Annotated in this window: 394 protein-coding genes, 7 tRNA genes, 3 rRNA genes, 1 other RNA gene, 7 pseudogenes and 1 other annotated feature (1 of these 413 running past the window's edge); of the genes and pseudogenes, 215 read left to right on the forward strand and 197 right to left on the reverse strand. The window is 39.7% G+C overall.

Annotated features, from left to right (window positions below):
• Both mak and FVA72_RS03570 read left to right on the forward strand, forming a co-directional pair.
• On the forward strand, positions 1 to 248 hold the 3' portion of the coding sequence (gene mak, locus FVA72_RS03565; RefSeq protein WP_110592410.1) for a fructokinase. Its footprint begins 658 nt before the window's first position; the window shows 248 of its 906 coding nt (coding positions 659-906); the start codon falls outside the window, past its left edge; its stop codon occupies positions 246 to 248.
• Positions 249 to 887: 639 nt separating this feature from the next.
• A complete protein-coding gene (locus FVA72_RS03570; RefSeq protein WP_004905590.1) occupies positions 888 to 2,837 on the forward strand; it encodes a bifunctional 2',3'-cyclic-nucleotide 2'-phosphodiesterase/3'-nucleotidase in 1,950 nt (649 codons plus the stop codon).
• A gap of 166 nt (positions 2,838 to 3,003) precedes the next feature.
• On the opposite strand, the gene FVA72_RS03575 is transcribed toward FVA72_RS03570, so the two are convergent.
• From FVA72_RS03575 to FVA72_RS03585, 3 genes are all read right to left on the reverse strand, one after another.
• Positions 3,004 to 3,303 (reverse strand): type 1 fimbrial protein, encoded by a 300-nt coding sequence (locus FVA72_RS03575; protein ID WP_094961944.1) that lies wholly within the window; start codon positions 3,301 to 3,303, stop codon positions 3,004 to 3,006.
• Positions 3,304 to 3,733: 430 nt separating this feature from the next.
• The gene (locus tag FVA72_RS03580) at positions 3,734 to 4,333 is read right to left on the reverse strand and encodes a nitroreductase family protein (protein WP_004905586.1); all 600 of its coding nucleotides are present in this window, start codon (positions 4,331 to 4,333) and stop codon (positions 3,734 to 3,736) included.
• Between the two features lie 353 nt (positions 4,334 to 4,686).
• On the reverse strand, positions 4,687 to 5,547 hold the full coding sequence (locus tag FVA72_RS03585) for a MetQ/NlpA family ABC transporter substrate-binding protein (RefSeq protein WP_004905584.1): 861 nt from the start codon (positions 5,545 to 5,547) through the stop codon (positions 4,687 to 4,689).
• A gap of 240 nt (positions 5,548 to 5,787) precedes the next feature.
• Here FVA72_RS03585 and FVA72_RS03590 point away from each other — a divergent pair, with 240 nt between their 5' ends.
• Both FVA72_RS03590 and FVA72_RS03595 read left to right on the forward strand, forming a co-directional pair.
• Entirely contained in the window at positions 5,788 to 6,822 is a 1,035-nt protein-coding gene (locus tag FVA72_RS03590; protein WP_110592409.1) for an isopenicillin N synthase family dioxygenase, read from the forward strand.
• Between the two features lie 48 nt (positions 6,823 to 6,870).
• Positions 6,871 to 8,154: a cystathionine gamma-synthase family protein gene (locus FVA72_RS03595; protein ID WP_110592408.1), complete on the forward strand. Its 1,284-nt coding sequence runs from the start codon at positions 6,871 to 6,873 to the stop codon at positions 8,152 to 8,154.
• A gap of 45 nt (positions 8,155 to 8,199) precedes the next feature.
• Here the strand turns inward: FVA72_RS03595 and FVA72_RS03600 are convergent, their stop codons facing one another.
• Both FVA72_RS03600 and sbcD read right to left on the reverse strand, forming a co-directional pair.
• Positions 8,200 to 11,883 (reverse strand): AAA family ATPase, encoded by a 3,684-nt coding sequence (locus tag FVA72_RS03600; protein ID WP_110592407.1) that lies wholly within the window; start codon positions 11,881 to 11,883, stop codon positions 8,200 to 8,202.
• Position 11,884: 1 nt separating this feature from the next.
• Positions 11,885 to 13,099, reverse strand: coding sequence for an exonuclease subunit SbcD (gene sbcD, locus FVA72_RS03605; RefSeq protein ID WP_110592406.1), 1,215 nt, complete (start codon positions 13,097 to 13,099; stop codon positions 11,885 to 11,887).
• 250 nt (positions 13,100 to 13,349) lie between these two features.
• Between sbcD and phoB the strand changes: the two genes are divergently transcribed.
• The 5 genes from phoB to nadS all read left to right on the forward strand — a co-directional run bounded on the left by phoB (position 13,350) and on the right by nadS (position 18,146).
• Positions 13,350 to 14,039: a phosphate regulon transcriptional regulator PhoB gene (phoB, locus tag FVA72_RS03610; RefSeq protein ID WP_036958559.1), complete on the forward strand. Its 690-nt coding sequence runs from the start codon at positions 13,350 to 13,352 to the stop codon at positions 14,037 to 14,039.
• A 23-nt stretch (positions 14,040 to 14,062) separates the two neighbouring features.
• The gene (gene phoR / locus FVA72_RS03615; protein WP_004905567.1) at positions 14,063 to 15,373 is read left to right on the forward strand and encodes a phosphate regulon sensor histidine kinase PhoR; all 1,311 of its coding nucleotides are present in this window, start codon (positions 14,063 to 14,065) and stop codon (positions 15,371 to 15,373) included.
• A 490-nt stretch (positions 15,374 to 15,863) separates the two neighbouring features.
• Positions 15,864 to 17,189: a branched-chain amino acid transport system II carrier protein gene (gene brnQ / locus FVA72_RS03620; protein WP_004905565.1), complete on the forward strand. Its 1,326-nt coding sequence runs from the start codon at positions 15,864 to 15,866 to the stop codon at positions 17,187 to 17,189.
• A 219-nt stretch (positions 17,190 to 17,408) separates the two neighbouring features.
• Positions 17,409 to 17,675 carry a type II toxin-antitoxin system RelE/ParE family toxin gene (locus FVA72_RS03625; protein ID WP_243154737.1) on the forward strand — a complete coding sequence of 89 codons (267 nt, stop codon included), beginning with the start codon at positions 17,409 to 17,411 and terminating at the stop codon, positions 17,673 to 17,675.
• Positions 17,676 to 17,843: 168 nt separating this feature from the next.
• On the forward strand, positions 17,844 to 18,146 hold the full coding sequence (gene nadS, locus FVA72_RS03630) for a NadS family protein (RefSeq protein ID WP_096864520.1): 303 nt from the start codon (positions 17,844 to 17,846) through the stop codon (positions 18,144 to 18,146).
• Between the two features lie 41 nt (positions 18,147 to 18,187).
• Here the strand turns inward: nadS and ggt are convergent, their stop codons facing one another.
• From ggt to FVA72_RS03645, 3 genes are all read right to left on the reverse strand, one after another.
• On the reverse strand, positions 18,188 to 19,954 hold the full coding sequence (ggt, locus tag FVA72_RS03635; protein ID WP_004905560.1) for a gamma-glutamyltransferase: 1,767 nt from the start codon (positions 19,952 to 19,954) through the stop codon (positions 18,188 to 18,190).
• Between the two features lie 239 nt (positions 19,955 to 20,193).
• Entirely contained in the window at positions 20,194 to 20,796 is a 603-nt protein-coding gene (locus tag FVA72_RS03640) for a peroxiredoxin C (RefSeq protein WP_004905550.1), read from the reverse strand.
• Between the two features lie 217 nt (positions 20,797 to 21,013).
• Positions 21,014 to 21,625 carry an ACP phosphodiesterase gene (locus FVA72_RS03645; RefSeq protein WP_096864519.1) on the reverse strand — a complete coding sequence of 204 codons (612 nt, stop codon included), beginning with the start codon at positions 21,623 to 21,625 and terminating at the stop codon, positions 21,014 to 21,016.
• A gap of 484 nt (positions 21,626 to 22,109) precedes the next feature.
• On the opposite strand from FVA72_RS03645, the gene queA reads away from it, so the two are divergent.
• From queA to pgpA, 11 genes are all read left to right on the forward strand, one after another.
• A complete protein-coding gene (gene queA / locus FVA72_RS03650) occupies positions 22,110 to 23,180 on the forward strand; it encodes a tRNA preQ1(34) S-adenosylmethionine ribosyltransferase-isomerase QueA (RefSeq protein WP_004905546.1) in 1,071 nt (356 codons plus the stop codon).
• A gap of 91 nt (positions 23,181 to 23,271) precedes the next feature.
• Positions 23,272 to 24,399, forward strand: a complete 1,128-nt coding sequence (gene tgt / locus FVA72_RS03655; RefSeq protein WP_004905543.1) for a tRNA guanosine(34) transglycosylase Tgt — start codon at positions 23,272 to 23,274, stop codon at positions 24,397 to 24,399.
• A gap of 94 nt (positions 24,400 to 24,493) precedes the next feature.
• Positions 24,494 to 24,826, forward strand: a complete 333-nt coding sequence (yajC, locus tag FVA72_RS03660) for a preprotein translocase subunit YajC (RefSeq protein ID WP_004905542.1) — start codon at positions 24,494 to 24,496, stop codon at positions 24,824 to 24,826.
• Between the two features lie 26 nt (positions 24,827 to 24,852).
• Entirely contained in the window at positions 24,853 to 26,700 is a 1,848-nt protein-coding gene (secD, locus tag FVA72_RS03665) for a protein translocase subunit SecD (RefSeq protein WP_071585895.1), read from the forward strand.
• A 10-nt stretch (positions 26,701 to 26,710) separates the two neighbouring features.
• Complete coding sequence (secF, locus tag FVA72_RS03670) at positions 26,711 to 27,679, forward strand: protein translocase subunit SecF (protein ID WP_004905538.1); 969 nt, start codon at positions 26,711 to 26,713, stop codon at positions 27,677 to 27,679.
• A 384-nt stretch (positions 27,680 to 28,063) separates the two neighbouring features.
• Entirely contained in the window at positions 28,064 to 28,513 is a 450-nt protein-coding gene (gene nrdR, locus FVA72_RS03675) for a transcriptional regulator NrdR (protein ID WP_004914623.1), read from the forward strand.
• Positions 28,514 to 28,518: 5 nt separating this feature from the next.
• Positions 28,519 to 29,634 carry a bifunctional diaminohydroxyphosphoribosylaminopyrimidine deaminase/5-amino-6-(5-phosphoribosylamino)uracil reductase RibD gene (gene ribD, locus FVA72_RS03680; RefSeq protein ID WP_110592405.1) on the forward strand — a complete coding sequence of 372 codons (1,116 nt, stop codon included), beginning with the start codon at positions 28,519 to 28,521 and terminating at the stop codon, positions 29,632 to 29,634.
• A gap of 90 nt (positions 29,635 to 29,724) precedes the next feature.
• Positions 29,725 to 30,198, forward strand: a complete 474-nt coding sequence (gene ribH, locus FVA72_RS03685) for a 6,7-dimethyl-8-ribityllumazine synthase (RefSeq protein ID WP_004905531.1) — start codon at positions 29,725 to 29,727, stop codon at positions 30,196 to 30,198.
• 103 nt (positions 30,199 to 30,301) lie between these two features.
• On the forward strand, positions 30,302 to 30,718 hold the full coding sequence (gene nusB / locus FVA72_RS03690) for a transcription antitermination factor NusB (RefSeq protein WP_110592404.1): 417 nt from the start codon (positions 30,302 to 30,304) through the stop codon (positions 30,716 to 30,718).
• A gap of 243 nt (positions 30,719 to 30,961) precedes the next feature.
• Entirely contained in the window at positions 30,962 to 31,945 is a 984-nt protein-coding gene (gene thiL / locus FVA72_RS03695) for a thiamine-phosphate kinase (RefSeq protein ID WP_004905525.1), read from the forward strand.
• A gap of 1 nt (position 31,946) precedes the next feature.
• Positions 31,947 to 32,465: a phosphatidylglycerophosphatase A gene (pgpA, locus tag FVA72_RS03700; RefSeq protein WP_004905523.1), complete on the forward strand. Its 519-nt coding sequence runs from the start codon at positions 31,947 to 31,949 to the stop codon at positions 32,463 to 32,465.
• Positions 32,466 to 32,908: 443 nt separating this feature from the next.
• Here pgpA and FVA72_RS03705 read toward each other — a convergent pair whose 3' ends face one another.
• The 5 genes from FVA72_RS03705 to fixA form a co-directional block, all read right to left on the reverse strand.
• Entirely contained in the window at positions 32,909 to 34,234 is a 1,326-nt protein-coding gene (locus FVA72_RS03705) for an MFS transporter (protein ID WP_004905520.1), read from the reverse strand.
• A 77-nt stretch (positions 34,235 to 34,311) separates the two neighbouring features.
• On the reverse strand, positions 34,312 to 34,599 hold the full coding sequence (gene fixX / locus FVA72_RS03710; RefSeq protein ID WP_096864512.1) for a ferredoxin-like protein FixX: 288 nt from the start codon (positions 34,597 to 34,599) through the stop codon (positions 34,312 to 34,314).
• Complete coding sequence (gene fixC, locus FVA72_RS03715) at positions 34,596 to 35,882, reverse strand: FAD-dependent oxidoreductase FixC (protein ID WP_110592403.1); 1,287 nt, start codon at positions 35,880 to 35,882, stop codon at positions 34,596 to 34,598. Before fixC ends, fixX begins: the two co-directional genes overlap by 4 nt.
• Before the next feature lie 54 nt (positions 35,883 to 35,936).
• Positions 35,937 to 36,878, reverse strand: coding sequence for an FAD-binding protein (locus FVA72_RS03720; RefSeq protein WP_110592402.1), 942 nt, complete (start codon positions 36,876 to 36,878; stop codon positions 35,937 to 35,939).
• A gap of 11 nt (positions 36,879 to 36,889) precedes the next feature.
• Positions 36,890 to 37,660, reverse strand: coding sequence for a putative electron transfer flavoprotein FixA (gene fixA, locus FVA72_RS03725; protein WP_004905507.1), 771 nt, complete (start codon positions 37,658 to 37,660; stop codon positions 36,890 to 36,892).
• 533 nt (positions 37,661 to 38,193) lie between these two features.
• Here fixA and caiT point away from each other — a divergent pair.
• The 6 genes from caiT (at position 38,194) to caiE (ending at position 45,293) form a co-directional block, all read left to right on the forward strand.
• Positions 38,194 to 39,711 carry an L-carnitine/gamma-butyrobetaine antiporter gene (caiT, locus tag FVA72_RS03730; RefSeq protein WP_004905502.1) on the forward strand — a complete coding sequence of 506 codons (1,518 nt, stop codon included), beginning with the start codon at positions 38,194 to 38,196 and terminating at the stop codon, positions 39,709 to 39,711.
• A 34-nt stretch (positions 39,712 to 39,745) separates the two neighbouring features.
• Positions 39,746 to 40,888 (forward strand): crotonobetainyl-CoA dehydrogenase, encoded by a 1,143-nt coding sequence (gene caiA, locus FVA72_RS03735; RefSeq protein ID WP_004905499.1) that lies wholly within the window; start codon positions 39,746 to 39,748, stop codon positions 40,886 to 40,888.
• Between the two features lie 63 nt (positions 40,889 to 40,951).
• Positions 40,952 to 42,172, forward strand: a complete 1,221-nt coding sequence (gene caiB / locus FVA72_RS03740; RefSeq protein ID WP_110592400.1) for an L-carnitine CoA-transferase — start codon at positions 40,952 to 40,954, stop codon at positions 42,170 to 42,172.
• 71 nt (positions 42,173 to 42,243) lie between these two features.
• Positions 42,244 to 43,803: a crotonobetaine/carnitine-CoA ligase gene (caiC, locus tag FVA72_RS03745; protein ID WP_110592399.1), complete on the forward strand. Its 1,560-nt coding sequence runs from the start codon at positions 42,244 to 42,246 to the stop codon at positions 43,801 to 43,803.
• A gap of 88 nt (positions 43,804 to 43,891) precedes the next feature.
• The gene (caiD, locus tag FVA72_RS03750; RefSeq protein WP_004905487.1) at positions 43,892 to 44,677 is read left to right on the forward strand and encodes a crotonobetainyl-CoA hydratase; all 786 of its coding nucleotides are present in this window, start codon (positions 43,892 to 43,894) and stop codon (positions 44,675 to 44,677) included.
• A 22-nt stretch (positions 44,678 to 44,699) separates the two neighbouring features.
• Positions 44,700 to 45,293 (forward strand): carnitine operon protein CaiE, encoded by a 594-nt coding sequence (caiE, locus tag FVA72_RS03755; RefSeq protein WP_110592398.1) that lies wholly within the window; start codon positions 44,700 to 44,702, stop codon positions 45,291 to 45,293.
• 78 nt (positions 45,294 to 45,371) lie between these two features.
• On the opposite strand, the gene caiF is transcribed toward caiE, so the two are convergent.
• From caiF to xseB, 4 genes are all read right to left on the reverse strand, one after another.
• The gene (caiF, locus tag FVA72_RS03760; protein WP_094961959.1) at positions 45,372 to 45,764 is read right to left on the reverse strand and encodes a carnitine metabolism transcriptional regulator CaiF; all 393 of its coding nucleotides are present in this window, start codon (positions 45,762 to 45,764) and stop codon (positions 45,372 to 45,374) included.
• Positions 45,765 to 46,357: 593 nt separating this feature from the next.
• Positions 46,358 to 48,223, reverse strand: coding sequence for a 1-deoxy-D-xylulose-5-phosphate synthase (gene dxs / locus FVA72_RS03765; protein ID WP_110592397.1), 1,866 nt, complete (start codon positions 48,221 to 48,223; stop codon positions 46,358 to 46,360).
• 248 nt (positions 48,224 to 48,471) lie between these two features.
• Positions 48,472 to 49,389, reverse strand: coding sequence for a (2E,6E)-farnesyl diphosphate synthase (ispA, locus tag FVA72_RS03770; RefSeq protein ID WP_110592396.1), 918 nt, complete (start codon positions 49,387 to 49,389; stop codon positions 48,472 to 48,474).
• Between the two features lie 3 nt (positions 49,390 to 49,392).
• Positions 49,393 to 49,644 carry an exodeoxyribonuclease VII small subunit gene (gene xseB / locus FVA72_RS03775; RefSeq protein ID WP_004914571.1) on the reverse strand — a complete coding sequence of 84 codons (252 nt, stop codon included), beginning with the start codon at positions 49,642 to 49,644 and terminating at the stop codon, positions 49,393 to 49,395.
• A gap of 220 nt (positions 49,645 to 49,864) precedes the next feature.
• Between xseB and thiI the strand changes: the two genes are divergently transcribed.
• Positions 49,865 to 51,316, forward strand: coding sequence for a tRNA uracil 4-sulfurtransferase ThiI (gene thiI, locus FVA72_RS03780; RefSeq protein ID WP_110592395.1), 1,452 nt, complete (start codon positions 49,865 to 49,867; stop codon positions 51,314 to 51,316).
• Positions 51,317 to 51,783: 467 nt separating this feature from the next.
• Here thiI and yajL read toward each other — a convergent pair whose 3' ends face one another.
• Positions 51,784 to 52,377, reverse strand: coding sequence for a protein deglycase YajL (yajL, locus tag FVA72_RS03790; RefSeq protein WP_110592394.1), 594 nt, complete (start codon positions 52,375 to 52,377; stop codon positions 51,784 to 51,786).
• Complete coding sequence (gene panE, locus FVA72_RS03795; protein WP_004905466.1) at positions 52,337 to 53,251, reverse strand: 2-dehydropantoate 2-reductase; 915 nt, start codon at positions 53,249 to 53,251, stop codon at positions 52,337 to 52,339. The genes yajL and panE overlap by 41 nt, the downstream gene beginning before the upstream one ends.
• Before the next feature lie 187 nt (positions 53,252 to 53,438).
• Here panE and FVA72_RS03800 point away from each other — a divergent pair, with 187 nt between their 5' ends.
• Complete coding sequence (locus FVA72_RS03800) at positions 53,439 to 53,930, forward strand: YajQ family cyclic di-GMP-binding protein (RefSeq protein ID WP_004905465.1); 492 nt, start codon at positions 53,439 to 53,441, stop codon at positions 53,928 to 53,930.
• Between the two features lie 205 nt (positions 53,931 to 54,135).
• Here FVA72_RS03800 and FVA72_RS03805 read toward each other — a convergent pair whose 3' ends face one another.
• The 9 genes from FVA72_RS03805 to FVA72_RS03845 form a co-directional block, all read right to left on the reverse strand.
• The gene (locus FVA72_RS03805; RefSeq protein ID WP_110592393.1) at positions 54,136 to 55,497 is read right to left on the reverse strand and encodes an MFS transporter; all 1,362 of its coding nucleotides are present in this window, start codon (positions 55,495 to 55,497) and stop codon (positions 54,136 to 54,138) included.
• Positions 55,498 to 55,809: 312 nt separating this feature from the next.
• Positions 55,810 to 56,697 carry a heme o synthase gene (cyoE, locus tag FVA72_RS03810; protein WP_004905461.1) on the reverse strand — a complete coding sequence of 296 codons (888 nt, stop codon included), beginning with the start codon at positions 56,695 to 56,697 and terminating at the stop codon, positions 55,810 to 55,812.
• Between the two features lie 12 nt (positions 56,698 to 56,709).
• A complete protein-coding gene (locus FVA72_RS03815; RefSeq protein ID WP_004905459.1) occupies positions 56,710 to 57,042 on the reverse strand; it encodes a cytochrome o ubiquinol oxidase subunit IV in 333 nt (110 codons plus the stop codon).
• Positions 57,043 to 57,657: a cytochrome o ubiquinol oxidase subunit III gene (locus FVA72_RS03820; RefSeq protein ID WP_042846920.1), complete on the reverse strand. Its 615-nt coding sequence runs from the start codon at positions 57,655 to 57,657 to the stop codon at positions 57,043 to 57,045.
• Entirely contained in the window at positions 57,647 to 59,638 is a 1,992-nt protein-coding gene (cyoB, locus tag FVA72_RS03825; RefSeq protein WP_036958554.1) for a cytochrome o ubiquinol oxidase subunit I, read from the reverse strand. The genes FVA72_RS03820 and cyoB overlap by 11 nt, the downstream gene beginning before the upstream one ends.
• A 4-nt stretch (positions 59,639 to 59,642) precedes the next feature.
• Positions 59,643 to 60,614 carry a cytochrome o ubiquinol oxidase subunit II gene (gene cyoA / locus FVA72_RS03830; protein ID WP_004905454.1) on the reverse strand — a complete coding sequence of 324 codons (972 nt, stop codon included), beginning with the start codon at positions 60,612 to 60,614 and terminating at the stop codon, positions 59,643 to 59,645.
• A 428-nt stretch (positions 60,615 to 61,042) separates the two neighbouring features.
• On the reverse strand, positions 61,043 to 61,813 hold the full coding sequence (locus FVA72_RS03835; RefSeq protein WP_094962140.1) for an outer membrane protein OmpK: 771 nt from the start codon (positions 61,811 to 61,813) through the stop codon (positions 61,043 to 61,045).
• Between the two features lie 272 nt (positions 61,814 to 62,085).
• Complete coding sequence (gene ampG / locus FVA72_RS03840; protein ID WP_004905450.1) at positions 62,086 to 63,588, reverse strand: muropeptide MFS transporter AmpG; 1,503 nt, start codon at positions 63,586 to 63,588, stop codon at positions 62,086 to 62,088.
• 130 nt (positions 63,589 to 63,718) lie between these two features.
• Complete coding sequence (locus FVA72_RS03845) at positions 63,719 to 64,300, reverse strand: YajG family lipoprotein (protein ID WP_036958553.1); 582 nt, start codon at positions 64,298 to 64,300, stop codon at positions 63,719 to 63,721.
• Positions 64,301 to 64,557: 257 nt separating this feature from the next.
• Between FVA72_RS03845 and bolA the strand changes: the two genes are divergently transcribed.
• The 9 genes from bolA to FVA72_RS03890 all read left to right on the forward strand — a co-directional run bounded on the left by bolA (position 64,558) and on the right by FVA72_RS03890 (position 75,420).
• Positions 64,558 to 64,896, forward strand: coding sequence for a transcriptional regulator BolA (bolA, locus tag FVA72_RS03850; protein ID WP_110592392.1), 339 nt, complete (start codon positions 64,558 to 64,560; stop codon positions 64,894 to 64,896).
• A 352-nt stretch (positions 64,897 to 65,248) separates the two neighbouring features.
• Positions 65,249 to 66,553 carry a trigger factor gene (gene tig, locus FVA72_RS03855; RefSeq protein ID WP_004905445.1) on the forward strand — a complete coding sequence of 435 codons (1,305 nt, stop codon included), beginning with the start codon at positions 65,249 to 65,251 and terminating at the stop codon, positions 66,551 to 66,553.
• 539 nt (positions 66,554 to 67,092) lie between these two features.
• Entirely contained in the window at positions 67,093 to 67,713 is a 621-nt protein-coding gene (clpP, locus tag FVA72_RS03860; RefSeq protein ID WP_004905443.1) for an ATP-dependent Clp endopeptidase proteolytic subunit ClpP, read from the forward strand.
• 114 nt (positions 67,714 to 67,827) lie between these two features.
• On the forward strand, positions 67,828 to 69,105 hold the full coding sequence (gene clpX / locus FVA72_RS03865) for an ATP-dependent protease ATP-binding subunit ClpX (protein ID WP_004905441.1): 1,278 nt from the start codon (positions 67,828 to 67,830) through the stop codon (positions 69,103 to 69,105).
• Positions 69,106 to 69,311: 206 nt separating this feature from the next.
• Entirely contained in the window at positions 69,312 to 71,750 is a 2,439-nt protein-coding gene (gene lon, locus FVA72_RS03870) for an endopeptidase La (RefSeq protein ID WP_110592391.1), read from the forward strand.
• A 226-nt stretch (positions 71,751 to 71,976) separates the two neighbouring features.
• On the forward strand, positions 71,977 to 72,252 hold the full coding sequence (hupB, locus tag FVA72_RS03875; RefSeq protein ID WP_004914513.1) for a nucleoid-associated protein HU-beta: 276 nt from the start codon (positions 71,977 to 71,979) through the stop codon (positions 72,250 to 72,252).
• Between the two features lie 175 nt (positions 72,253 to 72,427).
• Positions 72,428 to 74,299, forward strand: a complete 1,872-nt coding sequence (gene ppiD / locus FVA72_RS03880) for a peptidylprolyl isomerase (protein ID WP_110592390.1) — start codon at positions 72,428 to 72,430, stop codon at positions 74,297 to 74,299.
• A gap of 144 nt (positions 74,300 to 74,443) precedes the next feature.
• On the forward strand, positions 74,444 to 74,815 hold the full coding sequence (locus tag FVA72_RS03885) for a ComEA family DNA-binding protein (RefSeq protein ID WP_096864789.1): 372 nt from the start codon (positions 74,444 to 74,446) through the stop codon (positions 74,813 to 74,815).
• A 176-nt stretch (positions 74,816 to 74,991) separates the two neighbouring features.
• Positions 74,992 to 75,420, forward strand: a complete 429-nt coding sequence (locus FVA72_RS03890) for an acyl-CoA thioesterase (protein WP_036958551.1) — start codon at positions 74,992 to 74,994, stop codon at positions 75,418 to 75,420.
• 60 nt (positions 75,421 to 75,480) lie between these two features.
• On the opposite strand, the gene queC is transcribed toward FVA72_RS03890, so the two are convergent.
• Positions 75,481 to 76,170, reverse strand: coding sequence for a 7-cyano-7-deazaguanine synthase QueC (queC, locus tag FVA72_RS03895; protein WP_036958550.1), 690 nt, complete (start codon positions 76,168 to 76,170; stop codon positions 75,481 to 75,483).
• Between the two features lie 277 nt (positions 76,171 to 76,447).
• Between queC and FVA72_RS03900 the strand changes: the two genes are divergently transcribed.
• The 5 genes from FVA72_RS03900 (at position 76,448) to amtB (ending at position 82,319) form a co-directional block, all read left to right on the forward strand.
• A complete protein-coding gene (locus FVA72_RS03900) occupies positions 76,448 to 76,909 on the forward strand; it encodes an Lrp/AsnC family transcriptional regulator (protein WP_004905429.1) in 462 nt (153 codons plus the stop codon).
• Between the two features lie 75 nt (positions 76,910 to 76,984).
• Positions 76,985 to 78,730, forward strand: a complete 1,746-nt coding sequence (locus tag FVA72_RS03905) for a SmdA family multidrug ABC transporter permease/ATP-binding protein (RefSeq protein ID WP_004905428.1) — start codon at positions 76,985 to 76,987, stop codon at positions 78,728 to 78,730.
• Positions 78,727 to 80,511, forward strand: a complete 1,785-nt coding sequence (locus tag FVA72_RS03910) for a SmdB family multidrug efflux ABC transporter permease/ATP-binding protein (RefSeq protein ID WP_004905423.1) — start codon at positions 78,727 to 78,729, stop codon at positions 80,509 to 80,511. Before FVA72_RS03905 ends, FVA72_RS03910 begins: the two co-directional genes overlap by 4 nt.
• A gap of 172 nt (positions 80,512 to 80,683) precedes the next feature.
• Entirely contained in the window at positions 80,684 to 81,022 is a 339-nt protein-coding gene (glnK, locus tag FVA72_RS03915; RefSeq protein WP_004905421.1) for a P-II family nitrogen regulator, read from the forward strand.
• A gap of 10 nt (positions 81,023 to 81,032) precedes the next feature.
• A complete protein-coding gene (amtB, locus tag FVA72_RS03920; RefSeq protein WP_004905420.1) occupies positions 81,033 to 82,319 on the forward strand; it encodes an ammonium transporter AmtB in 1,287 nt (428 codons plus the stop codon).
• A 138-nt stretch (positions 82,320 to 82,457) separates the two neighbouring features.
• Here amtB and tesB read toward each other — a convergent pair whose 3' ends face one another.
• A complete protein-coding gene (tesB, locus tag FVA72_RS03925) occupies positions 82,458 to 83,327 on the reverse strand; it encodes an acyl-CoA thioesterase II (RefSeq protein ID WP_036958583.1) in 870 nt (289 codons plus the stop codon).
• 238 nt (positions 83,328 to 83,565) lie between these two features.
• Between tesB and FVA72_RS03930 the strand changes: the two genes are divergently transcribed.
• Complete coding sequence (locus FVA72_RS03930; RefSeq protein WP_004905418.1) at positions 83,566 to 84,024, forward strand: YbaY family lipoprotein; 459 nt, start codon at positions 83,566 to 83,568, stop codon at positions 84,022 to 84,024.
• A gap of 141 nt (positions 84,025 to 84,165) precedes the next feature.
• Positions 84,166 to 84,262, forward strand: an RNA gene (ffs, locus tag FVA72_RS03935) — signal recognition particle sRNA small type.
• 345 nt (positions 84,263 to 84,607) lie between these two features.
• Here ffs and FVA72_RS03940 read toward each other — a convergent pair.
• The 4 genes from FVA72_RS03940 to gloB all read right to left on the reverse strand — a co-directional run bounded on the left by FVA72_RS03940 (position 84,608) and on the right by gloB (position 87,985).
• On the reverse strand, positions 84,608 to 84,811 hold the full coding sequence (locus tag FVA72_RS03940; RefSeq protein ID WP_004905417.1) for an HHA domain-containing protein: 204 nt from the start codon (positions 84,809 to 84,811) through the stop codon (positions 84,608 to 84,610).
• A 74-nt stretch (positions 84,812 to 84,885) separates the two neighbouring features.
• Positions 84,886 to 85,254 (reverse strand): Hha toxicity modulator TomB, encoded by a 369-nt coding sequence (tomB, locus tag FVA72_RS03945; protein WP_004905413.1) that lies wholly within the window; start codon positions 85,252 to 85,254, stop codon positions 84,886 to 84,888.
• A 523-nt stretch (positions 85,255 to 85,777) separates the two neighbouring features.
• Entirely contained in the window at positions 85,778 to 87,148 is a 1,371-nt protein-coding gene (mltD, locus tag FVA72_RS03950; RefSeq protein ID WP_110592389.1) for a murein transglycosylase D, read from the reverse strand.
• 81 nt (positions 87,149 to 87,229) lie between these two features.
• Entirely contained in the window at positions 87,230 to 87,985 is a 756-nt protein-coding gene (gloB, locus tag FVA72_RS03955) for a hydroxyacylglutathione hydrolase (protein ID WP_110592388.1), read from the reverse strand.
• 40 nt (positions 87,986 to 88,025) lie between these two features.
• On the opposite strand from gloB, the gene FVA72_RS03960 reads away from it, so the two are divergent.
• Positions 88,026 to 88,760 (forward strand): class I SAM-dependent methyltransferase, encoded by a 735-nt coding sequence (locus tag FVA72_RS03960; protein WP_110592387.1) that lies wholly within the window; start codon positions 88,026 to 88,028, stop codon positions 88,758 to 88,760.
• Here FVA72_RS03960 and rnhA read toward each other — a convergent pair.
• Positions 88,757 to 89,227, reverse strand: a complete 471-nt coding sequence (rnhA, locus tag FVA72_RS03965; RefSeq protein WP_004905405.1) for a ribonuclease HI — start codon at positions 89,225 to 89,227, stop codon at positions 88,757 to 88,759. The two genes, FVA72_RS03960 and rnhA, sit on opposite strands and share 4 nt — an antisense overlap.
• 54 nt (positions 89,228 to 89,281) lie before the next feature.
• Between rnhA and dnaQ the strand changes: the two genes are divergently transcribed.
• Together dnaQ and FVA72_RS03975 are read left to right on the forward strand one after the other, a co-directional pair.
• On the forward strand, positions 89,282 to 90,043 hold the full coding sequence (gene dnaQ / locus FVA72_RS03970; RefSeq protein WP_094962150.1) for a DNA polymerase III subunit epsilon: 762 nt from the start codon (positions 89,282 to 89,284) through the stop codon (positions 90,041 to 90,043).
• 153 nt (positions 90,044 to 90,196) lie between these two features.
• Positions 90,197 to 90,273 (forward strand) — tRNA-Asp (locus tag FVA72_RS03975).
• A gap of 273 nt (positions 90,274 to 90,546) precedes the next feature.
• Here the strand turns inward: FVA72_RS03975 and FVA72_RS03980 are convergent.
• From FVA72_RS03980 to FVA72_RS04020, 9 genes are all read right to left on the reverse strand, one after another.
• Positions 90,547 to 90,828, reverse strand: a complete 282-nt coding sequence (locus tag FVA72_RS03980) for a helix-turn-helix domain-containing protein (protein ID WP_004905402.1) — start codon at positions 90,826 to 90,828, stop codon at positions 90,547 to 90,549.
• A 560-nt stretch (positions 90,829 to 91,388) separates the two neighbouring features.
• Positions 91,389 to 91,883 carry a FidL-like protein gene (locus FVA72_RS03985; protein ID WP_004905400.1) on the reverse strand — a complete coding sequence of 165 codons (495 nt, stop codon included), beginning with the start codon at positions 91,881 to 91,883 and terminating at the stop codon, positions 91,389 to 91,391.
• Positions 91,876 to 92,601, reverse strand: coding sequence for a winged helix-turn-helix domain-containing protein (locus FVA72_RS03990; protein WP_165119649.1), 726 nt, complete (start codon positions 92,599 to 92,601; stop codon positions 91,876 to 91,878). Before FVA72_RS03990 ends, FVA72_RS03985 begins: the two co-directional genes overlap by 8 nt.
• Before the next feature lie 525 nt (positions 92,602 to 93,126).
• Positions 93,127 to 93,804, reverse strand: a complete 678-nt coding sequence (locus FVA72_RS03995; protein ID WP_110592385.1) for a fimbrial protein — start codon at positions 93,802 to 93,804, stop codon at positions 93,127 to 93,129.
• 94 nt (positions 93,805 to 93,898) lie between these two features.
• Entirely contained in the window at positions 93,899 to 95,515 is a 1,617-nt protein-coding gene (locus tag FVA72_RS04000; protein WP_094962153.1) for a fimbrial protein, read from the reverse strand.
• A gap of 25 nt (positions 95,516 to 95,540) precedes the next feature.
• Positions 95,541 to 98,036, reverse strand: coding sequence for a CS1-pili formation C-terminal domain-containing protein (locus FVA72_RS04005; protein ID WP_110592384.1), 2,496 nt, complete (start codon positions 98,034 to 98,036; stop codon positions 95,541 to 95,543).
• A 19-nt stretch (positions 98,037 to 98,055) separates the two neighbouring features.
• Positions 98,056 to 98,739, reverse strand: coding sequence for a hypothetical protein (locus FVA72_RS04010; RefSeq protein WP_096864798.1), 684 nt, complete (start codon positions 98,737 to 98,739; stop codon positions 98,056 to 98,058).
• A 94-nt stretch (positions 98,740 to 98,833) separates the two neighbouring features.
• Positions 98,834 to 99,442 (reverse strand): common pilus major fimbrillin subunit EcpA, encoded by a 609-nt coding sequence (gene ecpA, locus FVA72_RS04015; protein WP_004905392.1) that lies wholly within the window; start codon positions 99,440 to 99,442, stop codon positions 98,834 to 98,836.
• 97 nt (positions 99,443 to 99,539) lie between these two features.
• The gene (locus FVA72_RS04020; RefSeq protein WP_004905391.1) at positions 99,540 to 99,845 is read right to left on the reverse strand and encodes a helix-turn-helix domain-containing protein; all 306 of its coding nucleotides are present in this window, start codon (positions 99,843 to 99,845) and stop codon (positions 99,540 to 99,542) included.
• A gap of 1,721 nt (positions 99,846 to 101,566) precedes the next feature.
• Here FVA72_RS04020 and tkt point away from each other — a divergent pair.
• The 4 genes from tkt to fbaA all read left to right on the forward strand — a co-directional run bounded on the left by tkt (position 101,567) and on the right by fbaA (position 107,285).
• A complete protein-coding gene (gene tkt, locus FVA72_RS04025) occupies positions 101,567 to 103,561 on the forward strand; it encodes a transketolase (RefSeq protein ID WP_004905389.1) in 1,995 nt (664 codons plus the stop codon).
• Between the two features lie 312 nt (positions 103,562 to 103,873).
• Positions 103,874 to 104,893: an erythrose-4-phosphate dehydrogenase gene (gene epd, locus FVA72_RS04030; RefSeq protein WP_004905387.1), complete on the forward strand. Its 1,020-nt coding sequence runs from the start codon at positions 103,874 to 103,876 to the stop codon at positions 104,891 to 104,893.
• 92 nt (positions 104,894 to 104,985) lie between these two features.
• Positions 104,986 to 106,149, forward strand: a complete 1,164-nt coding sequence (gene pgk / locus FVA72_RS04035) for a phosphoglycerate kinase (protein ID WP_004905385.1) — start codon at positions 104,986 to 104,988, stop codon at positions 106,147 to 106,149.
• A 59-nt stretch (positions 106,150 to 106,208) separates the two neighbouring features.
• Positions 106,209 to 107,285 (forward strand): class II fructose-bisphosphate aldolase, encoded by a 1,077-nt coding sequence (gene fbaA / locus FVA72_RS04040; protein WP_094962157.1) that lies wholly within the window; start codon positions 106,209 to 106,211, stop codon positions 107,283 to 107,285.
• Positions 107,286 to 107,350: 65 nt separating this feature from the next.
• Here fbaA and FVA72_RS04045 read toward each other — a convergent pair whose 3' ends face one another.
• Complete coding sequence (locus FVA72_RS04045; protein WP_110592383.1) at positions 107,351 to 108,232, reverse strand: LysR family transcriptional regulator; 882 nt, start codon at positions 108,230 to 108,232, stop codon at positions 107,351 to 107,353.
• 317 nt (positions 108,233 to 108,549) lie between these two features.
• On the opposite strand from FVA72_RS04045, the gene FVA72_RS04050 reads away from it, so the two are divergent.
• Both FVA72_RS04050 and FVA72_RS04055 read left to right on the forward strand, forming a co-directional pair.
• Positions 108,550 to 109,734, forward strand: a complete 1,185-nt coding sequence (locus FVA72_RS04050; RefSeq protein WP_232062791.1) for a sodium/glutamate symporter — start codon at positions 108,550 to 108,552, stop codon at positions 109,732 to 109,734.
• Between the two features lie 54 nt (positions 109,735 to 109,788).
• Positions 109,789 to 110,754 carry an agmatinase gene (locus tag FVA72_RS04055; RefSeq protein WP_004905379.1) on the forward strand — a complete coding sequence of 322 codons (966 nt, stop codon included), beginning with the start codon at positions 109,789 to 109,791 and terminating at the stop codon, positions 110,752 to 110,754.
• A 57-nt stretch (positions 110,755 to 110,811) separates the two neighbouring features.
• Here FVA72_RS04055 and FVA72_RS04060 read toward each other — a convergent pair whose 3' ends face one another.
• A complete protein-coding gene (locus FVA72_RS04060; protein WP_110592381.1) occupies positions 110,812 to 111,165 on the reverse strand; it encodes a DUF4440 domain-containing protein in 354 nt (117 codons plus the stop codon).
• Entirely contained in the window at positions 111,162 to 112,019 is an 858-nt protein-coding gene (locus FVA72_RS04065; protein ID WP_165119651.1) for a LysR substrate-binding domain-containing protein, read from the reverse strand. The genes FVA72_RS04060 and FVA72_RS04065 overlap by 4 nt, the downstream gene beginning before the upstream one ends.
• Positions 112,020 to 112,103: 84 nt before the next feature.
• Here FVA72_RS04065 and FVA72_RS04070 point away from each other — a divergent pair, with 84 nt between their 5' ends.
• The 3 genes from FVA72_RS04070 to FVA72_RS04080 are packed head-to-tail and all read left to right on the forward strand — an operon-like array spanning position 112,104 to position 114,435.
• Positions 112,104 to 112,790 (forward strand): ankyrin repeat domain-containing protein, encoded by a 687-nt coding sequence (locus tag FVA72_RS04070; protein WP_004905375.1) that lies wholly within the window; start codon positions 112,104 to 112,106, stop codon positions 112,788 to 112,790.
• The gene (locus FVA72_RS04075; protein ID WP_110592379.1) at positions 112,790 to 113,257 is read left to right on the forward strand and encodes a nucleoside deaminase; all 468 of its coding nucleotides are present in this window, start codon (positions 112,790 to 112,792) and stop codon (positions 113,255 to 113,257) included. The genes FVA72_RS04070 and FVA72_RS04075 overlap by 1 nt, the downstream gene beginning before the upstream one ends.
• Positions 113,254 to 114,435 carry a cyanate transporter gene (locus FVA72_RS04080; protein WP_096864804.1) on the forward strand — a complete coding sequence of 394 codons (1,182 nt, stop codon included), beginning with the start codon at positions 113,254 to 113,256 and terminating at the stop codon, positions 114,433 to 114,435. The genes FVA72_RS04075 and FVA72_RS04080 overlap by 4 nt, the downstream gene beginning before the upstream one ends.
• 290 nt (positions 114,436 to 114,725) lie before the next feature.
• Here FVA72_RS04080 and FVA72_RS04085 read toward each other — a convergent pair whose 3' ends face one another.
• From FVA72_RS04085 to FVA72_RS04225, 29 genes are all read right to left on the reverse strand, one after another.
• Positions 114,726 to 115,118: a hypothetical protein gene (locus FVA72_RS04085; RefSeq protein WP_004905366.1), complete on the reverse strand. Its 393-nt coding sequence runs from the start codon at positions 115,116 to 115,118 to the stop codon at positions 114,726 to 114,728.
• Positions 115,115 to 115,657: a LemA family protein gene (locus tag FVA72_RS04090; RefSeq protein WP_153673735.1), complete on the reverse strand. Its 543-nt coding sequence runs from the start codon at positions 115,655 to 115,657 to the stop codon at positions 115,115 to 115,117. Before FVA72_RS04090 ends, FVA72_RS04085 begins: the two co-directional genes overlap by 4 nt.
• Position 115,658: 1 nt before the next feature.
• Complete coding sequence (locus tag FVA72_RS04095; RefSeq protein ID WP_153673766.1) at positions 115,659 to 116,699, reverse strand: hypothetical protein; 1,041 nt, start codon at positions 116,697 to 116,699, stop codon at positions 115,659 to 115,661.
• 29 nt (positions 116,700 to 116,728) lie between these two features.
• On the reverse strand, positions 116,729 to 117,286 hold the full coding sequence (locus tag FVA72_RS04100; protein WP_094962168.1) for a LemA family protein: 558 nt from the start codon (positions 117,284 to 117,286) through the stop codon (positions 116,729 to 116,731).
• 151 nt (positions 117,287 to 117,437) lie between these two features.
• Positions 117,438 to 117,701: a helix-turn-helix domain-containing protein gene (locus FVA72_RS04105; protein ID WP_004905357.1), complete on the reverse strand. Its 264-nt coding sequence runs from the start codon at positions 117,699 to 117,701 to the stop codon at positions 117,438 to 117,440.
• Positions 117,702 to 117,750: 49 nt separating this feature from the next.
• The gene (locus FVA72_RS04110) at positions 117,751 to 119,211 is read right to left on the reverse strand and encodes an O-antigen ligase family protein (protein ID WP_175427111.1); all 1,461 of its coding nucleotides are present in this window, start codon (positions 119,209 to 119,211) and stop codon (positions 117,751 to 117,753) included.
• An 18-nt stretch (positions 119,212 to 119,229) separates the two neighbouring features.
• Positions 119,230 to 120,282, reverse strand: coding sequence for an adhesin (locus FVA72_RS04115; RefSeq protein ID WP_110592376.1), 1,053 nt, complete (start codon positions 120,280 to 120,282; stop codon positions 119,230 to 119,232).
• A 15-nt stretch (positions 120,283 to 120,297) separates the two neighbouring features.
• Complete coding sequence (locus FVA72_RS04120) at positions 120,298 to 120,807, reverse strand: fimbrial protein (protein ID WP_110592375.1); 510 nt, start codon at positions 120,805 to 120,807, stop codon at positions 120,298 to 120,300.
• Positions 120,808 to 120,818: 11 nt separating this feature from the next.
• Entirely contained in the window at positions 120,819 to 121,346 is a 528-nt protein-coding gene (locus tag FVA72_RS04125; protein WP_096864809.1) for a fimbrial protein, read from the reverse strand.
• Entirely contained in the window at positions 121,339 to 121,689 is a 351-nt protein-coding gene (locus tag FVA72_RS04130; RefSeq protein WP_004905343.1) for a hypothetical protein, read from the reverse strand. The genes FVA72_RS04125 and FVA72_RS04130 overlap by 8 nt, the downstream gene beginning before the upstream one ends.
• Before the next feature lie 28 nt (positions 121,690 to 121,717).
• Entirely contained in the window at positions 121,718 to 122,446 is a 729-nt protein-coding gene (locus tag FVA72_RS04135; protein ID WP_096864810.1) for a fimbria/pilus periplasmic chaperone, read from the reverse strand.
• Positions 122,447 to 122,459: 13 nt separating this feature from the next.
• Positions 122,460 to 124,949, reverse strand: coding sequence for a fimbria/pilus outer membrane usher protein (locus tag FVA72_RS04140; RefSeq protein ID WP_004905341.1), 2,490 nt, complete (start codon positions 124,947 to 124,949; stop codon positions 122,460 to 122,462).
• Between the two features lie 34 nt (positions 124,950 to 124,983).
• Positions 124,984 to 125,553: a fimbrial protein gene (locus FVA72_RS04145; RefSeq protein ID WP_004905333.1), complete on the reverse strand. Its 570-nt coding sequence runs from the start codon at positions 125,551 to 125,553 to the stop codon at positions 124,984 to 124,986.
• A gap of 42 nt (positions 125,554 to 125,595) precedes the next feature.
• Positions 125,596 to 126,147 carry a fimbrial protein gene (locus tag FVA72_RS04150; RefSeq protein WP_004905332.1) on the reverse strand — a complete coding sequence of 184 codons (552 nt, stop codon included), beginning with the start codon at positions 126,145 to 126,147 and terminating at the stop codon, positions 125,596 to 125,598.
• A gap of 401 nt (positions 126,148 to 126,548) precedes the next feature.
• Positions 126,549 to 127,031 (reverse strand): FidL-like protein, encoded by a 483-nt coding sequence (locus FVA72_RS04155; protein ID WP_110592374.1) that lies wholly within the window; start codon positions 127,029 to 127,031, stop codon positions 126,549 to 126,551.
• Positions 127,021 to 127,839: a winged helix-turn-helix domain-containing protein gene (locus tag FVA72_RS04160; protein ID WP_110592373.1), complete on the reverse strand. Its 819-nt coding sequence runs from the start codon at positions 127,837 to 127,839 to the stop codon at positions 127,021 to 127,023. Before FVA72_RS04160 ends, FVA72_RS04155 begins: the two co-directional genes overlap by 11 nt.
• A gap of 363 nt (positions 127,840 to 128,202) precedes the next feature.
• On the reverse strand, positions 128,203 to 128,721 hold the full coding sequence (gene hpaC, locus FVA72_RS04165) for a 4-hydroxyphenylacetate 3-monooxygenase, reductase component (RefSeq protein ID WP_004905327.1): 519 nt from the start codon (positions 128,719 to 128,721) through the stop codon (positions 128,203 to 128,205).
• Positions 128,722 to 128,740: 19 nt separating this feature from the next.
• Entirely contained in the window at positions 128,741 to 130,303 is a 1,563-nt protein-coding gene (gene hpaB / locus FVA72_RS04170; RefSeq protein ID WP_004905326.1) for a 4-hydroxyphenylacetate 3-monooxygenase, oxygenase component, read from the reverse strand.
• A gap of 518 nt (positions 130,304 to 130,821) precedes the next feature.
• Positions 130,822 to 131,712: a 4-hydroxyphenylacetate catabolism regulatory protein HpaA gene (gene hpaA, locus FVA72_RS04175; protein WP_004905325.1), complete on the reverse strand. Its 891-nt coding sequence runs from the start codon at positions 131,710 to 131,712 to the stop codon at positions 130,822 to 130,824.
• 308 nt (positions 131,713 to 132,020) lie between these two features.
• Positions 132,021 to 133,388 (reverse strand): 4-hydroxyphenylacetate permease, encoded by a 1,368-nt coding sequence (gene hpaX / locus FVA72_RS04180; RefSeq protein WP_004905323.1) that lies wholly within the window; start codon positions 133,386 to 133,388, stop codon positions 132,021 to 132,023.
• Between the two features lie 164 nt (positions 133,389 to 133,552).
• On the reverse strand, positions 133,553 to 134,359 hold the full coding sequence (gene hpaI / locus FVA72_RS04185) for a 4-hydroxy-2-oxoheptanedioate aldolase (protein WP_110592372.1): 807 nt from the start codon (positions 134,357 to 134,359) through the stop codon (positions 133,553 to 133,555).
• A gap of 10 nt (positions 134,360 to 134,369) precedes the next feature.
• A complete protein-coding gene (gene hpaH, locus FVA72_RS04190) occupies positions 134,370 to 135,173 on the reverse strand; it encodes a 2-oxo-hept-4-ene-1,7-dioate hydratase (protein ID WP_004914311.1) in 804 nt (267 codons plus the stop codon).
• 120 nt (positions 135,174 to 135,293) lie between these two features.
• Positions 135,294 to 136,757, reverse strand: a complete 1,464-nt coding sequence (locus FVA72_RS04195) for an NAD-dependent succinate-semialdehyde dehydrogenase (protein ID WP_110592371.1) — start codon at positions 136,755 to 136,757, stop codon at positions 135,294 to 135,296.
• Positions 136,754 to 137,980: a Bcr/CflA family multidrug efflux MFS transporter gene (locus FVA72_RS04200; RefSeq protein ID WP_004905316.1), complete on the reverse strand. Its 1,227-nt coding sequence runs from the start codon at positions 137,978 to 137,980 to the stop codon at positions 136,754 to 136,756. The genes FVA72_RS04195 and FVA72_RS04200 overlap by 4 nt, the downstream gene beginning before the upstream one ends.
• Positions 137,981 to 138,020: 40 nt before the next feature.
• Positions 138,021 to 138,404 (reverse strand): 5-carboxymethyl-2-hydroxymuconate Delta-isomerase, encoded by a 384-nt coding sequence (locus FVA72_RS04205; protein ID WP_004905302.1) that lies wholly within the window; start codon positions 138,402 to 138,404, stop codon positions 138,021 to 138,023.
• 9 nt (positions 138,405 to 138,413) lie between these two features.
• Positions 138,414 to 139,295, reverse strand: a complete 882-nt coding sequence (gene hpaD, locus FVA72_RS04210) for a 3,4-dihydroxyphenylacetate 2,3-dioxygenase (protein ID WP_004905296.1) — start codon at positions 139,293 to 139,295, stop codon at positions 138,414 to 138,416.
• A 239-nt stretch (positions 139,296 to 139,534) separates the two neighbouring features.
• A complete protein-coding gene (gene hpaE / locus FVA72_RS04215) occupies positions 139,535 to 141,001 on the reverse strand; it encodes a 5-carboxymethyl-2-hydroxymuconate semialdehyde dehydrogenase (RefSeq protein WP_094962174.1) in 1,467 nt (488 codons plus the stop codon).
• Positions 141,001 to 141,780 (reverse strand): fumarylacetoacetate hydrolase family protein, encoded by a 780-nt coding sequence (locus FVA72_RS04220; protein WP_094962175.1) that lies wholly within the window; start codon positions 141,778 to 141,780, stop codon positions 141,001 to 141,003. The genes hpaE and FVA72_RS04220 overlap by 1 nt, the downstream gene beginning before the upstream one ends.
• On the reverse strand, positions 141,780 to 142,409 hold the full coding sequence (locus tag FVA72_RS04225; protein WP_096864818.1) for a fumarylacetoacetate hydrolase family protein: 630 nt from the start codon (positions 142,407 to 142,409) through the stop codon (positions 141,780 to 141,782). Before FVA72_RS04225 ends, FVA72_RS04220 begins: the two co-directional genes overlap by 1 nt.
• Positions 142,410 to 142,839: 430 nt before the next feature.
• Here FVA72_RS04225 and hpaR point away from each other — a divergent pair, with 430 nt between their 5' ends.
• The 4 genes from hpaR to FVA72_RS04245 all read left to right on the forward strand — a co-directional run bounded on the left by hpaR (position 142,840) and on the right by FVA72_RS04245 (position 151,236).
• Positions 142,840 to 143,289 carry a homoprotocatechuate degradation operon regulator HpaR gene (gene hpaR, locus FVA72_RS04230; RefSeq protein ID WP_110592370.1) on the forward strand — a complete coding sequence of 150 codons (450 nt, stop codon included), beginning with the start codon at positions 142,840 to 142,842 and terminating at the stop codon, positions 143,287 to 143,289.
• A gap of 756 nt (positions 143,290 to 144,045) precedes the next feature.
• Positions 144,046 to 145,719 (forward strand): ShlB/FhaC/HecB family hemolysin secretion/activation protein, encoded by a 1,674-nt coding sequence (locus tag FVA72_RS04235; RefSeq protein ID WP_165119653.1) that lies wholly within the window; start codon positions 144,046 to 144,048, stop codon positions 145,717 to 145,719.
• Positions 145,720 to 145,743: 24 nt separating this feature from the next.
• Positions 145,744 to 150,864 (forward strand): DUF637 domain-containing protein, encoded by a 5,121-nt coding sequence (locus FVA72_RS04240; protein ID WP_110592368.1) that lies wholly within the window; start codon positions 145,744 to 145,746, stop codon positions 150,862 to 150,864.
• 12 nt (positions 150,865 to 150,876) lie between these two features.
• Complete coding sequence (locus tag FVA72_RS04245) at positions 150,877 to 151,236, forward strand: hypothetical protein (protein WP_004905285.1); 360 nt, start codon at positions 150,877 to 150,879, stop codon at positions 151,234 to 151,236.
• A 537-nt stretch (positions 151,237 to 151,773) separates the two neighbouring features.
• Here the strand turns inward: FVA72_RS04245 and FVA72_RS04250 are convergent.
• The 3 genes and pseudogenes from FVA72_RS04250 to FVA72_RS04260 all read right to left on the reverse strand — a co-directional run.
• Positions 151,774 to 152,031 (reverse strand): annotated as a pseudogene (locus FVA72_RS04250) (choline transporter); the annotation flags it as partial.
• A gap of 555 nt (positions 152,032 to 152,586) precedes the next feature.
• Positions 152,587 to 153,510 carry an SEL1-like repeat protein gene (locus FVA72_RS04255; RefSeq protein ID WP_110592366.1) on the reverse strand — a complete coding sequence of 308 codons (924 nt, stop codon included), beginning with the start codon at positions 153,508 to 153,510 and terminating at the stop codon, positions 152,587 to 152,589.
• A gap of 13 nt (positions 153,511 to 153,523) precedes the next feature.
• A complete protein-coding gene (locus FVA72_RS04260; RefSeq protein ID WP_004905280.1) occupies positions 153,524 to 153,829 on the reverse strand; it encodes a hypothetical protein in 306 nt (101 codons plus the stop codon).
• Positions 153,830 to 154,549: 720 nt separating this feature from the next.
• Here FVA72_RS04260 and FVA72_RS04265 point away from each other — a divergent pair.
• Together FVA72_RS04265 and FVA72_RS04270 are read left to right on the forward strand one after the other, a co-directional pair.
• The gene (locus FVA72_RS04265) at positions 154,550 to 154,765 is read left to right on the forward strand and encodes a hypothetical protein (RefSeq protein WP_004905277.1); all 216 of its coding nucleotides are present in this window, start codon (positions 154,550 to 154,552) and stop codon (positions 154,763 to 154,765) included.
• A 9-nt stretch (positions 154,766 to 154,774) separates the two neighbouring features.
• Positions 154,775 to 155,041, forward strand: a complete 267-nt coding sequence (locus tag FVA72_RS04270; RefSeq protein WP_110592365.1) for a hypothetical protein — start codon at positions 154,775 to 154,777, stop codon at positions 155,039 to 155,041.
• 505 nt (positions 155,042 to 155,546) lie between these two features.
• Here the strand turns inward: FVA72_RS04270 and FVA72_RS04275 are convergent.
• Entirely contained in the window at positions 155,547 to 156,506 is a 960-nt protein-coding gene (locus FVA72_RS04275) for a hypothetical protein (RefSeq protein ID WP_036958546.1), read from the reverse strand.
• Complete coding sequence (locus FVA72_RS04280; protein WP_110592621.1) at positions 156,506 to 156,985, reverse strand: Hcp family type VI secretion system effector; 480 nt, start codon at positions 156,983 to 156,985, stop codon at positions 156,506 to 156,508. The genes FVA72_RS04275 and FVA72_RS04280 overlap by 1 nt, the downstream gene beginning before the upstream one ends.
• Positions 156,986 to 157,499: 514 nt before the next feature.
• Between FVA72_RS04280 and FVA72_RS21935 the strand changes: the two are divergent.
• Positions 157,500 to 157,592: pseudogene (locus FVA72_RS21935) on the forward strand (ribonuclease toxin immunity protein CdiI); the annotation flags it as partial.
• A gap of 108 nt (positions 157,593 to 157,700) precedes the next feature.
• Here the strand turns inward: FVA72_RS21935 and FVA72_RS04285 are convergent.
• The 4 genes from FVA72_RS04285 to FVA72_RS04300 all read right to left on the reverse strand — a co-directional run bounded on the left by FVA72_RS04285 (position 157,701) and on the right by FVA72_RS04300 (position 161,377).
• Positions 157,701 to 159,707, reverse strand: coding sequence for a BCCT family transporter (locus FVA72_RS04285; protein ID WP_094963056.1), 2,007 nt, complete (start codon positions 159,705 to 159,707; stop codon positions 157,701 to 157,703).
• 423 nt (positions 159,708 to 160,130) lie between these two features.
• Positions 160,131 to 160,397: a DksA/TraR family C4-type zinc finger protein gene (locus FVA72_RS04290; RefSeq protein WP_096864748.1), complete on the reverse strand. Its 267-nt coding sequence runs from the start codon at positions 160,395 to 160,397 to the stop codon at positions 160,131 to 160,133.
• Between the two features lie 75 nt (positions 160,398 to 160,472).
• Positions 160,473 to 160,910: a GNAT family N-acetyltransferase gene (locus FVA72_RS04295; RefSeq protein ID WP_004905264.1), complete on the reverse strand. Its 438-nt coding sequence runs from the start codon at positions 160,908 to 160,910 to the stop codon at positions 160,473 to 160,475.
• A 143-nt stretch (positions 160,911 to 161,053) separates the two neighbouring features.
• Positions 161,054 to 161,377, reverse strand: coding sequence for a hypothetical protein (locus FVA72_RS04300; protein WP_036958543.1), 324 nt, complete (start codon positions 161,375 to 161,377; stop codon positions 161,054 to 161,056).
• 299 nt (positions 161,378 to 161,676) lie between these two features.
• On the opposite strand from FVA72_RS04300, the gene FVA72_RS04305 reads away from it, so the two are divergent.
• Positions 161,677 to 162,363, forward strand: coding sequence for a DUF421 domain-containing protein (locus FVA72_RS04305; protein ID WP_004905262.1), 687 nt, complete (start codon positions 161,677 to 161,679; stop codon positions 162,361 to 162,363).
• A gap of 49 nt (positions 162,364 to 162,412) precedes the next feature.
• Here FVA72_RS04305 and cptA read toward each other — a convergent pair whose 3' ends face one another.
• Complete coding sequence (gene cptA / locus FVA72_RS04310; RefSeq protein ID WP_036958542.1) at positions 162,413 to 164,122, reverse strand: phosphoethanolamine transferase CptA; 1,710 nt, start codon at positions 164,120 to 164,122, stop codon at positions 162,413 to 162,415.
• Between the two features lie 360 nt (positions 164,123 to 164,482).
• On the opposite strand from cptA, the gene FVA72_RS04315 reads away from it, so the two are divergent.
• From FVA72_RS04315 to FVA72_RS04345, 7 genes are all read left to right on the forward strand, one after another.
• Positions 164,483 to 165,661 carry an ion channel gene (locus tag FVA72_RS04315; RefSeq protein WP_110592363.1) on the forward strand — a complete coding sequence of 393 codons (1,179 nt, stop codon included), beginning with the start codon at positions 164,483 to 164,485 and terminating at the stop codon, positions 165,659 to 165,661.
• Between the two features lie 32 nt (positions 165,662 to 165,693).
• Complete coding sequence (gene ccmA, locus FVA72_RS04320; RefSeq protein WP_004914240.1) at positions 165,694 to 166,326, forward strand: cytochrome c biogenesis heme-transporting ATPase CcmA; 633 nt, start codon at positions 165,694 to 165,696, stop codon at positions 166,324 to 166,326.
• On the forward strand, positions 166,311 to 166,976 hold the full coding sequence (ccmB, locus tag FVA72_RS04325; protein WP_004905254.1) for a heme exporter protein CcmB: 666 nt from the start codon (positions 166,311 to 166,313) through the stop codon (positions 166,974 to 166,976). Before ccmA ends, ccmB begins: the two co-directional genes overlap by 16 nt.
• A 447-nt stretch (positions 166,977 to 167,423) precedes the next feature.
• The gene (locus FVA72_RS04330; RefSeq protein WP_004905253.1) at positions 167,424 to 167,708 is read left to right on the forward strand and encodes a hypothetical protein; all 285 of its coding nucleotides are present in this window, start codon (positions 167,424 to 167,426) and stop codon (positions 167,706 to 167,708) included.
• A gap of 380 nt (positions 167,709 to 168,088) precedes the next feature.
• On the forward strand, positions 168,089 to 168,436 hold the full coding sequence (locus tag FVA72_RS04335) for a thioredoxin family protein (RefSeq protein WP_004905250.1): 348 nt from the start codon (positions 168,089 to 168,091) through the stop codon (positions 168,434 to 168,436).
• Between the two features lie 42 nt (positions 168,437 to 168,478).
• Positions 168,479 to 169,273, forward strand: a complete 795-nt coding sequence (locus tag FVA72_RS04340; RefSeq protein WP_004905249.1) for a sulfite exporter TauE/SafE family protein — start codon at positions 168,479 to 168,481, stop codon at positions 169,271 to 169,273.
• A gap of 222 nt (positions 169,274 to 169,495) precedes the next feature.
• The gene (locus tag FVA72_RS04345; protein WP_004905247.1) at positions 169,496 to 170,503 is read left to right on the forward strand and encodes a LacI family DNA-binding transcriptional regulator; all 1,008 of its coding nucleotides are present in this window, start codon (positions 169,496 to 169,498) and stop codon (positions 170,501 to 170,503) included.
• Positions 170,504 to 170,659: 156 nt separating this feature from the next.
• Here the strand turns inward: FVA72_RS04345 and FVA72_RS04350 are convergent, their stop codons facing one another.
• From FVA72_RS04350 to FVA72_RS04375, 6 genes are all read right to left on the reverse strand, one after another.
• Complete coding sequence (locus tag FVA72_RS04350; protein WP_004905244.1) at positions 170,660 to 171,631, reverse strand: ABC transporter permease; 972 nt, start codon at positions 171,629 to 171,631, stop codon at positions 170,660 to 170,662.
• 10 nt (positions 171,632 to 171,641) lie between these two features.
• Positions 171,642 to 173,126, reverse strand: coding sequence for a sugar ABC transporter ATP-binding protein (locus tag FVA72_RS04355; RefSeq protein ID WP_094963062.1), 1,485 nt, complete (start codon positions 173,124 to 173,126; stop codon positions 171,642 to 171,644).
• 156 nt (positions 173,127 to 173,282) lie between these two features.
• Positions 173,283 to 174,143, reverse strand: coding sequence for an ABC transporter substrate-binding protein (locus FVA72_RS04360; protein WP_370661211.1), 861 nt, complete (start codon positions 174,141 to 174,143; stop codon positions 173,283 to 173,285).
• 151 nt (positions 174,144 to 174,294) lie between these two features.
• Entirely contained in the window at positions 174,295 to 175,368 is a 1,074-nt protein-coding gene (locus FVA72_RS04365; RefSeq protein ID WP_004905239.1) for an erythritol/L-threitol dehydrogenase, read from the reverse strand.
• A 733-nt stretch (positions 175,369 to 176,101) separates the two neighbouring features.
• Complete coding sequence (locus FVA72_RS04370; RefSeq protein WP_110592362.1) at positions 176,102 to 177,403, reverse strand: anaerobic C4-dicarboxylate transporter; 1,302 nt, start codon at positions 177,401 to 177,403, stop codon at positions 176,102 to 176,104.
• 70 nt (positions 177,404 to 177,473) lie between these two features.
• Positions 177,474 to 178,202 carry an aspartate/glutamate racemase family protein gene (locus tag FVA72_RS04375; RefSeq protein ID WP_110592361.1) on the reverse strand — a complete coding sequence of 243 codons (729 nt, stop codon included), beginning with the start codon at positions 178,200 to 178,202 and terminating at the stop codon, positions 177,474 to 177,476.
• Positions 178,203 to 178,662: 460 nt separating this feature from the next.
• Here FVA72_RS04375 and hypT point away from each other — a divergent pair, with 460 nt between their 5' ends.
• Positions 178,663 to 179,571 (forward strand): hypochlorite stress DNA-binding transcriptional regulator HypT, encoded by a 909-nt coding sequence (gene hypT / locus FVA72_RS04380; RefSeq protein WP_004905229.1) that lies wholly within the window; start codon positions 178,663 to 178,665, stop codon positions 179,569 to 179,571.
• Positions 179,572 to 179,675: 104 nt separating this feature from the next.
• Here the strand turns inward: hypT and FVA72_RS21940 are convergent, their stop codons facing one another.
• Together FVA72_RS21940 and FVA72_RS04390 are read right to left on the reverse strand one after the other, a co-directional pair.
• Positions 179,676 to 179,924 (reverse strand): hypothetical protein, encoded by a 249-nt coding sequence (locus tag FVA72_RS21940; RefSeq protein WP_240704980.1) that lies wholly within the window; start codon positions 179,922 to 179,924, stop codon positions 179,676 to 179,678.
• Positions 179,925 to 179,980: 56 nt separating this feature from the next.
• A complete protein-coding gene (locus tag FVA72_RS04390; protein ID WP_110592360.1) occupies positions 179,981 to 180,499 on the reverse strand; it encodes a ClbS/DfsB family four-helix bundle protein in 519 nt (172 codons plus the stop codon).
• Positions 180,500 to 181,120: 621 nt separating this feature from the next.
• Here FVA72_RS04390 and melR point away from each other — a divergent pair.
• From melR to FVA72_RS04405, 3 genes are read left to right on the forward strand one after another with little or no spacing between them, the layout of a single operon-like run.
• Positions 181,121 to 182,083 carry a transcriptional regulator MelR gene (melR, locus tag FVA72_RS04395; RefSeq protein WP_110592359.1) on the forward strand — a complete coding sequence of 321 codons (963 nt, stop codon included), beginning with the start codon at positions 181,121 to 181,123 and terminating at the stop codon, positions 182,081 to 182,083.
• Between the two features lie 59 nt (positions 182,084 to 182,142).
• Complete coding sequence (gene nhaC / locus FVA72_RS04400; RefSeq protein ID WP_110592358.1) at positions 182,143 to 183,591, forward strand: Na+/H+ antiporter NhaC; 1,449 nt, start codon at positions 182,143 to 182,145, stop codon at positions 183,589 to 183,591.
• 45 nt (positions 183,592 to 183,636) lie between these two features.
• Positions 183,637 to 184,818: a MalY/PatB family protein gene (locus tag FVA72_RS04405; RefSeq protein ID WP_110592357.1), complete on the forward strand. Its 1,182-nt coding sequence runs from the start codon at positions 183,637 to 183,639 to the stop codon at positions 184,816 to 184,818.
• 553 nt (positions 184,819 to 185,371) lie between these two features.
• On the opposite strand, the gene FVA72_RS04410 is transcribed toward FVA72_RS04405, so the two are convergent.
• From FVA72_RS04410 to FVA72_RS04440, 7 genes and pseudogenes are all read right to left on the reverse strand, one after another.
• Positions 185,372 to 185,593, reverse strand: a complete 222-nt coding sequence (locus FVA72_RS04410; RefSeq protein WP_004917300.1) for a DUF987 family protein — start codon at positions 185,591 to 185,593, stop codon at positions 185,372 to 185,374.
• Positions 185,594 to 185,601: 8 nt separating this feature from the next.
• On the reverse strand, positions 185,602 to 186,084 hold the full coding sequence (locus FVA72_RS04415) for a JAB domain-containing protein (protein WP_014656726.1): 483 nt from the start codon (positions 186,082 to 186,084) through the stop codon (positions 185,602 to 185,604).
• A 17-nt stretch (positions 186,085 to 186,101) separates the two neighbouring features.
• On the reverse strand, positions 186,102 to 186,923 hold the full coding sequence (locus FVA72_RS04420) for a DUF932 domain-containing protein (protein WP_014656725.1): 822 nt from the start codon (positions 186,921 to 186,923) through the stop codon (positions 186,102 to 186,104).
• A 95-nt stretch (positions 186,924 to 187,018) separates the two neighbouring features.
• Positions 187,019 to 187,453 carry an antirestriction protein gene (locus FVA72_RS04425; protein ID WP_014656724.1) on the reverse strand — a complete coding sequence of 145 codons (435 nt, stop codon included), beginning with the start codon at positions 187,451 to 187,453 and terminating at the stop codon, positions 187,019 to 187,021.
• Between the two features lie 240 nt (positions 187,454 to 187,693).
• Positions 187,694 to 188,119, reverse strand: a pseudogene (locus FVA72_RS04430) (antirestriction protein).
• A gap of 91 nt (positions 188,120 to 188,210) precedes the next feature.
• Complete coding sequence (locus tag FVA72_RS04435) at positions 188,211 to 189,083, reverse strand: GTPase family protein (protein WP_014656722.1); 873 nt, start codon at positions 189,081 to 189,083, stop codon at positions 188,211 to 188,213.
• Positions 189,084 to 189,139: 56 nt separating this feature from the next.
• Complete coding sequence (locus FVA72_RS04440; protein WP_060561596.1) at positions 189,140 to 190,078, reverse strand: hypothetical protein; 939 nt, start codon at positions 190,076 to 190,078, stop codon at positions 189,140 to 189,142.
• A gap of 434 nt (positions 190,079 to 190,512) precedes the next feature.
• On the opposite strand from FVA72_RS04440, the gene FVA72_RS04445 reads away from it, so the two are divergent.
• From FVA72_RS04445 to FVA72_RS21945, 3 genes are all read left to right on the forward strand, one after another.
• Positions 190,513 to 191,100 (forward strand): inovirus Gp2 family protein, encoded by a 588-nt coding sequence (locus tag FVA72_RS04445; protein ID WP_014657429.1) that lies wholly within the window; start codon positions 190,513 to 190,515, stop codon positions 191,098 to 191,100.
• Positions 191,101 to 191,207: 107 nt separating this feature from the next.
• Entirely contained in the window at positions 191,208 to 191,444 is a 237-nt protein-coding gene (locus tag FVA72_RS04450) for a helix-turn-helix transcriptional regulator (protein WP_014656719.1), read from the forward strand.
• A 354-nt stretch (positions 191,445 to 191,798) separates the two neighbouring features.
• Positions 191,799 to 192,029: a hypothetical protein gene (locus FVA72_RS21945; protein ID WP_324187617.1), complete on the forward strand. Its 231-nt coding sequence runs from the start codon at positions 191,799 to 191,801 to the stop codon at positions 192,027 to 192,029.
• Positions 192,030 to 192,175: 146 nt separating this feature from the next.
• Here the strand turns inward: FVA72_RS21945 and FVA72_RS04460 are convergent, their stop codons facing one another.
• Positions 192,176 to 192,391: a hypothetical protein gene (locus FVA72_RS04460; RefSeq protein WP_014656717.1), complete on the reverse strand. Its 216-nt coding sequence runs from the start codon at positions 192,389 to 192,391 to the stop codon at positions 192,176 to 192,178.
• 21 nt (positions 192,392 to 192,412) lie between these two features.
• On the opposite strand from FVA72_RS04460, the gene FVA72_RS04465 reads away from it, so the two are divergent.
• The 3 genes from FVA72_RS04465 (at position 192,413) to FVA72_RS22185 (ending at position 193,960) form a co-directional block, all read left to right on the forward strand.
• Positions 192,413 to 192,946: a putative zinc ribbon protein gene (locus tag FVA72_RS04465; RefSeq protein WP_041705068.1), complete on the forward strand. Its 534-nt coding sequence runs from the start codon at positions 192,413 to 192,415 to the stop codon at positions 192,944 to 192,946.
• A gap of 96 nt (positions 192,947 to 193,042) precedes the next feature.
• On the forward strand, positions 193,043 to 193,282 hold the full coding sequence (locus FVA72_RS04470) for a helix-turn-helix transcriptional regulator (RefSeq protein WP_137018892.1): 240 nt from the start codon (positions 193,043 to 193,045) through the stop codon (positions 193,280 to 193,282).
• A gap of 276 nt (positions 193,283 to 193,558) precedes the next feature.
• A complete protein-coding gene (locus FVA72_RS22185; RefSeq protein ID WP_227528997.1) occupies positions 193,559 to 193,960 on the forward strand; it encodes a zinc-ribbon domain-containing protein in 402 nt (133 codons plus the stop codon).
• Positions 193,961 to 194,159: 199 nt separating this feature from the next.
• Here the strand turns inward: FVA72_RS22185 and FVA72_RS22190 are convergent, their stop codons facing one another.
• The 6 genes and pseudogenes from FVA72_RS22190 to FVA72_RS04500 all read right to left on the reverse strand — a co-directional run.
• Positions 194,160 to 194,453, reverse strand: a complete 294-nt coding sequence (locus FVA72_RS22190) for a hypothetical protein (protein WP_405029952.1) — start codon at positions 194,451 to 194,453, stop codon at positions 194,160 to 194,162.
• Positions 194,453 to 194,839, reverse strand: coding sequence for an IS110 family transposase (locus FVA72_RS22195; RefSeq protein WP_405029953.1), 387 nt, complete (start codon positions 194,837 to 194,839; stop codon positions 194,453 to 194,455). Before FVA72_RS22195 ends, FVA72_RS22190 begins: the two co-directional genes overlap by 1 nt.
• Before the next feature lie 345 nt (positions 194,840 to 195,184).
• Positions 195,185 to 195,547: pseudogene (locus FVA72_RS04485) on the reverse strand (IS1 family transposase); the annotation flags it as partial.
• Between the two features lie 165 nt (positions 195,548 to 195,712).
• Positions 195,713 to 196,912: pseudogene (locus tag FVA72_RS22200) on the reverse strand (IS91 family transposase).
• An 84-nt stretch (positions 196,913 to 196,996) separates the two neighbouring features.
• Positions 196,997 to 197,328: pseudogene (locus FVA72_RS04495) on the reverse strand (IS1-like element transposase); the annotation flags it as partial.
• Positions 197,325 to 197,807: pseudogene (locus tag FVA72_RS04500) on the reverse strand (IS4 family transposase); the annotation flags it as partial. The pseudogenes FVA72_RS04495 and FVA72_RS04500, both read right to left, overlap by 4 nt.
• Before the next feature lie 930 nt (positions 197,808 to 198,737).
• On the opposite strand from FVA72_RS04500, the gene FVA72_RS04505 reads away from it, so the two are divergent.
• The 9 genes from FVA72_RS04505 to tnpC all read left to right on the forward strand — a co-directional run bounded on the left by FVA72_RS04505 (position 198,738) and on the right by tnpC (position 207,790).
• Positions 198,738 to 200,069: a lipopolysaccharide biosynthesis protein gene (locus FVA72_RS04505; RefSeq protein ID WP_200129173.1), complete on the forward strand. Its 1,332-nt coding sequence runs from the start codon at positions 198,738 to 198,740 to the stop codon at positions 200,067 to 200,069.
• Between the two features lie 77 nt (positions 200,070 to 200,146).
• Entirely contained in the window at positions 200,147 to 201,046 is a 900-nt protein-coding gene (locus FVA72_RS04510) for an ATP-grasp fold amidoligase family protein (RefSeq protein ID WP_137018897.1), read from the forward strand.
• A 69-nt stretch (positions 201,047 to 201,115) separates the two neighbouring features.
• A complete protein-coding gene (locus FVA72_RS04515) occupies positions 201,116 to 202,282 on the forward strand; it encodes a nucleotide sugar dehydrogenase (RefSeq protein ID WP_137018899.1) in 1,167 nt (388 codons plus the stop codon).
• Between the two features lie 29 nt (positions 202,283 to 202,311).
• A complete protein-coding gene (locus FVA72_RS04520) occupies positions 202,312 to 203,229 on the forward strand; it encodes a glycosyltransferase family 2 protein (RefSeq protein ID WP_137018901.1) in 918 nt (305 codons plus the stop codon).
• Between the two features lie 223 nt (positions 203,230 to 203,452).
• Positions 203,453 to 204,210 (forward strand): IS5 family transposase gene (locus FVA72_RS04525; protein WP_243154738.1). Its coding sequence is split into 2 segments (ribosomal slippage): positions 203,453 to 203,755 and positions 203,758 to 204,210, totalling 756 coding nucleotides; the frame shifts between segments, so codons are not numbered across the junction.
• A 101-nt stretch (positions 204,211 to 204,311) separates the two neighbouring features.
• Positions 204,312 to 204,992: a beta-1,6-N-acetylglucosaminyltransferase gene (locus FVA72_RS04530; protein WP_137018905.1), complete on the forward strand. Its 681-nt coding sequence runs from the start codon at positions 204,312 to 204,314 to the stop codon at positions 204,990 to 204,992.
• A 552-nt stretch (positions 204,993 to 205,544) separates the two neighbouring features.
• Positions 205,545 to 205,841, forward strand: coding sequence for an IS66 family insertion sequence element accessory protein TnpA (gene tnpA, locus FVA72_RS21955; protein ID WP_008914069.1), 297 nt, complete (start codon positions 205,545 to 205,547; stop codon positions 205,839 to 205,841).
• A complete protein-coding gene (gene tnpB, locus FVA72_RS04540) occupies positions 205,838 to 206,182 on the forward strand; it encodes an IS66 family insertion sequence element accessory protein TnpB (RefSeq protein ID WP_034167512.1) in 345 nt (114 codons plus the stop codon). The genes tnpA and tnpB overlap by 4 nt, the downstream gene beginning before the upstream one ends.
• Positions 206,183 to 206,266: 84 nt before the next feature.
• Positions 206,267 to 207,790 (forward strand): IS66 family transposase, encoded by a 1,524-nt coding sequence (gene tnpC, locus FVA72_RS04545; RefSeq protein WP_137018908.1) that lies wholly within the window; start codon positions 206,267 to 206,269, stop codon positions 207,788 to 207,790.
• 386 nt (positions 207,791 to 208,176) lie between these two features.
• Here tnpC and FVA72_RS04550 read toward each other — a convergent pair whose 3' ends face one another.
• From FVA72_RS04550 to mutY, 7 genes are all read right to left on the reverse strand, one after another.
• The gene (locus FVA72_RS04550) at positions 208,177 to 208,761 is read right to left on the reverse strand and encodes an antirestriction protein ArdA (protein WP_137018910.1); all 585 of its coding nucleotides are present in this window, start codon (positions 208,759 to 208,761) and stop codon (positions 208,177 to 208,179) included.
• 324 nt (positions 208,762 to 209,085) lie between these two features.
• Complete coding sequence (locus tag FVA72_RS04555) at positions 209,086 to 209,370, reverse strand: hypothetical protein (RefSeq protein WP_008913927.1); 285 nt, start codon at positions 209,368 to 209,370, stop codon at positions 209,086 to 209,088.
• Between the two features lie 255 nt (positions 209,371 to 209,625).
• Positions 209,626 to 210,891 carry a tyrosine-type recombinase/integrase gene (locus FVA72_RS04560; RefSeq protein ID WP_004917093.1) on the reverse strand — a complete coding sequence of 422 codons (1,266 nt, stop codon included), beginning with the start codon at positions 210,889 to 210,891 and terminating at the stop codon, positions 209,626 to 209,628.
• 195 nt (positions 210,892 to 211,086) lie between these two features.
• Positions 211,087 to 211,162: transfer RNA gene (locus tag FVA72_RS04565), tRNA-Phe, on the reverse strand.
• 183 nt (positions 211,163 to 211,345) lie between these two features.
• On the reverse strand, positions 211,346 to 212,419 hold the full coding sequence (gene mltC, locus FVA72_RS04570; RefSeq protein ID WP_004264664.1) for a membrane-bound lytic murein transglycosylase MltC: 1,074 nt from the start codon (positions 212,417 to 212,419) through the stop codon (positions 211,346 to 211,348).
• Between the two features lie 54 nt (positions 212,420 to 212,473).
• Positions 212,474 to 212,743 carry an oxidative damage protection protein gene (locus tag FVA72_RS04575; RefSeq protein ID WP_042848738.1) on the reverse strand — a complete coding sequence of 90 codons (270 nt, stop codon included), beginning with the start codon at positions 212,741 to 212,743 and terminating at the stop codon, positions 212,474 to 212,476.
• Between the two features lie 10 nt (positions 212,744 to 212,753).
• Positions 212,754 to 213,806: an A/G-specific adenine glycosylase gene (mutY, locus tag FVA72_RS04580; protein WP_110592329.1), complete on the reverse strand. Its 1,053-nt coding sequence runs from the start codon at positions 213,804 to 213,806 to the stop codon at positions 212,754 to 212,756.
• A 289-nt stretch (positions 213,807 to 214,095) separates the two neighbouring features.
• Here mutY and trmB point away from each other — a divergent pair, with 289 nt between their 5' ends.
• The 5 genes from trmB to FVA72_RS04605 all read left to right on the forward strand — a co-directional run bounded on the left by trmB (position 214,096) and on the right by FVA72_RS04605 (position 218,093).
• Entirely contained in the window at positions 214,096 to 214,815 is a 720-nt protein-coding gene (gene trmB, locus FVA72_RS04585) for a tRNA (guanosine(46)-N7)-methyltransferase TrmB (protein ID WP_004264669.1), read from the forward strand.
• Positions 214,815 to 215,147: a YggL family protein gene (locus tag FVA72_RS04590; protein ID WP_004264672.1), complete on the forward strand. Its 333-nt coding sequence runs from the start codon at positions 214,815 to 214,817 to the stop codon at positions 215,145 to 215,147. Before trmB ends, FVA72_RS04590 begins: the two co-directional genes overlap by 1 nt.
• Positions 215,148 to 215,266: 119 nt before the next feature.
• A complete protein-coding gene (gene glsB, locus FVA72_RS04595) occupies positions 215,267 to 216,184 on the forward strand; it encodes a glutaminase B (RefSeq protein ID WP_004264677.1) in 918 nt (305 codons plus the stop codon).
• Between the two features lie 23 nt (positions 216,185 to 216,207).
• A complete protein-coding gene (locus tag FVA72_RS04600) occupies positions 216,208 to 216,939 on the forward strand; it encodes a DUF2884 domain-containing protein (RefSeq protein ID WP_110592328.1) in 732 nt (243 codons plus the stop codon).
• Between the two features lie 203 nt (positions 216,940 to 217,142).
• Positions 217,143 to 218,093: a siderophore ABC transporter substrate-binding protein gene (locus FVA72_RS04605; RefSeq protein WP_110592327.1), complete on the forward strand. Its 951-nt coding sequence runs from the start codon at positions 217,143 to 217,145 to the stop codon at positions 218,091 to 218,093.
• 161 nt (positions 218,094 to 218,254) lie between these two features.
• Here the strand turns inward: FVA72_RS04605 and hemW are convergent, their stop codons facing one another.
• The 9 genes from hemW to rsmE all read right to left on the reverse strand — a co-directional run bounded on the left by hemW (position 218,255) and on the right by rsmE (position 225,120).
• Positions 218,255 to 219,394 carry a radical SAM family heme chaperone HemW gene (gene hemW, locus FVA72_RS04610; protein ID WP_110592326.1) on the reverse strand — a complete coding sequence of 380 codons (1,140 nt, stop codon included), beginning with the start codon at positions 219,392 to 219,394 and terminating at the stop codon, positions 218,255 to 218,257.
• Complete coding sequence (gene rdgB / locus FVA72_RS04615) at positions 219,387 to 219,980, reverse strand: RdgB/HAM1 family non-canonical purine NTP pyrophosphatase (RefSeq protein ID WP_110592325.1); 594 nt, start codon at positions 219,978 to 219,980, stop codon at positions 219,387 to 219,389. Before rdgB ends, hemW begins: the two co-directional genes overlap by 8 nt.
• A gap of 16 nt (positions 219,981 to 219,996) precedes the next feature.
• Complete coding sequence (locus FVA72_RS04620) at positions 219,997 to 220,581, reverse strand: YggT family protein (RefSeq protein ID WP_094962050.1); 585 nt, start codon at positions 220,579 to 220,581, stop codon at positions 219,997 to 219,999.
• 19 nt (positions 220,582 to 220,600) lie between these two features.
• Positions 220,601 to 221,422: a pyrroline-5-carboxylate reductase gene (gene proC, locus FVA72_RS04625; protein ID WP_004264693.1), complete on the reverse strand. Its 822-nt coding sequence runs from the start codon at positions 221,420 to 221,422 to the stop codon at positions 220,601 to 220,603.
• A gap of 13 nt (positions 221,423 to 221,435) precedes the next feature.
• Complete coding sequence (locus tag FVA72_RS04630; RefSeq protein WP_110592324.1) at positions 221,436 to 222,128, reverse strand: YggS family pyridoxal phosphate-dependent enzyme; 693 nt, start codon at positions 222,126 to 222,128, stop codon at positions 221,436 to 221,438.
• A gap of 147 nt (positions 222,129 to 222,275) precedes the next feature.
• Positions 222,276 to 222,695, reverse strand: a complete 420-nt coding sequence (ruvX, locus tag FVA72_RS04635) for a Holliday junction resolvase RuvX (protein WP_004264697.1) — start codon at positions 222,693 to 222,695, stop codon at positions 222,276 to 222,278.
• Positions 222,695 to 223,258 (reverse strand): YqgE/AlgH family protein, encoded by a 564-nt coding sequence (locus FVA72_RS04640; protein ID WP_094962048.1) that lies wholly within the window; start codon positions 223,256 to 223,258, stop codon positions 222,695 to 222,697. Before FVA72_RS04640 ends, ruvX begins: the two co-directional genes overlap by 1 nt.
• 173 nt (positions 223,259 to 223,431) lie before the next feature.
• Complete coding sequence (gene gshB, locus FVA72_RS04645) at positions 223,432 to 224,379, reverse strand: glutathione synthase (protein ID WP_004264707.1); 948 nt, start codon at positions 224,377 to 224,379, stop codon at positions 223,432 to 223,434.
• 9 nt (positions 224,380 to 224,388) lie between these two features.
• On the reverse strand, positions 224,389 to 225,120 hold the full coding sequence (gene rsmE / locus FVA72_RS04650) for a 16S rRNA (uracil(1498)-N(3))-methyltransferase (protein WP_110592323.1): 732 nt from the start codon (positions 225,118 to 225,120) through the stop codon (positions 224,389 to 224,391).
• Between the two features lie 278 nt (positions 225,121 to 225,398).
• On the opposite strand from rsmE, the gene FVA72_RS21960 reads away from it, so the two are divergent.
• Complete coding sequence (locus FVA72_RS21960) at positions 225,399 to 226,208, forward strand: prepilin peptidase (RefSeq protein WP_110592322.1); 810 nt, start codon at positions 225,399 to 225,401, stop codon at positions 226,206 to 226,208.
• A 61-nt stretch (positions 226,209 to 226,269) separates the two neighbouring features.
• On the opposite strand, the gene FVA72_RS04660 is transcribed toward FVA72_RS21960, so the two are convergent.
• Both FVA72_RS04660 and FVA72_RS04665 read right to left on the reverse strand, forming a co-directional pair.
• Entirely contained in the window at positions 226,270 to 226,914 is a 645-nt protein-coding gene (locus FVA72_RS04660; RefSeq protein WP_110592321.1) for a DsbA family protein, read from the reverse strand.
• 175 nt (positions 226,915 to 227,089) lie between these two features.
• Positions 227,090 to 227,962 carry an MBL fold metallo-hydrolase gene (locus FVA72_RS04665; protein ID WP_094962046.1) on the reverse strand — a complete coding sequence of 291 codons (873 nt, stop codon included), beginning with the start codon at positions 227,960 to 227,962 and terminating at the stop codon, positions 227,090 to 227,092.
• 130 nt (positions 227,963 to 228,092) lie between these two features.
• Between FVA72_RS04665 and FVA72_RS04670 the strand changes: the two genes are divergently transcribed.
• On the forward strand, positions 228,093 to 229,013 hold the full coding sequence (locus FVA72_RS04670; protein ID WP_110592320.1) for a LysR family transcriptional regulator: 921 nt from the start codon (positions 228,093 to 228,095) through the stop codon (positions 229,011 to 229,013).
• On the opposite strand, the gene FVA72_RS04675 is transcribed toward FVA72_RS04670, so the two are convergent.
• Positions 228,987 to 229,922, reverse strand: a complete 936-nt coding sequence (locus tag FVA72_RS04675; RefSeq protein WP_094962044.1) for a LysR family transcriptional regulator — start codon at positions 229,920 to 229,922, stop codon at positions 228,987 to 228,989. The two genes, FVA72_RS04670 and FVA72_RS04675, sit on opposite strands and share 27 nt — an antisense overlap.
• A gap of 126 nt (positions 229,923 to 230,048) precedes the next feature.
• Between FVA72_RS04675 and lysA the strand changes: the two genes are divergently transcribed.
• From lysA to FVA72_RS04695, 4 genes are all read left to right on the forward strand, one after another.
• The gene (lysA, locus tag FVA72_RS04680; RefSeq protein ID WP_110592319.1) at positions 230,049 to 231,308 is read left to right on the forward strand and encodes a diaminopimelate decarboxylase; all 1,260 of its coding nucleotides are present in this window, start codon (positions 230,049 to 230,051) and stop codon (positions 231,306 to 231,308) included.
• Between the two features lie 171 nt (positions 231,309 to 231,479).
• Complete coding sequence (locus FVA72_RS04685) at positions 231,480 to 232,115, forward strand: hypothetical protein (RefSeq protein WP_096864767.1); 636 nt, start codon at positions 231,480 to 231,482, stop codon at positions 232,113 to 232,115.
• A gap of 21 nt (positions 232,116 to 232,136) precedes the next feature.
• Complete coding sequence (locus FVA72_RS04690; RefSeq protein ID WP_110592318.1) at positions 232,137 to 233,372, forward strand: hypothetical protein; 1,236 nt, start codon at positions 232,137 to 232,139, stop codon at positions 233,370 to 233,372.
• Complete coding sequence (locus tag FVA72_RS04695; RefSeq protein WP_004264740.1) at positions 233,369 to 234,064, forward strand: hypothetical protein; 696 nt, start codon at positions 233,369 to 233,371, stop codon at positions 234,062 to 234,064. Before FVA72_RS04690 ends, FVA72_RS04695 begins: the two co-directional genes overlap by 4 nt.
• Positions 234,065 to 234,153: 89 nt before the next feature.
• Here the strand turns inward: FVA72_RS04695 and fadE are convergent, their stop codons facing one another.
• On the reverse strand, positions 234,154 to 236,619 hold the full coding sequence (gene fadE / locus FVA72_RS04700; protein ID WP_110592317.1) for an acyl-CoA dehydrogenase FadE: 2,466 nt from the start codon (positions 236,617 to 236,619) through the stop codon (positions 234,154 to 234,156).
• 390 nt (positions 236,620 to 237,009) lie between these two features.
• Here fadE and lpcA point away from each other — a divergent pair, with 390 nt between their 5' ends.
• Together lpcA and FVA72_RS04710 are read left to right on the forward strand one after the other, a co-directional pair.
• A complete protein-coding gene (gene lpcA, locus FVA72_RS04705; RefSeq protein WP_004264745.1) occupies positions 237,010 to 237,588 on the forward strand; it encodes a D-sedoheptulose 7-phosphate isomerase in 579 nt (192 codons plus the stop codon).
• A gap of 27 nt (positions 237,589 to 237,615) precedes the next feature.
• Positions 237,616 to 238,383: a class II glutamine amidotransferase gene (locus FVA72_RS04710; protein WP_004264748.1), complete on the forward strand. Its 768-nt coding sequence runs from the start codon at positions 237,616 to 237,618 to the stop codon at positions 238,381 to 238,383.
• Here FVA72_RS04710 and FVA72_RS04715 read toward each other — a convergent pair.
• Positions 238,354 to 239,091, reverse strand: a complete 738-nt coding sequence (locus tag FVA72_RS04715; RefSeq protein ID WP_004264751.1) for a L,D-transpeptidase family protein — start codon at positions 239,089 to 239,091, stop codon at positions 238,354 to 238,356. The genes FVA72_RS04710 and FVA72_RS04715 overlap by 30 nt on opposite strands.
• A 416-nt stretch (positions 239,092 to 239,507) precedes the next feature.
• Here FVA72_RS04715 and FVA72_RS04720 point away from each other — a divergent pair, with 416 nt between their 5' ends.
• From FVA72_RS04720 to nqrM, 8 genes are all read left to right on the forward strand, one after another.
• Positions 239,508 to 240,851, forward strand: a complete 1,344-nt coding sequence (locus tag FVA72_RS04720; RefSeq protein WP_110592316.1) for a Na(+)-translocating NADH-quinone reductase subunit A — start codon at positions 239,508 to 239,510, stop codon at positions 240,849 to 240,851.
• 4 nt (positions 240,852 to 240,855) lie between these two features.
• Entirely contained in the window at positions 240,856 to 242,094 is a 1,239-nt protein-coding gene (locus FVA72_RS04725; protein ID WP_004264756.1) for an NADH:ubiquinone reductase (Na(+)-transporting) subunit B, read from the forward strand.
• Positions 242,087 to 242,881, forward strand: a complete 795-nt coding sequence (locus FVA72_RS04730; RefSeq protein WP_110592315.1) for a Na(+)-translocating NADH-quinone reductase subunit C — start codon at positions 242,087 to 242,089, stop codon at positions 242,879 to 242,881. Before FVA72_RS04725 ends, FVA72_RS04730 begins: the two co-directional genes overlap by 8 nt.
• Positions 242,874 to 243,503: an NADH:ubiquinone reductase (Na(+)-transporting) subunit D gene (locus FVA72_RS04735; protein ID WP_004264762.1), complete on the forward strand. Its 630-nt coding sequence runs from the start codon at positions 242,874 to 242,876 to the stop codon at positions 243,501 to 243,503. Before FVA72_RS04730 ends, FVA72_RS04735 begins: the two co-directional genes overlap by 8 nt.
• A 4-nt stretch (positions 243,504 to 243,507) precedes the next feature.
• Complete coding sequence (gene nqrE, locus FVA72_RS04740) at positions 243,508 to 244,104, forward strand: NADH:ubiquinone reductase (Na(+)-transporting) subunit E (protein ID WP_004264764.1); 597 nt, start codon at positions 243,508 to 243,510, stop codon at positions 244,102 to 244,104.
• Between the two features lie 15 nt (positions 244,105 to 244,119).
• Positions 244,120 to 245,346: an NADH:ubiquinone reductase (Na(+)-transporting) subunit F gene (nqrF, locus tag FVA72_RS04745; protein ID WP_004264766.1), complete on the forward strand. Its 1,227-nt coding sequence runs from the start codon at positions 244,120 to 244,122 to the stop codon at positions 245,344 to 245,346.
• A gap of 240 nt (positions 245,347 to 245,586) precedes the next feature.
• On the forward strand, positions 245,587 to 246,618 hold the full coding sequence (locus tag FVA72_RS04750; RefSeq protein ID WP_036958908.1) for an FAD:protein FMN transferase: 1,032 nt from the start codon (positions 245,587 to 245,589) through the stop codon (positions 246,616 to 246,618).
• 17 nt (positions 246,619 to 246,635) lie between these two features.
• Positions 246,636 to 246,863, forward strand: a complete 228-nt coding sequence (gene nqrM, locus FVA72_RS04755; RefSeq protein ID WP_004264769.1) for a (Na+)-NQR maturation NqrM — start codon at positions 246,636 to 246,638, stop codon at positions 246,861 to 246,863.
• A gap of 96 nt (positions 246,864 to 246,959) precedes the next feature.
• Here the strand turns inward: nqrM and FVA72_RS04760 are convergent, their stop codons facing one another.
• Together FVA72_RS04760 and FVA72_RS04765 are read right to left on the reverse strand one after the other, a co-directional pair.
• On the reverse strand, positions 246,960 to 247,322 hold the full coding sequence (locus tag FVA72_RS04760) for a hypothetical protein (RefSeq protein WP_094962037.1): 363 nt from the start codon (positions 247,320 to 247,322) through the stop codon (positions 246,960 to 246,962).
• A gap of 178 nt (positions 247,323 to 247,500) precedes the next feature.
• Positions 247,501 to 248,397, reverse strand: coding sequence for a glycerophosphodiester phosphodiesterase family protein (locus tag FVA72_RS04765; RefSeq protein WP_110592314.1), 897 nt, complete (start codon positions 248,395 to 248,397; stop codon positions 247,501 to 247,503).
• Between the two features lie 281 nt (positions 248,398 to 248,678).
• Between FVA72_RS04765 and dinB the strand changes: the two genes are divergently transcribed.
• Positions 248,679 to 249,734, forward strand: coding sequence for a DNA polymerase IV (gene dinB, locus FVA72_RS04770; protein WP_036958912.1), 1,056 nt, complete (start codon positions 248,679 to 248,681; stop codon positions 249,732 to 249,734).
• Between the two features lie 49 nt (positions 249,735 to 249,783).
• Here the strand turns inward: dinB and pepD are convergent, their stop codons facing one another.
• The gene (pepD, locus tag FVA72_RS04775) at positions 249,784 to 251,244 is read right to left on the reverse strand and encodes a beta-Ala-His dipeptidase (protein ID WP_110592313.1); all 1,461 of its coding nucleotides are present in this window, start codon (positions 251,242 to 251,244) and stop codon (positions 249,784 to 249,786) included.
• A gap of 437 nt (positions 251,245 to 251,681) precedes the next feature.
• Here pepD and gpt point away from each other — a divergent pair, with 437 nt between their 5' ends.
• The 18 genes from gpt (at position 251,682) to luxS (ending at position 269,129) form a co-directional block, all read left to right on the forward strand.
• On the forward strand, positions 251,682 to 252,146 hold the full coding sequence (gpt, locus tag FVA72_RS04780) for a xanthine phosphoribosyltransferase (RefSeq protein ID WP_110592620.1): 465 nt from the start codon (positions 251,682 to 251,684) through the stop codon (positions 252,144 to 252,146).
• 184 nt (positions 252,147 to 252,330) lie between these two features.
• Entirely contained in the window at positions 252,331 to 253,581 is a 1,251-nt protein-coding gene (gene frsA, locus FVA72_RS04785; protein WP_110592312.1) for an esterase FrsA, read from the forward strand.
• A 71-nt stretch (positions 253,582 to 253,652) separates the two neighbouring features.
• The gene (gene crl / locus FVA72_RS04795) at positions 253,653 to 254,054 is read left to right on the forward strand and encodes a sigma factor-binding protein Crl (RefSeq protein WP_036958914.1); all 402 of its coding nucleotides are present in this window, start codon (positions 253,653 to 253,655) and stop codon (positions 254,052 to 254,054) included.
• A 116-nt stretch (positions 254,055 to 254,170) separates the two neighbouring features.
• On the forward strand, positions 254,171 to 255,274 hold the full coding sequence (proB, locus tag FVA72_RS04800) for a glutamate 5-kinase (RefSeq protein WP_036958967.1): 1,104 nt from the start codon (positions 254,171 to 254,173) through the stop codon (positions 255,272 to 255,274).
• A gap of 2 nt (positions 255,275 to 255,276) precedes the next feature.
• Positions 255,277 to 256,530, forward strand: a complete 1,254-nt coding sequence (gene proA, locus FVA72_RS04805) for a glutamate-5-semialdehyde dehydrogenase (protein ID WP_110592310.1) — start codon at positions 255,277 to 255,279, stop codon at positions 256,528 to 256,530.
• A gap of 127 nt (positions 256,531 to 256,657) precedes the next feature.
• Complete coding sequence (aroL, locus tag FVA72_RS04810; RefSeq protein WP_096864774.1) at positions 256,658 to 257,155, forward strand: shikimate kinase AroL; 498 nt, start codon at positions 256,658 to 256,660, stop codon at positions 257,153 to 257,155.
• 140 nt (positions 257,156 to 257,295) lie between these two features.
• Entirely contained in the window at positions 257,296 to 259,443 is a 2,148-nt protein-coding gene (gene aas / locus FVA72_RS04815) for a bifunctional acyl-ACP--phospholipid O-acyltransferase/long-chain-fatty-acid--ACP ligase (protein ID WP_110592309.1), read from the forward strand.
• Between the two features lies 1 nt (position 259,444).
• Positions 259,445 to 260,647, forward strand: coding sequence for a lysophospholipid transporter LplT (gene lplT / locus FVA72_RS04820; RefSeq protein ID WP_036958917.1), 1,203 nt, complete (start codon positions 259,445 to 259,447; stop codon positions 260,645 to 260,647).
• A gap of 14 nt (positions 260,648 to 260,661) precedes the next feature.
• Complete coding sequence (gene pncC, locus FVA72_RS04825) at positions 260,662 to 261,165, forward strand: nicotinamide-nucleotide amidase (protein ID WP_004264808.1); 504 nt, start codon at positions 260,662 to 260,664, stop codon at positions 261,163 to 261,165.
• A 104-nt stretch (positions 261,166 to 261,269) separates the two neighbouring features.
• Positions 261,270 to 262,337, forward strand: a complete 1,068-nt coding sequence (recA, locus tag FVA72_RS04830) for a recombinase RecA (protein WP_094962029.1) — start codon at positions 261,270 to 261,272, stop codon at positions 262,335 to 262,337.
• A 326-nt stretch (positions 262,338 to 262,663) separates the two neighbouring features.
• Complete coding sequence (gene alaS / locus FVA72_RS04835) at positions 262,664 to 265,291, forward strand: alanine--tRNA ligase (protein ID WP_096864775.1); 2,628 nt, start codon at positions 262,664 to 262,666, stop codon at positions 265,289 to 265,291.
• Positions 265,292 to 265,518: 227 nt separating this feature from the next.
• The gene (csrA, locus tag FVA72_RS04840) at positions 265,519 to 265,704 is read left to right on the forward strand and encodes a carbon storage regulator CsrA (protein WP_004264815.1); all 186 of its coding nucleotides are present in this window, start codon (positions 265,519 to 265,521) and stop codon (positions 265,702 to 265,704) included.
• A 435-nt stretch (positions 265,705 to 266,139) separates the two neighbouring features.
• Positions 266,140 to 266,232 (forward strand) — tRNA-Ser (locus FVA72_RS04845).
• 11 nt (positions 266,233 to 266,243) lie between these two features.
• Positions 266,244 to 266,320 (forward strand) — tRNA-Arg (locus tag FVA72_RS04850).
• Between the two features lie 138 nt (positions 266,321 to 266,458).
• Positions 266,459 to 266,535: transfer RNA gene (locus tag FVA72_RS04855), tRNA-Arg, on the forward strand.
• 94 nt (positions 266,536 to 266,629) lie between these two features.
• A tRNA-Arg gene (locus tag FVA72_RS04860) sits at positions 266,630 to 266,706 on the forward strand.
• A gap of 196 nt (positions 266,707 to 266,902) precedes the next feature.
• Positions 266,903 to 268,462 carry a glutamate--cysteine ligase gene (gene gshA, locus FVA72_RS04865; protein WP_096864776.1) on the forward strand — a complete coding sequence of 520 codons (1,560 nt, stop codon included), beginning with the start codon at positions 266,903 to 266,905 and terminating at the stop codon, positions 268,460 to 268,462.
• Between the two features lie 151 nt (positions 268,463 to 268,613).
• Complete coding sequence (gene luxS / locus FVA72_RS04870) at positions 268,614 to 269,129, forward strand: S-ribosylhomocysteine lyase (RefSeq protein ID WP_004914042.1); 516 nt, start codon at positions 268,614 to 268,616, stop codon at positions 269,127 to 269,129.
• 85 nt (positions 269,130 to 269,214) lie between these two features.
• On the opposite strand, the gene FVA72_RS04875 is transcribed toward luxS, so the two are convergent.
• Together FVA72_RS04875 and FVA72_RS04880 are read right to left on the reverse strand one after the other, a co-directional pair.
• Positions 269,215 to 270,501, reverse strand: a complete 1,287-nt coding sequence (locus tag FVA72_RS04875) for a CNNM domain-containing protein (protein ID WP_110592308.1) — start codon at positions 270,499 to 270,501, stop codon at positions 269,215 to 269,217.
• 42 nt (positions 270,502 to 270,543) lie between these two features.
• On the reverse strand, positions 270,544 to 271,335 hold the full coding sequence (locus FVA72_RS04880; RefSeq protein ID WP_004264820.1) for a cytochrome C assembly family protein: 792 nt from the start codon (positions 271,333 to 271,335) through the stop codon (positions 270,544 to 270,546).
• A 384-nt stretch (positions 271,336 to 271,719) separates the two neighbouring features.
• Between FVA72_RS04880 and ffh the strand changes: the two genes are divergently transcribed.
• The 8 genes from ffh (at position 271,720) to FVA72_RS04920 (ending at position 279,871) form a co-directional block, all read left to right on the forward strand.
• Positions 271,720 to 273,081, forward strand: a complete 1,362-nt coding sequence (gene ffh, locus FVA72_RS04885) for a signal recognition particle protein (protein ID WP_004914034.1) — start codon at positions 271,720 to 271,722, stop codon at positions 273,079 to 273,081.
• A 136-nt stretch (positions 273,082 to 273,217) separates the two neighbouring features.
• Positions 273,218 to 273,466 carry a 30S ribosomal protein S16 gene (gene rpsP, locus FVA72_RS04890; RefSeq protein WP_004264823.1) on the forward strand — a complete coding sequence of 83 codons (249 nt, stop codon included), beginning with the start codon at positions 273,218 to 273,220 and terminating at the stop codon, positions 273,464 to 273,466.
• A gap of 18 nt (positions 273,467 to 273,484) precedes the next feature.
• Complete coding sequence (gene rimM / locus FVA72_RS04895) at positions 273,485 to 274,030, forward strand: ribosome maturation factor RimM (RefSeq protein WP_004264824.1); 546 nt, start codon at positions 273,485 to 273,487, stop codon at positions 274,028 to 274,030.
• Between the two features lie 38 nt (positions 274,031 to 274,068).
• Positions 274,069 to 274,833, forward strand: a complete 765-nt coding sequence (gene trmD, locus FVA72_RS04900) for a tRNA (guanosine(37)-N1)-methyltransferase TrmD (RefSeq protein ID WP_036958921.1) — start codon at positions 274,069 to 274,071, stop codon at positions 274,831 to 274,833.
• A gap of 41 nt (positions 274,834 to 274,874) precedes the next feature.
• Positions 274,875 to 275,228 carry a 50S ribosomal protein L19 gene (gene rplS, locus FVA72_RS04905; protein ID WP_004264827.1) on the forward strand — a complete coding sequence of 118 codons (354 nt, stop codon included), beginning with the start codon at positions 274,875 to 274,877 and terminating at the stop codon, positions 275,226 to 275,228.
• 530 nt (positions 275,229 to 275,758) lie between these two features.
• Positions 275,759 to 276,853 (forward strand): 3-deoxy-7-phosphoheptulonate synthase, encoded by a 1,095-nt coding sequence (locus tag FVA72_RS04910; RefSeq protein WP_110592307.1) that lies wholly within the window; start codon positions 275,759 to 275,761, stop codon positions 276,851 to 276,853.
• 13 nt (positions 276,854 to 276,866) lie between these two features.
• Positions 276,867 to 277,988 carry a bifunctional chorismate mutase/prephenate dehydrogenase gene (gene tyrA / locus FVA72_RS04915; protein ID WP_110592306.1) on the forward strand — a complete coding sequence of 374 codons (1,122 nt, stop codon included), beginning with the start codon at positions 276,867 to 276,869 and terminating at the stop codon, positions 277,986 to 277,988.
• A gap of 314 nt (positions 277,989 to 278,302) precedes the next feature.
• On the forward strand, positions 278,303 to 279,871 hold the full coding sequence (locus FVA72_RS04920) for a methyl-accepting chemotaxis protein (RefSeq protein WP_004264831.1): 1,569 nt from the start codon (positions 278,303 to 278,305) through the stop codon (positions 279,869 to 279,871).
• Positions 279,872 to 279,921: 50 nt separating this feature from the next.
• On the opposite strand, the gene pheA is transcribed toward FVA72_RS04920, so the two are convergent.
• The 3 genes from pheA to bamD form a co-directional block, all read right to left on the reverse strand.
• Positions 279,922 to 281,094 (reverse strand): bifunctional chorismate mutase/prephenate dehydratase, encoded by a 1,173-nt coding sequence (gene pheA, locus FVA72_RS04925; protein ID WP_004264832.1) that lies wholly within the window; start codon positions 281,092 to 281,094, stop codon positions 279,922 to 279,924.
• Positions 281,095 to 281,120: 26 nt separating this feature from the next.
• Positions 281,121 to 281,238: a sequence feature (Phe leader region), on the reverse strand.
• Between the two features lie 140 nt (positions 281,239 to 281,378).
• A complete protein-coding gene (raiA, locus tag FVA72_RS04930) occupies positions 281,379 to 281,711 on the reverse strand; it encodes a ribosome-associated translation inhibitor RaiA (RefSeq protein ID WP_036958924.1) in 333 nt (110 codons plus the stop codon).
• A gap of 315 nt (positions 281,712 to 282,026) precedes the next feature.
• Positions 282,027 to 282,758, reverse strand: a complete 732-nt coding sequence (gene bamD / locus FVA72_RS04935) for an outer membrane protein assembly factor BamD (protein ID WP_004264835.1) — start codon at positions 282,756 to 282,758, stop codon at positions 282,027 to 282,029.
• 137 nt (positions 282,759 to 282,895) lie between these two features.
• Here bamD and rluD point away from each other — a divergent pair, with 137 nt between their 5' ends.
• The 12 genes from rluD (at position 282,896) to FVA72_RS04995 (ending at position 298,399) form a co-directional block, all read left to right on the forward strand.
• Entirely contained in the window at positions 282,896 to 283,873 is a 978-nt protein-coding gene (gene rluD / locus FVA72_RS04940; protein ID WP_004264836.1) for a 23S rRNA pseudouridine(1911/1915/1917) synthase RluD, read from the forward strand.
• Complete coding sequence (gene yfiH / locus FVA72_RS04945) at positions 283,873 to 284,607, forward strand: purine nucleoside phosphorylase YfiH (protein WP_110592305.1); 735 nt, start codon at positions 283,873 to 283,875, stop codon at positions 284,605 to 284,607. The genes rluD and yfiH overlap by 1 nt, the downstream gene beginning before the upstream one ends.
• Before the next feature lie 123 nt (positions 284,608 to 284,730).
• Entirely contained in the window at positions 284,731 to 287,304 is a 2,574-nt protein-coding gene (clpB, locus tag FVA72_RS04950; protein WP_110592304.1) for an ATP-dependent chaperone ClpB, read from the forward strand.
• 619 nt (positions 287,305 to 287,923) lie between these two features.
• Positions 287,924 to 289,463, forward strand: a 16S ribosomal RNA gene (locus FVA72_RS04955).
• Positions 289,464 to 289,596: 133 nt separating this feature from the next.
• Positions 289,597 to 289,672, forward strand: a tRNA-Glu gene (locus FVA72_RS04960).
• Between the two features lie 349 nt (positions 289,673 to 290,021).
• Positions 290,022 to 293,105, forward strand: a 23S ribosomal RNA gene (locus FVA72_RS04965).
• Between the two features lie 139 nt (positions 293,106 to 293,244).
• Positions 293,245 to 293,360 (forward strand): 5S ribosomal RNA (gene rrf, locus FVA72_RS04970).
• The 16S, 23S and 5S rRNA genes sit together here with 1 tRNA gene alongside, the layout of an rRNA operon.
• Before the next feature lie 578 nt (positions 293,361 to 293,938).
• Positions 293,939 to 294,730 carry an endonuclease/exonuclease/phosphatase family protein gene (locus FVA72_RS04975; RefSeq protein ID WP_036958303.1) on the forward strand — a complete coding sequence of 264 codons (792 nt, stop codon included), beginning with the start codon at positions 293,939 to 293,941 and terminating at the stop codon, positions 294,728 to 294,730.
• A gap of 59 nt (positions 294,731 to 294,789) precedes the next feature.
• Positions 294,790 to 295,371 (forward strand): DUF1287 domain-containing protein, encoded by a 582-nt coding sequence (locus FVA72_RS04980; protein ID WP_110592303.1) that lies wholly within the window; start codon positions 294,790 to 294,792, stop codon positions 295,369 to 295,371.
• A 216-nt stretch (positions 295,372 to 295,587) separates the two neighbouring features.
• Positions 295,588 to 296,775, forward strand: a complete 1,188-nt coding sequence (locus FVA72_RS04985) for an NAD(P)/FAD-dependent oxidoreductase (protein ID WP_110592619.1) — start codon at positions 295,588 to 295,590, stop codon at positions 296,773 to 296,775.
• A gap of 13 nt (positions 296,776 to 296,788) precedes the next feature.
• On the forward strand, positions 296,789 to 297,181 hold the full coding sequence (locus FVA72_RS04990) for a hypothetical protein (RefSeq protein ID WP_110592302.1): 393 nt from the start codon (positions 296,789 to 296,791) through the stop codon (positions 297,179 to 297,181).
• 15 nt (positions 297,182 to 297,196) lie between these two features.
• A complete protein-coding gene (locus tag FVA72_RS04995) occupies positions 297,197 to 298,399 on the forward strand; it encodes an aminotransferase class I/II-fold pyridoxal phosphate-dependent enzyme (protein WP_110592301.1) in 1,203 nt (400 codons plus the stop codon).
• Between the two features lie 76 nt (positions 298,400 to 298,475).
• Here the strand turns inward: FVA72_RS04995 and FVA72_RS05000 are convergent, their stop codons facing one another.
• Positions 298,476 to 299,843: an amino acid permease gene (locus tag FVA72_RS05000; protein WP_094960907.1), complete on the reverse strand. Its 1,368-nt coding sequence runs from the start codon at positions 299,841 to 299,843 to the stop codon at positions 298,476 to 298,478.
• 178 nt (positions 299,844 to 300,021) lie between these two features.
• Here FVA72_RS05000 and queE point away from each other — a divergent pair, with 178 nt between their 5' ends.
• Positions 300,022 to 300,693: a 7-carboxy-7-deazaguanine synthase QueE gene (queE, locus tag FVA72_RS05005; protein ID WP_110592300.1), complete on the forward strand. Its 672-nt coding sequence runs from the start codon at positions 300,022 to 300,024 to the stop codon at positions 300,691 to 300,693.
• A gap of 65 nt (positions 300,694 to 300,758) precedes the next feature.
• Here queE and FVA72_RS05010 read toward each other — a convergent pair whose 3' ends face one another.
• Both FVA72_RS05010 and queD read right to left on the reverse strand, forming a co-directional pair.
• Positions 300,759 to 301,376, reverse strand: a complete 618-nt coding sequence (locus tag FVA72_RS05010) for a YagU family protein (protein ID WP_004260761.1) — start codon at positions 301,374 to 301,376, stop codon at positions 300,759 to 300,761.
• 279 nt (positions 301,377 to 301,655) lie between these two features.
• Positions 301,656 to 302,021: a 6-carboxytetrahydropterin synthase QueD gene (gene queD, locus FVA72_RS05015; protein WP_004913900.1), complete on the reverse strand. Its 366-nt coding sequence runs from the start codon at positions 302,019 to 302,021 to the stop codon at positions 301,656 to 301,658.
• A 344-nt stretch (positions 302,022 to 302,365) separates the two neighbouring features.
• Between queD and cysJ the strand changes: the two genes are divergently transcribed.
• The 15 genes from cysJ (at position 302,366) to rpoS (ending at position 318,421) form a co-directional block, all read left to right on the forward strand.
• The gene (gene cysJ, locus FVA72_RS05020) at positions 302,366 to 304,171 is read left to right on the forward strand and encodes an NADPH-dependent assimilatory sulfite reductase flavoprotein subunit (protein ID WP_004260754.1); all 1,806 of its coding nucleotides are present in this window, start codon (positions 302,366 to 302,368) and stop codon (positions 304,169 to 304,171) included.
• Complete coding sequence (cysI, locus tag FVA72_RS05025; protein ID WP_004260751.1) at positions 304,171 to 305,904, forward strand: assimilatory sulfite reductase (NADPH) hemoprotein subunit; 1,734 nt, start codon at positions 304,171 to 304,173, stop codon at positions 305,902 to 305,904. Before cysJ ends, cysI begins: the two co-directional genes overlap by 1 nt.
• Positions 305,901 to 306,635, forward strand: a complete 735-nt coding sequence (gene cysH, locus FVA72_RS05030; RefSeq protein ID WP_004260748.1) for a phosphoadenosine phosphosulfate reductase — start codon at positions 305,901 to 305,903, stop codon at positions 306,633 to 306,635. The genes cysI and cysH overlap by 4 nt, the downstream gene beginning before the upstream one ends.
• Positions 306,636 to 307,413: 778 nt before the next feature.
• Positions 307,414 to 308,826 carry a siroheme synthase CysG gene (gene cysG / locus FVA72_RS05035; protein WP_110592299.1) on the forward strand — a complete coding sequence of 471 codons (1,413 nt, stop codon included), beginning with the start codon at positions 307,414 to 307,416 and terminating at the stop codon, positions 308,824 to 308,826.
• 13 nt (positions 308,827 to 308,839) lie between these two features.
• Entirely contained in the window at positions 308,840 to 309,748 is a 909-nt protein-coding gene (gene cysD / locus FVA72_RS05040) for a sulfate adenylyltransferase subunit CysD (RefSeq protein ID WP_110592298.1), read from the forward strand.
• A gap of 36 nt (positions 309,749 to 309,784) precedes the next feature.
• On the forward strand, positions 309,785 to 311,227 hold the full coding sequence (cysN, locus tag FVA72_RS05045; protein ID WP_110592297.1) for a sulfate adenylyltransferase subunit CysN: 1,443 nt from the start codon (positions 309,785 to 309,787) through the stop codon (positions 311,225 to 311,227).
• Positions 311,228 to 311,232: 5 nt separating this feature from the next.
• On the forward strand, positions 311,233 to 311,841 hold the full coding sequence (gene cysC, locus FVA72_RS05050; protein ID WP_004260739.1) for an adenylyl-sulfate kinase: 609 nt from the start codon (positions 311,233 to 311,235) through the stop codon (positions 311,839 to 311,841).
• A gap of 160 nt (positions 311,842 to 312,001) precedes the next feature.
• Positions 312,002 to 312,289, forward strand: coding sequence for a cell division protein FtsB (ftsB, locus tag FVA72_RS05055; protein WP_004260736.1), 288 nt, complete (start codon positions 312,002 to 312,004; stop codon positions 312,287 to 312,289).
• A gap of 67 nt (positions 312,290 to 312,356) precedes the next feature.
• A complete protein-coding gene (gene ispD / locus FVA72_RS05060; protein WP_004260733.1) occupies positions 312,357 to 313,094 on the forward strand; it encodes a 2-C-methyl-D-erythritol 4-phosphate cytidylyltransferase in 738 nt (245 codons plus the stop codon).
• A 9-nt stretch (positions 313,095 to 313,103) separates the two neighbouring features.
• The gene (ispF, locus tag FVA72_RS05065; RefSeq protein WP_004260732.1) at positions 313,104 to 313,616 is read left to right on the forward strand and encodes a 2-C-methyl-D-erythritol 2,4-cyclodiphosphate synthase; all 513 of its coding nucleotides are present in this window, start codon (positions 313,104 to 313,106) and stop codon (positions 313,614 to 313,616) included.
• Positions 313,582 to 314,640: a tRNA pseudouridine(13) synthase TruD gene (gene truD, locus FVA72_RS05070; protein WP_110592296.1), complete on the forward strand. Its 1,059-nt coding sequence runs from the start codon at positions 313,582 to 313,584 to the stop codon at positions 314,638 to 314,640. Before ispF ends, truD begins: the two co-directional genes overlap by 35 nt.
• Positions 314,618 to 315,379, forward strand: coding sequence for a 5'/3'-nucleotidase SurE (gene surE / locus FVA72_RS05075; RefSeq protein WP_004260729.1), 762 nt, complete (start codon positions 314,618 to 314,620; stop codon positions 315,377 to 315,379). The genes truD and surE overlap by 23 nt, the downstream gene beginning before the upstream one ends.
• Positions 315,376 to 316,002 carry a protein-L-isoaspartate(D-aspartate) O-methyltransferase gene (locus tag FVA72_RS05080; protein ID WP_004260727.1) on the forward strand — a complete coding sequence of 209 codons (627 nt, stop codon included), beginning with the start codon at positions 315,376 to 315,378 and terminating at the stop codon, positions 316,000 to 316,002. Before surE ends, FVA72_RS05080 begins: the two co-directional genes overlap by 4 nt.
• Before the next feature lie 307 nt (positions 316,003 to 316,309).
• Positions 316,310 to 317,380, forward strand: coding sequence for a murein hydrolase activator NlpD (gene nlpD / locus FVA72_RS05085; RefSeq protein WP_110592295.1), 1,071 nt, complete (start codon positions 316,310 to 316,312; stop codon positions 317,378 to 317,380).
• Between the two features lie 54 nt (positions 317,381 to 317,434).
• Positions 317,435 to 318,421, forward strand: coding sequence for an RNA polymerase sigma factor RpoS (rpoS, locus tag FVA72_RS05090; protein WP_004260723.1), 987 nt, complete (start codon positions 317,435 to 317,437; stop codon positions 318,419 to 318,421).
• Between the two features lie 78 nt (positions 318,422 to 318,499).
• Here the strand turns inward: rpoS and miaE are convergent, their stop codons facing one another.
• The 11 genes from miaE to FVA72_RS05145 all read right to left on the reverse strand — a co-directional run bounded on the left by miaE (position 318,500) and on the right by FVA72_RS05145 (position 336,344).
• The gene (gene miaE, locus FVA72_RS05095) at positions 318,500 to 319,264 is read right to left on the reverse strand and encodes a tRNA isopentenyl-2-thiomethyl-A-37 hydroxylase MiaE (RefSeq protein ID WP_110592294.1); all 765 of its coding nucleotides are present in this window, start codon (positions 319,262 to 319,264) and stop codon (positions 318,500 to 318,502) included.
• A 1-nt stretch (position 319,265) separates the two neighbouring features.
• Complete coding sequence (gene mutS / locus FVA72_RS05100) at positions 319,266 to 321,833, reverse strand: DNA mismatch repair protein MutS (RefSeq protein ID WP_094960919.1); 2,568 nt, start codon at positions 321,831 to 321,833, stop codon at positions 319,266 to 319,268.
• Positions 321,834 to 322,095: 262 nt separating this feature from the next.
• Positions 322,096 to 323,394: a c-type cytochrome gene (locus tag FVA72_RS05105; protein ID WP_110592293.1), complete on the reverse strand. Its 1,299-nt coding sequence runs from the start codon at positions 323,392 to 323,394 to the stop codon at positions 322,096 to 322,098.
• Positions 323,387 to 325,663: a xanthine dehydrogenase family protein molybdopterin-binding subunit gene (locus tag FVA72_RS05110; RefSeq protein WP_110592292.1), complete on the reverse strand. Its 2,277-nt coding sequence runs from the start codon at positions 325,661 to 325,663 to the stop codon at positions 323,387 to 323,389. The genes FVA72_RS05105 and FVA72_RS05110 overlap by 8 nt, the downstream gene beginning before the upstream one ends.
• Entirely contained in the window at positions 325,660 to 326,133 is a 474-nt protein-coding gene (locus FVA72_RS05115) for a (2Fe-2S)-binding protein (RefSeq protein ID WP_036958302.1), read from the reverse strand. The genes FVA72_RS05110 and FVA72_RS05115 overlap by 4 nt, the downstream gene beginning before the upstream one ends.
• A 396-nt stretch (positions 326,134 to 326,529) precedes the next feature.
• On the reverse strand, positions 326,530 to 327,849 hold the full coding sequence (locus FVA72_RS05120; protein WP_110592291.1) for a cytochrome c: 1,320 nt from the start codon (positions 327,847 to 327,849) through the stop codon (positions 326,530 to 326,532).
• A gap of 11 nt (positions 327,850 to 327,860) precedes the next feature.
• Positions 327,861 to 328,427 carry a (2Fe-2S)-binding protein gene (locus FVA72_RS05125; protein ID WP_004260707.1) on the reverse strand — a complete coding sequence of 189 codons (567 nt, stop codon included), beginning with the start codon at positions 328,425 to 328,427 and terminating at the stop codon, positions 327,861 to 327,863.
• Positions 328,424 to 331,342, reverse strand: coding sequence for a xanthine dehydrogenase family protein molybdopterin-binding subunit (locus FVA72_RS05130; RefSeq protein ID WP_110592290.1), 2,919 nt, complete (start codon positions 331,340 to 331,342; stop codon positions 328,424 to 328,426). The genes FVA72_RS05125 and FVA72_RS05130 overlap by 4 nt, the downstream gene beginning before the upstream one ends.
• A 426-nt stretch (positions 331,343 to 331,768) precedes the next feature.
• Positions 331,769 to 333,004, reverse strand: a complete 1,236-nt coding sequence (locus tag FVA72_RS05135; RefSeq protein ID WP_110592289.1) for a c-type cytochrome — start codon at positions 333,002 to 333,004, stop codon at positions 331,769 to 331,771.
• A complete protein-coding gene (locus FVA72_RS05140; RefSeq protein ID WP_004260697.1) occupies positions 333,001 to 333,552 on the reverse strand; it encodes a (2Fe-2S)-binding protein in 552 nt (183 codons plus the stop codon). Before FVA72_RS05140 ends, FVA72_RS05135 begins: the two co-directional genes overlap by 4 nt.
• Positions 333,549 to 336,344 (reverse strand): xanthine dehydrogenase family protein molybdopterin-binding subunit, encoded by a 2,796-nt coding sequence (locus FVA72_RS05145; protein ID WP_094960925.1) that lies wholly within the window; start codon positions 336,342 to 336,344, stop codon positions 333,549 to 333,551. The genes FVA72_RS05140 and FVA72_RS05145 overlap by 4 nt, the downstream gene beginning before the upstream one ends.
• A gap of 192 nt (positions 336,345 to 336,536) precedes the next feature.
• On the opposite strand from FVA72_RS05145, the gene FVA72_RS05150 reads away from it, so the two are divergent.
• Both FVA72_RS05150 and FVA72_RS05155 read left to right on the forward strand, forming a co-directional pair.
• Positions 336,537 to 337,100, forward strand: coding sequence for a nucleotidyltransferase family protein (locus FVA72_RS05150; RefSeq protein ID WP_096863304.1), 564 nt, complete (start codon positions 336,537 to 336,539; stop codon positions 337,098 to 337,100).
• Between the two features lie 9 nt (positions 337,101 to 337,109).
• Positions 337,110 to 338,138: an XdhC family protein gene (locus FVA72_RS05155; protein ID WP_110592288.1), complete on the forward strand. Its 1,029-nt coding sequence runs from the start codon at positions 337,110 to 337,112 to the stop codon at positions 338,136 to 338,138.
• A 64-nt stretch (positions 338,139 to 338,202) separates the two neighbouring features.
• Here FVA72_RS05155 and FVA72_RS05160 read toward each other — a convergent pair whose 3' ends face one another.
• From FVA72_RS05160 to gltS, 5 genes are all read right to left on the reverse strand, one after another.
• Complete coding sequence (locus FVA72_RS05160; RefSeq protein WP_110592287.1) at positions 338,203 to 339,870, reverse strand: alpha-keto acid decarboxylase family protein; 1,668 nt, start codon at positions 339,868 to 339,870, stop codon at positions 338,203 to 338,205.
• Positions 339,871 to 340,120: 250 nt separating this feature from the next.
• Positions 340,121 to 340,474, reverse strand: a complete 354-nt coding sequence (locus FVA72_RS05165) for a RidA family protein (protein ID WP_004260681.1) — start codon at positions 340,472 to 340,474, stop codon at positions 340,121 to 340,123.
• 2 nt (positions 340,475 to 340,476) lie between these two features.
• Positions 340,477 to 341,718 (reverse strand): D-amino acid dehydrogenase, encoded by a 1,242-nt coding sequence (locus FVA72_RS05170; protein WP_110592286.1) that lies wholly within the window; start codon positions 341,716 to 341,718, stop codon positions 340,477 to 340,479.
• A gap of 56 nt (positions 341,719 to 341,774) precedes the next feature.
• Entirely contained in the window at positions 341,775 to 342,683 is a 909-nt protein-coding gene (locus FVA72_RS05175) for a LysR family transcriptional regulator (protein WP_110592285.1), read from the reverse strand.
• A gap of 212 nt (positions 342,684 to 342,895) precedes the next feature.
• A complete protein-coding gene (gene gltS / locus FVA72_RS05180; protein WP_094960930.1) occupies positions 342,896 to 344,101 on the reverse strand; it encodes a sodium/glutamate symporter in 1,206 nt (401 codons plus the stop codon).
• A 702-nt stretch (positions 344,102 to 344,803) separates the two neighbouring features.
• On the opposite strand from gltS, the gene FVA72_RS05185 reads away from it, so the two are divergent.
• Positions 344,804 to 345,208 carry a RidA family protein gene (locus FVA72_RS05185; protein ID WP_110592284.1) on the forward strand — a complete coding sequence of 135 codons (405 nt, stop codon included), beginning with the start codon at positions 344,804 to 344,806 and terminating at the stop codon, positions 345,206 to 345,208.
• A 58-nt stretch (positions 345,209 to 345,266) separates the two neighbouring features.
• Here the strand turns inward: FVA72_RS05185 and FVA72_RS05190 are convergent, their stop codons facing one another.
• Both FVA72_RS05190 and FVA72_RS05195 read right to left on the reverse strand, forming a co-directional pair.
• A complete protein-coding gene (locus tag FVA72_RS05190; RefSeq protein WP_004260651.1) occupies positions 345,267 to 346,610 on the reverse strand; it encodes an NCS2 family permease in 1,344 nt (447 codons plus the stop codon).
• 41 nt (positions 346,611 to 346,651) lie between these two features.
• A complete protein-coding gene (locus FVA72_RS05195) occupies positions 346,652 to 348,427 on the reverse strand; it encodes an adenine deaminase (RefSeq protein WP_094960932.1) in 1,776 nt (591 codons plus the stop codon).
• A 145-nt stretch (positions 348,428 to 348,572) separates the two neighbouring features.
• Here FVA72_RS05195 and FVA72_RS05200 point away from each other — a divergent pair, with 145 nt between their 5' ends.
• The 3 genes from FVA72_RS05200 to FVA72_RS05210 all read left to right on the forward strand — a co-directional run bounded on the left by FVA72_RS05200 (position 348,573) and on the right by FVA72_RS05210 (position 351,475).
• Positions 348,573 to 349,499: a LysR family transcriptional regulator gene (locus tag FVA72_RS05200; RefSeq protein ID WP_110592283.1), complete on the forward strand. Its 927-nt coding sequence runs from the start codon at positions 348,573 to 348,575 to the stop codon at positions 349,497 to 349,499.
• A 164-nt stretch (positions 349,500 to 349,663) separates the two neighbouring features.
• Complete coding sequence (locus FVA72_RS05205) at positions 349,664 to 350,557, forward strand: hypothetical protein (RefSeq protein ID WP_110592282.1); 894 nt, start codon at positions 349,664 to 349,666, stop codon at positions 350,555 to 350,557.
• A 183-nt stretch (positions 350,558 to 350,740) separates the two neighbouring features.
• Positions 350,741 to 351,475 carry a vWA domain-containing protein gene (locus tag FVA72_RS05210; protein ID WP_050763767.1) on the forward strand — a complete coding sequence of 245 codons (735 nt, stop codon included), beginning with the start codon at positions 350,741 to 350,743 and terminating at the stop codon, positions 351,473 to 351,475.
• 87 nt (positions 351,476 to 351,562) lie between these two features.
• Here the strand turns inward: FVA72_RS05210 and efeB are convergent, their stop codons facing one another.
• The 5 genes from efeB to FVA72_RS05235 form a co-directional block, all read right to left on the reverse strand.
• Positions 351,563 to 352,837, reverse strand: a complete 1,275-nt coding sequence (gene efeB / locus FVA72_RS05215) for an iron uptake transporter deferrochelatase/peroxidase subunit (protein ID WP_004260629.1) — start codon at positions 352,835 to 352,837, stop codon at positions 351,563 to 351,565.
• A gap of 11 nt (positions 352,838 to 352,848) precedes the next feature.
• Positions 352,849 to 353,751 carry an EfeM/EfeO family lipoprotein gene (locus tag FVA72_RS05220; protein WP_094960935.1) on the reverse strand — a complete coding sequence of 301 codons (903 nt, stop codon included), beginning with the start codon at positions 353,749 to 353,751 and terminating at the stop codon, positions 352,849 to 352,851.
• Entirely contained in the window at positions 353,744 to 354,577 is an 834-nt protein-coding gene (locus tag FVA72_RS05225; RefSeq protein WP_094960936.1) for an FTR1 family iron permease, read from the reverse strand. Before FVA72_RS05225 ends, FVA72_RS05220 begins: the two co-directional genes overlap by 8 nt.
• Positions 354,578 to 354,588: 11 nt before the next feature.
• Entirely contained in the window at positions 354,589 to 354,924 is a 336-nt protein-coding gene (locus tag FVA72_RS05230) for a cupredoxin domain-containing protein (protein WP_004260622.1), read from the reverse strand.
• A gap of 95 nt (positions 354,925 to 355,019) precedes the next feature.
• Positions 355,020 to 355,577 (reverse strand): iron transporter, encoded by a 558-nt coding sequence (locus FVA72_RS05235; protein ID WP_094960937.1) that lies wholly within the window; start codon positions 355,575 to 355,577, stop codon positions 355,020 to 355,022.
• Positions 355,578 to 355,858: 281 nt separating this feature from the next.
• Here FVA72_RS05235 and FVA72_RS05240 point away from each other — a divergent pair, with 281 nt between their 5' ends.
• Complete coding sequence (locus tag FVA72_RS05240; RefSeq protein ID WP_110592618.1) at positions 355,859 to 356,788, forward strand: haloacid dehalogenase-like hydrolase; 930 nt, start codon at positions 355,859 to 355,861, stop codon at positions 356,786 to 356,788.
• Positions 356,789 to 357,354: 566 nt separating this feature from the next.
• On the forward strand, positions 357,355 to 358,059 hold the full coding sequence (locus FVA72_RS05245; protein ID WP_110592281.1) for a hypothetical protein: 705 nt from the start codon (positions 357,355 to 357,357) through the stop codon (positions 358,057 to 358,059).
• A 204-nt stretch (positions 358,060 to 358,263) separates the two neighbouring features.
• Here FVA72_RS05245 and FVA72_RS05250 read toward each other — a convergent pair whose 3' ends face one another.
• Positions 358,264 to 358,743 carry an Hcp family type VI secretion system effector gene (locus FVA72_RS05250; protein WP_110592280.1) on the reverse strand — a complete coding sequence of 160 codons (480 nt, stop codon included), beginning with the start codon at positions 358,741 to 358,743 and terminating at the stop codon, positions 358,264 to 358,266.
• A gap of 218 nt (positions 358,744 to 358,961) precedes the next feature.
• Positions 358,962 to 359,309 carry a hypothetical protein gene (locus tag FVA72_RS05255; protein ID WP_137018913.1) on the reverse strand — a complete coding sequence of 116 codons (348 nt, stop codon included), beginning with the start codon at positions 359,307 to 359,309 and terminating at the stop codon, positions 358,962 to 358,964.
• Between the two features lie 174 nt (positions 359,310 to 359,483).
• Between FVA72_RS05255 and rimO the strand changes: the two genes are divergently transcribed.
• Together rimO and FVA72_RS05265 are read left to right on the forward strand one after the other, a co-directional pair.
• The gene (gene rimO, locus FVA72_RS05260; protein ID WP_110592278.1) at positions 359,484 to 360,818 is read left to right on the forward strand and encodes a 30S ribosomal protein S12 methylthiotransferase RimO; all 1,335 of its coding nucleotides are present in this window, start codon (positions 359,484 to 359,486) and stop codon (positions 360,816 to 360,818) included.
• A 215-nt stretch (positions 360,819 to 361,033) separates the two neighbouring features.
• Entirely contained in the window at positions 361,034 to 361,675 is a 642-nt protein-coding gene (locus tag FVA72_RS05265) for a helix-turn-helix domain-containing protein (protein ID WP_110592277.1), read from the forward strand.
• Between the two features lie 603 nt (positions 361,676 to 362,278).
• Here FVA72_RS05265 and FVA72_RS05270 read toward each other — a convergent pair.
• Positions 362,279 to 362,908, reverse strand: coding sequence for a response regulator transcription factor (locus FVA72_RS05270; protein WP_110592276.1), 630 nt, complete (start codon positions 362,906 to 362,908; stop codon positions 362,279 to 362,281).
• A 470-nt stretch (positions 362,909 to 363,378) separates the two neighbouring features.
• Between FVA72_RS05270 and FVA72_RS05275 the strand changes: the two genes are divergently transcribed.
• Positions 363,379 to 364,374: a LacI family DNA-binding transcriptional regulator gene (locus FVA72_RS05275; protein ID WP_004260608.1), complete on the forward strand. Its 996-nt coding sequence runs from the start codon at positions 363,379 to 363,381 to the stop codon at positions 364,372 to 364,374.
• Between the two features lie 31 nt (positions 364,375 to 364,405).
• Here the strand turns inward: FVA72_RS05275 and FVA72_RS05280 are convergent, their stop codons facing one another.
• Positions 364,406 to 365,860: a glycoside hydrolase family 32 protein gene (locus FVA72_RS05280; protein WP_110592275.1), complete on the reverse strand. Its 1,455-nt coding sequence runs from the start codon at positions 365,858 to 365,860 to the stop codon at positions 364,406 to 364,408.
• A gap of 203 nt (positions 365,861 to 366,063) precedes the next feature.
• Here FVA72_RS05280 and FVA72_RS05285 point away from each other — a divergent pair, with 203 nt between their 5' ends.
• From FVA72_RS05285 to yjiA, 7 genes are all read left to right on the forward strand, one after another.
• Positions 366,064 to 367,011 (forward strand): aminoimidazole riboside kinase, encoded by a 948-nt coding sequence (locus tag FVA72_RS05285; RefSeq protein ID WP_110592274.1) that lies wholly within the window; start codon positions 366,064 to 366,066, stop codon positions 367,009 to 367,011.
• A gap of 172 nt (positions 367,012 to 367,183) precedes the next feature.
• Positions 367,184 to 368,110 carry an EamA family transporter RarD gene (gene rarD / locus FVA72_RS05290; protein ID WP_110592273.1) on the forward strand — a complete coding sequence of 309 codons (927 nt, stop codon included), beginning with the start codon at positions 367,184 to 367,186 and terminating at the stop codon, positions 368,108 to 368,110.
• 122 nt (positions 368,111 to 368,232) lie between these two features.
• Positions 368,233 to 369,411, forward strand: a complete 1,179-nt coding sequence (purT, locus tag FVA72_RS05295; protein ID WP_110592272.1) for a formate-dependent phosphoribosylglycinamide formyltransferase — start codon at positions 368,233 to 368,235, stop codon at positions 369,409 to 369,411.
• 221 nt (positions 369,412 to 369,632) lie between these two features.
• Complete coding sequence (locus FVA72_RS05300; protein WP_004260591.1) at positions 369,633 to 370,088, forward strand: hypothetical protein; 456 nt, start codon at positions 369,633 to 369,635, stop codon at positions 370,086 to 370,088.
• Between the two features lie 429 nt (positions 370,089 to 370,517).
• A complete protein-coding gene (locus tag FVA72_RS05305; RefSeq protein ID WP_004260588.1) occupies positions 370,518 to 372,671 on the forward strand; it encodes a carbon starvation CstA family protein in 2,154 nt (717 codons plus the stop codon).
• A 101-nt stretch (positions 372,672 to 372,772) separates the two neighbouring features.
• Entirely contained in the window at positions 372,773 to 372,976 is a 204-nt protein-coding gene (locus FVA72_RS05310) for a YbdD/YjiX family protein (protein WP_004260586.1), read from the forward strand.
• Between the two features lie 22 nt (positions 372,977 to 372,998).
• Positions 372,999 to 373,967: a GTPase gene (gene yjiA / locus FVA72_RS05315; protein ID WP_110592271.1), complete on the forward strand. Its 969-nt coding sequence runs from the start codon at positions 372,999 to 373,001 to the stop codon at positions 373,965 to 373,967.
• A gap of 263 nt (positions 373,968 to 374,230) precedes the next feature.
• Here yjiA and FVA72_RS05320 read toward each other — a convergent pair whose 3' ends face one another.
• Together FVA72_RS05320 and FVA72_RS05325 are read right to left on the reverse strand one after the other, a co-directional pair.
• The gene (locus FVA72_RS05320) at positions 374,231 to 375,553 is read right to left on the reverse strand and encodes a serine dehydratase subunit alpha family protein (protein WP_110592270.1); all 1,323 of its coding nucleotides are present in this window, start codon (positions 375,551 to 375,553) and stop codon (positions 374,231 to 374,233) included.
• Between the two features lie 208 nt (positions 375,554 to 375,761).
• Positions 375,762 to 377,108, reverse strand: a complete 1,347-nt coding sequence (locus FVA72_RS05325) for an MATE family efflux transporter (RefSeq protein ID WP_004260574.1) — start codon at positions 377,106 to 377,108, stop codon at positions 375,762 to 375,764.
• A 199-nt stretch (positions 377,109 to 377,307) separates the two neighbouring features.
• Between FVA72_RS05325 and FVA72_RS05330 the strand changes: the two genes are divergently transcribed.
• Both FVA72_RS05330 and FVA72_RS05335 read left to right on the forward strand, forming a co-directional pair.
• The gene (locus FVA72_RS05330; RefSeq protein WP_096863289.1) at positions 377,308 to 378,204 is read left to right on the forward strand and encodes a diaminopimelate dehydrogenase; all 897 of its coding nucleotides are present in this window, start codon (positions 377,308 to 377,310) and stop codon (positions 378,202 to 378,204) included.
• Positions 378,205 to 378,374: 170 nt separating this feature from the next.
• On the forward strand, positions 378,375 to 379,109 hold the full coding sequence (locus FVA72_RS05335) for a hypothetical protein (protein ID WP_004260570.1): 735 nt from the start codon (positions 378,375 to 378,377) through the stop codon (positions 379,107 to 379,109).
• Between the two features lie 62 nt (positions 379,110 to 379,171).
• On the opposite strand, the gene FVA72_RS05340 is transcribed toward FVA72_RS05335, so the two are convergent.
• Together FVA72_RS05340 and FVA72_RS05345 are read right to left on the reverse strand one after the other, a co-directional pair.
• Positions 379,172 to 379,999, reverse strand: coding sequence for a phosphoenolpyruvate hydrolase family protein (locus tag FVA72_RS05340; protein WP_110592269.1), 828 nt, complete (start codon positions 379,997 to 379,999; stop codon positions 379,172 to 379,174).
• Between the two features lie 12 nt (positions 380,000 to 380,011).
• The gene (locus FVA72_RS05345; protein ID WP_110592268.1) at positions 380,012 to 381,229 is read right to left on the reverse strand and encodes a Tm-1-like ATP-binding domain-containing protein; all 1,218 of its coding nucleotides are present in this window, start codon (positions 381,227 to 381,229) and stop codon (positions 380,012 to 380,014) included.
• A gap of 372 nt (positions 381,230 to 381,601) precedes the next feature.
• Here FVA72_RS05345 and FVA72_RS05350 point away from each other — a divergent pair, with 372 nt between their 5' ends.
• Positions 381,602 to 382,234: a TetR/AcrR family transcriptional regulator gene (locus tag FVA72_RS05350; protein ID WP_110592267.1), complete on the forward strand. Its 633-nt coding sequence runs from the start codon at positions 381,602 to 381,604 to the stop codon at positions 382,232 to 382,234.
• 196 nt (positions 382,235 to 382,430) lie between these two features.
• The gene (locus FVA72_RS05355) at positions 382,431 to 383,480 is read left to right on the forward strand and encodes an AbrB family transcriptional regulator (protein WP_110592266.1); all 1,050 of its coding nucleotides are present in this window, start codon (positions 382,431 to 382,433) and stop codon (positions 383,478 to 383,480) included.
• 59 nt (positions 383,481 to 383,539) lie between these two features.
• Here the strand turns inward: FVA72_RS05355 and FVA72_RS05360 are convergent, their stop codons facing one another.
• Positions 383,540 to 383,887 carry a YacC family pilotin-like protein gene (locus FVA72_RS05360; RefSeq protein WP_096863287.1) on the reverse strand — a complete coding sequence of 116 codons (348 nt, stop codon included), beginning with the start codon at positions 383,885 to 383,887 and terminating at the stop codon, positions 383,540 to 383,542.
• Between the two features lie 240 nt (positions 383,888 to 384,127).
• On the opposite strand from FVA72_RS05360, the gene cueO reads away from it, so the two are divergent.
• Positions 384,128 to 385,759, forward strand: a complete 1,632-nt coding sequence (gene cueO / locus FVA72_RS05365; RefSeq protein ID WP_110592265.1) for a multicopper oxidase CueO — start codon at positions 384,128 to 384,130, stop codon at positions 385,757 to 385,759.
• Between the two features lie 126 nt (positions 385,760 to 385,885).
• On the forward strand, positions 385,886 to 386,422 hold the full coding sequence (gene hpt, locus FVA72_RS05370) for a hypoxanthine phosphoribosyltransferase (protein WP_004260548.1): 537 nt from the start codon (positions 385,886 to 385,888) through the stop codon (positions 386,420 to 386,422).
• A 107-nt stretch (positions 386,423 to 386,529) separates the two neighbouring features.
• Here the strand turns inward: hpt and FVA72_RS05375 are convergent, their stop codons facing one another.
• The 8 genes from FVA72_RS05375 to FVA72_RS05410 all read right to left on the reverse strand — a co-directional run bounded on the left by FVA72_RS05375 (position 386,530) and on the right by FVA72_RS05410 (position 395,021).
• A complete protein-coding gene (locus FVA72_RS05375) occupies positions 386,530 to 387,075 on the reverse strand; it encodes a fimbrial protein (RefSeq protein WP_096863285.1) in 546 nt (181 codons plus the stop codon).
• A gap of 9 nt (positions 387,076 to 387,084) precedes the next feature.
• Positions 387,085 to 387,633, reverse strand: a complete 549-nt coding sequence (locus FVA72_RS05380) for a fimbrial protein (protein WP_165119655.1) — start codon at positions 387,631 to 387,633, stop codon at positions 387,085 to 387,087.
• A gap of 16 nt (positions 387,634 to 387,649) precedes the next feature.
• Entirely contained in the window at positions 387,650 to 388,672 is a 1,023-nt protein-coding gene (locus FVA72_RS05385) for a fimbrial protein (RefSeq protein ID WP_110592263.1), read from the reverse strand.
• 14 nt (positions 388,673 to 388,686) lie between these two features.
• Positions 388,687 to 391,269, reverse strand: a complete 2,583-nt coding sequence (locus FVA72_RS05390) for a fimbria/pilus outer membrane usher protein (RefSeq protein ID WP_110592262.1) — start codon at positions 391,267 to 391,269, stop codon at positions 388,687 to 388,689.
• 21 nt (positions 391,270 to 391,290) lie between these two features.
• A complete protein-coding gene (locus FVA72_RS05395) occupies positions 391,291 to 391,968 on the reverse strand; it encodes a fimbrial biogenesis chaperone (RefSeq protein ID WP_165119657.1) in 678 nt (225 codons plus the stop codon).
• Between the two features lie 49 nt (positions 391,969 to 392,017).
• Positions 392,018 to 392,563, reverse strand: coding sequence for a fimbrial protein (locus FVA72_RS05400; RefSeq protein WP_004260526.1), 546 nt, complete (start codon positions 392,561 to 392,563; stop codon positions 392,018 to 392,020).
• 749 nt (positions 392,564 to 393,312) lie between these two features.
• Positions 393,313 to 394,083, reverse strand: a complete 771-nt coding sequence (locus tag FVA72_RS05405; RefSeq protein WP_004260522.1) for an ABC transporter permease — start codon at positions 394,081 to 394,083, stop codon at positions 393,313 to 393,315.
• Positions 394,080 to 395,021, reverse strand: coding sequence for an ABC transporter ATP-binding protein (locus tag FVA72_RS05410; protein WP_004260518.1), 942 nt, complete (start codon positions 395,019 to 395,021; stop codon positions 394,080 to 394,082). The genes FVA72_RS05405 and FVA72_RS05410 overlap by 4 nt, the downstream gene beginning before the upstream one ends.
• A gap of 257 nt (positions 395,022 to 395,278) precedes the next feature.
• Between FVA72_RS05410 and can the strand changes: the two genes are divergently transcribed.
• Entirely contained in the window at positions 395,279 to 395,953 is a 675-nt protein-coding gene (gene can / locus FVA72_RS05415) for a carbonate dehydratase (protein ID WP_004260515.1), read from the forward strand.
• Between the two features lie 176 nt (positions 395,954 to 396,129).
• On the opposite strand, the gene panD is transcribed toward can, so the two are convergent.
• The 7 genes from panD to sfsA all read right to left on the reverse strand — a co-directional run bounded on the left by panD (position 396,130) and on the right by sfsA (position 402,437).
• Complete coding sequence (gene panD / locus FVA72_RS05420) at positions 396,130 to 396,510, reverse strand: aspartate 1-decarboxylase (protein WP_036958294.1); 381 nt, start codon at positions 396,508 to 396,510, stop codon at positions 396,130 to 396,132.
• Positions 396,511 to 396,746: 236 nt separating this feature from the next.
• Positions 396,747 to 397,610 (reverse strand): pantoate--beta-alanine ligase, encoded by an 864-nt coding sequence (panC, locus tag FVA72_RS05425; RefSeq protein WP_110592261.1) that lies wholly within the window; start codon positions 397,608 to 397,610, stop codon positions 396,747 to 396,749.
• 30 nt (positions 397,611 to 397,640) lie between these two features.
• Entirely contained in the window at positions 397,641 to 398,432 is a 792-nt protein-coding gene (gene panB / locus FVA72_RS05430) for a 3-methyl-2-oxobutanoate hydroxymethyltransferase (protein WP_036958292.1), read from the reverse strand.
• 58 nt (positions 398,433 to 398,490) lie between these two features.
• Positions 398,491 to 398,982, reverse strand: coding sequence for a 2-amino-4-hydroxy-6-hydroxymethyldihydropteridine diphosphokinase (gene folK / locus FVA72_RS05435; RefSeq protein WP_094960949.1), 492 nt, complete (start codon positions 398,980 to 398,982; stop codon positions 398,491 to 398,493).
• Positions 398,983 to 398,999: 17 nt separating this feature from the next.
• Positions 399,000 to 400,346 carry a polynucleotide adenylyltransferase PcnB gene (pcnB, locus tag FVA72_RS05440; RefSeq protein WP_206077539.1) on the reverse strand — a complete coding sequence of 449 codons (1,347 nt, stop codon included), beginning with the start codon at positions 400,344 to 400,346 and terminating at the stop codon, positions 399,000 to 399,002.
• A 729-nt stretch (positions 400,347 to 401,075) separates the two neighbouring features.
• On the reverse strand, positions 401,076 to 401,531 hold the full coding sequence (gene dksA, locus FVA72_RS05445; protein ID WP_004260494.1) for an RNA polymerase-binding protein DksA: 456 nt from the start codon (positions 401,529 to 401,531) through the stop codon (positions 401,076 to 401,078).
• A gap of 195 nt (positions 401,532 to 401,726) precedes the next feature.
• The gene (sfsA, locus tag FVA72_RS05450; protein WP_004260493.1) at positions 401,727 to 402,437 is read right to left on the reverse strand and encodes a DNA/RNA nuclease SfsA; all 711 of its coding nucleotides are present in this window, start codon (positions 402,435 to 402,437) and stop codon (positions 401,727 to 401,729) included.
• Between the two features lie 100 nt (positions 402,438 to 402,537).
• Between sfsA and hrpB the strand changes: the two genes are divergently transcribed.
• Together hrpB and mrcB are read left to right on the forward strand one after the other, a co-directional pair.
• Complete coding sequence (gene hrpB / locus FVA72_RS05455; RefSeq protein WP_110592260.1) at positions 402,538 to 404,997, forward strand: ATP-dependent helicase HrpB; 2,460 nt, start codon at positions 402,538 to 402,540, stop codon at positions 404,995 to 404,997.
• A 182-nt stretch (positions 404,998 to 405,179) separates the two neighbouring features.
• Positions 405,180 to 407,696, forward strand: coding sequence for a bifunctional glycosyl transferase/transpeptidase (mrcB, locus tag FVA72_RS05460; protein WP_110592259.1), 2,517 nt, complete (start codon positions 405,180 to 405,182; stop codon positions 407,694 to 407,696).
• A gap of 667 nt (positions 407,697 to 408,363) precedes the next feature.
• On the opposite strand, the gene hemL is transcribed toward mrcB, so the two are convergent.
• Complete coding sequence (gene hemL, locus FVA72_RS05465; RefSeq protein WP_110592616.1) at positions 408,364 to 409,653, reverse strand: glutamate-1-semialdehyde 2,1-aminomutase; 1,290 nt, start codon at positions 409,651 to 409,653, stop codon at positions 408,364 to 408,366.
• A 213-nt stretch (positions 409,654 to 409,866) separates the two neighbouring features.
• Between hemL and erpA the strand changes: the two genes are divergently transcribed.
• Positions 409,867 to 410,211 carry an iron-sulfur cluster insertion protein ErpA gene (gene erpA, locus FVA72_RS05470; RefSeq protein WP_004260480.1) on the forward strand — a complete coding sequence of 115 codons (345 nt, stop codon included), beginning with the start codon at positions 409,867 to 409,869 and terminating at the stop codon, positions 410,209 to 410,211.
• A 177-nt stretch (positions 410,212 to 410,388) separates the two neighbouring features.
• On the opposite strand, the gene btuF is transcribed toward erpA, so the two are convergent.
• Together btuF and mtnN are read right to left on the reverse strand one after the other, a co-directional pair.
• Positions 410,389 to 411,219, reverse strand: a complete 831-nt coding sequence (btuF, locus tag FVA72_RS05475; RefSeq protein ID WP_165119659.1) for a vitamin B12 ABC transporter substrate-binding protein BtuF — start codon at positions 411,217 to 411,219, stop codon at positions 410,389 to 410,391.
• A 68-nt stretch (positions 411,220 to 411,287) separates the two neighbouring features.
• Positions 411,288 to 411,980, reverse strand: coding sequence for a 5'-methylthioadenosine/S-adenosylhomocysteine nucleosidase (gene mtnN, locus FVA72_RS05480; protein ID WP_036958290.1), 693 nt, complete (start codon positions 411,978 to 411,980; stop codon positions 411,288 to 411,290).
• A 257-nt stretch (positions 411,981 to 412,237) separates the two neighbouring features.
• Between mtnN and dgt the strand changes: the two genes are divergently transcribed.
• The 8 genes from dgt to FVA72_RS05520 all read left to right on the forward strand — a co-directional run bounded on the left by dgt (position 412,238) and on the right by FVA72_RS05520 (position 430,617).
• Positions 412,238 to 413,764 carry a dGTPase gene (gene dgt / locus FVA72_RS05485; protein WP_110592257.1) on the forward strand — a complete coding sequence of 509 codons (1,527 nt, stop codon included), beginning with the start codon at positions 412,238 to 412,240 and terminating at the stop codon, positions 413,762 to 413,764.
• A 175-nt stretch (positions 413,765 to 413,939) separates the two neighbouring features.
• Positions 413,940 to 415,271, forward strand: coding sequence for a 23S rRNA (uracil(1939)-C(5))-methyltransferase RlmD (rlmD, locus tag FVA72_RS05490; RefSeq protein WP_110592256.1), 1,332 nt, complete (start codon positions 413,940 to 413,942; stop codon positions 415,269 to 415,271).
• A gap of 16 nt (positions 415,272 to 415,287) precedes the next feature.
• The gene (gene relA / locus FVA72_RS05495) at positions 415,288 to 417,519 is read left to right on the forward strand and encodes a GTP diphosphokinase (RefSeq protein WP_094960957.1); all 2,232 of its coding nucleotides are present in this window, start codon (positions 415,288 to 415,290) and stop codon (positions 417,517 to 417,519) included.
• Positions 417,520 to 418,157: 638 nt separating this feature from the next.
• On the forward strand, positions 418,158 to 418,952 hold the full coding sequence (mazG, locus tag FVA72_RS05500; RefSeq protein WP_110592255.1) for a nucleoside triphosphate pyrophosphohydrolase: 795 nt from the start codon (positions 418,158 to 418,160) through the stop codon (positions 418,950 to 418,952).
• A gap of 778 nt (positions 418,953 to 419,730) precedes the next feature.
• Positions 419,731 to 421,368, forward strand: a complete 1,638-nt coding sequence (pyrG, locus tag FVA72_RS05505; RefSeq protein ID WP_004260455.1) for a glutamine hydrolyzing CTP synthase — start codon at positions 419,731 to 419,733, stop codon at positions 421,366 to 421,368.
• Between the two features lie 65 nt (positions 421,369 to 421,433).
• Positions 421,434 to 422,735 carry a phosphopyruvate hydratase gene (gene eno / locus FVA72_RS05510; RefSeq protein ID WP_004260453.1) on the forward strand — a complete coding sequence of 434 codons (1,302 nt, stop codon included), beginning with the start codon at positions 421,434 to 421,436 and terminating at the stop codon, positions 422,733 to 422,735.
• Between the two features lie 214 nt (positions 422,736 to 422,949).
• Positions 422,950 to 428,838: a TcdA/TcdB pore-forming domain-containing protein gene (locus FVA72_RS05515; protein WP_165119661.1), complete on the forward strand. Its 5,889-nt coding sequence runs from the start codon at positions 422,950 to 422,952 to the stop codon at positions 428,836 to 428,838.
• 393 nt (positions 428,839 to 429,231) lie between these two features.
• On the forward strand, positions 429,232 to 430,617 hold the full coding sequence (locus FVA72_RS05520) for an SLC13 family permease (RefSeq protein ID WP_004260445.1): 1,386 nt from the start codon (positions 429,232 to 429,234) through the stop codon (positions 430,615 to 430,617).
• A gap of 73 nt (positions 430,618 to 430,690) precedes the next feature.
• On the opposite strand, the gene FVA72_RS05525 is transcribed toward FVA72_RS05520, so the two are convergent.
• Positions 430,691 to 431,626: a filamentous hemagglutinin N-terminal domain-containing protein gene (locus FVA72_RS05525; RefSeq protein WP_110592253.1), complete on the reverse strand. Its 936-nt coding sequence runs from the start codon at positions 431,624 to 431,626 to the stop codon at positions 430,691 to 430,693.
• Positions 431,627 to 431,906: 280 nt separating this feature from the next.
• Between FVA72_RS05525 and FVA72_RS05530 the strand changes: the two genes are divergently transcribed.
• Positions 431,907 to 437,789, forward strand: a complete 5,883-nt coding sequence (locus FVA72_RS05530) for a TcdA/TcdB pore-forming domain-containing protein (protein ID WP_110592252.1) — start codon at positions 431,907 to 431,909, stop codon at positions 437,787 to 437,789.
• Between the two features lie 60 nt (positions 437,790 to 437,849).
• On the opposite strand, the gene FVA72_RS05535 is transcribed toward FVA72_RS05530, so the two are convergent.
• On the reverse strand, positions 437,850 to 441,008 hold the full coding sequence (locus tag FVA72_RS05535; protein ID WP_094960962.1) for an efflux RND transporter permease subunit: 3,159 nt from the start codon (positions 441,006 to 441,008) through the stop codon (positions 437,850 to 437,852).
• A gap of 15 nt (positions 441,009 to 441,023) precedes the next feature.
• Positions 441,024 to 442,211, reverse strand: coding sequence for an efflux RND transporter periplasmic adaptor subunit (locus FVA72_RS05540; RefSeq protein ID WP_110592251.1), 1,188 nt, complete (start codon positions 442,209 to 442,211; stop codon positions 441,024 to 441,026).
• Between the two features lie 134 nt (positions 442,212 to 442,345).
• Between FVA72_RS05540 and acrR the strand changes: the two genes are divergently transcribed.
• The 3 genes from acrR to mscK all read left to right on the forward strand — a co-directional run bounded on the left by acrR (position 442,346) and on the right by mscK (position 446,848).
• Positions 442,346 to 442,996 carry a multidrug efflux transporter transcriptional repressor AcrR gene (gene acrR, locus FVA72_RS05545; protein WP_094960963.1) on the forward strand — a complete coding sequence of 217 codons (651 nt, stop codon included), beginning with the start codon at positions 442,346 to 442,348 and terminating at the stop codon, positions 442,994 to 442,996.
• A gap of 12 nt (positions 442,997 to 443,008) precedes the next feature.
• Positions 443,009 to 443,362, forward strand: coding sequence for a DsrE/DsrF/TusD sulfur relay family protein (locus FVA72_RS05550; protein WP_110592250.1), 354 nt, complete (start codon positions 443,009 to 443,011; stop codon positions 443,360 to 443,362).
• A 108-nt stretch (positions 443,363 to 443,470) separates the two neighbouring features.
• Entirely contained in the window at positions 443,471 to 446,848 is a 3,378-nt protein-coding gene (mscK, locus tag FVA72_RS05555) for a mechanosensitive channel MscK (protein WP_110592249.1), read from the forward strand.
• 5 nt (positions 446,849 to 446,853) lie between these two features.
• On the opposite strand, the gene FVA72_RS05560 is transcribed toward mscK, so the two are convergent.
• The gene (locus FVA72_RS05560) at positions 446,854 to 447,030 is read right to left on the reverse strand and encodes a DUF2496 domain-containing protein (RefSeq protein WP_004260415.1); all 177 of its coding nucleotides are present in this window, start codon (positions 447,028 to 447,030) and stop codon (positions 446,854 to 446,856) included.
• An 18-nt stretch (positions 447,031 to 447,048) separates the two neighbouring features.
• On the reverse strand, positions 447,049 to 447,597 hold the full coding sequence (gene priC / locus FVA72_RS05565; protein WP_110592248.1) for a primosomal replication protein PriC: 549 nt from the start codon (positions 447,595 to 447,597) through the stop codon (positions 447,049 to 447,051).
• A 142-nt stretch (positions 447,598 to 447,739) separates the two neighbouring features.
• On the opposite strand from priC, the gene apt reads away from it, so the two are divergent.
• The 9 genes from apt to FVA72_RS05610 all read left to right on the forward strand — a co-directional run bounded on the left by apt (position 447,740) and on the right by FVA72_RS05610 (position 458,204).
• Complete coding sequence (gene apt, locus FVA72_RS05570; protein ID WP_036958374.1) at positions 447,740 to 448,291, forward strand: adenine phosphoribosyltransferase; 552 nt, start codon at positions 447,740 to 447,742, stop codon at positions 448,289 to 448,291.
• 112 nt (positions 448,292 to 448,403) lie between these two features.
• Positions 448,404 to 450,347, forward strand: coding sequence for a DNA polymerase III subunit gamma/tau (gene dnaX, locus FVA72_RS05575; RefSeq protein WP_096863266.1), 1,944 nt, complete (start codon positions 448,404 to 448,406; stop codon positions 450,345 to 450,347).
• A 48-nt stretch (positions 450,348 to 450,395) separates the two neighbouring features.
• Complete coding sequence (locus FVA72_RS05580; protein WP_004260403.1) at positions 450,396 to 450,725, forward strand: YbaB/EbfC family nucleoid-associated protein; 330 nt, start codon at positions 450,396 to 450,398, stop codon at positions 450,723 to 450,725.
• Positions 450,725 to 451,324: a recombination mediator RecR gene (gene recR, locus FVA72_RS05585; RefSeq protein WP_004260396.1), complete on the forward strand. Its 600-nt coding sequence runs from the start codon at positions 450,725 to 450,727 to the stop codon at positions 451,322 to 451,324. Before FVA72_RS05580 ends, recR begins: the two co-directional genes overlap by 1 nt.
• Before the next feature lie 362 nt (positions 451,325 to 451,686).
• Entirely contained in the window at positions 451,687 to 453,555 is a 1,869-nt protein-coding gene (gene htpG / locus FVA72_RS05590) for a molecular chaperone HtpG (RefSeq protein WP_165119777.1), read from the forward strand.
• 192 nt (positions 453,556 to 453,747) lie between these two features.
• The gene (gene adk / locus FVA72_RS05595; protein WP_004260386.1) at positions 453,748 to 454,392 is read left to right on the forward strand and encodes an adenylate kinase; all 645 of its coding nucleotides are present in this window, start codon (positions 453,748 to 453,750) and stop codon (positions 454,390 to 454,392) included.
• A gap of 181 nt (positions 454,393 to 454,573) precedes the next feature.
• Positions 454,574 to 455,539, forward strand: coding sequence for a ferrochelatase (gene hemH, locus FVA72_RS05600; RefSeq protein WP_094960967.1), 966 nt, complete (start codon positions 454,574 to 454,576; stop codon positions 455,537 to 455,539).
• Positions 455,540 to 455,662: 123 nt separating this feature from the next.
• The gene (gene wzz(fepE), locus FVA72_RS05605) at positions 455,663 to 456,784 is read left to right on the forward strand and encodes an LPS O-antigen length regulator Wzz(fepE) (protein WP_036958286.1); all 1,122 of its coding nucleotides are present in this window, start codon (positions 455,663 to 455,665) and stop codon (positions 456,782 to 456,784) included.
• Positions 456,785 to 456,890: 106 nt separating this feature from the next.
• The gene (locus FVA72_RS05610; RefSeq protein ID WP_110592246.1) at positions 456,891 to 458,204 is read left to right on the forward strand and encodes an inosine/guanosine kinase; all 1,314 of its coding nucleotides are present in this window, start codon (positions 456,891 to 456,893) and stop codon (positions 458,202 to 458,204) included.
• A gap of 340 nt (positions 458,205 to 458,544) precedes the next feature.
• Here FVA72_RS05610 and eutH read toward each other — a convergent pair whose 3' ends face one another.
• Both eutH and FVA72_RS05620 read right to left on the reverse strand, forming a co-directional pair.
• Positions 458,545 to 459,795 carry an ethanolamine utilization protein EutH gene (eutH, locus tag FVA72_RS05615; protein ID WP_004260372.1) on the reverse strand — a complete coding sequence of 417 codons (1,251 nt, stop codon included), beginning with the start codon at positions 459,793 to 459,795 and terminating at the stop codon, positions 458,545 to 458,547.
• Positions 459,796 to 459,817: 22 nt separating this feature from the next.
• The gene (locus FVA72_RS05620) at positions 459,818 to 461,257 is read right to left on the reverse strand and encodes an FGGY family carbohydrate kinase (protein ID WP_004260369.1); all 1,440 of its coding nucleotides are present in this window, start codon (positions 461,255 to 461,257) and stop codon (positions 459,818 to 459,820) included.
• Positions 461,258 to 461,373 lie beyond the last annotated feature (116 nt).

Consider the following 461,373-nt stretch of genomic DNA (forward strand, 5'->3'; position numbering starts at 1 on the left):
ATGCTGTCATCGCACTCGAAAACTACCTTAATCGCCTCGCAAAAGCTCTCGGGCAAGCCATTAATATGTTAGACCCAGATGTGATAGTGCTAGGGGGCGGAATGAGTAATGTTGATTGCCTCTATGAAGAGCTACCAAAGCGTATTCGTCAGTGGGTGTTTGGTAGGGAGTGTGATACACCGATTCGTAAAGCGGTGCATGGCGATTCGAGTGGGGTTCGCGGAGCTGCTTGGTTGTTTTCGTCCTAATTTACGCTGTCGCGGTGTTGGCTTCATTCGGTTACTCGGGTCATATACTTGTGTATGCTCCCCGAGATACCCTCTTTTGCCGCCTTGCCACAACTCGAATTATTTAGGAAAAATACTTAATTTCTAATCAAATGAAAAATATGTATAAAACTAATGATTAAATAATCATCTTTTATTTCTTAAATTAAATTTAGATTAATTTAAAATAATTTGATGGATATATTTATAGAATAAAAAGGATAAGTAAAAATAAAGGTGCTTTCTTGGCTAAATAAAGCACAGAAATTTAAGTTAAATAAGTTTCTTTAATACTCAGTGATATAAATCACAGTTCTTTTTTTCCTACGAAAAATATTCACAACTCCTCAATGGAATAAGTTGAGTTAATTAAGGTGAATTTGTCATCATTAATTCATTTTTGTGAGCTATATAAAAATCAAGCCCAATAAAAAGATGAAAACCGTGATTTAGTCACAAAAAATGGTTACTGTTTGCAGTGTATTATCATTAAAAATTGACGTCATGCACATAGTGTAAAATTTTAACGCTAACTTTGTTGTTTATTTGTTCAATTTTACAGGGTAGGTACTCAGATTTGAGAGGCAATTTTCTCTCAATAATGGCAACTAAGGGGATTACATGAATAAAGTATTAAAACTTTCAACGCTTGCTATGTTAGTCGCATTTAATGCGAACGCAGCAACAGTTGATTTACGCGTAATGGAAACATCGGATGTTCACAGCAACCTCATTGATTTTGACTATTATAGAGACAAGCCGACAGAGCAATTTGGTTACGTTCGTACCGCGACATTAATTAAAGCCGCTAAACAAGAAGCGACAAACTCAGTATTAGTGGACAACGGAGATTTAATCCAAGGTAGCCCATTAGCAGACTATATAGTAGGTGAAGGTTTAAAAGACGGTGAATCTCACCCTGCACATAAACTTTTAAATACTATGGGTTACACCGTAGGTAACTTCGGTAACCATGAGTTTAACTTTGGATTAGAATTCTTACATAAAGCTATTGATGGCGCAAAATTCCCATACATTAACGCTAATATTATTGATGCGAAAACGGGTAAAAACTACTTTAATCCATACATTATTGTAGATACACCGGTTAAAGATAGAGACGGTAAAACGCACACTATCAAGATTGGTTACATTGGCTTTGTTCCCCCACAAATTCTTATTTGGGATAAACCAAATTTAGAAGGCAAAGTTTTAGTTAATGACATTACTGAAACTGCGAAAAAATTTGTACCACAAATGAAAAAAGAAGGTGCGGATTTAGTTGTTGCTATTCCTCACTCTGGTTTTTCTCAAGAGCCATATAAAGCAATGGCTGAAAACTCAGTTTATTACCTCAGTGAAGTCCCAGGTATCGACGCTATCATGTTTGGCCACTCACACGGCGTGTTCCCTAGCAAAGATTTCAGCGATATCAAAGGTGTTGATATTGCAAAGGGAACAGTTAATGGTGTACCTGCGGTTATGCCAGGACAGTGGGGTGATCATTTAGGTGTGGTTGATTTAGTGGTCAATAATGATGATGGCGCGTGGAAAGTGGTTGATGCAACCGCTCATGCACGTCCTGTCTATGACAAACCAAATAAGAAAGCCTTGGTTGAGCGCGATGGCGACCTAGCAAAAATTATTGAACAAGAACACCAAGATACTCGTAAGTTTGTCGGAAAACATATCGGTAAAGCATCCGAAAATATGTACAGCTACTTAGCATTGGTTCAAAGCGACCCAACTGTACAAATCGTGAATGATGCTCAAATCGATTACACCAAAAACTTTATTCAAGGTGACCCTGACCTCGCAGATTTACCAGTTCTTGCAGCCGCAGCGCCATTTAAAGCGGGTGGACGTAAAAATTCACCGACTGAATTTATTGAAGTCGAAAAAGGTGATTTAACTTTCCGTAATGCTGCTGACTTATATTTATATCCAAATACATTAGTTGTCGTTAAAGCCACAGGTGCGGATGTCGTCGAGTGGTTAGAATGTTCAGCGGGAATGTTCAATCAAATCAACCCACAATCAACAGCACCACAAAGCTTATTGAATTGGAATGGTTTCAGAACTTATAATTTCGATACAATTAGTGGTGTAAATTACCAAATCGACCTGACTCAGCCAGCGAAATACGATGTTGATTGCCAAACAGTCAACAAAGATGCTAACCGAATCAAAAACGTAACCTACCAAGGTAAACCGATTGATCCAAAAGCAACCTTCTTAGTGGCAACGAATAACTACCGTGGCTACGGCGGTAAATTTGCTGGAACAGGTGATAATAATGTTGCATTTGCATCACCGGATGAAAACCGTTCTATTTTAGCGGCTTATATTGCTAAAGAGTCTAAAGATAAAGGACAAATTGCGACTAAAGCGGCTAATAATTGGTCATTCACTCCAATTAAAACAGACAAAAAACTGGATATTCGCTTTGAAACTGCACCAAGTGAAAAAGCAGCAAAATTCATCAAAGAGAATGCACAGTATCCGATGAAACAAGTCGGTACTGATGATATTGGTTTCGCTATTTATCAAATAGATTTAACCGAGAAGTAGTCTGAACACATTGATATCATTCAAGCCTACCTACGGGTGGGCTTTTTAGTGGCTAAATAATGTGTTTAAGAGGTACTTTTTAGAGGGGAAAATAGTGCTCGGAATATTAAGACAATTTTTACATTAAATATTCCGAGCAGTTATGATTAAGGTAACCATTATGGAGCTACTCATAAAAGACATTTAACATAGGTAACTTAGTGTGTTTATCATACTCAACTTTCACATATTCAGATTCTACCTTTTGGCCATTTTTTAAAGAACCAGTTATTGAAACATCTTTACCTTTTCGGTAACACGTAATATTCACTCGCTCTTTATGTTCAACCTTAACTGAACATTGTGGCTCATAGATATAACCTGTAAATGTAATTGTACCTCCTGATGAATTATTACTTGCATAGGTGAAAGAACAACTTGAAATGATTATAGCAACAACAGATGTTAATAAAGATAAACCTTTCATAGTCCACCCCCCTTAATAACACTTACACGATGGAACGTGTTTTTGTGCTCTCACTTTTAGTGTAGTTCAAATATCTATAATGCAAAACTAAAAATGAAAATATACTTAGAGTTTAGTAGGGTGATTGGCTAATGAATTGATAAATATCAACTTATGTAGTTGTCAAATTTCGCATGTTCAATTAATAGTCAGACGGTAACATGAGTGTAATAATAATAGTATAATTGTAAATATTTCTTTTTATTTCGATAAGCTATTTTGAATAAATATGTTTTATTGAGGGTGCTGATTAATTTAGAATAAGTTATAAGTTAAAACTATGATAATCATTGGTGATGACATTGAATTATTCACCTTGATTATATCAAATAAATAAAATCCTCTCGTATATATATTACGAGAGGATTATTTAAATTCTTAGTATTCTAGTTTATTTGAAAACTTTGAAACGAACATCGTCGTCCATAAAGTCTTTATCACCAGCGGGTGCATTAATCGAACCAAATACCATTTGAGCGCGTAATATCCAGTTAGCTGGTACATTCCATGTTGTTTGAACGTCATTATCAATCAGTGGATTGTAATGTTGCAAAGATGCACCGATATTTTCTTGTGATAATGCTGTCCAGACTGCAAATTGTGCGATACCACTGGCTTGTTCAGACCAAATTGGGAAATTATCCGCATATAAAGGGAATTGTTCTTGTAAACCTTTTACGATGTTTTCGTCTTCAAAAAACAGAATAGAACCAGCCCCTGCAGCAAAGCTATCAATTTTTTGTTCTGTTGAAGCGAAGGCTTGCTCAGGAACAATTTTACGCAGTGCTTCTTTAGTCATATTCCACAATTTTTTGTGTTCAGCACCAAATAAAATTACCACACGAGACGTTTGCGAGTTAAATGATGATGGTGAATGTTTAACTGCTTCTTTAATTAGTTTCGTGACGTGTTCTTCTGATACTGGTAAAGCATCGCCGAGGTTATAAATAGTACGACGATTTTTAATCATTTCGATAAATGCGTTAGACATTTTAGTCTCCTAGCTTTTCATTAGCGCACGGCATTTTATTGAATAAATCTTAGAAGCCGTAGTGTGTTTCAATGGTTATTACTATAACTTGGCGAATGAAAAATCATAGAAAAAAAATTTAACGATAAGGTTCAAATTTTTGCACTAAGTTAAGTTTTGCTTTTAATTTGTTTAAAATCAATGCATTAAATATATTTCTGGTGAGGTTTTATGATGGGAGATGACATTAATAGGCACAAATGAATAATATACATATAAAATAATTGAGCATAGAAAAAGAGAGAATAGATGGGTCATTAAAGAGCCTAGCAAGAGGCGGAATCCTGCTAGGCAAGAATGATAACTAGTTTTACTTAATTGAGTTCACTAACATTTTTGGTTATTTCGATTTTAGTTCCACCAAAATTATCAATGATGTACTTTCTTACCGCTTCAGTGTGGTACAGTTCTGCTAATTTGGCAAATTTAGGGTTATCCTTGTTATCTGTTTTAACAACTAATAAATTGATATTATTAATAATAGTCTCATCATTCTCTTCCCTAAATAACGAGTCAGTTAAAACGTTTAACCCGCCTTCTTGTGCAGCGGTATTACCTATGACTGCAATATCAACATCAGGCAATGCTCTTGGGCCATGAGCATATTTTATTTGCCTAAAAACTAAGTCCTTAGGGTTCGAGACAATATCATTAGTAGACCCTGTGGCTTGGTTAAAATTAGGTTTTAATGCAATTAACCCCGACTTTTCAAGTAATTTAAGTGCACGTATATGGTTGGCGGCATCATTGGGAATGGCAACGATAGATTGCTTAGGTAAATCAGCTAATTTTTTATGTTTTACCGAATATATGCCCATTGGCTCAAAGTAGGTGGTTGAGATCGCCGTTAATTGGTTATTATGATTTTTATTAAAATCTTTTAAAAACCCCCAAGATTGAAATGCATTAACATCAACATCTCCGTCAATGGTAGCGACGTTGAGTGTTATTCCATCGTCAATAATTTTGACATCAATATCGAGGTTGGCTTGTTTAGCTTCCGGTGATTGGGCAATAAATTTCCATATATCCGCATCACTACCGTGGCTGCCAATAATAATTTTTTGTGAAGTTACTTTTTGTGGTGCTGTAATTTCATTGGTGTCTTCTTCTTGGGAGCAAGCCACTATGGCTGATAACGACAAGGACAATAACACTGCAGGTAGTTTTTTCATTTGATGATCTCTAATTGGTTTTGTTCTCGGTATCTAACCAAATAAAAATAACGCTTTATAAATAATATTTTTTTCATATTTCTTATTTTCAGTTATATAAGATGTGAACTGTTACAAAAAGTTATATCGATATAGTTTTAAATTATTTTTAGTAATATCAGATGTGGTATTTAATCGAGTGATAAATATATCTTGAATTTTATTCATTATTTAAATAAATATTTTAGAAGGTCGATTAATATGTCTATAACACAATTACCCATTATTGATTTACAAGAACTCGAAAACCCTGAAACACGAGAGAATTTCTACAAAAAATTACGGGTTATTGCTAGAGAAATTGGTTTTTTTTATCTCGTTGGGCACAATATTCCTGTTGGTACACGTGAGCAACTATTCGCCACAACTAAACAATTTTTTGCCTTACCTCAAAGCGAAAAAGAAAGCATTTCGATGGAGCACTCAAAGCATTTTCGTGGGTATACAGCATCCACGGAAGAGAGCACTCGTAGCCAGCCAGATTACCGTGAACAGATTGATATTGGTGAAGAGTTACCTGCATTGCAAGTTAATCAAGATGACCCTATCTGGTTTAATTTACACGGGCCAAACCAATGGCCGCAATCTTTACCTGAACTTAAATCTCAGGCACTTGCGTGGCAAAGTGAAATGCGAACCATTGCAGTAAAATTAATTAAAGCGTTTTTAGTTGCACTAGAATTACCTGAAAATAGTTTTGATAAAATTATTGCCGAGCCGGCACAACATTTATTAAAACTTATTCATTACCCGGCAAGAGAAAATAATAATGAAGGAGAGCAAGGCGTTGGCGCACATAAAGATGCGGGGATCTTAACCTTATTATGGCAGGACAATAGTGGAGGCCTACAAGTTGAAACAGATGTAGGCTGGATAGATGTTGAACCTTTGGAAAATGCATTTGTGGTAAATATTGGAGAAGTATTTGAATTAGCCACTAATGGCTATTTACGTGCGAATGTTCATCAAGTTGTTAGGCGTAAAAATAGTCATTCTCGTTATTCTATTGCTTATTTTATTACGCCAAATATTTTTGCAGAAGAAGTCCCATTATTAAATTTACCCCATTATTTAGCGCAACAAGCGTTAGGGCCTGATAGCGATCCATTGAATCCATTATTTACCAACCTCGGAAAAAATGTCATTAAAGGGCGCTTGCGCTCCCATTTAACGGTCACACGTCGCTTTTATCCTAAGGAATATGAGCAAATAATAAGTAATAATAATATTATCTGAGCAGTCGAGTCGTTAGAGATATGATGATAAACCATATTGGAGCTAAAAATGTCAGAACAGAGCTATAAAAAGGACTTACAAGGTAAAGAATTATCTCCAGAAACCTTAATGATGAGTTATGGCTATGACCCTAAGCTTTCAGAAGGGTCAATTAAGCCACCTGTTTTTCTGACATCCACATTTGTATTTAAAACCGCTCAGGAAGGGAAAGATTTTTTTAACTTAGTTAGTGGGCGCACACAAACGAGCGAAAACCATAAACAAGGATTGGTGTATTCACGTTTTAACCACCCAAATAGTGAGATTGTCGAAGACAGACTCGCCCTGTATGAGGGGGCAGAAAGCGCAGCGCTATTTTCTTCTGGTATGTCGGCAATTACAACGTGCTTAATGGCAGTATTGCAACCGGGTGATGTGTTACTCCATTCTCAGCCACTTTATGGTGGAACTGAAACCTTATTTTTAAACACGTTAGCCCGTTTTGGAATAACTTCGGTTCCTTTTCAAAATGGTTATGAGCAAGAATCTATTTTAGACGTTGCTAAACGTATCGAAAAAGGTAAAAAAGTCGCGGCTATCTATATTGAAACGCCGTCTAATCCATTGAATACACTTGTTGATATTGAATTAATTAGCCAAGTGGCAAAGCAGATATCGACGAACCAAAATGGGCAAATTCCATTAGTCATTTGCGATAATACGTTGCTAGGGCCTGTATTTCAAAAGCCGTTGTCATTAGGCGCAGATTTAAGTGTGTACTCACTAACTAAATATGTGGGAGGGCATTCAGACCTAGTTGCGGGGGCTGTGGTTGGACGTCAGGAGTTAGTCAAGAAAGTGAAGGCGCAACGTAATGCCATTGGTACACAGCTTGACCCCCATTCTAGCTGGATGCTAGGGCGGTCATTAGAAACATTACAGTTACGTATGGAAAGGGCAAATGAGAGTGCAAAAATATTGGCTGAATATCTCCATCAGCACCCTAAAGTCAGCAAAGTGCATTTTCCTGCTTTTTTTCCGGAAGGGAGTGTGGAACATCAAGTTTATCAAAAACAATGCACTGGTGCAGGCTCAACCTTCTCTATCAATGTGGGGAGTAATGAAGCGGATGCATTTCGTTTTCTAGACAACTTAGCTATCTTTAAATTAGCAGTTAGCCTAGGAGGGACTGAGTCGCTCGCTAGCCATCCGGCGTCCACAACCCATTCAGGTGTTGCTCAAAAAGTCCGGGAGCATATTGGTATTAGTGATAATTTAGTGCGCTTATCAATTGGTATTGAAAATGTGAATGACCTTAAATATGCATTGGAACTAGCATTAGAGGCAATTTAATCATCAGGGTGGGGTTTTCCCACCCTGAATAATCACAAAATTGCGTTAACTGATGCGGTATTGTGCGGGAAGTTCGCTAAAACCAAGTCCATTGCCTTTTTTCACTGCAATTTGTACGGGGATGCGCTCTTTCATTGCTTCCACATGGCTAATTACGCCAATAGTTTTGCCGGATGCATTCAAACTTTCTAATGCATCTAGGGCAATATCTAACGTTTCTGCATCTAAAGTCCCAAAACCTTCGTCTAAAAAGAGCGATTCCAATTGTGTACGGTGACTCACCATATCGGATAGCGCTAGGGCCAATGCTAAACTCACTAAAAAGCTTTCCCCGCCAGAAAGCGTTTTAATGTCTCTAATGCTATCTGCTTGCCAGCCATCAATAACTTGTAACTCAAGGTTTGCTTGGTGGCTACGCTGTAATAAATAACGGCCATGAAGTTTTTCAAGTTGTTGATTGGCTAAAGAAACTAAGCAATCCAAAGTTAGGCCTTGTGCATAACGTCGGAATTTATCCCCTTCAGCGGAGCCGATAAGTAAGCTGAGATAGCTCCAATCGTCATAACTTAATTGGCTTTTCTCTATTTCTTGCAGTAAATCCTGTTGCTGATGGCGCAGTTGCTTATCTGCACTGAGTTGGTTAATTATCTGACCTTGCTTTTGGTTTATTTGCTTAATTTCTTCATCAAGTTGAGTGACTACTGTTTGTAATTGCGTTTCAGTAAGCGCCGAAAAATCAGCAATGCGTTGTTGATTCAGTACTTCAATCGCCTGTAGCCCCTCTTTATAACGTGTTTCACACTGAATACGAGCTTGGTTTATGCGCTGTTTTAGCTCTTCTAATTGTTGCTTTTCTTCGTGGCTTATTAACGCATCAAGAAAGGCTTGTTGATGGCTAAATGGGCTATCTGTAAGTGATTGAGTGAACAGGGTATTGGCTTGTTTTTGTGCCAGTTTTGTTTTTTCACTGGCGTCAATGAGCTCTTGATAGCTTCCATTCATTGAGGCGATGGCTTTATCAATCTCATTGAGTTGTTTACTTAATTGTTCCTGAGTTTGGAAAAGTATGGTTTGTTTATCATTCAATTGCTGAATGAATTGGCTGATAGCTAAACCAGAAAGCAGTGTTTTCCGTTGCGCTATTTTTTGCTCTAAATCTAACTCAATTTGTTTAAGACGATTTCTTTCTTGTTCAATTTGTTGAGTGAGAATACGGAGTTGTGCTGACTCAACTTTTAATGTGGCAGTATTGACTTCAATTTGTTGGCTAAGTGTTTGCGCTGCCATTTTTTGGTTATTAAAGCGCTCACTTCGCTGAGTAACTTCGCGAAACCATTCATCAAACTTATCTTTATCTGGCGCGCTTAAGTTAAATGGATTTAGGGTGGATTGCCATTGCTCTATTTGTATCTGTTTACGCTGTTGGAGCTGATTATGTTCTTTTTGGAGCTCATCAAGTTGTTGCGTTTGGTTTTTTAAACGCTCTTCGACTAATAACAGCTCTGATTGCAGCTGTGTAAAGCTAGCTTGTTGTTCATGTAAATGATGTTTGGCTTGCTGATATTCACGTTCTAGAGCCGCCATATCCGCCACTATTCTCTGTTGCGTAGCTAATTGATCCGTTAATTGATTAACTAAGAGGGTGACGGCTTGCTCATTTTGGGCTAGCTCAGGAGTGAGTGCTTGCTCACATGTCTTTTGCCACTGTTGGTTAAAAGCATCGAATTGTTCATTAGTTTGCTGTTGTTGCTGTAAGTTTTCGTTCTGACGTTGTTTTTGTGTGTGAAGTTGTGATTCTAACTGAGCTTGTTGCTGTTTTAATTGGTCGAGTTTATCTGTTAGTTCAATGAGTTGTTGCTGCGTTTCACTGAGATGGATTGATTGATAATCGTTAACTGCAGGGTGCTCTGTTGCACCACATAATGGGCAGGGGTTACCTGCTATGAGTTGCTGGCGCTCATGCTCTAGGCTGACAATTTTTTGTTCTAATTGTAATTTATCATTGGTTAGTTTGACGCGTGGGGCTAACTCATTAATACGTGTCAGGGCAATGCTCAACTCTTTTTGCGTTGCAGTGATACTTTGTGCTAATTCAACATCTTTTTGAATTTCTTTCTGTTTTTGTGTTTGAGTATTAAGGCATTGAGATAATATTAGGGGTAATAACTTGGCATGCTGTAATCGAGCTTGTAGCTGTTCAATGTGTTGGTTGATGGTCTTAACATCATGTTTTTCTTGATTTTGTTTGTAGGTTTCTTCTTGTTTTTTGAATGCGTCGGTGCTGCGCTCTAACTCGAGACGTTTTTGGGATAATTTTTCAGTTTGCAGCTGTTGTTGCCGCTGTAACTGTGCGACGCCATTTGAAAGTATTTGTTGTTTATTGTGTAAACTTGCCAGTTTGTCGGCTAATTCGAAAATAAAATGACCTTGTTGTTGCCAACTACCTATTTGGGAACTCAGTTCAGCGTCTTTTGGGTGCGCTTCTAGGGATAGGTTGTGTTTCTTTAACTCAATGTGAGCATTTTGGATCTGACTCTGTGTCTCATTAACTAAGTGTTGTTTTTGCTGAAGAGTTGTGTGTTGTTGTTCAATTTGCTGCGTAATTTCAGACTGTTGCTGTTTCAATTGTGCAATTTGGTTATCCAGAGGCCTGACAGTTTCATCAATCAATTGATGTTGTTGTTTAGCAAAATCAAGGTGTTGTTGATACTCGGATTGTGATTTCAACAACTTCTCTTGCAGTGGGGCACGTTCAGCTTGCTGAGTTTGCAAGCTAAGTTGCAAACGTTGTTGTTTATTCGTGTATTCAGTGAGTTGTAGTTGCTGGCGTTCAACTTCCTGCCACAACGGACGAAGGGATTCTGCCGGAGCGCTGTCCGCCAACCGTTTCAACTGAGGCTGAGCAGCTTGGAACTCAAGCTCGTTTTTTTTAAGCTCATCATCAAGTGATTGCATGCGCTGGGTGAGTTGGTGATATTGTTGCCACCAATTAACCCCTTGTTGGTGGCGAGCCCGCTGTTGCTTGGTTTGAGTCTCTTGTTCAAGTAAATGGTTTTGTTGTGCCAATAACTCTTGATGTTCTGCTTTAGTGAGTAAATTAATACTTTGCGCTTTCGCTTTTAGCAAATCTAAGTCAATTTTAGCTTGCTTGTGTTGATTAAAAACATAAATTGAAATTTGGCTATAAATTTCTGTGCCTGTAATTTCTTCAAGTAAATCAGCTCGTTCTTTCTCTGAAGCATTTAAAAACGCAGCAAAATCACCTTGAGAGAGTAAAATTGATTTAGTAAAACGCTCATAATCAAGCCCAGTTATTTGTGCTACTAATTCCTTTATCTCTGTGATTTTTACGGTCAATATTTTACCATCAGTAACCGTTGCAAGTTCCGCCTTAGGCTGTTGTAAATTGCCGTCAGGTTTTCCTCCTGCTCGTCTTTGGCTCCAAAAGGCACGATAAGCTTTGCCTTTGACCTCAAACTCCACCTCCGCAAGGCATTCCCCAGTGTGGCGAGTCATCAGTTCATTTTGTGCGTTAGAAATGGTTTTTAAACGCGGTGTTCGGTGATAAAGCGCGAGGCAAATTGCATCCAATAAAGTGGTTTTCCCTGCACCTGTGGCACCTGTAATGGCAAATAGCCCATTGCTAGCAAATGGCTCTTCAGTGAAATCAATTTTCCATTCACCTCTAAGGGAGTTAATATTTTTTAAACGTAAACTTAAAATCTTCATATTAACTTTCCTTGCTCATTTGTAATGCATCATAAGATTGTTGAAATAGCTGCACTAGGCGCTGTTCACGCTCAGGATCTTCTAATGACTCTTGGGCAAGGCGACGTAAAAAAACGTCTTCTACGGTGAGTTCACTTAATGTTTCATTGGTCAAGGTTTGGTTTTGTCCCTGTATTTGCTTGCGTGCACGGCGTAGTATCACGACGTCGACAGGGAGCTCTTGTGTCAATGCTTCAATACGTTGTTGGATATCGGCTAGGTAATCTTGTGAAGCGACTTCAATGTCAAGCCAAACTGGTTTATCACCTTGGTAATCTTTCCATATCTCTAATTGCTGTTCTATTTGGCTTAAGGAACCTTTAATGCTTTGTAATGGCTGAATAATGGGGATTTCCAAGGGGGTAATTTGAGTTAATTTACTGCCAGTGAATTCAATAAGGCAGACACTTTTTTGTTGCGCTGTTTCGTCAAAACTTAATGCAATAGGTGAACCGCAGTAGCGAATATTTTCTTGTCCTCCAATCACTTGGGGGCGGTGAATATGGCCAAGGGCAATATAGTCAGCAGGGGGAAAGGCCCCAGAAGGAAACGCATCTAACGTACCAATATAAATGTCTCTCACAGAGTCAGTTAAGGCTGCGCCGACAACGGTTAAATGGCCAGTTGCAATAATTGGAATATCCAACCCTAAAGCGGCTCGTTGTTCTAGTGCGAGTTGGTAGCTGGCTTGGTAATGATCATGAATAGCGCTTTGTAGTGAGCGTTGTTTCTCTTCAATATCTTGCCCTGCGATACTCAGTTGAATATCCCGAGGACGTAAAAAAGGAATGGCACAAACTAAGCCGATAGGTTGCGCTTGTTTATTCACTAATGTAATAACATGCGGCTCACTTCCAGATGTAATGACTTGTGTATTCAAGTAACGAAGTAGAGCGCTTGACTCATTGAGTACAGAAACAGAGTCGTGATTACCGCTTAAAATAACCAGTTGGCAACCTGTTTTTTGTAAGTCGACAATAAATTTGTTGTACAGCTCACGTGCATAGCTCGGTGGTGAACCTGTATCAAATATATCACCTGCAACGATGACGGCATCAACATGGTGTAGTTCTACTTGCTCAACTAGCCAATTTAAGAAATGTTGGTGCTCAGGCGCACGGCTTTTGGTAAAAAAATACTGACCAAGGTGCCAGTCTGAGGTATGAATAATGCGCATGAGTTATCAATTCCTATCATCAATAATGAGCATGAACGTTCGATAATGAGAGTATACCTGATCCATATAATGGGTGAGGGGTGTTTGTGACTTTATTACCATGTTGCGGAAATATTTCACTTAAATGACATTTAACCGTTAAAATAAAGATTAATATGCGTTTTACCCATTGATATTCATAATTCTGTCATAAAAGTGACGCATAATGCTTTCACATTTTAAATGTCTTCTTAATTTTACAGGAACAATCATGGCAAGACGCATTCTAGTTGTTGAAGATGAAGCGCCCATCCGAGAAATGGTTTGTTTTGTATTAGAACAGAATGGTTTTCAGCCTATTGAAGCTGATGATTATGACAGTGCGATTGCACAACTCGTTGACCCGCTACCCGACCTCGTCCTACTGGATTGGATGATCCCAGGGGGCTCCGGTATCCAAGTAATTAAACATATGAAGCGTGATAGCGCAACACGTGACGTTCCTGTCATGATGTTAACTGCACGAGGAGAAGAAGAAGACCGCGTAAAAGGTTTGGAAGTTGGCGCGGATGACTATCTTATCAAGCCATTTTCACCTAAGGAATTAATTGCTCGGGTAAAGGCAATTTTACGTCGTATTTCACCAATGGCGACGGAAGATATTATTGAAATGAATGGGTTAACATTAGACCCTACCTCTCATCGTGTGACCAGCAATGACATCCCTATTGATATGGGGCCAACTGAATATAAATTACTACATTTTTTCATGACTCACCCTGAACGCGTATATAGTAGAGAACAGTTACTAAATTATGTCTGGGGAGCCAATGTGTATGTTGAGGATAGAACCGTTGACGTGCATATTCGGCGGTTAAGAAAGGCACTAGAGACGGAAGGTCATGATAAAATGGTACAAACTGTACGTGGTACAGGTTATCGTTTTTCTATCCGTTATTAAAACCCACAAAGGGAGAGGCATGCGTGCTTGAACGTTTATCGATTAAGCAGCTGATTTGGGGGCTGTTTTTATTTATCTTACCCGCCCTTATTTTATCGGTTTTTATTGGCCACCTAGCGTGGCTATTAGTGATATCGCTACTTGCTGCACTGATATGGCATGGGTATAACCTGCTCAAGCTTTCTTACTGGTTATGGCTAGATAAAAGTATGTTGCCCCCTGAAGGGCGAGGTGGGTGGGAACCCATTTTTTATGGTATCTACCAGATGCAGCAACGTAATCGAAAACGCCGCCGTGAATTAGGCCAGTTAATTAAACGGTTTCGTAGTGGTGCAGAATCACTACCTGATGCAGTGGTAATGATGACAACCGAAGGGAATATCTTCTGGTGTAATCGCCATGCGCAGGCTTTACTCGGCTTTCGTTGGCCTGAAGATAATGGTCAACATATTTTTAATTTATTACGTTATCCTGATTTTAGCCGTTACTTCACCATCAAACGTTATGACCAAGCGCTGACTATCGAGCTCAATAGTGGTGAAATCGTTGAGTTTCGTATCTTGCCATATACCGAAGGGCAGTTATTGATGGTTGCGCGAGATGTGACAGAAAAACGTCGTTTGGAAAAGGCGCGTAGGGACTTTTTTGCGAATGTGAGCCATGAATTACGGACTCCCCTCACTGTCATTCAAGGTTACCTAGAGGTTATGGATGACCAAGAAAACGTGACTGCGGTCAATAAAAAAGCACTGCATGTTATGCAAGAGCAAACGCACCGCATGGATAACTTAGTTAAGCAGCTTTTGCAGCTATCACGCATCGAAATTGCCCCTCAAATTAACCTTGATGAGCAAGTGAATATCCCTGTCATTCTCAAAATGATTGAGCAAGAAGCGCTTAGTTTAAGCCAAGGGCGTCATCAATTTGAATTTCATGTTGATGAAAAATTGCGTGTTCATGGTAATGAAGAGCAATTACGTAGTGCAGTGGCGAACTTAGTCTATAACGCGATCAGCCATACGCCTGAAGGCACCAAAATTTGGGTTGATTGGCAGAGAAGCGGGCAAGGGGCGCGTTTTAGTGTGAGAGATAACGGGCAAGGGATACCCGCAGAGCATATCCCTCGTTTAACCGAACGTTTTTATCGAGTAGATAAAGCACGTTCCCGCCAAGGCGGTGGAGGTACTGGCCTTGGGTTAGCTATTGTTAAACATGCATTACAACATCATAGTAGCCAGTTGGTGGTGACGAGCCAGTTAGGTAAAGGGAGTGAGTTTTCATTTACGTTACCAACAGTACTAATTGTTGATGATAAAAAACTTAAAAATGGGTAAATAATTCCACTTTATTAATATGATCAAAATATTAATAAAGTGGATTATTTCTATTCACCAGTCCATATAGGTATTCAATTCAATATTCATATATTTAATGCTGATAATTGTCGTCACGTTAATTATATATTCTGTTAAATAATCAATTATAATCACTAGAAAAATATGAGCTGTTCATTTTTCGAACAAAGCATATAACGAGTATTGGGATTTTACTGAAAGTAATCACTAGTTCTGAAAATTAGTTTAGTTATTTATTCTTGTTTTTAGGTTTGCTATTGCCTTTTTGCCCTATAAAAGTTCTACTTGTTGTCAGTTATTGGCGAATTTTTCTGTTTTTTGACTTTTCATTTCGTGTGATACAAGCAAATATACTTTTTTATATTGTTAACAGTATGTTTATCAGAATTCTATCTCGCTATATATATTTCAAAGGGTTGCTAAGTGTAAACCCATAATTTTCTATTTTGTCACTTAAAAATAACATAATATGGCTCATCGTTTATCATCAAGAGATATCATCGCATTAGGCTTTATGACTTTTGCGCTATTCGTCGGGGCAGGAAACATTATCTTTCCCCCTATGGTTGGTTTGCAGGCAGGGGAACAAGTTTGGACTGCGGCACTAGGGTTTTTGGTTACTGGTGTGGGTTTACCTGTTTTGACGGTTATTGCGCTGGCTAAAGTGGGTGGGGGTATTGAAGCGCTCAGTACGCCTGTCGGCAAAACTGCAGGGCTACTATTGGCGGTTGTTGCTTATTTGTCGGTAGGGCCTCTATTCGCAACGCCAAGAACGGCAACTGTATCTTATAAAGTCGGTATCGCACCATTATTCGGTGGTGAGTCCGATATGCTATTACTGATCTACAGCGTGGTTTACTTCGTTCTAGTTATTGGTATTTCATTATACCCAGGAAAACTGCTCGATAGCGTTGGGCACATTTTAGCGCCTGTAAAAATGCTAGCTTTGGCTATTTTGGGTATTGCGGCTGTCATGTGGCCTGCGGGTGATCCGATTCCGTCAACAATAGAATATCGTGAGATGGCTTTCTCGAACGGCTTTATCAATGGTTATCTGACAATGGATACCCTCGGTGCGATGGTATTTGGTATCGTTATTGTTAATGCGGCGCGTTCAAGGGGTATCGAAAACTCTTCATTATTAACTCGTTATACTATGTGGGCAGGGTTAATTGCAGGGGTATTATTGACGCTGGTCTATTTGTCATTGTTTAAGCTTGGTGAGAATAGTGGTTCGTTAATTCCAAACCCTGCTGATGGCGCTGACATTTTACATACCTACGTCCAATATACTTTTGGTAATTACGGTAGCTTCTTCCTCGCGGTATTAATATTTGTTGCTTGTATGGTAACTGCCGTCGGCTTAACTTGTGCTTGTGCAGAGTTCTTCAGCCGGTATGTACCGATTTCTTACCGTAAACTGGTATTGATCCTAGGTGTGTTCTCCATGGTGATCTCAAACTTAGGTTTGAGTAAGTTAATCGCCTTCTCATTACCCGTGCTAGTTTCAATTTATCCACCTTGTATTGTATTAATTTTATTAAGCTTTACTTTGAAGTGGTGGAAAAACCCAACGATAGTGATTGCGCCGACAATGTTAGTCAGCTTTGTGGTCGGTTTAATTGGCGCCGTAAAAGCGTCAGATCATCTGAAAGGTTATATTCCTGAATGGATGACTGCAATGCCACTGTATAAGCAAGATTTAGTCTGGGTATTACCAACTGTTGTTGTGATGGTCGTGGCAATTTTATGCGATAAGTTTGTGGCACCCGCTGCGCAGCATAAACAAGTATAGTAATTTCAATTATTGAATCGAAGGGCCGCTAATGTTAGCGGCCTTTTTTTGTGTAACCAGAGCGGTTACATAACTCGTTTTGAATGGGGCTAATGATATTTTTTTGTTGAAGTTAGTACGGAGTACTAGTAGATTGGATAGGAAATGCGCAAGGAGGTGCAAATGAATTATTTAGAGTTTGTTGAAACTAGAATTTTTAGTTAGCAACGTAAACTAATTATGGAAGATAATGAATTTCAATTATTTCAGGCCTTCTTATTAGAAAACTATGAGTATGGTGACGTAATAAGCCGCTCTGGAGGATGTAGAAAAATACGTTGGAGAGCCTTAAATAAAGGAAAACGTGGTGGTGTTAGGGTTATCTATTATAACAGAACCATGAGCGGTAGGTTGTATTTGCTTACGATTTATACTAAGAACGCAAAGGAAGATTTGAATGAACAAGAAAAAGCGATTTTACGAGCAATCATTCAAAAGCTTGCTTAATGGTTAAATATACTCGTAATCTTTCAAGTTGCAGCGGTGTTGATTACGCTCAGATAGCCGAGTCACATAGTTTATCTATGCTTTCCGTCTATCTTCCTTTATCACCTAACTGCCGCTCGAATTATTTAAAATATAGAATTGAATGAGTTATGTAATAAGGATAATGGTATGGGAAAAAAGCTTTTTGACGATTTAGTGAGTAGCTTAGAAGAGATGGTTGCTATCGAGAAAGGTGAATTAGTTCCTGCTAGTGAAAATATTCATCGCTTCGAACTACCAGATGTTAAAGCTATTCGTAAACACTCTGGTATGAAACAACAAGAGTTTGCAGAAGCGATAGGTTCTAGTGTTGATTTGGTCCGTAGCTGGGAACAACAACGTCGGTTTCCATCAGGAATGGCCCTCAAATTGTTGTATCTTTTAGAAAAGAAACCAAGCCTGATTAATGAGTTGAGGGCCATTCATATTTAATCCAACCCCATCAGAGAAGGGGTTGGATCCTTCGACAGCGATTAATCAACCCCAACTGCACTACCTGCTGGACGGCGTACATCGTTAGAGCCATAAATAAAGCCTTCGCGTACTTTTCCTGAAACAGCGGAATCATTACCCGAAGATTTGGCACTAACACCAGCGCCTTCAGGGATCGCGACCATAATCAACTCGGCAGCTCCCCATGGCGTTTGCTCAACCATCTGGTAACCCATTTTATCGAGGAGCGCTAAGGTGTCTTTAGAAACGCCTCTTTGCTCATAATAAACCTCATCAGGGAGCCACTGGTGGTGAATACGCGGTGCATTAACGGCTTCTTGTGGCGGCATACCATGGTCGATAATATTTAAAGCGGTTTGCAGCGTAATTGAAATAATCCGTGAGCCTCCCGGTGAACCGAGAACTAAAAATACCTTGCCATTTTTCGTCACGATAGTCGGGCTCATGGATGATAATGGGCGTTTACCCGGTGCAATAGCGTTGCGTTCCCCTTGTACTAAGCCATATAAATTCTTCTCGCCGACTTTTGTGGTGAAATCATCCATTTCATCGTTTAAGAAGAACCCTGTCCCCGGAGGGATAACAACAGAACCGAATCGGCCATTAATCGTATAAGTCGTTGAAACCGCATTTCCTTTTTCATCTACTACAGAGTAATGTGTTGTCTCTGGTTTTTCGTGTGGCCCTATTCCCGGTTGAACTTGGGTTGATGGCGTTGCTTGGTTGGGTTTGATTTCTTTGCGTAACTCTTCTGCATAAGCTTTACTGAGTAATTTTTCGGTTGGATTATCGACAAATTCAGGGTCACCAAGGAAGGTGTTTCTATCCATGTAGGCATGGCGCATTGCTTCTGTAAGAGTATGAATATAGTCCGCAGAGTTAAAGCCCATTTCCTTGAGGTCATACCCTTCTAAGATATTAAGCGTTTGGCAGATAGTTACCCCGCCTGAACTAGGTGGTGGAGCAGAGATAAATTGATACCCTCTATAGGTACAACTGACAGGCGCTGTATCTGTAATTGTAAAATCCGCAAAATCTTTTGCTGTTAAGATACCACCATTTTTTTTCGATGCTTCTTCAACAATTTTGGGGATTTCACCTTCATAAAAAGCGGATGGGCCATTCTGGGCAATTTTTTCTAAGGTATTGGCTAAATCTGTTTGGACTAGTAAGTCTCCCGGTTGGAAGGCACTACCATCAGGCTTTAAGAAGATACGAGCCACTTCAGGGTCTTGTTTAAAACGTTCTGTCGTGGTGTCGAGAACATCGGTATCTGCACGGGTTAGAGTAAAGCCTTCTCTGGCTAATTTTATGGCAGGAGCCATCACCTGTTGGCGGCTCATTGTCCCGTATTTTTCTAAGGCATAGTCTAGGCCTTTAACGGTACCGGGTACACCTGACGCAAGATAGCCATAGAGGCTGGCATCTTTAATCAATTTACCGTCTTTATCTAAATACATATCTGCGCTAGCGGCAGCAGGGGCAGTTTCTCGAAAGTTAATGAATAAGTCTTTCCCATCGGCTAGGTGAATAGTCATAAAGCCGCCACCGCCAATATTACCGCAGCAAGGGTTAACCACGGCTTGTGCATACCCTACCGCAACAGCTGCATCAATGGCATTACCGCCTGATTTTAGAATATCAGCCCCAATTTGTGATGCTAAATGTTGGGAAGAAACGACCATGCCTTTTTTCGCTTCAACCGCAGGTTCGGAGGCGGCATATAGTTGACTGGAAACAAGTAAGGAAAGAAGTAGAACCGCAGGGCGTAATGATGTTTTTATCATTCGTATCTCCCAGTTAAGGTTAGGTGAGGTGTTTTATCGCACAAATATTCAATATGAATAATTTGTTAATTATTTGTGCTTTTAATGTATAGCACACAATAATACAAAACATTGAGTATTTGAGTTAAGAATTGTTAACTGAGTGGAATAATTGCTAGTAGGAAGAGAAAAGATAGACTAGGTTCACAAAAAGTAAAAAGCGGGCTTGATGCCCGCTTTTCTAAAACTCGCGTAACGAATTACAGTTTTGCAGAGTTTTTAGTCAGGTAGTCAGCAACGCCTTTTGGAGAAGCATTCATACCTTCTTGGCCTTTTTCCCACTGAGCTGGGCAAACATCACCGTGCTCTTCGTGGAATTGCAGCGCGTCAACCATACGCAGCATTTCGTCAATGTTACGGCCTAATGGCAGGTCATTAACGACTTGGTGACGGACAACGCCGTTTTTGTCAACGAGGAAAGAACCACGCAGTGCAACGCCTGCATCTGGGTGTTCAATACCGTAAGCTTTGATGATTTCGCGTTTGATATCAGCAACCATTGGGTATTTAACTTCACCAATACCGCCGTTATCTACTGGTGTTTTACGCCATGCGTTATGAACAAACTCAGAGTCAAAAGAAACACCTACAACTTCTACGCCACGTTTTTTGAATTCTTCGTAGCGGTGGTCGAATGCGATCAGCTCTGAAGGACAAACGAAAGTAAAGTCCATTGGCCAGAAAAAGATCACAGCTGGACGGCCGTTCAGGTGGGTTTTCAGGTTGAAGTTATCAACGATTTCACCATTACCTAAAACAGCTGCAGCAGTAAAGTCAGGGGCTTGACGTGTTACCAGAACCATAATTTACTCCTATGAGTTTGAATTAAAGTTTTTTGTCCTGTCTATTTAATCACTGATAAATAGTGTGGACATAGACTGCCAAAAGAATAGAAAAATATCTTTTGATAATAAAGACATTTAAACCGATTATTGTGATAGGTTTTGACTATCAATCATACTAGTTTATTAAATTAATATCAATAAGATAGTTTTATTCCATTAAAGTGCAAGCTTTAATTTATTCCTTTGTGTTAATTGTGACATTTTGTACAAAAAAATGTTGCAGCGCATTAGCCATCATTTCTGGATAAAATTGAAAGAAAATATTTTCTAACGCATCATACTGTAATAAAAAGTCGTTAAATGAACCACTTAGCGCTCCAAGCTTGGGGCGCCTTCTCGCCATACCATTCAGTGATTTACCAATATAATTTTTATCCGCATAGCGTATCAGCCACTGCTGAGGCCAAAGGAATTCATTTAACTCCTGAAATTTTTCAGGAGTATGACAAAGTTGTGGCTCAATTATTGTTCGGCAGTCACGTACAAAGCCCGCTAGCGATATTGATGGCTCAATAGTCGACCAGTGCAGCGACAAAAAATGATCCCAGACTAAATCCAAGGTTATGGGCGCAACACGGCGATATTCATCACGAAACAACAACTTAGCTTCTTTGACTAAAGGGTGGGTATCCGTAATGCGGTCGACGGCTCGATGCATAAAGATACCAGAGACAACTTCAGATGAATAAAGGCCCGTAGGGTTTCCGCGGACGTAGTCAGCCATGATGTTGCCGAGTAAGGAGCTGTCAGCGAGGTGGGCGAGGTGGAGGTGCGCTAAATAATTCACTTTAAAATGTCCGTCGTCTTTCAAACCACAGGGGTGTTAGCTCCGTAAAGCCACCCGAATCACATACTCATGTATGCTCATCGGGATATCTTCACTTGCTGCCTACCTGTGATTCGAAATCCATAGGACATGCAGCGCAGCTTAGCTAGCTTTTTGATTGCTCAAACTATAGCAGTAATTATGTTGAATTCGAAACTCACAGGACATTACTTGGCAGAGGAATAAAGCATTCCTCTAATTCGAAATTCATGGGGTATCAGTACTGAGAGAAAAAAATAAAAAAGTCGAAATAAATTTGTCATGAAAGTTTATTGAAATTGAAATAATTCATTCTTTGAATGGACAAATAGCGTACAGAATTTTTTGCTAACAAAATATTTGTTAAATAATGGTGTTTTTCTGTACTATTTTACGCTTATTTCTTGCGCCAAAGTCAGCGCGGCACTAGACTAGTCGCCTGTTTTTTTAGATTGATGTCAATACAATGCGTGTTTCTGATTTTACTTTTGAATTACCTGAAGAACTGATTGCCCACTATCCGCAGGCTGAACGTAGTGCTTGCCGTTTATTAAGCCTCGATGGCGGTTCAGGGCAGCTCACGCATGGTGTTTTTACCGATATTCTAGAAAAATTGGAGCACGGTGACTTGCTAGTGTTCAATAACACTCGCGTGATCCCTGCACGGTTATTTGGGCGCAAAGTTAGCGGTGGTAAAATTGAAGTTCTGATTGAGCGTATGCTGGATGAACACCGCGTATTAGCCCATGTTAGGGCATCAAAAGCGCCAAAAGAAGGGGCTGAATTACTGTTAGGTGAAGATGAAAGCGTGAAGGCGACCATGGTCGCGCGTCATGGTGCATTGTTTGAACTGCGCTTTGATGATGAACGTGATGTATTAAGCATTCTAAACCAAATTGGTCATATGCCTCTGCCGCCTTATATTGATCGCCCTGATGAAGAGTCAGATAAAGAACTTTATCAAACCGTGTATAGTGAAAAACCAGGGGCTGTCGCAGCACCAACGGCAGGTTTACACTTTGATGAGCCGTTACTTGAAGCATTGCGCCAAAAAGGCGTAGAAATGGCGTTTGTGACATTACATGTGGGAGCCGGTACCTTTCAACCAGTACGTGTTGATACTATCGAAGATCACATTATGCATTCTGAATATGCAGAAGTGCCACAAGAGGTCGTGGATGCCGTTTTAGCCTGTAAAGCTCGAGGTAATCGCGTTATCGCTGTTGGAACAACGTCGGTTCGGTCACTAGAAAGTGCCGCAAAAGCAAGCCAAGACGCTTTAATTGCTCCATTTTTTGATGATACCCAAATCTTTATTTACCCTGGGTATGAATATCAGGTGATAGATGCACTAATCACCAACTTCCACTTACCTGAATCTACATTAATTATGTTGGTTTCTGCGTTTGCTGGATATAAAAACACCATGAATGCATACGAAGAAGCCGTTAAACAAAAATACCGTTTCTTTAGTTATGGTGATGCTATGTTTATTACCCCCAATACAAACGCTCGATTTGAGAAAATTGGAGAGTAATCAGTTTTATAAGCGGTGGCATCGGCTGCTTGCTTAGCAAATTAATATTATCGATAGCAACAGACTGTTTTTCTGCTGCTAGGAGGCAAATGTGAAATATGAATTACAAACGACTGACGGCAATGCACGCCGTGGTCGCTTAGTCTTTGAGCGCGGCGTGGTGGAAACCCCTGCATTTATGCCAGTAGGAACCTACGGTACAGTCAAGGGGATGACCCCTGAAGAAGTGAAAGAAACTGGCGCTCAAATCTTATTAGGGAATACTTTCCACCTGTGGTTACGTCCGGGTCAAGAAATCATGAAGTTACATGGTGACCTCCATGACTTTATGCAATGGCAAGGGCCAATTTTAACCGATTCAGGTGGCTTTCAGGTCTTTAGTCTTGGTGCGATGCGCAAAATTAAAGAAGAAGGTGTGCATTTTCGCAACCCTATCAACGGTGAAAAAGTTTTCCTAAGCCCTGAAAAATCGATGGAAATTCAGTATGACCTCGGCTCAGATATTGTCATGATTTTTGACGAGTGCACGCCGTATCCAGCAGATTGGGACTATGCAAAGACATCAATGGAAATGTCGTTGCGTTGGGCTGCACGTAGCCGCCAACGCTTTGACGAACTAAACAATAAAAATGCTTTGTTCGGTATTATTCAAGGTAGTGTTTACGAAGATTTACGTGATATTTCAGTTAAGGGACTGGTGGAAATCGGCTTTGATGGGTACGCTGTAGGCGGCTTAGCCGTAGGCGAACCGAAAGAAGATATGCACCGAATTTTAGAACATGTCTGCCCGCAAATTCCAGCTGACAAACCTCGTTATTTAATGGGAGTTGGCAAACCTGAAGATTTAGTTGAAGGGGTTCGCCGTGGTATCGATATGTTCGATTGTGTGATGCCAACACGAAATGCACGAAATGGGCATTTATTTGTGACAAATGGCGTGGTAAAAATTCGTAATGCTAAGTATAAATCAGACACATCAACACTGGATGCTGATTGTGACTGCTATACTTGTCGTCATTATAGCCGTGCTTATCTGCATCACCTTGATAGATGTAATGAAATCCTTGGTGCAAGGCTCAATACCATCCATAATTTACGTTATTACCAGCGTTTGATGGCAGGTATTCGCCAAGCCATTGAAAATGGGAATTTTGAAGAGTTTGCTAAAGATTTTTACCAAAAGATTGGTAAACCCGAACCTTCATTAAATATCGAGTGAATTTAAGTGCGAAATGCCACTAATCTGTGTAGCATATCAAACTTAGCTTTTTTGTATGTAAAATTGCTTTCAATAAAACAATGAGGAAAGTTGAATGAGTTTTTTTATTTCTGAAGCAGCGGCGTCAGCAGGTGCACCAGCGCAAGGTAGTCCATACACCATGGTTATCATGCTTGTTGTTTTCGCGCTGATCTTCTATTTCATGATTTTGCGTCCACAGCAAAAACGTGCGAAAGAACACCGTAAATTGATGGAATCTATCACTAAAGGTGATGAAGTTTTAACAACTGGCGGTTTAATCGGGCGTGTAACTAAAGTGTCTGAAACCGGTTATGTGGTTCTTGAGTTGAGTGAGAACACAGAAGTAACCATCAAACGTGATTTCGTTGCTGCTGTTTTACCTAAAGGCACAATGAAAGCAATTTAATTCTGATTCTCCCGAAGGGAACTGCCGTGCTAAACCGTTATCCTTTGTGGAAGTATCTGATGTTGATCTTTGCGATCCTCATCGGTTTGCTTTATGCACTTCCAAACCTATATGGTGAGGATCCGGCTGTTCAGATCACTGGCGTGCGGGGAACCGCCGCCAATGAACAAACGCTGATCCAAGTCCAAAAATCGTTAAAAGACGATAAAATTGAGAGTAAATCTATCTCTCTAGAAAATGGGGCAATTTTAGCCCGATTCAACAACTCTGATGTTCAGTTACGTGCGCGTGAAGTGATCATGAATGCACTGGGTGACCAGTATGTTGTTGCATTAAACCTTGCACCTGCAACGCCTAAGTGGCTCGAAGCGATCGGTGGTGAACCGATGAAGCTTGGTCTTGATCTGCGTGGTGGGGTTCACTTCCTGATGGAAGTTGATATGGACACTGCATTAGGTAAATTGCAGGAACAAAACATGGATGGTTTGCGTAATGACCTGCGTCAAGAAGGCATTGCGTACTCTTCTATTCGTAAAGGCAATGATTACAGCGTGGAAGTTCGCTTCCGTAACGCGGACGATCGTAGCCAAGCTGAAAAAGCATTGTCTCGTAAATACCCAGACTTAGTCTTTAGTGATGGCAGCGATAACACCATGATTGCTGTTATGACCGACGAGCGTTTACGTGAAGCACGTAACTATGCAGTTTCTCAGAACATTACTATTATTCGCAACCGTGTAAACCAATTAGGTGTTGCGGAGCCACTCGTTCAACGCCAAGGTGCTGACCGAATTGTGGTTGAATTACCCGGTATCCAAGATACTGCTCGCGCAAAAGAAATTTTAGGTGCGACTGCGACATTAGAATTCCGTTTGGTGAATACTTCAGTCGATTCTTCCGCAGCAGAAAGTGGCCGTGTACCAGGTGATTCAGAAGTTAAATATGACCGTGAAGGCATGCCTTACGTTTTATATAAGCGTGTGATCTTAACGGGTGACCATATTACGGATTCAACCTCTGAAGCGGATGAAAATGGCCAACCACAAGTGAGTATCAGTCTTGATAGTGCTGGTGGTTCTATCATGTCTGACTTTACACGTGATAACCAAGACAAGCTGATGGCAACGCTGTTTGTTGAATACAAAGACAGTGGTAAAAAAGATGCAACTGGCCGTTCAATTTTGGTGAAAGATGAAAAGGTCATCAATGCGGCACGTATTTCTGCGCGTTTTGGTAGCAAATTCCGTATTACGGGTATTACTAACGGTACTGAAGCTCGCCAGCTTTCATTACTGTTACGTGCTGGTGCGTTGATTGCGCCAATCCAAATTGTTGAAGAACGTACCATTGGTCCAACACTGGGTATGCAAAATATCGAGCAAGGGCTAAAAGCGTGTATCGCAGGTCTGTTAGCTTCTATCCTGTTTATGATTATTTATTATCGTAAATTTGGTCTGATTGCGAGTAGTGCGCTGTTAGCAAACTTGGTGTTAATTGTTGGTGTTATGTCCTTATTACCGGGGGCAACGCTGACCATGCCAGGTATTGCGGGTATTGTATTAACCCTTGCAGTTGCAGTCGATGCTAACGTTCTTATTAACGAACGGATTAAAGAAGAGCTCAAGAACGGTCGATCTGTTCAGCAAGCGATTCATGAAGGGTATAAAGGCGCCTTCTCAAGTATTACAGACGCAAACTTAACGACACTTATCACTGCGATTATTCTATATGCAGTGGGTACTGGGTCTATTAAAGGCTTTGCGATTACGACAGCGATTGGTGTCGCAACCTCTATGTTTACAGCTATCGTCGGTACACGTGCTATCGTGAACCTGCTTTACGGCGGTAAACGTATTAACAAGCTGTCAATTTAAGGAGCACGTTGTGGCACAGGATTATACTGTTGAACAATTGAACTATGGTCGTAAAGTTTATGACTTTATGCGCTGGGACAACGTTGCCTTTAGCATTTCTATCGTATTACTGATTGCTTCTTTTGTGATTATCGGCGTCAAGGGTTTTAACTGGGGCTTAGATTTCACAGGTGGTACGGTAATTGAAATCAACTTAAGTCAGCCAGCTGATTTGGATAAAATTCGTGATAGCTTGTCTAACTCGAACCATAAAGATCCACTAATCCAAAACTTTGGTAGCAGCCGCGACATCATGATCCGTATCCCGCCTATTGAAGGCACCGCGGGTCAAGAAGTCGGCAAAGAAATTATCACGATTATCAACCAAAGTGTGGATGATAAAGCAACCGTAAAACGCATTGAATTCGTGGGGCCAAGTGTTGGGGCTGAATTGGCGCAAACAGGGGCTTTGGCTCTGTTAACTGCGTTGATTTGTATCCTAATCTATGTTGGGTTCCGTTTTGAATGGCGCTTGGCTGCGGGTGCCGTGCTATCTCTTGCGCATGACGTGGTGATTACTTTAGGTATTCTGTCTTTGTTCCATATTGAGATAGATATGACTATCGTGGCGTCATTGATGTCGGTTATCGGTTACTCGCTGAACGACAGTATCGTTGTATCAGACCGTATCCGTGAAAACTTCCGTAAAATTCGTCGTGGGACACCGTACGAAATCATGAACGTCTCTTTGACGCAAACATTGAGCCGTACCATTATGACATCAGCAACCACATTATTAGTGGTTCTGATGCTATACCTGTTCGGTGGCGCAATGTTGGAAGGCTTCTCATTGGTTATGTTAATCGGTGTAACTATCGGTACTATCTCATCTATTTACGTGGCTTCTGCACTAGCACTGAAGATGGGTATGAAGCGTGAACACTTGATGCAAGCGAAAGTCGAAAAAGAAGGTGCAGACCAAGAGTCGTTACTGCCTTAGTTTTAAAAACGATGAGTAACTAAGCCAATTAGTGCTCAAAATAGTTCGTGTTGTAGGTAGGCGGCAAGTGTAATTAATCCCTAGGATCATACATAAAGTATGTGACTAGGGTTAATAAACGATGCCAATACCCCTACGACGGGAATTATGAAGAGTTAAGCCAATTATTAGTGCTCAAAATAGTTCGTGTTGTAGGTAGGCGGCAAGTGTAATTAATCCCTAGGAGCATACAAAAGTATGTGACTAGGGTTAATAAACGATGCCAACACCCCTACAACGCGAAATATGAAGAGCAACGAGAACACCCTAGGAGGCATCTTCTAGGGTGTTTTTTCTCGCATAGTAGGGTAAACTATCTCCCCCTAAATAGATTCAGGAAACGCTATGCACTGCCCATTCTGCTCAGCTGTAGATACGAAAGTTATTGACTCGCGTCTGGTCGGTGAAGGGTCCCAAGTCCGTAGACGCCGCCAATGCTTACTGTGCCATGAACGCTTCACAACCTTTGAAGTGGCTGAACTTGTCATGCCTAGAGTCATTAAAAGCGACGATATTCGTGAGCCTTTTGATGAAGAAAAGCTTAATCGTGGTATGCAAAAGGCATTAGAAAAACGGCCTGTAAGTTCTGATGATATTGAACAAGCTATTATTTCTATTAAATCCCAGCTTAGGGCTACCGGGGAACGTGAAGTCCCGTCGAAATTAATTGGCAGTTTGGTTATGGATGAGCTGAAAAAGCTCGATAAAGTTGCCTATATCCGTTTTGCTTCTGTTTACCGCAGCTTTGAAGATGTGCGTGAATTTGGCGAAGAAATCGCTAAATTACAGGATTAACGCCAATGATTGAACAAGACAACATGTATATGGCTCGTGCTTTTGAGTTGGCACGAAAAGGGCGTTTTACCACATCACCTAATCCAAATGTCGGGTGTGTGATTGTGCGTGATGGTACTATTGTCGGTGAAGGGTATCATCAAAAAGCGGGGGAACCCCACGCAGAAGTCCATGCACTAAGGATGGCAGGAGATAAAGCGCAAGGGGCAACGGCTTATGTCACCCTTGAGCCTTGCAGTCATCACGGTCGTACCCCACCTTGTGCAGAGGCGCTGATCAAAGCGGGTGTAAGCCGCGTTGTTGCTGCCATGCAAGACCCAAACCCTCAAGTTGCGGGCCGTGGCCTGTATATGTTGTCGCAAGCAGGGATTGAAACGCACAGTAATGTTTTACTAGATGATGCTGAAGCGGCAAACCGCGGCTTTTTAAAACGTATGCGTACCGGGTTTCCTTATATCCAGTTGAAACTTGCCGCTTCACTCGATGGCAAAACCGCCCTTGAATCAGGGGAAAGTAAATGGATTACCAGCTCGGCAGCTCGCAAAGATGTACAAGCTCTTCGAGCCGAGGCTAGCGCTATCTTAAGTACGAGCAGCACGGTTGTTGCTGATGACCCTTCTTTAACGGTACGTTGGAACGAGCTCCCATCAGACATCCAACAAGTTTATCCAGAAAACCAAGTGCGCCAGCCCATTCGTATTGTGTTGGATAACCACAATCGTGTAACTTCTGGTCATAAAGTCACTCAATTAGATGGTGAATGCTGGTTAGTGCGTTCAAACCCAGATGAAAATGCAGTATGGCAAGGGCAAGTTGAGCAACTCGCTGTTCCTGCTGATGAAAACGGCACCGATCTCGTTATTTTGATGATGCAATTGGCTAAACGTAATGTGAATAGCATTTGGGTTGAAGCAGGGGCAAAACTTGCAGGCTCATTGCTTAAGTTAGGTTTAGTGGATGAGCTGATTGTCTATATTGCGCCTAAATTATTAGGAAATAGCGCTCGAGGTCTGGTGGACTTCCCACCGCTTAATGCCCTTATTGATGCGCCAAAATTTGAATTTACAGAAGTGAAGCAAGTCGGGCCAGACCTACGCGTCAGGCTTCGTCCCGTATGGTAAGTGGTTTTTTTGAAAATCATACGTACGATACACGAAAGAATGTGATAAAATCCGCGCCCCGCGGGTTATAATTAATATTAGAGGAAGGCTATGAACGTAATTAAAGGTGTTGTTGCTGCTCCACAAGCGCGTGTTGCTATCGCTATCGCTCGTTTTAACAACTTTATTAATGATAGTCTGCTGGAAGGTGCTGTTGATGCGTTAGAGCGCATTGGTCAGGTTTCAAATGACAACATCACAATTGTGTGGGTTCCAGGCGCTTATGAGCTACCGTTGACCACAAAAGCATTAGTTGAAACTAATAAATATGATGCAGTAATTGCATTAGGTACCGTTATTCGTGGTGGTACAGCTCACTTTGAATATGTTGCAGGTGAATGTAGTTCCGGCCTATCTCATGTCGCGATGAACAGTGAAGTGCCAGTGACTTTTGGTGTGTTAACCACTGAAAATATCGAACAAGCCATTGAACGTGCGGGTACTAAAGCAGGTAATAAAGGTGCTGAAGCTGCACTGACAGCACTTGAAATGATTAATGTAATTAAGGCCATCAAAGGCAAATAATACACAATTAGCTCTTTGTTGCCGTTTTTTCGCCACAATGGTGTAGATAACGCAATGCAACAAGTGTTTTTTGTGTACAGTTTTTAAATTTAAGGGGAATCTTGTGAAACCTGCTGCTCGTCGCCGCGCTCGTGAGTGTGCTGTACAGGCCATTTATTCATGGCAATTATCTGGCAATCCAATTGCTGAAGTGGAATATGAGTTTATTGCTGAACAGGACATGTCAGACGTTGACGTAAACTATTTTCGTGAACTGTTATCAGGTGTTGCGACCAACGCGACAAGACTTGATCAACTGATGGCGCCTTATTTATCTCGTCAGCTAGAAGAGTTAGGGCAGGTAGAAAAAGCGATTTTACGTGTCTCTATGTTTGAATTAAGTTTCCGTGAAGACGTACCTTATAAAGTTGCAATCAACGAAGGTATTGAATTAGCGAAAGTTTTTGGCGCAGAAGATAGCCATAAATTTGTTAACGGTGTATTAGACAAAGCGGCACCTGCAGTTCGTCGTAAAAAATAATAATATCAGGGTTCCCTCCTGTAGCACTACGGTAATAAATAGGTAGGCTGGGTTCCAGTCTACCTTTGTGTTTATATGCTCGCGATATTTCAATGACAGGTGAGCGAAGAATAATTGTAGCCAATTAGATACGCTGTTTAGGTTAGCAATTGTGTGCTATTTACCTATTATTGAATTATTAGGGTGTAAATTATTTGCTTCGTCTCAAACGAAAATAGATATAGCGAAAACGGAAAATCTACCATGTCATATGGCGAATTTGACCTCATCGCGCGTTATTTTAACCGTCAAACCACTAACCGACGTGATGTTAATATCGGTATTGGCGATGATTGTGCGTTGATGACCATTCCAGAAAAACAGCAACTTGCAGTAAGTACTGACACTCTCGTTTCTGGTATCCATTTCCTACCTACCATTTCACCGGCTGATCTTGCTTATAAATCATTAGCATCTAATTTAAGTGACCTTGCAGCGATGGGCGCAGACCCTGCATGGGTTTCCTTAGCCATTACATTGCCTTGTGTTGATTGCGATTGGTTGCAATCTTTCAGTGATAGCTTGTTTGAACAGCTTAATTATTATGGAATGCAATTGATTGGTGGTGACACAACTCGTGGGCCAATGAGTTTAACGTATACGGTTCATGGTTTAGTACCAAATGGTAAGGCGATGTCTCGCGCAGGAGCGCGTAATGGCGATTGGATTTATGTCACTGGTACTCTCGGTGATAGCGCGGCAGGCTTAGCTATTTTGCAAGACAAACTGAATGTTGAAAATGTAGAGCATCAAGAATGGCTAATTGCGCGCCATTTACGTCCGCAGCCACGGATTTTACAAGGCCAAGCGTTGAGAAACCTGGCTTCTTCTGCAATTGATATTTCGGATGGTTTAGTTTCCGATCTTAACCATATCTTGAAAGCGAGTGGTTGTGGTGCACGGATTAATTTAGATGCATTGCCTCAATCAGAAGCGTTGAAACAAAGTTGTAGTATTGAGCAAGGGCGTTTATGGTCTTTGAGTGGTGGTGAAGATTACGAACTCTGTTTTACTGTTCCTGAAATTAATCGTGGAGCGTTAGAGATGGCATTAGCGCATACGGGGTCAGGCTTTACGTGTATCGGGCAAATTAAGCCGCAGTCTGAAGGAATTAGCTACTTTTGCAATAACCAAGAAGTTGATGTAAACCTAAAAGGTTTCGATCATTTTGTTTCGGAAGGTGCATAGAATGGCAAGTCGCCAAGAAAAAGCAGAAGCAAAAAAACGGCTGAATATGCGTAACCCTTGGCACTTATTGGCCACAGGATTTGGGAGTGGCCTTTCGCCTATTGTGCCTGGCACAATGGGCTCTCTTGCTGCGATACCTTTCTGGTTATTAATGGCAAACATGCCAATTTGGAGTGTGTGGGTACTCATTATCGTGGGTTTTTGGATTGGTTGCCTAATTTGCCAACGCACTTCCGACGACATGAAAATTCATGACCATGGCAGTATTGTTTGGGATGAATTTATTGGGATGTGGATTACGCTAATGGCGATCCCAGTTGTTGATTATGAGTGGGTCATTACCGCCTTCTTTATTTTCCGTATTTACGACATGTGGAAGCCATGGCCAATACGGTTTTTTGACCGAAAAGTCAGCGGCGGTTTTGGTATTATGATTGACGATATCATTGCGGCGATTTTTTCTTATGTCACTATTTGGTTGTTGGTTTGGTATGACATTATGCCATTCTCAACCAACTAAATACGCGTCATATTTTGCGCTGTGGCGTTGTTGGCTGCGTTCGGTTACCCGAATCACATACTTGTGTATGCTCATCGGGATAACCTCGATTGCCGCCTAGCCACAACCCAAACTATTTAGCGTATTGGTATTTATCGTATTTCAAACTAAATACGCGTCATATTTCAAATTGTAGGGGTGTTGGCTTCGCTTATTCGCCCTAGTCACATACTTGTGTATGCTCCTAGGGTCTTATTCGCTTGCCGCCTACCTACAATCTGAACTATTTAGCGTATAAATACGTGTCATATTTCAAATTATAGGGGGGCTTCGCTTATTCGCTCTAGTCACATACTTGTTTATGCTCCTAGGGTCTTATTCGCTTGCCGCCTACCTACAATCTGAACCATTTAGCGTATAAATACGTGTATATTTGATGTGATTGCATATCGTGGTGACTTCTTTTACTTCTTTTTGCGCCGAATACCCATCACTGAGGTTTGTGCTAAGGTTAAACCTTTGGTTTCTGGTGCAAATAGAATCGAAACAATTAGCCCGAGCAAAGAAACACCTGCCCCCATTAACACCACCGAACTGACCCCATATTTAGTGATAAACAGCGGTAATGCCCACGTTGAAAAAATGGTTCCAATACGGCTGATTGACATAATCACCCCAACGGCGGATGCGCGAATATCTGTTGGAAACAGTTCGTTAGGGTAAAGCCATTGTAAAATACCCGGGCCGCCTGAAAAGAATGCGTAAATACCAAACATAATAATTACAAGGCAAATACCGAGGTTTGAGAATAAACCAAGTATGGCAAGAGCAAGGGTCATAATCGCAAAGCTACCAATCAATAGTGGTCGCCGGCCCATTTTATTTAACCAATACATCGCGGGTAAGCAGCCTAACATAAAGAATAAGCTGATAACCACGTTACCCAGTGCAGCATTTTTTCCTTGATCCCACCCGAGCTGACCAACAATTTGTGGGCCAAAGGTGTAAATTGCAAACATCGGGATCACTTGGCAGGTCCAAATAATGGCAGTGAATAGAACAAAAGAAAAATGGCGCTTAGTGAATAATTGGATGAAATGTGTTTTTTGTTGTTCTTCGGCTTCGAATACCACAGGCTGACCAAACAGCTTTTCCATCATTTTTTCGCATTCTTTAACGCGCCCTTTGCGGATCAGCCAAAGAGGTGATTCAGGTAAATCAAAACGACCAATCAAAATGATAATACAAGGGATCACTGAGCTACCAAGCATCCAGCGCCAGCCATCTTCCACGTCATACAACATATAACCGACGAGATTGGCACAGGTTGCACCCACATACCACATTGCCGCAATAAACCCGACAGCAAATGCGCGCTGTTTGGTATTGGAAAACTCAGTGATCATTGACGTTGCAATTGGGTAGTCCGCACCTATTACTATCCCGATTAAGAACCGCATGATAAGCAGCTCCATCGGTGTTGAGACAAACATGGTCGCCACTGAAATAGCACCAATGGCAACAATATCAATTAAAAACATTTTACGACGACCGACTTGGTCGCAAATATAGCCGAATAGAGAAGTACCGATGAATAGGCCCGCTAATGTTGCAGCGCCTAATAAGCCAATCCATTCACTACTTAAGCTTAATACGGGTGTGAGTTGTTCTAAGGCAACGCCGATCAGGACTAATACATAACCATCCAGAAAAGGCCCTCCACTGCCCCAAAGCATAATCCGCCGATGAACGGAGGAAAATTGGATATCATCAAAACTTTTTGGTTTCATTATGCATCCCAGTGTCAGCGTAAATAACCGCTTGAAAACTCTCGAAGTTATTAGCTCCGAGAGTTATGCTAAATAAATCAGCCGTAACGAAATTCAATACCGAAAGTGCCGCGTGGGTATTCCCATTTTTCTAATGCACTATCTAAGCCAAGAATGCGGCAGGTTCCACATTCAAGACAACCGGCATAATCGAAACGTACTGAGCCGTCCTCTTGTTTTTTATATAATCCCGCTGGGCAAGCTTTAGTTAATGTTTCGAGCACATTCATATCTGGATGCTCTTTTATCACAATATGCGGGTTTTCTTCATCGACATTAAATTTATTAATGCCGAGTTTGACATCAACGTTGACTGGATTACTCATATTGCTCTGACTCCTTTAATTCCATCTTTGAGCAAATTCATAAAGCCCACTTTCTTCGCGTGTTGTAACATGGTCTTACGTAAAGGCACAGGCGCTTCATCTGAGATAGTGAAGAGTTTTTTGGCAATACCAACTGCCATTTCTGGGTAAGCAGAAAACATGCGAGGGTTATCCAAAAACTCAGGCATTTTTTGGTACATTTTCATGTCCCGCAGTGGGCCTTCGTTGAGCAGTGTGAGGTATTGATTTAAATTTTGTTTGCTGAAATCGTCGGTTTTCATTGCGCTAAGTACGGCTTTTGCTGCCGCTTCACCGGAGGCAACAGCTAAGTCCATACCACGAATAGTAAAACCTAAATTCATACACATACCAGCCGCATCACCAGCAATTAATACCCCATCACGTACTAATTCTGACTGCATTTTTAAACCTGCTTCAGGAACAACGTGAGCGGCATATTCGACCATTTTTCCGCCTTCAATCAACGGTGCAACGGCGGGGTGCTGTTTAAAGTCTTCAAGCATTTGCGGAACAGATTTCTTAGCGTCTTTGATGTGGTGTAAGCCACAGACTAAACCTAAAGAAATAGTATCTTCATTGGTATAAAGGAAGCCTCCGCCCATCAAGCCATCGGTCGGTGAGCCTGCAAATAGCCAAGCAACGCCCTCGTTCTCATTTAAATTAAAGCGGTTGCACAACACATCTTTTGGTAGTTCAATTAATTCTTTAACCCCAACGGCAACATGTTCTGCATTGACGCGTTTTGTCATACCAAGTTGTTCTGCCAATAGTGAATTGACACCATCTGCTAAAATGACCACTTTAGCTTCAAGTACATCACCATCAGCCTCCACACCGACGACCTTGCCATCGCGTTCAACTAACTTATCAACTCGAATCCCTGTAATACACTGCGCGCCTGCATTTTCGGCTTGTTCAACCAACCACGGGTCCAGTTTTCCCCTAAGTACAGACCAAGAGGTTTCATCTGGGCTTTGTGCTGCACCATTTTGGAAGTCAACAGTGACAGCACCGGTTTCGGTCATAAATGACAATTTTTCGCGTGTGATCATGCGCTCAATAGGCGCTTCTTGGGTAAAGCCAGGAATAATTCGCTCTAAGCTATGGGCATACATTCGCCCACCTGTTACGTTTTTACCGCCCGCGTAGTTTCCTCTTTCGATTAGGAGAACTTGCGCACCTTCACGGGCAAGCACCAATGCAGCCACAGAGCCGGCTAGGCCTGCACCTACAATGATTGCATCAAAAATATCATCGGACATAGTTTCTCCAAAGGTCACTAAAACAGTGAGGAAAATGCCTCACTGTTATTGAGTTTATTTCGCCAGTTGTTGCGTTAAAGCAGGTAAGATTTTGAACAGATCGCCTACTATCCCGTAGTCAGCAAATTGGAAAATAGGGGCATTTTTATCTTTGTTGATAGCGACGATAGTTTGTGCGCCATTCGCACCGACCATATGTTGAATTTGCCCTGAAATGCCGACAGCGAGGTAAAGCTCTGGTTTGAGCATTAAGTTGGAAATACCCACATAGCGCTCATGTTCCATCCATTTTTCATTTTCTGCGACTGGGCGGGAACAAGCGATTTCAGCACCTATTGTGTCGGCAAGCGTTTTAGCAATAGTGATGTTTTCTTGACTACCAATACCCCGTCCTACACTGACAACTAAGCGTGCTTTATCTAATTCAACTGAGCTACCTGCTTTTTTCTGAATCGAGGTACGTACAATAGATTGTTTTGGTTCGACCCATTGTGTAGCTTGAGCCGTGCCGTTACGTGATGCATCACTTGGGGCTGCTTCAAATGTACCAGAGGTAAGTGTTGCAATTGAAAATGCGCTATCTAGAGTCTCTTGACCGAAGGCGAGACCACCGTAAACCATATGTTTAATTGCAGGTTTTCCAGATTCGATTGTAACTGCTGTTGCATCGTTAGAGACGACTGCTTGTAGTCTAGCCCCTAAGCGTGCTGCTAGTAATTTACCTCTACGGGTATTCGGTAACAGTAATAAACCTTTATCACCATGCTGTTTGATGGTTGAAACGATAGTGTCTGCATAATCTTCAATAATACGGTCGTCGGGTTTACCTGCTAATTGAAAAACTTGGGTCGCACCAAGTTGAAAAGCTTGTGAGCTTTGCGCTTCATCTAGGGCGAAAACATTGACTTGCTCACCAAGGGTGAGAGCACCGCCGATAAGTTCAGGCAAACGGGAAGTCATGTCACTAAATACCCAAACGGTTGATAATTTGCTCATAACTCCTCCGATTAAATGATTTTTCTTAAATGTTCTGCAAATTGCGCAATTTGATCATCTCCATCACCTTCAATAATGATTCGCTGGCGAACTTTCTGTTTTGGTGCGGCGATAGATTGAGACGATAATGCGGCAACGTTATCTAAGCCAATATCTGCCATCGTCCAAGCTTGGACGGGTTTTTTAGCAGCACCTAAGATGGCTTTCATGGATGGAATAACGGGAACGTTAATATCGGAGGTAACAGCGATAATGGCTGGTAATGGAAGGGATAACGTTTCAATTTCGTCTTCCAGTTCACGCTCTACAATCACCGTATCGGCTGTGATAGAAACAATGTTTTTCACACCATTAATGGCAGGAACTTGCAGGGTTTCACCTAATAAAATACTCACTTGTTGTGCATTGAGATCTGCGGAACCATCACCGCAAATAATTAAATCAAAGCCCACTTTCTGTGCCGCGGCACCAAGGGTAATCGCAGTTTGATGGGGCAGTGCATGCTCAAGTTGGTCATCAATAACAACAACCAGCTCATCTGGGCCACGTGATAGCACATCTTTACGCGCTTTCATATTAGTTAGTGCTTTACCACCAATACTTAACGCAATTACTTTGCTGTCTGCTTGCTGCGCTTTTATTTGGTTGGCAGTTTCAATTGCATTTAAATCATATTGACTGATTTTGGTATCGGCACGTGAAAAATCTAAAGAACCATCTGAGCTATTTACAATAATATCTTGTTCATCAGGAACAGATTTATAGCATGTAATAATATTCATTACATCTCCTAAAATAATATTAATAAATATGATCCGTTTCGGTTTCGGATTATATAATTATCATGATCTGGATATTTAAAAATAAAACCTAAGTCACCAATATTGAAAACCTTAAATTAAAGGGAGTTTAATTACTCATACTGATACCCTACTCACCAATATTATAAAAATCACCTAGTTATCAATGAAATGTTCAATATTGCTACCTGAATCACCAATACTGAAGGTATTTAATAACATTAACGTTACACAATATTTTATCTCTATGTATTTATTGGTATTTAGAGTCATTTCAAATAGAAAAAACAATAACAATTATTTATCACGAATAATATTGTGACCTTAATAACAGAATTGTTAATGGGGACTAGACATGATTTAGATAGAATTTGAATTAATACTTAATTAGGTTTGTCGGGATTTAATAATAAATATAAGTTTTAAATAAATGTAAGTATGAGGTTATGTATTAGGTATTGAGAATAATATCTATTTTAAAACTTATGTATTAAATAATAAATTGGGATCGAACTATGAGCAAAGAAAATAAAAAAGGTGGAATAGAACCTAAGGTTTTTTTTCCGCCGTTGATCATTGTTGGACTATTGTGTTGGTTAACTGTCCGTGACCTTGATGCTTCAAATGAAGTTATCAACCAAGTTTTCAGCTATGTCACCAATGTGTGGGGCTGGGCATTTGAGTGGTATATGGTCGTGATGTTTGGTGGCTGGTTTTGGTTGATTTTAGGACCATACGCTAAAAAACGTCTAGGGGAAGAGAAGCCTGAATTTAGCCGAGCAAGCTGGATTTTTATGATGTTCGCATCTTGTACTTCAGCCGCTGTGCTGTTTTGGGGGTCGATTGAAATCTATTATTACGTTTCTGCACCGCCTTTTGGCTTTGAACCTTATTCAAATGAGGCTAAAAATATTGGGCTTGCATACAGCCTGTTTCACTGGGGACCACTCCCATGGGCGACCTATAGCTTCTTATCTGTCGCATTCGGTTATTTCTTCTTTGTTCGCAAAATGGATGTTATTCGTCCAAGTAGTACGCTAGTTCCTCTGGTAGGGGAAAAACGGGTAAACGGGTGGTTTGGTACGCTTGTTGATAACTTCTATCTCGTTGCGTTGATATTAGCAATGGGAACTAGTCTAGGATTAGCAACACCGTTAGTTACTGAATGTATTCAATATTTATTTGGTATTCCTCATACCTTACAACTTGATGCCATCATCATTTTCTGTTGGATCATCCTAAATGCAATTTGTGTGGCTTTCGGCCTGCAAAAAGGGGTGAAAATTGCGAGTGACGTCCGTAGCTACCTGAGTTTCTTGATGTTGGGATGGGTATTTATTGTTGGTGGCGCTAGCTTCATTGTGAACTATTTCACTGATTCTATCGGTGTCCTAATGATGTATATGCCTCGCATGCTGTTTTATACCGATGCGGTAGGTAAAAGTGGCTTCCCACAAGGCTGGACAGTGTTTTACTGGGCATGGTGGGTTATCTATGCCATTCAAATGTGTATCTTCCTCGCACGTATTTCTAAAGGCCGTACCGTCCGTGAGTTGTGTATCGGGATGGTGGCAGGCTTAACGGCGGGAACAACGTTAATTTGGACTATTTTAGGGAGTAACACACTCCAACTTGTTGACCAAAATATTATTAATGTTCCCAAACTAATTGAAGAATTCGGCGTTGCGCGCGCCATCATTGAAACATGGGCTGCCTTACCTTTGAGCACTGTAACAATTTGGGGCTTCTTCATCCTCTGCTTTATCGCCACTGTGACACTCATTAATGCCTGTTCCTACACCCTCGCTATGTCGACTTGTCGCGCAGTGAAAGATGGTGATGAGCCGCCATTGTTAGTGCGCATCGGTTGGTCTGTCTTAGTCGGTGTTATCGGCATTGTTTTGCTGGCGTTAGGCGGATTAAAACCCATTCAAACAGCGATAATTGCCGGAGGATGCCCACTTTTTTTCGTCAACATCATGGTAACGCTCTCCTTTATTAAAGATGCCAAAGTGCATTGGAAAAATGACTAATTTACTCAGAAACAACATTTAAGAGGTTATTGATATGGATTTTAGATTGAATGATGAGCAGGAGCTGTTTGTCGCAGGGATCCGTGAACTGATGGCCAGTGAAAACTGGGAAAGCTATTTCGCTGAATGTGACCGCGACAGTAAGTATCCTGAACGCTTTGTAAAAGCGTTAGCGGATATGGAAATCGATAACCTGCTGATCCCAGAAGAACATGGCGGCTTAGATGCAGGGTTTATCACCGTTGCTGCGGTATGGATGGAGCTGGGTCGCCTGGGAGCACCAACCTATGTGCTGTACCAACTACCGGGCGGTTTTAATACAGTGCTAAGAGAAGGAACTCAAGAGCAGATTGATAAAATCATGGCGTTCCGCGGTACGGGTAAACAAATGTGGAACTCGGCGATCACTGAACCGGGGGCTGGCTCTGACGTAGGTAGCCTACAAACCACTTACCAACGCCGTAATGGCAAAGTGTATTTGAACGGTAGTAAATGTTTTATCACCAGTAGTGCTTACACCCCATACATTGTGGTGATGAGCCGTGATGCGGATTCACCAGACAAACCTGTTTTCACCGAATGGTTCTTAGATATGAGCAAACCAGGTATCAAGGTGAACAAACTTGAAAAACTGGGTTTACGCATGGATAGCTGTTGTGAAATCACTTTTGATAATGTCGAACTTGATGAAAAGGACATGTTTGGCCGCGAAGGTAATGGTTTTAACCGTGTAAAAGAAGAGTTCGACCATGAACGTTTCTTAGTGGCCTTAACTAACTATGGTACTGCGATGTGCGCGTTCGAAGATGCGGCTCGTTATGCTAACCAGCGTGTTCAATTTGGTGAAGCCATTGGCCGTTTTCAGTTAATTCAAGAAAAATTTGCACATATGGCGATCAAGCTCAATTCAATGCGCAACATGTTATATGAAACTGCATGGAAGAGTGACAACGGATTGATCACCTCTGGAGATGCAGCAATGTGTAAATACTTCTGTGCAAATGCGGCATTTGAAGTCGTGGACTCTGCGATGCAAGTACTCGGTGGTGTAGGAATTGCAGGTGAGCACCGGATCGCCCGTTTCTGGCGTGATCTGCGTGTGGATCGCGTATCAGGCGGTTCAGATGAAATGCAAATACTGACATTAGGCCGTAGCGTACTAAAACAATACCGCTAATAACTGAACGTAATGGGATGGCTTTCACGAGAGGGCCAACCCTGCTTCACAGGAGATAACAACATGGCAGAGCATCTACCTATGCCAGAATTTGGCCCTCTAGCTGGGGTTAGAGTGGTATTTTCAGGAATTGAAATTGCTGGCCCATTCGCGGGGCAAATGTTTGCAGAATGGGGTGCTGAAGTGATCTGGATAGAAAATGTCGCTTGGGCAGACACTATTCGCGTTCAACCCAACTACCCTCAGCTGTCACGACGTAATTTACGTGCATTATCATTGAATATTTTCAAGGATGAAGGGCGTGACGCATTTTTAAAACTGATGGAAACCACGGATATATTCATTGAAGCGAGTAAAGGCCCCGCATTTGCTCGCCGTGGTATCACGGATGAAGTACTTTGGGAACATAACCCTAAACTGGTCATTGCACACTTATCCGGTTTCGGGCAGTACGGTGACCCGCAATATACCAACCTCGCAGCTTATAACACTATTGCTCAAGCTTTCAGTGGCTATCTGATTCAAAACGGTGATAAAGACCAGCCAATGCCTGCTTTCCCGTATACCGCAGATTATTTTTCTGGCATGACTGCCACAACGGCGGCACTGGCGGCACTGTATAAAGCACGTGAAACCGGAAAAGGTGAAAGCATTGACGTTGCCATGTATGAAGTGATGTTGCGTATGGGGCAATACTTCATGATGGACTACTTTAATGGCGGCGAAATCTGTCCACGTATGACAAAAGGGAAAGACCCCTATTACGCAGGTTGTGGTCTCTATAGCTGTAAAGATGGTTATATCGTGATGGAAATTGTCGGCATCACGCAAATTCAGGAAATTTTCAAAGATATTGGGTTAGCGCATCTGTTAGGTACACCAGAAATACCGGAAGGCACACAGCTAATTCACCGTGTGGAATGCCCTTATGGGCCTTTAGTGGAAGAAAAACTCGATGAATGGCTAGGTTCACGTTTGATTGATGAAGTGCTAGCAAGACTCGCGGAATTGAATATTGCTAGCGCCAAAGTCCTTACGATTCCTGAGCTAGAAACCAATCCTCAATACATTGCACGCGAATCTATTACCAGTTGGCAAACAATGGAAGGAAAAACCTGCCGTGGTCCTAATGTCATGCCTAAATTCAAAAATAACCCCGGACAAATCTGGCGAGGCATGCCATCACACGGTATGGACACGACAGATATCTTAAAAAATATTGGATACAGCGAAACTGATATTCGGGGGTTAGTCAATAAAGGGCTAGCCAAAATAGTTGATTAATTGAATGGGTACTCAGGGCAATGATGACTATTGAGCTGAGTATTCATCAGGGAAATGATGGGTAACAATTAATGGATGTAATCGGTAAACAAAATTTGCGTCAAATGTGGGATGACTTAGCAGTCACCCACGGTAACAGTCAGGCGCTTATCTTTGAATCCTGCGATGGAAAGGTTAGCGAGTTCAGTTACTTAGAAATGAACCAGCAAATTAATCGCACCGCCAATCTCTTTTTAGCTTATGGCATTCAAAAAGGCGATAAAGTGGCTTTACATTTAGATAATTGCCCTGAATTTTTCTTTTGCTGGTTTGGCTTGGCTAAAATTGGGGCGATTATGGTCCCAATTAATGCGCGTTATAAATACAGTGAAAGTGCCTGGATCATGCAGAACTGCCAACCCAAAATGGTGGTAACTTGCTCCTCTTTCTTAGATATTTATCAACAAGTATTCGCTGATGAAGCGACCAGCTTAGAACATATTTTTTTGATTACAGAAACGCAAATTGAACCCGTAGAGCATATTTCTGACTTTTGGCTTGAGCAGTCACAACAACATACTCAGTTGACTCAGGTGGTTGAATTGCATGTCGAGGATACGGCCGAAATTTTATTTACTTCTGGGACCACCTCGAAACCTAAAGGGGTGATTATTACTCACTATAACCTCCGCTTTGCGGGTTATTACTCTTCTTGGCAAAACAGCTTGCGCTCCGATGATATTTATTTAACGGTCATGCCTGCTTTTCATATTGATTGCCAATGTACGGCTTCTATGGCTGCATTTTCTGCTGGTGCTACGTTTGTTTTATTAGAGAAATACAGCGCACGCCGTTTTTGGCAACAAGTGGTGAAATACAAAGCGACTGTCGTCGAACTTATCCCAATGATGATCCGCACATTATTAAGCCAGCCGCTGGCGGATAACGAAAAAGATCATTGTTTACGAGAAGCCATGTTTTACCTCAATTTAAGTGAAGAAGAACGCGACCAGTTTATGGCCCGTTTTGGGGTGAAGCGGTTTTTAACTTCGTATGGTATGACGGAGACGATAGTTGGTTTGATTGGTGATAGGCCTGGCGATATGCGTCGTTGGCCATCCATTGGCCGCCCTGGTTTTTGTTATCAAGCTCAAATTCGGGATAGAAATAACCAACCTGTCGGAACAGGGGTTATTGGTGAGCTTTGTGTAAAAGGTGAACGTGGTAAAACCCTCTTTAAAGAGTATTACAACAGCCCTGAAGCGACAGCAAAAACCTTTGACGAAGCGGGATGGATGCATACGGGTGACTTTGCTTACCAAGACAAAGACGGCTTTTTCTATTTTGTCGATAGAAGCAGCAATATGATCAAACGCGGTGGAGAAAATGTCTCTTGCAGTGAAATCGAAAATATTATCGCCTCACATCCTGCCATAGTCGATGTTGCGGTGATTGGTATTGTGGATGATATCCGAGATGAAGCGATTAAAGCCTTTATTGTGCTTGAAGAAGGGGAAACCTTAACTCAGGAAGAATTTTTTGCTTTTTGTGAAAAACAAATGGCGAAATTTAAGGTACCAACGTGTGTTGAGGTACGTAAAGATTTACCGCGTAACTGTTCTGGAAAAGTATTGAAAAAATATCTGCAATAATCGACAAACTTGATTAATTTTGCATACATTTTCGGGCTGCACATGCGCAACCTGAAGCGTCACTGCACGACGAAGAAAGGATTATATTATGAGCGAATCATTAAAAATCACTCGAAATGGCGCTATTTTAGAAATCATACTCGATAGACCTAAAGCAAATGCAATAGATGCAAAAACTAGTTTCAAAATGGGAGAAGTTTTCCTTAATTTTCGCGATGACCCTTCGCTGCGTGTCGCCATTATTACCGGGGCAGGAGAGCGATTTTTCTCTGCGGGTTGGGATTTAAAATCTGCGGCGGAAGGTGAAGCACCTGATGCTGATTTTGGTCCAGGAGGCTTTGCCGGTTTGACTGAAATTTTTAATTTAAACAAACCTGTTATTGCTGCGGTGAATGGATATGCGTTTGGCGGTGGTTTTGAACTGGCTTTAGCGGCAGATATGATTATTTGTTCTGAAAATGCCAGTTTCGCATTACCTGAAGCCCAACTCGGGATTGTTCCGGATAGCGGTGGTGTTTTACGTTTACCTAAAATTTTACCTGCGCCAATCGTGAATGAAATGGTGATGACCGGCAGACGAATGGATGCGCAGGAAGCATTACGTTGGGGAATTGCTAACGATGTGGTTCCTATTGAGATCCTGATGGATAAAGCCCGTGAACTTGCAGAACAAATCACCCAAAGTGCGCCACTTGCTGTCGCTGCACTGAAAGAAATTTTCCGCGCTACAGGTGAACTTACAGTTGAAGAGGGGTATAAACTTATGCGTAGCGGCGTGCTGAAAAACTACCCTGCGGTTTTACACTCAGAAGATGCAACAGAAGGCCCGCTGGCGTTTTCCGAAAAACGTTCACCGAGTTGGAAAGGGCGCTAGTACGCTAGCAGTGAGGTGAATCTTGAGTTTTTACGCTTTTGAAGGGGTGATCCCAGTTGTTCATCCCACCGCATATGTACATCCATCAGCGGTAGTGATTGGTGATGTGATTATCGGTGAAGGAGTGTTTGTCGGGCCTAACGCCTCTTTGCGAGGGGACTATGGTCGTTTGATCATAGAAAAAGGTGCGAATATTCAGGACTGTTGCATTATGCATGGCTATAGTGATGTTGAAACGATTGTCCATGAGTGCGGACACATAGGTCACGGTGCTATTTTGCACGGATGTATTATTGGTCGTGATGCTTTAGTCGGTATGAATAGTGTGATCATGGACGGTGCTGTCATCGGCGAACAAAGCATTGTTGCTGCGATGAGTTTTGTTAAAGCTGGGTTTCAAGGAGAATACCGTCAGATGTTAGTCGGAAGTCCAGCCCGTTTTTTACGCTTAGTGACTGATGAAGAACTGCGTTGGAAGCAGTTAAATACTAAGGAATATCAAGACTTAGCGTGCCGGTATCAGCAACACTTACAGGAAACCCAGCCACTAATAGAGCTTGAAGCTAATCGACCCCAATTATTTGGTACAACGGATGTAAAACCTAAGGGGCAATGATTCACAAAAAGGCCGTAAAATAAAAAACGCAGATAGTGAAGTCTGCGTTTTTTATTGATGTGAAGCTAAGAAATAGGTTTAACGACGTTGTGCTTTTGATAGCATCCATTGCCATTTTTGCTCTCGATTTAATTCACTTGGTGGCATAGAGGCTGCTTTTATAGGAGAATCGATAGTGACTTTTTCAGCTTGATGATTTCTTAAACGTGCATAAAGCTGGTTATCAATTTTCTTAACTTTAATAAGCCGCTGGCATTGGCAGCCTCGTCCCGATAATTTATTTGGGATCATTTTTACTTCACACTGAATTTCAGCAACATCAGATAAAATATAAGAAACAATATTGACTGCATTAGGATGCGGGATATCAAAGTTGTTAGATATCTCTCTAGCTGTAGTCCAGCGGCCTTGTTTCATTACCCAGTTTGCAATAGATAAATACAAGGGTTCATTAATATATTGTCCACACATAAGCGCTCCCAAATCTATTTATTAAAATCGACTAAATAAAAATAAACCATATGAAAATTGTAGTTGGAATAGCGTTTATTTGTTTCCTGGTTTGTTAATTAAGAAAACAAAATAATTACTTATTAATTTCTGGTTAAAATTGTTAAAATAATATATTCGTTATAAAAATAAATTATCATTTCTTACATATAAAAAATAATATTTTATAATGATATGTGACGAATATAATTCAGAGACTAAATTACGCTGTCATACAGTGACAAAGTTCATATTAATAGATTTTAAAATAATTTGCATGCCTTTATTGTGAAAATTTACATTCAAGATAAAAGCTTTGTTTGTATTCTTATTTCAGGTAAATAGCTGAATATCGTTGTAGATAAACTGATTATATTTGGTTTTATATTTTATTTTAATGATCTTGAAATATAATAAAAATGTGACATAGGTGATTTTTTTAAATGAACATTAGTGAGTCAGTAATAATAGGGAACTAAACACTTTTTTAGCGTATTAAGAAAAGGAATAAGAGTGATTGGCTTTGTGATTGAATAGGGCATTGTATTGTTAATGCAATGCCCTGAAGATAAAAACTATTTGGCTAAGTAGTTATTAATAGAATTAACAATACCTGTGGAATCTAAGCCCAGTTCAGCAATAAGTTCCTCTTGGGTACCCTGAGAAATAAAATAGTCAGGTAAACCAAGGTTTAAGGTTGGAATGATTTTTTTCTCATGCATTAGGAACTCATTCACACCGCTACCAGCACCACCCATGATGGCATTTTCTTCGAGAGTGACAAGTACATTATGGGTATTGGCCATTTCAAGGACCAGAGCTTCGTCTAAAGGCTTCACAAAACGCATATCTACAACAGTTGCATTGAGTTGTTCAGCAGCAACTAATGCGTGGCTTAATAATGTGCCAAAACATAAGATAGCGACTTTTTCGCCTTGGCGACGAACAATACCTTTACCAATAGGCAGTGGCGATAACGGCTGTAATTCAGCGCCTGTTCCTGTACCTCGAGGGTAACGAACCGCACATGGGCCATCTTGGTAATGGTAGCCAGTATGCAGCATTTGGCGGCACTCATTTTCATCACTTGGAGCCATAATAACCATGGTTGGTATACAGCGCAGGAATGAAATATCAAATGAACCTTGGTGAGTTTGTCCATCAGCACCAACAATGCCTGCCCGGTCAATTGCAAACATGACAGGTACCTTTTGGATAGCCACATCATGAATGACTTGGTCATAACCGCGTTGCAAGAAAGTGGAATAGATAGCAACGATAGGCTTATAGCCACCAATGGCGAGGCCTGCCGCAAAGGTGACAGCATGTTGCTCCGCGATCGCGACATCGAAGTATTGCTCTGGGAATTCTTTAGAAAACCGAACCATACCAGACCCTTCACGCATCGCAGGGGTGATAGCCATCAGCTTGCTATCGTCTTTGGCCTCTTCACACAGCCAATCCCCAAAGATTTTAGAGAATGTTGGCCCCGTCTCTTTGCTTTTAGGTAAAGTGAAGGTACTTGGGTCAAATTTAGGAACAGCATGCCAGCTAATAGGGTCTTTTTCTGCTGGCTCATAACCCCGGCCTTTTTTGGTCATGATATGTAAAAATTGCGGGCCTTTTAAATCACGCATATTTTTTAACGTTTGAACTAAGGCAACAACATCATGGCCGTCAACAGGGCCAATATAATTAAAACCTAATTCTTCAAACATGGTCCCCGGTACGACCATGCCTTTAATGTGTTCTTCTGTCTTTTTCAGTAACTCTTTAATAGGTGGCATGTTAGAAAAAACTTTTTTTCCACCTTCACGCAATGTTGTGTAGAGTTTTCCAGAAAGCAAGTGAGCTAAGTGGTTGTTTAGTGCGCCAACATTTTCTGAAATAGACATTTCGTTATCATTTAAGATAACCAACATGTCAGGTGCAGCATCGCCAGCATGATTCATCGCCTCAAATGCCATTCCTGCGGTAATGGCGCCATCACCAATCACACAAACCGTTTTACGGTTTTGTTTTTCTTTTTCTGCGGCAATGGCCATGCCTAAACCGGCACTAATGGATGTTGAGGAATGGCCAACGCTTAAAATGTCATATTCACTTTCTTCACGCCATGGAAAGGGATGTAAACCATTTTTTTGACGAATGGTATCAATACGGTCACGGCGCCCCGTTAATATTTTATGTGGGTAGGCTTGGTGACCGACATCCCACACAAGGTTATCAAACGGTGTTTTATAGACATAATGTAGTGCGACGGTGAGCTCAACAGCGCCAAGACCAGAAGCAAAGTGACCGCTAGAGCGACCCACGCTACTCAGTAAAAATTGTCTGAGTTCATCACAAAGCTTGGGCAAACTCTCTTTAGGCAACAGACGAAGCTCATCTGGTGTCTCTGCCAAGGCTAGCGTTGGATATTTAGCGATATCAATACTCATTAGTTGCTCACTTATAATTAATAAAAAACCCAACTTACTTAGCCATAACAAAATGACTATTTTCAGTATTTAGCGGCATAAAGCCTCTATGTGCTGTTGGGTTGCCTTCGTTTATCGTGCCTATAACTCGAGTGATTAAGAAGTCATCCATCTATTTTGTTGTGTTATAGGAATGATTCGAAGATACATTAGGGTAATAAATTGCCGTAATTATCGATCTTCTTGTAGCCAAAAGGCAAAGCATATTGTCAGCTTTTACGTTCAATAATGAAATTAGCTAAAGCGCTTAACATTTCTATATTATATCCATGGGACTGGAGTGTCTCTAAAGCATCTATTGCATCATGATATAGCTCACGTGCTTTTTTCTGCGCCGCTTCAAGCCCTAATAGCGATGGATAGGTACTTTTTTCATGTTCGGCATCAGTTCCTTGGCGTTTACCCGTGACTTCACTATCACCGATAACATCTAGAATATCGTCCTGTACTTGAAAGGCAAGACCGATGGATTGTGCATATTTATCTAAAACAGGTAACAATTGTTGACCTTTTTCACCTGCCGCAAAAGCACCAAGACGGATTGCAGCACGAATCAATGCCCCTGTTTTATGTTGATGAATGCGCTCGAGAGATTCAAGGTCAACTTGCTTCCCTTCTGCATCTAAATCAAGTGCTTGTCCGCCACACATACCTGCTAAGCCACTTGCGTATGATAACTCTGCAATCATCGCTATGCGGTCTTTGTCTGTTACATCTGGCATTGGTGCAGATGACAGCAATTGGAAAGCCAATGTTTGCAATGCATCTCCAGCAAGCACCGCATTGCCTTCACCGTATTTAATATGGCAAGTCGGTTGGCCACGACGTAAATCATCATCATCCATTGCAGGTAAATCATCATGGATTAATGAATAAGCATGAATACATTCGACTGCAGCAGCAGGGGCATCAAGGTTTTCTTGGCTAACACCAAACATCGAGCCGATGGTATAAGTTAAAAATGGACGTAAGCGTTTTCCACCTAATAATGTGCCATAGCGCATAGCTTGCGCTAGAGGGAGGTTTGCAAACGGCAGCGCATTTAAGGCATCTAATAGGTATTGATTGACTCTGTCGTAAGCTTGCTTTTGTTGCTGCGTAAAGCTATCTAAATGTTGTTCAGACATAATTTATTCTGTATCAGGTGAAAAATCGGCTAGAGGTTTATTTTCGTCATCGCTTAGCAAAATTTGTACACGTTGCTCTGCTTGCTGTAATACTTTTTGACCTTGTTTAGCAATTTGAACACCACGTTCAAACTCATTAAGGGCATCTTCTAAGGGAAGTTCACCGGATTCTAGGCGAGCGACGATCTGTTCTAGCTCTTGAAGTGAGTTTTCAAAACTAACAGTCGGAACTTGCTGAGTTTTTTCTTTAGCCATAGTCTTTAGCCACTAATGTGAAATCAGTTAATTCGAGGGATTTTAAATATTCAGCAGACTAACGCAGTCTTGCTACGGTTACAATTTATTATTGGGGTTTTTAGATTCAACCCGCAAGATAGTGTTATAATACGCCTCTTTATTGACAATTGGTAACGTGTCATGTGTCTCTGTTAAGGCACATTCGTTTGCCCCCAACCACCATGAACATGCAGCTATTATGAAGTTTATCATTAAGTTATTCCCAGAAATTACCATTAAAAGCCAAACTGTTAGGCTACGTTTCATTAAAATTTTGACCAGTAATATCCGTAACGTGCTTAAACCACTTGGCGAAGAGATTTCGGTTGTCCGTAATTGGGATAACATTGAAGTGCGTGTGAAGGGGGAAACAAAACACGATGAAATTTGTGACATGCTAGGGCGTATCCCAGGTATTCACCATATTCTCGAAGTGGAAGAAAAACCGTTTACTAGTCTGCATCATATTTACGAAATGACACACGAAGCCTATGGCGAGTCATTAGAAAATAAAACATTCTGTGTGCGGGTGAAACGTCGTGGTAAACATGAGTTTTCATCCATCGATGCTGAACGCTATATCGGTGGTGGGTTAAACCAGCACATTGCATCTGCAAAAGTTAAGCTTAAAGACCCTGACACCACGATTCACTTAGAAATCGAAGATGATAAACTTATCTTAGTTAAAGCACGTATTGAAGGCATTGGTGGTTTCCCTATAGGGACCCAAGAGGATGTGTTGTCACTCATTTCCGGTGGTTTTGATTCAGGTGTCTCGAGCTATATGTTGATGCGCCGTGGCTGTCGTGTTCACTATTGCTTCTTTAATTTAGGCGGAGCTGCACATGAAATTGGTGTGAAGCAAATCGCACATTATTTGTGGAACCGTTTTGGTAGTTCCCATAAAGTCCGTTTTATTACTGTAAATTTTGAGCCAGTTGTGGCTGAAATTTTAGAAAAAGTGGATGATGGCCAAATGGGCGTTGTGCTCAAACGTATGATGGTAAGAGCGGCATCTAAAGTTGCTGAGCGTTATGGCGTGCAGGCGATTGTCACAGGTGAAGCGTTAGGGCAGGTATCAAGCCAGACTTTAACAAACTTGCGTTTAATTGATAATGCTTCTGATACTCTCGTATTAAGGCCGCTAATTTCCCATGATAAAGAACATATTATTAAGTTAGCTCGCCAAATTGGTACTGAAGATTTCGCAAAAACCATGCCTGAATATTGTGGTGTAATCTCAAAAAGCCCAACAGTTAAAGCGGTGAAAGCGCGGATTGAAGCGGAAGAGGCCAATTTTGATTTTAGTATTTTAGAGTCTGTTGTTGAGCAAGCTCAAAATATAGATATTCGACAAATTGCACAAGAAAGTCTTGAAAAAGTTCCTGAAATTGAAATGGTGAGTGAGCTTTCAATTGAAAATGAAGTGATTTTAGATATTCGTTCAATTGATGAATTCGAAGACAAACCACTGAATGTAGATGGAATGGAAATTAAGCACATTCCATTCTATAAGTTGAGCACGCAATTTGGTGACTTACCAAAAGATAAAACCTATTTATTATATTGTGACCGTGGGGTAATGAGCCGCTTGCAAGCGCTATACCTAAAAGAACAAGGTTATGAAAATATAAAGGTTTATCGCCCATAACTTAAAACAGGGTGCTTGTATCACCAACTCACGATCAGAGAGAAATGTGGGGGAAATTTCCCCCACAAGACTAGTTATCGCAGGATAACGTAGCTTGAACCAGCGTGTTTCCGCTGCTGATACTGAAAGAGCACAGTCTTTCTTGCATCAATAACGAAAAACACAATACCGTCAGACACACGGTAACTAGCCCCGGAAGGGCAATTTTGGCCATTCCTCTTGACTCCTTTTCTAAAAGGAGACAGAATCCAATTGTGTGAGTTGGAGACTGCCTCGGATTAAGATTAACATCTAAATTCGGGGCTTTCGTCTTTTTGGCTCTCACTAATGCTTGAACCAAATGATCCAAGCACCCGCGGCAATCATAGCAAAAAAGTACTCTAAACACAGATTTTTTACTATTTAATTTTTATTATTCAATAAGTTAAGTTTTATTTCTAATTCGTTTTTTATAATGAGTTTTATATTTAATCTTCTAAATAATCGTTAATACCATTAGGTAAAACGAGTTGAGCGGCAACTTGGGCCGCAGTCTTTCGGCCTACCAATAATTCAATTAACTTTAATGCAAAGTCAAAAGAAGTGGCGGGCCCTTGGCTAGTTAATAGATTGACACGTTCATCAAAGTAAACTCGGCGATCGACCCATTTATGAGCTGCGATTTTATCTTTCATTGATGGAAAACAGGTCATATTACCTAGTGGAAACAATTGGTGATATTCAAGTACAAGCGCTGGTGCTGCACAAATAGCTGCTACGATTTTACCATCAAGATGCATACGGCGAACTTTTTCAACCACCAGTGGGCTATCGCGGAACGTTTCTGCTCCCGCCATACCACCAGGCAGCACAATGGCATCAAAAGGTTCATCAGCGACTTTAATCAACGGAGTATCGGCAATAATTTTTAGGCCTCGTGAGGCTGTAATGGTTAAAGAGCCATCTTCAGTCACACTCGCTAAGGTCACATCGATACCTGCTCTAACTAATAAATCAGCAGTAATAGTAAATTCAATTTCTTCACTCCCATGAGCGATGCAAACTAGAGCGGAAGTCGTCATATTGTTGTTCTCTATTTTTGACTAAATGATAAAGGCGATCGTTTTCAGGTGTACTGATCCCATGAGCTCGTGCTTGTTTGATTAAAAAGCCAGTGATGTAATCAATCTCTGTACGGCGATTATTTCGCATATCTTGTAACATAGAGGAATAGTTATCAGCGGTATTATTGATAATGCCGTAAATATACTCAGTCAGTTCTGCTTTATCCGTATGCAGCCCTTCTGCCGCCATAACATGACATATTTCATCAATGATCTGAGATATCTGTATGGAATGTTGGATTAATTCACCATTTTTACAGGTATGTTCGACGGTAAGGGGGTTAATGACACAGTTCACAATCAATTTACGCCAGCAAGTGGTTAAAATATTATTATGCCAAGCCACATCAGGTAAGGCTTCATGCAAGATATCTGCTATTGGGTAGTAAGCTTGTGCTTGGGAATTGATAGCGCCGATATGTGTGATGCCATTTGCGACATGAAATACTTGGTTATTTTCTTGCCAAGCTGCATGGGTTGTGACGCCCGCTAAGATAGGATGACGTAAAGGCGCCAGCTCTTCAATCGTCCCCATACCATTATGCAGTAATAGAATAGGCGTATTTTCTGGGATAGTATTAATTAAAGGTAATAAAGCGTCAGAAACTTGCCATGCTTTTAAACAAACAATGATCAACTCACTGGTTTGCAAGTGGTTAATATTATTACAGGGAATCAGCTCTCGGAAACTACGCCCATCAGGTTCATTAACATCGACGAATAAATCAGACTGTGCAACACGTAGCCAACCTTGTATGTCATGCCCTTGTATTGCAAGTGAAGCAAGCCACAGTTTACCTATCGCACCACAACCAATTAGAGTTATTTTCATTGTTTCCCCTTTGAAAATGGGACTTTAACGTCTTATAAGGTAAGGCGGAAGTGATCTCTTATCATTATAACCTTTTACGATACGAAGTTGTAGTTAACGAAGTATCACAGACCCTGATAACTTGAAGTGATGTGAATAAAAACGTTATCATGCGCACAGTCTAAAAATTATCAGTGAGGTTCTAGCTATGCCATCATTTGACATTGTATCTGAAGTGGAAATGAATGAAGTACGTAATGCGGTGGAAAATGCGCAGCGTGAGTTAACCAGCCGTTGGGATTTTAAAAATGTTGAAGCTAGTTTTGAGCTAAATGACAAAAATGAATCAGTTAAAATCACTAGCGAGTCTGATTTCCAAGTGCTCCAGTTAGTTGATATCTTAAGAGAAAAAATGGCAAAACGCGGTATTGATGGTGCTGTATTGAATGTGCCAGAAGATATTGTTCATAGTGGAAAAACCTATAGCGTTGAAGTTACGTTCAAGCAAGGTATTGATGCTGCAACTGCTAAAAAAATCGTTAAATTAATTAAAGACAGTAAACTGAAAGTCCAAGCACAAGTTCAAGGTGACCAAGTACGTGTGACGGGCAAAGCCCGTGATGATTTACAATCGGTTATGGCATTAGTACGTGGCGGGAACTTAGGCCAACCTTTTCAATTTAATAACTTCCGCGATTAGTTATTTTTCAAGCATTCATTTAAAGCCCTCGATAGCGGGCTCAGACTGCTGACAAACATATTATGTTTGGCGGCAAGTCTAATAGGTTTTGAAAATAAACTAGGAAAATCAATTTATTGATTTTCGGCTGATAACACAAAGCGGGAAAAACCACGCTTTTATCCTGCTTTGTCAACAACCTCAGCCCGCGATAGCGGGCTAATTTTTACTGATTTATTAATGCTTCAAGTTGCTCTCGATTGATGATTTTTCTATCAACTTTAACATAAGCACTAAATTCCTCGTCAACGACAAGCGCTTCCATCACCCCTTCTTGAGCTTGTAATTTTTTCTCAAGAGCTCTTGTATCTCCAATATGGTTGGGTAATTCAATACGAATACTGCTGACATAAGGAGGCTGCTGCATTGTCAGGCTAATGATAAACCAGATAATGGTCAAAATTAAACCACCAATAAAAACGGTACTAGCTCCTTCAAAACTGTATAACCACCCACCAACAATACCCCCGATGGCAACGCCTAAAAACTGGCTAGTGGAGTAAACGCCCATGGCAGTTCCTTTATAGCCCGCAGGTGCCTCTTTGCTTATGAGTGACGGTAAAATGGCTTCCATGATATTGAAAGCGATAAAAAACAGTTGAATACCTAAGAAAATCACCCATAAGTGACTACCAGAAAACCATAAGGTAATTTCGGCCAATGCTAAAACGGCAATACAGAATAAGAAGACTTGTTTCATTTTGCGGTATTTTTCCGCATAAATAATGAACGGAAGTACGGTGACAAAAGCAATTAACATCGTGACTAAATAGGCTTTCCAATGGTCTTTCGCTAAAAAGCCAGAGTCAGTCATGATAAGAGGCAGAGCAACAAAACTGGACATCAGTAGGGTGTGTAAGCTGAGGATCCCTATATTTAATTTGAGTAATTGGGGGTGCATTAAAACCGCTTTTAAATTACCTTGCACAAATGCAGACTCACGATTTAAGACATGAGTATTAGTATTAGGAACAACAAAAACAGTCACTGCAATAGCACCAACTGCAAGTAGCGCTATCCCCCAAAATAAGCCACTTAAACCAACCCAATTAGCGATAATTGGGCCAAGTACGAGGGCGATAGCAAAAGTTAAACCGAAACTAATACCTAAAAATGCCATGGCTTTAGTGCGATTTTGCTCTCGAGTTAGGTCAGAAAGTAATGCCATGACGGCAGCAGAAATTGCTCCGGCGCCTTGTAAAGCCCGACCAATAATAATTCCCCAAATAGAATCGCTTAATGCTGCAACGATACTTCCGATAATAAAAATAACTAACCCAATAATAATTAAAGGTTTCCTACCAATCTTATCTGACATTAAACCAAAAGGGATTTGAAAAACGGCTTGGCTAAGGCCATAGATACCAATAGCAACACCCACTAAGAACTCGCTAGCACCTTGTAAATGCATCCCATAGCTGGTCAAAATAGGTAATACCATAAACATTCCAAGCATTCGCAAGGAGAAAACGGAGCCTAATCCCCAAGTGGATCTAAGCTCTGCAGATGTCATTTTGTTATCATTCATTTTTATTCTTCATATTTCGTGCTGTAGCGGTGTTGACTTCTCTCAGCTAGTTAGGTCACACATTAATAAATACAACAAGTTGAATAAATACGTATATGTTGTGGCAATATGTTTTTAATCTCAACCTATTAGCATTTTTAATAGTGCATTTGATATCTAGCTTATCAATAGCAAGCGGCTATTTAACCATAAAATAGATTCATAAGGATAGGCAGAATAAGTAAAAGTGAGTTGTAAAAGCAGTTAGAGACAAATAAAAACGGCGGGGAAGGCCCGCCGTTTAGACATCGTTATCATCAGTAAACAGATAAGTTATCTGACGAGAGCTATAACAGTATCGCTTGAAACGATAGGGTCAACTGACATCATTACGCTCAATGAAGTAATCGCTACGATTGAGAAAATGAACAGTTTTCTTGCCCAGACCCGGTCGTCATTTTCGGTTTTGAAGCCCGAAATTGCCATACCTAGCCACCATAAGCTGACTGCTGCACCTACGATGAGGTACTTATAGCCCGCGTATCCACTGATAGCTAACATTAATGTTGCGACCATAAACGCTAGGATATACAGGAAGATGTGCGTTTTCGCGACGGAAATTCCTTTAATAACCGGTAACACAGGAATGTTTGCGGCTTTGTAATCCTTAAAGCGGAAGATAGCAATGGCATAAGAATGAGGCATTTGCCACAAACTGAATATCAATAATAGGATAAGTGCACCCATATCGAATTCATTTGTAACAGCGCAGTAACCGATAACTGGTGGTGCCGCGCCTGAAAGACTGCCAATCAGTGTGCCATAAACGGATTTACGTTTCATATATAGGCTATAAATACCTACATAAACAATGAAACCGATAACTGCAAGCAGCATTGCCAGAGCATTGGCTGCTACAAGTAGCAGCACCATACCAGCAATACCTAATGCAGCAGCGTAAATCAGGCTAACTTTCGGATCAATTAACCCTTTAACTAAAGGGCGATTCTTCGTTCTTTCCATGATACGGTCGATATCACGGTCGATGTAGTTGTTAAAAACACAACCAGAAGCCACGACCAGTGATACACCCAGCAAAGTCGCAACGAACAGTGGGTAATCAATTGACCCTTTTGAAGCCAATAAAAAACCACCGATCACAGAAATCAAGTTTCCGAATATAATTCCTGGTTTGGTCACTTGCAGGTATTGCTTAAACATATCGGCAACTCTTTAGTCGAGCATCATATTGATGTTCAGGTTGTACATAATCCACAGTGAGCCAATGACCACAATGCCAACAATAAGCATGGTGAACAGGAAGGCAACTAAATTCCAACGCTCATCTGATGATGTATTCATATGTAAGAAACAAACCAAATGAACCAGAATTTGCACAACCGCCATGCCCACAACAGTCCAAAGGATTGCTGAAGTTGACGCTGTACCTTCCATCACCATCCAGAAAGGGATCACTGTCAGGATAACTGATAGGATAAAGCCAATCAGGTATGTTTTAACGCTACCGTGGCTTGCTCCAGTGTGAGCATCTTTTGCATGACTCATTTAAATAGCCCCCAGAAGATAAACAACGGTAAATACACAGATCCACACAACGTCTAAGAAGTGCCAGAACAAGCTTAGGCAGTTTAAACGTGTTTTATTGACATCAGTTAGACCACGACGAGTAACTTGAATCATCATAATGATAATCCAAATTAAACCCGCAGTTACGTGTAGACCGTGAGTCGCAACAAGTGCGAAGAAGCCAGATAAGAAACCGCTACGGTCAGGACCAAAGCCCTCTGCAATCAGTTCATGGAACTCATAGACTTCCATGATAACGAAGCCTAGGCCTAACAGGAATGTCGCAAATAGCCATAAGTTAACAGCAGCAATCTTACCTTTATGCATCGCTATCATTGCGAAGCCGTAAGTGATACTACTCACTAACAGTAAGAAGGTTTCGCCTAATACGAACTTCAGACTGAAGATATCTTTACCAGCAGGACCGCCAGCAGTTCCATCGGCCAAAACAACATAGGTAGCAAACAAACAAGCAAACAGGATCAAGTCGCTCATAATATAGAGCCAGAAACCGAATACTTTTGTTCCACCTGCATCGTGGTGCCCATGCTCAGCATGGGCGATATTTTGGTTAGTCATTGTATTAGTTGACATCGTTCACACCTGCCTTACGCAATTCTTCAAAGTGCTTATTCTCGATTTCTTCGATTTCAGCCACAGGTACGTAGTAATCAACATCTTCGTCGAAGCTTTTTGCAATCCAAGTTACGATCATTCCACCGAAACCAATGATTGCGAGCCACCAGATGTGCCAGATCATTGCGAAACCTAAAACTAAGCTAAATGCAGCGATAATAACGCCTGCGCCTGTGTTTTTCGGCATATGAATTTCTTCATATGAAGTTGGTTTCTTATGAGCAAGGCCTTTCTCTTTCAGATCCCACCATGCATCGCGGGTTTGAACGTGTGGTTCAATCGCAAAGTTATAGAAAGGTGGTGGAGAAGATGTCGCCCACTCAAGTGTACGTCCACCCCATGGGTCACCGGTTAAATCACGGTTTTCATGACGGTCACGGATACTCACAATGATTTGGATAACTTGGCATGCAATACCGATTGCGATTAACGCAGCACCGCCTGCAGCAACAACTAACATTGTGTGGTAAGTCGGGTCAATATTCTGACTTAAACGACGGGTCATACCCATAAAGCCAAGAATGTACAGTGGCATAAAGGCTAAGAAGAAACCGATGATCCAGAACCAGAAGGCACGAACACCCCATTTCTCATTTAGCGTGAAGCCATACGCTTTCGGGAACCAGTAAGTCATACCCGCGAAGCACCCGAATACAACACCACCAATGATAACGTTATGGAAGTGAGCAATCAGGAATAGACTGTTATGCAGAACGAAGTTTGCACCTGGAACAGCAAGCAGAACACCAGTCATACCACCAACAGAGAAGGTGATGATGAAACCGATAGTCCACAGCATAGGTGATTTAAACTCGATACGGCCTTGGTACATGGTAAACAACCAGTTGAAGATCTTAACCCCTGTAGGGATTGCGATAATCATTGTGGCGATACCGAAGAAGGCGTTAACGTTCGCTCCTGAACCCATCGTAAAGAAGTGGTGCAACCAAACGATGAAGGACATAACGGTAATAACGATTGTCGCCCAAACTAATGAGGTATAACCGAATAAACGTTTTTTCGAGAAGGTTGCTGCAACTTCAGAGAATACACCGAACACTGGCAGAACAAGGATATACACCTCAGGGTGACCCCATGCCCAAATCAGGTTGATGTACATCATCATGTTGCCGCCCATATCATTAGTGAAGAAATGGGTGCCTAAATAACGGTCTAACGTCAGAAGCGTTAATGTAACAGTTAAGATAGGGAAAGCAGCAACAATCAATACGTTAGTACATAACGCAGCCCAGCTGAATACAGGCATTTTCATCATCGACATACCCGGCGTACGCATACGGATAATAGTCGCGATGAAGTTAACCCCTGTTAATAGTGTACCAATACCGGATATCTGGAGACTCCAGAGCCAGTAATCGACCCCGACCCCAGGGTTGTACTCCAAGCCGGATAATGGCGGATAAGCCAACCAACCAGTTTGTGCGAATTCACCTACCCCTAGAGAGATGTTGATTAACACAACACCAACAACAAAGAACCAGAAGCTCAATGAGTTAAGGAATGGGAACGCAACATCACGTGCACCAATTTGCAGAGGCACAACTAAGTTCATCAGACCAACAACGAATGGAGTTGCCATGAAGAAAATCATGATAACGCCGTGTGCGGTGAAGATTTGGTCATAGTGATGAGGATTCAAGAAACCCTCTTGGCCAGCAGAAGCAAGAACTTGCTGCCCACGCATCATGATAGCATCCGCGAAGCCACGGAATAACATAACCATTGCGACAATGATGTACATGACACCAATTTTCTTATGGTCAACAGAGGTTAACCATTCTTTCCACAACCACTTCCATTTACCAAAGTAAGAAATCACACCTACTAAGCCAAGTCCACCTAGGACAATAGCAATCAGGGTGACAACGATAATCGGCTCATGGAGCGGAATTGCATCTAGTGTTAATTTTCCGAACATGCCCTTATTCCTCAGCGCCAGCAGCATGAGCACTATGGCTCATTTGCATTGAATTGCCTGTAGCATCGTTATGGTCAGTCATTGAATGACTTTGATTTTCTACAGGAGCGTGACCTTTATGGTGCTCATGACCAAACTTCAGAACGATATCTTCATAAAGTTTAGGCTTCACGCTAGAGAAGTAGGTAACAGGAACGTTCATGCTTGGCTTAGCGACTTCGTCGAATGCCTGCATGGTATCCATTGTTTTAGGAGAAGCTTTTACCTTTTGAACCCACTCATCAAAACCTTGACGGTCTGGAGTTGCAATAGCATTGAACTTCATGTCAGAGAAACCGTGGCCACTGTAGCTTGCTGAGAAGCCTTTGTAGGTACCTGGTTCATTAGCGATTAAATGAAGTTTAGTTTGCATACCTGCCATCGCGTAGATTTGGCCACCTAAAGATGGAATGAAGAATGAGTTCATCACCGAATCTGACGTGATTTTGAAGTTAACTGGCACACCTGTAGGGAATGCGATTTCATTAACTGTTGCAATGCCTTGCTCTGGATAAATAAATATCCATTTCCAGTCAGCAGAAATAACTTCAATAGTGACAGGTTCCTGATCACTCACTAATGGCTGATACGGGTCCAGCTCATGTGTCGTCTTCCAAGTGATAGCACCTAGAATAATGATAATGATGATAGGAACGGTCCAGCAGACTAACTCAATTTTATTTGAGTGAGCCCAATTAGGACGGTAGGTTGCTGACGTGTTGGATTCACGGTATTTTCTTGCGAAGATAATCGTCATGAAAATAACAGGAATAACAACAAGTAGCATTAAGCCAATTGCAATAAGAATTAGCTCTTTTTGTTTAACGCCAACGGCGCCTTTTGGATCCATCAACACCATATCGCAACCACCTAGTAGTAAGGCAGCTACAACGAGTGAGATTGCTCCGATGCTTTTTTTGTAGTTCATAAGTCTCATCCACGACCCCAAATGACAAAGATTCTAATTGTCGTTTCATCAGTGCGGGCATTTTACGGTAAGGTTATGCGAGTGTAAATGATTGTAAGGCAAAGAAACTGAATTGTTAGCTCTTTATGTTAATATGATCACATGTAAAGAACTTATAAACAAAAAGTTAAAATTGATACGGATTATAAGTATGTATTGATAAAACTCTATTAATACTAAATTATCTTGGTAATTTTTCAAAGAAAAATATATACAAAAGAAATGAAAAAATAGTGAAACTGATATAAATGATTAGCAATTTGCTAAGGGAAATTACAGTTTTTATTGCCGATAAAGCTATTTTGGTTGCTTTATCGGCTAAATCATAAAGAAAAATTCTTATTTTACTGATAAAAATAAGAAAATAGTTAACTTCTGATGCAATGTTCTATAGTGCGCTAAAAGGTATACTTTAATGTATAAATGATTGCATCTTGATAGAAAGTATCTCCTAATTTATTATCAGCATAGCGGTATTGTACCCCTGCAGAAACATGGTTTGTTGCATTCCACCAAAAAGCGAGGGCGCCATTTATGCCATTACGCTTATCCCCGTTATAGCGTTTATTCCTCGCGAATTCCATTTCATGCCAGTTTGTTATCATGAAATTTTCTTCGAATACGCTGAAATTATAGCCAGCCACCCAACCTGCTACATATCCATTATTACCTGAATAGAATGTCTGGTCGGTGTAATTAAGAGCAATAAAAGGTTTAAACCATAAATCACCGAATGCAGTGTTATAACCAATACCATATAACGTATTCACATCGTGGAAATTACCACCATACTTGGCTCCAGGTAATGACCAAGTGCCATAAACGTGCCCGTATAGGTTGAAACCAGTATCACCTAAATAAAAGCGGCCTGTTGTTTTAATGGTATAGCGTTTATTTCGTCCTGAATCGGTGTGTTGGCTATGGAATGGGTTTTCGAGATCAAAAAAGCCATATAACTCACCCCAATTAAAATTGGCACCGCCTTCAAGCTCAATATAGGCAAAATCTTTCTTACGTGTCGTGTTTTCTGTTTTGGTTTCAGTACGATGTGACCAATCTAAATAGTTTACATTGACATCAGCAAAGCCATTTTTATAGCCAATAATATTGTCAGAATATGCCGTACCTGCTAGAGAAATTAAGGCGGTCATGTAAATGATTTTTTTCATATATAGATTATTTTCACTTATTGATTAATGGAATTTAGTAGTGCGTTAGTTATTAACACTTTAGCTAACCAATTTGTAACTTGTGATATATTAGACTTGAAAATTGTAATTAAGAAATATTTTACACGCATGAAGTGATCGCAATCACGATATTTAGATATTATTGCTTTGTTTTGCTATTTAGATCTAATTTATACAAAAGATCAAATTCCCTAAACAAATAAGCTTTGCTTAGGGAATTATGAAAAGAATGAGAAAGAGTATTGGGAGGGTTATTGCTGTACTGTTTTGCGAACGGCGAGGAAATCTAAACTACCACCAATAACTAAGCTGATAGCACCAATGCTAATACCAGTATTAAAAATAAGGTTTTGGTAGTGGGGTAAACTCAGCCAAAATTCAATGTGTGTCGTAAACAGATAAACTTTCATATCACTAAATGAAAATATAAGTAATGAAAGTAGCCAAATAGCAAGGAAGCTAACGGCAGTAATAAGAGCATAAACGGCAATGCGATACCCTTTCGCATACAGCTGACGCCGTTGAAACAACCCTGTTGTTTGTGTGTAGATTAAGGATGTCCGACAAGCTAATAAAAGCAAAACACCAGGGACTGCAACTGCGATCGAAATAAGGTAGAACAGTGGCCAGCCATAATTACTGACAAAAATACTTGCGACTGGGCCAATATAAACACGACCAACGGCGGAAAGAGCAGAAAGAAGTGCAAACTGCGTTGCGGATAGCGACTTATTACATAGTGTCATTAATAGGGCGACAAAAGCGGCGGTTCCCATACCAGAGAAGATATTTTCTAGAAAGATAATCGACCCCATGGTTAAGATATGGGGCGGTGTTATCGCTAAGAACCAATAGCCTATATTAGAGCCGCCTTGTAGAAGCCCAAAAATAAATAGAGCTTTAAATAAGCTCATATTTTTCATGAGGTAACCACCAAGTAACGCTCCAACAATAGTTGCAGCCATACCAACAGTTTTATTGACGGTACCCACTTCGCTTAAACTAAAACCAAGAGCATTTAATAGAAAGTTAGTATTAAGCGCCATGACAAAGGCATCACCGAGCTTGTAAAAAACTAACAGTAGTAAGATTAGCCAAGCATTGTTTCGGCTAAAGAATTCAGCGAGTGGTTCGTATATTGCTTTTTTTAGTGATGTTGGTGCAGCGCAGCTTTCTTCGGGTTCTTTCGCGAGTAATGTTGCGATAACGCCGATAATCATCAGCCCTGCCATGACTAAATATAGTTGTTTCCACGTTAAAAACTTATCCGCTAACCAAAGAGCAAGGCCGCCTGAAACTAACATGCTGATCCGGTAACCCATAACTGAGGTTGCAGCACCAATTCCGCGTTCTTCCGCACTCAGTAAATCAGTTTTATAGGCATCAAAAACAATGTCTTGTGAGGCTGAACAAAATGCAACAGTAACCGCTAGCGCAGCAAGGTACCACAAATGCTCTGAGGGGTTCATAAAGCCCATAGCGGCAATGCTGATAATCAACAGAATTTGCGTGGTTAATAGCCATCCTCTTCGACGACCAAGAAAGGGCGGAGTATAGCGGTCCATCATTGGGGACCAAAGAAATTTCAACACATAAGCCTGTCCGACTAATGAAAAGAAACCAATAGTTTTAATATCGACATTTTCAACAGTTAGCCAAGCTTGTAATGTACCTGCAGTTAAAGCTAAAGGTAGACCAGAAACAAAGCCTAAAAGGATTAAAGTGATGTTATTTGGTAGAGTAAAACGAGGCATTATTTCCCTCTAAGCCAGTGTGATATTGCTGCAATACATTGCGCTGCAGAGGTATTGGCTGCGCTATGCTACCCAAGCTCAATCAGTGAGAGCTTAGGTAGCTTAATACTTAATGATAATGATTGCTCAGTTAATAGCGTGAATTTTGTCTGATAAAATCGGTGATTTCTTGGTCTGTTGCCATATCTGCAATTAAATCAGTGAGTGCGCTATTGATAGCTGTTGCTATCTTGTCATTATTGGCTGCTAATAACTCTTGTGTATTAAAATTGCGGGTAAATGAACGTGTTTTTGTCGAACCATTTGGGGCTGTTGCAATAATACTCACACTGGAGTTTACGGTAATATTATGGCGCAAGCTGCCTTCACTGACTTTGGTATCGAGTTTATTCAATTGAACGACTAGATTCACATTTGCTGGTGATGTCACCATAAAGCCACGTGCAGCCATTTGTTTTTCGACGGCTTCTTGCATCAGATAACGAGGATCGCGTGAAGGGTTCAGTACGACTAAACTGCCATTGCGGTTGACTTCCGCTAAGGATTTATTCGTACGATTGTCTACACTGCTAACACTGATTGAAGTTGCATTCAGTGTGGGGTTTTTTGCAGGTAAAGCTATCTTAGGCTCAAGTGATAATGTATTGCTGCTGGTTGCACAGCCCGCAAGAAGAAATAACCCTAAAAGTGGAAAACACAGTTTTCTTAACATAATTTTTTCCAGTTCATCTTTCCTAATTGAAAATGTTTCGTTATGGTGCGGGTAGCCGTCGTTCAATATAAAGCTTAGCGGCTTATTTATCCTGAACTATTAGACAACAATTTTTGAATAAATTCGCATCAATGTGCCGCTATCATAACATTGGCAAGTTATTATCGGATATTTCTATAATAAGAAGATAGCAATAATCAACACGTACAATAAAAGATAATTGCCTCTGAGCATAATTTTTAATTAAGGAGCATTTTATGGTCGCTAATGCAGCTCAAAGTATGCAATCTCTCGTGAGCAAAAAATTACAAGCTGCTTTCGAACCTACACATTTGGAGGTAATTAATGAAAGCCACCAACACAATGTGTTACCGGGCTCTGAAAGCCATTTCAAAGTTATTTTAGTGAGTGATAAATTTGAAAATAAACGAATGCTTGCCCGCCACCGCGAAATTTATGCTATTTTAGCCAGCGAATTATCGGGAGGGATCCATGCCCTTGCTTTGCATACATATACGCAACAAGAGTGGAATGAGCTTGCTGACACTGCGTTAAAATCACCTGCTTGTCGTGGTGTCGGCGGTGTTAATCGGTAATTTTTCGTTTCAGTTAATACACTGAGACTATGCTGTACTTAATCAGCTATGCTCGATGATGAGCTTGGTGAATGTTTTTTCTTCAAATTAGGTGAAAAAACAAAAAATTTAGTCAGAAAAGTCACAAATAATGAGGAAAAAACGCTTCTTTTCTCAGCTTTTCTCGACTCAGGGCGCATGCATCGGTATAATGCTGCGTCTAATTTTCAGTAAGGTTTCGGGACGCTTCTGATATCAGGGATTGACCGTTACGAAAGTAACGCCCCCGGTTCTGGAAGGGAGACAGCCGTTATGATTTAATGGCATAACTCTGGAGTAGACCGATCACTAAGATTTATTTTGAGGTAAGAAGATGCAAGTTTCTGTTGAAACGACTCAAGGCCTTGGGCGTCGTGTAACAATCACCGTTCCTGCCACTGATATTGAAAAAGCAGTTAATAGCGAATTAGTTAGTGTTGCTAAAAAAGTACGTGTTGATGGTTTCCGTAAAGGGAAAGTACCAATGAACATCGTTAAACAGCGTTACGGCGCGTCTGTTATGCAAGACGTTCTGGGCGATGTAATGCAACGTAACTTCATCAACGCAATTATTGAACAAAAAATCAATCCAGCGGGTGCGCCTAGCTACAAACCTGAGCAACTCGAAGACGGTAAAGATTTTGTTTATTCAGTTGAATTCGAAGTTTACCCAGAAATCGAATTAACAGGTTTAGAAACGATTGAAGTTGAAAAACCAGCTGTATCTGTAAAAGATGAAGATCTGGAAAACATGTTAGAAACTCTGCGTAAGCAACAAGCGCAGTGGAAAGAAGTTGAAGCGGCAGCAGAAGCTGACTCTCGCATCACTATCAACTTTACCGGTTCTATCGATGGTGAAGAATTCGAAGGCGGAAAAGCAGAAGATTTCGCACTCGTTATGGGCGAAGGTCGTATGATCCCAGGCTTCGAAGAAGGTGTTGTTGGTCATAAAGCGGGTGAAGAATTCGATATCGAAGTTAACTTCCCAGAAGACTACCATGCTGAAAACCTGAAAGGTAAAGCGGCGAAATTTGCTATTGTTCTGAAGAAAGTAGAACAACGTGAACTGCCTGAATTCACTGAAGAATTCATCAAGCGTTTTGGTATCGCTGATGGTTCTTTAGATGGCCTGCGTGCAGAAGTACGTAAAAACATGGAGCGTGAGCTGAAAAATGCCGTGCGTAACCGTGTTAAAGCACAAGTTCTTGATGGCTTAATCAAAGCTAACGACATCGAAGTTCCAGCAGCAGTTGTTGATGGTGAAATTGATGTTCTGCGTCGTCAAGCGGCACAGCGTTTTGGTGGCGACGAAAAACAAGCGATGGAATTACCTCGTGAACTGTTTGAAGAACAAGCAAAACGTCGCGTAGTGATCGGTCTGCTGTTAGGCGAAGTGATCAACAAAAACGAACTGAAAGCTGACGAAGATCGCGTTAAAGCGCTGATCGAGGAAATGGCTTCTGCGTATGAAGATCCAGCTGAAGTTATCGAATACTACAGCAAAAACGAAGAGCTGATGAATAGCGTTCGTAACTTAGCTTTAGAAGAACAAGCTGTTGAAACTGTATTGGCTGTTGCTAAAGTGACAGAAAAAGAAACTAACTTCACTGAACTGATGAACCAAGTTCAAGCAGGTTAATTCTTTCTTGCTGTACAAAATAATGAAACCCGTGGTGTAATACTACGGGTTTTTTGTCAATTAAAGCCTTTAAATTATCACTTTAGCGAATTTAATTAGGATACCCTTGAAAAACACATTTAAACCCTAATTATATTATCTATACTTCAAGTAGTCTAAGTGGGGCTTTAATTGCAATTTGAACTATTTTGAATAGCTTAATATTGTAGAAAATAGTGATATTAACCAATCGAGTTATTTCGTCATTTTTGAAAATCAAGTATGGTTTTCTAATGGTATAATTCCGTGTAACCCAATAGACTTGTGTTAAACTCTTTTACAGAGCGTCTTGTTTACTGCAGCATACTTAGCTGCATTTTCTTCTTATTTCGCCAGTTGCTTGGTTAAATATTAGCTAAACTAGAAAATAAGAGAATTGAAAGAGCCTGCAGACACAGGAATTTTTTAAAACCGTTGTTTGTGGCATGATCTCTGCTCAAAATAGCAGGCAGACAGCAAATTAGGCGCAAGCACCGGAACGTTTTTAATAGGAGATTTCGATGTCACATTTTGGCAGTCAGGAACAATTAGCATCTCAAATGGCCCTTGTGCCTATGGTCATAGAGCAAACTTCTCGTGGTGAGCGCTCGTATGATATTTACTCACGTCTATTAAAAGAACGTATTATCTTCCTGACTGGTCAAGTGGAAGACCATATGGCGAATTTAATCGTCGCTCAGATGTTATTCCTTGAAGCAGAAAACCCTGAAAAAGATATTCATTTGTATATTAATTCACCGGGTGGCGTTATTACCGCAGGAATGTCAATTTACGATACGATGCAGTTTATCAAGCCTGATGTAAGTACTATTTGTATGGGACAAGCTTGTTCCATGGGGGCTTTTTTATTGACGGCGGGTACCAAAGGTAAACGTTTCTGCTTACCAAATTCACGCGTGATGATCCACCAACCATTAGGGGGTTATCAAGGTCAAGCGTCAGATATCGAAATTCATGCTCAAGAAATTCTTAAAGTGAAATCTCGAATGAACGAGCTAATGGCTCTACATACTGGTAAATCCATTGAAGAAATTACTCGAGACACAGAGCGTGACCGCTTCTTATCTGCAAATGAAGCAAAAGAGTATGGTTTAGTCGACCAAATTTATAGTAGCCGTTAATGGGTTAACTTTTGGTATAATTAGTTCATACCATAAACTATTTTAAAGAAAATCGTTGTTTTGTTTTTTAATTGAATGAAAACAAAACAATATGGATAAAAGTGAGGTCAACTGATGACAGATAAACGCAAAGAGGGGACAGGAAAACTGCTTTACTGCTCTTTCTGCGGAAAAAGTCAGCATGAAGTTCGTAAGCTGATTGCCGGTCCGTCAGTCTATATTTGTGATGAATGCGTAGATTTATGTCTCGATATCATCCGTGAAGAAATAAAAGAACTTACGCCGCATCGCGAGCGTAGTGAGCTGCCTACGCCACATGAAATCCGACAGCATCTTGACGACTATGTCATCGGCCAAGAAAAAGCGAAGAAAGTCTTAGCGGTTGCGGTATATAACCATTACAAGCGCTTGCGTAATGGTGATAAAACCAGTGATGGTGTTGAATTAGGCAAAAGTAATATTTTGCTAATTGGCCCAACCGGTAGTGGTAAAACGCTTTTAGCTGAAACTTTAGCACGTTATTTGGATGTACCATTTACAATGGCTGATGCAACGACATTAACTGAAGCTGGTTATGTCGGTGAAGACGTTGAAAATATTATTCAAAAATTACTACAAAAGTGCGATTACGATGTTGAAAAAGCTCAGCGTGGTATCGTATATATTGATGAAATTGATAAAATTTCACGTAAATCAGATAACCCATCAATTACCCGTGACGTTTCTGGTGAAGGTGTGCAACAAGCCCTTCTGAAACTAATCGAGGGAACGATTGCAGCAGTACCGCCACAAGGGGGACGTAAACACCCTCAGCAAGAGTTCTTGCAGGTTGATACCTCAAAAATCCTCTTTATTTGTGGTGGGGCATTTGCAGGGCTCGATAAAGTAATTGGCCAGCGTTTAAATACCCGTTCAGGTATCGGTTTTGCTGCCGAAGTGAAAGGTGAATCAGATAAAGCAACGGAAGGTGAGTTATTAACTCAGGCAGAGCCAGAAGATTTAATTAAATTTGGTTTAATTCCTGAATTTATTGGCCGTTTACCTGTTGTTGCAACATTAACTGAATTAAGTGAAGAAGCATTAATTCAGATTCTGCAAGAGCCTAAAAACGCTTTAACTAAACAATATCAAGCCTTATTTAGCCTTGAAAATACTGAACTCGAATTCCGTGAAGAAGCACTAAAAGCAATAGCTAAGAAAGCTATGGCACGTAAAACCGGAGCTCGTGGTTTACGCTCTATTGTTGAAGCTGCATTGTTAAATACGATGTATGACCTTCCTTCAATGAGTGATGTTGAAAAAGTTGTCGTTGATGAAAACGTCATTAACGAACAATCAGAACCGCTATTGATATATAGCAAACCTGATGCTCAAGCTTCTGGCGATAACTAATCCCATATAAAACGTTCAATAGTTAATCAAACGAAATGAGGGGTTTCCCTCATTTTGTTTTTTATGTTCAACTAGCCATTGAATGCTAAAATCTTGTCCCCATATAGTTTATATTCTGAGGTGTGGTTTCCTTGTTCTAAAAAGTAATTTTAAAACAAGAGATAGAAACCCTTAAACTAGCGTGAGCTAAACGAAGAGAGAGCTTTATGAATCCTGAGCGTTCCGAACGCATTGAAATACCAGTATTGCCTCTGCGTGATGTAGTGGTATACCCACATATGGTGATCCCACTGTTTGTTGGACGTGAAAAATCCATTCACAGTCTGGAAGCAGCGATGGATCATGACAAGCAGGTAATGCTGGTTGCGCAAAAAGAAGCCTCGACTGATGAGCCAGGGGTGAATGATTTATTTGCTGTCGGTACAGTCGCATCCGTTATTCAGATGCTAAAACTGCCTGATGGCACCGTTAAAGTCCTCGTTGAAGGTCTACGACGCGCACGTATTACCAGTTTGACAGATAATGGCGAATATTTCTTAGCGCAAGCAGAATATTTAGCTGCAGAGCAAAATAATGAATCTGAACACGCAGCGTATGATGAAGCGACAGCGGGTTCTCAATCATCAGACGCACTTGATGAAAAAGAAAACGAAGTGTTGTACCGCACTATCGTTAGTCAGTTCGAAAGTTATATAAAACTGAATAAAAAGATTCCACCTGAAGTATTAACCGCGTTACATGCGATTGAACAAGATCAGCTAGACAAATTGGCAGATACCATTGCCTCTCACATGCCACTAAAATTAGCGGATAAACAACGCGTTTTAGAAATGGCAAATATCGCAGAGCGTGTAGAGTTTTTGATGGCCATGATGGAGTCAGAAACTGAGCTGCTGCAAGTGGAAAAACGTATCCGCAATCGTGTTAAAAAACAGATGGAAAAAAGCCAGCGTGAGTATTATCTGAATGAGCAAATGAAAGCCATTCAGAAAGAGCTGGGTGAAATGGACGATGCGCCAGACGAATATGAATCGCTAAAACGTAAAATCGAAGAAGCGAAAATGCCAAAAGAGGCACAAGAGAAAGCAGAAGCAGAATTGCAGAAGCTGAAAATGATGTCGCCAATGTCAGCAGAAGCTACTGTTGTCCGTAGCTATATTGATTGGATGGTGCAGGTACCATGGCATAAACGTAGTAAAGTCAAAAAAGACTTAGTTAAAGCTCAAGAAGTGTTAGATACCGATCACTACGGTTTAGAGCGTGTGAAAGACCGTATTTTAGAGTATCTGGCAGTGCAAAGCCGCGTCAGTAAAATTAAAGGGCCAATCCTCTGTCTGGTTGGGCCTCCGGGCGTGGGTAAAACCTCTTTGGGGCAATCTATTGCCAAGGCTACTGGTCGTCAATACACTCGTATGGCATTAGGTGGGGTGCGTGATGAAGCTGAAATTCGCGGTCACCGTCGTACCTATATCGGTTCAATGCCAGGTAAGCTGATTCAAAAGATGGCAAAAGTAGGGGTCAAAAACCCACTATTTTTATTGGATGAAATTGATAAAATGTCATCTGATATGCGTGGTGACCCAGCCTCTGCATTATTAGAGGTGCTTGATCCAGAACAAAATATTGCCTTTAACGATCACTACTTGGAAGTGGATTACGATTTGTCTGATGTGATGTTTGTTGCAACATCCAACTCGATGAATATTCCAGCACCATTGTTAGATCGTATGGAAGTCATCCGTCTTTCTGGCTATACAGAAGATGAAAAACTGAATATTGCGAAAAAACATTTGCTGTCTAAGCAGATTGAACGTAACGCATTGAAAAAGAATGAGTTAGCTATCGATGATAGTGCTTTAATGAGCATTATTCGTTATTACACTCGTGAAGCTGGAGTTCGTGGTTTAGAGCGTGAAATCTCTAAATTGTGTCGTAAAGCGGTTAAAGCGCTGCTCATGGACAAAAAGCTTAAGCACATTGAAATCAACGCTGATAACCTGAAAGATTATCTGGGTGTTCGCCGTTTTGATTATGGCCAAGCAGACACAGAAAACCGTGTTGGGCAAGTTACAGGCCTTGCTTGGACTGAAGTTGGTGGTGACTTACTGACTATTGAAACTGCATGTGTGCCAGGCAAAGGCAAACTAACTTATACCGGTTCTTTAGGTGAAGTCATGCAGGAGTCTATCCAAACGGCATTAACGGTTGTTAGAGCTCGAGCAGAAAAACTGGGTATAAATAGTGATTTCTATGAAAAACGTGATATTCATGTTCACGTACCAGAAGGCGCTACACCAAAAGATGGCCCGAGTGCGGGTATTGCGATGTCAACCGCTTTAGTCTCTTGCTTAACGGGTAATCCAGTTAGAGCTGACGTAGCAATGACAGGTGAAATTACTTTAAGAGGTTTAGTTTTCCCGATAGGCGGCCTGAAAGAAAAATTATTGGCTGCACACCGCGGAGGGATTAAAACCGTATTAATCCCTAAAGAAAACGAACGTGATTTAGAGGAAATTCCTCAAAATGTGATCGCGGATCTCGAAATTCATCCGGTGAAAACAATTGAAGAAGTTCTTTCTTTAGCTTTAGTTAACCCTCCTTTTGGGGCAGAAGTAGTTAAAAAGAAAGCTAAAAGAGTGAGCTGAATCAAGAAGTTTGTATAAAATTAAGACTGACAGCTAATTTAGGGCTTGTCAGTCTTTTTTTTCATCGCTAATTTAACGATGATTCTGATAATTGTTTGTATGCAATCTGTTCTCTTGCCATTGGTAATCAGGATTGATATAACGGCTGCATCATTAATTAACTATACTAATAACTGCTATAGTTAATTAAGAGATTTATAGTCCAACTAATATGGGGATGATAAGAGTGAATAAAGCTCAACTGATTGATCAAATCGCTTCTGATGCGAATATTTCTAAAGCTGCAGCAGGTCGTGTTGTTGACGCGTTCGTTGCTACTGTAACAGGTTCTCTGAGTAAAGGGGATGATGTTGCTCTAGTTGGCTTTGGGACTTTCTCTGTTCGTGAGCGTGCAGCACGTACAGGCCGTAACCCTCAAACGGGTAAAGAAATTAAAATAGCTGCGGCGAAAGTTCCTGCTTTCCGTCCAGGCAAGGGTCTTAAAGACGCTGTAAATAGCTAATTAGGTATTTAAGTTTGTCTTTCTCGTAATTTTGCGAAAACTCAAACTGACGGAATGTCTTTAATCAGCTAATATATAAGCGCACCATTGAAATGGTGCGCTTTTTTTTCTTTCTGAGTTAAGATTAGCGTATTATCAGGAAATTGAATTCAACAAAGCGGAGTTAAGCCTTTTTATGATGGAAAATTTACGCACAAAGGCGAATAGTCCTTTGCTCAAAATAATACTGGCGCTGATTATCCTTTCATTCGTGTTGGGTGGCGTTATGATGGGGGGCCTCGGTGGCAACAATGCAAATAATGCAGCTGAAGTTAACGGGCAATCAATAAGCCGCGAACAGCTACAGCAGGCTTTTCAACAAGAACGCCAATCATTACAAGAGTACCTAGGGGATAAATTCTCAGAAGTCGCTAGTAATGAAGAAAGTATGAATTTACTGCGTCGTCAAGCTCTTGATAACTTGATTAACAATGAACTGATTAATCAGTATGCTAATGAATTACAGCTCTCAGCAAGTGACCAGCAAATTGAGCAATATATTTTCTCAATGCCTGTTTTCCAGACAGATGGCCGGTTTGATAGCGAAAAATATCGTGAGATCTTAAGTCGTAACAACATTAACGCGGATAGCCTTGCGGCTCAAATTCGCCAAGACCTTACACGAGCTCAGTTAGGAAAAACCTTTACTGGAACGGATTTCGCTTTACCATCAGAAGTTAAAGCATATGCTGAATTATTTATGCAAGAACGTGAAATTCGTACTGCAATCTTAGATTTAGCAGAGGTTCAAGCAAAACAAACAGCTTCTGAAGAAGAATTAAAAGCCTACTATGATGCCAACCAAAATAGCTTTATCTCACCTGAGAAAGTACAAGTAAGCTATGTTGAAATGGATGCAGCATCAATGCCGCCAGCGACAGTGTCAGCTGAAGAAGTAAAAGCGTATTATGATCAAAACCTGAAAAATTATACTCAGGCAGAGCAAAAACAGTACAGCATGATTCAGGTAGCTTCAGAAAAAGAAGCAAATGATATTCTGAATGAATTAAAACAAGGTGCGGACTTTGCAACACTGGCAACTGAAAAATCAACGGATAAATTCAGTGCAGGACAAAAAGGCTTGATTGGTTGGATGGAAGCGGCATCAACGCCAAGCGAAATTGTGGACGCAAAATTAACAGAAAAAGGGCAACTTTCGGCACCTGTTAAATCACAAAATAGTTATGTTATCTTTCGCTTAGATGATATTAAACCTGAATCTATTAAACCGTTTGAGCAAGTTGAAGAAAGTATTAAAACTAGCTTACTTCAAGATAAAAACATTAAACAATTCTATGACTTACAGCAGAAGGTTAGTGAGGCTGCCACGAGTGATATGGAATCATTAGTTTCGGTTGAATCTGTATCTGGTTTGAAAGCTGTGACAACGGATTGGTTTGATAGAACAAATCCGCCTGCCGCACTTAATTTCCCTAAAGTGGTCAGTGAAGTATTTAGCGACCGTTTAGTGGATAAAAATGGTTCTAAAGGGATCAACTCAGATGTTATTAACGTTGAAGGGGACCGTGCATTTGTTGTGCGTGTAACAGAGTACAAACCTGAAAGCGTTGAACCTTTTGATAAGGTTAAGTCCGAAATTGAAACTCTGGTTAAGCGCCAAAAAGCGGATGCAGAGTTGAAAGCTACGAGTGATAAACTTCTTGCTGAGTTAAATGCGGGTAAAGGAACTGAAGCTCTAAATGCGGCGGGTGTTAAATTTTCCGATACTCAAACTGTTTCTCGTTTAATGCCACAAACAGCGCTTATTAATGCAACGATGGAAATGCCGCAACCTGCTGATGGTAAACCAAGTTATGCACTTGCGCGTGATGAGTCCGATAACTATGTGCTTATTCAACTAGATAAAGTTACGCTAGGCCAACCGACGGAAGATGAGTTAAAGCAACTGACTCGTGAATACCAAGGTGCTATGAGTTCTGCGGTCAATGAAGCTCTGATGCTTAACTTGCGTGAGAATGCAAAAATTGAAGTGCTGAATATTGAGTAATTGCGAGCAGCTTTGCAAGTAAAATTGTAACTTCATGAATAGAAGGCCACCTTTGGGTGGCCTTTCGTATTTTCAGTATTATTGAAAAGTGTTCCGTATTTTTCTATGGCATCGTTGTGTCTCAACATACACAGGAGAACAAATATGTTATGGAATTCAGTCAATAAATGCAGATTAGGTATTGTTCTGCTCCTTTCTTTATTATGCTCACTCTCTTCTTTTTCTTTGGCTAAGAAAATTGAGCCAGAAAAAGCCACTGCGGCTGTCATTCAAGAAAAACAAGTAAGTAATAACTCACCATCAACGAGCCATGGCCCGTCTGACAAAGTGAATATCAACTTAGCGGGTGAAGAAGAACTTGCAGAAAAACTTACTGGTATAGGTAGGCAAAAAGCGAAAGCAATCGTTGAATATAGGCAAAAATATGGTGCTTTTAATTCCATTGAAAATATTTTAGAAGTTCAGGGGATAGGTCCTGCATTTTTAGAAAAGAATAAAGATAAGTTAACTTTGTAACTAAAATCCCCCATACAGAGTATGGGGGTAATATATTAAAGGTTAATAATTAAGCAGAAAACTAAGCTTTTTATAAATAATTTGCGAGCTAAGTCTTATTATTGATAATCATTCAGCACATTTTCCGTACATTTGTTATTTTTATGTTATTAAAAAATAAACTGGTCGGAGTAGTTATGACAACACACATTAAAGTTCATGGTTATCATATAGATATTTTTCAACATGTTAATAATGCACGTTACTTAGAATTCTACGAAGCGGACCGCTGGGAATGGATGAATAAGCGTAATTTCATTAGTTGGGCGATAAAAAACAATTTAACAATGGCTGCGGTGAATATTAATGTAAATTATATCCAAGGCGTCTTGCTTGGTGATGAGCTGACAGTAGTGACTCGAATGGATAAAATCGGTACTAAAAGCGCAGTCTGTTATCAACAAATAATTCGCAATAAAGCAGGGGCTCAAGAGGTAGTTTCTGATGCTTATGTGACATTTGTATTTATCGATAACATAGAGAATAAAGCGATTGTTATTGATGAACAATTGCGTGAGAAACTAGAGTCATTCAAAGTAGGTTCTGAAGACTTTATTCAAAATTAGCCTACCTAGCTTGAATCGTTATGAATAAGCTAATGGCAGGCTATGTGTTTGACTAATTAATTATAACTTTTGCTTTAGTGAGAGCATGATAGCTTCTTTATCACTTAAATATTCATTTAAGCCCTTGCTCCTTAAATGGCAGGCAGCACATTCACCGCAACCATCACCTTGAATACCATTATAACAAGTCAGTGTTTGCTGCCTGATCGTTTCAAGGTGACCATAGCTGTCGGCAAGTGCCCAGGTTTGGGCTTTATTCAGCCACATTAACGGGGTTTCAAAGCGAATATTTTTGGCAAGACCGAGGTCTACAGCATGGTTGAGAGCTTTGACAAACTCATCTCGGCAGTCCGGGTAACCTGAAAAGTCGGTTTCACAAACCCCCGTTATCACTGCTTCTGCCTGTACTTGGTAAGCATAAATTGCAGCTAATGTGAGGAATAAAATGTTACGCCCTGGAACAAAAGTACTAGGTAACGCACTTGACTCACTTTCAGCGAAATCAGGGACTGGTATGTTGTCTCGGGTTAAGCTGCTGATTGCCAATTCATTGAGTAATGTGACATCTAACACTTTATGTGCTGCAGCACCTAAAGATACGCTTAATTTCTGTGCGACTTCGATTTCAAAACGGTGGCGCTGGCCGTAATCAAAAGTAACACAGTGAACTTCATCATAGTTTTGCAAAGCTTGAATAAGACAGGTTGTTGAGTCTTGGCCCCCGCTAAAAACCACAACTGCGCGTTTCATAGGTACTCCTTGGTGATATATCATTTTCAATATGTAATAAGAAGAGAGCGAAACATGTTAGCGATACTAGGATGCAATTAATAGTTCTATTTTTATCAAGCGAGTTTGATTGAGGTACTATTTATATGTCAATTTGGTTATTTGTGTAAAAATATTCTATAATCGTGGTGTTTGGTAACATTTTTATTGTTTTTTAATTATTCAATTTTGCATAATATGTTTATGCAGCTAATAAAATAACGACAAAAGTACTTACACCTAGATCAAGAGAGCATTCATGTTAGATAAAATAGACAAAAAACTGCTTTGTTTATTGCAAAATGACAGTAGCCTATCCTTAAATACCCTTGCTGAAGCTGTTAATTTAACATCTACTCCGTGCTGGAAAAGATTAAAAAGGCTTGAAGATGAAGGCTATATTCGAGGGCGAGTGACCTTACTCGATGGTGAGAAGCTAGGTTTAGGTTTAACGGTAATTGTGACAATTAAAACACAGCATCATAATAGTGAGTGGTATGAGCAATTTGTTTCTTTTGTTAGTCAACTTCCTGAGGTGCTGATGTTTTATCGCATGGCTGGTGAGTATGATTATCTTATGCAAGTCGAAGTGCATGATATGAAATCATATGATTTGTTTTATAAAAAGCTAGTCAATGGTGTCCATGGTCTAATAGATGTAACCTCAAGCTTTGCAATGGAAAAAATCAAATATACGACAGTATTGCCTATCCCTGACTAACCTCGTAATAACTTAGATAATTACGGTCTCTCATTCTTAGGCATCAATAAATCAATATATTCAAGGCAGTATTACGTGCGATTATTTTCACAACTAGGTTGGTATTTTTTGAGTGAATGGCGGCGCTATCTCGGCGCTGTTTGCTTTTTAATTATCATTGCTATTTTACAATTAGTTCCTCCACGCATTGTTGGTGTTGTCGTTGATGGAATAAGTAAAGGAGCAATGCCGACAAAGCAATTAATCACTTATGTTTTAATCATGCTGTTGATTGCATTGGTTGTGTATGGGTTGCGGTATATTTGGCGTTTATGGTTATTTGGTGCTTCTTATAAGTTAGCTGTACAGCTACGACAAAAGTTTTATCGGCAATTAAGTCTGCAGAATCAAGCGTTTTACCATAAGTATCGAACGGGAGACCTAATTGCACGTACAACGAATGATGTTGACCGAGTCGTGTTCGCAGCTGGTGAAGGTGTTTTAACATTAGTTGACTCATTGGTGATGGGGTGTGCGGTGCTCATCATGATGAGTGTTGAAATTAGTTGGCAGCTTACTTTACTAGCACTCATTCCAATGCCAATTATGGCATTAATCATTAAACGGTATGGAGACCAGCTTCATCAGCGTTTCAAGCATGCTCAAGGGGCATTTTCGTCTTTAAATAATCATGCGCAAGAAAGTTTAACAAGTATTCGTATGATTAAAGCTTTTGGCCTTGAAGATCATCAATCAAATCAATTTGAACAGGTAGCTACTGAGGCAGGGCGTCGCAATATGCATGTTGCTAAAGTTGATGCGCGTTTTGACCCCACCATTTTTATGGCGATTGGTATGGCAAATTTACTCGCTATTGCAGGTGGAAGCTGGATGGTATTAAACGATACATTGACGTTAGGTGAATTAACGAGCTTTGTAATGTATCTAGGGTTAATGATTTGGCCGATGTTAGCGCTTGCTTGGATGTTTAATATCGTTGAACGAGGTAGTGCGGCTTATAGCCGTATTCTAAGTTTACTCAATGAACCGCTAGTCATTCAGGATGGTTCGCATTCATTACAGCCTGAAAAGGGAAACTTGAATGTGAATATTATCAACTTTAGTTATCCAGAAACTAAGCGAATAGCATTACATGATATTAAGTTTGATTTAAAACCTGGACAATTTTTGGGGCTTTGTGGGCCGACGGGGTCTGGAAAATCAACGTTGTTGACGTTATTACAGCGTCAATTTGATGTGACGGAAGGGGCGATTTGCTATCAAGGCTTATCACTACCCGAAATCCGTTTAGATGAATGGCGTGCTCGGTTATCTATCGTAAATCAGTCCCCATTTTTATTTTCAGATACAGTTGCTGGCAATATCGCGCTTGGGCGGCCTAATGCCACTCAAGATGAAATTGAACAGGCTGCGCGTATAGCTTGTGTACATGATGATATTTTACGTTTACCTGAAGGCTATTCCACTCAGGTTGGTGAGCGCGGTGTCATGTTATCTGGCGGGCAGAAACAACGAATTTCTATTGCAAGGGCCATCTTGCAAAATGCAGAAATCTTGGTGTTAGATGATGCGCTTTCTGCCGTTGATGGGCAGACCGAGTTTACAATTTTACAAAATTTAAGCCATTGGCGGCAGGGTAGGACTATGATAATTAGCGCCCATCGTCTATCTGCATTGGTAGAGGCAGACAATATTATTGTGTTATCTCAAGGTGCTATTGTTAGTCGAGGTAAACATGAAGCGCTTATTGAGCAATCGGGTTGGTATAAAGATATGTATCAGTATCAACAGATTGAAGCTGCTCTGGATGGTGAGCTATGAGCCAAAAGAAACCGCTATGGCCAGCACTCAAGCGTTTGCTTGGTTATGGAAAAGCATACCGAGGAACCATGGGGATTGCCATTGCAATGCTATGGTTAGCCGCTATTGCAGAAGTTAGTGGGCCTCTGCTAATCAGTTATTTTATTGATAACATGATAGCGAAAAAACAAATCATCATGCCACTTGCTTTATATATGGCCGTTGGTTTTATATTGCTCCAAGTTATTGCAGCGTTATTACATTACTATCAAATTATTTTATTTAATAAAGCCTCTGTGGGGGTAGTGCAAACATTACGCACAGATGTGATGAATGCAGCCCTTAGACAGCCCCTAAGTGCATTCGATAAGCAACCTGTTGGCCAATTAATTTCACGAGTTACAAATGATACTGAAGTTATTAAAGATTTATTTGTGATGGTTGTGCCGACAGTATTTCGTAGTTTAGCCCTGATTTGTGCCATGTTAGTTGCTATGTTTTCATTGGAATGGCGTATGGCATCAATTGCAGTGATGATTTTTCCTGCGGTATTTGTGGTAATGCTTGTTTATCAGCGCTTAAGTACGCCCATTGTGCGCCGTGTGAGATCTTATCTTGCAGATATTAATAACGGTTTTAACGAAGTCATTAATGGAATGACAGTTATTCAGCAATTTATCCAACAGGCTAGGTTTGGCGAAAAAATGCAAAGTATTAGCCAAGACCATTATTTTGCAAGAATGAAAGCATTAAAACTTGATGGCTTACTATTAAGGCCATTACTAAGTTTACTTTCAGCTTCAGTATTGTGTGGCTTGCTATTGCTATTTGGGTTCGAAGGAACGACTACCATTGGTGTTGGTGTCTTATATGCATTTATTAACTATTTAGGTCGCTTGAATGAGCCGCTTATTGAGTTAACTTCTCAGCAATCAATGCTTCAACAAGCTGTTGTTTCTGGTGAGCGTGTATTTGAATTAATGGATAGTCCGCAGCAAGGTTATGGTGAAAGTATTGAGCCATTACAAGGAGGTTCAATCTCAATTAACCATTTATCTTTCGCTTACCGTGATAACAAAATGGTACTTAAAGATATTAATTTACAAGTGCCTGATAATAACTTCGTTGCATTAGTCGGTCATACAGGCAGCGGTAAAAGTACCATAGCAAATTTAATTATGGGGTATTACCCGTGGCAGGAGGGAGATATTTTATTAGATGGACGTAATTTGAGTTCACTATCCCACCAAGTATTACGTAATGGTATTGCAATGGTACAACAAGACCCTGTTGTCCTCGCTGCTTCTTTTTTTGACAACGTCGCATTAGGACGTGAGATTAGCCAAGACAAAGTTTGGGAAGTTCTTGAAACTGTTCAGCTTGCTGGGTTGGTTCGTGGTTTACCTGATGGGCTAGATACCGTGCTTGGTGAACAGGGAAATACCTTGTCTGTAGGGCAAAGACAGTTATTAGCGATGGCCCGAGTTCTTGTGGTGACACCCAAAATTTTAATTTTGGATGAAGCAACCGCGAATATTGACTCAGGGACAGAGCAAGCGATACAAAAAGCGTTACGAGTGATTCGCCAACATACTACGTTAGTTGTGATCGCCCACCGTTTATCGACAATTGTCGACGCTGACCAAGTCGTTGTGTTACATCGTGGTGCAATTGTTGAGCAAGGTAAACATTTACAGCTTTTGCAACAAAAAGGACGTTATTATCAAATGTACCAGTTGCAGCAAGTTGGAGAATCATTAAATGCCCATAGTGATGCTGAAATTGAGGCTATACCTAGTTAATTATTCTGCACTCTTATAATGCATACCTTAAAGCCACTCATTCGAGTGGTTTTTTATTTTGTTCTTTCCTATTGAATTTTATGGATAAATATATTTTGGCACACGGTTTGCTATAAAGTCAGTGCTGTCCGAAGTATTAAGCAGCTTATTCATATGACTTATAGGAGTGAACATGAAATATATCATCGCGATCATTAAGCCATTTAAATTAGATGAAGTTCGAGAGGCACTATCAGATATTGGGGTTCAAGGGCTTACGATTACTGAAGTTCGAGGGTTTGGGCGGCAAAAAGGACATGCCGAATTATATAGAGGAGCTGAATATACCGTCGATTTTTTACCTAAAGTACGTATGGAAATAGCGGTTTCTGATGAGTTGGTAGAGCAGGTGATTGAAACAATTGAAAAAAAAGCTTATACGGGCCAAGTCGGGGATGGAAAAATATTTATTTTGTCATTAGAGCAAGCAGTACGTATTCGTACAGGTGAAAAACAAGACGAAGCACTGTAGGAGAGCAAATATGAGCAAAGGGTTCCAATACTTATTTTTATTGATATCAATGGGTGGTTTTCCAATAACCGTGTTTGCAGCAGAGGAAACCCTAGATAAAGCTGATAACGCATTTATGATGATAGCGACTGCTTTAGTTATTTTTATGATACTGCCAGGTATCGCATTATTTTATGGTGGGTTACTAAGAAGTAAAAATGTTCTTTCTTTAATGGCTCAAACTGCGGTTATTTTCGCTTTAGTGTCTGTTATTTGGATTGTTTATGGATACAGTTTAGCTTTTAGTGAGGGGAATGATTTTATAGGTGGTTTTAGTCAGATTATGTTGAAAAACATCACTGTAGATAGCTTATCAGGGCCGATCCCTCAATTTATTCACGTTGTATTCCAAGGTGCATTTGCATGCTTAACAGTTGCATTAGTGATAGGTGCACTAGGGGAGCGCATTAAATTTTCTGCAATTTTAATATTTACCGTTATCTGGACTACATTTGCTTATTTACCAATGGCACACATGGTATGGGGCGGCGGTATTTTATCCCAAGATGGTGCACTAGATTTTGCAGGGGGGACGGTTGTTCATATTAATGCGGCTGTTGCAGGTTTAGTTGGTGCTTACTTACTTGGACATCGTACCGGATTAGGGAAAGAAGCCATTAAGCCTCACAACTTACCTATGGTATTTATGGGAACCTCCATATTATTTATTGGCTGGTTTGGTTTCAATGCAGGTTCGGCAGGAAGTGCAAATAGTATTGCAGCCTTAGCGTTTGTGAACACTATTGCAGCGGCGGCTGGTGCTATTTTATCATGGACTTTAGCAGAGTGGATTTTCAGGGAAAAACCTTCATTATTAGGTGCTTGCTCTGGGTGCTTGGCCGGGTTAGTCGGTGTTACGCCAGCGGCGGGCACTGTGGGTGTCGGCGGGGCATTAATCATTGGGCTGCTTTCTGGGCTAGCGGGTTTATGGGGGGTTGTGATTTTAAAACGTCGGTTAAAAGTTGATGATGTGTGCGATGTTTTTGGGGTTCATGGTGTCTGCGGAATTTTAGGTTGTTTACTAACGGGAGTGTTCACCTCAACTGCATTAGGTGGAAGTGGCTATGCAGAAGGTATTACGATGATGAAACAAGTGGGAATTCAAGCTATTAGTATTCTAGTTTGTGTTGTTTGGACTGCAATTGTTGCTTATATTGCATTTAAAATCGCAGAGAAAACGTCTGGCTTACGCATTAATGTTGAAAAAGAAAGGGAAGGTTTAGATATTACTTCTCATGGTGAAAGTGCCTACAATTAACCTTAATGTAATGATAATGACAGGATAATACTGTGTTTTATGTAAATTGATAATGGCAGCTTATTGCTGGCTGCCATTACCTTTTTAAACTGACAATTTTATTTTTCTAAGTAAGTAATCACTTACTTGAAGTCCCTTCTATTTTTGAGGTTGCCTATGGCGGATTACGCCCTCTTGGACAGCCGTTGCAACAAGATCACCTTGTAAATTATAGATTTGTCCTTTCACAAAACCCCTCCCTCCTGATGCTGAAGGGCTTTCTACGGCATACAGTAACCAATCATCAATTTTAAATGGACGATGGAACCACATTGAATGGTCAATCGTTGCAACCTGTAAGTCGCGTTCCATAAAGCCTCTACCATGCGGTTGTAATGCGGCTGGAAGGAAATTGTAATCAGAAGCATAACCTAATAAATAGTGATGAAGTGAAGGTAGGTCAGGTAGCTGCCCTTTTGCTTTGAACCAAATATAGCGAAATGGTTCTTGAGGGGCGGAATCGAATGGGCTGTAAAACTCAACAGGGCGAAACTCAAAGGGAGTTGGCCTAAGAGCGTATTTTTTAACTGCTTCCGGTAATTTATCAGCCAAACTTTGAACAATATCATCTTGAGAAATTAATTTTGTCGGTGGTGGCACATCCGGCATTAAGTTTTGATGGCTATAACCTTCTTCTTGAGATTGAAATGATGCGGTCATAAAGAAGATAGGCTTGCCATTTTGAATGGCACTTACTCGGCGTGCACTAAAGCTTCCACCATCGCGCAAAATTTCAACGTCATAAACAATAGGACGAGAGCTGTCACCGGGGCGCAAAAAATAACTATGAAAAGAATTAATCGCTCTTTCTTCAGGTATGGTTTGTTTCGCAGCATACATGGCTTGCCCAACAACCTGCCCGCCAAAAACTTGAGGCAATCCAAGGTCTTCACTTTGTCCTCGAAAAATCCCTTCTTCAATTTTTTCGAGTTCAATTAGGCTAATTAAATTCTGTAATTCTGGGCTCATAGTCATCTTAGTTCTGTTATATGTAAATGAGATACAGGTATTTTCCCATTATTTACCCTGAATAGGTAGATTAATTGCTATCGAATAAATTGGGGTTACGTATTGTTACATTTAGAAATATAAATGTATTATTCTACCAATATTAGTTATACTTTTTATCATTCCTTGTCAGAAAATGATTTGTCTATTCCGATTATTTAAAAATGTTTTAGTAAACATTGTATTATAGGTAATAACTATGAAGTTTTTTCGCTACATTGTTAGCTTATTAGTGCTTTTAACGTTGGTTGGCTGTGAAGGGAATAGCACAAAGCCCAGTGAAAAAACACTTAATGCTAAAAATAGCAATAATAACCAGACGGTAGATTCAGGGAAAATTGAGGGCCGTGTGGTAATCTTACAGGATACTGTTTTACCCGAAGGTGCGGTTGTTACAATCACTTTGGCAGATACAACCGTTGCGGACTTACCTGCTCTAATATTATCTCAAAAATATTATAATTCGGTGAACAATCGGCCGACAATTCCTTTTGAACTAACTTACCAAAAAAGTGAAGTTAGGCAAGAAGGCACGCTAGTTGTGAATGCAACTATAAGCGCAAACGGAAAACTATTGTATATCAGTGATAGTGTTGTAGAGGTTATCAACAACGGTATTACAAAAAATGTTGAATTATTGATGGTCTCTGCGAATTAGCCAATGTACCGGCTCTTAGTTGAGTCTCTATTTTTATAGGTGTTTGTGTGATAAATCGCCACTTAGCCATGGGTTTCTTGCTATTTCAATGACTATCAAGCATAATGCCCCTGCTTTGAAAGAAGCAATCAATGGGGGCTCTGTTGGTTCTCCCGCAACGCTAACTTGTTAACTTGGTCAGGTCCGGAAGGAAGCAGCCATAGCAGGGGTCGTGTGTGCCGGGATGTCGCTGGCAGGGCTCCCACCCAATTCTAAGACCTTTCCTTGTATATCAGTCTCCCTATTCCAATTTATTATAAATATAATTTTTAATTGTTTTTTCTGTTTATTCTTTTTTATTTTTATAAATGTAAATTAAACTTTAAGGTTTAAATGAATTCAAAAGTTAAAAAGAAAAGTTAAGAATACAACATTAATTGTTGAGTATTGTGATAAGAAAAAGTTGGCAGGCTAAAATTTAAAGTAAGAAAATCCTATTAGCATAATAATTATGCCAATAATAAAATGATAAATACATTGCGTTCAGCCGATAAGTGGATTTACCGGCTATAACCATTCACTATCTGTGCGTGTTAATAAGATATTATCTAACAAACTTCCAAACAGACGCTGGGATTTTATCATAAAGCTTATTCATTGTGAGTTCAGCTAAGCGGTGATCTGCTGCTGAATAGAATAGCTCTAGCTCATCATCAGATAATTCATACTTATTTTTTTCAATGACACGCTCAAGTGTTTCAATTGTGGTGCATTTTCTTAAACGCATCAGATAATCAGATTTGGTCATAATACCCTTTCTTTTATGCAAAATTACTTATTAATATACGGTTTTATAGTCTGAACTAAAGGTAAATAATACCTTTAAGTTTTGCTGGTTAGGCACTTTAGGTCATCATCCAGCACAGCGACAAGGCTGTGATTCATTGCTTCCCAGTCTATAATTTCACTAAGTGTGATAACTGGGCTGCCGAATAAATCATAGGTCTCATCGAGGTATTCTTCGATAAGTGATATAACAAGATTTTCTTTTGGGTATTTGATTTTAAACCGCCATACAAATGCAGCGATATGTTCAATGAGTTCATTCAAGGCTGCGCTTTGCGGGGAGCTTAAATCATTAATCCAGTGTGTATTTGTTTTTTGTAAGCTTAAAATAGCGTCTCTATTGAGACTATTACATAAGTATTTTAGTTCTGCTATATCATGTCTTTTGGGTGAGTATTCATCCATAATCACCTCCGCAGGCGAATCTGACTTTTGCTGTGTGTATTTTTTATCAATAATGTCATGTTAACTAATTAAAGCACCTATGTTCAATATAAAAGTTTGCACGTTAGTATATTGAAAAATATAAGATTATTGCTAGTTCGTTAAACTTTCGAAAATTATTAATATAATACATAAGCGATGTTCGAATACGGACTGGCTGCTCGGACTAAACTAGCCGCGATATAATAATAGCATTATTACCACATATGTCACCACCAATAAACGACTTTTTTCTAATTTATTAGTGAGTAGTTGAGGTTTGAGTTACGTATGTTCTGTTTAAACTCAATTTTATGAAGTATTTAAACTATAGTTTAACCATCGGTTATTCTAGTACAGCGAATATGAAACGTTTATACAAAAGATGTTATAAAAATTATTATCCTATTTAATTCATTCAAATAATTAATTTTTACTAATAAGAGAATTCAAAATAAAAAAGCTTTTATCTGAAATAGACAAAAGCTTTTTTGTTGAGATTAACTTAAAGGTAGAGGTTTAAGGTCACCCCTGGTTTCAGGTCGGCCATTTTAACACCTGAATTCCAAGTCATTAAATCATTGAGCTTTATGCCATGACGCTTAGCAATGCTATAGTAGGAATCGCCTTTTCTTACCTTATAGGTTTTTGCCTTACGGCTACTTGCTGTAGACGCTGGGCTAGCAACTTTTAATACTTGCCCAGGTTTGATAACGCTTGCGGTTTTTAATCCATTTAGCTTTTGAATATCTTTCGCAGTAGTATTGAATTTTTTTGCAATACTTGCGACGGATTCGCCTTTGCGTACTTTATATGTTGCTATTTTAGCTCGATTTTGACGTGCGCTAGAAATTGCAGTAGGTTGTGCTGTTTTTATCTGCTGATTTTGTTGCGCTGCTAAGCGAATCGTGTTTAAAACGTCTTGGTCTGAAAGAGATGTTTTGAATTGTTCGGCTTTAGCCGTAGGTAGCATAATATAATGAGGGCCACTTGGTGATGTTATACCGCGAGTGTAACCAGAATTATATGTTTTTACCGATTCAACTGTTAACCCAGCCAACTCAGCAGCTTGAGATAACGTGATTTGTTGGCCAACATCAATTTGAGTGAGTGCTCTATTTTTATTACTTGTTGGCAAATTAACTTGATACCTTTCAGGATTTTTTAATACTTGGCTAAGCGCTAAGATTTTTGGTACATATTGTTTGGTTTCTTTCGGTAAAGAGAGTGACCAGAAATCAGTTGGTAACCCGGCAGCCTCATTTTTCTTGATAGCATTTTGTACACAGCCTTCACCACAGTTATAGGCAGCTAGAGTGAGCTCCCAGTCATGGCCGAACATAACATTTAAGTTTTCGAGAAGATCGAAGGCCGCTTTAGTTGAAGAAACGACATCTCTGCGTTCATCAACCCATTGTGTTTGTTTTAGGCCATATGAGCGAGCCGTGATAGGGACGATTTGCCATAGGCCTGCAGCTTGTGCTGGAGAAGTTGCTTTAGGATTAAACGAGCTTTCAATAATAGGAATTAAAGCTAACTCCATTGGTAAATTGCGCTCATTAATTTCGTCTACGATGAGGTACATGTATGGCTCAGCTCTTAATGCCACATCGTAGACAAAACGTTGTTTATTTAAATAACTATTTGCTAACTCCCTAATTTGAGGTTTATCAGGGACATCCATTTTTAGTTCATCACTAATATAACCCCATAGGTCATAATCAGATTTAGGTAATTGTCTACTGGCGGCTTGGTTATGTGATGCAACAGTTTCAATTGTATGATTACTAGGAGTTTTGTTCTGCTTAATTTTTTTCGGGGCAGTTTGGCATCCGGCCAACAGAACAATGGCGATAAGCGTCGCGATTATCTTCATTCTTTTCTATTGTTCTTCATTTTAATGTTTAAAAGTCGAACAATAATACTTATCCCACCCCGATATGACAATCATTAAACTTTAATATTGGTCTTTTAATTGACGTAGTAGGGTAAAAATTGCTCTTAAAGGTGGGTTTTGTAGATTAATATTGAGTTTTTTCTGTAGTTGAGGGTTGTCACATTGCAGAAAAATATTTATTTTTTTCTCTATTTTCAATGTGGTAGGTACTGTTGGTTGATGTTTGTCACGTATTTGCGTTATTTTTTGTAAATATTGTGTAATCGCTTCATTTTCAGGCCATATATGGTGTGAAAATTTGAGGTTAGATAAAGTATATTCATGAGCACAACAAATTAAGGTTTCATCAGGGAGTGCTGCAATTTTTTGGATAGATTCAAACATTTGCTCGGGCGTTCCTTCAAATATCCGCCCACAGCCCGCAGAGAATAGGGTGTCACCACAGAATAAATAAGGTGCTTGGTAAAAGCCAATATGCTCAGATGTATGGCCTGATAATGAAATAACCTGTAGGTTGAACTCGTCAATTATGACTTTATCACCATTTTCGACTATTTCTGTTGCTCCTTTAGATTGAGTTTCTTTTGGGCCAAAAACGGGAAGAGTTGTAAATTTGCTTAAAATCCCTTTTACGCCACCCGTATGGTCATTATGGTGGTGAGTTAATAGGATTGCGACTGGGGTCAATCGCTTGGCTGTAATTATTTCAAGCACAGGCTCTGCCTCTGCAGGGTCAACGATGATACACTGTTGGTGGCTATCAGCTAAAACCCAAATGTAGTTATCGTTTAAGGCTGGTACTCGAATTAACTCCATAATGACCTCGATACTTGTTAATAGTTAATAGGGGAATTTCATGAAGCCTGCGCGTATTGATAAAAAAATTCAAATGCCTGTTAGTTGGTCTGACATTCCTTTTGGAGAACAATACCGTCAAGCCATAGAAAATCAACTTAGCCCTTGGTGGCCAAAGATATTTGGCTTTCATCTGCTTAAGTTAGGTCATTTAAGTACTGAAATCCAGACCAAAGGCTGTCTTATCTCTCACCAATTTAATGTTGGTACCGGCGATCCGCGTTTTAACCTTGTTGCCAAACCCGAAGCTTTACCATTAACCCAAAAATCTATAGATGCCTGCCTAATGACTCACTGTTTGGCTTATAGCCATGATCCTCATTGGCTCTTACGGGAGGTTGACCGGGTATTAATCGACGATGGCTGGTTAATTATTTCAGGTTTTAACCCTTTCAGTCTTCTTGGAATGGCGAAACTCGTGCCTGTTTTACGTAAACGGCAGCCTTATTGTAGCCGTTTTTTTCCATCCGTTAGGGTATTTGATTGGCTCAGCTTATTAAATTATGAAGTTTTGTATCATCGCAATTGCCAAATAATCCCTTGGCTGGGGGCGAATAGACGAGTGAATAAAAGCTGTGGGGGCGTTGGTGTTTTAAGCGTGATTGTGGCGCGGAAACGGACTTACCCACTAACTCCGACACCACTAAAATTTAAGCAACCAAAAGTTAAGATTGGAACAGCACTCGGTACAGCAAAGGAGATCAGTAAATCAATGAAGGTAAACGACCCTTCTTAGTTTTGTGCGGGTTGGTAACCCGTGTCTTCTTTAGTTGGTGCTGAAGCCGCAGCTCGAGCTAATTCATCACATTTCTCGTTTTCGGGGTGGCCAGCATGGCCTTTAACCCAACGCCAATCAATAGTATGTCGTTGGATGGCATCATCGAGGCGTTTCCATAAATCGACATTAACGACAGGGGATTTATCTGCTTTTCGCCATTGTTTACGCTTCCAGCCGTGGATCCATTGTGTTATTCCTTGTCGTACGTACTGGCTATCAGTGGTTAAAATAATATCACAAGGTCTTGTTAGCGATTCTAATGCTTTGATGGCTGCAAGTAGTTCCATTCGGTTATTTGTGGTTAAAAAATAACCTTCACTCAACGTTTTTTCATGCTGTTGGTAGCGTAAAACAACGCCATATCCACCAGGGCCAGGATTGCCCAAACAGGAACCATCCGTGAAAATTTCTACCTGCTTTGTCATTTCTGTTACACTCTATATTATTCGTTCCCCTCTAGTTTGACACAAAAAAACATTATGAGCACGGTGATAACCAGACAAATTGTCCTTGATACTGAAACAACCGGTATGAATAAACTCGGTGTTCATTATGAAGGGCACAACATTATAGAGATTGGTGCGGTTGAAGTGATTAACCGCCGACTAACAGGGCGTAATTTTCATGTGTACATTAAACCTGACCGTTTAGTGGATCCTGAAGCATTCGAAGTGCATGGGATAAGTGATGAATTTTTACAAGATAAACCTGTTTTTGCAGAAATTGCAGATGAGTTCCTTGAATTTATTCGAGGTGCAGAGCTTGTTATTCATAATGCTCCCTTTGATATCGGTTTTATGGATTATGAATTCCGTAAACTCAATAAAGGAATTCCACCCACGCAAGATTTTTGTACCATCACTGATAGCTTAGTATTGGCTCGCAAACTTTTCCCGGGTAAACGGAATAACTTGGATGCGCTATGTGACCGCTATTTAATTGATAACTCTAAGCGAACACTGCACGGGGCTTTACTCGATGCTGAGATTCTGTCAGATGTCTATTTGGCAATGACAGGTGGGCAAACTTCATTATCATTTTCGATGGATTCGGAATCGGCTAATAATGAGCAAGAGTATGAAATTCAAAGAATTGAACGTCCCCAAACTGGCCTTAGGGTGATTTTTGCTTCCGATGAAGAGCTTATTGCTCATGAAGCACGGCTGGATATTGTTGATAAGAAGGGTGGCAAACCCTGCCTTTGGCGGCAATCTTCCGATGAGGCTGAAAATTTACACTAATAATTGGTGTTATCATTAATGGTTGCTTAGGAAAATGCATAGAAAAGCCTCTCAAGGCTAAAAACTGTTCAACTGCGCGATTTAACAAGAAAAAGTGTTGACGGGGTCCTTAAGTATTCGTAATATGCATGGCGTTCCCAGTAGGGAACATCAGGAGCGGTAGTTCAGTTGGTTAGAATACCTGCCTGTCACGCAGGGGGTCGCGGGTTCGAGTCCCGTCCGTTCCGCCAAATTATAACGCCACGCTAATTTATTAGCGTGGCGTTTTTTTTATCATGACTGTATTTAACTGCATTAAGAGTTCCTTTCTTTTTGTATCACTTTTTTGTTGAATAATACATTTTTTGCTTCTAATGACTTCTTTGAGTTAATTTTTGATATAATGAAATCTATAAATAATAGATTTATGAGAATAATTCACATTCTTTTTAATCATATTAACTATTCTTAGGTTTTGTCGCGATTTTATCGAAATGTATAAGTTTGAGTTTTTTATGACTGTATTAATAATAATTCGCATGAACTCTAACTAAGATAACAGATCTGAAATAATCTAACCAATCTTTACCTAATGCTTTAAGGTATATATGAAGGCTATCAATAGAAATAGCAGATTGGCCATTCTCATACCTTGATATTTGTTGTTGGCTCAAATTTAATAATTTTCCTAATTCTGTTCCTGTTAATGATTTTTCAATACGTGCGGATTTCAAGTATTTTGCGGTAGCCATAACAATATCTAGGTCATTACTTTTATTCAATTCTTTAGTATTGATATATTTCATTTCATATTCTCTCTATTAGGAACTTATTATTTTAAAGTTAGCTATTAAAGATGGCATTACTTTAAATTTTTTGATTTTCTCTATGAGGAATAGATTATATTTTTTAGTTACCAATGTGAAATTGTTTTAATGAATCAAAAATAGTTTATTTGATAGCTTTGGCCTATTGATATAGGTATAAATAATGAATATAGACTATTGAATCAAAATATAGGTTTTTATAATTCAATAAAAACAATGCGTTATGTCAATCTTAGGGATTGGCTTAAAAGTGAGAATATAATAAATAATAAATGAAAAAAATGCATTTATAGTCATATAAAAGTAAGTATTTATATTTTTACATAAAATTACAAAAAAATATTTATAGATTAAGTTGAAATAGTGATTTATTTAGGGTTGATTTGGTACTTATCGGTAGGTAGCATATAAATTTAATTATAGGTAAAAGTATAATCAAGCCTGCTTAGTTGGAGAAAAAATGAAAAGGTTAATAGGAATCAGAGATGTAATATTAGCGATTACCTGAGCGAACTACTTTATAAGTAGAACGCTATGTGTTAAATTGTATTTAATTTATCTTGCCTGCTACAGACAAAATAAGGGCCAAACGAACTGGAAAAAAGGTACCAATCAGAAGTTATCTCATCAATTTCTACATATGCAATTGAGTTTAGATTGAATGCTTTAAAATATTTTTCGAATATATCATCAGGAACATTGTCATTTGAAGATTTTCTATCATAACTTATGGTTAACTTTAAATCTTTTATATACTTTCTTGATGATTGATTGAAATGAACAACTCGATTAACAGTATATGTCTTATCAGTTGTAATTGTTCCTAATAATTTAATATATCCACTGTTATCATTGTTTTTTACTAATTTCATATTTAGTGTATATGATGATTTATTATTAGCTAATATGAAATTAGAGGAAACAGTTGCTTCACAATATTGTGTTTTACTTTTTTCTAAATTCAAGTTAAATAACAAGAAAACGATAATTAATGAAAATAATAGTATCAATGAATATAGTGTTTTATTAGTCATTTTTATCCTGCCAATTTACTCTTGTTGAAATGCATTCTTTATTTTTTTTGCATTTTACTAATAAGCTATGTTTGTTTTTCCCTAAGTTTTGTATATTGTTATAATAATAAAAAACATCAGAATCTTTACAGGTTAAGTTAAAATCAATTGCTTGTTTGCTTATTGTGTCACTCATGTTTTTTTCATAGTTATCTTTGAACCCATAAACAGGGCAATCTCCAATTGTGCTAATTTTGTATGACTGTATTGATGCATATGGAAATTTTATTGCATGAATTTGATTTATAAGGTAAATAATCACCAAAAGTAAAAAAGCACTAATTATCAATAATGTTTTTTTAATAATATGATTTTTATCACTAAGTAATAGTGATTTGTTAGATTTATTGCTTGAAGTGGGAGGGGGGGCTAGGCTTTTCTCTATTTTATTATTGAATTTGGTAATCGATTCTTCAATTTGAATTTCAGAAGAGATAACAAGGCCTTTTTTTGATATGCTTAGAATTGCATTTTCAACTAAAAGCTGTTGATGTAATACTTTTCTTAATGTACTAATGTATTGGTTAAGGGTGTTTATCGAAACTTTTAGGTCATATTTATTTAGTATTTTTTTTAGTATCTCTTCACGAGTGATAGTCGTTTTATTATTCTGAATTAGTATTATAAAAATATAATTCAACACGGGTGTTAATTTCATTACACTGAGTTCTGTGTCCACCCTAAATATTTCACCTAAGTCAGAGTTATATTTTATTATGTTGTTCAGTATATATATCATACATGACTCTTATTTAGTTATTAAAATATGTGCTTAGTTTGATCACTTTAGCTAACATGATAGTCATTGATTTTAAAGTAATTATATCAGTGTAATATACTACTCTTTTTTTGAGAAGAAAATATGAAAATAAATTTTTGTTTATAACGATTGGTTATATATGTAATGACAAAAATTTCAGTGTATTGTATTAATGAAACTGACATTTTTTGTTTTGATGTTTTATATACAGATAAAAAGCAGTATTAACCACTATTTCAAGTCATGGAAACCTAAATTAATTTGCTATTTTTAATAGGCGGAAATGATTTTTTAGAACTGAATTTTATGAATTTGTAATGCTTTAAGGTAATTATAGATACAGAGTACCTGTCGAATTATGATTAGGTAATTCAATGTTTATTTTAATAGTAGTATAGCCAAATTTGTCATTTTATTTTTTTAATTAATTGATATGATTGAATTTTAGGTGCAGTTGCCAATTGGGTAATATTTATCAAATATTACAATATATTTACGGCTTTTCTTTTTAAGACGCTCATCTTTAGATTCTTGGCCGGGTAATAAGTAAAATAGATAAGGCTCGGAATCATCATTAGCATCACAGTTTTCATGTAAGAGCACTCTAAAATAGGTATTACCCGTATTTTTTAGAATACTAGTGCTTGGATTAAGCTCATATTTAAAATCTGGTTTTTTAGGTCTCACAACAAAATAGGTTTCTAGGCTAACCGTTGGATAAAATAAAGGTCGCTTTTTTTGTTCATTATCACTACGCATATCAAGAGGGGTTTCGCTAATGATAATCTTATAATAGCGCTCGGTCTCATCGGCTTCTCCTCGATAAAAAATCTTAAAAAATTCTTGTTCCCCAGGTAATAAAATTTTCTTCAATGGAGTAAAAATAATCTCGCCGTTATGGAGAGGTGCCCCATGTTCTTGGTTACCTGGTTTATCAATTTTGTAGGCACTAAAATTATATAAATTAGTTTTATCTGTGTCGTTGATGTATGGCTTAGAAAAAAACTCTTGCCCTGACTCCATCGAAGAAATATCTGCATTGATATATAAAGCAATAGCATTATTGCAAGACACTGATAGCAAAATCAATAATAGGATTTTAAGTAAATAAAATGGTTTCATATTAAAAAATCCAACTAAAATTTAAGAGTATATGGGGTTCAATAAAAGGGCCACTTGAACTTTTACAAGTAGCCCCAAAAGTAGTTATTAGATATTATTGAATATCGGGCCCGGTCCAAATTGCTTTGACAGTTATTGTGCCACTTGCAGAAACGGTTCCTAACCAATCAATACCATCCAATGTAAAAAATGATTCAGAGTCATTCATTGGGAATGATAAATCTAAGTTAGTTCGATAAAAAGATCCTAAATCCTCATTAGGTCTATCCCATGGTGTTTCAGACCATAATGCATTTTTTAATGAAATTTCATTATTATCACAACTTGCTCGGTGTGATTCTTTAGTACCATTTTCATTTTTAAATGAAAGATAAGCGGAAAAAGGGACATTAAGTTTATTATCGCTCGAGGTAAATAAGCAGTATGACTGTCCTTTTAATGTTGTGTTTGGTCCTTCAACTTTTGCTGTAATAGAATCCGCTTGCCTTGGCCCGCTAGTCGTGACGATATAATTAAATTCTATCGGTGGTTCATCATTGCCGACTTTTCCTGTTTTGGATTGGTTTGGATTAAAATCTGCAGGAATAATGCTAATTCCATAATCTCTCGGCTTAATTATTAAGAAATTTGAAGGTGTAAATTCGTAAAATCCAGATTGAGGAAGTGGTGATTGAAAACCAAAAGTATATACACTATCAGCAAGTGTGACTGTTGAATTAGGTGAAGCGTCAACAATTGATTTTAAATATTCATTTGAGAGAAAAACTTCAATATTTTGTGAACCGTTATTAAAGATCTCTGACATGTTTGTTGTTGATGACCAATTTGTCCAGCGCGTGCTGTTACTTCCTTTATATTGAATAAGTGCAGCACGGGGGTCCCTAGCTAAACCTAACTTTGCACTATCAATATACATACGAACTGTAAATGTTCCGCCGATAGATTGTCCTTGGGTTTCTAATTCAACCAACTTACAAATAATTCCAGAAGTATTTCCAACAATCCCTGTCGAGCAAAAATTAGAACCGAGTCCAATAGTTGGATTGCCATTGCTATCCACAAAGACTTCTTGTAAGGCGCCCGTTCCTTTTAGAATAATATTGCCTTTTTTATTGGTTGGAATGTAGTGTTGTTGTGTTGTCGTTCTTCCTCCACTCGTCATACAGGTCGTATTACTTAAATCATAATCGTCGCGGCTTGTGCAGGTTCTTAAATCAAAAGTATATTCTGTTCCTGGTGGTATTTCGGCTAACCAGCGATAAAAAGATTCAGAAAATATCGGTCTTGAATATCCAGACTCACCCGGTGTTCCTGTTTGTTGGATTTTATATGCACCATTATCTCGTAACTGCTGAGCTGACCAATAAGACGTTGCCGGGCAATTTCGGTTATTTGTCATGCAACGATTTCCGATAAAAGGTTGGCTTACGGGAGAATTTTCTAACCAGATATCACCTGTATTATATGTTGAGCTAAAAGGTGTTCCTGTATATCCCATATAGCCTAAACTATATTGTCTATTGCGCTGGTATTTTGTGAATACATTTGAGCCCGAGAAGCGAGGGTCAACTCTATTAGCAACAATAAAGAATTCGTTATCAACTTGGTTTTCAACAATGACATACTCTTGTAATGGTGCTGTTGCAGAAAACGAATTCGGTATTAGAACCGAAAATGAAATAAAAAGTGCTGTTATCGATAATAATCGCATATTAAATTAGCCTTTAAAGTGATAATTAACGTTTAGCAAATGCTTCTTGAGGTTCACATGTCACCTCACCGACCCACAATGCACCACGTGCACCTTGAAGGTTTAAATCTGCTTCGCAAATTGTTTGCTGATCATCTTGTAATAACGATATCACTGGATATCGGACGTCAACATCCATGGAAAACTCACCATTTTGGTCCGTTTTTGTTCGACCAATATGATTTCGAATTGAGGCATATTTTATGTATTCACCATTTGGTGATTTCAGACGGCCAAATACCGTGACTAATTGCCTTACCTCTGGTTGATAAAGAGCAATGTTTCCTGGGTATAATGTGACGGATTTATTTCGCCCTGAGACAATATCAAAGCTGTCTTTTGATTTTCCGTCATTCATTAGTTGAATGTCATAATCCGAATAAGGGGATAATGGAATAAAGGTATTTTTTCCACTAATTGGGTAATTCTGCCCATTTACTTTTGCGACCATACTGCCGCTACCTTTTATATCGGAATTAATAATGACGCCTGATTTACCTTGCTGCCCACTTGGCATGATCATGCCGTTGCTATATGCCACAGAGCCACGAGAGGTTAAATTGCCATTAAGTCTGTTATTATCGGGGCGATTAATCGTTACGGTACCTGAATTATATTTAGTATCATAAGAAGCATAGCCTAATGTTGAAAAATTGGATTCACCATTATCTTTATCTCGGACTAATTTGGAGACAGAAACCCCTGCATTGGTAATCACCGAATTTTCAAAGTTTTTATTCGCATAAATATTTGCTTTCACATTACCATTTGTTGAGGAAACACCCGTACTCAACCATGTTGATAAAGGTAAGGAAAAATCGAGGTTAATATATTTTTCGTTGGTACTATTTTGGTTATCATAATGATAGCGCTGTACACCCGCTCTTAGCCCCACCGTTCCATAACGGCCAGAGAATAATGTATTCGCATATTCATAGTTAATTGAATCACTGCCAATACGGCGATCTTTAGTATTACTAATAGTCAGTGACCCAGTTCTATCAATTATTTTGTCAAAATTAATGGTTCCGCCATAAGAATAACTGTCAGCATCATAAAGTGGTAAATCACCACTCACTACAGTTTTTTCTTTAGATGCCCATAAAGAACCGTAACCTTCAGGTATATTGATAGAAAGAGTCGCAATGTTCCGATAACTACCATGGTTTTCTAGCATCCCTTGCCAGTTAACTGAGATATAGTTATTTAAAGCCGCGTTGATACTCGTTTCTTGTACAACAAATTTATCAAACCCATAATTTGACATTTGAAAACGCACGCCAGACAACACTGGGAAGTTATAAGCGAAAGAGGCTCCGATTAAATGGCTTTTACCAGGAGTTTGGCTCGTTGAGCCTTCATTTCTTACATAATGGCGCTTATCAAAGTCAATATAACCACCATAAATTTCCCAATTGAGTTTATCAAAACCGCCTGTTATCGCACCGAAGGATTTATTAATTGTTTGGTGCTGTGTTGTGACAATTTTGCCATCGATAACCGTCTCAATAGTGACGTCGTAAATACCATAGGGTAGTACACTGGTATCAACTTCAAAATTACCCATTGGAAAATTTTGAATATTTAATAATTTACCTTGTCGATAAATGCGTACTTCGCCTGGGCTATTTAAAAAAGCATAAATCGGCGTAAGTGATTGCTGCTTATTTGTCACCATACTTGAGGAATTGTTTCCTATTGATGCCGCATAAATTTTACTGCTGCTAAGGGTAGTTAAGCTGGCAATAGACTGTAAATTCCACGTACTCATGAGCCCAAGTGCAAAACGAAATCCGTTGAAATCACGCTCATACATTGCGCGATACAGCTCAACATTAGAATTAGATTTTCCAATGCTATATGCTGATGCATTTACATTAAAGTGATGTTCCGCAGCTGCGAATAATGTATCTAAATTGAAATAGCTGCTGGATGTATCTTTTGAATCTTTAACACGGCTCTGGAATACCCCTAAATCATAGTTAGCTACCGCTGAAAATGAATTAACTGAAGAATTTCCTAGTACAGATTGCCGCGCATGTTCTTTTGGCGAAAAAGCAGCTTTATCAACATCTAATGATAAATTAAAAGAAGAAATGTTTAATTGAAGGGTTGCATTATTATCAATAATAATACCATTACTTTCATTAAAAATGGCATCCTTTTTTTCTTCAAGTTTATCAACTAGTAAATTATTTAATTTCGCACCTTGCTCATTTTCAATGAGATGAATACTTGATAATTTAATATTACCATGATCGATTACAATAACTGCATCTGCAATTTTACTTTCGCTCTGATTGGTTACTGCATCATCATTTAGTCGTAAAAAAACAGGTACAGACATTCCTTCTTCCAATGCACTAACAAATGCAGGAGGAATAATATATCCACCGATCTTAACGCTTTTCATTTCATTGGCATTAATTGTATTCGAAAAAATAATACTTAATATTGATAAAGCAATAGCACTCTTACGCATAATTTAAGTCCATTCTTAATTATTTGACAACAATGAACTCTCCTTTGTGCCAAATACCTACGCTTGATTTTTTATTTGTGACATCGACAAATTGTAATTTGACGGCTAAGTTTGGCATGAGGTAATAACGCTCGCGACAAATACCATCCACTCCATATTTTTGTTTTTCTGCTAAACAAGGGCCTGAAGCCACTACACGGAAGGTGCTATTTCCAGTATTTGAAACTTGGGCATTAGTATATTTATAATTAAAGTTTTCAATTCTTGGTGCGACAACAAGAATTGTGCTAATTGTTGCTGATGTTGTTGCTGATGCCGATTTCGCACTTTGTGTAACACCACTCTCGCCAATAGGATCATCTTTCCAATTTAATCGATAGTAACGTTCTTTATTATCTTTTGGGCCTTGATAAATTATCTTAAATATATCTTTTGCATGCCCTGGAAGAATTAAATTAGCGGGTGTTGATAATATTTCATTAGGATCAGTAACTGTAATTACTTTTCCAGTATCAAGTGGTGAATCTATTTTTTCTATCGTTAAATTTACCAATCTTGCTGTATCTACTGTGTTTTCAATTTCTTTAGATAAGGTGTCTTCATTCGATGATATTATTTCAGTAATATTTCCCACGTTGACAGCAAAACTGCTTTTTAATGGTAACCATGATAATAAAATTAATGCTAATGTTATCTTTTTCATAATCGTAAATTTCAAAAATGAATGACGATAAAGATATTATTTCCCTATAGTATCTTTATCGTAATATTTAGTTATCTAATAAGGGGATATTGAATTAAGGAGCTGGCGTGAAATCACCGTCCCAAGTTGCAGTAAATTGAACTTTCACATCACCATCCCATGTACCATCAGTCAGTGCTTTAAAGTCAGTCGCTGCACCATCAGCTTCAGCGCCAGCAATAACAAAGGTGAATTCACCGCGATCTGCTGCACGCTCAGAGCCATTATAGATGCCATCAGCCGCTAAATTGTCTAAACCAGAAGTTAAACCGGTTGATGTATCAATTAATACTAAATCATTATTTTTAGTCAAATCTTCGCCATTCCATTTAACCCCAACAGTTAATTTAGAATCGTCAGTTGTTCTTGCTAATGTATTAGCAATAATTTTTGACGCTAATTTAAAATCTGTTGCACCAGCTTGGCCTTGAATAGCGATATCAAATGCTCCATTCTGTTGGTTAAAGCTTTTTTGGCCTTCGGCATAATTAAAAGTTAAACTTCTTAATGGAGTTACAACTAACATACTTGTCGTGTCTTTAATTGCAGTCGCTTGCCATGTTGCTGTTGCTTGAGCGGTACGTGTATCTGCATTTGCAGCTGTAGCAAAAGAAGCTGCGATAATTGTTGATAACAATACAGAAGCCATTTTTTTATTTAACATACTAATCTCTCTTTTTATATTGATAGAAAACAATAGTAAAATTAGTTATTTAATTTTTACATATTGATATGGTTTTATTGAATTTAAAATAGAATATTTAAATGTCTTTCATGCTGTTTAGTAATATTTCGATTGTTTTTTTACTTAAATTTATATTGTTTCTTTTATTTTCTTCAGAGAAACAATCAATATAGTAAATCATTTCAATCCATCTTTTGTCTAAAACGGTTAATATTTCATTTAATTGATCTAGCGATAATGAACTGCTACCAGTTTCATAGCGAGATACCTGTTGTTGGCTAATGTTAATTAATTCTGCCAACTGTTTTCCTGTCATGTTTTTTTCTTTGCGTGATTTTCGTAAATAATTTCCTACATGACTACTAATTATATTAGCTTTCATTTTTTCAGCCTCTAATATTAATAGATCTATTTATATGATATTCGTTAGCTCACTCACTCGCTTGCTTAATTGAGTGTTATAATAAATACATTAAAAAAAGAGTAAATGGCAGGATTTCTATTAAAGATTTACTTTTAATAGGTTTTTTCTATTAATTCTGTTTTTTTTAGCATTATCTAATTAAAAAGTATCTTCTCACCAGTTTAATTGGTTAAAAATACACTTAATAGTGTTGAAATTAGGGAGATCAATAAAAAAATACACCAAATAAGCGTAAAATTATTATAATTGTTAACAAATGTATATTTAATTAAGAAGCATAAAGAATCTACATTGAAAGTTACAATTTATTACAATTAAAGGGTGGGAAAAATTTAGAATAAAGGCAGGAAACCAGTTATATTGGTAAAATTATAATTTGTAATGTGTTTTTAGCCCTCTTATTTATTAATAACTCAACTAACTAGTTTAATGTGTATGATGTTAAAATTACACTTTGCTAACTAGATATATGATATGACATCAGTGTCTAGTAGGTTGATACTATAGTATCAACTTTTTAATATCATGACCCTATTGTGGCACATGGGGTTTAGACCTGAAATTTCGTCTTACAGGCCAATTTATTTTCTATAGTCTCATCAGGTATTTTACCAGTGAAAATAGAATCAGCGATAGGTTACTACGTTCTCTAGTGCCCCTTATTTTAATTTCAGCAATATCAATTATGATGTCTTTATCTGTGGATGTCGTGTGCTATAGAAATAATAATGGGAAAGCTTCCTCTTTGTAATTAGGTCACTAAATGAATATAGGTTTTGTAGTGCCTAATACTATACACGTTTGTTCTAAAAGCAATTCTTCACTTAGAGATTCGCTAATTATTACTTAATAAGTTAGATATACCGATTTACCTAACCGCTAATTAAGATTGCACTGCGGGCTTTTGAAAGCCACTTTTATTCAAAACTATACATATAAGAACTGTGATCTGTATAGGAATTTCTGTTGTAAAAACGTTGGTTGTTAGAAGTGCACGCACTATCTATATATGATGAGCAATCTAGATAAGCTTTGCAGAATAGCTTATCTAGATTATTTTGAACGATTCTTATTTTCTCCTTGTTAGGTGTGGAGATAGACCATTCTATAGGCTATAGGCAACTGCGATTAGCCAGTAATATTTATTGCTACTGTTTTTTCAATTCATGTTACTTCTATTTATTTCTAATCATTGGAAGGGTTGGGTATTTGACTTAATCTAAACAAAAATATTCGGGCATATTGAGGCTTTTTTTTGTCTAAAACTTTGCCAATTATCACTAATGTGGCAGCTAAATGCGCTAGATGCATAAATCACCTTGATCCCAGACACTGAACTCAGGTTTAATAAGGTTAGTCACTTGCGCAAAAATGTAAGCATTAAGGGATATTTTGCGCAATGGAATGGATTCAGCTTTGCGGCAGTTCAATTTATTAGCGATCTGCTGCCATGAACATAGCAAATATTGCGGTATGGGTAGAATTGGGTTACTTTCAATCGCTCTATTCGTGAAATGCTCAATTTGTTGTCGATGTGCTATGGCTCCTTAAAGTAGGGAACATATGGGATACATCGCTAAATTGATGTTTTCATGTTACAGCGAAATTAAAGTAGCACTATCCGTATTGCGTTGTAAAAATTGGTTTAAGTACGTTTTTATCCTACCTGGAGTATACTGATGACGACTCGTAAAACCCTTGCTAATGCTATCCGCTTTCTAAGTATGGATGCGGTTCAAAAAGCAAAATCAGGGCATCCTGGCGCGCCAATGGGCATGGCTGATATTGCTGAAGTACTGTGGCGTGACCATATGAATCATAACCCAGCTGACCCACACTGGGCAGATCGTGACCGTTTTGTACTGTCAAACGGCCATGGCTCAATGTTGATTTATAGCTTACTGCACCTCACTGGTTATGACTTATCTATTGAAGAGTTAAAAAATTTCCGCCAATTACACTCTAAAACACCGGGCCACCCAGAATATGGCTATACTCCAGGTGTTGAAACAACAACCGGTCCTTTAGGTCAAGGCATTGCAAATGCAGTGGGTTTTGCGATTGCAGAACGTACATTAGCAGCGCAATTTAACCGCCCTAACCATGACATTGTTGACCACCACACTTATGTGTTCATGGGTGATGGTTGTATGATGGAAGGTATCTCGCACGAAGCGTGTTCTTTAGCGGGTACACTGAAATTAAATAAACTGATCGCATTCTATGATGACAACGGTATCTCTATTGATGGTGAAGTTGAAGGTTGGTTTACTGACGATACCGCTGCACGTTTCGAATCTTACGGTTGGCATGTTATCCGTGATATCGACGGCCATGATGCATCACAGATCAACGCGGCAGTGAATGAAGCGAAAAGCCAAACTGATAAACCAACACTGATTATGTGTAAAACTATTATTGGTTTTGGTTCACCAAACAAAGCGGGTTCTGAGTCTGTTCACGGTGCGCCTTTAGGTGATGCTGAAATTGCAGCAACTCGTGAAGCTCTGGGGTGGAGCTACGGCCCATTCGAAATTCCTAAAGATATCTATGAAGCTTGGGATGCTCGTACTGCAGGTAAAGAAAAACAAAGCGCATGGGATAAAAAATTCGCCGCGTATGCAGCGCAATTCCCTGAACTAGCTGCGGAATTCACTCGTCGTATGAATGGTGAATTACCTGCTAACTTTGACGCGGATGCGAAACAATTTGTTGAAAATCTGCAACAAAACCCAGCAAATATCGCAAGCCGTAAAGCATCACAAAATGCATTAGAAGCATTTGGTAAAGTATTACCTGAATTTATGGGCGGTTCTGCGGACTTAGCGCCAAGTAACTTAACCATGTGGTCAGGCTCCAAAGCACTGAACGTTGACCCAGCGGGCAACTACATTCACTACGGTGTTCGTGAATTTGGTATGTCAGCTATCATGAACGGTATCGCGTTACATGGTGGTTTCATTCCTTACGGTGCGACATTCCTGATGTTCGTTGAATACGCACGTAATGCGGTTCGTATGGCAGCACTGATGAAAGTGCGTAGCATCTTTGTTTATACTCACGACTCTATTGGTCTGGGTGAAGATGGCCCAACTCACCAACCGGTTGAGCAACTGGCAAGTCTGCGTGTGACACCAAATGTCAGCACATGGCGCCCTTGTGACCAAGTTGAATCTGCTGTGGCGTGGAAATATGCTATCGAACGTAAAGATGGCCCAAGCGCATTAATCTTCTCTCGTCAAAATTTAGAGCAACAACCTCGTACTGCTGAGCAATTAGCCAATATTGAGAAAGGGGCTTACATTCTGAAAGATTGCGCAGGCACGCCTGAGTTAATCTTTATTGCGACAGGTTCTGAAGTGGAACTGGCCGTTAAAGCGGCTGAGCAATTAACATCAGAAGGCCGTAAGGTCCGTGTTGTTTCTATGCCATCAACCGATGCATTTGATAAACAAGATGCGGCATACCGCGAAGCTGTTTTACCTGCCAATGTGACAGCACGTGTTGCTATCGAAGCGGGTATTGCAGATTACTGGTTCAAGTACACTGGTTTAAACGGTGCCATCATCGGTATGCATACCTTTGGTGAATCTGCTCCAGCCGAAGTTCTGTTTAAAGAATTCGGTATTACAGTAGAGAAAGCGGTTGAAGCTGCAAAATCTTTACTGAAATAAAATAAGAAGGAATGAGTCCCGAATTTTGGTTCTCATTTCTAATTATCTTGCTGAACAACGCCTAGTGATAAGCTAGGCGTTGTTTTTTTGTGCACCAATATAGGATTTTCTATTGCGTTCTGTAAATATATCCCTTAATCTAACCTTAGATAAGCTGAACCGTTTCAGTTGTGTGTTGCTGAATGAAAATATTTTTTAAAAATGTCGGTTGAAGCACACTTTTGATGTTTGACAGCTAAAATGAGCAGTAGAGTTGGTGTGAGTCAGTTATCCTTAGCAACCGTGTGATTTTGCTCAGATACAAGGTGTAGAATGGCAATCAGGGTAGCAATAAACGGCTTTGGCCGCATTGGTCGAAGTGTTCTAAGAGCGTTGTATGAATCTGGCCGTCGGGCAGAGATTATCGTGGTGGCGGTTAACGAACTTGCTGAACCTGAAGGTATTGCGCATTTGCTGAAGTATGATTCCAGCCATGGGCGTTTTGCTTGGGATGTACGGCTTAACGGAACACTTTTACAAGTTGGTGATGATAATATTCGTTTATTTCATCAACGTGAGCTGCATGAGTTGCCTTGGAAAGAGCTGGGTATTGATGTCGTTTTAGATTGCAGTGGGGCTTATGGCTCACGGGATGATGGGTTACTGCATTTAGCGGCAGGGGCGAAAAAAGTGTTATTTTCTCACCCGGGTACTGACGACCTTGATGCCACTATCGTTTATGGTGTTAACCATGAAAGCCTAACCGCTCAAGACAAGATTGTTTCCAATGCTTCTTGTACCACCAATTGTATTATTCCAATTATTAAATTACTCGATGAGGCATTTTCGATTGAATCGGGGACAGTGACGACGATTCACGCGTCAATGAATGACCAACCCGTTATCGATGCCTATCATAAAGATTTACGCAGAACTCGCGCAGCGAGTCAGTCTATCATTCCTGTTGATACCAAGTTAGCCGCAGGAATTACACGAATTTTTCCGAAATTTAAAGACCACTTTGAAGCCATTTCTGTTCGTGTACCGACGACGAATGTGACAGCGATTGATTTGAGTGTTACCGTACATGACGATGTTTGTGTTGAAAAAGTCAACCAACTACTGCGAAGCGCTGCACAAGGGCATTTTCGTGGTATAGTGGACTACACAGAATTACCGCTAGTCTCGATGGATTTCAATCATGATCCACACAGTGCTATTATTGATGGTACACAAACGCGAGTTAGTGGTAAGCATTTAATTAAAACCCTGGTTTGGTGTGATAACGAATGGGGGTTTGCTAACCGGATGCTAGATACAACATTAGCAATGGCAGCGACAGGTTTAAACTAATTGGCGACTGACAGACAGCAGGGCATGATAACTTTATTGTTTTGCACAGTCGCTGATGGAAACTTTATAGAGAATCAACGAGAGGATTCACCATGTCTGTAATTAAGATGACCGATTTAGACTTAGCGGGTAAACGCGTATTCATCCGTTCTGACTTAAACGTTCCTGTAAAAGATGGCAAAGTTACTTCTGATGCGCGTATTCGTGCTTCATTACCAACAATTGAAGCTGCTCTGAAACAAGGCGCTAAAGTCATGGTCACTTCTCACCTTGGTCGCCCGACCGAAGGCGAGTACAACGAAGAGTTTTCACTGCAACCTGTTGTTGACTATCTGGCCGATAAAATGGATTACCCAGTCCGTTTAGTTAAAGACTACCTTAACGGTGTTGACATCGAAGCTGGCGAGTTAGTTGTGCTGGAAAACGTTCGCTTTAATAAAGGCGAGAAAAAAGACGACGAAACGCTGTCAAAACAATATGCGGCATTGTGTGATGTTTATGTGATGGATGCGTTTGGTACGGCTCACCGTGCACAAGCGTCAACACATGGTGTTGCTAAATTCTCTCCAGTGGCTTGTGCTGGCCCACTACTGAGTGGTGAGTTAGAAGCATTAGGTAAAGCATTAGATAACCCAGCTCGCCCAATGGTTGCGATTGTTGGTGGTTCTAAAGTGTCAACTAAACTGACTGTATTAGATTCTCTATCTAAAATTGCAGACCAGTTAATTGTTGGTGGCGGTATTGCGAATACCTTTATCGCAGCGGAAGGCAACAATGTTGGTCGCTCATTATATGAAGCAGACTTAATCCCTGAAGCGAAAAAATTACTGGCAAACTGCCAAATTCCAGTACCGACTGATGTTCGCGTTGCAACTGAGTTCTCCGAAACTGCACCTGCAACTCTGAAAGCAAGTACTGAAATTAAAGACGACGAACAAATTCTGGATTTAGGTGACGAATCTGCACAGCGTTTGGCTGAGATCCTGAAAAATGCCAAAACCATTCTTTGGAATGGCCCAGTAGGCGTGTTTGAGTTCCCTAACTTCCGTAAAGGTACTGAGATCGTTGCAAAAGCGATTGCTGATAGCGACGCATTCTCTATCGCTGGTGGTGGTGACACCCTAGCGGCTATCGATTTATTCGACATTGCTGACAAAATTTCATATATCTCTACTGGTGGCGGTGCTTTCCTTGAGTTCGTTGAAGGCAAAAAGCTCCCTGCCGTTGTGATGCTAGAAGAACGTGCTAAAGCGTAATTAATTGTTCATACACAACAGGCAGCGTAGGCTGCCTGTTTACCACAGGACCTTTTCACATGTCTAAAATTTTTGATTTTGTTAAACCGGGTGTTCTTACTGGTGATGATGTACAGAAAGTTTTCGCAGTTGCTAAAGAAAATAACTTTGCATTGCCAGCGGTGAACTGTGTTGGTACGGATTCAATTAACGCCGTACTTGAAGCGGCCGCTAAAGTTCGTGCTCCAGTTATTGTTCAGTTTTCTAATGGCGGTGCTGCATTTATCGCAGGTAAAGGCCTGAAAGCTGAAGGCCAACAAGCTGCAATTTTAGGTGCGATCTCTGGTGCTTATCATGTACACCAAATGGCTGAGCACTATGGTGTTCCTGTTATTCTGCATACTGACCACTGTGCGAAGAAATTACTGCCATGGATCGATGGCCTGTTAGATGCAGGTGAAAAACACTACGCAAAAACCGGTAAACCACTGTTCTCTTCTCACATGATTGACCTGTCAGAAGAAACACTGGAAGAAAACATCGAAATCTGTGCTAAATATTTAGCGCGTATGGCTAAAATCGATATGACTCTGGAAATCGAACTAGGCTGTACTGGTGGTGAAGAAGACGGTGTTGATAACACAGGTATGGACAGTTCTGAGCTGTATACTCAACCAGAAGATGTTGCATATGCATACGAAAAACTGAATGCAGTAAGCCCGCGTTTCACTATCGCGGCTTCTTTCGGTAACGTTCACGGTGTTTATAAACCAGGTAACGTTCAGTTAACGCCAAAAATCCTGCGTAATTCACAAGACTACGTTTCAGAAAAATATAACCTGCCACACAACAGCTTAGACTTCGTATTCCACGGTGGTTCTGGCTCAAGTGCTGCTGAAATCAAAGAAGCAGTTAGCTACGGTGTTATCAAAATGAACATCGATACTGATACTCAGTGGGCAACTTGGGATGGTATTTTACAGTACTACAAAAAGAACGAAGGCTATCTGCAAGGTCAGTTAGGTAACCCAGAAGGTGCGGATAAACCTAACAAAAAATACTATGACCCACGTGTGTGGCTGCGTAAAGCACAAGATTCAATGGTTGTTCGTTTAGAACAAGCATTCAAAGAACTGAACTGTGTTGATGTACTGTAATTAACGCGCATTAAGTTTTTTGTGATTAATCCCCTAGTAAGGTAACTTGCTGGGGGATTTTTTGATCATGTAGATACTGGTGCTTTACTTAATTGTGAAAGTAGTTTTAAAAACAGCGCTTCACTTTGTGTTAGCGGTTTACTCGCCTCGGTGATTGCACATATGCGGTTATGAAAGACAGGGGAGTCGCTCATTTCTATGAGTGAATGGCGGAAATTAATATGTGAGGCATAGTTTTCCGGTAAAATACCCACATAGTGGCCTGAAGCGATAAAGGTAGCTACAGCCTCAAGGCCAGCTGCTTCAGGGCCTCGGCTAAATTCACCCGATGCTAAAATACTTTCAGTGAATGGGTGTGGCCGATAAACTAATGCTAGATTATGTTTGTTGTTGGCGGTATTGGCAGAAACATAAAGTTTATGGTTTTCTATAAATAAGAATTGATAATTATAACGGTTATTTTCGTGATATTGCCCGCGAATACCGATTTGAATTGTTCTGTCACTAAGCGCTTTATTTAATTGATTATGGTTGAGGATGCTTAGCTCTAATTTAACATTAGGCGCCTCTTGGGTAAATTGAGCAATAGTGGCTGATAGATGACAGAGTGGATCCGTTAATATATGTTCTATAACACCAATAACTAATGTTCCAGATAAAATCCCATGGCGTTCATCGACTTCAGTTTTGATATTATCTAATGCTTTCAAAGCAGTATTGGCTTTTTCGATAACAAATAAACCTGACTCAGTTAGCTTAAAACCAGAAGGGCCTCTTTCACACAATTGGACACCGAGTTTTTCTTCAATTTCACGGATATGGCGGCTTATTGATGCTTTTGACATATTTAGTTTTTTTTCTGCAATGGTAAAGCCACCAGCTTCTGCAACGGAAGTAAAAACACGTAATGATTTTAAGTCTTTTTCAGTTAATTTTTTATTATGCATATTTATACCTATTACGTGAAATCAATCACTAAATGCTAATCTATCTTATTTTTTATTGGGATACAAATAGCATAATTAATACTATTTTATTTTAATTATTAAAATTGTTTTTATTTATATAAAAGGTTTCATTTTATGAAACCATAGGATCAAAAATATCACTTTTATTCCTAGCGGATACGTATATCTTAAAGTTGTAGTTGTTAATAGATTATTACCAAAGTGGCGCCACAAAATAATAATTAATCCAAATATATATAAATACAAAAGGATTCTAATTTATGGTCACAGATGAATTGTTAACAATAAAATTAGATATGATTACATTTACAGCATTAGGGGCCTTATTATTAATTACTAGTAATGTAATCATAAAGAAATTTCCATTTTTTATGAAATATTCAATTCCTAGCCCGGTGATCGGCGGGTTTATGTTTTCTATTGTAATGTGGTTAGCTTATCAATTTAATATTGTTGAGCTTAATTTTGATAACACATTATATGACTTATCGATGTATATATTTTTCGTCACAATAGGTTTAATGACAGGTGTTAAATTATTAGTGAGTGGTGGAAAAATATTGCTAATTTATATGGTGATTTGCTGGGGGCTGGCATTTATGCAAAATGGCGTCAGCATTGGTTTATCATATGTTTTAGATATTGAGCCACTAGTTGCTATGATGGCAGGCCAAGCCTCGATGCAAGGTGGTCATGGTATGGCGGCATCTTTAGCACCGCTGATTGAGTCCTTTGGTCACGACCAAGCCCTGAATGTTGGGTTAGCGGCTTCGACTTTTGGTTTGATTGCAGGGTCAATTCTAGGAGGGCCTGTTGGGAACTGGTTGATCCAAAGAAATAAATTAAAAATTGAAACTGACCATGTTGATTTGGAAAATTTAGCGGAAAGTAACGATACCGAAGATAAAATTACGGCTCAACAATGTATTATTACAGGAGCAGTTATTTTAAGCATACTCGCTATTGGAATGCCGACAGCAAAATGGATAAGTACAATAACAGGGTTTACTATTCCTGGACATATTTTTAGTTTGTTTGTTGGTGTTATATTTCATTCAATCAATGAAAGAAAACCAATAATTAAAATATCTCGCAATACAGTAGTATTAATTTCTACTTTATCACTAGAAATGTTTTTAGTGATGGCTATGATGAAATTAAAACTTTGGGAACTATATGAGTTAGCATTACCACTAACGATTATATTAATATCTCAGGTCATTACAACAATATTAGTTGCCATATTTGTTGTTTATCGCGCATTAGGTAAAAACTATGATGCTGCTGTTATGTCCGCTGGTTTTATTGGACATGGTTTAGGTGCAACACCAAATGGCTTAGTGGTTATGGACGCTATTTGTAATAAATATGGTTTATTCTCACGAAAGGCATTCATTATTATACCAATCGCCGGAACAGTATTAACGGATATTGTTGGTGTCCCTCTATTTGTATTCCTAGCTAACACATTTGGTGGCTAAGAAATAAAAAAACAACAAAAGAAAGAAAACTAAATCTAAGAAGGAATAGTTTGTATGAAAAAATTAACGACACCCCCACATGTTGGCCATAAAACATTTTTATATTCAGAATTAGTGACTGAATTGACCAACATTGAAGCGGATATTGCCATACTAGGGATGCCATTTAGTTCAGCTTATAGTGCTCATGCATTTACCAACGACCAATCTCGTGCTCCACAATATTTACGTGATATGAGTGACCGAATTGTTAGGCATCCAGATCATTATGATTTTGATATTGATGGGCCACTACTCCAAGGCCGTAAAGATATTAAATTTGTTGACTGTGGTGATGTTATTCCTGATTTATCAAAGCCTTTGGGGGAGCACCATCAGCGTGCAGCTGAGGCAATTCGACAGTTATTAAGAGCTAAAGCACTTCCCATTGTTTTAGGGGGCGATCATGGGATCACAACGCCTATTTTGCAGGGATTTGATGAAGTAGGGCCGATTACACTTGTGCATATTGATGCACATTTAGATTGGCGTGAAGAGGTTAATGGGGTGGATACCGGCCTTTCAAGCCCGATCCGCCGCGCTTCTGAAATGAAGCATATAGGTGAAATTTTCCAAATTGGTTTACGTGCACAAGGTAGCGGACGCCCTGCGGATTACCAAGCGGCTAAAGACTATGGTGCGCATGTTATTCCGGCCTATGAACTGCATGAGGTTGGCATGCAAGCCATTTTAGACCGCATTCCAGATAATTCGAACTACTATATTAGTATTGATGCCGATGGTATTGACCCGAGTATCATGCCTGGAGTTGATGGCCCAGCTCCTGGTGGGGTGACTTATTTGCAAGCTCGTAGCCTAATTCACGGTTTAGTGAAAAAAGGTCGCGTTGTTGGTATGGATATCGTTGAAATTACACCCGCAAAAGATATTCCCTCTAAGCTAACTGGGGTGACTGCTGGGCGTTTTGTTGTGAATTTAATTGGAGCATCCATTCGCGCAGGGTATTTTAATAAGAAATAACGCAGCCAATTAATGTTGTGCTAACAATAAAGTGGGAGATACATTTCCACTTTATTGTTAATTTGCAGGTGTCCCTTGATGAAACCTTAATTGCCATTGGTTTGCTGAATTTTTTAGCCAAATAGATGAGCGGTTAGTTAGCTTGGTTTTACCCCCATCTTGTTGTTCAAAACTGATATAAGTCATTAACACCGTATTATCACTCAATTGCGAGCAGTGGAAGTTTTCGGCGTAAATCGTTTTAGCTGTTTCATTAGCCAATGACGCTAAGGTATCGAGTTTATCGATTGAAAAGCCAGAACGACCAAATTCAAAAAAATCCTCATGTAATATCTCGCGAAGAAAATTGCTATTCTGTCGGTTAGTACTGTTATGTAATTTTTTTTCTAATTCAATCAGTTTATTTATCACTCGCGTTCCCCCAATTGTTGTGCCAGTTTCTCGGCGAGTTGCGTAATGATATCCGAGGTATTAGCATGGAAATGCATGGCAATTTCCATTTCTTGAGCAGCTGGGAAACCTTCTTCTTCTGTTAAAATTCGATGTTGAGGAAGTTTTGCTCGTAAAGGTAATAAACTAACACCTAACCCATCTGCGATAGCACTTTGAATACCTGCAAGGCTAGAACAAGTATAAGTTATGTGCCAAGGACGCTGTTCACTATCTAATAATTTGAACATATCATTACGGTAGAGACCGTTTTCAGGAAAAACCACCAAAGGTACTGAATCATTACTTAAACGTTTATATTGGCTGCTTGTTAGCCAACACAAAGGCTCCGGCCAATGGTAATCACTTTTAAATTCCCCTTTTTTCTGTTTCACAATAATTAAATCTAATTCGCCATGTTGGTAGCGCTGATGAAGTTGTCGGCTTAGGCCACTCGTGACTTCTAACCGCACATTGGGGTTAGCTTGCATAAATGCGGCCAGTGTCGGCGTGACTTGGCCAGAAGCGAGGTCTTCAGGAAAACCGAGCCGAATAGTTTGAATGACGGCATTGCCAGTGATTTTCATAAAGAAGGTATCATTGAGCGCCAATATATTTTTTGCATAACTCAACAAAACTTCACCAGTTTCGGTTAAGGTTAGTATGCGGTGCCCTCGGACAAATAAAGGCTGACTGACTAAAGCTTCTAGCCGTTGAATTTGTTGGCTTAATGTTGATTGTGTTGAATTTAAATGCTGTGAAGCCACGGTGAAATTCCCTGTTTCAGCAACAGTGACAAAGGTTTTTAACAAAACAAGGTTGAGCAATGGATTCATTTTATAAATACCAATCATTTAGTTATTTAATTTTTAAATAGCATACTTTTTCAGTAGATTAAAGGGTCATAGGGGAGATTAATCATGAAAACATTCTTTTTACGTGCAAAATGGTTGGTTCACTTAGCTAGCATTCTTATGATTTCATTGATATTTATGGGGAAAGGTATGGCAAACCCACAAGCCAACTCTTTGGTATCATTGGCTGAGCAAGGTAACTTACAAGGTGTTAAGTCCTTAGTTGAGCAAGGTGTGGATATTGAACAGCGTGATTCACGCCAACGTACTGCGTTGATGGCGGCAACCCATGAAAACCATCTTGAAGTTGCCCGTTTTTTGATTGAGCAAGGTGCGGACGTTAATGCACGGGATAATATGCAAGATTCCCCTTATTTGTACGCAGGGGCGCGTGGTTTGCAAGAGATACTAATATTGACTCTACAACATGGCGCTGATTTAAAAAGTACCAATCGCTACGGGGGAACTGCTTTGATCCCTGCGGCAGAACGTGGACATGTTGCAACGGTTAAAACCTTGATTGATGCGGGTGTTGATGTCAATCATGTTAATCGATTGGGTTGGACGGCACTAATTGAAGCGATTATTTTGGGTGATGGTAGCGATAAGTATGCACAAATTGTCACTGAATTAATCAAAGGTGGCGCAGATGTTAACTTAGCTGATGGTTCGGGGATATCACCGCTGACGTTGGCAAAAAGTAAAGGTTACCGTAACTTGATTGAAATTCTTGAGAATTCAGGAGCGAAATAATGTCGGATACGCAATTTTTACAACAAGCTATCAACTTAGCAATGGAAAACGTGCGAGCTGGCGGGCGGCCTTTTGGCGCAATTGTTGTCTGTGATGGGCAGGTTGTTGCGAGTGGCGTTAATCAAATGCTTGAGCTCAATGACCCAACCGCCCATGCGGAGCTAATGGCATTGCGTCAAGCAGGGCAAAAATTAAGCCGCGTGAAATTAGATGACTGTGTGGTTTATGCAAGTGGGCAGCCTTGCCCGATGTGCTTGGCCGCGATGCGAATGGCGGGTATCTCTCGGGTCGTCTACGCCTATTCAAATGATGACGCCGCACCTTTTGGGCTTTCTACAGATGCGATTGCAAAAGCGCTGAGGGTCGTTCCTGAGCAGCAATCAGGTTTACGGTTTGAGCAACTAAAACCCAATGATGAAACGCGCAGTACACTGTACCAACAGTGGTGGGAACGGCAATCTAAATGAGTAAAGCGGCACCATCTTCGCTGGCGTTAGTACTGACCATTGTTTTAGTCGGGGTGAACTTACGCCCCTTTATGACGGGCCCAGGGCCTGTTATCGACAATATCATTCAAACGACAGGGATGAGTTATCAAAGCATTTCGCTTTTAACATTGTTACCCATGTTATTGATGGGGGTTGGCGCATTGGTTGTACCAATGCTAAACCAACGAATAGGTGAACGTGCGGGTATCAGTAGCGCAATGCTATTACTGCTGGTCGGTTCACTCGCTCGTTACTTTGTGGTTGATGGTGCAGCTTTATTATTAACCGCTTTTTTATGTGGAGTGGGTGCGGCTTATATCCAGTCGGTATTTCCTGGGCTCATCAAAGCGAATTTCCCCCAAAAAATGGCGATGATGACAGGATTATATTCAGCCACGTTAATGGCAGGGGGAGCTATTGGCGCACAGATCACGCCTTTGGTTGAAGAAATGACAGGCCATTGGCAGAGTGCCTTAGCATGGCTTGCTTTCCCTGCTTTGTTGGCGCTGTTGGCTATTTGGGCGAATGTACACACGGAGCGGGGCTCAAAAGCAGAGCAGGTCTCAGTGTTGACGTTCTTACGAAGACCGAGAGCATGGTTGTTGATGGCAGGTTTTGGGCTGATTAATGCGGGTTATGGCACTGTAGTGACTTGGCTAGCGCCTTTTTTCCAAGAACAGGGAATGAGTGCTGCACAAAGTGGCACTTTTGTTGCCATATTAACGGTGTTTCAGGCGTTATCTGCACTCATGATCCCCGTGTTTGCTTCGCATAATATTGATCGTCGTTTTTGGCTGATTGTCACGCTCAGTTGCCAAGCTCTTGGTTTTTCTGGGTTGATGCTGTTTGCCAGCGATGTGCCACTTTTATGGGTCGCGTTATTAGGTATGGGGCTAGGCGGCTGCTTTGCATTAAGTATTATTACAGCTTTAGATCATTTGCCTCATCCCGTTAGCGCAGGCGCATTGACTTCGTTGATGCAGGCTGGAGGATTTATTATTGCAGCCTTTGGGCCATTATGCGCCGCGTGGATACAGCAATTGAGCCAAAGTTTTACATGGGTATGGGCAATGCATGTGATTTTTGTATTAGTAACATTGATTCTTTATTTGCGTTTGAACCCTAAAAGCTACAGTCAAATCTTCAATTTAAAATAATTAATTTTCTCTTTATTTATTGCGAATGATAATCATTGTTATCTTGGTGTTTTTTTGTCACTATCACTGTTTATTTATTCGTCTAGGTAAGAGCCCTATGCAGCAGCGTATCGAAGATAAATTCACACAAGCGCATTCAGCCCGTGAAGAACACTCTGTTGGTGAGTTTATTCTGGCGGTTTTATATTGGGGGCATTAATTGCCTTTATAGCGTTGCTAGTGACATTTTCACATTACCGTTATGTGAAAAGATTAGAAGCAGAGCAAGTTTAATATAAATAGAGTCGGTGCTATTTTTTACGTTTCTTATTTTGTTTTTTTACTTCTTTATTCACTTTCTTTTCAATGGAATTGAAGTAGATATCTAAATAATGTCGGTTGCTTAAAAATGAAATTAAGCAACTGGCAACAATCACCACCCAAACAAGTTGCAACTTAATTGAGTTTTCAATACTGAAAAGTAGTAATAGTGGGATCATGACCATCATGCTTATGAAAATGGAGCACAATAACGCGCCAGCAATATAGAGCGAGTACTTTTTTAACCCGAATATATTGAGGGTGGTAAGCACGACAAAAGTTAACAGTAGCGTACCAAATGTTGCAAACATAATGATAAGCCCTGCCTCTTGCTCAATAAGCCAATCCGTGAAACCAAACCAAGAAAAAGGGATACTTATCATTGTAAGCGCTCCTGTTTACTAAATAGTAGGGGGATATCTTTAAAACGAAATAACCTGGCAAAAATAACATTGGGGAAAACATGAATATCCGTATTGTAGAGTGTGACGGTTTGGTTGAAAAACTCACGTCGGTCTGCAATTTGGTCTTCAATATGTTTTACTTGGGTTTGCAATTCCAGTAACACCCCTTTACTTATCAGCGTTGGATAGTTTTCAGCGATAGCAATCAGCGGCTTTATTTTTGCTGGAAATTGGTTTGCAGTATCGACTTTGGTTTCAATTGCAGTACTGGATAAATAGTGCTGACGGCTGGCAATCAACTCCTTAAATAGCTGTTTTTCATGTGCCATCGCTTTATCTGCAACTTGAGTTAATACAGGAACTAATTCAACTTGCTTCTTTAATAGCACATCTATATTCGCAAATGCTTTATGGCAATTGTTTTTTAAGAATACAATATTGTTATAAATATTAATTATATAGCGTATAAAAATATAGCTAATAACAGCGATAATAATGAAAAAAATCAGCTTTTCCATGTTAGTTATCACCGAATAATGAGATCTGGTCGAAATGCATATTTAGCTGCCCGTTTTGATAATCCATCGGCGTAACTAAAATCACACCAATCAGAAAAAGTGCAATTATGGCGGTAATAGCTAAATTTCGACGTAATGGACCTGTTTTGTTCCAACGAACGACATAGTCTGAGGGGGAGACGCCTAATAGCATATGAGGTGCCTTACGTATAATAATCGATTCGCCTTTTTCATTGGCATCTGCTGTACCAATTAATAAATAACCGCGGTTTGCTTCAAGTAAATATTCTTTGTAACGGCGATTACCGCTTTCAATATCCATATGCGGTTCTAAGCCAGGGTAAACAAAATAATCTGGGTCGCACTCTACTTTTACCGAACCAGTATCATCCGTAAGAGTGAAGCTATGCATGTTGTATTTACTATTTTGTAAGGTATAGCTTTTTTTACCGTCTTTATCTTTTGATATGGAATATTCAAAATAAAATGAGCCGTAACAGGTTTTATTACCTAGTTGGCTTTTAATGGCTGTGCCCGCCGTGATTTTTCCTTCAATTTCCACAAGCCCCATTGCCATTGAGCGGATTTTGGAGGTGGCTAAATTTTTCTGAAATTTTAAAAAGCGCTTGGTTGGCGTATTTTCAATTGCTTTAAATACAAAAGCTAAGACAAATGCGATAAAAAATACACGCATGTCGATAAAGAACCCTGCAAATAGGCAAGTGGCGATCAGCATACCTATAAGGGTTTTAAGAAACGCACTAAACTTTGATGAGCCTTCATTTTGTAAACGTTGATAACGTTGATAGCCAACTTTACTAGCCTTGACAACATTACGGGTAATAAAAAAGGTGATGATGAGAACAACGACGTAATAAATGATACTGCCATAGTCGCCGATAGAAGGAGAGAGCGAGTACCACATACCACAAGCAACACTGATAAAAGGAATGATCCCCCAGTTTACTTTTTTATTTATCGAGAACTTGTTATCAATAAATAAAATTAAAGCACCAATAGCTGCTCCGAGTAAAAAATACATATTCACGCATTAATACCTTTAGGCTGACATTATTTAAACTGGACGCCCTGATATTTTTTTTCATCTTCAGAAATATCAAGTAATGGCAGTGCTGAAAAACGAAAGGCATTGGCAATTAGGCTGTCAGGGAACATTTGTATTGCAGTATTATACTCTGTTGTTGCATCGTTAAAGCCTTCACGTCGTTGGGCTAATTTATTTTCAACATCACTTAAGGCGATTTGTAATTGGGTAAATTGCTCACCAGAAATGAGAGTAGGGTAATTTTCTGCAATGGCAATAAGGTTACCCAGTGCACGGTTCATTTCATTCGATGCTGCGATTTTATCGTTCATGTTTTTGGCATTAAAGTAGTTCTGACGCGCATCACTTAGTGAAGTAAAAAGGCTTTCCTCATGTTCCATAGCCTTTTCTGTAATGGTAACGAGTTGTGGGATCTGATCGGCTCTTTGCTTTAAAATAACATCAATATTGGCAAATTGATTGCTGACTTGATTACGGGTGTTGATCAGGCGGTTATAGATAGAGATCCCCCAACCTATAGCCAATAAGAGTAAAACAAATACAACGATAAGTGTGATGGTCATATTGATGCCTTTTAACCCGTGATAAGTAATTTGGGTTAAAAGTATAAGAGCCTTACCACTTATGCAATCAGAAAAGAATGAAAGTAAGGTGAGAATAAAGAAAATCTGATCTTTTTGAGTGACAAGATCAGATTTTACTTTTGAATAGTGCTTAAAGATTTGTATTTACAAGAGAAAGGTTCTTATAGCTATTTTGTTCAAGAAAATAATCTAGGTCACACTGCAATACATTAGCAAATATACAGAGCCGATGAATCGTAAAATTCTGTGTACCGCGTTCATAACGGGAGATTTGCTGTTGGCTTAATCCCGACTTTTTCCCTAAAGTGTGTGCTGTCCATCCCATCTGTAAACGGCGTTTACGAACTTGTAGTCCTATATAGGCATTTGAAATTTCAGTTTGATATATTCTCATAATATTATCCTGATTAATATCACACTACTTAAGTGTAAATAAGGTTTAGTTATGTGTTCTTATATTGATACGTTGTTTTTTCGAAAGTAATTGAATCTGATAGTCTAATTGCTATGTTTTCATTTCGATAATTACCCTGAGTATAAAAAGATTTCTCTCCATTAAACAGAAATAACCCAATAATAAATACGCCTAATCCAATAATAAATACAATAAAGCTGAATAGATAAGATAGTTGCTTGTTAATATAAAATAGGGATTGTTCCTCTAATGCAAAAGCGGCATCTGAGAATGATAAAAATAATATGACGATCCCCCAGTGTAATACAGAAAGCAAAAAAGGATATTCAACATGATTATGTATAATAATAGGGATTATTGATAGAATGATTGCCAATGGATAACCATTTCCATTAATTTTATATTTTATAAAAGATTGAAATACGACATAGATACCTCCGGTTAATAATAAAGATAAAAATATCAAATTAATGAGTCCTCCAGTCATCAGCCAGAGTAGTATTTCATTGTGTGGGTGAGGAACAATATACATTTTAGGACTAAAAAAAGGAATTGCTGTTCTTTCATAACTATTTTCAAATAAAAATGATTGCTCCCATGCATCATACGGTTTTTCTAAGAATAAAGTAATAGAAAAACGTAGCATTTGTTTTAAATGGAATTGATTCATAACATCAGTTCCAATGTACTGTGGGCATAGTTTTATTAAATAAACTCCAATAAAGATTGCTACAGCAATAATAAAATAACTAGCACTAACACGTAGAGGGTTTTTCTTGTAAAAAAGACAAATGAAAATAAATGCACAAACAGTAAAGCTTAGCCAAGCAATAACAGATTGCAGAACGACTAAAGTTAATGTGAAAAATAAAATGCATGTTCCTAGTAATACAATCCTGATTTTTTCATGGCGTTTAGATAACAACGAAAATTGTGATAATACAAGAGTCATAAGAGATAATAAGCATGCAGTCGCCATGTTAACCGATAATATATTAACTTGCTGTGATAAGCCATTTGAACGCATGCCTGATGCAAGATAAAAAATATCAGCTTCAAATATATATTGATATGCAGTAATAAAGACTTGAGCTACATTAATAATGATATAACAGTAAATACAAAATGATTGTATTAACCATTTTTTTTTCACTTGTAACCCTGCAATATATAGTAATACGCCAACGGTAATACCAGAAAAATACCAAAAATCAACATTATTATTTTCTCCCTGATGAGATATTAACCCCATCATTAAAATAGCTAAAGAAAAACAGTAGCAAATAGCAGGTAATGTAATGATTATTTTAATTTTCCGATAGAAAACTGTAAATGCTATAATGGATATCGTCAAGGAAATAGATAACCAGCTAATAATGTTTTGTGGTAATGATTGTCTCAAGCTTCCTAGACTGTCAATATAAATAAGACTAGCAAGGTGCCAAACAATAAAGATACCAATAAATAGTGAGCGGGATATTATGATCATAGTACGCTTACCGCTATATTAAATAAATGTTGCTATTAACCAAGCATTGCCTTTGTAGTCTCCAGGTTCGGCGTCATAGCCTGAAACTTTACTTTCAATCGTAATGTTTTTTACTTTATCTATTGTTGTTTCGAGCGTTTTTCCACTTTGATTATTTTGTTCATCATAAAGTATAAGCTCAGAATAAATAGTATTATTTCCTGATTTTAAGGGAAGTCGTTTTTGTGGATCACTATCCGTGGCATAATCTAATGCTAATTTTACTTTAACTGGCTGTACTCTATCGCATGTATAAGTAACAGTACGCGTTTCTTTACTATTAAATTCATAAGCATCCAATGTTTTGTGATCAATGTTTAAATTATCAATATTAGAATGGCAATTTGACGGATAATTGATAACCGATGTAGTGAGATCTAATTTAACGGTGGCTTTATCAATAGGTACATAAATATCTGGTGTCCCATAGTCTTGGAATAATCGTGTGTAACCTGCAATCATTGCATTTGGAATAACAATTTTTCCATCAACAGGGATATCTTTGACATAAACTCTAACGGTAAAAGGAAAATGAACAGTAAAAAATGATGTTGCTAATGGCCCCATTTCTTCATTCGAGCATCCTCTCCCTGAAATATTCCGCCAGCCATTGGTTATTCCATTCTCAGAATAAAGTGTAAAAAATGTATTATTGTTTATTTTAAATGCGGTCAGCCCTCCAATAGTAAAGCCTGCTTCTGGCATATAGGCAAAAACACGGTGGTAGGCATAAGCCGGAACAAGGCCTGCTGAATAATTACCTTGTAAGAAATTCACAGTACAATATACAGACCCATAAGGCTGAGATGTGTTTTCATTAATAACAATACCGGAGCTATTTGCTGGGGCTATTAAAAAATATTTATTGTTATCACTTCCAATTGCTGGTGTATCAGAAACAACAGAATTGTTAGATACTAAACTCATTTTATAGCCACCACCACTTCCTGAATAGCGAGTCGCACTATAGGAATTTAAGTTAACTAATAGTAGTAACAAAAATAATGGTGAATACTTTTTTATATTTTTCATAAAGACTTCCCAATATTACAGATAATCAACCATCACTGATAAAGCGGCACTAAATGGCCCAGCAGTGAGATTTTCAATAGCTTGATTAGTGACTAATTGTGATTGGATAACAACTTTCCCTGTATCACCACTTACGGATGGAGCAATCCTTTCCCATTTATTAAGGTTGAGCGCATTACTTTTATTTTCTTCTGAGAAACGAATACCCAATCCATTAATAGAGGTTGCAAGTACGGTTTCATTATTTATTGTCAAAGTGTTCCCTTCTCTAGGAGATAGGTAAACTTGTAAATTTTTTCGAAGTTCACATTGTTTAATGAGAATACCAAAGGACTGTTTTTCTTCAGTTAGTCTGTCTAGCGCTACCTCACGGAAATTAATGACTAATTCTTTTTCACCATTTTCTGCTGTAAGTACACATGGCGGTCGAACCAATTTTGCAGAAAGAGAAATTAGTACATCCGCTTGAGTGCCTAAGGAAACTAATAAACTAATTAAAGGGAATGAAAAACAAATAAATTTCATTTCAATTCTCCTTATTGATAATCAAGATTAAAAGTAACAGTTGAGGAGAACCCCCCTGTTTTTAAAAGAGAACTAAAGGGCTTCTGAGCATAAACACCGAATAAAAGTGTATTAACGGACCCTTTACCTGATTCAGTTACTGTACTGACATCAATTGTTGTATTCAGTTCTAGTTCCTTACCACGACTATCAGTCAGTGCTAATAACACATTAGATTCACCAGTGGTTTTTAAATAATTAATACCATTATGTGTTTCAATATTTTGGGTATTTAACGTTATTTTGATCGTTTTATTCAAAGCCATCGCTGAACAGTCCATGATATCCAATTTAAATGGTTGCATATCTGAACGTCCTAATGTTTCGATTGAAGAAAAACGTAGCCCAGAAAGATATATTTTTTTCTGTGTATCATCATCACTTAGCCGGCAACCAAGCGGTACTAACACTCCTTCTAAGTAAACTGTTAGTGTATTGGCAAAGCTGGTATTCCATGTTAGGAATAAAAAACTAAATAATAATATTGAGCATCTAATCATAATTTATCTCCACACGTTGCATCTTATTACTAGCAGGAATAGAGAATAAAATGGTGTTATTGCGTAGTGGTTGAGTTAGCACATATTGGTTACTGCCTAATTTCAGTCTTAACGGTACCCAAGCTTGCTTTTGTATTGGTTTGCTACAATGAGAAAAATGCATTTCCACACTATAGGTTGCTGCAATTAAAGTACTTTCATTTAATTTTAATGAGATATTAGGTAGACAAGGAGCAGTAACAATACGCGCATTAACATATATCGTGCCTGTTGTCACAGGTACAGCAGACTCAGCAAAAATAGGTATAGTAAAAGCCCATAGTGCTAGGTAATTCAATTTCATTGTTCTGCTCCTATCTATTTTTTACTCATTATTCCGTCACACTGCACGTTGAAGCTTGGCATTTGAAAGCAAGTGAGGGCTTTCCACCATAATCATTGATATATGTCAGGTAAGGTGTTGAAAATTTGGATGATTTAATCAGTTGATTAGATTTTGGCGGTATCATGACTGCGTCAAAATCACTTTCTTCAGATTGTTTTTGGCTGTTCCCTATACCAATTACAGTTAAATAAAATGGTGTTGGGTTATCTAACGTATAACCCGATGATGTTGCTGTTAATGTTATGTATTTCGTCCAATCGGTTTTGCTTTGTGCAACAATGCTTTCAGGGCGATAAAATAGTTTTACACGGCTCTGTAATGCAATTTGCAACACACCCGCTTCTGATGACTTAGGCGGGATTTCACGCAGGTTGTAATAAAACAGGGATTCCCTGTCTTGCGGTAACTTTGCAATGTCGGGTGCGGTGCTTAGGCGAACTAGGCTAGTGGATTTGGGTTCCATGCGCTGAATCGGCGGAGTGGCAATAATAGGGCCTGTTTCCAGTTTTTGTTCTAACGCATTTTCTAACCACGACTGGGCCAAATAAGGCAATTCCGGGTTATCATTACGGATCGTAATATTAATAGACGACTGGTTTCCATCGAAAATTATACGAGTACGATCAAGTGTAACCGCGGCATTCGCAGCTGAAATTACACTTATAGTCAGCGTGAATACGCTAGTAAGTAACAAAAAAGGGGAATTCAATTTCATCTTAGTTCTCTTATTAACGACAAATAATAGTTGGGTAAATTTCTTGAGGATTAATCACGTCAGGCACATCGGCACTACACTGGTGTTTATTTCCCCAGTAGAGATTGAGTAAGTCTTTAGGCTGGATACCAATAATCCACGTAATACCTTGTTCGCCAACAATTCCGAGTTCAATATTGTTGCTATTACGTACGCTGGCGCCAAAAGGCGGATAAGTGTCATCAGCTAGTTTTAAGCGAGCAAACGTTTTTTCACCTTGAATTACGTTGAGGCGACGATATCCGATTGCCCCACGAGTCAGAGTCGTATCAGTGACGGTCTCTAATGCTTCAACATCTTTTGGTAATTTACTGGTATTAATTGATGCGCTGGTTTTCCGATAACTACTCACGTTTGGCAATACAGCGAGTCCAAAGTGATTAGTTTGATAAACGCCACCACTCAGAGGAACGTTAGCTGCACCAGGTGTTTCTATAACGAGTCGAGTACCACCATAAGCGGCTTGGTGCATGGCAATACCTTCTTTAATTAAGGTAATTCCACCATTAATTGATCCCCCAACGCTGTGATACTCGTTCGGGACATAACTCGCATTTCCTGAAATTGAGGCATAAGGAAGATTTTGGTTTAAATAACCACTAAAGCTGGTTTGGTCATTCTGATGACTTCCTGTTTGATAACCGACATTTAAGTTATAATTGCGCTGCTCACTATATCCGCTATAACCGATATTATGTGTTGAACTGCGTTGGCCATTTTGGTTTCGGGTATAACCTTCAGAAAAGCTGACGCTGCTTCCTTGACTTAAAGGAATAGTGAAATACAAGCTGATCGCATCATCTTGATATCCCGCTCTTTTTGAACGAGAAGCAGAAGCTGTCAGGTTAATATTTTTGAGCCCAATAGCCGCCCAATTTAAAAGAGTACTTAGGTATAAGCTGTATTGTTCTTCTGTTTCACTATTCCAATACGTATTGTATTGATAGTTTCCACCCAATGAGAAATCATCAAAATATTTATTAATATTAATTTGATAGCTTTCTTTTTGAGCTTGGCTTTCATTACCTGTACGTCGTTCATCCAACGTTTGTTGCAAAGAGCGATAGGTTTCATCAGAGAAACGATACCCTGCGAATGTAATGTCAGTTCTGGCTTCATCAAATGATTTTGAATAACTAAGTCGATAACTTCGGCCAGTTAACGTTTTATCAAGTAATTGAGCATGTGACTGAGTCGCATCGAACGAAAGGCTACCGAATGAAAACAGGTCACGACCAAAGCCTGCTGAAAATGCCTGATAATTTTTTGATAAAACGGAGCCCCCATAGATAGACCAAAGGTTATTTAACCCGTAAGAGAGTTCTCCCGAAGCAGTTAAATCACCTTCGAGCTGGCGGCCATTAAAACGTGGTTTACCCGCTGCAAATTTATAGCGGATTTGCCCTGGTCTCGTTAAGTAGGGTAATGCTGCTGTGGTAATGCTAAATTGTTGTTCTTCACCATTTTCTTCTCGCACAGTCACATCTAATGTTCCACGAATAGAGCTATCTAGTGTCTGGATACGAAAGGGACCAGCAGGTACGGTTGTTTCTAAAACTATACGGTTATGGCTTTTGACAATAACAGTGGCATTAGTTTGAGCAATACCAATAATCTCTGGTGCATAACCTGTTAATTTAGGGGGCATCATATTTTCATCGGTTTCAAGAGATACCCCGGTGTACTGCCAAGAATCAAAAATAGCAGAGTAAAAGTAGTTCTCACCTAACGTTAAAATAGACGCAATGGATTTTATTGAGCGGTATGCAAATAATCGGCTAAATGTGGCATCACTATATTGGTTTTCGAAGCTTCCTGTCGATTTTCGATAGTTTGCTTGGTAATCACCGCGTAAACGCCATGCACCAAAATTAAGCCCTGTTGTTCCGTTAGCAGAAAGGTACGATTCTCGTGAACCTGAATTTTGATGCGTTAAAGAACCTGTTAGGTTGTAATCTAATAAAAATCCATTTACACCTTCCTCCCAACGTGAAGGAGGAACCCAACTTGGATCTGTATATTCTAAATAGCTTTGTGGGATTAAAATGGATAGCGTTAATGTCGATAAATCTACACTTAATGAAGCACCTTCAAGCGGAGATAAATCAAGGCATTTACCCTCATCACGATATTTAATTAATTTAATTGCGTCCGGAGTAAGCCCTAAACGATCAAGAATATTAACGGGAACACAAACGGTATCGAATAAATTATTGTTTTGGGATTGTGGCGCTATCACAGTGATATCTTGCGCACTACCCATGCCCTCATTATTGACTTTGAGATTTAAATGATAAATACCAGGCATAATAAATCCAGCCTGAGAAAATTGGCTAAAGTCAATATTTTGAGTGTCTTCTGTATCTAACATATCGGTATTGAATTCGACAGCATAGGCTAACGAAGAGATTGAAGATAAAAAAGAAGTCACAATGATGTAAGAGTAAATATTAAATTTAACCATGATTTTTTCATCAAATTAATTATGAGTTTATTTACTAGTCGTAAGTAACGTTGAATTTAATTGTGGTAAAGTAATCACCAGGTGTAATTTCGTTATTACTTGTGCCTAATTCTGTTTCATATTTTAAAAAGCTCTCTTTACTTTTGTTATCAAAATAAACGTAATTATTAGAAATAGAGTAGAGCTTATTTGGTATTAATAAATTATTGTTAATGTCGTATATATATAGAACAACTCCAGGCTTAGGGCCTGATAGTTTTATTGCATTAGTATACGTATCTTGCAGCGCAAAAAAACGAATTTTAATACCTTTATGATTACTACTGTCATATTCACTAATACAGTTATTTAATTTTATATAGAAAGGTCTTCGCATTAATTTTTCATCATCTATATTATTTATACTGTAATTAGAAATGTAATTATAGTTTATATATTGATACTGACTATCAGTTTCAATTGAACAAGGTGCCGCAACGATATAACCTTGCATTACTGTTTCGCCTCGGAGGCCATCTTGAATATGTCCAAGGTTAGAGCTAGTCGCATTAGAGTTAATAGGGTTAAATAATAAGGCAATCCATAGATAAGTATTTTTTTTCATAATGAGCCTTTTATGGGGAGAGAATTCTCTCCCCTAAAAAAATTACTCGTATGTGATTTTAAAGTCAGCGATAGAACTAAATTCACCTTCAGTAACTGGTGTTGCACCATCAACACGTTTAGCTAATGCAGTAAATTCTAAAACGTTTTCACCTTGGCGGTTACGAATTTGGCTTAGGATAGATTTAGCTTCATCAAATTTAAAATCTTTGATTTGAATACCGATATTCGAAGCGGTACCAGTAGTACCTAAGAATTCTTTATCAGTACCGACATAGTTTTTACCACCAAAGGTAATTTTAATATCTTTAACAGCAACCCACTTACCTTCAGTGTCTTTGCTAAACTCATCAAAATTACATTCTTTTAATTTGATAGCGATATCTTTTTCTGCTGCATTACCCGCTTCTAAAGATGCACGAGAAAGTTGACCAAATGGAACTTCTTGTTTTGTACTTTCTGATTCAATATTACATGGAGCATTAACAACTTGGCCGCTGAAATGTAATTCACCGCTATTACCACTAGCAAAGATAGAAGTTGAAATAGCAGAAGACGCGAATAAAACAGCAATAGAAAGTTTATTTAATTTCATATCTTACATCCTTAAAAATAAGTAAATATTTGATCCCTAGTGAGCCTTTATATAAGTACTGCCATAGGAATAAAGTTCAGTATCCATAAATGGATTTTCAAATGTCCTAATCACAGAACGCTTAACGTAATCGTTTTTAGCGTGGGTCATTTCGACGGAAGGAATCTTATCCCTATCAGGTGTAAAATGGAATAAAACTCTTTGATTTTAATTAAATTTGAATTATTTAACTTATATTTAGTTTTTTTTAATATGTATCAATGTTTTTATGCTAATTTAATTGTCTGTGAAATGTTTAATGTTTGTGCTTTTAAGGTGTTTTAAGGTTGGGGGTGTTTAGAAATAAAAAAAATGCATCAAAATATCAATATTTGATGCATTTCTTATGATTTTTTTTGGTGCTACAGAGTGCAAATAAAAAGTGGAGAGAAATTTTCTTCAAAAATATAACTTGTGTCGGTTAATTTTTTTATTTTTAAAAAATAAAGTTGGTTAATTTCAGGAACACCTCGAATATTGATTTTGTCTTGAGCCTGATCAGCTGGGTCTATAAATATATTTTCAACGCGTAAAAAAAAATGGTCACCTAAGTATTCATGTTTCATCAGAAATTTTCGTGAAATAGTATAGTTTTTACCATTATCACTAATGCTTCCATTCATGATGAATGTGTGTTGGTCAGGTTTATTTTCGTTAGGGATAACACTTAGCAGGTAAAATCCTTTTAAGGTAGAACGATGGTCAGAGATATTTATTTTTAAGGTTGTTTGGCAATCAGGAATAATAGGAGTGTTAATTATGTGATGAACATATAAGCTAATGAAAACCAAAATTATAGATATAAAGGACAAAAAAAACATTCTTGTTGATATTTTATTTGACATAAAAATTCTCACAGCTCACAGTTGCACTTTCTTTCGGTACTGTTGGGCAATAGGACAAAAATAGGAAGTTGTCATATAAATTTTTATCATTTGCTACGATACCAACATTATAATAAAAAACAGTTGCTGGCTTTTTACAATCTAGGTTTAATTTCGTGAGTTCATTTTGAATTGTCGCAAAGCTGATGGTTGTTGTATCGGGTTTATGGTAACTATTAATGTAGCGGATACTGCATTGATCGATACGACCAACTTCAGGGTATTCTGTTCGGCTTGCAAAGAAATAACTTTTAAAAAGGTATAATAAGCAAAAAATAATGAGTCCAATAAGTGAAATTTCAACATATCGGTTATTCAACATGTAGCTTTTTTTATTTTCGACTGCTTGGGGGGAAGTCCCTTCGGGTACTTTTGATGAAGAGTCTAGTTCTTCCTCACTAGTGAATAAAGCTTTGTGATTATTATCACTAATTTCCTGTTGCTCATTTTCAATTTTCAGATCAGCAGAAAATTTAATCCCAACTTTAGGTACAGTCGTGATAATTTCATCATCAGAAAAAGATGATAAATGGCGTCTGAGTACAGAGACACTACTATTAAGGTTATTATCGGAGACAACTTGGTTATGTTCCTCCCAAACCCGACGTAATATGGTTTCTCGGTCAACAATATCATGATTATTTTGCACTAAGACTAATAACAAACGGTTTAAGGTGGTTGTTAGTTTTAATGCATTATTAACATCGTCGATATATAACAGCCCCTGATGACTGTCATAATTAATATGATTATTAATCAAATAGTTCATTTTTAGATTGATTTTATTTATAGGAAAAATATTTATATTATTTGAGTTTATACCTGTTATTTATGTTATGTCAATTAAGCATATTTGGTGTAATTTTGAAAGTTATTGAAAATCATATGGTTAGATTTTTATTTACGCATGTTATGTTTAAGGCGGGAGGTTGAAGAGGTATTTATTTTTTTTAGAAAAACACTATTTTTTTAACATTATACAAAATAACTAATAGTTATTATGCGTAAAAAATTTTAGGCTGAAACATTTTATGAGGAGTAAGTCTGTTGCTAGCTATTATTTTGGCTAAACGATGATATATAAAAAATAGCCTCAAATATAAGAGGCTATTTCATATAAATACTTTACCAATTAAGCCGTTGGCTCAAGGATTTGGTGCATAACAGGATGGAATTTACGTTTAAAGTAAACGAGACCATGCCCAGTATCGTTAACAATGATTTGTTTCATTTCAACCATGTAGACAGAGTGCGTACCGATATCTTGAACTTGAGTTATTTCACCTTCAAGGTTGGCAAGCGCGTTTTTTAACATTGGTTGCTGTAAAATACCGCTTTCCCATACACTCCAGCCAAAACGTTCTTCCATCGTTGAACCTTTCATACCTGCGAAATGGCATGCAAGTTCTTCTTGTTCATGGCTTAGCACGTTGACACACAGGCGGCCATTCTTTTGAAATACCGCATTCATAGCGCTATTGCGGTTAACACAGACCATCAAAGTGGGTGGCGTATCTGTAACTGAACAGACTGCAGTGGCTGTAATTCCACAGCGACCCTCAGTCCCATCCGTGGTGACGATATTGACTGCTGCACCAAGACTTGCCATCGCATCTCTGAAACGCAGGCGATGTTCATTTTCTAAAGACATTTTGACCTCCTGCTGCCGACTATTTCAGCAGCGAATCTAACTGATTAATATCATTGTTGTTATGCAGGTGTGGACGTTTCCATCCGTGTTGATCGTAGTCTGATAAACAGCGATCAACCATATCTGTCATGGCTTTCATATTGCCAGAACCGTATGCATGACGCAGACATTGCAGACGAATTTCATCTTGGCTTCCTGCGTAGTTAATTTCATACAGTTCATGGCGGCCACCAAATTCACTACCGATTGCATCCCACATGAGTTTAAGGATCTTAATACGTTCAACGTGATCCATACCATTAGAGCCGCGAACATATTTAGCTAAATACTTATCAATTTCTGGATTATTCATATCACGAACGCTTGATGGTAGGTAAATCAGGCCACTTGTCACGTTACTTTCAATGATATTCTTGATTTTGGTGTAAGCCATTGGTGCCATAACACGGTAAGTTTGGATAGCTTGAGTATCGGGTAGATAAGCGCCGCCTTCCCATGCTTGTGCTTCAGAGGTCATTGCATCGGTTAATGACCAAAACAGATTACGCCACGCAACCACTTCACCGAGATCAGCCTGTACACCACGGAAATCAATAACACCTGTACATTCTAAACTTTTTTGTAACAATCCGGTAATGAAGTCTAATTTAACGGCTAAGCGGACACAAGCTTGTAATGGGAATAAACGTGCAAAACCACCTTGAACAGCCCAATTACGTGCACGGTCGAAATCACGATAAATTAATACGTTTTCCCATGGAATTAACACATGGTCCATCACCAAGATGGCATCATTTTCATCGAAACGGCTTGATAATGGGTAATCAAATGGTGCGCCAGTTGCACCAGCAACTAATTCATAAGATGCACGTGAGATTAATTTCACGCCATCTGCGTCCATTGGTGCAACAAACATCAATGCGAAATCAGGGTTATCGCCCATGACTTGTGCGGAACCAAAACCAATAAAGTTATAGTGTGTTAACGCTGAGTTGGTCGCAACAACTTTAGCACCACTGACGATAATCCCAGCATCTGTTTCTTTTTCGAGTTTGATATAAACATCTTTAACTTCATCAGCTGGCTTGTGACGGTCGATTGGTGGGTTAACAATGGCATGGTTAAAGTACAGGCCACTTTCTTGAATACGTTTATACCAGTGACGTGCGTTGTCTGCAAACTGACCATAATATTCTGGGTTAGCGCCTAAACAGCTGGCGAATGCCGCCTTATAGTCTGGAGTGCGTCCCATCCATCCGTAGCTCTGACGTGACCAATCTGCGATAGCGTCACGCTGTTGGCGTAGTTCATCGGCACTTTTAGCGAAACGGAAGAATTTGTGAGTGTATCCGCCGTTTCCTGTGTCGGTGTTCCAGCAAAGTTGGTCATGAGTCGTTTTATCATGAAGCGCATCATATAATTGTCCTATAGAAGCGGCTGAATTACGAAAAGCGGGGTGAGTGGTGACGTCTTTTACACGCTCGCCATAAATATAGATTTCGCGGCCATCTTGTAAGCTTTTTAAATATTCTTGGCCATTAAAAGGGCGTTTAGCATCTGAACGAAAATCTTCTGGTTTCATGTCTACCTCGTTATCTCACAATGAGGGCTTGCATTGATAGGGTACAAAGGTTGCAAGCGAAATATGTTAATTTTATGTTTGTTTTGTGTTTCTTAATTGAATCGCTTTACGAGGGAGTTTTAAAGAGACTTTCTAAAGGTTTGCTGGTACTTTTCGTTGGGAGCTGTGTTTTGTGAAAGAAATGTGATCATCTCGATGTTTTGATATTAATATAAATTTTTATTTATCTTACAGTGCATTGATTATTAATCATTAATTAAATGGTTATTATATTAATATTAATATTTTTCCTTGGGTTGTTTGTTCTTTTTTTAATCTTCACATTCACTTTTTGTTAAGCATTATTAGCATCTTTATAAAGTTAAAACAAAATTTATAAGATATCAAAAATGTTTTTAAAATGTAAAATTATTTGAAGAGTGGTTTGTAGAGATAGGTTAGAAGTAGGTATGATATACCGTTCAGGAGGCATTGATGATTTTTACCTAAAAATACGGATAAAATCACTAAGCCTCTCTTTAATGAATGTTTTGTTCTCGCCATAGGCTAGGAGAGCACCCGACTAACCGGTTAAAAAATCGCGCAAAATAGGCGGGGTCTTTGAAACCGAGCTGGTAGGCAATTTCTGAAACGGGGCTGTCGGAAAACAGTAACATCCGCTTAGCTTCACGCAATATTCGGTCAAAAATCAACCTTTTCGGTGGCCGGTTAGCAAACCGCCGGCACATATCTTTAAGGCGTGACTCTGTGACATCAAGTTTTTTGGCATATTCAGGTACCGCAAGGTGTTCATGATAATGTAAGTCAATGAGCTGATTAAAACGTTGGAATAGGCGGTGTTCGCCTCTAACCCCCGTTGTAGGGTGCTCATCAAGTGGAATAGAGCGCAGTAGAAAGGTAAACAGCGCTTGGGCTAAAGAGGCGAGGGCTTGGTCTTTGCCAATATAGTTATTCGCCGATTCGCGAGCCATCAATGCCCAATAATGATTAAAGGTATCGATATCATCAGGCTTATCGGCAACAGATAAGCAAATAGCAGGGATATCGACCAAATCTGGATTCGCTGGGTACAATGAGCTAAGAAGAGGCGTGATCAGGTCTTGCCGTACGGTGAGTACGTGGCCATCAGTGTCTTCTTGAGTGAAAAATGCATGTGCAACCGAAGGGGGCGTAAGAATAAAGAGCGGCGCTTGAACAGAATAGCGCGACTCATCGAGCTGCAAAGTAATATGGCCCGTAACCAAATAGTGCAACTGGAAGAAACCATCATGGCGATGAGCTTGCATGTCGCGACCAAAGAAGGCGGCCATGTTGCCGAAGGTTTGGTAGTGGACGTCGTCGGTGCCTTGGGTTTCGTCGTAGTCTGTGCTGATGTCAATATTCGTAATTAAAGTTGAGTTACCCTTCATTCTTCGGCTCGCAGCGTTGTTGGCCTCACAAGCCAACCCTAGTCACATACTTCAGTATGCTCCCCGAGATTAACTCGCTTGCCGCCTAGCTGCAACTCGAATTGTTCTTCATTCTTCAAGCCGCAGCGTTGTTGGCTGCACTCCGCTACTCGAGTCACATACTCATGTATGCTCCCCGAGATATCGTCGCTTGCCGCCTAGCTGCAACTTGAATTATTTTGAACAATATTTAGGGGACGGATTAAATAAATTCAACTTTTCCAATCTGTTGCAGCACTTAATTTATTAAAACTCAACAGTTTTACCGTTTAAGGTGTTGCCCTTGGCCTTGAGTTTTTCATTGGGATAGCAATGACTAACAGCGCACCGACCACCAATAGGCCTGCAACAAAATAGAGGCCAGAGTTAAAGCTACCGGTTTGGTCTTTCAGCCAACCGATAAGGAGTGGGCTGACAGCGGAACCTATATTACCTGTTGCGTTGATAACCGCAATACCGATGGCACGAGCACGTAAACTGATTGATTGGTCTGGGGTTGTCCAGAACACTGCCATCGCAGTAAATGAACCTGTTGAGGCCATAATAATACCAATCAACTGAATGACGGGATGGCTTGTCATCGCAGCGAGAACCCATCCTGCAGCCGCAAATAAATACGGTAGTGCAGTATGCATTTTCCGTTCTTGTAACCTATCAGAACGGCGACTCCAATAGATCATCCCTAAGATAGTACAAAACTGTGGGATTGCAGTTAATAGCCCAATCATGGCATTACTACTGCCTTCATTGAAGCTTTGCATGATCTGCGGGGTCCAAATATTAATCGCACTTAACGTATTGGTTAAACAGAAATAAGCGACGGTATACATTAAGATCACAGGGGTGAAAATTTCTTTCCATAAGCTTTTGTTCTGCAATGCGGTATGGCTTTTGGAACCATGCGGCTGGACAAGCTCAAGCTGGTCTTGGTCCATCATTTCTTGCAGTGTGTCTTTGTCTTCTTGGGTCAACCACTTAGCTTTTTTCGGCGAATCATCAAGATAGAACCAAACTAGCACACCGAGGATCACGGATGGGAAACCTTCTAGCAGGAACAGCCATTGCCAACCTTTTAGGTTTAAAATGCCATCCATACCTAGAATATAACCGGATGCGAGTGAACCGAATGCCATGGTGACTGGCATCGCAATCATAAATAAGGCATTAGCACGAGCGCGGAAATAGGCAGGGAACCAGTAAGTCAAATAAACTAAAATCCCAGGTAAGAAGCCCGCTTCAGCGATACCCACTAACATCCGTAGGACGTATAAACTGGTTGGCCCTGTGGCAAACATGGTGGCTGTAGAAGCAATACCCCAAAGCACCATGATGGTAGCTATCCAGCGGCGAGCACCAACAATTCCTAACATGATGTTACTTGGAATACCAAAAATTACGTAAGTGGCATAGAACAAGGTGGCGGCTAAGCCGAACATGGTGGAAGTTAGGCCGATATCTTTCCCCATGGTTAGACCTGCAAAGCCAATATTAATACGGTCTAAGAAGGAAAAAACGAATAGCACAAATAAAAATACAATGAGACGTTTAAATAACTTATTAATCACCCGCTGCTGCGGTTCGGTTAAATTTTTATGTTGTTCAGCAGGGTTAGTGCTTGCAAGTTGTTGATTACTCATATTGTAGGGCCCTCAATTCTTTCTTTTACAGATTATTATAGGTACAAGGGACGAGTAGGCAGTCATGGTGCTGTCTGCCCAATGTTGCGATATTGATTTCTTAATTTATCTAATTAAGTTATTTGTCTGTAGGGTTAAAATTAACTTATTTAGAGATAATTTAATTAATAAACGCTTGGTGCACTCGAGGCCACCTCTGAGACGGTTTTACCAAATTTTGCTGCTAGCGCTTCTGCGGTACGTGCTAGTAGCGTGGTATCAACCCCGACGGCAACAAATAGTGCGCCGAGTTTAAGATAATGTTCAGCGACATCTGGGGCTGCCATTAAAATACCAGGTGCCAAACCGGCCTCACGAATTTGTACAATCGCTTTTTCGATTGCGGCTTTGACTTCAGGGTGGTTAGGGTTCCCTGAAAAGCCCATATCCGCACTAAGATCCGCAGGGCCGATAAACACACCATCGACACCTTCAACTTTTAGGATCTCGGGAAGGTTATTCATGGCTTCACGGGTTTCAACCTGTACTATCACGCACATTTCATCATTGGCACGGGTTAAATAATTAGGTACTCGGTTCCAACGAGAAGCACGTGCCAAAGCACTGCCGACACCGCGTATCCCAGCTGGCGGGTAACGTGTTGCGCGCACAGCTTGCTTGGCTTGCTCTGCATTTTGTACCATCGGTAGCAAAAGGGTTTGTGCGCCAATATCCAGTAATTGCTTAATGATCACCGGATCATTCCACGGTGGCCGTACCACGGGCTGTGACGGATAAGGGGCGATCGCTTGTAATTGAGATAATGTCGTTTGCACATTATTTGGTGCATGTTCACCATCAATTAATAACCAGTCGAAGCCTGCACCAGCAAGTAATTCAGCACTATATGGGCTGCACAAGCCAAGCCATAAACCGATTTGCGGTTGACCACTTTTTAGTGCTTTCTTAAATTTATTTTCTAAAATATCCATGCCATTTTCCTTACACGAAGCGGCAGCTAATTGAACCCATATTGCCGTAATCAACGTGGAACACATCACCTTTACGAGCCGGAACAGGGCGTGTAAATGAGCCACCTAAGATAATTTGACCAGGCTCAAGTTGCACATTATGCGGTGCTAATTTATTTGCTAACCATGCCACGCCATTTGCTGGGTGGTTGAGTACAGCGGCTGCCACGCCAGATTCTTCAATGACGCCATTACGATATAAAAGGGCGCTAATCCAACGCATATCCAAATCGCGTGGTTTGATTGGGCGACCACCTAAAATTACCGCGCCATTTGCTGCGTTATCTGAAATGGTGTCGAACACTTTGCGTGGGCGGTTGGTTTCAGGGTCAACGTTATGACAACGCGCATCGATCAGCTCAAGGGCTGGGATCACATAATCAGTCGCGTTATACACATCAAAGATGGTGCAATTTGGCCCACGTAATGGTTTCGCCAATACGAATGCTAATTCAACCTCAATACGCGGTACGATAAAGCGGTCTGTTGGAATATCACAGCCGTCATCAAAAAACATATCGTCAAGAAGCGCACCATAATCAGGTTCATCAATTTGTGAACTTGCTTGCATGGCTTTGGATGTTAGCCCAATCTTATGGCCTTTTAGCACACGTCCTTCAGCAATTTTCACGCCAACCCACTCTTTTTGGATAGCGTAAGCATCGTCGATCGTCATTTCTGGGTGATCGAGTGAGATCTGTCGGATTTGCTCACGTGATTTTTCAGCCTGATTTAGGCGCTGCGCGATTTGTGATATGACATCTTTTTGTAACATGCTGTTAATACTCCTATTCACCTATTCTATTTCGAGAGCAGCGCTGCACTAAAGCGCTTTGCTGCCACTCGGACTATTCAAGGTGTAAATTGAATGCGTACCCAGCGGTACTCAATTTAACTAATTGGAAAGACCACCAAAGCAGAGGTATTTCACTTCCAAGTAATCTTCGATTCCGTAGCGTGAACCTTCACGCCCCAGACCTGACTGCTTAATGCCACCAAATGGGGCCACTTCATTTGAAATAATGCCTTCATTAATACCCACCATGCCGCTTTCCAAAGCCTCCGCGACGCGGTAGATACGACCGATATCTTTTGAATAGAAATAAGATGCCAAGCCAAATTCAGTATCATTGGCAAGATCAATCGCTTCTTGTTCATCACGGAATTTAAATAAAGGTGCCAGTGGGCCGAATGTTTCTTCTTTAGCGACTTTCATGGCTTCAGTGACGCCAGTGATAACGGTCGGTTCAAAGAACAAGCCACCTAATTCTGCCGATTTACCACCAGCGATGACTTTTGCACCGTGGGAAACGGCATCCGCAATATGTTCAGTGACTTTATCGACTGCGGCTTGATTAATCAGAGGACCCTGCTGTGAGTCTGCTTGTGTGGCAGGGCCGATTTTCAGTTCATTCACGGCTTTTGCTAAACGAGTCGCAAATTCATCGTAAACGCCTTCTTGGACTAAAATGCGATTAGCACACACACAAGTTTGCCCACTATTGCGGAATTTAGCCGCTAAAGCACCTTGTACTGCTGCATCTAAATCGGCATCATCAAACACGATAAATGGCGCGTTACCACCGAGTTCCAGAGACATTTTTTTCACGGTGTTAGCGCACTGTTCCATCAGCAATTTACCAACTCGTGTTGAACCCGTGAACGTGAGCTTACGAACGATAGGGCTAGAGGTCATCACGCCGCCAATGGCTTTAGCATCCGTACCTGGGACAATGTTAAATACACCAGCAGGAATACCGGCTTCTTCCCCTAACGCTGCCAACGCTAATGCAGATAATGGTGTTTCTGCCGCGGGTTTTAATACCATCGTACAGCCTGCTGCTAGCGCAGGGCCGACTTTACGGGTGATCATGGCGTTTGGGAAGTTCCACGGTGTGATAGCCGCAACCACCCCCACGGGTTGTTTTATCGTCACAAGGCGACGCCCCGGTAAAGGTGATGGAATGGTTTCCCCATACACACGTTTACCTTCTTCAGCAAACCACTCAATAAAGCTGGCACCGTAGGCAATTTCTCCCATCGATTCAGTGATCGACTTACCTTGCTCAGCACTGAGTAACTCAGCCAGTTCTTTTTGGTTATCCATCATTAAACGGAACCATTTATTTAAAATTTGGCTGCGCTCTTTGGCGGTTTTAGCACGCCATGCAGGCAGGGCTTTTTCTGCGGCTTCGATAGCTTGTTGGGTTTCTAAAGCACCGACATTGCTGACTTTAGCGATAATCTCATTATTTGCTGGGTTAGTGACCTCAAACACACCTTTATTTTGGGCATCAACCCATTGGCCGTTGATATAAGCTTGTTGGCGAAATAACGTAGAATTGGTATTTATGCTCATTTTTCGTTGTTCTCCGAAGACACTGATTGGACTTGTGGGCGGATATTTTTAGCTGATAGCTGTTGGCTAACAAAACTTAACCCGGCACACAGCGCCATAACAAGTGCCATAGCGAATGGGGATTCATCTTGTAATACAGAAACTGCAACGCTGGCGACAGCCGCTAAGGCAAACTGAATAGAAATAGCAAGTGCACTGGCACTTCCTGCAATTTTCCCGCGATGTTGCAGTAATAGTGACAAACTGTTGGTGCCGATAGCATTGACCATCGATAAGAACAGCACGACTAGAATAACAATTATGGGCAAACTTTGTTGGTAAAATATGAGTAACAGCAGACCAAATGCTAATTGAAACCCACTTTGCATAGTCAGTATGCGCGTTAAACTATAGGTTTTTAGCAGTTTAACGTTCAACAACAACATGACAATCATCCCCAAGATGTTACAACCGAACAGCAAACCATAATGTTGTTCAGAAACACCGAAATAATTGATGTACACAAACGGTGAACCACTGATAAAGGCAAACATACCGGCAAAAGAGAATGCCATGGTGCCAATAATACTCAGTGCTTCTCGGTCTGTGAGCACCTGTGCATAATTCTTAAAAGCGACACAAAGTATATTTTCAGAACCGCGCTGGTGGGTTAACGTTTCAGGGAGTAAGAAAAAAATCGCACACACCGAAGCTAAGCCAATTACTGCCAGCAAATAGAAAATCACTTGCCACTGAAAATGAACGAGTAAAAAACCACCTAATAGCGGTGCCAGTAATGGCGCTATCATGGTCACAAGTGTCATTAATGACAGCACTTTAGGTAGTTCATGAGCAGGGTAAACATCCCTTGCAATCGCCCTAGCCATAACAATGGCCGCTCCACTACCAAAAGCTTGCAGCGCTCGGAATACAATCAAGGTATTTGCGTTGGTGGCTTGTGCGCATAACAAACTGGCAATAGTGAAAATGGCAAGGCCACTTAACAACATTTTCCGCCGGCCAAGAAGGTCACTTAATGGGCCATAAAACAGCATTCCCACGCAGAAACCAGCAAAAAAAGCCCCAAGGGTGTACTGCATTTGCCCTTGAGTGGCCTGTAATGCAATTCCCATTTGAGGGAGGGCAGGGAGGTACATATCGATAGACAATGGACCGAATGCCACTAATGACCCCAGTAATGGAATCAAGTAGTGCGGTATGTGTTTATCGAAATTTTTAACCATCTTGCCCTCTCAATAAAACGAAGAATAAAGCTTTAAACTCTTAGCCCTTAAACAAGGCATGAACATTGTTCTGTTTATAATTTAAAACAGGATCAAGCTCTTCCATGGTAAAAGACAGTGCGAGGTAGCGTTTTGCCATTAAATCGGCAAAGTGGGTTTTGATCAGGTCGAAAATCATTTCCCCCGTTTTTTGTCTATCTTCAAGAGAGCGCCCAGCACCGATCTTCAACGTCATATGGACAAAAGCATAATCGTGCTTGCCATCGGCCATTTGCCAAGTATCCAGCCAAATAGCACGACTACGAATGCCACCTAATGGGAAGATACCGGTTCCCGCGAGGGCTTCATTCACTTTGGCGAAGAGCTCAGGTAGTTGAGCTTCATCACGAATATTTTCTGTACATTCTGCATAAAAATGAGGCATAACAATTCCTTATGCGGTGACAGCTTGTTTATCAGTAATATAGCTTGGCAGTGGGAACACGGCATTGATTTGCCCTGTGCCTGAGCTGGCAAACAAGTCAGTTAAAACTTCCACTTTCTCAGCGTATTTATCCCAACCTAACATACCTAGCAGCATCACAGTGTCGTGCATATGGCCTTCTCCATAGCAGTAATCTGCGTACTCAGGCAACATTTTGCAGAACTCTTCAAAACGACCTTCACGCCAAAGTTTGACGACACGTTTATCCATTTGCTCATCAAATTCACGCGTGTAGCTGTTCATGCCATCTTCGGCTTTTTGGTCATCAATAAAGCGGTGTGATAATGAACCACTCGCTAATACAGCGACGGTGCCATCGTATTTTTCAATCGCGGTTAGTACGGCTTCACCTAATTTGCGGCTGTCTTCAAAACTATGGGAAGTACAGAATGCTGAAATTGAGATAACTTTAAAGTGACGGTCACTATTCATATAGCGCATAGGAACTAATGTCGCATACTCAAGGGTTAAGCTTGGGATTTCATGAGCTTGAGCACGAACACCTAACTTACGCGCTTCCTCACCAATCATTTGACCTAATACTGAGTTCCCATCGTATTCATATTCCATATCGCGAATAAAATGAGGAAGCTCATTACTGGTATAAATACCTTTAAAGTGGTCAGCACAGTTAATGTGATAGGCGCTGTTGACTAACCAGTGCGTATCAAAAACGATAATGGTATCAACGCCTAATTCACGGCAGCGGCGGCTGATTTCTTTATGCCCATCGATAGCGGCTTGGCGGCATCCAAAGTTTTTACCTGGTAGTTCTGATAGGTACATGGATGGGACGTGTGTTATTTTTGCGGCGAGTGCCAACTTACCCATTTCATCCTCTCTTACCCGTTATATTTTGAGCTGTAGCGGTGTTGGCCGCACAAAACCACCCTAATCACATACTCATGTATGCTCATAGGGATGATTTCGCTTGCCGCCTAGCTACAACTCAAACTATTTAGGGTAAGGAACGAGTTTACCCATATTTGTTGTAGCTATTATTTATCATGAATCATTTACAGTTCAAATTTTCATGGGTATCTAATTGATAAATAAAATAAATTTATGAATCACACACCCCAGCGTGGGATGTTGTGGTCTCCGTAGGAGATACACACGTTCTTCATTTCTGCGAACACTTCGAAGCTGTACTCGCCACCTTCACGGCCTACACCGGAGGCTTTGACACCACCGAATGGTTGGCGCAGGTCACGCACGTTTTGGGTGTTAACAAACACCATTCCAGCTTCAATACTGCGTGATAAACGTAAAATCTTGCTGACATCTTGCGTCCAAATATACGAAGCAAGGCCGTACTCAATATCATTTGCCATGCGTAAACCGTCTTCTTCAGATTTAAACGGAATTAAACAAGCCACAGGCCCAAAGATCTCTTCTTGTGCAACACGCATGCGGTTATCGACATCAGCCAGTACGGTAGGACGTAAGAAATTACCGCCTTTGAGGTGGTCAGGTAGATCAGTCGGTTTGTCTGGGCCACCCGCTAACAAGGTTGCGCCTTCTTCCATACCTAAGCGAATATAACCCGAAACTTTGTTCCAGTGCTGCTGGCTGATCAATGCACCCACTTGGGTTTTCGGATCGTTCGGGTCACCGACGATCAAGCGGTTTGCACGTTCCGCAAAGCGTTTAACAAACTCAGGATAGATACTTTCTTGGATGAAAATACGTGAGCCAGCCGTACAGCGTTCGCCATTAATGGAGAAAATCGTAAACAGGGCAGCGTCTAGTGCACGCTCAATATCCGCGTCTTCAAAGACCAGTACCGGTGATTTACCCCCTAATTCCATGGAATACTTTTTCAAGCCTGCATTTTGCATAATAGTGCGGCCAGTAGCCGTGCCCCCAGTAAAGGAAACCGCACGGACATCATGGTGTTTGACTAAAGCATCTCCCGCAGTGCTACCGTAGCCTTGAACCACGTTCAAAACGCCTGCTGGAATACCGGCTTCCAGAGCCAGTTCACCAAGGCGATTCGCTGATAATGGTGATAACTCAGACATTTTCAGAACCGCAGTATTACCCAGTGCTAAACAAGGGGCGGTTTTCCATGTTGCGGTCATAAATGGCACGTTCCATGGGGAAATCAGCGCACAGACACCCACAGGTTGAACCAAGGTGTAGTTCATCATCTTGTCATCAACAGGGTAAGTACGGCCATTCATTTGCTGGCAAATTTCAGCAAAGAATTCAAAGTTGTGTGAAGCGCGTGGGATCAACACGTTTTTAGTTTGGTGAATAGGCAAACCAGTGTCTTTGGTTTCCATTTCTGCAATTTGCGGGACATTTTCGTCGATCAATTCACCAAGGCGACGCATTAAGCGAGCGCGCTCTTTCATCGGGGTATTGGACCATTTTGGAAATGCGTCTTTTGCTGCGGCAACGGCTTGGTTGATTTCGTCTTGTCCACCCGCTGCGACTTCAGCGAGTACTTCACCCGTTGCAGGGTTGGTGGTTTCAAAATAGTCTTTGCTAGCAACGTTTTTACCGTTGATCCAATGATTAATCTTAGTCATTACACACGTTCCTCATAGTCTTTTTCGCTGATAATGGTGTTGACCAGTTTGCCAACACCTTCAACTTCAACAATGACTTCGTCACCCGGCACGACATCAGACAACCCTTTTGGTGTCCCTGTCGCAATCATGTCTCCCGGTTGCAGTGTCATAAAGTCACTGAGGTAAGCAATTAAAAATGGAATATCGAAAATTAGATCGGCAGTGGTGCCTTTTTGACGTAATTCACCATTAACATAGGTGTATAAAGCCAAGTTATGGGGATCTTTAATGGCATCTTTATCGACGATCCAAGGGCCGATCGGCGTTAAGGTATCGCGGCTCTTAACACGTAAATTTGGGCGATAATAGTTCTCTAAATAGTCACGGATCGCATAGTCATTACACACGGTATAACCTGCGACATAATCCATGGCATCTTCTCTTGAGACCTTGTGAGCCGTTTTTCCAATCACCACCACTAACTCAGACTCATAATGCATATATTCAACATTATCAGGGCGAACAGAAACTTGGCGGTGGCCCGTTAAGCTGCTTTCTGCTTTTAAGAAAATTAAAGGTTCTTCAGGTGGCTTAAATTCTAATTCGGCAGCATGGTCCGCATAGTTCAAACCAAGGGCAAATAACGTTCCTTGAGCAGGGGGTAACCATTCAACATCAGGAGAATCACCCGCGATCACATCCCCATTAGGTAATGTAATGGCTTCGTTATCACCAACAGTGACGGAATATTCAGTGCCTTTAAAAAGGATTTTGGCGCGTTTTGTTATCGTAGACATTATTTTCCTCCTGCTGCCACAACGGTATTTTTCAGGCTAGGAAAGCCTTCCGCTTGGATAACCACGTCATCACCGGGTTTGATGGTGACACGTTGCTGTGGCGTTCCGAGCAGGATCACATCCCCTTGCTTTAAGGTGGCGAAGTCACTTAATGCAGCAACTAACTCACTCGCATCACGGATCAGATCTTTTGTTGACCAGCGATCCACTTCTTTGCCATTCACTAGGGTGATGATATCGACAGGCGTATTTAGCGAAGTAGCCACCATTTCACCGATTGGGCAGAAAGTATCACGGCATTTTGCTTTAATTGCAGGGCGATAGAAGGTGTCTTCTGGCAAGCTCACTTCATTTGCCAGCGCAAACCCAGCAATAAATTGATGAGCATCCTCTTTACTGACTTTGCGTGCATTTTTACCGATCACCAAAGCAAGCGTAGCGCCACTTTGCACTTCTTCACCTACAGGGTGCAAAATTTGCTCGCCTGAATTGATACGCGTATTACGCGGCTTAATAAACCACACAGGGGTTTTTGGTGGGGTCTTATAAGGGGCTTGCTGGAATGCCTCAAGCCAATGGCTAAGCTGGCTTTGATGATTGAGGGCAACGGCAAATACAGTGCCTTTCATTGACAACTCCTTAATGAAAAGAATTCAACTTTCGAGTAATTATTAATATATTAATAAAGTATAATTTTTAAATTAGCAATAGGTTTATGGAAATGTTAATTTTAATTGTGATCTCATTAACATAATTGAGTTATCTTTTTGTAAGATACTGTTATAAATGAATTTATTATTTTTTCAATTTTTTTTGATTTACAAAAAATTAACTTTAAAGTTGGATTTTAAATTATTTACTCATTAATATTTTAGGGTTTTTCTTTGAGATTGTTATTTGACCGTGCTACTCTTGAATAAGGCAAATTGGCGATGTAGAAATTCATGGTGATAACCAAAGGTTTCACTAAAGCATTGTGTCAATAAAGCACTGTGGCAGCCGCCATAAAATACCTAAATTAGGCTAAATAACGTTAATTAAGTGGTGAGTTTTAAGCTTATGCATGAATCATTGACAATTGCATTACTGCAGGCAAGGGAAACCGCAATGGGTTTTTTCCGGCCGATATTAAAGTCGTATAATTTGACTGAACAGCAATGGCGTATCATTCGCGTTTTAGCTGATAAGCGTTCAATTGATTTTCATGAATTATCAGTCCAAACCTGTATTCTGCGCCCAAGTTTAACGGGGATCCTAACCCGTATGGAGCGCGAAGGTTTAATTTTCCGCTTAAAACCGTTGAATGATCAGCGCAAATTATATGTCTCTTTGACACCAGCAGGGCAAGAGCTGTATGACAAAGCACGGCAGGAAGTGGAAGAAGGTTATCAAAAAATCGAGCTGGCATTTTCGCCAGAGAAAATGCAGCAATTGACCGCACTGTTGGATGAGCTAATCGCTTTAGAGAGCCCAGACTACAGTGAGATGAATAAGCGGAAAAGCGCCTAAATTTTCGTCATATTTCGAGCTCTAGCTGTGTTGGCTTCTTTCGGCTATTTGGGTCACATACTGATGTATGCTCCCCAAACTATCCTCAATTGCCGCCTTGCTAGAGTTCGAACTATTTAGAAAATTAATTTGTCTTCGTCATATTTCGCATTGTGACATTGTTGCTGGCGCTGGCTACTGGGTCACATACTGATGTATGCTCCCAAAACTATCCTCAATTGCCGCTTTGCTAGAGTTCGATATTTAGAAAATTAATTTGTTTTCGTCATATTTCACATTGTGACATTGTTGCTGGCGCTGGCTACTGGGTCACATATTGGTGTGTTTTCATCGGACTTTCTTTAATTGTCGCCTTCTTATAATTCGAATTATTTAGAATATAGTTATTACTTAAATAATTCACTTTTCCGTTTAGATTCACTGAAGTTGAACTTCATTTATACTTTTAGTTGAGTAGCCAATCCCTCACTGTCATATCTTATTTGTAATTGTGAAATTACCTATAGGTTACTTGTGACAAATTCTTCAGAAAAATCATTCCTAATAAAATCAAATGATTGATTTTCAGTATATAACGTTAGATTTTATCGTTAATTGCAATTTGGTTAAATTAATATAGTGAAATGGCGCAAAAAACAATATTAAGAATGAAAGCATTAATTTTTAGTCATGGTGGATTTTTTTTATCTAAAAGCAGTTAATGAGAATAAGTTACATTACGGTAAATTTACTGTTCGTAACGAAAATTTAGATAACATGACAAAATATCAAATTATGTGGCGTTTATTATGCTTATCGTTGTTTATGATTTCTCCTTATGGCTACACGGAAAATCAATTATTCCCTTCCACGAATGAAAGTATTCAATTTGAACAGAAACAACGGTTAGAATCGGAGTTAATCCAACGTAACCTATTGGAAAAACACAATGTAATCACCGTTGATGATACTTTTTCCAAACACGGTCAAGATGAAATCTGTTTCCCGGTCGATAAGATCCAATTTGTCGGTGCCACACAACTCACCAGTAAAACTCAGACTCAGTTAACCTCACCTTACTTAAAACGCTGCCTCACGCTAGGTGAAATACATAAGCTCACTAAGCATGTGACTAATTACTATATAGAACAGGGGTTTATTACCTCTCAAGCCATCATTCCTGAGCAAGATTTATCGTCACATCATCTCGCCTTACAAATGATTGAAGGAAAGATTGAAACTATCGAGATTGATAACTCCCCAGAGCGCCTAGTTCATCAAATATTTCCTTATCAACAAGGTAAAATATTAAATCTACGGGATATTGAACAAGGGTTGGAGCAACTCAACCGGTTATCGTCCGCTAAGTACACTATCGATATCCAGCCAGGAAGCCAAAATAGCTACTCTCGGATTATTATTCATCAGCAAGGGAAAAAATGGCCTATTACGGGCCAATTGAACTTCGATAATTCAGGGATGAAAGCAACAGGAAAACAGCTGATTACAGGCGGTTTGACGGTAGATTCCCCATTAGGGTTTGGTGAGCAGTGGTCAGCCTCGGCCAATACCGATATGGATGGAAGTACATCCCATCATAATCGTTATATCGTTGCGAATGTGAATGTGCCTTATGGTTATTGGTCATACCGTTATCAATTTTACCGTAACAGTACGTTACAACCGTTTTATGCATCGGGTCAGCAATACCGTTATGAAGGCAAAAATACCAACCAACAATTTGATGTCAGCCGCTTAATTTATCGCGATGGCAAACAGCGTCTAACCTTACAAGGCAGTTTGAAACATAAAAATGCCCGCACTCAGTTAGCTTCCCAAACCCTGAGTATCAGCAGCCCAACTTTAACCTCGCTCTCATTTACCCCGCAGTACAGCACTACCCTCGGACAAGGCTACTTCACGTTAAACCCTGCTGCTGAATGGGGAATATCCGCCTTTGGCGCCTCACCGGACACCCTCGCGAAAGATTCACCACGAAGCCATTACCGCAAATTCAGTCTAAGTAGCAGTTATCAGTATTTTTTCTCTAATGGTTTGACCTATTTAACGTCATTTTACAGTCAATACTCCCCCGATAATTTATACGGCATTGAACGTATAAGTATTGGAGGCCAGTATTCCGTCCGTGGTTACCATGAGCAGTCTTTGAGTGGTAACCGAGGTGGCTATTGGCGTAATGAAATCAATAAAGGCATCGCTAATACGGCAATTGGGCAACTGCGTTTTATCGGAGCGCTAGATTACGGGTTTATTGCCTCAGATAAATACCACGTTGAACATGACACTTTAGCCGGCGGAGCCGTTGGCCTCTCTTTTACAGGCAATAGCCTAATTTATTCTCAGTTTCTACTCAGTAAACCTTTGCATTATCCCTCACAACTTAAACCAGACAATTGGTCGGCTTATTGGTCGGTCTCATTCTCTCTGTAGCTTTACGTTTTTAAAGGATTATTTATGCTAAATGAACAATTACCTTCTCGCTCTAAGCGGATATTAAGTTACACCATTATTTTCTTAACCGCAGTCTACCCCTTACATCCCGCTTGGGGCGCAGCCATGACGGCGGCAGATAAAAACACCCAAATCAGCCAACAAAATAACGTCCCGATTATTAATATCTCCACGCCGAATGGGGCAGGAATATCCCACAATAAATTCCAACAATTTAATGTCGATAAACAAGGTGCGGTACTCAACAACGCCACCACTAATGTGAATTCCCAAATTGCAGGGCAAATCAAAGCCAATACGAATTTAAAGGGAAATGCCGCTAATCTGATTATCAACGAAGTTACCGGCAGTAGCCGCTCAGAATTACAAGGTAAGTTGGAAGTAGCAGGCAAAGGGGCGAATGTCTTAATTGCTAACCCGAATGGGATTACCTGCAATGGCTGTAGCTTTGTGAATACCCCTGCGATTACCTTAACCACGGGAAAACCTATTCTGGATAACAAGGGGGCTTTGTCTGCGGTTGAGGTGAAAAAAGGCAGTGTGGTTATCGGCGCCAATGGCATGAATACCGAAGTGCAAACGTATGCCGATATTATCAGCCGCGCCACCGAACTAAATGGGCAAATCAAAGCCAAGAACCTGACCCTGATGCAAGGCACCAACCGTGTTGACTTTCAAAAAGGCACCGTGACACCGATTGCGGGTGAAGGAGCAAAACCCAGTATTTCGGTAGATACCAAAGCACTGGGTGGAATGTATGCCAATCAAGTGAAATTGGTCAGTACGGAATCAGGGGTTGGGATTAACCTCAGCAATGTGCAAGCCAACCAACATGACCTGACGTTAACCGTCGATGGCAAAATTACCCTTGCAGGCAATATTCAAGGGAAAAAAGACATCAATATCAGCACCAAAAACCTGCACATTAACGCTAATGTCAACGTGAATGCCGCCAAAGACATCACATTGGCCACCAATACTCTTATCAACAATGGTCAAGTTACCGCAGGCAAAGATATGCGTGTCTTTGCTGATTCAATAAGCAATACGGGCAATAGTGCGCTTATTCAAGCACAAGATAATCTGTGGATGCAAAAAAATGCCAAAGGGGATTTGAGTACCCTGATTGAGAATAAATCAGGAACGATAAAGACCAATACGGGGGATTTGGTGGTTCGGACGAAGAAACTGACAAATACGGCGAATGCATCTCCCATAAAAACTTCTAATATCAATGCAACAACTAACTATAGTGAAGATTTTGTCTCATCTTACTTTGGAAAAAGGCAAGGTGTTGTCTCGATTATTTCACTCTATCCTCGATTAGAGAGCTTCTCCTATAAAAAATGGTTCGGAAAAATTGATTTAATCAACAGTGACAGCATTAATGTTGAGCGGAAACAATATCTAAATCAAGGGGGGATTGGCGTTATAGCATCAGGGAAAAACGCCTATATTAATGCAAATGATTTAGTGAGTGATTTTGGACAAATCACTGCAAAAAATAATGTGATATTGACGGGACAAAATGCATCTATTTCCGTGTTTAATTCAGGTAAATTAGACCATTGGTATAAATACGATACCTCTTATAAAGATTTAGGGAAATTTGCAGATGAAAGCGATGATGATGGAACTTATGATATTTTTTATGTTAGTGAGCCGGTAGATTTTAAATTAATCGATAAACTTTATTCTTGGGCTCCCGAAGCCTTAAATTATAAAACGATATCTGCTGGAAATAATGTTGTTCTTGATTTTAAAAACGCCATTAATCTAGAAAGTAAACTTCCTAATACTGAAAAGACCATAGCAAAAATAGTACAAGTAGGTAATCCATCTTTTTCCATTACTGCAAAAAATATTGTCTTAAATTCTAATAATATAAATATTTCTACCAACTTACAGTCTGAAAACGATCTGTCTATCATTGCAGGTCAAAACATTAATATTAATCATGCACAGCTCGTTGCAAAACAATCACAAAGCCTAATTGCCAACAACGACCTTAACCTTAAACAAGTCAATTTAACAGCTAAAGACAGTACCTTGATTGCGAAAAATGGCAATCTTCAATATAGCTTAAATCCTGTCTCTGCTTTTAAGGATAATGTCTTATCTCCTCCGGTTATCAACGCCGCAAACTCGTTACATATCCAAGCCGGTAAAAACATCACTTTTGATAATGCGCAGTTAGCCAAAACGAATAAACTTACCCTCAGTGCCAATGACAATATTGTTGTTCGTCGCGATGAACGCAATTTAATGAAACTCGCGGTTTCAGAGCCTGTCACCAATATTAATGCGTTACTCACAAAAACAGGAAATTGGACAAGTTCAGGGGAAATAAACCTCACCGCCGGTAAAAATATTGAAGCGCGTGGCATTGCTTTCAACAGTGGTAAATTACTGACGTTCAATGCAGGCCAAGATATTTTATTAGGCTCAAAAGCCATAAAAGATGTCGATAATGTATTTAAAACCAATCGCTATCCAGAGTTGCGTTCTCAGCTCATCGCGAATGGCAATATCACGTTAAATGCCGCTCGTGATATTGACTTGCAGTCGGCTAACCTTCAATCCACAGACAAGGTCATAGCGCTTTCAGGTCGTGATATTAAATTAACGGCTACCGCTTACTCTGCCATTCCCAACCCCAGTGAAGATAACCAAGATGTGCGTTATGTGACCTCGACACTTTCCGGAGATAAAGGCGTCACTCTGGCCTCCAATGGCGCACTCACTGCACAAGGTAGCACAATCAAATCCCTAAGTGACATCACACTCTCAAGTGGGGGAAATGTACGCTTAGAGTCAGTTAAAACGAACTATCGAAAACAGTCAGGGAAAAAATTTGAAGAGTTATATCGCCAAATTGGCACTGAAATTAACAGTGGTAAAACCCTGACCATTTTGTCAGAGGGGAGCATTCTTTTCCAAGCCTCACGTCTCGTTGCCAAAGGCGCGATGGATATTGCAGCAAAAGGCGGCTATCTCTACGCCCAAGCCATGGAAGAAAGCAGTTACTTCGAAGAGTATAAAAAGAAATGCAATAGATGGACGCTTTGTATTACGAAAAAGGAAGTGAGAAAAACACGCAGTGATAAAACCAATAAAGTCACTGAGTTTACTGCTGGTGGCGATATTAATCTGTATGCCAAGGATGATGTCACATTAGAAGCGACCAAAATTAATGCGGGCAAGAATGCCAAAATCACCAGCCAAACGGGCAAGGTCAATTTTAAAGCGGTCAAAAACTCGCAATTTGAACAGGTGATTACAAATTCTAATGGTTTTTATATCACCCAACGTAATAAAGGCTATACCTCAGATAAATGGGTTTTACCTGCATTGCATATTGGTGGAAAACTAACAGTTGATGCGAATAAAGGGATCACTGCGGATGTTAAATCGAAAAATGGTCAGAGCTTAGAAAATGCCTTAGAGGCTCTTGGTAAAACAGAAGGTACACAGTGGCTTGCAGGCTTAAAAGACCGTGAAGATGTTCAGTGGAACTTAGTTAAAGACGCCTATGACAGTTGGGATTATAAAAGCCAGAGTTTAAACCCGGTTGCTGCTGCGTTGATTATGATAACCGTTGCAGCGATGACGTCAGGTACAGCAACTAAATTTGCGGCTTGGGCAGCATCCGGTAGCAGTGGTACGAGTGCTGCAGTGATATCAGGCGCGGCTTACTCTGGTATGACAGCTCTTTCAACACAAGCAGCGATCGCACTGGCTGAAAACCAAGGAAACCTATCGAAAGCGCTTAATTCACTAGGTAAAAGCGAAACAGTTAAATCTATTGTTGCTCAAATGGTGATCTCCGGGGCGCTTAATGGTTTAGATGTCAAAATGGGATGGACAAAAGGGAATCCGGGGAATGCTAAGTTACCTTTATTAAGTAATGGGGATTGGAATAAGGTTGCTCAGCGTGTTGCCGCGCAATCTGTGATTAGTTCAACCGTGAATACCACGATCCAAGGTGGCAGCTTTACCGATAACTTTAAGAGTGCCTTACTCAGTAATATTGGTAATCAGGTGAATGCGGAAGGTGCAAAGCTAATCGGAGATAAAGGGGACATCTTAGGTCATTCAGGCAAGCTTTTAGGTCACTCTGTAGTTTCAGGGATTAGCGCTGAAATTGCAGGCGGAAATGCAAAAGGAGCTATAGTGGGTAGTCTTGCTGTTCAGTTAGCAGGGGTCACACTAAACAACAATTTAATTAATGAAAAAGAATGGCAAAAAGATTCTGAGAAATACGCTCAATTATCCCGCGTGTTAGGGGGATTTGCGGGTGCAATATTCACTGGTAACGCAGGAGGGGTCTACAGTGGTGCGGACTCGGGAGAAAGTACCTTCAGGTTTAATCACTTACTTCATGAACTTGCAATGGATTTTGATAATGAAATGCAAAAGTGTGCTGGTAATACAAACTGCGAAGCTACACAAATAAAAAAATATGCTATATTCAGCTTAATAAACAGTGGCAATTTAGATTTAGAAATAACTAATAACCCATTAGTTACACAAGATATCACTAAAACGAGAATATCAAATGCATTTGATTTAGCTAAAAGGCCTTACTGGGCTAGTTATCTAGGTTTTGATGTCATGCAAAATGACCTAGCAAAACAATACTTAATGTATTGGAACTCACAAGACTTAAATAAAATAAACGCAAAAACACCGGGTTGGACAAAAGCAGCAGTATTAATATCAGATCCTGAAGTACAAGCCTCAGTTATTTCATTAGGTTGGATAGGAAAACAACTTATACAAAAGAGTGTATTTACAGTGTCAAAACTAGGCTCTGATGAAATAACATTAATGATAAAAAGTACACAAACGGGCCTTAAAAATCCTAGTCAAATAGATCAAATGAAAATAGATATGCTCAGCAATAACTATAGATTCACTGCACCAGAAGGTATTATTGCTGGATACGTCGATAAAAAAGGTATTCATTATATATCAGAAGGCAATCATAGAATGGTAGCAGCTAAAGAAATATATGTTAAAACAGGTGACTCGCAGTATATTAATAAATTGATTGAAAATGGTAGATGGACTGTAGTTGAATCTGCTCCTGCTGGAGCAAAACCATTACCATCTAGAAACTAATAGGGTAATATCATGACAAAAAATGAAATATATGTAGACATGTTATTTTGGATCCTTCCATACATAAGAAATATTCAATCTCAGGATAAAAAAATAAAATCTAAGGATTTATCATGTTATTATGAATCTGAGCTAATACATAACTTACCAAATAAAATTCTAACGAATGAGTTCACTAGTAGTGATATATCATTTTTAAACTACCAAGCTAAATACTATTATGAAAATTGCACTCCGAAAATCAGTGTGCTTTACTCAAAAAATATAGAATATATTAAAATGTTATTTATTTTAGTACCTGATGAGTTAAAAGATCAACTAACTTGGTCAGGTCCACAAAATAATTCTATAGTTAATCAAGAAACGAATTAGCGTAAAATTTAATAGTTATTCATTCATTGTGGCGTTAATTTAAATATCCTAAATATTATATGGAGAGTGTAGTGGTACAGTGAACTTAACTAGTTAAAAATAAGTCTAATATATTGTTTTTAATGAATTTTAACTCCTTGTATCCATGATGGGTTCCGGTGTGGAACCTATAATGGGGAGCAGACCCCGAAAATCAACTTCTTCTTGTGAGTGGTAGATATTTAGCAAAACGATTAACTGATTTTACTATTAATTACTTTAGTCGAAATTCGTCTATAAAAATAATATCAACCTCAGAGATTGGAATGAAATGGTATTTACAAGGAGAGGGTAATACTCAAGAAATATTATGTGAAGATACGATCGCTAAAATCTTACCAGACTTAGCTAGCGTAAGTAATTTATTATCAAAAATGCAAATGTCATAAAATAGGATTCTATTGCATTAATAGACAATTGAATAAACACGGGCGGCTATAATTTTAGCCGCCCGTGAATTCTTATCGACACATTTTAGGTAATGTTTCTTTTTTGGGACTACTTACCCAGTAAGTGCAAGAAATGAATATGTTTTTCATATTGGTCTAGGATATCGTGAATGATCTGCTCTTTTGCCCAGCCGTAGTCTTGCCGACCTTCTTTTAAGTGAATCTCAGCACGATAGTAGCGTTGCTCCTCGCTCTTTTCATCATCACTTTCTGTCCCCATACCTGCTAAAGCAAAGGCTGGTTGAATGTAGTAACAGGGGAGAAATTCATAGAAAAAGTTTATATCTTTGCCTAAATCGACTTCAAAGCTAAATTACCAGTCCTTCCCACATGATTTAAATAACAGAGCAGTCGGTTTCTATATCTCAATTAGCAACAACGGCAATAATGCGAAGCTCAAGTTGTGTTTTAAATTCATCGCAAATGGCAATATCACGTTAAATGCCGCTCGTGATATTGACTTGCAGTCGGCCAACCTTAAATCCACAGACAAGGTCATAGCGCTTTCAGGTCGTGATACTAAACTATCCTCAATTGCCGCCGTGCTAGAGCTCGAATTATTTTGAATACCAATTTGTTTTCGTCATATTTCGCATTGTGGCATTGTTGCTGGCACTGGCGTGCGGATATACTTAATCGTTATGCAGCCATTTTGGTCGGCAGGCGTTGGTCTATCACATCTTGAATCACATTTAGCCGTTTCACATCTTCCAATGTAAAAAATTCCGCTCTATAAGCAGTCATGTGCCCCCCTTAATAGTTAGCTTACGTGACGGACACCTTAACTTAGCCCAGAGCGGACATTACAATTTTGCTATTACAGCGTTTGATCGCTTAAGCTCCTTTATGTTAACACTATGTATTAATTGCTTTTTTTATGCATTTTTTTATCTAAGTAGTCAATCCGTGATTGAATATCGGTGTAACCTAGTTGATAAGCTCTCTTGTATAAGTTGATCGCCTTCTCATAACTTTGAGGAACACCTAGTCCCTCCTCATACATTAAGCCCAAATTAATTAACCCGCCAAGCCCTTCTTTATTTGAAGCATCTTGATAGAGCTTTACTGCTTTATTGATATCGATTTGAACACCAAAGCCATGCTGATAAAGCAACCCCATTGAATTCATTGCCGCGGGATCTCCGTTTGCAATGCCTATTTCATAGCATTTTATTGCCTCATCATAATTTTCTAAGTCACTGTACAAATCACCTAATCGAGTAATCGCAAAATCATTACCGAATTTAATCGATTCTTTATACCATTTTTCAGCCAACTTAGTGTTTTTCTCTCCACCTCGACCATCTCTATATAAATCACCTAAACTCATCATGGCGCTGCTTGATTTATGCTTTTTAATTGCTATTTCAAACATTTCTTTAGCTTTGATGTAGTTATTTTCGTATTTATATAATATACCTAAATTGTAGTCCGCGGAGGATGACCCAAGTTCAGCGGCTTTTTGATAAAGTAAAATGGCCTCATCTTTTCTCCCTTGGTCTTCTGTTAGCATTGCCAAACGATTCATCCCGTTTGCATCATTCTTATCCGACAGTCTCTGATAAATTTCTTTTGCCTTTTCGAGGTTTTTTGCGACACCAGTGCCCGTTTCATAAAAACGCCCGACGATTAATAAAGCCTCATCATCCCCTTGTTTTGCTAAAGCCTCACACGCAAGAAAATTATTCTCTTCAGGAATACATTTAATCGCAGGTTCAGAATAAGACAATACGGGATTGCATAAGAGTAGGAATACAGTGACTATTGTAATTTTATTGTTTAACATAATCAAAATTCACCTAAGAAAAGTTTTCATAGGGGTCATAAACAAACCGCAGTAAATAGATAACCTCAACATTTTCTTGCATGACACGAGGATTTCGAGATACCCGAGATTTTAGAATAAAATCCATCCCTCGTAGAGTCGGAGGGATTACACCAAGTTCTGCTGCTGTATCTATTGTTCGTTTAACACCTTTTACTGATGTTACGCCAAAATCCTCTGTTCCTTTTACCCAGGGATTACTGAGTGCCGTTTTAACCGAAGGTTCATCACCATCACACCGATAATAAATTGATTCATCTAACCCGTTAGGGGTAAACATTCATTGGAGCGATTATGTGCGCTTTTAAGGTTTTTCAAAATTCGACGATAAATAGCCAACCTTTTTTCCATAGCTTCATTAGCATCCATGATTTCACCGTTTTTGCAGTAAAACCACTCTAAATCCCCACACTGCATACAATCCCCCACCTTATCCTTAAGTTAAACTTAAATCATAAATGAAAGAGAATTAAATGAATACATTTAACTTTGTGTTTATTGATTACCATAAGACCCATTATGCTAAACGAGCAAGTTTAGAGAATAAAACAGCCCGTTAGACATCATAAAACCGCCTCAGCGCGTTTTTAGCAACGTTGAGATTGAATGCGAAAACACACTGAAATCGTCGAAAAACATAAACCTGTTTTGTGGTGATTAACGATTTAACCAACCGAGTCAACGAGGGTCGTAGCCGAATCAATTAGGAAAAAGACACGTGGTCATGTCTGTCTATTTGAGGGATAAAACTTTCTTCTACTACGCCAGATTAGCTTGTGAAAAATATTTAAAAGTTCATTCGGAAGACTTAGCTAGCGTAAGTACTTTATTATCAAAAATGCAAATGTCATAAAATAGGATTCTATTGCATTAATAGACAATTGAATAAACATAGTCGGCTAACTTACTATCAAAAGGTAAGATCATTACGCTTTCAGACCATGATATTAAATTAGGCTTAATATCTCAAAATTAACCCCCCATCATAGAAAAAGAGCAGTTGCATGCCTCTGCGACTAACAAATTGGTTGAGGAAATTAATAAATTAAATTCTAAATCACAAGCCGAGAAGTTTGCAGTTGGGATTGGTGCTTATGATCCTTCTATGGAGAAAACAGCATTTGGGTTTAGTAATGGTAAAGTCAGTGCGGAACTCGTTATGTTTTTATTGCTTTATGTGAAAAAAAATGGCTTACTAAAGCCAAATGCTACATAAGGAAATCGCATGAAACACCAAATAATCATGAGAATAATTGGATCTGAACAGGGGTTAATCACGAAAGACCTTTCAAATTCAAAAAATGATGCGATCCTAATTAATTCAATTAGTTATTCTAGAGAAAAAGATGAAAAAATAGATATCACTCTTAAATATTTTATTGATGGGGAAGAACCTTCTATTATCAATTATAACAATGTCATTATTGACAGTATACAATCGTTATTTTGTGCTGAAGGATTCAATTTCGATGATAACCTTGCGATAAGATAAGGTAAACCGTATGAATTAATTCAAGTGATTTCATATAATTAAGTATTATAACCTTGATGGTGATTATTATAAATCACCACTATCAAAATGAAAAACAAGACTATTTACACCAATTAAGATAAACAGCTATATATTAGTATCAGAGGTCATAGTGAAAATAAGAAATATAGATAAGTTAAATAAAAATGACTTTATCAAACTTAGTTCAATTCATTCATCCATTGGAAAAGGGGATAATTTTGATTCATGGTTTGAAGAATCAGTATCAAGTAAAAAGATCCCCAAAATATTGTATTTGATTTATATTATTAACTATTTAACTCTTGTTTTTTTTATGGGGGCACCATTAATTCTATCACTAATACCTTTAACAATCGCATATTTAATCCCTGTGTTAATGGTTTTATTTATAGACTCAGTAAATAGTAAAATACCTTTTTTATTTTATCTATCCATAAAATTTAAACTTTTAATTCACTAATGAAAATAAAAAAATTATAAAATACTAATTTTCGTCACTATGTAATTCAAGAATCAATTTCAATTTTATTGCTGATGCTGTTAATGAATATAATAACATTGGCTTATTTCCTATAGCTAATTTTCTTTTATAATTTTCACTAGTCCATCTTTCTATTCTAAACCCGACGTTATCTGGAAAATAGCGTTCAAAAAAACCTAATTTTCTTAATCCTTTAGAAGTTTTTGTTGGTAATTGTCTTATTTCAGTTCTTTTCTTTGGATCAATAATTTTAAATGCTCCAAAACCGATATAAAGATTATTTACAAAATCAACATCATAATAAATTTTCTTAGCTGTGATGCTATCTCCACCTAATGCTATAGTACCTTGTTCTATTAAAAATTTAACTGGATCTTGTCTAAAGTTTATTTCACCATCAGTTAACTCATACGTAATATCAGAAATACCTTGATATACACGACCTCCACCATAGGCCATGCTTATCGCACCGGACGTTTTCATTCCGTGACTTCCAATTGTTTTACCTATTCTATAACTAAAAATACCAACTGCTGTTTGAATTGCACCACCTAATATATCAAGGCTCTTGTCACCATAAAAAAGCCAGCCTTCACCAAAATAAGACCTAGTTGCATTATATAGTTCTTTACTTGCCTTTCTTAATTGGGAATACGCTAATTTTTCTGATTCATATTCGAGTTTAATTTCCTCAGTGTATTTATATATATCGGGCCAATTCCCCGTTGAACCTATGTTCTCTCTAAACCAATCCCGAGTGCTATCTACTCGTTGATGCCTAGCATTATTATTATACAGTGCTATATTAAAATCAGCTCGGATCAACCTTATAACTTCATTTATTTCACTTCTGTAACCTTGTTTACAGTAGGGGTCGTCAAGAAAATACCTTGCAGATAACTCAGATATTTTTCTTAATTCATTTGCATACCATTCAAAGGTCTCTTCTGGGCTAGAGAACATTAAAAGCTCCTTTCTTCCCATATACTGCATGTACTAGTACCAGCAATAACATGCTCCCAGGTAACCGATTTAAATCGAAACGATACAGACTCTTCTGGTTGGGCTTGATTGTGAGTAACAGAATTAGGATAAAAACAATTTAGGTCAACAATTGAGGCATCTGTCAGTTTTATTTTATAATACAGCTCTAACCCACCATTCATTGATGTTCTATAAAAAGCAAAGTCGCACGTTAATATCTCACTCGATGTTAATGCTTGAGAAAGTAATGGAGAAGACTTATCAATTGGCTTACGAATACTAATAGGCTGAAAACTGACATTTTGATGCATCGATAAATTAGAAGACAACTCATTAATAAGAATTTCGTTTTCATGTCCCTTTTGATACTTATTCCCGATAGAATCTATCGATGAGCATCCTTTCGAGATTAAACCTTGTTTATTTCCTTTTAGCGTAAGATAAATTATATTCGCCATTTTAAGCATTCCCTTTGTCATTAAAAACCAATATAGATAGTTCACAATACCATATACATTACTTAAGTTAAATATCATGATTTAGCATAGATTGCGTTTACCTTGATTTTAAAATTTCCATAAGACCTATTATGGTAAACTGGCGAACTTAGTGTCTAAAACACCCGTTAGGCATCATAAAACCGCCTCAGCGCGTTTTTAGCAACGTTGAGATTGAATGCGAAAACACACTGAAATCGTCGAAAAACATAAACCTGTTTTGTGGTGATAGACGATTTAACCAACCAAGTTAACGAGGGTCGTAGCCGAATCAATTAGGAAAAAGACACGTGGTCATGTCTGTCTATTTGAGGGATAAAACTTACATGAGGGGAGAAAATAAGAGTGCTAATTTTGCTTGTGAGTATGATGGATTTTTAGATGATATGATTTTTAAAGAGGGTGTTTTTTTGCAATAAGTTATCCTCCAGAAAAAGAAGATGAAATAGTCGTCAGTGAATAAACTTGCTTTTACTATGCCAGATTAGCTTGTGAAAAATATTTAAAAGTTCATCCTGAAGACTTAGCTAGCGTAAGTACTTTATTATCAAAAATTCAAATGTCATAAAATAGGATTCTATTGCATTAATAGATAATCGAATAAACACAGGCGGCTATAATTTTAGCCGCCTGTGAATTCTTATCGACACATTTTAGGTAATGTTTCTTTTTTGGACTACTTACCTAATAAGTGTAAGAAATGAATGTGTTTTTCATATTGGTCTAGGATATCGTGAATGATCTGCTCTTTTGCCCAGCCCATCACATCGTAGTCTTGCCCACCTTCTTTTAAGTGAATTTCAGCGCGATAGTAGCGTTGCTCCTCGCTCTTTTCATCATCACTTTCTGTCCCCATACCCGATAACGCAAATGACGGTTGAATATAGTAACGGAGGCGAACTTCGTATAAAAAGTTCATATCTTCGCCTAAATCCACTTCAAAACCTATTCGGTCATCTTTATCAGTATGGATATGGCATACAGTACCTTGCTTAGCCAGTTCTTCAGATACCATTTCCATTGATGGCTTCACAGATTCTTCCATAAAGCGTTTAACATGCGCGCGTTTAGGGAAATATACGATGTTACGCAAGCGTCGCTGCCACGGAATAGGGTTACGGCTGGCAGTTGGTGCAATGGTCGCTAACTGTTGGCTATCGCGCTTATAGGCATCGACTCTTAAGGCTTTGAACAAGCCATAAATGGAGGCGAGCAAAACGACAGCAAAGGGAAGAGCACTCGCAATTGTCAGTGTTTGTAACGCTTGGAGACCACCTGCGAGTAACATTGTTATCGCAACGATACCCATTAAACCCGCCCAAAAGATACGTTGCCAAACAGGGGTATTAGAATCGCCGCCTGAAGCTAAAGTATCAACCACCATTGCTCCTGAATCCGCTGAAGTCACGAAAAACACAATGACCATTAGCATAGCAAAGAAAGATAAAACCGAAGAGAATGGAAAATAATTAAGGAATTCAAACAAAGCGAGAGATACGTCTGCCTGAACAGTTTCGGCTAATAAGGTTGCGCCTTTATTTTTAATTAAATCAATCGCTGTGTTACCGAAGAATGTCATCCACATTAAAGTGAAGCCAGCTGGGACAAATAATACCCCCATGACAAATTCACGAATACTACGACCGCGAGAGATACGGGCAATAAACATACCGACAAATGGCGACCAAGATAACCACCATCCCCAATACAGTAGTGTCCAGCCGCCTAACCAATTACTTGATTTGGGTTCATAGGCATAGAGATTGAAGGTTTTATTGACGATCTCTGAAAGGTAGCCACCTGTATTCTCAACGAAAGATTTTAAAAGAAGCACAGTTGGCCCTAAAGCAACGATTAATACGAGCAATAGAAATGCGAGGCCAAGATTGAGTTCCGATAAGATACGGATACCTTTATCTAGTCCTGAAACAACGGAAATTGTTGCAAGCCCTGTAAAAATGATGATCAAAGCCACTTGTACGGTTTCGCTGACTGGTAAACCAAATAAATGGTTCATCCCAGCGTTAACTTGCAGTACACCGAAGCCTAAAGATGTTGCAACACCAAATACCGTCCCTACTACTGCAAATACATCAACTGCATGGCCTATTGGGCCATAAATACGCTCACCAATAATGGGGTAAAGGGCAGAGCGTAATGTGAGAGGGAGGCCGTGGCGATAGCTAAAAAACGCTAAAATTAATGCGACAATGGCATAGATAGCCCAAGCATGTAATCCCCAGTGGAAGAACGTTAAGCGCATGGCTTCTTTTGCGGCTTCAACGGTTTGCGGTTCACCTACAGGTGGGTTGAGATAGTGCATTACGGGTTCTGCAACCCCAAAAAACATTAGCCCAATTCCCATACCTGCTGAGAAAAGCATGGCAAACCACGAGACATAGCTAAAATTGGGTTGGGCGTGGTCCGGGCCTAATTTTATTTGCCCATAACGGGAGAGTCCCAGATAAGTCACACTCAAAAGAATAATAGCGACGGCTAGAATGTAAAACCAGCTAGCATTATTGAATAAGTTTTGCTGAAGATGACTTAGATGAGATTCTGCGACTTCTGGCATCAAAGCGGCAAAGCCCACGATAACCAAAATAATAACGGCAGAGCTATAAAATACAGGGGGACTAATTTTAGAACGAATTTTTTTAGAATCAGTATCAATTTGACTCATAACAACCTTCTTTTGTTTTGTTTTATTTTATTTTTGGCATACCGATATCGACAAATATGCAGCGAGCTGTCCTTCTTAATGAAACAATGAATAATTGCGAAAAATTTCCCCTAAGGAAACGAGATAGAAAGAACAATAATATGGTGTTGAGGGCAGGCTAAACTGCCAAAAATAGCGATGAAACCCGAGTCTTTATCACCTTCATAAGTTAAAAAATAGGCGGTTATACTGCCATGATACGAGTGAATGATCAACAAGATCGGGAAATAACATTAAATAGAGGATAAAAATATCATGTTAATTATCATTAAATTAATAATTAACAGTGCAGTATTTACATGTTTTACCAATAAGTTAACGCAAATGAGTGAAAGTAAGTACTAGATAAGTAAAAACCTTAGATAAATGGAGGTGGAAATGTGATTAGCGTAATTGGCTATCCTTACTGCCACGCCGATTATAGCCACTAAATGTAGATTGTTTTTTATCTAATTCATTTTGGCAGTTGATACAGAATTTTACGCCGAGTAATGCTAAACGGCGAGCCTCAGGAATTGCCTCACCACACTCTTCACAAAACTCGGCACTTTCACCTGAGTGCAATTGGCGACGAGCTTTCGCTACCGCATCATCAAGAGTGGCATCAATTTGTTCTTGAACAGCATCTTCATTTGCCCAACCATTTGCCATCATTCACCTCTGCTTGATTAAATATTGACCTATATACCAATATAGAGGCGAGAAAATTTAATTCAAGGGCAATTATTACTCTAAAGATAATGTCATATAAATGTGGTCCATTCCCTCTTCATCATACATTTCTCCCTCAGTTTGGTACCCCAGAGTATGGTAAAAATCAATGGCAGTATATTGCGCTGAAAGAGCGATTTTATGGTAATGATGAGAACGGCCATATTGCTCTACAAATTTCATTAATTCACGTCCTAACCCTTTACTTCGGTGTGATTTTTGTACTGCGACACGGCCAACTTTGATAAGATTGTCTTCAAGTAGTACACAACGTAATACCGCAGCTGGCTGCCCATCTAAATACAAAACGACATGTAATGCGGACTCATCATATTCATCGACATCGATATCAGCGGGAAACCCCTGTTCTTGAGTAAAAACTTGTTGGCGCAGGTTGAAAGCATCAGTAAGGAGTTCTGGGTTTGTGTACCCCATGCTATGTTTAATTTGCATTAGTTTTCCTGGTAGCTAGCGAATAAGAAACATAATTATATCGTGGAATGGCGGAAGAGTTAGGTGGGTTTTGTTGTCTTTTTGCACCAAATAAGAATGCAGGCATTTAAAGCCCACATTCTTGAAGGGAACTGAGCGGAAAATTATTTTTTATTGGTTTCTGCGTCATTTTCTGCTTTGAGTGATTCCGTTTTTTCTTTCATATCGGTTGCGACTTCGTCAGCTTTATTAATCGCATCCGTTTTAACTTCTTGGCTCAGTTCTGACGCATTTTGTTTTAACTCTTCAGCTTTATTTTGTGCATCTTTCGTTAATTCATCAGCTTTTTGTTCACCATCTTCTTTTAATTGCTGGGCTTTTTCTTCAGCTTGTTTAACGGTGTCACTTGGTTTGGATGAGTCATCACAACCTACGATAACTGTAACAATTCCCGCGAAAAGAAGTGAAGTGATGAGTTTTATATTCATAAACATATCCTTAGCACGATGCTGGTAAAAATGTTATTAAAGCTCAATATTGGCATAATCGCCAATGTGTATATTTAACTATAGTTGAAATTAAGTGAGTTATAAAATAATTAGGTAACAAACTGAAATCGTTATTTTTTTTGATTGTAAACTCAAGTGAATGCTTTTTTTTGGAAAGTCATCTCTTGTTCCATGCTATAGAGTTATAAAATATAGAAAATCAAGCTAAACTGATCGAACTTATTATTAAATAAATAATGAAAACAAATGTATGGCTTAGATAACAAAGGAATAGCATTATGGCGTACTATTATTCGTTGATTATTTTAAAATTTATTATCGGTTTTGCCATTGTTATCACTCATATGAATCTATCGGGAAAAACGCAGCTTTCCCAAATGACTCCTATTGATTTTATTGGTAATTTTGTTTTAGGAGGTATTATTGGAGGGGTGATTTACAGTGATACTATCCCATTGTACCAGTATGTGACTATTTTAATTATTGGTGTTTTGTTTATAAGCTTTTTGAACTTTTTAACAAAAAGATTTAATTTTTTTCGTAATGTGGCCATTGGTAATCCCATACCTATCATTAAAAAAGGCCAATTTATAATGGAAAACATCTTAGAAAAAGCCAATAAGATAGACCTCATCAATATTTCATCTCGAATTCATGCACAAGGCATTCATTCCTTTCAAGAAATTTATTATGCACAAATAGAACCTGATGGGCAGCTAACCATTATTTGTGATGAAAAAAATATGCCATCAGTGATCCTGATAAAAGAAGGGGTTATTAGAAGCTATGGTTTGGAATCTATCGAAAGAGATGAAGCTTGGTTAATGCAGCAAATTGAATTACAAGATATTGAATCAATAAACGATATTTTCTTAGCTGAATTTTGGCGTGGTGAAGTCACGTTTATTTTGCGGGATGGTAAAATAAACCGCAAGGGAGCACAGCATCTGAAAGTTATAGCTTAAATGAATAGGTCGGTGAAATGCAGATAACATTTCACCGACAGAGACCTAATTATTGTTTTAAATCATCATAAAGCATTAATGAGGATTTATTATCTGGGTCACCAATATAACGAGGTTGAGGTTTAAATGCCTCATTAAACAGGCTTTTTTCGGGCTCAAACCCAGTATAGTTTAAACCTGCTAAATCAGACCACGCGTAGATAAAGTCCATGTTACTGAATGGTCGGGTTGTTTTATCATTCAAATCAAATTGATGAGTTGATAGCCACTCAGGTGATTGCCAAACTAGGAAAGGCACATTATAAATGACCTTACTTGGCTTACCTTCACTACGCCCTAACATTTCATGAGGCGGGGTATCATAAACATCTTCACCATGGTCTGAGAAAAACACCAGAAAACCATTTTCTTTTGAAGAATCAAAGTCCTTGATTAATGTTGAAACAACATAATCGTTATAATGTTGTGCGTTATCATAAGCATTATAATCTTTCACTTCGTCATCATTTAGGTTAGCGGGAACCACGCTGTCTTTATCTTTGAAAATGGCTTTATCTTCTGGGTAGCGGAATTCATAGCGCATATGTGTTCCTAACAGATGGACAACGATAAATTTCTTTTCTGCTGGGTCTGCAAGCGCTTCTTTGAATGGTGCAAAAACCACGTCATCATAGATACGTGAGCTTTGAGCCATATCATTATTCAAATAATATTGCTTATCTGTTTGGCGAGAGAATGCCGTTAATAAGGTGTTGCGTTCAGTCATCGTCTGCTGGTTAGTGATCCAAAACGTTTTAAAGCCCGCTTGCTTCATCATGTTCATCATAGAAGGGCGCGAATTGAACAGTTCAGGCTCAGTTTGTGTCGCAAACGTCAGAATTTGTTGTAGTGCTTCAATAGTATAAGGTCGCGACGTCACAACATCATTGAATACGGATAAATTAGCAGGATAATCCCTTGCAAGTTCATCTAACTCAGGTGTCGTTGGGCGTGAATAGCCATATAGGCTCATTCTATCGCGGCTGGTGGACTCACCTATTACTAATACAAATGTGCGGGGTGTATCACCGTTTGCATCGACAAAGTTTTCTAATGGTGGAATTTTACTGTTGTCGCGGATTAATTCCTCCATGTTTGCTAGCTGGTTTTTATATAAAAAGTAACCACTCACAAACTGCCATGGCGCAGCGTAGGCGAGTTTACTATTTAAATATGATGCGACATTGGCCATTGGTCGGTCTTGTTTAATACCTTTGTTATAATAAGGAATACCGAACAAAATAACTAAAATTAACAATGAAATACCGATTCGCCCTGACTTTGGCAGTGTTACCGGTTTTAGACGTGTCCATAGAAAAATTGCGACTACAGTATAGGCGAGTATGACACCTAAGACTTTGAAGCTAAAATATTGTTTAAGGAATTCGCCTGCTTCATTAGTATTGGTTTCAAACATCACAAACATGACACTTTGGGATATTTGATGCCCATAAACCACAAAGTAGGCGAGGGCAACTACCGAAGAAAGCCATAAAACAATACCAATTAGTCCCGCAACTAACTTAACTTTTTTAGGGAACAGTAGGGCAGGAACCAGCCAAAGAGAGCTATAGAGTAGTGAATCTCTTAGGCCAATAGAATTACTTTGCCCTGTTACGAGCACATACAGTTGTAATAGTGATGAAAAATACCAAAAGTAGATTAGTAACCAGAACAGTGAGGTCCAGCTAAATTTTTCCGAGTGTGTAGTGTTACTCATAGGTTTTTAAACTCTTGTTTTCTATTATTGTTAAATCGAATTGAAAAATAATTGAGAAATCGGTTTTTAGATATAAAGACGTAGTTTAAGTTCCAAAATATATTATCTATAAATAATATTTCCTTAATAATCATATAACCGTTTGTTTACTAGTGTTTTTTAAAAGCTGTTTTGTTCGCTTGGAATTGGGCAGCTATCGTGATATTCAATTATAGACGATGTTTTGCTAGCCATTGTTAAAATAGTAAAATGTCCAATTAGCATTTGTCATCGTCTTTACGCCATTGGTACTATCCTTTGATATATTTATGGTATATAAGAAAATTTGACGAATGCATCAATGAAGGGTGAGAGCAATACATGTTAGATAATTCATTTGTGGCTTTTTTAAAATCACCCCTATCAATCAGGGTGTTGCTTTCATTGCTAATTATTATTGATGGCGCAATGATTTTAAAGCCTGTATTAAGTGCTTATACCGACTACATTGATTGGCGCGAGTCAGGGCTAACACAGTGGTTAAAATCACTCGGCTTTATGAAGTTACTGGATATTCCTCGTTTTTTATTGGGAATTTCACTGATTTTCCTATCGCTATTTATGGTTAACGGAGCCCGTATTGCTTGGGTGTTCTCCTTATTTTTACTTGGGATTATTTCATTTGTTGACCTGCGGTTAACACAAGAAAACATACATCAAGGTTATTTTTCCCTCTTTTTATTGGTTGCTTTGTGCCTTTTTTGGAAGTTGTATCATCACCATAGCTTAACCAGTGCCGGGTTTGTGGCAATAACCTGTATTATTGCATTATTGCTGTATTCTATTTTTGGTACTTTATATATTGGTGATGAATTTTCACCAGTGGTTAAAGACGGCACAACGGCCTTTTATTTTGCTTTAGTTTGCATGACAACGGTCGGGTTTGGTGACATTGTTCCGGTTACAGTGGATGCGCGTGTATTCACGGTGACGGTGATTATTTTAGGAATTACAATTTTTACCACTTCAGTGGTTTATATTGTTGGGGTGTTAGCGAAAGGTACGAAAGAAATTGTGCGTAAGAGGTTTTCTTATATGAAAAATCATTATGTGGTGATTGGTAGCACATCAATGGCTGTCAATGTCTATCAAGGGCTGAAAAAACGAGAGCTGCCGGTGGCTGTGATTTGCCAAGAGAACCATCGCAGTCATTATCCCGAAAAAGATAATATTGTGACCGGTGACCCAACCAGTTCCGAATTGCTCGCCGCTGCTAATGTTAAACACGCAAAGTGTGTGTTAGTGATGACAGATAGCGATTCGCTCAGTACTTTCGCTTTATTGGGAGTGAAAGAGCAAGCAGGGGAAGGTAGCTCGGTAAAAACAGTGGTGCTAATTAACCAAGAAAGCAATATGGATAAAGTTCGCTTACTTAAACCTGATATGTTGTTTTCATTATCTACGCTAGGTTCAGAGGTTTTGATGCAAGTGCTTTGCGGTGAAGCAATATCGAGCGACTCTATTAGTGATATGCTGTTGAACAAAGTTGCAAAAAGCTAACCTTAAAATAAAAATAACGGGAATTGTGCTTCATGCTAAGTGCTCAACAAGTGAGTTGCCATCGGCAAAATAGGGTGTTATTCCATCAACTTGATTTTATAGTGCAACCTAGTGAAATCTTGCAAGTTGAAGGGCCAAATGGAGCAGGAAAAACGACCTTGCTACGAATGATGGCTGGGTTATTAAAACCTGATGAAGGGGCGGTCTGTTGGAATAATCAATCGATTGATAAACTAAAAGAAGAATTTACTCGTCATTTACTTTATTTAGGCCACAAACCAGCGGTTAAATCATTATTAACACCTTATGAAAACCTCAAATTTTATTACCAAATGCACCATAAAGGGCATGAAGGTGAGCGTATTTGGTCTGCTTTAGAGGAAGTTTCGTTAATTGGTTATGAAGATATTCCTGTTAGCCAACTTTCTGCTGGGCAACAACGGCGTGTTAATTTAGCGAGGTTATGGCTAAGCGAAGCCCCTCTGTGGATACTTGATGAGCCTTTTACCGCAATTGACGTGGCGGGGGTTGCTCGTTTAACAGAACGTTTTCATCAGCATGCAGAGCAAGGGGGGATTATTTTGTTTACCTCCCACCAAGCGATGTCAGGGCAATTTGGTTCACTAAAACTGACGGGCGGGGTTGAATCATGTTTTGGTTATTAATTAAAAGAGAGCTTAAAATTGCGTTCCGAGGTTTTTCTGAGCTCGTTAATCCGCTATGGTTTTTCTTAATTGTTATCACACTATTTCCCTTGAGTATTGGTCCTGAACCTCAATTATTAGCGCGCATTGCGGTTGGGGTGTTTTGGGTTGCGGCCATTTTGTCTTCACTATTATCACTAGAGCGTTTATTTAAGGATGACTACCTTGATGGCTCCCTTGAGCAACTGTTACTCGCACCGCATCCTTTATTTATCACTGTATTTGCGAAGGTGATTGCCCACTGGTTAGTCACAGGGCTGCCCTTGATCTTGTTATCCCCTGTTGCGGCATTAATGTTGTCTTTTAGCGCAGACACACTATTTGTATTAGCAGGGACATTATTATTGGGCACACCTGTATTGAGTTTTATTGGGGCGATTGGTGCAGCATTAACCGTTTCCTTAAAAAAAGGCGGTGTCTTGGTGAGCTTGCTTGTTTTACCGCTATATATTCCTGTGCTGATTTATGCAACAGGTACGATGGAAGCCCACAGTTTTAAAATGCCTCTCGATGGCTATTTTGCCATTCTTGCCGCGTTATTTGCCGCCAGTATTACTTTTTCTCCTCTCGCTATCGCCGCTGCGTTGAAGCTTAATATTAGCAATAGCTAATTATTTTTCTCTCGTCAAAATAGATAACAAGAGCAAATTAATTTTTGCCTTGTTATCTATTGTCGATTCAGAATTGAAATATAATAATTACTTATACATTTAACGGGTGTTTTTTCTTAAGATTTCATTTTATTCAACTAGTTAATGGGCTTTATTTGTGTTTTTGATACAAATAAAGGTAAGTTTTATAAAAAATCGCATTGAACTCAAATAATTTATTTAAATTGCTACCGTTTTATATTGTTTATTACAAAAAATATTTTTATGTTAAATTATAATCATAATATATGAAGTTAGATGAGTTATAAAAAAGCTTAAATGAGTGTGATTGTAATTTGACTTAAGGTGTGTGATGTTTCGTATATTACTTTATCTCAAACCAATACAATTAATAATTCTAATGATTTTAAAACGTAATTTTAGCTATAGATCGATTTTGCTTACCTTTTGTCTCCCTATGGTAGCCAAGCGGGCGGTGGTTCACTGAGTCTCAATGCCAGCAAAACCGAGATGCACAGCGATTACCAATCGGTGGATAAACAAACTGGCATCAATGCAGGCAAAGCCAGCAACACCACTCATACAGCGGTATCGGAAGGTGAGATTGTTATTTGCGATAAGGCAAATCAGAAACAAGATGTTACTGATTTAAGTCGATATACAGACAATGCCCATGAGAAGCTGAATATGATTTTTGATAAAGAAAAAGAACAGAAACGGATACCCATCTAAATGGGTTAAAATTGAAAAGCTAATAATGAATAAGAGTAAAAATATAGTTTATTTTTAATAATAAACATCTTTAAATAATCTAGGTTCATCAAAGCTAATAATATTCATGAATAAAAATCCAATGTATAATAAAAAACTAAAAGTGGTTTATGTATCGTATGGTTTTTAAAAGTTAATATAGCGAGTTTATTCTTGCTATTTATTATGAATCATATTGTTATGCTTTATTGTGATAAAATGTTAAGTTGGTTTATTGTTCTTAAATGAAAATAATCAAATGCCAAATAATACTAAATAATTAATGGACAAAAGGTGACTTATTATCTAGTGTATTGTTCCAATATGTTAGTTTAGGAAAAAATCACAAAAGGTAGCATATAATGTCGAATATTTTATCATTAGATAGTGATAATTTCTCGAGTACACTTTACCCCCTAGAGCAAGATGAGCAACAAACTGTAGTTGTTTATTTTTCGGCTTCTTGGTGTTTACCGTGTAAAAATATGTATCCTATTTTTACTAAGCTTTCTGAGTATTTTCAAGAAAATAACATCGATTTTGGTATTGTTGATATTGCTCAATCGCCCACTTTAGCTCCTCGATATGGTATAAAATCAGTGCCGACAATTGCGGTTTTCCAAGATACTCGGTTAATCGATATTATTGCAGGAGAAGTACCATTTAATAGGGCATTAATGGTATTGGAGAAAACGCTCGGTAAGCGTTAATATTCAGCGAATATATTTAATAATAATGATAAGACATTCATAATGTTAATACTGATATTAGAAGGGCTATTGATAGGCTGTCTACTAGGTTTAACGGGAGCGGGAGGTGGAATTCTTGCTGTTCCTGCTTTAATGGCAAGCCAAAATTGGAGTGTAGCATTAGCAGCACCTGTAGGGCTTTTAGCTATTACAATAGCGGCTTTTATTAGTGTTATTCAAGGGCTTATAAAAAAGAATATTCGCTATAAAGCAGCTATTTGGATAGCGCTATTGAGTATTCCTTCTGCTAAGTATGGTATTTACCTTGCCCATATTGTTCCTCCAGTTTGGTTAACGCTTATTTTTAGCCTTGTTATGCTTTATGTCGGGGGACGTATATTTTTCAATCGGGGTGATGAGCAAAATGATGCACATTGTTTAATTAATACAGAAACTGGGAAATTTATTTGGAACACTAAAACAGCGTTAATCTTTGGGGGAATTGGTGTCATTACAGGATTACTTACTGGCATGTTAGGTGTCGGTGGTGGTTTTATTATTGTTCCTGCATTGCGAAAATTCACTAATTTGAATATGAAGAGTATTATCGCAACATCATTAATGGTTATCTTCTGTATTGGTAGTATTAGTATTTTTATTAATGTCTGGAATGGGTTTCAATATCCTAAAGAAATTAGCATCGTTTTCATTGCTTCATGTGTTGTTGGCTTATTAATTGGTCGATTAATAATGCATTATATTTCTAATAAAGCCATTCAAATACTATTTTCAAGTGCTGTTATCTTTGTTGCCTTAGGGTTGATTTCATCAGTATTGATTGAATTTAATGTCATTTGAAATAGGTTTTAAATATCACTTATTAAATAAATTTTTATAATTCATGCAGTGTGTCACTATTTTTAATGTTCAATCATTTATTCTTCTTTAAAAAAGTAAATTTGATTTATCTTCAAGCTCAAAAAGGTATAATGAACCATCGCATTTTTCTACCCTGATAATAGTGAAATGGATTGCTAATATACTCTTCTGGGTAATCATTAAAGGTTGACTAGTATAATTATGACAAAACAAGATAGCTCAACAACGATAATTGATATAGCTAAACGTGCTAATGTAACTGATATTACAGTCTCTAGAGCATTTAATCATCCTGAGATGGTAAAGAAGGAAACTCGAGATAAAATATTAGCGATAGCACAAGAGCTCAATTATGTGCCAAATCTTTTTGCACGTAATCTGAAAAACAAAAATAGCCGCATAATAGGTGTGGTTACTGATAGCACATTTAACCCATTTTATATCGTACTGATTCAAACAGTCTCACGCTTAGCGAAAGAAAAAGGCTATCAAGTCATGATTTTTGATTCAGATAGTGATGAAAAAGCAGAAAAAACAGCAATCGAAACATTAGTCAGCTACAAAGCGAGTGGGATCCTACTATCGCCAGTTCGTGATGATAAAGACTATCAACCAAGTTACTTATCATTAATTGATCAACATAATGTGCCTTTAGTTTTTGTTGACCGTTCAATTTATGGTTATCAAAATAAGTATTCAGGGCTGTTTTTGAAAAACTTTGAAATTGGCGCTTTAACAGGAAAATTTCTTAACCAGCAGAATAGTGAAAACACACTGATTGTTTCAGGGCCAGAAGGATCTGAAATTAGTTTGTCTCGTTTAGCGGGTATATATGAAAATTTTCCAAATAGAAAAAATATTAATGTCTTATACAGCAGTTATATGTTTAATAAGAATGATGAAGATTATCTAAGAAAAAAAGTTCAAGAGCTTTATACACCAAATATGTATATTGTTGGGTTGAATGGAATTATCACGGCAGGGATGTATAAAATTATTTTAGAGCTAGGCCTTTCTTGCCGTTATTTTTCTGTAGATTTACCACCCTATGCAGATACTTACCATTTATCTATTTCTGGTGTACACCACGATTCAGTATATCTTGGTGAATTAACAACTGAGTTATTGTTTTCTGAAATAGAGCGAGATTCACATAAAGATCATAAAACAAAACAAATATTTGTTGATGGGAAACTTGTTGTTTATTAATAAGAGTTAGAAAGAAAATCCGTTATGATTTATATACTCTAAAGAATTCGAGTCATATATGAACACAGTCAACACCCATGCAACTTGAAGTATGGCAATTATAGATAGGCAGGTAATGATACCTGCCTATCTTAATGGCGATGAGGTATTATTAATTTAGCGTTTCATTGAGCTAATTAAGGTAGCGCCCCAAATAATTAAACCTTTTACAATATATTGAACATAAGGTGAAATACCTAATAAATTTAAACCATTATTAAGTACGCCTAAGATCATTGCGCCAATCAGTGTGCCAATGATCATACCACGGCCTCCTGCAATTGAAGCGCCGCCGAGTACGACCGCAGCAATAGCATCTAACTCAAATCCTACCCCTGCATTGGGTTGCCCACTCATTACTCGAGAGGTAAATATTAACCCAGCGAATGCAGCAGTAAAACCGCTAATGACGTAAACTAACATTTTATAACGTTCAACGCGGATACCACTCAGGCGTGCAGCTTCTTCATTACCGCCAATGGCGTAAATATAACGGCCAAAAGAGACATGATTTAGTACAACATAGAAAATAAGATAAAGGCCAAGCATTAATAAAATAGGAACTTGAATTCCCATTAATTCTTCGCGTCCCCAAAAAGCAAATTCTTGAGGTAACCCTGACACTGGGTAGCCACCGGTATAAATTAAGGCTAGCCCTTTAGCAATAATCATGGCGCCTAAAGTGACAATGATTGGTGGCATTTTACCATAAGCGGCTAAAATTCCATTAATGAAGCCAAAAGCAACACCGGATAATAAGCCCAGAGCAATTGCGGCGTAAGGGTCCATTCCATAATATTTCATTAAGCCAGCCATCAAGGTTCCAGAAAGCGCCATAACAGCACCAACGGACAAGTCAATTCCACCTGTTAAGATAGCAAATGTCATACCAATAGCGATGATGGCATTAATAGAGACCTGACGAGCAATGGTCGAAAGGTTATTTACAGTTAAAAAATGTTCATTAAAAATGGACATGCAGACAAATAAAAGAATTAAACCAACAAGTGGTAAAAATGCAGGTATTTTTGTTAGCTTAGAAAAACTAAATTTATTTTTAGTTAATGGAATTGCACTTTGATTAGACATAGTCGTTATCCTATATAATATTGCCGGCCGCATGTACCATGATCTGAGTTGAGTTTATTTCGTCTCCAGTTAACTCAGCAGCAATTTCACCATCTCGAAAAACCAAAACTCTATCACTGACACCAATAACTTCTGGTAGCTCCGATGAAATCATAATAATGGAAATTCCTTTTTCAGTTAGAGAGCGCATTAACTGATAAATTTCTGATTTTGCCCCAACATCAATACCTCGGGTGGGTTCGTCGAAAATAAGAATTTTGGCTTGTTTATTTAGCCAGCGAGCAATAACAACCTTTTGCTGATTTCCACCACTTAAAGTAGAAACCGCGGTGTGAGGTTCTGGTGTTTTAACTTTTACTTGGGAAATTAAATCAATAGATAAAGTGAGTTCTTTTTTATTTTGAATTAAAAATAATTTTTGAGCATGATTGTTTAACCATATATTTTCTTTAACGGAAAAGGGCAATACAAGGCCTTGAGTTTTTCGGCTTTCTGGTAATAAACCGATACCTAATTGCAATGCAGCCGCAGCCGATTTAACTTTAACTTCTTTGCCTTCTAAAATAACTTTCTTCTTATATGCTTTATCAGCACCGATCATGGCAAGAATAGTTTCTGTGCGACCCGATCCCACCAACCCCGCAAGCCCTAAAATTTCACCTCTCTTTAATTGAAGGTGGTTAGTTGGGCTATATGAGAAACGCTGAACTTCTGCATCTAAGATGACTTCTTGCTCGTTGAATTGGCGTTTATGAGGATAAATATTCTCAACTTCACGACCAACCATCATTTCGATAATAACGTCTAAATCTGTTTCATCGACCTTACGCGACCCTATATATTGTCCGTCACGTAGTACACTGATGGTGTCACAGATTTCATAAATTTCTTCTAGATGGTGGGAAATAAAAAACATTCCAACCCCTTTAGCTTTTAAATCACGCATTACATCGAATAAATGGTTTGCTTCATTGGGGGTTAATGTCGCAGTTGGCTCATCTAACACTAAAATTTTAGCATCCAAAGACAGAGCCTTTGCGATTTCAACAAACTGTTGCTCTGCGATACTTAAATGGCTAATAGGTTCATCAATATTGATGTTTACACCCAGCTCAGCTAGGATTTCCTGCGATTTTTTTCGCATTAATTTTCTATCTAATAAACCAAACTTATTTTTTAACTCTCGATTTAAAAATATATTTTCAAAAGCGTTTAAATAAGGAATAAGAGAAAATTCTTGGAAAATAATACCTACGCCAGCTTTAATGGCATCTCTGTAGTTATGAAAGGTGTGTTCTTTGCCTTCAATCAGAATTTGTCCGCTATCAGGTTTATGTATTCCACATAACACTTTCATTAGCGTTGATTTACCTGCGCCGTTTTCACCTAATAATGCGTGAACCTCCCCTTTTTCTAGGGAGAGATTAATATTATCTAACGCCTTAACCCCAGGGAAAGTTTTACTGACATCTTTTAATGCTAATAATTGCATCATATTGCTTCCCTATATTTCTCAACTGCCTAAAAATGGGTAACAAAGCCATTTGGAATTTTTATTCCAATATGCATTTAATAATTAATATTTATGAAAATGTATTGCACCGAACATCAGAAATACAGGTGCAATACATTGGTTATTGATAACTAACTATTACCAGTGAAAATCTTTAGCATTGGTTTTGTCGATCAATTTAACATCAATTGGGACTTCTTTAGGGACATTGGCACCCCAGTATTTTGCTAAGCCCATAGCTAAACCAATACGAACTTGGTCACGAGGGAATTGCGCTGAAGTAGCAATAAATGGAGAGTTACCTTTGGCAATTTCAGCAACCGCTTCAGGAGAACCGTCAACACTCACTAATTTGACATCACGACCAGAGGACTCAATCGCTGCTAACGCACCTAAAGAACCGACATCGTTAACACTGAAAATCCCATTTAGCGTTGGGTTTGCTTGCAACATATTTTCTGTAACGTTCATTGCAGTATCACGTTCTTGTTTACCGTTCAATTTAGTTACGATTTTGATATTTGGATATTCTTTCATCGCTGCTTCAAAACCACGAACACGCTCAAGAATTGGCACAACAGGAATACCATCTAAAATTGCCACTTCGCCTTTGCCGCCTAATGCTTCACCTAAACGTTTACCTGCCATTAAGCCAGCATCATAGTTTTTAGAACCAACAAAAGAGTCAATTGGGCCATTTGCTTGAGCATCAATGGCGATAACTACAACTCCCGCTTTTTTCGCTGCCAGTACAGCCGTTTCCGCACCAACGCTATCTGCCGGGTTTATTAACAGAATATCGATTTTTTTCTGTAACATATCTTCGATATCACTGGTTTGTTTTGATACATCATGAGCCGCATCAGAAATGTATAGTTGTGCGCCCATATCACCCGTTGCGCTCTCTAAGGCTTCCTTCATGGTGACAAAATATTCATTGTTTAATTCTTGAAATGACATGCCCACTGAAACTGGCTTAGCGGTAGCGTTAAATGCCATACCTAAAGTCAGTACACTTGCAGCGACAGCTAACTTTTTAAATTTACTCAGCATAAGATGTTCTCCTAAAAGAGCGTTTAATTATATGTAGGGTTTTTACTTATTTAGTGTTTATTTGAATTATCAATTATTACTGCCAGTTAAAACATGTTTATGGCTTGATGACGACTTTAATTGAGTCTGCCGATTTCGCCATGACAAAGGCTTCTTCCCAATCATCGATGGAATAGAAGTGAGTAACGATATCATCAGCACTAACTAAGCCACGGCTAAATAGGTCAATAGCGACTTCATAACTATATGGCCCTAAGTGAGCACCGCGGATATCGAGTTCTTTGCGGTCACCAATGATTGACCAGTCAACTGTTGTTTCTTTACCAAACACGCTGAATTCCACGAAACGGCCAAGTTTGCGGATCATTTCTAGCCCTTGAGTAACACCGATTGGTGCACCCGTTGCTTCAATATAAACGTCACAGCCATAGCCTTCAGTCATATCTTTGACTAATTTAATCGCATCTTCTTTCAGTGGATTGATAACGACATCTGCACCAAATTTTTTTGCTAATTCAAGGCGCTCATCAATCGCATCAATGACAACCAATTTTTTCGGCGTTTTTAATTTTGCGACTTGGATCATGCACAGCCCTAGTGGGCCTGCACCTGCAATGACGACGACGTCATTTAAATCAATATCACCACGGCGTACAGTGTGGATAGCACAAGCCATTGGCTCAATTAATGCGGCATCTTTATCAGATAGTTCATCAGGGATTTTATGAATAATGGCGCGTTCTGAAAAACGCATATATTCAGCCATACCACCGTCGGCAACTTCTTTTTGGAAACCGTAAATATCATGGGTTTCACACATCCAGTATTTGCCAGACTTACAGAAACGGCACTCCCAGCAAGGGACTATCTGTTCTGCTAAGATGCGGTCGCCGATTTTCAGTTTGAATTTTTCAGCGGAGCCTTCACCGAGCTCTGCAACGCGGCCATAAAACTCATGGCCAGGAACTACTGGGGCTTTGATCCATGGGTCATCTCCCCAAAACATTTGAGCACCATCGTTGGCTTTACAGTCGCCAGCACAGATCCCGCACCCATCAACTTTGATGACAACTTCTCTAAATCCTGGCGTTGGTCTTTTAATATTTTCAAAGCGATAATCATGTGGGCCATGACAAACAACTGCTTTCATTTTTTCAGGTAGGTTACTCATGTTCTAAGACCTCTTTCTAGTTGTTAACCCTAATATTGACGTCAACATTAAGCGTTTTTTTATAACGCATTTGCTTTAGTTTTTTAACGCTTAACTATCAATATTGATATGTATGTAAGAAAAATGGTTGTTTAATGTTATAGATAAAATAAATTTTTTTTAATATGACGACGTCGTCATTTTTGAAAGTAAGTATCTTAAAAACTAAAATTTGTGATTTAAGCCCTAATTTTAGTCACTTAATTGAGTACTTTCATTGGGAAATGAGACTGCCGAAACTGACTTTGTAACATGATGAAAATCATAATAAAAATCTTAATTCATTCCTTACTCTGTTTTTTTAAGAAATGAATATGAAGCCGAGTATAATTATTTTAACTATTTTCAGAAGTGAATATTTCATGCAAAAACATTTCAGCTCACACTTTTGAATGAAAACAAATTTAAACTACATTTAATAAAGAGATATTGAGTGGTTAACAGGACATTATTTTTAATTTATAAAATTTAATTTAAAAAATTAAATAGAGTAATGAGTCATTTTGATACGTTGCTATAATATTTTCTTTGCAGATATATCTATAGGTATTAAAAAAATAGCTTTATACCTTGTAATTGTATTTTGCCAATTAAGCAAAGTATAAAGCTAAATAGAGCCAAAGTTTAACTTCATTTTGTCAATAAAATCATTTCGTTATATTCTAAAGGGGTGAGGAGACCTCACATCCTAGTGTTAGACAATCATTGGTGCAATGATAAAACCGAAGGCGACACCTGCAATAATTCCACCTAGCCCTGGTAGCATAAAAGGGTGATTTAAAATATATTTTCCAACCCGAGTAGACCCTGTAGAGTCGAATTCAATGGCTGCTAATGATGTTGGGTAAGTGGGTAAGACAAATACCCCGGTGACGGCGACAAAAGAGGCTAATATTGCCCATGTCGGAACATCTAAGGCAATGGCTAATGGAATAATTAACGGTGTTGTGGCACCTTGTGAATATAGCAAGGCACAGGTTAAGAACAGAACTAAAGCCAATAAAATAGGATATGCAGATAATACATCTCCTGCGATGGCCTTAATTTGGTCCATATGGGCATCAACAAAAGTAGTGCCTAATGTCACGATTCCGAGGATCACCGCAAGAGAACTCATTCCTGAGCGGAATGTTGGTGCTAGTACAATGGAATCCGGTGATGTTTTACAGAAAACTACCATCAAACATGCTGCACTTAGCATACAAATGATGATGATATCTCGTGTTCCCATCGGCTTACCGATATCAAAACCAGGACGTAATTGTGGGAATGCAGCGAGGATCACGATAGCAATAGTGGCAATAATGAATAGAACAACAGAGAATTTTTCTCTCGTTGTGCTCTCGCCTTTTTTCTCTTCGTACTTATGCACTAAGCCTTTTTGTAAACGTTCTAAATAGACCTCATCGTTTTCAAGTTCGCAGCCTTGACGCGATGCAATAAAGGCAGCAACCATAGCAGCAACAAAAGAGGCGGGTAAACATACTGACATGACAACGATAAAAGTGATGCCGTTACCTTCCATAATTGTCAACATCGCAGCCATTGCTGCACTGATTGGAGAGCCAGAAATAGCAATTTGTGAGGCAACCACTGAGCCTGCTAATGTTCTTGATGGCCGGATACCCGAATCTTTCGCAATTTCCGCTATAACAGGCAGCATAGAAAACACAATGAAACCTGTACCAGCCATGATAGTCATCACCCAAGTGGTGATTGGTGCGATTATATTTAAATACTTAGGATTTTTACGCATAAATTTACTGGCTAGGCGTACTAGATAATCCATCCCACCAGCAGCTTGTAATGCAGAAGCTGCTACCACGACCGTCATAATAATTAAAATAACATCAACAGGGGGTGATCCAATGGGTAAACCAAACCCGATGGTTAATACAGTTAATCCTAATCCACCACAGAGTCCTATACCTATTCCGCCCATGCGAATGCCAAAGAATATTGCACCTAATACAACAATGATTTCTAGCCAAACCATAATCGTCTCCAATAGACAATATATTGTCATTAGTAATATTGAAAAATTAATTTTTGATAATTGATATAAGTTAAATATTTTTATTTATCATTAAATTTTGTTTTCCGACTCTGTTTTCATACCAGTGAATACTTGCTCTGACTAATGAGCTGGTTGAGTCGATATATTTATCTGGATAATTATTTATTTCATTTGCAAGAATGACGGGGACTTCAGTACAGCCAAGAACAATAACTTCAGCTCCTCGAGAAAATAATATCTCAGCTTGTTTTTTCATAATGGACTCAGCCATCTTTTTATTTCCTGACTTTAATAAATAAATGCTTTCCATTACATTTTCTTGGCTTTTTTTATCAGGAGTAATGCAATTTAAATAATTTCTCTCTATATTTTTTTGGTATAACCCCATATACATGGTGGCATTTGTTGCAAGTAATCCGATATTTTTTTTCTTAGTTGCTAGTACCTCTTTCATTGTCGTTTCAACGATACTTAGCATATCGACGTGGCAAACCTCTTTCAGTTCACTAAACCAAAAATGTGCGGTATTACAAGGTATAACAATGCATTCGGCACCTGCATTTTCTAGCTTTCTCAAATAGTCAGTCATTAAAGGTAGAGGAGATTCACCATGGTTTAATAGTGCGTCCGTTCGGTCTGGTATATCAGGAATAGATGATATAATTAAAGGAATATGCTCTTGGTCTCTATTTACCACGGTATAATTTACGAATTTATTAAATAAATCGACAGTAGCGGCAGGCCCCATACCACCTAATACACCAATTAAGCCTTTCATTTTAATACCCCTGCATTTCATTAGTCTTTTTATAAAATAAAAAACAATAAGCACTTATCTTTATTAATTTATTTAACATATACTTTAATGTTAAAATGGTTATTAACTTATTTATAACTGCCTAGCCTGTGGTTAATATTTATCAATGTTTATCTAAAATGAGAAATGCAAGTAAGTATGGTTTGATGCAAGATATGCATTAAGAGTTTTTATTCAAAATAAAAGCATTTTTATAAATGGCTCTGAAAGCCTGAATAGACTGGGCTCTATGGATTAAAAAAATCAAATGAAATTAATTTTTGATTTTTGTTAATGTTTTAAATGGTAGGGCTATGCATAATACAAATAACGCCACTACAAATTTAGTTTGATTATTTAACCAGTCATTAACTTAAAATATCAATAAAAATACTTTTGATTTTTTATATTTTAACAGCAAGTCAATTTAAGGCTTAATAAGATGAAAAATATAGAAACAAAATGGCTATATGATTTTTTAACACTAGAATCGTGCCGACATTTTTCTCATGCAGCAGAACAGCGAAGTATTTCTCAGCCCGCATTTAGCCGTCGTATTAAAGCTTTAGAGGAAGCCATTGGCGTTGAATTATTTGATAGAACGACGTCCCCTTTACAGTTGTCTGAAGAGGGCAAAATTTTTCATTCTCAAGCGCGTAGTTTATTACAACAACTGGAATGTAACTTAAATGAATTATCCGGCCATAATGTATTGAGCCTACCGAATATTAAAATTGCTGCTGCTCATTCGTTGTCGTTAACATTGCTCCCAAAATTAGTTCACGGGCTGTCTGGTTACGGTGGAGAATTTGTTTACCATGTTGAGGCTATTGATGTCGTACAAGTTGTGAACACATTGAGAGAAGGGAAAAGTGATTTTATTATCTCATTTTATGATGAAGATTTAATGCAATCACCATTTTCCTCATTGAATGTATTTGAATCTGAATTATACCCAATTTGTGCAGCGGATGAGCAGGGTAAGCCGCTATTTGATATCTATCAACCTCAAGTGCCATTGTTGAATTACACCAGTGCTTCATATATGGGAAGATTAGTTAATCGTCGGTTAAGTGAGTTTGGTGCGATCAATTCAAAAACACTTTTTATGTCATCAATGAGTGAGTTACTAAAAAATATGGCTTTGGATGGCCATGGTATAGCATGGTTACCCATTTATTCTGTAGTGAATGAATTGAAAGAAAAAAAACTTGTTTGTTTGGATACACCCGAATTAACGATACCTATCCAAGCGTATATCTACCGCATGGATACACGGCTAAATAAAACCGCAGAGGATTTTTGGCGTATTTTGAAAAAAAATATTCCAGAGGATTTACGGAATTTATAGTGGGAAAAGGTAATTTATAAGTAAATAACCTGCGAATATAAGCAGGTTATTTAAGTAATTCGCCTTTTATTTAGCGGAAATATAACACCTTAAAAGTGAGAAAATTAATGATCTAGAGAAACAGAATGCACATATTCCAACTGTTTTAAAGAACAGTAAAATTCAGGTAAAGTGATTTTTTGGCGTACTAATAGCTTTAAATTTACCTCGACGCGCTCTTTCTTGATATCTCTGATAGTGAGATTCTCAATTAAGTCCTTATGGTTTTTTAGATACTCAATAAGTAAAGGTACACCTTTTTCATGAGTAAATAGCATACGAACTTTAATTTTTCCTAGTTTTTGGTTTTTCATCTGAAAAATACGTGGGGATAGAGCGAATTTTCGTCCATATAATTTGACGCTGACGCTTATTTTAAATTGATATTATTATTTTTTGCCCACTTTCTTAATCTTCCATTAGCGTTAGCGTAAGGCGAAGAAGTATTAAATGAGATCATCCGGCCCATTGTCCATTTTGAGTACCATGGTTTACCATATAAAACATCATCAGTTAGCTCATCAATAAGCTTCACAATTTCATTTTTTACAGTCTGAAGTTCAGCTACTAACGAGTTATAATTTAACTCACTGTAATCTGAATAAAATTTTTGGGCAAGAAGACCTAGCTGGTTCCATTTAAAACCAGTGTCTGGAAAATCGACTGGCAGACCTTTGGCATCAGAGGTGATCCATTTTACAACAAGAGAATTCCATCCGAGCAAATACGAAACAAGATCACGAACACTCATTTCCGTTTCTTTGGCATGCCCATCCATTGAGTGATCTGAGATAACTTCTGGCGGGATTGCATTAAGGTAACTAATTAATTTACTGAAATTTTTATTAATAGCTAAAAGTAGTTCAGCTTTTGTTTGGGGTACGCTCATAAGGAGTTCTCTCTTATTAAAATAGATACACCATAAAAGCACTGTGTGGTGCTTGAAAATGAATCAATTATGTATTACCAACCTCAACAGAGGAAGAGCCAATCATTAACTAGCTCCTTCTATCAAGTTCTGATGACCAGTTGAACTTTTGATAAGTTCAGTAATTAAGCAGCTTTGTTCCCATTTTTTCTAATTTTTTAGGGCGCTACATATAATATCGTGGCTGCACCACAGGCCTTATTTTGTAGTATTTGGCGCATTACTGGCGCTAGCATTTTCTCTACTAGCTTTCATTGATGCTCTGTCCCCAACAACTGATGCCAGAAAAGCTCTCTCAAATAGCTGAACGATTGGATAATCTGGCGCAATACAGTTTTATAGGCCACCAATTTAGGCTTTCAACTGAGAGGTATAGGATGAAGCTTAACAAAAGTTACTGCTTAACATGGAATGTAAACTTACAAAAGATTATTCCCATAAAGTCAGATTGATGATCTGCTACATCGTAATCTGACTTTATGGGATTAAATCCAATGAAATGTAGGTAAATTTGGGAAGTATCTACGCTAAGATACAAATGCAGTAGATACCTTTTCAATCAGTTGGCTCGGAGTAAGTGCTATGGCAGATAAAAACTATCCACGGTTACCGAATGATCCATATATGTGCCGTAGTTATGATAAGCAGACCAAAAGCCCACTGGCTCTATATTCAGAGTCGCAAAGAATGGACATAGAACTCCGGGCGCCTCTAGCAATGTCTTACAGTCACTGGCATGGACAGGTAGAAATAAATATTCCATTCGATGGTAATGTTAATTACCTGATAAATAATGAGACCGTGCAGTTCCAGCAGGGGCATGTGACATTATTCTGGGCATGCACTCCCCATCAGTTAATAGATCCGGGGTACTGCCAGCAAATGGCTATCATAAACCTACCTATGCATTTGTTTTTATCGTGGCCTTTGGAACGGGAGTTAATAAATCATGTTACGCACGGGAGGGTGATACAATCTTTGAGCGTACAGCCGTTGAGCATTATTGAGGTTCAGCGCTGGCAGAATGAACTCAACAGTCCTAATCCACATATTCGACAATTGGCAATTGATGAAGTTGCTCTGATGCTTAAGCGCTTTAGTATGTTGGGATGGTCCCCTGTATCTGCACATAAAACATCTTCTTCAACCCAGAATTCTACCTCTCGTCACGCGCAGTTTTATGTCAGTCAGATGCTTGAATTTATTGCCGTAAATAGTGATCAACACCTTACTGTTAATGATATCGCTGAACATGTGAAATTAAATACTCACTACGCCATGGGTATTTTTAAGAAGTCTATGCAGATGTCGATAAAGCAATACATCATGTCACTACGTATTAACCATGTCCGAGCACTGCTAAGCGATACTGATAAACCGATTATGGATATCGCCATGCTGGCTGGTTTTACATCTAGCAGCCGATTCTACAGTATTTTCAAAAACCATGTTGGTATACCTCCTAAAGAGTACCGAAGGTTGAGTCATGAACATAGTCTACATGTTTCCTCACCAGGGAAAGGTATTAAACATATAAATAAGTAAGTGTAAATAATAATGAAATATAAGCCTGTTCCATAATATAAAAATCAGGGATATATAAAATGAAAAACATTCCACATCCAGGTAAGCAGCGACCTTCTTTCTTCTGGTCACTGTTCCCTATGCTTATTATGTTAGCTGCAATTAGTATTGGATATTTTGTATTTAATATACGCGCTGAACCCATGATCCTTTTAGGAACAGCGACAGCTTCTTTTGTTGCTATTGCCCATGGTTATACGTGGGATGATATTTTGAAATCTATTTGTTTGAAAATATCAGAGGCCTTACCCGTTATCTTAATTGTAGCTAGTATTGGTTTTCTTATTGGTGCATGGATGGTATCTGGCACTATTCCTATGATGATATATTATGGCCTTAAGATTATAAATCCGCAGTATTTTTATATTTCGGCATTCTTTCTTGGAGCTCTTATTTCTGTTTGTACGGGAACGTCATGGGGATCAATAGGAACAATAGGAATTGCAATGATAGGAGTTGCTATCGGATTGAATATTCCCTTAGCTATTGCCGCTGGAGCCATTGTTTCTGGTTGCTGGTTTGGAGATAAGCTTTCTCCTGTTTCCGATTCGACAAATATGGCAGCTTTAGCAGCAGGTGTGAATTTATATTCACATATAGGCCATCTGCTTTGGACAACTGGTCCCGGATTTATTTTGTGCTGTGTCGTATATACTTATATGGGTTTAAGTATTGATGCCTCAGCGACAACACCGGACAGTATTGCCATACTGATGACGTCTATTGCTAAAGTATATAATTTTAATGTTTTGCTTATTTTGCCACCTATCATTGTACTATACGGCTCTTTGAGCAAGAAACCGCCCATTCCAATGCTTTTTTTATCAACGTTAGTTTCAGTCATTTTAGCACTTGTTTTCCAGTCATTTACTCCTGCTTCTGTAGGAGAGTCTGTAGTAAGTGGCTTTAGGTTAAGTATGGCTGATGGCGTGAATATTTCGGCATTATCTTCAGATATGCCACGCTTACTAGAGCGAGGTGGGGCAATCTCCATGTTTAGCAGTTTCGTTACCGTATTTAGTGCGTTCAGTTTTGCTGGTGCTATGAGTGCAACAGGCTCTTTACATACGGTTATTCATAGAATGACTGAAGGGGTGAAATCTACCTTCAGACTAATACTTACAACGATTCTGAGTGCTTTTACTATATGCGCTTGTACTGCAAATGGCACATTACCATTGTTACTATGCGGGGATGCATTTAAAGATGAATATAAAAGGAGAGGGCTGGCTACTAAAAATCTTTCCAGAACCACAGAGGATGCAGGTACGGTAGTTGAGCCTATAATTCCATGGTCAGCTTCTGGGGTGTATTGTGCCACGATGCTGGGTGTTGCAACTCTCGATTATCTTCCTTGGGCAATTCTGTGTTACAGCGGTGTATTTTTTGCTCTGTTATGGGCCGCTACAGGTATTGGTATTGCTCCTTACGATAAAGATGACGACCCCGAATATCTGGCTGCATCCTGAGCTACAGAAAATTTAATTTAATATCGAGACAATGGTGTACAAAATATGTCTTTATTTGATCAAGCTATTTCCAGAGATCCTATATCCCGCAAAACTGGGCAAATGAAACAAATGTTTGGGACAGATACCGTTATACCTTTATGGATTGCGGATATGGATTTTAGTACTCCCGATGCTATTTTGTCAGAGATGAAATCCGTTCTTTCACAGTCAATTCAGGGATATAATATGGACTACCCTGGTTGGAAAGAGGCTATAATTTACTGGTATAAAAAGCGGTATGATTGCCAGATTAAAGAGGAGTGGATACATTTTATTCCGGGAGTAATAAAATCAGTTGTTTTATCTTTGCTTGCTCTATCTCAACCGGGGGATAATATTCTGACCTTGACACCGATATACGACCCATATCGAGAATTAGTGCCAGGGTGTGAGCGTACTCTTATACAGTCCCAGTTGATTGAAAGTCAGGGTTCTTATGAGATTAACTGGATTGATTTTAGAGACAAATTAAAAAAATCTAGATTATTTTTATTCGTCTCTCCTCATAATCCTGGTGGAGTCTTATGGAGCAAAGAGACACTTTCAAAAATAAAGCGTTACTGCCATGAAGAAAACGTTATCGTAATATCGGATGAAGTACATAGTGATTTAATATTTTCTAAAACATCACATATACCTTTTTTTAACTTAGATGATGACATGGTTAGCCAGTCGATAGTCTTGCACTCTCCCGGAAAAACATTCAATGTACCGGGGGTGCAGGGTGGGTTCATGATTATTAAGAACCCACAATTACGTGAAAAGGTATTTGGTTTTCTTGATCAATGTCATCTTGCTGAGACAAATTATCTTCAACAGGCAGTTATTTTTTCATCATTCATTCATTGTGAAGAATGGTATCAGAAATTACTGGGGTATCTGGCAGATAATATAGCATTTGTAAAAGCAACAATAGAAAAACATTGTCCAGACCTCTCTGTTGTACATGGAGGAGCTTCTTATTTATTATTTTTGAACGCTGAAAAATTAGGTATGGATGATGAACAACTAGCGACCTTTTTTACCAGAGATGCGGGATTGGGGCTCTCCCCAGGAAAGCAATACGGTCCCGGGGGGGAACAACATATGAGACTAAATGTTGCGTCTCCACGGGATGTACTGGATCATGCTATGGAAAACCTCAGGGCTGCTTATAAAAAACGGCATGTTTTACCCGCACAGTAAGGTTGATACGGGTAGGTTCGAGTTGAATTTAGTTAAGTTGAAACATTGGGCGAGTGCTGACTTCAAGTAGATACAAAGCAAAAACCCGCCTTTTGGGCGGGTTCTCTAAAGAAGTGGTGCCGGACTCGGAATCGACTTTTCATTATAACTAGTTGTATTTAAAAATATTAATTGAATTTGATTTTATTTATACCCTCTTTTGTACCCTCGGTCCGTTTGGTGGGTTTTGTTGAGCACGGTTGGGGCGATAGAGCGCAGCAAATAGATTGGTTTTTTGCACAGATGACAGGTGTAATTATAACGTATTCGAATCCTTTTTAAGTATACATTTAATGGGGATCATGTTCATGTTAATTGTTTCTAGTATGAATCATGGTATTGCCAATTTGACATGTTTAATGATGTCTTATTGTGTCATTTTTGTTTAATTCCTCAATGTCTAATTCAGTTAAGATCCAACGGTTTGATATGTGCCATTGAATACTAATCAAAGTGGAAGTAGGCTTAATTTATCCATCCAATATAGGATAAACTCAAAGTGATCAGTACTTATTCAATTCAATGTCACACACATGACACACGCATAAGGGCCATCTCTGTCTTGGCGACGTTCAACATAAACAGCTAACACGCCACGACAATCTGGCACCTCCTTACCAATATAATGCTCACTATTACCAACCCATTTATACTTTCCCCTACAATAACGAGCAAGGCGAGAGCCTAAATGTTGCTGATGGATCTTCATTGCTGCGGATTTACGGATGATATTCATGGTTCACCTCATACTAAGCCATGCTCAGCGAAAGAGAAGATTTGCTGACCACCGATGATCAGATGGTCAAGTACTCGAACTTCAATTAGCTGCAATGCTTTTATTAATTGTTGCGTGATAGATTTATCCGCTTGGCTTGGCGTGATATCGCCTGACGGATGGTTGTGTGCAAAGATAACGGCAGCAGCATTAAAATGAAGTGCTCGTTTGACGACTTCACGAGGATAAACCTGTGTGCTGCTAATCGAGCCAGCAAACAGGGTTTCACTGCTTATCAACTGATTTTGTTGATTCAAGTAGAGCACAATAAACGCTTCACGCTCTAATGCTGACATTTTTAGCCGTAACCAATCCCTCACATTTTGCGTTGATGTAAAAGCAATACCCGGTTCACGCAGATACTTATCCAGTATGGTCAACGCACGTTTGATAGTACGTTGTTCATTAGGAAGCAGTGTTAAGGTATTCGTATAAGTATTGATACTCTCCATCGTTAATATCTCCATCATTACGAGGCTAGTTGAAGCATATTTTCAGCCATCACCCACAAGGCTCGGTTAAGCTTCACATCACCATCAATCCCATTCACTGAACGCGTGCGAGCGCGTTTACCTTTCGCATTTCTGCCTGATAATCCCCCTTTAATTAAATTTTCCTGCAAACGTTGGTACACCGTCCAAAGATCGTCCTTCTTATCTTCTACACGGCGTGGCTGTAATACTTGCGCTTCGGTCACAGGTTGATGCGCTTCACCATAACGATATGTGAGAGCAGATTGAGCAAAGATGTGTTGGGCTGGTGGCGGTAATAATAGGGATTGCATGGCATCACGTTGCTCATCCATGCGTTCAAATAGCCCTAACACTTCATAAGCCCCTTCAATCACTTTTTCCACCACATCGCCCTTGTGCGGTACACGCACCTCACCAAAGGTTTGTCCGCAAATTAAGCCATTCTGACAAACGAATCGGAACATCCCCGGTAACATCTGATAACTCGATGAGCCATCATGACTATTGAGTAAGATGATTTCAGGCACTAGGCTGCCCGTAATTTGGTCATGGCGTCTCAGCCGTAACAGATGCTTAGTATGATCACGACGGCTGTCATCTCGCACACGCGTTTGGCAAGCAAAGAACGGATAGAAGCCTTCTTTTTGAAGACTATCCAATAAGGTAATGGTCGGGATGTAAGTATAACGTTCACTTCTGGATTCGTGTTTTTCTTCTGAAAATACGCTAGGTACTGTGCGAAATAACTCTTCGGTAGTTAGCGGGCGGTCACGACGAATAGAGCAAGCATTGCCAAAACGGGAAGCTAAACGAGACATAGGGGTTCTCCTCAATAATTAAACTGATAAATCATTCGATAAATGGATTAAATGAAGATTGCTGGTGAGGGAAAGATAAAACCGTGACTGATAAATCAGTCTATAAGGCGAAAGATTTGTGCTTGCTCGGGATGTTGCATCGCATAGTCACGAAGTTGGTAAAAATACTCTACCAGCACAGAACTCTCGGTTTTAAACGACCAGATGCTATACACCATTAGACAGACTGCAATACCGGCTGCCTCCGGGCTTAACTCGGCTTCATTTCCGTTATGCGGGTTAAACATTTGCAGGGAGGGTTCGAGCATATCAGGCCAGATAAATGCGCCGCCATTAGACAGCATACTGAACTCCCAGAAGGCTCCATGATAGACCTCACACATCTTATCCATCAGATTAAAGATATCGCCTTCTAAACGCTGCCAATCAGGTACTGTGCTGAAATAGAAACGCCAGAAGGTACTACGACCACGGGAATTGACGAGGTTGGTTTTGATAACCGTTGATTCTTGCTCTTGTAAGGTAAACATAATAGAACTCCAATTCAGTCGATATTGATAGACAGTAATAAGCAAAAAAGCCCTACACCTTGCGGTGCAGAGCTTTCTAGAAATGATAGGTATATTGAGTATCATTTTTAGTGACTCATTCTGATGATTGATTCACTAAAATAATATAGATATAAAAATAAATGTAAGTTAATTAATGGGTTAGTCTGATGATGCTTTTATAATGAATCAGATAATACGAAGGCGTAAATAAGGACGTGGTTAATCGATTAGATGGAATATGGCGGAACGTTCTGGGTGTTGCGCCGCATAATCATGCAATTGATAAAAGCGATCGACGAGGATGTCACTTTCCGTTTGAAATGACCATAAACTGTACATCATCAAACACACGGCAATGCCTGCGGCTTCACAACTGACGTTGGCTTCGTTACCGTTATGTGGGTTGAACAGCGTCAGTGTCTCTTGAGGTAAATCGGGATAAATAAAGGCGCCACCATTAGATAAGGTGCAATATTCCCAATACCCACCCAGATAGTCATCACAAAACTGCCCCATAGTGGTAAAGATGACCACTTCAAAGGTGGTTCAGCCTTTCACGCTTCCGAAGTGGTTGATCCAAAAATCCAGGCGTTGCTCATCGGGAACGAGTGTCATTGTAATTGCACGTTCAGTTGAATTATTCATCAGTTGATACTCCAAGAAAAAGAGATAAAAAAGCGCCAATCCTGTTAAGGACTGACGCTGAGAGTGATAATTAATGGGGTAATGTAAGAGGTTAAAAGAACATTCTCCACAGGGATTTAGCGACGGATACGATACTGTTTTTAACGGTGCTAATCGTACTTCTTATCAATGGTGGCAAGGGAATGATATTGATTAAGGTATCCACAATATCACTGACACATTGACCAAAATCGTTACGTGCGGCGTTCTCCACCGATTGCGTCCGGTAAGCGCTGTTCAGTTGCCTAGCTACACCGCTACTGGCTTTCGCCGGTAACGCCTGTATTAATTGCTTTGCTAACTCAGTGAGTTGGTAACCTTCTGCCGCAGAAACCGTCATCACAGGATGATGTGGCTTAAAGGCGGTTACTACGGCTTGTTGCTTCAGTTCCAAGTTAACCATTTGTTCTGAGGATGGCTGGTGGTTGTGTTCATCCCACTGGCGACAGGGCTCTATTTTGTCGGCTTGGTTCAACACAAATAGAAAGCGGTTTGGTTGATAACCACATTGCTCCGAGAGAAAGCGATAACACTGTTCATCTGAGGACCATGCTCTATCATCGGCCTTGAGTACCCAGATGATTAAATCCAGTTCCGGTAATAAGTTACGGTATAGCTGGTGGTACTCTCTATCTCGCTCAAGGCTTTCTCCCACACCGGGTAAATCAACAAAGGTGAGCACATGGTTGTTCATCGTCATACTGAAGCGCTGAGCCTGCCGTGTGCAGCCTGAAACATTACTCACAGGTGATAATGACGATTGGAATAGTGCGTTGATAAGACTGGATTTTCCCGCTCCCGTTTTGCCCATCAAACCGATGGTGGGGGAGTAATTGATGAGCTGACTGAGTTGGTTAAAAAATAACGTTTTAAATGAAAAGGGAAAGGCTGCGAGAGCCTTCTCCAGTTCAATATGTTGATTCATACAAACTCCTTGAAAATAAATTTATCATTATTCAAGGTAATAATATATATTTGAAATTATTTTAAATTTTTCTTTTCAACTAACAGTATGAGTTCTTCGAGCGGATCCCGTGGTAGATCAATCTGATCAATCATCGCCTCGATAATTTCGTTAATATTTTTATTATGATTTTTGGCTATTTTTTTTAATTTTACCATTGATGATTTGGAAATATACGTATTCAGTACAGCCTTATCTTTAACACCATCACGATATTTTTTTTGGCTCCAAGCTTTTCTTGTTTGAGATAGAAAAAGCTTGACAGCTTCCACACTTGAAAAAATAGCCCAATAATCAAAACAGGAAATAATCAATTTCCATTTTTCATTTTGAATAAGAACATTAACATCATCATCAACAGCAATATTGGCGCGGATCAACCTCTCGGATATCCATTTTAACGCTTCAGTTTTTTTTGACAAAAATGAAAAAGGATCTGGATACTCTTTAGTAATAGATAAAGCTTTATCTCTCATTTGAAAAACTATTGCATTAAAATCTTTAGGAGTCATAACTAAAACTATAAAATCCAAAAAGCAAACAATATAATGAAAAGGTGTATTTTTACCCATTATTGGAATAAAATTTAAAGGTGAATAATTATACACTCCAGTCATAATTGATTTATAATCATTTTCTATAAGGTGTTTATTATACGATTTCATGAGAAAGTTTAAGATAACAAATGATATTCTTTCATCCGTTAAAAAAGATAATTGTTCTATTGGGATAATCTTTTTCTCTATCGTTCTGAGATAATAATCAACATTTTTAAATCTATTCCCGACATGCTGATTTAACTCACTAAGTAATGTACACACATTCTTATTCTTTGCCTCAGATATCATTTTATAAAGCTCATTAGGCGACAGTGTTTTTTCTGAAAACATATAGAACAGAACAGCATAATATTGTCTGCACTCCAAATAATTATCATTGACATTTATATTTATCATTTATTCTCCACGTAGTATTTTTTGCATATATTTACATAGTATTTTACGTAGTGTTTAAGGTGTCATTGTACTACATGAAAACCCCTATTTATGTGCTAAAACTCACGATAACTGCACTAATTATTATTAGAGTAAAGGCTAATCTTTAGATAAGTTAATATCAGAGTTGACTCTCCTCAAAAAGAAGCGGCTCATTGTGGTTCAAAAACGCGCTGTCACGGGCATTGATGATAAGATAAAGAAAGGCTTTATCGTGTTGGTATAGTATTATTTTTATAAAGATAACTAGCATCACTACCACACTTAAAAGATTAAACATTACCCTGTCACTGACTCACCTATCCATATATTCATCATCTTGGTTAAATGATGAATGCCTATTTTTAACAACATTACTTCTAGATATGAAATAAAACCAACCACAGGTATTAATCATGTCTAGTTACACCTACAATGATCATTACATTCAAAAGATAAACCACACTATCCGTAAAGCACTTTTAATTCACAATCGTGTTACTGCTGTTCGAGTTGACTTACGTTTCCCATCTGAAAATATATTTCACTTTAACGATTCAAAGGTCATCACTCGATTCTTTGAATCGTTAAAAGCCAAAATAAATGCTGATCTAAAACGTAAGAATAAAATATGGGAGCGTAACCACATATGTCCGTTATCTTATGTCTGGGTTAGAGAGTTCGGTGAGATAAATAATAAAAAACACTATCATGTTCTTTTGCTGTTAAATAAAGATGTTTATTGGAGGCTGGGCGATTTTATTAAAACTGAAGGGACGCTCTATGCATTAATACAGCAAGCATGGTGTAGTGCTATTGGTGTGAACTACCCTGCGGAGCGTTATTTAATTCATATTCCAGATAACGCCATAACGTGGCTAGATAATAATAAACCCAATAATGAAAGCACGATATTCGAATTAAACCAGCGCTGTCGCTACTTAGCCAAAGAACATACAAAATATTATGGTGATGGTGAGCGTTCTTTTGGGTGCAGCCGTTAATCTACCAATAAAAAACATGAGGGGGATATCTTTTGCAAGAGAGATATCCCTAAACACTTATCGATATCCCTTCTGCCTTTTAACTTTAAAGACAGGAGTCCTTTCTCATGACAAATCCAATTGAAACATCAACGACCACAGCGCCATCATCTTCTTTACTGAATGACCAATTTATCGATATGAAATTCATTACAAAGCTCACAGGCTTAACGGATAAGTGGTTTTATAAACTCATTCAAGACGGTGAGTTTCCCAAACCAATCAAACTAGGTCGTAGTTCTCGCTGGCTGAAAAGTGAGGTTGAACACTGGTTGAATGAACGTATCACCGCTTCTAGAGGTTAAGTATTATTAATTTAGTCAGTTACAGCGATTTTTTACAACTCAATTACAGAATTAATTACATCGTCACCAGTCAGCGTTATTTGAGTGTATTCCAAAATATTGATGATACGGACGGACTTCCATTGGTCTGATAATACCGACCGTTCCCATTGCGAAGATGAACATCAATTCAGTCGGGATATGAGTATCCTGATGTTAAGTCTCTCAGAATATCCCGGAGTAATAGGTTATGCCTGGGTATTGGAAGAAAGCCCTGGTGGTAAATTACATGCTCATGCAGCCATCTACGTCAATGGCCAGCGGCATTGTAAGAAATGGGGCTTTCAGGATGTAACAGAACGCCTGTGGAGAGCCGTGACTGACGGAGAAGGGGATATCTACCACTGTCCTGATAAAAGCGATTATCGATACGCTATACGCCGTCCGGTACACTTTGATGATTATGCTGGTTGTAAGGCAATGCGTTACGTGGTGAACTATTTAGCCAAAGCCGAGCAGAAACCCTTTGACCCGATTTACCATATCTCCCGTCTACCTGATGTGAATGATAAGCCGATAGGTCGTCCTCGTTCCCGTCATCGTTAAGTCAGCCATAGGGAATGCTGTAGCAGCAAGGGGCTGTATGACGATCTCTATGGCCCTTATAGCCGTTTATTGTGGGACACCGTGCAAGTTTAACCCTTGCCTTAATAAAACGCTCAGAATGGCGCTGAGCGCGTTATTCACACCCATTACTCCTCTTCAGCCGTCACTTTGCAGTTGCTGTAGACCGTAGCGTGGTCGGTGCCGACAACATAGGCAATGACAATTGGACTGTTGTTACTGGGATCGACTTCCTGACGCAGATTAACCCGTCCATCCTCCGACGTATGGTAATACCCGATACCGTCATATTCCGCTTCGCCATAACGGGTTTCAGCCCCATTATTACTGTCCTGCTCAAACACACAACACACCGGAGAGAAACAATGAACATTTACAATCTGAATGAACTGGAGCTCGGTATCGCTGAATTACCTGATGGCCGCCTGACAAATGCCTTTAAAGAGCAGGAGCGCTGGCAACCGGCACTACCCATTCCCTTTTACTGTCCACACTGTCACTTACCGGTGTATCTGGACCGCCGTAAACGGCATTTTTTCTTTGCACACCCCGTTGATAAGAAATACCTCGATTATCCTGAGGTAAACGCGGCTATCAGTTATCTGACGCGACAATCTCAACAAGCTGAACAGTTCTCCGAGCTTCATCCCATAAAGCCCATCACGGAATGGTATTGCGTCTGGTGTCGACGGTTTTACACCAGCCAGCAGCGACCTGTCAGAAAGTGCTGCCCGAAGTGCAGAGAGGGGATTTACAGCATACCTGCTTCTCAGGTCACCGAAAACCACAGCTATTTTCATTACGCGCTGAATAATCAGGGTATTGAATCGTTGGTACGCACCCCATTGCTGCGGTTGACGGACCTCACTGAACCGAATGTTATCGATGAGGCGCAATAAAAAAATACAGCAGTCCGTTATTGTCTGAAGGACGACTGATACGACGTATTCCCCACCTCAGTCGCCTTCTCCTTTTCATACTCAGGAGACAAGACAATGACGATTCAAACAACCCCAACCACCAGCCTGCTGAATGACCAGTTTGTTGATATGAAATTTCTAACTCAGTTTACTGGTCTTACTGACAAATGGTTCTACAAGCTCATACAGGACGGTGAGTTTCCGAAACCAATTAAGCTGGGACGTAGCTCAAGATGGCTGAAAAGTGAAGTAGAACAGTGGTTACAAGCGCGCATTGATGAATCGAGAGAGGGCAACTCCGCCCTTGGATCCTAAGGCACTAGCGCGAGTCGCCGTGCATTTTCCATAGCATACCCACCCAATTACCCACCAACTCAATTTTAACCACACCTGGTGCGATTGAATGCGCTCTAGGCAAAGCGACGCCCTAAACATACGAACCTGGCTCGATACGCATGCAGGCACAGCTCAGTGGTCTTCTAAGTTTCAAGGTGGGTTGCCGAGTGTGGATCCTGAATGTTGGGTACTCAGAACGTTTAGTTTAAATTTTACAGAAGGAGCACACCCATGCTTAAATTACATGAAGTCAAAATGTCGCTAGCCTTAACGCAGAACAATCGTTTCGCGGGAGCCACCCAAGAACCGAGTTATTCACGAGAAAACTATTACTGTGCTCACTGCGGTGAGCCCGTCACACTGCACAAGACGCCAACGGAGTCATGGTTTACCCATTCTGATCCTCAGAGCGCAGAGCACTGTCCGCGGGTCATCAGTAAGATCAAGAACTTAGAAGACAAGGCGCGACTGAGCACACAGGTTCGATCAGTGTCCCCTATTTTAAAGGTCACGAATTGGTTTTGCGTGCAGTGTCGTGAGTATTTTACAAGTAATCAAAAATGTTGCCCGAAGTGCCATGAGGGGATTTGGTGTATTCCTGCCCAGAATGTAACAGAGGAACATCAGCCTAAAACAGAAAAATCGTTTCCATTATGACCTTTTAATGCTCATGGTGTTAGGTTAATCAATCACGCTTTCGCTAAATGTGACCACGGTACTGCCACCAAAATTAAACCTATCCTGATAAGCTCACCGAAGAAGAGGAGTTAAGGCTGAATTTTCATATCGAGGAACGGCTGTTACGCTATCACACACGGCCAATAATTATTTATCGCCAGTGGTGTATGAAAATTCCTTAAGAAAAGTGTCCTGATTTAGTTGCGCAGAACAGTACTTTGTATTTGGGTTGTTGCTGACAAAGCGCCGCAAGACTGTGCTCTACAGAAAGAATACGTTCATTAAGTGAATGTATATTTTCTAACAACGATAACAGCAACTGGCGCAGCACGGGGGAAATTAACTGTTCTGCATCTTCAATAATATCAGGCAGTCGTTGCTGTAAAATATGAATCCCGACAGGGATCTCAACGCCTTGTTCTGCCGCCAGTGACCGGGCCTGATTTGCCAGCGCAGTGCGCTGTTCCACCATCAACTGGCGGGCAGCTCTGAGGGCTTTAATATCTTGTTGTTCAACAGTTTTATAGCGACAAAATGAATACCTGGGCGAAAAGCTGTCTCACAAATAGCGAGAGCATCGTTGGCATCATTTTTCTGGTGATGTGTTAATGCTTTTACGTGTTGCGTGGGTATCAGTCTGACTTGAAAACCGATTGACTGAAAAGTACGCCCCCAGTAGTGGGAAGTAGCACAAGCCTCCATTGCAATCATCGACCCAGGAGGGAGTTGACGAATAGTATCCAGCAATTTAGCCCGAGAAACCTTGCGGTTAAATGCAATATTCCCATCACTCATCCAGACGCAAACCTGAAAGACAGATTTTGCCAGATCGATACCGATAACTTTAATTTCGTTCATGATGTAGTACCTCTGTGAATAAAATCGCTCAACATAAGTATGGCAAAACTTACATAGAGGGACGTCCATCACATCACTTCAATACTGGCTTATCGTTCTCTGCGAGAGTACCTGCGGCGACGAACTCATAATGAAATAAGTGATAAAAAGTGTCTGGAATTATAGGGGGCAAATACAGTGTCGTAGGATAAATCTGAAAGTGAATCCTATGTATTAGAAATCTAAATAGAAACTATGTTATTCAAGTTTATTTTGATATCCTTAGTTGAGGATTTGAGGAAAATTTCAGAATTATCAGTGAACTGGTAGCTATAAGCCTGGGGCGGTAGCGTGCCAAAACTCTTATCAATATAGAGAGCATTTACGTACAATGAATGTCCCGATGATTTTGTCATGCATTTCTGGAGACTTCGAGTAACCTAAGGTCTTACGGTTAAGGAGCTTCAATATGTTTCTCAGGTTCAAATTCTCTCTTTCTATTCGTTGCGTATAAAACTTATTTGGCACATGTTTCTGCTTAGGCAATATCTCATAAGCACTGAGTTTATCTGTGCATCAAAAAGTCACATTAAACCGAGACAGTAAAGCCGGTAACTGGCAAAGAGTCCTTTTGTTTCGACGACTAAACGTATGAGCAATAATCCGTTTTAGGCGGGGCTCCCAAGCATACCAGAGCCAGCGTTGTTGCTTCTTACTAGTCACAAAAGACTACTGTTCATGGTTAGGAGATTCAATCAATGTAGTGGCGCATGAATGAGAATATTTTGATGCCTGTGCTCTCATTAAATTCGGGTTGCTCAGGCTTTGTTTAATCCTGATATTAGCTAATTGATTAAACAATCATCTGAAAATCGAATTTTAAGCGCATTGATCCTAGGTTGCGGTTTGCAACCATCGTTTCTTGGCCATTTTATCGTGCCTTTCAGATAATAATGTGGCTGCGTGACTCCCTTTTTCTGCGCTCATAAATCGTAGCCGGTTACTGCATAAAATACATTGGTACGGGGCGGTGTTTAAAAATCCTTTGATAAGAGCTGCAAAGCCGGATTTTTCCGGTACGCTTGGCGCACTCATCTCCAATGCTTCATACACCTTGGGTAATAAGCTTCCACGTTTGCGATTGGCTAAAAATCCGTAATAGCGGATCATTTTAAAATGGCGGGCAGGGATATGGCTGACATAACGTCGTATCATCTCTTCTTGGAATAAGGTTTGTTGCCGATATTGCTGGTTGTGGTGAGCATAATAATGATGAACCACGGTGCCGCCGCGGTATCGTTTTAATTGAGAAGCCTAGATAGGGGGAAGTTTTAAGTAAACGGCCTAAATACTTCATATTGTGCCAAGCGACACGAGTCTTTTTAGCAAAATGGAGTTTCCAATAGCGCTGAAACTGGGTGTTGAGATAACGACACCACGTCGGGTAATCCCGGATGTGTCCGAAATCCGGTAATGTTTTTGGCTGCAATTGACCATAGGCATCCCGAAGGAGCCGAATGATGGCACTGCGCCAGACCTTTTCGACCTCTTTCTTTTTAAAGAAAATCGATTTCTAGGTGTCATATTGGGTGAGGCCACCGTGGGTGACCGATAAATGAATATGCGGATGTTGATTAAGCTGGCGACCATAGGTATGAAGGGCGCAAAAAATGCCGATTTCGAGGCCGAGGTGTCGTGTGTGTTTGAGCGTGGCACGGTATCAGCGCGAAAGAGTTGGTTGAGTAAGGGCTAGTTGTTATTGAAGAAAGGCCAAAGCAGATGAGGCATGGTGAGGGTGATATGTTGCCATTCATAATCAGGTAAGATATGACGCTGCTGTGCAATCCATTGTTCAGTGGCTTTCATACCTCAAGCACTGCAGGCTTTGGATTTACAGCTTTGGCAGAAAAAGCGTGAATGAGAGCAATCGGGAGACTGACAGCAATAGCGCCGAACGCCCATAGCTCAAGTGCCGCAGGCGAACATTTTTTCGGCGCTGAGACCCTGCCATTCATCCACGTAATTATTCTCGATTAAATGGTTCCATGCGTCGTTGTATTGAGATAGTAGCTTTGCAGGTCTGGGAATATACATGGAGCAGAGTATAAAAGACGAGAAGGGAATTGCCTGGAAATAGAGCAGCTCAGCCGCGATGCTCACGCCAAAGGAGTGCTTATGTTCACCAACTTTGCAAAGGAGTTTAATGTGCAAATTATCAAGGCGTAAAGACGTTACCTGCCGTAGCAAGAGTTTTTTAAAGTGCGAACAACCGCATTAATACTGATATGCCAGGCTCTGGCGGTATCACGAATACCGGCATTATTCATCGTGAGGTCAATAATTTTATCCTTTGTTCCTGGTTGGCAGGCGCGATATTCATAATCTAATTGGAAACTTCGGCTACAGCCTTGGCTACGATAACGTTGATGGCCAGTATTTCCTAATCCATGTTTTTTCACTAAGGAAGTTTGTTGACAAAATGGACACTTTACACTGAGAGATCTCCTCATAATTTCCCCAAAACGTAACCATGTGTGAATGGATTTTGAGCAAGTAGGGTTGCAGCCACGAGTAAGTCTTCCCTTGTTATTGTGTAGCCAGAATGCCGCAAAACTTCCATGCCTAAGCGAACTGTTGAGAGTACGTTTCGATTTCTGACTGTGTTAGCCTGGAAGTGCTTGTCCCAACCTTGTTTCTGAGCATGAACGCCCGCAAGCCAACATGTTAGTTGAAGCATCAGGGCGATTAGCAGCATGATATCAAAACGCTCTGAGCTGCTCGTTCGGCTATGGCGTAGGCCTAGTCCGTAGGCAGGACTTTTCAAGTCTCGGAAGGTTTCTTCAATCTGCATTCGCTTCGAATAGATATTAATAAGTTGTTTGGGTGTTCGAATTTCAACAGGTAAGTTAGTTGCTAGAATCCATGGCTCCTTTGCCGACGCTTAGTAGATTTTAGGTGACGGGTGGTGACAATGAGTCCGTGTCGAGCGCTAATGAATCCCCTAATGATTTTTATAAAAATCATTAGGGGATTCATTAGCACTTTACATCGACTTTAGCTATGAATATTCTCCGGTAAATTGCCTTATATTACAGGTTGAACACCGGACTGAATACATGACCTTAATAAGAGTTCACCAAAATGTTTGTTATATTAAGTTATGCTGCTCATTCTAATTAAACAAAAATCTTAATTAAATAATAACGCAAATATTTACTAGTCGATAGTTGATAGTTGGTGGTTGGTAGTTGATAGTTGATAGTTGATAGGTGCTCATGAGGCTATCAAACAAAAATAAGGAATAATTTCCGAGTTCTCCACGCGAAAATTGTAAAATAATGTGCGAGTATACAAAATAATCTTAATACTGAGGGAAGTATTTGAGAACTCATTACTATATAATAAAATTCTCATAGGAATATATGCTGTTACACAAAAACAAGTTTTCACCCACTTACTATTAAGAGTCTATCTCAAAAAGATTTGTTGTATAATGAACTAAAATAATTTCTAAGAATAATGGGCAGCAGGTAGTAAGTGACAAATATTAGCTATGAACGCTGGAATAATATGGCTTCGCTTATCCTGGAATATAAAATCCACCATTCTCTTGGGATATATCACAGACGCGTAGATAACCTGACTGTAATGAATAGCATTTTTTTGCTCAGAACTGGTTAGCAGTGGAGTATTCTAAATGTAACAGGTATCTGTCCATACAGTATTGCTTATCGTCGTTTTCAGGCTTGGCATGATGCTTACGTTTATGAATTCTGCTAGCAGAATGGGTTACTGGCTTGCGATGGATGGCTGAATGACTAAATCGATACATGCAAGTTTCAAAAAATGGGAAGAAGTCTCATTAACTGGGAAAATTAAGGCGTAAAACGTAATTTAATCACATAGAGATATTTCATCAGTGTTTCAAAAAAAAATACCTTTAAAAATAAATAGCAAATTAAAAAATATAGTCAGTAATAAGTTTATTAGAAATGTTATAATTATAGCAAGCGGAACAGCTGGTGCTCAAATAATAAGTATGCTGTTTTCACCAATTATAACTCGCTTATATGGCCCTGAAGTATTTGGTATATTAGGAACATTTACAGCTATTTTAACAGTAATAACGCCAATAGCAGCCCTTACTTATCCCATTGCTATTGTGTTGCCTAAATCAGATGCAAATGCTAAAGGTATTGCTATTCTTAGTATTAGATTAGCAATCTTAGTATCGGTATTAATAGCATTAGTCTTGTTAATAGAAAATGATTGGATAGCTCACATTTTAAGACTTGGGATTATAAAAGAATTTTTACTTTTTATTCCGATAGTGATGTTTTTTTCAGCATATCAAGAAATACTTGCTCAATGGTGCATTAGGAAAAAACAATTTAAACTCACTGCTCGTGTAACAATTATACAGGCAATTATACTTAATGGTGCTAAAGCAGGTCTTGGATTAATATATCCTATAAGTAAAACGTTAATAATAATAACAGTTTTTGGTTTTCTTATTAATGGTATCCTGCTTAAATTAGGTTTAAAAAGGCAAAAAATCAGTTTTTTTGATAAAAAAATTAATACGGGAAATTTATTCCAATTAGCACATCAATACAGCGACTTTCCTTTATATAGAGCTCCTCAAGTCGTATTAAATGCATTATCACAAAGCTTACCAATATTGATGCTAGCAAGTTTTTTTGGTCCCGCATCTGCTGGTTTTTATAGTATCGGTAGAACAGTATTAGGTATTCCTTCCACTCTAATAGGAAAGTCAGTAGGTGACGTTTTTTACCCAAGAATATCAGAAGCAGTAAATAATAAAGAGAAAGTATCTAACTTAATATCAAAAGCTACCATACTAATGTCTGCAGTTGGTATCATCCCTTTTGGTGTTGTGGTTATATTTGGACCTTATTTATTTGATATAATATTTGGTAGTGACTGGGTGGTTGCTGGAGAATATGCCAGATGGCTTGCCTTGTGGTTATATTTTGGTTTTTTAAATCGTCCTAGTGTAGCTGCAATTGCTGCCTTGAAACTACAAGGGTTTTTCCTTATATATGAATTAATAAGTATAGTTTTAAGAGTAGGTAGTTTATATATGGGTTTTTCAATATATAATAGTGATATAATAGCGATTGCCTTATTTTCAATTTGCGGTGTAATATTAAACATATCTTTAATCATTTTTACCTTAAAAAAATCAAAAGAATATCTTGTTCAAATAACTAAAAACAATCATGAGTAATTATTATCGTGTTAGTATATCTAGCATAAAAACCGATAGAATAGATTGTATTATTTTAAATAGCATAAGGTCATTATATGTGTTCGGTTAAAAATTCAAACCAATCTTTATTAAGTAAATGTAAAAAAATATATGGTGCCTTTACTCCTAATATATTAAAAAACTATATTAATTTTTATAGAACATTTAAAAGATTTCCATCTTTAAAAAATAGTAAATATTTTAATGAGAAAATTTTATATAGAAAAATTTTTGATCGAAATTTTTTATATACATATTGTTCAGATAAGCTATTAGTTCGAAACTATATAAGCCGTAAAATTGGGGGGGAGTATCTTATTCCGTTAATAGCTGTTATGGATGAGCCTGAAGATTTAAGAAATATCAATGATTTTTCAAATACTGTAATAAAACCAAATCATGGAGCTGGAATGGTAAAAATTGTTGGTAATAATAACTTAACCAGCAATGAAATTGAAGATTTAATATCTCAAGTAAAGTTATGGATGAAGATAGATTTCTCTGAAATATCATTTGAGCCTCATTATAAAAATATTGAGAGAAAAATTATAGTTGAAAAGTCAATATGTGAAAATGATATAGCCCCTATTGATTATAAATTTCATTGCTTTAAACAAAAAAATGACTCAATTAAAACATTATTACAAGTAATAGGTGGAAGATTTGGCGACAATGGGTCTCAAGAATTTTATCTTGATAACTTAGAGAATTGTATAAGAAAAATTGGATGTAAAACAGAATCAAGCTTAGTTCCTAAAGAACATCATCAATTATTGTTAAAAGCAATGGAGTTAAATAAAGTTCTTTCTCAAGACTTTAATTATGTTAGGATTGATTGGTACATTTCTAATGGATACTTATATTTTGGAGAATTAACTTTTACATCAGGTGCAGGTTTAAGTGTATCTTTCGGTGATGATTTAGAAAAATTGATGAGTGAATGGTGGGTATTATAATTTATTCCTAGGGTTTGATTTATATATAGAATATTCGTTACAAATTGAAATACATAGAGCATGATTCTAATGAAAATAGCAATTGCAGGTACAGGCTATGTGGGTCTGTCTAACGCCATGTTACTGTCACAAAACCACGAAGTGGTGGCCGTCGACATCGTGCCTGAAAAAGTGGCAATGCTGAACAATAAGCAATCGCCGATTATCGATACCGAAATTGAACAGTTTTTGCGTGAAAAAACACTCAATTTCCGTGCAACCCAAGATATTGTTGAAGCCTATACCGGCGCACAGTATGTGATTGTTGCCACACCGACTGACTATGACCCGAAAAGCAACTACTTCAATACCAAGTCAGTTGAATCAGTCATTCATGATGTGCAGAAAATTAACCCAGCAGCCACCATTATTGTTAAATCCACCATCCCTGTTGGCTTTACTGAGCGCCTGCGTGAAGAGTTTGGCTACACCAATGTGATTTTCTCCCCTGAATTTTTACGTGAAGGCCGCGCGCTGTGGGATAACTTGTACCCATCACGTATTGTGGTGGGTGAACGCTCTGAGCGAGCGGAAATCTTTGCGGATTTGCTGCTCGAAGGCGCTATCAAAAAAGATGTCCCTGTGCTGTTTACCGATGGCACTGAAGCGGAAGCGATTAAATTATTCGCCAATACTTACTTAGCGATGCGTGTGGCCTATTTCAATGAATTAGATACCTATGCAGAGAGCCGTGGCTTGAACGCACGTCAAATCATCGAAGGGGTATCTTTAGACCCACGTATTGGCAGCCATTACAACAACCCATCTTTTGGTTATGGCGGTTATTGTTTGCCGAAAGATACCAAGCAGCTGTTGGCGAACTATGATGATGTGCCAAACAACCTGATTAATGCCATTGTTGAATCAAACCGCACGCGTAAAGATTTTATCTCTGATGCCATTATTGCCAAGTCACCGCGCAAAGTGGGTGTTTATCGCCTAGTCATGAAAGCCGGTTCAGATAACTTCCGTGCTTCTGCGGTGCAAGGTGTGATGAAACGCATCAAAGCCAAAGGGATTGAAGTCATCGTCTATGAGCCAGTGCTAAAAGAAGGCGAGTTTTTCCGTTCAAAAGTGTATCGCGATTTAGAGGAATTTAAAGCCGATTGTGACATTATTTTGGCTAACCGCATGGTGCCTGAATTGGAAGATGTCGCAAAAAAAGTGTATACCCGTGATCTATTTGGGAATGATTAATTTATTAATTGGCAAAATGAGATTTATTTATGTGTGATGTAAGTGTAGTAATACCATACTATAATGATAGTCCGGTGTTCGAACGCTGTTTAAAAAGCGTTGTATTGCAGTCTTTGAAGCCTAAAGAAATAATTATTATTGATGACTGTTCAACTGACAGTGAAAAGTTAAAGGTAATAATAAATAATTACATTATATTAGACAATAATATTAATATTCTTTACTTTAGAAATATAGAAAATAAAAATGGTGCATACTCGAGAAATAAAGGTATATCTTTATGTTCTAGCTCATATATTGCTTTGCTAGATGCTGACGACTACTGGCATAAAAACCATTTAGAGTTATCTATTAATACGTTAGTAACTAATCATTCTGATTTTGTATTTTCTAACGTAATATATGTTAACTATGATGGAACAGAAAAGCGAAGAAAAGTTACAGATCCTAAAAATATAAAAAACAAATTCGACATTTTATTAAAGTCCCCCCCACAGACAAATTCTTTTGTATTCAAAAAGGAAGTAAGGGAAAAAATAAATTTTAATGAAAAATTAAGAAGACACCAAGATTATCAATATATTCTAGATGTCTTGAAAAAAGATATAGATTTTACATATATAGATATATATACATCATATTACTGTGCTTCACATAGAAGCTTGAAGACAAGACTTCACTATAGTTCTATGTTATATTTTTGGGATAATGATGCATTTATCTTCACAAAAAAAACAATAAAGAAACATTCTAGCAACTTAATATTTAAAAGTCTTGTAGATAGTGAATTGCTAATGAGTGATATAGAAAAAAACTATCCTAATCTAATTAAATTAATTAAAGGAAATATTTGCTATAAACTGCAAAAAAAAATAGGTAGTAATAATAAAATAAAAGCCTATTTTTTATTTTGTTTAAATAAATTATTTTTGAAAATTACATTCTAAATAGCATTGCTACTAATATTAGAGGCTCTCTCAATAGGGATTAATTACCGCATAAAAAATATATTATCACTGTAACCAAAACCTTATACAGCCTGACTTTTAAACATCGATATGGCTGGGTAAGGTGATGAATTTAGCTCCTATTGGGATAGGCTCTTAGAACCTATCCCAAAAGGAATTATCGTATAATATAATGAATTACGATACTTTCTGAGGGCAACGTATGGCAGGTAACAAGTGGCAAATCAGTGATGAACTCTGGGAGAAAATGGCTCCTCTCATCCCGGAGCATAGAACTCAACACCCGCTGGGTATGCACCGCAAGCGGGTTGATAATCGCGCTGCAATGAACGCCATTTTCTTCGTCCTCAGGACGGGTTGCCAGTGGAATGCGCTAAATGCCACCGGTATATGCTCGTTAAGCTCTGCTCATCGCCGATTTCAGGAGTGGCGGGATGCTGGCGTATTTGAACGCTTCTGGCAAAACGGGTTGCTTGCTTGTATGACCAAATCACCGCTGGCAGGCTCAAAAAAACAGGCAAGAACCCAACAGACCGGGGGAAACGGGGCGTAAAGCGCAGTCTGATGACGGACGGGAACGGGCTTCCGCTTGCACTGGTTGCCGCCGGAGCAAATACGCACGACATAAAGCTGGTTGCGGATACGCTCGATGCCCTCCAGACGGGCAGACCGGGCAATAGGCTCCGGTTGTGCATGGACAAAGGGTATGAAGCGGAATGGTTGGGAGCGTATCTGAAAAGTCGTCACTATGAGCCTCATATCCAGTCACGGAAGGATGAATCAGAAGCCATCAAAAACACGGATTTTAAGGCCCACCGCTGGGTTGTAGAGAGAACACACAGTTGGATGAATCGCTCCCGTCGTGTCCTGACTCGTTGGGAGAAGAAGGTCGAGAATTATGAAGCAATGCTGCATCTTGCCTGTGCCATCATTGTCTGGAATAAAATCCTTTTGGGATAGGTTCTTAGTCATTAATAATAAGGAAAAAATATGTAGCATACTATCTAAATTGTAACCTCTTAATTTTTTCAGTCACTTTTATTTAGGTTCAACAAAATATTATGAATTATGTATACGCCATTATTTGTCATAAGATAACTAACCCTCTTATCTTTACAGTTAATCACTTACTCAAAAGTAATAAAAGTATCGTACTCCTTCATATTGATAAAAAAACCCCAAAAATAGAAAGAGAAAAAATTTATTCCCATTTAGGAAAACATTCAAATTTATATTATATAGAAGAACAAGAATCTATTGACGTAAAATGGGGGAATTTTTCACAAATAGAAGTTATGCTTCTTCTAATGAAGAAAGCTCTTGATTTTGAGTTCCAATATTTTTCATTAATTTCTGGTGATGATATCCCTATTTTATCTAATAAACAAAGAGAAAAATATTTTGAAAATTCTTATAAAAAATCAGTAGAGTTTATCGGTATAAATCAAAAAAATGATGCATTTGATAGATTGGCAATAAATTATCCTAATTTCTTTTTTAAAAAAGATCATTCTCTTGTTGGAAAAATTAAGAAGAAAATTTTCATTTTTTTTGCAAAAAAAATGAAAAAAAATGATTTATCTCATCTACCTAAATTGTATAAAGGCTCTACGTGGTTTACACTTACAGATAAATCCATTCAATATATTTTTAATTATATAAATGCTAATTCTACCTATCTAAAAAGCTTTAAAAAATCTCTATGTGGTGATGAAGTTTTTTTTCAGACTATTAATTTTTAATAATAAAGATTTAAGAGCAAAAGTTTATGGATTAGATTTAAATCTATTAGACTGTGAAATGGGTGGAAGGTATATTGATTGGATAACAGGACCAGATTTTCCAAAAATACTGGATGAACATGACCTTAATCGAGTATATCAATCTCAATTATTATTTTCTAGAAAATTTAAAGAAAATATTTCACTATCTTCTCTTGAAAAGAATATGGAAAAACATTCAAAAGAATAGACCTCTTGCGAAAGTATAGTTTTATCTAGTTTTTGAATTGGCTAAAACTATGAAAGTCTGGACTTCGGTTGACAATTAGTTTTTTCTAGTTATAGCCGGAGGTCAGATATGATGAATATTAAGAGCCTATCTCAATAGGAGCTAAATTCATCACCTTACCCAGCCATATCGATGTTTTAAAGTCTGGCTGTATAAGGTTTTGGTTACAGTGATAATATATTTTTATGCGATAATTAATCCCTATTGAGATGTAAGCGGTTAATGAACCACACATACTAAACAAACTCGTCATTTGCCATAGTAGCTTTTTCATTGGAGGGACTATGGAACAACAAAGTAAACGAGAATACTGGGCTGCAATTCTAGAGCAGCAACGACAAAGTAATTTAGGCATTAAGCAGTTTTGCTCGGAGCAAAACATAAGCTATCAGACTTTTCACTATTGGTCGAAAAAGCTCACGCAATCCGAGCCTGAAACCAGGGTTCAACCTATCGTGGTGACAGAGCCTACCGTGAGCACAAGTTGTGTTGTGTTAATTCTCAATAATGGCATTCGAGCAGAACTGCCGGCAACGCTTAGCTCGCAACAAATTAAGACTTGGTTTGAAGCGCTACAATGATACCAACAGGTAAGGTTTTCCTCATCTCTGGAGTCACGGACATGCGTAAGTCCATTGATGGACTATCGTTGATTGTCGCGGAGACTCTTGAGATGGATCCGTTTAGTGAGTCTTGGTTCATTTTCTGCAATCGTACTCGAGATAAATTGAAAATCTTGTTTTGGGATACTAATGGCTTCTGGCTGTACTATCGTCGCTTAGAAAAAGGGACCTTCAAGTGGCCAAGACCCAGTGAGGACGGAGCCATTCATATTACTAAGCAACAACTGGGTTGGCTTCTTTCGGGGTTAACGCTCGAACATGCCAAAGCTCATCGTCCACTTCATAATCTAGAAGTGTGACCGCTGATACTGATCGTCACGTTGGGCTTGAACGATCCTTTTTTGCTGTCATACTTAAGTCATTGAGATGACCAGAGCCCAGACATGACCGACCTCCCTGATGATATCGACCAGCTAAAAGCTATGCTGCTTGAGCTTCACCAACAGAACGAAGCAAAAGATAAACTCCTTGAGGCAAAGCAAGAGGAGGTTGCCGAGCTCAAAACCAAAATTGAGTTGTTGATTGAACAGCTCAATTTAAGTAAGTCAAAGCGCTTCTCATCACAAAGTGAAAAAATACCCAAAGGTACGTTTAACGAAGCGGAGCAACAAAAGAGTACGGCTAAATCCGACGACGACAAGAAAAAAACAGGCCGTAAGCCTTTTCCAAAAGAGCTCGAGCGTGAAGTTCATAAACATGAACTCAATGCCCCTTATTGCGACTGCTGCGACGAGCCTTTACATCAATGTGGTGTTGAAACTTCTGAAGAGCTGAAAATCATCCCACAGAAGGTTAGTGTTATACGTCACGAGCGAACCAAGTACGCTTGCCGGCAGTGTGAAAAAACACAGACTGAAACAAAGATTATCACAGCCCCAAAACCCGCAAGTATGATCCCTAAAAGCCTAGGGAGTGCAGATGCATTCGCCGCTGTAGTCACAGCAAAATACGTTGATGCTCTGCCACTCTATCGCCAAGTGGATATTCTCAATCGCTCTGGTATAGATATTAGTCGCGCTACACTGGCCAACTGGTGCGTTCAGTTAGGAAGCAAAGTGCAAGTCATTATTGATGCAATGAAAAGTGAGTTATTGAAAGAAAAGCTCATCTGCACGGACGAAACCACTGTTCAAGTATTACGTGAAGAAGATAAGAAAGCACAATCTAAGTCATATATGTGGGTCTATCGTAGCGGTGAGTTCGTCAATAACCCAGTGGTTATCTACGACTATCAAGCCAGCCGCAGAGCAGAGTGCGTACAAGACTTTTTAGGTGGTTACTCTGGTTACTTGCTATCGGATGGCTACAGTGCATACGATAAACTTGAGGACGTGACTCAAGCTGCTTGCATGGCGCATGTACGCAGAAAGTTCACTGATGCTCAAAAAGCTTCACCATCAAAAAAAGCGGGCAAGCCAGAAAAAGCACTGAACTTTATTAGCAAACTATACGGTCTTGAAAAGAAAGCCAAAGGGCTTGATGCAAAATCTCGACACCAACTACGACAAGAAGAAGCCAAACCTATTTTAGATGAGTTCAAGCAATGGCTTGACAGTCAAAACGTTCTCCCTAAAGGATTACTTGGCAAAGCCATCACTTATACGCAAAACCAGTGGCCTAAGCTGCTTACCTACCTTGAAGACGGCGATATAAGTATCGACAACAATGTGACCGAACGAGATATAAGGCCGTTCACGACAGGTCGCAAAAATTGGATGTTCTCAACTTCGGTAGGCGGAGCAAAGGCGAGTGCAAACTTGTATAGCCTCGTGATGACTTGCCGCGCTAATGACATGAACCCTTATTATTACTTCCAACACCTGTTTACCGAGTTACCAAAACGAAGTCCGAAAGATAATGTGTCGGATCTCATGCCATGGAACGTAGAAATCAGTGAGGTTGAGTAAAGCTTTACTGGTTCATTAAGCGCTTACGAAAAAATCTTGCTCTAGCGGGAATGAAAACTCCCTGTGGCGTTGCTTTGATTGCATCACAGAGTTCAATTACAGGTAAATAATTTTTCATTTGTATTTAGATATAAATACTATGTGTTGTTATTCTGTTTCTAATAGTGTAATTGTCACCATAGTAAAATTAGCGCCTAGTTAATAGGTTGAATTAAATAAAAAATAATACCATAATAGCCTTCTTTACGGATATCCGTAAAGAAGGCTTGAAATAGAGTTTAGTTTTATTTGCGTTTTAGCCTATGGATGTCATTGGGATACCAATGCATCATTTATTCTCCCCTCTAAGGGAGGAAAGCGGCTTTACCCTTATTCTGTTGCCTTATCTACCCACTCGTATGATAAACATATCCTCCACTGTGAAAAATCCCCCCTTGTTCAAGACAAACATCACGTCCATAGCGTTCATAGTCAAAGTAATGGGATAAATGACCCAGTTGGGCTAAATCATAACAACCACTTTCTTCTATCCAGTAATAACCTAAATCATATTCATTATAGACCCCCGCTAATTGCTGGAAAGAATCTAAATTATCCGCTAAATGAATTAAATCATGGATTGAACTCGCGGAAGAACCGATTTCAATGGCTGCCTGATAAAGGTCAATTTCATCAGGCGATAACATGGCTAATCGCGAGGCTAACTCGTTCAACTCATCTAAAAGGCTGTATTCTGAAATGTAAGAAGAAAGGCCATCAATGGAGGATTCATAGTCGGTCAAGAAATACTCTTCATAGTGAATACCATCAATGCCAATCCGCATTAAACAGTGTTCGATCTCTTTTGAGGTTGCAGGAAGCTCAAGCCACTCACCGACCAGTTCACCTTCGTTATATTTACCTAAATTCGTAATAAAAACAGAAATCATCCCCGATTTTAGGCATGGGGAAGCCGTCGCAGTTTTACGCATATTCGTGTCCTATTATTGATGTATTGTGATTTAATTAATGGCGATATTTTGATAAAGGGATCTATTTCCCTTTAGAAGATGATATTGATATAAAAAGCCAATCAGCTGAAAAACAGACAACTCGCTTTAAAATGATTAATGACGGTTTAGAGCAGGATAATGAGTTGCCTTACAATCCCGATAAGATGTTATGCTTTCTATCATGATCTCAATTTGCGTGGGTTAAAACGAAAAAAGCCCCTGTCCAATAAACTAGGGGCAGTTCAGACTCACAGACTCCTAAGAGATGAAACCCCATCAGGGGTTTCCGTTAACTTATGGCTATCAATCAAACGTGTATTCACACTCGATACATTCATAACGATCAAATACCACGCCATCTAAAGCTGAACCACTCACAGCCCCAGCAGTAGCTCCAGCGACTAAACGTCCAAATAGAGCGCCTACCGCAGCACCCGCAATCGTCCCTACAACAGGAACAGCAGAGCCGATAGACGCTCCAGCTAGTGCGCCTGATACGCCACCAGCAACAGCTCCGGTCTTTTTCCCTATATGACGTTCACGAATGCGAGTTGAATCGCAGGCCGGGCAACGAATGTAATTTTCCATGATAATTTCCTTTTAGGTTGATTTAAAAGCAAAAAAGCCCCAGTCCGTGAGGACAGAGGCTTTCAGTGATAAAGCTTTTTTATTGAATGAGATGTATTACGATAAATCGTGGTTAGTTATCATGCGTTTTGACGATGAAAATTCCCATGAACAATATTGCCACCATTTCTCAATGAATCGATATAGTCGGCATACTACCGTAGTATTCGACTCCTCGTATTGAAAATGGATCGCCTATATGACATGGCTAAAGTTTTAGTGATTCATTGGATTATTCAACTTTGCAAAGTCGAATGGCGAAATCGTTTGTTCCCGATTAGCATCCAAATAATCAGCCCACCATTGCACCATTAATCGACGTTCATCAATATGTTCTGCCTTATGAATATAAGCAGCCCTCACTGAGTTACGTTCTTGGTGGCTCATCTGACGTTCTACGGCGTCCTTAGACCACAATCCGGACTCAATAAGTGAACTGCACGCCATTGTTCTAAAACCATGCCCACAAATTTCAGTTTTGGTATCATAACCCATGACGCGTAAGGCTTTATTGACTGTATTTTCACTCATGGGTTTAAAGGGATTATGAGCGCCCGTTAGGATCAATTCATGTTCACCCGTCCATGCCCAAATTTCTTTCAGTATAGTGATGGCTTGGTGGCTAAGGGGAACTAAATGCGGAGTGCGCATTTTAGCGCCCCTGTGTGAGAATTTAACGCCGGGTATAGGCTTTCGCTGAGCAGGAATAGTCCATAAGGCTTTATCGAAGTCAATTTCAGACCAACGCGCATAACGAAGTTCGCTTGACCTAATAAACACTAATAAATTTAACATCACGGCTAGTCGAGTGACGGATTGCCCTTTATAAGCATCGATACGGGCAATGAGTTCCGGTAGACGGTCAAGGTTAAGAGCTGGACGGTGTTGGCGTTGTACCGTCGTTACAGCCCCTGCGGTATCAATAGCAGGGTTATAGCCAATAATACCGGATTGTACCGCATAACGCATAACAGCAGCGATACGTTGCTGTAAACGCGCAGCGATCTCATAAATTTCTTTACTTTCTGCTGCACGGATAGGAATAAGCAGGTCAGGGGTTTTGAGGGTAGTGATATCGCGTAATCCAATATAAGGAAAGACATGCGACTCCAAACTCTTTAAAACCTTTTCACTGTGTGATTCAGACCATTTTTTATTGCTGGCATGCCATTGTCTTGCGATGGTTTCAAAAGAGAGATTTGCATCAGAAGCTGCTTTAGCCACACGTTTTTGTTCGCACGGGTCAATACCGTCAGCAATCAACTTTCTTGCTTCATCACGTTTTAAACGCGCCTCTGATAAAGAGACATCAGGGTATAAACCCAATGCTAAGGTTTTCTCTTTACCTAAATGGCGGTAGCGTAACCGCCAGTATTTAGAACCGTTGGTGTGAACCAATAAGTGCAGACCTGCACCATCGGTTAATTTATAGGATTTCACATCGGGTTTAGCCGCCCGAATTTTAGCGTCAGTCAGTGCCATAGTGAGCTTCCTGAAAGATAAAGTGGGTACAAAATTCTATCGAACTAGTGTATACCCGCAATTGTACCCGCACAATGGGGTTGATGTGGGTAGAATCGAGTAGAATTCAGTGGAGTTGAAACTTTGGGAGAGTGTTGATTTTAGCGGGCTTTACAAACAAAAACAGACGTCGGTTGACGTCTGTTGATAATAAGGTGGTGCCCGGACTCGGAATCGAACCAAGGACACGGGGATTTTCAATCCCCTGCTCTACCGACTGAGCTATCCGGGCAACGGAGCGTATTAAACCTGATTTCATTGGTTGAGTCAAGGCGCTTTCAATAAACTTTTGACTGTATGCGCTTTTTTTCAACATGTTAGCTAGTTTTTAATCGAAAACACATAAAATTATTAAGGTTAATGACTAATACCAGCCTTAAATCAGATTTTGGCTGGCATTCACTATTGGAAAATTTTAACGTAGATAATTTTTCTGTGCTTTGTTCACTTTAATCAGGTAATTACGTGACTCTGCAGCAGGGTGCTTAGTGGACAAGGTTTCATACACTTCACCCGGTTCTAAATTATTAATACGCTGCGCGGCTTGCTTTTTATCGCTGTGGAACACCCGCAGAACGCTGCCTGCGCCGCCATTATATGCGGTAATAACAGCATAACGGCGTGAGGTTTGATTACGAATATCGCCTAAGTAGCTGTTCTGCAATATAGCTAAGTAAGCCGTACCCGTATCAATATTTTTTTCTGGGTCAAACAAATAGCTACGGCTAGGAACACCAGATTTCCCTTGTGAGCGGAAAACATCTTTGCCGGCGGTATTTGGCATAATTTGCATTAAACCAAGCGCATCAGAGCGGCTAACTGCATAAGGGTTGAAACTCGACTCAATTTGCATAATCGCGAGGATTAATGACTCATCAACACCATATTTGGCCGCAGATTTCTTAATATAAGGTAAATATTTATGAGCCCGTTTATCTAAATGGTTTGGTACTAATTGCATAGTCACGGACCAAACAATATTCATACCAGACTGTCTGCGCTGCATTTTATTTTCAATCAGATAATCAGCAAACTTTGTGGCTCTCCATTCCCAACGAATCGCTTCTCCTGTGTTATCGAGCACTTGGCCAAATAAAAAGGGTTCTTTGCTGTGAGGAATATCATTGATATCAGAATAGAGGTCAATGGAATTGGGGTCGTCCCCCATTAATAAGGTGGTGACAATAGCTTTCTTTAAGTGCTGTGAAGGCTCTACCGCTGAAATAGTCTCAACCGTAATGGTCCCTGCATCAAAATTAATATGGCTACGAGTTCGGTATTCATCGGTATATTTTACGTAGTCTTTTGGACCCGCAATTAATACTTCTTTAATGCCCCAAATATTTTCAATATTGTGGGCAAATTGACCCATTAATATATCGAACCCATTGGTATCTTTGACATAATCAGGGTTAAAGTCAGATTTTTGCTTGCTAGAACAAGAAATAATTAGAGGGATCAACAAACTCAGCGCAAATAGTTTTTTCATACGATTCACAGTCTTGGGGCAAAAGTCTACCTACTAAGTAGGTAGACAAACAGATTATTTTTCAGGTGTATAGCCATCAATATGGATATCGTGGCCTTCAAACAAGAACTTAATCATTTCTTGTTCTAACATTTTACGGTCATCAGGGTTCATCGTATTAAGTTTCTTTTCATTAATGAGCATGGTTTGCTTTGCCATCCACTGGCTCCACGCCTCTTTTGAAATCTCGTTAAAAATACGTTTTCCTAACTCACCTGGGTAAAGCTGAAAATCTTGCCCATCTGCATCACGTTGTAAAAATGTACAAAAAATGGTTCTACTCATTAATTTTTCCTCAAATATCAGGTAGTAAGGCGAGCTGTTTTAGTAAACTTTCAACTGGGGCAGCAAGGCCGATAGTTGCGCCTAAGTGTAAGTTATACCAGAGTCCTTTGCCTTCATCCATGGCAGAATTAAATGCCTGAATCTTAACTTTTACAGGGATAATATCTAAATGAAAATGGCTAAATGTGTGACGGAAAGAAATTAATTGCTCTAATTGAGTATACTCAAAGCCAGATTCGTTCAGCCAATCATTGAGTTGCTCTAAAGAATCAAACTGTGGAAAGGCAAATAATCCCCCCCAAATACCGGATGGTGGGCGTTGTTCTAACCACACATCATCGTCGTGCTGAATAATTAGAAACCAAGCACTCTTTTCAGGGATTTTCTGTTTTGGTTTTTTACCTGGGTAGTTTTGCCATGAATGATTAGCATAGGCCATACAGCCAAAATTAAGCGGGCATAGTTCGCATTTTGGTTTACTGCGAGTGCAGATCATTGCGCCTAAATCCATCATCGCTTGGTTAAAAAATTCAACTCCCACTTGTGGGGTGACATCCGTGCTGATTTCCCACAAACGGTTTTCGACTTCTTTTTTACCCGGCCAGCCATCAACCGCATAAGCTCGAGCTAATACGCGTTTAACATTACCATCGAGGATAGGGTAATGCTGTTTTTGCGATAATGATAAAATTGCCCCAGCAGTGGACCGGCCAACCCCAGGCAGCGCTAAAACCTCATCAAATGTAGTGGGAAATGAGCCCCCATATTGAGTCGCGATCACTTGAGCGGCTTTATGGAGATTTCTAGCCCGGGCGTAATAGCCGAGCCCTGTCCATAAGTGCAAAACTTCATCAAGAGGAGCGTTGGCAAGGGCGCTCACATCTTCAAAGCGAGAGATAAACTTCTCAAAATAAGGGATTACAGTACTCACTTGGGTTTGTTGCAGCATAACTTCTGATAACCAAACATGGTAGGACGATTTTTCCTGTTGCCATGGCAACGTCTTACGACCATATTTGTGATACCAGTTAAGTACTGCAGATGAAAATTGTTGAGCTTCCATTAATAATTTTATTTTTTATTGATATTTCCAGTTATGGTAGGAATTGCAACATAGACGAAGGGGGCTGTAAACCGCTATTGTGTTGTTTAGTGTAAAGTTAGCGAATTATCAACTGCATCCTTGTGGAAGTTTTGCTAAACTCCGATATCCATCATGCCTCAAGGGTAAAGTTAATCACTACAACTTGGGCATTTAGGGCTGTAAATTGATAGGTTTGGTAACCAATCACCTTATAAACTTGATTGTTGGCACATTAACTTAATTGGGCACTCATTTTAGAACCTTTATTATGATCAATAATGTTATCTCCCCCGAATATAATGAAGATGGGCGGGTTATGCGCCGAGTCCGTAGTTTTGTCCGCCGTCAAGGGCGTCTGACAAAACGTCAGGAAGACGCATTAGAAAAAGAATGGGCAGAAAAAGGCATCGATTTTATCAATGAACCTTTTGATTTTGCCAAAGTATTCAATAACTCAAATCCAGTTACCTTGGAAATTGGGTTTGGGATGGGCGCCTCATTGGTGACCATGGCATCTCAGAATGCAGATAAAAACTTTTTAGGTATTGAAGTTCATGCTCCCGGTGTTGGCGCATGTTTAGCATCAGCAAAAGAAGAAAACGTCACCAATTTACGTGTGATGTGCCATGATGCAATAGAAGTTTTAGACTGCATGATCCCAAACGGCAGCCTTGCGATGGTTCAGTTATTTTTCCCTGACCCATGGCATAAAGCGAAACATAATAAGCGCCGTATTGTGCAAGTTCCGTTTGCAGAAAAAATTCGTAGCAAACTAGCTATCGGCGGTGTTTTCCATATGGCAACAGATTGGCAGCCTTATGCAGAGCACATGCTTGAAGTGATGACGAGTGTCGAAGGGTATAAAAACTTATCACCATCAGGTGATTACGTTCCTCGTCCAGAAACAAGACCAGAAACAAAATTTGAAAAGCGCGGCCAGCGGTTAGGGCACGGTGTATGGGATTTAATGTTTGAGAGGATCAAATAATGGCTAAACAACCACGTAGTCGTCGTTTACGTAAAAAATTACGCTTGGATGAGTTCCAAGAGTTAGGCTTTACTGTTAAGTGGAGCTTTAAAGAAGGTACGCCGATTGAGGAAGTTGACAGCACCGTTGACCAACTGATTGCAGAAGCGATTGAACCGAATGGTTTGGCGTTTGAAGCAAGTGGCTATATGAACTGGGAAGGGATCGTTTGCTTACAAAAAATTGGCAAATGTACCGAAGAGCACCGTCAAATTGTTGAAAATTGGCTAAAATCAAAAGGCATGAATGACGTCGTCGTTTCTGAGCTGTTTGATGTTTGGTGGGAAGAATAATTTTATTGAGTCAATCTCAATAAATAAACTGAGCTTTCAGTCGCTTGAAGAGGCATCCAAAAATTGGGTGCCTTTATTTTCTGTTGCAAATACTATCTGGAGTCAACGTTTTGAGCGCCATGCTTTCTAACCAGCTACTCAACGATATCCTAGACCAAGTTCGCCCACTGATTGGGCAAGGTTGTGTTGCAAATTATATTCCTGCTTTAGGTTGCGTACCTTCCCACCATTTAGGCATTGCGGTATCCACGATTGACGGTGATATTTTCACCGCAGGGGACGCATATCAACGTTTTTCAATTCAATCTATTTCAAAAGTATTAAGCCTCACGCTTGCAATGACACGTTATGAGGAAGAGGAAATTTGGAGCCGCGTAGGTAAAGAACCCTCAGGGCTACCCTTTAATTCGTTAATTCAAATTGAAATGGAAAAGGGGATACCTCGAAACCCGTTTATCAATGCGGGAGCCATTGTTATTGCTGATATGTTGCAATCACGTCTAAGCGCACCTAAACAGCGCATGCTAGAGTTTGTCCGAAAGTTGTCCTGCGAACCGGATATCAGTTATGACACGGTTGTCGCTCGCTCAGAATTGGAACACGCCAGTCGTAATGCAGCTATTGCTTATCTTATGAAATCTTTTGGGAATTTTGAAAATGATGTTTTAACGGTTCTCGAAACTTATTTTCATTATTGCTCTCTAAGTATGAACTGTGTTGAATTAGCGAGGTGTTTTTCCTATTTAACATCGCAAGGGATGTCATCTTGCTCTATTGACCCCATCATCACGCCACTACAATCAAGGCAAATCAATGCATTAATGATGACTTGTGGTATGTATGACGGTTCTGGTGAGTTTGCATTTCGGATAGGAATGCCCGGCAAGTCTGGTGTTGGTGGCGGTATTGTTTGTGTGGTTCCAAACCAATTTACCGTAGCGGTTTGGTCACCTGAGCTAGACTCGGCGGGGAACTCTTTAGTCGGCTGTGCGGCTTTAGAGTTATTATCGAAACGAATTGGGCGTTCTGTTTTTTAATTAATGCTCTACTAGGAGATTTTATGTTACGCCGTACATTAATTGCATTTTCACTCCTTGCTTGTGCGACGAGCCAAGCTGCAGATTATAACTGTTCTGTAACACCAAAGGATGACATCGTTATGACACCTGAAAGTGTGCAAGTTATTGGTGCAAGTGGCGATTTAAAAATTACGCCAAATGGTGATATCACGCTTAACGGTAAAAATGTTGCTGCAACAGAGGCCCAAAAGCAGCAAGCTATTCGTTACCAAGCCTCTATCCGTCAGGATTTACCTTGGATAAAACAAGAATCAGAAAAAAAATTATCAACTTCAAGGGAAACGATAGACAAAGTTGTCGTTAAAGTGGTTGGTAGCGATAGCAATATCCGTAACCGGTTAACAAAACTAGAAAAAAAGCTTAATGGGCAAATCAATCAAATTATTGAGACTCGCCCTAATGGTTATGTATTTCACCATGAAGCCATGAAAACTGTTGAAGCGAAAGGACGCGAGCTAGTTAATGAAAGCTTGGGGGGCATTTTACAAGACAGCATCAACGAAATGGGGCGCAAGCAATTATTATCGGGTGGTGATGCTAATAAAGCGCTACAAGGTATGTTAGGGAACTTAGGCGGGTTACAACAAGAGCTCGAATCTGAATGGAAAAAACAAGAGAAAAGCTTCCAGCAATTTGGCCAACAAGTTTGTTCTAAAGTAACCTCAATAGAGCAACAACGCGTCTCATTACTTAATTCAATCAAAAGTAGCTGATAGCACTAAAATCACAATAACCTTATGAGCAGTAATGTATTTTTTGTACATTACTGTTTTTTTATTTTATCTCTATCATCAATTTGTGTGATATTAATTCCATTAATGGGAATGAAAATGAAATTGATTCTTATTTGATTGACATCTAAGCTGCTCACTTTACAATGCGGGTTTGGCTTAATGACTAAATTGGGATCATTTAAATGAAAAAGTTCATTCCTGCTCTGCTTGTTTCTGTGTTGTCATTCTCTGCGCCTTTCGCTCTCAGCGCTGAATCTACCACTTTCACGCCAAATGCGGTGATAGCACAAGGTGTTGAAAAAGTGACGATCAAACACCTATCAGGTGAAACTGAAGTCGTGAAAAAACCACAAAAAGTGGTTCTGTTTGATTTCGGTGTTTATGACTCAATGCAAAAACTCGGCTTAGGTGACAAGGTTGTTGCGCTACCAACTGGCAATGCTCCCGCTTATATAAAAGGCAGCATCCCTGCATCAATGGAAAATGCAGGTGGAATGAAACAACCTGATTTAGCCAAAATCGCGCAATTAAAGCCTGACCTGATTGTGATCACGGGTCGTCAAGGTAAGTCTTATGATGAGTTATCAAAAATTGCACCCACCATCAATTTAGGCTCTGATAGCAAGCACTATATTGATTCTGTAAAAGCCAACATTGGTGTGATTGGTGAGCTCTATGGTAACCAAAAAGCGGTTGATGAGCAGTTGGTTCAATTAGATAAAGTCATCGCAGACGCCCAGAAGAAAGCGGCTGATTCCAATAAGAAAGTTTTAGTACTGATGCATAATGACGGCAAATTAATTCCAAATAGCCAAGCCGTTGTTTACAACGTTGTGAAAGCGCAACGCGCTGACCTACCGGTTGATGAAAGTGCAGATAAAGCAAAACGTCGTGTAGTGGATACTAAAACTATTGCTCAAGCGAATCCAGACGTGATCCTGATTGTTGACCGTAGCGAAGCGATTGGTGCAGGTAAACTGGATAAAACGGTATTTGAAGACAGCAATATTCAAGAAACCAAAGCTTATAAAGACGGCAAAATTACTTACCTGCAATCTGACTTATGGTATTTGTCAGGTGGTGGTTTAGTTAGCTTAACTGAACAAGTTAATGCGGTGGTGAATGCTCTATAACAGATATCTGCCACTGTCTTATTGATGGTGGCAATATGTATTACCTCAATTGTTATTCTTGTCTATTTCATTTTTATCTCTAAACAAAAGCCCACGTCAAATAAAGTGGGCTTTCATCTAATTTATAAGTGAAATGATATTATAAATAAATCGAATAACCGCTACTCTTCACCTAAAAATAACTCTAATAGGGAATTGAGAAACAATTTTCCATGCTCTGTGATCTGCCATTCATTCACGGTTTCTGTGATATAGCCTTTAGCTAAGGCTTCATCAATAGCCGCTCTAACTGTTGATTCTGGTAACCCTGTATATTGGGTAAATTCAGCGCGAGGCATAGCTTCAAGCAGACGAAAGCGGTTCATGAAATATTCAAATGGCCTATCGGAGGCATCAACATCATAGGATTGGTGCATATAACGCCCCTCCATATAACCTCGAGGGTGTTTTGTTTTTACGGTTCGTAAAATTTGACCATCTTCAAAAGAAATTTTTCCATGAGCACCACAACCGATGCCTAAATAGTCACCAAAGCGCCAGTAATTGAGATTGTGTTGGCATTGGTAACCGGGTTTAGCATAGGCGGATGTTTCATATTGCTGATAACCTGCCGCGCTCAATAATTTATGGCCTTCGGTGTAAATATCCCACAGTGTATCGTCATCGGGTAATACTGGAGGACGTGAGCCAAACTGAGTGTTGGGTTCAATGGTTAATTGGTACCAAGACAGGTGCGGAGGTGCAAGTTCAATGGCTTGGCGCAGGTCAGATAAACCTTCAATTTGAGTTTGCGCAGGTAACCCATGCATTAAATCGAGGTTAAAGCTTCTTAAATTAAGATTAGTGGCCAACTGAGCGGCGCGCTTCGCTTCATCAGCGCCATGAATTCGCCCTAAAGTGATTAATTTGTCATTACCGAAACTTTGTACGCCAATAGAAATACGGTTGATTCCTGCTGCTTGGTAACCTGCAAAACGGCCAGCCTCAACAGTGCCGGGGTTTGCTTCCATGGTGACTTCTGCGTGAGGGTCTAAATCAACTCTCTGACGTACGCCATCCATTAATGCTTGCATTGACTCAGCACTTAATAAACTGGGCGTTCCACCCCCAATAAAAATGGTTTTTACCGAACGCCCTGCAACTAATTTTGCATCAATGTCTAAATCGGCCAACAAGTGTGCCACATATTCTTGCTGAGGAATTTCCCCCTTAAGTGTGTGCGAGTTGAAGTCACAATAAGGGCATTTTTGCACACACCAGGGGATATGGATATACAGGCTCAGTGGGGGTAATTTAAGCATTCTTCAGCGCATCCAACATCATTGTGAGGGCTCTTCCACGATGTGAAACGGCTTGTTTTTCTGCTTTTGTTAACTCTGCTGAGGTGCAACCTAATTCAGGAACATAAAATATAGGGTCATAACCGAAGCCACCTTGGCCTTTGCGTTCATGAGTTATGACACCGTGCCAGCGACCATGAAAAACCAACGGCGTTGGGTCTTCTGCATGGCGTAAATAGACCAGAACGCAGTTGAATTGAGCCTGACGTTGGTCGTCAGGCACATTTTTCATTGCTTCAAGTAATTTTATCAGGTTTTGCTCATCGGTCGCATCTTCCCCTGCATAACGTGCAGAGTAAATGCCAGGTGCACCACCGAGTGCATCAACAGAAATTCCTGAATCATCAGCAATTGCGGGTAACCCGGTTTGTGCTGCTGCATGGCGTGCTTTTAAGATCGCATTTTCAATAAAGGTTAAGCCTGTTTCTTCTGCAGATTCAACACCTAATGAGGTTTGTGCGACGGTATCCATCCCAAAATCACGTAATAGGTCAGCTAACTCATTCACTTTCCCGGGGTTACCGGTGGCTAAAACAACTTTTTGCATTATTTAAAACTCGTTTTTACATAATACCAATGGAATACATCATTGCAGTCAATGATGGGTCAATCATCAGTGAGATATCAACACGCAGATAATTCAGTGCAATTAAAATAAACATCACAATCATTGCGGAGAAATCTAACCCACCCATAGCAGGGATGATACGACGAATTGGCGCCATTAAAGGTTCTGTTAATTGGTATAATAAATAGTCTACAGGGTTACGGCCTTGGCTGACCCAGCTTAAAATTGCACGGATTAAAATCATCCAAAAAATCAATTTACCGGTATAGGTTAATAATAAAATCAGCCCCATAGGCAAAATACTTATGCCTAAAATAGGGAGCAAGTTAGTCGCCCACATACCAAAAATAATAGCTGCAATGGCTAAAATAAATGCCACAACCACTGAAGCGGTATCTATCGCGCCAAAAGAAGGAATGACTCGGCGCAATGGTGCGACGATAGGCTGTGTTGCTTTGACAACAAATTTCGAAAAGGGATTGTAAAAATCTGCACGCACCCACTGCATCCATACGCGCAGCAGTAATACAAAAATATACAGTTGGATCAGGGTAGTAACGACGAATACTAAGGTCTGCATGGTGAGTTCCGCGATTAATTTAAAAAAGTTTTTCCATTTCTTCAGCTCTGTTTATTGCGCTTTGCATTGCATCGGCAACAATCTGCGGAAGATTTCCATTATAAAATTGCTCTAAAGCCATCGCGGTGGTACCGCCTTTAGAGGTGACTTGTTCACGTAGAGTCGAAAAAGCCGTGTCATTTTGTGACTTAGCAAGTTCTACAGCCCCCTCAATCGCATGAAGAACGAGCTCTCTAGCTTGTTGTTTATCATAACCGAGTTGCTCTGCTTTTTGCTGCATTGATTCCATAAATAGAAAGAAATAGGCAGGAGAGCTACCAGTAATAGCAATAATGTTATTGATTTCTTGTTCTTGTTGGCACCAAATCGTTGAGCCGACACTTTGCATCAGTTCTTGTGCAAATTGTTTGTCTTGCTCTGAAACTTTCCCTTGAGCAAATAGCCCACTAACGCCTTTCCCTACCAATGATGGCGTGTTTGGCATGATGCGTACTAAATTCAGCGAATGAGCGAAATAGTCGTTATAACGTTCTGCTGGGATCCCAGCCGCAATGGTTAGGACTAATTTTTGCTCAAAATCAGCCGCATTTTGTAGTGGTTCACATACTTCTTTCATCATTTGCGGCTTAACGGCAAGGACAATCACATCCGCAGCTTTGACAGCGGCTAAGTTATCATGACTGCTGATAATGCCATATTGTTCAGCCAGTTTATCTCGACGCACAGGTGTCGGAGAACACACCGTGATCATCGATGCAGGGTAACCATGGTTAACCAGCCCAGCAATGATGGCGTGAGCCATATTTCCGGCGCCGATGAAGGCAATTTTACGATGTTGCATTCTGTTCTCCTATTTATTGGTGATATTGGCGAGCGCCAAAAATAGCGGTTCCTATGCGAACAAGTGTTGAACCGCAATGGATTGCTGCACGCATATCGTCAGTCATCCCCATTGAAAGAGTGTCAACCGTGGGATAAGTGGTTTTTAATTGCTCAAATGCCTCATTCATTTGATGAAACACCGCACACTGGCGTTCATAATCCGTTTCAGGTGCAGGGATCGTCATCAGGCCGCGTAACACTAGGTTTGGCATAGTAGCGACCTGTGCAGCAAGTTCTGCGACTTCTGCTAGTGTTATACCCGATTTACTGTTTTCATCGCTGATATTAATTTGGATTAGCACATTGAGAGGGGCTTTTTCACTAGGACGTTGGTCATTTAAGCGCTGAGCAATTTTCGCTCTGTCTAAGGTATGAAACCAGTCAAAATGTTCAGCGACAAGGCGGCTTTTATTTGACTGTAATGGGCCAATAAAATGCCAAATAAGGTCATTTCTATGCGAAAAATATTGAATTTTCTCAACACCTTCTTGAACATAATTCTCACCAAATTGGCGCTGACCTGCCTCAATGGCTTCTGAAATAGCTTCACAAGGTTTTGTTTTACTTACCGCGAGTAGCGTAATGTCTTGTGATGAGCGCTGACACTCTGCGGCAGCATGCTCAATACGCGCGGTGACATCAGAGATATTATTTTGAATGGTCATTATTTTATTCAATATGGTTTATTCAATACTATTTTATTCATGTCATACATGAATAGCGGCTGTTGACCATAGTGTAAAGCAAATTACATCAGAACGGCACCATGGCGTGAGATTAAGCTAAAAATAACCACGCAAAATACGCAATAATTACATCTGTTGTTCAAACCAGCTTTCAAGGATCACCACGGCAGAGGCTGAATCAACTTTGCCTTTGCTTAGTGCTCGATAACCGCCTTGTTCAAAAAGGCCTGCTTTTGCTTCAACCGTGGAAAGACGTTCATCATGTAATTCGACTTTAACACCAAAACGGCCATGAATCCGATTTGCAAAATTACGGGCTTGGCTTGTAACAAGTTGCTCGGTACCATCCATATTAAGGGGAAGGCCGACAATAACCAACTGAGGTTGCCATTCTTTAAGTAACTTTTCGATTTGTTGCCAATCAGGACGGCCGTCACTGGCTTTTAGTGAGGTTAGTGGTCGTGCAGTACCTGTAATTTCTTGCCCAACCGCTACACCGATACTTTTGGTTCCAAAATCAAAGGCTAACAATGTTCTTCCAGACATTAAGCATGCCCCGCTTGCATTGAAATTGTATGAATATCAACACCAATTAATTTAGCCGCGGCACTCCAGCGTTCATGAATGGGTGTGTCAAAAATAAGCTGAGGAGAAGCTTCAACGGTTAGCCAGCTATTTTCCATAATTTCACGCTCAAGTTGGCCTGGCTCCCAGCTTGCATAACCTAGCGCCACTAATGAGTTGGTAGGCGAGTGCTCACTTCCTAAAGTCTCTAAGATATCTTTTGACGTCGTCACCATGACGTCATCATTTAAATGCAGGCTAGATAAAAAGCCTTTAATTGGTGTGTGTAAGATAAACCCATGTTCTTCTGCAACAGGGCCTCCCGCAATGACGGGCTTTTTTAAATTACGGTTATCAATTTTATCTGAAATCGTAATTTCGAGTTTTTTGAGCATCGTATCGACAGAAAAGTCATCAATAGGTTTGTTAATCACGATCCCCATCGCCCCTTTTTCATTGTGCTCACACACATAAACGACCGACTGTTCAAAATAAGGGTCTGTTAAGGATGGCATGGCGATAAGAAAATGGTTTTGCAGATTCAAACTTAGACTCCAGCAAATTTAAAAACAATTGATAGAACACAATAAAAGGCAAAACTATAAGGTGGTAAATAAAACTGATGACTTTTACCGTTTGAAAACAATATATCTTGTTAAAACAATATATTGTGTGAAAAAAATAAAAATCATCAGTAAAGATAAACCACTGCTATAAATTATTTATTGAGACGGCGTTCAATGGCATCCATTAACATACCGGTAATGGAGATATCAAATGCGGCTTCAATTTCCCGTGCACACGTTGGGCTGGTCACGTTAATTTCAGTTAAACGGTCACCGATGATATCAAGACCAACAAAAATTAAGCCTTTTTCTTTTAATGTTGGCGCGACAGCACGCGCAATGGCCCAGTCACTTTCACTTAATGGACGCGCTTCCCCACGGCCACCCGCAGCAAGGTTACCTCGGGTTTCGCCTTGAGCTGGAATTCGTGCTAAACAATACGGAACGGGTTCACCATCAACAACTAAGACACGTTTATCACCATCTTTAATTGCTGGCAGGAAGTTTTGTGCCATGCAGTAGCGGGAGCTATGTTCTGTTAGCGTTTCAATAATCACACCCACATTTGGGTCATCTTGTTTGAGGCGGAAAATCGAAGCGCCGCCCATACCATCGAGTGGTTTAAAAATGACATCGCCATGTTTTTGGTGAAATTCTCTCAATTTTTGTGGGCTGCGAGTGACTAATGTGTCCGGTGTTAATTCAGCAAACCAAGCCGTAAACAATTTCTCATTACAGTCGCGTAGGCTTTGCGGCTTATTCACAATTAGGGTGCCGGCTTGTTCCGCTCTTTCTAAAATATAAGTCGCATAGATAAATTCAGTGTCAAAAGGCGGGTCTTTACGCATTAAAATGGCATCAAGTGAGCTTAGGGCGATATCTTGTTCGCCATGAAATTCATACCATTTTTCAGGGTTTTCTTCGACCGTCACGATTTTTGTTTGTGCGCGAGCTTCACCTTGGTGTAAATACAGGTCATTCATTTCCATATAATGGATTTCATAACCACGACGCTGAGCTTCCAACATCATTGCAAAACTGGTGTCTTTCTTGATTTTGATGGATGAAATAGGATCCATCACTATACCGAGCTTGATCATTTTTTCTCCTTACCCCAGATCACCTAAGCGCACTTGCAGTGCTGTGATAGCGGTTAGCGCAGTCGTTTCTGTTCGTAATACTCGAGGCCCTAACAGTATATCGGTAAATTGATAGTTTGCTGTCATGGCAATTTCGTCTGCTGACAAGCCACCTTCAGGGCCAATCAGCAATCGTACTTTTTTTAGTTCAGTGGGTAGCGTATTAATACTTTCTGTTGCCCGTGGGTGTAAATTAACTTTAAACGCACCGTCATTCTCGGCGCACCAGGCTTCAAGGGGTTGCACTGGGCGAATTTCTGGAATTCGGTTGCGGCCGCATTGTTCACAGGCTGCAATTGCAATTTTTTGCCATTGTAGTAATTTTTTCTCGAGTCGTTCGCCATCTAAGCGAATACCGCAACGTTCTGATAATAAAGGTGTTATTGTATTAACCCCGAGTTCGACAGATTTCTGGATGGTAAATTCCATTTTTTCCCCACGAGACATGACTTGCCCTAGGTGTAAATCGAGCGGGGATTCTCTATCTTCAATCTGGCTATTTTCAATGTGTACGAATACGTTTTTTTTAGTTGCTTCAGTAATTTCAGCACTAAAGGTCTGATTGCTGCCATCAAAAAGTTCGAGTTTTTGGCCAGCAGTCATGCGTAGCACCCGGCCGACATGGTTTGCGGCATCATCACCAAGAGAAATTGTAGTATTTATTTGAAGAGGCTCTGGGTGATAAATGCGTGGAATGCGCATAGCTTTTCCTTAGTACAAACTGGGTTAATAAATAATATAACTTTGATGAATATGGGGGTTGAATTGTTAAACTCAAGCGCTACTACCTAGTTTATAACGAAATACTGACCTTTTATAGTATGTCTGTGCCATTAGCGACATCTTAAACTGTGATGAAGTCCACTAGGGGATACTGATATTCGAATAAACCGACTCCACTCAACGGAATTAAAGTGTTGGGGGCATCAGAAATTCACAGTATATTTATTTTTATCTCCATAAAGGAATAAGGAGTTAATATGAGGGAATTAATCTGTATTTTTATATCATCAGCTATATCTATTATTTCACCTTCTGAGCAGTTTATATTATCATGCCAAAATGAAAAATTTACAAATCCGTTTGATTTTGTTTGTATTTTTTCTGTTTTGATTATGTTGTTAATCTCTTTTTTCTCGACTAAAAAGCTGCTTGTTTATTTACCAGTTGTTTTTTTTGATAAATCAAAAATTTTTATTAAAAATACTATTCTACTTCTAATATATGGCTTATTAATTTTTATAATATATTCGACGTCTGATGGTTTATATATGGTTTTATTTTTGACACTATATATTAATTTGATAATTCCATTATTCATCATTGATAATAAAATAGGTTATCTCCCTGATATTCTTACATACCCATTATTATGGTTGGGGCTGTTATATCAAATTCATTTGCCAAATGGGAATGTGGTTTCAGCTATTTACGCGGTGCTGATCAGTTACTTAGTAATGCTTATGGTGGTGACATTGGTTGAAAAACAAACGTCTCAGCCACAAATGGGGAGGGGGGATTTTAAACTCGTTGCCGCTTGTTCTGCCTGGCTTGGGGTTTGGCAGCTTCCTTACTTTTTGGGGACTGCCGCAGGGGTAGGGCTATTACAATATTGGGTAATCTATGGGTTATTGCCTAAAATATATCAAAAGAAGCAACATGCGAATCAGGACTACCCTGAGACATTATCTGGGGAAAAAATAGCTAAAAAAACGAAGACGATCCCATTTGGCCCCGCGCTAATTATTAGTGCTAGCATATGGTTGTATTTATCAATAATTGAATATTAAATTAAAAGACAACCATACGTGCATGCATGAAAGGGGTGAGTAAAAATCGGAGTTGTAGTTGTTAAGACGCTGCTGTTACTAGAGAGTCTAAAAACTGCTGCCATTTACTCGGCTCACCGAGGTAATTTTGTAATGGAACACGCAACCATCTATCCTGTTGTTGTATTAACAGTGTTGGAAAACCGGATGCACCTGACTGCGCTAACAGAGCCTTACTTGTTCCAATGTGGGCCGCAGTTTCATGTTGCTCACACTCACTGTAGTCGGATACATACTGGGTTACATCGAGGCTAATTTCTTTGGCGAGCTCAAGAAGTACCGCGGTATCTTTAATATGGCGTCCTGAAATGTAGTGTGCTTTTTGAATGGCTTTAAGCATCTCAAAGCCTTTGTCTTGCTTGGTTGCCGCTAATATAGCGGTTTGCGGTGGTGTTGAGTCCATAACCAAATTAGGTTCGTGTAGCATTTTTATATAGTCATCGCCAAACACTTGCCCTGTCATTGATGCAATGCGCTTATCGGATTGCAGAATATATTGGCGAAAATTATCATCTAAATGTAGACGAGCGTCACCTGCTAGCATGCCACCACCATGCATTTCAATGTTGATACTTGGGTGTTGCTTGGCAATTTCGACTAAAGGCGCAGCGGCATAGCACCAGCCGCAATAAGGGTCATAAATATAGTGTAGGGTGATGTTACTCATAATCGTTCTCTTTATTTGCTATTTTTAAGTAATTTGAATTAAGTTGTATCATTATCATCAAAAGATTAATACCACTGTCATCTAGTTAAATCAGCCAAATTGTTTTAGGTAAGTCATTCAGTGTGTAGATACGGGACATACCGCGCAACTGGCTGAAATAGTGAATATTACTTAATTACTGAGGCCATTTCATTTCGCCTTTAATGACTTTTGCACTAAGTTCTAAGCTTGATTTATCATCTAATTGTGGATACTTCGCTGCAACTTTTTGGATGAGCTCACCTGAGTTTTTACTTGTTTTATATGCACTTTCAAAGTCCTGTAAATATTTTTGAGTGAAAGAAACCGTCGTTACATCTAATTTAGACGCCCCCGTAAAGTGGCCGGGAACAACGGTTGCTGGGTTCAGCGCTTTGATGTCTTTTAATGTTTGCAGCCAATTTTTGCGTGACTCTTCTGTTTGGGTATCCGCTACCCAAACATGAATATTGTCAGAAACAATAACGCCACCCACAACGGCTTTTAATGATGGAACCCAGAGATAAGTTCTATCTGGTGACACGCCATCAAGGCCTTTAATTTCAAGTTTTTCGCCATCAACGGTGAAGTAGTCTCCTTTAATCACTTCAGGGACGATAACATGGGCAGGGGCTTCATCTTTTAATACACCGCCCCAGTAAGCCAGCTTGCCATCTTTAGTGGCTTTAATGGCTTCAACTGTGTTTGCTGTTGCGATCACTTTAGCCTCTGGGAAGGCGTTTGTTAGGGTATCTAGCCCAAAATAGTAGTCTGGGTCAGAATGGCTAATGTAAATCGTAGTTAATTTTTTATTGAGTTTTTTAATCTTATCAACCAATTGTTGTGCATCATTTTTTTGAAATTGCGCATCAATCAGTACCACTTCACTTGAACCGCTAATTATTTCAGAGGAAACTGGAAATACGCTGTTATTTCCAGGGTTATAAACATCTAGTGTGAGTGTTTCAGCTTGGGCCAGATTTATCGTTGTGGCAAATAGCGCGGTTGCCGCTAATAAGGTCAATTTCATGTTGTATCCTAAAATGAAGTTATACAGAAAAGTTTGTTTTGCATTTCGTGTATACTAAATTGCAATGATGAGATGAAAAACCCCATAATTAGGTGTTGTTTGTTGCATAATTCGGTCAAATGAGAATGGTATGGATAGATTAAAAGCGGCTGAAGTATTTATTACTATCATTGAACAAGGCAGCCTAAGTGGAGCCGCAGAAAAACTGGATATGTCTAGAGCGATGGTGACACGCTATTTGTCAGAAATGGAGCAATGGGCGGGAGTACGTTTATTAAATCGCACCACACGGAAATTAAGTCTAACTTCAGCAGGGGAAGGGGTATATCAACAATCTTTGCAACTTAATGCTATTTCCCAAATGGTGCCTGTGCAGCAAGAGCTTGATGCAAAAGCATTATCTGGTTTAGTGCGTATTAGTTGTTCACAATCAATCGCCCAAAGTGCGCTTTCTGTGGCTATTTCTGAGTTTATGAAGCTCTACCCGAATATGGCTATTGATATGCAAATATCGAATAAATCGGTAAATTTGATAGAAGAACGAATTGATTTGGCAATCCGTATCACGAATCAATTGGAACCGAGTTTAATCGCAAAACCCTTGTCAACTTGCCATTCTGTCATTTGTGCTTCACCTGACTTTTTAAAAGGAAAAAAACAGCCTGAAAAGCCAGAGGATTTAGTTTTGCTTGATTGCTTAACCTACAATTTTTTTGGTCGTAGCTTATGGGTATTTGAAAAAGCAGGCATGCAGCATAGTGTGTTAGTTGATGGGCGCTTAAGTGCTAACGAATCCGTATTTCTCGCTGAAGCAACATTGCAGGGAGCGGGTATCTCTATGCAACCTTATTATTCAGTTGCTAATCATTTGGCTTCGGGTGAGTTAGTTCAGTTATTACCTGAATATACACCAATGCCACTAGGTATTTACGCTGTGTATACTAGCCGCCAAAAAATGCCAACCGCCCTGAGAGTGGTGATTGATTATCTCGCTAATTGGTTTGAAACTTCACCTCATTGGCAGTTATTGATGCAACAGCGCGGAAGTTAGCTGAGTTTTTATTTGATTAAAGTTATCCTCTAAATGTTGAGTAAAAATATTGGTCAATTGTGATGAAGGGCGGTGAATTGGCCTTATTAAACTAACAGTAAAAGGAATCGAAAAACTGAGTGGGCGTAGAGCTAACTTCCCAGCTGATTGTTGATGGAAATCTAATGCAGTTAACGGGTTAACAATAGAAACTCCAATCCCTTTTAGTGCCATAGCGCAAATGGATGATGCCGAATGCGTTTCCATGACCATTTTTCGTTCGACGTGGTGTTCCGCAAAGGTTGAGTCAATCAACTGACGGTAGCTGTCAGTTAATGACAGGCTAATAAAACGTTGGCCTTGAAAATCGCTGGGTGTTAACACTTCTTTTTGGGTTAAAGGGTGGCTCGCCGGTAAGACACACACTTCATTTAAACTTCCTAGTGTTTGTTGTTCAGTTCCTGGTGGCATTTGTAGATGCTCTGTTAAGCCGAAATCGTAACGCTGGGCTGACAACCATTCCTCTAATACAGGGGACTCTTGTGGGATCACCGTGATACTGACATCAGGGTAATTTTCCATAAACGATTGGCAAACCTGAGGTAATAAAGATTGGGCGAAAGCCGGTAGACAGGTTATCGATATTTGCGCATGTTCGAAGCGCCGGATGGTTTCCGCTGAATTTTTAATGCGCTCTAAGCCATAATAGGAGCGTTCAACCTCTTCAAGAAACCGTAAACCTTGTGCAGTAGGTTGTAACCGCCCTTTGACTCTATCGAATAACTTAAACTGCAAAAGGTATTCTAAGCGTGCAAGTTCACGGCTAATAGTGGGTTGCGAAGTGTTCAGCAGCGCAGCGGCTTCCGTCAGGTTGGGGGTGGTCATCACCGCACGGAATATTTCGATGTGCCGCCATGAAATGGCTTGCATAAAAAGTCCTTAAATAAAGTCTATATCAAATATGAATAGACTTTAGCAAAATAGATATTTTTTTTCCCGTATTATTCTTTGAATAATAGCTTTTAATATAATAAAAACTTGCAAACGAGAAAGACAATGACTTCATTCGCAACGACAACAAGCCAATATTTAACCCCTGAGTATTTACGTGTATTACCTGAGCAGTATGGTAGCCCTGTTTGGGTTTATGATAGCGCGGTGATCATTGAGCGTATCAAGCAATTACAAGTTTTTGATACTGTGCGCTTTGCACAAAAAGCGTGCTCGAATATTCATATCCTGCGCTTAATGAAGCAGCAAGGCGTTAAAGTCGATTCCGTTTCCTTAGGGGAAATTGAACGTGCGCTGGTGGCAGGGTTCCAGCCTGGGCGTGAAAACTCAGAAATCGTCTTTACAGCGGATGTGCTCGATAGAACGACATTAGCGAAAGTCACTGAGTTAGATATCCCTGTGAATGCTGGCTCGATTGATATGCTTGAACAAATTGGCGAGCAAAAAGCTGGCCATCCTGTTTGGCTGCGTATCAACCCTGGTTTTGGTCACGGTCATAGCCAAAAAACTAATACTGGCGGCGAAAATAGTAAGCACGGTATTTGGCATGAAGACTTATCTTTAGCGTTAGAAAAAATTCGCCATTACAATTTGTCATTGGTTGGTATTCATATGCATATTGGTTCTGGGGTTGACTATCAACATCTTGCCGATGTGTGTGATTCTATGGTGGCGCTAGTCACAACCGCAGGGGTTGACCTTCATGCCATTTCAGCAGGTGGTGGGTTATCAACCCCTTATCGTGAAGGTGATGAATTAATCGATGTGCAGCATTATTACAGCTTATGGGATAACGCTCGCCAACGTATCGAACAACACTTAGGGCACAAAATTGAACTTGAAATAGAACCTGGCCGATATTTGGTTGCGGAATCAGGCGTATTGTTAGCTGAAGTGCGAGCCGTTAAAGATATGGGTAGCCGCCACTATGTGCTTGTAGACAGTGGTTTTAATGACCTAATGCGCCCAGCGATGTATGGCAGCTATCACCATATTTCAGTATTACCCACGGATGGACGTAACGTTGATGGGGCTCAACTAAAAGACACTATTGTCGCTGGCCCTCTGTGTGAATCAGGAGATGTATTTACCCAGTTAGAGGGCGGTTTAGTGGTAACCCGCGCTTTACCCGAGGTGAAAGTTGGCGATTTTCTGGTTTTTCATGACACTGGCGCTTATGGTGCATCCATGTCATCAAACTACAATAGCCGCCCATTATTACCCGAAGTGATGTTTGTTGATGGTAAACCAACACTAATTCGCCGCCGCCAAACTATAGAGGAATTATTGGCGTTGGAGTTGTAATTTAAATAATTCCTCAAAAAATTAATGGGTCCAGCTATTAAATAAATGGCTGGATTTTTTTGTTTTTAATTAAGGTTAAAACTACTCTTTTAGGTTATTTACAATACTTTTTTATATGTAAAAATAAATTTATTTTCTTCTAATGATTGATTTTATTTAAATGAGAATAATATGAAATTGATGATTTTTATACTTGGCTTAGCCTTTTTAGAGTGTAAAGCTAATGATTTTAAAAGAGATATCATTATGCCATCATATAGGATGTTATCATTTAATTATGATAGTAAGTATTTAATATATGAACCATCTATTAGTGATGAGTACCCACCACCAAGAAATGAAAAAGATTTCTTTTTGTTAGTTGAAAAGGCTGCATCAGGAGATTCAAATAGTAATTTATTATTATTTAAATTATTCCTTAAGGATTCTAATTGCAAGTATTTTGATTTTAAGCCTTCGATACCTAATTTCATATGTAAAAAAGCTGTTAATTACTTAATTGAATCAGTTAATATAAATCCTGATAATAATATGGCGTTATTTGAAATGAGTAAACTTTATCATAAAGGGGTTGTATTGAATGAAAATGTAAATAAAGCAAATCTAATTCTAGATAAGATAATAAAAAAAGGAGGGAGAGATTCTGTATTAGTCTGTGATTACTTAGTTGAAATTACTCTTTTTGATGATGATGGAAATATAAAAAATATTGATAAATCTAGATATTATGCAGATATTGGTGCTAAAAATGGTAGCGAAAAATGTAAAAAATATCTCAATGATATAGATAACTATATGAAAAATTAATAGAGATAAAAGGGGGGATGTATGGATGTTAAAGAATATATACCAGAACATTATTTACAAAGCGTAAATGAAGGTGATAGTCGATTGTTTGAATTAGATGATAATGGTTTCTCTAGCTATGGAGGACCTAGCTTTACTATATTTATTTCTCCGCCAGATAGCCAATATATAGATGTTGTAGGTGATAATACAAATATAGGGGATTCTTCTTTTGGTCATGTATTTATTGGCCTTAAAGGCATAAATCCGGAAAGTAACCAATTTGAAAGCGTATCTATAGGTTTTAGTGCTGGTAATAGTTTTTTGACCAATACGGATAATATTTCATTCGATGATCATAATAAGTATTCAGAAGCATCATCTTTGACAATTGTGGGACAAGGACCTGTGTTTGATAATGATTTAAATAATTTATTTAAGACATATAATTCAATCAAAAATAATTCGGATGGTAATGAAAATTATAACTTGATATCAAATAATTGTATTGACTTCGTGAGTGAGTTTCTTGAGAAGTCTGGTGTCAATGGTATTAAATTAGCAGGAACACCGAAGAAAAACTTAAAGAAAATAAAGGAAATAGCAAAGGACTATAAAACACCTTTAATTATTGACTTAAATAATAATGGAGTGGAAACTTTATCATATGATTTTGGTGTGCTATTTAAATTTAATGGAGAGCTAAAAAAAACCGGATGGGTTTCTCCCAGTGATGCATTATTGGTGATGGATAAAAATAGTGATGGAATTATTAATGATTCTAGTGAGTTATTTGGGGGTGATTATCTGAAAGAAAATGGTTGTTTTGCATTAAATGGCTTTGATGGCTTAATGGATTTTGATAGCAATAATGATGGATTTGTTAGTAATGATGATTTTCACTGGGAATATCTTAAGTTATGGCGAGATAAAAACAGTGATGGTAAAACGCAGTCTGAAGAATTATTAGGTTTGAGTAAGGCCGGTATTTCATCAATAAGCTTAAATTATTCATTTTCTGATTATGTGGATGGAAATAGTAATCAACATAAATTAATATCAGAGGTAACTTGGATTGATGGAAAAAAAACAGATATTGTTGATGTGTGGTTTAAACAAAAAGATATAGCTCATCCTGAAAATCAACTAGCAGAGTTGATTTCATTATTTAATAGTGAGTCATCTATAAGCTTAAATGATGTATTAATGACTACAATGAAAAATACACTACCATTTTTAAAATCAAATAACGATCGCGTATTTAATAGGTTAATATGAAATGGTTATTGGTTGTGCTAGTTTTTATTCTCAGTGGATATGATTCATATTCATACAGTGAAAATTTTTTACAAAGTAGTGACGTGAAACCTCCGTCGTATAGGATGCTTGCTTTTTCTACTAATAATATGAAGCATGAAGAAGAGAAAAATTTTTTTCAGGCCATGACACCAATTGAGACAGCAGAGAAATTTTATCTACTCAAAAATAAAGTAGATGAAGGTGACGCCAAAACCCATTATCTTTTATTTTTATTATATTTTGATGATTCGACCTGTTCTGAAAAAAGTCTAGTCAATTTAAAGCGAATTGCAGATGAAAATTGTTTAATTGGTTTAGAATATTTAAATAAAGCTGTAATGATTGATCCTAATTTCCAGCTGGGTTTATACCGATTAGCTTACTTTAATAATCACGGAGTTGGTGTGGAGATTGATTTGGAGCAGTCAATAAAATATTGGGAGAGGTTGATAGAAACTAAAGGTTATTACCGTCTATTAGCGTTAGAGGCTGCCTCTGAAATCTATTTTTACGAATTTGGAAAAATAGACAAAGCAAAAGAGTATCTAACAATTTGCGCAAATGAAGGTGGGGAGATTTGTCAATTTAAGCTAGGTGACTGGGATAATAAAATTAAATTACGACCTTATATATTAGAGGCTAAACAACGAGCAAACTCCCCGAGTACGTAGAAAATTGATGTATAATTTGCACTAATAAAAAACTCAAGGGGCGAATAACTCCTTGAGTTTTTTTATTACTTAATAAACTTAATAATTAATTAAGCCGCTTTCTTTTTCTTACTAGTTTCTTCATTTGAAGGTTCATCTGGTGACTTTTTTGTCGGAAGTACACCCAAATCATCAAACTCAAACTCATCGACGTTAATCGTCCGTAACCGGCTTGCTTCTGCTTTACGCAAGATATCAGCTTCTTCTTGCGTAATTACGTTTTCAGGAAGTAGTTGGTCAGCAAGCTTATCTAAGCGAGTAAAGCTGAGCTTACGCTCTTTTAAGCGGCAAATACGTTCGAAAATAGGTTCAGCGGCAATGATATCCAGCAAGGCTTGGTTAACTAAGCCATGAGGGTTGTTTTCCGTAGGTGTTAAATACTGCCCACGGCCCAATCTGTCGCGTGTTTCTGATGGCTCCATCAGAATTTGAGCCAGTTTATGGTCTAGTCGGTCTGATGGTGTCGACATCGCACGGCCAGTAGGGAACAGTGTGATGCGCATGATCCCGGCAACCAATTTGTTAGGGAAGTTTTTCAGGAGGTCATCCATCGCTTTTTCTGATTGATATAAACAATCTTCAACCGCCCATTTCACTAATGGTAAGTCTGCTTTCTGGCGACCTTCATCTTCATAACGTTTTAAGGTTGCAGATGCGAGATACAAGTGGCTTAAAATATCCCCTAAACGAGCAGAGATACGTTCACGGCGTTTCAAGCTACCGCCTAACACACCCATGGCAACATCGGATAGCAATGCTAAGTTGGCACTTTGGCGGTTTAGCATTTGATAGTAACGACGTGTTTCATCTTTGGTTGGTGCATGACTTCCACGGCCATTGGTTAAACCAAGCCAGAAGCTACGGAATTGGTTACTAACCACATGTCCAATATGCCCAAATACGGCTTTATCGAATTTATGTAAGTTATTGTCCTGCGCTGCGGCCATTTCTTCTAATACAAAAGGATGGCAACGGATAGCGCCTTGACCGAAGATGATCATACTGCGGGTTAGGATATTTGCCCCTTCAACTGTAATGGCGATAGGTGCGCCTTGATAGGCTCTGGCAACAAAGTTTGAATCCCCAAGACAGATTCCTTTACCACCCGTAATATCCATGGCATCAATAATGGCGCGCTGGCCACGGTGTGTACAGTGGTATTTAACAATAGCGGATAAAACGGCAGGTTTCTCACCTAACATAATTCCAGAGGTGATGAGAGTTGCTGCTGCATCCATTAGATAGGTATTACCCGCGATGCGCGCTAGCGGCTCTTCAATACCTTCCATTTTACCAATGGGTAATTTGAATTGGCGACGAATATAAGAGTAAGCTCCTGTCGCGATAGCGATACTCTTCAAGCTACCTGTTGAGTTCGATGGCAATGTAATGCCACGACCCACTGAAAGGCACTCAACCAACATTCTCCAACCTTGGCCAGCCATTTTTGGCCCACCAATAATGTAATCGATTGGAACAAAAATATCTTTTCCACGTGTAGGACCATTCATAAATGGAATATTTAGTGGGAAGTGGCGGTGACCAATTTCAACACCTGGGGTATTAGTTGGAATTAACGCACAGGTGATACCAAGGTTTTTCTCGCCACCTAAGAGTTTATCAGGGTCTGAAAGTTTGAATGCGAGACCTAGTACAGTGGCAATTGGTGCTAAGGTAATATAGCGTTTGTTCCATGTTAAACGCATTCCTAATACTTGCTCACCTTGCCATTCTCCCATACAAACGACACCTGAATCTGGGATTGCACCAGCATCTGAGCCTGCTTCAGGGCTCGTTAATGCAAAACATGGAATTTCTTCACCCGTCGCTAAGCCCGGTAAATAGCGTTGTTTTTGTTCGTCAGTCCCATAATGCTGTAGTAGTTCGCCAGGGCCTAATGAATTTGGAACACCAACAGTGATAGCAAGAATACCGGATACGCCAGCGAGTTTTTGTAGAACTTGAGACTGTGCATAAGCAGAAAACTCAAGGCCACCATATTCTTTTTTGATGATCATAGCGAAGAAACGGTGATCACGTAGGTATTGCCACACTTCAGGAGGAAGATCCGCAAGTTCATGGCTAACTTCGAAGTCATTGACCATACCACAAACAGTTTCAACGGGCCCATCCATAAAAGCTTGTTCTTCTGCGGTTAATTGTGGTTTTGGGTAGTTATGCAGTTTATTCCAATCTGGAGCACCACGGAAAAGGTCACCTTCCCACCACGTTGTTCCAGCGTCAATGGCTTCTTTTTCTGTACTTGACATTGGCGGCATGACTTTTTGGAACATTTTCATCGCGCGGATAGAGAAAAGCGATTGACGTACGGGAGTGAAGACAAAAGGAAATAAAACCAAGGCAACTGGCAGTAACATCCAGTAGCTCCAAATATTGATGACCCCCATAACCGCGGTATAGGCCAATAATAATATTGAGCTAAAAACTAAAGAGGTTTTGTGGTAACAAAGTACGCCGATTAAGGCGAGAAATAACACAATGCTGAGAAGGATCATAGTTAAGCTCCTGTCCACTTGTAAGAGGTCTGACCTGTTTGTTACTTTAATCTATACCTATTAATAAAGGATTAGCAATGTATTTACATCTTAATTACAACTTAGCTCACAAAAACGTCATATAAAGGAAATTATCGTAGTAATTAGTCTTATTTGTTTTATGAAAAGTCAGGTTATTGGTTATGAGATACGGTGAATTTTGTCGATAGGATCATGACAGCACAATCAAAAGTAGAAACAAAATTATCCCTGTGCAACAATCTGACTATTAAAGATTAATTACTGATATCTATCTGAGTTTTGCCATGGAACGCCATTTTTCTTTTAGGATAATTTGGATGTAAATTAATCGTAATTTCTGTAACGTATTCTTAATTAAGAGGAAATCTCATGTATCAAGACTTAATCCGCGGCGAGCTGACTGAAGCGGCCGAGACGTTATCGAATTTCCTTAGCGATGATGCCAATATTAATGCTATCCAACAGGCTGCAGTTCTACTTGCTGACTCTTTTAAAGCAGGTGGCAAAGTATTATCTTGTGGTAATGGGGGCTCTCACTGTGATGCAATGCATTTTGCTGAAGAATTAACAGGGCGTTACCGTGAAAACCGCCCAGGTTATCCTGCGATTGCTATTTCAGATGTGAGTCATTTATCTTGTGTGAGTAATGACTTCGGCTATGAGTATGTTTTTTCGCGCTTTATCGAAGCTGTTGGCATGAAAGGTGATGTTTTACTCGGAATTTCTACCTCAGGTAATTCAGGAAACATTATTAAAGCGATTGCCGCTGCGCGTGAAAAAGGTATGAAAGTCATCACGCTAACAGGTAAAGATGGCGGGAAAATGGCTGGAACCGCGGATATTGAAATTCGTGTTCCACACTTTGGGTATGCCGACCGTATCCAAGAAATTCATATTAAAGTTATTCATATCTTAATTCAGTTAATCGAAAAAGAGATGGTGAAGTAGCGTTATTATTGTTTCAGGAGCTTTTAAATGTGCGAGTTACTTGGCATGAGTGCCAATGTTCCAACCGATATTTCGTTTAGCCTAAGTGGGTTAATTTCCCGAGGGGGGCAAACAGGCCCACATAAAGATGGTTGGGGAATTACCTTTTATGAGGGGCTCGGGTGTCGCACATTTAAAGATCCTCAACCCAGTTTTTTATCACCTGTCGCTCGTTTTGTGCAGGAATACCCGATTAAATCAGAAAGTGTTGTTGCGCATATTCGCCAAGCAAATCGGGGGGATGTGTCGTTAGCAAATACTCACCCCTTTACTCGTGAGCTATGGGGACGTAATTGGACTTATGCACATAATGGGCAATTAAAGGGGTATCGTACACTGAAAACTGGACGTTATTGCCCAATAGGTGAAACTGATAGCGAATGGGCATTTTGTTGGATACTTCATCAACTCAGTGAAAAATACCCACGCAGGCCATCGAATTGGAAAAGCGTGTTCCGTTTTATTGCGACATTAGCTGACCAATTACGTCATAAAGGGGTATTTAATATGTTGCTGTCTGATGGGCAATATATGATGGCCTTTAGCTCGACGAATTTACATTGGTTAACGCGTAAGGCACCGTTTGGTAAAGCAAAATTACTTGACCAAGATATTGAAATCGATTTTGAGCAGTGCACGACCCCCACTGATGTGGTCTCTGTTATCGCAACGCAACCACTAACGGGTAATGAAAACTGGCAGCGAATTGACCCAGGTAATTTCGTCTTATTCTATCTTGGTGAGCGCATATTGTGATTTAGACCCTAACAATTTTGTTGGGGTATCAGCTTGGTCAATAACCGCATATTTACCTAAAGCGACCGACACCTCGGCAGGCCTTCCTGTGCGGTTGAAATACTCGTAAGCGGGTTGTAGCTGCTTCCAGAAGGCATAATGGCTGGAATTACGGTAGCGCAGCATATTTTCATTTGTCATTTTAAATGGGTAAATGCTGACATTAATGACCGACTGTCCGCTGAGTAAGGCCGTTTCTACTGTTTGGTAAATCTCACCCATATATTTATCGGTCATGGCATAACATCCCACCGAAACGCAACTGCCGTGGATCATAAGATAGCTACCGCTATAGCCTTGCGCTTTATCAAACTCATTAGGAAAACCAATATTGATAGATCGGTAATACCGACTATTAGGATTGAGCTGTTCCGCTGTAATTTGATAAAATCCTTCTGGACTTTTCAGGTCGCCTTCAATTTTTTTGGGACCTAGCCCTCCTGAAAACTTACAAATTGGGTAAGTTTTCGACAGTTTATATTTTCCTGATGGTGTTTTTTGGTAGAGTTCTAATAAACCTTCTTGCTTAAATATTTGAATAAAAATGGATGAGTTTGAGCTATCCGATACGTTATTATTAAGTAGAAATGAATAGTTACTTGCCTGAATAGCAGGAGAATATATGAGTACAAATAAAAAAATTGCACTAAAAAATTTACTTAATTTCATATTTAAGCCATATCAAGAAAATGTTTTTGAACAAAAAGAGTACATATTTTATGCATTCTAGACGAGTAAATCGAAAATTAATATAGTTTGTTAATAGTTTTTAAATGAACCTTTATTGTGTAAATAATAAACAATGATCGATAAATATGAGCTTAAATATCGATAATACCGAATTGTTAACAGAAAAATTTAAATATTAATGCAATTTGCTTGAACTATGTCACTTCTATAGCCGGACATAGAGAGTGGGAACTGATAAAATTGTGGGTGGCAGAAGATAAAATTTAGTAACAATTATGTGAGAATACCTGCTTAAGTGATGACGATTACTTGAGCTATTTTTTATTTAATGAGTCGCTATCATTCATTGCTGAATCGTTAGCTTAGGGTTTAACTGATAAACTTGTGCAGATCTTATGATTAAAATTAAAAAAGGCCTCAACCTTCCTATCGCAGGTGAGCCAGCCCAAGTGATAGAAGACGGCCCGAAAATTCAACACGTAGCTGTGCTAGGTGAGGAATATGTCGGAATGCGTCCTTCGATGCTGGTTAAAGAAGGTGAGCGTGTAGTTAAAGGACAGGTTCTTTTTGAAGATAAAAAGAACCCAGGGGTTTTATTTACAAGCCCAGCCTGCGGTAAAATTGTTGCTATTCATCGTGGTGAGCGTCGTGTGCTTCAATCTGTTGTCATCGAAATTGATGGTGATGAACAAGAAACATTTACAGCTTATACTCGTGATGAGCTATCAACATTAACGCAACAACAAGTCGAAGATAACTTGATCAAATCGGGTCTGTGGACATCTTTAAGAACGCGTCCATTTAGCCGTTCACCACAACCGGGTTCTTCACCTATCGCTATTTTTGTCACTGCAATGGATACTAACCCACTTGCAGCGGATCCTGTTTTAATTATTAAAGAGCAAGAACAAGCATTTAACGATGGGCTTTTGGTTCTAAGTCGTTTAACAGAAGGTAAAATCCATGTGTGTCATGGAGAGGGAGACTTACCGAAGAATACGGCACACAACCAAATTTCTTATACTCAGTTTGCAGGGCCGCATCCTGCTGGTTTAGCGGGAACTCATATTCATTTCTTAGAACCTGTGAGTATTAAGAAAAAAGTTTGGAGCCTTAATTACCAAGACGTTATTGCTATTGGTAAGCTATTTGTTACGGGTCACCTATACACAGACCGCGTGATTTCATTAGCAGGGCCACAAGTTGAAAAACCTCGTCTTCTGCGTACTCGCCTAGGTGCTGATTTATATGAATTAACACAAGGTCAGCTTAAAGCGGGTGAAAATCGTATTATTTCCGGTTCAGTCCTTTGGGGCGTGACATGCGATGATACCCATCACTATCTTGGTCGTTTTCATAATCAAGTCTCAGTGTTAGCCGAAGGTCGCAATAAAGAGTTATTTGGCTGGATTATGCCTGGTGTTAATAAATTTACGATTACTCGTACCACAATCGGGCATTTCCTGAAAAATAAACGTTTTAATTTTACAACGACAATGAACGGTGGCGAGCGTTCGATGGTGCCAATTGGTAACTACGAGCGAGTCATGCCTCTCGATATCATGGTCACTCATTTATTGCGCGATCTCCTTGCTGGAGACACTGACTCATCACAAGAATTGGGCTGTTTAGAGTTGGACGAAGAAGATTTAGGTTTATGTACCTACGTTTGCCCAGCGAAATATGAATATGGTCCGGTGCTACGCGATGTTCTGACCAAGATTGAGCTAGAAGGGTGATTCCATGGGTCTGAAAAATTTATTTGAAAAGTATGAGCACCATTTTGAGCCCGGTGGAAAGCTAGAAAAATACTATGCGTTATTTGAAGCAGTTTCGACTGTTTTTTACACGCCGGGTACGGTAACAAAAGGGCGTTCTCATGTCAGGGATACTATTGACCTGAAACGTATGATGATATTGGTGTGGCTAGCGGTTTTCCCAGCTATGTTCTGGGGAATGTATAACGTTGGTAACCAAGCCATCCCAGCTTTGCATCAATTATATAGCGGGGCTGAATTACAGCAAGTTCTAGCTAGTGATTGGCATTATAGCTTAGCGCAGTTTTTAGGCGCATCACTTTCGATGGATGCGGGATGGGGAAGTAAAATGCTGCTGGGTGCAGTGTATTTCCTTCCTATTTATGCAGTCGTTTTCTTAGTCGGTGGTTTCTGGGAAGTGTTATTCGCCATGATCCGCGGCCATGAAATAAACGAAGGCTTCTTTATTACCTCGATTCTATTTGCCTTAATTGTGCCGCCAACCATTCCTTTATGGCAGGCTGCATTAGGTATCACGTTCGGGGTTGTTATTGCGAAAGAAATTTTTGGCGGTACTGGGCGTAACTTCTTAAACCCGGCATTGGCTGGACGTGCTTTCTTATTCTTTGCTTATCCTGCTCAAATATCAGGTGACTTAGTTTGGACCGCTGCAGATGGTTTCTCTGGTGCAACACCATTATCACAATGGGCAACAGGTGGTGAGCATGCGCTAATGAACACAGTGACTCATGAGCCTATTACTTGGATGCAAGCCTTTTTAGGTAATATGCCAGGTTCAATTGGTGAAGTGTCAACTCTGATGCTGTTTATTGGTGGGGCTCTTATCATGTTCTTCCGTATCGCATCATGGCGCATTGTTGCTGGTGTGATGGTTGGTATGATTGCAATGTCCTACCTATTCAACGCGATTGGCTCTGATACCAACCCGTTATTTGCTATGCCATGGTGGTGGCACATGGTACTCGGTGGCTTCGCATTCGGTATGATTTTTATGGCGACAGACCCGGTATCAGCTTCATTCACAGACAAAGGTAAATGGGCGTACGGCATTCTGATCGGTGTAATGTGTGTTCTTATCAGGGTTGTTAACCCAGCTTATCCAGAAGGGATGATGCTGGCGATCCTATTCGCCAACCTGTTTGCTCCTCTGTTTGACTATCTGGTCGTTCAAGCAAATATTAAGCGGAGAAAAGCTCGTGGCTAATGAAAAACCAATTAATAACGATAGCGTCGGCAGAACATTTCTAGTTGTTTTTATTCTTTGTCTAGTGTGCTCTATTGTCGTCGCAGGTGCTGCCGTTGGTTTAAAACCACAGCAGCAAGAACAGATTCAGTTAGATACTCAACGTAACATTTTAAGTGTTGCTGGGTTGCTACAGCCTAAAATGACCGCTGAGGAAGTTCAAAATGTGTATAAGGATCGCATCGAACCTAAACTTTTGAATTTTAAAACTAATGAATTATCTGATAGCACTAGCCGTTATGACTTAAATAGCGAGCTACGCAGCGAAGAAACGAGTATTGCACTCTCTCCAGCAGAGGATATTGCAAAAATCCGCCGTCGTGCAAATAGCGCTGAAATCTATTTGGTTAAAGATGAAGCAGGAAAAGTATCACAAATTATTTTACCTGTTTACGGTTCTGGTTTGTGGTCTGTCATGTATGCCTTTATTGCGGTAGATGTAGATGGTGTTACCTCTCGTGGTATTACTTACTACGCACATGGTGAAACACCAGGGCTGGGTGGTGAGGTTGATAACCCTCAGTGGAAAGCACAATGGCCAGGTAAAAAGCTGTTCAATGAACAGGGGGTTCCGGCAATTAAAATCGTGCGCGGTGGTGCTACAGATAACCCATACGGTATCGACGGCCTTTCAGGTGCGACTCTAACATCGAACGGGATCCAACATATGTTTGATTTCTGGTTAGGGGATAACGGTTTTGGTCCGTTCCTGAAAAAAGTACGTGAAGGAGCGCTGAATAATGGCTGATTCAAAAGAAGTAAAACGCGTCCTACTTGGGCCGCTATTTGATAACAACCCAATTGCTTTACAGGTATTAGGGGTTTGTTCTGCACTTGCAGTGACAACGAAGTTAGAAACCGCACTCGTTATGACGATCGCTGTAACCTTAGTAACGGCTTTTTCTAACTTCTTTATCTCACTCATCAGGAACTATATTCCGAGCAGTGTGCGTATTATCGTTCAAATGGCGATCATTGCATCTTTAGTTATTGTCGTTGACCAAATTTTACGTGCATACGCCTATGAAATATCAAAACAACTTTCTGTATTTGTTGGCTTGATTATTACTAACTGTATCGTCATGGGACGTGCTGAAGCTTACGCAATGAAAGCACCACCAATTGAAAGCTTCATGGACGGTATTGGTAACGGTCTTGGTTATGGTGTGATCCTTGTTTTAGTCGGCTTTTTCCGTGAGTTATTTGGTTCCGGCAAATTGTTTGGTATCACAGTTTTTGAATCACTACAAACCGGTGGTTGGTACATGCCAAATGGCTTGTTCCTCCTCGCGCCAAGTGCATTCTTTATCATTGGTATGCTGATTTGGGGACTACGTACTCTGAAACCAGCTCAGGTAGAGAAGGACTAATCACATGGAACACTATATTAGCCTGTTTGTTAAAGCCATTTTTATTGAAAATATGGCATTAGCGTTTTTCTTGGGAATGTGTACTTTCCTTGCGGTGTCGAAGAATGTAAAAACCGCTTTTGGACTGGGTATCGCTGTAACGGTAGTTCTGGGGATCTCTGTCCCAGCCAATAACTTAGTATACAACTTGGTGTTACGTGATGGTGCGATTGCCGAAGGTATCGATTTATCCTTCTTGAACTTCATCACTTTTATCGGTGTTATTGCCGCGTTAGTTCAGATTCTTGAAATGATTTTAGACCGCTACTTCCCGTCACTGTATAACGCGTTAGGTATCTTTTTGCCATTGATTACCGTTAACTGTGCCATTTTCGGTGGTGTTTCTTTCATGGCTCAGCGTGATTATAACTTTAGCGAATCGATTGTGTATGGGTTCGGTTCGGGGATCGGTTGGATGCTCGCAATCGTATTGCTGGCGGCTATCCGTGAGAAGATGAAGTACTCAGATATTCCATCGGGTCTAAAAGGGTTAGGTATCACCTTTGTGACAACCGGTTTAATGGCATTGGGCTTTATGTCCTTCTCCGGTGTGCAGCTATAAAGGCGAGAAGAATTCATGGAAATTATTATTTTAGGTGTCGTGATGTTTACCCTGATTGTCTTGGTGCTGACAGGTTTAATCCTGTTTGCTAAATCCAAGCTAGTCAATACAGGGAACATCAAAGTTGAAGTTAATGGCGATCCAGACAAAAGTTTTGAAGCTCCGGCGGGCGACAAACTGTTAGGCATGCTATCAAACCAAGGTATTTTTGTTTCATCAGCATGTGGCGGCGGTGGCTCTTGTGGTCAGTGCCGTGTGAAAATCAAAGAAGGCGGTGGTGATATTCTGCCAACTGAGCTTTCACACATCAACAAACGTGAAGCAAAAGAAGGCTGCCGATTAGCGTGTCAGGTCAACGTTAAGCAAGATTTAAAAATTGAGCTTCCAGAAGAAATTTTTGGTGTGAAAAAATGGGAGTGTGAAGTTATTTCTAATGATAACAAAGCCACTTTCATTAAAGAGCTTAAACTGAAAATTCCAGAAGGAGAGGTAGTTCCTTTCCGTGCGGGTGGTTTTATTCAGATTGAATGTCCGGCACATGTTGTCAAATACGAAGATTTTGATGTACCAGAAGAGTACCGCGAAGATTGGGATAAATTTAACCTGTTCCGTTATGTGTCTGAGGTTAAAGAGCCAACTGTTCGCGCCTATTCGATGGCAAACTACCCGGAAGAGTATGGCATTATCATGCTAAACGTGCGTATTGCTACGCCACCACCTCGTAATCCAGATGTCCCACCGGGGATCATGTCTTCTTATATTTGGTCATTAAAGCCAGGGGATAAAGTCACTATTTCTGGGCCGTTTGGTGAATTCTTTGCTAAAGAAACGGAAGCAGAAATGGTGTTTATCGGTGGTGGTGCGGGAATGGCGCCAATGCGTTCTCACATATTTGACCAACTGCGTCGCTTGGATTCTAAACGTAAGATTAGTTTCTGGTATGGGGCGCGTTCAGTCCGTGAAATGTTCTACACTGAAGATTTTGACCAACTTGCTGCAGAACATGAAAACTTTACATGGCATGTCGCGCTTTCAGACCCTATGCCTGAAGATAATTGGGATGGTTATACAGGTTTCATCCATAATGTCTTATATGAAAACTACTTAAAAGACCATCCAGCGCCAGAAGATTGTGAGTTCTATATGTGTGGACCTCCAATGATGAATGCTGCTGTGATTAAAATGTTGAAAGACCTCGGTGTTGAAGATGAAAATATCCTGTTGGATGACTTCGGTGGTTAAGCAACTTAGCTGATTTTATTAGACTTATCAAAGTCAGTAGACAGTAACACTTTAAAGAGGGAAAATATTTTCCCTCTTTGTGATTTTAGTAAATCTATTAAGTGCTAATTAGTTAGCGCTTAATAGGTAGATTTATAATTATTTTGACTGGAACATTCTCTGCATGGGTGACGATGTAAAGTGTGTTAATAGTCTGGGCGGCCTTAACAAAATGCGCTCATGATTGACGCGGAGAAAATTATGCTAAGTAAAAGAATCTATACCCCAATACTGCTATTTGTTGCAGCTCTGTTTCTTACTGCCTGTGGTGGACCTGAACAACAGAATCTTCAGGGGCAAACGATGGGGACGTACTATTCGGTTAAATATGTTACAGATTCTTCGGAGCCAAAGCCTGAAGTCATTCAAGCCGAAATAGATAAACGTTTGGAGGAAGTTAATGACCAAATGTCAACATATCGCCCAGATTCAGAATTAAGTCGTTTTAATCAATTTAAAGAAGTGAATACGCCGTTCCCAGTTTCTGCAGCAACCGCAACTGTGGTTAAAAAAGCCATTGAAATTAATAAGCTTACTAATGGTTCATTAGATGTAACGGTTGGGCCTTTAGTTAATTTATGGGGTTTTGGCCCTGAAGGAAGAGTGACTAAAGCGCCTTCTGATGAAGAGTTGGCTAAGCGTAGAGCCTGGACTGGTATCGAGAAACTCTCGGTTCAGGATAATAACCTAATTAAAACGATCCCTGAGCTGTACGTCGACCTTTCCTCAATTGCTAAAGGTTATGGTGTTGACGTTGTTGCTGAATATTTAGAATCATTGGATATCAATAATTATATGGTTGATATTGGTGGTGAAGTGCGTACGAAAGGAACAAATGGTAAAGAAGTACCATGGCGTATTGCAATAGAAAAACCTGTAGCGGATGGGGTAAGCCAAACAGCACAAGAGATTATTGAACCAGGTGACCGTTCTATCGCTACATCAGGAGATTACCGTAATTATTTCGAGCAAGATGGCGTTCGTTTTTCTCATACCATTGACCCAAAAACAGGCAAGCCAATCACTCATAATTTAGTTTCTATTACGGTGATTGCAGAAAATTGTATGAGTGCTGATGGCCTATCTACGGGGCTAAATGTTTTAGGGCCTGAAGTTGGCTTTGATTTAGCTGAAAAAATGAATATTCCTGTTTTTATGATTGTTAAGACAGATAAAGGTTTTGAAGAGCGTTATACTAAGGCATTCGAACCATTTTTAACTAAAAAACAGTAGTTGTGGGAGGATAAAAGATGCTAAATGTTTTTATTGCAGCCTTTGTACTGTTTTTGCTGGCCTTTTTAGGCATGTCACTTGGATATATTATTAAGCGTAAGAGTATCCAAGGTAGCTGCGGCGGGTTAAGCAGTATTGGTGTTGATAAAGTGTGTGATTGCCCTGAGCCTTGCGATGCACGTAAAAAGCGTATGGCACGTGAAGAAGCCCGCCAAAAAATACTGGATAAAAATCGTATTATTTGAATAGTAATATTTAACGGTTCTATAACTAGTAATGAGCCGGAGATGTCTAAATATAGTTATTAGACATCTCCAAATATTACTTTCCCGTTATACAGCCTAAATTAATTGCATTTTCTTAGCACATGAAACAGAGACAGGGTAATTAACATGCATGCTTTTTGTCTCACCATCAAATCTAATCGTGACCTTTCCATTATCATTGTTGTTAATTTGGCAAGGTAAAAAATCACCACTACTCCACAGTTCATTATTTTTCGTAGTAATTTTAGCTTTCCAAGCACTTTTACCTGTTGTTGAGTAAGGGAATGAATTTTCGTTAGAGCTAGATGTGGCATTTGCTAGATTATAAAATATAAACACATTATCATAGGGGTTATCACTATTATGATAATGTATTTCAACTTTCCTTAATGTTTCATTCCAATAATTCTCGACAATCATTGTTCCAATATTTGACATATAAAACCTTTTTTAAATTATTTTAAATAGAATTTTTGTGACGGATTAAATATATCAAGTTTTCTATAGCGGTAAATTAAGAACAATTATTATTAATTGATGAAAAGAATGTTTTTAAGATGTGATTTAATTCCTAAGCTATTATTAAAGTAATAATAGCTTAGGATATGTTATTAGATTATTTTTTAAATGCTTTTGGGGAATCAACCATTACAGCATCAACACCAATTTCTTTTGCGAGTTGGTAGTCACTGTCATTATTAACACCAAAGACAATGATATAGGCATTACCATTTTTTCTAAAACAGTCGATGGCCTCTTTATCCCATGAAAGGGTAGCTGGTGAGCGTGCCTCACCTAATGTATATTTTTCAACTACTTCAACTTTACGATGTAGCTCAAAGCCATACCAACGAGTAGTGGTTTTGTCATTTTCTATTGAGCATTGATGGTTCATCACGATATTTGCCAACATAGTCCGAGTTTCATCACGGCTTTCAAATAGTGAAATTTTTGATGAAAGGGATTTTAGCGCTTTTAAAAATTCATCATTAGTGGAATAAAAACGTACTTGGCTAAATGAATTAGTTTTATCTAGTAATGCAAGGATAGCTTGTGCTTGGATATTAGGGTCTGCATCAGGTGATTTTAAATCAATATAAAAAGTCGTATCAGGGTATTTTTTTAAAATAGTTTCTAGTCTACTAATAGTAGTATCTTGCATAGGTAGTTGCAGGTTATTTTTTATATTGTATTTATATGCAGCATTTATACGGTTAAGTTGCAGGGCATTATATTTTGATACTGGACCTTCATGGTCTGTAAGTGAGCTTAAGTCACTTGGACGATATAAAACGAGTTGATTATCTTTACTTAACTGAACGGTAAGCCAAATAGCGTCAGCATTATTTTTCTTTGCTAAATCAATTGCATAAATTGTATTTTCTGGTGCATCAGCCGTTCCTGCACGGTGAGCAACAATTTTAGGGGATAGTGCAAAAACGGTTTGGCTAGCAAACAGTATTATGAGAGTTGCCATAAATTTAAAATATTTTGATGTTGATGTAATTGCCATAGAGATGATCCATAAATAGTTTTTCAAGGTATTGTCGTTGGTAAAACAATTCTTTTTATTACTTTTTTGTTTAAAAGTAAGTATTAACACTTATTTTTAAGACAAACTTTAAATAAAATCTTTATTGGATAGATTGGCAGATGATTATTGCAATATGATGAATTACCTAGTTATCATTAAGTTAGCTTGTTATTCATCCATTTATGGTGGTCTGATAATAATTGCATGGCTATTAAAGATACTGTATATTTAAACAGTTGATTGATTGTTAGGGTATACTCGTGCGTAAAATTATTCATATTGATATGGACTGCTTTTATGCCGCCATCGAGATGCGTGACGACCCAAGCCTTCGCAATGTACCTATTGCGGTGGGAGGTAGCGCAGATCGCCGAGGAGTGATTAGTACTGCAAATTATGAAGCACGTCGCTACGGTGTTCATAGTGCGATGTCTACAGCGATTGCACTTAGGCTTTGCCCTCACTTGAAAGTGGTTCCTGGGCATATGGCACTTTATAAAGAAACCTCTCTTCATATTCGAAAAATATTTGCGCGTTACACAGACCTCATAGAACCGCTTTCTCTTGATGAGGCTTATTTGGATGTTACGGATTGTACGCAATTACACGGCTCTGCAACGTTAATTGCTGAGGCTATCCGTAAGCAAATCTTTGATGAATTACAGCTCACTGCTTCAGCGGGGATCGCTCCAATAAAATTTTTGGCAAAGATTGCTTCCGATATGAACAAACCGAATGGCCAATTCGTGATCACACCACAAGATATCGATCAATTCGTTCTTAAATTGCCGCTAAAAAAAATACCAGGAGTGGGTAAGGTAACAGCCCAAAAATTAGCGGATATGGGGTTGGTGACTTGTGCCGATGTTCAAAAATATGATGTAGTTGCGTTGATTAAAAGCATGGGGAAATTTGGGCAGGTACTTTGGGAGCGTTGCCATGGTATCGATGAACGTGCGATTAACCCTGATAGGCTTAGGAAATCGGTAGGAGTTGAACGTACACTTACAGAAGATATCTATCAATGGGAAGATTGCTTGCCGTTGTTGGATAAATTATACGATGAACTCCAACTGCGTTTAGCAAAGGTAAAGCCTGACCTTCGTATTGCTCGCCAAGGTGTAAAATTTAAATTTGCAGACTTTCAGCAAACGACACAAGAACATGTATACCCAGTTCTCAATAAACAAGATTTGGTACAAATAGCGAAAAAAGCTTGGGATAATCGCCGCTTAGGGCGTGGCGTTCGGTTAGTTGGTTTGCATGTGATGCTGCAAAGTCCTCAGCTTGAACGGCAATTATTACTTGAATTATAAAAAAACACCCATCGTATGATAGGTGTTTGATTTACAATTAATTAGTTGTTTATTCTTTAACTGGAATTGCTTTTAAAACCGCAGTTAATAATTTCCAATACTCACCAACGCTTGCAATATGCACACGCTCATCAGGGGAGTGCGCACCACGAATAGTTGGCCCAATTGAAACCATATCCATGTCTGGGTAAGGCTTTTTGAATAAGCCACACTCAAGGCCTGCGTGGATCACCATCACATTAGGAATTTTACCGAATAGTTTGTTGTAGGTATCGCTGACTAAATGCATCACTGGTGAGTCTGCATCGGGCTGCCAACCAGGGTAACTGCCTTCTGCTCGATATTGGGCTTGTGCTAATTTACTGATAGATGTCAGCATGTTAACAACGTAGTTCTTGCCGCTATCGATAAGTGAGCGAACAAGGAAGATAATTTCTGCTTTATCTTCAGTTAGGCGTACCACACCTTCATTAAGTGACGTTTCAACCACGCCAATAGCCACATCGCTCATGCGAATTACACCGTTCGGTGCTGCATTTAAGAAGAAAACAAAACGCTTTTGGCAATCATCAGAAAGGGCTTTTAGCTCACTTTGCGTTTCGTCAAGTAGCAGAACAAGGTTAGGCTCAACAACAGCTAATTCATTTTTCAGAATATCTTCATAGCGCGTTCTCAGTGCCGTTAATTCAGCAACTTTGTCTGCTGGAACAGCAATAATGGCATAGGCTTCACGAGGAATCGCATTGCGAACAGTACCCCCTCTAAAATCTAATAATTTTAGGCTTAAATCTTCTTCGTGCCCTGCTAGAAATCGAGCTAACAGCTTATTGGCATTACCTAAACCTAAATGTACATCACCACCGGAGTGACCACCTTTTAGGCCTTTTAGGGTCATTGTGAAGGTTTTATAGCCTTGTGGTAATGCTTCACGAGTCAGGTCAAACGTGGTTGTAAAATCAACACCACCAGCGCAACCCATGTAAATTTCACCTTCTTCTTCGGAGTCGGTGTTTATCAAAATATCTGCTTGTAACCAGCCTGCTTTCAAGCCAAAAGCACCTTCCATACCGGCTTCTTCGGTCATGGTCAGGAGAACTTCCATTGGCCCATGCTCAACGCTATCGTCAGCAAGAACAGCCAAAGCAGAAGCTAAGCCAATGCCGTTATCAGCACCTAAAGTGGTGCCTTCAGCAGTAACCCACTCACCATTAACATAGGGACGAATTGGATCTGTTTTAAAGTCATGTACCGTGTCGTTATTTTTTTGTGGCACCATGTCCAAGTGAGCTTGTAAAACAACACCTTTACGGTTTTCATAACCAGGCGTAGCAGGTTTACGGATCAGAATATTGCCTACTTCATCACGTTCAACGTGAAAGCCTTTTTGTTTTGACCAATCAACAATATGCGCGGCTAAGGCTTCTTCGTGATACGAAGGGTGTGGGATAGAACAGATTTTAGCGAAGATATCCCATAGCGGTTGGGGGGATAATGTAGCTAGCTCAGACACGTCTCTCTCCTTTTATTTTCCCTTTATATTTCAATCTGTAGCGTTGTTGGCTTCATTCATAAATCCCAGTCACATACTTATGTATGCTCCTAGGATTTACTCATTTGCCGCCTAGCTACAAATTGAACTATTTAGGGATAATATCCTGAATAACCCAGTAGGAGCTGATTGGCAACCAACGTTAATTTCAGCTTCAATTTTAAAAGGAATATTGCTGTAATTATGACCTAACAGCCTGAAGTTTCGAATTAAAGGCTGCCTCTTTTATAAACTCAGGATAACACTTTCTTTTGAGCAATGGACAGTGTAAATGATAATAATTAATGGCGAATGGTGCTTTTTGCTGGTTTTTAACCGGCCAAATCACTATAATCTCGCGCAACCTTTTTTCCGCAAGACACTTTTCAGATTTACTCAGCAGTCGGGACCCGAATTTTATGAGCGAAAAATATGTCGTAACGTGGGATATGTTGCAAATACATGCCCGTAAACTCGCACAACGTTTATTACCAGTAGAGCAATGGACCGGTATTATCGCGGTTAGCCGTGGTGGCCTTGTTCCTGGAGCACTGCTTGCACGCGAACTTGGTATTCGTAACGTTGATACCGTTTGTATTTCTAGCTATGACCATAATAACCAGCGCGAATTAACCGTGATTAAACGTGCAGAAGGTGATGGTGAAGGCTATATTGTCATCGATGATTTAGTAGATACAGGCGGCACAGCTCAAGCTATCCGTAACATGTACCCTAAAGCACATTTTGTCACCATCTTTGCAAAACCTGCAGGCCGTCCATTAGTTGATGACTACGTAATTGATATTCCACAAGACACATGGATCGAACAACCATGGGACATGGGTGTCGTTTTTGTTAAACCATTGTGTGAACAAGATAAATAAATCTGTTTTTCATGAGCGTTTTAGGTGAAAACATTGTAATTATAAAGCGTTATAGGTTTTATTGATTGCAAAAACACATTAATACCTAAAATTTTTGAGCTAAACACGATATAATTTGGGGAGTGCATTTTTGCATTCCCTTTATTTTTGGCCAAATTCAACTCTGATCGACAAGGAAATAGGGATGACTCAGCAAAACCTCTCAGAAAAACTTTTCAAACCTAAAGTCAGACAAGTTGAAACATCAACATTAGTCTCTTATTCATCTCAAACAATTTCTCAAATTAAAGAACACAGTGTGTTAAGTGGCTCCCATCATGCGGGTTGGTATCGTATGATTAATCGCTTAATGTGGATTTGGCGAGGAATAGACGCCTTAGAAATTGAAGAAGTACTAAGTCGTATTGCTATCTCAGATGCTGAGCGTAGCAATGATAACTTGTTGGATACGGTCATTGGCAACCGTCGTGGAAACTGGTGTTTCGAATGGTCCCAGCAAGCCATGCGTTGGCAGCAAAAAGCATTAGAATTTGAAAAAGGTGCAGAGGCAGGGGAGGCTTGGTTACGTTCTGCTAATTTGTACAGTATTGCCGCTTATCCTTTTATTAAAGGTGACGAGCTGGCTGACCAAGCTATTTTGCTGGCTTGCAAAGCTTATGATAGTGCCGCAAAATTTTCTCAATATCGCCTAAAGAAAATTCCTTTCAAAGTTGATGGTGGGAAAGAAGTCTGCGGTTTTTTACATATTCCTTCACAGGGGCAAGGGCCTTATCCGACAGTGATGATCTGTGGCATGTTAGATAGCTTACAGATTGATTTCTATCGCTATTTTCGCGACTACCTCGAACCACTCGGTATTGCGATGCTAACACTGGATATGCCGTCAATTGGTTATTCGGTTAAACACAAGCTTACGCAGGAAACGAGCACCTTACATGAGCAAATCGTTCGCCAGCTTGGGGATATTGCTTGGATTGACCATACGCGTTTTGGCATCGTTGGTATGCGTTTTGGCGCAAATATAGCGTTAAGATTAGCTTATATGTGCCCTGATAAGATTAAAGCGGTTGCTGTCATAGGGCCAATTGTCCACAGTTTATTGCATGAAGAGAAATATCAACAAGATATTCCTCGGATGGTTTTGGATGTATTCGCCAGTCGTTTGGGTATTTATCAAGTTGATGGTTCTGCTTTACGTCATGAATTAAGTTGCTATTCACTTAAAAATCAAGGGCTTTTGGGGCGGCGCAGTAAGGTTCCAATGCTATCGGTTAGTCTTAAAGATGATATTTACAGCCCCAAAGCAGAGTCTGATTTAATTCGACGTTCATCGATGGATGCTGACACGATAATGCTACCAAGCCAGCCCGTTTTTGCTAATTTTGAAAAGGCGCTAAGTGAAACTACTAATTGGTTAAAAGCAAAAATACTTTAATTTTATTTAATAACTTGCTTATTTTTTCCCATTTGTTAAAAAGGTGTCTTCCCAAGAAGGAGATCCTTAACATGGCTTTACCGACTGATTACTCAAATGGAAAGTATTTAAAGAAGTTTGCTTCGATAGGACCTTATTTACGTGAAAAACAATGTTTAAATGGCTGTTATATATTCGATAGCCTCGTTGTTTGCGTGAATGCAAATATTGCCCCAGAAAAACGTGAATTTTGGGGGTGGTGGCTAAAATTGGTTGCAACTGATAAGGGGTTTGAATTTACTTATCATTTGGGCCTATACAACAGCCATGGTAGTTGGCAAGTCAAAGCATTAAAAGATGCACCAACCATTGAGGCGACAGAGCAAAATTTAGTGTCTTTTCACCAAGCCCTTGCAAAACAGCTATCTGAACTTGAGTTAAGCCTCTTTCCCTCCCCGCTAATGACAGAATTAAAACTGGAATTAAGCGCATAAATTTGTTTTAAACCAACTTTTGTTGAATTTTGCGTTATGCCTGTTGGCATAACGCGCTTCTCCTGATAAAAATGATACCTACTTTTTGGTTTATTAATCCTAATGGCAGAAAAATGATGAAAAATAGCCAGACGCTGGTAGTTAAATTAGGGACCAGTGTATTAACAGGGGGCTCGCGCCGTTTAAATCAAGCTCATATTGTTGAGCTGGTTAGGCAGTGCGCGCAGCAATATGAAAAAGGGCATCGTATTATTATTGTGACTTCTGGGGCAATTGCCGCAGGTCGCGAACACTTAAATTACCCCGAATTGCCGGCTACCATAGCATCTAAACAGTTGCTTGCGGCGGTCGGTCAAAGTCGTTTAATCCAGTTATGGGAACGGTTATTCTCCATTTATGGCATTCATATCGGGCAAATGTTACTGACACGAGCCGATTTAGAAGACAGAGAACGTTTCTTAAATGCACGAGATACCTTGCAAGCACTGCTAGATAACGGAATCATTCCAGTTATCAATGAAAATGATGCTGTGGCTACCGCAGAAATCAAAGTCGGTGATAATGACAATCTATCCGCTTTGGCCGCGATTCTTGGCGATGCAGATAAACTGCTATTATTGACAGATATCGAAGGCTTATATGATGCTGATCCACGCAGTAATCCAAATGCAAAATTGATCCCTGAAGTGTATGGTATCAATGATGAACTTCGCGAAATGGCGGGGGGAAGCGTTAGCGGATTAGGAACCGGTGGAATGGCAACTAAATTACAAGCAGCAGATGTCGCGGGCCGTGCAGGAATTGATGTTATCATTGCAGCAGGCAATAAACCGGATGTTATTAATGCGGTTATTGAAAATCTTCCAGTTGGTACCCGTTTTTATGGGCAAAAAAATCCAATGGAAAATCGTAAACGTTGGATTTTCGGTGCTCCAGCAGCTGGAGATGTGTACATTGATGATGGTGCACAACTGGCAATTATGGAAAAAGGCAGTTCATTATTGCCAAAAGGTATTAAGAAGATTGAAGGCGATTTCTCCCGAGGCGCAGTGATCCGTATTCGTAATATGGCAGGGAAAGATCTTGCTCATGGGGTCAGCCACTATAACAGTGATGCACTTAGAATGATTGCTGGGCACCATTCACAAGAAATCAGCAAAATACTTGGCTATGAACACGGTTCTGTGGCTGTTCATCGTGATGATATGATAGTGAGTTAATTATGTTAGAGACAATGGGTAAGGCTGCAAGGGTTGCTTCATGGCAATTAGCTCAGTTAAGTACCAAACAAAAAAATGCAGCACTATTACAAATTGCAGATCTACTAGAACAAGATAATGCAGTTATACTTGCAGCGAATCAAAAAGACATGGCGCAGGCAAAAGCAAGCGGTATGACTGAGGCGTTACAAGACCGCTTATTACTGACGCCAGAGCGTTTAAAAAGTATTGCTGATGACGTCAGAAAAGTATGCCAATTAGCTGATCCTGTTGGGCAAATCATTGATGGAAGCCAATTGGATAGCGGCTTAAATTTACAGCGCCGCCGTGTCCCATTGGGGGTTGTCGGTGTCATTTATGAAGCCCGCCCTAATGTCACCGTTGATGTGGCTTCGTTATGTTTAAAGACAGGTAATGCGGTCATTTTACGTGGCGGGAAAGAGACGCATCATACTAACCTTGCGGTGGTGGAAGTTATTCAAAAAGCATTGGAAAATAGCGGCTTGCCAGCAGATGCAGTACAAGCTATTAATAATCCTGACCGTGAATTAGTTGCACAATTACTCAAATTAGATCGCTACGTCGATATGCTAATCCCTCGCGGCGGTGCGGGTTTACATAAATTATGTCGTGAGCAATCAACGATCCCAGTAATTACTGGAGGAATTGGTGTTTGCCATACATTTGTTGATAAATCGGTAGATTTTAATAAAGCCATTAACGTGATTATTAATGCAAAAGTTCAGCGCCCAAGCGCTTGTAACTCACTGGAAACATTATTAGTTCATAAAGAGATTGCGAATGAGTTTCTGCCGTTTTTAAGTGAAAAAATGGCACAACAACAAGTCACATTACATGCGAGTGAAAAAGCGCTTCCATTGCTAAAACAAGGTCCAGCTAAAGTTGTTGATGTAAAACCTGAAAACCTTGTCGATGAGTGGCTCTCACTGGATCTTAACGTAGACATTGTTGAAGATATTGACGCTGCTATCGACCATATTCGTCATTATGGTACAGCTCATTCTGATGCTATCTTGACAGAATCTATTCACCAAGCTGACTATTTCGTTCAATGTGTAGATTCAGCCGCGGTATATGTTAATGCAAGCACTCGCTTTACCGATGGTGGGCAGTTTGGTTTAGGTGCAGAGGTCGCAGTGAGTACGCAAAAATTACATTCACGTGGCCCTATGGGGTTAGATGCACTAACAACGTACAAATGGATCGGGTATGGTGACTTTTTAAGTCGTCCATAATGAGTAAAAATGATGAGATAGCCACACTTGTGTGGCTTTCTTTTTTTATTTGCCAAACTAGGCAGTTTATCATAAGCAAATTTGTAATCGGTATTGCTTAGTATTTATGATGATGGGATGAAATTTAATGTTTTACATTATCGGTCCAAGAGGTTCGGGTAAAACCACAATTGGTAAAAAATTTGCAGAATCTAAAGGTTATCAATTTGTTGATACAGATAAATTGATTTTAGAAAAAGCGGGAAAAAGTATCGCAGAAATTGTTGAACAGCACGGGTGGGATTACTTTCGCCAGCTAGAGACTGACGTCCTTAAGTCGATTACGCAAAGCGATATGATTGTTTCAACTGGTGGGGGGCTTGTTCTTGCAGAAGAAAATCAGCAAATTATGCGTAATAACGGCACCGTGATTTACTTAAATACCCACCCTGAAGTTTTAGCAAAACGCCTTGCTGCGGAACCGCAAGCGGATCAGCGACCAAGTTTGACAGGAAAATCTTTAGTTGAAGAAATTGAAGAAGTGATGCAACAAAGGGAGCCTATCTACCGTGCGACAGCACATCATATTATTGATGCGGCTCAGCCTGTCGACGACATCATCGTACAACTTAATGATTTAACTTAAACTCATGAGTGATAAGCCAGCGGTGTTTTCGGAATATACTAATTAGAGTAAAGGGAGTAGCTCAGTAAGATAGAAGTCACTAAAGGTATAGTCGTATCACACTAATATATAAAAATATAATCATAGTATAGGGACTCATTATGTTGGCAAAGATAGTCAAAACAGTACTTAAATTTTTGTTTCGCGTACAAGTTATTGGCGACGCGAAAGAATTTAATCAAGATAAATGCTTAATTACGCCCAATCATGTTTCTTTCCTAGATGGTGTATTAATCGCACTTTTTTTGCCTGTCAAACCTGTATTTGCTGTTTATTCAACATTTGCCACACCGAAAATGGTGAAGCGCCTTAAGCCCTATGCGGATATTGTCCCTCTTGATCCTGCCAACCCTCTAGGTATTCGTCATCTAGTTAAAGAGGTAGAAAAAGGGCGCCCAATAGTTATTTTCCCAGAAGGCCGAATTTCGGTTCATGGCTCTTTAATGAAAATATACGAAGGAGCGGCTTTTGTGGCAGCAAAGTCAGAAGCAAAAGTTGTTCCTATTCGTATAGAAGGTGCACAATATAGCCATTTTGGGCGGCTGAAAGGAATTTTTCCATTAAAATGGTTCCCGAAGATCACATTGCATATCTTGCCAGCACAAGAAATTCCAATGCCAGAAGCTCCTAGAGCGGTAGAGCGTCGTGCTCTGGCTGGTGAAAATCTGTACCAAATCATGAAGTCCGCACGTATGTCTTGTTTACCACAAGTCACATTAGTTGAAGAATTTATTCAAAGTGTTCAGTTTTTTGGGCGTCGCACGCCTTGTATTGAAGACATCGCATTTAAAGAGGATTCATATCAATCTCTATTGAAAAAAACCTTAGGGGTTGGCCGTATTATTGAACGTTATACTCATGAAAATGAAAGAGTTGGCCTATTATTGCCAAATGCGACAGTCACCGCAGCTGCGATTTTTGGCGCTTTAATGAGAGGCCGAGTACCTGCCATGCTTAATTACACTGCTGGCAGTCACGGTATTAGTAACGCTTTAAAAGCTTCAGCAGCGAAAGTGGTCTTTACTTCCCGCCAATTTTTGGAAAAAGGCAACTTAACGCATATTCCAGAACAAGTGCCAGAAGCAAGTTGGATTTACCTTGAAGATTTAAAAGACACGGTAACATGGCAAGATAAAATATGGATTATTAAGCACTTATTTAATCCTAAAAAAGCCATTATTCCCCGAAAACCGTCCGATGAAGCGATTGTTTTATTCACATCCGGCTCGGAAGGTACACCGAAAGGTGTTGTCCACAGCCATGCCAGCTTGATGGCAAACGTAGAGCAAATTAAAACGATCGCTGATTTTACACCTCGTGACCGTTTTATGTCGTCACTTCCATTATTTCACGCATTTGGTTTGACGGTTGGCTTATTTATCCCTCTATTTTCAGGTAGCCGAGTTTTCCTTTATCCAAGCCCATTACATTACCGGATCATTCCTGAATTAGTCTATGACAAAAACTGTACGGTATTATTTGGAACATCAACCTTTTTAGGTAACTACGCACGATTTGCTCATCAGTATGATTTTGCACGTTTGCGTTATGTGGTTGCGGGCGCAGAAAAATTATCAGATAAAACCAAAAAAATCTGGTTCGATAAATTTGGCATCCGAATTCTTGAAGGCTATGGGGTAACTGAGTGTGCACCTATTGTTTCAATTAATGTGCCAATGGCCGCTAAAGAAGGCTCTGTAGGGCAAATTTTACCCGAAATGGAAGCGCGAATTATCCCCATTTCTGGTATTGAACAAGGTGGTAAATTACAGCTTAAAGGCCCAAATATCATGAAAGGGTATTTGCGTGTGGAAGCGCCTGGGGTACTTGAAACACCACGAGCTGAAAATGCACAAGGTGAAATAGAGGAAGGTTGGTACGACACAGGTGATATCGTTGAATTAGATCATAAAAATTTCTGTACGATAAAAGGCCGTGTTAAACGTTTTGCTAAACTTGCGGGTGAAATGGTTTCTCTCGAAAGTATTGAGCAAATGGTGGCATCTCTTTCTCCTAATGCAAATCATGGTGTGGTTACAAAGCCAGATAGCAGTAAAGGTGAAGCGCTTGTTTTGTTCACAACAGATAAAGAACTAGAGCGTAGCGCATTATCTAGTGCAGCCAAAAGCAAAGGGTTAACCGAGTTAGCGGTTCCACGTGATATTCGTTTTGTTAAAGAGTTGCCAGTACTGGGTAGCGGTAAAACGGATTTTGTCACATTAAAGCAAATGGCATTAAAGGATGAATAATATGCAAGAGAATGCGTCCAATGTACCGTTAATGAGCAGAGGAATGAAAGCTGTACTTGCTTCACAGTTTCTTTCTGCATTTGCAGATAATGCTTTATTATTTGCCATATTAGCCCAACTTAAAGCCGAGTTTTATCCTGAATGGAGTCATCCTATCTTACAAATGGTGTTTGTTTTCACTTACATCGTTTTAGCGCCATTTGTTGGGCAAATTGCAGATAGGTTCTCAAAGGGCCGAGTGATGTTGTTTTCTAACATCTTTAAGTTTATTGGGGCATTAGGGATTTGTTTTGGCCTAAACCCATTCCTTTGCTATGGGTTAGTGGGAATCGGCGCTGCTTCATATTCACCAGCTAAATACGGTATTTTAGGTGAGCTCACTGGTGGAGATAACCTTGTTAAGGCCAATGGTGTCATGGAGGCTTCAACAATCGCAGCCATTTTAGTGGGATCGGTTGTCGGAGGAATGCTTTCCGATATTAACTTAATCTTAGCGTTAGGCACATGTGCTGTATTGTATGCGTTAGCCGTTATTGCGAATTTTTTCATCCCACACTTAGCTGCCGCGAGGCCTGGAAAAGGTTGGGATCTTAAACTGTTAATTACTTCTTTTTTCAATGCCTGCCGGGTGCTATGGGCTAACCAAGAAAGCCGTTTTTCACTAGTTGGAACCAGCTTGTTCTGGGGGGCTGGGGTAACGCTGCGTTTTCTGCTCGTTGCATGGGTGCCTGTGGCATTGGGATTACAAGACAACACAACGCCGACTATTTTAAATGCGATGGTTGCCGTGGGAATAGTTGCAGGAGCCGGGCTTGCTGCCAAGTTTATTACCTTAAAAACGGTTTATCGCTGCATTCCTGCGGGAGTTATTATAGGTGTGATGGTGGTGTTACTTTCGTTGCAAACTAATATTATTCCATCCTATTTTATTTTAATCATCCTTGGGATCTTCGGCGGTTTATTTGTCGTTCCGTTGAATGCATTATTGCAAGAAAAAGGGAAGGAAACTGTTGGAGCAGGGAATGCGATTGCAGTACAAAATTTAGGTGAAAATAGTGCAATGCTAATTATGTTAGGCTTGTACTCATTAGCAATTAAAGCAGGTTTGTCAGTTGTGAATGCCGGTATTGGTTTCGGTGCTGTATTCGCAATTGCGATTGCGGGTTTATGGGTTTGGGATCGCGCTCGTAAAAAAATGGCATAAAGGTAGATAACATCATGATAGATGAGAAGCGGCTTGAAACTCTGAGTATTCAGGTTGGGCTGAAACTGAAAGAACAGGGTAAAACAGTCACAACCGCAGAGTCATGTACCGGGGGCTGGGTTGCCAAAGTTTTAACCGATATATCGGGTAGCTCAGATTATTTTCAGCGTGGCTTTGTGACATACAGTAATGAAGCAAAGCATCAAATGATCGGTGTTAAAGATGAGTCTTTACAGCAGTATGGCGCTGTAAGCCAACAAGTCGTTACTGAAATGGCGACAGGCGCTTTACAAGAAGCCTGTGCAGATTTTGCTGTTTCAGTTAGTGGAATAGCAGGCCCTGGGGGCGGTAGTGTAGAAAAACCTGTTGGTACAGTATGGTTTGGTTTTGCACAGAAACAGGCAGACCAAACGGTATTAGTCACAACACAACATCAAGTGTTTCAAGGAAACAGAAATGAAGTTCGTTTTCAATCAACACTTTATATACTTGAAACACTTTTAAAGCAGTTAAGTTAAAAATTTTCTTGATACTGTATGATTATACAGTATAATTAATTTCAACAAACCGAATTCAATCGTTTTATTTGCAGTGGTCAAATCATTGCACTTAGGGAGTAAACATGGCTATTGATGAAAACAAACAAAAAGCACTTGCAGCAGCATTAGGCCAAATTGAAAAGCAATTTGGTAAAGGTTCCATTATGCGTCTTGGTGAAGACCGCTCTATGGATGTTGAAACTATCTCAACAGGCTCCTTATCCCTTGATGTTGCATTGGGTGCTGGTGGCTTGCCACTAGGTCGTATTGTTGAAATCTACGGCCCTGAATCTTCAGGTAAAACAACACTAACTCTGCAAGTTATTGCTGCAGCGCAACGTAGTGGTAAAACATGTGCTTTCATCGATGCTGAACACGCTTTAGACCCTATCTATGCTAAAAAATTAGGCGTTGATATCGATAACTTACTATGTTCTCAACCGGACACCGGTGAGCAAGCGCTAGAAATTTGTGATGCATTAACTCGCTCAGGTGCGGTTGATGTGATCATCGTTGACTCCGTTGCTGCATTAACACCAAAAGCTGAAATTGAAGGTGAAATTGGTGATTCACATATGGGCCTAGCTGCTCGTATGATGAGCCAAGCAATGCGTAAGTTAGCTGGTAACTTAAAAACATCTAATACCTTACTGATCTTTATCAACCAAATTCGTATGAAGATTGGTGTTATGTTTGGTAACCCAGAAACAACAACAGGTGGTAATGCATTAAAATTCTACGCATCTGTTCGTTTAGACATCCGCCGTATTGGTGCTGTTAAAAATGGCGAAGAAATCGTCGGTAGTGAAACTCGCGTTAAAGTGGTAAAAAACAAAGTTGCAGCACCGTTCAAACAAGCTGAATTCCAAATTTTGTATGGTGAAGGTATTAATACCTTCGGCGAGCTAATTGACTTAGGTGTAAAACATAAGTTAATTGAAAAAGCAGGGGCTTGGTATAGTTATAACGGCGATAAAATTGGCCAAGGTAAAGCTAACTCAACAAATTATTTAAAAGAGCACCCTGAAGTCGCTCAAGAAATTGATACCAAACTGCGTGAAATGTTATTGAATCACACTGGTGAATTTAGTAGTGCAGCAACAGACTTTATCAGTGATGCTGATGAAGAAGAAACACCAGAAGAATTTTAATTTTAATCTAATTAATTGATTAATAAGTAAATTATAGGCGCTCCGCTGATGTGGTGGCGCCTATTTTATTTTTAACCTATTACATTAATAGTTTATTGAACAGTTTTTCTGTGGAAAAATACACCAGTGCAAGGTATAAACATACTTTCAGAAAATATCTAGACGCTTTACAATGAAAGCTGCGAATGGATGTATCTATATTTTACTTCTGCACAAAGAGACTTTATCTTATCAGTCACTTTTTAATCGGAGAGTTGATTAGAGGTGATGTTACATTCCATCTCAACAATTCGTAATTCTGTTTCCAGCTTGATATCGGGATAAATATGAGTAAAAGCACCGCTGAGATCCGTCAAGCGTTTCTCGACTTTTTTCATACAAAAGGTCATCAAGTGGTCTCTAGTAGTTCACTAGTGCCAAATAATGACCCTACACTATTGTTCACAAACGCAGGGATGAACCAGTTCAAAGATGTATTTCTTGGTCTGGATAAAAGAGCATATTCCCGAGCGACAACCGCGCAACGCTGTGTGCGTGCAGGTGGTAAACATAACGACTTAGAAAATGTAGGCTATACTGCCCGCCACCATACATTTTTTGAAATGTTAGGCAATTTTAGCTTTGGCGATTACTTTAAGCATGATGCTATCCGTTTTGCTTGGGAGTTATTGACTAGCGAAGAATGGTTTAACTTACCAAAAGAAAGGTTGTGGGTAACCGTTTACGCAACTGACGATGAAGCTTATGATATCTGGAATAAAGAAATTGGTATTCCAGTTGAGCGTATTATTCGTATTGGTGATAACAAAGGCGCACCATATGCGTCAGATAACTTCTGGCAAATGGGTGATACCGGTCCTTGTGGTCCATGTACCGAGATTTTCTATGATCACGGTGACCATATATGGGGTGGCCCTCCAGGAAGCCCAGAAGAAGACGGTGACCGCTATATTGAAATTTGGAATTTAGTCTTCATGCAATTTAACCGTCAGTCTGACGGGACAATGGAGCCTCTACCAAAACCTTCAGTTGACACAGGAATGGGCTTAGAGCGTATTTCTGCGGTATTGCAGCACGTTAATTCAAACTATGAAATTGATATCTTCCGTGACCTTATTGCTGCGGCAGCTAAAGCAACAGGTGCGACGGATTTAGAGAACAAATCATTACGCGTTATTGCTGACCACATTCGTTCTTGTGCATTTCTTGTTAGTGATGGTGTTATTCCATCAAATGAAGGTCGTGGTTATGTTCTGCGTCGTATTATTCGACGTGCTGTTCGTCACGGTTATATGCTTGGTGCCAAAGACACTTTCTTCTACAAATTAGTCGCGCCACTGATTAAAGTCATGGGGCCTGCGGCCGATGAACTTGCACGCCAGCAAGCTATGGTTGAAAAAGTTCTCAAGACCGAAGAAGAGCAATTTGCACGCACGTTAGAACGCGGTCTTCAATTATTAGATGAAGAACTTGCTTCACTGAAAGGGGATACACTGGATGGTGAAGCGGCATTCCGCTTATATGACACCTATGGCTTCCCAATCGATTTAACGGCAGATGTTTGCCGTGAGCGCAATATTAAAGTCGACGAAGAAGGTTTTGAGCGGGCGATGGAAGACCAGCGTCGTCGTGCGCGCGAATCCAGTGGTTTTGGTGCGGATTATAATTCTTTAATTAAAGTTGATAAGCGTAGTGAATTCTCCGGTTATCAATATGATGAGCAACAAGCCACTATTACTGCATTATATAAAGATGGCCAGCCTGTAGACAGTTTGAATGCGGGTGAAGAAGGCTTAGTTATACTAGATAAAACTGCATTTTATGCAGAGTCTGGTGGGCAAGTCGGTGATACTGGTTACTTAAATAATGACAATGCGAGCTTTAAAGTCACTGACACGCAAAAATATGGTCAAGCAATTGGGCATATTGGTAAGGTAGAGGCGGGTTCACTGGTTGTTAACCATAGAATTACCGCTTTTGTGGATAGTGCTAGACGTGATGCGATCCGTTTAAATCACTCAGCAACACACTTACTGCATGCGGCATTACGCCAAGTATTAGGCGACCATGTTTCTCAAAAGGGTTCATTGGTTAATGACAAATACTTGCGTTTTGACTTCTCTCATTTTGAAGCGATGACACAAGAGCAACTACGTCAAGTAGAAGATATTGTGAATGCACAAATCCGTAAAAACTCAGAAATTGAAACTGAACTGATGGATTTAGAAGGCGCTAAAGCAAAAGGTGCTATGGCATTATTCGGTGAAAAATATGAGGAACGTGTACGTGTTCTGAGTATGGGTGATTTTTCTATCGAGTTATGTGGTGGTACACATGCGCGTCGTACAGGAGATATTGGTTTATTCCGTATCTTGAGTGAATCTGGTACGGCTGCAGGTGTTCGTCGTATTGAAGCGACTACAGGCACAATGGCGATTGAAAGCATTCACAATCAGTCAGAGCAACTTTCAGCAATTGCACACTTAGTGAAAGGTGATATTAATAGTCTTGTCGAGAAAGTAAAAGCGGCGTTAGACAAATCTCGCCAACTCGAAAAAGAAATTGTGCAACTAAAAGATCAACAAGCATCTCAAGAAAGTGCTTCACTAAGTAGTAAAGCGAAAGACGTGAAAGGCATCAAATTATTAGTCACTCAATTAGCGGATACTGATCCTAAGTTGTTGAGAACTATGGTTGATGACCTTAAGAATCAGTTGAAATCAGCGATTATCGTGCTTTCAACAACAAGTGGTGATAAAGTCAGTATGATCGTTGGGGTAACTAATGATTTGACTGCTAAAGTTAAAGCAGGGGACTTAATTTCCTATATTGCAAGTCAGGTAGGTGGTAAAGGTGGCGGTCGCCCAGACATGGCTCAAGCGGGAGGTACTGACGTTAGCGCATTACCTGCTGCTATGGCAAGTGTCGAAGAATGGGTCGAAGCGCGTCTGTAAGCACTTACAAAGTTGCCTCATTAAAATATGAGGCAACTTTAATCTGTTGCGGCATTGTTAATGTATCGTTTGTAGTGCTATATTTTGCTTGTAAATAATTAGAATGCTTGTATTGATGGCATCAATGCTTTAGGTGAATGTCATTGCTTTACGTTTTCACGGTGTGTGATGGACAATAGCGGGGATACCTAGAGACCCGACTCTTTTAATATTTCAAGGAGCAAAGAATGCTTATTCTGACTCGTCGAGTTGGTGAAACACTCATGATAGGCGATGAGGTAACAGTTACTGTATTGGGTGTCAAAGGCAACCAAGTTCGTATTGGTGTTAATGCCCCAAAAGAAGTTTCTGTTCACCGTGAAGAAATTTATCAACGGATCCAGGCTGAAAAGACTCAACCAGATAATCAATAATAATGAATAAGCGTCCAATGATTGATCACACAGCAAGAATGGGCGCTTGTCTTACTCACATTATTTCTAAAAATATCCTTTCGTTTTTATAATTCTCTAGCATCAAACTCACTTTATTGTTTAGTCTTCGGTTCTCTTGTACGAAATCTTGTTTTCCTTTGTATGAAATATAGGCTAATCAATCCAGTGAGCTCATTTTTATTCACTTATAGAATAATTTTTTTTCTGTATTTTTGTTTATAAAGTTAGTGTCATAAGGGCTGAAAAATATCTTTTTCGGTGTTAAACTAAGCATCTTGCTTGTGAAATGTGCAAACAGACAACGGAATGCAAAAAGTTTGGAAAAATTGTTTGACTTCTAAGTCTAGGAAAGTAATATGTGCGCCACACAGCAACGAGATGTTTGAAAAAACAAATCGTCTGTAACTAAAATATGGTGAGGTGGCCGAGAGGCTGAAGGCGCTCCCCTGCTAAGGGAGTATGCGGTCAAAAGCTGCATCGAGGGTTCGAATCCCTCCCTCACCGCCATTTTAGATTATGCATCCGTAGCTCAGCTGGATAGAGTACTCGGCTACGAACCGAGCGGTCGGAGGTTCGAATCCTCCCGGATGCACCATCTTTAACCCTATGAGAGAATCTGATGGGGTTTTGTTTTGGTTTTAGCAACCAAACAAAGCAGTAACTAAGAAGTTGATTTATAGAAGTAGAAGTTGATAAAGAAGTTTGAGAGAGCAGCACATCTTGCATTAAGTATGCATCCGTAGCTCAGCTGGATAGAGTACTCGGCTACGAACCGAGCGGTCGGAGGTTCGAATCCTCCCGGATGCACCATCTCTTAGCTAATAATTTAGCATATCAATAATACCTTTTAATTTAACTCAGAAAAGTTATTGAGAATGTATCGATTTCAAATCGAATGAATTTTGCATCCGTAGCTCAGCTGGATAGAGTACTCGGCTACGAACCGAGCGGTCGGAGGTTCGAATCCTCCCGGATGCACCATCTTTAAGAAACTCCTCGTTCGAGGAGTTTTTTTTTGCCTAAAATTACCATTCATAAAATTAATTAAATCGTATTTTCTATACCTCTTTGATTTATTCCCTCATAAACCACACATCTAGACAGCGACAATTTATGTGATTTAAGCTAAAGTAATTGCCTTAATAAAATAAATTAACATCACAGGCGGGAGGTCGACTTGATCCCGGACGTATCGAAAGCGCTCTCATGGTTAGAGGCGCACCCAGAAACACTTAATGGTATTCAACGTGGTATTGAGCGTGAAACATTGCGTGTAACCCCCACAGGCGCAATTGCAGAGACCTTGCATCCAGAAGGGCTGGGAAAAGCTTTAACACATAAATGGATCACGACAGATTTTGCGGAGTCCTTACTCGAATTTATTACTCCTGTAGATAAAAGCATTAGCCATAATTTGGCTTTTTTGCGAGATTTACACCGCTATACAGCTCGTCACCTTCAAGATGAAAGAATGTGGCCGCTGAGTATGCCATGCTTTATTGAAAGTGAAGATAAAATCACTCTTGCGCAGTACGGCTCTTCTAATGTGGGGCAGTTTAAAACGCTGTACCGCGAAGGCCTTAAAAATCGTTATGGTGCTTTGATGCAAACGATAGCAGGGGTGCATTATAACTTCTCTTTGCCGATTGAATTTTGGCAAGCATGGGCGGGTATTGAAGACGAAGAAAGCGGTAAAGAAAAAATTTCTGAAGGCTATTTACGTCTAATTAGAAATTACTACCGCTTTGGTTGGGTTATTCCTTATCTATTTGGCGCATCTCCAGCTATCTGCGGCTCTTTTTTGAAAGATAGGGATACGACGCTATCATTTGATAAAACAGACTGTGGTACGTATTACTTGCCTTATGCGACATCGTTACGCATGAGTGACTTAGGTTATACAAATAAATCACAAAGTGATTTAAACATCACATTCAATAAATTGGATGAATATGTAGAGAACCTGAAAAAAGCCATCCATAAGCCTTCAGCTGAATTTGAAAAACTGGGTGTAAAAAAAGGCGGCAAATATATTCAACTAAATACGAATGTGCTGCAGATTGAAAATGAGCTCTATGCCCCAATACGGCCCAAACGCGTTCCTAAAGGCAATGAATCACCTTCTGACGCATTATTACGTGGTGGTATTGAGTACATTGAAGTCCGTTCACTTGATATCAATCCATTTAGTGCGATAGGCGTTAATGAAACGCAAGCTCGTTTTGTTGATCTATTCTTAATATGGTGTGTACTTGCTGATGCACCTGAAATGAATGCTCAGGAATTAGACTGTTGCCGTCAAAACTGGAATCGTGTCATTCTAGAAGGTCGTAAACCAGGCCAAGTCATTGGTTTCGGTTGTGGCAGCGAAGTTAAACCATTAGTTGACGTTGGGCAGCAATTATTTAATGACTTGATCCGTGTGGCTGAAGTGCTAGACACTTGTTGCGATGCAAAATATCAAGAAGTTTGTCACCAATTTGTTGCTATGTTTAAAGACCCAACTCTTACATATTCAGCGCTTGTTATGGATGAAATGTTAGAAAAAGGTATTGGTGGTTACGGGTTAGAATTAGCTGAAAAATATTTTGAACAGTTAGTGAACGAGCCGTATGAAGTGATAACTGAAGAGCAATTTGAGCAAGCACGATTAGCTTCAATAGCGAAGCAAGCGAAGATGGAACAAAGTGAGAGCGAAAGCTTTGAGGACTATCTACGCATTCATGCAGGACGCTAAAAGAAATGGCCACTCTAGGTGGCCAAAAAAAATCTCTTAGAGAATTAGGGATGATAACAAATTGCGCGTCTTTCAATAATTCAGACTCTGTATTTTCAAAATAGTTTCATTTATTTTAGAAAATATTTTTTATTTTCGAGGAGGTCACGAAATGCCATTATTAGATAGCTTTACTGTCGATCATACTCGCATGTCAGCACCTGCTGTACGTGTGGCAAAAACCATGAAAACACCAAGCGGTGATACCATCACAGTTTTTGATTTGCGTTTTACTGTACCAAATGAAGAAGCCATGACAGAAAAAGGGACGCATACTTTAGAGCACCTTTTTGCAGGCTTTATGCGTGATCACCTCAACGGAAATGGTGTTGAAATTATTGATATTTCACCAATGGGGTGCCGTACTGGTTTTTATATGAGCCTTATTGGCCAGCCAGATGAACTGCGTGTTGCTAATGCATGGAAAGCGGCAATGGAAGATGTTTTGCAAGTGAAAGACCAAAACAAGATCCCTGAATTGAATGTCTATCAGTGCGGTACATACAAAATGCACTCACTGGAAGAAGCCCAGCAAATTGCACGTAATGTTCTTGCATCAGAAATTGGTATCAATAAAAATGATGAATTAGCATTACCTGCAGAGAAACTTGAACAGCTACACGTTTAGTTTTTATCAAATATTCTCTATAAAAAGAGCCAATTAAGGCTCTTTTTATTTTATATGAGAATTAAATTGCAAGTTTATGACCAAATCAAAGGTCGGGGACTTGAGAACTGAATGTAAGAGGTGTGATCCTAACCTGTTTAACGATATTTTCATTCATCGCTAATACCTCGATAAGGTAATGCCCCACCACGATTTGCTCTTCAAGCTGTGGAATATCACCAATGACCTCTAAAACCATGCCATTAACCGTCCTAGGGCCATCTATGGGGAGATTCCAATCAAAAGCCTTATTCAGCTCACGAATATTAGCAGAACCGTCTACAAGAACGCTTCCATCACTTTGTGGCAAGACTTCTTCGGCTAAAGATGGTGACATCGAGGTTGTGAAGTCACCCACTATCTCTTCTAATATATCTTCGACAGTGATAAGGCCTTGAATTTCACCGTATTCATCAACAATGATCCCTAGTTTTTCTTTATTGTGCTGGAAGTTAACTAACTGAACATTTAATGGTGTACTGTTAGGAATAAAATAAATGTTATCTGCAGCTTTAATTAGGTTTTGCTTATTAAACTCACGTTTTTCCATCATAAGACGGTATGCTTCGCGGACGCGTAAAATGCCAATAGAGTCATCAAGTGAGTCGCGATAAAGCACAATGCGGCCATGAGGGGAGTGCGTGAGCTGCCGAATGATTGATTTCCAGTCATCATTGACATCAATACCAACAATCTCATTCCTTGGCAGCATAATATCGCCAACAGTGACTTTGTCTAAGTCTAAAATTGAAATCAACATGTCTTGATTTCGGCGGCTAATTTTATGCTTTGATTCGTTAACAATGGTGCGTAGCTCTTCCTTATTAACCGCATCAGTTCGTGCGGTTAGTGACTTCACCCCAATGCAGCGTAACAGTAGCGCTGAAATAGTATTAAATGCCCAAACAATAGGCATCATGACTACTTGTAATGGTTTTAAGAGGTAACTACTTGGAAATGCGATTTTTTCAGGGTACAGCGCTGCCAGTGTTTTTGGCATGACTTCGGCAAAAATGAGGATCACAAAAGTCAGGATCCCTGTAGCCATAGCTACACCTGCATTCCCATATAATCGCATACCAATGATGGTCGCTAATGCGGAAGCGACTATGTTGATTAAGTTATTACCAATAAGGACTAGGCTTAACAGCTTATCAGGGTGTTTAAGAAGTTTTTCAACGCGGATCGCTGAGCGATTACCTTGTTTTGCTAAATGTTTTAACCGATAACGGTTTAGCGTCATCATCCCTGTTTCTGATGCAGAGAAATAGGCTGACATAAAAATTAAAACAATCAATATGATGATTAGCGTACTTGTGGACACATCATCCAAAACAAGTTTCCTTATATTGTGAAAGTCGTGGCTTTATTTGCGTCAAAATACCATAAACTCCTGTATTAAACGGTTACCAAAAAAAGCCATTGTTAAGATGATTGAGCCACCAACATGGAAAAATAGGACGCGCTTACCTCGCCATCCTCCATGGAAATGTCCCCAAAGTAGAGTGATATAAACAAACCATGCAATGACGGATAATACCGATTTATGGATATTTTCTTTATCAAAAATATTATCCATATAAATAAAGCCAGTACACAAGGTCAGAGTCAGCAAAATGACCCCAACTTGAGTGATGTGGAACATTTTACGTTCAATTACCATCATGGGTGGCATATCTGGACTAAATTTTAAGGTTTTGTTCTTTAGCTGATGGTCAATTAAAGCCACTTGTAATGCATATAAAGCCGCAATAAGGAGTGTCGCATAGCTCAACAAAGCTAGACCAATATGAACAAAAAGTGGTACTCGAGCTTCAAGATGCGTAATAAACTCACCAGGCATTAGCGTTGACAGCATCAAGTTAATAATGGCAAAACTATAGACTATAGGCGTTAAGTACCAAGCTTTTCCCCAGTAAGCGACAACAGTCATAATCACACACATGAGTAAGCTCACTGTTGAGCCTAAATTCAACAGAGTGAGGTTTTGTCCCTCGGCTTCACTGAAAATCAAAAATTTCAATGTAATAGCGTGAGTTACTAACGCAACAACGGCAAGAAAAAGCGCGAGGTGGCGGTAGAACGGCTGTTTACGCACTTGGCCAGGGACGATCAGTAACAGACTGACCATGTATGTACAAACTGCTATGACTGCAAATACGGGCATAGTATAGTGTCGTTAATCATTTTTAGTGGAAAGTTATTCATAGTATAACTTGTACGAGTGTAGGCTCCAACTATTGGACAGGCCAATCACAATATATTCATTGCTGATAGCACTTCATGCGCCTACTGCTTGGTTTGTATTATTAAATTCATGCCATAATAACCTGTATCATCTGTTTCAAACAGGGGGCAGCGAAAAAACTGCGGGCATGTTACAATGGGGCATTATTTTGCCGCGATTATTTTTAGTGTTGGTTTCCCTTCATCATTGTGAAGGTATTGATGCTTATAATTCAAGTTGTTAGGTAACACGCACTTGAAATTATCTGTATTAGCAACCAGATCAGGCTGACATCGGCCCATCAACAGAATTGAGCTAAGACATATGTTTGATAATTTAACTGACAGACTATCGCGCACGTTGCGCAATATCAGTGGGCGTGGGCGTCTAACTGATGAAAATATTAAAGAAACACTACGCGAAGTTCGCATGGCCTTGCTGGAAGCTGACGTTGCTTTGCCAGTTGTCCGTGAATTCATTCAAAAAGTTAAAGAAAATGCCGTTGGGCAAGATGTCAATAAAAGTCTAACACCTGGCCAAGAGTTCATTAAAATAGTTCAAAATGAACTGACTAGGGCGATGGGGGACGAAAACCACCAACTTAATTTATCCGCACAACCTCCTGCTGTCGTTTTAATGGCAGGTTTGCAAGGTGCCGGTAAAACGACCAGTGTTGCAAAATTAGGTAAGCTCTTAAAAGAAAAGCAAAAGAAAAAAGTATTAGTTGTCTCTGCTGACGTTTATCGCCCTGCAGCGATTAAACAATTAGAGACATTAGCTGAAAGTGTTGGAATTGACTTTTTCCCTTCAGAAGTACAAGAAAAACCCGCTGCAATTGTTCAAAAAGCATTAAAACACGCACAATTACAATTCTACGATGTGCTGTTGGTGGATACCGCAGGTCGCTTGCATGTTGATGAAGCGATGATGGAAGAAATCCAAGAAGTTCACCGTATTATTAAGCCAGTTGAGACCTTATTCGTCGTCGATGCGATGACAGGGCAAGATGCGGCAAATACAGCGAAAGCATTTAATGAAGCCTTACCACTGACAGGGGTTGTGTTGACCAAGGTCGATGGTGATGCACGAGGCGGTGCGGCACTTTCAATTCGTGCGATTACGGGGAAACCTATTAAGTTCTTAGGTGTTGGTGAAAAAACTGATGCCTTAGAACCATTCCACCCAGAGCGCGTCGCGTCTCGTATCCTTGGTATGGGTGATGTGATTTCTCTGATTGAAGAGATTGAGCATAAAGTTGACCGTGATGAAGCTGAAAAGCTTGCTAAAAAACTTAAAACGGGAGATGGCTTTGATTTAAATGACTTTTTAAGTCAATTAAAGCAAATGCGTAATATGGGCGGCATGGCGAGCATGATGAGCAAAATGCCAGGAATGTCTCAGTTACCCGATGCCGTTAAGTCCCAAATGGATGATAAAATCACCGTTCGTATGGAAGCGATGATTAATTCCATGACACGTAAAGAACGTGAAAAACCGGAAATTATTAAAGGTTCACGAAAACGTCGTATTGCGGCAGGTTCGGGAACTACCGTGCAAGAAGTTAATCGCCTCTTAAAACAATTTGATGACATGCAACGCATGATGAAGAAAATGAAAAAAGGCGGTCTAGCCAAGATGATGCGCGGCATGAAGGGTATGATGCCACCGGGTTTTCCGGGGCGTTAAGCAATAAAGCCTCAAACAAAACGCACTTTTGATTGATTTTTGCGTCAAAGTGAGTAAACTTTTCGGGCTTTTTATATGACAGCCGGACTCTATCCCTCGATGGAGTCTGGTTGTTTTGTTAACTAATGAGGATGTTATGGTAACAATTCGTTTATCTCGTGGCGGCGCTAAAAAACGTCCGTTCTACCAAATCGTTGTGACTGATAGCCGCAATGCGCGTGACGGTCGTTTCATTGAGCGTATCGGTTTCTTCAACCCGATCGCTGCAGGTCAAGCAGAAGAACTGCGTTTAGACCTGGACCGTGTTGAGCACTGGGTTGGCTTAGGCGCAACTATTTCTGACCGTGTTGCACAACTGGTCAAACAAGCTAAGAAAGCAGCTTAATCTGTCGCGGTGGTAACAATGAGCAAGCAAACTAAACTACAGCCACCTGAAAACCCAATTGTATTGGGGAAATTAGGTGCGGCATACGGTATTCGTGGTTGGCTCAAAGTTTTTTCGTCCACCGAACATGCTGAAAGTATTTTTGAGTATCAGCCTTGGTTTATCCAACGTTCAGGTCAATGGCAACACATTGAAATTGAAGATTGGAAACATCATAACAAGGATATCATTGTCAAGCTGAACGGGGTCGATGACCGCGATGCAGCCGCGCTTTTGACTAACTTTGAAATTGCGGTTGATTCAACCCAACTTCCTGAGTTAGAAAACGAATACTACTGGAAAGACCTGATGGGCTGCCAAGTAGTGACGTTACAAGGCTATGACCTTGGTACCATCACTGACATGATGGAGACCGGTTCAAATGATGTGCTGGTCATTAAGGCGAATTTAAAAGATGCATTTGGCATCAAGGAGCGGTTGGTTCCGTTTCTTGATGGGCAGGTTATCAAGAAAGTCGATCTCGATGCCAAACTTATTGAAGTGGATTGGGATCCTGGTTTTTAAATCTCCGGTTGAACGGTTTTGATAAGTGGGACGAAATTATGTGGATTGGTGTAATTAGCCTGTTTCCCGAAATGTTCCGCGCAATAACCGAGTACGGGGTAACTGGTCGGGCAGTGAAAAATGGCCTGCTAACATTTGAGTGCTGGAATCCGCGAGATTTTACTCACGATAAGCACAAAACTGTTGATGATCGCCCCTATGGTGGTGGTCCAGGCATGCTGATGATGGTGCAACCGCTTAAGGATGCAATCAACGCAGCAAGAACTGAGGCTGGTGAGGGTGCAAAGGTTATTTATCTTTCACCGCAAGGGCGCAAACTTAGTCAAGACGGTGTTTGCGAGCTGGCAACCAATGAGAAATTGATTCTTGTTTGTGGCCGCTATGAAGGCATTGATGAGCGTATCATTCAAACCGAAGTTGACGAAGAATGGTCAATCGGTGATTACGTTCTCAGTGGCGGGGAACTTCCCGCGATGGTGTTGATTGACTCAGTTTCACGGTTTATACCGGGAGTACTTGGTCATCAAGCCTCTGCTCAAGAAGACTCTTTTGCAGATGGTTTGTTAGATTGTCCGCACTATACCCGCCCTGAAGTGTTAGATGGCATGCAAGTTCCTGATGTTTTACTTTCAGGAAACCACGCTAAAATAGATAGCTGGCGTATGAAACAATCACTCGGCCGTACCTGGCTTAGAAGACCTGAGCTTCTGGAAAGCCTAGCTCTGACTGACGAGCAGAGGATGTTGCTGGCTGAATTCCAAAGGGAATATCAGTCTGAGCAACAAATGAATCCAGACAATTAATTGTCTAAACATATCAGTTTACCTAGGGTAAGAGAGTTATTATGAGCAACATTATTAAACAACTTGAACAAGAGCAAATGAAGCAGGACGTACCTTCATTCCGTCAGGGTGACACCGTGGAAGTTAAGGTATGGGTCGTAGAAGGCTCTAAAAAACGTCTGCAGGCATTCGAGGGCGTGGTTATCGCTATTCGTAACCGCGGTCTGCACTCTGCATTCACTGTTCGTAAAATTTCTAACGGCGAAGGTGTTGAGCGTGTATTCCAAACTCACTCTCCAGTCGTAGATAGCATTGCTGTTAAACGTCGTGGTGCTGTTCGCAGATCTAAACTGTACTACCTGCGTGAGCGTTCTGGTAAGGCAGCTCGTATTAAAGAGCGTCTGAACGCCAAGTAATACGCTTTCGCTACATCCGAAAGTTATGTTATGAGAGAGGCCCGCATTTGCGGGCCTTTTTATATTCGTCACTATATTCTTCATAATTCAAATTGTAGCTGTGTTGGCAGCACTCAGCCCCACAGGTCACATACCTATATTCTTCATAATTCAAGTTGTAGCCGTGTTGGCTGCGTTCAGCCACACAGGTCACATACTTGTGTATGCTCCCTGCGATGTCCTCACTTTGCCGCCTTGCTATAACTCGAACTATTTAGAATATAGCTGATAACTTATGCTTATCTGTAAATAAATTCTTACAGATTGCTTGTTTTTCTTTGGTCTATTAAAATATTTTAATGTTAAATTAATGTAAAACTGTAGTTTATTCAGTTTATTATGACGGTGTAAATAATTCAGTACGACAGTGGAAATATTTTACATAAATGGATTGAATTGTTTACGATGCATGGTATGTTATTACTCATACACCCAAACACAATACGTAAATAATAAACTAAGCAAATATAAGCTAATAAGTAGGTAAAAAAATGATCATGCAAAAAGATGTACTCAACAACGTGAATATTCAAGACGAGCAGGTATTAATCACTCCTGAGAGTCTGAAAGAGAAATATCCGCTGAGTCGCAGCAACCTGCATGCCATTGCGACATCGCGCCAAGTGATTGCTGACATTATTCATCAACGCGACCCTCGCTTACTCGTGGTATGTGGTCCTTGCTCAATCCATGATGTGGATGCCGCTATTGAATATGGTGAGCGCCTGAAAGTATTAGCCGAAGAATTAAGTGATAGCTTATATATTGTGATGCGTGTGTATTTTGAAAAACCTCGTACAACCGTAGGTTGGAAAGGTTTGATTAGTGATCCATTTATGGATGGTTCTTTTGAAATGGAAAAAGGCCTACATATTGCTCGTGATTTGTTGACCAATTTAGTGAATATGGGGCTGCCATTAGCGACAGAAGCATTGGATCCTAACAATCCTCAATACTTAGGGGATTTATTCAGTTGGTCAGCCATTGGTGCAAGAACGACTGAGTCACAGACCCACCGTGAAATGGCATCTGGTTTATCTATGCCTGTTGGTTTCAAAAATGGAACCGATGGGAGTTTATCTACAGCGATTAATGCGTTAAAAGCAGCAGCGATGCCACACCGTTTTATGGGAATTAACCAATCTGGCCAAGTTTGTTTATTACATACCAAAGGTAATAGTAACGGACATGTCATTTTACGTGGTGGGAAAACGCCTAACTACAGTGCCGAAGACATTGCGGCTTGTGAAGCGGAAATGAAAAAAGCAGGTTTAGAGCCGTCCCTTATGGTGGATTGTAGCCATGGAAACTCGAATAAAGATTACCGCCGTCAGCCATTAGTTGTTGATTCTATTATTGAACAAATTATTAATGGTAATGAATCAATTACAGGTATTATGTTAGAAAGTCATATTAATGAAGGGAATCAAACATCTGAACAAGCCCGTGACACAATGAAATACGGTGTGTCAGTGACAGATGCCTGCATTAACTGGCAAACGACGGAAACGGTATTGCGTAAATTACATCAAGCATTGTTGCCTGTGCTTGAACAACGTGCGCAAAAATTGAGTAAAGTGAGCTGATCAAGGTATTGGTATGTCTGTTGAGTTATCCCATTTACGGGAACAAATTGATGAAGTTGATAAATCATTATTAGATTTATTAGCAAAAAGGCTGCAACTGGTTGCTGAAGTCGGTGAAGTGAAAAGCTTACATGGTTTACCGATTTATGTGCCTGAACGAGAAACTAGCATGTTGGCAGCACGTCGCGCCGAAGCTGAGCGTATGGGGATCCCACCTGATCTGATAGAGGATATTCTAAGGCGGATCATGCGCGAATCTTACGCACGTGAAAATGATAAAGGGTTTAAAACACTGAACCCATCAGCTGGCCCAATTGTGATTGTAGGTGGTGATGGGAAAATGGGGCGGTTATTTCACCGTCTCCTTAATTTATCAGGCTATCAGGTTAAGACATTAAACGAAGATGACTGGGCACAAGCAGAATCTATAGTTGCTGGTGCGAGCGTCGTGATGGTTAGTGTACCAATTCATTTGACAGTACAAGTCATCAACCAGCTGCCTAAACTGGATAAAAGCACGGTCTTGATGGATATCGCATCGATTAAGCAACAGCCATTAGAAGCGATGTTAGCGGCCCATGATGGGCCAGTACTTGGGCTTCACCCGATGTTTGGTCCTGATATTGGTAGTGTTGCAAAGCAAGTATTTGCTTACTGTAATGGCCGTGGCTCGGAGTCTTATCAGTGGTTTCTTGAACAGTTATTAGTTTGGGGGGCACGTTTGAAAGAAATCTCAGCCGAAGAGCATGATAAAAACATGAGCTTTATTCAGGCATTACGCCACTTTACAACATTTACTTACGGGCGAAATCTTGCTGAGGAAAATATCGATTTACAGCAATTACTTGATTTATCATCGCCTATTTATCGTTTAGAGCTCGCGATGGTTGGGCGGCTGTTTGCTCAAGACCCTCAACTCTATGCAGACATTATTATGTCTTCAAATGAAAATGTTGAATTGATACGCAGATATCATCAATTGTTAGGTGATTCAATAGCGCTACTGGAGAAAAAAGATAAAGCGGAATTTATTCGCCAATTTAATCAAATTAGCCAGTGGTTCGGTGAAGATGCCCATCATTTTATGAAAGAAAGCCAATCATTACTGCAACGAGCAAACGATAATCGAAAATAATCATCCCGCCTTCTATCGTGTTTTATAGCGGTAGAGGGCTTTATTTTCTTGTTAATTTTTTGTTACCTTCTATATTCTTCTATTTTAGTTAATCTCACCAAGAATGTTTATTTAAAATAGGTAATTGTACTTATCTGTATAATTTCTATCGAATAATATGCTAATCAGATAAAAACTGAATTTATTCACTATCTAATTTCAAATTAATCAATTTTTAAAATTAATATTTATAAATCGATCGATTTATATGATAAAGATTTCACCTGTTTTACCGATAACACTACTCATTAAATGATGGTTAGCGTGGTAAATATATGTCTTTTAAAAATCTCAAAATTAGTATGAAGTTAACGGTAGCATTTGGTGGTTTTGTTGCGCTTATTATCCTAAGTTCACTTTTTTCTTTAGCCAATATGAACCGAGCTAATGATGGCATGAAACAAGTCCTGTATGAAAGTTATCCTATTGCCTCTACCGCAGGACAAATGATGGATAACTTTTATTCTTTTATAGGGATCCAAGAGCTAATTTTACTTGATGATCGTGGTAGTGATAAACGCAGAGAAGAGTTGGCTAAAATTACATTAAAAATTAATGGATTGATGGAAAGCTTAGAAAATAACGTTACAGATGATCGCTCTAAAGAAGTCTTGGCTGATTTGCGTGTTATTCGCCAACAGTTTCATTCATCAATTACTCGCATCAATACCTTTTTATCAGAGAATAATCGCCAAGCTGCTATTGACGAAATGATGACTAAAACGTCTAGTATTCAACGTGATTATCGTGATCAAATTCAAACGTTAATGGCCATCCAAGATTTGGAAATGCAAGAAGTTGGCCGTAAAGTGAATGCGGATTATGAAAACAATAAACTATTACTAGCGGTGTTATCAATCTTGAGTATTGGCGCGGGCTGCGTAATGGGCTGGTATATTACGAACATTATCACAAGGCCATTGGAAAATGCGGTTAATTTCGCGCAGTCAATTGCAAATGGGGATCTGACTAAAGATATTCAGGTCACCTCAAAAGATGAAACGGGTGTATTGTTAAATGCACTTAATGATATGAAAGAGCACTTGCTGGAAATCGTTCAAGAGGTTCAACAAGGTTCTGAAAGTATTTCGGCAGCAGCAGGGCAAATTGTCGCGGGGAACCAAAACCTGGCGGCGCGCACCGAAGAACAGGCCGCATCAGTTGAAGAAACGGCCAGTTCAATGGAACAAATAACTTCAACCGTTCAAAACACGACTGAGCACACTCATGAAGCTAGCATGCTTGCAGACCAAGCGGCAATTATTGTACAAAACAATGGCGACATGATGAGTCAAGTAACGAATAAAATGCGTGCAATCAATGGATCATCATCACAGATGACAGAAATTATTAATCTAATAGACTCAATTGCATTTCAAACCAATATCTTAGCATTGAATGCATCCGTTGAAGCGGCAAGAGCCGGTGAACATGGGCGAGGCTTTGCCGTTGTTGCCGGAGAAGTGAGATTATTAGCACAAAAAAGTGCGGCTTCAGCGAGTGATATTCGTGGGTTGATTGAAAACTCATCGTCACAAACGCAAGAGGGTATGGAACTTGTTGAAAAAGCGACTCAGCAAATACATGGCATGGTTGATAGTGTAAAAGAGATGAATGCGTTACTACGTGAAATTGGGCAGGCTAGTCGTGAGCAAAGCGATGGAATTTCTCAAATCAATAGTGCAGTAGGGCAACTTGATTTAACCACACAACAAAATGCGAGTTTAGTTGAGGAATCTGTTGTCGCAGCGGACTCATTGAATGAACAGGCGTACCATTTGAAGGAACTAGTCAATTATTTCAGAGTCAAATCTTCGAATTATCAACCTGAAGTGAGAGCATAGTTTCAGTTTAGTAGGCTGCACTGAAAAAATGCAGCCTAATTATATTTTAATTAAGGCGTAATTTTTTCAGGTTCAACAGGAACCACATTTTCGGATGGGTAGCAGCCTAATATTTTAATTGACCTAGTAATTGTTGAAAGCTCTCTTAAAGCTTGTTGCATATTATCTGAACGTAAATTGGCATGCACATCAACATAAAACATCTCTTCCCATGGTTTTCCATTTATTGGGCGTGATTCTAACTTGCTCATGATTATCTTATTATTTTTCAAAATAACTAATGCATCAACTAAGGCACCAGCTTGTTGGCCAGTGGTCAGAAGCAGTGTTGTTTTAGCCGGTACTTGTTCAGTGACTTCAATTGGTTGTGGTGCAACAACAATAAAGCGTGTCATGTTAATTTGCTGATTAGCGAGATTATGCTCTATTACGCTTAAATCGTATAAGGCGCCACCGGCTTCACTTCCAAGTGCCGCGACACTCGGTGAGTTTTGGTCTGCGACCATTTGCATTGCAGTTGATGTGCTATCACAATATTTTATTTCCCAGTGTGGGAATTGTGCTAAGTATTGGCTGCATTGTTGGAAAGGCTGAGGGTGGCTATACACGGTTTTGATCTGGCTGAGATCGGTATTTCCTGTTGTTAAGAGGCAATGGTTAATTGGGAGCCGGATCTCTCCGACGATTGATAATGATGTATTTTGCAGTAAATCGTAAACATCGTTAATTGCGCCCGAACTGGTGTTTTCTATTGGTAAAATGCCATATTCCGCTTGCCCATTTTCAACTAATGAAAAAATATCTTGGAATTTATGGCAACTGCATTCAACTAGTTGGTCAAAATGACGGGCTGAGTACTGGCGTGCCGCAATGTGTGAATAAGAACCTTTCGGCCCTAAAAATGCGAAACGCGCTGTATCACTAGGGGTTAAATTTAAATGCTTTTGTAAAATAGCCTGTTGTGTAAGAACAGAGTCCTCAATAATCATCTGGAATAGGCGAGTGATATAAAAACCATCAAGCCCTAGTGGTTTGCCTTTGTTGATTAAAACATCAAGAAGTTGACGCTCACGGTCTTTATCACGAATAGGGCGGCTATCATCAATTTTTGTTTCAGCGACTTCAACAGCATAACCACGGCGCTTTGCTAAAAGATTTAGTAATTCACTATCCAGTTGACTTATTTTCTCTCTTACTTTTAATAAATTAGTGCTGTTTTCCATGCTGCCCACCCTGTTAATATCATGATATAAAAAAAGCCCCCTAGAGGGGGCTTTCTAATTTTGTCTTCTTTTCTTTCTCGAACGACAAAAGCCCCCAATTAGGAGTTGCTAAAGAAGAAAAAGAAAACAAAATTAAGATTCATATGAACACCTTTAGTCAGATTCAATTTAAATAAACCCGATACTCACTAAGAAGTCAATAGGTAAGGATCATAAACATAAAAAAACGCGCCCATGGTGAGCGCGTTTATAAGGTTCAAGATTAGTTGATAGATAATATAAAATTATAACGTAACAGTATTATTCGCTTCTTTTACACTATTATATGCTCTTCTTGATTCTCCTTTATGTTGCACTTTATTAAGTTGTCTTTCGAGTTTGTTAATTAGTTCATTAATTGCAACGTACATATCTTCATGCTTGGCACTTGCGACCAATTTTCCTGTCGCTGTTTTTATGTTGGCATCAACCATAAAACCTTGTGGCTCTTTTGATAATACGACATGCGTATTTATTAGAGATACTTGCCACTTATCGAGTTTTGTTAGACGGCTCTCAATGTGCTCACGAATCGCTGGGGTAATATCCATTTGTTTGCTAGTAATGTTCACTATCATATAGTTACCTCTCATTGTTTCCGTCTTTGTTGATTTCAGAATACCCGTTCTTGCTAAGAAAAAATTGATGTAGATCACATCTCATTCAGGGGAAGAGTAACAGCTATCTGAAGTGTGATTTCACATAAAAAAGAGGCGAAAAAGCATTGCCAAAATGAATGGATTAAGGGACACTGATTGAGTTGGCTAGGGGAACGGTAAATAGCTGGAACTTTTTTTGGGTTAAAATTAGTACCCTAAATGAGCAAGCAACTAAATCGCCGCTAGCAAAGAAAAACAGCAGCCTTGGCTGCTGTTTTAGATCGCACGATGATATTATTGTGGGTTTGCAGCAATAATACTCGCAACTTTATTCGCTTCTTGGTTTAGCCCCATCTCATTATAAGCAATTTCCATGTATGCTAAGGCATTACGTGTTGCTTCTGTGTCTGGGTAGTCTTTTAGCATTTGTTGAACACGATTAACAACCGCGACATAAGCACCGCGTTTGTTGTAGTATTCGACAACAGAAAGGTCGAATTTCGCTAAGCGGTCTTTTAAGAAGACTAATCGCTTACTCGCATCATTGGAGTATAAGCTGTTAGGATAGTAGCGAACTAACTGACTGAAATCTTTGAATGCAACTCGTGCATGCTGTGGGTCTCTGTCTGAGCGGTCAATACCAAAGAGGCCTTGCAATAAGCTATCATCCAGAGCCATCGCGGTTAAGCCTCGCATATAGAGGACATAATCAATATTTGGATGAGTTGGGTTCAAACGCATGAAACGGTCAATTGCGGCTATCGCCATTGGCAGCTCTGCTGATTTATAATATGCATAAATCAGGTCTAATTGAACTTGCTGAGCATATGGACCAAATGGATAACGGTTATCAAGAGCTTCAAATTGTTTAATCGCTGCTTTAAAATTGCCGTCCTGTAATTTTTGCTGACCCGTTGCATATATTTCAGCAGGGGTGCTATCAGGGCTGACTTCAGGAGTGCTGGAACAGCCGACTAAAATCAGGCTCAACGTGGCTGCAGCCACCAGATTTTTCATACGTATCATCACGTGTAGGTTATCCTCTGAGTGTTTCGAGGGAGTCTATCCATAAGGCTCCCGGCAAAATTCGAGTTACAATAGCATATATTTTAAATGAAACGGCACTGCCGTCAAAATACAAACACCAAAAAGTAGATTAATTTATGGCTCAACAAGTACAACTTAGTGCAACTATCGCTGAATCACAGCTTGGTCAACGTTTAGATCAGGCTTTGGCCGAATTGTTCCCTGATTATTCACGTTCTCGCATAAAAGAATGGATTTTAGCTGATAGAGTGCAGGTTAATGGCAAAGTTATCAATAAGCCAAAAGAAAAAGTTTTTGGCAGCGAACAAATTTTAATCGACGCCCTCATTGAAGAAGATAATCGCTGGGAACCACAAGATATCCCACTTAATGTGATTTATGAAGATGAAGATATCCTAATTATTAATAAACCGCGTGATTTAGTTGTCCACCCTGGAGCAGGAAATCCAGACGGTACAATTCTTAATGCGTTGTTATATCGTTATCCTGAAATTGCTGATGTGCCGAGAGCAGGTATTGTTCATCGTTTAGATAAAGACACGACAGGCTTAATGGTTGTCGCAAAAACAGTTCCAGCTCAAACACACCTTGTCGAAGCATTGCAACGCAGAGAAATTACGCGTGAATATGAAGCGGTTGCGGTCGGCCGTATGACAGCGGGTGGCATGGTAGAAGAACCTATCTCTCGTCATCCAACTAAACGAACCCATATGGCTGTGCACCCAATGGGCAAACCCGCTGTAACGCATTATCGTGTGATGGAACACTTTAGAGCCCATACTCGTTTACGTTTACGTCTGGAGACGGGCAGAACTCACCAAATTCGTGTTCATATGGCCCATATCAATCATCCATTAATTGGTGATCCTTTATACGGTGGCCGCCCGCGCCCACTAAAAGGGGCGACCGAAGAATTTTTAGAGGTCATGCGTAATTTTGATAGGCAAGCACTGCATGCCACCATGTTACGCTTATATCACCCAATCTCAGGTATTCAAATGGAGTGGCATGCACCGTTACCTGATGATATGGTTAAGCTTATAGAAGCTCTAAAAGCAGACACTGAACTGCATAAAGACGATATGGACTGGTAATGAATACATTGATTTTCCCTGACTGGCCGCAACCTAAAAACATAGCTAGCTGTAGTACAACTCGAGTGGGTGGTGTGAGCCTGCCACCTTTTGATAGCTTGAATTTAGGTGATCATGTTGGGGATATACCCAATGCCGTCAGTGAAAATCGTCAACGCCTTGAGACGCTTGCTCAGCTACCACAACAACCAGTTTGGCTTGAGCAAGTTCATGGAACGGATGTGCTTCAGCTTGTTGGTGATAAAATTCATAATAGGCAAGCGGACGCCGTGTACAGTAATCAGGTTGGCCAAGTTTGTGCCATTATGACTGCGGATTGCTTGCCTGTGTTATTGACTAATCAAGCAGGAACGGAAGTGGCAGCAGCCCACGCAGGGTGGCGCGGGCTATGTCATGGGGTTCTTGAAAATACAATCAATCAATTTATTAGCCCTACAAATGAAATTATCGCTTGGCTTGGCCCCGCTATTGGTGCTGAGAAATTTGAAGTCGGTAAGGAAGTCAAAGAGGCTTTTGTTAATCAGTCATCTGATTTAGCCTCTGCTTTTATTTCTTATAATGATAAATATCTCGCTGACATTTATTTATTAGCACGTAAAAAACTACGGGCTGCTGGCGTAACGAAGGTCTATGGTGGTGATTTTTGTACAGTAACAGATGAAAACAGATTTTTTTCCTATCGAAGGGAAGGAAAAACCGGCAGGATGGCTTCATTGATATGGATAAATACCTAGTATTGGGGTTTTGTTCTAAATTAACGGATATATCAAAAATAATTCCTTGCAAAACTTGAATATTTAAAAACTGACCTCATCTAGTATCCAGTAGCAAATTTAATCTCATTTATTGGAGGTGTTATGCGTCTGGACCGTTTAACTAATAAATTCCAGCAAGCTCTCGCTGACGCCCAATCACTAGCCCTTGGGCGCGAAAACCAGTTTATTGAACCTATTCATCTATTAAGTGCCCTGTTTAATCAAGAGGGTGGCACAGTTCGTCCATTGCTGACGACGTTAGGCGTGAATGCCGTACAATTCCAGCAAAAAGTCGAAGATGCACTAGGGCGTTTACCTCAAGTGCAAGGTGTTGCGGGAGATGTTCAACCATCAAGTGACTTAATGCGTCATTTGAATTTATGTGATCAGTTGGCACAAAAGCACGGAGATGAATTTATCTCCTCAGAATTATTTCTTGTCGCCGCTTTAGAAGCCAATACGACATTAGCAGACATGCTCAAAGCAGCAGGTGTTAATAAAGATAATTTAAAAAAGGCAATAGAACAGATGCGTGGTGGAGAAAAAGTGAATGACCAAAGCGCTGAAGACCAGCGCCAAGCCTTGAAAAAATATACAGTTGATTTAACCGAGCGTGCAGAGCAAGGCAAATTAGACCCAGTAATTGGTCGAGATGAAGAAATACGTCGGACCATTCAAGTACTGCAACGTCGTACTAAAAATAACCCTGTGCTGATTGGTGAACCAGGTGTAGGTAAAACAGCAATTGTTGAAGGGTTAGCGCAACGTATCGTAAATGGTGAAATTCCAGAAGGGTTAAAAAACAAACGTGTATTATCCCTTGATATGGGGGCGCTGATTGCGGGTGCGAAATATCGTGGTGAGTTTGAAGAGCGTCTGAAAGCTGTTCTAAATGATCTTGCCAAACAGGAAGGTAACGTCATTCTGTTTATTGATGAATTACACACCATGGTTGGTGCAGGTAAAGCAGATGGTGCGATGGATGCGGGTAACATGTTAAAACCTGCGTTGGCTCGCGGTGAATTACACTGTGTTGGCGCTACCACATTGGATGAGTATCGCCAATACATTGAGAAAGACCCTGCATTAGAGCGTCGTTTCCAAAAAGTGTATGTGGCTGAGCCATCCGTTGAAGACACAATTGCTATTTTACGTGGTTTAAAAGAACGTTATGAACTGCATCACCACGTGCAAATAACTGACCCGGCGATTGTGGCAGCGGCAACGTTATCGCATCGCTATATTACTGACCGTATGTTACCTGACAAAGCGATTGATTTAATTGATGAAGCGGGTGCAAGTTTACGTATGCAAATGGATTCGAAACCTGAATCCTTAGATAGGCTGGAACGCCGTATTATTCAGCTTAAACTTGAACAACAAGCGCTGAAAAAAGAATCGGATGATGCAAGTAAAAAACGTCTTGAGATGTTAGAAGAAGAGCTCGCAGAGAAAGAACGTGAGTACTCTGCGTTAGAAGAAGAATGGAAAGCTGAAAAAGCATCATTAACAGGTACTCAGCATATTAAAGCTGAACTAGAAAATACGCGTATCGAGATGGAAAAAGCACGTCGTATGGGTGATTTGGCAAAAATGTCCGAATTGCAATACGGTAAAATTCCAGAATTAGAGAAACAGCTTGAAGCGGCAACCAAAGCTGAAGGCAAAAGCATGAAACTGTTACGTAATAAAGTAACAGATGTCGAAATTGCTGAAATCTTAGCTCGTTGGACTGGCATCCCTGTATCTCGAATGCTAGAAAGTGAAAGAGAAAAGCTGTTACGTATGGAACAGCAACTCCATCAGCGTGTTATTGGACAAGATGAAGCGGTAGTTGCAGTATCGAATGCAATTCGTCGTAGTCGTGCAGGGTTATCAGACCCGAACCGCCCAATTGGCTCGTTTATGTTCTTAGGGCCAACAGGGGTAGGTAAAACTGAATTGTGTAAAGCGTTAGCAAATTTCATGTTTGATAGCGATGATGCAATGGTTCGTATCGATATGTCTGAATTTATGGAAAAACATGCGGTATCACGTTTAGTGGGCGCACCTCCAGGGTATGTCGGTTACGAAGAAGGTGGGTATTTAACTGAAGCGGTTAGACGTCGTCCATATTCAGTCATTTTATTGGATGAAGTTGAGAAAGCACACCCTGATGTTTTCAACATTTTATTACAAGTGCTTGATGACGGGCGTTTAACGGATGGACAAGGTAGAACAGTGGACTTCCGTAATACGGTGATTATCATGACATCTAACTTGGGTTCTGACTTAATCCAAGAAAGATTTGGTATGATTGGTTACTCAGAAATGAAAGATATGGTGATGGAAGTGGTATCCCATAGTTTCAGACCTGAATTTATTAACCGTATAGATGAAGTTGTTGTATTCCATCCATTAGGTAAAGAGCAAATTACGAATATTGCCAATATTCAATTGGCTCGTTTATATAAACGTCTTGAAGAGCACGGTTATGAAGTCAGTGCGACACCTGCTGCACTGGAGAAAATTGGGGAGGCTGGTTTTGACCTAATCTTCGGAGCAAGGCCATTGAAACGCGCAATTCAGCAGGAAATTGAGAACCCTCTGGCACAAGAAATCTTGTCAGGTAAGTTATTACCAGGTAAACCTGTCGTTTTAGATGTAGAAAATGACGAAATCGTTGCTAAACAGTAATTGATATTATTGTAAAATCAAAAGGTGGCTATTGTTAGCCACCTTTTTTATATCAAATTACGTATAAAATCACTTTTTTTGCTTGATAATTGGGCGTAAAGTATAAAATATCACCACTTGAAATTTTTTTTCAAAAAAACACTTGCCAGATTTTTCTGACTCCCTATAATGCGCCACCACTGACCGGGAACAAGACAACGCAAAGCGCGATGAACACTGAAACGGCAGCGAGAGATTCTGAAAAGAAAAAGCAAAAAATTGCTTGACTCTCACGGAGGAAAACGTAATATACGCCTCCTCGCAGCAACGACCGAAAGGTTGGTTTTCATAAAGAAAAGCTGCAACGCTCTTTAACAATTTATCAGACAATCTGTGTGGGCACTCACAGGACACTATCAAAAAAATATTTGATTTTAAGTCTTGAAGAGTGACTAACACGTTAATTCATATATATGAAATAAGGTAGTAACGCTTATTTTGGAAGGATAACGCGAAGGCAAGCAGAGATAACCCGAGACAGTACTTAGGTACGGCGAGGGGAAGCGATGCGAAGCCGACAAAGTTAGCCGAACAAAAGAACGTTACGGTCAGTAAGACATTCTTTGAGCATCAAGCTTTTTAATTGAAGAGTTTGATCATGGCTCAGATTGAACGCTGGCGGCAGGCCTAACACATGCAAGTCGAGCGGTAACAGGGGAAGCTTGCTTCCCGCTGACGAGCGGCGGACGGGTGAGTAATGTATGGGGATCTGCCCGATAGAGGGGGATAACTACTGGAAACGGTAGCTAATACCGCATAATCTCTCAGGAGCAAAGCAGGGGAACTTCGGTCCTTGCGCTATCGGATGAACCCATATGGGATTAGCTAGTAGGTGAGGTAATGGCTCACCTAGGCGACGATCCCTAGCTGGTCTGAGAGGATGATCAGCCACACTGGGACTGAGACACGGCCCAGACTCCTACGGGAGGCAGCAGTGGGGAATATTGCACAATGGGCGCAAGCCTGATGCAGCCATGCCGCGTGTATGAAGAAGGCCCTAGGGTTGTAAAGTACTTTCAGTCGGGAGGAAGGCGCTGATGCTAATATCATCAGCGATTGACGTTACCGACAGAAGAAGCACCGGCTAACTCCGTGCCAGCAGCCGCGGTAATACGGAGGGTGCAAGCGTTAATCGGAATTACTGGGCGTAAAGCGCACGCAGGCGGTTGATTAAGTTAGATGTGAAATCCCCGGGCTTAACCTGGGAATGGCATCTAAGACTGGTCAGCTAGAGTCTTGTAGAGGGGGGTAGAATTCCATGTGTAGCGGTGAAATGCGTAGAGATGTGGAGGAATACCGGTGGCGAAGGCGGCCCCCTGGACAAAGACTGACGCTCAGGTGCGAAAGCGTGGGGAGCAAACAGGATTAGATACCCTGGTAGTCCACGCTGTAAACGATGTCGATTTGAAGGTTGTTCCCTAGAGGAGTGGCTTTCGGAGCTAACGCGTTAAATCGACCGCCTGGGGAGTACGGCCGCAAGGTTAAAACTCAAATGAATTGACGGGGGCCCGCACAAGCGGTGGAGCATGTGGTTTAATTCGATGCAACGCGAAGAACCTTACCTACTCTTGACATCCAGAGAATTTAGCAGAGATGCTTTAGTGCCTTCGGGAACTCTGAGACAGGTGCTGCATGGCTGTCGTCAGCTCGTGTTGTGAAATGTTGGGTTAAGTCCCGCAACGAGCGCAACCCTTATCCTTTGTTGCCAGCGATTCGGTCGGGAACTCAAAGGAGACTGCCGGTGATAAACCGGAGGAAGGTGGGGATGACGTCAAGTCATCATGGCCCTTACGAGTAGGGCTACACACGTGCTACAATGGCGTATACAAAGAGAAGCGACCTCGCGAGAGCAAGCGGAACTCATAAAGTACGTCGTAGTCCGGATTGGAGTCTGCAACTCGACTCCATGAAGTCGGAATCGCTAGTAATCGTAGATCAGAATGCTACGGTGAATACGTTCCCGGGCCTTGTACACACCGCCCGTCACACCATGGGAGTGGGTTGCAAAAGAAGTAGGTAGCTTAACCTTCGGGAGGGCGCTTACCACTTTGTGATTCATGACTGGGGTGAAGTCGTAACAAGGTAACCGTAGGGGAACCTGCGGTTGGATCACCTCCTTACCATTGAAGTGTTTTTGTGAAGTGCTCACACAGATTGTCTGATAGAAAGTAGAGCAATAGGCTATACGTGGGAGACTTATTCGAGAGAATAGGACTTACATGAGATACCGCAGCAGTATGTGCAATATCTTGTGTCCCCTTCGTCTAGAGGCCTAGGACACCGCCCTTTCACGGCGGTAACAGGGGTTCGAATCCCCTAGGGGACGCCAATTGCGCCGATATCGAGTGAAAGACGATGTCCCCAATAATGATTAAGCCAATTATATTGTAGTTGGTTTAACAATTATGCTCTTTAACAATCTGGAACAAGCTGAAAATTGAAAACAACGCACATTGTTTATCGCTTAAACAATGTGAGAGTCTCTCAAAATTTCAGACCTGAAATTTTCGGTCACTTTAGCGAGTGGCATGAGCGAGCAGTCAGTCCTTCGCGGCGGCCAGCGCACAGCAAGCGCAGCATACATAAGTATGTGAGCATTGCGAGCACTGCCCAACAAAGAAGGAATGCACGCACAGCCATGACAGTAAGGTGAACGTTGAAACAATTTCGGGTTGTGAGGTTAAGCGACTAAGCGTACACGGTGGATGCCTAGGCAATCAGAGGCGATGAAGGACGTGCTAATCTGCGATAAGCGTCGGTAAGGTGATATGAACCGTTACAACCGACGATTTCCGAATGGGGAAACCCAGTGCAATTCGTTGCACTATCGTTTGATGAATACATAGTCAAACGAAGCGAACCGGGGGAACTGAAACATCTCAGTACCCCGAGGAAAAGAAATCAACCGAGATTCCCCTAGTAGCGGCGAGCGAACGGGGAGCAGCCCAGAGTCTTAATCAGCATTAGCATCAGGAGAACGGTCTGGAAAGTCCGGCAGTAAAGGGTGATAGCCCCGTATCCGAAGGTGTTAGTGTTGTGAACTCGACGAGTAGGGCGGGACACGTGTTATCCTGTCTGAATATGGGGGGACCATCCTCCAAGGCTAAATACTCCTGATTGACCGATAGTGAACCAGTACCGTGAGGGAAAGGCGAAAAGAACCCCGGCGAGGGGAGTGAAATAGAACCTGAAACCGTGTACGTACAAGCAGTGGGAGCCCCATCACTCAAGTGCCTCGGCAATTGAGTGAGGGTGTAAAACCATCACAATAACAGCGCAGAATTTGCCAACAAGATTGGTCGATTTTTTCAAGCCGTCGCGCAGTGTACATCGAAGTACACGAGCAACGGAAGTTAAAAAATCGGGCAAGATTGGCCGCAAAGACAAGCGGGACATTTGAGGATGGGGTGACTGCGTACCTTTTGTATAATGGGTCAGCGACTTATATTCTGTAGCAAGGTTAACCGTATAGGGGAGCCGTAGGGAAACCGAGTCTTAACTGGGCGAATAAGTTGCAGGGTATAGACCCGAAACCCGGTGATCTAGCCATGGGCAGGTTGAAGGTTGGGTAACACTAACTGGAGGACCGAACCGACTAATGTTGAAAAATTAGCGGATGACTTGTGGCTGGGGGTGAAAGGCCAATCAAACCGGGAGATAGCTGGTTCTCCCCGAAAGCTATTTAGGTAGCGCCTCGTGAACTCATCTTCGGGGGTAGAGCACTGTTTCGACTAGGGGGTCATCCCGACTTACCAACTCGATGCAAACTACGAATACCGAAGAATGTTATCACGGGAGACACACGGCGGGTGCTAACGTTCGTCGTGAAGAGGGAAACAACCCAGACCGCCAGCTAAGGTCCCAAAGTCATAGTTAAGTGGGAAACGAAGTGGGAAGGCTCAGACAGCCAGGATGTTGGCTTAGAAGCAGCCATCATTTAAAGAAAGCGTAATAGCTCACTGGTCGAGTCGGCCTGCGCGGAAGATGTAACGGGGCTAAACTATGCACCGAAGCTGCGGCAGCGATATGTAAATATTGTTGGGTAGGGGAGCGTTCTGTAAGCCTGTGAAGGTGTGCTGTGAGGCATGCTGGAGGTATCAGAAGTGCGAATGCTGACATAAGTAACGATAATGCGGGTGAAAAACCCGCACGCCGGAAGACCAAGGGTTCCTGTCCAACGTTAATCGGGGCAGGGTGAGTCGACCCCTAAGGCGAGGCAGAAATGCGTAGTCGATGGGAAACGGGTTAATATTCCCGTACTGGTGATAATTGCGATGGGGGAACGGAGAAGGCTAGGCTATCCGGGCGACGGTTGTCCCGGTTTAAGGATGTAGGCAGGTGAATTAGGCAAATCCGGTTCACTATATGCTGAGGTCCGACGACGAGTCACTACGGTGATGAAGTAGCTCATGCCCCGCTTCCAGGAAAAGCCTCTAAGCTCTAGATTATCATTAATCGTACCCCAAACCGACACAGGTGGTCAGGTAGAGAATACTCAGGCGCTTGAGAGAACTCGGGTGAAGGAACTAGGCAAAATGGTGCCGTAACTTCGGGAGAAGGCACGCTGGCATTAGGTGAAGTGGTTTACCCATGGAGCTGAAGCCAGTCGCAGATACCAGCTGGCTGCAACTGTTTATTAAAAACACAGCACTGTGCAAACACGAAAGTGGACGTATACGGTGTGACGCCTGCCCGGTGCTGGAAGGTTAATTGATGGGGTTATCCGTAAGGAGAAGCTCTTGATCGAAGCCCCAGTAAACGGCGGCCGTAACTATAACGGTCCTAAGGTAGCGAAATTCCTTGTCGGGTAAGTTCCGACCTGCACGAATGGCGTAATGATGGCCAGGCTGTCTCCACCCGAGACTCAGTGAAATTGAACTCGCTGTGAAGATGCAGTGTACCCGCGGCAAGACGGAAAGACCCCGTGAACCTTTACTATAGCTTGACACTGAACATTGAGCCTTGATGTGTAGGATAGGTGGGAGGCTTTGAAGTGTGGACGCCAGTCTGCATGGAGCCAACCTTGAAATACCACCCTTTAATGTTTGATGTTCTAACGTTGCCCCGTTATCCGGGGTGCGGACAGTGTCTGGTGGGTAGTTTGACTGGGGCGGTCTCCTCCCAAAGAGTAACGGAGGAGCACGAAGGTTGGCTAAGCATGGTCGGACATCATGCGGTTAGTGCAAAGGCATAAGCCAGCTTGACTGCGAGAGTGACGGCTCGAGCAGGTACGAAAGTAGGTCTTAGTGATCCGGTGGTTCTGAATGGAAGGGCCATCGCTCAACGGATAAAAGGTACTCCGGGGATAACAGGCTGATACCGCCCAAGAGTTCATATCGACGGCGGTGTTTGGCACCTCGATGTCGGCTCATCACATCCTGGGGCTGAAGTAGGTCCCAAGGGTACGGCTGTTCGCCGTTTAAAGTGGTACGCGAGCTGGGTTTAGAACGTCGTGAGACAGTTCGGTCCCTATCTGCCGTGGGCGTTGGAAGATTGAAAGGGGCTGCTCCTAGTACGAGAGGACCGGAGTGGACGCACCACTGGTGTTCGGGTTGTCATGCCAATGGCATTGCCCGGTAGCTAAGTGCGGAAGAGATAACCGCTGAAAGCATCTAAGCGGGAAACTTGCCTTGAGATGAGTCTTCCCTGACTCTTTAAGGGTCCTAAAGGAACGTTTAAGACTAAGACGTTGATAGGTTGGGTGTGTAAGCGTAGCGATACGTTGAGCTAACCAATACTAATGAACCGTGAGGCTTAACCTGACAACACCGAAGGTGTTTTAGAGAGATAGAGTTGTTTTCGAGAAGTGAGAAGCCGAGAGGTGAAGGACACGCAGCTTGTTTGAGATTGAGGTTCTGGTTTAGTGACGAAAAAAACTAAACGGGAACAAAACAGAATTTGTCTGGCGGCAATAGCGCGGTGGTCCCACCTGACCCCATGCCGAACTCAGCAGTGAAACGCCGTAGCGCCGATGGTAGTGTGGGGTCTCCCCATGTGAGAGTAGGGAACTGCCAGACATTAAATTAGTGAGAAAGCCACCCATTGGGTGGCTTTTTTGCGTTTGGAGAAAAAAAGAAAAACAGTGGGTGTTGAGATTAGGAGGGGGCCTAAGCTTTAGTTCCTCAGTTCCTGAGTTCCTTAGCTCCTTAGCTCCTTAATGTTTTAACCCCTAATTTTAATCCCCTCTTCATCTCTTTTAGCTACTTTTAGGGCTATCTCTATCTATCACCATCATTAATGAGCGTGTGTGATGCAAAGTAGTGAGTAACAGCTCACAGGTTGTTTAGGGTAGCGGAATTTTAATAAAATCAAATAAATATTGTGGATTGGATGTTTGCCCATCACGGTGATGAATGATACCGCTTAGGTGGGGTGCCTAACATACTTATCATTTCAAAGGGAGTAGTAAAAGAAGGCATGGAGCATTACCCCTTTATAGATAGCGCTAATGAAAAACTTAAAGACCCTAGGGTTAAGATGGCAGTTACATTAAATTTGATAAGCTATAACACCTCAAATTTGATATACTACCTACAGTAACTAATCAAAAAGTGTAAGATTTTCATTATTTTTCTGTGATATAGGGACTTCAAATTTGGCGAAAAGAACCTATTCTGTTCGGTATATTGCAGGTGAGCCCGCTAAACGTATTCAGCCCATGCCTGTACATATGTTAGGAGAATCACTTCCAATAGGTTTACCGCTATTTGCTGCGGGTGAAACTCTTGATGTGGTTACATGGAACATTTATAAGCAGCAGCGTCCAAATTGGAAATATACACTTAATGAGTTAGTGAAAGATAGAAAACTTATTTTGTTGCAAGAAGCTCAAATGTCACCTGAGCTAATATCTTTTGCTGCATCACATAAATTAATTGCTGACCAAGTACCTGCATTACCTTTTTCTCCTCATCCCGCAGGCGTGATGACACTTGCTGCTTCACACCCGATATATTGCTGTCCTTTAAGAGAAAAAGAACCACTTTTACGGTTAGCTAAATCTGCGTTGATTACGGTATATCCCCTACCAAATGGAAAACACTTGATGGTAGCGAATGTTCATGCAATTAATTTCAGTTTTGGAGTAGATGTTTATACTCGGCAACTAAGTAAATTAGGTGTTCATATTGCTAAACATGTAGGGCCAGTAATCCTAGCAGGTGATTTTAATGCATGGAGTAGACAGCGTGTGAATGCGTTGAAACGATTTATTCGCAGTGTAGGCTTGAAAGAAATTGTATTTAGTGATGATTACCGTACTAAGGCTTTTGGTCGTCCTTTGGATTACGTGTTTTATCGTGGATTGAACGTTAAAGATAGCACTGTACTACCGACAGATGCTTCTGATCATAACCCTATTATGACCAAATTTACGCTTTCTAAGTAATTAAGATTATCTCCCTTATTTTCCCTCGTATTTAATTGTAGATTCGATGAACTACTTGTATGGGGAATATCAGATTGAAATCATCGTTTTTATACATTCTTTTCTTTTTTGCACAAATAGCTAATGGGTCTAGCTTATTGTTGGCAAAACATGCTGAACAGTTGCCTCGTTTAGTTATTTATGACCCATCTTATCGACAAATTTCTTATCCAAATGGTGATGTGCCCGAACAATACGGTGTCTGTTCTGATGTAGTTATACGAAGCTACCGAAAAATTGGTATTGATTTACAAAAATTAGTACATGAAGACATGAAAGCAAACTTTCGCCAATATCCCAGCCAACGTATATGGGGATTACGTAAGCCAGATACAAACATTGATCATCGTCGCGTACCTAATTTAGAGGCTTTTTTCTCGCGAAAAGGGAAAAAAAAGCCTATCTCAAAGAATGTCAGTGATTATATTCCCGGCGATATTGTCTCTTGGCGTTTAGATAATGGTCGGCCACATATCGGTGTTGTAACTTCGATAAAGTCACCAAGTACACAAAGTTATTTAGTTATGCACAATATTGGATATGGCCAAGTTGCTGAAGATGTTTTATTTCGTTGGGATATTGTTGGACATTATTCTTATTAAGTGAGATGGTTTTTATATAATATAATTTCCTGGATTATAATTTTAAAAATTAACTTATTCAAGAGGTTTTATATATGTAAGTGATTAGTTTTAATTGTTGTTTTTAAAATTATATTCTAATTATTGTATTAGCATTAATTCACTATGAACTATATTTATAACAGGTAGGTGGTATGTCGTATAGAATTTAATTATATATAAATGGTGGTTAATGTTATGAAAAATATAGTTATTGTTGGCGGTGGAACGGGTGGGACGATGCTAGCAAATACACTTGCTAGAAAATTGAGTAGAGAAATTTTTTCGAAGAAAATAAAAATAACATTAATTACTGATAATCCAATCCATTATTATAAACCTGCATTTATGTATGTTGCTTTTAATTTATTTTTTAAGGATGAACTGAGTCGCCCTGAAAGAGAATTGCTAAGACCTGAAATAGAGTTAGCCATTGATAAAATAGAGCATTTTGATTTTAAAAATAAAGCGCTAAACTCTAAGTATGGAAAAAAATATAACTATGATTTTCTTGTGATTGCAACAGGTTGCGTACCTAAACCTGAGCGAATTGAAGGTTTAAAAGATACCGGTAACCACTTTTATGCATATGAAGCATCGAGAAAGCTAGCAGATCAACTTGCTAAGATTGAAAAAGGTCGAATTTTTATTACGGTATCATTCCCTGAAACGCCAAATGTACCCCATCAGTGTGGCATAGCGCCGATGGAAACAACATTAATGATTGATGAATTTTTACGTAAACGTCGAGTTAGGGATAGTATTGAAATCGTTTATACCTATCCAACAGTTTCACAATTATTGCGTAACTGTTTATTCATGCAACAACCTGTTTGTGAAGTTATTCCTGAAGTATTTACTGCTAAAAATATTAAAGCTCAGAGAGGGTTTACTTTAGATAAAGTTGATCCAGATAAAAAAATAGCTTATTCGAAAGAAGGTGATGAGCAAAATTTCGACTTATTGATTAGCACTCCGCCAATTACCGCGGTTGAGGCAGTTATTAATACCGGATTAAGTGAGCATAATAATGGTGAAGGTTGGTTACCTACCGATCATGAAACTATGCAAGTTTATGGTGTTGATGGCGTTTATGTTATAGGTGATACCGTTGATTTACCGATCAGTAAAGCAGGTGGAAGCTGTCATAATCAGGCCGCAATTATAGCTGATAATATTTGCGGAGAATTAATTTATGGTTATCCCGCAGCTATCTATGATGGGCGAGTTCAAGCTGTTGCCCAAATGGGATTAACTGCAGGGATGCCTTTACAATACGATTATAAACACGATGTTATTCCTACGCCTCCGACTAAATTAGGGGGATTACTAAGAAATGGCTTTAATAGAGGTATTTATTGGGCTGCTATTCGTGGCTTAGTTTAAGGAGGAAATCAAAATGTCTAATAATGAAAATCAAAGTAAACTAATTGAACTTCTTAATTCTGAGTCGGGTGATCATTTCGCAGACAAATTAGCACCGCTATTACAATTGAATCGTTTAGATAATATTGTTGATTTACTTTCTCTAATTTCTGACCTTATTGACATTACTGATAATAGCACGGTAGAAAAACTGGCAAACTCATTTGAGGATATTCTAGCGCCAGTCTGGGAATTCGGCACTGCATATAATATGGCTAAAATGGAGGAAATATATAATAGTAAAAATCCAAATTTTCGTTCGGTGTATGCTTTATTAAAAGATCCAAATACATTACGTGGAATTAGTACCGTTTTACGAACCTTGCAAATAATGGGTTCTCGATTGTCTTCCCCCCAAGAGGGATAATATTTCGGAGGTGGTATGATATTAGATAGACTGTATTCTTTTGATACGCGTGTGATACATAATTACTATGATGCAGCCGAAAATTTAGGATCACTAGCTTCTCCTATTTATCAAACGTCAACTTACGTATTTGATAGTGTTGAAGAAGGTGCCGCTTGTTTTAGCGGTGAATCGGATGGGTATATTTATACACGAATAAATAACCCAACATTAAGTTTGTTGGAAAAGCGGCTTGCTGATTTAGAAGAGGGGGATGCCGCAATTGTATTTTCTTCAGGGATGGGGGCAATAACATCGACTCTTTGGACCTTACTAAGCCCAGGAGATGAGCTGTTAGTTGATATGACGGTTTATGGCTGTACATATGCATTCTTTCATCATGGGTTAGCTCGATTTGGTGTCAAAGTTCGTCACATTGATATGAGTGACCCAAATAATGTGGCACAGGAACTCACTGAAAAAACAAAGATGATATTTTTCGAATCACCTGCAAACCCAAATATGCGCTTAGTTGATATTAATGCTGTGAGTAATATCGTTCATCAATATAACCTTGCAAATAACCAAGAAATATTGGTGACAGTAGATAATACCTATTGTACTCCTTACATTCAAAAACCACTTGAGCTTGGGGCGGATATTGTTGTTCATTCATTAACGAAATATATGAATGGGCATGGTGATGTGATGGCTGGCGCTGTTATAACAACTGAGGAATTAGCGAAGCAAATCAGATTGGTTGGGCTGAAGGATATGACTGGAGCATGTTTATCCCCTCATGATGCAAACCTGATATTGCGAGGAATGAAAACACTGCCAATCAGAATGGAAAGAGTGGTTGAGAATGCACAGAAAGTTGCGGAATATTTGGCCTCACTATCTGAAGTTTCTCAAGTGATGTATCCGGGTTTACCGAGTTTTCCTCAATACACATTAGCTCAAAGGCAAATGAAGCTGCCTGGAGGGATGATTGCTTTTGAACTTGGAGGGGGACTTGAGGCGGGTAAGCAGTTTCTGAACCGTTTACAGCTATTTTCTTGTGCGGTTAGCTTAGGTGATTGTGAGTCATTGGCCCAGCACCCTGCAAGTATGACCCATTCTACTTACACTGCTGAGGAACGAAAACAGTATGGGATTAGTGATGGGCTTATTCGTTTGTCAGTTGGGTTAGAAAGCGCTAATAATTTGATTGCCGATATTAAGCAGGCGCTCATTTGATACCAAAATAGGTAACAAAAGGCCCTATATCATATAAATATAGGGCCTAAATTTACTTTACGAATGCTTTAGTCGATTAAGGTTTTTGAAATTTACGCATGACAAAGAAGGTGACGCTCAATATAGCGACCCATGCAAACCCGACGAGAAGGGCAACTTGTGTATCTTTAAAGAAGCCAAGTAGCGCGATAACAAAGACCATAAATGCGATAGTAATTGCAGGGCCAATTGGCCAGAACGGTACAGGGAATTTGAGTTTTTTAACCTCTTCAGGGCTCATTTGGCGGCGCATTGCGACATGAGAAAGTAGTATCATTAACCAGACCCAAACGGTCGCAAAGGTTGCGATTGACGCAATAATCACAAAGATTTTTTCTGGAAGTAGGTAGTTTAAATAAACGCCCAGTAACATGACAACAGACATCACCAGTACAGTGACCCAAGGCACCCCACTTTTCGTCAACTTGGTAAAGACTTTTGGTGCTTGTTTGTCTTGTGCCATACCATACATCATGCGACCAGCACCGAAAATATCACTATTGATAGCTGAAATTGCCGCAGTGATCACCACGATATTTAAGATATTTGCCGCTGATTGAATGCCTAAGCTATCAAAAATTTGGACGAATGGACTGCCATTTTGACCAATTTGATTCCACGGGTAGATACACATCAGAATAAAAAGTGTTAACCCATAGAATAATAAAATACGAATGGGTACCGCATTGATTGCTTTAGGAATAGTTTTCTCTGGGTTTTGCGCTTCACTGGCGGTAATACCGATCACTTCGATACCCCCAAAGGCGAACATTACGATAGCTAAGGACGCGATAACGCCTTCAATGCCGTTTGGCATAAAGCCACCGTGTTCCCATAGATTTTGGATACCCACCGCATGGTCAGTTTCTTGGCCGAAGCCGTAGAACATTAAGAAGGCTCCACCAACAATCATTGCGATGATTGCAGAGACTTTTACGATAGACAGCCAAAATTCCATTTCACCAAAAATTTTAACGTGGCATAAATTGAGTGCGCTAATAAATAGCACGATACTTAATACCCACACCCATTGGTCGACATGAGGGAACCAAAACCCCATGTACATCCCAAAAGCGGTAATATCAGCCAAGCAAACGACCAACATTTCAAATACGTAGTTCCAGCCAGTTAAAAAACCAGCTAAGGGACCCATGTAATGGCTAGCGTAGTGAGAGAATGAACCGGGTACTGGGTGATGCACAGCCATCTCGCCTAAGGCTCGCATGACCATAAATACAGCGGCACCACCGACCATATAAGCGAGTAGCACAGCAGGCCCTGCCGCTTGAATTGCGGAAGCAGACCCATAAAATAAGCCGGTACCAATCGCTGACCCTAAAGCCATAAAGCGAATGTGCCGAACACTCAGTCCCTTTCTGAGTTGATTTTGTTCACTACTTTGCATGTCTTTTCCTGTCTTTTTCTTCGTTCGATATATTGTTCCGAATAGGCTTTCGGTATTGTTTATTAAGTCGGACGTACTTTATTGAACCTTAAGGTGGCTACATTATCACAAACTTCCTTGTTCGTGAGATAGATATCTGCAATATAATGCGTGCTCAGCTAACTATTTTAGGAGTGATATGAAATACCCAATTAATGAAATCTTCCAAACCATTCAAGGAGAGGGGGTTTTTACTGGTGTTCCAGCCGTATTTATTCGTTTGCAGGGCTGCCCAGTTGGATGTAGCTGGTGTGATACCAAACAAACATGGGAAAAAGAACAAGATAAAGAATCTACCCTAGGGGATATCGCACTTAAAACGATTGATTCAGATGCATGGGCTATGGCAGATAGTGAGGCATTGGTTCAATTAATGAAAGAAAAACACTTCAGCGCACAGCATATTGTTATTACAGGCGGTGAGCCCTGTATTTATGATTTACAGCCACTGACTGGGATATTAGAACAACATGGATATCAATGCCAAATTGAAACTAGCGGCACATACCCTATTCAATGCACTGATAACACATGGGTTACTGTATCACCAAAAGTCGGTATGAAAGGAGGACTGCAGGTGATCAGCCAAGCAGTAAATCGTGCCAATGAAATTAAACATCCTGTTGCTCGCGAGAAAGATATTGAAGCACTTGAGAAAATTTTAGCATTGCGTACTGTCGAAACGCCTCCAGTAGTGGCATTACAGCCAATCAGCCAAAAAGCGGCAGCAACAAAATTGTGTATTGAAACCTGTATTCAACGCAACTGGCGTTTATCAATTCAAACACATAAGTATTTGGATATTCAATAATAAAAAATAGCGATGGTTTTTAGTAACCCCCAAGAGTTGGAAAATACTCATTGGGGGCCTTTAAATTACCTAAATGGTTGGTTTAATGGTACTTCAGGATCTGGCTCATGAGTAATACGGTTACGCAAGTCACGGCGAATAATTTCAATAGACCAAAACCAAATTAAATGGCCAAATATTTCTGAAACATTCTCATACCATGGTAGGTCGAAGAGTGGAGGGGTGAGCCCCATAAGAGGGAAAGAAATCATATGGACAAATAATTGCGCCAGTGCACCCGCTAACAACCCTTGCCATAGCTTAATTTTAGGGAATACTTCAGCAACAATACAATATCCGACAGCAAATACGATAGAAAATATGATGTGAGTAACACCCACAGAGTTAAAAACGTGCCCAGCAAAGGTGTAAACTGCAGAGTTAGGGTCGGCAATTCCTAACCAATCCCTTAAGAAAATATAAGGTGGGTTGAGGAAGTTACGTGAGCAGTCAATTTGTTCTGCTGCACGGATCAGCGTTTCTGGCGAACAAGCTGCGTTGAACATATCCGTTGGGCTTCTTGGTGGTAATGGGACTTCAGCCCCCCATTTGACAAACGAAGAGACGATACCAGCGATTAGACCAATAAATGCGGCCAGTCCATAACGCCTTCTGGATTTTGGTGTTTGTTGAAATAAATGCATTTTCCCTGCCTTATTAAGAGTAAATAATGGTAAATAATAGATCAGGTTATAATTTAATGCACTATGTCAAATTAAAGTTTTTATATCCTTAATTTCAAGGGGGGAATGTCAGCCACTGATTGCTTTTTGCCCCTCATTTATTTTCAAAATCTATTAGGCTTGCCGCCTGAGGTGCTTGTGTCCCTATATTATATTTCTATATTTATGAATGTTATTTTGCCCAGCTATCAAAATGGCTGCGTAAAATAACATTACATTATATTTGTAGCACTTGTACTTTTAAGCTTCTCCGCGATAGACGCAACCTGCATTGCAGGTTTCTTTTACGGTAACCGCACTTAATAAGGGTAGTAAAGGCTTAGTTTGTTGCCAAATCCACTGCGCTAATACCTCACTGGTTGGGTTTTCTAACCCTTCGATATCATTTAAATAATGATGGTCTAAGCGTTCCCAAATAGGTTTAAACGCGGCTTTTACGTCGGAAAAATCAATAATCCAACCACTATGGGAGTCGACTTCACCAGTAATTTCTAAACGCACCATGAAAGAATGCCCATGGAGGCGGCCACACTTATGGCCCTCTGGGACATGAGGTAATTTGTGGGCAGCTTCGAAAGTGAAATCTTTATAGATTGTTGTGCTCATATGTGGCTCCTTGTTGTGAATAAACAGCGTATTGTACTGCATTTTTAGGTGAAAATATCTTTAATTACTAAAATAGCGTTAACCGCTTTTATCAATATGATCCATCAGTTAATTGCTTTAGGCTTTTTAGTTATTAATTATGGCTATCGTTTCTTATCCCATTATCTAGGGTTGTTATAACCTAACTGCATACCCTATATGTTTCAGGTACTGCGGTATTTTTTGCTTTATTACCTTAATTATTTGGGGGGAATGAGCAAGTGTTAGGTTGTCGGTCTTTTCTGGGGTAATGACATGGCGTCGTTTTTAAAATCAAAGATGAATAACACTGGGGTTACAAGATAATGACAAAAAAACAGCCGCCATTAGCGGCGCTGCCAATATCTGTTGAGCAATTAGCACGTTTACAGACGGCCGTTGATGATTTTTCATCCCATCAACTCGCATGGCTTTCTGGTTATTTGTGGGGAATAGTAAATCAGAATACGCAAGTTGATGCATCTGTCAGTGCGCCTGTGGTTACCCAAGATACGGTCACAATCATCTCTGCATCACAGACAGGAAATGCACGCCGCCTATCAGAGCAGCTTAGAGAGCGTTTAGTCGGTGAAAAAATTAGTGTGAATTTAGTGAATGCAGGGGATTATAAATTCAAACAAATTAACCAAGAGAAAGTGTTAGTTGTTGTAGCCTCAACGCAGGGTGAAGGGGAGCCAGCTGAAGAAGCGGTTGCATTATACAAATATCTTCATTCTAAAAAAGCGCCAAATTTATCACAAACCAGTTATGCGGTTTTTGCGCTGGGGGATTCATCTTACGAAAAATTCTGTCAAGCAGGTAAAGATTTCGATTCACAGCTTGCATCATTAGGGGCGACGTCATTAACCGAGCGAATTGATGCGGATGTTGAATACCAAGGGATTGCGGATGAGTGGGTTGAAAGCCTCACTCAGATTTTAAAAGCTCGCGTTCCTGCTCAAAGTGATAGCCAATTATTGGTGACTCAAGCAGGAAGTGTGAATGAAATTCATTCATCACCTTATAGTAAAACTGCGCCATTAACTGCGTCACTCCTGAGCAATCAAAAGATCACCAGTCGGGACTCACAAAAAGATGTTCGCCATATTGAAATTGATCTCGGTGACTCTGGTTTACGTTATCAACCTGGTGATGCACTAGGTGTTTGGTTCGATAATGACCCTGCTTTAGTTGATGAGCTGGTCGCTTTGTTGTGGCTGCAAGGTGATGAAGAAGTCTTTATTGGTTCGCAGCGCCATTCATTACGTGATGCGCTGATTTATCAATTAGAACTGACACAAAATACTCCAGTGATTGTCGAAAAATATGCTCAGTTATCAAAAGACGATGCACTATTGTCATTAATTAGCGATAAAGCCGCTATTTTGCACTACGCACAAAATACGCCAATCGTCGATATGGTACGCCAAGCGGCATCTCAGCCTACTGCCCAAGAATTTGTTGACCTACTGCGTCCGCTAACTCCTCGTTTGTACTCGATTTCTTCTTCCCAATCTGAAGTAGAAAATGAAGTTCATGCAACGGTTGGCGTTGTCCGCTATGAGATTGATGGTAAGGCGCGTACTGGCGGTGCGTCAGGTTTCTTAGCCGATCGCTTAAATGAGGATGATGAACTTCGCATATTCATTGAGCACAATGATAACTTTCGACTGCCACAAGACCCAAATACGCCTGTGATCATGATTGGCCCTGGTACAGGGATAGCGCCATTTCGTGCTTTCTTACAGCAGCGTGACAATGACGGTGCGACAGGAAAAAATTGGTTATTTTTTGGTAATCCACATTTTGTTGATGACTTTCTCTACCAAGTGGAATGGCAGCGTTATGTCAAAGACGGTTTATTAACCCATATTTCATTAGCGTGGTCTCGCGACCAGCAAGAAAAAATTTACGTACAAGATAAACTTCGCGAACAAGGTGAAGAAGTTTGGCAATGGTTACAAGAAGGTGCGCACATCTATGTGTGTGGTGATGCAAACCGCATGGCCAAAGATGTTGAACAGGCATTATTAGATATCGTCAGTCAATATGGGAACATGGACAGTGAAGAGGCTGATGAATTTTTAAGTGAGCTGCGCGTAATGCGCCGTTATCAGAGGGATGTTTATTAATGAGCAATGAACAACAACAAAAGCCCTTAATTGTCGAAGGTAAACTCGCAGACAGTGAACGCATGAAGCAAGACAGTAATTACTTGCGTGGAACCATTAAGGATGACTTAAAAAATGGGTTAACGGGGGGATTTGAGGGTGATAATTTCCTGTTGATTCGCTTTCACGGTATGTACCAACAAGATGACCGTGATATTCGTGCCGAGCGAGCGGAACAAAAACTCGAGCCTCGCCATGCAATGATGCTACGTTGTCGTTTGCCGGGCGGCATTATTACACCCAAGCAATGGCTTGATATTGATAAGTTTGCCACAGAGCACACGCTGTATGGCAGTGTGCGCATTACGAATCGGCAAACATTTCAGTTCCATGGCATTTTAAAAGGGGATGTAAAGCCTGCCCATCAAATGTTAAGTCACGTTGGTTTAGATGCCCTTGCAACGGCGAATGACGTTAACCGTAACGTGTTATGTACCTCTAACCCCGTGCAATCTGAATTGCACCAACAAGCTTATGAATGGGCAAAGAAAATATCTGAACATTTATTACCGCGCACTAGTGCTTACGCGGAAATTTGGTTAGATAAAGAAAAAATAGTGACAACGGATGAAGAGCCAATTTTAGGGCAAACTTATTTGCCAAGAAAATTTAAAACCTCTGTCGTGATCCCGCCATTAAACGATGTGGATTTGCATGCAAATGATATGAACTTTGTTGCGATAGCCCAAAATGGTGAGTTGATCGGTTTTAACGTGCTGGTGGGCGGTGGCCTTGCTATGACTCATGGTGATACGGCGACATTTCCTCGCTTAGCCAGTGAGTTTGGGTTTATTCCATTAGAGAAAACGTTAGCCATTGCAGAAGCGATAGTGACTACCCAACGGGATTGGGGAAATCGTACTGAACGTAAAAATGCGAAAACCAAATATACCCTTGAGCGAGTGGGAGTTGATACTTTCAAAGCTGAAGTCGAAAGGCGCTCAGGCGTAGTTTTCGAACCTATTCGCCCATATGAATTTACTGAACGCGGTGACAAGATTGGCTGGCTTAAAGGCATTGATAACCGTTGGCACCTAACATTGTTTATTGAAAATGGTCGATTAATTGATTTAGAAAATAAACCATTAAAAACTGGCGTGGCTGAAATTGCACGTATTCACCAAGGGGACTTTCGTTTAACGGCAAACCAAAATTTAATTGTTGCGGGTGTGCCCGAAAGTGAAAAAGCGGCAATTGAAGCGATTGCCAGATCTCATGGGTTAATGAGTGATGACATTACGGCACAACGTGAAAATTCCATGGCTTGTGTATCATTTCCAACTTGCCCGCTCGCGATGGCCGAAGCAGAACGTTTTTTACCTGAATTTATTAGTCAAGTGGAAAGTATCATGGCCGCCCATCAAGTTGCCAATGAACATATCGTTTTGCGGGTAACGGGTTGTCCTAATGGCTGTGGGCGAGCCATGCTGGCAGAGGTTGGGTTGGTCGGTAAAGCGATGGATAGATATAACTTACATTTAGGCGGGAACCGCATTGGTACTCGTATTCCACGTATGTACCGCGAAAACATCACTAGTACAGAGATTTTAGCTATTTTGGATGAGTTAATCGGTGATTGGGCGAAAAACCGTCTACCTAATGAAGGATTTGGCGATTTTGTTATTCGCACCAATGTTGTTAAGCCCGTATTGAATTCTGCTGTTGATTTTTATGAGGTTAAGGAGGCAGTATGAGCCGACTTGAACTAGCAACACTCATCGAACTCGATAAGCCCCAACAAGTCGCTTATCTCGCTGAGTTTAATTCCCAGTTAGAAGCAATGAATGCATTGCAGCGGGTTGAGTGGGCGGTTGAATACTTACCGACTGAGTTTGTGTTGTCTTCCAGCTTTGGTATTCAAGCGGCACTGACATTGCATATGGTGACGCAAATTGTACCTAATATCCCAGTTATTTTAACGGATACCGGTTATTTGTTCCCAGAAACCTATCAGTTTATTGAAGTATTAACAGATAAGCTGAATTTAAATTTGCAGGTGTATCGAGCCAAACAGTCACCAGCTTGGCAAGAAGCGCTGTATGGTCAACTTTGGACACAAGGGCTTGATGGTATTGAGCGTTATAACCAATTGAATAAAGTTGAGCCGATGGAGCGCGCGTTACATGAATTACAAGCACAAACCTGGTTTTCTGGTTTACGGCGAGAACAATCAGCAAGCCGTGCAAATTTGTCTGTACTAGGTATCGGGAAAGGGATTTTTAAAGTTTTACCAGTGATTGATTGGAATAATAAGCAAGTTTATGAATATCTAACAAAATATGATTTACCCTACCATCCGTTGTGGGAACAAGGGTATTTATCGGTTGGCGATACCCATACAACTCGCAAATGGGAAGAGGGTATGAATGAAGAAGATACGCGTTTTTTTGGTTTAAAGAGGGAGTGCGGGCTTCATGAAAACTAAATATTCGTCATAATTCAATCTGCAGCGTTGTTGGCTACGTGCACTCGCACTAGTCACATACTGGTGTATGCTCCTAGCGACTCATTTACTTGCCGCCTAGCTGCAACTTGAATTATTTAGAATATTGATTAGGTCATAATTCAATCCGTAGCGTTGTTGGCTACGCGCACTCGCACTAGTCACATACTGGTGTATGCTCCTAGCGACTCATTTACTTGTCGCCTAGCTGCAACTTGAATTATTTAGAATATTGATTAGGTCATAATTCAATCTGCAGCGTTGTTGGCTACGCGCACTCGCACTAGTCACATACTGGTGTATGCTCCTAGCAACTCATTTACTTGCCGCCTAGCTGCAACTTGAATTATTTAGAATATTGATTAGGCCATAATTCAATCTGCAGCGTTGTTGGCTACGCGCTATTCGAATAATTTAGAGTGTTGATTAGTCATGTTTCACGTTATGACTTGAGTTTAAAATATAAATAATTACGAATTTAATAAAATATTTGTTTAATTACAAAGGGATACTTTTTATTAAAAATAAGTATCTCTTATTTTTCCCTTATTTTTAATTTTCTTATAAATATTATAAGTTTGCGTTAAGTGTTGTGTTTTTTTTCGATATTAGCGGGTTTTAATGGCTTTTATACAAATTTTGGGGCTTATGCTTTTCAGTTACAAGAAAGAGCTTTTTGTCATTTCAAACCTATTACGTGAAGCCATATAGTCAATTGTCTATTTCTTATAATAAGTTTATATAACGATGGGTGAGCAAGATGGATTATTTACCATTATTTGTCGATGTCCGCACGCGAAAGGTCGTGTTAATTGGCGGCGGTGTGGTCGCAGCACGAAAAGCAGAATTGCTAATAAAAGCACAAGCTGACTTAGTGGTCATCTCACCGACGTTATGTACACAGTTACAAGCTGAACACCAACAAAATAAATTTGTTTGGTTAGCTGAAAATTACCAATCCATTCATTTAGATGATGCTTTTTTAGTTATCGCAGCAACAGATGATGCATTACTGAATGAAACGGTTTTCTATGACGCCAATGAACGAAAAATATTTGTTAACGTGGTTGATGACCAACCATTATGTTCATTTATTGTGCCTTCTATTATCGATCGCTCGCCAGTGATTGTGGCGATCTCTTCAGGGGGGACTGCGCCTGTATTAGCACGTTTACTCAGAGAAAAATTGGAAACGATGTTGCCAACTTCTTTGGGGAAAATGGCGGAAATAGCCGGCCGCTGGCGTCATAAAGTCAAAGAAACACTTACTAATATGCGTGAAAGAAAACGTTTTTGGGAAAAAAGTTTTAGTGGGCGTTTTGCTTCGCTAGTCGAAAAAGGGCAATTCAGTGAAGCGGAACAACAATTGGAACGTCAATTGTATGAGCCTGATAACCATGGCGAATTAATCTTAGTCGGTGCTGGGCCGGGTGATGCGGGGCTACTCACGTTAAAAGGGTTGCGAGTTTTACAAAGTGCAGAAGTGGTTTTGTATGACCATCTGGTGAGTGAGGAAATCCTCGAGTTAGTTCGCCGCGACGCTGACAAGATTTGTGTTGGGAAACGCGCAGGAAATCACAGTGTTTCCCAAGAAGAAACCAATGCTTTAATCGTGAAATTTGCTCAACAAGGTAAAAAAGTGGTGCGCCTTAAAGGTGGTGATCCTTTTGTTTTCGGGCGAGGAGGGGAAGAGCTACAAGTGGCGGCGCAAGCGGGGATCCCATTTCAAGTGGTTCCGGGTGTGACTGCAGCAATTGGTGCAGCCGCTTACGCAGGAGTTCCGCTGACTCACCGCGAACATTCACAAAGCATTACGTTTATTACGGGTCATTGCCGTGAAAATGGGATGGAACTTGATTGGCAGGCACTTGCTCGAGGAAACCAAACCTTAGCTATCTATATGGGGACCGTGAAGGCCGCGAAAATCAGCGAACAATTGATTCAATTTGGCCGTGCTGAAAATACCCCTGTAGCGGTTATCGGCTGTGGTACAAGGCGTGAACAAAAAGTAGTAACCGGAAAACTAGATGAACTTGAAGTTTTAGCACAGCAGGCACCTGCTCCTGCTTTGATAGTGGTTGGTGAAGTCGCTGCATTACACCAACAACTCGCATGGTTTGGTTCTCAAACTGAAGATATAAGATGGCGCAGTGCCGTATTGGAACTGGCTTAAGTAAGGGGCTATCGTGAACGACAAAAAATTGACTCATTTACAGCAGTTAGAGGCAGAAAGTATTCATATCATTCGTGAAGTTGCCGCCGAATTTGCTAACCCAGTCATGCTGTACTCTATTGGTAAAGATTCTTCCGTGATGCTGCATTTAGCACGCAAGGCATTTTATCCGGGAAAACTACCATTTCCTCTTTTACATGTTGATACCGGCTGGAAATTTCGTGAAATGTACGAGTTTCGCGATGCAACTGCAGAAAAATACGGCTTTGAGCTACTTGTTTATCGTAATCCTGAAGGGGAAAAATTAGGGATTAACCCGTTTGTGCACGGCAGCGCTAAGCACACAGATATTATGAAAACCGAGGGCTTAAAGCAGGCTTTAGATAAGTACGGTTTTGATGCTGCATTTGGTGGTGCTCGTCGTGATGAAGAGAAATCACGTGCCAAAGAACGGATCTACTCTTTCCGTGACCGATCTCATCGTTGGGATCCTAAAAACCAACGGCCTGAGTTGTGGCATAACTATAATGGACAGATCAATAAAGGGGAAAGTATTCGTGTTTTCCCGTTATCAAATTGGACTGAGCTCGATATCTGGCAATATATCTATTTGGAAAATATCGATATTGTTCCCCTGTATTTTGCAAAAGAGCGGCCGGTTATTCAGCGGGACGGCACTTTGTTAATGGTGGATGATAACCGTATTGACTTACAAGCTGGTGAAGTCATTAGTCAGCAAAAAGTGCGTTTTAGAACATTAGGTTGTTGGCCACTGACCGGAGCTGTGCCATCAGAAGCACAAACGCTGCCTGAGATTATAGAAGAAATGTTGATTTCCACAACGAGTGAGCGGCAGGGGCGGCTGATTGATAGCGACCAATCCGCTTCTATGGAGTTGAAAAAGCGCCAAGGTTATTTTTAGTGGGCAAGGTGAATACGCAAAGTCAGGAGAAAAATCATGGCACAAGCCGTTTATAATGAATCAATCGCTCATCAAATCGAACAGCAAGGTGGGGTAGAACCTTACTTATTGGCGCAGCAACAAAAAGGATTATTGCGTTTTTTAACCTGTGGGAATGTGGATGATGGTAAAAGTACCTTAATCGGCCGTTTACTGCATGATACCCGCCAAATATACCAAGATCAGCTGTCAACCTTGCAAAGTGACAGTAAGCGGATAGGGACTCAAGGGGAAAAGCTTGACCTTGCTTTGCTGGTGGATGGCCTTGCTGCTGAACGTGAGCAGGGGATCACAATCGATGTGGCTTATCGTTATTTTTCAACAGAAAAACGCAAATTTATTATTGCGGACACCCCCGGTCACGAACAATATACGCGCAATATGGCGACAGGGGCATCAACTTGCTCACTTTCTATTTTGTTGATCGATGCTCGAAAAGGGGTACAGGAGCAAACACGTCGACATAGTTTTATTAGTACATTGCTTGGGATTCGCCATCTTATTGTCGCCGTCAATAAAATGGATCTGGTGGATTACAGTGAAGCCATTTTTGAAAAAATAAAACAAGATTACCAAAAGTTTGCGATGGAATTGCCTGTGGATTTAAAGGTATGGTTTGTACCTATCTCTGCTCTAGATGGCGATAACATTGTAAATTCAAGTGATAATTTTAAATGGTATCAAGGCGATACGCTATTATCGATATTGGAAAATGTTCAAGTGGAACAAAAAGCCTCGGAGCAAGCTTTGCGTTTCCCTGTGCAATATGTGAACCGCCCAAATTTGGACTTTCGCGGATACAGCGGGACATTATCATCAGGTGTCGTGGAAGTGGGGCAAAAGATTAAAGTGTTGCCCTCTGGCGCCATCTCAGCAATCAAAGAAATTGTGACATTTTCAGGGTTACAAGATTTCGCTGTGCCGGGGGAAGCAATTACATTAGTGCTTGAGGATGAAATTGATATCAGTCGTGGCGACTTAATTGTTGCACAAGATGAAACCTTACAAAGCACACAGCATGCATCTGTTGATGTCGTGTGGATGTCTGAGCAGCCGTTAGTTCAAGGCCAACAACTTGATATTAAAATTGCGGGAAAACGCAGTCGGGCAAAAGTAGAAAATATTCAATATCAAGTAGATATCAATAATTTAACGCAGAAAGTGGCGACAGAGCTACCATTGAATGGTATTGGTTTAGTCGAATTTTCCTTTGATGAACCATTGTTACTGGAAAACTATCAACGCAATTCAGACACTGGCGGAATGATTTTTATTGATAGATTAACAAATGTGACCGTCGGAGCGGGTTTAGTCCGCGAAACACAAGCCCCTGTCTTTGAAAAAAATAGTAATTTTAGTGAATTTGAAATAGAGCTAAACAAATTAGTCCGCCGCCATTTCCCACATTGGGGTGCACGTGATGTTTTAGGTGGGAAATAATACGGATGACAAAAGAAAACCATATTGTTTGGCACCAACACGCGGTAACTCGCCAATTACGCGAAAGTAATAATGGCCATAAAGGTGCTGTGTTGTGGTTCACCGGGTTATCAGGTTCTGGGAAATCAACATTAGCGGGGGCAATAGAGAACCAACTTACGTCCATGGGAATGAAAACCTACTTGTTGGATGGCGATAATATTCGCCATGGTTTATGCCGTGATTTAGGATTTAGTGAGGCTGATAGACAAGAAAATATCCGTCGAGTGGGAGAGGTGGCTAAGTTAATGGTCGATGCGGGGTTAATTGTTGCGACTGCCTTTATCTCACCTTTCCAATCGGATAGACAGAAAGTTCGTGACTTGTTTGAACCCGAGCAATTTTTTGAGTTGTATGTGGATACCCCCGTAAATGTTTGTGAACAGAGAGACCCTAAGGGGTTATATCAACAAGCACGAGAAGGGAAAATAAAACAATTTACTGGGATTGATTCCCCTTATGAAGTACCACAACATCCTGAGCTGCATCTGGATGGTCAACAACCTATTTCGGATTCTCTTTCCCAAATCATTGCGCTTTTATTGCGCAATCATGTCATTCAGCTAGATTATTAATACAGCTAAAATACCTCCTTTATTTTATTCGATGGTAAAATAAGGCGGTATTTTGCGTATTCAAACCCGACTTAATCTGACTTTTTATCACAATTTCAGTATCACAGTGGCGTCAATCGTTGAGTTATGGGATGATTAGCAAATCATTTCAGGGGGCAAGATGGGTAAATTAACGCTACTATTAATTGCGATATTAGCTTGGTTACAGTATTCCTTATGGTTAGGCAAAAATGGCATACACGACTACGTACAAGTCAAAGATGATGTCGCCGCTCAGGAAATTGTAAATTCGCGTTTAAAAATGCGTAATGAACAGCTATTCGCTGAAATCAACGACTTAAATGATGGCCAAGATGCGATTGAAGAACGAGCTCGAACTGAGCTTGGGATGATCAAACCAGGGGAATCATTTTATCGGATGGTTAAAGAAAGTAATAACCAGAAATAGACATAATAAAATGATGTCAAAATAGTATACCCATTAGCCTGATAATTTCTGATGTAAGAATTCAACAATGACAAATCCAAACCATGCCCCAGAAAACAATCTCCCTCAAATTGTTGCACTGATTCCTGCTGCTGGGGTAGGTAGCCGTATGAATGCCGAGTGCCCAAAACAATATTTGCAGGTTGCAGGTAAAACGATCATTGAACATACCATAAGCGCATTGCTCGAAAATGATAAAGTGCAAGAGATTGTGGTTGCTTTGAGTGCAGAAGACGATTATTTTCAGCAGCTTGCAATTTCTAATGACCCACGAGTAACGACGGTTATTGGTGGCAAAGAACGTGCTGATTCAGTATTAGCAGGTCTGGATTTTTTAATCACTAACCCCAATTTTTCAGATTGCTGGGTATTAGTGCATGATGCGGCGCGTCCCTGCCTCCATCAATCAGATTTAAATGAAATTATTCAATTAGCAGCGGAAAAAAATTGTTGTGGTGGGATCCTCGCAGCCCCCGTACGCGACACCATGAAACGCAGCTCAATAGCGAGTCAATTAATTGACCACACTGTTGAACGTGAAGCGTTATGGCATGCGCTCACACCACAATTTTTTCCGTTAACATTATTACGGGACTGTCTAAGTAAGGCCTTGAAAGAAAACGCTGTGATCACAGATGAAGCTTCTGCGCTAGAGTATTGCGGCCACCAACCAGTGTTAGTTGCTGGCCGCGCTGATAATTTAAAAGTGACGCGCCCAGAAGACCTCACTTTAGCGGAATTTTATCTTTCAAGAATGAACAATTAAGGAAAAAAAATGAGAATCGGACACGGTTTTGACGTACACAAATTTGGTGGCGAAGGCCCTATTATCATTGGTGGCGTGCGTATCCCTTATGAACAAGGTTTGCTCGCGCACTCTGACGGTGATGTGGTATTGCATGCGTTAACTGATGCAATTCTCGGCGCTGCTGCATTAGGGGATATTGGTAAATTGTTCCCTGATACTGACCCAGCATATAAAGGGGCGGATAGCCGAGTCTTATTGAGAGACGCGTTTTGCCATGTGCGTGCCAAAGGGTATCGCATTGGTAACATTGATATTACCATCATGGCACAGGCACCAAAAATGTTGCCACATATCGCGCAAATGCGTGTGAATATTGCCGAAGACCTTGAGTGCCACATGGATGATGTCAATGCGAAAGCGACCACAACCGAGCAATTAGGTTTTGTGGGGCGTAAAGAAGGCATTGCCTGTGCTGCAGTTGTTCTTTTAATAAAAGATAATAGTAATGAAAGTAATGAATGTTCAGTACCTGCATGGTAAGCCATTGTCTTCTGGCACATTAAAAAGTGTCCCAGAAGATTTTATCGTCAAAGAAGATTTAGGCTTTGAGCTAGATGGCGAAGGCGAACATGTTATGGTTCGTGTGGAAAAAACAGGCTGCAATACAGTGTTTGTTGCTGAACAACTAGCAAAATTTGCTAAAATTTCAGCGAGAGCGGTCAGTTACGCAGGTTTAAAAGATAGGCATGCAGTAACGGAGCAGTGGTTTTGCCTGCAAATGCCAGGTAAAGAAACGCCTGTTTTTTCGAATTGGCAACTCGAAGGCTGCCGAATACTGGCTGTCACTCGGCAAAAACGCAAATTACGTATTGGTTCCTTGAAAGGAAACCAGTTCGAAATAACCTTGCGTGATATTTCAGATGCAAAAGACGTTGAGCAACGTTTACAGAAAGTTGCATTATCAGGGGTGCCTAATTACTTCGGTGAACAACGTTTTGGGCGCGATGGGCAAAATTTAACGCAAGCGTTGCGTTGGGCAAACCAAGAAATCAACGTACGTGAACGCAACAAGCGCAGTTTTTATCTTTCTGCTGCACGTAGTGCAATGTTTAATCATGTGGCAAGCGAACGTATTGCAAATAATACTGCTCAACACGTAATGCTGGGAGATGCGCTGCAATTAACCGGCAGAGGAAGTTGGTTTGTCGCGACACAAGATGAATTTGCTACATTGCAACCTCGCTTGGAGTCCAATGAATTAAGTATTACAGCGCCATTACCGGGTGATGGGGAATTGGGAACTCAGGATGAAGCACTGGCATTTGAAACCCAGTGTTTAGTGGATTATCAACCCTTTATCTCTTTAATGCAGCGCGAACGAGTTTCTTCAGCTAGACGGGCGGTAGTTGTTAAACCACAAAATTTACAGTGGGAATGGTTGGATGACTCGACGGTAAAACTGAATTTTTTCTTAAACTCGGGTTGTTTTGCAACCAGTGTTGTGAGAGAAATTATTAATCAAAATGGGCAGGATAATGTCGATGCTAAAGATTTTATTGAGTAATGACGATGGGGTAAATGCGCCGGGGATTCAAACCCTTGCGGCTGCGTTACGCCAATATTATCATGTTCAAGTGATTGCGCCTGACCGCAATCGAAGTGGGGCTTCGAACGCATTAACATTAGATAAACCACTTAAAATTCAGACGCTAAGTAATGGTGACCTTGCTGTACAAGAAGGCACACCGACAGATTGCGTCTATATTGGGGTGAATAAAGTGGTACGTCCACGCCCTGATATTGTTGTATCTGGTATCAACTGTGGCCCTAATTTAGGGGATGATGTTATTTACTCAGGCACGGTTGCAGCGGCAACGGAAGGCCGCCACTTAGGTTTACCTTCAATTGCGGTATCGCTAGATGGCGAAACGCATTACGAAAGTGCCGCTAAAGTGACATGCGATATTTTAGCGCTCTTACAGAAGAACCCATTGCGAGCAGGCAATATTTTAAATATAAATGTACCTGATATCCCGTACGAAGAGATTAAGGGTATCAAAGTCACTCGTTGTGGCAGCCGTCACGCCGCCTCTGAGGTGTATAGTTTAGAAGACCCGAAAGGGAATACACTGTATTGGTTAGGGCCTGTTGGTGAAATTCGTGATGCCAGCCCTGGAACGGATTTTGAAGCTGTGCAAAATGGCTATGTTTCCATCACCCCATTACAAGTTGATCTAACCGCTTATAAAGCACATTCATTAGTAGAAGAGTGGCTCGAAAAATCAGGAGTGTCAGTAAAATGAAAACAGGGCTCATGAAAGAACTTTTGGCTCAATTACGCCAACAGGGAATTCACGATGAGCGCCTATTAGATGCCATTTCACTCGTTCCTCGGGAACGGTTTGTGGATGAAGCGCTCTCCCATAAAGCCTATGACAATATCCCATTACCTATTGGGCATGGGCAAACTATTTCTCAGCCGTATATTGTTGCTAAAATGACGGCGCTACTGGCTTTAGCTCCGAATGATCACGTTCTTGAGATAGGGACAGGCTCAGGGTATCAAACAGCAGTATTGGCACACTTAGTTAAACATGTTTTTTCTGTTGAGCGGGTGAAGAGCTTGCAATGGGCTGCAAAACGGCGTTTGAAACAGCTTGATTTACATAATGTTTCAACGCGTCATGGAGATGGCTGGGAAGGTTGGCAATCTAAAGGGCCTTTTGATGCTATTATCGTTACTGCGGCACCAACAGAAATACCGGCTCTATTATTAGGGCAATTAAAAGATGGCGGGCGAATGGTTTTACCTGTCGGTGATAAAGAACAAGCATTGAAGCTAATTACTCGACGTGGTAATGATTACCATACTAATGTTATTGAAAAAGTCCGTTTTGTCCCATTGGTTGCCGGTGACCTCCTTTAACCTATTTGTAATGGTATTTAATCAAAGTCTGATTATTTTTATAATCGATTTAAATAAAATATCATTGCAAAGGTTCTATTAACCCAAATAGCAGTAAAACTATTCCAAATATGATATTTTACCCAGCTGAATTTGGGGGAATAGCTTAAAGCGTTAGGTCATACTCTCAAATTGTTATATTTTTAATATATTTAACTTGTTCACTATTTTGTATTTCTGCTTTAATAAGTGAAATATTTTATGATAACTCTATTGCTGACATTGTTTTGAATTGTCGCGTCAGATTTTTCTTCACGGGAGAAGAAGCATGAAAATTGTTAGCCCTATAAGCAGAATTCGATGGGCCGTCATCTTTTCATTTAGCGGAGCGCTATTGGCAGGTTGTTCTACACCGTATCATACAGCGGCACCTATTTCGAGTGTGAATGATAGCCAGTCTAGCCAACAGACGGTGCAAAGGACGACACCGGCCTCGTCACCAAATACGGGTATGAGCACGGCAATGCCGTCGTCTCGTCCAAATTTATCAAGTAATACTAACACTCAGCCTGTAAGCCGTAGTTCAGCGCCGGTAACAACTAATGGTGAAGGGCGCATTGTATACAACCGTGACTATGGCAGTATTCCAAAAGGCAGTTATAGCGGTAATAGTTATACGGTGCAGCGTGGTGACACATTATTCTATATTGCATACTTAACCGGTAATGATTTCCGTGAGTTAGCATCGAGAAACAATATTCCAGAACCTTACAGCCTAAATGTAGGGCAGGTTATTAATATTGGTAACACAAATGTGAGCTCGAACACTCAATTAGCGGCAAATTCATCAAATAGTCATCAGCAAGCGGTTGATCTTCGAACAACTAATGAGTATCCTGCAAACAGTGGTGGTCAAACTTCAGGTAAGATGTTGCCTAATAATAAGAAACCTGCAACGCAAGTTTCAACGACAACAACAACCTCGACAGCAACCGCTTCTACCGCAGTCAGCAGTACGAATAATTCGTCAATAAAATGGCGTTGGCCAGCTGAAGGGAAAATGATTGAAGGTTTCTCTGATGCTCAAGGCGGGAACAAAGGGGTAGATATAGCCGGTTCTCGTGGTCAAGCTGTGCTTGCTGCTGCGCCAGGAAAAGTCGTTTACGCAGGTAATGCTTTGCGTGGATACGGAAATCTAATAATTATAAAACATAACGATGACTATCTAAGTGCTTATGCTCACAATGATACGTTACTTGTGCGTGATCAGCAGGATGTCACTGCGGGTCAAAAAATAGCCACTATGGGTAGTACTGGAACTAGTTCGGTTAGACTACACTTTGAAATTCGTTACAAGGGAAAATCAGTAAACCCGTTGCGCTATTTGCCGCAACGATAAACTGGGCAGAGTGCTTTGACATTCTGTCCGCATTATCTAGGGTAGGAGTCACTGATGAGCCAAAGTTCGCTGAAAGTTAACGAGTTATATAATGACCTCGATGAAAGTAATTTAAATGACACTTTTGACGAGAGTCAGTTTAAAGAAGAGGATCTGGTTACTGAGCTAGATGACGAAATGGATTTACTCCAGAACACAAATCAACGTGTTCTGGATGCCACTCAAATTTATCTTAGTGAGATTGGGTTCTCACCACTCCTTACAGCAGAAGAAGAAGTTTTCTATGCAAGACGTGCATTGCGTGGAGATATTGCATCACGACAGCGCATGATAGAAAGCAACCTTCGTCTCGTTGTAAAAATATCACGTCGTTATAATAATCGAGGTCTCGCATTACTCGATTTGATAGAAGAAGGAAATCTTGGGTTAATTCGTGCTGTTGAAAAGTTTGATCCTGAAAAAGGGTTTCGCTTCTCGACGTATGCAACGTGGTGGATCCGTCAAACGATCGAGCGCGCGATTATGAACCAAACTCGAACCATTCGTCTTCCTATTCATATCGTTAAAGAACTCAATATTTACCTTCGTACTGCACGTGAATTAGCCCAGAAGTTGGATCATGAGCCAAGTCCTGAAGAGATCGCTGAGCAGCTAGATAAACCTGTCGAAGATGTCAGTAGGATGTTACGTTTAAATGAACGTATCACATCTGTTGATACGCCAATTGCAGGGGACTCAGAGAAATCTTTGCTTGAGGTATTGTCTGATGATAATGATTCAGGTCCAGAAAATACAATTCAAGATAATGACTTAAAAGAGAATATTGTTAAGTGGTTATATGAATTGAACCCAAAACAAAGGGAGGTTTTAGCACGACGTTTTGGGCTTTTAGGCTATGAAGCTGAAACTCTGGAAGAAGTTGGCCGTGAAATAGGGTTAACAAGAGAACGTGTTCGCCAGATCCAAGTAGAAGGTTTAAAGCGATTAAAAGATATTTTACATGGAGAAGAGCTGACTCTGGAGTCGCTATTTAATATGTAGGATGTTGATTAGATAGTTAAAGTCCCTATAAACTAAGGTTTATAGGGACTTTTTATATGTAAAAAATAGAGAACAAGCTTAGTTAATGGGGACTCCACTATGAAATTTAAAATCATCATCAGGTGTCGAAATTAATTCAGCTTCAATAATACCAAAATAATTAACTCGCTCAGTAATATCTTGTTTGCTAATTAATTGTGCTAAGTGCAAATAATCTTGATAGTGGCGAGCTTCTGAGCGTAATAATGAAATATAAAAATTTGCCAGCTGCTCATCAAGAAATGGGGCTAATTTAGCAAAACGCTCACAAGAACGTGCTTCGATATAAGCTCCAATAATTAGCTTATCAACTAAGGTTTTTGGATCATGGGGGTGGACATGGCTCAACAACCCTTTAGCATAACGGCCTGCAGTGATTCCATCGTATGGAATATTACGTTCATGCATAATCTCTAGAACTTGGTAAAAATGATGAAGTTCCTCTTTGATTAGCAGGACCATTTTATCAATTAAATCTTGGCTATAAGGTGATTGTTTTTTTGCCAATATCTGTTTAGAAACCTGATTTTTGTTTCTTAATGTATGGATGTCACCAATTCTGTCATAAGCAAATGATTCATAAGGTTTAAACCATTCAAGTAGCACTGCAGCACTGTCTTTATCGACAGCATACTTGCGAATTAAAAACATCGCACTTTGCGCGGCTTTTAATTCGCATAATAAATGGTCTTTTAAGATAATGGGCAAGTTTTCAGGCAAACTCGCTTTTTTTACCCACGCATCAGGCGTTTCACATTGCAGAAACTGCCTGATTGGTGTGAGTAATTGCGCATACTCATCCATGTTAGTTATCCATATCCTTTAACCGATAAATCCAATCTAGGGCTTGGCGCGGAGTGAGTTTATCGGGATCAATTTCAGCGAGAGCAGTTAATACTGGAGATGGCTCGACATCTTCTGTGGTTAAAAAGCTAAGCTGGGCGCTATCCACATGGCTCGCATTGGCATTGTTTGAGATCACTTCGAGTTCTTTAAGCTTTTGTTTCGCTCGTTTAATCACATCTTTTGGCACGCCTGCAAGAGAAGCGACAGCAAGACCATAGCTTTTGCTGGCGGCGCCGTCTTGAACATTGTGCATAAAGGCAATGGTATCACCGTGCTCAATAGCATCGAGGTGAATATTGACCGCACCTTCGAGTTTTTCAGGTAGTGTTGTTAATTCAAAATAATGCGTAGCAAATAAGGTCATTGCCTTGATTTTATTAACTAAATTTTCAGCGCAAGCCCAAGCAAGGGAAAGACCATCATAGGTTGAAGTCCCGCGACCAATTTCATCCATTAGCACTAAGCTATGTTCTGTCGCATTGTGAAGGATATTGGCGGTTTCTGTCATTTCAACCATAAAGGTGGAACGGCCAGAAGCAAGGTCGTCAGAGGCTCCAACACGAGTAAAAATACGGTCGATTGGCCCTATTACTGCCTTGCTGGCAGGAACAAAACTGCCGATATACGCTAATAAGGTAATCAATGCAGTTTGGCGCATATAGGTACTTTTACCGCCCATATTTGGACCAGTAATAATTAATAGGCGACGTTGTGGTGATAGTGATAATGGGTTAGAAATAAACGGCTCGCTAAGCACTTGTTCTACAACAGGGTGGCGACCCTCGGTTATTTGGATACCCGGTTTTTCAGTCAGTTGTGGGCAAGCATAGCCTAGAGTTTGTGCTCTCTCCGCAAGGTTGGCTAGGACATCTAACTCAGCGAGTGCTTCAGCACTAGTTTGCAGCGCAGCAAGATGAGGCAATAGCATATCAAACAGCTCATCATACAGCGCTTTTTCAATAGCTAATGCTTTTCCTTTTGATGTCAATACCTTATCTTCATATTCTTTGAGTTCAGGAATAATATAGCGTTCTGCATTTTTTAACGTTTGGCGACGAACGTAATGGATAGGTGTTAAATGGCTTTGACCGCGGCTAACCTGAATATAGTAGCCATGAACCGCGTTATAACCGACTTTTAGGGTATCGATCCCCAGCTTTTCTCTTTCACGAATTTCGAGTCTATCGAGGTAGTCGGTTGCCCCATCAGCAAGGGCGCGCCATTCATCGAGTTCACTATTATAACCTGGGGCGATAACACCGCCATCACGTACCAACACAGGTGGTGCATCAATAATGGCTTTTTCAAGTAAGCCTTGTAACTCATCAAATTGACTAATACGATTTTGAAGATCTTGCAAATACGAACTACTTGATTGGCTCAGTATTTGATGAATATCTTGGTATTGCTGGAATGCGTAACGCATACGGGTTAAGTCACGTGGACGAGCGGAACGCAGTGCTAAGCGTGCTAATACCCGTTCTAAATCGCCGATTTGACGCAAAAATGGTTGTAATTCAAAGCCGCATTCTTGCAATGCACTAATAGCTTGTTGGCGGTTATTTAATACTTGAATATTACGCAATGGGGTATGTAGCCAACGTTTTAGCATACGACTGCCCATTGGGGTCACACACATATCCAAAATGGCGGCAAGTGTGTTTTCTGTACCACCTGCAAGGTTTTGTGTGATCTCTAAATTGCGACGAGTTGCTGCATCCAAAATGACATTATCATTTTGTTTTTCCATCACAATACTGCGAATATGGGGCAGTGAAGTACGTTGTGTGTCTTTTACATATTGTAATAAGCAGCCTGCGGCTCTGAGCGCTTTATGAGCATCTTCAACCCCAAAACCAATTAAATCTTTCGTACCAAACTGTAAACCGAGCTGTTGTTTTGCAGTATCGAGCTCATATTCCCACAATGGGCGGCGACGTAGGCCTTTATTGTGTTCAATTAATGCCATACTGGCGAAGTCTTCAGGGTATAGAAGTTCGGCAGGGCGAGAGCGTTGAAGTTCAGCTTGTAATGCTTCTTCGTCGGCGATTTCACTGATAATAAAACGGCCAGAAGTGATATCTAATGTGGCAAACCCGAAGCCTTGTTGGTCTTGCCATACCGCAGCTAATAGGTTGTCTTGCCTTTCATTTAATAGCGCTTCATCGGTGATAGTACCTGGCGTGACAATACGTACTACTTGGCGCTCAACCGGCCCTTTACTGGTCGCAGGGTCGCCAATTTGTTCACAAATGGCGACGGATTCACCCATTTGTACTAATTTGGCTAAGTAGCCCTCGGCAGCATGGTGGGGAACGCCGGCCATAGGGATCGGCTGCCCCGCAGATTGCCCCCGTTTGGTGAGGGAAATATCCAACAATTGAGACGCTTTTTTAGCATCATCAAAAAACAGTTCGTAGAAGTCACCCATGCGATAAAACAGCAGTATGTCTGAATGTTGTGCTTTTAGTTTTAGATACTGCTGCATCATAGGGGTGTGAGATTCGAAACTTTGCTTATCAGTCATAATGTTGTCTGTTTAACGTATTGAGTTAACTAAATTCTGTGAGTGTATTCGACGATTATTTTCAGAGACTAAAATACCACAAATCGCAAGAAATGAGAGTAGGCAAACGTGTTAGCCATGCAATTCTCTATAGTATGACGTGATTATCACAGGGACAATGCGTGTTTGGTGATAAAGTGTCTGAAATATTGTTGAGTAGAAATAAATAGCGCAAATAAGGGGACATAGATATAACCGTTATTTGCGCTAAAGATAAAACGGATTATTTAGCTGCTGTTTCCGCGCGTAGCTGGCTAACTTGTTGTTCCAAATCAGGCCATGGCGATTTGTCGGTAAACGTTGTTCTTAGGTAATTTAAGAGTACAGCTATTTGCTTATCACTTAAATTATGACGAAAAGCAGGCATGCTACCGAGCCCATCTGTTGCCTCATACTCTATTCCATTTAATACAACGCGAATGGCATTATCTGGTGTATCTGCATAAAGATTTGTATTTAAGGCTAAAGCGGGGCGTACACCTGACATTTGCGCACCTTTCGTTTGGGCGTGGCATGCCATACAAGCCCCTGAATATAACCTTGCCCCTTCAGTAGAGAGTGGTTCAATTTTATCTTCTGTTTGCTGTACGATTGCTACGGCTTGCGATGTGACCTGCGGATGATCAACTTCAGAAGTCAAATAGGTAGCAATAGCTTGTCTATCTTCTTCGGTTAGTTGAGAGGTTCCTTCTCTAATGACAGGCGCCATCGGGCCTGCTGCAACGCCATGGTTAGCTGAGAACCCGCTACGCAAAAACTCCGCCATGTCCTGATGGCTCCATGCAACAGGTGAAGATTGGTTACCTCGCAGCGCTGGTGCACTCCATCCTTCAGCATCTCCGCCCATCAAGTGGCTATCTCCGCCTTTTTCGCCAAATAAAATATCACGTGGAGAGTGGCAAGCGCTGCAATGGCCGAGTCCTTCGGTAAGGTATGCACCTCGGTTCCACTCATCAGTTTGTGAACTATCTGGTTTTAATGGCCCAGTGGTTAAATAGAGCTGGTTCCATGCCCAAATTCCTTGGCGAATATTAAAGGGGAAGTTCAACGATGTCTTTGGGGGTTGATAACGAACGGGTTTTTGGCTCATTAACCATGCATAGAGGTCATATAAATCATCGTCGGAAGTATGAGTAAATGCGGTATAAGGGAAAGCAGGGTATAAATAATTCCCTTCACGATCAACACCATAACGCATAGCCCGTTCAAACGCTTCATATGACCAGCTGCCAATTCCTGTTTCTATATCCGGTGTTATATTTGTGGTGTAAATTGTGCCAAAGGGGATCTCCATTGCGAAGCCCCCGGTATTTTTCTCACCGCCAGGCCGTGTATGGCAAACAGCACAATCACCTAGTGCCGCTAATTTTTCACCGTGGGCAATTTGAGCATCAGTAAAACTTTGTGTCGAATTAGTGTGTAATGGCTCAATGGCAGATTGCCAACTCAGAGCGAGTCCCCCCACCGCAATAATAATGACAGCAAGCGCACTGTAGCCAAATAGTTTTTTTGCTTTACTCATGAGCCACTCCTTGGTTTTTGGCTGCCATATTTACTGCTTGCAGAATACGTTCAGGGGTAAACGGAGCTTCCCGCATACGCACACCTAATGCATCAAATAACGCATTTGCTACCGCGGCAGCGCTTGGTACCGATGCAGATTCACCCGCTCCCATAGGGGGTTCATTGGGATATTCCATTAATTGAATGTCAATTTCGGGTAACTCATCGAAACGTAGAATAGGGTATCCCCCCCATTCAAGTGAGGTTGTGCCTGATTTATCAAAGGTGGCAAACTCTTTTAATACTCGGCTACAGGATTGAATAATGTTTCCATGGACTTGGTGTTTAACGCCATCTGGGTTAACTATTTGTCCACAATCATGAGCGACATAGACTTTTTTGATAAGCACTTGCCCTGTACGACGATTAACGGTTAAGTCACAAACCCAAGCTGCCCATGCTGCACCAAACCCCGGGAATTTACTGTGAAAATAACGCGCCCATGCAAAGCCTCGACCATTCACAATTTCTTCGGTTACAGGGGATGGTTTTTGATGCATTGGTCCATCAACCCAATTTGCCTGTTTTTTCACAGCATTAATTAAAGCGATAGCTCGAGGATCATCTAAATATTTCAAGCGATATGCGATAGGGTCTTGCTGTGCTAAATAAGCAATTTCATCAATCCAAGATTCATGGGCAAATACATTCGGGAGCGCTGAAACTCCACGCATCCAAGATGCCCTAACAACAGGTGCGGTATCTTTAGCAATAACACGCATATGTGGGTATAGATATTGAGGGATAGCAGTGCGGTCCCCCATCTGTTGAATATCTGGTTTGTTTTCTTTTTTCCCAGTTAAAATCAACGATAAAGTAGCGGCGTTATTTGATGGATAACGAGTACTGAGTTCGTAAGCGCTGACATCATTATTTTGATCAACTCCTCCTCGAATTTTAATCAATTGCCCTGTGCCTTTTGGCTCCCAACCCGCTTCTTGTTCTCGCATTAATTGCACTCGCACAGGTCGGCCTGTCGCTTGAGACAGTAAAACAGCATCGGCAGCCACGTCATCAGCACAGTTGCGCCCATAGCACCCTGATGCTTCCATGCGATGAATATGTATTTGATATAGGTCTCTATCGAGTTGTAGTGCTAAATCTTTTCGTAGGTCATGAGGGTTTTGTGTGCCTGACCAGACGTCTACTTTATCGGCACGGACATCAGCGATAGCGCAAGATGGCCCAATTGATGCATGTAAATGGTATGGCCAAACATAGTCAGCATTCACGGTTTTATGTAAATTTGCTAAGGCGCTGTCAACATCGCCATCATCTCGTAATACCCTATCTTGGCTGGGTAATGCATCAAGGGTGTCATGGAGCTTATCGAGGGTTAAATCGGGTAATCCTTGCCATTCTTTCCATTGAACTTTTAACTGACGCATAGCGTCTATCGCTTGTTCTTCTCGTTCTGCAACGACACCAACAAAGTCATTAATGCGTACAACTTTTACCACGCCTTGCAGGTGGGCAATCGAACTTTCATCAATGGAAAGCAAACTATTCCCAAGCGGCGCGCTACTATCTGCACCTGCATAAGGAGGGCGAATAACTCTGCCATGTAACATATTGGGTACTCGCATATCATGTACCCAAGTCAATTCACCCGTTACTTTAGCGCGAATATCTACGCGTTGAATCGGCTTTCCGACATAAATAGCCTCAGAAACGGGTTTTAAGGTTACGTTTTCATCTAATTCAAAATGGAGATCTTGTCCTTTCGCCAATTGCGCATAACTCAAACGGCGTTCAGGTTCGGCAGTGACAAAAACATATCCATGCTCTGCTCGAACAGCTTCCACAGGCTCATTTAACGCTTTTGCAGCAAGAGATGTTAGCTTCATACGAACTTGAGCTGCGGCATGGCGTAAAGGGATAGAAGTGACTTGAATGGTCGCACTGGCGATAGTCGGTCCTTGATCTGGTGTACTTTGCGGATCCCCAAGTATCATTGTTACCGATTCAAAAGAGACACCAATTTCATCAGCGACAATTTGTGCGAGCGAGGTACGAATTCCTGTACCTAAATCCACATGGCCATTAAATGCAGTCACCGAACCATCTGCAGCAAGAGCAATAAAACTATCGACATAATTTAAAGGGATAGCGGCATTCTTGGTTGGTGTTTTTTCTGTTGCAAATGAAATAGAAGGCAACATGTTACTGACAACGATGAGCCCACCAGCTTGCAGCATACGGCGTCGAGTGATATCTAAAATACTCATGCTTTACCACCTTGTGCGATGATTATTTTAGCTTTTTTAGCTGCTTTTAATATTTCTACATGGGTTCCACAACGGCATAAATTAAAAGCGAGCTCTTTTTTTATTTCTTCTTCACTTGCATTAGGGTTACGTTTAAACAGAGCAACCAATGTCATTATCATGCCATTCGTACAATAACCACATTGTGCTGCTTGCTCATCAATAAATCCTTGTTGCACAGGATGGAGTGTATCAGCATCACTAATACCTTCTAATGTCGTAATTTTTCTATTTTCTACTGTCGATATAGGTGTTGAACAAGAGCGAACGACTTTACCATCGATAAGTACACTACAAGCACCACATTCGCCTAAGCCACAGCCATATTTGGGGCCGTTGAGCTTTAAATCATTACGTAATACGTAAAGAAGCGGTGTTGATGGAGAAATATTACTTAGTTCAACCCATCTTCCATTGATATTTAGTTGCATATACTTTCCTTTCACATTGCTAATCACAATAAATGATAATTTAATGTTATTATTTGTATATTAACTATAACATAGGTTATTAATTTGAATTGTGACTGTATGTGCTAAGCTAAATTTTCGTTATGTATATAGTAAGTGCTTATTAATAAAGGTTAATATTGAAAAATACCCATGAGTTGTGTGAATGTTTGAGTGAGGTAATGTGAAAGGAAATCCAGTTGATATATTCCAAATAATTAGAATGTGGGCTGTCGTTTTCTCTGCTTGTGGGATTAACTCAAGATAGGCTTTTAGATAACAATAAAATTAATGGGGATTTTACTCAAATATTGTAATGAAAATAATAATGTCGCTTCCCTTCAATAAATAAGTCATTTGAAGAGAAGCGACGAATGATTACTGAGCCGCCTTTTTCAGTTTTTCAACTTGTTCGGCGGTGACGGGTTTACCTTGTCCTCCCCACTCAGCGCGCGCCCATGAAATTAAATCTGCCATTTCTTGTGGTGTTAAATCATCGGCAAAACTTGGCATTGCATACATACGCTGCCCGTTCGGGAAGGTGGTGGTTGGAATACCGGTTAATACCACACTGATAAAGGTTTCAGGGCTGTCCATGGCTAGGATGGCATTACCTTTTAACGCTGGAATGCCATTTGGTACACCTTCTCCGGTGATCCCGTGGCAACCTGCACACGTAGACATATACATCAAGCGACCAGTTTCCATTATTTGACTGACATCACCCACTTCTGGTGAGCTTGCCTCCGGTAATGGCGCTGGTGGGGCTTTGGCTCCGAGTATTTTTCCTTGTTTATCGGTCATCAAATAAATCGCCATGTCATCAACATCGCTTTTTTTCATCTGACTAGTAGAAAAATGAGTCACTGTGCTCATGTCTGCAAATGCAGAGCCTTGTGGGGCATTGCCTGTCAGTAAAAATTGGCTCAAAGAGGCGGTATCGTAGCCATGTTTGGAGAGCGCTTCTGCTGTGATATCAGGGATCGCTAAGCCCGCTTCTTCACCCCCTTGAAGCGACCGTGAAAACTCGACCCCCATCATTAAGTTACGCGGTGAGTGGCAAGCACCGCAGTGTGCCAAACCTTCGACAATATACGCGCCACGGTTCCATTCGGCAGAGCGTTGCGGGTCATGGGGGGCATTTTGTTTAGGAAAATTGAGCAAAGTCCAGAAGTTCATAAATGGGCGAACGGGTAGGACAAATACCCCTGTATTTTCTTTGTTTGGCACGGCCATTGGTGGAAGCGACATCACATAAGCATATAGTGCATCAATATCTTCCGATGTGGTCATATGGGTAAATACAAACGGCATCGCAGGGTAGAGATTACCTCTTTCTTTGCCAATTCCGTCTTTCAAAGCACGATGGAAATCAGCGCGGGTATAGTTACCAATACCAAATTGTTTATCAGGCGTTATATTCGTGGAGTAAATGGTACCGAAAGGGGTTCCGATAGCACGCCCCCCCGCAGCCAATGGCCCTTCAGGTAATGAGTGGCAACCAAAGCAATCCCCAGCGGTTGCCAGTTCTTGCCCTCTTGGCAATAATTTGGCGACTTCTTCTGAGGTTAGCGGTTTATCTAAATCAGGGCCGATACTGGAGGTACGAAAAGCGCCAAACAGGATCGCAAGCATTAATATTATGAATAATAAGATAATAATATAAATGCTTTTACGTAGAGAGCTGGATTTAGCCATGATGTTTCTTCCTAGTCGATCACGCAGCCAGGAGTGTCGAGAGCGACTTTCCTCACAGCTTCATAATAGCGTACATAACCTGTACAACGGCAAATATGCTCATTGAGAGCCTCTTCAATCGCATGTTCGAGTTGGTCTCGTTTCACTGGATTTTTCTTCAGTTTATCAAGAAACACCGTTGCACCTGTGACAAAACCGGGAGCACAATAACCACATTGGAACGAAAAGTTTTCGATAAAAGCTTGTTGAATTGGCGTTAATTCAACAACTTTGCCTTGTTCATCCAGTTTGGCTTGCCCTTCGATGGTAACAATATTTTTATTGTTGAAATAATGGGCACCAAAGATACAAGTCCGGCTTTCAACCGTTGTGCCATCGGGCTGGATTTCCATAATGGTACAAGCATGGCAAATCCCTTGTCCGCAACCAAAGTGGGTGCCAGTGAGGTCTAGGTATTCATGTAGAAACTCAATCATTGGCATCCCAACAGGGACATCAATAGGACCAATTTTTTGGCCGTTAATGGTCAGTGTTAGTGGCTTGCGCTCAATAATCGGAACGGCATTGTTGATTTTCATGAGAGTGCCTTTTTAATTTTATCTACCGTAATAGGGAATTCATAGAAACGCTTGCCTGTTGCATGGGTTAATGCATTGCTCGTCGCAGGTAAGATTGGGATCATCCCCAGTTCTGCCATGCCTTTGGGTGGCGAAGTTTCTGAAAGTGGTGGTAAGTAATCAATGGTTTGCTGCCAAACCGCAACATCTTTAGCGCGTGGCAGGACATAGCGATTAAAGTTCCATGTTCCGTTTCCTGGCCCATCTTCATAGAGTGGTAATTCTTCCATCAACGCGTGGCCGATACCCATCGCGGTACCCCCTTGAATTTGGCCTGAAACCAATTCAGGGACAATCATCGTACCGGGGTCCATAATCATATGGTGGCGCATGATATCGACCTCACCCGTCATGGTGTTGACGTTGAGCTCGACTAAACAAGACGCAGGCGTGACCGTTGTTGGGTCCGCTTTGGCGCGTTGTGTTGGTGGGTAGTAGGCAATTTTACGTTTAATAAAATGGTAACCGCCAGTTGTCATTTGTTTTTTCAATTCTTGTGGTGCACCCTCGCCATAACGAACGGATATTGCATCGAGAGGGAGATTTTTCAAACCCACAGTTGGGATATCGAATTCTGCGCGAGCCCACTGCCAGCTGGAATAACCGTGAACAGCAACCCCAGTGATGAGCCCCATCTCATGGGCTCTTCTGGCTAAAATGTCAAAAGGAATGGGCTTCATTCCGCCACCGCCAATACCATCTGGGCCAACGCGAATATCGGCAAATTCAACATTTAAGCCGTTGAACGCACCGCCGCCGGGGCCTTCACTCCAAATGCTTTTAGCCGCAGGCCAGAGGGTATTTTCCAATAAAAAATGGCCAGCTTGGCGCGTACCGAACCCAATGTAGTAAACACCACTTGATGAGCTCATGTCAGGTATTAGAGCGGGTGTCCAATAGGGATCAGTTTTGGATAATTCATCTTGTTTTTTCTGGTCGGCCCAACTGGTTTTAAGCGGTAGTTCTTCAAACTCAGTCACCCCAAACTCAACGACATCAGGGGCTTTGCTGAGTGCTTGCCATACCATCACTTGCTGTGCGGTTGTGCCACCGGTGCCAATCTCTTGCATACAATGGCGCATTGTTAGCTTGCCATTGGCATCAAATTCAAGAGAAAGAATCGTTGGAACACCGCTAGACCCATAAACTTGCTGCACCTGTGCAAAGCCAACGCCGTATAACTTACCGGGGTTTTTCGCTTCATAATCGGCTTTATTTTTCTCACGATCGACCCAAATCGGGTGTTTTTCCGCAAGATTTAACATTTCAACGTTGCGCGGGTCACCGGCTATTACACCACCTTGTGTATTTGGATAACCTTCTAAAATGGCATTACGGCGGCGCAGTTCAATCGGGTCAATATTAAGATTATGAGCGATTTCATCCACCATCAATTCAGTGATTGCCATCGACTGCAAGGAACCAAAACCACGCATTGACCCCGCTTCGACAGCCGGAGTGGCCATGGCGAGAGCAGTGAGGTCAGATTTAGGGAAGTAATAAATAGACTGAGCACCGCGCACTGCTACGTGAGATACGGCAACGGAGAGGTTTTCACGACCGCCGCCATTACAGTTATAAGTGCCTTTTAATACATCAAACTTACCCGTTTTTTTATCACCAATAATGGTGACATCCATCTCAATGGAGTGGCGTTTCATTCCCATTTGGAATTGTTCATAGCGGTCATTTGCCATGCGAACAGGTAAGCCATCAGCATAGAAACTAGCGACCATCGAATAAAAAGGAAAAACCGAATAGTCTTTTGAGCCGTAACCAACAGTAGAACCGGTTAATAACACAATGTTTTCGACGGAAAAATGTTTGTTGTGTTTAGATAGCTCAGCAGCAGCATTAACTACACCAGCAGGAGACTGTGTCGCGGTTAAGATATGCAGTGTTTTGGTTTGCGCGTCATACCAAGTATTACAGTTATCTGGCTCCATCGCGCAAGGGTCAATGGATTGTGAAAAACCATGGCGCTCAATCACAAACTTATCAGGGTTCTCGCGAGCCGCTGCGATTTCTTGCTCAATTTGCCGCGCGTAATCCATCGCTTTTTCTTGTTTATCAGGGCTTTTTTCTGCCTGATGAAGGGCTTGAATAAAGCCACCGCCACGATCTTTACGGATCACTGGGGGAATAGAAATGGCGTGCTTGGGGTCATAAGGTGGCCAAATAGGCGTATTGCCATCGAACCCGCCTTTAATACCTGAATCTTGATAAGGGGAAAAAATAGAAGGCGAAAGTGGTGTGTCACCACCGATACGCACGTACCGTGCTGCACCATAGTTGGCGGGCGGTTTTGGCCCTGTCACCGTTCCGTATTTTACGGTGTTTGTGGCAAAGCGTAACATCCGCTGTGCTGCACTATATTTATCGAAATCATGATAAATCAAGATAGCAACTGGGTGGCCAATAATCGGCGGTGTATCCCCTAGAGGAACTAAAATATTGGTGCCATAGAAGCCTTTCCCCATACTGGTATCTTGGGGAATATTTAAGCCATCACGGATAAGATCTTCTTGTAAAACAACTTTATCAGGTTGTAGATTTGGCCCTAACATTGAAATATCAATGCCTTCAAAGGTTTTATCTGCCTCTGTCGCTTTTAACATAAAGGCATAACTTTGTTTTTTTGGCCAGCCGGGGATGTCTTTAGCGCGGTAATCACGAGCAAAATTTTTACGGCCAGTGACTTTTTCAACGCCATCCCAACGAAAACGTGCTTTACCGTTTTGACCAATCCAATCCGTTGATGGGGCGTCAGAATCGAGCTCCATTGCTATCGCAAAAGGGAGTTTGCCGACCATAACAGCAATGCCCGCAATAGTGCCTAGTTTGATGAAATTGCGTCTAGAAATATGTCCCGACATGTTGTGCTCCCTGATTATATTTTTAGGGTTTTTATTATGAGCAATGGAAGTAAATAATATTTTTTAGTCATTCATTATAAGATCGTTTTATTTCGCTTAAGTTTGCTCACAATTTGATGACTAATATCAGATAGCTCAGTAAGTTACATAAATAGTATGGGTATCTGTAATGATATATCAAGAACGAGTAAAGGGATTTAGACAAGAAAGTGAATAATACTGTTTAAGTCATCTTAATATGACAGTATTGAATAAAATAACTGAGCTTTATTAGAACACAATTTATTTAAATGATACTAATTCTTATTAATGAATGATTAAATCAATATGCATTTAATTATGTAAAGTATATTTGTATTCGGTTATTAAATAGAAAACTATTGGGCTCGTTAAATACGAACAAGCCCGATAGTTCATTTTTTGTCATTATTGACGTAAAGATTTAATATGCTCCGGGGTGACATCAGCAGGTTGTCCTCCCCACTGAACGCGAAGGAAGTTCACTAAGTCACTAATTTGTTGGTCATTTAGCTTATTGGCAAACCCTGGCATGCTTTGCATATATTGGTTATTTGGGAACGCTTGCTCAGGCAAACCATCTAGAATCGCATTAATTAGGTTAGTGCTATCCACATCACGCAATGTTGAATTTCCTTTCATTGCCACCGCAACATTCGGTTTACCGCTACCGTCATAGGAGTGGCAACCTGAGCAGGTTTCTAAATAAATTTGGCGGCCTTGTGCATTACCTTCCCCCACCCTTAATGGCGAAGTTGCTGGCGGGTTATCGCCCATTAAATAGGTGGCTATGGCACTATTATCTTCTGGAGTTAAATGTTGTGAACTCAGATAAATTACAGGGTGCATATCACTGTAGGCGGAACCTTGTGGTGTGAGTCCAGTCATGAAAAACTGCTGTAAATCTTCTTTTGTCCATCCTCGTTCTGCAAGCGCTTGCGGGGTAATATCTGGAGCAACAAAACGACCTAAAGCACCCCCTTTCATAAAGTTATCTAAATCCATTTCTCCCAGCTTTCCTCTTGGCGTATGGCATTCGGCACAATGCTCTAATACGTTAACTAAATACTTACCACGTAGCCATTCAGGGGAGCTACCTTGTGAGCTATCGGGGAGTGGTTTATCGTTAAAAAACAATAAATTCCAGCCAATCATTGCCATGCGTTGGTTCAGTGGGAATGGCAATGAATTTTCAGGTGGCGCGACATCAATAGCTGGCTGGCTCATCAAATAACTGTAAATAGCGTCAGAATCTTCCCGAGTGATCCCTTTATAGGATGTATAAGGCATTGCCGGATAAAGATTTTTACTCGGTGGAGAGATACCTTGGGTCAGTGCTTTATAAAAATCATCTTTTGTCCAGCGGCCGATACCAAAATCGGCTGAGGGCGTTAAGTTACTGCTGTAGATGGTACCAAATGGGGTATCGAGTGGAAAACCACCAGCTAATGGTGCACCATCAGCACTGGTGTGACACGCAGCGCAGTCACCGGCAAGAGTGAGGTAACGGCCTCGCTCAATTTCTTGAGGCGTCGCAGTCACTTTTTGTACAGGGCCATCTAAGGTACGGCTTTCATACCAATACAGTACCGCCCAAACGATGATAGCGATAGCTATCAACCATAAAATAATTCGTTTGATCATTTTACTGCCTCCTTGATAAGACCAGGAGTCGCAAGAACCACATCGCGTACTGCTTCATAATAGCGTACATAACCAGTACAACGGCATATATGGTTATTTAGAGCTTGTTTGATAGCCTCTTCTAAGTCTGCTTCTGCAATCGGGTTTCGCTGAAGTTCTTCAATAAACACGGTCGCTGCATTTACAAAACCTGGGGTACAGTAGCCACACTGAAAACTGAAATTTTCAACAAAAGCTTGTTGAACCGGAGATAGTTTTACCTCTCCGTTTTCTTCTTTGGTGGCAGCCCCTTCGATAGTTCGGATGCTTTTATTATTGAAAAAATGTGCACCAGTAATACAGGTGCGGATTTCTTCGCTGGTACCAGATGGATTATCTAATATAACAACGCAAGCATGGCAAATGCCTTGGCCACAACCTAGGCGAGAACCTGTTAGGTCAACATATTCATGAAGAAAGTCTATCATCATGAGGCCTTCAGGCACGTCCATTGGTCCATACTGTTGGCCATTAATGGTTAAGGTGAGGGGAAGGAAATTTAGGCTCATGATATTACCTCTAAAATGTCTTTTGCGCGTACAGGCAAATGCAAGAAATGATGACCAGTTGCATCTGCAATGGCATTGACGATGGATGAAACTACCGGGATCATAACAACCTCAGCAACGCCTTTCGGCGGGTCAGTATCTGAAAGTCCTGGTAGGACTTCATTGGTTTGTTGCCAAACTGCAACATCACTGGCAAGCGGGAGATGATAACGGTTGAAGTTCCACGTCCCATTACCGGGACCATCTTCGTAGAGAGGTAAATATTCATGGAGTGCATGGCCGATACCCATTGCTAATCCACCTTGAATTTGTCCTGAAACCAGTTGTGGGACGATAAGATTACCGCATTCCACCACACTATGGTGATTCAGCAATTCGACTTGCCCAGTCGCTTTATCAATGGATAGCTCGCTAACGGTAGCGACGGCACTGTAGTAAGTGACTCCGGCATTATTTCTTTGTGTATCAGGGTAATAAGCTTTTTCGCGGTGGCAAACTTGGTATTCTTTATCGGCAAATCGTAGTGATAGCCCATCAATCGGTAAACGGCGAGTTTCACCCTGAATAGGGAAATCGGCTTCAGCCCATTGCCAGCGGTTAAATACGTGGCACACTGCGCCAGTTACCCCGCCCATTGCAAAAGTGCGTTCAATTAAGCGCGGTAAGCTAAGCACCTCAAGCCCATCAGCGGTTAAGCCTTCAGCAACCCAACGAGCATCTTCACGGCGAACAACTAGAGGGGCCGCTTGTCCACCGCCAATCCCTTCTTGCCAAATTGACATGGCAGCTGGCCATAACCCATGTTCGAATATAAGGCGTGCGGCTGCTTCTGTGCTGTGGGTGAAATAATAGGCTGAATTACTCGCACTCGCAGGTGAGCAGTAGTTCGGTGTCCATAATGGGTTTTGTGCTAAGTGGTTTTGCTCATCTTGTGACATAGCAAATGGGTTACCTGTTGAGATCATCGGTAAAATTGACCAATCAACAACGGAAAAATGAGCTTGTTCCGCAGGCTTTCCTAACCATTTAGCGCAAACCACCGATTGGGACGTAGACATACCTGTACCAATTTCTGCTCCACTATGATAAATGGCTATTTTACCCTCGGGGGTAAGTTCTACGCGAGCAAAGGAGGATTCCGCACCTGTCCCAAAGTCTTTTTGCACACAAGAAATCCCTGTACCGAATAGTTTACCGCTATTTTTCGCTTCAAAGTCGGCTTTACGTTTGGCTCTGTCAGTCCACATTGGGTGAGCAGCACAGCGGGTTAATACTTCATCGGCACGAATTGCGCCGCCAGGAATTGCCCCTTGGGTATTTTTCATCCCAGATTTGATGATATTTTTAAGACGGAACTCGATGGGGTCTACTTTTAGGAGTTTTGCGGCTTCTTCCATTAACATATCGGTTGCTGCCATGGCTTGTAAAGTACCATAACCGCGAGCTGAACCCGCATCGACAGCTCTTGATGCAATACCGACCGCAGATAAATCACTACGGGGAATATAATAGATAGCTTGGGCCCCAGTAGCCCCGACCATGACAACGGAAGGCGTAAAATTACAGCGACCACCGCCGTCACCGATAAAAGAAGCTGAAAGGGCTTCAATTTTATGCGTTTTTTTATTAACCGCTAAGGTGTAATCCATATCGAAAGCATGGCGTTTGATGGTAGATTGAAATTGTTCATAACGGTCATTAGCTAGACGAATAGGGACTCCGTCTCCATATAATGTTGCCATCGCACCATAATAGGGGAATGGAGTGTGGTCTTTAGAACCATAACCAACGGTAAAACAAGGGTGTAGGAAAATTTGTTTAATTGGAAAATGCGATTTTGCCAACATCTCTGGTAATGATTCCGCAACTTCCTGAGGGGACTGTGTCGGAATAACAAGATGGAATGACTGTGTTTTGGCGTCGTACCAACCGTTAGCATTATCAGGCTCTAAGGCAGCAGTATCAATGGATTGAGAAAAGTATTTTCGCTTGAGCACTAACCAGTCTTCCGGTGGGTTTTCCAGTTGTTTAGCGAGCTCATCAGCATATAGCATGCCTTGTTGATCTAATTTTCCGCCTTCGCGACCTTCAGGCCAAACGGGTAAGTGCTTTTTCATGCCAATAGGGGAGATTGGCATATCTTTTAGGCTTGAATAAATATCTGGCTCATAAGGATTTTCATTGCCAATTCGCACGCCACGGTAGGTTCCCCATGGGTCTCGTTCTAATGGGCCAGTTACTGCGCCGTATTGGATAACATCGTCACGGAATTTTAAGGTTTCTTTGGCAAAACGGAATTTAGCAAAATCATGATAAATCAATAATGCGACGGCTTGGCCAAGGTAAGCGGGAGTTTTCCCTTCTGGAAGCAATAAATCATCACCATAAAATTCAGGGAAAGCAACGCCATCTTTTTCTAAGTCACTTGCGGTTACGATGCGGTCAGGCATCAGGCCATCTTTTAGCAGATCAAGGTTAAAGCCTTGGTAAATTTTATCGGCTTGAGTCACGCGGAGTAAAAATGCATGACCTTGCTGTTTTGGCCAGTGAGGGATATCACGTGCACGAATGTCTCTGGCGAAGACTTTTTCCCCTTGGACTTTGGCAAACCCATCAATACGAAATTTGATTTGTTTGTCGACCGGGTTCCAGTCAGGAGATTGAAGAATTTTTTCTTCGAATAGCACATCAAAAGCACGGCTATACAAAGGGGCTAAATAAACAGATATTCCCGCTATAACGGCACATTTTAGAAAGTGTCTGCGGGAGAGTTCGACATTGCTTTTGCTCATAATACACCCTTACACTTATTATTACATCGGTATTTTTATTTTTATAGTCACATAGAAAAAATTACTTGTATCACATTTATATTATACTTCTCTTAATAATTTTCAAATTAATGATAAGTAGTTCTTGTGATCTTGCTGAATATACTTTATTTATGAGATACGCAATCAGTATATCGATTTAAAATAAAAACTATGAATATTGGTATTTTAATATTGGCAGCAGGAAAAAGTGAACGTTTTCAAAATGCTGGAGGTAAAGGAAGTAAATTAAATTTTATGCTTGAAAAAAATACAGTTTTTGAAAAAACACTATTAAATTCAATCGATAGTGAGCTTCCTGTGCATGTAGTGACACGGCCTGAGAATGAAGGTGTTATTAATAATTGTTTACAATTTAATATTCCATACTCGTTGATAAATAGTAATGGATTAGGTGAGTCAATCGCATTTGGTGTTAAAAATACGTCTAATTTAGATGGTTGGATAATTCATTTAGCGGATATGCCATACATCAATAGTCATTTATTTACTCGTATAGTGAATGAATTAAAACAGCATACATTAGTCAGGCCAATATATAATGGTTTGCCAGGCCATCCAGTGGGAATATCTGCAAAGCATTATACAGAATTAATTAATCTAGTAGGTGATGACGGTGCGAAATCAATATTAAGTCGTAATCTTGTTTATCAATTAGACATAAATGACGAAAATGTTGTAAAAGATATTGATTATCCGAGTGTTGATAACGATTAAGGAACGAATATGTTGCGTGAAGATGTTTTTGTTATCTCTCAAGCCCTTTCTTGGATAAAAAAAGAGCCCATATGGTTGTGTACGGTGCTAAGTACATATGGTTCCTCTCCTCGTAGCCCGGGCTCACTTCTTGTTGCAAAGGCAGATGGCCAGTATGTTGGTTCTTTATCAGGTGGTTGTATTGAAGAAGATTTTATTCAACGAATACAGCATGCTGAATACATTAAGAGCAGCCAAATTGTTCGCTATGGTCGCGGTGGTTTAGAAGCGAAAGTGAATTTACCTTGTGATGGTAGTTTAGATGTTTTAATTGAATATTTACCGAATAGTCAGGAAAGTGTTAGTTACCTTACGGAGATACATCAAGCGTTACTGGGATATACTGCAATCAGTAAAAAAATCACGTTGCCACAAAGGGGGGAGGTAAGCACGGTTAATAATCAACAAATCCCAACCCAAATAGAGCGGGAAGGGGATAATATTCAATTGTATATTGCTGCGCCACCACGGTTAATTATTGCTGGGATCTCAAATGTAGGTATTTACTGTGCTAGTTTTGCAGCAACATTAGGGTTTGAGGTTATCATTTGTGAACACCGTGAAGATGAGCTATCGCGTTTTTCTGGGCAACTTTCTAGTCAATTTGAAGTCATTAAATTATTTCCAGCTCGCTATTTGGAATCCCAAAGCTGTACACCGAATACCGCTATTGTTTCTTTAACCCATGATCCTCGTATTGATGACCTGACACTAATGGAAGCAGTGAATACCCCAGCGTTTTATATTGGTGCAATGGGCTCAGTAAGAACGAGTGCTCGTCGTCGTGAACGTCTTATAGCATCTGGTGGGATGACGGAGGCGGAAATAGAACGCATCCATGCTCCCATTGGTATTCCTATCGGTAGCAAAACACCACCCGAAATAGCATTAGCGATAATGGCGGATATTGTAGCTCATAAAAATGGCGTAGTTTCATCTAGTTATGTTAGTGAAACGAAAAAAATAATGGTTACAAATTCAATGTATTGTGATGTTTAAAGTTAAATTCCCATGCCTTATAAAGTTAAATGACCTTTATAAGGCGAAAGGACCTAAAACTAGTTTAGTTGGTATAAATAGAAGAAATAATTTCTCTCATTTTTATTAAATATTTTGAAGCATCATATCGGTCAGTGACTATTTCTATATAAGCTGCAGTGTCGAGTGTTTCGATAGCCTGTAAAGCCTCATCTAATTCATCGCAGGTTGTCACTTTTTTGCAATACCAATCGTCACATCCCAGTGCTAAAGGAAGTTGTGCGTAATTCCATTGCGCAACATCATTATAATAATATTCAGGTTCTTTACAGAATAGTCGTTCAATAAGATAGCCATCATTATTTAATATAAAGATAATGGGTTTTAATCCAAATCGTGCAAATTGACTAATTTCTTGCATAGTTAATTGATGAGCGCCTTCCCCTGTCGCTAAGATGACTCGACGTGACGGGGATGCTAAAGCGGCGCCCAGTGCAGCAGGTGTTGCCCAGCCAATAGATCCCCATAATGATTGGGAATGAAAAGATGCACCTTTAGGTAATAGTGAAAATGCTAAGCCCATTGAAAAGGTTCCAGTATCTGTAAATATTATATCATTAGGTCTAAACATTTTTTCTAAGCGAGGATATAGATATGATTCAGTTATTTCGTTTGTTTCTACGGCTATCGGTTGACCTAGTGATTGGGCCTTAGGACTTTTGTGTTGATTAAAAGAAGAGGTTGGCAGTGATAGCAATCTATTCTGCAAGGCTAAAACAACGTCTTTCATGGAAATATTATTGTAGCATTGGCCATCAATAATGACTTTATCTTCCATAATATGGATTATATTTTCGATTTTAATATTAGAGGTATAACAACCTGAATTAAAGTCAGACAGAATAGTGCCTATATTTATAACACAATCACTGCTTTCGACAAATGAAGTGACTTGAGGATTTAATATTTGCCCTGTATACATTCCGATATATTGCGTATTAGTTTCATCTAATACACTTTTATCCATAAATAACGCGGTATAAGGAATTTTGGTTTTTTCAATGATTGTTTGTAAGGTATTTGCTACGCCTAAGCGCAAAGACATTGAGCCTGCTAATATGCAGGGTTGTTGGCTATTTATTAATTTATTTAAGATTAAAGGAATAATATTTTTTAGTGTTTCTGAGCAACTGTTTGGTATTAATGGAACAACATGATGAAATGGTTTAATTACAGTCTTTACAGCATAATCAGCAGGTAAGCCAAAATAAACTGGACGGCGTTCATGTAAGGCGCATGCGATTAACCGCTCAGTCTCTTCAATACAGTTTTCAGGGGTAATAATGGCATGAGCACAGACAATATGTTGGCTCATTTTATAAAAAACGTCATAGTTTCCATCCCCTAATGTGTGATGAGAAATACGCTGTTTCTTTTGTGTTAGGCTAGGAGGCATTCCAACAAGGTGAAATATAGGGACTCTTTCAGCATAAGAACCTGCTATTGCATTGAGAGCGCTTAATTCGCCAACGCCAAAGGTTGTTGATAGTGCAGCAACACCTTTAATTCTTGCATATCCGTCTGCAGCATACGCTGCGTTTAATTCGTTGCAATTGCCAATCCAACGTTGATGGGAGTTTGCACAAACACTATCATTTACAGGAAATGAATAATCACCAGGAACACCAAATATATCTTCAATGCCTAATTGATAGAGCTTAGATAAAATATATTCAACAACAGTTTCTTTCATTTAACTTCTCCAGTTAATAATTGTTTTTTACTTGATTTGTAATTATTTATATTAGCTATTTATTCTTATTGAAATCAATTCCATGATAGCTAATAAGGGAAGTAGTGAAAGTGTTATATTTTATAATGAGATTGATGGGGGTTATTAAATATATTATTTAATAAATTAATATAAATTAGTAGAGTAATAAAAAACAGTAGATCTTTTTAGACCTCACTGTTTTTTAGATTTAGAATACCGTTAAATAGGGTCAAGCCTGAGCGGCAATCACCATAATTTCTACTAGTACTTGTTCCCGAGCCATATTGGCTTCAACAGCTGCACGGGCAGGGCTATTTTCTATAGGCATCCAACTTTCCCATACCGCATTAAAGTCAGCAAAATCCCGTTTGATATCTTTAATCCAAACTTGGGCGGATAAAATACGTGTTTTATCACTGTTGCTTGCAGCAAGTAATGAATCAATCTTGGCAAAAACGTCTTTGGTTTGTTGTGTGATATCACCTGTTAGATCATTAGGTACTTGCCCTGATAAGTAAACTAAACCTGAATATTCAACGCTATCAGCTAAGCGTGGTTTTGGGTTGTTACGTTTTATGGACATGATTACCTCGTTAATCCAGTTAAAGAAATAGGGGGTTTTTGTTCAGTTATTAATTGGCTCAGTATTTCCGCGCTGCCTGCGGCAAGTGTAAACCCTAAACTGCCATGCCCAATATTAAGCCATAAATTTTTATAGGCAGTTTTTCCTAGTATCGGTGGGCCTTTCGGTGTTGAAGGGCGTAACCCACACCAACTTTCAGCATCGTCAATTTTAGGTAATTCAGGGAAGGTATTTTTAATAATATTCTTGAGTGCTTGTATTCTATTTTCACGCAATCCTTGCTTGTCATAACCAATATCAACCATCGCAGCAATACGTAATTGATCATTAAGTTTGGCATAGACAATTTTATTGCCGTAATCAGTCACGTTAATTTTCGGAACAATATGTTCTACCTGCGGGTATTCTACGCTTAAGCTATAGCCTTTTAACCCTAAAATTGGGACATTAATATTTAGTGGTTTTAACAATTCGCGGCTACCATTGCCGGCACAAACAATAAAATCATCAGCTTGGATAGTTCCCTGGTGAGTGGCTACTCCTATAATGCAGTCATCTTGTTTAATGAAAGATTGAACATTATGTTGTAAGCAAAGATTAAATTGAGATTGCGTGAGTAAATATTGCAGTAGGTTCTTACAGAATAAATAGCAATCTGCACTCTCATCATCAGGGGCATATATTGCACCTACCAATTGAGACTGTATATTTTTTAAAGAAGGTTCTAGCCCAACAATTTCAGAGGGTGTTAATATTTTTTGAAATTGTTTATCAACCGTTTCACTGGCTTTTTGAAAACTTTTATTATCACGGTGGATAATTAATTTCCCTGATTTTTCCCAAGCAAAATCAGAAATATCACCATTGTTACGCCATTTATTCATTATTTCTTGGCTAAAAAGTGATAAACGTAAAAGATGGGCACCATTAATTTTATTCGTTTTACGGTTACAAGCTAATGTAAATTGTGCAAGCCAAGACCATTGTTGTATTGAAGGCGTTATTTTTAGATTTAAAGGAGAATTATTTTTCCCCATCCAACGTAGGCCTTGCAAAGGAACACCGGCGTCTGCAAGAGGAGATACATAGCGATAGCTGAGTTGCCCACCGTTAGCAAAACTGGTCTGCATGCCAACATCGGTATCTGATTCAACTAATGTTACGGTTTGGCCTGCTTTAATTAATGCATAGGCGGTGCTTAAACCAATTACACCAGCTCCAATAACCACCACATGTTTAGTCATAATAATCCGTAACCCATAATAACCAAGATGTTATTATTTAACGGTGAATAAGCTAACTAAACAATTGAGTTTTCATTACTAGAGTATAACTTTTGGTTAACTACTTTATTTCTTTTTTCAAGTGTGGATGCCAAAGTATTAACATAATTTTGTGCAGCTTTGGTTAATGGTTTGTCTGCGCGATGAAAAACAGATACGGCAAGATGTAAACCTTCTTTTAGTGGGTAAATCATTGACTCAGGTAGCGTATGTTCGGCTGAAAAAATATCCGTAATACTACAGCCTAAACCAGCTTGAACAAATTCTGCTGCCATATGGTAGGTATGAACACTAATATTTGATTCTGCAAACTCATGGCGCTTTTGTAATAGCTGAGATAAGGAGTCAGACCCAGGATGGATCCAACGCTCTTGGTCTATATCGGTGAGTGATACAGGGGAGTGCAATGGTAATTTGCTATCCACATAGACTAATGGGATATCAGTAATGGGAAGAACAGCAATGCCTCCTTCAATTTCAAGATTAAAGCCAATACCAATGTCGAGATCTTGTTGGGTTAATAACTGCAGAATATCCGTTGTATGATGTGTACCGATCGTGAGTTTGATATTGGGGTGTTTTTTAATAAATTGCGCGGTCACTTCAGGTACTAAGTTTAGCCCTAAGCTAGGTAGACAACCAATGGCTAGTTTACCTTGCGGATCACGTGATAAATTTTGCGCTAAAATTCTTAGTTTATCTAGATTTTGATAAACTTCTTTGGCTTCTTCAAATAGCAGGTTTGCCTCAGCCGTGGGAATTAACTTTCCTCTTATTCGCTGGAACAAGACTAAGCCAAGTTGTTGTTCTGCATGTTTTAAGGCCTTACTTGCCGCGGGTTGTGAGATATGTAAAACCTCCGCTGCACGAGTTAAAGAGCCACATGTCATGACCGCATAAAAAATATCGAGATGCCTTAATTTCATTTTCAGAAACCTACTATTTGCTTTGACTCACCGAAACCGACTATTGGTATTAATTCGCATATTCTACCGAATTAATACAAATTAATCTGAACAACTATTTATTTGGTACTGAAAATGATGAAAGGTAATTAGGCGGTTTAAATTCAATGGTGATAAAAAAGAGAAGGCCAGATGATATACATAGGTTATAGTCTGGCCTTTATGATTGTGTACTAGGTAAAATACGTGCCGATTTCGATAAAGATTTTAATTAAGATACTATTTGAAATATCGACAATAAATGCCCCTACCATTGGCACCACTAAAAATGCTTTATGAGAAGGACTGAATGCTTTAGTGACGGTCTGCATGTTAGCGATAGCGGTTGGTGTCGCACCCATTCCAAACCCGCAGTGCCCAGCACTAATAACAACTGCGTCATAGTCTTTACCCATCATTTTAAAGGTAACAAATGTTGCAAATAGAACCATAACTACCGTTTGGACAGCAATAATTATCAGAACAGGGCCTGCCATACTGGCGAGTTGACCGAATTTTAAGGACATTAGCGCCATTGCTAAGAATAATGACAAGGCAACGCTACCTAAAACATCAACAGTTGGTTCAAAAACTTCATGCTTAAATACATGGGTTAAGACGTTACGAATAATAATACCGACAAATAAGCACCAAACAAAGGTTGGTAATTGCATGACAGTATCTTTAAAAAACTCACTAATATAGCCACCGACAACAATACAGATAATCAGCATTGAGATGGTTTCAATAACATTATTAGCATTAATTTTTCGTTTGACACTAGGTTGTTCGAAGGCTTCAACGATCGTTTCTTTTTCGAGTTCAGTGCTTTTAGGGATTGAAACTTTTTTCAATAAATGACGAGCAACAGGGCCGCCAATTAACCCACCTAATACTAAACCTAGGGTTGCACATGCCATAGCTAATTCAACAGCACCAGTCACGCCATACTTATCAGCCAGTATTGGTCCCCAAGCTCCTGCGTTGCCGTGGCCACCCGTAAGTGTGATTGAGCCTGCAATTAAGCCAATAAATGGACTTTCATTAAGCATGACAGCCATTCCCATACCAACGGTATTTTGAATAGCAATTAAGATAGTCACTGCGATAGTTAGTAAAATAAGCGGCTTACCACCTTTTATTAAACGCGAAAAATCTGAGCTCAATCCAATTGATGAAAAGAACGTAATCATTAAAATGCTTTGTAGTGAAGCATCAAAAGTAAATGAATATCCAGCTGTTTTATCGACAATTAATAGAATGATAGCAACAATAAAACCGCCAACAACGGCTTCAGGAATATGGTTTTTTTGTAGAAAAGGAGTGTATTTTACAACAAACATACCAATCAATAGCGCCAAACAAGCGACTAATAAAGTGTAGCTGGCATCTAGGATCATTATTTTACCTCAAGTTAGTTTACCAGAACTTTCACCGTTGTTATTTAACATTAGCGATAAATTAAATTACTTTGCGTAACTTTTGTTTAACAATGAGTTTTGTTTGGGTATCTATAACTTTTAGTTAACTGCGACATTCTTATTTTTTCATTTGTCGAGTCATCAAATCCCGTAGTAAATTATTTATTTTCAATTTAACTATTTGTTAATTATGGTTTTTTCTGTTTGATATGTATTTGGATATCATTTATGTGGTGATTAATATTTGCACTGGTTTTATCTCGCGGTTATAAAGCCGTATTCAATATGAATGATGAGAAGTGTGATGTACCGCATGTAAGATGCTTAGCAAATGTAGGAGAAGAGGGGGAATGCTACATGATTAGTTGCTTTTAATCTCAGTAGAATGAATACGAATATTATTAATTAAAATAATAGTGTGATTTTATTAATGTTATAACTTATTGATTTATATGTAAATTTAATTATTTGAATTACTATTTATAATAGTATTAGCATAGTTAAATATGATAGAGCATCATATTGATGATGACCCCACCCCAAGCAGAACAAGCATTAGTTATTCTGTGAAAACATTTTTCTGATTTATTATACCAATCAAATAACGTTTGCCTGATATTTAATGAATTGAAAAGTGAAAGTCTTATACTGCTTTACTGTTTTATTAACGATGGAACAAAAATGGCTAAAAAATCGATAACTCCAGCGTCTGTCTTTAATTCTTTGCAGTATGGCTTTAGCCAAGCCGTAGAAACAACGGGAACCCGACAATTATTTTTATCGGGTCAGGTTGGTGTGAATGCTGCGGAAGAAACTGTTGCTGGGGGAATTTACGAACAAACCGTGCAATCATTAATTAATATTGAACATGTATTGCATGAGGCCGGTGGCGATTTATCTCATGTGGCTATGCTACGTATTTATATCAAAGAGGGCTTTAACAGCCATAAGGAACAAGCTGATATTGCGCGAGCATTAAAAGAAAAATTTCCAAATATGCCACCTGCATCTTCTTGGGTTATTGTTTCAGGGCTTTCCTTGCCAGAATGGTTAATAGAAATAGAAGCTCATGCAGTTTTGAACTAAATTTATTAGAATAGAAAAGCCGACAGTGGAAGTATCGGCTTTTCTGGCACTCGTGGTATTAGTGTTTTACTAATGTTGAGAAATAATAAATAAGAGGCACTGCAAGGATCCACAAGCTTATTGGAATTTCTCTCCATTTGCCTGCAACCGCTTTGATTAAAATATAAAATAACAGCCCACCTGCAATACCAGTACCAAAACTATTAGCGATTAACGTAATCATCACCATCATTAATACTGGTAAGCCATCAGTAAAATTGCCTAAGTCCACTTTTCGTAAGCCACTAAACATATTTAGTCCAATTAAAATTAGAGCTGGAGCTGTGGCTTGGGCTGGGATCATTAATGCGATAGGCGTAAATAACAGCATTAGTAAAAACATAAAGGCAGCAGCAAGGGCGGTCATACCTGTTTTACCCCCAGCTTCTGCGGCAGCGGAGGACTCAATGAGTGCGGTTGCCGCTGGAATACCTACCCACGGGCCTAATGCAGCAGCAATTGAGTCAACGATAAAGGGGCGGTTAATATTTGGCATATTACCTTCTTTATCTAATAAGCCAGCCTCTCCGCCAACGGCTAAAGTTGTTCCCATGGTTGAGAAAAACTCAGCAGCAAAAAAGACAAATAAGAAAGGTAGGAAAGCGATATTTAATGCGCCAATTAAGTCTACATGCCCTAGTACAGGTGCCACAGAATGTGGAATACCAATAAAGCTTTCAGGCAATTTTGTGACGCCAAAAGGAATGCCTAAGAGGGTTGCAAATAAAATTGCCCATAAAATTCCGCCTGGTATTTTGCGAGCTTGTAGTGCAATCGCAACGAAAAAGCCTGCGAGTGCAACTAATGCACCAGGAGAAAGGAAATCCCCAAGCATTAGTGCATTTGTTTTTGGGTTAGCAAGTACTAACCCTGCATTTCGAAAACCTAAAACGGCCACGAACAGACCAATTGATGCAGTTAATCCGAGTTTAATTGATTGGGGAACAGAGCGTGTAACAACCTCACGCAAGCCAAATTTAGTTAATAGGAAAAATAAAATTCCAGACCAACAAGCAATGCCGAGCCCTATTTGCCAGTCAATGCCTTCACTACCTGCGAGAGTAATGCCGACAAGAACAGAGCCTCCGATACCGGGGCCAACAATAAATGGTAAATTCGCATAGAATGCCATTAATAAACTGGCAATGACGAAGACAATAATTGTTCCAGTGGTTGCTGCGCCTTTATCCATTCCTCCTGCGGCAAGTAAACCGGGGATCACGACTAGCAGGTAAGCTGCGGCTAAAAAACCAGTAACTCCGGCTAAACACTCTGTTTTCACTGAACTCCCACGTTCACGTAAAGCAAAGCGTTTTTCCAGCCAACTCCCTGATGTTGGCGTATTTATTGAACTGTCAGCCATTAATAGGCTCTCCTATCATTATTTTTGATATTTTTAATTTTCTAAGCGTGCTTAACCGTATGGATAACAGCGTCAACGATTTGACGTGTTGTTCCGTCAGTTAATCCTAAATCGGTTAAATGTGGCCCTGCATTGCAGGCAAGACAAGTTCCCTCAATGGCTTTAAATACGCGGTAAGGTGGTTCCCAATCTGCAATTTCACTGCTTAATTCACGTAATTGACGAAACTGAGCGGCTAATTCAGGCGCAGGTAAATCAGATAACATCCCCGCTATTGGCATTGCAACATGGGCTAAAATTTGGCCATTTTGCACTAACGCCATACCTCCACCACTCTCGATTAATAAATTAGCAGCGATAGCCATATCATCGGGGTCACGTCCAAGAACAACGAGGTTATGTGAATCGTGTGAATAGCTTGTCGCAATGGCTCCGCGTAATTCACCCCAGCCCTCAAGTAAGGCTATTTGAGGTAAAGCATCGTGACGGCCGTGACGGTGTTGAACTCGAATAAGACTGAAATTATTCGGCAGTTGTACCACGCTATTTTTGATTTGTACGTCAACTTCTCCCCATTGGGTAAAGCGCGCTCCACGAATATGACGTAAACGCGCACTACCATTATTTATTTCATCAATTTTTAATGTGCAATCATTTGGGGTAATAGGTGAAAGTCGCATGGTATCGCGTGGAGGTAAAATGTCATTAGGCACATTTAATGCATTGATAAGCTGATTATTTTCAGCAATTTTTCGTCCAGACACATACACAGCTTTCGCTTTCAAAACTTCCAATGAATCGAAGATAACTAAATTTGCTTTTCTACCTGCGGCAATCAGGCCAAGGTCATGGCGTTGCAAGCGTATTGCAGCATTAAATGTAGCAAAGCGTAGTACGTCCGTTGCCGGCATTCCATGCTCAATTAAAAGGTTAAGTAACGCAATAATGCCACCTTTTTCAATTAACATATCGGGCGGAACATCATCCGTACATACTGTAATTTGCGATGATAAATGTGGTAAGGATTTTAATGCGGCAACAATATCGGGAAGAAGGTAAGGATGAGAGCCACGAATTTGTAATGTAAGGCCCGCACGCAGTTTTTCAAGGGCATCTTCAGCCGAGGTTAATTCGTGATCAGATGTGACTCCGGCAGCCAGATAAGCTTGGAGATCTGCCCCATTTAAGCCTCTTGCATGGCCTTCTATAAGTTTACCTGATGTAATTCCTGCATTTAGAATTTCTTCCATTCTATCACTGCCATGGAGCACGCCAAACATATCCATAACTTCAGCCACACCACGAACTTCCGGCCAACTCAGCATGGTTGACATTTCATCCCCAGCAAAGTCTGCACCAGACATTTCTAGGCCAGGTGTTGATGGTACAGATGAAGGGGCTGCAACCATAATATCTAGCGGCAAATTTCGGCTAGAATCAATGGCATAACGTACACCTTCTAGGCCTAGCACATTGGCGAGTTCATGGGGGTCCCAAAATACAGCTGTTGTTCCTTGAGCTAGAACTATCTCGGCATAGCGAACAGGAGGTAAGTGTGAGCTTTCTAAATGAACGTGAGTGTCTATTAAGCCGGGTGAAATGAAATAGCCTGATAAATCATGGGTTTCATTTGCATCAGTACGGGTTCCAGTAGGGTGAACGCTAGCAATTAGGTTGCCGGTGATCCCGATATCTGCAAGGCGAACTTCACCTGTGACCATATCGACAATATTGGCATTAGCGAGTAAAAGGTCAAAAGGCTTTTCACCTTTAGCGGATTGAATGACATGACGCCTGTTTTGTTCTGTTATGCTCATAAAAATACCATTCCTTCAATTTAATGACTGTTACTTTATGAGCAACGCAAACGTTTGCCAAGATGATAAAATTTATCATGCGATAAGAAATGGTTATAATGAACAGATATATTGGCTAACCCAATAAAAATAAAAGTACATTATTATGATAGAACCTTGGCAGAGACTGCCAGCACTTACGCTCAAACAACTACAGTATTTTGTGACATTAGCAAAACTGCGCCATTTTACCGAGACAGCAAATCGTCTAGCGGTGAGCCAACCTGCTTTGAGTAGTGCTTTGCGGCAAATAGAAACGGTTATTGGAGGAAAACTAATTAATCGTACCGCTTCATCCGTAACATTAACGGAGCTAGGCGCAGCAATTTTGCCACATGCACAGCAAATACTGAGTGTTTCTCACCGTGCATTTAGTGAAATTCAAAAAATAATCGTGGAAGGTGGGGATGGAACATTACGTATTGGGCTAGTTCCTTCCGTAAGTTCTTTGTTATTTCCTGCTGTACCTGAATTATTAACTCAATATTTTCCGAGGCTTAATATTGAGTTTTATGACCAAACGAATGACGCTTTGATTGATAAACTTATCAATCATGAAATTGATTTTGGCATTGGTGTGTTAGATAGCTCAGTGCCTCAAAATTTAAATATCTTTCCCTTGCAGGATGACCCTTTTGTTGCTGTTATTCATCATGATGATGCCGTGTCTACCAATGAATTTCACTTGCCGTGGAAATTGCTAAATAATCGTGATATTGCCGTATTTTCGAAAGGTAATATTCAACGTTTAGTTGCTGCTACGGTGGAAAGTCACCGACTAAAATTAAATATTCGTTATCAAGTAGATTATATTGAAACCTTATATGGCTTAGTTCGTTCAAAATTAGCGATTGCTATTTTACCACTGCTTTATACTGTACATTTACGAGACCCGGAATTGAAAGTTTTGCAATTACAACAACCGGAGTTAACGCGCACAGTCGCTTTAATTCGTAATAGCGAGCAAGCGACGCCACTAATGGACGAGGTTTTTCAGGTATTGTTAAAAGTATTGCGTGATAACAACGTATGAGATTTATCAACTAAGACAGATTACTACCGCATTTATCGTAAAGTTATTTTATTTGAATAACTGAATAATGGTTTCAATATCGATAATAATATCTTAAAGAGCGTTACAGATAGCGCTCACTTTTTATTTAATAAATTGATTTTAAAAAGCTTTGGAATAACTTTATGAATACTATACTAAAATATAGTTGTTTTATCGCCGCGGTTATATTACTTTCCGCTTGTGATGATATGGAGCTTTTAAGTGGTAAAGGTAAATTTTATTATAGTAACCCAAGCGCAAACACGATTAGGTTTAAGCTAGATGGTAAAGATTATGATGTTTTACCAGAAGATAAAGGTGTTGTTTTACTTTCTAGCGGGTTACACCAGTTAGAAAGCGATGAGGGTAACGTGACGGATTTTTTTGTCTTTGAAAATAACTCTGGCGGTATTATTAACCCAAATCATTTTGTTTATTACACATTGTCTGAAGTTTATGCCGTTGATGGCAAAGAAGAGAGGTTTAAACCTGCGAGTTACCCCATTACGATTAATGGGCACGAGCTTGAACTGCCAGTTCGCAGTTCTAATGCAACGCTTATTGATGGAAATATATTTAGGTGTAGCTACCCGGTTGGTGAAAATTTTCCAGATTCAATCACACTTTATGATGATAAGTTTGATGGAAATATTAAATCCAAGTGCTTTGATAAACATGAATTAATTGCCTATTTAGATAATGAATACGGACAAAATTTATTACCGGATCCTGCTAATCATGAAGCTGCGGATTCTATCAATGTGGTATTTATGTATGGAGTCCCAACTGTTACTTTTGATAATGAGGATGTACAGGCAAAGGCCGAAAAATTAATTCAGTTAGTTACGCGGTTAAAAAGTACCGATGATGTGAATATCCATGAAGAATTAAACCAAGAATTTCATCAGGCTATCACAGAATTAGTCCAGGAGCAGGCTCGAAGTGCTTCATCAAATTCTGTTGCGGAAAATATTAAATATAATCATTTCATTCAAGAAATTAATGTAGTAAGAGAAAATGGTATTTGGTTAAAATAGTAATCATTTAAGTAGATTTACTCTTTACATATTTACTCAAAAAACTATTTCGAGTAATAATTTTTTTGAAATTAATTAAGAAAATGCTTATTAATTATACAGAGTAATCTTATTTGAAATAATTGGCGAAAAAGCGAGATTGGGGTAGTTATATTTTTATTAACCTCACCAAGGAACTCGGCGATGAATTTATCCATACAATCTGTTTTCACCGTCATATCAGCTGTATTTTTGTTTTTATTTTCTTCTGTCGCTAGCAGTACAACTATTATTGATACCAAAAAAGAACCCGATGTTTTAGATTTAGTATTCATTCTTGATAAAAGTGGCTCTATGTCAGGTTTCGAGACTGATACAATTGGTGGATATAATAGTGTATTAACTGAAAATAAAGGAAAAAAAGCAAAAACCTACATTACAACTATTTTATTTAATGACAAAACAAGTTTACTTCATAATAGAGAACCCATTGCAAAAGTTTCTAATCTAACACTTGATGATTATCCTGTTGGTGGCTATACCGCATTGTTAGACGCAATAGGAGAAGGCATTGAAAAAATGCAAGAGAATAGAAAGGTTACTAAAAATAATAATGTCCTTTTTGTAATAATTACAGATGGGCAAGAAAATAGTAGCCGTAAATATTCCCAGGCGAAAATTAAAGCTATGATTAAGTCAGCTGAAACAGAAGATAAATGGGATTTTATTTTCTTAGGAGCCAATATTGATGCCATTTCTGAAGCGGAAAATATTGGGATTAAAAGTTCAAATGCTACTGGTTATGTGCAAGATGGGACAGGTTACGATAAAGCTTATCGTGCTGTAAATAAAGCGGTGGAAGCTAAACAAATGTCTGCGCCAATATCAGAGGACTGGAAACAGGAAGTCGAAGCGGATGTGAAGGAACGTAAAAAATAATAATGTGTTCAATTAAAAAGAGATGATATCGCTTCGAATAAAGCCCTTACGGCAAATGTAATAAGGGCTTTCATTTTATAAATATAATTAGCTAGTTTGTTTTAAGGCTGTAAACATTTTTTCAGCAAGTGTGTCTTGTGCCGATTGGACTCCAGGTAATACAAAATAGTACCCTCCACCAAAAGGCTTGATATAACGTTCAAGTGGTTCACCATTGAGCCGTTTTTGAGTGTCAATAAAGCCTGTCTTTAAATTTTGTTGAAAAGAGACAAAAACTAAGCCCATATCGAGAGTTCCTGTTTCTGTTAACCCCAGTGAATAGCTATAACTTCTTCGCCTTAGTTTTGCGGTATAACGTTCAGGGTTACGAGGCTCTGCACGGCGCATATGGGAATCAAATAAAATACGGTCACCATGAGGATCTTTTTCAAACTCAGGATCATCATGCTCATTTTTCATGCCGATTGGTGCTCCCGAGTCTTTATGTCGGCCAAAATCATTTTCTTGATCTTCTAAGGGGGTTCTATCCCAAAACTCTAAATTAAAACGAATGAGACGTACTGCTTGGTATGTCCCTCCGTCGCACCAAGACGGTTCTTGGCTGCCTTTTGTTATCCATATTAATTCGTTCATTAACGAATTGTCATCGGCAGGCGCATTTCCTGTTCCATCCTTAAAACCAAAAAGGTTGATAGGAGTTGAGTGGTTATCAATATCTCTTGCAGGTAAGAAACCATCTATTTTCCAGAGAGGAAAACTGTATGGCGAAATATGACGTAGGATGTCACGTAATGCATAGATAACGCTTTCTTGGCTATTCGCACATATTTGCAGAAGAAGATCACCACCACACCATTTTTGTTCTAGTCGATCGTTAGGAAAACTGGTCATTTCACTAAGATGTTTAGGCTTAATTTTATTTAAGCCGAACCGATTATCAAAAAGAGAATTTCCTAAAGCAACGGTGATAGTTAGTGAGTCGGGTTGTTGTTGTGTCCCAAGAATACCTGATTCTGCCGGAGGCATCTTATCGTTATTGATTGACGGCTCTATTTGGGGTTGAGTTAAGTGAGCAATACGCTGAGTCAGTAAAGTAAAAACAGTTTGTAATTGTTCGACAGAATTCGCTGTAGTATTAAATGCAATAAAAGTGGCATTTTTGGGTTCAGGCGTTAAAACACCGGCTTGGTGTAGCCCAAGATAATTGATTGCTTTGTTATAGGTGAGCTGGCAATTAGCAATTTTCCCTTGCGCTTTTAATGTTGGAGCTGCTAAAACTGCGCTACTAACTGCGAGCATTTTTAGGGCATTACGCCGAGACATTCCGTTGGTTTGCAATATACTACTAAGTTTAGCTTGCATAAATATATGCCTTAATATTTATAGTAAACATCGACATCAAGCTCAGCACGTAATTTGGCTAAGGTTTCAGCTTGCTGAGTGAGTAATGAATAAAGTGCCATTTTGTCTTTTAATTGTAATTGGCTATAGGGTTGATATGTGGTATTTGACAGTTGATATGTCTGCATTATTTGGTTAATCAGCTGTTCATTTTGCTGTATTTTATCCAGTGTTTCTGGCTTGATAAAAGGTTTAAGAACCCCAATTATTTTTTGTGCTCCCTTTAAATTAGCGGCAATATCAGTTAAATCAGACAAACTGTAGATATTTTCTTTACCCCCCAATTTCGTTTCTAAGATCATTTCAATAAAATCAGCCGAGGCTTGCACGAGCTTGGGTATTTCGATGGTTTCAGTTGCTACTCGTTTATGCAAATCACGCCCTTTGAGTAATAGCTCTTGGTTTGCCGCTAACGCAAGTTTGGCATCCTTTTGCATAAATAGCTGGTACTCAACAAGATGAAACCCCGTAAAGCGGTAATCTGTTTCTTTATCGAGGAAATAATCGGCTCTTGGGTTAATTGTCCTATCCGTATTACCAAATAAAATAATAATCGGGCGCACTGTTTCATAGTACTGGTGAGCTTGAATATATGCTGTTTGAGCTTGTTGCAGCTTCCCTTGCTGTAAATTCTGTTGCAACAATTCCAATTGTGTGACCATTTCTGCCAATTGATTAGTGGCAAAGGTTAAATAGGTTTGGATTGCATGTTGATATTTTTCTGGAGTGGGTATATCACCTTTAGCAATAATGATGTTGTCCCCTGTTTGCACAGGGGATCTTAGTGCTTTACTTTGAACCAAAGTAGGAATGGCAACACTGAGTATTAAGCTAAAAGACATCCATTTGATATTCCGCCTCAGTGAGCTAGACATTTTTTTTGCTCCGAGCAAACAATGGGATCACAATAGCCCAATAAAGGACAAAGGTAATGACGCTGAGCCAAATCGGTTGTGAACGGTAGGCAAAGAAAGAAGAGATAAAATTGCCAGCAATACCAGAATCATCGAGAAATGCAGTTGTATCCCAAGCGGGGTAAATTAAAAACTCAGGGATAGCGAAATCATATTCAATCAATAAGTTAGCACTTTCTTCTACACCTTTAAGTAAGAGAGATAATGCGAGGAATAATAAAATAACCCCTGTAACTTTAAAGAAGATAGACCACGAAATTAAGCGATTTGTTAGTAGGAAAACATAAAGTGTAAGACCTGCAATCGCAATTCCACCACCGACCTCGATAAAGAAAGTCGAGGCATTAGATGTGGTTAGCGACATAATAAAGCTAGATAGGAAGACGACGATTTCACTCCCTTCGCGGGCAATGGCAATAGCAATAATCAATGCGGCTCCCCACCAGTTATGGTGGGCGGCATTACGTCTTATTCCTGATTCAATTTCGGATTTCATTGAACTTCCATGTTTGTTCATCCAATACACCATTTGGACAATCAGGACACAGGCGAGTAACTCCATAAAAATCATAAATAGTGATTGCCCAGTGTCATCGAGGACATTGAATACGCCATAAATGAGAAGCGCCAATAAGATTGAGGTTATAACCCCGATAGCGACACCAGCCCAAAGGTATTTCATACCATTATGTGCGTCAGGGTGACGTTTAATCCACGCATAAATAATGCCAATGACAAGTAGCGCTTCAAAGCTTTCACGCCAAACAACAAACAGAACTTGTCCCATGCTAAATCCTTTTATTTCGCAATGATCTCGCCTTTGGGGTGAGAAAGGTGGAAGTCATCAAAAAAAGTGTACGTACCAGGTTTCAGTGGTGCGATTACCACTACTGAGCTTGCACCCGGCGCTAAAACTTTTTCTTTTCTTAATTGAATGCTTTCAAACTCTGCGGGTTCAGTACCTGTGTTGGTAATTTTAATGCGGATAATCGTTTTTGCAGGAACTTCAAGAACTCGCGGGATGAGATCACCATTTTTCATTTCTAATTCGACAGTATATTTTTCTGCAGCAAATGAAGATAAGGGAACTATTGTACAAGTGATAACCAGTAAAAAGCTCAGTAATGTTTTCATTTTGGCTTGGTTTATCCTTTAATAACGACAAACAAAAAAGGGCTTACGCAAGATAACTCCCTTGGCTAAGCCCTTATCTAATTTTAATAAAAAAATTAGTAACTACCTTTACGGCCAACACCTGCGTAGTCAAAGTCCCAAGAGACTTCGAAAGGTTGGAACCAAGGGGCTACACCTGTTTCTTTATCAATATGGCGCCCAAAGGCAACTTCTTTATTGTGTGATGGCGGGTAAATTTTATAGGTGACGCGGTATTTACCATTGCCATCTAATTTAATGTTTTCCCCATAATGAGGGCCATCACTCGCCACCATAGGCATAAATGTGCCTGTTTGAGTTTGTGGTTTATCACCGAGTTTAGTCACTGAATACTCAATGGTCAGGTAAGGGATCCAATCGCCTTCTGCAAAGCCATTTGGGTTATCTTCAACAGCGTGAATATCTGCTTCTAAGTGGACATCTGCTTTATCTGCAGCTAAGTGAGACATCGCATGATGGCCTTCTTCGGTATCCATTGTAATGGGCTGTAAATAAACACCTTGGATTTCCATTCCGTTTTTGATCACAGGGTGACCGAGAGGGTACTCTTGAGCTAATGCTGAGATTGAAAACAACGCGAGACCTGAAACAGCAGCTTTATAGGCGAGTTTCATTATTTTTGTCCTTACCATAAGTGATATAGAGTAGTAATGATAATCATTACTATTAATAAAAAACAAGTGATAATTTCTGATAAGTTGACAACGCGTTGCTGAGAATGATTATTTTTATATAAAAATCTATGTGTTAGAAAAAGTTATTATTCTTCAAAAAATAACTTGCTAATAGTGTGCTCTATTAGGCAGTTTATTATTATCTACGTGATATATTTTGAATGTAGATATTCATGACAAATGAGTTTTTCATCAATTTTGTTGAAACTAAAGGTATAGCCATGCAACGACGTTATCTTGATTGTTCAGCTTCAGAAATCGCAAAATTCAATAAAAAGAATCTATTAGAATCAATTAAAGCCAGTGAAGGGCGAATATTGGTTTCTGAAACCATTGGTATAATTCAGCCTGTATTAATGACGGTAACGAATGCTGAATTAGCTGCAAGCCAAGGTGCCGATATCCTGTTGCTGAATGTTTTTGATGTTAATCAACCGATTATGCAAGGTCTGCCCGAAGGGATTGAACCCGAAGAAATCATTCGAACGCTTAAGCGTTTAACGGGGAGAGCAATAGGCGTTAATTTAGAGCCCGTACCTGAGGGATTTAATAATCCAACACAGGATGCGCAGTGGAAAATGTCAGAGGGGCGGTTAGCAACAGTAAAAAATGCCATTAAGTTAAAAGAAATGGGTGCTGACATTATTGTTTTAACGGGAAACCCTGGAAATGGAGTCACTAATCAGGAAATTAACCAGAGCCTTAAAGAGCTTAAAGCTGTTGTTGGCGAAGATATTGTGCTTATTACAGGGAAAATGCACGCGGCAGGGGTTTTGAATGCCTCGGCTGAGCAACTCATAACAGAAGATGATATTCGTACCTTTATTAACAGTGGTGCAGATATCATTTTGCTTCCGGCTCCAGGAACGGTCCCCGGGATCTCGTTAGAGTTTGTGCAAAAAATGGTGGGTTATTGCCATTCCCAAGGTGTGATGACAATGACAGCGATTGGGACTTCTCAAGAAGGCGCAGATTTACAAACTATTCGGCAAATAGCATTAATGTGTAAAATGGCCGGGACAGATTTACATCATATTGGTGATTCAGGGTATAACGGAATTGCATTACCTGAGAATATTTTAAATTATAGTATTGTGATCCGAGGGGTTAGGCACACTTACTCACGTATTGCTCGTTCAATTAATCGCTGATTGGCATTTTTAGGTGGTTTTTACAAAATGATTTGTGAAAATCACCGACTAAAAGCAAGATTTGTTTCTATCTATTCTAGATTTAAATTCATATTATTTTCGATAAAAATTTATACAATTCCCTCAATTCTTCAGGTAAAATTTCGCCCATTTTTCTAAAACAATATTTATAACACAATAAAAGAAGTGAGTTATGTCGCAAAATACTAATCCGGTACCAAAAATTGGTTTCGTTTCACTCGGCTGCCCGAATGATGGAAATGCTACAGTTTTATCGGGTAATTGAGAATTAAAATAATATTTAAATGTAAGTGCAACTTTCTTTGTCATTGGCTATATGTTGAACGCATATTGTTATTACTTCGATATAAAAAGATGTAATAGTTAAATGTGGGTTAGTTTCAGTAAGTTACCATCTTAATGGGTGTTTTCAATGCAATTACGTTATTTTTAGTTGAATATCACTATTGTGTTCATCTCATAGCATAAAAATATTAGCTCTTTCGTTTTGTAATCATTCTGCTAAACTGAAATTTAGCATAAGTCATTTTAACTGGTACAAATGAATGGATTACATTGAGCAACATTTTATTAATCTGACAAAAGAAGAAGAGATGATTGCTATTGCGATGGATAAAGGCATTGCAGGGGTTCAAGAAATAGCAGTTGATGTTTATGATGCATTAGGTGATGGGCTTAATCGGTCAATGAGAAGAGCGATCTCTTATGCTTTTAATGATGATGAGTATAATGTCATACACAACCAAGATAGTAGGCTAGTTTCAGCTATTAGAACATTTTCATTTGATTATAATCCAATAAAAGATATTGTTAATACTTATATTGAATTAGCACTAATTGAAAAAAGTGAAAGTGAGGTAAACAGCATTTATGATAAGATACTTAAACGGTTAGGTCATAGTGCAAAGCTTGCAACAAAAAGACTTACAAAAATGGTTATCATTGAAGCTATAGTTGAATCACTATACCAAATAATTCTATTTAGTCCTGTTGTTAGAAAAAATGTTAAAATGGTTTCAAATATTGCATTTACAGCAATTGGTGGTTATGGTCGGTTTGAACAAGCGGCTATTGCTGCTGAGCAGTTAAGTTGGAATGACCCATATTTTTATTGGAAGCTTTATGGTAAGGGAATTGAAATGCTGTATTTCATTCCAAAGCCTAAGTTAGAGAAAGGGTTATATCTTGTAAATGGAAAGCATACTGATGACGATATAGCATCTACAATAGTTGATTTGATTGTAGGATAATTTAATGAAGGATTTTATATCTTATTTTTTTAAAGACTTACTAAGTAATGTATTGATTACAGTAGCTACTATTAGCGTAATCATTATTTACATTATTTTCTTCCCAAATCATTGGTTTTTATTAAGCTTCATTACCATCTGTATAGTTCCATTTTATCGAAAGATAATTCTTTTTTTTAAAAGGTGAAAGGTCACCTTTTAAAATTAAAAAACATTATCATTGGATATTGAATATCCCTCTGTGCCTGACATTAAATGTCGCCATGATATAGATTCGTACTTCATTAATAACTTTTCATATGGCATCAATTCATTATTGTTAATGGAGTTAGGGTAAACGCAAGAAACTTCAACTAATGAAGCTTTTGTTAATTTTAGCTCATAGAATTTTTCTAATCCGCCTTGCCCGCTTGTCCGATAAAAGTAAAAGACAGCACTAAATAATTCATTATTATTCAATGCAACACCTAGCAATGGTGATGATTTATCTATAGGTTTTAATATTTGAATTGGATGATGGGAGGAGTTTTGTGTTCTTGTCATTGAATGATTTAAACCAATAACTTGAATTTCATTTTCATGACCAAGCTGATAACGATTACCAATTGAGTCTTTGGATGAACATCCAGTAGAAATTAAACCTTGTTTATCGCCTTGTAAGCTTAAATAGATCAAATATGACATGGTACTTCCTATATGCTAATAATTTTGTGGTAAATATTGTAAATTTAACTTAGGTAATGTGCAATGAAAATAAACAGTGACTAAAATCACAAAAAATAGAGTTTCAAAAACTCTAAAAATAACAAGTTTCTTGGCTGCCAGAATGATGGTAATGCTACAGTTTTGTATGGTTATAATAATCTAGTGCAAGAAGTACTAATATCAGAGAACATAAAAACTCAATCAAACCAATAAGGTATATGGTTCTTAATTAATATTGTTGGTTCTAATTGTACTGAGATTTCAGGCAATCCACTATTTTCGTTACACTTTATTATCATAGTATTTTTATCTAATCTTATTATCTCGACATAGCGGATAGGTTGTACCATAACATTAACATCATCGACTTTAAGCATTAGCGTTACTCTGCCTTCTAGTGCAGTAAAGTAAAATAATAAAGTAACATTTCGTTTTTTATACTCATAACCAAATGTTATGTTATCTTGTATATCTTTTAAGAATGGCTCATTTTCGAAAAAACATAGAAAATCAATTTCATCTGGAAGTTCGGTAATTCCCATCATTTTGTCCTTTTATTCTGTCATTATTATATGCCTGTGGATTGTATAGTGTAAGCTTAGTCCTAATAAATTTAGCTTTATTTTCGACAAAAATTTATACAATTCCCTCAATTCTTCAGGTAAAATTTCGCCCATTTTTCTAAAACAATATTTATAACACAATAAAAGAAGTGAGTTATGTCGCAAAATACTAATCCGGTACCAAAAATTGGTTTCGTTTCTCTCGGCTGCCCGAAAAACCTAGTTGATTCAGAACGCATTTTAACTGAATTACGCACTGATGGTTATCAAGTGGTTCCAAGCTATGATAATGCTGACTTAGTCATTGTGAATACTTGTGGATTTATCGACAGTGCAGTGCAGGAATCATTAGAAGCGATTGGGGAAGCACTGAATGAAAATGGTAAAGTGATTGTGACAGGATGCCTTGGTGCGAAAGAAAACCAAATTCGTGAAGTACATCCAAAAGTTTTAGAAATCACTGGCCCACATAGCTATGAGCAGGTACTTAATCATGTTCACCACTATGTTCCGAAGCCTGAACATGACCCTTTCTTGAGTTTAGTCCCTGAACAAGGGGTAAAATTGACACCAAAGCATTATGCGTATTTAAAAATTTCCGAAGGGTGTAATCATCGTTGTACTTTCTGCATTATTCCTTCAATGCGAGGGGACTTAGATAGCCGTCCAATCGGGGATGTGTTAAATGAAGCTAAGCGTCTGGTCGCTTCAGGAGTCAAAGAGTTACTGGTTATTTCCCAAGATACTTCTGCATATGGTGTTGATGTTAAAAATAAAACGGGTTTTTGGGATGGTCAGCCTGTAAAAACTAGCATGGTGGGGTTATGCGAACAACTTGCTTCAATGGGCGTATGGGTGCGTTTACATTATGTTTACCCTTATCCACATGTTGATGATGTTATCCCGTTGATGGCAGAAGGTAAAATTTTACCTTACTTAGATATTCCATTACAGCATGCAAGTCCGAAAATTTTAAAATTAATGAAACGCCCCGGTGCCGTTGAAAGAACACTTGAGCGGATTAAACATTGGCGTGAAATTTGCCCTGAACTCACCTTACGTTCAACATTTATTGTTGGATTTCCCGGTGAGACAGAAGAAGATTTCCAAATGCTATTAGATTTCTTATTGGAAGCTAAGTTGGACCGAGTCGGCTGCTTTAAATATAGCCCTGTCGAGGGAGCGAAAGCGAATGAACTAGCTGATCAAGTTCCTGAGGAAATAAAAGAAGATCGTTATCATCGTTTTATGCTAGTACAACAGCAAATTTCTACACAGCGATTACAAGATAAAATTGGTAAAGAAATTTTAGTCATTATTGATGAAGTTGATGATGAAGGTGCTATTGGCCGTAGTATGGCTGATGCACCAGAAATTGATGGTATGGTTTATCTCAATGGTGAATTTGAGGTTAGCGTTGGGGATATAGTGAAAGTATTAGTTGAGCATGCAGATGAATATGATCTGTGGGGAAATATTGTTACTGCTTAATTTAATAAAAGCGTTCTAGAAGTGTATATGGCTAACTTAGATAGATTCAGTTAGCCATTTTCTTTTTTACCACATTGATTTACTACTTTTAATTATGAAAAATTGATGTGGATCAATGGTTGTAAACCTATCAATTAATAACTTGATCTAGAATATAATAATTAAATGGCAAATTGACATAATCAGATAACTCTTATCGAAGAATAAGGATAACTATGTCAACTCATTTAATATTTCCAACTACAACACCTGTAAAAGAAAGTATTTATAATTCAGATAATTATGAATATATCGTAGAGCTTGCTCATACAACCATTGAGAGCGGATTAGCCTCGTTACATGATAATAATATTCGCAGTTCTCTACTGAGCACTGATGGGAAAACGCTTTGGCTCAGTCATGAGCTTGATGGTAACTTTGAGATAGCAAATTTACTATCTGATAATTTAACTTATGGGGCTCAGCTTAGGTTGTATGCAGAGCCAATTGAATTACATGGAATTTTTTATTACTTAGCACCAGTGTATTCACATACTGGTGAGCCTGTACTCGTTGTTGTTTTATCTTCAACTAAGAATAGTTGCAATATTTTGTTTGCACTTACGCAATCCTTAGCAAGGGAAGTGAGTGAAAAATTGAAATTTCGCTATTACGAACAAGGTGTTTTTAAGGTAGATAAGGACGAACAACGGTTCGCTAACTTAGATATTCATTCAGTTGAGAAAGCTTTGATTATTGAAGTTGCACAAGCTTGCAAAGGTAAAATTCAAAAAATGCATAAAGTCCTTGATATGGGACGGACAACATTATGGCGCAAGCTAAAGCAGTACGAAATTAACATTAAGGACTACAAATAGCTCTTCTATATGCTCTGAATGGTAAAAAAATAGCGCTTTCGCGTGTTTTTTGAACAGCTACAAAGCATAAAAACAGCGAAGCGCGAAATATTTACCAACATTTTGAACGACAGCCGATAGATAAATAAAGCGTAATCTATCTACTTGTATCGTTACTTGATGTATCGAGAAAACAAAATGAAAACGATGCTTATTATGCTTGGATACGGTAAAGAGGTATGTCGTTTGTAGCCTTATTTTTTTAGTTTTATGAGAGAGAAAGTTTGTTGATAAAGGTTATTGTTTTACTAAAAAAGTAGTGAGATATGGGGAGGGTAAATAATACTTTAATAACTAAAAAAAATGTAATTTTATTTTGTGATTATTAGTGGTTATTATTACCATCTGAATTATTAATTTACTTAGGTTTTTAATCCATAACAGAGTGGTGTTGTTTTTATCACTTATAAAAATAAGTTATTATTTCAAAATTAACAGAATATTAATCTATATTTATCTAAATTATAGTACCTTTAGGTATTTTTCATATAGTTAATTTCTGATGGCTTAGAATCAAGCCATCAGAAATAATAACGCTATAAGAAGGTAAACATAGCATATAGATTAAATATATCTAGGATAGGTATTAATATATTCGTATTCTTGAATAAGTTGTGGTAGTGATTTTATTCCTAATTTTGTATAAATATTAGAGCGATGTACCTCTACAGTTCTTGGTGATAATGACAGTTTTTCTGCGGTTTCTTTACTGGTATTACCTTCTAATATCATATCCATAATTTCTCTTTCTCTAACCGAAAGACGATTAAATTTATCAGAGAGATGAGTATATTTTTTATGCTTTTCATGCATACTTAAAAATAATTCCATCGCGTTACTAATGGAATTTGATATTTCGATGTCCTTGAAAGGAAAAGGAAAAAAATCAAATGCTCCAGCTTTAAAGCTTTCTCGACATAGACTGATAGAAGGCTCTTCGGCAAGTACAATGAATGGAACAATACCAAATGAATTATTTATATTGTTTAATCGATTAATACGATTTTCATCATTGTTTAAGAATAATAAAATACATTCCTTTACATTACCCTCATTAGGATAAGTATAATTACTCATAAACACTTCTTCGTTATTATAAAATCTAAAGATAAAACCAAAAGATTCCATCATTAATTTCAGTTTATTCTTAAAGACATTATCACTTTCTACGATTACGTGAATGGTGTTATTCATCACCATACTCCTGTTGAACTGATTTGATATTCATACTAATCTGATAAAATACGTAGATAAATAAAGTGAAATTTAAATTCCACAATAATATTTTCTACTGATCGTTGTTTTTTTTATTAATGTAATACTGACCTTAATTTATATTAAAAACATCATCTAGTTAAATTTAATATAAAAATAGAAACAATAGTTAAAGTTTGTGTCATTGGGTAATATTCGATTAATGACGTGTAACATTTTAGGTGATTTTACTTATTAAATGTGTTTTTATCATAAAGTGATAGACAGAAATATTGCTAAAGCTAATCAATAATATCTTAAATCATTAGTCATAAAAAGTCTTAGATGTACACTTATGTTGTTTTTTGAGGTGATAGCTCTTAACTTGTGAATTGACGAAGATTAAGTACTTTTTATATCTAACATGTTAAAATTAATACTTACCTAGTTTTGATGAGTGAATATACTTAATGGCTTCTTTAAAAGACGTAGCTCGACTTGCAAATGTTTCATTGATGACTGTATCAAGGGCAATTAATAGCCCTGAATTACTAAAGCCTGAAACCTTGAAACAAGTCCAACAAGCTATTGAGTCACTCAATTATGTCCCTGATTTTTCAGCGCGAAAGATCAGAGGGAAAAGCTCTAGGGTTTCGACAGTTGGTGTTTTGGCCCTCGATACAGCAACTACCCCTTTTTCTGTAGAAATCATTCTTTCAATAGAACAAACCGCGAGACAATTCGGCTGGAGTAGCTTTGTAGTTAATATTACATCTAGCGAAGATAGTGAAAGAGCTGTCCGACAATTATTATCTCAGCGGCCTGATGGTATTATTTATACTACGATGGGGCTTCGAGAAGTAGCGATTCCAGAAACATTACATAATAATCGTTTGGTTCTTGCTAATTGCATAGATAAAAATGGGCAGTTCCCTGCTTATGTGCCAGATGATTTTAATGGTCAATTTAATGCAGTAAAACGCTTAATAGAGAAAGGGTATCGAAATCCTCTTTGTCTTTATATTCCGCAAGAGACACTTGCTGGAAAAATGCGCCGTGAAGCAGTGGAGTCTGCGTGGGCAAGTGCTGACTTACCGCTAGCATCACTTCAGCAACACCATTTAGAGTTAGGCGATGAGCATTATTTAGATGTTATAGCTTTAATTAATAGTCATTTTAAGAATAAAAAACCGAATTTTGATGTCATTATTTGTGGAAATGACCGTATAGCATTTTTAGCTTACCAAGTACTACTTAGCCGTGGCTTACGTATTCCACAAGATATCGCAGTACTTGGCTATGATAATATGATAGGTGTCGGGGAACTATTTTATCCTCCATTAAGTACGGTTGTGTTACCGCACTATCAATTAGGCCAACAAGCCGCTTTACACATCATAGAAGAACGGCAGCAAAATAGTGTTGAATATGTTGCTTGCGACTTGTTAGAACGTAATTCTTTTTAACCTTGCAGAGAAAAGCAAATCTAGTAGCTTGCTATTCAATGGATTTTTTGATCTCCCAATAAATCGCTTTTTCGAGCTTTGCTTGCTGATTTATTGCAAATAATCTTAAGTCCCGCTCACTTTGATGGGGGTAGATTCGACAACTAAAGTTGAGTTCACCATCATTAATAAATACTTCCAAGCTAGAGTGATCGATAAAAGCATTTATTTTAAGTTGATGACCTTCAGGTATTGGCGCACAACGACTATCACTAATTGTATATTCAGGGTAATGACGCATTAAGGTTAATTGCTGACTTTGGTTATCAATGTAAAACTGTACGCCGTATCCTACCCAAAAGCCGAATTTTTCAGCAGGGCTTTGCGGTAAGTCCCAGATAAGTTCTATTTCACAACTTGTCGCATTCTCATTCAGTATGATTGTGCTGTTTTTAGCTAGTGTTGTTGCGGGAAAATGGCTTGCGGACTGACGTAATGTTTTCAATTCCTCTATAGGTTTAGCGACAATTTTACCTTGTTCATTCAGTGTTAGCTCTCTAGGTAAAGTAAAACATCCTGACCACCCATGTTTTTGTGTGGGCATATGGCTTTCCCACATATCCATCCAAGCGATAGCGATACGGCGGCCATCTTTAGCTAAAAAGGTTTGAGGTGCGTAAAAGTCTTGGCCGAAATCAAGTTCTGTAAATGCATGTGAAATTTTATAAGATGAATTAGGAGACCAATTACCAACCAAATAACCATTTTGAAATAGATTTCGATACTGATAATTTTTTGCCTTTTTTCCTTGAGGTGAAAAGAGGGCAACAAATTGTTCACCTAATGGAAAGAAATCAGGACATTCCCACATATAAACATTATCGTCGTCAGTTTTTGCCAGAACTTGGTAGTTTTGATCCCAATTTAATAAGTCTGTACTCTTAAATAAAAGTATTTGTCCTTGATCTTGGGAGTCTCTTGCGCCGACGACCATCCACCATTTTCCATCTTGTCGCCAAACTTTAGGATCTCGAAAGTGCATATAACCATCGGGTGCAGACAGCACAACACCTTTCTTTTCGAAATGAATACCATCTTCACTGATTGCAACACATTGTGATTGGATGATTTGACTATCATCACCTGGATTTGCTAACCAGATGTGGCCCGTGTAGAACAGATATAATTTATTATCGTAACTAATTGCAGATCCTGAGAAACAACCATCTCGGTCATAGTCTTCACTAGGTGCTAACGCAATTGCCTGATGTTCCCAATGTACCATATCTGTACTTGTTGCATGCCCCCAATGCATGGGGCCCCAAATCGCACTAAATGGATGATGTTGATAAAATGCATGGTATTGGCCTTGATGATAGATCAAACCATTAGGGTCATTCATCCAGCCTGCATAAGGGGCAAGGTGGTATTGTGGGTAAAACTGCAAGTCCATATTTTTCCTTGCTGTTTTGATGGCTTCGTTGGCTAGTTCAAGTTGTTTTTTCATTATGGCTTCCTGAATGTTTTTCGATCGCAATAACAAAATAAGCACATGAAATTCAATAATAGGTGCGTTTATTTGCTGGTTTCTTTATACTCAATGTTAACGTTAACAGTTTGCGTTTACTAGTTTTATTTTTATGAGCTGGTAATGTGCTAGCTATGAATAAGAATGAAGGTTAAAAATATAAAACTCGCAAAGGAGACATAATGAAAGTTTGGGCATTAGGGGATGCTGTCATTGATTTAATCCCCCTTCAAAACATGCAATATGAAGCTTGTGCTGGTGGAGCACCTGTGAATGTTGCCGCGGGTGTTGCACGCTTAGGGCAAAACAGTGGTTTTATTGGGCGAGTCGGCGAAGAAGCTTTTGGGCATTTTATGCAGAAAACCCTATTTGATATAGGGGTTGATACTAGTGCGATGGAGTTTGATGAAAAGTATAAAACAAGTACTGTTCTCGTCTCGTTACACGAAAATGGAGAACGTGAATTTTCTTTTTTAGTTTCTCCTTCGGCCGACCAATTTTTAACGATAAATAATTTACCGCAATTTGGTAATGATATTTTGCATTTTTGCTCATTAGCTCTGGTGCACCATCAATGCAGAGCATCACTATCGACAGCTATCGAACAACTCAAGCTCGCTGACGGGTTACTGAGCTTTGATATTAACATTCGTCCGCAAATGTGGTCAGATCCCGACGAAATGCACCAAATTGTTGATAATTTTGCAAAACAAGCAGATATTTTAAAACTTTCGGATGATGAATTGCTGTGGTTAACGCAAGAAAGTCGTTTTGAGAATGCCATAGCTAAATTGCAAAATTACCCTGCTCAATTAAAAATTGTGACTCAAGGTGCTAAAGGTTGTCAGGTGTTCACCCCCTCAGTTCAAATAGCCGTAAGTGCTTATTTAGTTGAAAGTATTGATACTACTGGTGCAGGTGACGCATTTATGGCAGGGTTATTGGCGGCCATCTCACAATATGGGCTAGTCAACGAAAAAGAGGGATTGATGAAGGTCATCTCGCAAGCTACGGCTTGTGGTGCATTAGCGACAACTAAAAAAGGCGCTATCGCTGCGGCTCCGACACAACAGGAATTATTTGTATTTATGCAGCAGCAACCGCCATTACATCAACGCGATGTTTTTTGATGAGAATATATGTGTATTGAGCAACTAAAAGGTAGCGATATAGTTACCTTTTAGTTTAAGAATACTTGATATAATTCAAATTATATTATGGTGGTGGCAAGTTTTATTTTTTGCATTTTGGCGTATGATAAGTAGCAAATATTATTTAATCAGATTTTATTGTGGATAAATCATGTTGCTTCGCTCGGGAGTAGCTCTTGCTATTTTTTCCTATATCTTATGGGGAATAACACCATTATTTTATCGTTTACTTCCCGGTGCGGAACCTTTAGAGCTACTTGCAGAACGTCTTATCTGGTCTGTACCTATACTTTTTCTTGTTCGCTTAATTATCAAAAATAAATCTTTATGGCGTGAGGTATGGTCTGACAAACAGTCGATAATCCTGTGTTTATTTAGTTCGTCGGTTATGGCGATATCTTGGACAACATTTACTTATGCATTAACCCACGGGCAGGTGTTAGCTGCTAGTCTTGGCTATTTTATTAACCCATTATTTTCTATTTTACTTGGTGTTTTGTTCCTTCGCGAACGGCTTGTTTTTACAGAAAAAATGGCTGTTATTTTTATTTGTGCGGGGGTCGGTTACCAAATTTGGCAGTATGGTGAATTACCTATTTTAGCGTTAGTAATGGGGAGTGCTTTTGCAGTCTATGGGTTAATTCGTAAATTTATTCGATTTGATGTGATTACGTCTTTATTTCTAGAAGCACTTTGGCTGCTTCCCATTGCAATAGCGATCACTTGGTGGTTAGCATCTCATGGTCTAAGTGCCGTGACGCAAGGGGATTGGCAAATTAAAGTTCTTTATATGTTAGCGGCGCCTGTCACGATAATTCCTTTGCTCTTTTTTACCGCAGCGATTAAACGGACATCATTAACGGTGATTGGTTTAGCGCAATATATAGAACCAACAATTCAATTTTTATTGGCCGTATTTTTATTTAATGAGCTCTTTGATTGGGTCAAAGGTATTAGTTTTTCACTTATTTGGATTGGTTTAATGTTTTGTGTATTAGCTATTTTACGCAAACAGTATATTAAATTTTCTCACAAAGAACCCTTTATTACTGGGCGCGATAAAACACCATTAGATTAAATAATAATTATTATTATCAATCGATTATGAAATTTTTTTTTATAGTGTTTTTTCCTTGATAGTAAAAGCAAACGATTGCGTATATAATTGGTATCAACTTTTTGTCGGTAAGGTCATCAATCATGAATCAATTAGGTACTGCGCTGTGTAAATCTGCAACAAAAGTCATGCTGTTAGGTGCTGGAGAGTTAGGCAAAGAAGTTGCGATTGAATGTCAACGATTGGGCATCGAAGTTATTGCGGTTGATCGCTATGATAATGCGCCAGCGATGCATATTGCACACCGCAGTTATACGATAAACATGCTTGATGGCGAAGCGCTGAAGCAAATAGTCTCTCTGGAAAAACCCGATATTATCGTGCCTGAAATTGAAGCGATTGCGACACAGGTATTGATGGAGCTTGAACAGCAAGGACAAAAAGTGGTTCCATCTGCGAAAGCCATTGTACTTACTATGGATAGAGAAGGGATCCGTCGTTTAGCGGCAGAAGAGTTGAAATTGCCAACATCAGAGTACCAATTTGTAGACAGTAAACCCGATTTTATTGCAGCGGCAGAAAAAATTGGGTTTCCCTGTATTGTTAAGCCTGTGATGAGTTCATCAGGAAAGGGACAAAGTGTGATCCGCTCTCGAGCAGAATTAGATCAGGCTTGGGATTATTCCCAGCAAGGTGGGCGAGCAGGGCAGGGGCGTGTAATTGTTGAAAAAATGGTTAATTTTGATTTTGAAATTACATTGTTAACAGTCAGTGCAGTGGATGGTATTCACTTTTGTGCGCCTATAGGTCACCGACAAGAAAAAGGGGATTACCGTGAGTCTTGGCAGCCGCAGTACATGAGTGAGGCTGCGTTGAAAAAAGCGCAAGACATTGCCAAGAAAATTGTAACCTCTCTAGGAGGTTATGGAATATTTGGTGTTGAATTATTCGTATGTGGTGACGATATCATTTTTAATGAGGTTTCGCCTCGTCCCCATGATACGGGGATGGTGACGCTTATTTCGCAGAGTTTATCTGAATTTGCATTACATGTTCGTGCATTTCTTGGTTTCCCAATTGGCGTGATCCGTCAATATGGGCCGAGTGCTTCAGCGGTTATTTTACCTAATTTACAAAGCCAAAATGTGGTTTTTTCAAATATTGGTGCTGCTTTGGGGTCTGACACCCAATTACGGTTATTTGGTAAACCTGAAATTGCAGGAACTCGTCGGTTAGGTGTGGCTTTGGCGATTGCGGATTCTATTGAAAATGCATTAGATATGGCTAAGAAAACCGCGAATACAGTGTGTGTTTCTGGTTGATCTTGATGAATTTTGCGCTCAATGACTCTAAGTGAGTGAGCGCTTGTATACTTTAATTTTAACTTTGAGATTATCTTCATATAAGACTTTATTTACCTTTATTCCTAGTTTCACTGAAATAGATATCCGCTATCTTTAATTAAGCGAGTATTTAATAGAGCAAAGTTGATGAGCTTAGCGTCTTATCACTTAGTAGGCATAAAAGTAGAATAAGGAAAGTTATGATGATTCATTATGTAGTTGGTTTAATGTCATTAGGATTAATATCTTTTTTATCAACAGCGCAAAATCTTGAACAACAATTCAGTTTATGGGTAGAGAACGAAAAAGATAAAATCGAGTGTTTTGAGCAACAATCTTCATTTAAGTATTGCTTAGGTAAATCATCGAATAAAGGCTTAGCTGTTTTTGATCAGAAAGGACAAGAGATTTATCAACTTTACTATTTTGATAATTGGCCTGATGAAGCGCAAGACGGGGTATATCGAATTCGCAAAGAAAATAAAATTGGTTTTGCAGACGCAATTACTGGGGAAATCGTGGTTGATGCAATTTATGATTGCGCGTATCCCTTTGAAGCAGGGAAAGCGAAAGTCGGTATCGGATGTGAAACGCAAACAGATGGTGAACACAGTTGGTGGGTTGGTGGTAAATGGACAACAATTACACGCCAATAGCACATAGATATTATAAAGCTTCAGATAACCTAACTTTGAGATTTCACGTTATTAGTGAACTTTGTTTACAATAAATTTCATTTTATTCATATGAGTTACATTTTTTAACTTATTGAAAACAAATCAGAATCGTTATATGGATCACATTTTTGACCTCATATTCCCTTCCTAAAAACCATTTAAAGTAAAAAACAAACCGCTTAATTCTATATGGCACCACTTAGCATAACTTTAGTCATTTGCTGAGTGTAATTTCATACCATATACACCATGGCAGAGCTCAATTTTTTAATTCAATACAGTTCAACCACTGCCAATTAAAAAACCATCAACGATAAATGATAAGCAACGAAAACACAGCGATATCGTTTTTTAAGATGGTTAATACAAAATCAATGGCATGTTCGTTTTACCTCAGAAGGGTGTTCTATGAACAAAAATGGTATTTTAAAGCACATTCCGTGGATGATCCTCGGGATAATCGGTGCAGTCTGTTTAGGGGTTGTTGCACTCAGACGCGGTGAGCACATTAGTGCGCTGTGGATTGTCGTCGCTTCTGTGGCGGTGTATCTCATCGCATATCGTTATTACAGCTTATATATTGCTAAGAAAGTGATGAAGCTGGACGAAACACGTGCGACCCCAGCCGTCATTAATAATGATGGTTTAAACTATGTTCCGACAAATAAAAATGTTCTATTTGGTCACCACTTTGCCGCTATTGCAGGGGCTGGGCCATTGGTCGGACCTGTTCTTGCGGCGCAAGTAGGCTATTTACCCGGTACCTTATGGTTACTAGCTGGGGTTGTGTTAGCCGGTGCGGTGCAAGATTTCATGGTGTTATTTATTTCATCACGCCGTAATGGTGCATCATTAGGGGAAATTGTTAAAGAGGAGCTTGGCCCGATTCCGGGAACGCTGGCGCTCTTTGGGTGCTTCCTAATCATGATCATTATCCTTGCTGTATTAGCATTGATTGTGGTGAAAGCCTTGGCAGAAAGCCCATGGGGTGTCTTTACCGTTGTTTCAACAGTGCCTATCGCATTGTTTATGGGGATATATATGCGATATATCCGGCCGGGGCGCGTAGGTGAAGTTTCTGTTATCGGTATTGTTCTGTTAGTTGCTTCCATTTGGTTTGGTGGTGTGATTGCTCATGACCCATACTGGGGCCCAGCACTGACATTCAAAGACACGACGATCACTTATGCGTTAGTCGGTTATGCGTTTGTTTCAGCATTATTACCTGTATGGTTAATTTTAGCGCCTCGTGACTATTTAGCGACCTTCCTGAAAATTGGGGTTATTGTTGGTTTAGCGATTGGTATCGTTATTCTAAACCCTGAATTAAAAATGCCAGCTGTCACCCAATTTGTTGATGGCTCCGGTCCTGTTTGGAAAGGTACTCTATTCCCATTCTTATTTATTACCATCGCTTGTGGTGCGGTATCCGGCTTCCATGCGCTTATTTCTTCAGGGACAACACCTAAGTTATTAGCAAACGAAAAAGATGCGCGTTACATCGGTTATGGTGCAATGTTAATGGAGTCATTTGTTGCGATTATGGCACTGGTAGCGGCTTCTATTATCGAACCAGGCTTGTATTTTGCAATGAATACACCACCTGCGGCGTTAGGTATTACTATGCCTAACTTACATGAACTGGGTGGTCCAGATGGCGCAGCTATCATGGCTCAGCTCAAAGATGTGTCTGTTCATGCAGCCGCTACAGTGAGTTCATGGGGCTTTGTGATTTCACCTGAACAAATCATGCAAACAGCGAAAGATATTGGTGAGCCGTCGGTGTTAAACCGTGCAGGTGGTGCGCCAACATTAGCGGTAGGTATTGCGTATGTTTTCCATGAAATCATGCCTGCGGCAAATATGGGCTTCTGGTATCACTTTGGTATTCTGTTTGAAGCGCTGTTTATCTTAACCGCATTGGATGCAGGAACCCGTTCTGGCCGCTTTATGCTGCAAGATTTATTAGGTAACTTTGTTCCGTTCTTGAAGAAAACCGATTCACTGGTTGCGGGTATCATCGGTACAGCAGGCTGTGTTGGGTTATGGGGTTACTTATTGTATCAAGGCGTTGTTGACCCACTGGGCGGTGTTAAGAGCTTATGGCCTCTGTTCGGTATCTCGAACCAAATGTTAGCAGCGGTTGCTTTAGTCTTAAGTACAGTTGTATTGATTAAGATGAAACGCAGTAAATACATTATGGTGACTGTCTTACCTGCAGTATGGCTATTAATATGTACAACTTGGGCATTAGGACTGAAATTATTCAGTGATAACCCACAACTGGAAGGGTTCCTATACTTAGCGAAATCTTATAAAGATAAGATTGCGGCAGGTGGTGCAGAGTTAACTGCACAAGAAATTACTAATATGAATCACATTATTATTAATAACTACACCAACGCTGGGCTGAGTATTCTATTCTTAGTGGTTGTTTACGGTATCATTTTCTACGGTATCCGCGTTGGGATGAAAGCACACAAAAACCCAGAGCGTACAGACAAAGAAACACCTTATGTTCCTGTACCTAAAGAGGGCGTGAAAGTTTCATCTTCACATTAAGTCACCCTTCAACGGATTTGAACATCGAAAGGTGTTCAATAAATGAAAGGTCGCCCTACATTATGTGCTCATGATGTAGGGCATTTGTATTGGAGAGGCTGATGTTTGGAAATCTCGGCAAAACAGGAAAATACCTCGGGCAAGCCGCACGTATGTTAATTGGTATTCCTGATTATGATACTTATGTGCAGCATATGAGTGATAACCATCCAGACAAACCTGTGATGACATATAAAGAATTTTTTCGCGAAAGACAAGATGCACGGTATGGTGGTAGTGGTAAAGGCGGATTTCGCTGCTGTTAATCAATGAAGTGTGAGGGCAATAATGAAACCTATTAGCGTAACAATTTTAACCGGTTTTCTCGGTGCAGGTAAAACGACTCTCCTTAGCCATATTCTTCATGCTGAGCATGGTCATAAAATCGCAGTGATTGAAAATGAGTTCGGTGAAGTCCCCATTGATAACGCAATAATTGGTGATCGTGCGACACAAATTACTACATTAAGTAATGGGTGTATTTGTTGTAGCCGTTCGAATGAATTAGAAAATGCCTTATTAGATCTATTAGATGGCCTTGATAGTGGAAAATTAGACTTTGACCGTTTGCTCATTGAATGCACTGGCATGGCAGATCCCGGGCCGATCACTCAAACCTTTTTTTCCCATGAAATCCTCTGCGAACGTTATGTATTAGATGGGATTATTACCTTAGTGGATGCTGTTCACGCTGATAAACAATTAAATGATTTCGCTATTGCTCAAGCGCAAATTGGCTATGCAGACCGTATTTTATTGACCAAAACCGATATTGAGCCAAATAATGAAGCTTTAATTGAACGTTTACAACGAATTAATGCAAGGGCGCCGATTTACTCAGTCATTCACGGTGATATTGACCTGAGTATGTTATTAGATATCGACGGTTTTTTATTGGATTCACAATTAAATGTTAAACAACCGACATTCCGTTTCGCCCCTAAACAACAAAATGAAGTAGGCTCGATTGTTCTCGAATTTAATTACCCTGTTGAACTGATGGCGGTTTCTCAGGTAATGGAAGAATTATTACTTGGCTTTGCAGATAATTTACTGCGCTATAAAGGGATCCTTTCCATTGTGAATGAGCCAAAACGCTTATTATTCCAAGGTGTTCAGCGTCTTTATAGTGCGGATTGGGATAGAGACTGGGAAGTTGATGAACAACGCCGCAGTGTATTAGTGTTTATTGGTATTGACCTACCCGAAGAGATGATCCGCGAAAAATTCGCAGCCCTAGAAGTTAATTCAAAATAGAACAATTCAAAAAAAAAAGAATTTCAAAAAAAAGAATTTCAAGAAAAGAAATTCAAAGTCATTAGCGGCGTAGCAAGGCGGCAAAAGAGCCAATCCCTAGGAGCATACACAAGTATGTGACTAGGGTTGGCGAATGCAGCCAACAACGCTACGGCGTTAAGGGCGAAGAATTAGCGGCGTAGCAAGGCGGCAAAAAGCCAACCCCTAGGTGCATACAAAATATGTAACTAGGGTTGGCGAATGTAGCTAACAACACTGCGGCGTTAAGGGCGTGCTTTAGCGGCCATAATTTCAATAATCTGCAAGTCAGTATGTCTCATAGAACCCGCAGCTAAAGAACATAAATTGGCAATGGACTGGTCGACATCATCAGAAACAATACCATCCGACCCTCTGACACAGCTATTATCTAATGCCATTAGCACGGCTTTATAAGCGGCACTCGCACTGGTTGACACCTTCATTGCACAACTGTTTGATGCACCATCACAAATCATACCACTAACATCACCAATCATACTGGAAATTGCCATTGCGACGACTTCATAGCGGGATTCTAGTAACCAAGCGATGCCTGCAGCAGCCCCCATAGCTGCTGTTGTCGCAGCACATAGTGCCGATAACGCAGGAAGCTGGTTGTGAATATAAATAGCCATTAAGTGTGACAACATTAAGGCTCGAGCCAGTTGCTCTTCAGAAGATTGCAAATAATCTGCAGTGACAACCACCGGCATGGTTGCTGCAATACCTTGGTTACCTGACCCTGAATTACTCATTGCGGGCAACACAGCCCCTCCCATGCGTGCATCAGAAGCCGCGGAGGTACGGATCATAATTTCTGACATTAAGTCTTTTGAAAGCAAACCACGGTCTCGCTGGGTTTGTAATGTTTTGCCGATATGTAAGCCATAAACATTGCGTAAACCTTCTTGAGATAAGGCTTCGTTTAAATGCGCGGCTTCAAGAATAAAACGAATATCCTCTAAAGGCGCTTCGGTGGCAAATTGATACACAGACTTAGCAGTGACTGGCGGTAGTGGGACGTCAGCTGCGCAGTCAACTGGAGATTCATGGTGAGGTTGAGCCGTTGTGGCATCAAATACGGTGTGATTGTTATGAATAATTTTAACAATATTCGTATGTGACCCTGCAATGATGACGGTTGCGGATTCCGTTTGGGTATATACCGTGGCTTCGGAGTAGATAACATCGTCGCAAGGGTGCTTAATATCAACGGTAATAGCCCCTTGTGCTAACATGGTTTTACTTAATGCAATGGCATCCGCAGATGCTGATTTTAATACTTCTAAACCTGCTTCAGCATCACCGCCAACTGCACCAAGGGCTGCAGCAATGGGTAGACCAACCATTCCTGTTCCGGGTACGGTTACGCCCATACCATTTTTCATGAGGTTAGGGGAAACGAAAGCACAGACTCGGGTCACTTTGCCATCAAGAAATGAAGCCGCTTTGGCGGCAGCATATGCCAATGAAATTGGCTCAGTACAACCTAAGGCAGGCTTTACTTCTTGCTTTACTGCGTTGATAAAATATTGCCAAAGTAGTGGTTGTGATTGAGCATGCATGGCAAGTCCCCTTAATAAAATCTTTTTTGATTTTATTATTTTAAACAACAGTCTGGAGAAAAACTTCACTAAGTTAGGGGATTTAAAGAGAGTGGAGAGAAATATTATCTCTAATTTGAATTATAAAAATGAAAAATTTCTAACTTTGAGCTTAGTCACAAAAGTCCTGCCTATAATATTCGGCAGGACTGAGTGATAACTGCACAGATTAGCTTTCTACATCAAGACGCTTACTTTGCCACTTACGTGAACGCCAGCGCCATGCATTGGTTAAGCCGCGCAACCATTCATCAGCAAAGAAACCTAACCAAATACCTAAGAGGCCCATCTCCATTTTTATGCCTAAGAAGTAGCCTAATGGGATAGCGACGCCCCACATAAAAATAATAGCGGTACACAGAGGAAAGCGAGCATCGCCAGAGGCACGCAAGGCATTTACCATCACGATATTAATTGTTCTGCCGGGCTCTAAGAACACCGAAAGTAAAAATAATGGCAGCAGTACCTTAATAATACCTTGGTCATCAGTAATATTATTTAAGATAGGATCACGGAATAACCAAAAGGCAATAACGACACCAATTGTTACGTAAAAACCCATTTTAAGGCTTTTTACACCGCGCCTAAAGGCATCTTCAAAGCGTTTTGCTCCAACAAGGTGGCCAACCATAATTTCATTACCAATACTGATAGAGATCCCGAACAGCATGATAAACAATGACAATTGGAAATAGAGCGTTTGTGCCGCAAGAGACGTTTCCCCCATGAGACCGATAAACGCAGATGCGGTCATAAAATGGAGGATCCACACAAGATTTTCCCCCGCAGAGGGTAATCCAATATGTAAAATCTTACCCAACATTTTCCGTGACCAGTGTATTAACATCATTGGGACAAATTTAATTCTCAGCCCATAAAACAGTAGGCAGAAAAGTAAAATAACGGCAACAATACGCCCAACGACTGTTGACCAAGCAACGCCTTCAAGGCCGTATTGTGGTAAGCCGAAGAAACCATAAAGCACAATTATATTACCAAATACTGTAATCACATTAGCGATTAATGTGACCCACATTGCGGGTTGCGCTTTACCATAAACCCGCAAGCATGCCGCTAAAATAATTGAAATCGCTTCAGGGATTAAACAAATCCCTAGAATACGTAAATAAGTATAACCATCAGCCATTAAATGCGATGGCATATTCATAATAGTTAGAATGCTATAGCCAAAAAATAACGCAACTAATGCGCTGGAAAAACCAAGAATAAAGTTAAACGCGATTGAAATATGAATCGCTTGGCTGGCTTTTTCTCGGCGGCCTGCCCCTAGGTATTGGGCTATAACAACGCTACACCCCACACTGATAAAGTTAAAAATAGTGATAAATAGGTCAAACACTTGGTTTCCCACCCCCATAGCAGCAAGGTAGGCTGTAGACACGTGACTAACCATGTAGGTATTAATTAATAATGTGGCCAAATGAAGAAAAATATCGATAAAAATTGGCCAGCTGAGCGAAAAGAGTGACCGCTCAGTCACATCGGATTGATGCATTGAGAACCTTTATATATTCATGAATGATAGGGAAAGCTTTCTGATGGGCTAATTCTACATGGATTTCAACAATGAAAATAGGGTTAAAATGCGTCTGATTTAATTAGGCTAATGTTTTGTTTACTTTTAATTATTCTGTTAAATTCAATTTCGCTATAAATAATTTAATGAGCAACATCAGAACTGTATAGGAGCAAAAATGACAAAAATTAAAGCAGCAATAGTGGGCTACGGTAACATTGGTCGCTATGCACTAGAAGCTGTTCTGGCCGCTGAGGATTTTGAGTTAGTCGGGGTAGTTCGTCGCAATACGCAAGATATTCCTGCTGAGCTTTCTGGATATAAAGTGGTTGATGATATTGAAAAACTTGGGAAAGTTGATGTTGCACTCTTGTGTTCACCAACGCGTGCTATCGGCCCATTAGCAGCTAAAGTTTTGAGCCTCGGTATTAATACGGTTGATAGTTTTGACGTGCATTCAGATATTGTGGCGCTAAAACACAGCTTAGATGACGTTGCGAAACAGCATAATAGCGTGGCGGTTGTTTCTGCCGGATGGGATCCTGGCTCGGATTCGATTATGCGAACATTGATGCTAGCAATGGCACCAAAAGGGGTAACTTATACGAATTTTGGTCCAGGGATGAGTATGGGACACAGTGTGGCCGCTAAAGCTATCAATGGCGTAAAAGATGCCCTTTCTGTCACAATTCCATTAGGAACAGGGGTTCATCGTCGTATGGTTTATGTTGAATTAGACGGTGGCGCTAAGTTCGATGAGGTGGCTCAAGCGATTAAAGCAGACAGCTACTTTTCTTCTGATGAAACACATATTCGTCAGGTGGATAGCATTGATGCATTAAAAGATGTTGGGCACGGTGTGCAGATGACTCATAAAGGGGTTTCAGGCACAACACATAACCAGTTATTCGAATATTCAATGCGCATTAATAACCCTGCACTGACTTCTCAATTTATGGTTTCTGCCGCACGAGCGACGATGAAACAAGCAGCAGGCGCATATACAGTGATTGAAATTCCACCAGTGAATTTCTTACAAGGTGATTTAGATACGCTGATCGCCAAACTGGTTTAATTAAATTTAATCTATCTGTGGCATGACATTTATTCGTTCATGCCATCTTGTCGATATTTCTTACACTTTACCTCGCTTTGAACCTGCCATTCAGACTTTAGCCACTGTTTATTTTTTGTGTGATCAAGTAGCTTATTAATAAAGTGATATTGGTGAGATGGAGTGAGCTAATGGTAAAACCACCAAGGAATGGGAAAGATAAAAACCAAGGTTTTTTCCCAGAACAATCTTCAGTAAAAAGTGTGAAGGAGAACCCGCATTCTTTCAGTATTATTCGTGCTTTTTCTAAAATAATAAACTACGGTTTTTCATTGTTTTATGTTGGTTTTATTCTATCTGTATGGTTTTTTCCTGAATACTATACGGTAGAAATTATTTATAACCTGACGTTGATCCTGATTTTTGAATTTATTTTAGTTCACTCGGGCGTCTTTATGGCGGTATTTCGTGATTGGCGAGTATTAACGTTATTTGCTCTTTTCTATGGTCTTTTTGCACTGGCCATCAATATGTCAGTATTAGGTGATTCCCCATTAATTTTATATTTATACAGTGCCACTGTTGCCAATCGAATGCTTTTTGGTTTAACCAGCCGAACAGAGCAAGAACGTTCAGAAAATATGGGCTATTCAGCATTAATGGCACTCAATTTTATGTTCTGTATTTTCTCGGTGTTAATTTTATCTTTCCTCGTGCCTTATGGCGGATTAACGCCTGAATATTTAAGGTCGATTGACTATTATTCGAGTATTTCTAGCGGTGGTGAATTCCCGGAGAAACCCCATGTGGCTTTTGCCTTTGGCGTGCTTTACTTTGGTATGCCTATATTTATGGCTTGTCTAACACATTTCTTATGCAAAGGGCATTCTATTTACCAGAAAAAGGGAAGTAACTTTCGTGGCTAGAAAGATAAAAAAACGCCTACCGAAGTAGGCGCCTGGTGTTGGCAAAATATAAAGTAAAAAAACTAACGTGTAATTGATTTAAATTTTTGTGTGGTGGCGGTTAATGCCACTTCTGTTGGTAAACGTTCCATTGAGCTGGCACCATAGAAACCATGGCAATCAGGGCAGTTGGCTAAAATATATTCAGCATCTTCAGGGGTGGCTATTGGGCCACCGTGGCACAGAACAATCACATCTTCGCGTACTGATTTTGCCGCTTTTGCCCATTCATTGATTAGTGGAACGCAATCTTTGAGCGTCAGGGCGGTTTCTGCTCCAATATTCCCCCCAGTCGTTAGCCCCATATGTGGCACAATAATGTCGGCACCAGCTTGAGTCATCGCAATGGCATCTTCAGCGCTAAAAACGTAAGGCGTAGTGAGCAAATCTTTCTCATGAGCGAGACGGATCATCTCAACTTCTAACCCATAGCCCATTCCTGTTTCTTCTAAATTGGCGCGGAAATTGCCATCAATTAAGCCGACGGTAGGGAAATTTTGTACTCCTGCGAAGCCTGTTGCTTTGATGTCATCGAGGAATTTATCGAATTGGCAGAATGGGTCTGTTCCATTCACACCCGCAAGGACAGGAGTATGTTTTACTACGGGTAAAACCTCTTTTGCCATATCCATAACGATTTCATTCGCATTGCCATAGGCTAATAAGCCTGCAAGTGAACCTCTACCTGCCATGCGGTAACGGCCTGAGTTATAGATAACGATTAAATCGATACCGCCCGCTTCTTCACATTTAGCAGATAGCCCTGTTCCTGCGCCACCACCGATGATTGGTTCTCCCCGAGCAATCATGTCTCTAAATTTTTTTAATAAATCTGCGCGGTTATGTTTCATAGTTAACCTCTATTATTTGTTCAAAATTTCCTGGTGAAGCTGAATAACCTGGTCACAAAACTCTGTGGAGTTAATATGATAAGGACTCAAAATAAGTTGTCTTTTCTCTGTTATTATTAAATTTGCTGTTAAAGCATCAATGAAGGCTTGATCTGCGATAGGATCCCAAAATGGAGCGCCATCAACATCTAATGCTGAAAAGCCTGCTGTTGGGATGATAAAGCGTACTTCACCATTACAACGATTTAATTTTTCTGCAATCCAACGACCCATTTGCTGATTTTCTTCTTTGGTCGTTCTCATTAAAGTGACTTGAGCGTTGTGGTGATAAAATAAGCGATTTTGGTAGTGTTCGGGCACAGTCGAAGGGCGACCGAAATTCACCATATCGAGAGCTCCACAAGACATCACGCAAGGGGTTTGAGTGCGTTCAATGGCACCAAAACGGTCTTCATCACACGCTAATACCCCACCAAATAAATAATCACATACTTCGGTGGTTGTAATATCTAAAACAGAATGTAATAACTGGCTATCAATCAGTTTTTCCATGGCTTTGCCACCACTGCCTGTCGCATGGAAGACTAGACAGTCATATTGCGCCTCTAACTCTGTTGTGAGCTGCTGTACGCATGGGGTCGTTACTCCGAACATGGTTAGTGCAATTGCTGGTTTTAAGTCATGCGGTTGTTCTTCGTCGTCAAACCAAACAGCTCCTGCTATTTGATTAGCAGCATTTTTTAATACTTTGCGGGAAATGATATTCAAACCTGATACATCAGTGACGGAGTACATCATCGAAATATCACTCGCGCCGATATAACCAGAAATATCCCCTGATGCCATTGTGGAAACCATTAATTTTGGAATACCTACGGGCAATACTTGCATGGCGGGTGTAATGAGTGCGGTTCCACCCGAACCACCTAAACCAAGAATAGCGGCAACATCTGTTTGTGCGGCAAGATAAAGGCTGAAAGCCTGTGCCATAGCTTCAATGGCTTTACCGCGGTCACCACAGAAAACGGCCTCAGTACCAAGTGGATGAAAACTTGCGACAGTGTGTGCGCTGATATCTGCGTTTTTTTCTAATTGCGTTGGTTGTGTTGTCAGGTCAACAGTACGTACCGCCAATCCGGCGTTTTTGATTAATTCACTAACATAAAATAGTTCAGCACTTTTAGTGTCAAGCGTCGTTACAATATAAATAAAACCCGGATGTTTTTTCATATACAAACCCTTTCAGAGTAAAACGAGCGTTGAATTTTTCATCATAATGAGACTATAGTATCATTGCGGTTGATTGTAAAATGAGATTGCAGTCTCATTTTTGGTTTATTATGACGTTATTGACTGATAATGTTTTTATCCTATTGATAAAATAGTATAAATTATTATTTATAGACCTGAGCTATTTTGAGTATATTTGGATATTTAAAAGATATAATTGTGATTGTTATGATTTTTGCTATTACTTTTAAATCACCTTTATGAATAATTTCTTTAAATCATCAACCAAGTGCATTTACCTATTCACACTTATATGTTTTCATGAGCTCTAACTCATTTTATAGTAAGTGACAGTATTTTAAGGATAAATTAATGTCTAAAACTAATTCACATTCAGAATACAAAGGGACACGAAAACGAACCTATGTATTGTTGATTAAGACGGCTTTAGATTTATTTGAAAAAGGGGCGATGCCTTCTGTTTCGGAGTTGGCACTTGAGGCGGGAGTTTCTCGTGCGACAGCTTATCGTTATTTTCCGACACAAGCCGATTTAATTACCGCAACGGTTAATGAAAGTTTAGGTCCTATTTTAACTTGGCGCCCGCAAAGTGAGCAAACCGAAGAGCGTATTGACGAGCTATTAACCTATGCTTTTCCACGTATGTTTGAACATGAAGGTGTTTTGCGAGCCGCGCTGCAAGTATCATTACAGCAGTGGGCACAGGGGCGAGCAGCTCCACAAAGCATTAAAGATAAGCGTCTAGAACGGGGTAATCGTAAAGAAATTCTTGCAATGGTCACATCGCCAATGAAATCAGAATATCCGCAAGAAATTATTGATAAAGTGATTCGTGCCTTTTCTGTTATTTATGGTTCTGAAATATTTTTAGTACTAAAAGATATTTGGAAAATGGATGATGCTCAAGTAACACAATTAGCACAATGGATGTCCAAAGCGGTTATGAACCAAGCTCATGCTGATAACATAAAGAGAAAAAAATAAATTTATCACTGTACCGTGTCAGTCTAAGTTAAAAAGATTTTTTCAGACCAAGTTAAAATAATAAGATCAAAACCTAATAAATAGATAAATGTTGGTGGATATCACTAGAGTGATAAATAAATAAAAACTAAAGCTATATGGCTTAAATAATATGATATAAATTAGGGATATAAAAAGACTTAATGGTTAATACCATATGAAGAAATTATTAAAAATGATAGGTGGGATTTCCATCTGTGCTTTAATCGGTGGCGGGCTTACTTACCTAGGAGTTCCCCTTGCATTGATGTTTGGCCCGATCATTGCCATTATCATTTTTCATCGTTTTGGTATTTCCTTCGCAATTCCTAAACACACCATTAGTTTTGTTCAAGTCACGTTGGGAACCTCTGTGGGCTTGATGTTCAATCAAGTATCTCTTAATGAAGCGGACAATTTATTTCTTTTATTATTGATGTTAGTTGTTTGTTTGGCTGTGCAATTTTCGTTTAGTTTTTTTTGGTTTTACCGGAAAGTCGGTTGGACAAAACAAGAGGCAATGCTTGGCTCTGTACCCGGTGCTATGGCGGCAATCCTCGCATTAACAGACCACACCCATACACCGCCTCAGAAAATTGTTATTTCCCATACAATTCGCTTAATTATTCTTATCTTATTAGCAGGAATTGTTGTTGGCAGTGATGGTGACCCACAACCGATAATAGAATTGCCAGAATTGACATTAATTTCAACGGGATGGCTACTGCTTATTATTGCTGTTGGGGTGATTTCAGGGGCCATTTTACAGCGTTTAAAAGTTCCTGCGCCTTTTATGTTGACGTCATTAGCGGCGGCAACACTCATTCAAGGTTGGGCTGATATCCCATTGAATTTTCCACTGATGTTGACTGAACTTAGTATGGTATTGATTGGGATGAACATTGGTAACCATTTCATTGTGTTCCCACTTTCCTCGTTGATTAAAAATATATACTCTTCAGCTCAAGTCGTGGTGGTTAATATCGTGCTGACTTTTCTTATCACGGTATTTGCATCTTGGATTACAGGCTATGATATTTCGGTGTTACTGTTAGCTTGGGCCCCGGGAAGTATGGAAGCGATGACATTCGCAGCAATTACCATGAATTTAGATGCAGGCTTTGTTATGTCAAACCATATTATCAGGATGGTAATTATTCAAAGTATTCCATCGATAGCTTTGTTTTGGCAAGAAAGAAGGCAGAAAAGAAAGAATAATTTAGAGTAAAGAAAGAAAACATGCAGGCGATATTTTGGCATGTTTTCTTGATGGGCTTTCTTATCAGCTTACTTGACGTAAGCAAAGAGGCCAAGAGAATCCCGTGCAAGGGACTGGCATTTAAACTCAGTGGTGAGTGGTATCCCTTTTAGGTCACTATAACTTTCTTTGTTAAGAGCGGTCATTTTTTCCGCATTATAGTTGCTAAGGTCCCATTTGTTACTTTTAGCAAAGTAAACAATGGCACGTTCAATTTCTCTATCTGGGATTTGTGAATACCCGCAATCATATTTTAGATAAATAAAAACGGCCGTGAGATCAGCAAGATCTTCAGCTTCGTTGTTGGAAAGGGCTCTGGCAGAATTGGTTATCCCTAACAGAGTCATTAAGCATGACATCAATATAAATTTGCGCATTCGTTATTCTATCTGTTTTCTATGTCAAGTTACGTTAGCATAAGAATAGAATTGTTAGTCAACTATATTTTTCTTAAATCCATGTAATAAACCCACATTTTTAGAGTGGCTTTATTGACCTTCCTGTAAGGGGAAGCTTTATCATACCTCCATTAAACCATGTTTTGCTTCGAAAGTGTAATTTGTCATAAATTACACCACTGATGATTATCGATTTGATAAATAAAAGGAAGGTTATCAATGCTACGTCGCGATTTTCTTAAGTTAAGTGCTATCACATATGCTGCAAGTGCGCTGCCTATTTGGAGCCGCATCGCGGTCGCAGCAGGAAATTATCCAACATTAGCGATTCCACCCTTATTGGAGCCTGATGCGCAAGGCAACATTCAGGTCGTTATTCAGCAGGGTGTTTCGCAATTTGTTCCAGGAAAGCAAACGACGACATGGGGTTATAACGGTAATTTATTAGGCCCTGCAATTAGTTTGAAAAATGGACAAAATGTTAATATCAATATTATTAACAAACTGGCAGAAGATACCACGGTTCATTGGCACGGTTTAGAGATTTCAGGTGAGCAAGATGGCGGCCCTCAAGCGATAATCCAACCAGATACAAGCCGTAAAGTGAATTTTACGGTAAATCAAAGCGAAGCGACATGTTGGTTCCATCCTCATACTCATGGAAAAACCGGCTACCAAGTGGCGATGGGGTTAGCTGGTCTTGTATTAATTAAAGATGATGCCAGCACAAAACACGGCTTACCAAGCGATTGGGGTGTTGATGATATTCCTGTCATTTTGCAAGACAAACGCTTAAAAGATGATGGGCAAATTGATTACCAGCTTGATGTGATGAGTGCGGCTGTGGGGTGGTTCGGTGACATCATGCTAACGAATGGTGCTGTTTATCCTAAACATGTTGCCCCGAAAGGTTGGCTGCGCTTAAGGCTATTGAATGGCTGTAATGCTAGAAGTTTAAATATTTCCACCAGTGATGGACGTAAAATGTATGTCGTTGCGAGTGATGGTGGTTTATTAGCCGAGCCGATTGCGGTAACAGAATTACCTATCTTGATGGGAGAGCGTTTTGAAGTATTAATTGATGCCTCCGATGGTCGTGCATTCGATTTAGTAACTCTACCTGTCGGGCAAATGGGTATGATGATCGCACCATTTGACCAGCCTTTGCCAGTACTGCGTATTGAAACAACGTTGACGAAGGGAGAAGGTGACTTACCATCAACACTTGCAGCAATGTCTGCTATTCCTTCTCTTGCTGGCTTAAATCGCCGTCGTTTCCACTTAATGATGGATATGCGTTTGGACATGCAAGGCATGATGATGTTACGTGAAAAATATGGCGACCAAGCCATGGGTAACATGGGCGGTCATGGTGCAATGATGGGCAATATGAACCACGGTAACATGAATGCAGGTAATATGAACCATGGAAATATGAATCATGGAAATATGAATGGCAAAATGGGAACTGGCGGCCACTGTGGTACAGGTTCTGATGGTTTGGATATTCATAATGCGAATACTATAAATGGGCAAGTTTTCTCAATGACGCATCCCGCATTCAATGCCCCTATGAATCAGCAAGAAATTTGGGTCGTTTCAGGGCGTGGCGATATGATGTTGCACCCATTCCACGTCCATGGCACACGTTTTCGTATCCTAAAAGAAAACGGCCAAGCCGTAGCGCCTCATCGCCAAGGGTGGAAAGATATTGTTAAAGTGGAAGGGCAGGTGAGTGAAATTTTAGTCGAGTTTAAACACCCTGCAACTCAACAGCACCCTTATATGGCCCATTGCCATCTTTTGGAGCATGAAGATACAGGAATGATGTTGGGCTTCACTGTCAGTTAACAGCAATATTTATTTTCAGAGAAAATGCAGTGTGAAATTTTAGCACTGTATTTTCCTTTATTAGTATATGCGTGCTGCCTATGTTAAAATTACGTGCTTTCCATTCCCATAGATGCGTAATAGAAGATGAAACATACCCTTGAAGTGATGATCTCTGAAGAAGAGATTGCTCAACGAATTAGTGAATTAGCCGATAAAATTAGTGCTCATTATCAAAAGCTTGATGGTGAATTAGTCCTTGTTGGCTTGCTGAAAGGCTCATTTATTTTTATGGCTGATTTATGCCGTAAGATTGATGTTCCTCATGAAGTCGATTTTATGACTGTTTCAAGTTATGGCAATGCGATGACATCGAGCCGTGATGTTAAAATTGTCAAAGATTTGGACGAAGATATCCGTGATAAACACGTATTAATCGTTGAAGATATTATCGACTCTGGTAATACGTTAAATAAAGTTCGTGAAATTTTCGAATTACGTGGCCCTAAATCTGTCGCTATTTGTACATTACTGGATAAACCTTCACGTCGCGAAGTACAGGTTCCTGTTGAGTGGATTGGTTATTCTATTGAAGACAAATTTGTGGTGGGTTACGGTATCGACTACGCTCAACAATATCGTCATCTGCCTTATATTGGTCATGTAACGTTACTTGAAGAATAATATTTGGTGACCTTATAAAGAAGAGCCGCGTTTAGCGGTCCTTCTTGTTGTCACCACACATAATAGGTTTAGCAGTGTGCTGAGCGCCACAGTAGGGCGTTTTTCTATTATTCGTAAGTCACTTCTACGTCCATAGTCGCATTGGCTTTACCTGGAAGAATTGTTTTTTCCATTTGTATATAATACGAGTTAAAGTATATCGATAGTTTTCCGTCAACATTTGACGGGGAAACCAAAGTGCCTCGGCCACCTATTCCCATCCTATACCACAACGTTCGGTCATTACTGTATTCTATTCTTATTCCAACACCTCTGGCTCTATCAGAAGAGTTATCTATATCTAGAACTGTGTTAGAACCTGAATATTGACGTCCTTGAAGAGCAATATTAATTTTAGTGTCTTTATCGCAATCAAAATCAATCTGCCATCTCACATCTTTGCTTTGCGTGTTGACACCACTGCCAAAGCCGGACTGACCAATAGTATAATCACCAAGATGAACATTTTGTATTCTTGATGATTGGACGGAGCAGGTATTAGAAGACACTCGCCCTGTAATATTAAAAATGGCATCGTAACCAAATGATTTAACAGAAAAAAATAAAATCATTGTTACAAGGCAATGAATTGTATATTGAATTTTTTTATTCATTGCTTCCCCTTAATTATTTCGTACAACGAATGTAATAGAGGCATTTGCCGTACCTGGTGTTGCGCTATTTGCTAATTGCTTATAGCGTGCGCGCAATTGAACTGTATTAGTTCCTGAAGTTGTCCCTGCCGCACTAATTAAGGTGCTGACTTCATTTGCATTTTTTGCTTCCCAACGTTTGCGCTCGGGTGAATAAGCTTCAACTTGAATTGCCATTCCGCTCGCTGAACCTTCAGTCTGATCCAACTCAAATAGCTTTCTATCTAGTGCAGCAGGAGTTCCTTCTAAGGCGCCACTCACTTGTCGATTTACTGTTGAACAATTAAAAACCAAATCAAATTCCACCCAATCCGTCACTGAGTTACGAGGGAAGTTGCTTCCATCACCTTCTAAAAACCACATTCCTAAATCAACACCTTGCGCAGCAGAAGATATGCTACACGTTTCACCTTTAATCGAACCTGTGAAATTCACCTTGATATAGGCATCCACAGCCATCACATTCATTGGCATTAGAGATATAAAAAACAGTACAAATAGATTTAAATTATGTTTCATAAATAATGACCCTTGATTATTTATACACAAGGGTAACCGTAACCTGTGCATTACCATGAGTTGCCTTCACTTCATTTGATGTTTTGACATATCTGAATTCAAATGTTTTTGTGACAATGGGGCTCAGACTTGCTTTATCCAACAAGGAATAGACATAATTGTTGGATAAGGTACGGTCTCCTCCTAATTTCAATGGGGAAGATTGACCCGCTTCGTATACTCGCACCGCAAATCCAGGGCTTTCGCTTTCATTTTCTAAATAAATAATATCTGTATTTATATTACTTGGATGCAAGTTATCCGCTACGGTGTAGGCTACAGACATGATGGCAGGGCAGTTAATCGTAATCGACTGTTGAGCATGGCCAAAGGTATCTCCTATATTTAACGAGCGAACTTTAGCGATGTCATGGACGCCGAGGTCGACCGATTGTCGAACTGATGAAACTGCACAAGTGCGTTGTGCCCATGAAATCAATGTTGATGCAGGCAATATTTCCCCTACTGATGAGATCCAATTCATATCACCACTGCATTGCACTTTGACTGGATTAAAATGTGTAACAGCTTTATCCGTTCCTTCAATATCTCCTTGAACGGTTTTGACATACATCATTCGTGTTTCAAGTTGTAGCGATGATGAGCCATCAATGGCACTAATTTCGCTATTATTTCCTGTTAATGGATACCATTGGCTCGTTCCTTTTTGCCTTAATGCCATGACATAACCCACGCCATTAATGCCAGTGCTAAAAACGGGGTAACTCCCTGATCCATCATTAATCACCATTCCTACGGGTTGGCTATTTACTTGAGGAGTAAAATTAAAGTTTCCCGGCCCTTCAGCAACACATAATTCTTGATTCCCTGTAGATTCAAATTGCTTCCAGCCATTACCCAATATCGCTTCACGGGGAAGTTTATGAGCTGCCGTATCAATTTCTAAATCCCCTAAATTGATACGAAACTGCCCGACACTGAGCGCGTTAAATGAAAACAAGGTAATACCAACCAAAGCAATAATTTGTTTTATATTCATATTCAAAACCTATTTTATTGGCAGTTGACGGGCAATATGGGTAAATGATGCTTCAATTGTTCAGCAGTTAATTTATATTCGGCAACACACTGATCTTCTTGGTTTTTACCCCATTTAATTTGTAGTCGCCCTTGCTCTGGCATCCCACTGAGATACACATCACCATTATCACCGACAATACCTGAGCTCATATTTTGGTCATCACTTTGAGCGAATTGGGCCATTGCACCGAAAGGCACTGGTTTTCCATTATGAGTAACATTAAATAATAATCGGTAACCGACATGAGTTTGGTAGCTTGCCAAAATTGCGGCACCTTTTGTTGGTACCGCATTAACTGTATTGGTTTTTAATTCAACATTTTCAGGTAAAGAGTCAATGTTGAGGGATATTTCATTTTTAGTATAAGGATTGAGATAAGGCACAATGGCGTAACCTCGAGAATCGGTTGAAATATTAGCTCGATTTAAAACTTGCACATTTTCCGCACCCGGAGCTCGAATAATCGCGAAAGAATCATAGATAGGCTGAGCTAAAGTGATGCCATATGGATGAGCAACAACCGCCCCTGTTAAACCGTAGTTTGCTCGCTGTGAATATCTATCATAGCCATAGGCCGCATTAGCAACACCGTAACTTCCTCGATAAGATGCCGAGGCATTTCCACTACCACGAGTTTCTTTATTTCCATATGACTGCTGAACAGCGTAATTAATATTATTTTTTTCGCCAAGAGTACCACTTACTCCCATCATTGCGTCTGCATTGCCGCTGTTATCCGCTGTAATACTACTATTTATCGATGTGTAATTGCCGGATGTATTATTAAGTGGAATAGAAACTGAAAAAGAGAAGTAATTATCAGCTTTACGTTGATAAGCACTATCAGAATAACTGTAATTAAAGTTATAAGTGATCCCATCAAAGCTTTTGTTATAACCTGCATTTAATGAGCGTTCTTTACCCGAACGGTTCCAATAATCTTGCTGATAACTAGAAAAATAAATATTACCGAATTCATTTAGTGACTGATTTAGTGAGATTTGAAAGCGATTTTTTTTATTATCGCGATATATTTTAGGTTGATTACTGTTAGCTTCACTGAATGAATAAAAACCTTCCGTTGAGTAACGATAGTTAGCTAAAGTTACAGATGTACCAGTCGAGGTCACGTTTTTGGAGTATTGAAAACGATATGACTGCCCACTGTCGGTATCTTCTTTCCCTAATAAATTTTGGCTATTTGCTTGTGTAACATCAGCCGATAGTGCTCCCAAACTACCTAAATTAATTCCCATTCCTATCGCATAAGATTGGTAATTTTTTGATAGTAAAGTTCCAACATACCCAGTAATACCTTTTGGTAACCCATAAATAAAAGTACTTTGCAGGAAATCAGGTTCTACTTCACCGGAGGCATTAGATTTATATTTTCCCCCCGTTAATGAATACTTGAGTTGCCCTTCTCGCTGCATAATAGCAATTGATGAGAAAGGAACAGTAAATGAGCGTTCAGTACCATCCGCTTCCTTAATTATAACGGTTAAGTCACCGCTAGTCCCTGTTGGGTATAAATCATCAATTTCAAATGCACCTGGAGAGACATAGGATTGATAAATAACATAGTTATTTTGTTTAATCGTAACTTCTGCGTTACTTTGAGCTATTCCCCTAATAATGGGAGCAAAACCTCTCATTGAACTAGGTAGCATGGATTCATCACTTTGTAATTGAATACCACGGAATTGAAAACCATCAAAAATCTCACTTGGTGTCGCTGTGTCACCAATCACTAATTGAGATTTTAAGAAATTAATCCCTCTTTCTAAGCTAGTCTCAATGTTTTTCCATTCGCGTTCTCCACTATTATCCGTATAAGTCGAATAGTTTTTTAAACGCCATGGGCCTAGATTTCCAGTGCTACGAAGGTTGAAATAATGAGAGTTTGTATCTTTGGCGTTATTACGACTCCAATTGTTTGAACCACTATAATAATAATTTAAGATTAAAGCAGGAACACCATTTTCCCATTGACTAGCGGGAACAGTACCTAATGCTTGTTTATTCATAGCAATTTGAGGTATTGAGATATTCAGCTTCTGTTGATTTAATTCAAGCGTAGATTTTGCCTCGGGTATATATTCGCCTATTGGGCCTATATATTGCCCAGCAGAAAGTGCAGCCAATGCTGGAATTGAATTAACTTTAACTCCCCAAAGTGCTAATTCTTCTTTTGTTATGCGTGGAATTAATTGGCTTGATTTATCATCCTTAACAAATTCGATAACCTTAGAATCCATTAAAATACCATTTACGATAATATCGACATGATATTCTCCCGCTAACTGGCCTCCAGGGTTAGCAAACTGGTCTAAATTAGGTAGATCTGCAATATTTTGGCCATCAATGACGCTGAGTGAGCTAGGACTAAAATAATCTTCCGCAGATACATGACTAATGCTTATTCCAGCCAAAATTATTGCAGTTACTACCTGACATATTTTTTTTAATCGAAAATAAGTTACCCCATTATGCAAATCGGTTATCGCGTCATAATGACGATTTAATGGATGTTGCTTTCTTGAAATGCAGCGCATAATGAATGTTCTTCCAACTGATTATTTTAATGTCTGAGTTTTCGCTTTCGTTATCGTTCCATGGTCATTAATTGCACTCCAAGTAACTTGGTTTGCTTGAGTTCCCGAAATATTCCATGACGCTTCGCCCAGAGGAGGGACCATGCCTGGTTCTGCAATTTCTTTATTACCAACCTTCAACTCCCCGAATGAAACATAATAAGGCGTTGGATTATTTGCTTTTAAATAGCTTCCTTGTTTTTTAAAGGTTAATTTTTCATACGCAATTAATGCTTCTGCTGTTGGTAAATCTGCAGGGCGATAAAATAATTTAATCTTGTTATTAATTGAAATCGTTAAATTATTTGTTGCATTTGGGTCAGATGGTGGAATTGATTTAACATTTAGCCAATAAACTGATTCTTTATCAGAGGGTAACTGAGAATCTGTTAAAACAATTCGAACAGCATTGGCTGATTCAGGTTCAATGCGAAAAAGTGGAGGAGTTACAGTAAACGGTACTTTTTGCTTATCATTATTATTAAAATTATTTACCCAAGATTGTACAAGATAAGGTGTTTTGTCATCATTTTTCACTGAAATTGAAGCTTCTTTCTTATTGCCTTCATAAATAACACGAGTGCCACCTAAAATAACACTGGCGTTTGCATTAAGAGTCGTCATAAATAAAAGCGCTAATGAAATGAGATGCTTTTTCAAAATTTTCCCCTATAAAAAGAGGGAACGAATGTTCCCTTAATTCAGTGAACTATTGGTTATATTGAATAGTGACAGTAACGTCAGCGTTTGCTTTACCAGCAGTAACTTCATTTGCGGTTGTAACGTAACGCGCATAATATGTTTTTTCGCCACTATTACCTTTCAAATCAATACCATCAGCTTCTGTGTCTGGAGTATAGAAATTTGTTCCGTTAACATCACCAGAAATACCAATACCAACACCTTCAGCCTCATTGACAGCATATAATTGGTTGTTATCTGGGTGTGCGGTTCCTCCGAAGGTGACGCGAGCACGTGCTAATGTTGCAGGGCAGCCACTCAAGCCTATTGTTAAAGGAACTGCATCAGTTAATTCCCCGACTTTATCGAAGGTGTTAGTCATCCAAGTGCCAAGTTGCACTACACCTTCATTTTTGTTTGTATTATTAACTTCAATAGTACAAGTCGTATCAATAAATTGACCTTTGAAATTTATGGTGCCTTTAGCATTACCGCTATCAATTGCAGCATGTGCCACACTTGATAATGAAACCATAATAATTGATGCCATTAATACTGACTTTTTAAAAATCATAGGAACCTCTTATCTATCTAGTAAAGAATTATTAATTATATTCAGGTTAGATGACTAAGTTATTTTTTAATAACTATTATCCCATATATTTCACACATCAAAATTATATTAGTGTTTTTAAAGTAAATCCATTAAACGAGTAATTTTAAGTATTTTACTTAAATTGCGATGTTTAACTTTAAAATAACACTTTTAAGTTAATAATATAGATGAATAATCCAATAAACTGACATTTTCTTAACTGTTAACGATAACAATCATATTAAAATTAAATTTAAATATTATTTAAGTAACTGTAACATTGTATTTCGTTTGAAATATAATTTAACGGATATATGCAGGCCAATATTCTTATTATACGAGATGCGTGGTATTAAAAATTTCCAAAGTTGGCATTTAAGGTATTTAAAGCTTATTTGCTGTAGGGGAAATGTGAAAACTCATAAGATATGATCTGGCAGTGCTATAAAATCACCTTTTTATTTTTACCTTTTCCAGGTAAATAAAATGAATGATAAGACCATGAATTTTAATGTTTTCAACAAGAAACTATTTATGGTTTAAATTAAAGGGGTAGTAAACTCTCTTTAATATATAATTTTTTATTAAATTTACTTTAGTTTTGATTTTTTATCGAGAATATTCTTTGCTTGATTAAGTGATTTTACTTAAAAATAAAAAGGCCATATCTAATTAGCTGAATGACAACGATAGATATGACCTTTTTATTATTTATAATCTAGGCTAAATTAACTGCGTAACCCTCTACCTTGTTCAATCAAATACCAAGTTAGTAAATAAAAAACTATCAAGAAAATCATCAGTACACCAAGAGTAATTGCGATTGATACATCTGCAATACCTAGGAATCCATATCTAAATCCACTAATCATATACACGATAGGGTTTAATTTAGATATAGCCTGCCAAACTGGCGGTAATAAGGATAGCGAATAAAAGACACCACCTAAATAAGTTAACGGTGTTAGGACAAAAGTAGGAACGATACTGATATCATCAAACGTCTTAGCAAAAATTGCATTTAATAGCCCAGCAAGTGAAAATACAATAGCGGTTAGCAACAAGGTTACTACAACCATAACCCATGAATGGACTTGTAGTGGAATAAAAAATAGTGACACTAACGTGACTAAAAAACCAACTAGGATCCCACGAGCAACACCTCCACCAACAAAACCAGCAATAATTATGTGTGTTGGAACAGGTGCAACCAGTAACTCTTCAATATTCTTTTGAAATTTAGAACCAAAAAATGAAGAGCAGACATTAGAGTAAGAGTTAGTGATAACTGCCATCATGATTAACCCCGGAACTATAAATTGCATATAGTCCACACCACCCATATCACCAATTCTTGAGCCAATTAAATTACCAAAAATGACAAAGTATAGTGACATTGTAATGACTGGTGGTAATAAGGTTTGTACCCAGATACGACCAAATCGAGTGACTTCTTTTATCCAAATAGTTTTTAATGCTACCCAGTACAATGAGATCATTTTACAATCTCCTTCTCGGCCGCATGGCTTTCTTTTTTGACTAAATTAACAAATAACTCTTCCAAACGGTTCGCTTTATTACGCATACTTAAAATTTGTACACCTTGCTCGCTGAATTGGCTAAAAACACTATTTAGGCCTTGCTCTCTTTTTACATCCACTTCAAGTGTTGATGTGTCTATCAAACGAGATTCATACCCTAATAATTGAGGAACAGGACTTTTGGGCATTAGATCAAAAATAAAAGTTTCTGATTCTAGTTGGCTAAGTAGTTGTTTCATACTTGTATTTTCAACTAGCTCACCATGTTGAATAATACCAATATTACGACACAGCATTTCAGCTTCTTCTAAATAGTGAGTTGTTAAAATGATTGTCGTCCCTTGAGCGTTTAGATTCTTCAAAAATGTCCACATAGAACGACGTAACTCGATATCCACTCCTGCTGTTGGCTCATCGAGTATTAATAATTTTGGTTGGTGCATTAAAGCACGAGCAATCATTAAACGGCGTTTCATTCCACCTGATAGATTGCGGGCACGCTCATTGCGTTTTTCCCATAAATCAAGTTGAGTCAGATACTGTTCGGCACGTTCTACAGCAACTGAACGAGTGACTCCATAGTAACCCGCTTGGTTAAGGACGATTTGTAGTACTGTCTCAAAAGGGTTGAAATTGAATTCTTGAGGCACTAAACCAAGTTGTTGTTTTGCTTGTACAACTTGCTTTTCTAAATCATAACCAAAAACTTTTACACTCCCACTCGTTTTATTCACTAATGAGCTGATAATCCCGATTGTAGTTGATTTACCTGCACCATTTGGTCCTAGCAAAGCATAAAAATCGCCATCTTCAACGCTTAAGTCGATTCCTCGCAAGGCTCTTACACCACCGGGGTAGGTTTTGGTTAACTGCGATAATTCAAGTGCATATGTCATATGTAAAAAAAACCTTTATTCTTAAGATAGTTTGGCGGCAATATATCCTAATGATGCCACTTTTTTCTGTCCTATGTTATGCAGAAAAGAGATAATTAATTTATCTAAGATAATTCAATATGTTACTAATTTAGGGTTGTTTTGTCTAAAGGAGAGGTTCATCATAAGGGCATTAAAATTAGTATAACTAATTATTAATTAATCAATAAATGCTGTATAAGATTTTATCGCAAAGTAACACAATTAGGCTATAAGTCATGATGAGAAAAATAGAAGAACTGTTTGCTAACAATGAAGCATGGTCAGCATCAGTAAAAGAGCAAGATCCTGAATTCTTCAAAGAATTATCAAAAGCACAAAAGCCAAGATTCTTATGGATAGGCTGCTCAGACAGTCGAGTACCTGCAGAAAAGCTAATTAACGCAGCACCTGGCGACCTTTTTGTTCACCGTAATGTTGCTAATTTAGTTATCCACACGGATCTTAATTGTTTATCTGTTATTCAATATGCCGTTGATGTCTTACAAGTTGAGCACATCATTATTTGTGGTCACTATGGTTGTGGTGGTATTGAAGCGGCTGTTGATAATACCGAACTCGGCTTAATCAATAATTGGTTATTACACATACGTGATATTTGGTACAGACACAGCTCTATGTTAGGTGAATTAAAACCTTGCGAGCGACTTAACCGTTTATGTGAACTAAATGTTGTGGAACAAGTTTATAATTTAGGCCACTCTACCATTATGCAATCAGCGTGGAAACGCGGTCAAAAAGTCATGATCCACGGCTGGGTCTACGGTATTAACAATGGCCGATTGCAAGACCTTCATATTACGGCGGATAGCAGAGAAAAACTTGAACTTTGTTACCGTGAAGCAATTGCGACATTAACGCAAAAAAATAATTTAAGTAAAAAGGATTGCTAAATTGCCCTCTGATTGCTGGTAAACCTATTATGTCATCAGCAATTAGAGCAAGCTTTGAAAGTAAAACCCTAAAAAACAACTTATTAACGTTGGGCAGATAAAACAAAGCGGGAAAAATAGGTATTTATCCCGCTTTATCAACAATCTCAAGCGCTATAGAATGGTGCTTTCTTATATTAAGCGACTTGTACAGGCACTGCTTTAGCCACCCTGCTCATGACATTGTTTTCATCAAAATAAGCAACCTTCGGTTTATGCGTGCGCGCATCTTCATCGTCAATTTGTACATATGAACAAATAATGAGTTTATCGCCTACCGCGGCACGGCGTGCAGCAGCACCATTAACTGAGATAATTTTTGAACCGCGCTCACCAGAAATCGCGTAGGTTGAAAAACGCTCACCATTATCGACGTTATAGATATCAATGGCTTCATATTCAAGGATCCCAGCAGCATCCATGAAGTTCTGATCAATCGCACATGACCCTTCGTAGTGTAGGTCTGCCTGTGTGACTGTGACGCGATGGAGTTTACCTTGTAACATTCTTCTTAACATTTCTTCTTCGTCCTTCAAATTGCAGCGTTGTTGACTACGTACGTTCGCCCTAGTCACATACTTATGTATGCTCCTAGGGACTCACTTACTTGCCGCCTAGCTGCAATCTGAATGACTTTGAATAAAATCATAGTGCCTTCAAAACTGCAGCGTTGTTGACTACGTGTATATAAGTCGCAACAGGCTTAGCAACGCAGCAAGATGGTTGCTGTGATAGTGTTATAAGTCTTATTGTTTTATGCAATATCGCGTTGCAGGTCAACTTGTAAATTGTCAATAAGACGCGTTTGACCTAACCATGCCGCCATTAAAATAACCGCACGTTTACTGGAATCACCAAGTGGTAACAACGTCTCTGCATCGCGAATAAATAGCTCATCAGGAGTAAAACTGGCTTCACGTAAGCTATTATTCATCTCTTCAATAATAACCTCAGATGCGCTAGGTTCAGCCACTAATTTTTCACCCGCTTGTTGCATAATTTGATACAGCTTAGGCGCTATTTTTAGCTCTTCTGCTGACAAATTATTGTTACGTGAACTCAGTGCTAGGCCATTTTTAGCTCTAACCGTTGGGACACTAACAATTTGAGTATCAAATGATAAGTCAGAAACTAATTTGCGAATTAATTGCAACTGTTGGTAATCTTTTTCACCAAACAAGGCAATATCTGGCTGAACTAAGTTGAACAGCTTAGTGATAACCGTTGCGACACCTCTAAAATGACCGGGACGGCTTGCGCCTTCTAACATGGTCGATAACTCAGGAACTTCAACAAAAGTCTGTTTTTCCATCCCTTCTGGGTAGAATTCTTGCGGGGAAGGTGCAAAAACTAAATTGATATCACGACGCTTTAATTTTTCGCAATCTTCTTGCAAAGTTCGTGGGTAATTGGCTAAATCAGATTGCCTATCAAATTGCATTGGGTTCACGAATACACTGGCAATCACAATATCAGCCTGTTTTTTCGCTTGGTCAATGAGTGTTAAGTGACCATCGTGTAAATTACCCATCGTTGGGACAAGTGCAATACGTTTACCTTCTTGTTTCCAACGACGAATTTCACGGCGTAAGATAAGTACCGTTTCAACGATAAGCATACGTGTGTTCCTTATAATTACTGGCATCAATTAAGAAAAAGAATGTGCTTCACTTGGGTAAATGCCATCTTCCACTTCTTGGATATACATACGAATAGCATCATGAAGGTTGCCTGCTTGAGCTAAAAAGTTTTTAGCAAATTTAGGCGCTCGTGCGGTAATACCCAGTGCATCATGCATAACAAGGATTTGTCCATCAGTTCCATTTCCTGCGCCAATACCAATCACCGGTAATAGCAGTTCTTCAGAAACATGACTTGCTAAGGCAGTTGGAACACATTCGAGAACCAATAATTGGATACCTGCATTTTCTAATGCAATTGCATCTTTGAGTAATTGATTTGCCGTGACCTCATCGCGTCCTTGGACTTTATAACCGCCAAGAACGTTTACTGCTTGAGGTGTTAAACCTAGATGACCACACACAGGAACAGAGCGTTCTCCTAGCATTTTTACGGTATCACATAACCAGCTGCCACCCTCAATTTTCACCATGTTTGCACCCGCTTGCATCAAAATTGCTGCATTAGAACAAGCTTGTTCTGGTGTGGCGTAACTCATGAATGGCATATCTGCAATAATGAAGGCGTTTGGTGCACCTTTGCGAACGCATCGGGTGTGGTAAGCAATTTGCTCGACAGTCACAGGTAAAGTAGATGATTCACCTTGGATCGTCATTCCTAGTGAGTCTCCAACGAGCATCACCTGAATACCTTGCTCATAAAATAATTGAGCAAAGCTTGAGTCATAGGCTGTCATGGTTGCAAATTTGTGTTTGTCTTTTTTAAACTGACATAAATCAGCCAGAGAAATTGGTTTCATTATAATAACCTCCGGAAATGATCTCCCTGCGACCATACCTCATAAGAGGTTGAACATTTTAGGCTGGAATATCCCAAAACGTTAGGCCATTTCGAGGGACTTGTGTGAGTCTTTCTGAAAGCTTTTCGCCATCAGGAAAAACAAGGGAAGGGGCGATTTCGCTAAGCGGATACAACATAAACTCACGCTCTTTTAGCCCATAATGTGGAACGATTAACCGTTCAGTATTGATGATACGGTTACCAAAAAGCATGATATCGAGGTCAAGCGTTCGTGGCCCCCAACGTTCCTCTTTGCGTACACGGCCAAGTTCAAGCTCGATTTTTTGTGTATGGTTAAGAAGAACCTCGGGCTCAAGGCTTGTTTCTAGTAGCACAGCCAGATTCAAAAAATCTGGCTGGTCCTGTGGGCCTAATGGCTTGGTTCGATAAACAGAAGAGGTAGAAACAACGCGGCTATTAGGAATAGCATCTAATGCTGCAATAGCTTGCTGTGCCTGTAGCAGCGGCTCACCAAGGTTACTTCCTACAGCAATATAGACTTGTTCCATTGTATTCTCTCTATCTATTATGACTTATTCGGCCGGCGCGCGCCGGTTCCACCTTGTGATGAACGTGGGCGATGGCGGCGGCGAGTAGGGGCACTACCTAATTCCGAAATCATTTCACGCTGTTTGATATTATTCGCTTGTTGAAAATCAGTCCACCATAACGCTAACTCTTGTAACTCGTTGCGGTGCTCAACATTGGCTCTTAATTCTAATAAATCAAACGCTGCACGGAATTTTGGGTGCTCCATCAGTTTATTTGCACGGCGACCTTGGCGGCGAGGTAAGCGTAATTGCAATAACCAAATATCACGCATAGTGGTTGTAATGCGTTTTGGGATCGCAATCGAGCGGCACTGTTCATCTAAAATATCATTCATTGCCAGCGCAAAGGCGTCGTAATAGGCCAACCCGCCTTCTTGAGATAGCTTCTCAGCATGCTCAGTAACTGGGTACCATAACATAACAGCAAATAAAAAAGCAGGGTTAACACGCTTATCATTTTTTAGTCTGAAGTCAGTATTTTTAAGGACTTGCTCAATGATTTTTTCCATTGGCGAATCACTGTTATCAGTAAAGCGGCTTGCGACAACAGGGAAAAGTTGCTCAAATAAACCATATTTTTTGAGCATTTTATAGGTCGCGTAACCTTGGCCTGCTTGGAGTAATTTGAGTGATTCTTCAAATAACCGAGCTGATGGAATTTCTCTCAATAAATGAGCGAGTTGGTAAATTGGTTCTGCGGTTTTCGGCTCGATGCTCATATTTAATTTGCAGGCAAAACGTACCGCTCTTAGCATTCTGACTGGGTCTTCACGATAGCGCGTTTCAGGGTCACCAATTAAACGAATAACGCCAGCTTTGAGGTCTTTCAAACCATTAACGTAGTCACGTAATGTGAAGTCTTCAATATTGTAATATAGGCTATTAACGGTGAAGTCCCGACGAATCGCATCTTCCTCAATAGAACCAAAGATGTTATCGCGTAACAACATACCGTTTTGCGCTTGTGCAGATAAGTTTTTGTCATCTGACACATTTTGGTCATGGTGGCCACGGAAAGTTGCAACTTCAATAATTTCGGGGCCAAACATAATATGGGCTAGACGGAAACGACGACCAACTAGACGGCAATTACGAAATAATTTGCGGATCTGCTCAGGTGTTGCGTTCGTAGTTATATCGAAGTCTTTAGGCTTTTGGCCTAAAAGCAAATCACGCACACCACCCCCCACTAAGTAGGCTTCAAAGCCACTTTTATTTAAGCGATACAGTACTTTTAATGCATTGTCACTAATATCACTACGCGAAATAGGATGTTCGGAACGCGGGATAACAGTAATGTTTTCGTCGTTTACGGTTGTCATTGTAGGGCGCTTCTCAGGTGTTGAATCGGCACGTTGAGATTGACGAACCGTTTTTTTAATAGGGGCTGTTTTATGGGGTTGAGCGGTGTTCTGCTCTTTAGATGCGGTTTGCGCATGAGCAGAATGAGTGACTGGCCTTTTACCGGCTGCCTGTATATCTCGCGAAGTATCACGATGTTGTTCTACATCTTCAGGGGATGCGTCTGTATTGCGAGATAAAATATTACGGCAGAAATTTGCTACTCGGTTAAAAATAGTACACCTCGATGTCATTACCAATATTCATTAAACAAAAATAAGCGGCTAATCATAGCTCACAGAAGTTTCTTTGAGAATGGTTAAACGAATAAAAGTCATCTCTAATTATAAACGTTACCAATAAAATTTACGCAAAATAATAGCTCAAAAAGCGATCTCACTATAGAAGTATAGGTTTAGAAGCCTTATTTTAAGCGCTTTTTTGTTGTTAGAGGATTATTCAACTTCAAACTATGGGGTTAAATAACAGCCTAATCTATCTCCGTAAAAAATTACGTGAAAGTAAATGTTTATCTTACTTAAAAGAGCACGATAGGACGTTATCGCCAACCAATTGGCAAAAAGATGCGGGAAGGATAGATTTTATGTGATAGCTAACGCAAGGAATAAGCTCTGAGTGGAACATAACAGGATGTAGAGTTCCCTTGTAACGGCGCAGTAATATGCGCCGTTCAGGACTCCATATAGACACTAGCCAGCCATTTGCTTTTCGCGAATTTCAGCTAATGTTTTACAGTCGATACATAAATCAGCGGTAGGACGGGCTTCCAAACGGCGGATACCAATTTCTACACCACATGATTCACAATAGCCAAAGTCGTCATCTTCAACTTTTTTCAGCGTTTTTTCGATTTTCTTAATCAGTTTACGTTCACGGTCCCGGTTACGTAATTCAAGGCTGAATTCTTCTTCCTGAGCGGCTCTATCAACGGGGTCTGGAAAGTTAGCTGCCTCATCTTGCATATGAGTAACAGTCCGGTCCACTTCATCTCTGAGTTGATTGCGCCATGCTTCGAGAATGAGCTTAAAATGCGCCAACTGGGCCTCGTTCATGTACTCTTCGCCAGCTTTTTCATGATAGGGTTCAACCCCAGCAATGGCGAGAATGCTTAAGGACGATGTCTTACGTTTTTGCCCTTCTTGCATAATGCTTCTCCTACACACGCAAATTTTACAAAAACCCCAAGGGGGAAAAATTAAGGTCGCTATAAATAGCAGAAGACTGCGCTCTTGGCAATCGTTCCTGCAATGAGTTTTGTAATGCTGTGAGGGCGAGCGTGTTTATTCCCTTTTTAGCGCCCAGAACTCTGCGGCCTCGTATAAAAATCGGTTAAAAAAACTTTATTTAATAGAGTTAAAGTGAATCTGCTTACTTAACACCATTTGTTGAACAGTTATATCAGCTTGATAACAAAGCACTTCAACACCACTTTGTCTCGCTTCCTCCAATAAGAGCGCATATTGTTTATCAATATGTGCCGCTGCAGATGCTACGTGAATACCTGTGTGTAAAGCAACAAACAATAGTATGGCTCTTTTTCCTTCTTTCGCAATATGCATGAGCTCTCTTAAATGCTTTTGGCCTCTAAGTGTCACTGCATCAGGAAAGAACCCCTGATTATTTTCTAGTAAAGTTACTGATTTTACTTCGATAAAGCAATCTGGTAATCCATTTTGCGTGAGATAGAAATCGATTCGGCTATTTTCTGTGCCATATTTAACTTCAGGTTTTATTACGCTGTATTCGGATAATTCTGGAATGTGTTTTTCGGCTAAGGCTTGTGCAACTAATTGGTTCGCACGAAGGGTATTAATGCAAATAAAGTGGCCATTTGTGGTTTGGGTTAACTCCCAACTATACGGATATTTGCGTTTTGTATTATTGGACGTCGAATACCAGATGGTATCACCAGGGGTAGCACAACCTGTCATAGCGCCTGTATTCGCACAGTGAATTGTAATTTCTTCGCCGCTCGGTAAAGTAACATCAGCCAAAAAGCGCTTGTAACGTTTAATTAAAGTAGCTGGTTGTAAGGCGGGTTCAAATTCCATGGGATCTCCGCTATCGTTGTCGGTAATATGCTTACTGGCAAAAGAGGCTAATGCTACAATGTCTGACAGTAAAAGTTAAATACATGGAGTGATAACCTCAGTGTTACCGATATTCGAAGTTTGTGAGGACATACTTACCGCGTTAGTCGCTTCACCTCAAGTTTTGCTTCATGCACCTACAGGTGCAGGTAAATCAACGGTTTTACCGTTAGAAATATTAAAAAGTGGGGTTATTGATGGGCGGGTTATTATGTTGGAACCCCGTCGCTTAGCGGCACGTTCAGTAGCGGCTCGCCTCGCACAGCAACTTGGTGAAGATATCGGTCATACCATTGGTTTACGCATGCGATCTGAAACTAGAGTTAGTCGCCACACGCGTCTTGAAGTCGTGACAGAAGGCGTATTGACCCGCTTACTGCAAAATGACCCAATGCTTGAAGGGGTTGGCTTAGTCATTTTAGATGAGTTTCATGAACGAAATTTACAGGCAGACTTAGGTCTCGCTTTGTTAATTGATTCACAGCAAGCCTTACGTGAAGATTTAGGTATTCTATTAATGTCAGCGACACTGGATGATCAAGGGCTGAATCAGTTGTTTCCTGATGCTCCAGTTATCACTTCACAAGGGCGTACGTTCCCCGTAATACGTGAATATCATCCGATTAACCCAAATAAACTCTTCCATAAAGAAGTGGCGCTAGCGGCTTGGCAGTTATTGCAACAAGAGCACGGGTCTTTATTATTATTTCTTCCAGGTATGGGGGAAATCGAGAAAGTAAGAGTAGAACTCGCTTCGATGGTAAGTGAGGACATACTTTTATGTCCTTTATACGGAGCATTATCTCTACAGGCTCAGCAACAGGCGATACAGCTGGCACCAGAAGGAATGCGAAAGATCGTATTAGCCACCAATATTGCGGAAACCAGTTTAACGATTGAAGGGATCCGCCTTGTGATGGACAGTGGTTTTGAACGTGTGGGTCAGTTCAACCCACGAACAGGACTGACAAAGCTCATTAAACAGCGAATCAGCCAAGCATCGATGGCGCAGCGAGCCGGTCGAGCAGGCCGTTTAGAAGCAGGTGTTTGTTGGCACTTATTTAGTGAAGAGCAAGCTGAACGTGCGGCTCAATTTAGCGAGGCTGAAATTGCACAAAGTGACCTAAGCAACTTATGGTTATCTTTATTACAGTGGGGTTGTCACGACGTGGCACAGCTCAATTGGCTGACTTTACCCCCGAAACCTGCGATATCTGCGGCAAAAAATTTACTCAGTCAATTAGGTGCCATTGATGTGGCTGGTAAGTTAACGCCTTTTGGGCAGCAGATGGCGGTGTTAGGCAGTTCAGTGCGAACAGCGGCAATGCTGTGTAAGGCACAACAAACCCAAAATCAGCATGTTATTCAATTAGCTGCGTTGCTGGTGGCGATTATCGAGGAACCTCCTCGTCAACAAGATGCGGATCTTCGTTATTATATAGAAAGGCCAACTGAGGGGTGGTGCAAGAGAGCATCAGCACTTTGCGAACAAAAAGTGTTGAGTACCATTGGTCAGCAAGATGCGCTAATTAGTGAGTGGTTACCAACGTTGTTAGCTGTGGGTTATCCCGATCGCATTGCGAAATCTCGAGATAACCAACATCGCTATCAATTAGCGAGTGGTTTGGGGGCAATATTGGGTGAATCGGATAGGCTAATGGGAGAGTCGTGGTTAATGGTGGTGTCTTTATGGCAACCCGAAAATATGGCGGATGCGCGTATTTCCTTGGCTTACCCTATTGAAATTGACAGATTACAAGCAGATTGCCCATCTTTATTTAACACTCAAGAAACGGTCGAATGGGATGAACAAAAAGGGACCTTATTAGCTTGGAAACGCTTGCAATGTGGCCAATTAGTAGTGAAATCAGAACGTTTGAGCAACCCTGATAAGGCTGAGATTTGCCAAGCGCTGGTTTATTGGTTGAAGCAAAATGGCTTGCAGCAGTTAAATTGGCAAGAAGATGCTTTGCAATTGTGTATTCGCTGCATGCTAGCTAAGCGGTATTTTCCTGATATTGCTTTTCCTGATTTTGATGATATAGCGCTATTAGATTCGTTAGATGAATGGCTTGAACCTTATCTTGATGGCATAACAAATAAGCAAAAACTACAGCAGATTGATTTAGCCTCTTTATTAATCAATCGATTAGATTGGCAGCAGCAACAGTGGTTAGAAAGTATGTTTCCGAAGACCTATCGAGCGCTATCTTTACATGATGTAAGTATTCACTATTCGTTAGATAAGCCACCAGTGATAGCTATTCGTATGCAAGAGATGTACGGGGAAAAAGCGAACCCGACAGTAGCACAAGGGAAAATTCCTATTACGCTCTCTTTGCTTTCTCCTGCGATGCGGCCATTGCAGATTACACAAGACCTTGGCGTATTTTGGCAGGGCAGCTATAAAGAGATACAAAAAGAGATGAAAGGGCGTTATCCAAAGCATTTATGGCCGGATGACCCTGCAAATACTGCGCCAACGAGACAAACAAAAAAAGCGATGATGGGTGCGAAATAACCTATTTTTGTGCTCTAATAGCGGGTTTCCTCATTCAGGTTATCGATGCGTTAACCTGAGTAAGGAAATGTAATTAAGAGCTTTCTTTGGTGAAATCTCTGAGGTTATGAGCCAAAATTAACCACTAAATTGGCGTAACTAGTGAGTTATTAAGTTATTTTGTCATGTGATATGGAGTGACCATGTCAGGTAAAGATTTTGAACCGATCGGCAGACGTAATAAAAAAACTGCTGGGAAAAAACAGTCTTCATCTCGCCGCCGTAGAGACCGCGATGACTATGACGATGAAGATTTATTTGAAGATGATGATATTGATGAACAATATCTCGATGATGAAGAAGAGCAAATGGCTAAAAAAGGCTCAAAAAAGAACAAGCCTCGGAAGGTAAAAAGTAAATGGCGTTGGTTTTGGCTGCTAGTCAAACTGATGATCGTGTTTGCTGTTTTACTCGCGGCATATGGTTTTTATTTAAACCAACAAATTAAAGAACGTCTCGATGGTAAGGTTTGGGACTTACCCGCCGCAGTATACGGCCGGATGGTTAATCTTGAACCGGGCATGGACTACAGCCAGGCTGAAATGGTTCGCCTGCTTGAAGGTATGCAATACCGTAAGGTGAGTAAAATAACGACATCGGGCGAATTTGTAGTACGCGGTAATAGTATCGAAATCTTACGCCGACCGTTCAATTTCCCTGATCAAAAAGAAGGGCAAATACTCGCGCGTATGGTGTTTGATAATAACGCGTTGAGCAAAATTGAAAATATGGAAAATGGCCGCTCATTTGGCTTTTTCCGCTTGGACCCGAAACTGATCACGATGATGCAGTCGGCGAATAATGAGCAACGGTTAGTTTTACCGATATCTGATTTTCCTGAGTCCTTAGTTAAAATCTTACTAGAAACCGAAGATCGAAACTTTTATGAGCACGATGGGGTCAGTTTGTACTCTATTGGCCGTGCTGTTGTTGCTAACTTAAGTGCAGGACGCTCTGTTCAAGGGGGAAGTACCTTAACTCAGCAGTTAGTCAAAAATCTCTTTTTGACCAATGAACGGACATTAAAACGTAAAGCCAATGAAGCGTACATGGCGGTTTTACTGGACTACAACTACAGCAAAGAGCGCATTTTAGAGCTGTATTTAAACGAAGTCTTTTTAGGCCAAAATGGTAATGATGAAATTCGTGGTTTCCCATTAGCGAGCTTGTATTACTTTGGTCGTCCAATCAACGAACTAAGTTTTGATCAACAGGCGTTATTAGTCGGTATGGTGCAAGGGGCATCAACGTATAACCCTTGGACTAAGCCACAAAATGCGATTAAACGCCGTAATATCGTACTGAAAATCTTGGAAACACGCGGTGTGATTGACCAAGAAATGTATCAGGTACTGAGCGCAAGGCCTCTCGGTGTGAAAAATAAAGAAGGGCTAGTGGCTTCTCAACCTGCCTTTATGCAAATGGTCCGTTTAGAACTCAATGAAAAATTGGGCGATAAAGTTAAAGAACTCTCTGGTGCGAAAATTTTTACCACTCTAGATCCTGTGGCTCAAACTGCGGCTGAAAATGCAGTTGAGAATGGTGTCGCTGATTTACGTAAATCTCGTAAATTAGATGACATAGAAGGTGCAATGGTGGTAGTTGACCGCATTAATGGCGAAGTACGCGCTATGGTTGGTGGTTCTCAGCCCCAATATTCAGGGTTTAACCGTGCGTTAAATGCACGGCGCAGCATTGGTTCTCTGGCAAAACCTCCGGTATACCTCGCTGCACTAAGTGAACCGGACCGTTTTCGTTTAAATACATGGTTAAAAGATGAGCCACTAACAGTAAAAGTCGGGAATCAAAACTGGAGCCCAAGAAACTACAGCCGTAATTTCAACGGCCGTATGATGTTAGTTGACGCTTTGGCAAAATCACAAAATATCCCAACGGTAAACTTAGGGCTAGAGGTCGGTTTAGACCAAGTGTTTAATACTTTTGTACGCTTAGGAGCTCCTGCGGCTGCCATGGAAAAAGTTCCTGCGATGTTATTAGGTGCAGTTAACCTAACACCAGCGGAAGTTGCTCAAGTTTATCAAACCATTGGTGGTGACGGTAATCGTGCGAAATTATCTGCATTGCGTTCTGTTATTGATGGAGATGGCAATGAAATTTACCAAAGCTACCCATCAGCAGAGCGAGCAGTACCTTCCCAAGCGGCATACCTCACATTGTATGGTATGCAGCAAGTGGTTAAACAAGGTACGGGCAGAGTCTTATTGACCAAATACGCCAAGTATAATTTAGCCGGTAAAACAGGGACAACTAACGATCTACGCGATAGCTGGTATGCAGGTATTGATGGCAAAGAAGTGGCGATTGTGTGGGTTGGCCGTGATAATAACGGTCCAACACAATTAACAGGTGCGACAGGCGCACTGAAAGTGTACCAACGCTACTTAGATAACCAAGCGCCATTAGCACTTATCAACCGTGCACCAGAGGGCATTGTTGATATGCAAGTCACTGCTGACGGCCAATTAAGTTGCTCAAACTTCGGCGGCGGTAGAATGTTGCCGATTTGGACAGATAACCCAGAAGGGTTATGCCAAGCGTCAGAAGAGCAAGCCCCGGTCTGGGACTTAAATGGTAATAATGGCGAGCAACAAGATGATGCGCCGGATTGGGTTAAGGATATGTTTGGCAATAATCCCTAAATTCTCGTCATATTTCAAGTTGTGACTGTGTTGGCTTCATTCGTCAACCCTAGTCACATACTTGTGTATGCTCCTAGGGATTTCCTCATTTGCCGCCTTGCCACAACTCGAACTATTTAGAGAATTAATTAGTTGGTGAATTGCTTATTTGAATGTTAATTAGTTAGGGAATTGTGGTGTAAGGCTCTTCTCGTCATATTTCAAGTTGTGACTGTGTTGGCTTCATTCGTCAACCCTAGTCACATACTTGTGTATGCTCCTAGGGATTTCCTCATTTGCCGCCTTGCCACAACTCGAACTCTTTAGAGAATTAATTAGTTGGCGAATTGCTTATTTGAAAGGCTAATTATTTGAATGTTAATTAGTTAGGGAATTGTGGTGTAAGGCTCTTCTCGTCATATTTCAAGTTGTGACTGTGTTGGCTTCATTCGTCAACCCTAGTCACATACTTGTGTATGCTCCTAGGGATTTCCTCATTTGCCGCCTTGCCACAACTCGAACTCTTTAGAGAATTAATTAGTTGGCGAATTGCTTATTTGAAAGGCTAATTATTTGAATACTAATTAGTTAGGGAATTGTGGTGTCGAACCTAGAGTTATCTATTCTTAACTATAAAAAAATAGAGGTGAAAATGGATAAAATTTCACCTCTATAACATCAATGTGAATTAATTCTCTTTAATTTTCATCAATGCAGTTTCTGCGGCTTTGATAGTTTTCTCAATGTCTTCATCGCTGTGGGCGATAGACATAAAGCCAGCTTCAAATGCAGAAGGCGCGAGGTAAATACCTTGCTCTAACATGTAATGGAAAAATTTCTTAAAGCGCTCAACGTCGCATTTCATCACATCTTGGTAGCAAGTTACGGTTGGGGCATCGGTGAAGAAAATACCAAACATGCCACCGACGTGATTGATAACCATCGGGATACCTTGCTCTGCGGAAACACGTTTTAAACCACGAGCTAACTTTTCTGTTAATTCATTTAAACGTGAGTGGACTCCCGGCTGAGAGACTTCTTTTAAGCAAGCGAGGCCAGCAGCCATCGCGACAGGGTTACCAGATAAGGTCCCTGCTTGGTAAACAGGCCCAATTGGTGCTAGTTTTTCCATAATTTCAAGGCGGCCACCGAAGGCACCAACAGGCATACCACCACCGATGATTTTACCTAAACAGGTTAAATCAGGTTGAACATCGTAGTAATCTTGTGCTCCACCTAATGCGACGCGAAAGCCTGTCATGACTTCATCAATGATGAGTACGGCATTGAATTCATCACATAATGCACGTAAACCAGGTAAAAATTCAGCTGTTGGTGGTACGCAATTCATATTTCCTGCAACAGGTTCAACAATGACACATGCAATATCTTCTGGATAATTTTCAAATGCTTGGCGGACTGAAGACAGGTCATTATAGGTACAAGTTAATGTGTGTTTTACAAAATCTTCAGGAACGCCAGGAGAGTTTGGTTCGCCCATAGTAAGCGCACCAGAACCTGCTTTGACTAATAAGCAATCTGCATGGCCATGATAGCAGCCTTCAAATTTGATGATTTTGTCACGGCCTGTGTAACCCCGAGCTAGGCGAATTGCGCTCATGGTCGCCTCAGTGCCTGAATTTACCATGCGTACCATATCCATAGAGGGGACTAGTTCACAAACTAATTCAGCCATTTCAACTTCAGCAGCAGTCGGAGCGCCAAAACTTAATCCTTTATGAACCGCTTTGATCACGGCATCACGGATCTCAGGATGGTTATGGCCTAAAACCATTGGTCCCCATGAGCCAACATAATCTACATAGGCTTTACCATCAACGTCATAAATATAAGCGCCATCCGCTTTTTCAATAAATAATGGGGTTCCACCAACACCATTAAAAGCACGAACAGGGGAGTTTACACCACCAGGAATTTGTTCTTTTGCTTGTGCGTAAAGTTTTTCAGATTGTGACATCGCAGGGCTCCAGAAAGAGGCTAAGAAAAAAATTGCTCTCATTCTAAAGCACCACACCAATTAAACCAAATGTTGATACGAAGATATGCACAATGTGTCTAATTGCGTAACAACACTTGAACCATTTAGTCAAGTGGCGGATAATTAGGTTAATTGATCTGAGTAGGTTTTAGCCTACACATGAATTTACCGGTCACCGGTTTGGAGTAAAAAATGAGTGATGATGCGGCTCTGCCTTTGCAATTTACTGATGCGGCAGCAATTAAAGTTAAAGATCTAGTCTCTGATGAGGACAACCCAAACCTGCGTCTGCGTGTTTATATCACTGGTGGCGGATGCAGCGGTTTCCAATATGGTTTCACATTTGATGATCAGATCAATGAAGGCGATATGACAATCGAGAAACAAGGTGTTGCTCTTGTCGTAGACCCAATGAGCCTACAATATTTAGTGGGTGGAAGTGTTGATTATACTGAAGGCTTAGAAGGTTCGCGCTTTATTGTGACCAATCCGAATGCTAAGTCTACTTGTGGGTGTGGTTCGTCTTTCAGCGTCTAATTTTCGTCATATTTCGAGCTGTGGCGGTGTTGGCTTCATTCAGTTACTCGGGTCACATACTAATGTATGCTCCCCGAGATATCTTCATTTGCCGCCTTGCCACAACTCGAACTATTTAGAAAATTTTTGTAATTTGTAATTTGTAATTTGTAATTTGTAATTTGTAATTTGTAATTCTCAATCAGATAATGCGTTTAACTGCTCGCACAGTTGTTCTGTCGCATTAACAATCCTTGGGCCTGCTCGGTGAAACCAATCTTCATTTAATCGGATAATTGGGACATTGAGCTGTGAGTGCCAAAATTTTTTCACTGTTTTTTCCTGTTCGGCTGAACCAGTCATAATAATTACATCTGGCTTGCGAGTGAGCACCTGCTCACGACTGACTTGAGGCCATTGAACAGCGCTATTAGCAAAAATATTTTCACTACCACAAAACTCTACGACATCATTTTGCAGCGTGTGGTTACCTGCGCTAAATAAAGGCTGAGTACCGAGTTGAATGAACACTTTCTTTGATTTTTTATTAGAAATTTTTTCTTTTTGATAAGGAGCGAGCCTAGAGCGCATTTTTTCAACATTTTGTTGTGCTATCTCTGGGGTTGGGCTGTATTGTGCTAATTCAATCACTGAGTTGATGACATCATCAATAGTTTGAGGATCGAAATAAATAATTGGGATACCGAGGCCTGCGAGTTGATCAAGAGGCCGCTGGGGGTTACCTCCTCGCCATGCGAGGATTAAATCAGGTTTAAGTGCGATAATACGTTCTACATTTAAACCTTGCCAATCAGAGACTTGTTCTAATTTTTTTGCTTGCTCTGGGTAATCGGAGTAAGCACTGACCGCAATTAAGCTATCTCCAAGCCCTGCTGCATAAGCAAGTTCAGTATTGGCCGGTGATAAACTAATAACGCGCTGCTTTGCCGCTCCTAGTGCAGAAAAGGCCACCAATAAAGCACATAATAAGGTGATAGTAAGGGAAAAATAATGCGTTATTCGTTTCATAACAAAATTCATCGTAGAATTAATTAAAAGGTATAACTAACAAATAGTTATACCTTTTGTGCAAATGATTAAGCGAGCTTAGCTAAAATTGCAGTGATCATCAGGGAAGATTGACGGGCAGCAACAGGTAAAAACTCATCAAAGCTCGTGTGGGATTCTTTATCTGCAACATCTGAAATGGCACGAACGACGACAAATGGAATGCCAAATTGGTGACATACTTGACCAATCGCGGTGGCTTCCATTTCTACTGCCGCAACTTGTGGGAACATCGCTTTGATGCGCGCCAGTGGCTCAGCACCATTAATAAAAGCATCACCGCTACAGACTAATCCACGAACAGCGTTCATATCCAATAACTTAATGCACTGCTCAGCAACTTCAATTAACTTAGTATCAGCAACGAAAGCTGGCGGACACTGTGCCATTTGGCCGGGTTCATAACCGAATGCGGTCACATCAGCATCATGATAACGAACTTCTGTAGAAACCACGATATCGCCGACGTTTAAACGAGGGTCTAAACCACCTGCGGAACCTGTGTTAATCACGACATCTGGTTGGCAATGTTCTAATAATAGCGTTGTACCGATTGCGGCTGCGACTTTTCCAATACCTGATTTCAATAACGCAACGTCAACGCCATTAATTTGGCCTGTATAAATCTCACAGCCAGCACGGTTAATAGTTTGGCAGTTTTCAATTTGTGAGCGCAAAATCGCCACTTCCTGTTCCATGGCGCCAATTATTCCAACTTTCATTTTGTCTCCTTTTCCCTGCACAATTTGCACTATTAATGTCAATATAGTGTCAATATTTTGACTAGGGACGATAATGTTTTATTGTGTTATTGCTGCATTCTTCGAGTGGGTTCGCAATTTTAATTGCAACAACTCGAATTTTGACAACGAAATTACAAAGATGCACGAAGTGTAACATTGAAAGGTGAGTCGTGAAGGTTTTTTCCTGTATTTAGGCTATATAATGAAACATCAATCGAAATAGGGAAGGTGGCAGAGTGGGTGAGATTAATTTTGTTAAGAAGCTAAACTTTCAGCGTAACTACATGAGCAGTGCGAAAAACCAAAAAATTTCATCTAAAGATGAAGATGCGGTTAATCGCTTATTTGAAAGTGACCGTGGGCGGATTATCAATTCAGCAGCCATTCGCCGCTTACAACAAAAAACACAAGTTTTTCCCTTAGAGCAAAACGCAGCAGTGCGTAGCCGATTAACTCACTCACTAGAGGTTCAGCAGGTTGGCCGTTACATCAGTAAAACGGTTTTAGGTGAATTAAAAAAGAAAAAATTACTGGAGTCCTATGGGCTAGATGAACGTTGTGATGCGTTTGAAAGCTTAGTCGAAATGGCTTGTTTAATGCATGATATCGGTAATCCACCATTTGGGCACTTTGGTGAGGCCGCAATTCAACAGTGGTTTACCAAGTTACTGTCGCCAAGTTACTTATATACACCCAATTCCCCTGACCCATGCCAAATACCGGCATTACAGTTAACTGGAAATGAAAAGCAAGATTTATTCCGCCGTCAATTAAAGCAGGATTTATGCTCATTTGAAGGTAATGCGCAAGGGCTGCGCATGGCGCATCGATTACTCAAACTAAACTTAACCTATGCACAAATTGGTTCTATCTTAAAATATACGCGTGGAGCTTATGATTTGGAGCCAATTCCCCCTGAGTTTGATTATTTGATGAAAAAACCAGGCTATTATTGGTCAGAGGTGGACTTTGTCAGTGAGTTAACCAAAAAACTCGATATGGAGAAATACTGCCGTTTCCCTCTGTCCTATATTATGGAAGCGGCTGATGATATTTCATATTGTATTGCTGATTTAGATGATGCCGCGGAAAAAGGCATTTTTACTGTTGAGCAGTTGATTGAGTACTTAAAAGCAGAGTGGGGTGATATTGAACAAAATGATTTGTTCGATCAAACTGTCATGCGAGCTTTCAATAATATCAGTGACAACCACACAAGGCGTATTCAGCAAGATCAGTTCTTTATGTATTTGCGCGTGAATATTACAGGGAAGTTGTCTCATTACAGTGCACTGCAGTTTATTAAAAATCTGCCTGAAATTTATAATGGCACTTTTAACAGCGCTTTGTTAGAAGATAAAAGCCCAGAACATAGATTACTGAAAGTATTGAAAACAGTGGCTTTTAAACATGTATTTAACCACCATGAAGTTGAAGAGTTAGAGTTGCAAGGCTACCGAATTATCAGTGGGTTATTAGATTTTTATAGCCCATTACTGATGATGAATAGAAGGGATTTTGCTGAGCTCGTTGAAAAAAATTACCACAAGCACTTTTTCATTGAAACGAGATTGTTCCATAAATTATCTAATAAGCATCGCTTATCTTACACGGAAGCACTTGAGAAAATTTCTGCAACGAATGAAGCAGATAAATCTATTCTGGAGTTTTATTATCGAGCTCGTTTGATTCAAGACTATATTAGTGGTATGACAGACCACTATGCCTATGAAGAATATCGTAAATTTATGGTTAGTAACTAATATAATAATTGAATGACATAATAAAAATGGAAAAGTAGTCAATCAAATGATAGGAAAAACAGGTATAATGGGACTGGCCGTTTTTCTGAATTAATTAGCGAAAAAAGCAACGCATTAAAATTGAAAATCCGGCGATCATGATTTTTATAACTTAATACTCTGTAGTGACTACTTTATGGCTCAATTTTACTCTCCTAATCGCCGTACCACTTCACGCCGTCAAATCACGGTTGTAGCTGATAGCCTTGATGCTGCAGGGCAAGGTGTTGCCCGTATCGAAGGAAAAACCATTTTTGTAACAGGTTTATTGCCTGGAGAAGAAGCACAAATTGAATTGACGGAAGAGAAGCGGCATTTTGCTAAAGGGAAGGTGACTAAACGCTTGAGCACTAGCCCACAAAGAGTAAAACCACGGTGCCGTTATTTTAACCAATGTGGAGGGTGCCAACAGCAACATGTTGACATTGCACTGCAAAGAGAAAGCAAAGCTCATGCTTTAGCTTACTTGATGCAGCGCGAAACATCGCTAGATATATCCGTTCCCACGGTGATTAGTGGTGAGCCATATGGTTACCGCCGTCGAGCTCGATTAGGTCTACAGTATCAGCCTAAAAGTAAAAATGTCGTTATGGGGTTTCGTCAATCTCAATCTAACACATTGGTTGATATAAAAAATTGTCCTATCTTGTCCCCTGATTTGGATATCTTACTAAAACCACTTTCTGAATGTATTAACCAGCTCAGTAATAAATCGAAACTGGGCCATGTAGAACTTATTCGTGCAGACAATTGTAAAATTGTATTGATTCGTTACTTAACCCCTTTTTCGTTATCAGATACCCAAAAGTTAAGCGATTTTGAAAATCAGCACGGAGTGTCTATCTGGTTAGCGGGTAATGATGAAAACTTACAGGCTCTGTCACCAAATTCGCCACAACCTGAATATCAAGTTGCAGGGGAAATACTAAAATTTAATCCGTTAAATTTTATTCAAGTGAATGGGCAAGTTAACCAGCAGATGGTAGAACAAGCTTTAGCATGGTTAGATCTAAACAGTGAAGATAGGGTATTAGATCTTTTTTGTGGAATGGGTAACTTTACATTGCCAATTGCACGGTTAGTGACATCTGTTGTGGGTGTTGAGGGTGTGGAAAATTTAGTCGAACAGGCACGAAACAATGCACAGCTCAATACTATTTGTAATGCGACATTCTATAATGAAAACTTAGAAGCCCAGATACACACACAACCTTGGGCAGTTCATGGCTTTAATAAAGTGTTATTAGACCCAGCTAGGGCTGGAGCTGCTGGTGTTATAGAACATTTAATTAAACTGATGCCAGAAAAAATTGTCTATGTTTCATGTAACCCCACAACATTGGCAAGAGATAGCAAAGCTTTACTCGATGGGGGCTATCAATTATTACAGTTGCGGATGCTAGATATGTTTCCGCAAACTAGCCATTTAGAGTCAATGGCGTTATTTATCCGTCGCCCAGAGGTTTAATAGGTAGGGAGAATATATGGTTGCAGTAAGAAGTGCGCATCTTACCCCAGCAGGTGAGTTTGCCCCAGAAAAGTGGGTTAACGGCCTGGGATTGAGCAATAAACAATCAGAAGAAAAGCTCATCCATACCTGGCAATATTGTCACGATAAATTAGCCGGACAAGAAATCGCCCCTCTGTTGCTGTGGCGCGGTATTGAAATGACCGAGATCCTATCGACATTAAGTATGGATATCGGCAGCTTACAAGCGGCTTTGCTTTTCCCCTTAGTGGAAGAAGGGAAGTTAGAAGAACAAGAAGTTATTGAGGAATTTGGCAAATCCATTCACGAACTTGTTAAAGGCGTGCTGGAAATGGATGCGATCCGCCAACTCAAAGCAACACAATCAAGCGAAACCAGCTCGACACAAGTCGATAATATTCGTCGTATGCTACTGTCAATGGTAGAGGATTTCCGCTGCGTTGTTATTAAGTTAGCGGAACGAATTGCTCATTTACGTGAAGTCAAAGATGCAACGGAAGATGAGCGCGTCTTAGCTGCAAAAGAGTGTTCAAATATTTATGCTCCTTTAGCAAATCGCCTAGGAATTGGGCAGTTAAAATGGGAGTTAGAAGACTTTTGTTTTCGTTATTTGCATCCCGATGAATATAAGAAAATTGCAAAGCTCCTCCATGAACGTCGTATTGACCGTGAAGAGTACATAGATACTTTCGTAACAACCTTACGTAAGTACATGTTAAAAGAGAATATTCAAGCAGATATCTATGGCCGACCTAAGCATATTTACAGTATTTGGCGTAAAATGCAGAAAAAATCATTGGCATTTGATGAACTGTTTGATGTGCGAGCGGTGCGTATTGTCGTTGAACGCTTGCAGGATTGTTATGCTGCATTAGGAATTGTTCATACCCATTTTCGCCACCTTCCTGATGAGTTTGATGACTATGTGGCGAATCCAAAGCCTAATGGTTATCAATCGATTCATACAGTGGTATTAGGGCCAAACGGCAAAACACTTGAAATTCAAATTCGTACCCGTCAAATGCATGAAGATGCAGAGCTGGGGGTTGCGGCGCATTGGAAATACAAAGAAGGCGCGACTGGCATTGGCAAAGGAAGTAGCTACGAAAACCGTATTGCGTGGTTACGTAAGCTGATTGCATGGCAAGAAGAAATGGCAGATTCTGGCGAAATGCTAGATGAAGTTCGTAGCCAAGTGTTTGATGACAGAGTGTATGTTTTTACCCCAAAAGGGGATGTGGTGGATTTGCCAGCAGGCTCGACGCCGCTTGATTTCGCTTATCACATTCACAGTGATGTCGGCCATCGTTGTATTGGTGCAAAAATAGGTGGGCGTATTGTTCCATTTAGCTATCAATTACAAATGGGTGACCAAATTGAAATTATCACTCAAAAGCATCCAAACCCAAGCCGTGACTGGTTAAATCCTAACTTAGGGTATGTAACAACCAGCCGTGGACGAGCCAAAATCCAAAATTGGTTCCGTAAACAAGATAGAGATAAAAACATTCTCGCAGGGCGCCAAATTCTTGATAGCGAATTATCGCAGCTTGATATCAGCCTCCGAGAGGCCGAAAAACTGCTAATCGCGCGCTATAATGTTCACTCATTGGATGAAGTTTTAGCAGGAATTGGTGGTGGTGATATTCGTATCAACCAATTAGTGAATTTCCTGCAAAGCAAATTTAACAAAGCCACCGCAGAAGAAGAAGACCGCGCGGCAATGAAGACATTAGAAAGTAAGTCTTCACTCCCAAGAGCACCATCCCATGGTAGTGGTCGAGTGGTGGTTGAAGGGGTTGGTAACCTAATGCACCATATTGCACGTTGTTGCCAGCCAATTCCAGGGGATGAAATTGTCGGTTTTATCACGAAAGGACGAGGTATTTCTATTCACAGTGCGGATTGCGAACAATTAGCTGAGCTGCAAAGTCATGCGCCAGAACGTGTGATAGATGCAGTTTGGGGAGAAAACTATTCCAGTGGTTATTCTCTCGTGGTTAGAGTTGTCGCCAATGACCGTAGTGGTCTACTACGTGATATCACGACAATATTAGCTAATGAGAAGGTTAATGTGCTTGGCGTCAGTAGCCGCAGCGATGTGAAGCAGCAATTGGCAACGATAGATATGACAATTGAGCTGTATAATATTGAGGTGCTGAGCCGGGTGTTAGCAAAATTAAATCAGTTGCCGGATGTTATTGAGGCAAAACGCCATTCCCAGTGATTTTCTTCATATTTTGAGTTGTAGGGGTGTTGGCTGCACTTAGCTACTCGGGTCACATACTTATGTATGCTCCCCGAGATATCTTCGCTTGCCGCCTACCTACAACTCAAACTATTTTGAAAATCAGTACTGTTATATTGTCAGTGGTTTTCTCCATATTTTGAACCGCAGCGTTGTTGGCTGCGCGCTCTCATCTTAGTCACATACCGATGTATGCTCCTACATTTTCTTCATATTTTGAGCCGCAGCGTTGTTGGCTGCGTGCTCCCACCTTAGTCACATACTGATGTATGTTCCTACATTTTCTTCATATTTTGAGCTGCAGCGTTGTTGGCTGCGCGCTCTCATCTTAGTCACATACCGATGTATGCTCCTACATTTTCTTCATATTTTGAGCCGCAGCGTTGTTGGTTGCGTGCTCTCACCTTAGTCACATACTGATGTATGCTCTTAGGGGCTCGTTTACTTGCCACCTAGCTGCAATTCAAACTATTTTGAAAATAATTTTTTGCAAATATTCAATAATCTTTTCTTTGTTTTTTCTTTTGTTGGGAAAAATTTGTTGATTTGCCTTTATATCTGGTAAGTTTGAGATAAAGATGACAATTAGAAACAAAAGAAAATCAAAGGTTAATACAATGAGTCAGGAAAAACCCGAAATCGAGCGCTTATTATCCATTATGGCACAGCTGCGTGACCCACAAACAGGTTGCCCATGGGATAAAGTACAGACATTTAAAACTATTGCACCTTATACACTTGAGGAAACCTATGAGGTGCTTGATGCGATAGAACGTGAAGATTTTAACGACTTAAAAGGTGAGCTGGGCGACTTATTGTTCCAAGTGGTTTTCTATGCGCAAATGGCGAATGAAAAATCATTGTTTGATTTTAATGATATTTGCCAAGCAGTGAGCGATAAGCTTGAACATCGTCACCCACATATTTTTGATACAAATAGCACATTGAGCAGCTCGGAAGTGATTGAGGGGTGGGAAAAACGAAAAGCAAAAGAGCGAGCTGAAAAATCGCAGTTTTCTGTGCTAGATGATATCCCGAATTCGCTCCCAGCACTAATGAAAGCCTATAAAATTCAAAAGCGTTGTGCTTCGGTCGGTTTTGACTGGGATACGTTAGGCCCTGTTGTGGGTAAGGTTCATGAAGAACTTGAAGAGGTGATGGAAGAAGCCACACAGGTGGTTGTTGACCAAACTCACCTAGAAGAAGAAATCGGCGATTTATTGTTTGCCGTAGTGAATTTATCTCGCCATTTAGGTCATAAACCTGAAATAGCGTTGCAAAAAGCTTGCAACAAATTTGAAGGCCGTTTTCGTCAAATCGAAAAAAGCCTAGCGGAAAGTGGCAAAACGACAGAAAGTGCTACACTTGATGAGATGGAAGGGCTTTGGCAGCAGGTTAAGAGTCAAGAATAAAATGGTTCGTCATATTTCGCACTATAGCGTTGTTAGCTGCGTTCGGCTACTCAGGTCACATACTTGTGTATGCTCCCTGAGATATCCTCTCTTGCCGCCTAGCTTTGCTCGTCATATTTCGCACTACAGCGTTGTTGGCTACGTTCGGCTACTCAGGTCACATACTTGTGTATGCTCCCTGAGATATCCTCTCTTGCCGTCTAGCTTTGCTCGTCATATTTCGCACTACAGCGTTGTTAGCTGCGTTCGGCTACTCAGGTCACATACTTGTGTATGCTCCCTGAGATATCCTCTCTTGCCGCCTAGCTGTAGCACGAACTATCTAGAGCATTAATTATATATAGAACGAAGCATCTACAGAAAAATTCGATATGTTCGATATGGTTGGTTTGTTCTAAAATCACCTCATGCAATGGCTCCAAACAAAGCTTCAAAAATAATATGGAGGTTGAAGTTTTCGAAGGTTAAATGTGGAGAGTTAGAGTAAATAGTTATTCAAAATCAAAGTTAGTGCAGAATCGCATTTTTTACACCATACAATGAGCTGAAAGGATTTAGCTTTTGTGTTTGAACTGTGTTAATCTATAAAAATAGATAAAGATGACTAATTTTGAAGCGATAAATATTTTTCGCTTTTAACTTGCTGATAATATTAGAGTATTGATGAAATTTAGCCTTATTATGCTTAGAACATTTGTAGCGAAATTAAGGTTCGGGTATACTGTTTTCCCGTCCTGTTATATCCATCATCTTTTAAACCTAAACTTTCAGGTTCAGCATGAAAACTAATTATATTTTTGTGACCGGCGGGGTCGTATCCTCACTGGGTAAAGGCATTGCCGCAGCCTCTTTGGCGGCTATACTCGAAGCCCGTGGACTCAATGTGACTATTATGAAACTGGATCCCTACATTAACGTAGATCCAGGCACTATGAGCCCAACCCAACACGGGGAAGTTTTCGTTACAGAAGACGGCGCTGAAACTGACTTAGATTTAGGTCACTATGAGCGTTTCATCCGTACTAAAATGACACGTCGTAATAACTTTACGACTGGGCGTGTTTACTCTGAAGTTCTGCGCAAAGAGCGCCGTGGCGACTATTTAGGCGCTACAATTCAAGTTATCCCTCATATCACTAATGAAATTAAAGACCGCATCATCCGTGGTGGTGAAGGCCATGACGTCGTTTTGGTTGAAGTTGGTGGTACAGTTGGTGATATCGAATCATTGCCATTCCTTGAAGCGATTCGTCAAATGGCAGCTGAAGTTGGCCGTGAACGCACATTATATTTGCACTTAACATTAGTGCCATACCTTGCAGCGGCTGGTGAAGTAAAAACTAAGCCAACTCAACATTCTGTGAAAGAATTACTGTCAATTGGTATTCAACCAGATGTGCTGATTTGTCGTTCAGACAGAGTGATCCCAGCAAATGAACGTGCAAAAATCGCATTGTTCTGTAATGTGCCAGAGAAAGCGGTTATTTCTCTCAAAGACGTTGATTCAATTTATAAAATCCCAGCCTTATTGAAATCACAAGGTTTGGATGAATACATCTGTAACCGTTTCCGCATTGATGCGCCAGAAGCTAATTTAGCTGAGTGGGAACAAGTTATTTACGAAGAAGCCAATCCCGCTGGTGAAGTGACTATTGGGATGGTGGGTAAATATGTTGAGTTACCAGATGCGTATAAATCTGTAATTGAAGCATTAAAACACGGTGGCTTGAAAAACCGTTTAACTGTGAACATCAAATTAATTGATTCACAAGATATTGAAACTCGAGGTGTTGAGTTACTAAAAGGTTTAGATGCTATTTTAGTACCAGGCGGCTTTGGCGAGCGTGGTGTTGAAGGGAAAATTCTGACCGCTCAATATGCACGTGAAAACAAGATCCCTTACTTAGGAATTTGTTTGGGTATGCAAGTCGCATTGATTGAATTTGCACGTAATGTTGCCAATATGGCAGATGCAAACTCAACAGAATTTAAAGCGGATTGTAAATTCCCTGTTGTTGCGCTGATTACTGAATGGCGCGACGAAGAGGGTAACCTTGAAGTACGTTCAGAAGAGAGCGATCTTGGTGGAACAATGCGTGTTGGTGGCCAACCATGTCATTTAGTGAATGGTAGCCTTGTACGTGAAATGTATGGTTCAGAAACTATCATTGAACGTCACCGCCACCGTTATGAGGTGAATAATTTACTACTGAAACGTATTGAAGATGCGGGCCTAAAAATTGCAGGTCGTTCAGTGGATAATAAGCTGGTGGAAATTATTGAAAACCCTAATCATCCATGGTTTGTGGCTTGTCAGTTCCACCCAGAGTTCACCTCTACACCAAGAGATGGTCATCCGTTGTTTGCAGGTTTTGTTAAAGCCGCTGGTAAGTACCAGAAAGGTGAGTTGAAATAAGATATGGGGAAGTCGGCGCAGGTGCACCAACTTCCCAAAATTTAACTTGTACTGAGGAAAACCTAATGTCCAAAATTGTTAAAGTGATCGGTCGTGAAATCATTGACTCTCGTGGTAACCCAACTGTAGAAGCTGAAGTTCATTTAGAAGGTGGCTTTGTTGGTTTAGCTGCGGCACCATCAGGTGCGTCAACAGGTTCTCGTGAAGCTCTGGAACTGCGTGACGGTGATAAAGCACGTTTTCTGGGTAAAGGTGTTCTGAAAGCAGTTGCTGCTGTTAATGGTCCAATCGCAGAAGCGCTGATCGGTAAAGATGCTAAAGACCAAGCTAACATCGATAAAATCATGATTGATCTCGATGGCACTGAGAACAAATCTAAATTTGGTGCAAACGCAATTCTCGCTGTATCTTTAGCAAATGCTAAAGCAGCAGCAGCGGCGAAAGGTATGCCTCTGTATGAGCACATCTCTGACTTGAATGGTACTCACGGTCAATACTCTATGCCTCTGCCAATGATGAATATCATCAATGGTGGTGAGCACGCAGATAACAACGTTGATATCCAAGAATTCATGATCCAGCCTGTTGGCGCGCCAACGCTGAAAGAAGCGGTTCGTATGGGTTCTGAAATCTTCCATCACTTAGCAAAAGTACTGAAATCTAAAGGTATGAATACAGCTGTAGGTGATGAAGGTGGTTATGCGCCTAACTTAGAATCAAACGCAGCAGCATTAGCAGCAATTAAAGAAGCGGTTGAGCAAGCTGGTTATGTGTTAGGTAAAGACGTAACACTGGCGATGGACTGTGCAGCATCTGAGTTCTATAACGCAGAAACCGGTAATTATGAGCTGAAAGGCGAAGGCAAAACCTTCACTTCACAAGAGTTCACACATTATTTAGAAGAACTGACTAAACAGTACCCAATCGTATCTATCGAAGATGGTCTGAACGAGTCTGACTGGGATGGTTTCGCATACCAAACTAAAGTTCTTGGTGACAAAATCCAACTGGTTGGTGATGACCTGTTTGTAACTAATACTAAGATCCTAAAAGAAGGTATCGATAAAGGTATAGCTAACTCTATCCTGATCAAATTCAACCAAATCGGTTCTTTAACTGAAACTTTGGCTGCAATTAAAATGGCGAAAGATGCAGGCTATACAGCTGTTATCTCTCACCGCTCAGGTGAAACTGAAGATGCTACTATTGCAGATTTAGCAGTTGGTACAGCGGCAGGCCAAATCAAAACAGGTTCTATGAGCCGTTCTGACCGTGTTGCTAAATATAACCAACTGATTCGCATTGAAGAAGCATTAGGTAAAAATGCACCATTCAATGGCTTAAAAGAAGTTAAAGGCCAAGCATAATTATTTATTGCTTAGCAAGTTAATGAATAGGGAAGCTTAGGCTTCCCTTTTTTTTTTGGGTTATTTATTGTATTAATGCAACAAATATAATTGAATTTTTTTATAAAATTCAATCTGAATTTGTTTTTTGATTATGGTACTAAAGGAGATATTAATTTACAGTCATTATTCATTTTAGATAAATAATTGATTTTTATTCAAAGGAATGAATGCAATGACAGTAAAAAAATATACAGAAGTAATTGAAAATATAAATGAAATTATCAATAAATATACGCTAGATACAAGCGAGTTAATTAAAATCGGCTCAACGACAGAAAAAGTAGATGTAACATTAATTAAACATGATAACTCACGATATGATATTAGTTATTATGATAGCGAGCAGCCTGACCCGTTTGTAATTAAAAGTTATTTACTCAATAATAATAATTATGATGCAACTCATTTATATCCCTCCTATGTAGATATTCCTAAAAAACCATCAGATACGTTTCTCTTATTTACAGGTACTTTAAATAAAAATTCTATTATAGTTACCAATCATGATAAAGATCATTATCGAGTCTATAATGATTGCAGAATGAATAGTTCAATTTTATATGATGATGTTGTTATGTCTGCTGATTATCAAGATTATAAAATAAAAGATGGTACAAATGGTAATGCGACAGCATATATGCAGTTTGTAAATAATGATTGGCAATTAGTCTTGCAAAAACAAGAGGTTAAATATTTTAACGGTGAAAGAAAATCATTTGCAATAGAAGGGAAAAATAGAATATTAAAATATATTCCTAATAATAAAATGGATAGTATAAATAAAAATAAATTTGAAAATACTCGGGAAAATATACATGTCAAAATATTGTCTATAGCAAAGAAATTCAATTGCTTATATGTGGATGAGAAAGGTAATAATATATTTGAAACGGAACGAAAATTAGATAGCGCTAAAGCATGGCATGAGTTTATTACATCTATAAGTATAAAAATAAATAATCATGTAAAAATGTTAAAAAGTTTCCAAGAAGTATGGCAGAAACAACTTCAGGAACTAAATGGGAAAATAAATAAAACAATAGATGATAAAGTTAAAATAAAATCTTTAAAACGAAAATTAGCACAAAGTGATATTCAAATTAGTTTTTATCATAATCATTATAATAGAATACTGTCTGAAGGGAACCAAATAGAAAGAAGTAAGTTATGGTGGGAAATAAAAAAAAGTAAAGGTATGAACGCTGTTGTTAAAAATGAAGAACAATCAATATATGGCGGTATTAATGAATATAAGCAAACAATCAATGAGCGATATGAAAATTTAGTTTTTGTTCATAAAAATTCTAATAAACCTTCATTTAGAAATAGTTTTAGTGAGGGCATGAACGATTTTTCAGAAGTCAATATATCAGGATTAAAGAAGAATATGACTTCACTAGAACTGAAAAAATTATATTTGACTCAAGACCTTAGCCCTATAGAACGAGGGGCTTTATATCAAAGAATTAATAATGTAGGTCACTCAGAATATATAAAATATGTTCTGAATGAAACAGGAAAAGTTAGTGAATTATTTTATTCATTAAATAGCCAAATTAATCGATTAATGCCACAAGATTTTTATTTAACGCTGATAGGGGATGATTCTCGAGGGCGTTGTTACCCTTTGGTTAGAGCTATGTCAGTTGCATTAGCAAAAGATGATCAAAAAGGTGCGGATACTTTATTTAATAAACTTTATATAGCATCAGCAAATCCTAAAGATAATGATTCAATATTAATAAAAACGGCATTGGAGCGATTACATTCGAATGTGGAAGCAATAGAGGCATCATTTTCTCATGGTAGAATTAATATCAAAGAAACACAGAGTTTATTAGAGGCGCAGCAAAAAACAATGATGTTTGCTATTAATAGTCAAAATCACTCGATGCTTATTGGTAAAACTATAAATGATAAAAAATCACACTATTATTTTTATGATCCTAACTTCGGTTTGTTTTCGTTTAATAATAGTAAAGAACTATTTTCAGCATTTAAAAAATTTATGGTAGATAACAAAATGGCTGATTTTTACTCAGCCTTTGGGAGCAATAAAGATCCGGTTTTTGAAGTGATTTCAATTATTACCGATGATATGTCGAGTGTTCCTGTGGGGAATGGGTTAAGTGTAACTCATTTAAGTGAGCCTATTTCACTGAGTTTAATTACTAAACGTGAAAGTAAAACTAGTAGTATCGTTAATAAACAACTTGCTATTCAAAGAGACATTCAATTGAAAGGAACATTGGCTATGTTAGAAGCAGAACAATGGGGATACCGTTTAGAAACTTCTCTTGCCAATTTATCAATGAACTATCAATTTAATAGAAAATGGGTGCCTATATTTTCTACACTGAAAGAGGATGAGAAAGGTAAATATCAACTTCAATTTATAGATTATGATGATCCTGAAAAAAGTCATTGGATTGAAATGGATGATCCGACAATTAAAGAATTTAATCATTACTATGAAAAGCAAGTAGCATTATTTGGGGAAAATTATTTTTTCGATGGTAAAAAAATAAAGCCACAAAAATATATAGATAATAACAGTGAATATAATATCAATGAGCCATCATTCGATGGATTAAATGCAGGAATAGCGATTCAGTCTTTGATGCTATGGTATTCAGATAAAAACCATAATAGAAACGGCATGAAAAATGATAATTTTAACTTAGCATTAGCATTGAAAATACATAGTTATATTAATTATGGGATGATATTTCATGGGGCTCTGAATGATTTAGGTAAAATTGTGGGTATAATTCGTAGTGGGTTAAATGGAAATATTAGCTATGAAGCTAAAAATATTAGTCTGTTTTCTACTTCATTAGCTCAAACAGTAAATGAAGGTGTTACTGTTTTATTTAATGGTGCCTTAGTCGGCTTTGATATATATGAATTGACCTATGCAAAAGATGAACCTCATAAGATTATATTTAGTACACAACTTGCTTTTGATTCTGCGAGTTTTGTCACAGGAGGACTCAGTTTAGGAACCGGTGCTTTAGGAGTAACGGAAGCTTCAGTATTTATGGGGGGAGCAGGGGTTATTTTTGCAGGGTTAAGTATTGGTTTCACTAGTTTGGCGCGTAATTATGCAGTGATAGGAGAAGATGCTAAATCGGTAGGTAGATATTTTTATCAGTTAGACCAAGCATATAAAAATAACGGATATGATTACTTACCTGATAAAAGTATTGTTCTTCCGCGCGCTGGTGCAGTTTTTAAAACAATAGATCTTAGAAATAACCAAATTGAATTTGATAGCCAGTATATCTATAGGACTAGCGCACATTCTGCAGGAGGCGGACGGAAAAATTATATTTTTTGGGCGGGTAATTTCCCTACAATGGTACATGACCGTCAACAGGCAATTAATATTCGTAAAGGTATCGGATATAATATGAGTAGCCGACATTATGGTTATTTAGATGCGCAAATAATTGTCTTACCTATCACTCCAAAATCGTATATTAAATATGATTACAATTTATGGCCAGGAGCAACAACACGTCATGATAGTGGATTTGATGTTATTCGTCGTTTAGAAAATACAGATAAATTCGATTATGATTTTTATATATTTCCAAGTGAAAATACTATCACTCAGATATTTCATGAATATGTAGATACAGAAATCGAAATAAAGTTAAATAATCAGTATAGACATTTGGTTATTCCAAAAATACCCAATGAATGGCATGGGAAAATTAAATATTCGATAAGAGGAAATGGTGGGGTATATAAACTTAGCCCACAAATAGGTGCAGAAATAGAGTTGATAGATGATTCTAATAAGGTATCGCCTTCTCATTGGATAATTAGTAGTGAACTATTAAATAAAAATGACATTATCGTTAAGTCTGAATGTATAGATTTTGGTGGAGTAAAAATAAAATTAGGCCCATCAGTGTCAAAAAAAGACTTTTTATATATCAATAATAATAATGAAACCTATAAAATAGATTTTTTAAAGTTAAGTATAAATTTAATTAGCGAAGATGGAAATAAGTGGGTCGGCCATAAGGAAGATTTATCTAATCATTTAAATAAATTAAATGAACAACATAAAATTATGGGGCAGTACATATTAATTGAAAATTATCAGTTTGGGAATGTTAATGTAGGCCGAGCATTTTATCAGGTTTCTACAGGGAGATATATTTTCACTGACTCATCGGAACAATATACTAAAAATGCTGATCTATTTTCTCCATTAGGGACGGGGGCATGTTTTTATTCAAAAGATAATAATATATTGTGGTTAGTTGATAAGGATAATAAAGTCCAATATATGTATATTATTAATAATAATGCTCAGCGGAATTTTGAATTAACTAAGTTATGGGTTAGTAATGAAAATATTTATTTCTCATGTCGTTATCCTAGTGAAGGAGTTCATGAAGTCGCAAATTATATGATAAATGGAAATGAAATTATATTAGTTAGTGTTTCTATTGATGAGCTGACTCATTATCAGTTATTCGAAGAAAAATCGGTCATACCTAAGGATATTTCAGATGTGATTTTTGGTAAGTATTTATTGTTAATTGATAAAGTAAAAGATAAAAAAACAATATATAGTAAAAGTGTGAAGCTGGCTGATGTCATCCAAATATCAGGAATTGATAAAAATAATAATATATATCATTATTGGTTAAGGGAAAAAGACGGTGTTATTATAAGGCCAACGGTTACTTCATATAAGCTTGCTCTCGATAGCAAAGAATTATTTGAGCCTAAAGATTTAATATTTGTTGGCTTTTTATTAAATAATAATGGGCAAGAAGTATTCTTTTTTTATAGTTATAAAGAAAAGTTAATATATCGACAAGTCGGAGAGAATCCAAATTTCTTTCAAATAGAAAAGCAAGGGATCAAGGAAATAAATATCGAAGATATTGAGAGTGTTATATTTAGTCAAAGTAAAATTTTAATTACTAATAATAATGGCATTGTGAGTCAAGTTAACGCTCAAGGTAATATTCAACCTGTGGCACTAAATAAAAAGTGGTTTGATTTACATCCAACAAGATGGTGGGAAGAATTTGGTAAATTAGAGTCAAATCAAGGAGTATATGCTTTACTTGGATTAAAAATGAGTCATAATCAAGCTATTATTCCCGCTTGGTATGAAAATAAAAGTATTGTTATTGCATACCAATTATCATCACTGAATACATTGCAATATTTAGGAATAGACGAGTACCGTTCAACAGCAATTATTTTTGATATGGAAAATAAGAAACTTTATTGGCAACCAATTGTAAATGAAGCTGCTTTAGTTAAAGCTTTTGATAAAAATAATTTAAAAAATACTTTATCACTACCTTCAATGTATGAGATATACCCAAATATTAAATTTGATACAGTTAAAAAATTAAAAAATGGATTGTTAATGTATACAACTAATGATGAGATTTTATATTATAGTAAGGGAGAGAATAATTTAGATGGTAATAAAGAGGGATTCTCATCATCTTTATTAATTAACGGTGGAAATTCAAGGGATATAATTAACCCGCCAGTTATAAATAATGTAAAAAATATTGTATTAAGTGCGGGAGATAAAGAAGATAGTTATGTTATTTCTAGAGCAGCGTGGCTACATTATCAAGCAATTATCATTGATAATAATGCGAGCGATCGTTTGACAGATACACTTGTTTTACCTGTTGACGATATGAACTCGCTAGCTGTTAATCGCCTAGGAGATGACCTTATCCTGACGGATATAAATACAAATAGCATACTTATTATTAGGCGTATATTTTCTGCTAATGCTCAAGGATATGAACACCTTCAATTGCGATTTTTAAATTCTAACGAAGATATTGGGGTGAAAACTATTGTAGATAATTATTTATTGACTGATGGGCTTATGGTTACTAATACACCGAATGAGTCTGATGAAGAAATACTGTTGGCTCATGACAATCAGTTAGCACAGCTTTCAGCAATGACATCATCATTAAATCATCGTGAAAGCATGATTAGACATCAGGATATAATACAGCCTTCGTTGGTTACTGCGCCTGTTTTAGTGGGATAGAGCAGGTATGAATTAGTTAAGCTAGCTGGACTTTAACTGGCTAGCTTAACTAGTTGTCTAGTTTCATTGGTTGATATTTTAGTTTAAGTTTGTTTTTCATCTATTAATATCATTTATTTAGCTTTGGGGGGGATTAACTGCTGACTGATGTGTTGGCGTATTAGCGCAATTGTTCTGTCGATTGAAACTGTTAATTTATGCGGTTATTTGCCTACAAAATAGAACATTTTCCGGTAGAGATATTAAAAACACAAAAAATTGCGCGGGGTAGATCGCACTTTTAGCTTATCCACATTTTCATCTCAATAAATTAACTCTATATTTCACAGCTTATAAATAATTATTAACAATATGCGCTAAAAATAAACTTGCTTCCAAAGCTATGGAGTAAACATGGACGCTTCAGAATCTTTAACACCATCAGTGAGCCCAACCCCCTCGAATAAACGGGGATGGATAATCTTAGCTGTTGATATCGTACTCTTAATTTTATTACTAAAATATTTACCATTTGATGATAAAGCAAATGCAGGTCTTGCAATGATGGTTTTCATCGGTGTGCTTTGGTTAACTGAAGCTATCCATGTCACCATTACTGCACTGTGTATTCCGATCTTGGCAGTAGGCTTAGGGCTGATGAATACAGGGGATGCATTGAAATCATTTGCAAATCCGATTATTTTCTTATTCTTCGGTGGCTTTGCATTAGCGACGGCTTTACATATCCAAGGCCTTGATAGGCTAATTGCAAATCGCTTACTAATGGCAGCTCGAGGGCGCTTATCAGTCGCGGTATTATTGCTGTTTGGTGTAACAGCGTTACTTTCTATGTGGATTAGTAACACAGCAACAGCTGCAATGATGCTACCACTAGTATTAGGTATATTATCTAATCTCGATGTACGTCATGAACGTAATACTTTCGTGTTTGTACTATTAGGTGTTGCTTATAGTGCAAGTATCGGTGGTTTAGGCACGATTGTAGGTAGCCCTCCAAATGCGATTGCGGCTGCGGCTTTAGGTTTAGATTTCTTATCATGGATGAAATATGGTATTCCAATCATGGTGGTATTACTACCAATGATGTTTGTATTGATGTACATGATGTTACGTCCAAACCTGAAACATCGTTTTCAAATTGAGTTAGAACACGTTGAGTGGAATGGAAAGCGTATTACAGCAATGACGATTTTCCTTTTAGCCGTAGTTTGTTGGATCACGAGTACGTTTATTAGTGATGCATTAGGTGGCGTAAAAGATTTAGATACAATCATTGCGATGAGTGCTGCGATTTTAATTGGTGTAACAGGTGTTGCTAGCTGGTCTCAAATTCAAAAAAATACCGAGTGGGGCGTATTGATGCTGTTTGGTGGTGGTTTAACACTCAGCGCAATTTTAAGTTCTTCTGGGGCAAGTAAGATCATGGCAGACTGGATGCAAATGACATTCGGTGAAAGTCACTGGTTTGTTATTATTCTAGCTGTTACTACCTTTATTATCATTTTGACTGAGTTTACCAGTAATACGGCGAGTGCAGCTTTATTAGTACCAATCTTTGCAACAGTTGCTGAAGCATTAGGTATGCCAGTCATTGTATTAACCATGATTATTGGGATTGGTGCATCCTGTGCGTTTATGTTGCCAGTTGCTACACCGCCAAATGCGATTGTGTTCGGTTCCGGTTATATTAGGCAAATTGAAATGGTACGTGTTGGTGCGGTATTAAACGTGGCTTGTATCCTTGTGATTTCATTGTTTGCTTGGTTTATCTGGATGTAAATTAGGATCAATTCACTTTAACTTAACGGCCTCTTATTGAGGCCGTTATTTGTTGTTGTACGCTAAATTGAGATTATTGCGTTGTTTTAGCAATAAGAGCCTGTTGGTTTTTCCCTATTTTTATCACACCTGTATCAGAAAAAATAATGTCTGCATCTCCGCGCACAGAGAAACTCATCGTGTTTATAACTCCTTGAATATCTATCTTATTCTGTGGGCAAAGGAAATTATCTTTACAGTGATATTGGTGACTCTCAAGTACAATGTTACGACCTGTCAATTTAGTTTGCTCATCCATCTCTAAATGATTTCCTTGAATATAAGGAATGTCAGTTTTGAACTTTGTGCTGTACTTGACAATGCCTTCACTAGGAGAAAGGGTACTATTACCAGATGCGCTGATATAATTTTGTATGGCAGAGTGGATATTAAGTGTATTTTGCAGCTTTATTTGGTCTGCAACGACATTTAATTTTGATAGTTGAATTGGAGTTCCTTGTTGCTGACTAATACTGATTTGGCTAGCAGGTTGAGTTGAAAACTTCAGTTGGTTATAGTCCTCCAATTTTTGGAGTTCAAGCTGGTTATCTTTCTCTTTGTTTTTAATATATTTTTTTTCAAATTTACCGGCAATTAAGGAGAGGCTATTAATATTATCAACGGCGCCGTCTTTCCATGAAATACCATTAGGATTTGCGATAACAAGGTTAGCGCGTTGCCCTTTTATTCCTAATATCCCTTGTAAGTTGCTTGTTTCAGTCCCTGTTACTTCTGCAAAAATAAGCTTTGCTGCCTTATTATTAAGCTTAGTATTACTGTTAATATCATTATTAAAAATTAAACCATCGTCATTAGATGAGAGACTTTCGAAGGTATTAAACGAGATGTTATTTTTGAGAGGGGCTTCTATATTAATGACTTTTGCTTTTGTGATATCAGGGGCCTCGGCTAATGATGTGGTATGAAATAAAGTACAACTTAGTAGAGTGAATGATATGGTTTTCTTCATTGGTATTAGCTCCTTGCTGTAAAAATCCTTTAATGATTAAAAGCATAATGTATTTAGTTGTTTTTTATAATAATCAAAAATTAGTTTGGCTTAATAAAATATGATACGTTAGCACTCAGGGAAAATCGGAAAATCGGAAAATCGGAAAATCGGAAAATCGGAAAAATATGATGTAAATAATTGTTACACTATGTTTTTGGCCGCTTATAAGTTCCATTTTCCTTGCTAATAAATTACTACTTGTTATGTTTTTAAATTAAAGATAAAGGGATTTAATAATATGTCTGGTGATAGCTATAGCTCTCTATTGAATCATGCCATTTATGTAATGGATAAAATAAAGCTTGATAAAAATATTATGATGCTAGTTGAGGCGATTAAATATGAATATCGCCATAAAGGAAAATGGTCTCCAGATTTATTGAAAAAACATGATAAATTAAAGAAAGAAATAGAAAGAAAATCTTATTTTTTATATAACAATGATGTTCCTATTGGTATTGAAAAACTCAGTAATCAAGAAGAGCTGGAGTTTATTGGTTATATAAGAGATTTATCAACAGGAAATAATGATGTCGATATAAGAGTTCAAGGTAAAGAGGATATTGAATTATCTAACCTTGTTGATTCCGATTTATTAAGTTCACAAGCACTGCGTATTCTCCCTAAAAATTTAAAACAAAGGATAAAACTTCGCTCTAGTATAAATGCTAGGTTAACTATAAATATACATAAAAAATATATTAATCGGCTGGCAAAATCTTTGGTGAAGTTATTTCATGAGTCGTCACTTCAGTGTATAGAACAAGCCAAAATTATGGGGCCTAGAAAATTTGGTATACAAACGGATCAAGCTGTTATTTACTTATCTGAATCGGGGCTTGAGCATGCAAAGGAAATTACCCAGCGACTTAATACATTGATTCCTTCGGATGCATTTATTGAACATACACCAGTTGGTATGCAAAAAATGGATACTGGCATTTCTTATTCGGAAACACCAAAAGGTCAGTCAACAAGCCATGGGCAAGCCAGGTCACAGGTCATTGCAGACGCTATTACAGAAGCTTTATTAACAGATCGCCCAGTAAAACAAATCTTACCGAAAGTATTAAAAAAAGTAGGCTACGATACGAATAATCCTAGTTTAGTTGCGCAAGTTCAGCGTGATGGTCATTTAAAAAATAGTCTTTTTGACTGTATGATGCTTAAAAAGCATAGAATAAGCCAAGATATTCAGCGATTTGTTACGGATCCACTGTTATTCCCATGTATGTATGTTATTGATAAATTTAATAATGATATATTATCAGTAAAAGCGGAAATATTTAACTTTGAGAATGATTTTACTGCCATTGAGTGCGGAGTATTAGCTCAGTATATAACCTCGAGAGAAAATTCAGGTTTTATTTATGATGTTTTAGATTTTACTTATAAATTTAATTCAATCTTTAGAGATAGCGGTTATATTGAGAAACGTCTCGCACCACAAGATTTTTATTTATATTTAATGGGTGATAATTCAGGGGGACGTTGTTACTCTTTAGTTAGGGCAATGGCTGTTGCATTAGCCTTAGAGGGCAGTGATGGTGCAAATAAATTGCTTAATAAGATGTTTTTAGCTGGGGCATCACCAACGGAGCCGAATTCAACTTTGTTACAAGCTGCGTTAAAAGAACTTCATGTAAATATAGAGGCGGCACACGCATCAACTATAATTGGCCAATTTGAGTTAAATGAAATAAAAGAAATTCTGATTAATGCTGAACAAGGAAATATTTATGCGCTAAATAGCAAAACACACTCGATGTTGTTAGGTAAAGTCAAAAATGGTAATGAAATTAATTATTATTTTTATGAACCAAACTTTGGTATTTGTGTTTTTAATGATTCTGATAAGTTATTTTCAACTTTAAATAAGTTTTTATTTAAAAACAAGATGGCAGAGCAGTATGCGGTTTTAAATAGTAGTTTTGAATTGGTCTCTATTAATACGGGAAAAATGTCTGAAGTACAAATTGGTAGTGGTTTAACTGTTTCCGATTTGGTTTATTCAGATAATTTAATGGAATCTATTTCTCTACATAAGAAAATGGAGAGTATTCTAGAACATCAGTCTTTAATAGCAAAAGATAAGAAAATACAGACATCCTTAATTATTTTGGAGTCAGAGAAATGGGGGGAACGTCTTGAATACTCAATTAATGAAGTGTGCAAAAGTCATCAACTAGATGAAAAATGGTTACCTGTTTTTGAAAATGTTGAGAATTTGGAAGATGGCCGATATCGTATTCAATTTATACATCAAGGGATAGAGGAAAAGACATATTGGGCTGAAACGAAAGACACAACATTTATTGAGTTTAAAGAATATTTTCACAAGCAAATGGCTATGTTAAAGAGTCATTATTCTTTTAGTGATGGGGAGTTGCAATGTGAAAGAGATATTGAGGGTACAGAACATGTGGATGGCCTCAATATAGCGATGGGAATACAATCAATCATTCAATGGTCGGAGAATAGAAAAGTGGTTTCTTCTAGGCCAACATCTAATTTAGCAACAGCACTGCGTATTCATAGTTATATTAGCTATTCTATGATGGCCCATGGTGCTATCAATGATGCCATGAAAACTGGAAAAATTGCATATTCATTATGGTGTGAAGGGAATGGAGTGGCGAAATCAGTAATGAATCGCTTTTCTTCGTCTCTAGTACGTACAGCGAATGAAGGGTTAGGGGTTATTTTCCAAGGAGCTATGGTTGGTTTCGATATTTATGAGTTAGCGAATGCACAAAATGAAATTCAGCGAGCTGTATTTGGTACTCAACTAGCTTTTGATTCATCATCATTAGGGTTAGGTATTGTAAGTACGGGAGCATCTCTACTTGGTGCGGAAACGGTGGCAGGTGTTGCAGGGCCATTAGCTGTACCACTTATGGGAATAGGTATTGGTATCACCGAACTGGTTAATATTAATGAAAGACACGCACAAAAAGCTGTTGCTGTAGGGGAAGAATTCGCGATTTATCAACGAGACTATCAAAATGCAGCGATAAGTTATGATGCAAAAAAAGGCTTTTTGATACCAACACCTAATATTGTCATCGAGAAATTAGATTTTAAAAATGGCTATTTTGACCTTGGTAGCCAATATATATATCGAGGTGTGAAAAAAAAGTGGTATATAGAGCATTGCTGGTTGAATGATTTTCAATCAGGGCCAAGTGCTGAGATCGATAAATCATATGCAATTAATATTAGAGAAGCTGTTGGTGTTACTGAGTCAAGAGTATTCTTTAATGGAAATCAAACTGGGGTAGTTATATTACCAGTTGTACCTAGATCGTTCATTCGTTACAGATATAGCTCTCTTTTTGGTGGAACTTCTCGAGGGGATAATGGTTTTTCTATTTTGAGAGGAATGGAAGAACGCTATCAATTCTATTTTGATTTTTTTTATTGTGGCCTAGAGTATGTTATCACCACTTTAGAGCATGAATATGAAAATACTACCATTCATGTCAATCTAGATAGCCAAAATAGACAATTAGCCATTCCTAAAATGCCTATTCCATGGCAAGGGCATATTACGCACGCAGTCACTGGTAATGGCGGGGAATATCAAATTACAGTTAATTATGGTGCATCTCTTACGTTAATTGAGGGAGCTATGTATGGAAAACAATCTAGCTGGATAATTGATACGAGTTTAATAGAAAGTGATGGAAAAGAGCATGTTATTCAAATCATGGATGATCACATTAAAATTAGCGGCATTACTATCCATGTTGATACATCGGTGGCGGATAATTCGATTTTGCTGGTCAATACTCAACATGAAGTATGTGAAATAGATTTTATTAATAAGACTGCAAAGATTATTAATGTAGATGGTAGTCAATGGATAAACAAAAGCCAGACAATTAAACAGCATCTTCATGATTTATCAATTAAAAACAAGCTTAACGGCCAGTATGTTGCCATCGATAATTATCAATATAACGGTTTAAACGTGGGACGTGCATTTTATGATGTTCAATATGACCGGGTCATTTTTACTCACTCAAAAAATAAAGAAAATCATTCGGCACAACTAATAAAAATTAATGGAGATACAGCCTATTTTTATTCATCAGTGGAATCAGTAATTTGGCAGGTTGATATCAATACAGGTTCTTTACTGACTCAACTTAAAGCGAATATGGTTTTAGGTTTAGATGCAGAAATTATTAAAGTCACATTGGTTGATGACCAACTGTATATAACATTAACAGAAAGAAGTACTGGCAGTACGGTTGAAAATACCTATAGGCTAATACAGAATGATAAATTAGAGCTCGTGAGCGTTGTGAATAACAGGTTATTACTCGATAACTTACATGACACACGAACATTATTATCATTTGAACAACGTAAGCAATTTAGTAGCCATGACTACTTAGCCTGTCGAGATATGAGTCCTGAATATCAACAGACAATTACAATCAAACCCAGCATAGCGAACACGGTGATGATATCGGGCACTGATGAAAATGGTTTTTGGCATCATTACTGGCTACGCAATGAGAGTGGAACATTGGTTAAAGCCAATTTAGAAAGAAAAAATGTGAATGAACAGCTATTCTTGAATGAGTTTATTTCGATAAGTGAAGAAGATTTAAAATATATTGATTGTGAGCTCGCAAAAAATACTCCATTAGAAAAAGTTTGGCGAGAGAGATTTGCTCTGTCTATTAGCGATGGTAAAGAGGCGATATCTCAATTAAAGCGTTATGGCATTAAACCTACACTAGCAAAAATATTTGCAACAAACTTGGGACGTTATAATCCGAGGTATGATTTATGGTATTGGTTTCCTCCTAAGGACTTGGAATTAATAGGAAGTTTATTAAAGGAAAATGGAAAGGAAGCCTTTTTCTTTTATAGCCGAAAAGAAGACACCATTTTTTATCAAAAAGGGTTAGGGCAAGATATTATTAAGCCAAATAAGCCTAGTGCCTTTCGTTTAAATTTGAGTGGAATAGAAAATGCCACGCACTGGCAAGGGGAGCTCCTTGTTATCCAAAAAGAAGGCTTTGTTAGGCAACTGGATGCGAATGGCAGTGTACAATTAGTTGCACTCAATAAAGACTGGTTTGCGAGAGAGCCTTTGAAATGGGAGCGTTTTGCCCAATTTTCCAATGAAAAGGACCCCATTGCATTGTTTGGATTAAAAGATACTAATGGGGAACGCATATTACCAGCATGGTATTTTAACGAAATGGTTGTTGTTGCACCTTCATTTTCGTTGGAAAGTGAGTTACAAATTATCGATTTTGATCACGATAAACAATATGGTATTATTTTTGATTCAAAATCAAAGAAGCTATATCGAATAAACGCGATTGGAGAGATGAAGTTTAACAATATTTTCGATAGTAAGGGTGTTCTTCGATTTCCCAATAAATTACCTAAGCATGTTGATTTATACCCTGAGCTTACTTTTAAGTCAGTGCAAAAAATAGCAGGTGGCTTAATGCTGTTAACAGAAGAAAATGCAATTATTTATCATCCAACATCATCTCATGAACAATTAGGCTTATCATTAATTATTAAAGGAACACCGGAGGATGATGTCGTTATTCCTGCAGCATTAGGCGATGTTTCTGTTTTAATTCTTAATGGTGGTGAGGGCTCCGATACTTATCAGTTTAAAAAAGTAGATTGGCAGCGTTATCAAACGATTATTATTGATAATTATTCGGTAGACCGAATTGTTGATTTGCTTATCCTACCCATAAAAAACCAATTGAAGGAGATTTTTATTAATCGCCAAGGAGATGACTTGGTTATTACAGATTCAATAAATAATACATCTCTTTATATCCGTGGAATTTATGGTTTACAGGCTCACTCTTATCGTCATCTACAACTTAGAATTGATGGAACAGATCAACACATTGATGTGAGTTTATTAGCTGAACAAGCTTTGGCGAGTCACGGTTTAATGTCTTTATCAATGCATTTCAGAAGCTATTTTAATATCAATGATAAGATAGCTTTATTAGGGGAGTTGTTGAATCGAATAGATTTTACTCAGGAAGACTTTGAAATTCAAACTGCACCCAAAGAGCAGGATAAACCTCATTTCGCCATGTTATCTACAACAAGTCAGTATTAAATTAATATATAAAAAAAGAGCCACAACATAAGTGGCTCTTTTGGATTTATCGATCAGCAATTATTGTGCTGTTGGTGGATGGCTGTGTTCAACATCTTCTGATTTCTTCGAGAAACGGCGACGGATCACCACGAAGAATACAGGAACGAAGAAGATAGCCAATGAGGTTGCGGCAAACATTCCCCCAAGAACACCAGTACCTACTGAGTTCTGGGATGCAGAACCTGCACCGTTACTAAACACCAGTGGGATAACACCTAACATAAATGCTAAAGATGTCATCAGAATTGGTCGTAAACGCATTTTAACTGCATTCAGTGTTGCTTCGACTAACCCTTTACCTTCTTTTTCCATCAAGTCTTTGGCGAATTCAACAATCAAGATTGCGTTTTTCGCCGATAGCCCAATGGTTGTTAAGAGGCCCACTTTAAAGTAAACGTCGTTGTCTAGACCACGAACACTGGTAAACAGTAACGCACCAATAATACCTAATGGAACAACTAACATAACTGAGAATGGAACTGACCAGCTTTCATAGAGAGCCGCCAAACACAGGAAGACCACTATCAAGGAGATTGCGTACAGAGCAGGGGCTTGGTTACCTGCTAAGCGTTCTTGATATGACATACCTGTCCACTCGTAACCAATTCCTTCAGGCAGGTTTTCAGTGGTGAGTTTTTCCATTAACAGCATCGCATCACCAGTACTTTTCCCTGGAGCTGCCTGACCTTGAATGTTCATCGCAGGGACACCGTTATAACGCTCTAAACGCGGTGAACCATACTTCCAAGGATCTTTGGATTCGTCCATAAAGGCAGAGAACGGAACCATTTTACCTTGGTTATTACGAACATACAGGTTACTGATGTCAGAAGGTAACATACGGCTTTCTGCGTCACCTTGTACGTAAACTTTCTTCACACGACCACGGTCGATAAAGTCATTCACGTAGCTTCCACCAAACATAGAACTCAATGTTGCGTTGATATCACTGATAGCGACACCTTGAGCCTGTGCTTTTTGTTGGTCAATATAAATACGGTATTGCGAGGTATCATCCTGACCATTTGGACGAACACCTTGAAGCATTTCTGGGTGCTGAGCAGCTAATCCAAGTAACTGGTTACGGGCTTGCATCAGTTTATCATGCCCCAAGTTACCTTTATCGACTAACTCAAAGTCAAACCCGTCTGCGGTACCTAACTCAACAATCGCTGGTAGGTTAAAGGCGTAAATCAGTGCCTCTTGTTTTTGTGACAGTGCGATATTTGCACGTTGTACAATCGCATCAACGTGGTTTTCATCGCCTTTACGTTCGCTCCAATTTTTCAGAACGACGAAAGCGAGACCCATGTTTTGACCTTGACCTGCGAAGCTAAAGCCCCCAACGGTAAAGACCGACTCAACGTTTTTGGCTTCTTCGGTATGGTAGTAGTTATTCACTTCATCCAATACCGCTTGGGTTTGTTCTTGCGTTGATCCTGGTGGTAATTGGATCATTGACAAGAATACCCCTTGGTCTTCCGCTGGTAAGAAAGAAGACGGTAAGCGGACGAACATGAACGCCATACCAACCACTAACAGCAGGTAAATCACTAAATAACGGCCCGTGCCGTTAAGCATACGGCTTACACTGTCGGTGTAGTGGTGTGCTTGTTTTTCAAATGTGCGGTTAAACCACCCAAAGAATCCTTTTTGGCTACCATGGCTGCCTTTTTCAATTGGCTTCAACATGGTGGCACACAGTGCTGGTGTTAAGATCATCGCAACCAGTACTGATAAGATCATGGAGGATACAATGGTAATTGAGAACTGACGGTAAATTGCCCCTGTAGAACCTCCAAAGAAGGCCATAGGAATAAATACCGCAGACAGCACCATTGCAATACCGACTAACGCACCTTGGATTTGACCCATTGATTTTTTGGTCGCTTCTTTTGGTGACAAGCCTTCTTCTTGCATAACACGCTCAACGTTCTCAACAACGACGATGGCGTCATCGACGAGAAGCCCGATGGCGAGTACCATCGCGAACATGGTCAAGGTGTTTATGGAATAACCAAATGCCGACAAGATAGCAAAGGTACCTAACAATACGACAGGTACTGCAATCGTTGGTATCAGTGTTGCACGGATGTTTTGTAGGAACAAATACATAACGACAACAACCAGCATGATTGCTTCTACTAACGTTTTAACCACTTCGTTAATTGAAATTTTAACGAATGGGGTCGTATCGTATGGATAAACAATCTCTAATCCTTGAGGGAAGAAAGGCTTCATTTCCTCAAGCGCAGCGCGGACGTTATTAGACGTATCTAAAGCGTTAGCTCCGGTTGCCAGTTTAATACCGATACCTGCTGCTGGCTTACCATTAAAGCGGGCAATAGTACTATAGTTTTCAGCACCTAATTGGACATCAGCAACATCTTTAATACGCACTTGTGAACCATCCTGGTTTACACGTAATAGAATATTGCTAAATTCTTCAGGGCTATTTAAACGTGTCTGCGCAATGATAGAAACGTTTAAACGCTGGTTTGCTACAGACGGTGAACCACCGAGTTGCCCTGCTGCGACTTGGTTATTTTGTACCTTGATCGCATTAATGACATCTGTTGTGGTCATGTTGTACTTAACGAGTTGCTCTGGTTTTAACCAAATACGCATTGCATATTGGGTACCGAACAGTTGAGTTTCACCTACACCGTTAACTCGGCTAAGTGGGTCTTTAATATTTGACCCTACGTAGTCGGCAATATCGTATTGCCCCATTGAGCCATCGCTAGAAACGAAACCCGCAACCATTAAGAATGAACTAGTTGATTTATCGACACTAATACCTTGCTGCTGAACTTCTTGTGGCAACAATGGCATCGCCAGTTGCAATTTGTTTTGCACCTGTACTTGCGCGATATCACCATCAGTTCCTGCTTCAAATGTCAGCGTAATGCTAGCAGAACCTGATGAATCACTGCTCGATGACATATATACCAAGTTATCGATACCGTTCATGTTCTGTTCGATAACCTGCGTTACTGTATTTTGTACCGTCTCAGCATCCGCTCCCGGATAGTTAGCTGAAATAGAAACAGCCGGTGGCGCGATGGTCGGGTACTGCGAAACAGGTAACTGGATAATTGCCAACAGACCAGCAAGCATGGTGATAATTGCAATTACCCACGCAAAAATTGGTCTTTCTATAAAAAACTTAGGCATTAATCAGCCGCTCCCTTATTTAGACTTTTCTTCAGGTTTTGCCTGATTGTCTATGGATTGCGTTTCTAAGTTTGCTTCCTTAGGATTCACAACAATTCCTGGTTTGATTTTTTGTAAGCCGATGACAATGACACGATCACCTGCTTGTAGACCTTCAGTTACCAGCCATTTGTTGCCAACTGCTTGTCCTGCTTTAACTTTTCTGACTTCAACTTTATTCTCTGCGCCAACAACCATGACTTGAGAAGTTCCTTGAGCCGTACGAGTCAAGCCTTGTTGTGGAACTAGAATCGCCTTTTCAATAACACCGTCTTCTAATACAGCACGAACAAACATACCTGGAAGTAACTCTTTGTTCGGGTTAGGGAACATGGCTCTCATGGTGATAGACCCTGTTGTTTCATCAACAGTGACATCAGAGAATTCCAGAACACCCTTTTGTGCGTATTCTTGACCGTTGTTGTTGATCAAACTGACAGGTGCTTTCCCTGATTCTCGCTGTATAGCGCCTTTCGCTATCTCATTTTTGAGACGTAAAAAATCGTCACTCGATTGTGTTACGTCAACATAGATAGGATCAAGTTGCTGAACACGCATTAATTCAGTGGCTTGTCCTGTAGATACTAAAGCCCCTTCAGTCACATTCGATTTACCGGTACGGCCGCTGATCGGTGCAGTTACTTTGGTATAATTCAGGTTGATACGTGCCGTTTCAACCGCAGCTTCAGCCGCTTTGACGGCAGCAAGTGCTTGTGCATAGGTTGAGGTTGCTTCGTCGTATTCCTGACGACTAATGTAATTAGTACCTAACAATGGTTTATAACGCTTCACCGTTAATGCAGCCAGATTCGCATTGGCTTGTGCTTTTGCAAGTTCCGCTTTTGCGCTGTCATAGGTTGCTTGGAATGGTGCTGGGTCAATTTGGTATAAAGATGTCCCTGCTTCTACGTCGCTACCTTCTTTATAGTTGCGTTTCAATATGATGCCACTAACCTGAGGGCGAACCTCGGCAACACGAAATGCGGATGTACGGCCTGGTAACTCGGTTTTGAGAGTCAGAGGTTCGGCTTTAAGCGTAACAATTCCTACTTCAGGCGCCGGGCGTTCTCCGCCACCTTGTTGTTCATCGTTACAACCAGATAAAGCCAAGCCACCTGAAAGAACTAACAGAGCCAGAGGTAACACCCCTCTGTTTTTTCGCATAAGTTAACCTCAATTAATCAATATGAGTTCAAAACAAAAATAAGAAAAATGGTAAACAATATGATTTATCACTATGCTATAGTACAAACATACACGAATGTATGTAAATCAGCTTTCGATAGAAACGGGTCACAATGGCACGAAAAACTAAACAACAGGCTGAAGAAACCCGTCAGGAAATATTAGATGCTGCCATCAAAACATTCTCTGAACGAGGAGTTTCTGCCACATCATTAGCCGATATTGCAAAAGCAGCGGGGGTTACCCGAGGTGCAATATATTGGCATTTCAAAAACAAAGTTGATCTTTTTTATCAAGCTTGTGAATTTGGTGATAACCAAATAGTACAAGCTGAAGAATATTATCGTTCTAAATATACCAATGATCCACTTTCAATACTAAGAGAATTATTAGTTTATATTTTGACTGATTTTATTGAAAGCCCTAAAAACCGCGCTTTGATGGAAATTTTCTTTTTGAAGTGTGAATTAGTTGGCGAAATGGCAGAGTTAGTTGATTTTAAACGCGCTAATTATGTCGCAAGTCAATGTCGAATAGTTGATAACTTGACTGCCTGTATTGATGCAGGTCAACTTCCTGCTGATCTTGATGTGGAATGTGCTGCGATTATGATCCGTTCATTAATGTCTGGTTTGTTAGAAAACTGGCTACTCCAATCAGAAAATTTTAATACTAATCAACATACAATTACATTGGTTGATACACTATTAGAAACACTAAAATGTAATACCGCAATCCGGTTAAAACCCATTCAAACTGAATAAGTGGAGTACAATATGACCTCTATTTTGATTATTGCTAATGGCGCACCTTACGGCAGTGAAATATTGTTCAACTCATTGCGATTAGCGATAACGTTAAAAGAGCAAGAGCCGCAGTTAGATTTAAAAATATTTCTGATGTCAGATGCTGTGACCGCAGGTTTGGCAGCTCAAAAGCCGAAAGAAGGCTATAATCTTCAACAAATGTTAGAGATTTTAACGGCACAAAATGTCCCCGTTAAATTATGTAAAACTTGTACAGATGCCCGAGGTGTAAGTGAGTTAACCCTTGCTGATGGTGTTGAGGTAGGCACGTTAGTCGAGCTTGCAAGCTGGACATTAACGGCAGATAAAGTATTAACTTTCTAACATTTTACGTAAAATGTGTTTAATTAGGTGAAAGTAAGTGTTGATAGGTGACTATCGGCACTTTGGTTTAATTAAACAATATTATTATTTGTATAAAGGAATGCCATTATGATGAAACAACAATGGAAGTGGCGGCAGTTAGTATCAATAACACTGTTTTTTTTCATCATATCTTTTTCTAGTTCAATTACGGCATTAACATCAAATAACTTACCTGATAAGAATGAAATAAAAAGTGCGCTCAACGCATTGAATAAAAAAAGTTCACTCAATGAGGAAGATAAACTTACTCTCGCTGATCTGGAAAAAACCTCAGATTTTTATAACGAGCTGGATAAACTCGAACAGCGAACGGCTGAACTGCAAAAAAAACTGAATAGCGCGAGTGAAGAATCGAAACAAGCAGCACAAGGTTTGTTGCAAATAAAAAATGAAAATGAGCAACGCACTGAAAATTTTCTACGAAAAATACAAGATAGTTCTCTTTCACAATTAGAAGCATTACAAGCCTCTTATTTAGAAAATCTGCAAACAGAACAAAATGACCTTGCAACCTATAGTAGCCAATTAATTGGCTTACAGACACAGCCTGAAAGGGCACAAGCGATGATGTTGGAAAATGCGAGGCGCTTACAAGAAATTCGCAATGAGCTAAATAGTTCATTGAATGAATCTGTGAATTTAAGACCTACTCAAATTACCATGCTGCAAGTTGAACAGTATTTATTGCAGCAACAAAATGAATATCAAAAACGTATTCTACAGGCTAACACTCAATTACAAGATGTGCTGCAAAAACAACGTGATTATACCGCAGCATATATTGAGCAATTGGAACACCATATTCAGCAAGTACAAAATGCGATTAGCCATCGCCGACTAAATGACTCCCAATCAACGGTACGCGAGGCGCTGAGTACTTCTGAAACCGATATTGAAGCGCAACAGAATCCCATTATTCAAAAAGAAATTGCGATTAATAATGCGCTCAGTGACCGTTTAATCGCAGTGACCGAAAATAGCAATAAACTGGTGCAAAATGGTATTCGAGTTAAAACATGGCTTGAAAGAGCGACGCAGTCCGAACGAAATTTAAAAGAGCAAATTAATGTATTACGCGGTAGTTTATTGCTCTCACGAATTTTATTTCAACAACAAATTGACTTGCCGCCAGACATTTTAACTAAAAATTTACCCACAACGATTGCTGATTTGCGGCTTGAGCAATTTGATATTAACCAACAGCGTGATGAGCTTTATCAACCTAATGATTATATTACTAAGTTGGAACAGCAATTTGAGGTAAAAACAGGGGATGAGCTGGCAAATAGCGCATTATTATCCGCTGAGGATAAATCTACGTTATTGAAACTATTGGAAGTACGTCGTGGGTTATTAGATGAACTCAACCAGCAGCTTGGCGGGCAAATTTCCCAAGCAATCAACTTGCAACTTGATCAAAACCAATTATTGAGTGTAGTGGGGTCTCTTGAAAATACCTTGGCGCAGCAAATATTTTGGGTGAATAGTAATAAACCGATGGATTTGGAATGGGTTAAAGGTTTTCCAGAAGCTGCGGCAGCACAGATTCATAATTTTGATTTTAGTTTATCGAATCGTAGTATTAAGCGTGGAGTGACGGCTTCATTATTGGTCGTTGTTCCACTGGTTTTAGTTGCATTGTTGTTTATTTGGTTTAATCGCAAAATTAGTAACCGACTGCAGGATATTGACCAACGGCTTTCCAGCTTACGTAATGACAGTGTATTAAGTACCCCGTTGGCACTGTTGTTAACATTAATGCAAACATTACCTATTTCACTGTTTTTACTGGCATTTGGCTATTGGTTTTTGAAAACAGGGAATGTGCAAGGGCCATTCTTTTGGCAATTTTGCCAACAATTGGCGATATTTTGGGCATTATTTGAGCTGACTTTCCGAGTATTAAAACCACAAGGTATTGCACAAAAACACTTTGGTATCGAAAAAGAAAAAATATCCCAGACTCGACGCAGGATGATCAGGCTATCTATTCCTCTATTGCCACTCATTTTCTTTTCTACTTATGGTGTTAGCAACCCACTGAAAGTGTCTGAGGACGTGATTGGCCAGTTGATCGTGCTGGTTTCTCTTATTCTACTGTGCATCTTTACTATCCCATTTTGCAAACAAGTTTGGCAAGAGAAAGGGAGTCACTTAACGCGTAGTATCGTTGTGACATTGTTGACATTTTCGCCATTAATTTTAGTGGGCTTAATGATGGCGGGGTATTATTACACCACATTGCGCTTGGCAAACCGTTGGATAGACAGTTTATACCTATTACTCCTATGGTATATCACTTATAGCGCGTGTTTGAGAGGTTTAACACTGGTTGCTCGTAAATTAGCATATCAACGTGCTATAGAACGCCGTGCGATGTCGAAGCAAGAAGATGCAGAAAACGAGCCAATTAAAGAGCCACCAATGACTATTGAGCTGATTAGCCAGCAATCATTACGTCTCACAACAATGGTGTTGTTTATTATTTTCGCTTTGGCGTTTTATACGATTTGGTCTGATTTTATAACCATTTTCTCTTTCTTAGATAGCGTGAACTTATGGAGCTATACTGCCACATCGGCAGAAGGGGGAAATATCTTACAATTCGTGACGTTAGCGAATTTAATTTTAGCTCTTGTGATTATCATTGTGTCTTGGGTAATGACGCGAAACCTCCCTGGACTACTGGAAGTGTTGGTATTATCACGGTTAAAACTCCGTCAGGGCTCTACTTATGCGATCACGACAATATTAACTTATATTATTGTCGGGATTGGGGCGATCGCCTCATTAGGTATGATTGGCGTGACATGGAACAAATTGCAATGGTTGGCAGCAGCTTTAACTGTCGGGTTAGGGTTTGGTTTACAAGAAATTTTTGCTAACTTTGTTTCAGGGATCATTTTACTGTTTGAACGGCCGATCCGTATTGGCGACACCGTCACTATTGGGACCTATTCAGGAACAGTCAGTAAAATTCGCATTCGTGCGACAACCATCGTTGATTTTGATCGCAAAGAAGTGATCATTCCTAATAAGGCTTTTGTGACTGAACGGTTGATCAACTGGTCGCTATCGGACACCGTCACACGTATCACCATAGCGATCGGTGTGGCATATGGCTCTGATCTTGATAAAGTGAAACGCGTTTTATTGTCTGCGGCAACCAATAATAGCAAGGTAATGACTGAACCTGCTCCTAATGTCTATTTCACCAGTTTTGGTGCAAGCACGTTAGATCACGAATTACGTTTTTATGTACGGCAGATTGGTGACCGTGGCGTAACCAGCGATGAAGTGAACCGTGCGATAGACAAACTATGTCGAGAAAATGATATTGATATTGCATTCAATCAGTTAGAAGTGCATTTACACAATAGTAAAGGTGATGAAGTGCAAGAAGTGAAGCGAACACCTAAAGATAGTGATGATAAAACGCACTAAACTCATTAAGTTTCTTTGGTGCAGGCAGTTTTTGCTGCTTGCACTTGTTTTGCAATATAATCATTTTTCACGATTTCAAGTGCTTTGAGAACCACATCAGCTTCTATCTCAGACGTCTCTAATAAGTAGATTAAATCAACAGCAAGTTGGATTTCTTGTGGAGCATCCTTGAGTGAACTCATACTGATTCCTTCTAAGATTTAATCAAAATATTGATTTTCTTGATGTTCAATGGCTTTTTCAATACGCAAAAGTGCTTGGCGGCAACGGTACAAACGGCCTGCGAGTACAGCGAGTTCTTTTTGGCACTGGTGCTGCAAACGGTGGTCGGTTAGCTCACTTAAATGAAGTTCTTTTTCACTCACCATGGCCTGCAAGCGTCGTTCATAGTCTTGGTGTTGTGATAAACGTTCATATAAATCAACTTGTTCCTTTTTCTTAGTAAAATTTGATTCTTTTTCACGTAAAGCTTGTGTAGAGATCTCTCGCGAAATTGCCTGCATTTGATGGACGATTTTTTCAGTAAGAAAATTAACTTGCTCAGTGTGGTTTAACGTTACGCTATGGCACAATTGCTGGTACAAGGTCTGTAATTCATTTTGGCAATCCCCTAAACGGGTTGATTTGCGGCTAAACAATTGCATATCGAAACGTGAATGTGAAAACTCAAGGTCTTTTATGGGCTCCACTCGTGTTTTCAATTCATCAATTTGCTTTTTTAACGCATCCAAAAGAGCGGGAATTTTCATTTTTTGTTCTCATTAAATGTGAAAAATAGCGGAAAATTGATATTCAGCAACAAAACTGATGCCAAATTGACGGCTTCTTATTGCATTTTTATGGTACTTTACATAGATTCTACACTTTCGTGTTTACTACATGGCTTTTATTATGACCGCTAAAGAGCAACAACTGCAATTGATTAAAGAAAGTATCGCATCTATCCAAGATTATCCAATCGAAGGTGTGATCTTTCGTGACATTACGACTTTATTAAATAACCCTGCTGCATACCAAGCAACGATTGATATGCTAGTGGAACATTATCAAAATAAAGGCGTCACTAAAATTGTAGGAACTGAAGCGCGTGGTTTTCTATTCGGCGCTCCAGTTGCATTACGTTTAGGCGTAGGTTTTGTCCCTGTACGTAAAAAAGGGAAATTACCACGTGAAGTATTGAGTATGACTTACGACCTTGAATATGGCACGGATACACTTGAAATCCATAAAGATAGTATCAGCCCTGAAGATAATGTCTTAGTGGTTGATGACTTACTTGCCACAGGTGGTACAGTGGAAGCGACAGTTAAAATGATCAAACAACTAGGTGCTAATGTTGTTGATGCCGCATTTATCATCTGTTTACCTGACCTTGGCGGCGTTGAGCGCCTGCAAAAAGAAGGTGTTTCTTCTTATAGCCTTGTTGAATTCCCAGGCCACTAATCTTTATTTTCCCTCTATTTTTATCACAGTCTCGCTGTATAGGTTGAGGCTGTGGTAGCATGGTACTATGATTATATATATTCACGTACCATGTTAAATGACAGTGGAATCCATGAGCTATCAGGTACTTGCCCGTAAGTGGCGCCCCCAAAAATTTTCAGACGTTGTTGGCCAACAGCACGTTTTGACTGCACTCGCTAATGGGCTAACGCATCAGCGGCTTCATCACGCCTATCTTTTCTCCGGTACACGTGGTGTAGGAAAAACGACGATTGCTCGCCTATTTGCCAAAGGCCTTAATTGCGAAACAGGGATCACTGCATCACCTTGTGGTAAATGTGCCAACTGCCTTGAAATAGAACAAGGGCGATTTGTTGACTTAATTGAAATTGACGCGGCTTCCCGAACCAAAGTCGAAGATACTCGTGAATTATTAGACAACGTCCAATACGCGCCGGCACGTGGGCGCTTCAAAGTTTATTTAATTGACGAAGTACACATGTTGTCTCGTCATAGTTTCAATGCGTTATTAAAAACCCTTGAAGAACCGCCTGAACATGTGAAGTTTTTGTTGGCGACGACGGACCCGCAAAAACTCCCCGTGACCATTTTGTCTCGCTGTTTGCAATTCCACCTAAAAGCATTAGATGTCACGCAAATCAGTGAACAGCTTGAACTTATTCTGAATGCAGAAAATATTGAACATGACCAACGAGCTCGCCAGCTTATCGCAAGAGCGGCGGATGGCAGTTTACGTGATGCATTAAGCTTAACTGACCAAGCCATTGCGATGGGGCAAGGGAAAGTAACGGCTGATATAGTTAGCCAAATGCTAGGAACCCTTGATGATGAACAGCCATTAGCGATTATTGAAGCGTTAGTACGTGCTGATAGCATGGCGGTGATGGAACAGGTAGAGCAAGCTGCTAGTCGCGGTGCGGATTGGGAAAACTTGCTGGTGGAAGTTTTGTCGCAATTACACCGTATCGCGATGATCCAACTGCTTCCTGCTGAACAAGAAACAGACCCATCATCGACAGAAGGGCGGTTACGGCAGGTCGCAAGGGTAATTTCTCCTGCAGATCTCCAACTGTTTTACCAAACGTTATTAGTTGGAAGAAAAGAACTCCCTTATGCTCCTGAGCGGCGTATGGGGGTTGAAATGGCATTGTTACGTGCATTAGCTTTTCATCCGAAAAATGTGATTGCTGAAATTGAAGCTCCACCAAAAGTTATTACGCAGGCGGCTGTTCAATCGGCATCGCCTGCTGCACCAAATATGGTGCAAAGGGTGCCTCCTGTTCAAGCACGAGCAGAAAATCTGCCAGACAATAGCCCAACGTTACAGTTATTGAAGGCTAGGCAGGCGCTACAATCTCCACAAAGTGAGGATCCTAGCCCAAAAAAGGCTAAACCGGTGATGCCTGAAAGGGCTAAGCCGGCGGCATCAGCACTGGAAAGGCTGGCCGCCGTGACCAGCAAACATCAACAAAATGTGGTAAATAAAGCGGCTCAGGCAGCAAAACCACAAAAACCAAAGCAGTACCAATGGAAGCCTCAAAATGAAGAGGCGATGGCACCAAAAGAGGCAATAACAACGCCAAGTGAAATCAAAGAGGCGTTGGAATATGAAAAAACGCCTGAATTAGCCGCTAAAATTATTGAGGAAGGGCGAATTCGTGATAGCTGGTCTGGGAAAATTGCAAAATTAAATATTCCCAAGCTGGTTGAACAATTAGCTTTGAATTCATATATAGAAGAATTAAGTGAGTCGCAAATTGTTTTACATTTGCGCTCGGCTCAGAAGCACCTCGATAAACCATCGGCACATAAAGCATTGGAAGAAGCTCTGAGCGAACTATATGGTCGTACTGTTGAACTGAAAATCGTTCATGATGATAATAGCGAGGTGAAAACCCCGCTAGAATGGCGACAGGCGATTTATGAAGAAAAACTGGCACAAGCGCGCCAGTCTATTATTGCGGATAAAACGATTCAAAAACTGCGCTCAATGTTTGATGCGCAATTAGATGAAGAGAGTATTCGCCCCGTTTAACGCTACAGTCTCATTGTTAAGCTGTAGCCTCAGTTGTGAGAGATAACTATGTTTGGTAAAGGTGGATTGGGTAACCTGATGAAACAGGCCCAGCAAATGCAAGATAAAATGCAAAAAGTTCAGGAAGAAATCGCTCAACTAGAAGCTACAGGCGAATCTGGTGCTGGCTTAGTTAAAGTGACGATTAACGGCTCACACAACTGCCGCCGTGTTGAAATTGACCCTAGCTTACTCGAAGACGACAAAGAAATGTTAGAAGACTTGATTGCTGCGGCATTTAATGATGCTGCTCGTCGTATCGAAGAAACGCAGAAAGAAAAAATGGCGAGTGTTTCCAGTGGTATGCAATTACCACCAGGCTTTAAGATGCCATTCTAATGCAAACAAGTCCGCTTCTTGAATCTTTGATGGAAGCTCTGCGTTGTCTACCAGGGGTTGGCCCCAAGTCAGCGCAGCGAATGGCTTTTCATCTTTTACAGCGTGACCGCAGTGGGGGAATGCGTTTAGCGCAATCGCTCACTCGTGCCATGTCTGAAATAGGTCACTGCCGTGATTGCAGAACATTTACAGAACAAGAGGTCTGTAATATCTGCGATAACCCTCGCCGCCAACAAAATGGTTTGATTTGTATTGTTGAAAGCCCAGCAGATATCTATGCAATAGAACAAACCGGGCAATTTTCCGGGCGTTATTTTGTGCTGATGGGGCATTTGTCACCACTTGATGGTATTGGCCCAATGGATATCGGTCTTGATAGACTAGAAGAGCGTTTGGCATCAGAGACTATCAATGAAGTGATTTTAGCAACCAACCCAACGGTTGAAGGTGAAGCGACAGCAAACTATATTGGGCAAATGTGCGCGCAATATGGGGTGGCTGCGAGCCGAATTGCACACGGGGTGCCTGTGGGGGGGGAGTTGGAAATGGTTGATGGAACCACACTTTCTCACTCGTTGGCGGGGCGCCAACGGCTCTAAAGTCCTCGTCATTCTTTGCGCCGTAGCGTTGTTGTCTTCATGCATCAACCCTAGTCACATACTTGTGTATGCTCCCAGGGATTAATGCATTCGACGCCTAGCTACGGCACAAATTATTTAGAGGATGATGGTGAGGTGCTGTTTTTAAAATTTAAAGGCAAACCCCTCAAAGCAAAACCCTTAATTCAAAAATATCCTTCAAGCAAAAGCATCGTAGTCTTCGGTCATTTCCTTTCATTCATATTAATTTAGCTTCTAATTTGTGGTTAGTGGTTGAATTCTATTTTTTCGCCCCCAATTAATCTGCATCGATAAGTCAAACCTATCCAATTGAATTGATGAAATAGAGGCGATTAATGAGTATGAAAGGTCAGGAAACTCGTGGTTTCCAATCAGAAGTTAAACAACTCCTCCAATTAATGATCCACTCTCTTTATTCAAATAAAGAGATTTTCTTACGTGAATTGATCTCCAACGCATCAGATGCGGCGGATAAACTGCGTTTTCGTGCATTATCTAAACCAGAACTGTATGAAAACGATGGTGACCTGCGCGTGCGTATTAGTACCGATAAAGACAAAGGTACATTGACCATCAGTGATAACGGTATCGGTATGAGCCGCGAAGAGGTGATTGAAAACCTTGGAACTATCGCGAAGTCAGGCACAAAAGCATTCTTAGAGTCATTAGGTAGTGACCAAGTCAAAGATAGCCAAATGATTGGTCAATTTGGTGTGGGCTTCTATTCTGCATTTATTGTGGCTGATAAAGTGACTGTACGTAGCCGCGCAGCTGGTGCCCCTGCCGATGAAGGTGTGTTCTGGGAATCTGCTGGTGAAGGTGAATACACCATCGCTGATATTGAAAAAGCGGAGCGCGGCACCGAAATCACTTTGCATTTGCGCGATGATGAAAAGGAATATCTGGATAACTGGCGCTTACGTTCAGTGATTAGCAAATATTCTGACCATATTGCTTTACCAGTTGAAATCGAAGAAAAAAATGAAGAAGACGGTACGGTAACTTGGGAAAAAATTAACCAAGCGAAAGCATTGTGGACTCGTAGCAAATCTGAAATTTCAGACGAAGAATACGCTGAATTCTATAAACATATTTCCCATGACTACGCAGACCCACTAACATGGTCACATAACCGTGTAGAAGGTAAGCAAGAGTATACGAGCTTGCTGTATGTGCCGTCTAAAGCGCCATTTGACCTATGGAATCGTGACCAACAGCACGGCTTGAAACTCTATGTTCAACGCGTATTTATTATGGATGACGCAGAACAGTTTATGCCTAATTACCTGCGTTTTATTCGTGGTGTGTTGGATTCCAATGATTTACCACTGAACGTGTCTCGTGAAATACTGCAAGACAGCGCATTAACTCGTAGTTTACGCAGCGCATTAACGAAACGTGTTCTGCAAATGCTTGAGAAACTGGCTAAATCTGACACAGAAAAATACCAAACCTTCTGGCAACAATTTGGCTTGGTGATGAAAGAAGGCCCTGCGGAAGATATGGCAAATAGTGAAACTATTGCTAAACTTCTGCGTTTTGCAACAACTCATACCGATAGCAGCGTACAGAATGTTTCTTTAGAAGATTATGTAAGCCGCATGGTTGAAGGCCAAGATAAAATCTATTATATCACTGCAGATAGCTATGCGGCGGCGAAAGGCAGCCCACACCTTGAGCTATTCCGTAAAAAAGGTATTGAAGTCCTACTGTTATCTGACCGTATTGACGAATGGATGATGAACTATCTGTCTGAATTCGACGGTAAACAGTTCCAATCCGTGAGCAAAGCAGACGAGTCATTAGATAAGCTAGCGGATGAAAACAAAGCGGAACAAGAGGAAGCGGATAAACAATTAGAGCCATTTGTTGAACGCGTTAAATCATTCCTTGGTGAGCGTGTTAAAGAAGTTAAACTCACACATCGCTTAACGGATACGCCTGCCATTGTTACGACAGATGCGGATGAAATGAGTACACAAATGGCAAAACTGTTTGCAGCAGCAGGGCAAGCCGCGCCAGAAGTAAAATATAACTTCGAATTGAACCCAACACATCCATTGGTGAAAAAAGCCGCAGAAGTGTCAGATGAATCTGTGTTTGCTGATTGGGTAGATGTATTGTTGGATCAAGCATTATTAGCAGAACGTGGTACATTGGAAGATCCAAACCTATTTATACGTAAAATCAATGAATTACTTCTAAAGTAATTTAATTTGATATTTTCGATATTGAGCATAAACCGCGCTTTTGCTTGTGCTTTAGCGTGGTTTTTTTCTTTTGCGAAAAAAGATAAATGCGAAATCGTTTACGTGTGTTCTTGAGTAAAGCCGTATGCTAATGGTATGGTAGCTTGTTTTCTTTTCAAATTATAAAAATCTAAATAGCAAGGGGTTTACGCAATGCGTATCATTCTGCTTGGCGCTCCAGGCGCTGGTAAGGGCACTCAAGCTCAATTTATTATGGAAAAGTTTGGGATCCCTCAAATTTCAACAGGTGACATGTTACGTGCAGCTGTTAAATCAGGGAGCGAACTCGGCTTACAAGCTAAAGAGCTGATGGATAACGGTAAATTAGTTACTGATGAATTAGTTATCGCATTAGTTAAAGAGCGCATCAAACAAGATGACTGCCGCAATGGCTTCTTGTTGGATGGGTTCCCTCGTACAATCCCACAAGCGGACGCGATGAAAGAAGCGGGTATCACTGTTGATAACGTACTGGAATTTGATGTACCAGACGATATCATTGTTGAGCGTATCATTGGTCGTCGTGTACATGCGCCATCAGGCCGTGTTTACCACATCAACTTCAACCCACCAAAGGTTGAAGGCAAAGACGATGTAACAGGTGAAGAATTAACCATCCGTAAAGATGACCAAGAAGACACCGTGCGTAAGCGTCTGGTTGAATATCATGCATTAACTGCACCTTTAATTGCGTATTACCAAAATGAAGCTAAACAAGGTAATACCAAGTACTTCAAATTAGACGGTACTCGTAAAGTGGCAGAAGTTAGTGAAGAACTAGCAAAAATTTTAGGTTAATATTTGTACTTGCCATGCTTTGTGTTGCAGTAATCGTAACTGCAATTCGAATTATTTTAAGTATAAGGTATTATATGGAGGCAGCGATGATCGCTGCCTTTGTTTTTTATACCACTTGGTGACAAAAATCGTTAATTAACTGTGCTAAAGTTGGGAATAATTATCAATTAGGAGTTGTTTCATGTCAGAAAAAAAATACGGCATTTTGTTAGCTAACCTAGGAACCCCTGATGCCCCAACGACCTCAGCAGTGAAACGCTATTTAGCCGAATTTCTTAGCGATAAACGCGTTATAGATGTCCCCCGCTTGATTTGGAAGCCGATTTTACATGGGGCGATTTTACCTCTTCGTTCTTCTAAAGTAGCGAAGTTATACCAATCTATTTGGTTAGACGGGGGATCGCCATTACTGGTTTATTCTTTACGTCAAAAACAAAAATTAGCTGAGCTATTGCCTAATATTGCCGTAGAGATAGGCATGAGCTATGGTTCGCCTTCAATCAAAAGTGCGGTGGATAGCTTGCTAGACCAAGGCGTGACCGATTTAGTGGTTCTTCCACTGTATCCACAGTATTCTTGCACAACAACGGCTGCGGTTTATGATGCATTAACCAGAGCGTTTGAAAGTAGACGTACCATTCCAAGCGTGCAATTCATTCGTAGTTATGCGACACACCCTGCTTATATTCAAGCTTTAGTGGCTTCGATAGAAGAAAGCTTTGCTCTGCATGGTGAACCCGATAGGCTTATATTGTCGTTCCACGGTATTCCACAGCGTTATTGTGATACAGGTGATATCTACCAGCAGGAATGTGAAAAAACGGCAGAGGCGCTCCGTGAAGCGTTAAATTACCCAAGTGATAAAGTCATGCTGACCTATCAGTCACGCTTTGGACGTGAGCCTTGGCTGATGCCATATATGGATAAAACCATGCATGAATTACCCTCCCAAGGCGTAAAGTCGGTTCAGGTCATTTGTCCTGGTTTTTCAGTTGATTGCTTAGAAACATTAGAAGAAATTAGCGAGCAAAATAAAGAGTTTTTTATGAGTAGTGGTGGTAACAAATATAATTATATACCGGCATTAAATGATAATCCGAATAGCATTCATATGATTAATTCAATAATTCAAGATGTTCTAAAGTAATCAATTCAGTAAATTAATGCAGAAAAGTTTGCTTATCGATATATCAATAAGCTGATTATAGACTATAATCACTTATCTGAAATTATAAATGATTGAATAAATGTTATGTCTTTTGGAATTAATATGAGCAATAAGCAGCAGCCACCACAAGGTAATATAGAGCAGAAGTCACCTTCTGCTCATCAATTTCAAATACAGCAAAACGATGAAATTGATTTAATGGCCTTGTTTTCCATTTTGTTAAAACATAAATTTTTGATTCTTATATTTACGGTTGTTTGTATTGTGGTGAGTGTTGGTGTTGTAAAACTATTACCTCAAAAATGGAGCAGTACTGCTATTGTTATTCCTCCTGCATCTGAAGAGCTCAAAGAAGTTAACGCATTTAAAGCTCAACTGGATGTATTAGATATTCCTATTGACTTAAGTGCTCAACGTATTTTTAATTCATTTGTTGACCAGTATCGTTCGAAAGTTAATCAAGAAAGTTATATAAGAAGTACTGATTATTACCATAATCTGGCAGAGAAAATTGACCCGAAAGATGATGTTATTGCTCAACAAAGGCTAGTAAATTCAATCATTTCTAATGATATTAAAATTCAAGATCTCTCAAAAGAGAAAAACAGTACTTCAAATGATATTGTTTTGAGCTTTACTGCACCTTTGCCAACGGAAGCCCAAGATTTACTTGAAGGTTATATTCGCTATAGCGCATCGAAAGTAAGGCAACAGTTAAAAGTTGAAATCGACAATATGATTTCAGAGAAACTTATTTATGCCAGTGAGTCACTAAAACGCGAAGTTAGCAAAATTCAAACTGAATACGATGTTAAGGTTGAAAGGCTTAAACGAGCCGTTGATATTGCAAAAGCAGCTGGAATTGAAAAGCCGATAGCCAGCGATTCTGTTGCTATCAATGATGACCCTGATTACCCTATTGCGTTAGGAACTGAAGCTTTAGAGAAAAAATTACTGATTGAAACCCAAAATCGTGATTTGGCATTGATGAGCGAAAATTTACAGAACCGTAAAATTTACCTTGATAATTTACAAGAAGTAACCGCTAAAGAATTAGATTTTACACCCGTTAAGTTTATTTTAACGCCAGACTTACCGTTGCATAAAGATTCACCAAAATCATCGTTAATTGTTGCATTAAGCGCAATACTCGGTTTAATTTTGAGCTGTGCATTTGTGTTAAGTCGGGAGCTTTATCGCGATTATAAATATCAAAATCAATAAAATAACTTCCAAATGACAAACAATGGGGCCAGTGTCTTCTTTGCAGGTGCTGGCTTTATTTTATCGTGCTAGAATAGGGTGATGTTCCATTGTTAATCTTCTAATTATGAAATTCCCCGGTCAACGCAAGTCAAAACACTATTTTCCTGTTAGTCTCAGAGATCCTTTATTACAGCCTTTAAAAGAAACATTGGCGGATGATGAGAATTGTAAGTCCTATATTGTTGGTATCGACCAAACATTAGTCGATATTGAAGCGAAAGTGGATGACGACTTCATTCAGCGCTATCAATTGAGTAAGGGGCATTCGCTGGTTATTGAAGACGATGTCGCCGAAGCTTTGTATAAAGAACTTACAGATAATGCCTTGATTACTCATGAGTTTGCAGGTGGAACGATTGGCAATACGCTGCACAATTATTCGGTTTTAGCCGATGACAGGTCAGTTTTATTGGGCACAATGTGCAATAGCATCCAAATTGGTAGCTATGCGTATCGCTATTTGTGTCACACCTCAAGTCGCATGGATTTGAATTTTCTACAAGGTGTGGATGGCCCTATCGGGCGCTGTTTTACCTTGATCACTGAAAATGGCGAGCGAACGTTTGCTATCAGCCCTGGCCATATGAATCGCTTGCACCCAAATAGCATTCCCGAGGACATTATTGCTGGGGCTTCTGCGTTGGTATTAACGGCTTATTTAGTCCGCTGTAAACCCGGAGAAACCATGCCTGATGCGACTATGCAGGCTATTGCATATGCGAAAAAGCACAATGTCCCCGTCGTGTTAACGCTCGGAACTAAATTTGTTATTGCTCAAGACCCTCAGTTTTGGCGTGATTTTTTAGCGGAGCATATTTCAGTAGTTGCAATGAATGAAGACGAAGCGCAGGAACTGACAGGGCTGAGTGACCCATTACTTGCCTCTAATATGGCATTAGACTGGGTAGATTTAGTTTTATGTACGGCGGGCCCATCAGGCCTGTATATGGCAGGCTACACCGAAGACGCCTATAAACGTACGACGCAACATCCACTATTACCGGGGGCAATTGCAGAATTTAACTTGTACGAGTTTAGCCGAGCAATGCGCCAGCAAGATTGCCAAGTTCCATTACGAATTTTCTCTCATATCGAGCCTTATATGGGGGGACCTGAGCAAATAATGAACACAAATGGGGCGGGAGACGGGGCTTTATCGGCATTACTTCACGATATTACCGCCAATTCTTACCACCGTTCTAATGTGCCTAATTCCAGTAAACATGAGCGCCAATACTTAACGTATTCTTCTTTAGCTCAAGTATGTAAATATGCTAATCGTGTAAGTTATCAAGTATTAACTCAGCATTCGCCTCGTTTGACTCGTGGCTTACCTGAAAAAGAAGATAGCTTAGAAGAGTCTTATTGGGAACGTTAAAGCGAAATAATTCTCATTTTAATTAATGATATCGATTTTAAGGCACTTCAATATAATTGTTATTGAGGTGCCTTTCTTTTTGAACAATTATTTTGATGAGTTGTTGTCACTAAATTTTATTAATTAAGGTAATTATTTACCTTCAAATTATGTATCTATAAATAATGTAATGGTTAATGATGACTAATATAGATAACCATATAGTGAGTACAATATTAATAATTGATGAGAGTTTGAGTTAATTTCAGACTAATAAATAAAAGCTGTATGCTACTTTATGAGTATTCATATTTGGCATACAGCTAATTATCTTTAAATATATAAGTATGGTTAATGCTAATTAATGTTGTTTAGCAACAGCGAGTTCACTTTCTTCTTTAACTATTTCGGCTGCTTTTGCATCTTCAGCTTCATAACGCATCGCCTGCGGTACTGAGATTTTAATCGCAATAAATACCGCTAAGAAGCCGCCTACCAACTTACCAAGTAAAATAGGTAAAACGAGAGTGGGTTGGAAGTTAGCGGTGAAAGCAAGATGGTCACCGATGGTTGCCTGTGCACAAACACCGAATGCGACACATAATACTTTATCCCTCGCACGCATTTCTTTGAATAAGTGATAAGTAGCAATAATGTTTGCCATAACCATAATAAATCCTAAAGAACCCGTATCGCTCAGCTTTAAACGGTTACTTAATGCACGTACTAAAGGCTTACAGTAGCGTTGGAACAGATAGCAAATTGGGAATGTCCCCGCTAACATAATACCGATATAGCCTGCAATTTCGATGGCGCGGAATAGCTCATTTTGGTCAGCAAATAGTGGGTCGAAGCCCCATGCGCCGAAAACTTTAGTGAATACACCAGTAAAGTGTTCAACAATGGAAAACGCTAAGACTAATTTGACGAATGCATCCATGATTTTACCGAAAATCAGGAAGCCGGTTACCATTAACATCGGGCGATATTTTAGCCCAGCAGCCAATAAGAAACAGAATACAAACAGCGGCATCAAGTATTGCAACATGGTAAAGAAATCTAAGGTTAATTGATGTGCTGCCGGTGAGTTCGTGGAAATAATATCCCTGACAGGAATATTATTGAATGTAATCAACAGAAGCGAAGCGAGTACGCCAAATGGTATTGAGATCAACCCAGCCATTGCACCAAGCGCAAGATACTTATGATCTTTGCGATTTAACATTGTTAACCCTACAGGGATCAGGTAAACAATGGTGGCACCCGAGGTATAACCGATCAGCATTGCCGTGATCCACATATCTCGATTAGTTGTCAAAGCATCAGCTAGCTGGTAACCGCCCATATCAACCGCAATAATCGATAAAGCCGCAATGGAGACGTCTGATCCGACTGAGGAAAAGACGGGGCCAAGAATGTAAGAGATTAACTGTGAGAGCAGCGGCACTGCGGCCATGATCCCCGCTTGAGCAAGAAATACAGGGCCGATAGAAAAGATCCCGTTAACAAACTCTTTCCCAAGTTCACTGGTTGGTTTCACTATGGATGCGACTGCGCCAATGATGGCTCCGCACATGATCAAATAAATAATATAATTTCCGAATTCAGCCATGGTAGGGTTTCCTTTTATTATTTTAGTGTCTTAATTGGCGAGAACGGGCAATGATGTCGCGATATTGTTCCATCACACCTTGCATATTCGTTCCATCAGGATGTGTCACAGTAGCGTTGCGTCTTACCGCCATTTCGTGAGTGATCCCTATGCCTTTGCGAGCCAATAAGGCAGCGCCTAGTGCGGTTACTTCACGGTTTGCTGGTGCTTCAATGTCTTTTTGTAATAAATTAGCTAAAAATTGCTTAAAATATTGATTTGAAGAAAGCCCTCCATCGACTGAGATTGATTGGCCTAGCGGTGAAATTTTTTCCATTGCAAAAATAACTTCAGCGGAGCGTGCTGCTATACCTTCCAAGACAGACTGCATCATGTCTTTTTTGTCAGTATCTAATGAAAGCCCAGCCCAGAGACCTGCGGCACTGCGATCCCAGTATGGGCACCCTAAACCAGATAACGCTGGGACAAAGGCAAGACCACGTTTAATGGCGGATTCAGCCCTGAAATCACCCAGTTCATCGAATGAGTCAAACAAACCGATTTTGCGAGCCCAATTAATGGCAGATGCTGCGTTGTATACGCCACCATCTAAGCCAAAGACAGGGGGTTGGTTGGGAAACTTCCAACAGAGTGTCGGTAATAAACCACTGTTATGAGTTTGTGGAATATCGGTGCCAGTAAGTGCTTGCAAGAACGCGCCTGTACCGAAGGTGATTTTGGCATCGCCTTTTTCACGACAACCATGGCCGAATGTGCCAGCAAATTGGTCAACAATAATGGCGGTGACTGGGGTGAGGTGCCCATCAAGATTTATTGCGCCAAAGTCACCAATATTGTCTTTAATAGGCGGCAAGCAATGGATGGGAACACCAAAAATGTCACATAGCTCTTGGTCCCACTCCAAGGTATGAATATTGAGTAATGAAGTTCGGGACGCTGAGTTATAGTCGGTGACAAATACGCCACATAAGCGGTCGAGGAAGAATGCATCCATCGTACCAATACGTAATTTATTTTTATCCGCTAATGTTTTCGCACCGACGACATTTTCAATAATCCAACCCATTTTGCTGGCGGAAAAATAAGGGTCTAGCGGTAAGCCTGACTTAGACTGTACCAGCGGCTCTAACCCTGCTTCCTTGAGCATTGAGATGGTTTTTTCTGTCCGTAAGTCTTGCCAAACAATAGCATTGTATAAAGGGCGCTTGCTGTCCGCATCCCACGCCACAATACTTTCGCCTTGGTGACAAAGCCCAATAGCATCAACCACTTCACAGCTATGTAAGCATTTAATGATATTGGCCAGTATTTCCTCTGGGTCATGTTCAACCCAACCACTATTCAATGTGATTTGTTTATGAGGAATGCTCATAGGGGAGTGATAATGGCCGCCTTCTTCAAAGACAACGACCCGGGTTCCCGTTGTTCCCTGATCGATAGCCGCATAACGTTGATTGAGCATCACAGTATTCCCAGTGTTATAAATGTTGTAAATAGGTCTGTTTTTTTGCTTACTATCGTTTAATCGGAAATAAAATCCACAAAAAACTCACAGTAAGTTTCACTAATGTGACAAAA

The organism is Providencia sp. PROV061 (assembly GCF_011045655.1).
GTDB classification, from domain to species: domain Bacteria; phylum Pseudomonadota; class Gammaproteobacteria; order Enterobacterales; family Enterobacteriaceae; genus Providencia; species Providencia hangzhouensis.

Bases quoted from the DNA above. Each gene is read 5' to 3' on its own strand.
- FVA72_RS03570 (WP_004905590.1), top strand. From the start codon at position 888: ATGAATAAAGTATTAAAACTTTCAACGCTTGCTATGTTAGTCGCATTT.
- FVA72_RS03575 (WP_094961944.1), bottom strand. From the start codon at position 3,303: ATGAAAGGTTTATCTTTATTAACATCTGTTGTTGCTATAATCATTTCA.
- FVA72_RS03580 (WP_004905586.1), bottom strand. From the start codon at position 4,333: ATGTCTAACGCATTTATCGAAATGATTAAAAATCGTCGTACTATTTAT.
- FVA72_RS03585 (WP_004905584.1), bottom strand. From the start codon at position 5,547: ATGAAAAAACTACCTGCAGTGTTATTGTCCTTGTCGTTATCAGCCATA.
- FVA72_RS03590 (WP_110592409.1), top strand. From the start codon at position 5,788: ATGTCTATAACACAATTACCCATTATTGATTTACAAGAACTCGAAAAC.
- FVA72_RS03595 (WP_110592408.1), top strand. From the start codon at position 6,871: ATGTCAGAACAGAGCTATAAAAAGGACTTACAAGGTAAAGAATTATCT.
- FVA72_RS03600 (WP_110592407.1), bottom strand. From the start codon at position 11,883: ATGAAGATTTTAAGTTTACGTTTAAAAAATATTAACTCCCTTAGAGGT.
- sbcD (WP_110592406.1), bottom strand. From the start codon at position 13,099: ATGCGCATTATTCATACCTCAGACTGGCACCTTGGTCAGTATTTTTTT.
- phoB (WP_036958559.1), top strand. From the start codon at position 13,350: ATGGCAAGACGCATTCTAGTTGTTGAAGATGAAGCGCCCATCCGAGAA.
- brnQ (WP_004905565.1), top strand. From the start codon at position 15,864: ATGGCTCATCGTTTATCATCAAGAGATATCATCGCATTAGGCTTTATG.
- FVA72_RS03625 (WP_243154737.1), top strand. From the start codon at position 17,409: ATGGAAGATAATGAATTTCAATTATTTCAGGCCTTCTTATTAGAAAAC.
- nadS (WP_096864520.1), top strand. From the start codon at position 17,844: ATGGGAAAAAAGCTTTTTGACGATTTAGTGAGTAGCTTAGAAGAGATG.
- ggt (WP_004905560.1), bottom strand. From the start codon at position 19,954: ATGATAAAAACATCATTACGCCCTGCGGTTCTACTTCTTTCCTTACTT.
- FVA72_RS03640 (WP_004905550.1), bottom strand. From the start codon at position 20,796: ATGGTTCTGGTAACACGTCAAGCCCCTGACTTTACTGCTGCAGCTGTT.
- queA (WP_004905546.1), top strand. From the start codon at position 22,110: ATGCGTGTTTCTGATTTTACTTTTGAATTACCTGAAGAACTGATTGCC.
- yajC (WP_004905542.1), top strand. From the start codon at position 24,494: ATGAGTTTTTTTATTTCTGAAGCAGCGGCGTCAGCAGGTGCACCAGCG.
- nrdR (WP_004914623.1), top strand. From the start codon at position 28,064: ATGCACTGCCCATTCTGCTCAGCTGTAGATACGAAAGTTATTGACTCG.
- ribD (WP_110592405.1), top strand. From the start codon at position 28,519: ATGATTGAACAAGACAACATGTATATGGCTCGTGCTTTTGAGTTGGCA.
- ribH (WP_004905531.1), top strand. From the start codon at position 29,725: ATGAACGTAATTAAAGGTGTTGTTGCTGCTCCACAAGCGCGTGTTGCT.
- thiL (WP_004905525.1), top strand. From the start codon at position 30,962: ATGTCATATGGCGAATTTGACCTCATCGCGCGTTATTTTAACCGTCAA.
- pgpA (WP_004905523.1), top strand. From the start codon at position 31,947: ATGGCAAGTCGCCAAGAAAAAGCAGAAGCAAAAAAACGGCTGAATATG.
- FVA72_RS03705 (WP_004905520.1), bottom strand. From the start codon at position 34,234: ATGAAACCAAAAAGTTTTGATGATATCCAATTTTCCTCCGTTCATCGG.
- fixX (WP_096864512.1), bottom strand. From the start codon at position 34,599: ATGAGTAATCCAGTCAACGTTGATGTCAAACTCGGCATTAATAAATTT.
- fixC (WP_110592403.1), bottom strand. From the start codon at position 35,882: ATGTCCGATGATATTTTTGATGCAATCATTGTAGGTGCAGGCCTAGCC.
- FVA72_RS03720 (WP_110592402.1), bottom strand. From the start codon at position 36,878: ATGAGCAAATTATCAACCGTTTGGGTATTTAGTGACATGACTTCCCGT.
- fixA (WP_004905507.1), bottom strand. From the start codon at position 37,660: ATGAATATTATTACATGCTATAAATCTGTTCCTGATGAACAAGATATT.
- caiT (WP_004905502.1), top strand. From the start codon at position 38,194: ATGAGCAAAGAAAATAAAAAAGGTGGAATAGAACCTAAGGTTTTTTTT.
- caiA (WP_004905499.1), top strand. From the start codon at position 39,746: ATGGATTTTAGATTGAATGATGAGCAGGAGCTGTTTGTCGCAGGGATC.
- caiB (WP_110592400.1), top strand. From the start codon at position 40,952: ATGGCAGAGCATCTACCTATGCCAGAATTTGGCCCTCTAGCTGGGGTT.
- caiC (WP_110592399.1), top strand. From the start codon at position 42,244: ATGGATGTAATCGGTAAACAAAATTTGCGTCAAATGTGGGATGACTTA.
- caiD (WP_004905487.1), top strand. From the start codon at position 43,892: ATGAGCGAATCATTAAAAATCACTCGAAATGGCGCTATTTTAGAAATC.
- caiF (WP_094961959.1), bottom strand. From the start codon at position 45,764: ATGTGTGGACAATATATTAATGAACCCTTGTATTTATCTATTGCAAAC.
- dxs (WP_110592397.1), bottom strand. From the start codon at position 48,223: ATGAGTATTGATATCGCTAAATATCCAACGCTAGCCTTGGCAGAGACA.
- ispA (WP_110592396.1), bottom strand. From the start codon at position 49,389: ATGTCTGAACAACATTTAGATAGCTTTACGCAGCAACAAAAGCAAGCT.
- xseB (WP_004914571.1), bottom strand. From the start codon at position 49,644: ATGGCTAAAGAAAAAACTCAGCAAGTTCCGACTGTTAGTTTTGAAAAC.
- thiI (WP_110592395.1), top strand. From the start codon at position 49,865: ATGAAGTTTATCATTAAGTTATTCCCAGAAATTACCATTAAAAGCCAA.
- yajL (WP_110592394.1), bottom strand. From the start codon at position 52,377: ATGACGACTTCCGCTCTAGTTTGCATCGCTCATGGGAGTGAAGAAATT.
- panE (WP_004905466.1), bottom strand. From the start codon at position 53,251: ATGAAAATAACTCTAATTGGTTGTGGTGCGATAGGTAAACTGTGGCTT.
- FVA72_RS03800 (WP_004905465.1), top strand. From the start codon at position 53,439: ATGCCATCATTTGACATTGTATCTGAAGTGGAAATGAATGAAGTACGT.
- FVA72_RS03805 (WP_110592393.1), bottom strand. From the start codon at position 55,497: ATGAATGATAACAAAATGACATCTGCAGAGCTTAGATCCACTTGGGGA.
- cyoE (WP_004905461.1), bottom strand. From the start codon at position 56,697: ATGTTTAAGCAATACCTGCAAGTGACCAAACCAGGAATTATATTCGGA.
- FVA72_RS03815 (WP_004905459.1), bottom strand. From the start codon at position 57,042: ATGAGTCATGCAAAAGATGCTCACACTGGAGCAAGCCACGGTAGCGTT.
- FVA72_RS03820 (WP_042846920.1), bottom strand. From the start codon at position 57,657: ATGTCAACTAATACAATGACTAACCAAAATATCGCCCATGCTGAGCAT.
- cyoB (WP_036958554.1), bottom strand. From the start codon at position 59,638: ATGTTCGGAAAATTAACACTAGATGCAATTCCGCTCCATGAGCCGATT.
- cyoA (WP_004905454.1), bottom strand. From the start codon at position 60,614: ATGAGACTTATGAACTACAAAAAAAGCATCGGAGCAATCTCACTCGTT.
- FVA72_RS03835 (WP_094962140.1), bottom strand. From the start codon at position 61,813: ATGAAAAAAATCATTTACATGACCGCCTTAATTTCTCTAGCAGGTACG.
- ampG (WP_004905450.1), bottom strand. From the start codon at position 63,588: ATGCCTCGTTTTACTCTACCAAATAACATCACTTTAATCCTTTTAGGC.
- FVA72_RS03845 (WP_036958553.1), bottom strand. From the start codon at position 64,300: ATGTTAAGAAAACTGTGTTTTCCACTTTTAGGGTTATTTCTTCTTGCG.
- bolA (WP_110592392.1), top strand. From the start codon at position 64,558: ATGGTCGCTAATGCAGCTCAAAGTATGCAATCTCTCGTGAGCAAAAAA.
- tig (WP_004905445.1), top strand. From the start codon at position 65,249: ATGCAAGTTTCTGTTGAAACGACTCAAGGCCTTGGGCGTCGTGTAACA.
- clpP (WP_004905443.1), top strand. From the start codon at position 67,093: ATGTCACATTTTGGCAGTCAGGAACAATTAGCATCTCAAATGGCCCTT.
- clpX (WP_004905441.1), top strand. From the start codon at position 67,828: ATGACAGATAAACGCAAAGAGGGGACAGGAAAACTGCTTTACTGCTCT.
- lon (WP_110592391.1), top strand. From the start codon at position 69,312: ATGAATCCTGAGCGTTCCGAACGCATTGAAATACCAGTATTGCCTCTG.
- ppiD (WP_110592390.1), top strand. From the start codon at position 72,428: ATGATGGAAAATTTACGCACAAAGGCGAATAGTCCTTTGCTCAAAATA.
- FVA72_RS03885 (WP_096864789.1), top strand. From the start codon at position 74,444: ATGTTATGGAATTCAGTCAATAAATGCAGATTAGGTATTGTTCTGCTC.
- FVA72_RS03890 (WP_036958551.1), top strand. From the start codon at position 74,992: ATGACAACACACATTAAAGTTCATGGTTATCATATAGATATTTTTCAA.
- queC (WP_036958550.1), bottom strand. From the start codon at position 76,170: ATGAAACGCGCAGTTGTGGTTTTTAGCGGGGGCCAAGACTCAACAACC.
- FVA72_RS03900 (WP_004905429.1), top strand. From the start codon at position 76,448: ATGTTAGATAAAATAGACAAAAAACTGCTTTGTTTATTGCAAAATGAC.
- FVA72_RS03910 (WP_004905423.1), top strand. From the start codon at position 78,727: ATGAGCCAAAAGAAACCGCTATGGCCAGCACTCAAGCGTTTGCTTGGT.
- glnK (WP_004905421.1), top strand. From the start codon at position 80,684: ATGAAATATATCATCGCGATCATTAAGCCATTTAAATTAGATGAAGTT.
- amtB (WP_004905420.1), top strand. From the start codon at position 81,033: ATGAGCAAAGGGTTCCAATACTTATTTTTATTGATATCAATGGGTGGT.
- tesB (WP_036958583.1), bottom strand. From the start codon at position 83,327: ATGAGCCCAGAATTACAGAATTTAATTAGCCTAATTGAACTCGAAAAA.
- FVA72_RS03930 (WP_004905418.1), top strand. From the start codon at position 83,566: ATGAAGTTTTTTCGCTACATTGTTAGCTTATTAGTGCTTTTAACGTTG.
- FVA72_RS03940 (WP_004905417.1), bottom strand. From the start codon at position 84,811: ATGACCAAATCTGATTATCTGATGCGTTTAAGAAAATGCACCACAATT.
- tomB (WP_004905413.1), bottom strand. From the start codon at position 85,254: ATGGATGAATACTCACCCAAAAGACATGATATAGCAGAACTAAAATAC.
- mltD (WP_110592389.1), bottom strand. From the start codon at position 87,148: ATGAAGATAATCGCGACGCTTATCGCCATTGTTCTGTTGGCCGGATGC.
- gloB (WP_110592388.1), bottom strand. From the start codon at position 87,985: ATGGAGTTAATTCGAGTACCAGCCTTAAACGATAACTACATTTGGGTT.
- FVA72_RS03960 (WP_110592387.1), top strand. From the start codon at position 88,026: ATGAAGCCTGCGCGTATTGATAAAAAAATTCAAATGCCTGTTAGTTGG.
- rnhA (WP_004905405.1), bottom strand. From the start codon at position 89,227: ATGACAAAGCAGGTAGAAATTTTCACGGATGGTTCCTGTTTGGGCAAT.
- dnaQ (WP_094962150.1), top strand. From the start codon at position 89,282: ATGAGCACGGTGATAACCAGACAAATTGTCCTTGATACTGAAACAACC.
- FVA72_RS03980 (WP_004905402.1), bottom strand. From the start codon at position 90,828: ATGAAATATATCAATACTAAAGAATTGAATAAAAGTAATGACCTAGAT.
- FVA72_RS03985 (WP_004905400.1), bottom strand. From the start codon at position 91,883: ATGACTAATAAAACACTATATTCATTGATACTATTATTTTCATTAATT.
- FVA72_RS03995 (WP_110592385.1), bottom strand. From the start codon at position 93,804: ATGAAACCATTTTATTTACTTAAAATCCTATTATTGATTTTGCTATCA.
- FVA72_RS04000 (WP_094962153.1), bottom strand. From the start codon at position 95,515: ATGCGATTATTATCGATAACAGCACTTTTTATTTCATTTTCGGTTCTA.
- FVA72_RS04005 (WP_110592384.1), bottom strand. From the start codon at position 98,036: ATGCGTAAGAGTGCTATTGCTTTATCAATATTAAGTATTATTTTTTCG.
- FVA72_RS04010 (WP_096864798.1), bottom strand. From the start codon at position 98,739: ATGAAAAAGATAACATTAGCATTAATTTTATTATCATGGTTACCATTA.
- ecpA (WP_004905392.1), bottom strand. From the start codon at position 99,442: ATGTTAAATAAAAAAATGGCTTCTGTATTGTTATCAACAATTATCGCA.
- FVA72_RS04020 (WP_004905391.1), bottom strand. From the start codon at position 99,845: ATGAAAGCTAATATAATTAGTAGTCATGTAGGAAATTATTTACGAAAA.
- tkt (WP_004905389.1), top strand. From the start codon at position 101,567: ATGACGACTCGTAAAACCCTTGCTAATGCTATCCGCTTTCTAAGTATG.
- epd (WP_004905387.1), top strand. From the start codon at position 103,874: ATGGCAATCAGGGTAGCAATAAACGGCTTTGGCCGCATTGGTCGAAGT.
- pgk (WP_004905385.1), top strand. From the start codon at position 104,986: ATGTCTGTAATTAAGATGACCGATTTAGACTTAGCGGGTAAACGCGTA.
- fbaA (WP_094962157.1), top strand. From the start codon at position 106,209: ATGTCTAAAATTTTTGATTTTGTTAAACCGGGTGTTCTTACTGGTGAT.
- FVA72_RS04045 (WP_110592383.1), bottom strand. From the start codon at position 108,232: ATGCATAATAAAAAATTAACTGAAAAAGACTTAAAATCATTACGTGTT.
- FVA72_RS04050 (WP_232062791.1), top strand. From the start codon at position 108,550: ATGATTACATTTACAGCATTAGGGGCCTTATTATTAATTACTAGTAAT.
- FVA72_RS04055 (WP_004905379.1), top strand. From the start codon at position 109,789: ATGAAAAAATTAACGACACCCCCACATGTTGGCCATAAAACATTTTTA.
- FVA72_RS04065 (WP_165119651.1), bottom strand. From the start codon at position 112,019: ATGAATCCATTGCTCAACCTTGTTTTGTTAAAAACCTTTGTCACTGTT.
- FVA72_RS04070 (WP_004905375.1), top strand. From the start codon at position 112,104: ATGAAAACATTCTTTTTACGTGCAAAATGGTTGGTTCACTTAGCTAGC.
- FVA72_RS04075 (WP_110592379.1), top strand. From the start codon at position 112,790: ATGTCGGATACGCAATTTTTACAACAAGCTATCAACTTAGCAATGGAA.
- FVA72_RS04080 (WP_096864804.1), top strand. From the start codon at position 113,254: ATGAGTAAAGCGGCACCATCTTCGCTGGCGTTAGTACTGACCATTGTT.
- FVA72_RS04085 (WP_004905366.1), bottom strand. From the start codon at position 115,118: ATGATAAGTATCCCTTTTTCTTGGTTTGGTTTCACGGATTGGCTTATT.
- FVA72_RS04090 (WP_153673735.1), bottom strand. From the start codon at position 115,657: ATGGAAAAGCTGATTTTTTTCATTATTATCGCTGTTATTAGCTATATT.
- FVA72_RS04095 (WP_153673766.1), bottom strand. From the start codon at position 116,699: ATGTATTTTTTACTCGGAGCAGCTATTGGTGCTTTAATTTTATTTATT.
- FVA72_RS04100 (WP_094962168.1), bottom strand. From the start codon at position 117,286: ATGACCATCACACTTATCGTTGTATTTGTTTTACTCTTATTGGCTATA.
- FVA72_RS04105 (WP_004905357.1), bottom strand. From the start codon at position 117,701: ATGAGAATATATCAAACTGAAATTTCAAATGCCTATATAGGACTACAA.
- FVA72_RS04110 (WP_175427111.1), bottom strand. From the start codon at position 119,211: ATGATCATAATATCCCGCTCACTATTTATTGGTATCTTTATTGTTTGG.
- FVA72_RS04115 (WP_110592376.1), bottom strand. From the start codon at position 120,282: ATGAAAAATATAAAAAAGTATTCACCATTATTTTTGTTACTACTATTA.
- FVA72_RS04120 (WP_110592375.1), bottom strand. From the start codon at position 120,807: ATGAAATTTATTTGTTTTTCATTCCCTTTAATTAGTTTATTAGTTTCC.
- FVA72_RS04125 (WP_096864809.1), bottom strand. From the start codon at position 121,346: ATGATTAGATGCTCAATATTATTATTTAGTTTTTTATTCCTAACATGG.
- FVA72_RS04130 (WP_004905343.1), bottom strand. From the start codon at position 121,689: ATGAAATTGAATTACCTAGCACTATGGGCTTTTACTATACCTATTTTT.
- FVA72_RS04135 (WP_096864810.1), bottom strand. From the start codon at position 122,446: ATGAAATTGAATTCCCCTTTTTTGTTACTTACTAGCGTATTCACGCTG.
- FVA72_RS04140 (WP_004905341.1), bottom strand. From the start codon at position 124,949: ATGGTTAAATTTAATATTTACTCTTACATCATTGTGACTTCTTTTTTA.
- FVA72_RS04145 (WP_004905333.1), bottom strand. From the start codon at position 125,553: ATGAAAAAAAATACTTATCTATGGATTGCCTTATTATTTAACCCTATT.
- FVA72_RS04150 (WP_004905332.1), bottom strand. From the start codon at position 126,147: ATGAAATTAAATAAACTTTCTATTGCTGTTTTATTCGCGTCTTCTGCT.
- FVA72_RS04155 (WP_110592374.1), bottom strand. From the start codon at position 127,031: ATGTCAAATAAAATATCAACAAGAATGTTTTTTTTGTCCTTTATATCT.
- FVA72_RS04160 (WP_110592373.1), bottom strand. From the start codon at position 127,839: ATGAACTATTTGATTAATAATCATATTAATTATGACAGTCATCAGGGG.
- hpaC (WP_004905327.1), bottom strand. From the start codon at position 128,721: ATGTCTTTAGAAAATGAACATCGCCTGCGTTTCAGAGATGCGATGGCA.
- hpaB (WP_004905326.1), bottom strand. From the start codon at position 130,303: ATGAAACCAGAAGATTTTCGTTCAGATGCTAAACGCCCTTTTAATGGC.
- hpaA (WP_004905325.1), bottom strand. From the start codon at position 131,712: ATGAAGGGTAACTCAACTTTAATTACGAATATTGACATCAGCACAGAC.
- hpaX (WP_004905323.1), bottom strand. From the start codon at position 133,388: ATGAGTAATCAACAACTTGCAAGCACTAACCCTGCTGAACAACATAAA.
- hpaI (WP_110592372.1), bottom strand. From the start codon at position 134,359: ATGGATATTTTAGAAAATAAATTTAAGAAAGCACTAAAAAGTGGTCAA.
- hpaH (WP_004914311.1), bottom strand. From the start codon at position 135,173: ATGTTACAAAAAGATGTCATATCACAAATCGCGCAGCGCCTAAATCAG.
- FVA72_RS04195 (WP_110592371.1), bottom strand. From the start codon at position 136,757: ATGAGCATAAATACCAATTCTACGTTATTTCGCCAACAAGCTTATATC.
- FVA72_RS04200 (WP_004905316.1), bottom strand. From the start codon at position 137,980: ATGGTTAAAAATTTCGATAAACACATACCGCACTACTTGATTCCATTA.
- FVA72_RS04205 (WP_004905302.1), bottom strand. From the start codon at position 138,404: ATGCCTCATTTTTATGCAGAATGTACAGAAAATATTCGTGATGAAGCT.
- hpaD (WP_004905296.1), bottom strand. From the start codon at position 139,295: ATGGGTAAGTTGGCACTCGCCGCAAAAATAACACACGTCCCATCCATG.
- hpaE (WP_094962174.1), bottom strand. From the start codon at position 141,001: ATGACTAAGATTAATCATTGGATCAACGGTAAAAACGTTGCTAGCAAA.
- FVA72_RS04220 (WP_094962175.1), bottom strand. From the start codon at position 141,780: ATGTCTACGATAACAAAACGCGCCAAAATCCTTTTTAAAGGCACTGAA.
- FVA72_RS04225 (WP_096864818.1), bottom strand. From the start codon at position 142,409: ATGAAAGGCACTGTATTTGCCGTTGCCCTCAATCATCAAAGCCAGCTT.
- hpaR (WP_110592370.1), top strand. From the start codon at position 142,840: ATGCATGAATCATTGACAATTGCATTACTGCAGGCAAGGGAAACCGCA.
- FVA72_RS04235 (WP_165119653.1), top strand. From the start codon at position 144,046: ATGACAAAATATCAAATTATGTGGCGTTTATTATGCTTATCGTTGTTT.
- FVA72_RS04240 (WP_110592368.1), top strand. From the start codon at position 145,744: ATGCTAAATGAACAATTACCTTCTCGCTCTAAGCGGATATTAAGTTAC.
- FVA72_RS04245 (WP_004905285.1), top strand. From the start codon at position 150,877: ATGACAAAAAATGAAATATATGTAGACATGTTATTTTGGATCCTTCCA.
- FVA72_RS04255 (WP_110592366.1), bottom strand. From the start codon at position 153,510: ATGTTAAACAATAAAATTACAATAGTCACTGTATTCCTACTCTTATGC.
- FVA72_RS04260 (WP_004905280.1), bottom strand. From the start codon at position 153,829: ATGTTTACCCCTAACGGGTTAGATGAATCAATTTATTATCGGTGTGAT.
- FVA72_RS04270 (WP_110592365.1), top strand. From the start codon at position 154,775: ATGAAACACCAAATAATCATGAGAATAATTGGATCTGAACAGGGGTTA.
- FVA72_RS04275 (WP_036958546.1), bottom strand. From the start codon at position 156,506: ATGTTCTCTAGCCCAGAAGAGACCTTTGAATGGTATGCAAATGAATTA.
- FVA72_RS04280 (WP_110592621.1), bottom strand. From the start codon at position 156,985: ATGGCGAATATAATTTATCTTACGCTAAAAGGAAATAAACAAGGTTTA.
- FVA72_RS04285 (WP_094963056.1), bottom strand. From the start codon at position 159,707: ATGAGTCAAATTGATACTGATTCTAAAAAAATTCGTTCTAAAATTAGT.
- FVA72_RS04290 (WP_096864748.1), bottom strand. From the start codon at position 160,397: ATGGCAAATGGTTGGGCAAATGAAGATGCTGTTCAAGAACAAATTGAT.
- FVA72_RS04295 (WP_004905264.1), bottom strand. From the start codon at position 160,910: ATGCAAATTAAACATAGCATGGGGTACACAAACCCAGAACTCCTTACT.
- FVA72_RS04300 (WP_036958543.1), bottom strand. From the start codon at position 161,377: ATGAATATAAAACTCATCACTTCACTTCTTTTCGCGGGAATTGTTACA.
- FVA72_RS04305 (WP_004905262.1), top strand. From the start codon at position 161,677: ATGGCGTACTATTATTCGTTGATTATTTTAAAATTTATTATCGGTTTT.
- cptA (WP_036958542.1), bottom strand. From the start codon at position 164,122: ATGAGTAACACTACACACTCGGAAAAATTTAGCTGGACCTCACTGTTC.
- FVA72_RS04315 (WP_110592363.1), top strand. From the start codon at position 164,483: ATGTTAGATAATTCATTTGTGGCTTTTTTAAAATCACCCCTATCAATC.
- ccmA (WP_004914240.1), top strand. From the start codon at position 165,694: ATGCTAAGTGCTCAACAAGTGAGTTGCCATCGGCAAAATAGGGTGTTA.
- ccmB (WP_004905254.1), top strand. From the start codon at position 166,311: ATGTTTTGGTTATTAATTAAAAGAGAGCTTAAAATTGCGTTCCGAGGT.
- FVA72_RS04335 (WP_004905250.1), top strand. From the start codon at position 168,089: ATGTCGAATATTTTATCATTAGATAGTGATAATTTCTCGAGTACACTT.
- FVA72_RS04340 (WP_004905249.1), top strand. From the start codon at position 168,479: ATGTTAATACTGATATTAGAAGGGCTATTGATAGGCTGTCTACTAGGT.
- FVA72_RS04345 (WP_004905247.1), top strand. From the start codon at position 169,496: ATGACAAAACAAGATAGCTCAACAACGATAATTGATATAGCTAAACGT.
- FVA72_RS04350 (WP_004905244.1), bottom strand. From the start codon at position 171,631: ATGTCTAATCAAAGTGCAATTCCATTAACTAAAAATAAATTTAGTTTT.
- FVA72_RS04355 (WP_094963062.1), bottom strand. From the start codon at position 173,126: ATGATGCAATTATTAGCATTAAAAGATGTCAGTAAAACTTTCCCTGGG.
- FVA72_RS04360 (WP_370661211.1), bottom strand. From the start codon at position 174,143: ATGGCATTTAACGCTACCGCTAAGCCAGTTTCAGTGGGCATGTCATTT.
- FVA72_RS04365 (WP_004905239.1), bottom strand. From the start codon at position 175,368: ATGAGTAACCTACCTGAAAAAATGAAAGCAGTTGTTTGTCATGGCCCA.
- FVA72_RS04370 (WP_110592362.1), bottom strand. From the start codon at position 177,403: ATGGTTTGGCTAGAAATCATTGTTGTATTAGGTGCAATATTCTTTGGC.
- FVA72_RS04375 (WP_110592361.1), bottom strand. From the start codon at position 178,202: ATGAAAGGCTTAATTGGTGTATTAGGTGGTATGGGGCCTGCCGCTACT.
- hypT (WP_004905229.1), top strand. From the start codon at position 178,663: ATGAAAAATATAGAAACAAAATGGCTATATGATTTTTTAACACTAGAA.
- FVA72_RS21940 (WP_240704980.1), bottom strand. From the start codon at position 179,924: ATGAAAAACCAAAAACTAGGAAAAATTAAAGTTCGTATGCTATTTACT.
- FVA72_RS04390 (WP_110592360.1), bottom strand. From the start codon at position 180,499: ATGAGCGTACCCCAAACAAAAGCTGAACTACTTTTAGCTATTAATAAA.
- melR (WP_110592359.1), top strand. From the start codon at position 181,121: ATGGCAGATAAAAACTATCCACGGTTACCGAATGATCCATATATGTGC.
- nhaC (WP_110592358.1), top strand. From the start codon at position 182,143: ATGAAAAACATTCCACATCCAGGTAAGCAGCGACCTTCTTTCTTCTGG.
- FVA72_RS04405 (WP_110592357.1), top strand. From the start codon at position 183,637: ATGTCTTTATTTGATCAAGCTATTTCCAGAGATCCTATATCCCGCAAA.
- FVA72_RS04410 (WP_004917300.1), bottom strand. From the start codon at position 185,593: ATGAATATCATCCGTAAATCCGCAGCAATGAAGATCCATCAGCAACAT.
- FVA72_RS04415 (WP_014656726.1), bottom strand. From the start codon at position 186,084: ATGGAGAGTATCAATACTTATACGAATACCTTAACACTGCTTCCTAAT.
- FVA72_RS04420 (WP_014656725.1), bottom strand. From the start codon at position 186,923: ATGTCTCGTTTAGCTTCCCGTTTTGGCAATGCTTGCTCTATTCGTCGT.
- FVA72_RS04425 (WP_014656724.1), bottom strand. From the start codon at position 187,453: ATGTTTACCTTACAAGAGCAAGAATCAACGGTTATCAAAACCAACCTC.
- FVA72_RS04435 (WP_014656722.1), bottom strand. From the start codon at position 189,083: ATGAATCAACATATTGAACTGGAGAAGGCTCTCGCAGCCTTTCCCTTT.
- FVA72_RS04440 (WP_060561596.1), bottom strand. From the start codon at position 190,078: ATGATAAATATAAATGTCAATGATAATTATTTGGAGTGCAGACAATAT.
- FVA72_RS04445 (WP_014657429.1), top strand. From the start codon at position 190,513: ATGTCTAGTTACACCTACAATGATCATTACATTCAAAAGATAAACCAC.
- FVA72_RS04450 (WP_014656719.1), top strand. From the start codon at position 191,208: ATGACAAATCCAATTGAAACATCAACGACCACAGCGCCATCATCTTCT.
- FVA72_RS04465 (WP_041705068.1), top strand. From the start codon at position 192,413: ATGAACATTTACAATCTGAATGAACTGGAGCTCGGTATCGCTGAATTA.
- FVA72_RS04470 (WP_137018892.1), top strand. From the start codon at position 193,043: ATGACGATTCAAACAACCCCAACCACCAGCCTGCTGAATGACCAGTTT.
- FVA72_RS22185 (WP_227528997.1), top strand. From the start codon at position 193,559: ATGTCGCTAGCCTTAACGCAGAACAATCGTTTCGCGGGAGCCACCCAA.
- FVA72_RS22190 (WP_405029952.1), bottom strand. From the start codon at position 194,453: ATGGTGGAACAGCGCACTGCGCTGGCAAATCAGGCCCGGTCACTGGCG.
- FVA72_RS22195 (WP_405029953.1), bottom strand. From the start codon at position 194,839: ATGAACGAAATTAAAGTTATCGGTATCGATCTGGCAAAATCTGTCTTT.
- FVA72_RS04510 (WP_137018897.1), top strand. From the start codon at position 200,147: ATGTGTTCGGTTAAAAATTCAAACCAATCTTTATTAAGTAAATGTAAA.
- FVA72_RS04515 (WP_137018899.1), top strand. From the start codon at position 201,116: ATGAAAATAGCAATTGCAGGTACAGGCTATGTGGGTCTGTCTAACGCC.
- FVA72_RS04520 (WP_137018901.1), top strand. From the start codon at position 202,312: ATGTGTGATGTAAGTGTAGTAATACCATACTATAATGATAGTCCGGTG.
- FVA72_RS04530 (WP_137018905.1), top strand. From the start codon at position 204,312: ATGAATTATGTATACGCCATTATTTGTCATAAGATAACTAACCCTCTT.
- tnpA (WP_008914069.1), top strand. From the start codon at position 205,545: ATGGAACAACAAAGTAAACGAGAATACTGGGCTGCAATTCTAGAGCAG.
- tnpB (WP_034167512.1), top strand. From the start codon at position 205,838: ATGATACCAACAGGTAAGGTTTTCCTCATCTCTGGAGTCACGGACATG.
- tnpC (WP_137018908.1), top strand. From the start codon at position 206,267: ATGACCGACCTCCCTGATGATATCGACCAGCTAAAAGCTATGCTGCTT.
- FVA72_RS04550 (WP_137018910.1), bottom strand. From the start codon at position 208,761: ATGCGTAAAACTGCGACGGCTTCCCCATGCCTAAAATCGGGGATGATT.
- FVA72_RS04555 (WP_008913927.1), bottom strand. From the start codon at position 209,370: ATGGAAAATTACATTCGTTGCCCGGCCTGCGATTCAACTCGCATTCGT.
- FVA72_RS04560 (WP_004917093.1), bottom strand. From the start codon at position 210,891: ATGGCACTGACTGACGCTAAAATTCGGGCGGCTAAACCCGATGTGAAA.
- mltC (WP_004264664.1), bottom strand. From the start codon at position 212,419: ATGAAAAAACTATTTGCGCTGAGTTTGTTGATCCCTCTAATTATTTCT.
- FVA72_RS04575 (WP_042848738.1), bottom strand. From the start codon at position 212,743: ATGAGTAGAACCATTTTTTGTACATTTTTACAACGTGATGCAGATGGG.
- mutY (WP_110592329.1), bottom strand. From the start codon at position 213,806: ATGGAAGCTCAACAATTTTCATCTGCAGTACTTAACTGGTATCACAAA.
- trmB (WP_004264669.1), top strand. From the start codon at position 214,096: ATGATCAATAATGTTATCTCCCCCGAATATAATGAAGATGGGCGGGTT.
- FVA72_RS04590 (WP_004264672.1), top strand. From the start codon at position 214,815: ATGGCTAAACAACCACGTAGTCGTCGTTTACGTAAAAAATTACGCTTG.
- glsB (WP_004264677.1), top strand. From the start codon at position 215,267: ATGCTTTCTAACCAGCTACTCAACGATATCCTAGACCAAGTTCGCCCA.
- FVA72_RS04600 (WP_110592328.1), top strand. From the start codon at position 216,208: ATGTTACGCCGTACATTAATTGCATTTTCACTCCTTGCTTGTGCGACG.
- FVA72_RS04605 (WP_110592327.1), top strand. From the start codon at position 217,143: ATGAAAAAGTTCATTCCTGCTCTGCTTGTTTCTGTGTTGTCATTCTCT.
- hemW (WP_110592326.1), bottom strand. From the start codon at position 219,394: ATGCTTAAATTACCCCCACTGAGCCTGTATATCCATATCCCCTGGTGT.
- rdgB (WP_110592325.1), bottom strand. From the start codon at position 219,980: ATGCAAAAAGTTGTTTTAGCCACCGGTAACCCCGGGAAAGTGAATGAG.
- FVA72_RS04620 (WP_094962050.1), bottom strand. From the start codon at position 220,581: ATGCAGACCTTAGTATTCGTCGTTACTACCCTGATCCAACTGTATATT.
- proC (WP_004264693.1), bottom strand. From the start codon at position 221,422: ATGCAACATCGTAAAATTGCCTTCATCGGCGCCGGAAATATGGCTCAC.
- FVA72_RS04630 (WP_110592324.1), bottom strand. From the start codon at position 222,128: ATGACCATTCAAAATAATATCTCTGATGTCACCGCGCGTATTGAGCAT.
- ruvX (WP_004264697.1), bottom strand. From the start codon at position 222,695: ATGTCTGGAAGAACATTGTTAGCCTTTGATTTTGGAACCAAAAGTATC.
- gshB (WP_004264707.1), bottom strand. From the start codon at position 224,379: ATGATCAAGCTCGGTATAGTGATGGATCCTATTTCATCCATCAAAATC.
- rsmE (WP_110592323.1), bottom strand. From the start codon at position 225,120: ATGCGCATTCCACGCATTTATCACCCAGAGCCTCTTCAAATAAATACT.
- FVA72_RS21960 (WP_110592322.1), top strand. From the start codon at position 225,399: ATGAGGGAATTAATCTGTATTTTTATATCATCAGCTATATCTATTATT.
- FVA72_RS04660 (WP_110592321.1), bottom strand. From the start codon at position 226,914: ATGAGTAACATCACCCTACACTATATTTATGACCCTTATTGCGGCTGG.
- FVA72_RS04665 (WP_094962046.1), bottom strand. From the start codon at position 227,962: ATGAAATTGACCTTATTAGCGGCAACCGCGCTATTTGCCACAACGATA.
- FVA72_RS04670 (WP_110592320.1), top strand. From the start codon at position 228,093: ATGGATAGATTAAAAGCGGCTGAAGTATTTATTACTATCATTGAACAA.
- FVA72_RS04675 (WP_094962044.1), bottom strand. From the start codon at position 229,922: ATGCAAGCCATTTCATGGCGGCACATCGAAATATTCCGTGCGGTGATG.
- lysA (WP_110592319.1), top strand. From the start codon at position 230,049: ATGACTTCATTCGCAACGACAACAAGCCAATATTTAACCCCTGAGTAT.
- FVA72_RS04685 (WP_096864767.1), top strand. From the start codon at position 231,480: ATGAAATTGATGATTTTTATACTTGGCTTAGCCTTTTTAGAGTGTAAA.
- FVA72_RS04690 (WP_110592318.1), top strand. From the start codon at position 232,137: ATGGATGTTAAAGAATATATACCAGAACATTATTTACAAAGCGTAAAT.
- FVA72_RS04695 (WP_004264740.1), top strand. From the start codon at position 233,369: ATGAAATGGTTATTGGTTGTGCTAGTTTTTATTCTCAGTGGATATGAT.
- fadE (WP_110592317.1), bottom strand. From the start codon at position 236,619: ATGATCCTTCTCAGCATTGTGTTATTTCTCGCCTTAATCGGCGTACTT.
- lpcA (WP_004264745.1), top strand. From the start codon at position 237,010: ATGTATCAAGACTTAATCCGCGGCGAGCTGACTGAAGCGGCCGAGACG.
- FVA72_RS04710 (WP_004264748.1), top strand. From the start codon at position 237,616: ATGTGCGAGTTACTTGGCATGAGTGCCAATGTTCCAACCGATATTTCG.
- FVA72_RS04715 (WP_004264751.1), bottom strand. From the start codon at position 239,091: ATGAAATTAAGTAAATTTTTTAGTGCAATTTTTTTATTTGTACTCATA.
- FVA72_RS04720 (WP_110592316.1), top strand. From the start codon at position 239,508: ATGATTAAAATTAAAAAAGGCCTCAACCTTCCTATCGCAGGTGAGCCA.
- FVA72_RS04725 (WP_004264756.1), top strand. From the start codon at position 240,856: ATGGGTCTGAAAAATTTATTTGAAAAGTATGAGCACCATTTTGAGCCC.
- FVA72_RS04735 (WP_004264762.1), top strand. From the start codon at position 242,874: ATGGCTGATTCAAAAGAAGTAAAACGCGTCCTACTTGGGCCGCTATTT.
- nqrE (WP_004264764.1), top strand. From the start codon at position 243,508: ATGGAACACTATATTAGCCTGTTTGTTAAAGCCATTTTTATTGAAAAT.
- nqrF (WP_004264766.1), top strand. From the start codon at position 244,120: ATGGAAATTATTATTTTAGGTGTCGTGATGTTTACCCTGATTGTCTTG.
- FVA72_RS04750 (WP_036958908.1), top strand. From the start codon at position 245,587: ATGCTAAGTAAAAGAATCTATACCCCAATACTGCTATTTGTTGCAGCT.
- nqrM (WP_004264769.1), top strand. From the start codon at position 246,636: ATGCTAAATGTTTTTATTGCAGCCTTTGTACTGTTTTTGCTGGCCTTT.
- FVA72_RS04760 (WP_094962037.1), bottom strand. From the start codon at position 247,322: ATGTCAAATATTGGAACAATGATTGTCGAGAATTATTGGAATGAAACA.
- FVA72_RS04765 (WP_110592314.1), bottom strand. From the start codon at position 248,397: ATGGCAATTACATCAACATCAAAATATTTTAAATTTATGGCAACTCTC.
- gpt (WP_110592620.1), top strand. From the start codon at position 251,682: ATGAGCGAAAAATATGTCGTAACGTGGGATATGTTGCAAATACATGCC.
- frsA (WP_110592312.1), top strand. From the start codon at position 252,331: ATGACTCAGCAAAACCTCTCAGAAAAACTTTTCAAACCTAAAGTCAGA.
- crl (WP_036958914.1), top strand. From the start codon at position 253,653: ATGGCTTTACCGACTGATTACTCAAATGGAAAGTATTTAAAGAAGTTT.
- proB (WP_036958967.1), top strand. From the start codon at position 254,171: ATGAAAAATAGCCAGACGCTGGTAGTTAAATTAGGGACCAGTGTATTA.
- proA (WP_110592310.1), top strand. From the start codon at position 255,277: ATGTTAGAGACAATGGGTAAGGCTGCAAGGGTTGCTTCATGGCAATTA.
- aroL (WP_096864774.1), top strand. From the start codon at position 256,658: ATGTTTTACATTATCGGTCCAAGAGGTTCGGGTAAAACCACAATTGGT.
- aas (WP_110592309.1), top strand. From the start codon at position 257,296: ATGTTGGCAAAGATAGTCAAAACAGTACTTAAATTTTTGTTTCGCGTA.
- lplT (WP_036958917.1), top strand. From the start codon at position 259,445: ATGCAAGAGAATGCGTCCAATGTACCGTTAATGAGCAGAGGAATGAAA.
- pncC (WP_004264808.1), top strand. From the start codon at position 260,662: ATGATAGATGAGAAGCGGCTTGAAACTCTGAGTATTCAGGTTGGGCTG.
- recA (WP_094962029.1), top strand. From the start codon at position 261,270: ATGGCTATTGATGAAAACAAACAAAAAGCACTTGCAGCAGCATTAGGC.
- alaS (WP_096864775.1), top strand. From the start codon at position 262,664: ATGAGTAAAAGCACCGCTGAGATCCGTCAAGCGTTTCTCGACTTTTTT.
- csrA (WP_004264815.1), top strand. From the start codon at position 265,519: ATGCTTATTCTGACTCGTCGAGTTGGTGAAACACTCATGATAGGCGAT.
- luxS (WP_004914042.1), top strand. From the start codon at position 268,614: ATGCCATTATTAGATAGCTTTACTGTCGATCATACTCGCATGTCAGCA.
- FVA72_RS04880 (WP_004264820.1), bottom strand. From the start codon at position 271,335: ATGCCCGTATTTGCAGTCATAGCAGTTTGTACATACATGGTCAGTCTG.
- ffh (WP_004914034.1), top strand. From the start codon at position 271,720: ATGTTTGATAATTTAACTGACAGACTATCGCGCACGTTGCGCAATATC.
- rpsP (WP_004264823.1), top strand. From the start codon at position 273,218: ATGGTAACAATTCGTTTATCTCGTGGCGGCGCTAAAAAACGTCCGTTC.
- rimM (WP_004264824.1), top strand. From the start codon at position 273,485: ATGAGCAAGCAAACTAAACTACAGCCACCTGAAAACCCAATTGTATTG.
- trmD (WP_036958921.1), top strand. From the start codon at position 274,069: ATGTGGATTGGTGTAATTAGCCTGTTTCCCGAAATGTTCCGCGCAATA.
- rplS (WP_004264827.1), top strand. From the start codon at position 274,875: ATGAGCAACATTATTAAACAACTTGAACAAGAGCAAATGAAGCAGGAC.
- FVA72_RS04910 (WP_110592307.1), top strand. From the start codon at position 275,759: ATGATCATGCAAAAAGATGTACTCAACAACGTGAATATTCAAGACGAG.
- tyrA (WP_110592306.1), top strand. From the start codon at position 276,867: ATGTCTGTTGAGTTATCCCATTTACGGGAACAAATTGATGAAGTTGAT.
- FVA72_RS04920 (WP_004264831.1), top strand. From the start codon at position 278,303: ATGTCTTTTAAAAATCTCAAAATTAGTATGAAGTTAACGGTAGCATTT.
- pheA (WP_004264832.1), bottom strand. From the start codon at position 281,094: ATGGAAAACAGCACTAATTTATTAAAAGTAAGAGAGAAAATAAGTCAA.
- raiA (WP_036958924.1), bottom strand. From the start codon at position 281,711: ATGATAGTGAACATTACTAGCAAACAAATGGATATTACCCCAGCGATT.
- bamD (WP_004264835.1), bottom strand. From the start codon at position 282,758: ATGATACGTATGAAAAATCTGGTGGCTGCAGCCACGTTGAGCCTGATT.
- rluD (WP_004264836.1), top strand. From the start codon at position 282,896: ATGGCTCAACAAGTACAACTTAGTGCAACTATCGCTGAATCACAGCTT.
- yfiH (WP_110592305.1), top strand. From the start codon at position 283,873: ATGAATACATTGATTTTCCCTGACTGGCCGCAACCTAAAAACATAGCT.
- clpB (WP_110592304.1), top strand. From the start codon at position 284,731: ATGCGTCTGGACCGTTTAACTAATAAATTCCAGCAAGCTCTCGCTGAC.
- FVA72_RS04980 (WP_110592303.1), top strand. From the start codon at position 294,790: ATGGGGAATATCAGATTGAAATCATCGTTTTTATACATTCTTTTCTTT.
- FVA72_RS04985 (WP_110592619.1), top strand. From the start codon at position 295,588: ATGAAAAATATAGTTATTGTTGGCGGTGGAACGGGTGGGACGATGCTA.
- FVA72_RS04990 (WP_110592302.1), top strand. From the start codon at position 296,789: ATGTCTAATAATGAAAATCAAAGTAAACTAATTGAACTTCTTAATTCT.
- FVA72_RS04995 (WP_110592301.1), top strand. From the start codon at position 297,197: ATGATATTAGATAGACTGTATTCTTTTGATACGCGTGTGATACATAAT.
- FVA72_RS05000 (WP_094960907.1), bottom strand. From the start codon at position 299,843: ATGCAAAGTAGTGAACAAAATCAACTCAGAAAGGGACTGAGTGTTCGG.
- queE (WP_110592300.1), top strand. From the start codon at position 300,022: ATGAAATACCCAATTAATGAAATCTTCCAAACCATTCAAGGAGAGGGG.
- FVA72_RS05010 (WP_004260761.1), bottom strand. From the start codon at position 301,376: ATGCATTTATTTCAACAAACACCAAAATCCAGAAGGCGTTATGGACTG.
- queD (WP_004913900.1), bottom strand. From the start codon at position 302,021: ATGAGCACAACAATCTATAAAGATTTCACTTTCGAAGCTGCCCACAAA.
- cysJ (WP_004260754.1), top strand. From the start codon at position 302,366: ATGACAAAAAAACAGCCGCCATTAGCGGCGCTGCCAATATCTGTTGAG.
- cysI (WP_004260751.1), top strand. From the start codon at position 304,171: ATGAGCAATGAACAACAACAAAAGCCCTTAATTGTCGAAGGTAAACTC.
- cysH (WP_004260748.1), top strand. From the start codon at position 305,901: ATGAGCCGACTTGAACTAGCAACACTCATCGAACTCGATAAGCCCCAA.
- cysG (WP_110592299.1), top strand. From the start codon at position 307,414: ATGGATTATTTACCATTATTTGTCGATGTCCGCACGCGAAAGGTCGTG.
- cysN (WP_110592297.1), top strand. From the start codon at position 309,785: ATGGCACAAGCCGTTTATAATGAATCAATCGCTCATCAAATCGAACAG.
- cysC (WP_004260739.1), top strand. From the start codon at position 311,233: ATGACAAAAGAAAACCATATTGTTTGGCACCAACACGCGGTAACTCGC.
- ftsB (WP_004260736.1), top strand. From the start codon at position 312,002: ATGGGTAAATTAACGCTACTATTAATTGCGATATTAGCTTGGTTACAG.
- ispD (WP_004260733.1), top strand. From the start codon at position 312,357: ATGACAAATCCAAACCATGCCCCAGAAAACAATCTCCCTCAAATTGTT.
- ispF (WP_004260732.1), top strand. From the start codon at position 313,104: ATGAGAATCGGACACGGTTTTGACGTACACAAATTTGGTGGCGAAGGC.
- truD (WP_110592296.1), top strand. From the start codon at position 313,582: ATGAAAGTAATGAATGTTCAGTACCTGCATGGTAAGCCATTGTCTTCT.
- surE (WP_004260729.1), top strand. From the start codon at position 314,618: ATGCTAAAGATTTTATTGAGTAATGACGATGGGGTAAATGCGCCGGGG.
- FVA72_RS05080 (WP_004260727.1), top strand. From the start codon at position 315,376: ATGAAAACAGGGCTCATGAAAGAACTTTTGGCTCAATTACGCCAACAG.
- nlpD (WP_110592295.1), top strand. From the start codon at position 316,310: ATGAAAATTGTTAGCCCTATAAGCAGAATTCGATGGGCCGTCATCTTT.
- rpoS (WP_004260723.1), top strand. From the start codon at position 317,435: ATGAGCCAAAGTTCGCTGAAAGTTAACGAGTTATATAATGACCTCGAT.
- miaE (WP_110592294.1), bottom strand. From the start codon at position 319,264: ATGGATGAGTATGCGCAATTACTCACACCAATCAGGCAGTTTCTGCAA.
- mutS (WP_094960919.1), bottom strand. From the start codon at position 321,833: ATGACTGATAAGCAAAGTTTCGAATCTCACACCCCTATGATGCAGCAG.
- FVA72_RS05105 (WP_110592293.1), bottom strand. From the start codon at position 323,394: ATGAGTAAAGCAAAAAAACTATTTGGCTACAGTGCGCTTGCTGTCATT.
- FVA72_RS05110 (WP_110592292.1), bottom strand. From the start codon at position 325,663: ATGAGTATTTTAGATATCACTCGACGCCGTATGCTGCAAGCTGGTGGG.
- FVA72_RS05115 (WP_036958302.1), bottom strand. From the start codon at position 326,133: ATGCAACTAAATATCAATGGAAGATGGGTTGAACTAAGTAATATTTCT.
- FVA72_RS05120 (WP_110592291.1), bottom strand. From the start codon at position 327,849: ATGGCTAAATCCAGCTCTCTACGTAAAAGCATTTATATTATTATCTTA.
- FVA72_RS05125 (WP_004260707.1), bottom strand. From the start codon at position 328,427: ATGAAAATCAACAATGCCGTTCCGATTATTGAGCGCAAGCCACTAACA.
- FVA72_RS05130 (WP_110592290.1), bottom strand. From the start codon at position 331,342: ATGTCGGGACATATTTCTAGACGCAATTTCATCAAACTAGGCACTATT.
- FVA72_RS05135 (WP_110592289.1), bottom strand. From the start codon at position 333,004: ATGATCAAACGAATTATTTTATGGTTGATAGCTATCGCTATCATCGTT.
- FVA72_RS05140 (WP_004260697.1), bottom strand. From the start codon at position 333,552: ATGAGCCTAAATTTCCTTCCCCTCACCTTAACCATTAATGGCCAACAG.
- FVA72_RS05145 (WP_094960925.1), bottom strand. From the start codon at position 336,344: ATGAGCAAAAGCAATGTCGAACTCTCCCGCAGACACTTTCTAAAATGT.
- FVA72_RS05150 (WP_096863304.1), top strand. From the start codon at position 336,537: ATGAATATTGGTATTTTAATATTGGCAGCAGGAAAAAGTGAACGTTTT.
- FVA72_RS05155 (WP_110592288.1), top strand. From the start codon at position 337,110: ATGTTGCGTGAAGATGTTTTTGTTATCTCTCAAGCCCTTTCTTGGATA.
- FVA72_RS05160 (WP_110592287.1), bottom strand. From the start codon at position 339,870: ATGAAAGAAACTGTTGTTGAATATATTTTATCTAAGCTCTATCAATTA.
- FVA72_RS05165 (WP_004260681.1), bottom strand. From the start codon at position 340,474: ATGTCCATAAAACGTAACAACCCAAAACCACGCTTAGCTGATAGCGTT.
- FVA72_RS05170 (WP_110592286.1), bottom strand. From the start codon at position 341,718: ATGACTAAACATGTGGTGGTTATTGGAGCTGGTGTAATTGGTTTAAGC.
- FVA72_RS05175 (WP_110592285.1), bottom strand. From the start codon at position 342,683: ATGAAATTAAGGCATCTCGATATTTTTTATGCGGTCATGACATGTGGC.
- gltS (WP_094960930.1), bottom strand. From the start codon at position 344,101: ATGATCCTAGATGCCAGCTACACTTTATTAGTCGCTTGTTTGGCGCTA.
- FVA72_RS05185 (WP_110592284.1), top strand. From the start codon at position 344,804: ATGGCTAAAAAATCGATAACTCCAGCGTCTGTCTTTAATTCTTTGCAG.
- FVA72_RS05190 (WP_004260651.1), bottom strand. From the start codon at position 346,610: ATGGCTGACAGTTCAATAAATACGCCAACATCAGGGAGTTGGCTGGAA.
- FVA72_RS05195 (WP_094960932.1), bottom strand. From the start codon at position 348,427: ATGAGCATAACAGAACAAAACAGGCGTCATGTCATTCAATCCGCTAAA.
- FVA72_RS05200 (WP_110592283.1), top strand. From the start codon at position 348,573: ATGATAGAACCTTGGCAGAGACTGCCAGCACTTACGCTCAAACAACTA.
- FVA72_RS05205 (WP_110592282.1), top strand. From the start codon at position 349,664: ATGAATACTATACTAAAATATAGTTGTTTTATCGCCGCGGTTATATTA.
- FVA72_RS05210 (WP_050763767.1), top strand. From the start codon at position 350,741: ATGAATTTATCCATACAATCTGTTTTCACCGTCATATCAGCTGTATTT.
- efeB (WP_004260629.1), bottom strand. From the start codon at position 352,837: ATGCAAGCTAAACTTAGTAGTATATTGCAAACCAACGGAATGTCTCGG.
- FVA72_RS05220 (WP_094960935.1), bottom strand. From the start codon at position 353,751: ATGTCTAGCTCACTGAGGCGGAATATCAAATGGATGTCTTTTAGCTTA.
- FVA72_RS05225 (WP_094960936.1), bottom strand. From the start codon at position 354,577: ATGGGACAAGTTCTGTTTGTTGTTTGGCGTGAAAGCTTTGAAGCGCTA.
- FVA72_RS05230 (WP_004260622.1), bottom strand. From the start codon at position 354,924: ATGAAAACATTACTGAGCTTTTTACTGGTTATCACTTGTACAATAGTT.
- FVA72_RS05235 (WP_094960937.1), bottom strand. From the start codon at position 355,577: ATGAAACTCGCCTATAAAGCTGCTGTTTCAGGTCTCGCGTTGTTTTCA.
- FVA72_RS05240 (WP_110592618.1), top strand. From the start codon at position 355,859: ATGCAACGACGTTATCTTGATTGTTCAGCTTCAGAAATCGCAAAATTC.
- FVA72_RS05245 (WP_110592281.1), top strand. From the start codon at position 357,355: ATGGATTACATTGAGCAACATTTTATTAATCTGACAAAAGAAGAAGAG.
- FVA72_RS05250 (WP_110592280.1), bottom strand. From the start codon at position 358,743: ATGTCATATTTGATCTATTTAAGCTTACAAGGCGATAAACAAGGTTTA.
- FVA72_RS05255 (WP_137018913.1), bottom strand. From the start codon at position 359,309: ATGATGGGAATTACCGAACTTCCAGATGAAATTGATTTTCTATGTTTT.
- rimO (WP_110592278.1), top strand. From the start codon at position 359,484: ATGTCGCAAAATACTAATCCGGTACCAAAAATTGGTTTCGTTTCTCTC.
- FVA72_RS05265 (WP_110592277.1), top strand. From the start codon at position 361,034: ATGTCAACTCATTTAATATTTCCAACTACAACACCTGTAAAAGAAAGT.
- FVA72_RS05270 (WP_110592276.1), bottom strand. From the start codon at position 362,908: ATGAATAACACCATTCACGTAATCGTAGAAAGTGATAATGTCTTTAAG.
- FVA72_RS05275 (WP_004260608.1), top strand. From the start codon at position 363,379: ATGGCTTCTTTAAAAGACGTAGCTCGACTTGCAAATGTTTCATTGATG.
- FVA72_RS05280 (WP_110592275.1), bottom strand. From the start codon at position 365,860: ATGAAAAAACAACTTGAACTAGCCAACGAAGCCATCAAAACAGCAAGG.
- FVA72_RS05285 (WP_110592274.1), top strand. From the start codon at position 366,064: ATGAAAGTTTGGGCATTAGGGGATGCTGTCATTGATTTAATCCCCCTT.
- rarD (WP_110592273.1), top strand. From the start codon at position 367,184: ATGTTGCTTCGCTCGGGAGTAGCTCTTGCTATTTTTTCCTATATCTTA.
- purT (WP_110592272.1), top strand. From the start codon at position 368,233: ATGAATCAATTAGGTACTGCGCTGTGTAAATCTGCAACAAAAGTCATG.
- FVA72_RS05300 (WP_004260591.1), top strand. From the start codon at position 369,633: ATGATGATTCATTATGTAGTTGGTTTAATGTCATTAGGATTAATATCT.
- FVA72_RS05305 (WP_004260588.1), top strand. From the start codon at position 370,518: ATGAACAAAAATGGTATTTTAAAGCACATTCCGTGGATGATCCTCGGG.
- FVA72_RS05310 (WP_004260586.1), top strand. From the start codon at position 372,773: ATGTTTGGAAATCTCGGCAAAACAGGAAAATACCTCGGGCAAGCCGCA.
- yjiA (WP_110592271.1), top strand. From the start codon at position 372,999: ATGAAACCTATTAGCGTAACAATTTTAACCGGTTTTCTCGGTGCAGGT.
- FVA72_RS05320 (WP_110592270.1), bottom strand. From the start codon at position 375,553: ATGCATGCTCAATCACAACCACTACTTTGGCAATATTTTATCAACGCA.
- FVA72_RS05325 (WP_004260574.1), bottom strand. From the start codon at position 377,108: ATGCATCAATCCGATGTGACTGAGCGGTCACTCTTTTCGCTCAGCTGG.
- FVA72_RS05330 (WP_096863289.1), top strand. From the start codon at position 377,308: ATGACAAAAATTAAAGCAGCAATAGTGGGCTACGGTAACATTGGTCGC.
- FVA72_RS05335 (WP_004260570.1), top strand. From the start codon at position 378,375: ATGGTAAAACCACCAAGGAATGGGAAAGATAAAAACCAAGGTTTTTTC.
- FVA72_RS05340 (WP_110592269.1), bottom strand. From the start codon at position 379,999: ATGAAACATAACCGCGCAGATTTATTAAAAAAATTTAGAGACATGATT.
- FVA72_RS05345 (WP_110592268.1), bottom strand. From the start codon at position 381,229: ATGAAAAAACATCCGGGTTTTATTTATATTGTAACGACGCTTGACACT.
- FVA72_RS05350 (WP_110592267.1), top strand. From the start codon at position 381,602: ATGTCTAAAACTAATTCACATTCAGAATACAAAGGGACACGAAAACGA.
- FVA72_RS05355 (WP_110592266.1), top strand. From the start codon at position 382,431: ATGAAGAAATTATTAAAAATGATAGGTGGGATTTCCATCTGTGCTTTA.
- FVA72_RS05360 (WP_096863287.1), bottom strand. From the start codon at position 383,887: ATGCGCAAATTTATATTGATGTCATGCTTAATGACTCTGTTAGGGATA.
- cueO (WP_110592265.1), top strand. From the start codon at position 384,128: ATGCTACGTCGCGATTTTCTTAAGTTAAGTGCTATCACATATGCTGCA.
- hpt (WP_004260548.1), top strand. From the start codon at position 385,886: ATGAAACATACCCTTGAAGTGATGATCTCTGAAGAAGAGATTGCTCAA.
- FVA72_RS05375 (WP_096863285.1), bottom strand. From the start codon at position 387,075: ATGAATAAAAAAATTCAATATACAATTCATTGCCTTGTAACAATGATT.
- FVA72_RS05380 (WP_165119655.1), bottom strand. From the start codon at position 387,633: ATGAAACATAATTTAAATCTATTTGTACTGTTTTTTATATCTCTAATG.
- FVA72_RS05385 (WP_110592263.1), bottom strand. From the start codon at position 388,672: ATGAATATAAAACAAATTATTGCTTTGGTTGGTATTACCTTGTTTTCA.
- FVA72_RS05390 (WP_110592262.1), bottom strand. From the start codon at position 391,269: ATGCGCTGCATTTCAAGAAAGCAACATCCATTAAATCGTCATTATGAC.
- FVA72_RS05400 (WP_004260526.1), bottom strand. From the start codon at position 392,563: ATGATTTTTAAAAAGTCAGTATTAATGGCATCAATTATTATGGTTTCA.
- FVA72_RS05405 (WP_004260522.1), bottom strand. From the start codon at position 394,083: ATGATCTCATTGTACTGGGTAGCATTAAAAACTATTTGGATAAAAGAA.
- FVA72_RS05410 (WP_004260518.1), bottom strand. From the start codon at position 395,021: ATGACATATGCACTTGAATTATCGCAGTTAACCAAAACCTACCCCGGT.
- can (WP_004260515.1), top strand. From the start codon at position 395,279: ATGATGAGAAAAATAGAAGAACTGTTTGCTAACAATGAAGCATGGTCA.
- panD (WP_036958294.1), bottom strand. From the start codon at position 396,510: ATGTTAAGAAGAATGTTACAAGGTAAACTCCATCGCGTCACAGTCACA.
- panC (WP_110592261.1), bottom strand. From the start codon at position 397,610: ATGCTTATCGTTGAAACGGTACTTATCTTACGCCGTGAAATTCGTCGT.
- panB (WP_036958292.1), bottom strand. From the start codon at position 398,432: ATGAAACCAATTTCTCTGGCTGATTTATGTCAGTTTAAAAAAGACAAA.
- folK (WP_094960949.1), bottom strand. From the start codon at position 398,982: ATGGAACAAGTCTATATTGCTGTAGGAAGTAACCTTGGTGAGCCGCTG.
- pcnB (WP_206077539.1), bottom strand. From the start codon at position 400,346: ATGACAACCGTAAACGACGAAAACATTACTGTTATCCCGCGTTCCGAA.
- dksA (WP_004260494.1), bottom strand. From the start codon at position 401,531: ATGCAAGAAGGGCAAAAACGTAAGACATCGTCCTTAAGCATTCTCGCC.
- sfsA (WP_004260493.1), bottom strand. From the start codon at position 402,437: ATGGAATTTGAACCCGCCTTACAACCAGCTACTTTAATTAAACGTTAC.
- mrcB (WP_110592259.1), top strand. From the start codon at position 405,180: ATGTCAGGTAAAGATTTTGAACCGATCGGCAGACGTAATAAAAAAACT.
- hemL (WP_110592616.1), bottom strand. From the start codon at position 409,653: ATGTCACAATCTGAAAAACTTTACGCACAAGCAAAAGAACAAATTCCT.
- erpA (WP_004260480.1), top strand. From the start codon at position 409,867: ATGAGTGATGATGCGGCTCTGCCTTTGCAATTTACTGATGCGGCAGCA.
- btuF (WP_165119659.1), bottom strand. From the start codon at position 411,219: ATGAAACGAATAACGCATTATTTTTCCCTTACTATCACCTTATTATGT.
- mtnN (WP_036958290.1), bottom strand. From the start codon at position 411,980: ATGAAAGTTGGAATAATTGGCGCCATGGAACAGGAAGTGGCGATTTTG.
- rlmD (WP_110592256.1), top strand. From the start codon at position 413,940: ATGGCTCAATTTTACTCTCCTAATCGCCGTACCACTTCACGCCGTCAA.
- relA (WP_094960957.1), top strand. From the start codon at position 415,288: ATGGTTGCAGTAAGAAGTGCGCATCTTACCCCAGCAGGTGAGTTTGCC.
- mazG (WP_110592255.1), top strand. From the start codon at position 418,158: ATGAGTCAGGAAAAACCCGAAATCGAGCGCTTATTATCCATTATGGCA.
- pyrG (WP_004260455.1), top strand. From the start codon at position 419,731: ATGAAAACTAATTATATTTTTGTGACCGGCGGGGTCGTATCCTCACTG.
- eno (WP_004260453.1), top strand. From the start codon at position 421,434: ATGTCCAAAATTGTTAAAGTGATCGGTCGTGAAATCATTGACTCTCGT.
- FVA72_RS05515 (WP_165119661.1), top strand. From the start codon at position 422,950: ATGACAGTAAAAAAATATACAGAAGTAATTGAAAATATAAATGAAATT.
- FVA72_RS05520 (WP_004260445.1), top strand. From the start codon at position 429,232: ATGGACGCTTCAGAATCTTTAACACCATCAGTGAGCCCAACCCCCTCG.
- FVA72_RS05525 (WP_110592253.1), bottom strand. From the start codon at position 431,626: ATGAAGAAAACCATATCATTCACTCTACTAAGTTGTACTTTATTTCAT.
- FVA72_RS05530 (WP_110592252.1), top strand. From the start codon at position 431,907: ATGTCTGGTGATAGCTATAGCTCTCTATTGAATCATGCCATTTATGTA.
- FVA72_RS05535 (WP_094960962.1), bottom strand. From the start codon at position 441,008: ATGCCTAAGTTTTTTATAGAAAGACCAATTTTTGCGTGGGTAATTGCA.
- FVA72_RS05540 (WP_110592251.1), bottom strand. From the start codon at position 442,211: ATGCGAAAAAACAGAGGGGTGTTACCTCTGGCTCTGTTAGTTCTTTCA.
- acrR (WP_094960963.1), top strand. From the start codon at position 442,346: ATGGCACGAAAAACTAAACAACAGGCTGAAGAAACCCGTCAGGAAATA.
- FVA72_RS05550 (WP_110592250.1), top strand. From the start codon at position 443,009: ATGACCTCTATTTTGATTATTGCTAATGGCGCACCTTACGGCAGTGAA.
- mscK (WP_110592249.1), top strand. From the start codon at position 443,471: ATGATGAAACAACAATGGAAGTGGCGGCAGTTAGTATCAATAACACTG.
- FVA72_RS05560 (WP_004260415.1), bottom strand. From the start codon at position 447,030: ATGAGTTCACTCAAGGATGCTCCACAAGAAATCCAACTTGCTGTTGAT.
- priC (WP_110592248.1), bottom strand. From the start codon at position 447,597: ATGAAAATTCCCGCTCTTTTGGATGCGTTAAAAAAGCAAATTGATGAA.
- apt (WP_036958374.1), top strand. From the start codon at position 447,740: ATGACCGCTAAAGAGCAACAACTGCAATTGATTAAAGAAAGTATCGCA.
- dnaX (WP_096863266.1), top strand. From the start codon at position 448,404: ATGAGCTATCAGGTACTTGCCCGTAAGTGGCGCCCCCAAAAATTTTCA.
- FVA72_RS05580 (WP_004260403.1), top strand. From the start codon at position 450,396: ATGTTTGGTAAAGGTGGATTGGGTAACCTGATGAAACAGGCCCAGCAA.
- recR (WP_004260396.1), top strand. From the start codon at position 450,725: ATGCAAACAAGTCCGCTTCTTGAATCTTTGATGGAAGCTCTGCGTTGT.
- htpG (WP_165119777.1), top strand. From the start codon at position 451,687: ATGAAAGGTCAGGAAACTCGTGGTTTCCAATCAGAAGTTAAACAACTC.
- adk (WP_004260386.1), top strand. From the start codon at position 453,748: ATGCGTATCATTCTGCTTGGCGCTCCAGGCGCTGGTAAGGGCACTCAA.
- hemH (WP_094960967.1), top strand. From the start codon at position 454,574: ATGTCAGAAAAAAAATACGGCATTTTGTTAGCTAACCTAGGAACCCCT.
- FVA72_RS05610 (WP_110592246.1), top strand. From the start codon at position 456,891: ATGAAATTCCCCGGTCAACGCAAGTCAAAACACTATTTTCCTGTTAGT.
- eutH (WP_004260372.1), bottom strand. From the start codon at position 459,795: ATGGCTGAATTCGGAAATTATATTATTTATTTGATCATGTGCGGAGCC.
- FVA72_RS05620 (WP_004260369.1), bottom strand. From the start codon at position 461,257: ATGCTCAATCAACGTTATGCGGCTATCGATCAGGGAACAACGGGAACC.